Annotated in this window: 461 protein-coding genes, 4 tRNA genes, 1 other RNA gene, 4 pseudogenes and 1 other annotated feature (2 of these 471 cut by a window edge); of the genes and pseudogenes, 361 read left to right on the top strand and 109 right to left on the bottom strand. The window is 42.4% G+C overall.

Annotated elements, in window-relative coordinates:
• From IGI72_RS14975 to IGI72_RS14960, 4 genes are all read left to right on the top strand, one after another.
• Positions 1–243, top strand: the final stretch of a protein-coding gene (locus IGI72_RS14975) for a methionine ABC transporter ATP-binding protein (protein ID WP_060791469.1). It extends 783 nt beyond the left edge of the window; only the last 243 of its 1,026 coding nucleotides appear in the window; the start codon falls outside the window, past its left edge; the stop codon is at positions 241–243.
• The gene (locus IGI72_RS14970; protein ID WP_016609383.1) at positions 236–895 is read left to right on the top strand and encodes a methionine ABC transporter permease; all 660 of its coding nucleotides are present in this window, start codon (positions 236–238) and stop codon (positions 893–895) included. Before IGI72_RS14975 ends, IGI72_RS14970 begins: the two co-directional genes overlap by 8 nt.
• Before the next feature lie 183 nt (positions 896–1,078).
• The gene (locus IGI72_RS14965; protein WP_005228268.1) at positions 1,079–1,411 is read left to right on the top strand and encodes a zinc ribbon domain-containing protein YjdM; all 333 of its coding nucleotides are present in this window, start codon (positions 1,079–1,081) and stop codon (positions 1,409–1,411) included.
• A 94-nt stretch (positions 1,412–1,505) separates the two neighbouring features.
• Complete coding sequence (locus IGI72_RS14960) at positions 1,506–2,213, top strand: zinc metallopeptidase (protein ID WP_005228270.1); 708 nt, start codon at positions 1,506–1,508, stop codon at positions 2,211–2,213.
• A 56-nt stretch (positions 2,214–2,269) separates the two neighbouring features.
• On the opposite strand, the gene IGI72_RS14955 is transcribed toward IGI72_RS14960, so the two are convergent.
• Entirely contained in the window at positions 2,270–2,959 is a 690-nt protein-coding gene (locus IGI72_RS14955; protein WP_438754701.1) for a hypothetical protein, read from the bottom strand.
• On the bottom strand, positions 2,949–3,434 hold the full coding sequence (locus tag IGI72_RS14950; RefSeq protein ID WP_074933168.1) for an RNA polymerase sigma factor: 486 nt from the start codon (positions 3,432–3,434) through the stop codon (positions 2,949–2,951). The genes IGI72_RS14955 and IGI72_RS14950 overlap by 11 nt, the downstream gene beginning before the upstream one ends.
• Before the next feature lie 720 nt (positions 3,435–4,154).
• Here IGI72_RS14950 and IGI72_RS14945 point away from each other — a divergent pair.
• Positions 4,155–5,762 carry a CTP synthase gene (locus IGI72_RS14945; RefSeq protein ID WP_438754700.1) on the top strand — a complete coding sequence of 536 codons (1,608 nt, stop codon included), beginning with the start codon at positions 4,155–4,157 and terminating at the stop codon, positions 5,760–5,762.
• 263 nt (positions 5,763–6,025) lie between these two features.
• Here IGI72_RS14945 and IGI72_RS14940 read toward each other — a convergent pair whose 3' ends face one another.
• Positions 6,026–6,481, bottom strand: a complete 456-nt coding sequence (locus IGI72_RS14940; RefSeq protein WP_005233973.1) for a YehR family lipoprotein — start codon at positions 6,479–6,481, stop codon at positions 6,026–6,028.
• A gap of 368 nt (positions 6,482–6,849) precedes the next feature.
• On the opposite strand from IGI72_RS14940, the gene IGI72_RS14935 reads away from it, so the two are divergent.
• From IGI72_RS14935 to IGI72_RS14915, 5 genes are all read left to right on the top strand, one after another.
• On the top strand, positions 6,850–7,719 hold the full coding sequence (locus tag IGI72_RS14935) for a class II fructose-bisphosphate aldolase (protein WP_005228297.1): 870 nt from the start codon (positions 6,850–6,852) through the stop codon (positions 7,717–7,719).
• A 173-nt stretch (positions 7,720–7,892) separates the two neighbouring features.
• Positions 7,893–9,152, top strand: coding sequence for a UDP-N-acetylglucosamine 1-carboxyvinyltransferase (locus tag IGI72_RS14930; protein WP_005228299.1), 1,260 nt, complete (start codon positions 7,893–7,895; stop codon positions 9,150–9,152).
• 2 nt (positions 9,153–9,154) lie between these two features.
• Positions 9,155–10,450, top strand: coding sequence for a transcription termination factor Rho (rho, locus tag IGI72_RS14925; RefSeq protein ID WP_438754699.1), 1,296 nt, complete (start codon positions 9,155–9,157; stop codon positions 10,448–10,450).
• Between the two features lie 99 nt (positions 10,451–10,549).
• The gene (locus IGI72_RS14920; RefSeq protein WP_005233979.1) at positions 10,550–10,813 is read left to right on the top strand and encodes a type B 50S ribosomal protein L31; all 264 of its coding nucleotides are present in this window, start codon (positions 10,550–10,552) and stop codon (positions 10,811–10,813) included.
• A 490-nt stretch (positions 10,814–11,303) separates the two neighbouring features.
• The gene (locus IGI72_RS14915; RefSeq protein WP_438754698.1) at positions 11,304–11,930 is read left to right on the top strand and encodes a restriction endonuclease; all 627 of its coding nucleotides are present in this window, start codon (positions 11,304–11,306) and stop codon (positions 11,928–11,930) included.
• Between the two features lie 140 nt (positions 11,931–12,070).
• On the opposite strand, the gene IGI72_RS14910 is transcribed toward IGI72_RS14915, so the two are convergent.
• On the bottom strand, positions 12,071–12,970 hold the full coding sequence (locus IGI72_RS14910; protein WP_438754697.1) for a LysR family transcriptional regulator: 900 nt from the start codon (positions 12,968–12,970) through the stop codon (positions 12,071–12,073).
• Positions 12,971–13,205: 235 nt separating this feature from the next.
• On the opposite strand from IGI72_RS14910, the gene IGI72_RS14905 reads away from it, so the two are divergent.
• From IGI72_RS14905 to IGI72_RS14870, 8 genes are all read left to right on the top strand, one after another.
• Positions 13,206–14,057, top strand: a complete 852-nt coding sequence (locus IGI72_RS14905; protein ID WP_438754696.1) for a sugar phosphate isomerase/epimerase family protein — start codon at positions 13,206–13,208, stop codon at positions 14,055–14,057.
• A 29-nt stretch (positions 14,058–14,086) separates the two neighbouring features.
• A complete protein-coding gene (gene aroE, locus IGI72_RS14900; protein WP_422704768.1) occupies positions 14,087–14,935 on the top strand; it encodes a shikimate dehydrogenase in 849 nt (282 codons plus the stop codon).
• 87 nt (positions 14,936–15,022) lie between these two features.
• A complete protein-coding gene (locus tag IGI72_RS14895; protein ID WP_438754695.1) occupies positions 15,023–16,306 on the top strand; it encodes an MFS transporter in 1,284 nt (427 codons plus the stop codon).
• A 115-nt stretch (positions 16,307–16,421) separates the two neighbouring features.
• Positions 16,422–17,750 carry a citrate transporter gene (locus tag IGI72_RS14890; RefSeq protein ID WP_438754694.1) on the top strand — a complete coding sequence of 443 codons (1,329 nt, stop codon included), beginning with the start codon at positions 16,422–16,424 and terminating at the stop codon, positions 17,748–17,750.
• A gap of 17 nt (positions 17,751–17,767) precedes the next feature.
• Positions 17,768–19,888, top strand: coding sequence for a hydantoinase/oxoprolinase family protein (locus IGI72_RS14885; protein ID WP_438754693.1), 2,121 nt, complete (start codon positions 17,768–17,770; stop codon positions 19,886–19,888).
• A gap of 24 nt (positions 19,889–19,912) precedes the next feature.
• Entirely contained in the window at positions 19,913–20,572 is a 660-nt protein-coding gene (locus IGI72_RS14880) for a hypothetical protein (protein WP_438754692.1), read from the top strand.
• A gap of 87 nt (positions 20,573–20,659) precedes the next feature.
• Positions 20,660–21,499, top strand: a complete 840-nt coding sequence (locus tag IGI72_RS14875; RefSeq protein ID WP_438754691.1) for an SDR family NAD(P)-dependent oxidoreductase — start codon at positions 20,660–20,662, stop codon at positions 21,497–21,499.
• Between the two features lie 139 nt (positions 21,500–21,638).
• Positions 21,639–24,554: an FAD-dependent oxidoreductase gene (locus IGI72_RS14870; RefSeq protein WP_438754690.1), complete on the top strand. Its 2,916-nt coding sequence runs from the start codon at positions 21,639–21,641 to the stop codon at positions 24,552–24,554.
• A 236-nt stretch (positions 24,555–24,790) separates the two neighbouring features.
• Here the strand turns inward: IGI72_RS14870 and IGI72_RS14865 are convergent, their stop codons facing one another.
• Positions 24,791–25,126, bottom strand: coding sequence for a hypothetical protein (locus IGI72_RS14865; RefSeq protein ID WP_438754689.1), 336 nt, complete (start codon positions 25,124–25,126; stop codon positions 24,791–24,793).
• Here IGI72_RS14865 and IGI72_RS14860 point away from each other — a divergent pair.
• Positions 25,120–25,329: a hypothetical protein gene (locus tag IGI72_RS14860; RefSeq protein ID WP_162098384.1), complete on the top strand. Its 210-nt coding sequence runs from the start codon at positions 25,120–25,122 to the stop codon at positions 25,327–25,329. The two genes, IGI72_RS14865 and IGI72_RS14860, sit on opposite strands and share 7 nt — an antisense overlap.
• 141 nt (positions 25,330–25,470) lie before the next feature.
• Here the strand turns inward: IGI72_RS14860 and IGI72_RS14855 are convergent, their stop codons facing one another.
• From IGI72_RS14855 to IGI72_RS14845, 3 genes are read right to left on the bottom strand one after another with little or no spacing between them, the layout of a single operon-like run.
• A complete protein-coding gene (locus IGI72_RS14855) occupies positions 25,471–26,244 on the bottom strand; it encodes an ABC transporter permease (protein ID WP_005228413.1) in 774 nt (257 codons plus the stop codon).
• A gap of 5 nt (positions 26,245–26,249) precedes the next feature.
• The gene (locus tag IGI72_RS14850) at positions 26,250–27,053 is read right to left on the bottom strand and encodes an ABC transporter permease (RefSeq protein ID WP_128488513.1); all 804 of its coding nucleotides are present in this window, start codon (positions 27,051–27,053) and stop codon (positions 26,250–26,252) included.
• The gene (locus IGI72_RS14845) at positions 27,050–28,024 is read right to left on the bottom strand and encodes an ABC transporter ATP-binding protein (protein WP_438754688.1); all 975 of its coding nucleotides are present in this window, start codon (positions 28,022–28,024) and stop codon (positions 27,050–27,052) included. The genes IGI72_RS14850 and IGI72_RS14845 overlap by 4 nt, the downstream gene beginning before the upstream one ends.
• A gap of 398 nt (positions 28,025–28,422) precedes the next feature.
• On the opposite strand from IGI72_RS14845, the gene IGI72_RS14840 reads away from it, so the two are divergent.
• Complete coding sequence (locus IGI72_RS14840; protein ID WP_438754687.1) at positions 28,423–29,091, top strand: lysostaphin resistance A-like protein; 669 nt, start codon at positions 28,423–28,425, stop codon at positions 29,089–29,091.
• Positions 29,092–29,139: 48 nt separating this feature from the next.
• On the opposite strand, the gene IGI72_RS14835 is transcribed toward IGI72_RS14840, so the two are convergent.
• Complete coding sequence (locus tag IGI72_RS14835) at positions 29,140–29,931, bottom strand: helix-turn-helix domain-containing protein (RefSeq protein ID WP_336682103.1); 792 nt, start codon at positions 29,929–29,931, stop codon at positions 29,140–29,142.
• 232 nt (positions 29,932–30,163) lie between these two features.
• On the opposite strand from IGI72_RS14835, the gene IGI72_RS14830 reads away from it, so the two are divergent.
• The 3 genes from IGI72_RS14830 to IGI72_RS14820 all read left to right on the top strand — a co-directional run bounded on the left by IGI72_RS14830 (position 30,164) and on the right by IGI72_RS14820 (position 32,954).
• A complete protein-coding gene (locus IGI72_RS14830; RefSeq protein ID WP_128488510.1) occupies positions 30,164–31,177 on the top strand; it encodes an acyltransferase family protein in 1,014 nt (337 codons plus the stop codon).
• Positions 31,178–31,355: 178 nt separating this feature from the next.
• Complete coding sequence (locus IGI72_RS14825) at positions 31,356–32,420, top strand: DUF1002 domain-containing protein (protein ID WP_015510302.1); 1,065 nt, start codon at positions 31,356–31,358, stop codon at positions 32,418–32,420.
• Between the two features lie 162 nt (positions 32,421–32,582).
• Positions 32,583–32,954, top strand: coding sequence for a YccF domain-containing protein (locus tag IGI72_RS14820; RefSeq protein ID WP_010749951.1), 372 nt, complete (start codon positions 32,583–32,585; stop codon positions 32,952–32,954).
• Between the two features lie 245 nt (positions 32,955–33,199).
• Here the strand turns inward: IGI72_RS14820 and IGI72_RS14815 are convergent, their stop codons facing one another.
• Entirely contained in the window at positions 33,200–34,051 is an 852-nt protein-coding gene (locus tag IGI72_RS14815; RefSeq protein ID WP_005228428.1) for a MurR/RpiR family transcriptional regulator, read from the bottom strand.
• Positions 34,052–34,203: 152 nt separating this feature from the next.
• On the opposite strand from IGI72_RS14815, the gene gnd reads away from it, so the two are divergent.
• From gnd to IGI72_RS14760, 11 genes are all read left to right on the top strand, one after another.
• Positions 34,204–35,103: a phosphogluconate dehydrogenase (NAD(+)-dependent, decarboxylating) gene (gene gnd, locus IGI72_RS14810; protein ID WP_438754686.1), complete on the top strand. Its 900-nt coding sequence runs from the start codon at positions 34,204–34,206 to the stop codon at positions 35,101–35,103.
• A gap of 11 nt (positions 35,104–35,114) precedes the next feature.
• Positions 35,115–36,116 carry a D-isomer specific 2-hydroxyacid dehydrogenase family protein gene (locus tag IGI72_RS14805; protein WP_010749950.1) on the top strand — a complete coding sequence of 334 codons (1,002 nt, stop codon included), beginning with the start codon at positions 35,115–35,117 and terminating at the stop codon, positions 36,114–36,116.
• 15 nt (positions 36,117–36,131) lie between these two features.
• The gene (locus IGI72_RS14800) at positions 36,132–37,235 is read left to right on the top strand and encodes an iron-containing alcohol dehydrogenase family protein (protein WP_005228431.1); all 1,104 of its coding nucleotides are present in this window, start codon (positions 36,132–36,134) and stop codon (positions 37,233–37,235) included.
• An 11-nt stretch (positions 37,236–37,246) separates the two neighbouring features.
• On the top strand, positions 37,247–38,080 hold the full coding sequence (locus IGI72_RS14795; RefSeq protein ID WP_005228432.1) for a PTS mannose/fructose/sorbose/N-acetylgalactosamine transporter subunit IIC: 834 nt from the start codon (positions 37,247–37,249) through the stop codon (positions 38,078–38,080).
• A gap of 19 nt (positions 38,081–38,099) precedes the next feature.
• A complete protein-coding gene (locus IGI72_RS14790) occupies positions 38,100–38,957 on the top strand; it encodes a PTS system mannose/fructose/sorbose family transporter subunit IID (RefSeq protein ID WP_074535421.1) in 858 nt (285 codons plus the stop codon).
• 18 nt (positions 38,958–38,975) lie between these two features.
• Positions 38,976–39,482, top strand: a complete 507-nt coding sequence (locus IGI72_RS14785; protein ID WP_005228434.1) for a PTS system mannose/fructose/N-acetylgalactosamine-transporter subunit IIB — start codon at positions 38,976–38,978, stop codon at positions 39,480–39,482.
• Between the two features lie 192 nt (positions 39,483–39,674).
• Positions 39,675–40,460, top strand: a complete 786-nt coding sequence (locus tag IGI72_RS14780) for a hypothetical protein (RefSeq protein ID WP_438754685.1) — start codon at positions 39,675–39,677, stop codon at positions 40,458–40,460.
• 25 nt (positions 40,461–40,485) lie between these two features.
• Positions 40,486–40,941 carry a PTS sugar transporter subunit IIA gene (locus tag IGI72_RS14775; protein WP_086337906.1) on the top strand — a complete coding sequence of 152 codons (456 nt, stop codon included), beginning with the start codon at positions 40,486–40,488 and terminating at the stop codon, positions 40,939–40,941.
• Positions 40,942–40,961: 20 nt separating this feature from the next.
• Positions 40,962–42,059: a mannonate dehydratase gene (gene uxuA / locus IGI72_RS14770; protein WP_142964570.1), complete on the top strand. Its 1,098-nt coding sequence runs from the start codon at positions 40,962–40,964 to the stop codon at positions 42,057–42,059.
• Positions 42,056–42,673, top strand: coding sequence for a bifunctional 4-hydroxy-2-oxoglutarate aldolase/2-dehydro-3-deoxy-phosphogluconate aldolase (locus IGI72_RS14765; RefSeq protein ID WP_151195123.1), 618 nt, complete (start codon positions 42,056–42,058; stop codon positions 42,671–42,673). The genes uxuA (IGI72_RS14770) and IGI72_RS14765 overlap by 4 nt, the downstream gene beginning before the upstream one ends.
• Positions 42,674–42,769: 96 nt before the next feature.
• Positions 42,770–43,492 carry an HAD family hydrolase gene (locus IGI72_RS14760; protein ID WP_438754684.1) on the top strand — a complete coding sequence of 241 codons (723 nt, stop codon included), beginning with the start codon at positions 42,770–42,772 and terminating at the stop codon, positions 43,490–43,492.
• Positions 43,493–43,755: 263 nt separating this feature from the next.
• Here IGI72_RS14760 and IGI72_RS14755 read toward each other — a convergent pair whose 3' ends face one another.
• Positions 43,756–44,550: a helix-turn-helix transcriptional regulator gene (locus tag IGI72_RS14755; protein WP_005228440.1), complete on the bottom strand. Its 795-nt coding sequence runs from the start codon at positions 44,548–44,550 to the stop codon at positions 43,756–43,758.
• A gap of 266 nt (positions 44,551–44,816) precedes the next feature.
• On the opposite strand from IGI72_RS14755, the gene IGI72_RS14750 reads away from it, so the two are divergent.
• From IGI72_RS14750 to IGI72_RS14735, 4 genes are all read left to right on the top strand, one after another.
• Positions 44,817–46,433, top strand: a complete 1,617-nt coding sequence (locus IGI72_RS14750; protein ID WP_438754683.1) for a glycoside hydrolase family 43 protein — start codon at positions 44,817–44,819, stop codon at positions 46,431–46,433.
• On the top strand, positions 46,430–47,755 hold the full coding sequence (locus tag IGI72_RS14745) for an ABC transporter substrate-binding protein (protein WP_005228442.1): 1,326 nt from the start codon (positions 46,430–46,432) through the stop codon (positions 47,753–47,755). The genes IGI72_RS14750 and IGI72_RS14745 overlap by 4 nt, the downstream gene beginning before the upstream one ends.
• A 128-nt stretch (positions 47,756–47,883) precedes the next feature.
• Positions 47,884–48,795, top strand: coding sequence for a carbohydrate ABC transporter permease (locus tag IGI72_RS14740; protein WP_284590857.1), 912 nt, complete (start codon positions 47,884–47,886; stop codon positions 48,793–48,795).
• Positions 48,796–49,629, top strand: coding sequence for a carbohydrate ABC transporter permease (locus IGI72_RS14735; RefSeq protein WP_005228444.1), 834 nt, complete (start codon positions 48,796–48,798; stop codon positions 49,627–49,629). It abuts the gene before it with no gap.
• Between the two features lie 55 nt (positions 49,630–49,684).
• On the opposite strand, the gene IGI72_RS14730 is transcribed toward IGI72_RS14735, so the two are convergent.
• Complete coding sequence (locus IGI72_RS14730; protein WP_015510297.1) at positions 49,685–50,863, bottom strand: ROK family transcriptional regulator; 1,179 nt, start codon at positions 50,861–50,863, stop codon at positions 49,685–49,687.
• A 250-nt stretch (positions 50,864–51,113) separates the two neighbouring features.
• On the opposite strand from IGI72_RS14730, the gene xylB reads away from it, so the two are divergent.
• The 10 genes from xylB to IGI72_RS14680 all read left to right on the top strand — a co-directional run bounded on the left by xylB (position 51,114) and on the right by IGI72_RS14680 (position 66,454).
• Positions 51,114–52,610, top strand: coding sequence for a xylulokinase (gene xylB / locus IGI72_RS14725; protein WP_438754682.1), 1,497 nt, complete (start codon positions 51,114–51,116; stop codon positions 52,608–52,610).
• A 117-nt stretch (positions 52,611–52,727) separates the two neighbouring features.
• Positions 52,728–54,035 (top strand): xylose isomerase, encoded by a 1,308-nt coding sequence (gene xylA / locus IGI72_RS14720; protein WP_005228447.1) that lies wholly within the window; start codon positions 52,728–52,730, stop codon positions 54,033–54,035.
• Positions 54,036–54,176: 141 nt separating this feature from the next.
• Positions 54,177–55,643, top strand: coding sequence for a glycoside hydrolase family 1 protein (locus tag IGI72_RS14715; RefSeq protein ID WP_074535428.1), 1,467 nt, complete (start codon positions 54,177–54,179; stop codon positions 55,641–55,643).
• A 36-nt stretch (positions 55,644–55,679) separates the two neighbouring features.
• A complete protein-coding gene (locus IGI72_RS14710) occupies positions 55,680–57,086 on the top strand; it encodes a response regulator (protein WP_074535429.1) in 1,407 nt (468 codons plus the stop codon).
• Positions 57,087–57,448: 362 nt separating this feature from the next.
• Complete coding sequence (gene licT / locus IGI72_RS14705; protein WP_010749938.1) at positions 57,449–58,279, top strand: BglG family transcription antiterminator LicT; 831 nt, start codon at positions 57,449–57,451, stop codon at positions 58,277–58,279.
• A gap of 111 nt (positions 58,280–58,390) precedes the next feature.
• Entirely contained in the window at positions 58,391–60,241 is a 1,851-nt protein-coding gene (locus IGI72_RS14700; RefSeq protein WP_438754681.1) for a beta-glucoside-specific PTS transporter subunit IIABC, read from the top strand.
• A 10-nt stretch (positions 60,242–60,251) separates the two neighbouring features.
• On the top strand, positions 60,252–61,679 hold the full coding sequence (locus tag IGI72_RS14695) for a 6-phospho-beta-glucosidase (protein ID WP_438754680.1): 1,428 nt from the start codon (positions 60,252–60,254) through the stop codon (positions 61,677–61,679).
• A 144-nt stretch (positions 61,680–61,823) separates the two neighbouring features.
• Positions 61,824–62,723 carry an ROK family protein gene (locus tag IGI72_RS14690; RefSeq protein ID WP_438754679.1) on the top strand — a complete coding sequence of 300 codons (900 nt, stop codon included), beginning with the start codon at positions 61,824–61,826 and terminating at the stop codon, positions 62,721–62,723.
• On the top strand, positions 62,720–64,990 hold the full coding sequence (yicI, locus tag IGI72_RS14685; RefSeq protein ID WP_438754678.1) for an alpha-xylosidase: 2,271 nt from the start codon (positions 62,720–62,722) through the stop codon (positions 64,988–64,990). The genes IGI72_RS14690 and yicI overlap by 4 nt, the downstream gene beginning before the upstream one ends.
• The gene (locus IGI72_RS14680; protein WP_438754677.1) at positions 64,991–66,454 is read left to right on the top strand and encodes a family 43 glycosylhydrolase; all 1,464 of its coding nucleotides are present in this window, start codon (positions 64,991–64,993) and stop codon (positions 66,452–66,454) included. It begins immediately after the preceding gene.
• Between the two features lie 58 nt (positions 66,455–66,512).
• On the opposite strand, the gene IGI72_RS14675 is transcribed toward IGI72_RS14680, so the two are convergent.
• Positions 66,513–68,309 (bottom strand): sensor histidine kinase, encoded by a 1,797-nt coding sequence (locus tag IGI72_RS14675; protein ID WP_438754676.1) that lies wholly within the window; start codon positions 68,307–68,309, stop codon positions 66,513–66,515.
• Positions 68,306–68,911 (bottom strand): YesL family protein, encoded by a 606-nt coding sequence (locus IGI72_RS14670; protein WP_438754675.1) that lies wholly within the window; start codon positions 68,909–68,911, stop codon positions 68,306–68,308. The genes IGI72_RS14675 and IGI72_RS14670 overlap by 4 nt, the downstream gene beginning before the upstream one ends.
• 235 nt (positions 68,912–69,146) lie before the next feature.
• On the opposite strand from IGI72_RS14670, the gene IGI72_RS14665 reads away from it, so the two are divergent.
• From IGI72_RS14665 to IGI72_RS14640, 6 genes are all read left to right on the top strand, one after another.
• Complete coding sequence (locus tag IGI72_RS14665; RefSeq protein ID WP_005228459.1) at positions 69,147–70,088, top strand: ABC transporter permease; 942 nt, start codon at positions 69,147–69,149, stop codon at positions 70,086–70,088.
• Positions 70,089–70,103: 15 nt separating this feature from the next.
• Positions 70,104–71,036: a carbohydrate ABC transporter permease gene (locus IGI72_RS14660; protein ID WP_005234069.1), complete on the top strand. Its 933-nt coding sequence runs from the start codon at positions 70,104–70,106 to the stop codon at positions 71,034–71,036.
• A gap of 21 nt (positions 71,037–71,057) precedes the next feature.
• Positions 71,058–72,806 carry an ABC transporter substrate-binding protein gene (locus IGI72_RS14655; protein WP_438754674.1) on the top strand — a complete coding sequence of 583 codons (1,749 nt, stop codon included), beginning with the start codon at positions 71,058–71,060 and terminating at the stop codon, positions 72,804–72,806.
• Positions 72,807–72,948: 142 nt separating this feature from the next.
• On the top strand, positions 72,949–73,605 hold the full coding sequence (locus tag IGI72_RS14650; RefSeq protein ID WP_428211703.1) for an SGNH/GDSL hydrolase family protein: 657 nt from the start codon (positions 72,949–72,951) through the stop codon (positions 73,603–73,605).
• Positions 73,602–75,068 (top strand): alpha-L-fucosidase, encoded by a 1,467-nt coding sequence (locus IGI72_RS14645; protein WP_005228463.1) that lies wholly within the window; start codon positions 73,602–73,604, stop codon positions 75,066–75,068. Before IGI72_RS14650 ends, IGI72_RS14645 begins: the two co-directional genes overlap by 4 nt.
• 10 nt (positions 75,069–75,078) lie before the next feature.
• Complete coding sequence (locus IGI72_RS14640) at positions 75,079–75,888, top strand: alpha/beta hydrolase (protein WP_438754673.1); 810 nt, start codon at positions 75,079–75,081, stop codon at positions 75,886–75,888.
• Positions 75,889–75,970: 82 nt separating this feature from the next.
• Here the strand turns inward: IGI72_RS14640 and IGI72_RS14635 are convergent, their stop codons facing one another.
• Entirely contained in the window at positions 75,971–77,188 is a 1,218-nt protein-coding gene (locus tag IGI72_RS14635) for an amidohydrolase family protein (protein ID WP_438754672.1), read from the bottom strand.
• Between the two features lie 175 nt (positions 77,189–77,363).
• Between IGI72_RS14635 and IGI72_RS14630 the strand changes: the two genes are divergently transcribed.
• From IGI72_RS14630 to IGI72_RS14570, 13 genes are all read left to right on the top strand, one after another.
• Positions 77,364–79,514: a glycoside hydrolase family 65 protein gene (locus IGI72_RS14630; RefSeq protein ID WP_438754671.1), complete on the top strand. Its 2,151-nt coding sequence runs from the start codon at positions 77,364–77,366 to the stop codon at positions 79,512–79,514.
• A gap of 163 nt (positions 79,515–79,677) precedes the next feature.
• Positions 79,678–81,558 (top strand): BglG family transcription antiterminator, encoded by a 1,881-nt coding sequence (locus tag IGI72_RS14625; protein ID WP_438754670.1) that lies wholly within the window; start codon positions 79,678–79,680, stop codon positions 81,556–81,558.
• Between the two features lie 3 nt (positions 81,559–81,561).
• Entirely contained in the window at positions 81,562–82,347 is a 786-nt protein-coding gene (locus IGI72_RS14620; protein ID WP_438754669.1) for a tyrosine-protein phosphatase, read from the top strand.
• 15 nt (positions 82,348–82,362) lie between these two features.
• Positions 82,363–83,628 carry a PTS sugar transporter subunit IIC gene (locus tag IGI72_RS14615; protein ID WP_438754668.1) on the top strand — a complete coding sequence of 422 codons (1,266 nt, stop codon included), beginning with the start codon at positions 82,363–82,365 and terminating at the stop codon, positions 83,626–83,628.
• 28 nt (positions 83,629–83,656) lie between these two features.
• Complete coding sequence (locus IGI72_RS14610; protein ID WP_010749922.1) at positions 83,657–83,956, top strand: PTS sugar transporter subunit IIB; 300 nt, start codon at positions 83,657–83,659, stop codon at positions 83,954–83,956.
• A 1-nt stretch (position 83,957) separates the two neighbouring features.
• A complete protein-coding gene (locus tag IGI72_RS14605) occupies positions 83,958–84,299 on the top strand; it encodes a PTS lactose/cellobiose transporter subunit IIA (RefSeq protein ID WP_010749921.1) in 342 nt (113 codons plus the stop codon).
• A gap of 156 nt (positions 84,300–84,455) precedes the next feature.
• A complete protein-coding gene (locus tag IGI72_RS14600) occupies positions 84,456–85,796 on the top strand; it encodes a hypothetical protein (protein ID WP_438754667.1) in 1,341 nt (446 codons plus the stop codon).
• Between the two features lie 217 nt (positions 85,797–86,013).
• Positions 86,014–87,369 (top strand): guanine deaminase, encoded by a 1,356-nt coding sequence (gene guaD / locus IGI72_RS14595; RefSeq protein ID WP_368741780.1) that lies wholly within the window; start codon positions 86,014–86,016, stop codon positions 87,367–87,369.
• A 49-nt stretch (positions 87,370–87,418) separates the two neighbouring features.
• A complete protein-coding gene (locus IGI72_RS14590; protein ID WP_060791579.1) occupies positions 87,419–88,702 on the top strand; it encodes a uracil-xanthine permease family protein in 1,284 nt (427 codons plus the stop codon).
• A 328-nt stretch (positions 88,703–89,030) separates the two neighbouring features.
• Positions 89,031–89,645: a LysM peptidoglycan-binding domain-containing protein gene (locus IGI72_RS14585; protein WP_005228480.1), complete on the top strand. Its 615-nt coding sequence runs from the start codon at positions 89,031–89,033 to the stop codon at positions 89,643–89,645.
• Between the two features lie 289 nt (positions 89,646–89,934).
• Positions 89,935–90,336: an MmcQ/YjbR family DNA-binding protein gene (locus IGI72_RS14580; protein ID WP_010749917.1), complete on the top strand. Its 402-nt coding sequence runs from the start codon at positions 89,935–89,937 to the stop codon at positions 90,334–90,336.
• Between the two features lie 229 nt (positions 90,337–90,565).
• Entirely contained in the window at positions 90,566–92,275 is a 1,710-nt protein-coding gene (locus IGI72_RS14575) for an ABC transporter ATP-binding protein (RefSeq protein WP_438754666.1), read from the top strand.
• Positions 92,276–92,277: 2 nt separating this feature from the next.
• A complete protein-coding gene (locus IGI72_RS14570; protein ID WP_074535446.1) occupies positions 92,278–94,047 on the top strand; it encodes an ABC transporter ATP-binding protein in 1,770 nt (589 codons plus the stop codon).
• Between the two features lie 207 nt (positions 94,048–94,254).
• Here IGI72_RS14570 and IGI72_RS14565 read toward each other — a convergent pair whose 3' ends face one another.
• Positions 94,255–94,572, bottom strand: a complete 318-nt coding sequence (locus IGI72_RS14565; RefSeq protein ID WP_010749914.1) for an RNHCP domain-containing protein — start codon at positions 94,570–94,572, stop codon at positions 94,255–94,257.
• 413 nt (positions 94,573–94,985) lie between these two features.
• A complete protein-coding gene (locus IGI72_RS14560) occupies positions 94,986–96,242 on the bottom strand; it encodes an aminopeptidase (protein ID WP_438754665.1) in 1,257 nt (418 codons plus the stop codon).
• Between the two features lie 249 nt (positions 96,243–96,491).
• Here IGI72_RS14560 and IGI72_RS14555 point away from each other — a divergent pair, with 249 nt between their 5' ends.
• Positions 96,492–96,653 (top strand): hypothetical protein, encoded by a 162-nt coding sequence (locus tag IGI72_RS14555; RefSeq protein WP_213356925.1) that lies wholly within the window; start codon positions 96,492–96,494, stop codon positions 96,651–96,653.
• Positions 96,654–96,735: 82 nt separating this feature from the next.
• Here the strand turns inward: IGI72_RS14555 and IGI72_RS14550 are convergent, their stop codons facing one another.
• Positions 96,736–97,527: an L-threonylcarbamoyladenylate synthase gene (locus IGI72_RS14550; RefSeq protein WP_172462582.1), complete on the bottom strand. Its 792-nt coding sequence runs from the start codon at positions 97,525–97,527 to the stop codon at positions 96,736–96,738.
• A gap of 322 nt (positions 97,528–97,849) precedes the next feature.
• Between IGI72_RS14550 and IGI72_RS14545 the strand changes: the two genes are divergently transcribed.
• A complete protein-coding gene (locus IGI72_RS14545; RefSeq protein ID WP_438754663.1) occupies positions 97,850–98,770 on the top strand; it encodes a cation transporter in 921 nt (306 codons plus the stop codon).
• Positions 98,771–98,828: 58 nt separating this feature from the next.
• Positions 98,829–99,665: a YitT family protein gene (locus tag IGI72_RS14540; RefSeq protein WP_005234105.1), complete on the top strand. Its 837-nt coding sequence runs from the start codon at positions 98,829–98,831 to the stop codon at positions 99,663–99,665.
• A gap of 97 nt (positions 99,666–99,762) precedes the next feature.
• Here IGI72_RS14540 and IGI72_RS14535 read toward each other — a convergent pair whose 3' ends face one another.
• Positions 99,763–100,431: a GntR family transcriptional regulator gene (locus IGI72_RS14535; RefSeq protein WP_015510256.1), complete on the bottom strand. Its 669-nt coding sequence runs from the start codon at positions 100,429–100,431 to the stop codon at positions 99,763–99,765.
• Positions 100,432–100,619: 188 nt separating this feature from the next.
• Between IGI72_RS14535 and IGI72_RS14530 the strand changes: the two genes are divergently transcribed.
• The 5 genes from IGI72_RS14530 to IGI72_RS14510 all read left to right on the top strand — a co-directional run bounded on the left by IGI72_RS14530 (position 100,620) and on the right by IGI72_RS14510 (position 105,870).
• A complete protein-coding gene (locus IGI72_RS14530) occupies positions 100,620–102,215 on the top strand; it encodes a mannitol dehydrogenase family protein (protein WP_438754662.1) in 1,596 nt (531 codons plus the stop codon).
• 3 nt (positions 102,216–102,218) lie between these two features.
• The gene (gene uxuA, locus IGI72_RS14525; RefSeq protein ID WP_010749907.1) at positions 102,219–103,295 is read left to right on the top strand and encodes a mannonate dehydratase; all 1,077 of its coding nucleotides are present in this window, start codon (positions 102,219–102,221) and stop codon (positions 103,293–103,295) included.
• Positions 103,296–103,311: 16 nt separating this feature from the next.
• Positions 103,312–104,700 carry a glucuronate isomerase gene (gene uxaC / locus IGI72_RS14520; protein WP_438754661.1) on the top strand — a complete coding sequence of 463 codons (1,389 nt, stop codon included), beginning with the start codon at positions 103,312–103,314 and terminating at the stop codon, positions 104,698–104,700.
• 139 nt (positions 104,701–104,839) lie between these two features.
• On the top strand, positions 104,840–105,166 hold the full coding sequence (locus IGI72_RS14515) for an MGMT family protein (RefSeq protein ID WP_074933265.1): 327 nt from the start codon (positions 104,840–104,842) through the stop codon (positions 105,164–105,166).
• Positions 105,163–105,870, top strand: coding sequence for a GntR family transcriptional regulator (locus tag IGI72_RS14510; RefSeq protein WP_005234110.1), 708 nt, complete (start codon positions 105,163–105,165; stop codon positions 105,868–105,870). The genes IGI72_RS14515 and IGI72_RS14510 overlap by 4 nt, the downstream gene beginning before the upstream one ends.
• A gap of 95 nt (positions 105,871–105,965) precedes the next feature.
• Here IGI72_RS14510 and IGI72_RS14505 read toward each other — a convergent pair whose 3' ends face one another.
• Positions 105,966–107,165, bottom strand: a complete 1,200-nt coding sequence (locus tag IGI72_RS14505) for an enolase C-terminal domain-like protein (RefSeq protein ID WP_005234111.1) — start codon at positions 107,163–107,165, stop codon at positions 105,966–105,968.
• 290 nt (positions 107,166–107,455) lie between these two features.
• Here IGI72_RS14505 and IGI72_RS14500 point away from each other — a divergent pair, with 290 nt between their 5' ends.
• Positions 107,456–109,285, top strand: a complete 1,830-nt coding sequence (locus IGI72_RS14500) for a glucose PTS transporter subunit IIA (RefSeq protein WP_438754660.1) — start codon at positions 107,456–107,458, stop codon at positions 109,283–109,285.
• Between the two features lie 53 nt (positions 109,286–109,338).
• Here IGI72_RS14500 and IGI72_RS14495 read toward each other — a convergent pair whose 3' ends face one another.
• The 3 genes from IGI72_RS14495 to IGI72_RS14485 form a co-directional block, all read right to left on the bottom strand.
• Positions 109,339–110,109, bottom strand: coding sequence for an ABC transporter permease (locus IGI72_RS14495; RefSeq protein WP_005228499.1), 771 nt, complete (start codon positions 110,107–110,109; stop codon positions 109,339–109,341).
• Complete coding sequence (locus IGI72_RS14490; RefSeq protein WP_005228500.1) at positions 110,102–111,037, bottom strand: ABC transporter ATP-binding protein; 936 nt, start codon at positions 111,035–111,037, stop codon at positions 110,102–110,104. The genes IGI72_RS14495 and IGI72_RS14490 overlap by 8 nt, the downstream gene beginning before the upstream one ends.
• A gap of 176 nt (positions 111,038–111,213) precedes the next feature.
• Positions 111,214–111,462 carry a helix-turn-helix domain-containing protein gene (locus IGI72_RS14485; RefSeq protein WP_005234115.1) on the bottom strand — a complete coding sequence of 83 codons (249 nt, stop codon included), beginning with the start codon at positions 111,460–111,462 and terminating at the stop codon, positions 111,214–111,216.
• A gap of 193 nt (positions 111,463–111,655) precedes the next feature.
• On the opposite strand from IGI72_RS14485, the gene IGI72_RS14480 reads away from it, so the two are divergent.
• Both IGI72_RS14480 and IGI72_RS14475 read left to right on the top strand, forming a co-directional pair.
• Positions 111,656–111,919, top strand: a complete 264-nt coding sequence (locus tag IGI72_RS14480; RefSeq protein ID WP_005228502.1) for a hypothetical protein — start codon at positions 111,656–111,658, stop codon at positions 111,917–111,919.
• Positions 111,920–111,932: 13 nt separating this feature from the next.
• The gene (locus IGI72_RS14475) at positions 111,933–112,850 is read left to right on the top strand and encodes a LacI family DNA-binding transcriptional regulator (protein ID WP_010749901.1); all 918 of its coding nucleotides are present in this window, start codon (positions 111,933–111,935) and stop codon (positions 112,848–112,850) included.
• Positions 112,851–112,911: 61 nt separating this feature from the next.
• On the opposite strand, the gene IGI72_RS14470 is transcribed toward IGI72_RS14475, so the two are convergent.
• Positions 112,912–113,685: a MerR family transcriptional regulator gene (locus IGI72_RS14470; protein ID WP_438754659.1), complete on the bottom strand. Its 774-nt coding sequence runs from the start codon at positions 113,683–113,685 to the stop codon at positions 112,912–112,914.
• 114 nt (positions 113,686–113,799) lie between these two features.
• On the opposite strand from IGI72_RS14470, the gene IGI72_RS14465 reads away from it, so the two are divergent.
• The 5 genes from IGI72_RS14465 (at position 113,800) to IGI72_RS14445 (ending at position 119,636) form a co-directional block, all read left to right on the top strand.
• A complete protein-coding gene (locus tag IGI72_RS14465) occupies positions 113,800–114,681 on the top strand; it encodes an HAD-IIB family hydrolase (RefSeq protein ID WP_086291835.1) in 882 nt (293 codons plus the stop codon).
• Positions 114,668–115,021, top strand: coding sequence for a DUF1827 family protein (locus IGI72_RS14460; RefSeq protein WP_010749898.1), 354 nt, complete (start codon positions 114,668–114,670; stop codon positions 115,019–115,021). Before IGI72_RS14465 ends, IGI72_RS14460 begins: the two co-directional genes overlap by 14 nt.
• A 249-nt stretch (positions 115,022–115,270) precedes the next feature.
• On the top strand, positions 115,271–116,737 hold the full coding sequence (locus IGI72_RS14455; RefSeq protein WP_005228507.1) for a nicotinate phosphoribosyltransferase: 1,467 nt from the start codon (positions 115,271–115,273) through the stop codon (positions 116,735–116,737).
• Positions 116,738–116,799: 62 nt separating this feature from the next.
• Complete coding sequence (gene nadE / locus IGI72_RS14450; RefSeq protein WP_010749896.1) at positions 116,800–117,624, top strand: ammonia-dependent NAD(+) synthetase; 825 nt, start codon at positions 116,800–116,802, stop codon at positions 117,622–117,624.
• A 191-nt stretch (positions 117,625–117,815) separates the two neighbouring features.
• On the top strand, positions 117,816–119,636 hold the full coding sequence (locus IGI72_RS14445) for an LTA synthase family protein (protein ID WP_159160764.1): 1,821 nt from the start codon (positions 117,816–117,818) through the stop codon (positions 119,634–119,636).
• A gap of 67 nt (positions 119,637–119,703) precedes the next feature.
• Here the strand turns inward: IGI72_RS14445 and IGI72_RS14440 are convergent, their stop codons facing one another.
• Both IGI72_RS14440 and nrdI read right to left on the bottom strand, forming a co-directional pair.
• Complete coding sequence (locus IGI72_RS14440) at positions 119,704–121,353, bottom strand: MutS-related protein (RefSeq protein WP_128488443.1); 1,650 nt, start codon at positions 121,351–121,353, stop codon at positions 119,704–119,706.
• Positions 121,354–121,394: 41 nt separating this feature from the next.
• Entirely contained in the window at positions 121,395–121,844 is a 450-nt protein-coding gene (gene nrdI / locus IGI72_RS14435; RefSeq protein WP_438754658.1) for a class Ib ribonucleoside-diphosphate reductase assembly flavoprotein NrdI, read from the bottom strand.
• A 136-nt stretch (positions 121,845–121,980) separates the two neighbouring features.
• Between nrdI and gloA2 the strand changes: the two genes are divergently transcribed.
• Entirely contained in the window at positions 121,981–122,358 is a 378-nt protein-coding gene (gene gloA2, locus IGI72_RS14430; protein WP_438754657.1) for an SMU1112c/YaeR family gloxylase I-like metalloprotein, read from the top strand.
• Between the two features lie 93 nt (positions 122,359–122,451).
• Positions 122,452–123,018 (top strand): GNAT family N-acetyltransferase, encoded by a 567-nt coding sequence (locus IGI72_RS14425; protein ID WP_005228513.1) that lies wholly within the window; start codon positions 122,452–122,454, stop codon positions 123,016–123,018.
• Between the two features lie 4 nt (positions 123,019–123,022).
• On the opposite strand, the gene IGI72_RS14420 is transcribed toward IGI72_RS14425, so the two are convergent.
• Together IGI72_RS14420 and IGI72_RS14415 are read right to left on the bottom strand one after the other, a co-directional pair.
• On the bottom strand, positions 123,023–123,544 hold the full coding sequence (locus IGI72_RS14420; protein ID WP_005228514.1) for an LURP-one-related/scramblase family protein: 522 nt from the start codon (positions 123,542–123,544) through the stop codon (positions 123,023–123,025).
• A gap of 39 nt (positions 123,545–123,583) precedes the next feature.
• Positions 123,584–124,453, bottom strand: coding sequence for a Cof-type HAD-IIB family hydrolase (locus IGI72_RS14415; RefSeq protein ID WP_074535475.1), 870 nt, complete (start codon positions 124,451–124,453; stop codon positions 123,584–123,586).
• 132 nt (positions 124,454–124,585) lie between these two features.
• Between IGI72_RS14415 and IGI72_RS14410 the strand changes: the two genes are divergently transcribed.
• From IGI72_RS14410 to IGI72_RS14390, 5 genes are all read left to right on the top strand, one after another.
• The gene (locus tag IGI72_RS14410) at positions 124,586–125,275 is read left to right on the top strand and encodes a uracil-DNA glycosylase (RefSeq protein WP_015510245.1); all 690 of its coding nucleotides are present in this window, start codon (positions 124,586–124,588) and stop codon (positions 125,273–125,275) included.
• Positions 125,276–125,416: 141 nt separating this feature from the next.
• Entirely contained in the window at positions 125,417–126,400 is a 984-nt protein-coding gene (gene pta, locus IGI72_RS14405) for a phosphate acetyltransferase (RefSeq protein WP_005228517.1), read from the top strand.
• 214 nt (positions 126,401–126,614) lie between these two features.
• Entirely contained in the window at positions 126,615–127,088 is a 474-nt protein-coding gene (gene tsaE, locus IGI72_RS14400; RefSeq protein ID WP_010749889.1) for a tRNA (adenosine(37)-N6)-threonylcarbamoyltransferase complex ATPase subunit type 1 TsaE, read from the top strand.
• Positions 127,081–127,605: a GNAT family N-acetyltransferase gene (locus tag IGI72_RS14395; protein ID WP_010749888.1), complete on the top strand. Its 525-nt coding sequence runs from the start codon at positions 127,081–127,083 to the stop codon at positions 127,603–127,605. The genes tsaE and IGI72_RS14395 overlap by 8 nt, the downstream gene beginning before the upstream one ends.
• A gap of 16 nt (positions 127,606–127,621) precedes the next feature.
• Positions 127,622–128,137 carry a GNAT family N-acetyltransferase gene (locus tag IGI72_RS14390; RefSeq protein ID WP_010749887.1) on the top strand — a complete coding sequence of 172 codons (516 nt, stop codon included), beginning with the start codon at positions 127,622–127,624 and terminating at the stop codon, positions 128,135–128,137.
• A gap of 75 nt (positions 128,138–128,212) precedes the next feature.
• Here IGI72_RS14390 and IGI72_RS14385 read toward each other — a convergent pair whose 3' ends face one another.
• Both IGI72_RS14385 and IGI72_RS14380 read right to left on the bottom strand, forming a co-directional pair.
• Positions 128,213–128,746, bottom strand: a complete 534-nt coding sequence (locus tag IGI72_RS14385) for a 3'-5' exonuclease (RefSeq protein WP_010749886.1) — start codon at positions 128,744–128,746, stop codon at positions 128,213–128,215.
• Positions 128,747–128,830: 84 nt separating this feature from the next.
• Entirely contained in the window at positions 128,831–129,583 is a 753-nt protein-coding gene (locus IGI72_RS14380) for an exodeoxyribonuclease III (RefSeq protein ID WP_005234144.1), read from the bottom strand.
• A gap of 213 nt (positions 129,584–129,796) precedes the next feature.
• Between IGI72_RS14380 and IGI72_RS14375 the strand changes: the two are divergent.
• The 4 genes and pseudogenes from IGI72_RS14375 to IGI72_RS14360 all read left to right on the top strand — a co-directional run bounded on the left by IGI72_RS14375 (position 129,797) and on the right by IGI72_RS14360 (position 132,799).
• Positions 129,797–130,072, top strand: a pseudogene (locus IGI72_RS14375) (AbrB/MazE/SpoVT family DNA-binding domain-containing protein).
• Positions 130,073–130,144: 72 nt separating this feature from the next.
• Entirely contained in the window at positions 130,145–130,222 is a 78-nt protein-coding gene (locus IGI72_RS14370) for a hypothetical protein (RefSeq protein WP_438755107.1), read from the top strand.
• 354 nt (positions 130,223–130,576) lie between these two features.
• Positions 130,577–131,461: a UDP-N-acetylmuramate dehydrogenase gene (gene murB, locus IGI72_RS14365; RefSeq protein ID WP_421758195.1), complete on the top strand. Its 885-nt coding sequence runs from the start codon at positions 130,577–130,579 to the stop codon at positions 131,459–131,461.
• A 117-nt stretch (positions 131,462–131,578) separates the two neighbouring features.
• On the top strand, positions 131,579–132,799 hold the full coding sequence (locus IGI72_RS14360; RefSeq protein ID WP_438754656.1) for a hypothetical protein: 1,221 nt from the start codon (positions 131,579–131,581) through the stop codon (positions 132,797–132,799).
• Positions 132,800–132,865: 66 nt separating this feature from the next.
• On the opposite strand, the gene IGI72_RS14355 is transcribed toward IGI72_RS14360, so the two are convergent.
• From IGI72_RS14355 to IGI72_RS14340, 4 genes are read right to left on the bottom strand one after another with little or no spacing between them, the layout of a single operon-like run.
• Positions 132,866–133,510, bottom strand: a complete 645-nt coding sequence (locus tag IGI72_RS14355; protein ID WP_005228527.1) for an ECF transporter S component — start codon at positions 133,508–133,510, stop codon at positions 132,866–132,868.
• A gap of 2 nt (positions 133,511–133,512) precedes the next feature.
• Positions 133,513–134,070 carry a phosphopantothenoylcysteine decarboxylase gene (coaC, locus tag IGI72_RS14350; RefSeq protein WP_005228528.1) on the bottom strand — a complete coding sequence of 186 codons (558 nt, stop codon included), beginning with the start codon at positions 134,068–134,070 and terminating at the stop codon, positions 133,513–133,515.
• Between the two features lie 31 nt (positions 134,071–134,101).
• On the bottom strand, positions 134,102–134,851 hold the full coding sequence (coaB, locus tag IGI72_RS14345; RefSeq protein ID WP_438754655.1) for a phosphopantothenate--cysteine ligase: 750 nt from the start codon (positions 134,849–134,851) through the stop codon (positions 134,102–134,104).
• On the bottom strand, positions 134,848–135,837 hold the full coding sequence (locus IGI72_RS14340; protein ID WP_438754654.1) for an acrylyl-CoA reductase family protein: 990 nt from the start codon (positions 135,835–135,837) through the stop codon (positions 134,848–134,850). Before IGI72_RS14340 ends, coaB begins: the two co-directional genes overlap by 4 nt.
• Before the next feature lie 385 nt (positions 135,838–136,222).
• On the opposite strand from IGI72_RS14340, the gene IGI72_RS14335 reads away from it, so the two are divergent.
• The 17 genes from IGI72_RS14335 (at position 136,223) to IGI72_RS14255 (ending at position 155,011) form a co-directional block, all read left to right on the top strand.
• Entirely contained in the window at positions 136,223–136,765 is a 543-nt protein-coding gene (locus IGI72_RS14335; protein WP_005228532.1) for a helix-turn-helix domain-containing protein, read from the top strand.
• A 16-nt stretch (positions 136,766–136,781) separates the two neighbouring features.
• Positions 136,782–137,870: an ABC transporter ATP-binding protein gene (locus tag IGI72_RS14330; RefSeq protein WP_005228533.1), complete on the top strand. Its 1,089-nt coding sequence runs from the start codon at positions 136,782–136,784 to the stop codon at positions 137,868–137,870.
• Positions 137,871–137,882: 12 nt separating this feature from the next.
• Entirely contained in the window at positions 137,883–138,692 is an 810-nt protein-coding gene (locus IGI72_RS14325) for an ABC transporter permease (RefSeq protein WP_005234157.1), read from the top strand.
• Entirely contained in the window at positions 138,689–139,525 is an 837-nt protein-coding gene (locus tag IGI72_RS14320) for an ABC transporter permease (RefSeq protein WP_005228535.1), read from the top strand. Before IGI72_RS14325 ends, IGI72_RS14320 begins: the two co-directional genes overlap by 4 nt.
• Positions 139,522–140,595, top strand: a complete 1,074-nt coding sequence (locus IGI72_RS14315) for an ABC transporter substrate-binding protein (RefSeq protein ID WP_438754653.1) — start codon at positions 139,522–139,524, stop codon at positions 140,593–140,595. The genes IGI72_RS14320 and IGI72_RS14315 overlap by 4 nt, the downstream gene beginning before the upstream one ends.
• A 475-nt stretch (positions 140,596–141,070) precedes the next feature.
• Positions 141,071–142,999, top strand: coding sequence for a BglG family transcription antiterminator (locus IGI72_RS14310; RefSeq protein ID WP_438754652.1), 1,929 nt, complete (start codon positions 141,071–141,073; stop codon positions 142,997–142,999).
• A complete protein-coding gene (locus IGI72_RS14305; RefSeq protein WP_077451911.1) occupies positions 142,965–143,474 on the top strand; it encodes a PTS sugar transporter subunit IIA in 510 nt (169 codons plus the stop codon). The genes IGI72_RS14310 and IGI72_RS14305 overlap by 35 nt, the downstream gene beginning before the upstream one ends.
• 13 nt (positions 143,475–143,487) lie before the next feature.
• A complete protein-coding gene (locus IGI72_RS14300; protein WP_002334609.1) occupies positions 143,488–143,802 on the top strand; it encodes a PTS fructose transporter subunit IIB in 315 nt (104 codons plus the stop codon).
• 18 nt (positions 143,803–143,820) lie between these two features.
• A complete protein-coding gene (locus IGI72_RS14295) occupies positions 143,821–144,912 on the top strand; it encodes a PTS fructose transporter subunit IIC (RefSeq protein ID WP_142968582.1) in 1,092 nt (363 codons plus the stop codon).
• A 594-nt stretch (positions 144,913–145,506) separates the two neighbouring features.
• The gene (locus tag IGI72_RS14290) at positions 145,507–146,784 is read left to right on the top strand and encodes a class II D-tagatose-bisphosphate aldolase non-catalytic subunit (protein WP_438754651.1); all 1,278 of its coding nucleotides are present in this window, start codon (positions 145,507–145,509) and stop codon (positions 146,782–146,784) included.
• A gap of 21 nt (positions 146,785–146,805) precedes the next feature.
• Entirely contained in the window at positions 146,806–147,450 is a 645-nt protein-coding gene (gene fsa / locus IGI72_RS14285; RefSeq protein ID WP_438754650.1) for a fructose-6-phosphate aldolase, read from the top strand.
• A gap of 59 nt (positions 147,451–147,509) precedes the next feature.
• Positions 147,510–149,510: a transketolase gene (gene tkt, locus IGI72_RS14280; RefSeq protein ID WP_438754649.1), complete on the top strand. Its 2,001-nt coding sequence runs from the start codon at positions 147,510–147,512 to the stop codon at positions 149,508–149,510.
• Positions 149,511–149,582: 72 nt separating this feature from the next.
• Positions 149,583–150,302: an HAD family hydrolase gene (locus IGI72_RS14275; RefSeq protein ID WP_438754648.1), complete on the top strand. Its 720-nt coding sequence runs from the start codon at positions 149,583–149,585 to the stop codon at positions 150,300–150,302.
• Positions 150,303–150,584: 282 nt separating this feature from the next.
• A complete protein-coding gene (locus tag IGI72_RS14270; protein WP_438754647.1) occupies positions 150,585–151,211 on the top strand; it encodes a zeta toxin family protein in 627 nt (208 codons plus the stop codon).
• Complete coding sequence (locus IGI72_RS14265; RefSeq protein WP_284590912.1) at positions 151,204–151,341, top strand: hypothetical protein; 138 nt, start codon at positions 151,204–151,206, stop codon at positions 151,339–151,341. The genes IGI72_RS14270 and IGI72_RS14265 overlap by 8 nt, the downstream gene beginning before the upstream one ends.
• Positions 151,342–151,779: 438 nt before the next feature.
• Positions 151,780–153,537 carry a 1-deoxy-D-xylulose-5-phosphate synthase gene (locus IGI72_RS14260; RefSeq protein ID WP_284590914.1) on the top strand — a complete coding sequence of 586 codons (1,758 nt, stop codon included), beginning with the start codon at positions 151,780–151,782 and terminating at the stop codon, positions 153,535–153,537.
• 289 nt (positions 153,538–153,826) lie between these two features.
• Positions 153,827–155,011, top strand: a complete 1,185-nt coding sequence (locus IGI72_RS14255; protein ID WP_438754646.1) for an MFS transporter — start codon at positions 153,827–153,829, stop codon at positions 155,009–155,011.
• Positions 155,012–155,098: 87 nt separating this feature from the next.
• Here IGI72_RS14255 and IGI72_RS14250 read toward each other — a convergent pair whose 3' ends face one another.
• Positions 155,099–155,983, bottom strand: coding sequence for a helix-turn-helix domain-containing protein (locus tag IGI72_RS14250; RefSeq protein ID WP_438754645.1), 885 nt, complete (start codon positions 155,981–155,983; stop codon positions 155,099–155,101).
• Positions 155,984–156,115: 132 nt separating this feature from the next.
• Here IGI72_RS14250 and bglB point away from each other — a divergent pair, with 132 nt between their 5' ends.
• Positions 156,116–157,222: a beta-galactosidase BglB gene (bglB, locus tag IGI72_RS14245; protein ID WP_074535485.1), complete on the top strand. Its 1,107-nt coding sequence runs from the start codon at positions 156,116–156,118 to the stop codon at positions 157,220–157,222.
• 39 nt (positions 157,223–157,261) lie between these two features.
• Positions 157,262–157,573 (top strand): L-rhamnose mutarotase, encoded by a 312-nt coding sequence (gene rhaM, locus IGI72_RS14240; RefSeq protein ID WP_060791390.1) that lies wholly within the window; start codon positions 157,262–157,264, stop codon positions 157,571–157,573.
• Positions 157,574–157,729: 156 nt separating this feature from the next.
• Here the strand turns inward: rhaM and IGI72_RS14235 are convergent, their stop codons facing one another.
• From IGI72_RS14235 to IGI72_RS14225, 3 genes are read right to left on the bottom strand one after another with little or no spacing between them, the layout of a single operon-like run.
• A complete protein-coding gene (locus tag IGI72_RS14235) occupies positions 157,730–159,181 on the bottom strand; it encodes a response regulator (protein WP_005234181.1) in 1,452 nt (483 codons plus the stop codon).
• Positions 159,178–160,947 (bottom strand): sensor histidine kinase, encoded by a 1,770-nt coding sequence (locus IGI72_RS14230; protein WP_142965484.1) that lies wholly within the window; start codon positions 160,945–160,947, stop codon positions 159,178–159,180. Before IGI72_RS14230 ends, IGI72_RS14235 begins: the two co-directional genes overlap by 4 nt.
• Positions 160,916–161,572 carry a DUF624 domain-containing protein gene (locus IGI72_RS14225; protein ID WP_153883896.1) on the bottom strand — a complete coding sequence of 219 codons (657 nt, stop codon included), beginning with the start codon at positions 161,570–161,572 and terminating at the stop codon, positions 160,916–160,918. Before IGI72_RS14225 ends, IGI72_RS14230 begins: the two co-directional genes overlap by 32 nt.
• Positions 161,573–161,836: 264 nt before the next feature.
• On the opposite strand from IGI72_RS14225, the gene IGI72_RS14220 reads away from it, so the two are divergent.
• The 15 genes from IGI72_RS14220 (at position 161,837) to IGI72_RS14150 (ending at position 183,871) form a co-directional block, all read left to right on the top strand.
• On the top strand, positions 161,837–163,147 hold the full coding sequence (locus tag IGI72_RS14220; protein WP_060791387.1) for an ABC transporter substrate-binding protein: 1,311 nt from the start codon (positions 161,837–161,839) through the stop codon (positions 163,145–163,147).
• 187 nt (positions 163,148–163,334) lie between these two features.
• Entirely contained in the window at positions 163,335–164,294 is a 960-nt protein-coding gene (locus tag IGI72_RS14215; RefSeq protein ID WP_016608843.1) for a carbohydrate ABC transporter permease, read from the top strand.
• Between the two features lie 3 nt (positions 164,295–164,297).
• Positions 164,298–165,131, top strand: a complete 834-nt coding sequence (locus IGI72_RS14210) for a carbohydrate ABC transporter permease (RefSeq protein WP_266167225.1) — start codon at positions 164,298–164,300, stop codon at positions 165,129–165,131.
• 75 nt (positions 165,132–165,206) lie between these two features.
• Positions 165,207–166,820: a glycosyl hydrolase family 28 protein gene (locus IGI72_RS14205; protein ID WP_438754643.1), complete on the top strand. Its 1,614-nt coding sequence runs from the start codon at positions 165,207–165,209 to the stop codon at positions 166,818–166,820.
• Positions 166,821–167,241: 421 nt separating this feature from the next.
• Positions 167,242–168,495, top strand: a complete 1,254-nt coding sequence (locus IGI72_RS14200; RefSeq protein WP_438754641.1) for a glycoside hydrolase family 28 protein — start codon at positions 167,242–167,244, stop codon at positions 168,493–168,495.
• 51 nt (positions 168,496–168,546) lie between these two features.
• On the top strand, positions 168,547–170,064 hold the full coding sequence (locus IGI72_RS14195; RefSeq protein WP_438754640.1) for an MGH1-like glycoside hydrolase domain-containing protein: 1,518 nt from the start codon (positions 168,547–168,549) through the stop codon (positions 170,062–170,064).
• Positions 170,065–170,438: 374 nt separating this feature from the next.
• Positions 170,439–171,953, top strand: coding sequence for an extracellular solute-binding protein (locus IGI72_RS14190; RefSeq protein WP_438754639.1), 1,515 nt, complete (start codon positions 170,439–170,441; stop codon positions 171,951–171,953).
• Between the two features lie 279 nt (positions 171,954–172,232).
• Positions 172,233–172,901, top strand: coding sequence for a DUF1961 family protein (locus tag IGI72_RS14185; RefSeq protein WP_252709295.1), 669 nt, complete (start codon positions 172,233–172,235; stop codon positions 172,899–172,901).
• Positions 172,901–173,575 (top strand): YesL family protein, encoded by a 675-nt coding sequence (locus IGI72_RS14180; RefSeq protein ID WP_010749862.1) that lies wholly within the window; start codon positions 172,901–172,903, stop codon positions 173,573–173,575. The genes IGI72_RS14185 and IGI72_RS14180 overlap by 1 nt, the downstream gene beginning before the upstream one ends.
• Positions 173,550–176,063: a hypothetical protein gene (locus IGI72_RS14175; protein ID WP_438754638.1), complete on the top strand. Its 2,514-nt coding sequence runs from the start codon at positions 173,550–173,552 to the stop codon at positions 176,061–176,063. The genes IGI72_RS14180 and IGI72_RS14175 overlap by 26 nt, the downstream gene beginning before the upstream one ends.
• Positions 176,048–176,995 carry an ABC transporter permease gene (locus tag IGI72_RS14170; RefSeq protein WP_005234199.1) on the top strand — a complete coding sequence of 316 codons (948 nt, stop codon included), beginning with the start codon at positions 176,048–176,050 and terminating at the stop codon, positions 176,993–176,995. The genes IGI72_RS14175 and IGI72_RS14170 overlap by 16 nt, the downstream gene beginning before the upstream one ends.
• A gap of 11 nt (positions 176,996–177,006) precedes the next feature.
• Positions 177,007–177,885, top strand: coding sequence for a carbohydrate ABC transporter permease (locus tag IGI72_RS14165; protein ID WP_005234200.1), 879 nt, complete (start codon positions 177,007–177,009; stop codon positions 177,883–177,885).
• Positions 177,886–177,971: 86 nt separating this feature from the next.
• A complete protein-coding gene (locus tag IGI72_RS14160; RefSeq protein WP_438754637.1) occupies positions 177,972–180,182 on the top strand; it encodes a helix-turn-helix transcriptional regulator in 2,211 nt (736 codons plus the stop codon).
• Positions 180,183–180,375: 193 nt separating this feature from the next.
• On the top strand, positions 180,376–183,048 hold the full coding sequence (locus tag IGI72_RS14155; protein WP_438754636.1) for a beta-galactosidase: 2,673 nt from the start codon (positions 180,376–180,378) through the stop codon (positions 183,046–183,048).
• Positions 183,020–183,871, top strand: coding sequence for a sugar phosphate isomerase/epimerase family protein (locus tag IGI72_RS14150; protein WP_213356853.1), 852 nt, complete (start codon positions 183,020–183,022; stop codon positions 183,869–183,871). The genes IGI72_RS14155 and IGI72_RS14150 overlap by 29 nt, the downstream gene beginning before the upstream one ends.
• A gap of 150 nt (positions 183,872–184,021) precedes the next feature.
• Here IGI72_RS14150 and IGI72_RS14145 read toward each other — a convergent pair whose 3' ends face one another.
• Both IGI72_RS14145 and deoC read right to left on the bottom strand, forming a co-directional pair.
• Positions 184,022–184,885 carry an SDR family oxidoreductase gene (locus tag IGI72_RS14145; RefSeq protein ID WP_438754634.1) on the bottom strand — a complete coding sequence of 288 codons (864 nt, stop codon included), beginning with the start codon at positions 184,883–184,885 and terminating at the stop codon, positions 184,022–184,024.
• Between the two features lie 10 nt (positions 184,886–184,895).
• Entirely contained in the window at positions 184,896–185,597 is a 702-nt protein-coding gene (gene deoC / locus IGI72_RS14140; RefSeq protein WP_005234205.1) for a deoxyribose-phosphate aldolase, read from the bottom strand.
• A 163-nt stretch (positions 185,598–185,760) separates the two neighbouring features.
• On the opposite strand from deoC, the gene IGI72_RS14135 reads away from it, so the two are divergent.
• The 8 genes from IGI72_RS14135 (at position 185,761) to IGI72_RS14100 (ending at position 191,078) form a co-directional block, all read left to right on the top strand.
• On the top strand, positions 185,761–186,174 hold the full coding sequence (locus tag IGI72_RS14135; RefSeq protein WP_123833593.1) for a PTS sugar transporter subunit IIA: 414 nt from the start codon (positions 185,761–185,763) through the stop codon (positions 186,172–186,174).
• An 18-nt stretch (positions 186,175–186,192) separates the two neighbouring features.
• On the top strand, positions 186,193–186,687 hold the full coding sequence (locus IGI72_RS14130) for a PTS system mannose/fructose/N-acetylgalactosamine-transporter subunit IIB (RefSeq protein ID WP_096741589.1): 495 nt from the start codon (positions 186,193–186,195) through the stop codon (positions 186,685–186,687).
• Between the two features lie 12 nt (positions 186,688–186,699).
• Positions 186,700–187,530, top strand: coding sequence for a PTS mannose/fructose/sorbose/N-acetylgalactosamine transporter subunit IIC (locus IGI72_RS14125; protein WP_123833592.1), 831 nt, complete (start codon positions 186,700–186,702; stop codon positions 187,528–187,530).
• 12 nt (positions 187,531–187,542) lie between these two features.
• Positions 187,543–188,352 carry a PTS system mannose/fructose/sorbose family transporter subunit IID gene (locus IGI72_RS14120; protein ID WP_005234209.1) on the top strand — a complete coding sequence of 270 codons (810 nt, stop codon included), beginning with the start codon at positions 187,543–187,545 and terminating at the stop codon, positions 188,350–188,352.
• A 36-nt stretch (positions 188,353–188,388) separates the two neighbouring features.
• The gene (locus IGI72_RS14115; protein ID WP_096741587.1) at positions 188,389–189,288 is read left to right on the top strand and encodes a class I mannose-6-phosphate isomerase; all 900 of its coding nucleotides are present in this window, start codon (positions 188,389–188,391) and stop codon (positions 189,286–189,288) included.
• 42 nt (positions 189,289–189,330) lie between these two features.
• Positions 189,331–190,041, top strand: coding sequence for a GntR family transcriptional regulator (locus IGI72_RS14110; RefSeq protein ID WP_096741586.1), 711 nt, complete (start codon positions 189,331–189,333; stop codon positions 190,039–190,041).
• Positions 190,042–190,199: 158 nt separating this feature from the next.
• Positions 190,200–190,286, top strand: coding sequence for a LacI family DNA-binding transcriptional regulator (locus tag IGI72_RS14105; protein WP_096741585.1), 87 nt, complete (start codon positions 190,200–190,202; stop codon positions 190,284–190,286).
• Between the two features lie 24 nt (positions 190,287–190,310).
• Complete coding sequence (locus IGI72_RS14100; RefSeq protein WP_438754632.1) at positions 190,311–191,078, top strand: histidinol-phosphatase; 768 nt, start codon at positions 190,311–190,313, stop codon at positions 191,076–191,078.
• Between the two features lie 69 nt (positions 191,079–191,147).
• Here IGI72_RS14100 and add read toward each other — a convergent pair whose 3' ends face one another.
• The 4 genes from add to IGI72_RS14080 form a co-directional block, all read right to left on the bottom strand.
• The gene (add, locus tag IGI72_RS14095; protein WP_438754631.1) at positions 191,148–192,164 is read right to left on the bottom strand and encodes an adenosine deaminase; all 1,017 of its coding nucleotides are present in this window, start codon (positions 192,162–192,164) and stop codon (positions 191,148–191,150) included.
• Between the two features lie 151 nt (positions 192,165–192,315).
• A complete protein-coding gene (gene ald, locus IGI72_RS14090) occupies positions 192,316–193,422 on the bottom strand; it encodes an alanine dehydrogenase (RefSeq protein WP_015510228.1) in 1,107 nt (368 codons plus the stop codon).
• Positions 193,423–193,570: 148 nt separating this feature from the next.
• Positions 193,571–194,293, bottom strand: coding sequence for a C39 family peptidase (locus IGI72_RS14085; RefSeq protein WP_438754629.1), 723 nt, complete (start codon positions 194,291–194,293; stop codon positions 193,571–193,573).
• 100 nt (positions 194,294–194,393) lie between these two features.
• Entirely contained in the window at positions 194,394–196,325 is a 1,932-nt protein-coding gene (locus IGI72_RS14080; protein ID WP_438754627.1) for an ABC-F family ATP-binding cassette domain-containing protein, read from the bottom strand.
• 217 nt (positions 196,326–196,542) lie between these two features.
• Between IGI72_RS14080 and IGI72_RS14075 the strand changes: the two genes are divergently transcribed.
• Positions 196,543–197,217: a redox-sensing transcriptional repressor Rex gene (locus IGI72_RS14075; RefSeq protein ID WP_005228549.1), complete on the top strand. Its 675-nt coding sequence runs from the start codon at positions 196,543–196,545 to the stop codon at positions 197,215–197,217.
• A gap of 93 nt (positions 197,218–197,310) precedes the next feature.
• On the opposite strand, the gene IGI72_RS14070 is transcribed toward IGI72_RS14075, so the two are convergent.
• Positions 197,311–197,673 carry a thioredoxin family protein gene (locus IGI72_RS14070; RefSeq protein ID WP_144771389.1) on the bottom strand — a complete coding sequence of 121 codons (363 nt, stop codon included), beginning with the start codon at positions 197,671–197,673 and terminating at the stop codon, positions 197,311–197,313.
• A 220-nt stretch (positions 197,674–197,893) separates the two neighbouring features.
• On the opposite strand from IGI72_RS14070, the gene IGI72_RS14065 reads away from it, so the two are divergent.
• The 15 genes and pseudogenes from IGI72_RS14065 (at position 197,894) to IGI72_RS13995 (ending at position 210,135) form a co-directional block, all read left to right on the top strand.
• Positions 197,894–198,841, top strand: coding sequence for a permease (locus tag IGI72_RS14065; protein WP_086295667.1), 948 nt, complete (start codon positions 197,894–197,896; stop codon positions 198,839–198,841).
• A 3-nt stretch (positions 198,842–198,844) separates the two neighbouring features.
• The gene (locus IGI72_RS14060; protein WP_438754624.1) at positions 198,845–199,675 is read left to right on the top strand and encodes a TIGR03943 family putative permease subunit; all 831 of its coding nucleotides are present in this window, start codon (positions 198,845–198,847) and stop codon (positions 199,673–199,675) included.
• Between the two features lie 145 nt (positions 199,676–199,820).
• Complete coding sequence (locus IGI72_RS14055; protein ID WP_005228556.1) at positions 199,821–200,087, top strand: IreB family regulatory phosphoprotein; 267 nt, start codon at positions 199,821–199,823, stop codon at positions 200,085–200,087.
• Positions 200,087–200,518, top strand: a complete 432-nt coding sequence (gene ruvX / locus IGI72_RS14050; protein ID WP_005234242.1) for a Holliday junction resolvase RuvX — start codon at positions 200,087–200,089, stop codon at positions 200,516–200,518. The genes IGI72_RS14055 and ruvX overlap by 1 nt, the downstream gene beginning before the upstream one ends.
• Positions 200,519–200,540: 22 nt before the next feature.
• On the top strand, positions 200,541–200,858 hold the full coding sequence (locus IGI72_RS14045) for a DUF1292 domain-containing protein (protein ID WP_005228559.1): 318 nt from the start codon (positions 200,541–200,543) through the stop codon (positions 200,856–200,858).
• Between the two features lie 104 nt (positions 200,859–200,962).
• Complete coding sequence (locus tag IGI72_RS14040; RefSeq protein WP_438754622.1) at positions 200,963–201,385, top strand: NUDIX hydrolase; 423 nt, start codon at positions 200,963–200,965, stop codon at positions 201,383–201,385.
• 144 nt (positions 201,386–201,529) lie between these two features.
• Positions 201,530–202,633 carry an alpha-hydroxy-acid oxidizing protein gene (locus IGI72_RS14035; RefSeq protein ID WP_438754620.1) on the top strand — a complete coding sequence of 368 codons (1,104 nt, stop codon included), beginning with the start codon at positions 201,530–201,532 and terminating at the stop codon, positions 202,631–202,633.
• Positions 202,634–202,810: 177 nt separating this feature from the next.
• Positions 202,811–203,437: a glycosyltransferase family 32 protein gene (locus IGI72_RS14030; protein WP_010749841.1), complete on the top strand. Its 627-nt coding sequence runs from the start codon at positions 202,811–202,813 to the stop codon at positions 203,435–203,437.
• 113 nt (positions 203,438–203,550) lie between these two features.
• A complete protein-coding gene (locus tag IGI72_RS14025; protein WP_015510214.1) occupies positions 203,551–204,060 on the top strand; it encodes a GNAT family N-acetyltransferase in 510 nt (169 codons plus the stop codon).
• A gap of 122 nt (positions 204,061–204,182) precedes the next feature.
• Positions 204,183–205,025: a DUF368 domain-containing protein gene (locus tag IGI72_RS14020; RefSeq protein ID WP_015510213.1), complete on the top strand. Its 843-nt coding sequence runs from the start codon at positions 204,183–204,185 to the stop codon at positions 205,023–205,025.
• Positions 205,026–205,283: 258 nt separating this feature from the next.
• Positions 205,284–206,735 (top strand): amidase, encoded by a 1,452-nt coding sequence (locus tag IGI72_RS14015; protein WP_438754618.1) that lies wholly within the window; start codon positions 205,284–205,286, stop codon positions 206,733–206,735.
• A 12-nt stretch (positions 206,736–206,747) separates the two neighbouring features.
• Positions 206,748–207,599: a transporter substrate-binding domain-containing protein gene (locus tag IGI72_RS14010; RefSeq protein ID WP_015510211.1), complete on the top strand. Its 852-nt coding sequence runs from the start codon at positions 206,748–206,750 to the stop codon at positions 207,597–207,599.
• Complete coding sequence (locus IGI72_RS14005) at positions 207,599–208,279, top strand: amino acid ABC transporter permease (RefSeq protein WP_438754616.1); 681 nt, start codon at positions 207,599–207,601, stop codon at positions 208,277–208,279. Before IGI72_RS14010 ends, IGI72_RS14005 begins: the two co-directional genes overlap by 1 nt.
• Before the next feature lie 276 nt (positions 208,280–208,555).
• Positions 208,556–209,194, top strand: a complete 639-nt coding sequence (locus IGI72_RS14000) for a GyrI-like domain-containing protein (RefSeq protein WP_438754614.1) — start codon at positions 208,556–208,558, stop codon at positions 209,192–209,194.
• Positions 209,191–210,135: pseudogene (locus IGI72_RS13995) on the top strand (ROK family protein). The gene IGI72_RS14000 and the pseudogene IGI72_RS13995 overlap by 4 nt, the downstream one beginning before the upstream one ends.
• A 43-nt stretch (positions 210,136–210,178) precedes the next feature.
• Here the strand turns inward: IGI72_RS13995 and IGI72_RS13990 are convergent.
• Together IGI72_RS13990 and IGI72_RS13985 are read right to left on the bottom strand one after the other, a co-directional pair.
• Positions 210,179–211,378, bottom strand: a complete 1,200-nt coding sequence (locus tag IGI72_RS13990) for an AI-2E family transporter (protein ID WP_005231861.1) — start codon at positions 211,376–211,378, stop codon at positions 210,179–210,181.
• A 202-nt stretch (positions 211,379–211,580) separates the two neighbouring features.
• Positions 211,581–211,949: a PaaI family thioesterase gene (locus tag IGI72_RS13985; protein WP_005228593.1), complete on the bottom strand. Its 369-nt coding sequence runs from the start codon at positions 211,947–211,949 to the stop codon at positions 211,581–211,583.
• A gap of 189 nt (positions 211,950–212,138) precedes the next feature.
• On the opposite strand from IGI72_RS13985, the gene menB reads away from it, so the two are divergent.
• The 6 genes from menB to menC are packed head-to-tail and all read left to right on the top strand — an operon-like array spanning position 212,139 to position 219,479.
• Positions 212,139–212,954, top strand: a complete 816-nt coding sequence (gene menB / locus IGI72_RS13980; RefSeq protein WP_005228595.1) for a 1,4-dihydroxy-2-naphthoyl-CoA synthase — start codon at positions 212,139–212,141, stop codon at positions 212,952–212,954.
• Positions 212,954–214,453 (top strand): o-succinylbenzoate--CoA ligase, encoded by a 1,500-nt coding sequence (gene menE / locus IGI72_RS13975; protein ID WP_438754612.1) that lies wholly within the window; start codon positions 212,954–212,956, stop codon positions 214,451–214,453. The genes menB and menE overlap by 1 nt, the downstream gene beginning before the upstream one ends.
• A complete protein-coding gene (locus IGI72_RS13970; RefSeq protein ID WP_438754610.1) occupies positions 214,431–215,795 on the top strand; it encodes an isochorismate synthase in 1,365 nt (454 codons plus the stop codon). Before menE ends, IGI72_RS13970 begins: the two co-directional genes overlap by 23 nt.
• A complete protein-coding gene (menD, locus tag IGI72_RS13965; RefSeq protein WP_218213204.1) occupies positions 215,788–217,500 on the top strand; it encodes a 2-succinyl-5-enolpyruvyl-6-hydroxy-3-cyclohexene-1-carboxylic-acid synthase in 1,713 nt (570 codons plus the stop codon). The genes IGI72_RS13970 and menD overlap by 8 nt, the downstream gene beginning before the upstream one ends.
• Entirely contained in the window at positions 217,497–218,336 is an 840-nt protein-coding gene (menH, locus tag IGI72_RS13960) for a 2-succinyl-6-hydroxy-2,4-cyclohexadiene-1-carboxylate synthase (protein WP_438754608.1), read from the top strand. The genes menD and menH overlap by 4 nt, the downstream gene beginning before the upstream one ends.
• A gap of 15 nt (positions 218,337–218,351) precedes the next feature.
• Positions 218,352–219,479 carry an o-succinylbenzoate synthase gene (gene menC / locus IGI72_RS13955; protein ID WP_015510202.1) on the top strand — a complete coding sequence of 376 codons (1,128 nt, stop codon included), beginning with the start codon at positions 218,352–218,354 and terminating at the stop codon, positions 219,477–219,479.
• 72 nt (positions 219,480–219,551) lie between these two features.
• On the opposite strand, the gene IGI72_RS13950 is transcribed toward menC, so the two are convergent.
• Positions 219,552–221,090: an AMP-binding protein gene (locus IGI72_RS13950; RefSeq protein WP_087627859.1), complete on the bottom strand. Its 1,539-nt coding sequence runs from the start codon at positions 221,088–221,090 to the stop codon at positions 219,552–219,554.
• Between the two features lie 194 nt (positions 221,091–221,284).
• Positions 221,285–221,908 carry a DapH/DapD/GlmU-related protein gene (locus IGI72_RS13945; protein WP_015510201.1) on the bottom strand — a complete coding sequence of 208 codons (624 nt, stop codon included), beginning with the start codon at positions 221,906–221,908 and terminating at the stop codon, positions 221,285–221,287.
• A 94-nt stretch (positions 221,909–222,002) separates the two neighbouring features.
• On the opposite strand from IGI72_RS13945, the gene IGI72_RS13940 reads away from it, so the two are divergent.
• The 4 genes from IGI72_RS13940 to IGI72_RS13925 all read left to right on the top strand — a co-directional run bounded on the left by IGI72_RS13940 (position 222,003) and on the right by IGI72_RS13925 (position 226,971).
• Positions 222,003–223,196: an NAD(P)-dependent oxidoreductase gene (locus IGI72_RS13940; RefSeq protein WP_034869144.1), complete on the top strand. Its 1,194-nt coding sequence runs from the start codon at positions 222,003–222,005 to the stop codon at positions 223,194–223,196.
• A gap of 54 nt (positions 223,197–223,250) precedes the next feature.
• Positions 223,251–223,904, top strand: coding sequence for a GntR family transcriptional regulator (locus IGI72_RS13935; RefSeq protein ID WP_005228608.1), 654 nt, complete (start codon positions 223,251–223,253; stop codon positions 223,902–223,904).
• 135 nt (positions 223,905–224,039) lie between these two features.
• Positions 224,040–225,254, top strand: a complete 1,215-nt coding sequence (locus IGI72_RS13930; RefSeq protein WP_005228609.1) for a quaternary amine ABC transporter ATP-binding protein — start codon at positions 224,040–224,042, stop codon at positions 225,252–225,254.
• The gene (locus IGI72_RS13925) at positions 225,247–226,971 is read left to right on the top strand and encodes an ABC transporter permease/substrate binding protein (protein ID WP_005228611.1); all 1,725 of its coding nucleotides are present in this window, start codon (positions 225,247–225,249) and stop codon (positions 226,969–226,971) included. Before IGI72_RS13930 ends, IGI72_RS13925 begins: the two co-directional genes overlap by 8 nt.
• A gap of 118 nt (positions 226,972–227,089) precedes the next feature.
• Here the strand turns inward: IGI72_RS13925 and IGI72_RS13920 are convergent, their stop codons facing one another.
• From IGI72_RS13920 to IGI72_RS13910, 3 genes are read right to left on the bottom strand one after another with little or no spacing between them, the layout of a single operon-like run.
• Positions 227,090–227,926, bottom strand: coding sequence for a histidinol-phosphatase HisJ family protein (locus IGI72_RS13920; protein WP_438754605.1), 837 nt, complete (start codon positions 227,924–227,926; stop codon positions 227,090–227,092).
• A 19-nt stretch (positions 227,927–227,945) separates the two neighbouring features.
• Complete coding sequence (locus tag IGI72_RS13915; RefSeq protein WP_015510197.1) at positions 227,946–228,587, bottom strand: sugar O-acetyltransferase; 642 nt, start codon at positions 228,585–228,587, stop codon at positions 227,946–227,948.
• A 13-nt stretch (positions 228,588–228,600) separates the two neighbouring features.
• Entirely contained in the window at positions 228,601–228,993 is a 393-nt protein-coding gene (locus IGI72_RS13910; protein ID WP_010749819.1) for a VOC family protein, read from the bottom strand.
• A gap of 160 nt (positions 228,994–229,153) precedes the next feature.
• Between IGI72_RS13910 and IGI72_RS13905 the strand changes: the two genes are divergently transcribed.
• The gene (locus tag IGI72_RS13905; protein WP_438754602.1) at positions 229,154–230,134 is read left to right on the top strand and encodes an ROK family protein; all 981 of its coding nucleotides are present in this window, start codon (positions 229,154–229,156) and stop codon (positions 230,132–230,134) included.
• Positions 230,135–230,223: 89 nt separating this feature from the next.
• Here the strand turns inward: IGI72_RS13905 and rnhC are convergent, their stop codons facing one another.
• Positions 230,224–231,150, bottom strand: a complete 927-nt coding sequence (gene rnhC, locus IGI72_RS13900; RefSeq protein ID WP_005228632.1) for a ribonuclease HIII — start codon at positions 231,148–231,150, stop codon at positions 230,224–230,226.
• Between the two features lie 216 nt (positions 231,151–231,366).
• On the opposite strand from rnhC, the gene zapA reads away from it, so the two are divergent.
• The 9 genes from zapA to IGI72_RS13855 all read left to right on the top strand — a co-directional run bounded on the left by zapA (position 231,367) and on the right by IGI72_RS13855 (position 240,930).
• Positions 231,367–231,807 carry a cell division protein ZapA gene (gene zapA / locus IGI72_RS13895; RefSeq protein ID WP_005228634.1) on the top strand — a complete coding sequence of 147 codons (441 nt, stop codon included), beginning with the start codon at positions 231,367–231,369 and terminating at the stop codon, positions 231,805–231,807.
• Positions 231,808–231,830: 23 nt separating this feature from the next.
• On the top strand, positions 231,831–232,385 hold the full coding sequence (locus IGI72_RS13890) for a CvpA family protein (protein ID WP_005228642.1): 555 nt from the start codon (positions 231,831–231,833) through the stop codon (positions 232,383–232,385).
• Between the two features lie 78 nt (positions 232,386–232,463).
• Positions 232,464–234,827, top strand: coding sequence for an endonuclease MutS2 (locus tag IGI72_RS13885; protein WP_438754600.1), 2,364 nt, complete (start codon positions 232,464–232,466; stop codon positions 234,825–234,827).
• A 96-nt stretch (positions 234,828–234,923) separates the two neighbouring features.
• Positions 234,924–235,238 carry a thioredoxin gene (gene trxA, locus IGI72_RS13880; RefSeq protein WP_005228645.1) on the top strand — a complete coding sequence of 105 codons (315 nt, stop codon included), beginning with the start codon at positions 234,924–234,926 and terminating at the stop codon, positions 235,236–235,238.
• A gap of 179 nt (positions 235,239–235,417) precedes the next feature.
• Positions 235,418–237,652: a L,D-transpeptidase gene (locus IGI72_RS13875; protein ID WP_438754598.1), complete on the top strand. Its 2,235-nt coding sequence runs from the start codon at positions 235,418–235,420 to the stop codon at positions 237,650–237,652.
• A gap of 121 nt (positions 237,653–237,773) precedes the next feature.
• Positions 237,774–238,100 (top strand): PadR family transcriptional regulator, encoded by a 327-nt coding sequence (locus IGI72_RS13870; RefSeq protein ID WP_015510192.1) that lies wholly within the window; start codon positions 237,774–237,776, stop codon positions 238,098–238,100.
• Entirely contained in the window at positions 238,087–238,767 is a 681-nt protein-coding gene (locus IGI72_RS13865) for a DUF2812 domain-containing protein (protein WP_010749814.1), read from the top strand. Before IGI72_RS13870 ends, IGI72_RS13865 begins: the two co-directional genes overlap by 14 nt.
• A 17-nt stretch (positions 238,768–238,784) precedes the next feature.
• Positions 238,785–239,684 carry an ABC transporter ATP-binding protein gene (locus IGI72_RS13860; RefSeq protein WP_005228654.1) on the top strand — a complete coding sequence of 300 codons (900 nt, stop codon included), beginning with the start codon at positions 238,785–238,787 and terminating at the stop codon, positions 239,682–239,684.
• On the top strand, positions 239,677–240,930 hold the full coding sequence (locus IGI72_RS13855) for an ABC transporter permease (protein WP_005228656.1): 1,254 nt from the start codon (positions 239,677–239,679) through the stop codon (positions 240,928–240,930). The genes IGI72_RS13860 and IGI72_RS13855 overlap by 8 nt, the downstream gene beginning before the upstream one ends.
• Before the next feature lie 71 nt (positions 240,931–241,001).
• On the opposite strand, the gene IGI72_RS13850 is transcribed toward IGI72_RS13855, so the two are convergent.
• Together IGI72_RS13850 and gloA are read right to left on the bottom strand one after the other, a co-directional pair.
• Complete coding sequence (locus IGI72_RS13850) at positions 241,002–241,715, bottom strand: gamma-glutamyl-gamma-aminobutyrate hydrolase family protein (RefSeq protein WP_438754595.1); 714 nt, start codon at positions 241,713–241,715, stop codon at positions 241,002–241,004.
• A gap of 77 nt (positions 241,716–241,792) precedes the next feature.
• A complete protein-coding gene (gene gloA / locus IGI72_RS13845) occupies positions 241,793–242,167 on the bottom strand; it encodes a lactoylglutathione lyase (RefSeq protein WP_005228659.1) in 375 nt (124 codons plus the stop codon).
• Between the two features lie 147 nt (positions 242,168–242,314).
• On the opposite strand from gloA, the gene IGI72_RS13840 reads away from it, so the two are divergent.
• Positions 242,315–242,758 (top strand): NUDIX hydrolase, encoded by a 444-nt coding sequence (locus IGI72_RS13840; protein ID WP_005228661.1) that lies wholly within the window; start codon positions 242,315–242,317, stop codon positions 242,756–242,758.
• 45 nt (positions 242,759–242,803) lie between these two features.
• Here IGI72_RS13840 and yidA read toward each other — a convergent pair whose 3' ends face one another.
• The 3 genes from yidA to IGI72_RS13825 are packed head-to-tail and all read right to left on the bottom strand — an operon-like array spanning position 242,804 to position 245,807.
• The gene (yidA, locus tag IGI72_RS13835) at positions 242,804–243,622 is read right to left on the bottom strand and encodes a sugar-phosphatase (protein ID WP_005228663.1); all 819 of its coding nucleotides are present in this window, start codon (positions 243,620–243,622) and stop codon (positions 242,804–242,806) included.
• A gap of 9 nt (positions 243,623–243,631) precedes the next feature.
• Positions 243,632–245,002 carry an HD domain-containing protein gene (locus tag IGI72_RS13830; protein ID WP_010749809.1) on the bottom strand — a complete coding sequence of 457 codons (1,371 nt, stop codon included), beginning with the start codon at positions 245,000–245,002 and terminating at the stop codon, positions 243,632–243,634.
• On the bottom strand, positions 244,986–245,807 hold the full coding sequence (locus IGI72_RS13825) for a lipoate--protein ligase family protein (protein ID WP_413130786.1): 822 nt from the start codon (positions 245,805–245,807) through the stop codon (positions 244,986–244,988). Before IGI72_RS13825 ends, IGI72_RS13830 begins: the two co-directional genes overlap by 17 nt.
• A 223-nt stretch (positions 245,808–246,030) precedes the next feature.
• On the opposite strand from IGI72_RS13825, the gene IGI72_RS13820 reads away from it, so the two are divergent.
• Together IGI72_RS13820 and rpoE are read left to right on the top strand one after the other, a co-directional pair.
• The gene (locus IGI72_RS13820) at positions 246,031–246,468 is read left to right on the top strand and encodes a DUF1934 domain-containing protein (protein WP_005228669.1); all 438 of its coding nucleotides are present in this window, start codon (positions 246,031–246,033) and stop codon (positions 246,466–246,468) included.
• Between the two features lie 84 nt (positions 246,469–246,552).
• Positions 246,553–247,161, top strand: a complete 609-nt coding sequence (gene rpoE, locus IGI72_RS13815; RefSeq protein ID WP_005234347.1) for a DNA-directed RNA polymerase subunit delta — start codon at positions 246,553–246,555, stop codon at positions 247,159–247,161.
• Positions 247,162–247,325: 164 nt separating this feature from the next.
• Here the strand turns inward: rpoE and IGI72_RS13810 are convergent.
• Positions 247,326–247,397, bottom strand: a tRNA-Arg gene (locus IGI72_RS13810).
• A gap of 51 nt (positions 247,398–247,448) precedes the next feature.
• Between IGI72_RS13810 and rpoN the strand changes: the two genes are divergently transcribed.
• From rpoN to IGI72_RS13620, 38 genes are all read left to right on the top strand, one after another.
• Positions 247,449–248,768: an RNA polymerase factor sigma-54 gene (gene rpoN / locus IGI72_RS13805; protein ID WP_176323943.1), complete on the top strand. Its 1,320-nt coding sequence runs from the start codon at positions 247,449–247,451 to the stop codon at positions 248,766–248,768.
• A 243-nt stretch (positions 248,769–249,011) separates the two neighbouring features.
• Positions 249,012–250,049 carry a sugar-binding transcriptional regulator gene (locus tag IGI72_RS13800; RefSeq protein ID WP_005228675.1) on the top strand — a complete coding sequence of 346 codons (1,038 nt, stop codon included), beginning with the start codon at positions 249,012–249,014 and terminating at the stop codon, positions 250,047–250,049.
• A gap of 40 nt (positions 250,050–250,089) precedes the next feature.
• A complete protein-coding gene (gene gap, locus IGI72_RS13795) occupies positions 250,090–251,091 on the top strand; it encodes a type I glyceraldehyde-3-phosphate dehydrogenase (RefSeq protein WP_008380858.1) in 1,002 nt (333 codons plus the stop codon).
• A 99-nt stretch (positions 251,092–251,190) separates the two neighbouring features.
• Positions 251,191–252,381 carry a phosphoglycerate kinase gene (locus IGI72_RS13790; protein WP_005234355.1) on the top strand — a complete coding sequence of 397 codons (1,191 nt, stop codon included), beginning with the start codon at positions 251,191–251,193 and terminating at the stop codon, positions 252,379–252,381.
• A 63-nt stretch (positions 252,382–252,444) separates the two neighbouring features.
• On the top strand, positions 252,445–253,200 hold the full coding sequence (gene tpiA, locus IGI72_RS13785; protein WP_010749804.1) for a triose-phosphate isomerase: 756 nt from the start codon (positions 252,445–252,447) through the stop codon (positions 253,198–253,200).
• A gap of 112 nt (positions 253,201–253,312) precedes the next feature.
• Positions 253,313–254,614: a surface-displayed alpha-enolase gene (gene eno, locus IGI72_RS13780; RefSeq protein WP_005228686.1), complete on the top strand. Its 1,302-nt coding sequence runs from the start codon at positions 253,313–253,315 to the stop codon at positions 254,612–254,614.
• Between the two features lie 157 nt (positions 254,615–254,771).
• The gene (locus IGI72_RS13775) at positions 254,772–255,827 is read left to right on the top strand and encodes a hypothetical protein (RefSeq protein ID WP_438755131.1); all 1,056 of its coding nucleotides are present in this window, start codon (positions 254,772–254,774) and stop codon (positions 255,825–255,827) included.
• Between the two features lie 525 nt (positions 255,828–256,352).
• Complete coding sequence (locus tag IGI72_RS13770; RefSeq protein ID WP_438754593.1) at positions 256,353–259,913, top strand: Cna B-type domain-containing protein; 3,561 nt, start codon at positions 256,353–256,355, stop codon at positions 259,911–259,913.
• A gap of 138 nt (positions 259,914–260,051) precedes the next feature.
• Positions 260,052–261,008, top strand: coding sequence for an alpha/beta hydrolase (locus IGI72_RS13765; protein ID WP_438754591.1), 957 nt, complete (start codon positions 260,052–260,054; stop codon positions 261,006–261,008).
• A gap of 17 nt (positions 261,009–261,025) precedes the next feature.
• Positions 261,026–261,298 (top strand): GNAT family N-acetyltransferase, encoded by a 273-nt coding sequence (locus IGI72_RS13760; protein WP_438754589.1) that lies wholly within the window; start codon positions 261,026–261,028, stop codon positions 261,296–261,298.
• A gap of 156 nt (positions 261,299–261,454) precedes the next feature.
• Positions 261,455–261,691 carry a preprotein translocase subunit SecG gene (secG, locus tag IGI72_RS13755; RefSeq protein WP_005228700.1) on the top strand — a complete coding sequence of 79 codons (237 nt, stop codon included), beginning with the start codon at positions 261,455–261,457 and terminating at the stop codon, positions 261,689–261,691.
• 123 nt (positions 261,692–261,814) lie between these two features.
• Entirely contained in the window at positions 261,815–262,567 is a 753-nt protein-coding gene (locus tag IGI72_RS13750) for an alpha/beta hydrolase (RefSeq protein WP_438754587.1), read from the top strand.
• A 3-nt stretch (positions 262,568–262,570) separates the two neighbouring features.
• The gene (rnr, locus tag IGI72_RS13745; protein WP_270287786.1) at positions 262,571–264,931 is read left to right on the top strand and encodes a ribonuclease R; all 2,361 of its coding nucleotides are present in this window, start codon (positions 262,571–262,573) and stop codon (positions 264,929–264,931) included.
• A 15-nt stretch (positions 264,932–264,946) separates the two neighbouring features.
• Positions 264,947–265,405 carry an SsrA-binding protein SmpB gene (gene smpB, locus IGI72_RS13740; RefSeq protein WP_008380870.1) on the top strand — a complete coding sequence of 153 codons (459 nt, stop codon included), beginning with the start codon at positions 264,947–264,949 and terminating at the stop codon, positions 265,403–265,405.
• Positions 265,406–265,698: 293 nt separating this feature from the next.
• Positions 265,699–266,418 (top strand): F0F1 ATP synthase subunit A, encoded by a 720-nt coding sequence (atpB, locus tag IGI72_RS13735; protein ID WP_008380872.1) that lies wholly within the window; start codon positions 265,699–265,701, stop codon positions 266,416–266,418.
• Between the two features lie 32 nt (positions 266,419–266,450).
• A complete protein-coding gene (gene atpE / locus IGI72_RS13730; RefSeq protein ID WP_005228705.1) occupies positions 266,451–266,663 on the top strand; it encodes an ATP synthase F0 subunit C in 213 nt (70 codons plus the stop codon).
• A gap of 88 nt (positions 266,664–266,751) precedes the next feature.
• The gene (atpF, locus tag IGI72_RS13725) at positions 266,752–267,276 is read left to right on the top strand and encodes a F0F1 ATP synthase subunit B (protein WP_005228706.1); all 525 of its coding nucleotides are present in this window, start codon (positions 266,752–266,754) and stop codon (positions 267,274–267,276) included.
• Positions 267,263–267,805 carry a F0F1 ATP synthase subunit delta gene (locus IGI72_RS13720; protein WP_010749797.1) on the top strand — a complete coding sequence of 181 codons (543 nt, stop codon included), beginning with the start codon at positions 267,263–267,265 and terminating at the stop codon, positions 267,803–267,805. Before atpF ends, IGI72_RS13720 begins: the two co-directional genes overlap by 14 nt.
• 23 nt (positions 267,806–267,828) lie before the next feature.
• Positions 267,829–269,385 carry a F0F1 ATP synthase subunit alpha gene (gene atpA, locus IGI72_RS13715; RefSeq protein ID WP_005228708.1) on the top strand — a complete coding sequence of 519 codons (1,557 nt, stop codon included), beginning with the start codon at positions 267,829–267,831 and terminating at the stop codon, positions 269,383–269,385.
• Positions 269,386–269,400: 15 nt separating this feature from the next.
• Positions 269,401–270,303, top strand: coding sequence for a F0F1 ATP synthase subunit gamma (locus IGI72_RS13710; RefSeq protein WP_005228710.1), 903 nt, complete (start codon positions 269,401–269,403; stop codon positions 270,301–270,303).
• A gap of 26 nt (positions 270,304–270,329) precedes the next feature.
• On the top strand, positions 270,330–271,736 hold the full coding sequence (gene atpD / locus IGI72_RS13705; RefSeq protein WP_005231864.1) for a F0F1 ATP synthase subunit beta: 1,407 nt from the start codon (positions 270,330–270,332) through the stop codon (positions 271,734–271,736).
• Positions 271,737–271,767: 31 nt separating this feature from the next.
• Entirely contained in the window at positions 271,768–272,190 is a 423-nt protein-coding gene (locus IGI72_RS13700) for a F0F1 ATP synthase subunit epsilon (protein WP_005228716.1), read from the top strand.
• Positions 272,191–272,350: 160 nt separating this feature from the next.
• Entirely contained in the window at positions 272,351–272,584 is a 234-nt protein-coding gene (locus tag IGI72_RS13695; protein WP_438755102.1) for a DUF1146 family protein, read from the top strand.
• Positions 272,585–272,674: 90 nt separating this feature from the next.
• Positions 272,675–273,967, top strand: a complete 1,293-nt coding sequence (gene murA, locus IGI72_RS13690; RefSeq protein ID WP_016608772.1) for a UDP-N-acetylglucosamine 1-carboxyvinyltransferase — start codon at positions 272,675–272,677, stop codon at positions 273,965–273,967.
• A 21-nt stretch (positions 273,968–273,988) separates the two neighbouring features.
• Complete coding sequence (locus IGI72_RS13685) at positions 273,989–274,165, top strand: DNA-directed RNA polymerase subunit beta (protein ID WP_005228723.1); 177 nt, start codon at positions 273,989–273,991, stop codon at positions 274,163–274,165.
• 91 nt (positions 274,166–274,256) lie between these two features.
• Positions 274,257–274,532 carry a membrane protein insertion efficiency factor YidD gene (yidD, locus tag IGI72_RS13680; protein ID WP_016608771.1) on the top strand — a complete coding sequence of 92 codons (276 nt, stop codon included), beginning with the start codon at positions 274,257–274,259 and terminating at the stop codon, positions 274,530–274,532.
• Between the two features lie 39 nt (positions 274,533–274,571).
• Positions 274,572–275,030, top strand: coding sequence for a GNAT family N-acetyltransferase (locus IGI72_RS13675; protein WP_438754584.1), 459 nt, complete (start codon positions 274,572–274,574; stop codon positions 275,028–275,030).
• 124 nt (positions 275,031–275,154) lie between these two features.
• Positions 275,155–276,036 (top strand): ROK family protein, encoded by an 882-nt coding sequence (locus tag IGI72_RS13670; protein WP_005228730.1) that lies wholly within the window; start codon positions 275,155–275,157, stop codon positions 276,034–276,036.
• Between the two features lie 284 nt (positions 276,037–276,320).
• A complete protein-coding gene (locus IGI72_RS13665; protein ID WP_010749790.1) occupies positions 276,321–277,508 on the top strand; it encodes an ABC transporter substrate-binding protein in 1,188 nt (395 codons plus the stop codon).
• Between the two features lie 108 nt (positions 277,509–277,616).
• Entirely contained in the window at positions 277,617–278,495 is an 879-nt protein-coding gene (locus IGI72_RS13660) for a branched-chain amino acid ABC transporter permease (RefSeq protein WP_005228742.1), read from the top strand.
• A 9-nt stretch (positions 278,496–278,504) separates the two neighbouring features.
• Complete coding sequence (locus tag IGI72_RS13655) at positions 278,505–279,482, top strand: branched-chain amino acid ABC transporter permease (protein ID WP_005228744.1); 978 nt, start codon at positions 278,505–278,507, stop codon at positions 279,480–279,482.
• Positions 279,463–280,239: an ABC transporter ATP-binding protein gene (locus tag IGI72_RS13650; RefSeq protein WP_015510179.1), complete on the top strand. Its 777-nt coding sequence runs from the start codon at positions 279,463–279,465 to the stop codon at positions 280,237–280,239. Before IGI72_RS13655 ends, IGI72_RS13650 begins: the two co-directional genes overlap by 20 nt.
• Positions 280,239–280,940, top strand: a complete 702-nt coding sequence (locus IGI72_RS13645) for an ABC transporter ATP-binding protein (RefSeq protein WP_015510178.1) — start codon at positions 280,239–280,241, stop codon at positions 280,938–280,940. Before IGI72_RS13650 ends, IGI72_RS13645 begins: the two co-directional genes overlap by 1 nt.
• A 3-nt stretch (positions 280,941–280,943) precedes the next feature.
• Complete coding sequence (locus IGI72_RS13640; protein ID WP_010749788.1) at positions 280,944–281,591, top strand: CBS and ACT domain-containing protein; 648 nt, start codon at positions 280,944–280,946, stop codon at positions 281,589–281,591.
• Between the two features lie 126 nt (positions 281,592–281,717).
• Entirely contained in the window at positions 281,718–281,951 is a 234-nt protein-coding gene (locus IGI72_RS13635) for a DUF2969 domain-containing protein (RefSeq protein WP_005228752.1), read from the top strand.
• An 85-nt stretch (positions 281,952–282,036) separates the two neighbouring features.
• Positions 282,037–282,120: transfer RNA gene (locus IGI72_RS13630), tRNA-Tyr, on the top strand.
• A 4-nt stretch (positions 282,121–282,124) separates the two neighbouring features.
• A tRNA-Gln gene (locus IGI72_RS13625) sits at positions 282,125–282,196 on the top strand.
• A 152-nt stretch (positions 282,197–282,348) separates the two neighbouring features.
• Positions 282,349–282,516, top strand: a complete 168-nt coding sequence (locus IGI72_RS13620) for a hypothetical protein (protein WP_005228760.1) — start codon at positions 282,349–282,351, stop codon at positions 282,514–282,516.
• 49 nt (positions 282,517–282,565) lie between these two features.
• Here IGI72_RS13620 and IGI72_RS13615 read toward each other — a convergent pair whose 3' ends face one another.
• On the bottom strand, positions 282,566–283,171 hold the full coding sequence (locus tag IGI72_RS13615; RefSeq protein ID WP_005228762.1) for a TetR/AcrR family transcriptional regulator: 606 nt from the start codon (positions 283,169–283,171) through the stop codon (positions 282,566–282,568).
• Positions 283,172–283,345: 174 nt separating this feature from the next.
• On the opposite strand from IGI72_RS13615, the gene IGI72_RS13610 reads away from it, so the two are divergent.
• The gene (locus tag IGI72_RS13610) at positions 283,346–287,572 is read left to right on the top strand and encodes a 2-hydroxyacyl-CoA dehydratase (RefSeq protein WP_284590989.1); all 4,227 of its coding nucleotides are present in this window, start codon (positions 283,346–283,348) and stop codon (positions 287,570–287,572) included.
• A gap of 198 nt (positions 287,573–287,770) precedes the next feature.
• A complete protein-coding gene (locus IGI72_RS13605) occupies positions 287,771–288,478 on the top strand; it encodes a GntR family transcriptional regulator (protein WP_005228765.1) in 708 nt (235 codons plus the stop codon).
• Positions 288,479–288,671: 193 nt separating this feature from the next.
• On the opposite strand, the gene IGI72_RS13600 is transcribed toward IGI72_RS13605, so the two are convergent.
• Positions 288,672–289,313, bottom strand: coding sequence for a YigZ family protein (locus IGI72_RS13600; protein WP_128487832.1), 642 nt, complete (start codon positions 289,311–289,313; stop codon positions 288,672–288,674).
• 110 nt (positions 289,314–289,423) lie between these two features.
• On the opposite strand from IGI72_RS13600, the gene IGI72_RS13595 reads away from it, so the two are divergent.
• From IGI72_RS13595 to cls, 16 genes and pseudogenes are all read left to right on the top strand, one after another.
• The gene (locus tag IGI72_RS13595) at positions 289,424–289,717 is read left to right on the top strand and encodes a DUF7662 domain-containing protein (protein ID WP_010749784.1); all 294 of its coding nucleotides are present in this window, start codon (positions 289,424–289,426) and stop codon (positions 289,715–289,717) included.
• A gap of 72 nt (positions 289,718–289,789) precedes the next feature.
• Positions 289,790–290,110, top strand: coding sequence for a PTS sugar transporter subunit IIB (locus IGI72_RS13590; RefSeq protein WP_005228768.1), 321 nt, complete (start codon positions 289,790–289,792; stop codon positions 290,108–290,110).
• A gap of 106 nt (positions 290,111–290,216) precedes the next feature.
• Positions 290,217–291,527, top strand: a complete 1,311-nt coding sequence (locus IGI72_RS13585; protein ID WP_034869159.1) for a DEAD/DEAH box helicase — start codon at positions 290,217–290,219, stop codon at positions 291,525–291,527.
• A 196-nt stretch (positions 291,528–291,723) separates the two neighbouring features.
• On the top strand, positions 291,724–292,200 hold the full coding sequence (locus IGI72_RS13580) for a ComF family protein (RefSeq protein ID WP_016608760.1): 477 nt from the start codon (positions 291,724–291,726) through the stop codon (positions 292,198–292,200).
• 137 nt (positions 292,201–292,337) lie between these two features.
• Positions 292,338–292,895 (top strand): ribosome hibernation-promoting factor, HPF/YfiA family, encoded by a 558-nt coding sequence (hpf, locus tag IGI72_RS13575; RefSeq protein ID WP_005231866.1) that lies wholly within the window; start codon positions 292,338–292,340, stop codon positions 292,893–292,895.
• Between the two features lie 184 nt (positions 292,896–293,079).
• A complete protein-coding gene (locus IGI72_RS13570; RefSeq protein ID WP_005228774.1) occupies positions 293,080–294,027 on the top strand; it encodes a LacI family DNA-binding transcriptional regulator in 948 nt (315 codons plus the stop codon).
• A gap of 156 nt (positions 294,028–294,183) precedes the next feature.
• The gene (locus tag IGI72_RS13565) at positions 294,184–295,449 is read left to right on the top strand and encodes an extracellular solute-binding protein (RefSeq protein ID WP_016608758.1); all 1,266 of its coding nucleotides are present in this window, start codon (positions 294,184–294,186) and stop codon (positions 295,447–295,449) included.
• A gap of 160 nt (positions 295,450–295,609) precedes the next feature.
• A complete protein-coding gene (locus IGI72_RS13560) occupies positions 295,610–296,899 on the top strand; it encodes a carbohydrate ABC transporter permease (protein WP_438754580.1) in 1,290 nt (429 codons plus the stop codon).
• A 2-nt stretch (positions 296,900–296,901) separates the two neighbouring features.
• Entirely contained in the window at positions 296,902–297,735 is an 834-nt protein-coding gene (locus IGI72_RS13555; RefSeq protein WP_016608756.1) for a sugar ABC transporter permease, read from the top strand.
• A 10-nt stretch (positions 297,736–297,745) separates the two neighbouring features.
• Positions 297,746–298,561, top strand: a complete 816-nt coding sequence (locus tag IGI72_RS13550; RefSeq protein WP_428220668.1) for a DUF1189 family protein — start codon at positions 297,746–297,748, stop codon at positions 298,559–298,561.
• 247 nt (positions 298,562–298,808) lie between these two features.
• Positions 298,809–301,193 (top strand): annotated as a pseudogene (gene secA, locus IGI72_RS13545) (preprotein translocase subunit SecA); the annotation flags it as partial.
• 45 nt (positions 301,194–301,238) lie between these two features.
• A pseudogene (locus IGI72_RS13540) lies at positions 301,239–301,313 on the top strand (SEC-C metal-binding domain-containing protein); the annotation flags it as partial.
• An 88-nt stretch (positions 301,314–301,401) separates the two neighbouring features.
• Positions 301,402–302,509 (top strand): peptide chain release factor 2 gene (prfB, locus tag IGI72_RS13535; protein ID WP_100214389.1). Its coding sequence is split into 2 segments (ribosomal slippage): positions 301,402–301,473 and positions 301,475–302,509, totalling 1,107 coding nucleotides; the frame shifts between segments, so codons are not numbered across the junction.
• Positions 302,510–302,621: 112 nt separating this feature from the next.
• Positions 302,622–303,308 carry a cell division ATP-binding protein FtsE gene (gene ftsE / locus IGI72_RS13530; RefSeq protein WP_005228783.1) on the top strand — a complete coding sequence of 229 codons (687 nt, stop codon included), beginning with the start codon at positions 302,622–302,624 and terminating at the stop codon, positions 303,306–303,308.
• Positions 303,301–304,185 (top strand): permease-like cell division protein FtsX, encoded by an 885-nt coding sequence (gene ftsX / locus IGI72_RS13525; RefSeq protein WP_010749773.1) that lies wholly within the window; start codon positions 303,301–303,303, stop codon positions 304,183–304,185. Before ftsE ends, ftsX begins: the two co-directional genes overlap by 8 nt.
• A gap of 122 nt (positions 304,186–304,307) precedes the next feature.
• On the top strand, positions 304,308–305,753 hold the full coding sequence (gene cls, locus IGI72_RS13520) for a cardiolipin synthase (RefSeq protein WP_438754577.1): 1,446 nt from the start codon (positions 304,308–304,310) through the stop codon (positions 305,751–305,753).
• Between the two features lie 64 nt (positions 305,754–305,817).
• Here the strand turns inward: cls and IGI72_RS13515 are convergent, their stop codons facing one another.
• A complete protein-coding gene (locus tag IGI72_RS13515; RefSeq protein WP_005237290.1) occupies positions 305,818–305,937 on the bottom strand; it encodes a DUF4044 domain-containing protein in 120 nt (39 codons plus the stop codon).
• 332 nt (positions 305,938–306,269) lie between these two features.
• Here IGI72_RS13515 and IGI72_RS13510 point away from each other — a divergent pair, with 332 nt between their 5' ends.
• The 19 genes from IGI72_RS13510 (at position 306,270) to IGI72_RS13420 (ending at position 330,986) form a co-directional block, all read left to right on the top strand.
• Positions 306,270–306,638 (top strand): DUF3397 domain-containing protein, encoded by a 369-nt coding sequence (locus IGI72_RS13510; RefSeq protein WP_005228786.1) that lies wholly within the window; start codon positions 306,270–306,272, stop codon positions 306,636–306,638.
• Between the two features lie 198 nt (positions 306,639–306,836).
• Entirely contained in the window at positions 306,837–307,268 is a 432-nt protein-coding gene (gene mraZ / locus IGI72_RS13505) for a division/cell wall cluster transcriptional repressor MraZ (protein WP_005228792.1), read from the top strand.
• A 25-nt stretch (positions 307,269–307,293) separates the two neighbouring features.
• Entirely contained in the window at positions 307,294–308,253 is a 960-nt protein-coding gene (rsmH, locus tag IGI72_RS13500) for a 16S rRNA (cytosine(1402)-N(4))-methyltransferase RsmH (RefSeq protein WP_005228794.1), read from the top strand.
• Positions 308,254–308,258: 5 nt separating this feature from the next.
• On the top strand, positions 308,259–308,678 hold the full coding sequence (gene ftsL, locus IGI72_RS13495; RefSeq protein WP_005228796.1) for a cell division protein FtsL: 420 nt from the start codon (positions 308,259–308,261) through the stop codon (positions 308,676–308,678).
• Positions 308,679–310,874 carry a penicillin-binding transpeptidase domain-containing protein gene (locus tag IGI72_RS13490; RefSeq protein WP_087627818.1) on the top strand — a complete coding sequence of 732 codons (2,196 nt, stop codon included), beginning with the start codon at positions 308,679–308,681 and terminating at the stop codon, positions 310,872–310,874.
• A 19-nt stretch (positions 310,875–310,893) separates the two neighbouring features.
• Entirely contained in the window at positions 310,894–311,856 is a 963-nt protein-coding gene (gene mraY / locus IGI72_RS13485) for a phospho-N-acetylmuramoyl-pentapeptide-transferase (protein WP_428206572.1), read from the top strand.
• A gap of 12 nt (positions 311,857–311,868) precedes the next feature.
• On the top strand, positions 311,869–313,227 hold the full coding sequence (gene murD, locus IGI72_RS13480; protein WP_128431585.1) for a UDP-N-acetylmuramoyl-L-alanine--D-glutamate ligase: 1,359 nt from the start codon (positions 311,869–311,871) through the stop codon (positions 313,225–313,227).
• A gap of 15 nt (positions 313,228–313,242) precedes the next feature.
• Positions 313,243–314,337 carry an undecaprenyldiphospho-muramoylpentapeptide beta-N-acetylglucosaminyltransferase gene (gene murG / locus IGI72_RS13475; RefSeq protein WP_010749767.1) on the top strand — a complete coding sequence of 365 codons (1,095 nt, stop codon included), beginning with the start codon at positions 313,243–313,245 and terminating at the stop codon, positions 314,335–314,337.
• Positions 314,338–314,423: 86 nt separating this feature from the next.
• Complete coding sequence (locus tag IGI72_RS13470; protein ID WP_128487821.1) at positions 314,424–315,407, top strand: cell division protein FtsQ/DivIB; 984 nt, start codon at positions 314,424–314,426, stop codon at positions 315,405–315,407.
• Positions 315,408–315,560: 153 nt separating this feature from the next.
• Positions 315,561–316,883 carry a cell division protein FtsA gene (gene ftsA, locus IGI72_RS13465; RefSeq protein WP_005228814.1) on the top strand — a complete coding sequence of 441 codons (1,323 nt, stop codon included), beginning with the start codon at positions 315,561–315,563 and terminating at the stop codon, positions 316,881–316,883.
• Between the two features lie 31 nt (positions 316,884–316,914).
• Entirely contained in the window at positions 316,915–318,159 is a 1,245-nt protein-coding gene (gene ftsZ / locus IGI72_RS13460) for a cell division protein FtsZ (RefSeq protein WP_005228816.1), read from the top strand.
• A 12-nt stretch (positions 318,160–318,171) separates the two neighbouring features.
• Positions 318,172–318,843: a YggS family pyridoxal phosphate-dependent enzyme gene (locus IGI72_RS13455; RefSeq protein WP_074536072.1), complete on the top strand. Its 672-nt coding sequence runs from the start codon at positions 318,172–318,174 to the stop codon at positions 318,841–318,843.
• A 16-nt stretch (positions 318,844–318,859) separates the two neighbouring features.
• Entirely contained in the window at positions 318,860–319,513 is a 654-nt protein-coding gene (locus tag IGI72_RS13450) for a cell division protein SepF (protein WP_010749764.1), read from the top strand.
• A gap of 26 nt (positions 319,514–319,539) precedes the next feature.
• Positions 319,540–319,803 carry a YggT family protein gene (locus IGI72_RS13445; RefSeq protein WP_005228822.1) on the top strand — a complete coding sequence of 88 codons (264 nt, stop codon included), beginning with the start codon at positions 319,540–319,542 and terminating at the stop codon, positions 319,801–319,803.
• 18 nt (positions 319,804–319,821) lie between these two features.
• Positions 319,822–320,604: an RNA-binding protein gene (locus IGI72_RS13440; protein WP_005228823.1), complete on the top strand. Its 783-nt coding sequence runs from the start codon at positions 319,822–319,824 to the stop codon at positions 320,602–320,604.
• A gap of 20 nt (positions 320,605–320,624) precedes the next feature.
• The gene (locus IGI72_RS13435; protein WP_005228824.1) at positions 320,625–321,380 is read left to right on the top strand and encodes a DivIVA domain-containing protein; all 756 of its coding nucleotides are present in this window, start codon (positions 320,625–320,627) and stop codon (positions 321,378–321,380) included.
• Positions 321,376–321,605, top strand: a binding site (T-box leader). It overlaps the preceding gene by 5 nt.
• A gap of 272 nt (positions 321,606–321,877) precedes the next feature.
• Complete coding sequence (gene ileS, locus IGI72_RS13430) at positions 321,878–324,673, top strand: isoleucine--tRNA ligase (RefSeq protein ID WP_201690126.1); 2,796 nt, start codon at positions 321,878–321,880, stop codon at positions 324,671–324,673.
• A gap of 366 nt (positions 324,674–325,039) precedes the next feature.
• Positions 325,040–329,545 (top strand): glutamate synthase large subunit, encoded by a 4,506-nt coding sequence (gene gltB / locus IGI72_RS13425; RefSeq protein WP_438754574.1) that lies wholly within the window; start codon positions 325,040–325,042, stop codon positions 329,543–329,545.
• 1 nt (position 329,546) lies between these two features.
• Positions 329,547–330,986: a glutamate synthase subunit beta gene (locus tag IGI72_RS13420; protein WP_005228830.1), complete on the top strand. Its 1,440-nt coding sequence runs from the start codon at positions 329,547–329,549 to the stop codon at positions 330,984–330,986.
• A gap of 83 nt (positions 330,987–331,069) precedes the next feature.
• On the opposite strand, the gene vanS is transcribed toward IGI72_RS13420, so the two are convergent.
• From vanS to IGI72_RS13365, 11 genes are all read right to left on the bottom strand, one after another.
• Complete coding sequence (gene vanS / locus IGI72_RS13415) at positions 331,070–332,200, bottom strand: vancomycin resistance histidine kinase VanS (protein ID WP_438754572.1); 1,131 nt, start codon at positions 332,198–332,200, stop codon at positions 331,070–331,072.
• Positions 332,190–332,885, bottom strand: a complete 696-nt coding sequence (gene vanR-C / locus IGI72_RS13410; protein ID WP_005228837.1) for a vancomycin resistance response regulator transcription factor VanR-C — start codon at positions 332,883–332,885, stop codon at positions 332,190–332,192. Before vanR-C ends, vanS begins: the two co-directional genes overlap by 11 nt.
• 98 nt (positions 332,886–332,983) lie before the next feature.
• On the bottom strand, positions 332,984–335,086 hold the full coding sequence (gene vanT, locus IGI72_RS13405; RefSeq protein ID WP_438754570.1) for a membrane-bound serine racemase VanT: 2,103 nt from the start codon (positions 335,084–335,086) through the stop codon (positions 332,984–332,986).
• Positions 335,083–335,655, bottom strand: coding sequence for a D-Ala-D-Ala dipeptidase/D-Ala-D-Ala carboxypeptidase VanXY-C (locus IGI72_RS13400; protein WP_005228842.1), 573 nt, complete (start codon positions 335,653–335,655; stop codon positions 335,083–335,085). The genes vanT and IGI72_RS13400 overlap by 4 nt, the downstream gene beginning before the upstream one ends.
• Positions 335,652–336,704: a D-alanine--D-serine ligase VanC gene (gene vanC / locus IGI72_RS13395; protein WP_413157877.1), complete on the bottom strand. Its 1,053-nt coding sequence runs from the start codon at positions 336,702–336,704 to the stop codon at positions 335,652–335,654. The genes IGI72_RS13400 and vanC overlap by 4 nt, the downstream gene beginning before the upstream one ends.
• Before the next feature lie 342 nt (positions 336,705–337,046).
• A complete protein-coding gene (locus tag IGI72_RS13390) occupies positions 337,047–337,592 on the bottom strand; it encodes a TIGR01440 family protein (protein WP_438754567.1) in 546 nt (181 codons plus the stop codon).
• A gap of 5 nt (positions 337,593–337,597) precedes the next feature.
• Positions 337,598–338,077 (bottom strand): ECF transporter S component, encoded by a 480-nt coding sequence (locus IGI72_RS13385; RefSeq protein WP_438754565.1) that lies wholly within the window; start codon positions 338,075–338,077, stop codon positions 337,598–337,600.
• Positions 338,074–338,862 carry a bifunctional hydroxymethylpyrimidine kinase/phosphomethylpyrimidine kinase gene (locus tag IGI72_RS13380; RefSeq protein ID WP_438754563.1) on the bottom strand — a complete coding sequence of 263 codons (789 nt, stop codon included), beginning with the start codon at positions 338,860–338,862 and terminating at the stop codon, positions 338,074–338,076. The genes IGI72_RS13385 and IGI72_RS13380 overlap by 4 nt, the downstream gene beginning before the upstream one ends.
• 103 nt (positions 338,863–338,965) lie before the next feature.
• Positions 338,966–340,492 (bottom strand): glucose-6-phosphate dehydrogenase, encoded by a 1,527-nt coding sequence (gene zwf, locus IGI72_RS13375; protein ID WP_015510151.1) that lies wholly within the window; start codon positions 340,490–340,492, stop codon positions 338,966–338,968.
• A gap of 9 nt (positions 340,493–340,501) precedes the next feature.
• A complete protein-coding gene (locus IGI72_RS13370; RefSeq protein WP_015510150.1) occupies positions 340,502–341,149 on the bottom strand; it encodes a metal-dependent transcriptional regulator in 648 nt (215 codons plus the stop codon).
• 143 nt (positions 341,150–341,292) lie between these two features.
• Positions 341,293–342,528 carry an aminopeptidase gene (locus IGI72_RS13365; RefSeq protein ID WP_015510149.1) on the bottom strand — a complete coding sequence of 412 codons (1,236 nt, stop codon included), beginning with the start codon at positions 342,526–342,528 and terminating at the stop codon, positions 341,293–341,295.
• A 231-nt stretch (positions 342,529–342,759) separates the two neighbouring features.
• On the opposite strand from IGI72_RS13365, the gene IGI72_RS13360 reads away from it, so the two are divergent.
• Positions 342,760–343,335, top strand: coding sequence for a TetR/AcrR family transcriptional regulator (locus IGI72_RS13360; RefSeq protein ID WP_005228861.1), 576 nt, complete (start codon positions 342,760–342,762; stop codon positions 343,333–343,335).
• 55 nt (positions 343,336–343,390) lie between these two features.
• Here IGI72_RS13360 and IGI72_RS13355 read toward each other — a convergent pair whose 3' ends face one another.
• A complete protein-coding gene (locus tag IGI72_RS13355; RefSeq protein WP_015510148.1) occupies positions 343,391–343,837 on the bottom strand; it encodes a flavodoxin in 447 nt (148 codons plus the stop codon).
• 176 nt (positions 343,838–344,013) lie between these two features.
• Between IGI72_RS13355 and map the strand changes: the two genes are divergently transcribed.
• The 8 genes from map to IGI72_RS13315 all read left to right on the top strand — a co-directional run bounded on the left by map (position 344,014) and on the right by IGI72_RS13315 (position 352,354).
• Positions 344,014–344,778: a type I methionyl aminopeptidase gene (gene map, locus IGI72_RS13350; RefSeq protein ID WP_005228863.1), complete on the top strand. Its 765-nt coding sequence runs from the start codon at positions 344,014–344,016 to the stop codon at positions 344,776–344,778.
• 79 nt (positions 344,779–344,857) lie between these two features.
• Positions 344,858–345,781, top strand: coding sequence for a YihY/virulence factor BrkB family protein (locus IGI72_RS13345; protein WP_005228865.1), 924 nt, complete (start codon positions 344,858–344,860; stop codon positions 345,779–345,781).
• Positions 345,782–345,800: 19 nt separating this feature from the next.
• Complete coding sequence (locus IGI72_RS13340) at positions 345,801–347,021, top strand: glycosyltransferase family 4 protein (protein WP_015510147.1); 1,221 nt, start codon at positions 345,801–345,803, stop codon at positions 347,019–347,021.
• A 281-nt stretch (positions 347,022–347,302) separates the two neighbouring features.
• On the top strand, positions 347,303–348,289 hold the full coding sequence (locus IGI72_RS13335) for an aldose epimerase family protein (RefSeq protein WP_015510146.1): 987 nt from the start codon (positions 347,303–347,305) through the stop codon (positions 348,287–348,289).
• Between the two features lie 141 nt (positions 348,290–348,430).
• Positions 348,431–348,877, top strand: coding sequence for a CopY/TcrY family copper transport repressor (locus IGI72_RS13330; RefSeq protein ID WP_008377382.1), 447 nt, complete (start codon positions 348,431–348,433; stop codon positions 348,875–348,877).
• Positions 348,878–348,914: 37 nt separating this feature from the next.
• Positions 348,915–349,124: a copper chaperone CopZ gene (gene copZ / locus IGI72_RS13325; protein WP_005228873.1), complete on the top strand. Its 210-nt coding sequence runs from the start codon at positions 348,915–348,917 to the stop codon at positions 349,122–349,124.
• Positions 349,125–349,250: 126 nt separating this feature from the next.
• Complete coding sequence (locus IGI72_RS13320) at positions 349,251–351,725, top strand: heavy metal translocating P-type ATPase (RefSeq protein WP_438754560.1); 2,475 nt, start codon at positions 349,251–349,253, stop codon at positions 351,723–351,725.
• 101 nt (positions 351,726–351,826) lie between these two features.
• The gene (locus tag IGI72_RS13315) at positions 351,827–352,354 is read left to right on the top strand and encodes a hypothetical protein (RefSeq protein ID WP_010749742.1); all 528 of its coding nucleotides are present in this window, start codon (positions 351,827–351,829) and stop codon (positions 352,352–352,354) included.
• Positions 352,355–352,517: 163 nt separating this feature from the next.
• On the opposite strand, the gene IGI72_RS13310 is transcribed toward IGI72_RS13315, so the two are convergent.
• The gene (locus IGI72_RS13310; protein WP_016619828.1) at positions 352,518–353,237 is read right to left on the bottom strand and encodes a DUF2087 domain-containing protein; all 720 of its coding nucleotides are present in this window, start codon (positions 353,235–353,237) and stop codon (positions 352,518–352,520) included.
• Between the two features lie 178 nt (positions 353,238–353,415).
• Between IGI72_RS13310 and IGI72_RS13305 the strand changes: the two genes are divergently transcribed.
• From IGI72_RS13305 to IGI72_RS13295, 3 genes are all read left to right on the top strand, one after another.
• Positions 353,416–354,585: a pyridoxal phosphate-dependent aminotransferase gene (locus tag IGI72_RS13305; protein ID WP_081116389.1), complete on the top strand. Its 1,170-nt coding sequence runs from the start codon at positions 353,416–353,418 to the stop codon at positions 354,583–354,585.
• Positions 354,586–354,779: 194 nt separating this feature from the next.
• Entirely contained in the window at positions 354,780–355,688 is a 909-nt protein-coding gene (locus tag IGI72_RS13300) for a phosphate ABC transporter substrate-binding protein PstS family protein (RefSeq protein ID WP_060792538.1), read from the top strand.
• Positions 355,689–355,809: 121 nt separating this feature from the next.
• Positions 355,810–358,047 (top strand): GH25 family lysozyme, encoded by a 2,238-nt coding sequence (locus IGI72_RS13295; RefSeq protein WP_438754557.1) that lies wholly within the window; start codon positions 355,810–355,812, stop codon positions 358,045–358,047.
• A 66-nt stretch (positions 358,048–358,113) separates the two neighbouring features.
• Here the strand turns inward: IGI72_RS13295 and pnpS are convergent, their stop codons facing one another.
• Both pnpS and IGI72_RS13285 read right to left on the bottom strand, forming a co-directional pair.
• Complete coding sequence (gene pnpS / locus IGI72_RS13290) at positions 358,114–359,835, bottom strand: two-component system histidine kinase PnpS (RefSeq protein ID WP_156236599.1); 1,722 nt, start codon at positions 359,833–359,835, stop codon at positions 358,114–358,116.
• Positions 359,832–360,539, bottom strand: a complete 708-nt coding sequence (locus tag IGI72_RS13285) for a response regulator transcription factor (protein ID WP_005228895.1) — start codon at positions 360,537–360,539, stop codon at positions 359,832–359,834. Before IGI72_RS13285 ends, pnpS begins: the two co-directional genes overlap by 4 nt.
• Positions 360,540–360,689: 150 nt before the next feature.
• Here IGI72_RS13285 and IGI72_RS13280 point away from each other — a divergent pair, with 150 nt between their 5' ends.
• The 4 genes from IGI72_RS13280 to IGI72_RS13265 all read left to right on the top strand — a co-directional run bounded on the left by IGI72_RS13280 (position 360,690) and on the right by IGI72_RS13265 (position 363,517).
• The gene (locus tag IGI72_RS13280) at positions 360,690–361,163 is read left to right on the top strand and encodes a DUF523 domain-containing protein (protein WP_016608717.1); all 474 of its coding nucleotides are present in this window, start codon (positions 360,690–360,692) and stop codon (positions 361,161–361,163) included.
• Entirely contained in the window at positions 361,153–361,491 is a 339-nt protein-coding gene (locus IGI72_RS13275) for a putative DNA-binding protein (protein ID WP_005228897.1), read from the top strand. The genes IGI72_RS13280 and IGI72_RS13275 overlap by 11 nt, the downstream gene beginning before the upstream one ends.
• 13 nt (positions 361,492–361,504) lie before the next feature.
• Positions 361,505–362,923, top strand: a complete 1,419-nt coding sequence (gene ffh / locus IGI72_RS13270) for a signal recognition particle protein (protein WP_438754553.1) — start codon at positions 361,505–361,507, stop codon at positions 362,921–362,923.
• Between the two features lie 393 nt (positions 362,924–363,316).
• On the top strand, positions 363,317–363,517 hold the full coding sequence (locus IGI72_RS13265) for a CsbD family protein (RefSeq protein ID WP_005228904.1): 201 nt from the start codon (positions 363,317–363,319) through the stop codon (positions 363,515–363,517).
• A 46-nt stretch (positions 363,518–363,563) separates the two neighbouring features.
• Here IGI72_RS13265 and IGI72_RS13260 read toward each other — a convergent pair whose 3' ends face one another.
• The 3 genes from IGI72_RS13260 to IGI72_RS13250 are packed head-to-tail and all read right to left on the bottom strand — an operon-like array spanning position 363,564 to position 366,001.
• The gene (locus tag IGI72_RS13260) at positions 363,564–364,724 is read right to left on the bottom strand and encodes an ABC transporter permease (protein ID WP_438754551.1); all 1,161 of its coding nucleotides are present in this window, start codon (positions 364,722–364,724) and stop codon (positions 363,564–363,566) included.
• Positions 364,725–364,736: 12 nt separating this feature from the next.
• Complete coding sequence (locus tag IGI72_RS13255; protein ID WP_015510136.1) at positions 364,737–365,618, bottom strand: ATP-binding cassette domain-containing protein; 882 nt, start codon at positions 365,616–365,618, stop codon at positions 364,737–364,739.
• Positions 365,615–366,001 (bottom strand): GntR family transcriptional regulator, encoded by a 387-nt coding sequence (locus IGI72_RS13250; protein ID WP_438754548.1) that lies wholly within the window; start codon positions 365,999–366,001, stop codon positions 365,615–365,617. Before IGI72_RS13250 ends, IGI72_RS13255 begins: the two co-directional genes overlap by 4 nt.
• Before the next feature lie 100 nt (positions 366,002–366,101).
• On the opposite strand from IGI72_RS13250, the gene IGI72_RS13245 reads away from it, so the two are divergent.
• Complete coding sequence (locus IGI72_RS13245; RefSeq protein ID WP_034869182.1) at positions 366,102–366,671, top strand: DNA-3-methyladenine glycosylase I; 570 nt, start codon at positions 366,102–366,104, stop codon at positions 366,669–366,671.
• Positions 366,672–366,684: 13 nt separating this feature from the next.
• Positions 366,685–367,218 (top strand): dihydrofolate reductase family protein, encoded by a 534-nt coding sequence (locus IGI72_RS13240; protein ID WP_005228914.1) that lies wholly within the window; start codon positions 366,685–366,687, stop codon positions 367,216–367,218.
• A gap of 84 nt (positions 367,219–367,302) precedes the next feature.
• Here the strand turns inward: IGI72_RS13240 and IGI72_RS13235 are convergent, their stop codons facing one another.
• The gene (locus IGI72_RS13235; RefSeq protein WP_195960886.1) at positions 367,303–367,854 is read right to left on the bottom strand and encodes an NADPH-dependent FMN reductase; all 552 of its coding nucleotides are present in this window, start codon (positions 367,852–367,854) and stop codon (positions 367,303–367,305) included.
• 254 nt (positions 367,855–368,108) lie between these two features.
• On the opposite strand from IGI72_RS13235, the gene rpsP reads away from it, so the two are divergent.
• The 7 genes from rpsP to rplS all read left to right on the top strand — a co-directional run bounded on the left by rpsP (position 368,109) and on the right by rplS (position 371,853).
• Positions 368,109–368,384, top strand: coding sequence for a 30S ribosomal protein S16 (gene rpsP, locus IGI72_RS13230; RefSeq protein WP_005228917.1), 276 nt, complete (start codon positions 368,109–368,111; stop codon positions 368,382–368,384).
• Positions 368,385–368,395: 11 nt separating this feature from the next.
• Complete coding sequence (locus IGI72_RS13225) at positions 368,396–368,641, top strand: KH domain-containing protein (RefSeq protein WP_005228918.1); 246 nt, start codon at positions 368,396–368,398, stop codon at positions 368,639–368,641.
• A 113-nt stretch (positions 368,642–368,754) separates the two neighbouring features.
• Complete coding sequence (locus tag IGI72_RS13220) at positions 368,755–369,012, top strand: hypothetical protein (protein ID WP_074933521.1); 258 nt, start codon at positions 368,755–368,757, stop codon at positions 369,010–369,012.
• 86 nt (positions 369,013–369,098) lie between these two features.
• Positions 369,099–369,923: a hypothetical protein gene (locus IGI72_RS13215; protein ID WP_159160857.1), complete on the top strand. Its 825-nt coding sequence runs from the start codon at positions 369,099–369,101 to the stop codon at positions 369,921–369,923.
• 155 nt (positions 369,924–370,078) lie between these two features.
• Positions 370,079–370,603 carry a ribosome maturation factor RimM gene (gene rimM / locus IGI72_RS13210; RefSeq protein WP_010749728.1) on the top strand — a complete coding sequence of 175 codons (525 nt, stop codon included), beginning with the start codon at positions 370,079–370,081 and terminating at the stop codon, positions 370,601–370,603.
• A complete protein-coding gene (gene trmD / locus IGI72_RS13205) occupies positions 370,593–371,339 on the top strand; it encodes a tRNA (guanosine(37)-N1)-methyltransferase TrmD (RefSeq protein WP_438754545.1) in 747 nt (248 codons plus the stop codon). The genes rimM and trmD overlap by 11 nt, the downstream gene beginning before the upstream one ends.
• 166 nt (positions 371,340–371,505) lie before the next feature.
• Entirely contained in the window at positions 371,506–371,853 is a 348-nt protein-coding gene (gene rplS, locus IGI72_RS13200) for a 50S ribosomal protein L19 (protein WP_002357176.1), read from the top strand.
• Positions 371,854–372,082: 229 nt separating this feature from the next.
• Here rplS and IGI72_RS13195 read toward each other — a convergent pair whose 3' ends face one another.
• Positions 372,083–373,135 (bottom strand): zinc-binding dehydrogenase, encoded by a 1,053-nt coding sequence (locus IGI72_RS13195; protein WP_074536033.1) that lies wholly within the window; start codon positions 373,133–373,135, stop codon positions 372,083–372,085.
• A gap of 590 nt (positions 373,136–373,725) precedes the next feature.
• On the opposite strand from IGI72_RS13195, the gene IGI72_RS13190 reads away from it, so the two are divergent.
• The 12 genes from IGI72_RS13190 (at position 373,726) to IGI72_RS13135 (ending at position 382,828) form a co-directional block, all read left to right on the top strand.
• On the top strand, positions 373,726–374,970 hold the full coding sequence (locus IGI72_RS13190) for an NAD(P)H-dependent oxidoreductase (protein WP_438754543.1): 1,245 nt from the start codon (positions 373,726–373,728) through the stop codon (positions 374,968–374,970).
• 155 nt (positions 374,971–375,125) lie between these two features.
• Positions 375,126–375,509, top strand: a complete 384-nt coding sequence (locus IGI72_RS13185) for a transcriptional regulator GutM (RefSeq protein WP_220427099.1) — start codon at positions 375,126–375,128, stop codon at positions 375,507–375,509.
• An 18-nt stretch (positions 375,510–375,527) separates the two neighbouring features.
• Positions 375,528–376,067 (top strand): PTS glucitol/sorbitol transporter subunit IIC, encoded by a 540-nt coding sequence (gene srlA / locus IGI72_RS13180; RefSeq protein ID WP_005237225.1) that lies wholly within the window; start codon positions 375,528–375,530, stop codon positions 376,065–376,067.
• Positions 376,068–376,101: 34 nt separating this feature from the next.
• Positions 376,102–377,127 carry a PTS glucitol/sorbitol transporter subunit IIB gene (gene srlE / locus IGI72_RS13175; protein ID WP_284591033.1) on the top strand — a complete coding sequence of 342 codons (1,026 nt, stop codon included), beginning with the start codon at positions 376,102–376,104 and terminating at the stop codon, positions 377,125–377,127.
• Between the two features lie 236 nt (positions 377,128–377,363).
• Positions 377,364–378,308, top strand: a complete 945-nt coding sequence (locus tag IGI72_RS13170; RefSeq protein ID WP_438754540.1) for a sugar-binding transcriptional regulator — start codon at positions 377,364–377,366, stop codon at positions 378,306–378,308.
• Positions 378,309–378,455: 147 nt separating this feature from the next.
• On the top strand, positions 378,456–378,806 hold the full coding sequence (locus IGI72_RS13165) for a PTS glucitol/sorbitol transporter subunit IIA (protein ID WP_015510125.1): 351 nt from the start codon (positions 378,456–378,458) through the stop codon (positions 378,804–378,806).
• Between the two features lie 236 nt (positions 378,807–379,042).
• Positions 379,043–379,447: a VOC family protein gene (locus IGI72_RS13160; RefSeq protein ID WP_005229066.1), complete on the top strand. Its 405-nt coding sequence runs from the start codon at positions 379,043–379,045 to the stop codon at positions 379,445–379,447.
• Between the two features lie 192 nt (positions 379,448–379,639).
• A complete protein-coding gene (locus tag IGI72_RS13155) occupies positions 379,640–380,065 on the top strand; it encodes an Rrf2 family transcriptional regulator (protein WP_010749722.1) in 426 nt (141 codons plus the stop codon).
• Between the two features lie 136 nt (positions 380,066–380,201).
• Complete coding sequence (locus tag IGI72_RS13150) at positions 380,202–380,849, top strand: NAD(P)H-binding protein (protein ID WP_016608699.1); 648 nt, start codon at positions 380,202–380,204, stop codon at positions 380,847–380,849.
• Positions 380,850–381,028: 179 nt separating this feature from the next.
• Positions 381,029–381,490: a GAF domain-containing protein gene (locus IGI72_RS13145; protein WP_015510123.1), complete on the top strand. Its 462-nt coding sequence runs from the start codon at positions 381,029–381,031 to the stop codon at positions 381,488–381,490.
• A 178-nt stretch (positions 381,491–381,668) separates the two neighbouring features.
• Positions 381,669–381,896 (top strand): hypothetical protein, encoded by a 228-nt coding sequence (locus IGI72_RS13140; protein ID WP_005229082.1) that lies wholly within the window; start codon positions 381,669–381,671, stop codon positions 381,894–381,896.
• Between the two features lie 158 nt (positions 381,897–382,054).
• The gene (locus IGI72_RS13135; protein ID WP_438754537.1) at positions 382,055–382,828 is read left to right on the top strand and encodes a hypothetical protein; all 774 of its coding nucleotides are present in this window, start codon (positions 382,055–382,057) and stop codon (positions 382,826–382,828) included.
• A gap of 74 nt (positions 382,829–382,902) precedes the next feature.
• Here the strand turns inward: IGI72_RS13135 and IGI72_RS13130 are convergent, their stop codons facing one another.
• Positions 382,903–383,238 carry an antibiotic biosynthesis monooxygenase family protein gene (locus IGI72_RS13130; protein ID WP_438754535.1) on the bottom strand — a complete coding sequence of 112 codons (336 nt, stop codon included), beginning with the start codon at positions 383,236–383,238 and terminating at the stop codon, positions 382,903–382,905.
• A gap of 708 nt (positions 383,239–383,946) precedes the next feature.
• On the opposite strand from IGI72_RS13130, the gene IGI72_RS13125 reads away from it, so the two are divergent.
• From IGI72_RS13125 to IGI72_RS13110, 4 genes are all read left to right on the top strand, one after another.
• Positions 383,947–385,608 (top strand): peptide ABC transporter substrate-binding protein, encoded by a 1,662-nt coding sequence (locus IGI72_RS13125; protein WP_438754533.1) that lies wholly within the window; start codon positions 383,947–383,949, stop codon positions 385,606–385,608.
• A gap of 188 nt (positions 385,609–385,796) precedes the next feature.
• A complete protein-coding gene (locus tag IGI72_RS13120; protein WP_060792528.1) occupies positions 385,797–386,870 on the top strand; it encodes a dipeptide epimerase in 1,074 nt (357 codons plus the stop codon).
• A 21-nt stretch (positions 386,871–386,891) separates the two neighbouring features.
• Positions 386,892–387,803 carry a C40 family peptidase gene (locus IGI72_RS13115; RefSeq protein ID WP_438754530.1) on the top strand — a complete coding sequence of 304 codons (912 nt, stop codon included), beginning with the start codon at positions 386,892–386,894 and terminating at the stop codon, positions 387,801–387,803.
• Positions 387,804–387,839: 36 nt separating this feature from the next.
• The gene (locus tag IGI72_RS13110; RefSeq protein WP_438754528.1) at positions 387,840–388,604 is read left to right on the top strand and encodes a serine hydrolase; all 765 of its coding nucleotides are present in this window, start codon (positions 387,840–387,842) and stop codon (positions 388,602–388,604) included.
• Positions 388,605–388,657: 53 nt separating this feature from the next.
• On the opposite strand, the gene IGI72_RS13105 is transcribed toward IGI72_RS13110, so the two are convergent.
• A complete protein-coding gene (locus IGI72_RS13105) occupies positions 388,658–389,359 on the bottom strand; it encodes a GntR family transcriptional regulator (protein WP_010749712.1) in 702 nt (233 codons plus the stop codon).
• Positions 389,360–389,530: 171 nt separating this feature from the next.
• Here IGI72_RS13105 and IGI72_RS13100 point away from each other — a divergent pair, with 171 nt between their 5' ends.
• On the top strand, positions 389,531–390,835 hold the full coding sequence (locus IGI72_RS13100; RefSeq protein ID WP_015510115.1) for a PTS sugar transporter subunit IIC: 1,305 nt from the start codon (positions 389,531–389,533) through the stop codon (positions 390,833–390,835).
• Positions 390,836–390,850: 15 nt separating this feature from the next.
• Positions 390,851–392,266, top strand: a complete 1,416-nt coding sequence (locus IGI72_RS13095; protein ID WP_438754526.1) for a glycoside hydrolase family 1 protein — start codon at positions 390,851–390,853, stop codon at positions 392,264–392,266.
• A 53-nt stretch (positions 392,267–392,319) separates the two neighbouring features.
• On the opposite strand, the gene IGI72_RS13090 is transcribed toward IGI72_RS13095, so the two are convergent.
• Together IGI72_RS13090 and IGI72_RS13085 are read right to left on the bottom strand one after the other, a co-directional pair.
• Positions 392,320–393,420 carry a mandelate racemase/muconate lactonizing enzyme family protein gene (locus IGI72_RS13090; protein WP_081116486.1) on the bottom strand — a complete coding sequence of 367 codons (1,101 nt, stop codon included), beginning with the start codon at positions 393,418–393,420 and terminating at the stop codon, positions 392,320–392,322.
• A 508-nt stretch (positions 393,421–393,928) separates the two neighbouring features.
• Positions 393,929–394,297, bottom strand: coding sequence for an ACT domain-containing protein (locus tag IGI72_RS13085; protein WP_010749708.1), 369 nt, complete (start codon positions 394,295–394,297; stop codon positions 393,929–393,931).
• A 491-nt stretch (positions 394,298–394,788) separates the two neighbouring features.
• Here IGI72_RS13085 and IGI72_RS13080 point away from each other — a divergent pair, with 491 nt between their 5' ends.
• The gene (locus IGI72_RS13080; protein ID WP_010749707.1) at positions 394,789–395,034 is read left to right on the top strand and encodes a hypothetical protein; all 246 of its coding nucleotides are present in this window, start codon (positions 394,789–394,791) and stop codon (positions 395,032–395,034) included.
• 664 nt (positions 395,035–395,698) lie between these two features.
• On the opposite strand, the gene IGI72_RS13075 is transcribed toward IGI72_RS13080, so the two are convergent.
• The 4 genes from IGI72_RS13075 to IGI72_RS13060 all read right to left on the bottom strand — a co-directional run bounded on the left by IGI72_RS13075 (position 395,699) and on the right by IGI72_RS13060 (position 398,642).
• Positions 395,699–396,835, bottom strand: coding sequence for a tyrosine-type recombinase/integrase (locus IGI72_RS13075; protein WP_438754523.1), 1,137 nt, complete (start codon positions 396,833–396,835; stop codon positions 395,699–395,701).
• A gap of 98 nt (positions 396,836–396,933) precedes the next feature.
• Complete coding sequence (locus IGI72_RS13070) at positions 396,934–397,818, bottom strand: hypothetical protein (RefSeq protein ID WP_438754521.1); 885 nt, start codon at positions 397,816–397,818, stop codon at positions 396,934–396,936.
• Between the two features lie 90 nt (positions 397,819–397,908).
• Positions 397,909–398,313 carry an ImmA/IrrE family metallo-endopeptidase gene (locus IGI72_RS13065; protein ID WP_438754519.1) on the bottom strand — a complete coding sequence of 135 codons (405 nt, stop codon included), beginning with the start codon at positions 398,311–398,313 and terminating at the stop codon, positions 397,909–397,911.
• Between the two features lie 17 nt (positions 398,314–398,330).
• Positions 398,331–398,642, bottom strand: a complete 312-nt coding sequence (locus IGI72_RS13060) for a helix-turn-helix domain-containing protein (RefSeq protein WP_412273604.1) — start codon at positions 398,640–398,642, stop codon at positions 398,331–398,333.
• Between the two features lie 296 nt (positions 398,643–398,938).
• Here IGI72_RS13060 and IGI72_RS13055 point away from each other — a divergent pair, with 296 nt between their 5' ends.
• Genes IGI72_RS13055 through IGI72_RS13045 form a run of 3 tightly spaced genes read left to right on the top strand, consistent with a single transcriptional unit; the run spans position 398,939 to position 399,590 of the window.
• A complete protein-coding gene (locus IGI72_RS13055; protein ID WP_148394822.1) occupies positions 398,939–399,142 on the top strand; it encodes a hypothetical protein in 204 nt (67 codons plus the stop codon).
• 15 nt (positions 399,143–399,157) lie between these two features.
• The gene (locus IGI72_RS13050) at positions 399,158–399,391 is read left to right on the top strand and encodes a DNA-binding protein (protein WP_438754516.1); all 234 of its coding nucleotides are present in this window, start codon (positions 399,158–399,160) and stop codon (positions 399,389–399,391) included.
• A gap of 4 nt (positions 399,392–399,395) precedes the next feature.
• Positions 399,396–399,590, top strand: coding sequence for a hypothetical protein (locus IGI72_RS13045; RefSeq protein ID WP_195265953.1), 195 nt, complete (start codon positions 399,396–399,398; stop codon positions 399,588–399,590).
• Positions 399,591–399,699: 109 nt separating this feature from the next.
• Here the strand turns inward: IGI72_RS13045 and IGI72_RS13040 are convergent, their stop codons facing one another.
• A complete protein-coding gene (locus IGI72_RS13040; protein WP_194188121.1) occupies positions 399,700–399,933 on the bottom strand; it encodes a hypothetical protein in 234 nt (77 codons plus the stop codon).
• 77 nt (positions 399,934–400,010) lie between these two features.
• Here IGI72_RS13040 and IGI72_RS13035 point away from each other — a divergent pair, with 77 nt between their 5' ends.
• The 53 genes from IGI72_RS13035 to IGI72_RS12775 all read left to right on the top strand — a co-directional run bounded on the left by IGI72_RS13035 (position 400,011) and on the right by IGI72_RS12775 (position 435,687).
• A complete protein-coding gene (locus IGI72_RS13035) occupies positions 400,011–400,238 on the top strand; it encodes a hypothetical protein (RefSeq protein ID WP_438754514.1) in 228 nt (75 codons plus the stop codon).
• A gap of 191 nt (positions 400,239–400,429) precedes the next feature.
• On the top strand, positions 400,430–400,654 hold the full coding sequence (locus IGI72_RS13030; protein WP_438754512.1) for a hypothetical protein: 225 nt from the start codon (positions 400,430–400,432) through the stop codon (positions 400,652–400,654).
• Between the two features lie 11 nt (positions 400,655–400,665).
• Positions 400,666–401,022: a hypothetical protein gene (locus IGI72_RS13025; RefSeq protein WP_438754510.1), complete on the top strand. Its 357-nt coding sequence runs from the start codon at positions 400,666–400,668 to the stop codon at positions 401,020–401,022.
• On the top strand, positions 401,015–401,209 hold the full coding sequence (locus tag IGI72_RS13020) for a hypothetical protein (protein ID WP_438754508.1): 195 nt from the start codon (positions 401,015–401,017) through the stop codon (positions 401,207–401,209). The genes IGI72_RS13025 and IGI72_RS13020 overlap by 8 nt, the downstream gene beginning before the upstream one ends.
• A 2-nt stretch (positions 401,210–401,211) precedes the next feature.
• Positions 401,212–402,228 carry a recombinase RecT gene (locus IGI72_RS13015; protein ID WP_438754506.1) on the top strand — a complete coding sequence of 339 codons (1,017 nt, stop codon included), beginning with the start codon at positions 401,212–401,214 and terminating at the stop codon, positions 402,226–402,228.
• Entirely contained in the window at positions 402,191–403,021 is an 831-nt protein-coding gene (locus tag IGI72_RS13010) for a PD-(D/E)XK nuclease-like domain-containing protein (RefSeq protein WP_438754504.1), read from the top strand. Before IGI72_RS13015 ends, IGI72_RS13010 begins: the two co-directional genes overlap by 38 nt.
• A gap of 13 nt (positions 403,022–403,034) precedes the next feature.
• Positions 403,035–403,904 carry a hypothetical protein gene (locus IGI72_RS13005; RefSeq protein ID WP_438754502.1) on the top strand — a complete coding sequence of 290 codons (870 nt, stop codon included), beginning with the start codon at positions 403,035–403,037 and terminating at the stop codon, positions 403,902–403,904.
• A 37-nt stretch (positions 403,905–403,941) separates the two neighbouring features.
• Positions 403,942–404,403: a DUF1064 domain-containing protein gene (locus IGI72_RS13000; protein WP_438754500.1), complete on the top strand. Its 462-nt coding sequence runs from the start codon at positions 403,942–403,944 to the stop codon at positions 404,401–404,403.
• Between the two features lie 217 nt (positions 404,404–404,620).
• Complete coding sequence (locus tag IGI72_RS12995; protein ID WP_438754498.1) at positions 404,621–405,091, top strand: hypothetical protein; 471 nt, start codon at positions 404,621–404,623, stop codon at positions 405,089–405,091.
• An 11-nt stretch (positions 405,092–405,102) separates the two neighbouring features.
• Positions 405,103–405,378, top strand: a complete 276-nt coding sequence (locus IGI72_RS12990; RefSeq protein ID WP_438754497.1) for a hypothetical protein — start codon at positions 405,103–405,105, stop codon at positions 405,376–405,378.
• A complete protein-coding gene (locus IGI72_RS12985; protein WP_438754495.1) occupies positions 405,371–405,967 on the top strand; it encodes a hypothetical protein in 597 nt (198 codons plus the stop codon). Before IGI72_RS12990 ends, IGI72_RS12985 begins: the two co-directional genes overlap by 8 nt.
• On the top strand, positions 405,954–406,148 hold the full coding sequence (locus tag IGI72_RS12980; protein ID WP_438754493.1) for a hypothetical protein: 195 nt from the start codon (positions 405,954–405,956) through the stop codon (positions 406,146–406,148). Before IGI72_RS12985 ends, IGI72_RS12980 begins: the two co-directional genes overlap by 14 nt.
• Positions 406,149–406,289: 141 nt before the next feature.
• Positions 406,290–406,475, top strand: a complete 186-nt coding sequence (locus IGI72_RS12975; RefSeq protein ID WP_438754491.1) for a hypothetical protein — start codon at positions 406,290–406,292, stop codon at positions 406,473–406,475.
• A 14-nt stretch (positions 406,476–406,489) separates the two neighbouring features.
• Positions 406,490–407,488, top strand: coding sequence for a tyrosine-type recombinase/integrase (locus IGI72_RS12970; protein ID WP_438754489.1), 999 nt, complete (start codon positions 406,490–406,492; stop codon positions 407,486–407,488).
• A 23-nt stretch (positions 407,489–407,511) separates the two neighbouring features.
• Positions 407,512–407,784: a hypothetical protein gene (locus IGI72_RS12965; protein ID WP_438754487.1), complete on the top strand. Its 273-nt coding sequence runs from the start codon at positions 407,512–407,514 to the stop codon at positions 407,782–407,784.
• Positions 407,785–407,820: 36 nt separating this feature from the next.
• Complete coding sequence (locus IGI72_RS12960; protein ID WP_438754485.1) at positions 407,821–408,093, top strand: hypothetical protein; 273 nt, start codon at positions 407,821–407,823, stop codon at positions 408,091–408,093.
• 38 nt (positions 408,094–408,131) lie between these two features.
• Positions 408,132–408,383: a hypothetical protein gene (locus tag IGI72_RS12955; RefSeq protein WP_438754483.1), complete on the top strand. Its 252-nt coding sequence runs from the start codon at positions 408,132–408,134 to the stop codon at positions 408,381–408,383.
• A 61-nt stretch (positions 408,384–408,444) separates the two neighbouring features.
• On the top strand, positions 408,445–408,651 hold the full coding sequence (locus IGI72_RS12950) for a hypothetical protein (RefSeq protein ID WP_438754481.1): 207 nt from the start codon (positions 408,445–408,447) through the stop codon (positions 408,649–408,651).
• 49 nt (positions 408,652–408,700) lie between these two features.
• Positions 408,701–409,888: a DNA (cytosine-5-)-methyltransferase gene (dcm, locus tag IGI72_RS12945; protein ID WP_438754479.1), complete on the top strand. Its 1,188-nt coding sequence runs from the start codon at positions 408,701–408,703 to the stop codon at positions 409,886–409,888.
• A gap of 19 nt (positions 409,889–409,907) precedes the next feature.
• The gene (locus tag IGI72_RS12940; RefSeq protein ID WP_438754477.1) at positions 409,908–410,273 is read left to right on the top strand and encodes a hypothetical protein; all 366 of its coding nucleotides are present in this window, start codon (positions 409,908–409,910) and stop codon (positions 410,271–410,273) included.
• On the top strand, positions 410,273–410,449 hold the full coding sequence (locus IGI72_RS12935; RefSeq protein WP_438754475.1) for a hypothetical protein: 177 nt from the start codon (positions 410,273–410,275) through the stop codon (positions 410,447–410,449). The genes IGI72_RS12940 and IGI72_RS12935 overlap by 1 nt, the downstream gene beginning before the upstream one ends.
• Positions 410,450–410,488: 39 nt before the next feature.
• Positions 410,489–410,797: a hypothetical protein gene (locus IGI72_RS12930; RefSeq protein ID WP_438754473.1), complete on the top strand. Its 309-nt coding sequence runs from the start codon at positions 410,489–410,491 to the stop codon at positions 410,795–410,797.
• A complete protein-coding gene (locus tag IGI72_RS12925; protein ID WP_438754471.1) occupies positions 410,787–410,987 on the top strand; it encodes a hypothetical protein in 201 nt (66 codons plus the stop codon). Before IGI72_RS12930 ends, IGI72_RS12925 begins: the two co-directional genes overlap by 11 nt.
• A 2-nt stretch (positions 410,988–410,989) precedes the next feature.
• Positions 410,990–411,250 (top strand): hypothetical protein, encoded by a 261-nt coding sequence (locus IGI72_RS12920; RefSeq protein WP_438754469.1) that lies wholly within the window; start codon positions 410,990–410,992, stop codon positions 411,248–411,250.
• Between the two features lie 3 nt (positions 411,251–411,253).
• Entirely contained in the window at positions 411,254–411,430 is a 177-nt protein-coding gene (locus IGI72_RS12915) for a hypothetical protein (RefSeq protein ID WP_312778999.1), read from the top strand.
• A 143-nt stretch (positions 411,431–411,573) separates the two neighbouring features.
• Complete coding sequence (locus IGI72_RS12910) at positions 411,574–412,044, top strand: hypothetical protein (RefSeq protein ID WP_438754466.1); 471 nt, start codon at positions 411,574–411,576, stop codon at positions 412,042–412,044.
• Positions 412,045–412,332: 288 nt separating this feature from the next.
• A complete protein-coding gene (locus IGI72_RS12905; RefSeq protein ID WP_438754464.1) occupies positions 412,333–412,635 on the top strand; it encodes a hypothetical protein in 303 nt (100 codons plus the stop codon).
• A 68-nt stretch (positions 412,636–412,703) separates the two neighbouring features.
• Positions 412,704–413,033: a hypothetical protein gene (locus IGI72_RS12900; RefSeq protein ID WP_438754462.1), complete on the top strand. Its 330-nt coding sequence runs from the start codon at positions 412,704–412,706 to the stop codon at positions 413,031–413,033.
• The gene (locus IGI72_RS12895) at positions 413,030–413,344 is read left to right on the top strand and encodes an HNH endonuclease (RefSeq protein WP_438754460.1); all 315 of its coding nucleotides are present in this window, start codon (positions 413,030–413,032) and stop codon (positions 413,342–413,344) included. The genes IGI72_RS12900 and IGI72_RS12895 overlap by 4 nt, the downstream gene beginning before the upstream one ends.
• Before the next feature lie 181 nt (positions 413,345–413,525).
• Positions 413,526–413,837 carry a P27 family phage terminase small subunit gene (locus tag IGI72_RS12890; RefSeq protein WP_010736761.1) on the top strand — a complete coding sequence of 104 codons (312 nt, stop codon included), beginning with the start codon at positions 413,526–413,528 and terminating at the stop codon, positions 413,835–413,837.
• Positions 413,834–415,516, top strand: a complete 1,683-nt coding sequence (locus IGI72_RS12885) for a terminase TerL endonuclease subunit (RefSeq protein WP_438754458.1) — start codon at positions 413,834–413,836, stop codon at positions 415,514–415,516. The genes IGI72_RS12890 and IGI72_RS12885 overlap by 4 nt, the downstream gene beginning before the upstream one ends.
• A gap of 16 nt (positions 415,517–415,532) precedes the next feature.
• The gene (locus IGI72_RS12880; RefSeq protein WP_432351486.1) at positions 415,533–415,850 is read left to right on the top strand and encodes a hypothetical protein; all 318 of its coding nucleotides are present in this window, start codon (positions 415,533–415,535) and stop codon (positions 415,848–415,850) included.
• Between the two features lie 5 nt (positions 415,851–415,855).
• Positions 415,856–416,017, top strand: coding sequence for a hypothetical protein (locus IGI72_RS12875; RefSeq protein WP_438754456.1), 162 nt, complete (start codon positions 415,856–415,858; stop codon positions 416,015–416,017).
• Between the two features lie 44 nt (positions 416,018–416,061).
• Complete coding sequence (locus tag IGI72_RS12870; protein ID WP_354018519.1) at positions 416,062–417,234, top strand: phage portal protein; 1,173 nt, start codon at positions 416,062–416,064, stop codon at positions 417,232–417,234.
• Positions 417,221–417,925: a head maturation protease, ClpP-related gene (locus IGI72_RS12865; RefSeq protein ID WP_438754454.1), complete on the top strand. Its 705-nt coding sequence runs from the start codon at positions 417,221–417,223 to the stop codon at positions 417,923–417,925. The genes IGI72_RS12870 and IGI72_RS12865 overlap by 14 nt, the downstream gene beginning before the upstream one ends.
• Positions 417,926–417,928: 3 nt before the next feature.
• A complete protein-coding gene (locus tag IGI72_RS12860; protein ID WP_272017353.1) occupies positions 417,929–419,104 on the top strand; it encodes a phage major capsid protein in 1,176 nt (391 codons plus the stop codon).
• A gap of 17 nt (positions 419,105–419,121) precedes the next feature.
• A complete protein-coding gene (locus IGI72_RS12855) occupies positions 419,122–419,244 on the top strand; it encodes a HeH/LEM domain-containing protein (RefSeq protein ID WP_071859285.1) in 123 nt (40 codons plus the stop codon).
• 3 nt (positions 419,245–419,247) lie between these two features.
• Entirely contained in the window at positions 419,248–419,526 is a 279-nt protein-coding gene (locus IGI72_RS12850) for a phage gp6-like head-tail connector protein (protein WP_428271901.1), read from the top strand.
• A complete protein-coding gene (locus IGI72_RS12845) occupies positions 419,516–419,887 on the top strand; it encodes a phage head-tail adapter protein (RefSeq protein ID WP_194185611.1) in 372 nt (123 codons plus the stop codon). Before IGI72_RS12850 ends, IGI72_RS12845 begins: the two co-directional genes overlap by 11 nt.
• Positions 419,884–420,282, top strand: a complete 399-nt coding sequence (locus tag IGI72_RS12840) for a hypothetical protein (RefSeq protein ID WP_438754451.1) — start codon at positions 419,884–419,886, stop codon at positions 420,280–420,282. Before IGI72_RS12845 ends, IGI72_RS12840 begins: the two co-directional genes overlap by 4 nt.
• Entirely contained in the window at positions 420,279–420,674 is a 396-nt protein-coding gene (locus IGI72_RS12835; RefSeq protein WP_201689690.1) for a hypothetical protein, read from the top strand. The genes IGI72_RS12840 and IGI72_RS12835 overlap by 4 nt, the downstream gene beginning before the upstream one ends.
• A gap of 32 nt (positions 420,675–420,706) precedes the next feature.
• Positions 420,707–421,318: a phage tail protein gene (locus tag IGI72_RS12830; protein WP_438754449.1), complete on the top strand. Its 612-nt coding sequence runs from the start codon at positions 420,707–420,709 to the stop codon at positions 421,316–421,318.
• A 61-nt stretch (positions 421,319–421,379) separates the two neighbouring features.
• Positions 421,380–421,757 (top strand): phage tail assembly chaperone G, encoded by a 378-nt coding sequence (gpG, locus tag IGI72_RS12825; RefSeq protein WP_438754447.1) that lies wholly within the window; start codon positions 421,380–421,382, stop codon positions 421,755–421,757.
• A gap of 219 nt (positions 421,758–421,976) precedes the next feature.
• Positions 421,977–425,960, top strand: coding sequence for a phage tail tape measure protein (locus IGI72_RS12820; RefSeq protein ID WP_438754445.1), 3,984 nt, complete (start codon positions 421,977–421,979; stop codon positions 425,958–425,960).
• Positions 425,957–427,456: a distal tail protein Dit gene (locus IGI72_RS12815; protein WP_438754443.1), complete on the top strand. Its 1,500-nt coding sequence runs from the start codon at positions 425,957–425,959 to the stop codon at positions 427,454–427,456. Before IGI72_RS12820 ends, IGI72_RS12815 begins: the two co-directional genes overlap by 4 nt.
• The gene (locus IGI72_RS12810) at positions 427,453–429,984 is read left to right on the top strand and encodes a metallophosphoesterase (RefSeq protein ID WP_438754441.1); all 2,532 of its coding nucleotides are present in this window, start codon (positions 427,453–427,455) and stop codon (positions 429,982–429,984) included. The genes IGI72_RS12815 and IGI72_RS12810 overlap by 4 nt, the downstream gene beginning before the upstream one ends.
• Before the next feature lie 12 nt (positions 429,985–429,996).
• The gene (locus tag IGI72_RS12805; protein WP_438754439.1) at positions 429,997–433,203 is read left to right on the top strand and encodes a hypothetical protein; all 3,207 of its coding nucleotides are present in this window, start codon (positions 429,997–429,999) and stop codon (positions 433,201–433,203) included.
• Between the two features lie 14 nt (positions 433,204–433,217).
• Positions 433,218–433,496 carry a hypothetical protein gene (locus tag IGI72_RS12800; protein WP_438754438.1) on the top strand — a complete coding sequence of 93 codons (279 nt, stop codon included), beginning with the start codon at positions 433,218–433,220 and terminating at the stop codon, positions 433,494–433,496.
• Positions 433,497–433,510: 14 nt separating this feature from the next.
• On the top strand, positions 433,511–433,654 hold the full coding sequence (locus IGI72_RS12795; protein WP_438754436.1) for a CD1375 family protein: 144 nt from the start codon (positions 433,511–433,513) through the stop codon (positions 433,652–433,654).
• Between the two features lie 67 nt (positions 433,655–433,721).
• Entirely contained in the window at positions 433,722–434,015 is a 294-nt protein-coding gene (locus IGI72_RS12790) for a hypothetical protein (RefSeq protein ID WP_225001175.1), read from the top strand.
• A 2-nt stretch (positions 434,016–434,017) separates the two neighbouring features.
• Positions 434,018–434,335, top strand: a complete 318-nt coding sequence (locus tag IGI72_RS12785) for a phage holin family protein (protein ID WP_354018544.1) — start codon at positions 434,018–434,020, stop codon at positions 434,333–434,335.
• Between the two features lie 43 nt (positions 434,336–434,378).
• The gene (locus IGI72_RS12780; RefSeq protein ID WP_438754433.1) at positions 434,379–435,398 is read left to right on the top strand and encodes a CHAP domain-containing protein; all 1,020 of its coding nucleotides are present in this window, start codon (positions 434,379–434,381) and stop codon (positions 435,396–435,398) included.
• Between the two features lie 52 nt (positions 435,399–435,450).
• Entirely contained in the window at positions 435,451–435,687 is a 237-nt protein-coding gene (locus tag IGI72_RS12775) for a hypothetical protein (RefSeq protein ID WP_244323504.1), read from the top strand.
• On the opposite strand, the gene IGI72_RS12770 is transcribed toward IGI72_RS12775, so the two are convergent.
• The 7 genes from IGI72_RS12770 to IGI72_RS12740 form a co-directional block, all read right to left on the bottom strand.
• Positions 435,676–436,518, bottom strand: coding sequence for a toll/interleukin-1 receptor domain-containing protein (locus IGI72_RS12770; protein WP_208769922.1), 843 nt, complete (start codon positions 436,516–436,518; stop codon positions 435,676–435,678). The genes IGI72_RS12775 and IGI72_RS12770 overlap by 12 nt on opposite strands.
• 115 nt (positions 436,519–436,633) lie before the next feature.
• The gene (locus IGI72_RS12765; RefSeq protein ID WP_438754431.1) at positions 436,634–437,209 is read right to left on the bottom strand and encodes a hypothetical protein; all 576 of its coding nucleotides are present in this window, start codon (positions 437,207–437,209) and stop codon (positions 436,634–436,636) included.
• Positions 437,210–437,310: 101 nt separating this feature from the next.
• Positions 437,311–437,583 (bottom strand): hypothetical protein, encoded by a 273-nt coding sequence (locus tag IGI72_RS12760; RefSeq protein ID WP_438754429.1) that lies wholly within the window; start codon positions 437,581–437,583, stop codon positions 437,311–437,313.
• Positions 437,501–437,770: a hypothetical protein gene (locus tag IGI72_RS12755; protein ID WP_438754427.1), complete on the bottom strand. Its 270-nt coding sequence runs from the start codon at positions 437,768–437,770 to the stop codon at positions 437,501–437,503. The genes IGI72_RS12760 and IGI72_RS12755 overlap by 83 nt, the downstream gene beginning before the upstream one ends.
• Before the next feature lies 1 nt (position 437,771).
• Positions 437,772–438,062 (bottom strand): DUF5960 family protein, encoded by a 291-nt coding sequence (locus IGI72_RS12750; protein WP_438754425.1) that lies wholly within the window; start codon positions 438,060–438,062, stop codon positions 437,772–437,774.
• A 268-nt stretch (positions 438,063–438,330) separates the two neighbouring features.
• Positions 438,331–438,694: a transfer-messenger RNA gene (ssrA, locus tag IGI72_RS12745) on the bottom strand.
• Positions 438,695–438,756: 62 nt separating this feature from the next.
• A complete protein-coding gene (locus IGI72_RS12740) occupies positions 438,757–439,527 on the bottom strand; it encodes a Cof-type HAD-IIB family hydrolase (RefSeq protein WP_005231883.1) in 771 nt (256 codons plus the stop codon).
• A 145-nt stretch (positions 439,528–439,672) separates the two neighbouring features.
• Here IGI72_RS12740 and IGI72_RS12735 point away from each other — a divergent pair, with 145 nt between their 5' ends.
• The 3 genes from IGI72_RS12735 to IGI72_RS12725 are packed head-to-tail and all read left to right on the top strand — an operon-like array spanning position 439,673 to position 442,177.
• Positions 439,673–440,023: an SdpI family protein gene (locus tag IGI72_RS12735; protein ID WP_010749705.1), complete on the top strand. Its 351-nt coding sequence runs from the start codon at positions 439,673–439,675 to the stop codon at positions 440,021–440,023.
• A complete protein-coding gene (locus tag IGI72_RS12730; protein ID WP_010749704.1) occupies positions 440,004–440,717 on the top strand; it encodes a response regulator transcription factor in 714 nt (237 codons plus the stop codon). The genes IGI72_RS12735 and IGI72_RS12730 overlap by 20 nt, the downstream gene beginning before the upstream one ends.
• Entirely contained in the window at positions 440,717–442,177 is a 1,461-nt protein-coding gene (locus IGI72_RS12725) for a sensor histidine kinase (RefSeq protein WP_005229120.1), read from the top strand. Before IGI72_RS12730 ends, IGI72_RS12725 begins: the two co-directional genes overlap by 1 nt.
• A gap of 118 nt (positions 442,178–442,295) precedes the next feature.
• Here IGI72_RS12725 and IGI72_RS12720 read toward each other — a convergent pair whose 3' ends face one another.
• The 3 genes from IGI72_RS12720 to IGI72_RS12710 all read right to left on the bottom strand — a co-directional run bounded on the left by IGI72_RS12720 (position 442,296) and on the right by IGI72_RS12710 (position 445,751).
• Positions 442,296–442,769 carry a hypothetical protein gene (locus tag IGI72_RS12720; protein WP_438754423.1) on the bottom strand — a complete coding sequence of 158 codons (474 nt, stop codon included), beginning with the start codon at positions 442,767–442,769 and terminating at the stop codon, positions 442,296–442,298.
• On the bottom strand, positions 442,748–443,485 hold the full coding sequence (locus IGI72_RS12715; protein WP_005229124.1) for a hypothetical protein: 738 nt from the start codon (positions 443,483–443,485) through the stop codon (positions 442,748–442,750). The genes IGI72_RS12720 and IGI72_RS12715 overlap by 22 nt, the downstream gene beginning before the upstream one ends.
• A 181-nt stretch (positions 443,486–443,666) precedes the next feature.
• Positions 443,667–445,751, bottom strand: coding sequence for an LTA synthase family protein (locus IGI72_RS12710; protein WP_074933621.1), 2,085 nt, complete (start codon positions 445,749–445,751; stop codon positions 443,667–443,669).
• Between the two features lie 237 nt (positions 445,752–445,988).
• Between IGI72_RS12710 and IGI72_RS12705 the strand changes: the two genes are divergently transcribed.
• The 3 genes from IGI72_RS12705 to ybaK are packed head-to-tail and all read left to right on the top strand — an operon-like array spanning position 445,989 to position 448,458.
• Entirely contained in the window at positions 445,989–447,158 is a 1,170-nt protein-coding gene (locus IGI72_RS12705; RefSeq protein WP_438754421.1) for a class I SAM-dependent rRNA methyltransferase, read from the top strand.
• A gap of 5 nt (positions 447,159–447,163) precedes the next feature.
• Complete coding sequence (aroD, locus tag IGI72_RS12700) at positions 447,164–447,916, top strand: type I 3-dehydroquinate dehydratase (RefSeq protein WP_005229128.1); 753 nt, start codon at positions 447,164–447,166, stop codon at positions 447,914–447,916.
• A 50-nt stretch (positions 447,917–447,966) separates the two neighbouring features.
• Complete coding sequence (ybaK, locus tag IGI72_RS12695; protein WP_015510105.1) at positions 447,967–448,458, top strand: Cys-tRNA(Pro) deacylase; 492 nt, start codon at positions 447,967–447,969, stop codon at positions 448,456–448,458.
• A 55-nt stretch (positions 448,459–448,513) separates the two neighbouring features.
• Here ybaK and IGI72_RS12690 read toward each other — a convergent pair whose 3' ends face one another.
• Together IGI72_RS12690 and IGI72_RS12685 are read right to left on the bottom strand one after the other, a co-directional pair.
• Positions 448,514–449,551 carry a tagatose 1,6-diphosphate aldolase gene (locus IGI72_RS12690; RefSeq protein ID WP_005237193.1) on the bottom strand — a complete coding sequence of 346 codons (1,038 nt, stop codon included), beginning with the start codon at positions 449,549–449,551 and terminating at the stop codon, positions 448,514–448,516.
• A 137-nt stretch (positions 449,552–449,688) separates the two neighbouring features.
• Entirely contained in the window at positions 449,689–450,951 is a 1,263-nt protein-coding gene (locus tag IGI72_RS12685; RefSeq protein ID WP_086338016.1) for an NAD(P)/FAD-dependent oxidoreductase, read from the bottom strand.
• Between the two features lie 160 nt (positions 450,952–451,111).
• On the opposite strand from IGI72_RS12685, the gene gdhA reads away from it, so the two are divergent.
• The 3 genes from gdhA (at position 451,112) to IGI72_RS12670 (ending at position 454,481) form a co-directional block, all read left to right on the top strand.
• Positions 451,112–452,461: an NADP-specific glutamate dehydrogenase gene (gdhA, locus tag IGI72_RS12680; protein ID WP_087627791.1), complete on the top strand. Its 1,350-nt coding sequence runs from the start codon at positions 451,112–451,114 to the stop codon at positions 452,459–452,461.
• Between the two features lie 102 nt (positions 452,462–452,563).
• Positions 452,564–453,910 (top strand): glucose-6-phosphate isomerase, encoded by a 1,347-nt coding sequence (locus tag IGI72_RS12675; protein ID WP_005229134.1) that lies wholly within the window; start codon positions 452,564–452,566, stop codon positions 453,908–453,910.
• Positions 453,911–454,271: 361 nt separating this feature from the next.
• A complete protein-coding gene (locus tag IGI72_RS12670) occupies positions 454,272–454,481 on the top strand; it encodes a hypothetical protein (RefSeq protein ID WP_438754418.1) in 210 nt (69 codons plus the stop codon).
• A gap of 61 nt (positions 454,482–454,542) precedes the next feature.
• On the opposite strand, the gene IGI72_RS12665 is transcribed toward IGI72_RS12670, so the two are convergent.
• From IGI72_RS12665 to IGI72_RS12650, 4 genes are all read right to left on the bottom strand, one after another.
• Positions 454,543–456,345 (bottom strand): glycerophosphoryl diester phosphodiesterase membrane domain-containing protein, encoded by a 1,803-nt coding sequence (locus IGI72_RS12665; RefSeq protein ID WP_438754416.1) that lies wholly within the window; start codon positions 456,343–456,345, stop codon positions 454,543–454,545.
• Positions 456,346–456,517: 172 nt separating this feature from the next.
• The gene (locus IGI72_RS12660; RefSeq protein ID WP_005229140.1) at positions 456,518–457,117 is read right to left on the bottom strand and encodes a TVP38/TMEM64 family protein; all 600 of its coding nucleotides are present in this window, start codon (positions 457,115–457,117) and stop codon (positions 456,518–456,520) included.
• A 188-nt stretch (positions 457,118–457,305) separates the two neighbouring features.
• Complete coding sequence (locus tag IGI72_RS12655) at positions 457,306–457,776, bottom strand: threonine/serine exporter family protein (RefSeq protein ID WP_016608602.1); 471 nt, start codon at positions 457,774–457,776, stop codon at positions 457,306–457,308.
• Positions 457,773–458,531 (bottom strand): threonine/serine exporter family protein, encoded by a 759-nt coding sequence (locus tag IGI72_RS12650; RefSeq protein WP_438754414.1) that lies wholly within the window; start codon positions 458,529–458,531, stop codon positions 457,773–457,775. Before IGI72_RS12650 ends, IGI72_RS12655 begins: the two co-directional genes overlap by 4 nt.
• 278 nt (positions 458,532–458,809) lie before the next feature.
• Between IGI72_RS12650 and IGI72_RS12645 the strand changes: the two genes are divergently transcribed.
• Positions 458,810–459,376: a TetR/AcrR family transcriptional regulator gene (locus tag IGI72_RS12645; RefSeq protein WP_010749693.1), complete on the top strand. Its 567-nt coding sequence runs from the start codon at positions 458,810–458,812 to the stop codon at positions 459,374–459,376.
• An 84-nt stretch (positions 459,377–459,460) separates the two neighbouring features.
• Positions 459,461–459,548, top strand: a tRNA-Ser gene (locus IGI72_RS12640).
• A gap of 142 nt (positions 459,549–459,690) precedes the next feature.
• On the opposite strand, the gene IGI72_RS12635 is transcribed toward IGI72_RS12640, so the two are convergent.
• Together IGI72_RS12635 and IGI72_RS12630 are read right to left on the bottom strand one after the other, a co-directional pair.
• Entirely contained in the window at positions 459,691–460,824 is a 1,134-nt protein-coding gene (locus IGI72_RS12635) for a tyrosine-type recombinase/integrase (RefSeq protein WP_311824776.1), read from the bottom strand.
• A 108-nt stretch (positions 460,825–460,932) separates the two neighbouring features.
• Positions 460,933–461,373, bottom strand: partial view of an Ltp family lipoprotein gene (locus IGI72_RS12630; RefSeq protein ID WP_142972074.1) — the 3' portion only. The gene runs 270 nt beyond the window's last position; only the last 441 of its 711 coding nucleotides appear in the window; the start codon falls outside the window, past its right edge — the gene reads right to left on this strand; the stop codon is at positions 460,933–460,935.

Genomic DNA, 461,373 nt, shown 5'->3' with positions numbered 1-461,373 from the left:
GGCGACTTGCTGGAATTGCGCTACCAAGGTGAGTATACGTTAGAACCGCTGATTTCGACTGTAGCGAAAGCCTACGATGTGTCGATCAATATCATCCATGGGAAAATTGAGTATATCAAAAAAGATGTGATCGGTATTTTGTATATCTATTTGACGGGACCCGACGAAGAAGCAGCAAAAGCCCGAGAACACTTAGCTGCGAACGTCTTTTCTCTAAGAAAGATAGGTGAGAAAAATGGCTGAAACGATTGAGATTTTAAAAACAAACCTGCCTCAAGCACTATGGGAAACATTCTTTATGGTGGGGACCTCAGCAATTATAGGAGTAGTTTTCGGCTTATTGATTGGATTAGTCCTGTTTTTAGTCGGCAGTAACCTTTTTCATAAAAATATTTTCTTGCATCATCTGGCCGATTTTGTCGTCAATGCAATCCGTTCGCTGCCATTTTTGATCTTATTGATTACGCTGATTCCGTTATCAGCGATGCTGATCGGTGATCCTTATACCCCAGCGGGTGGTGCGATTGCTTTATCGATTGCCGCGATTCCTTTTTACGCCCGAATCGCTGAATCCGCATTTGCCGAAATCGACTATGGCGTCCTTGAAGCCAGCGTCGCTTCTGGAGCATCGACGAGACAGATCGTTCGCGAAGTGATTTTACCAGAAAGTCTGCCAGCTTTGATTCGCGGATTTGTGCTAACTTTGATCAGTCTTTTAGGCTACTCAGCGATGGTGGGAACAATTGGCGCAGGCGGCATTGGCGATTTAGCAATTCAGTATGGTTATTATCGCTATGAAACGGCGATTTTGATTGTGGTGATTCTCCTGCTGATTCTTCTGGTACAAATCATCCAGTGGGTCGGCGATGCTTGTGCGAATCATTTCTCAAAATAATACCCAACGCTTTGTAGTTCCTTTTCGAATACACTTGAGTTATCGCTTCTGTTATTACTCTACAGAAGCGATTTTTTTTACTTACAGGTCACTGATTTTTGGTTGCACCTCTAATGGTTTTTCGGTATGCTGATGGTGAGTTGTTTTTTTACAGCGAAAATTATATTTTAAAGGAGCAACACTATGACTCAAATTCCTAACTGTCCAAATTGCCAATCTGAATACGCTTATGAAGACCGCGGGCTGTTTGTTTGTCCTGAATGCGGAAACGAATGGCAAGAGCAACAAGCGGCGGAAGAAGCACCCGTATATAAAGATGCCAACGGCAATATTTTAGTCGATGGTGATACAGTAACGGTCATCAAAGACTTGAAAGTCAAAGGCGCATCTGGCGCCATCAAACAAGGAACGAAAGTGAAAAACATCAAATTAGTCGAAGGCGACCACAACATTGATTGCAAGATCGATGGCTTCGGCGCAATGAAACTAAAATCAGAATTTGTAAAAAAAGGTTAAAAACAAAATCTTCCAGTCATCTTCATAATTTTTTCACCACTTTAATGGTAAAATAAGGTCAAAGATTAAAAGGGGGAATTTTATCGTGTATGGTATGGGCGGATACGGGTTCGGCTTTTTTTATGACCCGACTTTCATTCTTGTAATTATCGGTATGGTGATTTCGCTAGCAGCGTCAGCGTACGTCAAAAGTACCTTTAACAAATATGACAAAGTCAGAAGTAAAAATAATATTACCGGCACAAAAGCGGCGCAGTACATCTTGCAAAGCCAAGGAATCAATAATGTGGGTGTGCAAGCGATCGCTGGTGATTTGACGGATAATTACAATTCTGGCAACAAAATGCTGAGTTTATCACAATCCACTGCACAATCAACTTCGGTAGCAGCAATCGGTGTTGCGGCTCATGAGTGTGGACACGCAGTCCAAGATGCCAAAGGTTATTTTCCTTTGCGTTTGCGTCATGCGATCGTACCGATCGCTAATATCGGAACCAGCATCTCGATCCCATTGATTTTGATTGGGGTCCTGTTACGAGGATCGTTTCTGATCAACTTAGGCTTGTTGGCTTTCTCATTGGCGTTTATTTTCCAATTAGTGACCTTGCCAGTCGAGTTCGATGCCTCAAAACGGGCGATCCGTATTTTGGCAGATGGTGGCTTGTTAACAGAAGATGAAGTACCACAAGCAAGAAGAGTGCTCTTTGCCGCAGCGTTGACGTATGTCGCAGCTGCCGTAGCAACCTTATTGCAGCTCTTACGTTTGATTATTTTATTCGGTAATAACAACCGTCGGAATTAATCGACAGTATGACAGAAAAAAGACCAGCTCAGGCATCCTGAACTGGTCTTTTTTCGTTATTCTACTATTAAGTAAATGTAATAGACGTTTTCAATGCTTTTTAAATTTTCTTCGGACAAGTTATTTTCCATCACATCATATAATTTTAGGTCGCCACCTTGTGCAATGTACATCAAAGGAATCTCAACATTTTTTTTGATTTCTAGGGGATCTTCTTCAATGTTGTAGATTGCTCCCCCGGGAAGATCTTTGTCTTCTCCAAGAGAAATATATTGAAATGCCGTAAGATCTGTCGTTGTTTCTGATGCTCCGCCATTGGAAGATAAGTTTACGAGCAGCTTTTTTTCCCCTTTAGAAATGCCAATCGTTAAATAACCGTTGTAATTGCTTTTGGTATCTGTCATTAAGGAAGCAATCAACTTGTGGGTTGTTTTCTCTCCTTTGTGATAGTGATCAAAGTAAACCGTCATCGCTTGAGCTTGGGTATTAAATTTTAGCTGCGAGCCAAAATCAAATAACAGTCTGGAAAGATCCATTTGATTTTCGACTTGAACTAGATGATTATCTGGAACACCCGCTATTTTTTCTCCTCGAAAAGGACCGTAATTGTAATAGTTTAAATAAAGCCCTCCTGGTAGACCAATCAATACGAACAAAGACAGTACAGCAATAACAATTGTCCTACGTGTGTTTTTTAGCCGAGCTTTTTTCACGATTTTTTTAAAATCTTGCTCTTTAATAGCCATGATTCTTTTCCTCCATTCGTTTTTTCAGTTGTTTTCTTCCTCGATATAATGCTGTTTTGATACTATCTTCCGAGCGATTCAGTAAGAAGCTTATTTCTTTTAAGCTCAAATTTTCTGCATACTTCATGATCAAAAGGGTGGAGGTAGAAACGGGTAATTCTTGAAGTGCCTCATAAAGATCATCATCAGTTTCTTGCCAGTTGATACTAGAAGCAGTCACTGGCAAATACTGCCTGACGATTTCTCGCCGTCGCTTTGTTTGTTTATACAACGTAAAGTAACCATTGATACCCACACGAAACAGCCACGGACGAATCGCTTCTGCGGATAAGACCGAATCAATTTCAAGGATTTTAACAACTGCTTCTTGAGCAATATCTTCGGCATCCTGTTGTGAAGCGCCGAGGGACTGCAGGTAATGAACCAAGTCATTCGTTAACTGCAGTAAATAATGTTCGTAAGCATCCAAACGCATTTTTCCCCCTCCTTAACAATACAACAACTGAAAGTAAAAAAAGTGAACATCTTTCAACTAAAAAAATCGAAAAAAATCGAGAAAACGTTAAATTAATCGATTGAGTTGTGCTTATTTTCTCAAAGGAATCGGAAAAAAACAATCAGCTTTTGAAGGGAATTACATGCTTTTCAGAAGACAGTGACGATTTATAACAAAAAAATAGCAGGATAGCTGCCTCTATCCTGCAAAAGAAAAATTATACTAGCGTAGAAGGCAGGAATCGAACCTGCACCTCGTCTTTGCCAAAAATAACCAGAAATACGTTCCGATCATTTTTACCAAAACGAGTAAAGCGCCAGACTTCATCTACACTTTGTATTATGCCAAAGAGAGTTCACCGATTTCGTAAGAAGCAATGAAAAATTTGCAAAAAGTTGTGCAGAAAACATGAAGGTTGTTTAAGAAAGAATAACCATAGAACTTAGTCGTGAAAAAGAAGGAACCAGCTGTATCGATAAGTAAAGCGCTTTGTCTGGAAACCTCGTTTTTTTTCTGAAAAAAACAGATAAAGTTTTCTTGACATTTGCTAGGTGAGAATGTATCATTCTGTTTGGGCACTCTTTACAAGAGTCAGAAAGTGATTTAGAATTTTCGCTCCCTATTCATTTATGGATAGGGAGCTTTTATTATTTTCTAAATGCTTTTCCTGTAAAATAGATTAAAGGAGTTTTTCAGTTTATGACAAAATATATTTTTGTAACCGGCGGTGTGGTTTCTTCTATTGGTAAAGGGATCGTAGCAGCATCATTAGGACGTCTGTTGAAAAATCGCGGCTTGAAAGTAACGATTCAAAAATTCGATCCGTACATCAACGTCGATCCAGGAACGATGAGCCCATACCAACATGGTGAAGTATTCGTAACCGATGATGGAGCAGAGACCGACTTAGACTTAGGTCACTATGAACGCTTTATCGATATCAATTTGAACAAATACTCAAATGTAACAACTGGAAAAATCTATTCAGAAGTTTTGCGGAAAGAGCGTAAAGGAGAATACTTAGGCGCAACTGTTCAAGTGATCCCGCATATCACCAACGAGATCAAAGAAAAAATCATGCGGGCAGCCAAAATGACTGATTCAGATGTGATCATTACAGAAGTCGGCGGTACAGTAGGGGATATTGAGTCATTGCCATTTCTAGAAGCTTTGCGTCAAATGAAAGCAGACGTAGGTTCAGACAATGTGATGTACATCCACACCACGCTGATTCCTTATTTGAAAGCAGCGGGCGAAATGAAAACCAAACCGACCCAACACAGTGTGAAGGAACTGCGCGGCTTGGGGATTCAACCAAATATCTTGGTCGTTCGTACAGAACAAGCCGTAGGACAATCAACGAAAAACAAATTGGCCCAATTCTGTGACGTGGCACCAGAAGCCGTGATCGAATCTCGTGACGTTGAGACCCTTTATTCGATCCCATTGGCACTGCAAGCACAAGGCATGGATCAAATCGTGTGTGATCATTTGAAACTGACTGCACCAGCTGCTGACATGACTGAATGGCAAGCATTGGAAGAAAAGGTACTGAATTTGAAGAAAAAAGTACGCATCGCATTAGTCGGAAAATACGTGGAATTGCCAGATGCTTATCTATCAGTTGTCGAAGCCTTGAAACATTCTGGTTTTGCCTTTGATGCAGACATCGAGATCGATTGGATCAAAGCCCAAGAAATCACACGAGAAAACGTGGATTCTTACTTAGGTGAAGTAGACGGTATTCTTGTTCCTGGTGGATTCGGTGATCGCGGGATTGAAGGAAAAATCGAAGCGATCCGATATGCTCGGGAAAACGATGTACCATTCTTAGGGATTTGTCTAGGGATGCAAATGGCTTGTGTGGAATATGCCCGCAATGTCGTTGGCTTGGAAAATGCCAATTCCGCAGAAACAGATCCTGAAACAGCCAACAACATCATTGATTTGATGGCTGACCAAGAAAACATCGAAAACTTAGGTGGGACATTGCGCTTAGGCTTGTACCCATGTAAAGTGAAGAAAGGCACCAAAACAGCTGCAGCTTATGACGGAGAAGAAGTTGTTCAAGAACGTCACCGTCATCGTTATGAATTCAACAACAAATACCGTGAAATCTTTGAAGCAAACGGGATGGTCTTCTCAGGTGTGTCACCAGACAATCGTTTGGTTGAGATCGTTGAGATCCCAGAAAACAAATTCTTCGTGGGTTGCCAATTCCACCCAGAATTGATTTCTCGTCCAACTCGCCCACAACGCTTGATCAAAGCCTTTGTTGGAGCTTCATTAGACAACCGCCAAGCATAATAATCGCTAGCGGCAAACCAAGGAATGAATGTGCGAAACTCCTCATCTCAAGATGGGGAGTTTTTTTGAGTTGCGCCATCCCAATAATCCGTAAAAGGTTGAAACTTGCGAGAGCGTTGGTAGAAGGTATCTGTTTCTGCACACAAAAAACTTCCGTCAAAACGACCGGAAGTTTCTGGCTGATGCATTATTTTTTTCGCTAACAGTTCGAATGAAATCCGCCAGCGGGAAACCCATGTTGATTTGCTGGTGCCTAGAGAGGATTATTCTTTTAGCTTATACCCTTGATCTAAGAGCATTTCCTCTGTACGTTCCATGCTGATCCCGTTTTCGGTGTTTCCTTCGAAACTAACCCCAGGCAATTGTTTCGCTGAATCATAATCCAACTCATCATAATTGATGGTCAAGGATTCAGTCGCTTCACTATCTGTATAGTCGAGGGAATAGTCCAACCCTTTGACTTGCTGATACTGTTCTGCGATCGGATCAAGCACGGTTTGTGCTTCTTCTTTAGTCGTTACCCCGATCGCTGAATAAGGCATGACATTGTTCGCAGTCTGAGTTTTTACTTTATCGCCTTCATAAGTGAAGACCAGTTCCATTGAAACCCCATTTTGATCCATTGTGAATGTTTTGGTTTCTTCCTTGGCCCCCGAGCTACAGCTTGCCAAGAAAAGAACTCCGATGACTGCCAAAAATCCAATAAGCGCTTTTTTCATTTTATCCCTCCTTTTTTACATAATAATATAGCCGCTTTCACAAGGCTATTCTTATGCTCAAAAGAGAAGAAGAAAGGATTTGCTGGAAGATTATGATAAAATAACGAAAAAATATGTGAAATTTTTCTCGAATTTTCACATGCCGATTTGTTATCTAACGACCGCAGACAGAAGAGCAAAACCTTACAGAATCCTAGACTTTCAGAAAAGATGATGAAAATGCTGGATTTTTATATTTGTGCAATCTTTTTTTGAAAAGAGAAATTCCTCTTTTTAGTAGCAAATACCGCAAATCTTTGCTAAAATAGCATTGTCGGTTAAGCATTGCTTAACAAATAAAGTTTTTCAAAACTTAGGAGGAATTTTTTATGCCAGTAGTATCAGGAGCTGAATTCTTAAAAGCTGCTCGTCAAGGCGGATATGCAGTCGGCGGATTCAACACAAACAACTTAGAATGGACACAAGCGATTTTAAAAGCTGCTGAAGCGAAAAAAGCGCCAGTTCTAATCCAAACTTCAATGGGTGCTGCCAAATATATGGGCGGATACAAAGTTGCTAAAGACATCGTTACAAACTTGGTTGATTCAATGAACATCACTGTTCCAGTTGCAATCCACTTAGACCACGGTGATTATGATGCAGCAATGGAATGTATCGAAGTTGGTTACACTTCTGTTATGTTTGATGGCTCTCACTTACCATTTGAAGAAAACTTGAAATTGGCTAAAGAAGTTGTCGAAAAAGCACACGCAAAAGGCGTTTCTGTTGAGTGTGAAGTTGGTTCAATCGGCGGAGAAGAAGATGGAATCATCGGTTCTGGCGAATTAGCTGACATCGAAGAATGTAAACAAATGGTTGCAACTGGTATTGATTACCTAGCTTGCGGAATTGGTAACATTCACGGTCAATACCCTGAAAACTGGAAAGGCCTTGCTTTTGACCACTTACAAGCAATCGCTGATGCAGTAGGTTCTGATGTACCATTAGTATTACACGGTGGTTCTGGTATTCCTCAAGACCAAATCGAAAAAGCAATCTCAATGGGTGTTTCTAAAGTAAACGTAAATACTGAATTCCAATTATCATTTGCTAAAGCAACTCGTGAATACATCGAAGCTGGCAAAGATAAAGAAGGTAAAGGATTCGACCCTCGTAAATTATTAGCACCAGGTGTTGCTGCAATCGTTAAAGATGCAGAAGAACACATCGACTGGTTCGGTTCAGCTGGTAAAGCTTAATCTTAATCAAAGATCAAAACTCTTAGAATCACTGATTCTAAGAGTTTTTTTGTTTTCCAAGAAAATATTCTTGATGCGGGGATCAAAAATATCCTGCATCTTTTTTCTTTGAGTGATCTGTGCTAAAATTGGAATGATACACATAAATTAAAAAAGAGTATAGGTGGAATTCCATGAAAAAAATTGTCATCAACGGCAATCGTCCCTTAAAAGGTGAAGTCACCATTAGCGGCGCAAAAAACAGTGCAGTCGCATTGATCCCGGCAGCGATCTTAGCTGATTCACCGGTCATTTTAGAAGGAGTGCCTGACATCCAAGATGTGCACTCATTAATTGAGATTATCGAAATCATGGGTGTGAAGACCCATTTTGAAAACAATACGCTAGAGATCGATCCGACAAACATCGTTTCGATCCCGATGCCTAACGGAAAAATCAACAGTCTACGAGCTTCTTACTATTTCATGGGGGCATTGTTGGCGAAGTTTGGTGAAGGCGTCGTTGGATTGCCTGGCGGCTGCTTCTTAGGCCCGCGACCAATCGATTTGCATATTAAAGGCTTTGAAGCACTTGGCGCAAAAGTCACCAACGAACATGGTGCCATGTACTTGCGTACCGAAGAAGAAGGCTTGACTGGTGAACGAATCTTCCTAGATATGGTCTCCATCGGAGCAACCATCAATGTGATGCTGGCAGCAGTAAAAGCGAAAGGCAAAACGATCATTGAAAATGCTGCACGAGAACCTGAGATCATTGATGTTGCGACCCTTTTAAATAATATGGGAGCGAAAATCAGAGGTGCAGGTACCAATGAAATTCGTATCGAAGGCGTGGAAGAATTGCACGGTTGTCGTCATTCCATCATTCCAGACCGGATCGAAGCAGGAACCTACCTTTCTTTAGCCGCAGCAGCGGGGGAAGGCATTACTGTCAAAAATGTGATTTATGAGCATTTAGAAAGCTACATTGCGAAATTGGAAGAAATTGGCGTACGAATGGATATCAGCGAAGATGAAATCTATGTGCATCCCTCAAAAGACTTGAAACCAGCGACTGTGAAAACTTATCCTTATCCAGGATTTGCCACAGACCTGCAACAGCCGATCACACCATTATTGCTAAAAGCAAACGGAACGTCGGAGATCATGGACACGATTTACGCCAAACGGGTCAACCATATTCCTGAATTAGCACGAATGGGCGCACAAGCAACGACAGAAGGCAACATGATTTTTGTTAGCGGACCGAGCCAATTGCACGGAGCAGAAGTTGTCGCTTCTGATTTACGAGCAGGAGCTTGCCTTGTCATTGCCGGATTGATGGCGACTGGCACGACCAGCGTCTTTAATGTCGAGTATATTTTGCGCGGCTATGATCATATCATCGAAAAACTAACGGCTCTTGGAGCTGATATTCAAATGATAGAGGAGTAATTATGAGCGATTATCTTACGATGGCAGAGTTGGAAAACAAAACCTTAAAAGAAATCTACACCTTTGCCAAAGAGTTTCGAATTCCTTATTACAGCCAGATGAATAAAAAAGAATTGTCATTGGCTGTGATACGGGCGCAGGCGGAAAAACAAGGTTTCTTTTATATGGAAGGAATCTTGGATATCGTAGGCCAAGAAGGCTACGGTTTTTTACGCCCAATCAACTACGGACCGAGTGCAGAAGATATCTATATTTCTTCATCACAGATTCGTCGGTTTAGTTTGCGTAATGGTGATAAAGTCGCCGGTAAGGCGCGCCCGCCCAAGGAATCTGAGCGCTATTATGGATTGATGCACGTTGAGTCTGTTAATGGCAAAGATCCAGAAGATGCCAAAGAGCGTCCGCATTTTCCAGCGCTGACGCCGCTTTATCCGAATCGTCATTTAAAATTGGAAACAACGTCAGGACGCCTTTCTACGCGGATGATCGACATGCTGTCGCCAGTGGGTTTTGGACAACGGGGACTGATCGTTGCTCCGCCTAAAGCTGGGAAAACCAGTATCTTGAAAGAAATTGCCAATGGGATTACTGACAACTATCCTGAGGTGGAATTGATCGTTCTTTTGATCGACGAGCGCCCAGAAGAAGTGACTGATCTGGAACGCAGTGTCAAAGGAGATGTTGTTTCTTCAACCTTTGACCTGCAGCCTAGCAACCATACCCGTGTTTCTGAATTGGTACTAGAACGGGCGATGCGTTTGGTGGAAGACAAGCGTGATGTCGTGATTCTGATGGATAGTATCACTCGTTTGGCAAGAGCCTACAACTTAGTGGTACCTCCAAGCGGACGTACACTAAGCGGCGGGATCGATCCAGCTGCTTTGTACAAACCAAAGAAATTTTTTGGTGCTGCCCGTAATATTGAAGAAGGCGGCAGCTTGACGATTCTTGCCACCGCACTGGTGGATACCGGCAGCCGCATGGATGATGTCATCTATGAAGAGTTTAAAGGAACCGGCAATATGGAGCTGCAGCTTTCTCGCAGCTTAGCAGAACGTCGGATCTTCCCAGCGATCGACATCAAGAAATCTGGTACCCGTAAAGAGGAATTGCTGATGAGCAGCGAGCAATTGGAAGAAACCTGGCGCTTACGCAACAACATGTTGGGGGATTCCTTGGAGTTCACAGAACAATTCATTCAATTCTTGCGTAAAACAAAGAACAATGAAGAGTTTTTAGAGGCTTTTCATGATGTCCATTTCGGAGACAAACGGCAAAAAAGAAATATAAAAAGATAATTGCATCTAAAAACCAAACATGGTAAGATAGTCATGTTGTAAAATCGACAAATCAACTCTGGTGAAGCAAATGAGCCAGGGCAAAGGAGAGAAGAAGAAATGAAACAAGATATCCATCCAGATTATCATCCAGTTGTATTCATGGACTCAACTACTGGTTTCAAATTCTTATCAGGTTCTACAAAGAATTCTCAAGAAACTGTTGAGTGGGAAGACGGCAACACGTATCCATTGATCCGTGTCGAAGTAACTTCTGATTCACATCCATTCTACACTGGACGTCAAAAATTCACACAAGCAGACGGACGTGTGGACCGTTTCAACAAAAAATACGGTCTCAAAGACACAAACGCTGCAGAATAAGACAAATAACTGCAAATGTTGTTTCGGCAACATTTCTGAGGTTTCCCTTTTACGAGGGAAACCTTTTTTTATTTTTATAGGTAATAGACACGCAACTGCTAAAGCGAAAGAAACCATTCAGAATCTGTTACAAGTAAAGTAAGAGGACTCAATAGATCAGTAAGACAAGAATGTGGAAATTAGCGCTATAACGAATCCTATCTAAAAATTTTCTTAAATGAAGCAGTGATCAAGAGTGATTTGATTTAACCTTCGATTGTTATTGAATATTCCAGCTTCAATTGACTTTTAGCTTAAATAAAATTATCATTAAATCAATAATATCCCTATATAAGTTTCTTATTTTGACTTATTTCGCCGAATTCAAACGATTTTTTGAGAAAAGTAGATTTTTCCTCTCTTAGAACCAGTTTTATTCTACATAATCAAAGACCACTTACTAGCTAAGCTTTAACTAATCACATCCAAAACAATCAAGAAAGGAAGAGACATGTTTTCATTTAAGAAAAAGAAGGAAGTTATTAATTTACCAGAACTAAGCAACTTTAATGAACGTACATACCCGAAAAAATTGAAAAAGATTGTGGCTCAATTAGAAACCTGTAAATCGGAGGATTTGAATTATATTGCTGAATGTATTTTACAAAAGATGGGATATACCGTCCAAAACATCGATGGTTGCAAAGATGGTGGTATTGATGTGTATGCTTTTTCTAATAATAAAAAGGCAATTGCGGTCCAATGTAAAGCTTGGAATCCGCAAAAGACAACGGAGCGGATCAGTAAGCCACTCGTTGCCGCATTTAAAGGGATTTTTCCAGACAAAGGGTTTCCCAATGGGCTTTTTATCACAACACATTTTTTTACAGATCAAGCTTTAGAAATAGCCGGTGAGAATTTACTGTTGGTTGACAGAAAAAAGCTGATTGAGCTGCTTGCGCATTTTTATCCAGAAATGATCAGTGAGTTATTTTATTATAAAACCTTGACTGAATTAGAAGATTGCAAGAGTTGTAAAAATGGGAAGAAGTTGAAACTTTACAATAAGAAGAAACGCAACTATTACTATATCTGTGAAACATGTGGAGAGTATAGCTCGTTTAATTATTCATCATGAGAAAAAGGGATAATAGAATAAGCAATAAAAAACAGACATTCCATTAATGAATGTCTGTTTTTTATTAAGTGAAAACGCCAAAAGAAGGTGGGAACGTAGTTTTATTCATATTTCTAAAGCTTTGTTTTTCACCCAGCCACTCAATAAACGATCTGTTTAGGGTCTGCATGGGCCAAAATAAAGTCTTTGAAATTACTGACAACAGGAGGCAGGTAGGTTTCTTTGTTATAGGCTAAATAAAAGTATCGTTCCCAACCGATGTCTTTGAGTTTGATACGCTTGAGGGGTAAAGAGTCGAGCATCGTCATATTGGGAATGATAGCGATTCCTAAATTTTGGCTGACTAGACCTGCGATCACTTGATCGATCTTGACTTCATAGGCAACTTGATAGCTGACGTTGTTGCGTTGATAAAGGTCATCGATGATTTCACGTAAGGCACTTTTTTTGCTGAAAATAATCTGAGGATATTCTGCTAAGTCTTCCAAAGAGACTTCATCAAATTTTGCCAGAGGATGGTTCAACGCCGTTATCACGACAAGTTCTTGACTTGCGATCGGGACGAATTCAATGGTTGGTTCATTGGTGATATAAGAACAAATACCGAGGTCGTAGCGCAAGGTTTTTAGTCCTTGAACTGTTTCGGTACTGACGCTATCTGAATGAAATTCAAATTGAATCTTTTTTCCAGGATTTGCTTCAAGGAACTGTTTAGTGACTTTTGGTACGTAAGATGTACCAAGGACTTGTAAAAAAGCAAAGCTGATGTGACCGAATCCTTTACTGATTTTTGTTACTGTATCAATGCCGGAATCTAAGTTTTCTAATGTTCGTATAACATGCTCATGAAAAATTTTTCCTGGTTTGGTTAGGGCGACGTTTCGTCCGTTTTTTTCAAAGAGTTGGACACCTAACTCATCTTCCAAGAGGGAAATTGCATTACTGAGGCTGGGCTGTGTAATGTTGAGCAATTTGCTCGAACGAGTGTAATGTTCTTCTCTAGCAAGGACATCAAAATACTTCAAATGTTGAAGATTCATAGAAACCTCCTCTAAAAGCCTTCTTTTTTTCCAGTATATCATAAGACTTATATCTTTTATCTATAGATTCATAAAGAAAAAACAATTAGAAGTGATGAAACGGAAAAGCTATAATAACGGTAACAAACATTGTGAATAAAAACACAATTACTGCGGCCGCTTTTTAGTTCGTGTTTTTATTTCCAGCTGTAAACCAAGTAGTAGTTGTTTACAGACTTTTAAAGGGGGAAATAACATGAGAAACGTTCCATTGACGATCAGTTCATACACATTAGGGACAGAGATCAATTTTGAAGACAGAGTGAAGATTGCGAAAGAAGCAGGATATGACGGGATCGGTTTACGTGCGGAGACCTATATGCTTGCTGTGAAACAAGGGTATTCTGATGAGCGGATGCTTGAGATCCTTGCAGAACATGACATGAAAGTAACCGAGGTTGAATACATCACCTTATGGGCAGATCCGAATAAAACGATCGAAACGCCGGAAACACTGCTTCAGCAATTTAAAGAGCAAACGATCTATCATATGGCACAATTGTTTGGCGTGGGGCACATCAACTGTGGCTTGATGGAAAAATACCCAGCAGAGGTTCATATCCAAGCCTTTAAAGAACTGTGTACACGAGCAAAGGAGTTGGTCATCGGGTTAGAATTCATGCCTTATAGTGGCGTTCCTGATTTGGCGAGTGCATGGAATATTGTCAAAGAGGCAGATTGTGAAAATGGGATGCTGATCCTAGATACATGGCACTGGGCGAGAGCCAACATGACAGCAGCTGACTTGGAAGGGGTCCCAGCGGAGAAAGTTGTGTCGATCCAAATTTGTGATGTTTTAGAAAGACGATATCCTGATACGATCTTACGCGATGAGTCGATGCACGATCGCTTATGTCCAGGAACAGGATGGGGTGATACCGAAGGCTTCTTACGAGCGCTAAAAGCACACGGCATCAAGCCTCGTGTTGTAGGCACGGAAGTGATTTCTGATCCGATTTTAAGTCAAGGCTATCAAAAAGCAGCAGAACAAAATTACAAAACGAGTATTGAAGTGATCCAAAACGCATGGCCAGAATTGCTTGCATAAGTAAAAACAAATAGAAAAGAGGAAACAAGATGAGCGAAAAAATTTCGGGAAAAACGAAGCTCTTAGGATTGATTGGTACACCTGTTGGACATTCTGGTTCACCAGCCATGTATAATTATGGTTTTGATCAGCTTGACATCGATGCGGTCTATTTGGCCTTTGACATCAAAGAAGACCAAGTTGCCCAAGCGATCGAGGCGTTCCGAACCTTCAAAATGAGTGGGAATGTCACGATGCCATGCAAAACGGCAGCCGCAGAATATATGGATGAATTAACACCTGCTGCAAAAATGGTGGGTGCGATCAATACCATCGTCAATGATGAAGGCAAGCTCGTCGGTCACATTACCGATGGTGTCGGCTTTGTTGATAATCTGCAAGCCCACGATGTAAAAATGAAGGATCAAAAATTTGTTGTAATTGGAGCTGGAGGAGCTGCCACGGCGATTCAAGTCCAGTTGGCGATCGAAGGCGCAGCCTCTATTGCGATTTTTAACATCAAAGATGCTTTTTATGAGAAAGGCAAAGAGACCGTTGCTCGCATCAAAGAGTATTACCCTGACCTAGCAATTGAGATCTATGATTTGGCGGACCAAGCGTTATTAGCTGAAAAAATCAACGAAGCCGATTGTCTGGTGAATGCAACGACTGTTGGAATGGGTGAAGGAAATACAGCGACACCGATTGCAGACACCGATTTACTGCATGCAGATTTGACGGTGGCTGATGCGATCTATAACCCACCAATGACCCAGTTATTGAAAGATGCTAGCGCGAAGGGATGTAAGACTGTAGGTGGAAAAGGCATGCTTATCGGACAAGGAAAAGCCGCCTTTAAACTATTTACTGGAAAAGAATTGCCTATCAAAGCAAACTAACTAGGGACCGAGTATCCGTTTCCTACGAAATACCTTGAGGGGAACTTTCGTAGGAAAGTTGGATGTTCTTTTATAAGGAGCGTACAAATGAGAGCAAAAAAGTATATTTTGTCACTGGCAACTGTCTATATGTGTTATTTCACTCATGGAATTCAAGCCATTATTTTAAGCCAAAATGCGACTTATTTTTCGGATAAATGGGGCTATACCGATGCTTCTGCTGGAGCAGCGGCAGTATCGTTGGCAATCACTGCGACCGGATTAGGAAAATTTTTGACCGTCTGGATCGGTGGAGAAATTTCGGATAAAGTGGGACGCAAAAAAATGGCGGTCATGGGTGCTATTTTGTATACGCTATGCTTTTTAGGGTTATTACTGACGACGAACATGGTGATCGCATCTGTCTGTGCCTTTATCGCAGGGGTGGCGACTTCTGGATTTTGGGACGCTGCGTTATATCCTGCTTCTCAAGAAGCTGCACCGAAATATGCGGCCTCAGCGATGATTGGGATCAAGTTTTTTGTTTCTCTGTCAGGAGTCATTTATCCATTACTTGTGGTGAATTTCATTGGTTCTGGAAATCAATCAATGGGGATCGTCATTCCATTAGTCCTATCGATCGTCTGCACGATTTTAGCAGCAATCGCGCCCTTCGCTTATGATGACATGATAAAAGAAAAGACTGCTACCGTCGATGGAAAAGAAACGAATGCAGTTCAAGAAGAAATCGCGGCAATGAAAGCCAAGATGCTTGTTAAGCCGAATGTTATCGTTAATTTCTTCACAATGTTCTTTGGTTTTATCTGTATGTTTATTATGTACGGTGCCCAACAGTATACCAAAGCGTTTGGGTTGACGAATGCTGGTTTGACTGAGATGCAGTCAGCAGGGCTAACATCGATCTATACTTTTGGCTCAATGGTGGCAGTTTTGTTTTGGGCAGTGATGATGGGGAAATTGCGTTGGAATCCACTGAAAGTCTTGTTTATTGATACGGTGTTCATCGCTCTTGCATTGGGGATGGTCCTAGTGATCCAACACGTGGTAGTGATTTATATCAGTATCGCATTCCTGGGCTTCTTTGCTGCCGGAGGGGCGTTGCAAACTGGGCTAGGGGTACGACAAATGTTTTGCCCTGGACCAAAAGGTCGAAATACCGGGATCTACTATACTTGGATGGGCTTAGCAAGTACCTTTTTGCCTTACATCGTTGCTTCCATGACTCGGTCTGTAGGAGAAACGCAAGCGATTTTTCTGATGATGGGCTTATTACTTGCAGCTGCTGTATTAGCGATCATCATGATGGTTTATTTGTTACTGCAACACAAAAGAGTTTTTGGCTATAGCGCATTTGATAAGTTAAAGGACTAAACGTCCTGGAGGATAGTGGCCAACCACTTCCTCCTTTTTCGCTTTTGTTAAACAGGTGACTTAGCGTATCTGGTTGCAGGTTTAAACGGCGTAAATTGTATGAAGGAGAAGAAGTATGGATAGCTTGATTGGCTTATTACTAGTAGTGTCATTTGGTGGCATGGTTTTTTATTGTATCAAAGGGTATAACCTGATGATTGGTTTTATTGTTATGGCAACGTTATGGGTGTTGTTGCCACTTATAGGGAATGTTATTTCACCCAATCCGGCTTTTGAAAACCTACCATTTACCGAGATGCTGGCACAGGTTTATCAACAGGCGCCAGAACGCTGGGGAGCTTCACAAATGAATATTTTTGTAGGAGCCTTCTTTGGTCGGATCTTGTTGGAAACTGGAATTGCGACAACCATCATTCGCAAGAGTGTGGAACTTGGCGGGGATAGTCCAGCGATTATTCTAGTAATTGTCAATTTGATTACCGGCTTTATCTTTTCGTCAATGTCAGGTGCCGGATCTGTCATCGCGATCGCCGTGATCGTATTACCGATTTTATTTTCGATTGGTATTCCTAAAGTTGTAGCATTCTTTAGTTTTTCCGCTTCAGTGGCAGCAGGTGTTTTCTTAAATCCAATCAACTTCACACAGTATCAAGCTTTTTTTGGCAATGTGAATGGTGGGATCGATTACACCTATAATGATTATTTTTCGTTTGGATTATTGGCTTTTTTTGTGATGATTTTGGTTTCTTCGATTTTTGCTATTGGGTATTTGAGAGTAGAAAGTTTGACTTATGCTTGGGCGATTGGAGAAGAACCTAAAGTCCATGACGTGCCTAGTTTGGCATTGCTCACGCCCTTTATTCCGGTTGTAGGAGTCATCATCTTTCAATTTCCAGTGATCTTTTGTTTTATTGGTGCGAGTCTGTATGCCTTGTGGATTTGTGGCGTTTTAAAGGATGGGTTCAGAAAAGATTCTCAGATTTTGACCCGTATTTTTGCAGATGGGGTCAAAGATACTGCGACCTTAGTTGCCTTTTGGATGACTCTTGCAATGTTCAATGCAGCTGCTACGTTTGCAGCACCGTATTTTGAATCATTGCTAGGAGGAATCATTCCGACGCATCCCTTAGCGCTTTGTCTACTTTTTGGCATTTTAGCTCCCTTGACTTGGTTTCGCGGACCCCTTTCTTTGATTGGTTGTGGCGCAGCATTGCTGGCAGTGATCAGCAATCAAACCAATTATCCAGTGACCTTTTTGTATCCGTTATTCATTTCCAACATGATCGGCATGGGACATTTTGATTTGACCATTTCTTGGAACGCTTGGGGATTAGGCTTCAATAATATCAACACGAGAGACTATATGAAAGTCGCTTTTTTACCAGGAATCGTTATTTCGCTTATTCTTGAGGTTGCGACGTTTCTGTTATATAGCCCGATTTAAAAAAGTAGGTGAAGAAAATGAGAAGAAGTGTCCGAATTGGCATCGATGTAGGCGGGACCCATACGAAAGCTGTCGCAATCAACAATGACACCCAAGAGGTGATTGGAAAATCATCTGTAAAAACGACCCACAAAAGTGAACAAGGGGTTGCAGAAGGCGTAGTTGCCTCATTTATCAAGTGTTTAGCCGAAAATCAGATCCAGCCTAAGGAAGTAGTCTTTGTTGCTCATAGTACTACTCAAGCCACCAATGCACTCTTAGAAGGTGATGTAGCAAAGGTCGGCATTATCAGTACGGCGAAAGGCGGCGTCGAAGGATGGCTAGCAAAGTGGCAAACGGCATTAAAAGATATTGATTTAGGTACGGGAAGAAGTATTGAAGTCGTGGCGCGGTTTATTCCTCAAAAAGAGCTTTCAAAGGCAACGATCGAAGCGGCGTTAGCAGAACTGCAACAAGCACAGGCGCAAGTCATTGTGACTTCAGCAGCTTTTGGTGTAGATGATTTAAAAACAGAAGAAAGAATCGCTGAAGTGGCGAAACAAAAGGGTATCGAAGTGACCTTGGCGTCGGAAATGACCAAACTATATGGGTTATCCCGTAGAACCCGTACTGCTGCAATCAATGCATCGATCTTGCCAACGATGCTGGAAACGGCAAATTCAACAGAAAATAGTGTTCGCCAAGCAGGTGTGGATGTACCACTGATGATCATGCGTGGCGATGGCGGATTGATGGACATCGTTGAAATGAAAAAACGTCCGGTACTGACCATGCTTTCTGGACCAGCAGCTAGTGTGATGGGGGCATTGATGTATCTGCGAACATCAAATGGGATCTATTTTGAAGTGGGGGGAACTTCCACAAATCTTGGCGTGATTAAAAATGGTCGGCCAGTCATTGATTACTCAGAGATTGCAGGACATAAGACGTATGTCAATTCATTAGATGTTCGCGTCTTAGGTGTGGCTGGCGGCAGTATGGTTCGAGTGAACAAAAAAGGCGTGGTAGACGTCGGACCAAGAAGTGCTCATATCGCTGGTTTAGAATATAGCACGTATCTGCCAGAAGAAGAGATCGTTGCGCCAGAACTGGAGCTTTATGCGCCCAAAGAAGGTGACCCAGCGGATTATGTTGCAATCAAGCTCGCTAACGGAAAACGAATCACGATCACGAATTCATGCGCTGCGAATGTCTTGGGGTATGTGACAAAGGATGATTTTTCTTATGGCAATGCCCATTCAGCCAGAAAAGCTATGCAACCTTTAGCGGAATACTTAGAAACGACAGTGGAGGATGTTGCACAACAAATTTTGGATCAAGCGGTTCAAAAAATAGCGCCGGTGATTCACTCATTTGCCCGCAAGTATCAATTAGAACCAAATCAAATGACCTTAGTAGGAGTTGGAGGTGGTGTTTCTTCTCTGATCAAACATGCGGCGAAACAATTGTCATTAAATTATAAGATACCTGAAAACGCCGAAGTGATTTCATCAATTGGGGTGGCATTATCGGTGGTTCAAGATGTGGTGGAACGAATCGTTCCTAATCCAACAAAAGCCGATATTGCAGCAATCAAGCAAGAAGCCGCTACTTTAGCGATCGAGAGTGGGGCAACACCCGATAGTATTGAAGTCCATATTGAGATCGATCCTCAGACGCAAAAAATCACTGCGCGAGCTTCCGGTGCCACAGCTGCTCAGGCTGCTGAGCGTCAGAATCAAATCACTCGTGAAGAAGCGCAAGAGATTGCGGTTACTGAGCTACAAGTTGCTAGAGAAAACGTGGTTTCTTGTGCTGCAAGTGAACATTTTTATATCTATGGCGCAGCGACAAAAAAAGGCGATCGTGTTTGTGTCATTGATCATCGAGGGTTTATTCGCGTGCAAAGAGACCATGCAGCCGTCGTGAAAACGACGATCCAAAGTTATAGTGAACAAATCGCGCGTCTTTGGGAAAGTATGGCGAACTACCAAAGTGATCTAGTGATCCGACCAGATTTTTATATTTGTGCTGGTCCTCGTCTCTTTGATTTTAGTTCGACAGATTATACCCAATTGATGATGTTGATCGATATTGAATTAAGTCAGTTGATTGGTACAGAAGAAATTATTATTATTGCGGCGAATCGATTGCAATAGTGTAGGAAGGGAGGATCATACTCCATGAGCACAGCAGAATTTTGTCGACAGTTTTTACAACTGTGGTCTCAAGCAACCAATCCTCATTTGCAGTTGCTAAAGCAAGACCCACTTTATGCCAAAATCGACCCTGCACAGGTAGAGTACTTTATTGAAACTGCCGAAAGCATAGGCAAGAACGAAGCCCGCTGGTATCGAGAGCATCCTCAAGAATTGCAAAAAATCATTGATTCATTACAAATCAACGAACTGCCTGAAGCGCAAGCACAGCAGGAGCGCTATACCTTTGCTTTGTATAAAAAAGTGGATCAAATCATGATCGATCACACGCTCTTGGCACAAGCACAGCAGTTTATCGAAGCGCAACAATTAAGTCGACTCCTGCCAACGACTACACTAACGGAAGTGGTATTGATGCATGAAATATTCCATGTGCTCGAATACCGCAAAAATCTGTGGACCGTCAAAAAGCAACTGCACTATCATATTGGATTTTTGAAAAAAACAGCACGTCTTTATTCGCTGAGTGAGATTGCAGCTGCATCCTTTGTACAAGAATTTTATCAACTTGAAAATTCGCCGATGCTGCTGGCAAGCTGTATGATTTACTGTAAAAATCCTTTGTTGGCACAAGCGATCGTCACTGCCTCTTTAGAGAATCAAACTATTCACAGAAGCTATTGATCAATGGAAAAAAAGAATTAGTTTCTCTATCAATATCAAGGTATATTGTTAGTGAAGAATATAACAATATTAGAGGTGGGACAAATAATGGAGCAATCTTGGTTGAATCTTAAGAATGAGGTCGTAGTCATTACTGGTGCTTTAGGTGGTATGGGGAAAAAAATCGCACAGGACTTTGCTGAGCAAGGCGCGCAACTTGCATTAGTTGATTTGCATGAGGAAAACCTTGCCAACTATGCAGCGAAACTAGCGGATGAGTTCGGTGTAAAAGTAAACAGTTATGTCTGCAATTCGACGATCGAAGCGCAGGTAGATGCATTGGCAGAAAAGGTCAAAGAAGATTTTGGTCGCATTGATGTTTTGGTAAACACAGCTGCTATTTTGAAATTTTCATTGCTTGAGGATCTACCATTTGAAGAATGGAAACAGGTGATCGACGTTAACTTGAATGGTTACTTCTTGGTTTCACAAAGAATCGGACGAGTGATGATCGCACAAAAATCTGGGCGGATGGTTCATGTATCAACGATCGCTTCAATCAGCCCTGAAACATATTCTGGTGCATATAGCCCAAGCAAAGCAGGAGTCAACATGATGTCGAAACAAATGGCAGCAGAATGGGGACAATATGGGATTCGCAGCAATTGTGTTTTGCCATGTTTTGTGAAGACGCCTTTATCCGCAAGTTTCTATGCAGATCCAGAAGTTGAAGAAGGGCGCAAACGCTTGACTGCCAACAAACGAATCGGTGATGTGCAAGACATTGCCAATGCGGTCCTTTACCTAGCTAGCGAACGTTCTGATTACACGAATGGTCATGAACTTCGGGTAGAAGGTGGTTTTGGAATCATGATGGGGGATCAAGTACCAAAACCTGGTGGACGGAAACAATATGCCGTCAATTCTCGCCCGGAAAATCAAAACTAACAGGGAATGAAATAGAAAATAATTGAATAAGAAGTACACGCATCCTTTCCTGATATTTAGAAAAAGATGGGTGTATTTCGTGATGCCTTAATGCCTAAAAATCTGATGAAGCAAGCTTATTTGAAAGGAACTGATTTTGATGAAAAAAGAACTATTTGAACCAATCAACCTATCTTCAGGCGTTGCCCTAAAAAATCGATTAGTAATGGCACCTATGACGACCCAATCTGCTTTTTACGATGGTGAGATAACGGAAGAGATCATTGAATACTATCGCTGTCGTGCCGGTGGAGCTGCGGCAGTGATCGTAGAAAGCTGTTTTATCGAAGAACATGGGCGTGGGTTTCCCGGAGCACTCGGGGTAGATACGGACAAGAAAATTGCTGGGCTCACTAGATTAGCAAAAGCCATCAAAGAAAAAGGATCGAAAGCGATCCTGCAAATTTATCATGCTGGACGAATGGCATGGCCTGAGTACAATGGTGGAGCACACCCGATTTGCGCAAGTCCCGTCGCAGCTTTACGACCGAATGCACCTGTGCCGAAAGAAATGAGTGATGATGAGATCCTAACGATGATCCAACGATTTGGAGACGCGACTAGGCGTGCGATCAAAGCTGGTTACGATGGTGTGGAGATACATGGTGCGAATACTTTTTTGATCCAACAATTCTTCTCGCCCCACTCAAATCGCAGAAACGACCATTGGGGAGGCAGTCTGGAAAAAAGAGCGCACTTTCCACTAGCCGTATTAGAAGAAGTTCAGCGGGTCCGTCAAGAAGAAGCTGCTGAGGGCTTTATTATCGGCTATCGTTTTTCGCCAGAAGAAATGGAAAAGCCTGGGATTTGTTTTGAAGAAACGATGTACTTGTTGAATCAACTAGCGAAAAGCAAGCCAGAGTACTTTCATTTTTCAATGGGAACGTACCAACGAAGCTCTATTATCGATAACGAGAGCAGCGAGCCATTAATTGTGAAATTTTTAACAATGCGTTCGACTGAACTTTCTACTATTCCGATTATAGGAGTGGGCTCTATCTTGCAACGAGAAGACGCAGAAGCAGCACTGGAAATTGGCTACGATTTGCTTGCCATCGGGAAAGGGTTTTTAGTCGAGCCTAATTGGGTTCAGATGATCGCCGAGAAGAAAGTTGTTCGTCATTTTGCTCTTAGTCATGCGCAAAGTGAGTTGAAAATCCCAACACCATTGTGGCAGTTTATGGAAGAAATGGTCATTGATCCTGAAGAGGAGAAACAAAAGCATGAACGCTTAAAAGAACTCCAAAAGCGGAAAGTTGCTTACCAACCAGGGACATATCTCGTACAAGCCCAAGGGCATAATAGTCCAATCGAAATGCAAGTGACGTTTTCAAAAGAAAAGATTGAAGAGATCATCATTGATAAAGGCAATGAATCTGAAGGCTTATCAGATTTAGTCTTTACGCGAATCCCAGAACAGATCATTGAAGGACAAACGTTGAATGTCGATGCTGTTTCTGGTGCTTCTGCTTCGAGTCAAGGGGTGATCGCAGGCGTGGAAGAAGCGGTAAAACTTGCGGGCGCCGATGTAGAGGTCCTAAAAGCACGGCCAAAGCCAGTCGTTGCTTGGTCAGAAGAAGTGGTTGAAGAATCAGTTGATGTAGTGATCATTGGTTCAGGGGCTGCTGGGATTTCAGCTGCACTGCGGGCGGATCAATTAGGCTTAAAAGTCATTTTACTGGAAAAATTGAGTTTTGTTGGCGGAGCGATCTCTATTAGTGGTGGAAACCAAGTCGTAACTGGTTCGAAACTACAACAAGTAGCTGGTGTAAAAGATGATACGCCGTCAGCCATGGTGGCTGATTTTCTAGAAAACGGAAATGGGCTGAACGATCAAAAACTTTTGACTCTTTTCGCTGAGAATATAGGAGAAACCACAGATTGGGTCCATGAGTACTTAGGTGTGGCGTACGATATAAAACAAGGGCTGCACGTTTTAGCAGAATATCAAAAAAATCGTGAACTTGCCTATCAAGGGGGCGGTGCTGGATTTGCCCAAACCGTCCGTAAAACATTACAAAGTAGTGAGGTTCAGGTCTTACTACAAACGAAAGCCCAACAGCTATTAGTAGATGATCAAAATAATGTCATAGGCGTCAAAGCCCTTGAAGAATCAGGGAAAACGTATATGATCTACGCCTCAACTGTCATTGTGACAACCGGTGGCTATGGGAATAATGCCGCTTTACTCAAGGAAAGATTCAAGCAAATTTTGTATTATGGACCAAAATCTGCCACCGGCGATGGTCTTTTGATGGCAACGATCCCTGCTTTAAAAGCACAAACGCGAGCGATGGATCAAGGGAAAATCTATCCGAATGGATTGGAAGTTTCTCAAGGTGTGGCGAAATCAACGATTGGCGGCAATCTGATCGTGCTGAAAGAAAATGGTATTCTAGTGAATCAACTTGGAAAGCGGGTAGTCAACGAACGAGCTAGTAACAAGAAAGTATTAGAAGCATTATTAAAACAAACCCCGCCAATGCTGTATTTATTGTTAGACGGCAAACACTTTGAGCATTTCAGTCAAGGCGTAGCAGAAGGAGGAATCACCAGTGAAGAGTTGGCTTGTTGGATTGCTCAAGAGGGGAAGGCCACGCCTCGCATCCTTAAAGCAGCCACATTAGAACAGTTAGCCATCAAAGCGCAGATGCCTGTAGAACAATTGATCGAAACAGTGGATAATTTTAACTACTGGGTAGCGCAAGGTAGAGATGAAGAATTTCACCGTGCACCTGAATACTTGCAAGAACCGATTGGTGCAGGACCTTATTATCTTATCGAACAAAAACCCCGGTTTGCGACTACTTTGGGTGGACTAGCGGTCAATCGTTCGTTACAAGTTTTGAATCAGCAAAACCAGCCCATTAAAGGGCTCTATGCTGCAGGTGAAGTAGTGGGAGGCGTCATGGGATCAGACTCTCCATCTGGTGCCAATAATGCCTGGGCATTGACTTCTGGTAAATTAGCAGCAGAAGCTGTTTGGGAAGTGACGAAAGGACCAAAAAAAGCGTAGGATCCGCTTTTTAGCTTTATTACTAAATTGAGAAAACAGCGCGATGACTGATCGTCTAGGAGAATCCTTCTATATCCTCTTCCAGAAATTTGGCTAGAATCAGAGCGATTTAGGTCGTTTCTCTGGACAATCAAATCAGCAAAAAAACCAGAACGATCCTTTGGGAGGTTCTGGTTTTTTTATGTGATTTTAACAAACGTGTCGTATACGACTGATTCATCGCCTGTAGCCACTGTCTATCTACTTTGCAAACAAACATAAGTGGTACATCGTTCCCCCTCGGTCTCGGAAGAGTGATCGGCGAACACACGGACATCCACAAAGGTTAATGCGAAGACGGGGACGGTTTCACCGACATCAAAGGTGCATATGTTGCTTTCGCTAGACTTGTTAAAGAGCAAAAGAACAGCGACTTGTTTGAAGGTGGGCACAAATTGGGTGTGTCCGATAGCTTCTAAATCGGGTGTAATGACTAAAACAGCCTCGTTTGTTTCGGTAGGTTCGTAGCCAGCTTCCCGTGTTTTTGACGACTTAAAGTGTATTTGAATAGAAGAAAACGTAAGAAATGGCAATCAAGCAAACCAACAATAAACCAGAGAGTGACAGAAAAAGCAGCATGATTCGTTTCTTCTTCAATCCAAGTACAAGTATCACTACATTCAATAGAAAGAAAACAAGTAAAATCGCTAAATATTCCATAACTGGTCCTCTTTTACGTTTTTATTTATCTTACCAGAGATTGGCGGCTTTTCCTAGCCAGTTTTTGTCTTTATAACAACAATTATTTACTGCATAAGACATGTGTAGTTATGCAATCAAAAAAGCGAAGCAATTTCACAACTATTAGAAAGTAAAAAAAGAGCATCACCCATAAAGTGACGCTCTTTTCCAATAATATGTTTATTAAGGGTGAGGCTTACGAACCCGTAGAAATATAGTTCTTCAAACCTACTCGCCAAAAGAAGAAGGCGGGAAAGGCAAAGAGTAGACAAACCAAGGGTGATAAGATCCACCAAGGATTAGTTACGCGACCAATGACATACAGAAACGGATAATACTGAAACCAAGCCATCGGCACGACGTAGGTCAATAAACGCAAGACGTGTTTTCCGTAGATACTGAAGGGGTAGCGACCGAACTCGCGGGCACCATCGGTAAAAATATTCATAAATTCAAGTCCTTGGATCGTAAAGAAGGAAATGGCGGCATACACTAAGAACAATAGGGCGAAAAAGAGGGCGCCACAGACGATCATCAGAAAAAGAGTCAGGACATTTCCAAAATGCCAAGCAATTCCACTATTAGGAATCGCATAAGCAAACAACAGCAAGGCTTGAATAAAACGGCCAAGACGCGAGAATTCCATTTTGGAAGCTAAGACTTGAAAAATCAAGGAGCGGGGGCGCACGAGTGCCCGATCGAACTCGCCATTACTGATCATTTGCGGAAAAAGATCGAACCCGCGAAAGAAGCATTCCGCAATCGAAAAGGCAAACAAAACCGTCGCAAAGGAAAGTAGGACTTCCTCAAAGGTGAAGCCATCCACTTGATGAAACCGGGTAAACATAAACCAAATGCCTAAAAAAGCAGTAAAGGAGCCTAGAAATTGTCCTAAAGCGGTTAACACAAAGGAAACTTTATACTGCATCTGACTTTTGAGATGAATACAAAAATAATGCCAATAAACCATATTCTTTAACCTCCTTGCACAACGACACGTTTGAGCGCCTGCTGCAGCCAAATTTTTCCGATCACGATCAAAAGTACGAGCCAAAAGGCTTGTAAGAGCAATGCTGAAACCAGCGCCAAGTCAGTCAGATCCCCGTTGTAAATTCGCAGCGGGACGTTTTGCATGGAAGCAAAAGGCAGTAGTTCCACGAATTGGCGAAAAGGCTGCGGAAAGAAAGGCAGAGGAATGACCCCACCAGCTAAAAATTCACCGATGGAGCTGATGACGATCCGCACCCCGATGGAGGATAATGTATAAAAAGTCGAGATGTAGACCAGCTGCGACATAGCGATCACTACACCTAAACTCAGCGCCATGGACAAAAGAAACAAGAACAGGGCAACGATGTTTGCTGGCAGAATTAAACGATAAGGTGCTGGCAGTAAAAAGGCAATCACAAAAATCGGTCCGCAACGCAAGACGGCTTTTGCTAAGCGATTGGCAGCCGATTGGCAAAACCAGCGATTGTATAGATCCATCGGCCGCACAAGTTCATAGGCAATCGACCCTGTGGTGATGGTGTTGAAAATTTCTGCCTCAAAGAACCACAACATAAATAAAGACAAGAAGGCTTGCTGGAGCCAAACATAGGAGACGGTTTGTTGAAAGGTCATGGGAAAGGCACTAGGATCTGCTTGGTAAAAGGCGTGGAATGCCAGAATTTCCATCAAGCCCCAAGCTAGTTGCGTAGCCATCCCGGCAATTGCCGCCGAGCGGTATTGCAAGGTATTGATAAAGCGGATGCGGAAAAATGCCTGATACTTCCTCATATCTGATACTCCTGATACAGCTTGGCGACCATTTCTTCGGCGGTGATACTGGCAACGGCCAAATCGGTGATCTCGACTTGACTGCTGAGCAGACTGAGCAGCTGAGCGACCGACACTTCTTTGGGATCAAGCTTCAGAACCAGATGACCGACGTCTTTTTGAAGAAGTTGGACATTTTCTGGCAGATGGGGCTCATTCCCTTGATAGTCGACCTCCAGCGTTTTGAGATCAGAAAAACGGTGCTTTAGTTCATCGAGGCGACCATCTAGCAAAATTTGCCCTTTGCCGATCAACAGAATTCGTTGTGTCAGCGCCTCGATATCTTGCATATCGTGGGTCGTCAGGATGACTGTGGTACCTTTTTCTTGGTTTCTTTTTTTGATGAACTGACGCACGGCGATTTTTGACACAGCATCTAAACCGATGGTGGGTTCATCAAGAAATAAGATTTTGGGGTCATGGAGTAAGGAGGCTGCGATCTCACAGCGCATACGCTGACCGAGACTTAAGGAACGAGCAGGGGTTTTTAAGATCTCACCTAAATCGAGTAAGGTGACTAATTCTTCTAGGTTGTGTTGATAACTAGCAGCGTCGACTTTGTAGATATCACGAATCAAATCAAAGCTGTCATTGACGGGGACATCCCACCAGAGTTGACTGCGTTGCCCGAAGACGACGCCGATGTCTTTGACATGTTGAATACGTTCTTGCCAAGGCGTACGACCATTGATGTGACAAACGCCTTGATCAGGGGTCAAAATCCCGCACATGATTTTGATGGTGGTACTTTTTCCAGCACCATTAGGCCCGATGTAGCCAACCATTTCGCCTTCATTGATGGTAAAGCTGATGTCTTGCAACGCATGGACGGTGGTGGTTTCACGAGAAAGAAAGGCTTTGGCTGCTTGGCGAAAGCCGCTTTTTCGCTTGGATACTTGGAAGGTCTTGCTGAGGTGTTCTACTTGGATCATTTGGATTCACTCACTTTCTTTTGACAAACGCGACAAAAAGAGCATTCGAAATCGAATACTCGCAACGAGTTGGTCCAAACGAACATGGTTGGGGCAGCGGTTCGTCAGCCAAACAAAAGTAGGAACAGTGTAGCATAAGAGAGCGCTTTTTTCAAACATTACTTATATTTTTTTTGAAAAGAATGGGAATGAAAAAGCGTGGTTTATTCGATAAAATGAGCAAAATAACTATTTTTATTTTTTATTAGTTGTAAATAATGAGGAAACTAAGTATCATTATAAGCAGCCGATAGTGGCTAAGCATTTTCTGGAAACATGGGGAACCAAATGATGGGCTGTGTCATGATTTGTCGTAACCCGATCCTGAAAAATGCAATGAGCAAACAATGGAGGAGAGCATGAAAGCAGTAAAGAATGTCTTTGTTTTGATTGGCTTATTCTTACTTAGTCAAGTAGGGATGACCGCATTTAGCGTGGTAAAAATCTATTATTTGGAAGCAGGAGAACCGACGATTCCTGCGATGATCAGCTATGGGTTGATTGCCTTGCTTTTGGCAAACATTGGTCTACAGATGTTTTTGGCTAAAAAGTTAGGACTTGCCACCTTTGACTTTGGCTGGTCAACGAAGAAAAATTGGCTATGGATCGTCGGAGGGTTTGTTTTAGGTCGAGTCGTTGCAGTTGGCGGAACGCTCTATCTGCAGCATATATCCGATCAAGAGGCGACCGCCAATGATGCATTGTTAGGGGAACTGTTTACAGGCGAAAATCCGCTTTTGATCTTTTTATTGATCGCTGTTGCTGCGCCAATTATGGAAGAGATCGTTTTTCGTGGTGGGTTTATTGGCCTTTTATTCGAGAAATACCCAATAGTCGGGATCATTTCAAGTGTAGCGGTTTTTAGTATCATCCATTCCGTCACCAATCTGGTCGAGTTTTTGATTTATGGTGCTATGGGATTGATCATGGCGTTGATTTATGTTAAAACTAAGCGTCTAGAAACAGCCATCGCCATGCATTTTCTCAACAACGCCTTGGCGGCGATCGCAATGATCTTGCTAGGATAAGAAAGTCAGCAAAAAACCACCAAATCAAAACGATTCGGTGGTTTTTGTTTACTCTGGCAGCTGTCCTTGTTCAAAGGGCAATTGCGCCAGTTCTTCTGCAGTAAAGAGGAGGTCGCCTTCATCTTCGATAGAAAATGCGACACCAGCTGCTGATTTTTGATAGACGCGCGCTTTATTCATATTACGAAGATAAAGATCCTTGCCTGCATTTAATTCTGGTGCAGCTAAATTGTCTTCGCGATTGCTGCGAATGACGATTTTGCTTGTTTGCGCGCCAAAATGGAAACCGCGATGACCAAAAGCCGTTAATTGGCTGGCATTTTCGCTGCTGTATTCTTTATAACCCGACAGACGATCCGTTTTTACCAGCGGCCGATCGATCGTATAAGTGATCAAGTATTCCGTATCTTCAGGCAGTTGAATCACTTGTCCGGTTGCCTCATTCGTTATCTCAGTGGCAGGCAAGCGATACTTTTTTATAGAAGTGATCGTTAGGTCTTCTTTTGTAAAAAAGACTGGATCGATCCAAAATGCTGCCAACAAAATCGTACTTAAGCTAATACTGAGAATAGTCAAAATGGCGATCAATACGAGGCCAATTCGTTTGCGGTGGGTGGTCAGATTAAGTTCTTGGACCATCTGCTGATCTTCTTTTAATAAATAGTCCAGGGTCAATTCAAAATAGCTGCTCAGCTTGACTACTTGGTCTAGATCAGGATAGCTCTTGCCGTTTTCCCATTTTGAAATCAGTTGCCGAGTGACAAAAAATTCCTGCGCCAATTGTTCTTGTGTGAGATTTCGTTTGGTGCGTTCTTCTTTGATAATTTTCCCAATATCCATGTGTCTGTTTTGCCTCCATCATTCTTCTTATATTATAGCAAACTCTTTTCTATGCGAACGAGGATCCATGAAATTAGCGATGCAACAAAGGATAACATCTTTATTTATCAACGTTTCTACTTGTTGCGCTGCCTTTCTATCTTGGAAGCTTTCCGTGCTGGTCACAAAAAGAAAGGACCAGTAGAGTGAAGTATGTTTGATCAAATTTGACGGAGAAAGGAGAAACGATCGAATGAAGACAAAACAACCTATGGTTCCAATTGGCTACATCCAATTCATCGCTTCCTTATTGGTGATTCTCGTTCATTGTGGCCGACTGGCAGAAAACAACGGGCTTCATTTTTTGTTAAAGAGTCTCTTATGTCGTTTGGCGGTTCCTTTTTTTCTGCTGCTGAATGGCTATTTTTTTCAAAAGAGTACCTGTTCATGGCAGCAATGGTGCAAACGACAACTCAAGCTTTATTTGCGTTGGTCGATCGTGTATCTTCCCTTAGGCTGGTTTTACTTAGGGCAGCAAAATCTTGCTGATTCATTACGGGTCATCGGTTTGGCTACTGGCTTTTTTACAGTAGGGGTCTGGTACCATCTTTGGTATTTTCCAGCGTTGCTCTTTGGCATGTGGTTAGTACGAAAAACTCGCTTTCTTGGCTATCGGCGGCAGTTTTTACTGGCGATCAGTTTGTATGTGATTGGCTGTCTTGAAACGTACAGCAGTTATTTAAGGGGACCTTTATTGGTATGCTATCAAAGCTATCGGACACTATTTTTTACAACGAGAAACGGACTCTTTTATGGGTTTTTATTTTTACTGTGTGGGGTTTGTTTAAGAGAACACCAAAAACACCCTTTTTTTACGAAGCATCTTGGTAGAAAACTCGCGGTCTCTCTCTGCTTATTAGGCATTGAAGGTCGACTGGTGTATCTCAATCAGGGGGACGATAAGAATTTCATGCTGTTTTTTGTGCCGACGACTCTTTTTTTCCTTGCTTGGCTGATCAAGCAGCAACCCCCAAAGCGGACTTGGCAAGCAAAACAAGCAGCTGAGGCTAGTCGATTGATCTTTCTGAGTCACCCGCTGTTTCTAGAAACCGGGAAGGTCTTTTTTTCACTCGCAGGGTTTCCGTTGTTCTTTTATACGATAGCTTTAACGGGAGCCTTTCTTGGTTTGAGGAAAGTGGGCAGCCGTTTGAAATCCTATACTGTTGGTTTTGCTAAAAAAACAGTTGATGAAAAGAAAAGCGTCTAAAGTATTGCTGTACCAAGGATAATACCAAATTGCGCCTTTTTTAAATAGCAGCAGAGTTCTAAGTTTTTCTTCATTTCAGACCCTAGACGTAGGCTTTGCAAGAAAACCTATAGTACAATTACAGCAGTAAGAGGGAAAAAATCCCTGAAAAAGAGATCAACACTTGGAGGATATAGTGATGAAAAAACAGACTCGAAAACCAGCGATGATTTTAGCGACTCTCTTGGTATCTAGCCAAGTTTTATTAGCAGCACCACAAGTTTTTGCTGACGAAACCAATTCAACGACCAGCAGTTCCACTGCAACGAGCAATTCTACCGCAACGACAGCCACTACCGATAGTCAAACAAGTACTTCTGACAGCAGTTCAGATCGTTTGCAAGTCAATGCCGTGGCGATCGGAAATGCCTTGACGAAAGCACAAGAAGACTACACACTGGAACGCTTAGGCATTCAAGGCGAAACACCGATTTATACGACAAACGGTAATGACTTGATGAAATACATTCCCGATGGCGGCTTTACTGCAGATTGGGCGGTCTATAGCTCGGTCAGAATGCAGACGCTAGAAAGCGGGGCAGGAATCACTGTCGATATCGCGACACCAGATAACATTACCCGCATCACTGCAGCCCAGTACCAAAATGCAGCGCTGACGGCAGGGATCACTGATGCGAAGCTAACGGTCGCTTCTGCCGTACCGATCGACGGTTCCGGAGCTTTAGCTGGGGTATACAAAATCGTTGAAGAATCAGGCGGTGTCATCAATCAGAATCGAGTAGCCGTAGCTCAAGATGAGATGGATGTACTGTCTACGATCACCGAAGAGAATAAAGACAAAGAAGGCTATTCCGATGAAGCTTTGAATGCAGCGCAAGAACAAGCGAAAACCGATTTGGCTGCTCAAACCGCAGATGGTACGGAATTAACCCAAGCCGATATTCAAGAGACAGTAGAAAAAGCCTTGAAAGACAACGGATTGGAAGGAATCGTTACGGAAAATCAAATTTCTGAATTGACCTCTTTGATGAGCGACATGCGAGACAACAATATCTTCGATGACTTCATCAAAGAATTGGATCTGTCAGAAGCCCGCAAGCAAATCGAAGAAACCTCTAAGGGCCTTTGGGAAAATATCAAGAGCTTCTTTAGCGGCATCTGGTCTTCGATCACCGGTGTCTTCGGAAATGACTCAAATGAGTCCAACAATAGCAGCGAATCAACCGTTGATTCTGGGCAATAAGCATTTTACAAAATAACACATTTCGCTTGTATTAAGAAAAAAGAGAAGCGCGCAGGGGAAGGAGCATCAGACGATAGCGCACGTCTGAGTGCTTTCGATGTCCTCTGCTTTCTTTGCTAAAACAGGAGCAGTCTTTATTAAAAAAAGAAGGAGGGCAATCAGATGAATTTTTTAGGCAACGTGATTTGGTTTGTCTTTGGCGGCTTGATCGGTGCGATCTCATGGTTTTTGGCTGGGTGTTTATGGTGTATCACCATCATCGGCATTCCCATTGGTCTGCAATGTTTTAAGTTTGCGACGTTGTCACTCGCACCATTTGGGAAAGACATCGTTTACCGTGGCGGTGGCGTGTCCGTGATTCTAAATATTTTATGGTTGATTTTTTCTGGTATACCACTGGCTTTAGGCCATTTAGCGAGCGCAGTCATTCTAGCCATCACGATCATCGGCATTCCATTTGCGGCGCAATCATTGAAAATGGCGCGCTTAGCGTTGATGCCCTTTGGAGCAGAGATTGTGTCTAGTCGTTATTGATTTACCTAAAAAAAGATAGTCTTAAAAAACCACATTACAGAGCGGATAGCTTTGTGATGTGGTTTTTTTGCGAGAGTAAGGGACAAGATTTTTGGCAGGCTCAGCGCATTTGAGATTCAGAACTGAAAAAGTTGATAAGAAACCAAAGAAGAGTACAGAAAAAAGCACAAGTTTTTTTGCATATCAACTGTGATTCACAAAAGAATTAGCGAAACGCAGAAAAATCTAAGTTTTTTCTTCCCTTCTCAGGGTTCTTTGATTTTTGAAATGGAGCGCCGAATTTTGGCAATCGATTGTTGTGCTTTGTCTCGATTAATAAACATTAAGATGACATAGAGGGAATCCATGATGCTCAGTTGTGCGATTCTGGATGCCAATGCCTCTGAGCGAAACTCAGTTTCTTCGGAAATAGAGATGAAAACCACGTCGCCGAGTTTGGCTAAAGGGGAAGCAGCATGGCTAGTAATGACGATAATTTTGGCACCATTGTTTTTGGCAACTTGAGCTAGTTCAATGGTTTCTCTTGATTTTCCAGTATGAGAGATAAAAATGCCGCAATCATCTGGCGTCAACAATGAAGCCTCCATCAGTTGGATGTGATAATCACTGCTGTGAAAAACAGTGATCGGCGAGCGCAAAAATTTGTGATAGGCATCGGTTGCCACGATCTCTGAACCACCAACGCCGAAGAAAAAAAGTCGTTTAGATTGATTGATCATTGCAGCAGCAAGCTTTAAATCTTCTTCTTTCAAAAGATTTTTGGTATCAGTCAATGTGGTCATATTGGAATCAAATACTTTTTGAGCCATAGTCAATTCATTATCAGACTTCTGGATATTTTCATGGATCGAAATGGCAGAAAAATCATTTTCCTGCATCAGCATTGCCATTTTGAAGTCTTTAAATCCGTTGTAACCGAGTTTTTTTGTGAATTGAAAAAAGGTCGAATCAGCGATGCCTAATTCATTGGATAAATCACTGATTGAACTGTGGCTGACTTTACTAGGATTTTCCAAAATGTAGTCGGCAATCGCTTGTTCTTTGAGACTTAAGTCTTTATAAAGCGTTTTTATTTGCAGGCGAATCGAAACAGTCAAAGACGGGTACCTCCTTTATATGAACATTATTATCTTTGTATTGTTACGTTACCTCTTTTAAAGAAAAAAAGCAAATAAAAATTATTTTTATTTTTTATGTTTACAAAAAAATATTTTTTTGTATAATGAAAGTATGAAATGGAGGCGCTGTCATGGAGATAGGAATTATCGGACTTGGAAAAATGGGATTGAACTTGGCCCTCAATTTAAAAGATCAAGGTTATCAAGTAAAAGGGCTGGATCTTTCGATACATGCGCAGAAAACAGCGCAAGAAGCTGGAATTACACTCTATCAAACGCTAGCTGATTTGACGAATTCTTTTAGCGGCCGACGGGTTTTATGGTTGATGCTTCCTGCGGGAACTGTGACTGAGGGGATTCTTGAAGATCTATGGCCCCTTGTATCAGCGAAAGACATCGTGATTGAAGGCGGAAATTCTAATTACAAAGATTCGATTCGCCGAGCAGCCTGGTTTAAAGAAAAAGAGGTGCATTACTTTGATTGTGGGACTTCTGGTGGGGTTTCCGGAGCTAGAAAAGATGCATGTTTGATGATTGGCGGGAATGAAATCGCTTTTTCAGAGGTGGAATCTTTGTTTGCAGATGTGGCTGTTTTAGGAGGCTACCTTTATGCAGGGGAATCAGGAAGCGGTCATTTTCTAAAGATGGTCCATAACGGTATCGAATACGGAATGATGCAAGCCATCGGTGAAGGCTTTCAATTGATTGAACAAAGTGCCTATGACTTTGATTTGGCTTCCGTCGCAGAGGTATGGAATCATGGATCGGTTATTCGCAGCTGGCTGATGGAAATCGCAGCGGCCCAATTTAATGAGAGCCCTAAGTTGGAGGAATATCGCGGGGTTGTTGCAGCTTCTGGTGAAGCTAGGTGGACTGTGGAAACGGCTTTGGAGATGAATGTTGCTGTACCGACGATCGCTATGAGTTTGTTTATGAGAAATTTGTCCCAAGAAGAAGACAGTTTCTCAGCAAAAGTCGTCTCTGCGCTAAGGAATGGTTTTGGTGGTCACGAGATTGTTGCAAAAGAGTAAGGAGGAAGAATATGGAACAGTTTAAGATCGCTATAGTGAATTCCAGCAGCTTTGGAAAAATCTTTCCGCAACATATCGAGCGGTTGAAAGCAATCGGAACTGTCAGTCATTTCACGTTCGATAGCGAAATCAATGGGAAAGAATTAGCAGAAAAGCTTAAGGGATACAACATCATTATAGCAAGTGTTACCCCATTTTTTACCAAAGAGTTTTTTGAGTATAAAGATGAATTGCTACTGATCACACGCCACGGGATCGGCTATAACAATATTGATTTAGAAGCAGCGAAGGACCACCAAACGATTGTTTCGATCATTCCAGCTTTGGTCGAGCGAGATGCAGTAGCAGAAAATAATGTGACCAATCTATTGGCGCTTCTGCGCTGTACAGTTGAATCGAATACAAAGGTCCGCGAAGATCAATGGGAAAAACGAGCGAACTTTGTCGGACGCGCATTATTTAACAAGACGGTAGGGGTGATCGGTGTCGGCAATACTGGAAGTTGTGTAGTAGAAATATTGAGAAATGGTTTCCGCTGCGAGGTTTTGGCATACGATCCATATAAGTCCGCTTTGCATATTCAAAGCTATGGCGGAAAAAAAGTCGAGCTAGACGAGCTGCTAGCAAAATCAGATATTATTTGTCTATGTGCTAACTTGACGGAGGAAAATTATCATATGATTTCCTTTGAAGAAATTTCAAAAATGAAAGATCAGGTATATCTCTCCAATAGTGCCCGTGGCGCACTTTTGAATGAAGAGGCAATTGTAAGCGGATTAAAAAGTGGGAAAATCGCTGGTCTTGCCACCGATGTCTTAGAGGAAGAGCCTGGTCATAAAGATCATCCGTATTTAGCTTTTGAAAATGTAGTTATGACACCGCATACATCGGCTTATACTATGGAATGCTTAGAAGAGATGGGAAACAAATGTGTAACGGATATTGAACGAATCGTTAAGGGGCTGCTGCCAGACCGTGCTGTTCAAGCGGAAAGTCGGTTTTTGGCTGTATAAAGGAGAGTGAAACTCGTGCTAACGGATTTAAAAGTAAAGGTTGGACCGCAAGTTTATCGTTACCATGAAGGCGCGATCGACTATGTGCCGGAAGTATTAAAAGAGTACAAAGTAAAACGACTGCTGCTCGTACATGGAACGGTTTCATGGGAAAAAGCAAAACCAAAATTACTCTTTTTAGAAGATGCGCATTTGGAAATTTTTTATCATCGCTACACGGGAGAATGCAGCTATTATGGCGCTGGGCTGATTGCTGATCTTGTTGAAGAACTGGCGATAGATTTTATTCTGGGGGTTGGCGGCGGGAAGTTAGCCGACTTAGTGGGATATGCAGCACATGTAGTCAATCGACCCTTTGGACTGATCCCAACATTGGCCAGTAATTGTGCACCATGGACACCCTTGTCTGTCATGTATAAAGAGTCGGGAGAATCTGAAGGAAAGTCGGAACACTATTTAAGACAGGCTGCTTTTTTGATTACCGATCCGACGTTAGTGATCGATGCACCAGTCTCCTACTTCATCGCCGGTTTAGCAGATACGTTGGCAAAGTGGATTGAATCGGAAGCAATCTTAGCCCAACCACATTTGAAAAATGAGCCCTTCTTGCAAATGGCAGGCTATACAGCAAAATTATGCGAAACAGCTATTTTGACACAATCGAAACAAGCGATTGAAGATATGAAGCGGCAGGAAGTGACAGACGCCTTTTGTCACTTGTCGGAGATCGTTATTGCAGTTGCTGGAATGGTAGGCGGGCTAGGCGATAAATATGCCCGCAATGCAGCGGCGCATGCGATGCATGATGCCATCAGTAAATATCTGCCTGAAAGTCATCGTTTTCTTCACGGGGAAAAGGTTGCCTATGGGATGTTTTATCAATTAGCCCTTGAAGAAAAATGGACGGTCATCGATCAGTTGATCCCCTTTTATCAAGAATTGCACTTACCAATGAGTTTACATCAAATGGGTATTTTTCCTGAAGATGCACAAGTCATCGATCAGTTGGTGCAGTTCATAGATTCGAAAGAAAAAGTACACTTGATTCCAGTCTTAATCACCAAAGAACGCTTGAAAGAAGCTGTTCTTGATTTAGAAAACTATTTGAAAGAAGTTTAGGAGGAGGAAAAATGGATACATTAAGTGTTACACAAAGTTTACTGATTGCGCTATGGGTTGCAGCAGTCATGTCTCGTTGGCTCGGCGGAGGCGCCACACTGACTTTACGTTTTTCACCATTGATGACGGGATTAGTTGTCGGACTGGTGATGGGAAATGTGGCTCAAGCCATGATCGTTACTGCCGCTTTACAAATGATTTACATGGGGGTATTTTCTCCTGGCGGATCCATGCCGGCGGAACCTTCGATTGCTGCGGCGATTGCCGTACCGGTAGCTTTGCTAGGAAATCTGCAACCAGAAGCAGCGATTGCTGTTGCCGTTCCTGTTGGGTTGCTAGGGAGTTATTTGTATCAGTTCCGTTTCTTTATCAATACCTTCTTAGGAAAGTATACGGATAAAGCAGTAGAAGATCTTAATGCCAAGGCAATGACGCGTTCAATTATTTTATACCCAACGCTGGCTTCATTTATTTTATTTGTTCCGCTGGTATTTATTGCACTTTATTTAGGCGCTCCGCTGATTGCTGATGTCATCAATGCTCTTGAGGGGACAGTCGTTATTCATATTTTAGAAGTAGTCGGCGGCGGATTGGCAGCGATCGGGATTGCAACTACCGTCTATGTGATCGGTCGAAAAGATTATATGGTCTTTTTCTTCTTGGCCTATTTCATGAGTGTAGTTTTCAGTTCGCTGGAAATTACCATGGTCACCTATGCGATTTTTGGCATTTTGATCGCGTTGATTTTTGTTCAGTCACAAAAAGGAAAATTGGTCCCAGCCCCAGAAACGAATACAGCATCACCATCCTTTGATGATGACGATGACTATGATGACGGGTTCTAATCGATAAGGAGGAGCAGTAATGACCGAAACAATTCAAAAAGCGCAAGGCGCACCAGAAGAAATCACGAAGAAAGATGTCACAAAAGCATACCTAAGATGGCATTTCGCCAATGAGATCCCGCATTCATTTGAACGGTATTTATCACCCTCGCTTTTATACGCCATGATGCCGATTTTGCGCAAACTTTACAAAGACGATGAGGCACTGAAAGCTGCCTATAAACGCCAACTGCTGTTTTTCAATACCCAGCTGAGTTGGGGGGGCGGAGTCATCACTGGGCTGATGTCATCAATGGAACAACAGCGGGCCGAGGAAGAGCATGAGAAAAAAGAGATTTTGATGCAAGATGATCTAATGTACAACACGAAAGCTGGTTTGATGGGTGCTTTAGCAGGAATCGGAGATGCCATCGACTCAGGAACCGTTCAATATATCTTTATTGCGATTGCTGTTCCTTGGGCACAGCAAGGAAGTCCACTAGGTGCGTTGTTCCCATTCATTTGCTTTGCACTGTATCAAGTTTCTCTAGGAATGTTTTTCGCCCGTCAAGCATTTTCGATGGGGCGCAATGCAACTGGTTTGATGCAGAGTACAGGCGTCCAAACCGCAATTGAAACACTGTCGGTTCTCGGTTTGTTTATGATGGGGGTTCTGGCTGGAAACTATGTCAAAGTCAGTTCTTCGCTGCAGTTTGATATTTCTGGACGAGAATTTATTATCCAAGATATCCTTGATCAGATTGTACCAGGGATCTTGCCGTTAGCAGTTGTAATGGGCGTCTACTGGTTCTATACAAAGAAAGGATTAAAAGTCACGCAAGCATTACTATGGCTGACCTTGATTCTGATTATTTTAGCCGGTGTCGGTATTTTATAAGAAAAGGAAGTGGAAAAAATGGGTGTAGTAAATTTAGCACGAGTAGATGAACGATTGATCCATGGGCAGGTCATGATGACCTTGTCACAAAAAAGCGGAGTCAACTCGATTTTTGTAGTGGATGAGGTAGTAGCTAAGGATAAGTTCATGCGGGAATTATACAAAAATGCCGGTAGCCGCACAGGGCAAAAAACGATCGTCGTTACACCAGAAAAAGCCAAATTTTACTGGGATGAATACAACTTCAAAGATTACAACTGTATTTTGATCGCTAAAACCGTCAGTGTGATGTATGACTTAGTCAAACACGGCGTGCCAATGAAAGAATTGAACATAGGCGGTATCGCCCAAAAAGATCCCGAGAAAGATCTCTTGGTAACGAAATCTGTTTATTTAAATCAAGCGGATGCGCAAAAACTCAAAGAAATGAACGAAGCGTACGGTGTGGAATCAATCTATTTTCAAGCAACACCTTCTGCACCGAAATCAACGCTTAAAGATGTGTTGAAGCAGTTCAATTTGTAATCATTGAGCGCGTTCGTCATCTGTTGAAGAGGAAGGCGGAGGATCTTATAAAAATAGAGTTCCTCCGTCCTTGTCAGTAATTTGTGAATAGGAGAATTCGCCATGAATCAAACAGAAACATTTCGTGATTGGCTTTTCCGTTATCGGTATGTCTACTGATCGCGTTCCACGGATAAAAGCAAACAAAGATTTTTGAAGGCACTCATCGCAGATATCATTCCGTTTCGCAAAGATCTTCAGGTGATTGAGTATGATCACACGAAAAAAAACGCCTCACGCAATTTGTATGTTGGCGATCTGACCAAAGCAAAACGGATCATCTGCACATATTATGATACACCGCCACAGCATTTTGGCGATTACCATTTTTTTGATCGGCAGGAGCAAGGGCGCAAAACAAATCAATTTATTCTGACTGCTTCAGCAGTGGTGATTCTTTTTGGGTTGTTGGGTACCTGGCTTTATATCCACTTTGCATCAGGGAGATTTCCCTTGTTGTCATGGCAAACAGCGCTTTTTGCTTTAGGAGTCGGTATTTATTTTCTGCTATTAAATCGCGTAAGCCGCGGGGCAGGATTTGAGCAAAATCTGACCCGCAATACGTCCTCTATCTTAGCGCTGCTGTCACTGATCAGTCAAAACAGTCAAACAGCGACTGCTTTTGCGTTTCTTGATGAAGGAAGTTTTGGAGAACGCGGGTTGGAAGTGTTACGTGATTCAGTAGGGCCGAATGCGAAGATTTATTATTTAGATTCTATCGGCGCCGATGCTCCGATTCGAGCTATCGGCAAGCAATTCAATGAAGGGCAACTGCAGCAGCTGGCGATCGAACACAGTAGTGAAGTGATGGGCAGCATCAACTATCTGTTTTGTGCAGAAAAGCAGCAGGATCAGACGTATGTGTTGCCTAGAAAACAATTAAAGCAAAAAGAGCTGAATAGTAGGAATATGCAAAAAGTCCTTGCGTTATTTGGTTAGGAAGCGAAAAAAGGAGGAACAACATTTGTTAGGAATCGTATTGGCAACTCACGGACAGCTGAGTACTGGTTTTAAAGATGCTGCAGAGGTGATCATGGGCAGTGTCGAAAATATTGCGGTCGTTAATTTGAACCACGGAGAGGATATTCAACTTCTGGGAAACAAAATCCGTGAAGCAATCCACGAAACAGATCAAGGGGACGGTGTAGTGGTGTTTGCTGATCTATTGAGTGCGAGTCCCTACAATCAGTCGGTTGTAACGATCAATCAATTAGAAGAACCTCTTCAGGAAAAGACGTATGTGATCGGCGGAGTGAATCTGCCGATGGTATTAGAAGCGATCAATCACCAATTTTTGGCAACACCGATTGAACAGGCGGTGGCAGCAGTGATCCAGCAAGGAGAAAATAGTGTAGCGCTTTGGCACAATTCTTCAGCAGGTGATAGTAGCGAAGAAACTGATGAGGACGATGATTTTTAAAAACGAAAGGATGACAGCAAATGCAATGGGGGTTTCGATGGTACGGGGAAGGGGATACGATCCCGTTAACGAATATTCGACAAATTCCAGGAATGCACGGCATTGTAGGAACACTTCTGAATAAAATGCCCGGAGATGTCTGGGAGATTTCCGAAATCAACGCACTAAAAGCATCAATTGAAAAAGAGCATCTTTCGCTATTAGGGATTGAGAGTGTGGCGATCCACGATGCGATCAAAGCTGGAACAGAGGAACGGGATCACTACATCGATCAATATATTCAAACGATTCGGAATTTAGCAGCTTGTGATGTACATATGATCTGCTATAGCTTCAAACCAATCTTCGGCTGGGCCAAAACAAATCTATTTTATCAAAACGAGGATGGCAGCTTCTCCTTGCTCTATGATCAAGCCGTTGTGGATGATATGGAACCTAGTGAGATGTATACGCTGATCCATAGCCAATCAAAAGGCTTTCAATTGCCAGGTTGGGAAGAAGAACGACTGAAAAAGTTCCAGCGTTTGATGGCAACTTATGAAGGGGTCACTCAAGAAATCCTCTTTGATAACTTAAGCTATTTCTTAAAGCGGATCATTCCTGTGTGTGAAGAAGTAGATGTGAAAATGGCGATCCATCCCGACGATCCACCTTGGGAAATTTTTGGCTTGCCACGAATCACCAAAAATTTAGAGGACTTGAAAAAAATCATGGACATCGTGGATTCGCCTTATAATGGGGTAACGTTGTGCACCGGTTCGTTAGGTGCCGATCCAGAAAACGACATGGTGGAGATCGTTCATGCCTTAAAAGGACGCATCAACTTTGTTCATTTCCGCAATGTGTTGTTTATGGGAGAACGTAAATTTAAAGAGTCCGCCCATCTGTCCACCGAAGGATCATTAGATATGTATGCCATCATGAAAGCCTTGGTTGAGGTCGGTTTTGATGGCGTCATCCGTCCAGATCACGGGCGGACGATCTGGGGGGAAGTGGCGATGCCAGGCTATGGTCTGTATGATCGCGCGATTGGGATCAGTTATCTTCAAGGGCTTCATGAAGCCGTCTTGAAAGAGCAAATGCAATCGAAGGAAACGAAGGGAGGAAAGAGTGTATGACACTCTATGAACAATTGGCAAAAACAAGGGTATTGCCTCTTTACACTGCAACAGATCTTACCTATTTGCCAGTAGTAGAATCACTGTTGATCGAACATGAACTACCCTTTATTGAAGTGACCTTCCGCAGTGACCTTGCTTTAGCAGCGATTGAAAAACTCTCTCAATCAGGTAAATTGATCGTCGGCGCAGGCACGGTGCGCACCTTAGAACAAGCGAAAGCAGCAGTTGAGAAAGGGGCTCGCTTTATTGTTTCCCCTGCTCTTGTACCTGATGTGGTGGAATTTTGTCTTGCCGAAAACATTCCAGTGTTTCCAGGAACAGCTACCCCAAATGACATTCAACGAGCAGCGGCTTATGGCTTATCAGTTGTGAAATTTTTCCCCGCGGATATCTACGGGGGCTTGCCGGCGATCAAAGCCCTCAGCGGTCCGTTTTATGATATTCGATTTGTCCCAACTGGCGGAATTAACCTCGAAAATATGCAAGACTATTTATCTGATCCGCAAGTGCTAGCAGTTGGCGGTTCCTTCATTCTTTCAGAATCACTAGTAAAAGAAGGTCGAGAAAAGGCTGACAGCCATTTGGCGCATGTAAAATCATTGCTAAGTTGAGCAGTCAGCTGTAAATAAACAAGGTGAAGCAATGGGTGCCAAAAGATTTTGGTACCATTGCTTTTTTATTCGCAGAAAAGTAAAGGAGGCTATAGGATGAAAAAGATAAAACTGGTGATTTTTGATATGGACGGTTTGATGTTTGAAACAGGTCGTCTAGCTTACCGCGCTTATTTAAGAGCCGCGGAGGAATATGATTTTGAAGTTTGCCAAGAAGTTTATTATTACCTGACTGGCAGAACGGAAGCAGATATTCGTAAAGGGATGCAGGAACTTTATGGCAGTACGGTACCAACGGATCGATGGCGAGCAGCGATGAATCGTCAGAAAGAAGTGATTTTAGCTGAAGAAAAACGGGTGTTCAAAAAGCCCGGCCTTCTTGAACTGTTGGAAGCATTAAAAAAACAAGATTGCTTGATAGCCGTGGCATCCTCTTCATCGAAAGAAAAAATCAAGGCGTACTTTGAAATGGAACAGATGCCAGATTGGTTTGATACGGTGGTTTCTGGGGATCAAGTGCGAAAGGGCAAACCTGATCCAGAAATCTTTCTAACAGCTTGCCAAGATTTAGGCGTAAAGCCTGAAGAAGCCTTGGTATTAGAAGATTCTCTAGCTGGCATAAAAGCCGCAAAACAAGCCGAGATCCCAGCTTTTCTGATTGCGGATGATTTGAGTGCTTTGCCAGTCAAGAAAAATGGGAAGTATCCTTTGCTTAAACAGCCAAAACTTGAGCAAGAAGTAGCTGCACAGGTGAAAACTTTTTCTGATCTGACGGAAGTCAAAGACTGGCTCGTCGTGAATCATTTTTCTTGGGATTGATCGATATTCCAAGAAGTATCAACAAAGCAAAAGGGTATGAAGCAAGAAAGTACGGTGTTTTAAAACAGGCATAGTTTTGTGGAATCAGTAAAACAACAAAGGTTTATTTTGGCAATTGGTTTTTTCCTGCTCATTTCTCTATGAAGAAGGGGGAATTAGAGCGTTTTTCACTAGTTTCTAGGAATGAGGCAAAAGGCTGGCTAGAAAAACGAGTAAGATTGTAGCAGCTCACTTTACAGCTAAGTGAAGCTGCTTTTTTTACGCTATTCCTTCAGCAACGAAAAATGAGCATTGTGTTTTAAACGGTATTCTTTTGGCGTCAGTGAGGTCAATGCTTTGAAATTTCGATTGAAGGTTCGCACATTTTGAAAGCCTGCTTGTTCTGCTACTTCCGTAATCGGCAAGAGACTATGGGTCAGCAAAAAAGAGGCATGGCGTATTCTTGCTTGATTCAAAAGCCGAGGAAAGGTGCTTTTCAATTTATCGGTGATCATTCTGGAAACGTAGACGCTGCTATAACCGATACTGCTGCTTAGTTTTTCGAGCGTCAGTTCTTCTTTGAAGTGGGATTCGATGTAAACAAGTAGCTGGATCAGGATATCCTCTTGATTTTTGGCTGGTAATAAAGTCGTTTGGTGTTCAAAAAGGTAAAGGACTTGATACAGTGCCGATTTTCGTAAATAGAGGGAATCCGTTTCAAATAAAGGATAGTAGAGTTGCTTGGCAACAGATGAATCAATGGTGATCACCGGATCTGACAAAGCGAAATCTTTCGTTTTGGCGTAAAAATCTGGAATATACTCAGGTGAAAACACAAGAATATGCAATTGTGATTCCTTAGGGGTTTCAATGGCATGAGTCTGATAAGGCATGACTAATAACACTTGGCCTGTCGTAAGGACATAGGGACTTTCTTCGATTTTGACAACCGCTTCGCCATCACTACAAAAAAGCAATTCAAAGGAGCGATGAAAATGTTCCATGTAATTAAGCGAGTAAGGATGGTAACTGGAAACGCCTAGGTATTCGCCGAAATGGTATTCTTCTAAAATGGTCACGCGATCTATCCTCCATTTTTTGTCTATCGATGTGTGGAAATCGTCCTGTGAATGATAGCGATTTCATTCTATAATTATGACAGTTCAGCTGAAGAAAGTAAATAGAACAATGATTAGTGAATATTTTTAAAATGAGCTGCAGCAGCAAGTTTCTTTTTTTTGTTAGGTATATTAGTAAAGAAAACTTACTAACTGAATGAAGCTCATTCCTACTGACACTTAGTTGAATCACAAAATGCCAAAAAGGGAAAGAGGAGGAAATTTTTTTGATTACCAATCCAATACTAACAGGCTTTCATCCAGACCCGAGTATTTGTCGTGCAGGAGAAGATTATTACATTGCTACGTCGACCTTTGAATGGTTTCCAGGTGTGCGCATCTTCCATTCGAAGGATTTGAAGAACTGGCGCTTGATCAGTACACCAGTCAATCGTGTCAGTCAGTTGAATATGCTAGGAAACCCAGATTCTGGGGGAGTTTGGGCGCCAAACTTAAGTTACAGTGATGGTCGTTTTTGGTTGATTTATTCAGATGTCAAAACACAATCTAATAGTTGGAAAGATGTGAACAATTATTTGATCACCTGTGAAACCATTGATGGGGATTGGTCAGAACCAATCTATATGAATTCTTCTGGTTTCGATCCCTCGTTATTTCATGACGACGACGGCAAAAAATATTTTCTGAACATGGTTTGGGATTATCGTCCGACAAACCATTCCTTTTATGGGATCGCTCTCCAAGAGTTTGATTGGCAAGCCAAGAAATTAGTGGGGCAGCCCAAAATCATCTTCAAAGGAACAGAGCGCAAATTGACGGAAGCACCGGTTATGTATAAAGTGAACGGCTATTATTATTTATTGACGGCAGAAGGCGGCACCAAGTTTGAACATGCAAGTACCATCGCTCGTGGGACGCACATCGAAGGGCCTTATGAAGTTCATCCTCAAAACCCTCTGATCAGTTCCTGGGGACAGCCAGAGATCCTGCTACAAAAAGCTGGCCATGGTTCATTTGTGAAAACGCAGACCGATGAATGGTATTTTGTTCACTTAACAGGGCGAGCGCTGAAGTATCCCGAAACGCCCCTCTTAGAAAATCGCGGCTATTGCCCGCTCGGACGAGAAACAGCGATCCAGTCTGTTTATTGGGAAAATGATTGGCCGTATATCACAGGCGGAAACTTTCCAAAAGAGGAAGTCCCACAGCCACAGCTGCCCGAACATCCGTGGGAAACAGAATCAGGCTTTGATGATTTTGAAGAGGCGTCGTTGGTACCAGTGTTTCAAACCTTGCGGATTCCTTTTTCTGAGGAAATCGGTAGTTTGACCGCACGACCAGGGTACTTGCGCTTGTATGGGCGAGAGTCGTTCAATTCCTTGTTCCATCAAGCACTGGTGGCAAGAAGATGGAGCGATTTTCGTTTCGAAGCAACGACTGCCGTCGAATTTTCACCGACCTCGTTTCTACAGTTAGCAGGCATGACGAATTACTACAATACACAAAACTGGTCGGCGATCTACATCACTCATGATGAGACGAAAGGCAGAATCATCACTGTATTGACAAGCGAAAAGGGCCAACTGAAGAGTCAAAAAGCACCAGAAGTTGTGATACCAGCCGATGTACAAACAGTCTACTTCAAAACGATCGTTAATTATGCCCACTATCAATACGCGTACTCGTTTGATCAAAAAGAGTGGCAGGTCATCGATCAGCTATTTGACAGCTTGCAATTGTCTGACGACTATGTAGCAGAACATTACGGTGGGTTCTTTACAGGGGCTTTTGTAGGGATGTTTGCGATCGATACGACCGGCAATCGTTTGGCGGCTGATTTTGATTCATTTGACTATCAAAAAATCGAGGAGGAAGAAAGATGAAAAATTGGAAACGGGTCTTACAAACAGCGTCAGTGGCGGGCTTAGCAGCTTTTATGCTTAGTGGCTGCGGGAATGGTTCTGGAAACAGCAGCTCAGATAATAGCGCAACGGGAAGTAGTGGCAAGGATGAACTTGTGGTTTGGACCTTTACTTCAGAATTATCAACGATGATCAATGATTACTATTTGCCGGCGCATGACGACTTGGCCTATGACATTCGGATCGTGGAGATTCCTTCTGACCAATTCGAGACCAAGCTCGATCCGATTCTCGGTTCCAAAGATGCACCAGATGTGATTGCTTTAGAATCTGCCTTTGTCAAAAAATATGTGGAATCAGGCATGATGGCAGACCTTGGTTCACTGGGGCTTGATGAAGCCGCGGCAGATACGTATCAATATGTCAAAGACGTAGGGACTTCAAAAGACGGGGTTCTTCATGCCTTGGCTTGGCAAGCTGCTCCTGGCGGGTTTTATTACCGGGCATCGATGGCAGAAGAGCTGCTAGGAATCGATGATCCAGCGGCTGCGCAAGCGGCATTGTCAGACTATGACAAGTTCTATGAGCAAGCCAAAGCAGTCAAAGAAAAAAGTGGTGGAACCACCTATATGATCTCTAGTGTCCAAGATTTGGCAAAGCCTTTTTATGGACAACGCGAACATGGCTGGGTTGAAGACGGCAAATTAGTGATCGACGACAGTTTGTATGACTTGTTGGATGTATCACGAAAATTTGTAGAAGAAGGCCTGACACAAGATACAGAAGGACAATCAGAAGCTTGGTTTGCTGGAATGAATGGCGACAATGTATTCGGTTATAGTTTGCCGACATGGGGACTGCACTATTGGTTAAAACCAAATGCGACAGCTGCCGATAACTCCAGCTCAACAGAAGGCGACTGGCGCATGATCCAAGGACCTTCGTCGTGGTTCTGGGGCGGCACATGGATCGGTGCTACGGCAAATTCTGAGATGCAAGAAGAAGCTGCGCAATTGGTGGCTTACTTGACCACAGATCAAGCATTTTTAAAACAATGGGCCGAAGATACCGGTGATTTTGTATCAAATGAGCGAGTCGTTGAAGAAATTAAAGGCGAATATGAAGAGGAATTTTTAGGCGGTCAAAACCACTATGCAGAATTTGCCGATATGGTTCAAGACATCAACGCGAAAATTCTGACCGAGTATGACCAGACGATTGAAACCCTCTTTACGGATAGTTGTTTGACACCATATTCAAAAGGTGAAGTGGATCAGGAAACGGCGATCCAAAACTTTAAAGATGCGGTCGTCAATGCTTATCCAGATGTTCAAGTAGATTAGGTGTTGTTGAAACCGGCACCGAAGACGGGGTCGGTTTCAACCTTTTCTAGGTACTATGCGCTGCTTAAATGGCTTGTCTTTACAGGCAGAAGTTGGCAGTAGAAGAAATAAATATCAGGGGGATTACGATGCAGAATAAGAGAAGATTTGAACAGTATCATCGCTATGGGCTATTATTTATCGCACCATTTTTTCTAGCATTCTTGGTTTTTCAGCTTTATCCAATTCTCTATACGATTTACCTAAGCTTTACGGATCTAAAAGGGTGGAATCCAGCTGCCAATCTTGTCGGACTGGATAACTATTTTGCGATTTTTCGCAACCCGTTATTTTTAAAATCCATCAGCAATACCTTTATTTTGTGGGGCGTAAACTTTGTTCCTCAAATTGGCTTGGCTCTGTTGCTAGCGGCATGGTTTACCAATATCAAGTTGCGTTTGCGGGGGAAAGGCTTCTTCAAAGTCGTTTTTTACTTACCCAACATCATTACTGCCGCTTCAGTAGCAATCTTATTTTTCGTTTTGTTCAGTTTTCCGTTAGGTCCGATCAACCTAGTCTTGCAGCATTTCGGTGTTTTGGACCAGCCCTATGACTTTTTCCGTAGTGAAACGGGCACTCGGCTGATCGTTTCCTTTATCCAATTTTGGATGTGGTATGGTCAGACAACGATCGTTTTGGTTTCGGGCATTTTGAGCATTGATGATGCTCTTTTTGAATCAGCAATGGTCGATGGAGCCAATGATGGTCAAATTTTCCGCAAGATCACGCTGCCTTTGTTAAAACCAATCTTGCTTTATACATTGGTGACGTCTTTGATTGGCGGCTTGCAAATGTTCGACATCCCTTTTTTGCTGACAAACGGCAATCCCAACAATAGTGTCTTAACGATCACGATGTTTATCTACAACCAAGCCTTTACCGGGAGTCGGAATTTCAACGTTGCCGCAACCGCGTCGGTGCTATTATTGGCACTTTCGATCGTATTAAGCACGTTATTGTTTCAATTTTTCAAAGAAAACAGCAAAGTGGGGCGAAAATAAATGGAAAATAGCTATCGAGCAAAACGATTGTTGATCTATGTCTTTTTGGTGTTGCTGACCATCTTAAGTATTCTGCCGTTTTGGGTCGTCTTAGTCAATGCGACCCGTTCAGCAGAACAGATCCAGCAAGGGCTGTCCTTGTGGCCTGGCGGTAATCTCCAATACAACTGGTCTGTCTTAATGGGCAGAGGCTTCAATGTTTTCAATGGATTTAAAAATAGTTTCTTGATTGCGGCTGGCGCTACCGTTCTCAATGTATATTTTTCGGCATTGACAGCTTATGGCGTGATCGCCTATGAGTTTCGTGGCAAGAAAGTCCTGTTTGCTGTCATTCTTGGGCTGATCATGATTCCTCAGCAAATTAGCATGATCGGTTTTTATCAATTTATGAATCGCTTAGGGCTCTTAAATAATTTTCTGCCATTGATTTTACCAGCGATCGCATCACCTGCTACCGTTTTTTTCTTAAAGCAATACTTAGAAACGATCTATCATCCTGATTTGGCAGATTCTGCTCGTTTGGACGGAGCCGGCGAAATCAAAATTTTCCATCGCATCATGTTGCCCTTGATGAAACCGGGCTTAGCCACCATGGCGATTTTCTCGTTCGTGACCTCGTGGAATAATTTCTTGATGCCCTTGATCTTGATCAACGATACGGAAAAGTATACGTTGCCGATGCTGGTCCAATTGCTGAAAACCGATGTTTACCGTACTGAATTTGGCAGTATGTATCTAGGGATCTCATTAAGTATTATTCCTTTACTGCTGATTTACCTGTTTCTATCGAAATACATCGTGGGCGGTGTGACGGCTGGCGGAATCAAAGGATAGCGAGACCTTTTTACCAAAAGAAAACGCTGGACTGAGTCTTCAGTCCAGCATTCATTTAACGGATTACACGGGAGAGATCAAGTGCTGCAAAGCGCAAATCGTTGATATTCAAGAAATGTTTCGCCACTAAAACGTTACCGCCAAACAGCGGGGCTTGATCGCCTAATCGGCTGTTTTTGATCTTCGTGTTTTTGGTGAACTGGCTGGTCAATTTTTGTTGCAGCGCCAGTAATAAATCAGGAATTTTGCGATAGACCGAGCTGTTGATATAGACTTCTTCGGGATCAGAAAAAGTGATGACATTGTTTAGCCCAATACTAAGAAACTCAACATTTTGTTGCGCCAATTCGACTGCTGATTTTTCTCCGGCATGATAGGCTTGTGCAAAGGTATCCGAATTAACGAACGCTGTTTTTGTATAGTGACTGTAGGTGTCAAACAAGACTTTGTTCGACGCATATTGCTCTAAGCAGCCTCGATTGCCGCAAGGGCACAAGTTGCCGTGAGGAAAGAGCGTAGAATGGCCAACTTCCCCCGCCATGCCGTGAGTACCAGTTTGTAGCTGCCCATCAACGATGATTCCAACACCGATCCCACTATGGACGCTGACGCTCAGTAAATTCGTGGAATCAGAAGAAAAACAGTACTCGCCTAAAGCCGTCAGATTGGCTTCGTTTTCTATATAGACCGCCGTATTGTATTTTTGGCTCAAAGGGGCGATCAAATCAAAGTGTTCCAAGTCGTAGTAGGGGGCAAAGGTGACCGTCTGATTGTGAACGATGCCGTGGATTGCCAAACAGATTCCTACTAATCCATGAGTGGTTTGCGGCATTTGCGGCCAAAACTCTTTCATCATGGAATCGATCGTCGCTAGTACATTTTCTTTGGTGATCAATTCATGGGAATGGTCGGCAGAGGCGATCATCTCGCCATTGATATAAGAGAGCATCCCTCGAACATAGTTATAGCCGATGTCAAAGGTAACAGCTAAGCTGCTACGGTGATTGAATTGCAATTGAATCGGTTTGCGACCACCGATCGAAGTGGAATCACCAATGCCGACTTCGCGCACGAAGTCCGTGTCGATCAGTTTTTTGGTTATTTGAGAAACAGACGCTTTATTGAGATGGGTCAAATTTGACACTTCCGCTCGTGACACATTTTCATTGTCAATGATCGTCTTCAATACAGCCGCTTCATTTTGTTCGCGTATGCCCATTTTATTGATAATCATGTGTACTCCTCTTCGTAGATGTGATTAGTGTTAGTTTACCGTGCAAATTAATATTGTGCAAGCTGAAGAATAAAGAAAAGACGTAGAATGTAGGAGCTGTAGTTTGAGAAGGAAAAACCATGAAAGATTCGTTGAAAGCGCTTGACAGGAATGCGAGAATCGTTTACTATCCAATTAGTTAGTTTTGAATGCTAATTAACCGTTTGAGAGTCAATGGTTAACTGCTTCAAACAGAGGAAGGAGAGAAGAGATGGCTTATTTTTTAGGGTTGGATCTAGGAACAAGTGCGTTAAAAGGCTTAGTTTTTGATCAAACCGGGGAACTCCAAGGAACAGCAAGTGCTGACTATCCATTGTCATCCCCTAGACCGGGGTTCAGTGAGCAAGAGCCGGTGCATTGGCAAGAGGCGGCAGATAAGGTGATCAAAACCTTGATCCAGCAGCTTCCAACGTTGCAGAAGGAATTGATCGGCATCAGCTTTTCTGGGCAAATGCATAGTCTTGTTTTATTGGATGAAGAAAACCGTGTCATTCGTCCGGCAATATTATGGAATGACGTTCGGACCACCAAACAATGCCAAGCGATCATGGCATCCTTTGGAGAGGAAATAAAAGCAATCACCAAGAATGTTGCTTTGGAAGGGTTCACCTTACCAAAAATTTTATGGGTCCAAGAACACGAGCCTGAACATTGGCAACAAGTTCGTCACATGATGCTGCCAAAAGACTACTTGGCTTTTTGGCTGACTGGGAACTATTCGATGGATTATTCCGATGCAGCGGGTACGTTACTGCTGGATATCGAAAAGAAGTGCTGGTCTGAAGCCATTCAAGAAAAATTCGCAATCGCATCGGATTTACTGCCGCCGCTTTTTGAATCAGCAGCGCCTGTGGGGCAAATGCGAAAAGAGCTGCAAGAAGCCTTTGGGTTTGAACAAGAGGTGACGATCTATGCAGGTGGCGCAGACAATGCCTGTGCTGCATTAGGTTCAGGGATCATCGCCGAAGGTGTCGGCATGGTGTCGATTGGCACTAGCGGTGTGTTCTTATCCTTTGAAGAAGCGCAAGAGGTTGATTATCAAGGAGATCTACACCTTTTCCGTCATGCGATCAAAGACAAGTTGTATTCAATGGGGGTCACGTTAGCCGCTGGAAATTCCTTAAGCTGGTATCGTGATACGTTTGCCCCCAACCAATCGTTTCAGGAATTGCTTTCAGCGATCAGTGAGGTAAACCCAGGGGCAGAAGGCCTGCTGTTTACGCCTTATATCGTGGGCGAACGCACACCGCATACCGACAGCCAAATCAGGGGTAGTTTTATCGGCATCGACACACGGCATCGCGAAAAGCATTTCAGTCGTGCCGTCTTAGAAGGGATTACCTTCTCTTTGAAAGATTCCCAAATGATCATGGAAGAACGGGCACAGCGGAAATTTACCCAGATCGTTTCTGTGGGGGGCGGTGCGAAAAATGCCGAATGGCTGCAAATGCAAGCCGATATTTTTAATGCAGAAATGCTGACTTTGTCTACTGAGCAAGGTCCAGGTATGGGCGCAGCAATGCTGGCAGCAATCGGCAGCGGCATTTATCCAGATGCAACTGCTTGTGTTAACGCCTTTGTCAAATACGGCAAGGCTATTGCACCGATTCCTGAAAATGTCGCCAAATACCAAGAAATCTATGCGATCTACCGCACCGTCTACCAACAAACCGCCCCTATCTGCCATGCATTGGCGCAAATCGAGTAGCGTAAAGGCAGCAGGCAATCTACATGATCAAAGCGAGGAATCGTTTTTGGTTCTAAATGTTTGGAAACAAGTAAGTTAGTTTATTACACTAAAAAACATAAAATGGAGGCAACAACAATGACTTATTTCCCAGAGATCGAAAAAATCCGCTACGAAGGTCCTAAAACAGACAATATGTTTGCATTTCGCCACTATGATGCCGAAGAAGTTGTTTTAGGCAAGAAAATGAAAGATCATCTACGTTTTGCAATCGCCTATTGGCATACGATGACGCAAGACGGCTCTGATCCTTTCGGCGCACCTGTCAACAAACGGACGTGGATCGGTGACACCGAAATGGAAACGGCGAAAAATCGAGTAGAAGCCTTCTTCGAGATTTGCGAAAAATTAGGGGCAGAGTTCTTCTGTTTCCATGATGTTGACGTGGCACCTGCAGGAGAAACGTTAGAAGAATTTTTCCAAAACTTAGACGAAATCACCGATTTGATCAAAGAAAAAATGGAACAAACGGGAATCAAACTATTATGGAATACAGCAAATATGTTCTCACATCCTCGTTTCAATAACGGCGCTGCTTCCACCAATAATGCGGAAGTTTATGCGTATGCGGCAGCCCAAGTCAAAAAAGGCTTAGACATCTCGAAAAAATTAGGCGGCGAAAACTATGTCTTCTGGGGTGGCCGTGAAGGCTATGAAACCTTGTTGAATACAGACATGAAATTTGAACAAGACAACATCGCCCGTCTATTCAAAATGGCGATCGCTTATGGCGAAAAAATCGGTCATAAACCTCAGTTCTTATTAGAGCCGAAACCAAAAGAACCATCAAAACATCAATATGATTTTGATGCAGCGACAACGATGGCCTTCATTCAGCACTACGGCTTAGAAGGAGATTTCAAATTAAACCTAGAAGCCAATCATGCAACATTAGCTGGCCATACCTTTGAACATGAAATCGCCGTTGCCCGTAGCTATAACGCATTAGGCTCACTGGATGCCAACCAAGGAGATATGCTGTTAGGGTGGGATACGGATGAATTCCCAACCAACGTCTTTGACTCGACACTTGCTTTATACGAAGTCTTAGAAAACGGCGGCATTGCGCCGGGAGGAATCAATTTCGATTCTAAAGTCCGCCGTTCGTCATTTGAAATGGAAGATCTGTTGTTAGCCCACATCGCTGGTATGGATACGTATGCCCGAGCGTTGAAAGCAGCAGCGAAACTAAAAGAAGACCGCTTCTTAGACGAGTTGAAGGAAAAACGGTACGCCTCTTTCCAAGAAGGCATCGGAGCGAAGATCGTTGCTGATGAGGAAAGCTTAGAAACACTGACAGATTACGCATTGGCTCATGATCAAATCGAATTAGAATCCAGCCACATTGAATATGTGAAATCTCGTTTGAATGATTACCTGTTTTAATAAGAAACGACTGTCGTTCTGAGGAGCGGCAGTTTTTTCACCTAAAAAATATCTTTTAGCAATTGTTACGAATCAACCAAATTATGATACGATAAAATGTAACCGATTTATTTCGGTTTAGGAAATGAAGGAGGCAACTTGATGTTTCACACAAACTTAGATCCTTTCCCAGAAAACTTCTTATGGGGGGCAGCTTCGGCGGCCTATCAAATTGAAGGGGCATGGGCAGAAGACGGCAAAGGTCCGTCGATTTGGGACACCTATGCCCAAATTCCTGGCAATACTTTTGAGGAAACCAACGGCAAAGTGGCGATCGATCACTACCATCGATACAAAGAAGATGTTGCCTTGATGAAGCAAATGGGCTTGAAAGCCTATCGCTTTAGTGTGGCGTGGTCGCGAATCTTGCCTGATGGCGAAGGCGCGGTCAATGAAGCGGGTGTGGCGTTTTACGAAAAGCTGGTGGACGAATTGCTTCGGCAAGGAGTAGAGCCGATTTTGACGCTTTATCATTGGGACCTTCCCCAGGCTTTGCAAGACAAATACTTAGGGTGGGAAGGTCGAGAAACAGCAGAAGCATTTGAACGGTATTGCCGGATCCTTTTTGAACGCCTAGGAAAGAAAGTCACCTATTGGGTCACCATGAATGAACAAAATGTCTTCACTTCTCTTGGGTACCGTTGGGCGGCACATCCGCCGGGCTTGAAGGACTTAAAACGGATGTATGCAGCCAATCATATCATCAACCTTGCCAATGCTAAGGCGATCAATTTGTTCCATGAGCTGGTTCCTCAGGGCAAGATCGGTCCAAGTTTTGGCTATGGACCGATGTATCCGTTTAGCTGTGACCCAGAAGATGTGCTGGCAGCAGAAAATGGCGAAGCCTTCAACAACGCATGGTTTTTAGATGTCTATTGCAAAGGCGAATACCCGAAATTTGTCTACAAGCAATTAGCCAAAGTTGGCTTGGCTCCTGAAGTCACTCCAGAAGATCAAGCACTATTAAAACAGGCAAAACCTGATTTCTTAGGAATCAATTACTATCACGGTGGGACGGCCCAGCAAAACAATTTGCAAAAGCAGTCAGCTGAAAAGAAAGAATTTTCTAAAGTCGATCCGTATTTGATGCAAGCGGCAGCTGGTGAGTTCTCACCCGAAGAAACCATGTTTGCGACAGCAGAAAATCCCCACTTGAAAAAAACAGATTGGGGCTGGGAGATCGATCCCGTTGGTTTCCGCGTAGCCTTGCGGCGCATCCAAGCCAATTATGACTTGCCGATTTTTATTACTGAAAATGGGTTAGGCGCTATCGATCAATTGACAGAAGACAAACAGATCCATGACCCCTACCGCATCACCTATTTGCAGGAACATCTGGTGGAACTGCAAAAGGCCATCACGGATGGGGTTGAGCTGATCGGCTATTGTGCTTGGTCCTTTACAGATCTACTGAGTTGGTTGAATGGATACAAAAAACGCTATGGGTTTGTTTATGTCGATCGCGACAATCAAAGCGAACGTCAGTTGGCGCGCATCCCGAAAGATAGTTTTTATTGGTATCAAGAGGTGATTCGCACCAACGGGGCAAGTTTGACAAGTGAAACATGATGTAACGAAGGAGTAGCTGAAAATGGAGGTTGGAAAATGCGTAAAGTGTTGATCGTTGACGATGAAGCATCGATCCGAAATGGGCTACCTCTGATCATCGATTGGGAACGTCTGGGGTATCAAATCGTCGGGTCGGCGGAAAACGGCGAAGCTGGCTTGGCAATGATCCGTGAATTGAAGCCAGATGTTGTGATCGCTGATATCCGTATGCCGGGAAAAAATGGTCTTGAGATGGTGCAAGCAGCATCGGAGGAAGGGCTTTTGTTTTTTGCCATTATTTTATCCGGCTACTCAGATTTTGACTATGCCAAGCAAGCGTTGCAACTGGGCGCTGTGACCTATTTGCTGAAACCAGTTGACGAAGAAGAGCTGATCGGTATTTTGACGAAAATCGATCAAAAAGCCAAGACCGATCAGCAGAAAAATCAGAAGAGTCAGTTGATGGAGAAATTGTTTGGCGGGGATCAAACGGGAATCAAAGACGCACAAGCCATCAAGCTATTGCGTCTTTCCGAGGAGGCAGATGCCCAAAAGCTGGTTGAGAAATTGCAGGAGCAAGTGGCGCAAGTCGTCACCTTGATCCATCGACATCATCGGTATTTGGTTTTGTTAAACGAGGAGCGCTTTCCCGACGAGGCGATCGATGCGTGGTGCCGTAAAAAAATGGCTCACCAAGAAATCTTGATCTCCCGCTGGTTTGCGGCGCAAGATAACTTGAAGCCATTGATGATCGATATCCAGACATTAAGTAAATTGATTTTCTTATTTCCCAATCAAGTCATTTCTCACCATGTTTTGGATACGACGCAAGAAGCAGAAGAACGAAGTGATTTGCGTGAAGAATTAGTCAAGGCGATTTTGGCAAACGATCCGTTAGAACAGCCGTTATCCCGCTATTATCAAACCTTTTATCATTCATTGGCATTGGAAGAAGAGATTAAATGGCAAATCAATGGTGACATCGAATGGCTGCAGCATCAAATCAGTGAAAAAGTAGCCTTAGCGATCGAATGGTCGACAGACGAAGTGCATCAGCAGATTTTTCTCGCCCAGACGTTTCCAATGCTGCAAGAGGTGATCACCGCAAAACTAGCAGACTTGCAAGCAACAGTCGCCAGCAGTTTGAACCAAATCGATATCATTGCAGAATTGATCCAATACACGAAAAAGCATTATCAAGAAGATTTGACCTTGAAAAAAATCGGGGAACGTTTCAATTACAATAGTGCCTATCTAGGCAAGAAGTTTCGCAAAGAAACTGGGAAAAATTATTTGGCGTTCTTGGATGAAGTTCGAATGGAAAAAGCGGTGGAAATCTTGCGTCATTCCAATCTAATGGTCTACGAAGTTGCTGAATTGGTGGGCTACAGCAATGTTGATTATTTCTACAAAAAGTTCAAACAATACCATCAGGTTTCACCGAATGAGTTTCGGAAAACATAAGAAAATTCGCTGATACATGAGCAGCTATTTTTCAGGAAAACAGTCCATCGCATAGGCAATGAAAAGAGAAATTTGTGAAAAGAAAAAGCGGCATTACAGGTTCGCATGGCGGCAGCAAGAGACAACACGTCTTTTTTTGTCGCCATTTTTTTGAATAATCTCGTCAGAAGCTCATACAAGAAAATGCTTTAAAAAAGCTATTGACGTCGTTTTCATTTTGAAGTATAGTAAGTGCATCGGATCGTTACTGATAATGCAGGCGTGACCACAGGTATGAGATTTTCTCCATTCGTTTGTTTTGGAAAAAGATCATAGCTAGTTGGTGACGTTATTTTTTTGTTTTATTTTAGGAGGTGTTGACCATGGAAATCGTCAAAGTATTTAATAATAATGCTTCATTAGTCCTGAACGACAATCACCAAGAAGAAGTTGTGATGGGGAGTGGCATCGGCTTTGGTTTGAAGCCAGGCGACACTGTCGATCAAAAGAAAATAGAAAAGCGATTCATCATTAACGACCAAAAAAGCATTGCAGATTTGGAACAGCTGCTTAAACGGATTGAATATCGTGATCTGCAACTGGCCAGCGATATTTTAAAATTGTTTGAGGAAGCGTTTCAATGCGAAAGCAATCCTGCACTGCTAGTGGCACTTGCAGACCATATCGGTTTTGCTCTGACGAGAGCAAGAGAAGGGATGAAAATTCAAACACCCCTAGAATGGGAATTAAAGCAGGTGTACCCGAAAGAATATGAAATTGGTCTTCAAGCGGTTGAGCTGATGCAAAAGCGAACACATCTGAATATTCCGCAAGATGAGGCTGCTTTTATTACGCTGCATTTCGTGAATTTTTTAGGCGATAACAACGGAATGGAAGAAACAATGCTGATTTCCAAAGTCATGAAAGATATTTTGACGATCATCAATTATCATTATGGCAAAGAATTCAGACAAGACTCTATTTATTTTTCCCGATTCATCACTCACATTCGCTACTTTGTTAAACGACAGATGAGCAATGAGCTACCAGCTCAACCAGCGTCTAGTTTATTAGATGTGATTCAACTGAAATATCCGTTGGATTATGAGTGTGCTATGAAAATCAAGCAATTTCTGGAAAATAGGTATCAGTGGGAAATCACTGAAGATGAAGTGTTGTATTTAACCTTACATTTAAATCGATTGGCATCTTAACGGATCGTTACTGGTAAAGCAGGCGTGACCTAGAGTGAGCACTCAAACGAGTCTTTTGTTTGAGGTGTCTTCTAGATCACGCTTTTTATTATACGCAAAAGGAGAATAACTATGAAATTTGAAAACGAAAGTGCCGCGATCATTCGCATGATCGGTGGTGAAAAAAATATCGACAGCTTGGTTCATTGTGCAACGAGATTGCGTTTTGGCTTGAAGGATGACGCCAAGGCCAATAAAGGGGAACTTCAAAAACTGCCCTATGTGATGTCCGTTGTACAAAGTGGAGGACAATATCAAGTCGTAATCGGCAGCAATGTATCAGATTACTATGCGACGATTTCAGCTATGGCTGGGTTATCAGATCAAGAAACAGGTTCTTCGAAAAAAACAGGTTTTAATTTGAACGCCGTATTCGAAATTATCTCAGGTGCTTTTTCTCCTTTAATTCCTGCTCTAGCAGGTTCGGGGATGCTAAAAGCACTGCTGACGGTTTTGACCCAATTTAATTGGTTATCAGCAGAATCTTCTACTTATGTCATTTTGAGTGCCGCGAGTAATGCAATATTTTATTTTTTACCGATTTTCTTAGGGATCACGTTGTCGAAAAGATTAGGTGCCAACATGTATGTTGGCGGCGTGATTGGTGCAGCATTGTTGGAACCTCAGTTTACTGGGTTGATTGGCGTGGAAAATACAAATTTCTTAGGGATACCAGTTCAAGCCGTGGACTATGCCACAACCCTATTTCCGATTTTTGCGGCTATTTTTATTTATCAATTTGTAGATAAATTTTTGAAAAAGATTATTTATAAAGACATTCAATTGTTTGCCGTACCAATGCTTAGTTTGATGATCATGATTCCATTGACCGTTATCCTTTTTGGTCCATTCGGCACCTTTTTCGGGGATCTTTTATCAGGAAGTGTAATGTGGTTATTTGAAAAAAGCCGGATCCTTTCAGGCATCGTTTTAGGCGGCGGGATGACCTTCATGGTTATGTTTGGTTTGCACTGGGGCTTTACACCTGTAACGTTAGATAATCTGACAAGATTAGGTGGAGACCCTATTGAAGGAATGGCATTGGCCGCTGTTTTTGCTCAAATCGGGATTGCAGTTGGCTTCTTCTTACGAGCGAAAAAACATTCGAAAATGCGGGCTTTGGCAGGCCCAGTTGCCTTGACTGGCTTCTTTGCCGGCGTGACAGAGCCCATCGTCTATGGGATTATTCTTCGTTACAAAAGACTTTTGCCGATCGTAGCTATTTCCGGTGGTTTAGGCGGAGCAGTGTTAGGCGCTTTTGGTGTGACGATGAATGCGTATGTTTTCCATAATATTTTTTCCTTGCCTGTTTACAGTCCTTTGGTGGGTTATCTGATCGGAATCACCGTTTCATTGTTGTCAGGAGCTTTACTGGCTTATTTCTTCGGCGTGAAGGAAAGTGAACTAACAGAATTTGAAGCAGAGCCTGAATCAGAGGTAGAAAGTATCTTAACCAATGCAGCAACTCCGATTTATTCACCGGTAAAAGGACAAGTGATGCCTTTAGCAGAAGTGGAAGACGATGTGTTCGCCAGCGGAATCGCTGGACAAGGAATTGCGGTCATCCCCGATGAAGGAATCATTCGGGCACCTTTTGCAGGTACTGTTGTTGCTGTTTTCCCTTCTAAGCATGCGATTGGTATTAAATCTGATCAAGGGGTTGAATTATTGATCCACGTCGGATTGAATACCGTGAATCTAAATGGTGAGTTTTTTGATGTTAACGTCGAAAATGGTGCGACAATTGCACGAGGAGATCGTTTGTTGACCTTTGACCGGCAGGCGATTCTGGATAAAGGCTATCAATTATCGACACCCGTGATCGTTACAAATTGTGGACCAGATACAGTAATCGAGTACGAAACAACGGCCGGAACAATTGAAGTAGAAGGGATTCTGTTTACCGTAAACAACGAAGGATAGGAGTTTGAAAATGAAAGAAAACTTTTTATGGGGCGGTGCGATCTCCGCTCATCAAGTGGAAGGTGCTTGGCAAGAAGGCGGGAAAGGGATCAGTATTGCCGATGTGATGACAGCAGGAACGAAAGATCGGCCTCGGAAAATTACCAACACAATCTTGCCTGAGGAATATTACCCGAATCATGAAGGCATTGATTTTTACCATCGTTACCCGGAAGATATCAAACTTTTTGCGGAAATGGGTTTCAAAGCTTTGCGAATCAGTATCGCATGGACACGAATTTTTCCTTTAGGAGATGAACAACTACCGAACGAAGAAGGGCTGTATTTTTACGATCAGGTCTTTGACGAGATGCAAAAATATGGAATAGAACCTGTTGTGACGTTGTCTCATTTCGAGATGCCCTATCATTTAGTTGAAACCTATGGGGCTTGGCGCAACAGAAAGATGATCGGATTTTTTGAACGTTTTGCGCAAACTGTAATGGAACGCTACAAAGAAAAAGTGCGGTATTGGCTAACATTTAACGAGATCAACAATCAGCGGATCATCGATAATCCAATTTACAGTTTTACCAATTCTGGTGTGATCTTTGACGAGGATGAGGAGAAACTAGCAGGCATGTACCAAGCTGCTCACTATCAGTTTGTTGCTTCAGCTCGTGTCGTCACAGCTGCGAAAAAAATCAATCCTGAGTTTCAAATGGGCTGCTGTTTAGCTGCCACGCCTAATTACCCCCTGACTTCTGATCCTCGTGATCAATTGTTAGCACAACAAGAAGATAATAATCAACTCTATTTCACAGATGTACATGTCCGTGGACACTACCCAAAAAGAATTCTCAATGAATGGCAGAAAAAAGGGTACACGATCGATGTGACAGAAGCCGATCTTGATGATTTGGCAAACGGCACCGTTGATTATATCGGTATTACTTATTATTTAAGCAATACAGTATCTACCCGCTCAGATGCAAACTATCTACATGATCCTTTGTTGGGCAGCAGTGTGCTAACAACGAATCCTTATGCAACGATGACGGAATGGGGCTGGACGATTGACCACATGGGATTGCGCTATATGCTGAATCTCTTGCAGGACCGTTATGAACTGCCGATTTTTATTGTGGAAAATGGCTTTGGTTTTAATGACCAAATGACAGAAACCGGCATTCATGATCCCGAACGGATTGACTATTTAGCTGAACACATCAAACAAATGATGCTTGCCATCGAGGAAGACGGCATTGATGTGATTGGGTATACAGCATGGGGCTGTATTGATCTCATCTCATTTACTACAGGTGAAATGCGAAAAAGATATGGGTTCATCTATGTAGACCGTGACAATGAAGGGAATGGTTCGCTTGATCGAATCAAGAAAGATTCTTTTGATTGGTATAAGGAAGTCATTGCTTCAAATGGAGCAATGCTGAAATAAAAAAGAAGTATCCTATTGCCTATCGGAGACAGAAAAAAGCTAATTTTTATAGTAAGAAAGTCTATTCTAAGAAGTAGGCTTTCTTTTTTTTCTTTTATATAATTTAAATGAAATTGTAAGCGCTTTTCGAACGGAGGAGGAGAAATGACAGATGTACGCCTGTGCTTTGATGTAGGGGGGACCTATATCAAATTCGGGGTTTTTACCGAGAAGAATCAATGGCTGGACCGAGGCAAAATCAAAACCCCGAGTAATACGCGGGATGAATTTTTTGCTGCCTTAGCTGCCAAAATAAAAGAAGTCGAGCAAGTGCATGTCATCGAAGGGATCGGGCTGAGTTTTCCTGGTTTCATTGATTCAGTCAATGGCCGAGCGATCATGGCGGGGGCGTTGGCTCCTTTACACGGCTGTGCTGTCGTACAAGAGCTGCAGCAGCGTTTAACCAAGTCCTATCCGATCTGGATCGAAAATGATGCGAAATGTGCTGCTTTAGCAGAACTTTCTACCGGCAATGCTGCTGACGTACAAGATTTTGTCATGATCACATTAGGCACCGGTATTGGTGGCGCGCTCGTTCATCAGCGCCAGTTGATTCACGGACATGGGTTTCGGGCAGGAGAATTCGGAATGATGATCACTGATTTTCAAGCATCTTCTTTTGCGACCCTCCATGATCTAGCTTCAACGAGAGGACTGATTGCTGCCTATCGGCGGGCAAAAGCGATTCCTGAATCAGAGGAGATTTTAGGTGAAACCATCATGCAGCAGTGGTCGAGTGATCCTGAAACGCAGGAGATCCTGAAACAGTGGGCACGTTATGTCGCACTTGCGATTTACAACCTAGCTGTCACGATGAATCCCGAAAAAATACTGATCGGCGGCGGCATCAGCCAACACCCTGATCTATTAGCTATAATCAAACAAGCAATCAATGAGAACCCCCATTGGCCAGATTTCCAAGTGCCGATCGAGACTTGTCGTTACTATAATGATTCTGGTCTGTTAGGGGCGTTGACATTGATCCAACAAGGAGGAAAAAAATGAAATTTTCAGATGGCGGTTGGTTATTTCGTGAAGGATTTGATGTGAAATTTGCGGTGCATGTCTACGATGCCCGTAAAGAAGAAAACAAATTGGTTTTATATCTGCCTTATAGCTATGTCGGACATAAAGGGGCAACGCTGGATGGCGGATTGTTAACGATGGAAGTCACTACCCCTAGAAGCAATATCATTGGGATCACCCTCTATAACTATAAAGGGGTCCAAGCCAAAGCCCCCGATTTTGAATTGATGACAGAAGCGATCACTCCTGATATTTCAGAAGACGAGCAATCCTATGTTTTTCGCTCGGGAGACTTGCAAGTCGTAATCACCAAAGAGGAAAATGTGACAGCTTCGTTTTATTACAAAGAACAGCTGATTACCCAAAGCAAGCCTCGCAGCAAAGCCTTAGTGATCGATCCGCAAGCAAATACCCATATCAGCGAACAGTTGACCCTGGATGTGGGAGAAACGATCTATGGTTTAGGGGAACGCTTTACAAATTTCGTGAAGAACGGCCAGAGTGTTGATATCTGGAATGCCGACGGGGGCACTGGTACAGAGCAAGCTTATAAAAATATTCCTTTTTATGTAAGTAATAAAGGGTATGGCGTCTTTGTCAATTCACCAGATCGGGTGCAATTCGAAGTGGGGAGTGAAAAAGTTTCGCGTGTTCAATTCAGCAATCCAGGACAATCGCTGCAGTACTTTGTGATTGCCGGCGATGAGTTAAAACAAGTGATTCAGCGCTACACTGATTTGACGGGGAAACCGTCGTTGCCGCCTGCGTGGTCCTTTGGTTTGTGGCTAAGTACCTCGTTCTTGACGGATTATGATGAACAAACCGTGACGTCTTTTGTAGACGGTATGGCAGAACGTGATATCCCTCTTGAGGTCTTTCATTTTGACTGCTTATGGATGAAAGAATACGAGTGGTGCAACTTCACATGGGATGAACGAACTTTCCCAGAACCTGAAAAAATGCTGCAGCGCTTGAAAGCCAAAGGATTGAAAATCTGTGTCTGGATCAATCCTTACATTGGGCAAAAATCACCCTTGTTTGATGAAGGGATGGCCAATGGCTACTTTTTGAAACGCGCCAATGGAGATGTCTGGCAATGGGACAAATGGCAAGCTGGTTTGGCGGTCGTCGACTTCACCAACCCTGAAGCGATCGCTTGGTACAACAGCAAGCTGCGTGCCTTATTAGACATGGGGGTGGATTGCTTCAAAACGGATTTTGGTGAACGGATTCCCACCGATGCAGTGTACTATGATGGCTCTGATCCAGAAAAAATGCACAATTATTACGCCTATCTATACAATAAGGTCGTCTTTGACTTGCTGAAAGAAGTCAAGGGAGTAGAAGAAGCCATCGTTTTTGCGCGGGCAGCTTCGGTTGGTTCACAACGCTTGCCTGTACACTGGGGCGGCGACAGTACCTCAGATTATCCATCGATGGCAGAGTCGCTGCGGGCAGGTCTGTCCTTTGGGTTAGGCGGCTTTGGGTATTGGAGCCACGATATCTCAGGGTTTGAAGCTGGCTCAACTCCAGACCTCTACAAGCGCTGGACACAATTTGGTCTGCTGTCTTCCCATAGCCGTTACCATGGCAGCTGGGAATACAAAGTGCCATGGGTCTATGACGACGAAGCCGTGGCGGTAGCTAAAGCCTTTACCAAGTTAAAACTGTCCTTGATGCCTTACTTGCAAGCCCAATCGGTGCTAACCGCTCAAACGGGGATTCCGATGATGCGGGCAATGGTCTTAGAGTTTCCTGAAGACGAGATGACCCATCATTTGGATCGCCAATACATGCTGGGGGAACACATTTTAGTGGCGCCCATTTTTAATGATCAAGGAACAGTCTCCTTTTACGTACCGAAAACGAAAGGGCATTGGATCGACTATTTATCTGGCAAAGCATACGAGGGCGGACGCTGGTACCAAGAAACCTATGACTATTTCCACTTGCCACTGTTAGTCCGACCAAATCAAGTCATTATCGAAGGCCATGAACAAACCAAAGCAGTCTATGACTATGCCCAACAGCCAACGATCCATCTTTTTGATCCGCAAGACAAGACCGCTGCCGCTATCTATGATCACCACGGTGAGTGGATTGGCGAGGTGGCTGTCGAAAGAGTCGATCAAGAACTGATCGTCAAGCTGACTGGCATCCAGCAAGCATCCTTGCAGATACACACGACTGCTGGAAAAACGAGCCATGAGGTGACGGCTGACCAAACCACGATAAAGGAGTTCTAGATGCCCATGCGAACCATCACGAATCCAATTTTACCTGGATTTCATCCAGATCCCAGTATTTGCCGTGTCGGTGAAGACTTTTATCTGGTGACGAGTACCTTTGAATATTTTCCTGGATTACCAATCTATCACAGTAAAAACTTGGCAGACTGGCAGCTGATTGGCCATGGACTTTCGCGACCTGAGCAGTTGCAGCTACCGACGAAAAACCCCAATGCTTTTGGTCTGTATGCCCCAACCTTGCGTTTCATCAAGGACCGCTTTTACCTCGTTTGCACCAATGTTGGCGCAAACGAAGGAGGAGAAGGCAATTTTCTGATTTGGACGGATGACATCGCTGGTGAATGGTCTGACCCGATTTGGCTGGACACCCCTGGGATCGACCCAACAATTTTCGCAGATGACGATGGACAGACCTATTACTTAGGCACCCATAAGGAGATCTATCTGCGGACGATCGATTTGGCTTCTGGAGAACTAGGCCCGCGGCAAAATATTTGGACGGGCAGCGGAGCGGCTGATCCAGAAGGCCCCCACTTGTATAAAAAAGACGGTTATTACTACCTGTTGATCTCCGAAGGCGGAACGTCCTATGGGCATATGCTGACCATGGCCCGCAGCCGTTCCTTGACGGGACCCTATGAAGCATGCCCCAACAATCCAGTGATGACCAATCGCAGTACGAATCTGCCGCTGCAAGCCGCAGGGCATGCGGATCTCGTGCAAGATACTAAAGGCAACTGGTGGGCAGTCTGTCTAGCAGTACGCCCCATCAGCTATCCTTTGAGGCATTTGTTAGGGCGGGAAACATGCCTACTGCCAGTAGACTGGTCAAACCCATGGCCGGTGTTTGGCGAAGAAGGTCATTTACCAGAAAGCATTCAGGTAGACACAATGGCGGCACCAAAGGAAACACAAAAGAAGAGCAGCAAGCCTGATTACGTGACTTTATTCGAATGGGACCCGACGTTGATTGAAGAAGAGCCGCATGGCTTCTTGCTGCATCCTAATCAGACGGGTCTGTCTGATCAAGGCAAACTTGCGGCTGTGTTCCAACGGCAAACCGCCTTTGATCAACAATTTCAAGCAACCTTTGATTGTCGGCAACTAACGGATGGACAAGCGGGATTGACGGTCTTCTTAAATGCCACCCATCACTATGAGGGATACCTGGAAAAAACGGCGTCCAGTCAGCAGCTAGTTTTCCGCCGACAAATCGGCTCCCTATGGAAAGTGGAAAAGAAACTGCCTTATGCAGCAGATACAGTCACCTTGCAGCTGAGCGCAGATAAAGAAACTTATCGTTTTTCTGTTGTTGATGAGCAAGGACAAGCACAACCTTTAGGTAGGGGAGAAACAAAATATCTGACTACTGAAGTTGGCGGTGTCTTTACTGGGATCATGGTCGGCTGCTATGTCAGCGCCTCTTCATCCCAACAAACCCTTCGTGTGCGGGATTTCTAATCAATCAAAAGCCCCCCTTCGATTTCTGAAACAGGAATCGAAGGGGGGCTTTGCTGTTTTAGTGAGGAGAAGATGAATCTTGGCTTAGATCGTGGATCCGCAAGGTGACTTGTGTGCCGCTGCCCAGCACACTCTCGATCGTCAAGCCGTATTCAGGTCCATAAAACATTTTGACCCGATGATTGACGTTGGCTAGCCCAATGTTCTTTTTGGCATGGGTGGAGGGCGTCTTGATTTTTTGCTGCAAGTGTTCGAGTTTTTCTGGCGATATCCCGCTGCCGTTGTCTTGTACCACGATCACCAGATCATGGCCGTCTTTGGTGATCGTCAAACGGACAAACCCTGGATAGGTGATGCCTTCCAAGCCATGGGAGATGGCATTTTCCACCAATGGTTGAATCAGGAGGGGCAATATTTGGACTTCTTTTTGGTCGATCTCATTGGAGACTGAATAGGAAAAGTTGACTCGATCGCCAAAGCGCATCCGCTGGATCTTGACATACACGTGAACCGCGTCTAAGGACTCTTCTAAGCTCGTTCGCTTGGTTCCGTGGGCTTCTAGCGTATAGCGCATCGATTTTGCCAGTAACTTGATGGCATAAACGACGTCAGAATTGCCAGAAGTCAGCGCCATCATACGAATCGTTTCTAATGTATTGAACAAGAAGTGGGGGTTGATCTGCCCCGCTAAGATATTAAATTCCATTTGCTGCTGCTGAGTCAACAGCTCTTGCTGTGCCAAACGTGAACGGTAGATCTCTTCTTCTTTTTTCTTGATTCGTTGAATGATCTTGTGGAAATCAAGAGAGATCTGTGAAATCTCGTCTTCACCGCTGATATTTTGAAAGAAATCATAATCCTCGATCGAGGCAAAGTAGACCGCCTGCTGCAGTTGAGAGATTCGTTTGGTAAAGAATCGAGCAAAGAGAAAGACGATGATGAAAGTAGTGATCAAAATCACCAAAACGATCGTGCTCCACCGGATCAGATTAGTGCGTAGATTGCGATAGGCATTGGTATCCGCACTATAAATCGTGATGATATCTTCTTTGTTACTCATGGGTAAGGTGCTTTTGGTGAGCATCACCTTGGTACCATCATTTTTTAAAAAGGCAGCACTCGTTTGCGGCTCAGAAAGAGCTGTCAGCTGTCCCGGTTCCCCAACTTGATTGATTTTGTCGCTATAAAAGATGACATCATCATTTAACTGTAATTCCAATTCATAGGATGAATTACGAAGTCGGTTGCTGAGATAATTGTAATCGACTTGGATCTCCAAAACGGCTGTTTCTTTTGATAAAGGCAAAGGCAACGTTTTATAAAGACTCAAACGATTTGCTTTGTAATCCTCTGGCATCGTCATCAAAAAAGCATCGGGTTGCTTGAGCGCTCGTTGGTACCAGGCGGTCGCTTGAATCGTGTCATCTGCCTGTTGATAATATTTATAGTTCGGAATGGTTTGATTCGTCGTATAGATGGTTAATTTCGCAATCGAGGTTTGAAGATTTCTGATCTCATCTAGCTGATCATAGCTATTGATGTCCACAATCGCTTCTTGATCGTCAAGGTAATTGGCAGTTAAAAGTTGACGTAGATGGGTATCGTTTGATAAGGAACTCGCCGTGTTTGTCAGCGTGTTTGTTGTATCAAAAAGAACAGATTTGACACGCTGAGCATTCAACTCTGCCAAGTGTTGGTAATTGCCTGTCAGCTGTTTGGTTGAATCGTAGACCAATAAGAGACCTATAGTCACTGTGGATAAAAAAACAACAGGTAGATAAAGAATGAACAATTGTCGCCGAATGGAAAACTGACTCAGACGACGAAAAAGTGAGAGATGACTGATTCTTTTCATACTTGTTGATTACGAAAGATAGAAAGCAACAGGAACGAACTACAATAAATAACAAAAGAAAAGCCGAAAATCAACAAGAGAAATTTAAACAACGGAAATAAAACAACAAAACAAAACGCAGCGGTAGGAATAAGTGCGAGGGCTAACGAACGGATAGGGTCCGCGATCGGTAACAGAAACGCATTTTTTAGTGTTTGCCTAAAGCTGTTTTCATAACGTCCAATTAAGGCAAGGCAATAGACTAACACAATAAACAGATAAATAGCTGTAACAATTAGAGCGAAAGCAAAAATACTGGCAAGAATGGTTTTTGAGGAAAACCAAAACAAGCTACTATACAGTAGTGCTACCATGGGGAGCCCAAGAAGGAGAAAACTACCGGTGGCTTTCATAAAGTTTGCTCGTAGCGCTCGCACATAGCCTACAATCAATTCACCACGCTCCTCATCCGCATAACGAATCGTCACTTCATAAAGGGCAGCTGTCGCAGCACCAATCGTAATAATTGGCAAACAGCTAATGATATATAGTAAATTTAACAATGTAAATTGTGAAAAAACGGTGGTTATTTTGTACAGTTGACCATCAGGATTGTACTTCATTTTTATCCCTCCAAAATTGATATATTCCTATAGTACTCGCAAAAAACAAATTTTGAAAGCCTTACCATTCGAGCGGTTTCTAGCGAAAACATTGATAGATCAACGTTTTTTATAAATAAAAGAAAAATGAAGTCTAAAATGTACGGATTGACCTCTATTTTTCACAGGTGGCAAATAAGCATTCAGGTGCTAGTATTAAAAATGTAAAAGCGGTTACAAAAAAAGGGGGAGGAAAATGGAAAGTAAACTAAGCAGTGTCCCAAGAAAAAATAAGCGGGTGACACGAGAAGGGAAGATTTTGTTTTTATGTATCGTTCCCTTTCTGATTCTCGTGTTTTTGTTCTCTTATTTTCCTTTGCACGGATGGATTTATTCACTTTATGATTACAAACCAGCATTAGGTTTAGCGCGCAGCGAGTTCGTAGGCTTCAAATGGTTTCGACTTCTTGTCTCTAGTCCAACACAAGTGGATCAGATCGTACAAGTAATGAAAAACACCTTTGCCATGAGTTTTTTAGGGATCGCCACTTCGATCCTACCAGTAGGCTTCGCCATTTTACTGAACGAAATCAAGTGCAAATGGTTTAAAAATTTGGTCCAAACGCTGACCACGCTGCCGAATTTTATCAGTTGGGTTTTGGTGTATACGATTGCCTTTAGCTTGTTTTCTTCAACAGGGCTGGTAAACACGTTGCTGCAAGAATGGGGCTTCGTTACCGATCCAGTCAAATTTTTGGATAGCGGCAATCATACGTGGCTGATGATGTGTCTTTGGAATATTTGGAAAGGCTTGGGCTGGGGTGCCATCATGTATCTTGCAGGCATTTCAGGAATTGACCCCGAATTGTATGAATCGGCACGAATCGATGGGGCGAATCGTTTCCACCTGATGCGTCATATCACACTACCTGCCTTGATGCCGACGTTCCTTGTGATGTTGATGCTGTCTATCGCCAACTTGCTGAACAACGGAATGGATCAGTACTTTGTCTTCCAAAATGCATTCAATCGAAATACGATCCAAGTCCTCGATTTGTATGTCTACAATTTAGGGATGGGCGGAAATAGTCTATCGCTAGCGACCGCGATCAGTATGCTAAAAAGTGTCATTTCTGTTGCCTTGTTAGCCATCGTCAATATTGCTTCGAAAAAAATTCGGGGGACTTCCATTATTTAGGAGAGGAGGATATCTATGGAACTATCGATTAGTGAAAAGAAAAAGGCGAAAAAAGTACCCAAACGTGAAAACCTGACGTTTAGTATCCTCAATTATACCTTTTTCTTTTTGATTACGTTGATTTGCGCGTATCCCTTTTATTACTTGATCATTAATTCAATCAGTAATAATGAGTTGAGTGCGTTAGGCCAAATTCGCTTTTTTCCACAAGAGATCCATTTTGAAAACTATAGTCAAGTGTTACAGCTAAAAGGATTGCCTCTAGCCGCAACAGTTTCGGTGGCTAGAACGGTGATTGGTACCGCCGCGACTGTCTTAGCTTCAGCGTTTTTAGGCTTCATGTTTACCCAAGAAAAAATGTGGAAACGAAAATTTTGGTATCGCTTTGTCGTGATTACAATGTATTTCAATGCAGGGTTGATTCCATTATTCATCACGATGAAGACATTAGGTTTAACGAATAACTTTTGGGTCTATATTTTGCCGGCTGTCGTTCAGCCCTTTAATATCATCTTGGTGAAAACCTATATTGAGTCGATCCCCAAATCATTGCAAGAAGCAGCTGAAATGGATGGAGCTGGCATCATTCAAGTATTCTTTCGGGTAATTTTACCCAACTGTACACCGATTTTAGCAACAGTAGCGATTTTCTCGGCAGTGGGTCAATGGAATTCCTTCCAGGATACACTGATTTACATTACGGATCAAAGTCTCTACTCCTTGCAATACCTTCTTTATACGTATATCAATCAAGCCAATTCGTTGGCACAAATGGTCAAAAATACCTCGGGATCACTTTCCAGCATCGCTTCAGCAGCAACAACGCAGACGCCGACGTCGATCCGCATGACCGTTTCAGTCATTGTTGTTTTACCAATCATGTTCATTTATCCGCTATTCCAGAAGTATTTTGTTAAAGGAATTATGTTGGGTGCGGTGAAAGGCTAATAAAAAGAAAGAGGGAAGAAAATGAAAAAAATGTCCAAATATGTAGCAACAGGTTTGTTAGGCATGACATTGCTAGGTAGTTTAGCCGGCTGTGGAGGAGCGGCTGAATCTGACACAGACGCTGCTTCCAGCGAAAGTGGCTACGATGAAACGATCACGATCGATGTCTATAATGGGCTAGCCAACTATATGGGGATGCAAGAAGGTTGGTTTGCCAAAATCGTGCGGGATAAATTCAATATGGAATTGAACATCATCGCACCAAACGTTGCTGGAAACGGTGATACCCTTTATCAAACGAGAACGGCAGCAGGCGATTTGGGTGATTTGATCATTGTTGATAATGGCCAACAATACAACGAATTGGTTGAAGCAGGTTTGTTGACCGATGCGAGCGAGTATTATGAAACTATGGAAAACGTTCAGCGCTTCGATGCGGCTGTTCAAAATCTAAACAAAGATGCCGATGGGCTGTATGGCTTTCCAACTTCTGTTTCTACCTTAAAAGCCACCGATCCTTCAGAAGGATTAGACCCTACATTTGGTGCTTACGTGCGTTGGGATCTTTATGGGGAGCAAGGATACCCAGAAATAGGGACATTGGAAGACCTGCTTCCTGTGATTCAAAAAATGCAAGAAGACAATCCAACAACAGATTCTGGCAAAAAAGTGTATGGGTTTTCTCTATTCAGCGATTGGGACGGCAACATGATGAATGCAGGCAAACAGCTGGTCACCTACTATGGGTACGATGAATCAGGATTTGTCTTGGCAAAAGCCGATGGATCTGATTATCAAAGCATTCTCGATAGTGACTCTGAATATATTCGCGCACTTAAGTTTTACTTCGAAGCCAATCAAATGGGCTTAGTTGACCCAGAATCAACGACGCAAAATTACGATACACTTTTTGCAAAATTCCAAGAAGGACAAGTGTTATTCTCATGGTGGCCTTGGTTAGGTCAAGCGGCATTTAATACGACCACGAACTTGACTGAAGGAAAAGGCTTTATGTTGGCACCGATCCAAGATCAAAAAATCTTCTCTTATGGTGCGGAAGTATACGGTGGCAAACAATTTATCGGGATCGGTTCTAATGCCGAAGACCCAGAGCGAATCGCAGCCTTCATTGACTGGCTCTACTCATCAGAAGGTGTGTTAGCAAATTCTTCTCAAACAAGCGGCAGTAGTGGTCCAGAAGGGTTGACTTGGGAAATGAAAGACGGCGAGCCTGTCTTAACTGAGTTCGGAAAACAAGCATTGCTAGATGGTGATGGGGATGTGCCAGAAGAATACGGTGGCGGAAGTTACAAAGATGGCGTATCTGCACTCAACGTCAATACGGTATTACCGATCGATATCAATCCTGATACAGGCTTCCCTTATGCTTATACGATGTGGGAAAGCTACCAAAATGAAACAACTGATCCTGTAAAAGAAGATTGGTCAAAAAATATGGGTGGTGCAGAATCCACCATTGGCTATTTAGAGGAGAACGACCAATTGTTAGTTGCCCCTGGTGCCAGCTATGTAGCGCCAGAAGATAGTTCAGAGATCTCTACGTTGCGTAACCAAGCCAAAGCGACGATCATCGAGTACTCTTGGCGAATGGTTTTTGCCAAAGATGAAGCAGAATTTGATCAATTGCTAAAAGAAATGCAAGAAACAGCAGATGGTCTTGGCTATCAAACCGTTTTGGAATTTGACATGAACAATGCAAAAAATCAAAACGAAAAACGGATAGAAGTAGCGAAAGAATTTGGGGACTAATCAAAAACAAACAAAGAATCGCTCGAGTGATTTGCCAACGGTTCCTTGGCAAAAGTGAGTATACAGCCTTTGGATAAGCAATCACTTAAGAAGATTGATCCAGCACCAGCGGATCAGTCTTCTTTCTTTAAGGAGGAAAACAATGATAGTGGATAAAAAAGATCGTTTGCTTTTTATGGGGGATTCGATCACAGATAGCAATCGAAATTATCAAGCGATACCCGCAGGTTGGTCTTCATGGGGGGACGGCTATGTTCATCTGATCAACGCCTATACCACAGCATTACTCCCGCAAATGGAATTAATGATCGTCAACCGGGGTGTCAGTGGGGATACGGTTGTCGATTTGAAGAAGCGCTGGAAGGATGATGTGTTGGCATTTCATCCAGATTGGGTAACGATCATGATCGGTGTGAATGATGTGTGGCGGCATTTTGATGGAACCTTTGCTCAAACGGAACTAGTGGGGATCGAGAGATTTGAATCAGAGCTGCGTGATTTGATCGAGCAGACCTTGTCAAATGTCAAGGGGATGATTCTTTTGAGCCCGTTTATGGTTGAAGCCAACAAAGAAGATCCATTAAGAAAGATGCTTGCCAATTACCAACAAGTGCTTGCCAAAGTAGCGCAAGAGTATGGTATCCTTTTAGGGGATACGCAGGAAAAGTTTGATGATTTTTTGCTTTATCAATCATCCTATGTCTTAAGCAGTGATCGCGTGCACCCCTCGACTGCCGGACATGTGTTGATTGCAAAAACATGGCTGGAAACAGTCGGTATTTTGGAGGAAAAACAATGATCACAGTAGAAACGATCCAGCAAGTCGCACATCAAGGCCCCTTTTTTCCAAATTGGCAGTCATTGGGCGCTTTTGTTCTACCGGAATGGTTCCGCAAAGCAAAATTTGGGGTCTTCATTCATTGGGGACTGTACAGTGTTCCAGCCTTTCACAATGAATGGTATTCAAGAAATATGTACATCAAAGGCCATCCAGAATATGATCACCATATTGAAACCTATGGTCCACAAAAAAACTTTGGCTACAAAGACTTTATTCCGATGTTTACCGCAGATAAATTTGATGCAAATGAATGGATTCGCTTGATCAAACAAGCCGGTGCCAATTATCTTTTTCCCGTTGCAGAACATCACGACGGGTTTCAGATGTATAAAAGCGAACTGTCTGAATGGAATGCGTCAGTTATGGGGCCGAAAAAAGATATTCTTGGGGAACTAAAAGAAGCAGCAGAGGAGCAAGGCCTGCATTTTTGTACCTCATCTCATCGTGCCGAACATTGGTTTTTTATGGGACACGGTAAGGATTTTGACAGTGATATCAAGGAGCCGTTGGCAAAAGGCGACTTTTACTGGCCAGCGATGCCAGAGCCAGACCATGAAAGTCTCTTTAGCGAGCCATACCCGTCAAAAGAATTTTTAGATGATTGGCTGCTTAGAACCTGTGAACTCGTCGACAACTATCAACCAGAGCTGCTGTATTTTGATTGGTGGATCCAACATGAAGCCTTCAAGGAGCATTTGCAACTTTTCGCTGCTTACTATTACAATCGTGGGGCTGAATGGGGCAAACAAGTTGGTATTTGCTACAAGCATGATGCCATGATGTTTGGTAGCGGTATCGTGGAGATTGAACGGGGGAAATTTGCCGAACCACAACCTTTTTACTGGCAAACAGACACAGCAATCGCTCGTAATTCATGGTGCTATACCACGACATTGGATTATAAAACAACACGTGAGATTTTACAGGATTTGATCGAAGTCGTCAGTAAAAACGGCAATCTCCTTTTGAATATCGGGCCGAAAGGGGATGGTTCGATCCCAGAAAAAGATCAAGCGATCTTAAAAGAAATCGGTGCGTGGCTGGATGTAAATGGTGAAGCCATTTATGAAGCGAAACCATGGCGCAAAGCAGGGGAAGGGCCCACGACCGTAGTTTCGGGCCAATTTCAAGAAGCACAGGCGACGACATACACGAGCCAGGATTTCCGCTTTACGGTTCAGGGGGATTCGTTGTATGCGATTGGCATGGCAAGTCCTGAGAATGGCCACGCAAGGATCCAAGCACTGGCACAATCCAAAGACCAAAATTTGCCAGAATTTCACGGCATCATCAAAACCGTCACGATTCTAGGATACGAAGAACAGCCTGTTGATTGGCAAGTGACCGATGAAGGCTTGCAACTAACTTTTGAACCAATTGAAACCGACCAACCAATTGTCTATAAAATTACAATGAAATGAGGCGCAACCCGTGATACATGAAAAAAGATCTGCACTTTTACCAGAAAGCCAAGCAAGTTTAACTACCTATGTCATCGAAAATTCTCCTGAAATGGAACCAGATCGTGTCCGACCAGCTGTCATCATCTGTCCTGGCGGCGGCTATGAAATGTTGTCGGATCGAGAAGCGGAACCTATCGCCATCAAAATGATGAGCTTTGGTTTCCAAGCCTTTGTGTTGCATTATAGTATCAAACCGGCTGTCTATCCGTTAGCCTTAAAGGAATTGGCTGCTGCCGTTCGTCTTGTCCGCACCAATCATGACACCTGGCACGTCGATCCTGAAAAAATCATCGTTGCTGGTTTTTCAGCTGGTGGCCATTTAGCTGCTAACTTGGGTGTGTCTTGGCAGCAACCTTTTCTAGCAGAGGATTTACAAGGAGCCAATGAAGAATGGCGGCCTAACGGGTTACTGTTGAGCTACCCAGTATTATCTAGTGGAGAACTTGGGCACCAAGATTCCTTCCGTTCATTATTAGCAGATCGTTACGAAACAGAAAAAGCCGCCTTGTCTTTAGAGACTTTAGTCAATGAACAGACACCACCAACGTTTCTTTGGCATACGTTAGAAGATGGATTAGTCTTGGCGGAAAACAGCCTCCTTTTTGCCGAACAGCTGCGCAAATTTAATATACCTTATGAGCTACACATTTTCCCTCGGGGCGGTCACGGGTTAAGTTTAGGAACGCCAGAAACCGCCAACAGCGATCAACATGGGATCGAAGCGTCGGTTGTCCGTTGGCCAGAATTATTTGCTGATTGGGTAAAATGGAATTTTTGAGAAACGTTTAATGATCGAAAGAAATAAGCCATTGTCTGCTGAGTTCAGACAATGGCTTTTCTTTTCGTTGTTATCAGATAGTTTATTCAGCTGAAAAGACAACCGTTCCTTGATAAAAACTTTTGCTGACGAAGCCTTTGCGGGCAACGAATTCTGCCGTACAAGCAGCTGGTGTCAGCAAGAAATCAGCCGAATCACCAACCTTAGGCCATTGCTGCGCACCGTTTTTATCTAAGGGCACTTTGCCATCAGTAACCAGACCTAGGGCTTGCGTCAAGTCTTCCTGACTTTTGACGGCAAAAATCTCTAAATAGCGCGCCAGCTTTTCTTGTAAAGAACCGTCGCCAAGAGAAGACCAAGAATCATAGACATTGTCGCAACCGATATGAACAGCCACGCCATAGCTTTGCAATTCCTTCAGTGGCGGGATCGTTCCTGGGCTGATGGGAATACTTGAAATGATATGGATCTCTAAGTCTGCTAAGGCTTGAAAGACTTCTTTGCGTTCTTCTCCCTCAAAGTCATTTAGACCAAAGGCGTGACTGATCGCCACTTTTCCTTGCATATTGAATTCCTTTGTCAAACGAATCATTTCTTTAATGGTCGCTCTGCCAGCTTCTTGCCGATCATGAAGATGGAGGTCAATACCGACATGCCCTTTTTGAGCAAGTTCAAAAGTTGTCCGTAAGGAAGTTTTATAATCTTGATCGAGTGTATAAGGATCAACACCGCCAATATAAGAAGCTTTGCCCGTTGCTAAGGCTTCTTCAATCAAAGAAGCTGCATTTGAGCGCAATAAGCCATGTTGTGGGAATAAGACCAACTCCGAGCCAAAAGGTTGTTCGGCGACTAATTCAGTGATCGCATCAAAATAACGCAGCTGAGTCATTGGTTCAATATCGATATGTGAGCGGAACATCACCGCACCGTGAGGTAGTTCTAAATCAATCAGCGCTTGTCCGCGTTCTTTGATCGATAACGGTAAGGCATCTAATTGGGGAATCTCAGTTTCAAATCGTTCCACCAAGCTAGCTGCTGGCGTTACTGGACGCCAAGGAGTACCTAATTTACTTTTGTCCAAATGACAATGTTTTTCGATCAATCCTGGCAACAATAACTGATTTTCCCCATCAATGATCGTCGCTCCGCTTGCTGCCTGCCATTCGGACATTGGCACGATCTCCGCTATTTTTCCATCATTGATCCCGATTGCTGTATTTTCTGTTTTGGTTCCATAAGACCAGTCGCCTTCTTTTAAATAACTCGTCTCAAGTTGTACATTTGTAAGCCATAAATCCAAGAAATCGCCTTCTTTCGTGTTTGCTTCATGGTATCATACATTCGCTGCTCGGCTCTAAAGAGATGCTTGTGGCAAAAGGACTAAGAGCTGAGCCTTGCAATCATTGGCTAGAAGTGTAGGATAGAAACTAAGTGAAGATAACGAGGAATAAACCAAAAGACTTGGAGGATAAAGGATGAAGAAAAACGACTTTCTATTGACAGCTGATGAGCTGTCCCATCAGAAAATGGAGTATCTAGAAACATTGTTCGCTTTAGGAAATGGGCAAATCGGCGTCCGTGCAGGGCATCCTTTGAAGGTCAATCAACTGTATCCAGGAAATCCTGGGGCGTTTGTCAACGGCTTTTTTGACAGCGAGCCGATTCAGTATGGCGAATGGGCTTATGGGTATGCAAAAGAACATCAAACGATTTGCAAATTGCCAAACTTGCGTGGAGTTATTTTGAAAATCGGCGAGGAGGATTCTTCGGTTGAGGAATGGCAAGTCGAACGAACGCAAATGAGTCTTGCATTAGCTGACGGGATTCTGACGGAAAGTTATCGGATCACTACTCCGACCGGAAAGTCTTTTGAGTTGGGGTTAACTTCGTTTGCGTCAATGACGCGTAGTGAACTCTATGTTTGCCGCTATGAAGTGATAACAGCCGATTTTTCAGAACCGATCGAACTATCCCACACATTAAATCAGCAATTCTCTGTCAATAAAACAGATGATCCTCGAGTTGCCAGTAAGAATCATCAATTGGAAAAAGAACAAATGGGCGCATACCAAGTATGGACAGCACCAAATAGTCAAAAGCAAATCGCTATTCGGCTGCATCAAGAAAAGCAGTATTTGACAGTTGGAGAACCGTCAACTTCGATTTTTCAGGTCAAATTGCTGCAAAGGTTTGGTGAGACACCATTTGAGCAGAAAGTCGACGAGTTTTCTGTCTTATTAAAAGAACAAGCGGATTACTATCGATCTTTCTGGCAAGCCAGCGATATTCAAATCGTGGGGGATGACTATTTGCAAAAAGGGATCCGTTTCAATTTGTTTCATTTGAACCAAGGTGCAGGGCGTGATGGGAAAACGAATTTCGCCGCAAAAGGGCTGACGGGTGAAGGATATGAAGGACATTATTTTTGGGATACAGAAATGTATCTACTGCCTTTCTTCATTTATACGAACCCCGAGATAGCCAAAAGCTTGCTTTCCTATCGTGCAAGTATTTTGCCGCAAGCCAAAAAACGAGCAAAAGAATTGAATCAAGCTGGGGCATTGTTTGCTTGGCGTACGATTGACGGTAATGAAACGAGTGCCTATTATCCAGCAGGTACAGCACAACTGCATATCAATGCCGATATCGTTTATGGTTTTCAATTATATGAACGTATCACGGGTGATCAACCCTTTATTGAAGAAATTGGTAAAGAAGTCGTTTTTGAAACAGCGAAATTCTGGTTTCATTATGGCACGTTTGTTGTAAAAGAAGGACAAGAGCGGTTTTGTATTCATGGAGTGACAGGACCAGACGAATACAGCGCTTTGGTAAACAACAATTTTTATACAAACAAAATGGTACAAAATAACTTACGCTATGCGGTCGAATTGGCCAAACGATACCATGTCTATCAAGAATTGATTGCCGATTGGGAAAAAGCAGCTGACTTGATGTACTTCGGTTACGATGAAGAGCGGCAGCTAACGAAACAAGATGATTCCTTCTTAGATCAAGCGCTGTGGCCATTTGAGGAAACACCTGCTGAGAATTATCCGCTTCTGCTTCACTATCATCCAATGATCATTTATAAGTATCAAGTATGCAAGCAAGCAGATACTGTTTTAGCAGAGATGCTGTTTACCCATGAATTTTCAGCAGATCAATTAACAAGAGACTATGACTATTACGAGCAGGTGACGACCCATGACTCCTCGTTGTCTCGTTCCATCTTTAGTGTGATGGCTAGCCGAATCGGCGACACTGAAAAAGCGTATCGCTACTTCATGGATACCGCACTGATGGATCTCAATGATTTGCAAAAGAATGTTGTAGACGGTGTTCATGCTGCCAATATGGGCGGCAGCTGGTTGAGTTTGATTTATGGTTTTGCTGGTCTGACCTATGATCGCGGACTTCACTTGGCGAATCATTTGCCACAGAAAATCGAATCACTGACCTTTACGATCACTTATCAGCAAGAAGCAATCAGAGTGAAGCTTCAAGGGGGAGAAATCGAATGCCAGTTGCTGCCTGGCAGCAAGTTGCGTATTGTCAAAGAGGGGCATGGACTTTGGATTCAGCAACACACCACGACTATCGATGCCTATCCGCAAGAAGACTGATCAATCGGATAGAACCAGAACCGCCGCAAGGATTTTCGCCTGCGGCGGTTTTTTTGACTCGTTCCATAAATCTTCTTGTAGAAATTTCCCTTAATGAAAGGGAAGATATACCTATGGAGGTTGCTTGAGTTTGACTCTAAACTAGTAAGCGAGGGAGAGAGAGATGGAAAAATTAAGCCTATTGTTGTTAAGAACACTTTCGAAGCATGACGGTTTTATGACGAGTAAAGCGGCTGCTGTCGAGTTGGGTGTTAGCAGGAAAACCGTTCGCCGTTATGCAGAAGAAATCAACCAGCATCAAGAACGATACGGTTGTATGATCCAAGCGAAAAAAGGGAGTGGGTTGTATTTACAAATAACGAACGAAGAAGCTTTTCAGCGAAGGAAAGAACAAGCGTCACACAATGACGACTTTGTTTCTAGAATTATTGAATTCTTTATTCAAGAAGAAACGTATATTAAGTCCGAAATGCTTTGCGAACGCTTATTCATTTCTCAGAGTAAGCTATCTCAAGAATTGAAAAAGCTGCGACGTATACTAAGCCATTACCAGCTCTCCATTCAAACGAAGCCGTATTACGGAATGAAACTTAGCGGCAGCGAATTTGACTTGAGACGGTTTATGGCTAGTAATTATTTGCAAAGAACCCATATCAAGCAGTTAGAAGAGGTCACAATCAGCGAAGATACACCGTCGCTTCTTCATCAGCAGATAAAAGCGATCGTTTCGTCGGAGTTTTCGCAAAAAGCCTACCCCATGTCGGAGGCTATTTTGAACAATCTGGTGAATCATTTAGCGATCGCTGTCTTACGCATGCAAAGCGGCCGCTACTTGGATCGAAATCTGCCAATCAGCGGCAGGACCAATGATGAACAGACGTTACTAGGAGAGCGAATCATAGCCAGAATTGAAAAAGAATGTGCTGTACACTTTACCGAATACGAGCGAAATTATGTTTTAGGGCAAATCGTTGGCAAACGAGTAGTCCCTAGAAATGAAAAGATGACTGTTTCAGATGAAGCAGCAGAATTGGTCAGCAAAATTTTAAAAGCGATCAAGGAAAGCCGCCAAATCGATTTCAGCAAAGACTTGGATCTGCAAACGATGTTGATGTTGCACTTTGCTCCGCTGATCGATCGGATCGAATTGGGGATCGAGCTGAAAAATCCTTTGTTGAATGAGGTGAAGGTACACTGTAATGTCGCTTATGATTTAGCCATCATTGCCGGTCAAGTCATTGCAAAGCAATTTGAAAAGACCATCAGTGATCATGAACTCAGCTATTTGGCGATGCACTTTGATGTGGCTTTAAATAAGAAAAATTCGCAAACACAGCGCAAGTATATTTTAGTGGTCAATGACCTAGGCCGAGCGGCCAATACCTTCCTTAAAGAGAAATTTGAGTTTTATTTTCGCAATTATATCAAGAAAGTCACGGTATGCAATCAATATGAATTTTTGCAAATGATCGAAGAGCAGGAGTTCGATTTCATCTTTTCTTCGATTCCGCTTCCTTACGAAGGAACGATTCCTGTTATGAATGTTGATTATTTTATGCAACCGGATATGATCAAAAAGATCGAAGCCGCATTGGCCGCTGTCTTCACAGAAGAAGTGCTTTTGAACTACTTTAAGGAATCATTATTCATCTGTGAACAAGAATTTGAAACAAAAGAAGCGGTATTGCATTTTTTATGCCAACAAATCAAAGAACAGTATTCAATGCCTGAGAATTTTGAAACATTAGTTTTTGAACGAGAAGCCTTTTTTGGAACCGATTTCTTGCCGTCGGTCGCTTTCCCTCATCCCAATGCACTGATTGGTTCAGAAACGGTGATTGCTGTTGCAAACTTGAAAAAGCCAGTGTTCTGGTACAAACAGTCGGTTCGTCTCGTTTTCTTATTAGTGATTGCTGAACAAGATCACTTAAAAGTGAAACCGCTGAATGATCATTTGATCAAACAATGTTCTTCGTTGGATAAAGTTAACAAACTAGCTGCAACAACGGACTTTATGACGTTCATTAATTATTTAAAGGAGTAGTATATGACAAATGAAAAAGTAACCTTAGAAGGTGCATATAATTTTCGCGATTTTGGCGGCTATCGGACCAAAGAGGGAAAATATGTGGTGACTGGAAAACTATACCGCTCAGACGAATTGAGCAAATTGACAGAAACCGATCAGAAAAAATTAGCAGCTCTGGGAATCGAGAAAATTATTGACTACCGTAATGCCCAAGAAAGAGTAGACAATGAAGACAAACCCATTGGGAATGCTCAGGTGCTTTATTTGACACCGATTGCTGATATTGCTGCTTTAGCTTCTTCAGAAGAAGGGGAGCCAATGGCGCTTTCTGCAGAAGAAATCACCGTCGAAGTTGCAAAAGAATTGATGATTCGGCAAAATCATGAATTTGTTGAAAATAGTCAATGCAAGACCGTTTTTAAAGAAGTATTGGACATTCATTTGGAAGCTGAAGGTGCAGTGGTTCAGCACTGCCGTGGTGGCAAAGACCGCACCGGTTATGGGGTTGCCCTGATTCAGTTACTGTTGGGTGTCAGTTATGAAGAGGTCATGGAAGATTATCTGCTGACAAACGAGTACAAAAGGGAGAAAAATACCAAGAGTCTCAAGCAGATACAAGAAGAAACGAACAACCCCGATTTTGTGGCAGCAATGCGATACTTCAAAGAAGCTGATCGGTGTTTTTTACAAACCGCTTTGGATTTGATTGAGGCTCATGGGGGGATTGAAACGTATGTAAAAGAAGAACTGGGTTTTTCACAGCAGAAAATCCAGCTGCTTAAAGATAAATACTTGCGGGATTAAGTGAAGGAGGACCTTATGAATACACTGAAAGATAAAATACTAGCTGCAGCCGTTCAAGTACAAAACAATATTTATATGAAAGCCATTGCCAATGCAATGATGGGCTTAATGCCCGTCATGATGATCAGTTCCATTGCTTCCTTGATCAATGCGATCGACATTGGGGCAACGCAACAGATAATGGAACAAATTGGTTTGAAAGCATTATTAACACAAGTCAACGCGATGACGATCGATGTCGTTTCCGTTTATGTCGCCTTTCTAGTTGGCTATAAATTAGCCGAACATTTAAATGCGGATCAACTAAATGCCGGTATCATGAGTTTGGTCTCATTTTTGATCTTGAGTCCGATTTCGACTTTGGAAGAAACTCGTACGATGGAGTTGTCGACCCTTGGCTCCGGTGGGATGTTTGTCGCCATGTTTGGTGGATTGTTGGGTGCCAGAATTTACATTTTATGTGTACAGAAGAATCTGATGATCAAAATGCCGGATTCGGTACCGCCGATCGTCAACAAATCCTTTGCAGCGATCGTGCCAGCAATTATTGTTTCAGCCATTATGGGCATCATCTACGTGGGCATGGCGGCAACCCCTTATGGCACGCTGACAGATATGATCTATACTTGGGTACAAGCTCCACTGACCTTGCTAGGAGCGAATATTCTTGCCTGCATGATCATTGTGGCTTTTATCGAATTTCTTTGGTTCTTTGGCATTCACGGAGTGTTGGCTGTTTATCCGATCTTGATGCTGGTCTTTTACCAACCAGGACTTGATAATCTGGCGGCGTACAGTGCCGGTCAAGCATTACCACATTTGTTTACGATTGGGTTTATTTTGAACAATCGCTGGGCTCGCTCATTTGCAGTCGCTTTACTGGCTATTTTTGGCTGCAAATCAGAGCAACTAAAAGCTGTTGGTAAAATTGGTTTGATCCCTTCCATGTTTGGTATTTCTGAGCCAATCAAATTTGGGATTCCTCAGGTGATGAATATCAGAATGCTGCTTCCCTTGATGTTAACACCGGCTGTTTCCGTGTTGTCAGCATATCTCTTAACAATTGTGGGCTTTTTGCCTTATCACAATGGAGTCAATATCCCAACTGGATTTCCGATTATTTTCGGTGGCTTCTTAGTGAATGGCTGGCAAGGAATCATTGCACAATTGATTCAATTTGTCTTATGTGTCCTCATCTATATCCCTTTTATGCGTCTGCAAGACAAAGCAGCACTCGCTGAAGAAAAGAATCTGCAAACCCAAGCGACAGTCGTTGAGTAACAAATAACGAGAAAATGGAGGAACAATGATGAAAAAAATAGTATTAGTTTGCGCTGGCGGCATGTCTACTGGTGTCTTAGTAAATAATATGAAAAAAGCAGCGCAAGAAAAAGGAGAAACGGTGGCGATCGATGCGTTCTCCATTGAATCAGTAACGACTGCAGCAAAAGATGCTGATTGCGTACTGTTAGGACCGCAAGTTTCATACCGATTAAATGAAGTTCAAGGTTTAGTTGCTTGTCCAGCAGCCAGTATCGACATGCGCACCTATGGCATGATGGATGGAAAAAAAGCATTGGAACAAGCACTTGAACTAATAGGAGAGTAGAATGGAAGAAAAAGAACAAATTTGTTTTCAGATTATTTCGCAAGCGGGTATGGCAAGAAGTTGCTTTTTTGAAAGTATTCAAAAAGGAAGAGAAGCCCAGAATCTGGCTGCACTGCAAGCAATCGAAAAAGGAAAAGAACATTATCATGAAGCCCATTTGGCACATCGGAAGTTAGTTCAACAAGAAGCCCAAGGGGAAAAAGTCTGGATGTCCTTACTATTAAGTCATGCGGAAGATCTTTTGATGAGCGCAGACATCATGAGTGAGCTTGCAAAAGAGTTTCAAGGGTTGTATGAAGAAATTCAGGCAATTAAGCAAACGATTCAGTCTACTGGCTCCTAACCGAAAATCGCAATAAGAAAAAGAAACGAAGTGTCAGTCCTTTGACAAAACACTTGGTTTCTTTTTGCTTAAATTTGGTACGCACGTTGACAGGATTGCTTGAAGGTGTAGGATAGAAGAAAGATGGAACCTTAAATCAAACCAAGGAGTCGGACGATGAAAGCTTTCAAATCCCATACCGCACTTTTGATCATCAGCAATACGATCACGATCATCCCGTATCTTTATTTTTTATCTTTGAGCAAAGAGCAGTCGCTAAGTGCAGCATTAGCCTTTGCGCTCTTTTATACCTTTCGCATGACAGGGGTCTTTTTCTTACAGACGCTTACGGCGCTTTTCGCACCATCGCTGTTAGCAGCAAGTGTCTTGATCGGCGGTGCCGGCGCATTGGTGGGTATCTTGAGCACTTGGTGGAGCGTGGCACTCTTGCCAGCTGCTGGTTTGTTGGGGATCAGTGCTTCTTGGCTGCCGCCAGCTGATCTGATGGTACGCCAAAAAGCCAAGCTCACTGAACAGCCGCTGAAAAATGATTGGAAGGAGGCGCTGTTCTATCTTTTGGTTTTACTCTTTGCCTTACGGTTGCCTGATGACCTTCAAGGCATTGGTCTATTTGGCAGTTATTTTGCACTCTTTGTGCTGGCGGCTAAGAGTAGTCAAACCTTCAACAACCTCCCAAAAAGACCGTTGATGCAGCGCAACCAGTTATTCAACAAGCAGTTTTTGTTGTATTTCTTTTTCTTTCTCTTACTGTTTGGCTTGCGAGCAGCAAGGCTGATCAAGTCGAATGCCCTGTTTGAGTGGGCGATCACTGGCTTCTTGTTTCTCTTTGCTTTGCTGCTGATCACTTTAACGAAACGCAGCCGCTCGTGGAAACAGCCACTTCATCTAAATGTGCTCACCTTCATTCGTGGGGTGATCGGAAACTTTCTTTTTCTTTTCGGCTCGGTGTATGTTACCGGTCGATTTGGAGCACAAGCGCTAAGCACGCACGTTTACTTACCATATGCACTGGGCCTTTTTGGCGCCATGTTTCTCGGAGGAAAACTCGCTCATCGTTTAGAAAAACAGCTGGTACCAACATATTTACTTGGGCTGATGGCAGGTGTTCTTCTGTTCAGCAGCGACACACTGATTCCAATAAGTTTATTCGTCATTAGCTTCTTTAATGCGGGATTGAATCAATGGCTTACGAAACAGTATTTGGCGGCACAACCCGAAGCAATCGAGCAGCAGAGTTTAGCCAAGTATGCCACACAAAGCAAAGGGAGTTTGGTACATCAATTTCTTTTGATGACACTCCTGTTTGTCATTCTTCGTTTTGAACATCAGCCGCTGGCTTTCTTGTTTCAGCTATCAGGAACGACGGCAACGAATCAGACCTCAAGGATCCAAAGCTTTTTAGAGCCAGCAAAATGGGGCTCGATTGCAGGAGTACTCTGTTTGCTAGTAGGTGGACTGGTGGTATTTTATCGGCAACTAAAGAAAACAAAAGTATAAGCGTCGTTAACTGACACTGTCTTATTTCTAGACGGTGTCTTTTTTTGAAATCGCATAAAAACCGAACATTCAGCGTTTTATCTTCCTTTATGATAGTGAATTTTATTGCACTATTTTCGAATAGCGTTAAAATAAGAACATCGTGTTAGTGAAAAAGGAACATTAAACGAACGGCTTTTTCCTGACAATGTCTTAGAGAACGGGGGAAATCAAACAAATGGCAACCATTCGCTATTTTAAAGGAGATGTTTTCCATACGCCAACTGATGGAAAACTAGAATATATAGAAGAAGCTTTGATTCAAGTCGATGACGCAGGGATCATCACGAAAGTTACTGCCAAAACAGATCAAGGGTATGAGGTAGAGCTGGCAAAAGCATCAGAGAATCTTCAGGCTTTATCCGAAGGCCAGTGCTTTTTACCAGGATTTGTCGATTTGCATGTCCACGCCCCACAATGGCCGCAAGCAGGGATCGCGTTAGATGAACCGTTAAATGTCTGGTTAGATGAATGCACGTTTCCGCTGGAGGCAAAATATGCCGATCCAGCATTTGCCAAAGCTGTCTATCAAGATTTGGTGGCACAGCTATTGGCAAGAGGAACGACAACGGTTCTTTATTTTGCAACGATCCATCTAGAAGCGAGCCTTCAATTGGCGAAGACTTGTGCCGCTCTTGGTCAACGGGGATTAGTCGGAAAAGTCGTTATGGACGATCCCCAAGCCAATCCTGCTTTTTATCGAGACGCGTCAACAGAAGAGGCATTAGCGGATACAGAACGTTTTATTCAAGAAGTACAAGCAATCGCAAAGACCGCACCACAAGGCGTTTATCCTGTGGTCACTCCGCGATTTGTCCCCAGCTGTACCGATGAAGGCTTGGCAGGGTTAGGCGCATTGGCTGAAAAATATGATGTTCATGTTCAGACCCACTGCAGTGAAGGGCAATGGGAACATGACTTTGTTCAAGAACGATTTGGTAAAACGGATACCGAAGTGCTGCAAGATTTTGGCTTGTTGCGTGAAAAAGCAGTGATGGCTCATGGCAATTTCATCAGCCCAGCTGACGGCGCCCGTTTTGTCGAAACCGGCGCCGCAGTTGCGCACTGTCCCATCTCAAATGCCTACTTTGCCAATGGCGTGATCCCAATCAAGCGCTTGAAAGAACAAGGGGTCACGATTGGTTTAGGAACGGATATCTCCGGCGGTTTTTCACCGAGTTTGTATGACAACATCAAACAAGCTGTGATGTCTTCGAGAATGTTAGAAGATGGCGTGGATGTCACGCTTCCTCAAAACACACGAGGAGTAGCTGATTCTCGTATATCCGTGATCGATGCGTTCTCATTGGCGACAAAAGGCGGCGGTGAGGCACTAAAATTACCAGTAGGTGTCATCAAAGAAGGGTATGCGTTTGATGTGCAAGTGATCGATACGCGACAAAAAGAAAATCCTTTGCCTGACTTCGGTGTGTTTACTTCACCCGAAGCAAGATTACAAAAAATCCTGTACTTAGCAACGATGCAAAATATTCGCCAAGTCTGGGTCCAAGGAAAAAAAGTACACGAAAAATGAGGAGAATGAGACAGTGGAATCAACGAAAAACAAACATTTAACGATCGGAATGAACGAAGACATTCCCTTTGGTCAAGCAGTACTTTTAGGATTACAGCATGTGTTGGCAATGGACGTGTATGTGCCGCCATTTATTATCGCAACCGCGGTGGCGATGTCCTCTTCAGACGCATCAGGTTTGATCCAATCGACCTTTTTAGGAGCAGGGATCGCTTCTTTGATCCAAGTCCTCTTTTTCTTGAAATTACCCGTATGTCAAGGACCATCCTTTGTACCCGTTGGAGCGATCATCGGTATTTATTTTGGTGCCAACGGCATGGACACGGTGTTAGGTGCCAGCATTGTTGGTGCCGCAGCAGTCATTTTACTAGGCTTTACTGGCATCTATAAGTATATCGTTCGTCATTTTATTCCTACGATCGTCAGTGGGACGATCATCATGATCGTTGGTTTGACGCTGCTGCCAACGGCATTTACTAGCAATATCTATCCTGCCACTGAAACACTAAGTGCCAATCAAAACATGTTGTTAGCTGCGATTACTGCGGCGATTTTGATCTTGTTTTCCATGTTAGGCGATTATTTTCCAGGAATGGGAAAATACTTCCGAATCAGTTCGGTCATTATTGCTTTGGTTATCGGTACCGTGATTGCTTCCTTTATGGGAGGCGTTGATTTTCAGTCGGTGGCGGATGCTTCTTTCTTTAGTCTGCCAAAACTGGTATTTCTAAACTATGGCCTGCATTTTGATGTTTCAGCGATCTTAACGATGCTAGTGATCTATATGGTTCTCCTAGCAGAAACAACAGGAACTTGGTACGCGGTCAGTTCTGTGACAGAAGAACCTGTTACGGATGAACAGATCAATAAAGGCGTGATCGGTGAAGGGTTAGGCTGCTTGGTTGCCGCCTTAGTTGGAACGACCCCTGTAACTGGTTATTCTACCAATGCAGGGATCATTTCGATTACAGGGGTTGCTAGTAAAAAAGTCTTTGTGATGGCGTCCGTCTGGTTTATCCTATTGTCCTTCATGGGAAAACTTTCAGCCTTGATTCACGCAGTACCTTCTGCTGTCATCGGCGGCGTGTTCGCGGTCGTCTGCGTCATTATTTTGTTGAGCGGCTTTCGGGTCATTAAGAATGAAGAGTTTTCCGAGCGGGAGTTGTATATTATCGGGGTACCGTTGATTATTGCCATCGGCTTGTTGTTTATGCCAGCAGAAATCAAAGAATCTGCGCCTCAATTCTTACAATATTTATTAGATTCACCGATTGCTTTAAGCGCTATTGCGGCGATCATCATGAATAAATTGATCCCAGTGAAGAAAAAATAGAAAGTAAATGAGGAATGAGACCTTGTCTCGTTCCTTCTTTTGTTACAATCCTGTGTAAAAAGAGGGTTTTTTGTAATATAGGAAAGGTTTTCTAAGGTTAACTGGTTTACCTGAAAACAAAATAACTGTAATGTTAAAAATTACAACAGAGTAAAGCTTGATATGATAGGATTCTCAAATTCTTACGAAACGTAAGGCAACTGTCGTTTTCGTAATCATCTGTAATGAATTCTTTACCTATGAAATATTCTTCGATGTTAGACTTGTTTATGCGCTTGAGTCATCTCAAATGACGCAAAATGAGTTTCAAAGAAGGAGATTTAATTATATGAAGTCTTTAAAAACTGTTTTACTTAGTACAGCTGTCCTTGCCGGTTTCGGCCTTTTCTTAGGTGGGAAAGACGCCTTTGCAGACGAACAATACACTGTTCAATCTGGTGATACATTATCAACAATCGCTACTAACTTTTATGGTTATAGCTCTGATGATACGATCAATGCGATCGTTGAAGCAAACGAGATTGCTGATAAAAACTTGATTTTTGTTGGGGAAGCATTGATCATCCCTACAGATGGCACTGCAACTTATACAGAATCTGCAAGCACGACTGCTGCAGCAAGTGTACAACAACCAAGTGAACCAGCAGCTTCACAATCAAGCAACACACAATCTGCTGCAAGCACACAAAGCAGCTCAAGCTACAGCTCTTCAGCTAGCGGCTCAGAAGCTTCAGCAAAAGAATGGATCGCAAACAAAGAATCTGGTGGTTCTTACACAGCGACAAACGGACAATACTATGGCCGTTACCAATTAACCAACTCTTACTTAAATGGTGACTATTCAGCTGCTAACCAAGAAAAGGTTGCCGATGAATATGTTGCATCACGTTATGGTTCTTGGTCTGCTGCCAAAGCATTCTGGGAAGCAAATGGTTGGTACTAAGATTCTCAAATGAGTCTTGTCCATGACATCTAGTAATCAATTGCCCTTATTGGCGAGTACAACTTACTCGCTGATGAGGGCTTTTTTGTGTCCTCTGAGAAAGGTGAATGAATGTAACGCCGCATACAGCTGCATGTAACGTCATTATCAGTCGACATGCCACTGATAAAAAATCCCTTTTTCCACGACAACCATGTATAATAGTAGGAAATAGAGCAGCAAGCGATTCAATCTGTCAAAATTGAGACAGAAAATGGCGATTTTGATAGCAGAAAGTGGGGGACACACAATGAGTACATCGATTGAAGAAAAAATTGCACAAAAAATGCAGCGATTTCAAGCATTTGGGGAAGGCTTGCCGGGAGCCAAAGTCTATTATCGCGAAGATTGGGATGCAATCTACTTTGATTTAGTAGGAAAGCAGTTTGGAATCATGAGTCCACAACCAGAAGAAACAGCGTTTTTGACTTTGAAAAATCTGCCCGAGGTCAACGAAACGCTGCGAGAGCAATTTCCTGACGTCATCATTCCAGGGTATTATGCCAATAAGACCCATTGGAATACCATCAAGTTGGCATCTGATGCCTTGATGGAAGAAAACATCGAACAAATGATTTTGGTTTCCTACGATTTAGTCAAACAAAAACTGACAAAAAAACAAAAAAGTGAGCTGGAAAACAGCGAATCGTAAGTCAAAGATTTAGCGACAAAAAATAATCAAACCAGTATCGAGGATCATCATAATTCCTTTACTATTCGTTATTTTCGACAACATTTATGCAATATTTTCAAAGAGCTTTCATGAAAGCTCTTTTTGTTTTATTTGTTCGCTTGTTTCCCGTCGTGATCCATGGTAAATTGTTGTGCAACCGAAATTTTTTGGCAGTCTTTTCTGCTAAACACAAAGGAGTGGTACGTATATGGATCTGGTCTTACGCCATGTCAAAAAGTACAAAGCGGCAACCGGCATTGCCTTATTATCGGTCATTTTAATGGTCGTTGCTGCATTATGGCAGCCGAAGCTCTTGCAGCAAGTGCTAGAATCAATTATTACCGAAAACAATGATGAAATGAAAAAAATTGGTATGCAGCTGATTGGGCTAGCATTGCTAGGCCTTGTTGCAGGGATTATCAACACGATTTTTTCTGCGAAAGTGGCGCAAGGCGTTAGTGCCGATATTCGGGAAGAGATGTTTCGGAAAATCCAGACATTCTCATTTGGTAATATCGAAACCTTCTCGGCAGGAAACCTAGTGGTGCGCTTGACCAATGACATCACGCAAATTCAAAACTTAGTGATGATCTCGCTGCAATCGTTGTTTCGCATCCCGTTCTTATTTATCGGTGCCTTCATTTTGGCGATGACAACTATGCCGCAACTTTGGTGGATCATCGTCTTACTAATTATCGCTGTCCTAGTGATTACGGCACTCTCCTTTACACGGATGGGCAAACACTTTATGATCATCCAGAACTTGATCGACAAAATCAATGGGATTGCCAAAGAAAATTTGATGGGGATTCGTGTGGTGAAATCTTTTGTTCAAGAAGAAAACCAGCTACAAGGCTTTTCCGAAGTCAGTGAAACGTTAACGAAGCATAATATTATCGTAGGAACCTTGTTCTCTGTCATGATCCCCTCCTTTATGCTGGCAGCCAACTTAGCCGTCGTCGGCGCGATCTTCTTTGTCAGTGATCTAGCGAAAGATGATCCAACCTTGATTGGGGGAATTGCCTCATTCATGAATTATTTGATGCAAATTATGATGGCGATCATTATCGGCGGCATGATGATGATGATGACATCGCGGGCTGCAGTTTCGCTAAAACGGATCAAAGAGATTCTAGATACCGAACCGGATCTGCAATACCAAGATGTCCCAGAACAAGAGTTGTCTGGAAGTGTCGCTTTTGAAAACGTCAGTTTCCGTTACCCTGGGGATGAAAAAAATGCCCTAACGGCTATCAGTTTTACCATCAAACCTGGCGAAATGATTGGGATCGTAGGGGCGACTGGTGCCGGCAAATCAACACTGGCGCAGCTGATTCCCCGTTTGTTTGACCCAACGGAAGGTGTCGTGCGAGTTGGCGGCGTTGACTTGAAAGAAGTCAATGAACAAAGCTTGCGTAAAACGGTCGCTTTTGTCTTGCAAAAAGCGATCCTCTTTTCAGGAACGATTGCCCAAAACTTGCGGCAAGGGAAAAAAGACGCCTCAGAATCTGAGATGTCTCGCGCAACGGAAATCGCCCAAGCCAGTGAATTTATTCAAAAATTGACCGCTGGGTTTGAAGCGCCGGTCTCCGAGCGCAGCAGCAATTTTTCTGGAGGGCAAAAGCAACGCTTATCGATTTCTCGAGGGGTGATCGGTGAACCGAAAATTTTGATTTTGGATGATAGTACGAGTGCATTAGACGCTCGTTCGGAAAAATTGGTTCGCGAAGCGTTTGAAAAACAATTAAAAGACACGACAACGATCATCATCGCGCAAAAGATTGCCTCTGTTGTGAAAGCCGACCGCATCTTCGTTTTAGATAATGGACGTCTGGTTGGTGAAGGAAGCCATGAATTTTTAGCCAATAACAATGCCATCTATCAAGAAATCTTCGCAACACAGAAAGGAGAGGAGTAACCATGACAGATTTGTTCAAAGCGAGTAAATTTTTCTACCATTACTTAAAACAATACAAGTGGTCGTTTCTATTCATTTTTGTGACGGTGATTCTGGCAACGTATCTGCAAGTGCAAGCGCCAGTCTTTGTCGGAGAAGCGTTCCAAGAGTTGGCGAATTATGTTGGTGGTTTGATGCAAGGGGTCGATGATAAATCAGCTTTTCTATCGATCATTTGGAAATTGTTGATTTTTTATGTCTTAGCCAGTGCAGCCAATTTTGTTTATAGTATCTTGTTCACGCAAGTGGTGGGGAAATCAACCAACAGAATGCGGATCGGTTTATTTAATAAACTGGAAAAATTGACGATCAAATTCTTTGATTCTCATCAAGACGGTGATATTTTGAGCCGTTTTACCAGTGACTTGGATAACATCCAAAACAGTCTGAACCAAGCATTGTTGCAAGTGCTGACCAATGTAGTCTTAATGGTGGGAATCTTGATCATGATGTTCCGTCAAAACGTTGAATTGGCATGGGCAACGATTGCTTCTACCCCGATTGCGGTCTTAATCGCGGTGATCGTGATCCAAAAAGCCCGCAAATATGTCGATCTGCAGCAAGATGAAGTCGGAAAATTAAACGGCTATATTGATGAAAAAATCAGTGGTCAACGAATCATCATCACCAATGGACTGCAAGAAGAAACCATCGACGGTTTCTTGGTCCACAACCAACAAGTCCGCGAAGCTACCTACAAAGGGCAAGTCTACTCTGGGCTGCTTTTCCCATTGATGCAAGGGATGTCCTTGTTGAACACGGCAATCGTGATTTTCTTTGGTGGCTGGTTAGCATTAAACGGTGACTTAGAACGTTCCGTTGCTTTAGGATTAGTTGTGACCTTTGTCCAGTATTCGCAGCAGTATTATCAACCATTAATGCAGATATCTTCTGGTTACAGCATGATTCAATTGGCGATCACCGGTGCGCGCAGAATCAATGAAATGTTTGATGAACCTGATGAAGTCAAACCAAAAGACGGGATCAAAGTGAAGGGCATCAAAGAGGCGGTTGCTTTGAATCATGTGGACTTTGGGTATGACAGTCAAAAATTGGTCCTAAAAGATGTCTCGATCACAGTCAACAAAGGCGAAATGGTCGCATTAGTCGGACCGACGGGTTCAGGAAAAACGACCATCATGAACCTGTTGAATCGCTTCTATGATGTGAATGGTGGTTCTGTGACCTTTGACGGCATCGACATCCGGGAGCTAGACTTGGATCTGCTGCGTTCTCAAGTGGGAATCGTTTTGCAAGAATCCGTGTTGTTCTCAGGGACGATTCGCGAAAACATTGCTTTTGGGAAACCAGAAGCGACTGAAGCCGAAGTCATTGCAGCAGCGAAACAAGCCAATATCCATGAGTTTGTTATGACGTTGGAAAAAGGCTATGACACGGAGATCACCGAAGAGAACAATCTTTTCAGTACTGGTCAAAAACAATTGATGAGTATTGCCCGAACGATTTTGACCAATCCAGAATTGTTGATTTTGGATGAAGCCACCAGTAACGTTGATACCGTGACCGAAGCGAAAATTCAACGAGCAATGGATGAAGCAATCAAAGGACGAACCAGTTTTGTGATCGCCCATCGCTTGAAGACGATTTTGAATGCCGACCGCATCGTTGTCTTGAAGGACGGCGAAGTCATTGAAGAAGGCAATCACCATCAATTGGTGGCGGCTGACGGCTTTTATGCAGAACTGTATCACAATCAATTCGTTTTTGAATAAGCGCAAACCAACGTAAAATCATCAAGAAGACACTAGCAGGACAGCCCGCAATTTCGTCAACCAATCGACGAAACAGCGGGCTGTTTTTTTAGGTTAAAGCAAGCGCTTCTTATGACGTCAATGTTTATGAGCAGTTAGTGGTATAAGGGGTCCGTTGTTCTGATAACCAAAAAAGACCAGCCTTAAGCATGGTCTTCTTTGTTTTTTTTAGTGATACGCAGCGGTTTGAGCCAACCACTCAATAAAATGGTCTGGCTGTTGCGTATCCTGTGCCACGATATTCCACTGCTGGTTTTTGCAGCGGGTGCATTCATGCAGCAGCTGATAGCCTTTTTTGGAATGTTGGCGATAGTCAATCGGTCGCATCAAGCCATGGCAAGTATTTTGACGATCACCCGGGCGAATATCCACGTGTAACGAGTAGAGACACTGGGGACAATGGTTGCGGTAAGAACCATTGGTCAAGGGTGCCACAGGCGTACTGCAGTTTTTACAAACAAAGGTCGTATTTTCATCTTTTCTCATTTTGCTTTCCTCCAAAAGAATGATTTCTTTTGAGAGAAAAGGGTTCCGTTCGTTCTTCATCAGGCTTCTTTGGCTAGGGACACATTCACCGTCCGTAACGATTACTTCTGCTTCCAGCTTCATGCGATTTCGCAATCCGTACCACGCTTAGTTTTTTCGTTTTGTGCTAAGCACTGTGTTGCGGCAGCCCACAACCCAGCAGTAAGTGTAGTCCAAAGTCACTGTCATTGGCGTCGTCCCCTAGAAAGCAATTGAGGAATGCTTTTTTATCGAGTACCTCCTATGTGTTTATGAGGGTATTATAGCAGAAATGGGTTTCGCTTTAAAAGATACAATTTTTTGCTAAAGGGTTCTATCTGATGAAACATTTCTGTCTATTTTTCTAAAATTCCTGGAGTGGATGTGCGGAAAAGCTAAAATTGTATTTTCCCCGAAAGCATAAGTGGAATTTTTGTGCCATCTTTTTTTAAGCCGATCACTTCCAAGTCTTTGGTACCAAAGGACACATTGATCAATTGAGATGACCGATTCAGACCAGCTTCCTTCAAGGCACTCTCAGACAAGTGAATTCCTTTTTTTAGACCCGCTGGCGAGGCATTCCCGATTCCAATATGGCAAGCTGTATTTTCATCAAGTAAAGTATTGTAAAAAAGACTATTCATCTGAGCTAGGGGAGAATCATTAAAGACTAAAGCAATTTCGCCTAAATAGTGAGTTCCCTCTTCAGTTTCTATGATATTTTGCAGTATTTCTTGTCCTACAGAGGCATGAAAATCAATAATTTTACCTTTTTCAAAAACCAAATAAAAATCATCGATAATATTCCCACCATATATAAGCGGCTTAGAGGCCGTCAATTTTCCATTGATTTTGTATTTATGAGGAACGGTAAAAACCTCTTCAGTTGGTATGTTAGGGAAAAAGCGAGTTCCTTGTCTATCTTGGACACTACCACCAAGAAACTGATGATCTTCTGGTAAACCAATTGCTAATTCAGTGCCATGTTTATTGGAAAAATATAGCTGGGTAAATTGTTGATAATTTAAAAAATTTTTCCTAGCTTCCAAGTTTTTATCATGAATTTGCCAGTCGTTAAAAGGGTGTTCGCCATCAGCACGGGCACCTTTTAATATCATTCCCCATAACTTGCTGACAGCTTCTTCTTTATTAAAAGTAGGAAAAAGTGTGGTTGCCCAAGTAAAAGAAGGTACCACTACAAGATTCCAACGAATTTCATAGGATCTGGTCTTTTCATAATAGAAGTTCAAATATTTACGGGTGGTTTTCTGAAGTAAGCTCATACGATTTGAGGGTACCGTGTTATAGATGCCGGGTGTTTCTGAAATAATGCGGATGAAAGCTGCTCCTTGATTGATCCATGCTTTATGACGGAGGATTTTCCACTCTGGAAATTCAGCAATCGTCTCAACGGTTGCATACACTAACTGCTGCTTGGTGGTTTCTTCATCTGTCCAATCCATCACCACATTAGAAGCACCTGCTTTGTAAGCAGCTTTTTGAACAAAACGGGCGAATTCGGCATGTTCAAGATCACTGTGAACGATTACTAATTGATTTTTTTGCACATTTACGCCAATTTGTACAGCGAGATTCGCATATTTTATCAGTGCAGCTTCACTGATACTCTCGTTTTTTTTAGTAGATGTCATATTTCTCCAATCTTTTAAAAGAACTTTATTCAAATATCGATCTAAAATAGGTAGCTATTTTTCTTATTCTACCAAAAAATTAGGTTGTTTTATAAATTAAGGATGAAATAATGGTAATTTTAGAAAAACTACTTTGATAGCCTGCTTAAGAAAATAGTGACTGATCAAGAGAAGACAAGGAGCATTATAGAAAGAAAACTATCGATAATACCTAGTAAATAATGAATTAGATGAGGAGATTCAAAAATAATGAAGATGGCTCACGAAAGTTTATTACGAAGATTGTGCATCTTCCACAAAAATCTCGGAGCAGCTATCCAAATTGATCCAAACTGGATTAAAATCAAGCAACAAGATACGATCATCAAACAACAGGCACAGATCATTCAGCTTTTGAAAGAAACACGATAGAAAAACCGAAGAACGAGCTAGCGGTTCTCCTTGAAAAGGAGGCAGCTAGCTCGTTCTTCGGTTCTTTGTTGACGATGAAAGATCAATAGTACTCCCCGTGGCGATAGTCCCATGAGTTGAAGTGATCAGAAAGGTACATTTGGATTTTTTCAACATCGAGTCCTTTACGGATCAAGACAGGTGCGGGAGTGATGGAGCGTTGGTCTCCTTGCTCTGGAATCAAGTTGCCGTCTTTATCAACGAAAGAAACCATGACTCCTTGCTCATAGCGGGTTTCCAGCGTTTTGTCTGGTTGGATCGATGCAACATAGTCGTTGCCTTCAATGATTAGATCGGCTTCTTGCGCGATTTGTTCGCCGATCCCTTCAACAAGTCCGCGGTTTCCTTTGCCTGAAGGGTTCGCTGAGCTGGCGAAAAGCAATTTCTTTTTCTGATCCCAAAGTTCTTTTGAAATCTGCTCACCAGGGACACCGAATTTGATCACAAAACAGCTGGTTCCCCGAACGTCCGTCATCAATTCTTCTGAACCATCGTTTGGGATATAGGCTTTTCCTGATTCTTTCCAAGGCAAAATCGCACCGAATAACACGTCATTGTTCCAGCAAGTTTCGTAAACGGCGGCGGTTTCCGCATTTAGTTCGGCTAATTCATGTAGTTGTTCCAATGAGCTGCAAAGAACGACGCCTGGTTTGTTACGCTTACGATTTTTCGCTGAAAACTTGCGTTCCAGCCCTTTTTTATCAGAGACGGCAATGATATAGCCGACTTTGGTTGGGCAAACGATTACTTTGCTTTCTTCATTCAAATAGTTGATCGCACGTTGATTTGGTTCTCCTGTCCATGGAACTTGTTTTGTTTCTTTCACTCTCTTCATCCTCCCTGTCTTCCAATGAATCGCCGTCATGAAAAATATAACGGAATATTCTGAAAATTCTGATTGAATATGGTTACCCTTGATGATAAGGGAATCAATCTGTGTAGTCAAGGGGATTTACACCAGAATGTAAAAAGAGAGGAAGAGGAAAACCGTATATACGTCATTAGAGAATAGAGTGAATGATTGACAGCAACACTATTTTTTTCCGCTTTGTATGAAAAAATTGACTGTTTTTCATGTTATTTATATGGGAAGATAGGCTTATAGATAGAACAACGCAATCAAAAGAATAGTTTTTTTGTGAAAGATGAGGAGTATCATGAGTGAAAAGAAAAAAATACGCAAGCTTTTGTTGGCATCGATTGTCGCTGGGAGTATCTATGGTGGCGGTGCCTTGCTTTTTGGGTTGCTGGTCAGTTATAACGTCCTCTTGTTAGATGGGGTCTATACATTGATTGGGGCAGTGATGTCACTGATTGCTTTGTATGTGGCAAAATATATCCAAGCCCAAGATTTTGAACGTTTCCCATTCGGTAAAGAGGCATTGATGCCATTAGTGGTATTTATTCAATATAGTATCATCCTGCTGATCTCAATTTATGGAATCATTGAATCTGCTTTTAGTTTGTTACACGTCAGTGATGGCATGATTGATCCAATCGGTTTGTATTTCTCACTGGTTGGAACGATCTACTGCTTTTCTTTTTACTTGTACTTAAAAAAGAAACCACTGACCCATCCCTTTTACTGGGTGGAACTAGAACAATGGCGTTTCGGCTTTTTCTTTAGTCTGGGTGTCGTCGGTTCATTTCTTGTGTCCTGGCTGATCCAAGTCAGTCCCTATGGGAATTTTGCGATGTATGTCGACCCAATCATCTCCATCGGGATCACCTTGTTCTTTATCCAGCTTTCGATAAAAGAGTTGAAAGCAGCGATTTTAGAATTGACTTCTTCTACTCCAAAAGAAGAACTGCGGGAGACCATCATGACGATCGTTGAAAAAGAATTGCGCGCAGAAGAAGTGGTGGACTTTGTGTTACGTACCGCCAAAGTCGGTAATCAAGTCATTGTGGAATTAGATGTAGTGATTTTACCTGCAACTCCTCTCGATACAGTAGGTCAGCAAGATCCCTTGCGAGAACGATTGAATCAGGCAATCAGCCAACAGATTTCCGGTTATTCCCTCTGGCTAAACATAAATTTTGTCGGTGACATCAAATGGGCGTATAGTGAGGAGTAAGAATGGCTGCAAAGCAGCTTGAATAAACCGTGAAAATAACAGAGAAAAGAGGAAACAAATGACAATTCTGAAAACCTATGGAAAAATCACCGCAGCACTTTTCTTGTTAGCGGCAAGCATCAATTTATTTTTAGGACCGCATCATGTGGCAGCTGGCGGTGTCAGCGGAATCGGTATTTTATTAGAGTCAGCACTCGGTTGGGATCGAGCGGCTGTGATCATGGTCTTGAATATTCTCATGCTTATTCTTGCCTATGCCTTTTTAGGGAAGGGGCCTTTTTTGAAAGTCCTCTATGGTAGTTTTGCTTTTCCAGTAGCAATTGCTTTAGTCCCAGAATATATGGTGGCTGAAGACCGGTTGCTTTCCGTGATTTTTGGCAGTGCGATTTTTGCTTTAGGAGTAGCGATTTTGTACAAAAATCAGTCTTCCAGCGGCGGCACAACGATTCCACCGCTGATTTTCAAGAAATACTTTAATTTGAATCCAGCGATCGGCTTGCTGGCGACCGATGCGATCGTTGTTTCCATGAACTTGTTCGTTTTCGGGTTTGAAGAGTTCTTGTTTGCGATCTTATCGATCGTGATCACCTCTGGTGTGATGACCTACATTGAAACCGGCTTTAACCGAAAGAAATCTATCATGATCTTAAGTGAAAACCACGTGAATGAGATTCGAGAAGCGGTCTTTGATAAAACAGCTCGGGGCGCGACCCTGTTGGCTGCCCAAGGCGGTTACCAGCAAGCCGACAAGCAAGTGCTGCTGATCGTTGCCAGCGACCAAGAGTTTATGCAGATCAGACAAATCATTGAGACTATTGACCCAAAAGCGTTTGTGATCGTCAATAATGTCTCAGAAGTACTGGGGCAAGGTTTTAGTTATCACCCGATCGAATGATCGTATTCTCGCTTGTTCAGCGTATGAAACCACCCTCGTCAAGTAGGCTATCTACTCGACGAGGGTGGTTTTTAAGGTCCATGATTTTCAAATAGCTTTACTCCGTAAAGTAATCGGGGAAGGCTTTTTCCACAAAAACCAGATCGTTATCAATGACATCAATGTGTTGCCCGACCAAGGGAGCAATTTTGGCTTGGTCTTTTTCTTTTAAGGTTGCTAAGATTTCTTCATGATCTCGCAAAATAATTTCCCAAGACAATTCCTCCACCTCTAAACGTAAGAAGCGGAAGCGATTTAATGGCAGATTGATCGTTTGTAGCCAATTCCAGACATTTTCTTTGTCGGCGATTTTATAAATCAACTGATGGAAGGCCTCGTCGAGTTGGAAAAACTCGATTTCATCCTTCAATTGGGCATAGGTCCGCTGCAAAATAACGAGTTTTTCTAGTTCTTTCAGTTGTTCTTCTGTAACGGCTTGGCAGGCCGCTACGAATACTTCTTTTTCAAGCGTCTCTCTGACAAAACGAGCTTCTTCAATTTGTTTGATGCTGATTTTAGAAATATAGGTACCGCTTTGGGGAACGACATGGATCAGTGCTTCACGGCGCAGACGAATAATTGCTTCACGGATCGGCGTCCTGCCGATGGTTAGTCGTTGCTCCAATTCCTTTTCAGATATTTTTTGACCGGGAATCAGTTTGGCGGTTAAAATCAACTCTTTGATTGATTCATAAGCTTGTGATTGAAAATTTGTAGGGTTCAACATAAACGCTTCTTTCTGTATCAGGCATTCAATTACCTTCGAAAGAAAAACTCTGAAGGAAAGTGCCTAGGGATAGTTTTGAGTAATAAAACTAGTATATAAGTTGAATAACCTTTTGTAAAGGCTTGCAATTCAGTATGGAATGAACTAGAATACTAATATATCAGTTTTAAGAAAAAGGAGGAAGTAGGATGTTTGATTTTACTGCCTTGAAGCAGGCAGGAGTTACGATGCCGGTCGTTCCCAAAGAAGTGAGGGATCAATCAGATACTCAGTTTCAATGGCTACACTTTGGTGGGGGAAATTTGTATCGGGCATTTCACGCAGAAGTAGCCCAAACGTTGATCGATCAACAAGCGTTGTCAAAAGGAATCGTAGTGTGTGAAACCTTTGATGAACAAGTGATCGATCAAGTGTACGCGCCTTACGAGAATGACATTTTAGAAGTGATCATGCACGAAGGGGGACGGTTGGAGAAAAAATTGCTCCAGTCAACGGCGGCTAGTTATTATTGCCATCCTTCCCGCACTGCGAGTTATGAGCATATACGCAAAGTATTTCGTGAGCCGTCACTACAATTGGTCACCGTAACAATCACAGAAAAAGGCTATGGCTTAAAAGACAGTCAGGGGAATTTTTTGCCTGTCGTCCAAGCGGATCTCGCTGCGGGTCCTCATCAGGTCAACCATACAATGAGCATTTTGGCTAGCTTTTTATGGGATCGTTTTCAATCAGGGGCTCTTCCGATCGCTATGGTCTCTACCGACAATTTTTCGCAAAATGGGCTCCGTTTCCAAGCGGCGATTGTCACCATCGCAAAAGAGTGGCAAAAGCTGGGGCATATTTCAGAAGCGTTTGTCCGATACTTAGAAAACAACGCGCAAGTGACGTTTCCGTGGTCAATGATCGATCGGATCACGCCAAATCCTTCAACAGCAGTTGCAGAAGAATTAGCAGCAGCTGGCATTCAGCAGCTGCCAGTCATTCGGACCGATAAAGGAACGATGATCGCTCCGTTTGCTAATACAGAGGCGACTCATTATTTAGTGATTGAAGATGATTTCCCGAACGGTCGCCCGAATTTAGACAAAGCGGGGGTGATCTTGACGAGTCGAGAGATCGTAGACAAAACCGATAGTATGAAAGTCACAACTTGTTTGAATCCACTGCATACGGCAATGAGTTTGTTCGGCTGTTTACTCGGCTATACATCCATTGCTGCGGAAATGACCGATCCAGATATTGTCGCTTTGATCAAAGGAATCGGCTATCGTGAAGGCTTGCCGGTAGTGGAAGATCCTGAGATCATTCAGCCAAAGAAATTTATCGATGAGGTGGTCGGTCTTCGTTTACCGAATCCGCTGATTCCTGACACCCCACAGCGCATCGCCGCAGACACCTCACAGAAAATCGCCATCCGTTTTGGCGAAACCATCAAAAAGTATGTGGAGAAAGAAGGCTCGGCTTCTGAGCTGACTTTCATTCCCTTAGCGATTGCTGGCTGGTTGCGTTATCTCTTAGCGATCGATGATGAAGGCCATCCATTTGTCCCAAGTCCTGATCCCCTCTTAGCAGAATTGCAAGAGATTTTACATGAGTGTCAGTTGGGGCCAGCCGCCGATGTTCAAGGGATCATTCGACCAATCTTAGCAAATCCGCAGATTTTTGGTTTGGATCTCTATCAAGCAGGAATCGCTGAAAATGTGGGTCACTTGTTCACTAAGATGCTAACAGGAACCGGCGCAGTTCGTAAAACATTACATGAAACAGTAGAAGGGATCGAATAAAAAATGGAAATGACATTTCGTTGGTATGGAAAAGAATACGATAAAATCAAATTAGCAGATATCCGTCAAATTCCTGGGATGAAAGGCATCGTCGGCACACTTTTTGATTTGCCTGCTGGGGCAGTTTGGCCCAAAGAACGGATCAAGGCGCTCGTGGAAGAAGTCGAAGCAGCTGGACTTTCTCTGAAGGTGATCGAAAGTGTCAATATTCATGATGACATCAAGATTGGCTTGCCTTCGAGAGACCTGTATATCGAAAACTACAAAGAAACGATTCGTAATTTGGCAGCATACGGGATCGAAGTGATCTGCTATAATTTTATGCCGATTTTTGATTGGATCAAAACGGATCTCGATTATCGCTTAGCCGATGGTTCTTCTACGATGGCATTTGAAAAAGCAGGGATCGACAAAGACCCAGAAGAGATCGTCAAAGAAGTTGAGGAGTCAAGCTCTGGCTATACCTTGCCAGGCTGGGAACCAGAACGTTTGGCACATGTCAAAGAATTGTTTGCTGCGTATAAGGATGTCGATGATGACAAATTAAGAGAAAACTTTGCTTATTTCCTAAAAGCCATCATTCCCACCTGCGAAGAGGTCGGCATCAAGATGGCTGTTCATCCAGATGATCCTCCCTATTCGATTTTTGGTCTGCCGCGTATCGTTAAAAACCGTGATGATCTGGATTGGGTCTGTAACGTGGTCGACAGTCCGTCAAATGGCATCACACTTTGTACTGGCAGTATCGCCGAAGACCCAGCCAATAATGTCTATGAGATTTTGGCTGAGTTTTGTCGCCGGGATCGGATTCCTTTTGCCCATGTTCGTAACATTCAATACTTGGGCAATGACAAAGACTTTTATGAAGCACCGCATCTCTCCTCTGAAGGCTCGTTAGACATGTATCAGATCCTAGAAGCGATGTACAAAAATGGCTTTGACGGCTATATTCGACCAGATCATGGGCGAATGATCTGGGGAGAAACGGGACGTCCAGGCTATGGCTTATATGATCGGGCGATCGGCGCTTCCTACTTATTAGGGTTGTGGGAAGCCATCGACAAGAGCGTGGGGCGTTAAGAAAAGGAGCGAAGAAATGTTTTTAACTGACGATTTTATTTTGAAAAACAGCTTTGCCAAAGAGTTATACCATGGGTATGCAAAAAAGCAGCCGATCATTGATTACCATTGTCATTTAGATCCGAAAGAGATTTTCGAAGACCAAAACTTCACCAATCTGACCCAAGCGTGGCTGGCGGGGGACCATTACAAATGGCGCTTGATGCGAGCCAATGGTGTTGCAGAATCTTTGATCACTGGCGATGCTGATGACTACGAAAAATTCTGTGCTTGGGCGCAGACCTTGGAGGCTTGCATTGGCAATCCCTTATATGTCTGGACCCATTTGGAATTGAAGCGAATCTTTGGTATTGATGAGCGGTTGACACTAGCCAATGCAGTAAGCATTTGGGAAAAAGCCAATCAACAGTTGCAGACGAAGGAATTTTCACCACGAGGGCTGATCAAAAAGATGGCCGTTGAGGTGATCTGTACGACGGATGATCCCATTGATTCGTTGACGTATCATCAAAAGCTGGCAGAAGAATCCTTTGCTGTGTATCCTACCTTTCGTCCTGACAAAGCAATCAATCTGCAGAATTCAGAATTTCCAGCATACCTTAAGCAATTGGCTGCAGCTGCGAACAAAGAAATCACTAGCTATCAAACGCTGGTTGAAGCATTGGCCGTACGTATTTTTTACTTCCAGCAACGGGGCTGTCGTTTAGCAGATCACAGTCTATCACGTCTTGGAGAGGAAGCCTACGATACCGCTGCACTTGAAGCGATTTTTCAGAAGCGTTTGACCACTGGGACACTGACTAATGAAGAAATCAGACAGTTTCAAACCGGCTTGCTGATTGACTTGATGCGCCAATACGCGAAGCAAGGCTGGACCGCGCAATTGCATCTGATGGCGACTCGCAACAACAGTCAAAAACTTTTCCAACAACTAGGACCTGATAGCGGCGGTGATGCGATGGGGGACGATCGTCTAGCGAGCGGCTTAAGTCGGACATTGGCGCAGCTTCAGGCGGAAAGCTTATTGCCGAAGACGATTTTGTATTCACTGAACCCCAAAGATTATCCAGTGTTGACTGCGCTGATGGGGGCGTTCCAAGAAGAGAGCAAAGGCAAGCTGCAATTAGGCTCTGCTTGGTGGTTCAATGATACGTATTCTGGTATGCGATATCAGTTGACGACCCTAGCAGAAGGCGGGATTCTTGGAAACTTCGTCGGCATGCTGACGGATTCTCGCAGCTTTTTGTCTTATCCACGCCACGAGTATTTCCGGCGGATTTTGTGTCAGGTGATCAGTGAATGGGTAGAAGACGGACAACTACCAGCAGATGAAATATATTTAGGGCAGATCGTCGCAGATATCTCTTATCACAATGCGAAAACCTACTTTGATTTTCCAAACTAATGACTACTCGATTCGTTCTTGGCTTGCTAGAGAAGGAATCGAGTGTTTGTATGGCTATTGCTAAAGTTGCGTCTGTTCATTTACTATTGGCAGGGAATCCAGTACTATGATAGAAAGAATCAAAGAAGGAGCGAACAGTATGAATCCATTCTATGAAGAAGTCTATGCGCTGGCGCGGCAGATCCCTTTTGGTAAAGTCGTCTCCTATAGTCAGATTGCGTGGAAGTTGGGACAAATCAACGGCGCGCGAGCAGTCGGTCGAGCGATGCGCTTGAGCCCTCAGGATGTCCCTGCCCATCGAGTCGTGCGGGCAGATGGCGTCTTAGTTGGTCCCTCCGCCAATGGGCGAAAAGCAGCCCTCGTCGATGAAGGGGTGGTCTTCAAAGCCAGTGGTCGTATCGATATGAAGGCTTGCAGTTGGTCCATGAGCGAGATCGCTCCCGCTCAAATGAAGGAGCCATTATGAAAAAACGTGAATTTATCGTGCAAGATCTGTTGAGTAAAATCTATCAAGAAGAATTTTCTGCCGGCAAATTACCCAACCAAAGAACCCTTGCGCAAACCTATGGCGTTTCGCGGTTTACGATCCAGCAAGCAATCAAAAACCTTGAAGAGATCGGGATCGTCAAAGTGGTACAAGGTTCAGGGATTTTTATCCATGAAAAATGGGTCAAAAACCCAATGATCTTTAATTCCTTGACCCGCACCCCTTATGACCGTATCCATTCCAAAATGATTTCCTTGAATAAGGCGGCAGCAACGTTGGATGAACAGCAGATTTTCCAAATAGGCCCAGACGAGGAAGTCTGGACCTTTGAACGAGTGCGGATCGTCAATTATAAAATCGAACAGCTGGAAACCTCTAAATTGCCCGTCAGCCTATTTCCCGAATTGACACAAGAAATCGTGGAGCACTCGATCCAACGCTATGTCGAAAGCTGCGGATACCGCATTTCCCACTACATCACAAGCTATACCCCCATCACCACATCGACCGCGCAATCGGGTATTTTATTGTGCAAGCGGGGAACACCGGCAATGCAGATCAGCAATCGGGCGATTTTAGAAGACGGCCGCGTGTATGAGTTCAGCAATATCGTTGCCATTGATTATGCCGTGACCTACATCCGTCCCTTTGACCGTGAGATCCATCGCTCACGCATCGATTGATTTTTAGGAAAGCAAATGTGCCAGTTGCGTCGTCTTTACCCAGAGAGAAGAAAGACATCCCCTGTCGATTGGACAGGGGATGTCTTTTGTTGTGTTTAAGGAGTGATCAAAGTGCCGTCTGGTGTACGGCTCTGGGTCCATTCGTGAGGACGGTAAACCACGGGAAATTCCGCAGCTGCTGCTTCATCGAACGTGATTCCGATCCCACTTTTCTCGATGGGATAAAAATAGCCGTTTTCAGGTTGTGGACTACCACCAAAGACCGACTGGGTATTTGCTGGGATCGCAATCGTTTCTTGGATCGCGGCATTGTGGAGATGGATATTTAGATGGGTGTTGACGGCTAAGCCGACAGGGCTGATATCAGACGGCGTATGCCAAGCGATCCGAATGCCCATCGCATCGCAGAAGTGAGCCAATTTCAATGCTGGCGTGATCCCACCGATTTGTGAGACATGGGCACGCATAAAGTCAATCTGTTGATTTTTGACTAGCTCTTGCCATTCCATCGGATTATTGAACAATTCGCCGGTCGCGATCGGGGTCGCCGACTGGCTGCGGAGTTGCTGCAACCACTTGTTTTGATCCGGCGGCAAAATATCTTCTAGGAAAAAGAGATTGAAAGGCTCAGCGGCTTTTGCAAATTGAATCGCTTGGTTTGGATGCAGCCGTTCATGCACGTCATGCAGCATTTGAAATTGATTGCCGTATCGTTCTTGGATCGCAGCAAACATTTTCAGTGTTGTGTCCATGTAGTCTGTTTGATCAAAATAGGAACCAGCGATGGGCTGATCGGGTGTTTGCAGTTGGCTAGGATTTCCACCATAAAAGCCTAATTGGCAACGGATATAGCGATACCCCTCAGCCAAGAAGCGATCGATTTCTTGATAAAGGTCTTCGAGATTATCTGCCACGGCATGGGTATAGGCGGGAATCGCCGTACGCGCTTTTCCACCTAACAGTTGATACAATGGCATATCGGCTAATTGTCCCTTGATGTCCCATAAAGCCATGTCGACTCCTGAGATGGCATTGTTGGTGATCGGACCATTCCGCCAGTAAGAATTGACATTCATCACTTGCCAAAGATCTTCGATTTGATTGGCATCGCGGCCAAGTAAGAGGGGGCGTAAATACTCGTCAACGACGGTTTTTACGGCTAGTGGGCGAAACTGGAAGGTTGCACAACCTAACCCAGATACGCCTTTGTTCGTTTCTACTTTAACGACAACAAGGTTATGACGATCAGGTTTGATCGCAAAGGCTTTGACGTCGGTGATGATCGTTGGTGTCATTTCATTCACTCCAATTTTTGTCTCTAGTTGCTATAGCCATTGAAACATGCTTGGCAACCGCTGTCAATTTGGTCTAATAAAAACTGGATATACACCATAAAACCAGTCCAATTTTTGCTTATTTTATAATAAAACGTTGATATATAGCGTTTTTATTCTGGTTTTATCAAAAAAGGACTGGTTTTACAAGTCTGTGTGAGCATGCTACTATGTGTGTGAAAACGGAAACACCTGAAAGGGCGCCCGTCAAAAGGATCAGGACCGTTAGCAAACAACAGGGGGAAAAAAAGATGACCAAAGAAGACATCGTAAAACAGATCATTAAAGATGTTGGCGGATCAGACAATATCAACAATGCATGGCACTGTATGACTCGCTTGCGTTTTGATTTAAAGGATGAGAAAAAAGTCGACTATGCGGCGTTAGAAAAAACATCCAAAGTCGTAGGAACAAAATATCAAAGCAATCAGCTGCAAGTAGTGATAGGAACGGATGTTGCTGATTATTATGCACCTTTAGCAAAAGAATTAGGTCTTGATGAAGCGAACCAAGGGGGAACATCAGAGAAAAAAGGAGCCGTTTCCTTATTTATGGATACCGTTTCTGGCGTTTTTGGTCCGATCGTTCCAGCTATCGCTGGCGCAGGAATGATCAAAGGATTGATGGCTGGATTGGTGGCATTGAATGTCATCTCTAATCAAACAGATACCTATTTAGTGATCGACATGATTGCGAGCGGCGTATTCACATTCTTGCCATTTTTTGTTGCTGCTTCTGCCGCTCGAATTTTTAAAACCAATCAATATTTAGCGATCGCAATCGCGGCAACGCTGCAATTTCCAACGATGACCAATGCGGTAGCCGATGGGAGCATTTCCGCCTTTCGTTTGTTCGGCGTATTGCCAGTACCCGTCTTTAACTATGCAGGGACAGTGATTCCCATTATCTTTGCCGTGCTGGCGCTCAGTTATATTTACCGTTGGGTCGATAAACTCTTACCACAAGTGCTGCGTACCGTGTTTACACCGACGATTTCGTTGTTTGTCGCTGGTATCTTGACATTAACGGTCATTGGCCCAATCAGTATCCATCTAGGAAACTTATTGGCTGCTGGCGTGGCTGGATTATTCACTATCTCGCCTGTCTTAGCAGGAATCGTGGTAGGGGCGATTCGACCAATCGCAATCTTCACGGGACTGCATCATGCCATGACCCCGATCGCTTTGCAAAACTTTGCCAATCAAGGATATGATATGCTGATGCCAATGATGTTTATGGCAAATATGGCAATCACCGGCGCAACAGCAGCTATTTATTTCAAAGTCAAAACCAAAGAAGAAAAATCGATCATTCTATCGTCGGCGGTTTCAGGCTTGTTAGGGATCACAGAACCTGCGTTATTCGGGATTTTGTCGAAGTATAAAAAAGCCTTTATCGCAGCAACAGTTGGTAGTTCTGTGGCTTCTGCCTTCATCAGTTTCTTCGGTGTTCGTATTTATGGGTACATTCTTTCAAGTATCTTTAGTTTGCCAGCCTATATCGGGGAATACTTTATCTACGCCGTTCTAGGGATCATCTTGGCGATCGGCTTATCTTTTGCCATGAGCTGGTTCTTGGTACCAAATCAAGCAGCAGAAGGCGATCGTTACACCAACGAAGTGGATCTGCATGCCGTGACCCATGGTGAATACGTCCCATTAGAAGATGTACCAGATGAAGTTTTTTCAACGAAAATGATGGGAGAAGGCTATGCCATCGAGTCCCAAGATGGCCAAATCTTTGCACCAGTCAGTGGCGAAGTCACCACTGTGTTCCCTTCAAAACATGCCGTCGGGATCAAGACCCAAAACGGCGTTGAAGTTCTTGTGCATATGGGGATCGATACAGTTTCCCTTGGCGGTCAAGGCTTTGAAGTCTTTGTCAAAGCTGGGGAGCAAGTCACTCCGCAAACCAAACTGGCACAAATGGATCTGCCGTTTATCAAGCAACAAGGCAAAGAAACCATGGTGATCGTTTTGATCACCAACATGGATCGCGTGCAGCAATTTTCTGGAAGTACTGATTTAGAAGGCAGACACCAAGCCGGTGCATTACTGGAAAAAGTCGTTTTGAATGCCTAATAAAAGAAAAAAGATGAGCTTCGTTAACGAAGTTCATCTTTTTTTCTTTGCAATTAACTACGCAGCCCGCGGCCTTTTTGGATCAAGTACCAGCATACGCTGTATAAGACGACAATGAACAAGACTAAAATACCGATGGATAGGAAAATCGGGACATCGATGGTGCCCAAAAAGCCGTAACGGAAACCAGAAATCATATACACGATCGGGTTGACTTTGGAGATCGTTTGCCAAATTGGCGGCAGCATGCTGATGGAGTAAAAGACGCCTCCAAGATAGGTCAATGGTTGTAAAACAAAGGTTGGCACGATGGAAACATCGTCAAAGGATTGGGCGAAGATCCCATTTAGCAACCCTGCTAATGAAAATAAGATGGCGGTCATGACAAGGGTTAAGACAACGATGACCCAAGAATAAACATGTAATGGGACGAAGAAAAGGGAAATGATGGTCACCAACGTGCCCACCAAGATACTACGGCCAAGTCCGCCAAAGACAAAGCCCCAAATGATGACGTGGGTAGGGACCGGCGCCACTAAGAGTTCCTCAATGTTTTTTTGAAACTTCTGTGAAAAGAAGGAAGAAGACACATTGGAGTATGAACTAGTGATCGTCGACATCATGATCAGCCCAGGAACGATAAATTCCATATAAGAAAAGCCGCCCATTTCGCCGATGCGGCTGCCGATCATTTTCCCAAAGATAATAAAGTATAAGGAAGTAGTGATGACGGGTGGGACGAGGGTCTGCACCCAAATCCGTAAATAGCGGTTGGTCTCTTTGACCGCTAAACTTTTTAAGGCTGTAAAATAAAGACTAAACATGGTTTTCCTCCGCTTCGTGTGATTCTTCGGTGATTTTCAAAAATAGTTCTTCCAAGCGATTGGATTTGTTGCGCATGGAGAGGACATTGATCCCTTGCTGACTGAATTGGGCAAAAAGATCGTTGACGCCTTGATCTCGAGCGACTTCAACAGCGATAGTCTGTTCATCTTCCATTTGGATCGGATACCCAGTGATCGTTGGTGCTTGCTTGATCGGTGCGATATCAAAAAGAAAGGTTTCAAATTGCAGTTTTGCCAATAAGGACTTCATGCTGGTGTTTTCGATCAGTTCACCAGATTGGATGATCCCGATGTTGCGGCAAAGCATTTCCGCCTCTTCTAAATAATGGGTCGTCAAAATGATCGTTGTGCCCTTTTGGTTCAATTCCCGCAAAAAGCTCCACATTTCCCGCCGTAATTCGATATCGACACCTGCCGTCGGTTCATCCAAAATCAATAGCCGTGGTTCATGCATCAGGGCACGAGCAATCATCAAACGGCGTTTCATCCCGCCCGACAGCATCCGCGCACGAACATTGCGTTTTTCCCACAAATTTGACTGCTTCAAGTATTTTTCGCTGCGCTTGATGGCTTCGTTGCGAGGGACACCATAATACCCAGCTTGATTGACAACGATCTGCTGGACCGTTTCAAAGGGATTGAAATTGAATTCTTGGGGAACCAGACCAATCTGTTGTTTGACTTGGACCAATTCTTTGTCTAAATCGTAGCCGAAGACTTTGACGCTTCCCGAAGATTTATTGACAAGAGAGGTGATAATGCCGATGGTGGTGGACTTTCCAGCGCCGTTTGGGCCTAACAAGGCATAAAAGTCGCCTTCTTCCACCGTCAAATTTATGCCCCGCAACGCTTCAACGCCGGTAGCATAGACTTTGCGTAAATCGGTTAGTTCTAGTGCATAGGTCATGTTTGTTTGAACTCCTTCTATGTATGATGGTTTATTCTATCATTTTTTTTCAAGAAGAACCGCATGATTTGATTTTTTTCATTTGATTAGATAACAATTGTTGCTAATCGATGAAAAGTGGGAAAGAGGCAAAAGAAAAAACGACCATTTGATCGTTTTTTCGATAAAGTCGATTGTTAGCATAAATACCGTTCTGGTCGTTCTGTCTGTCCTAATAAGTAATCGACAGAAACATTATAGAGGGAAGCTGCGTGTAGCAGCGTCAATACATCGGGTAAGCGATCGCCTGCTTCGTATAAGGTGTAATCGGGGTAAGACACATCGAGATGCTGGCATACTTCTTTTGGGCTCAATCCGCGTTCTTCTCTTAAAAATTTGAAGCGGCAACGCAAGGTGTCTAATAAAAAAGCTTCTTCTAATGTCACTTTGCGGTCCTCCTTAAAAAATAGCGCTTTTTTTCGCACTGTTCTCTTTTTATTGTACCAACAAAAGCAAAATATGCGAAGTGATTCACATGAAGGGCGATCGGTTTTTGTCAAAAAGTGAAACAAATGACTTGCTCTGAGACGCGTTTCATACAGTATGCTTGATTTATAAAAAGGAAGGCGGGATGGAAACATGAATACATACATGAAGAAAAATGGTGCGGAATGTTGTTATGTGACGTTGGCATTTGATGGACAACAACTGGTATTGACGAAGCCAAAAGGGTTCTTTCAAGAACGGTTAGTAGAAATTCCTGTGGATGAGATCAGTCACTTGACGTGTGATGAACACTTCGGGTCTCAGCGCATCGGATTTATCCATCACAACGACTACTATGAATTTTATACATGTGGGCTAAGTGTGATAGACTATATGAAAGAACAATTATTCGTTTAAGGAGCAGTGAGTCATGGCAAACATTCGGGATATTGCACGCTTGACCGGCTATTCGGTCTCAACGGTTTCACGAGTCATTAATAACAATCCTTATGTCAGTGAAGAAAAGCGTCGTAAGATCCTGGCTGTCATGGAAGAGGTCAACTATATTCCGAATTACACGGCGCGGGCATTAAGTGTCGGCAAAACCAAAAATATCGGTGTGATCCTGCCGTTTGTCAATCATCCCTATTTTGATCGATTATTGAGCGGCATCACGACAGCAGCGTTTGCTCGTGGCTATAAGGTGACGCTTTTAGCCACGAACTATGATCCGCAAGTAGAGGAAGCATATTTGCAAGAATTTGCGGCGAAAAGCTTTGATGCTTTGATCATTACCTCGCGGGCGAATCCGATCGAAACCTTATTGCCTTATCGTTCATACGGACGCATCGTCTTTTGTGAAAATATCTCGTATTTGACTGACGGCTGCACTTATATCGATCGAGAGGAATCGATCAAGGAGGTCTTCACGTATTTTAAGGAACAAGGCATCCAGAAAATCGGCGTGACATTGGGACGTAGCCGCAAGCTCAGCAGCAATTCAAAAATCACGGTCCGTTTGGCTCATGACTATTTTTCGACCTTTTCCGAAGACTTGATTTTTTGGGATTGTTTGACGGAAGAAGATGGCAAAGAAGCGGCTGCTTATTTTGCAGATAAAGGAGTCGAAGCGATTTTCACCAATGGGGATCATGTTGCTGCTGGGATCCAGTCGCAGGCGCCGGGAGAATGGCTCGTGATTGGACGGGACAATCTATACATCAGCGAGCTGCTGCAGCTTTCAACGATCGATCATCACTTGCAAGCTTGCGGGGAGACTGCCGTCCAATTGGCGGTAATGGAAAAAAGCGGCAACTATCGCATGCCCTATGAGTTCATCAAACGATAGCTACAGACGAAACGATGCGCAAACAGTTCCCCTGAGCGGGCAGTGCTTGCGCATCGTTTTTTTAATGGGATTTGGTGTAATGGTCAATGATCTGTTTCAACAGCTGCGCGCTGCCGACGCCTGCTTTTTGATCGTAATAGGCGGTAAAACGCTCGTCTTGAACGTACATTTCCCCTAAAGATCGGTGATATTCTGCTGAGTAAAAGGGCGCTGCTTGTTTAAGCCATGCTTGATGCGCAGCAAAAGCCTTTTCGGCTTTGTCAGAAGGGATTCGTTTCCCTTCCTTTTCATTCAATAGCTCTTTTATCAGCTGCAATAAGCGGTTTTCGTTGTCGTTCAGTGCTTGATAATCGACTTGGGTCATCTGCTGCCACTTTTGGTTGCTTTGTTCGATGATTTCCTCACCGTAGGCTTCTCGTAATTCGGCACCGTAGTTCGCTTCGTTTTCACGAATTTTTTGTTCCTTAAAATAACGGAATTTCTCTTGATCGGTCATCGTCTTTTCTCCTTCATAATAATCAATTGTTTGCGCTAAGGTGGTCAAAAGACTGTCCAGGGCTGCTCGCTCTTGTAAAAGCTGTTGGTAATGCTGCAACAAGACTGTTTGGATCGATTCCTGTGGCTCATCCAAGATTCCGCGGATTGTTTCTAATGACAGCCCAAAAGACTTAAAATATAAAATCTGCTGTAGGCGATCGACTTCCTGTCTCCCGTAGATACGGTAACCAGCTGAGTTGGTGCGTTGCGGTTGTAACAACTTGATCTGATCATAATACCGCAGGGTACGGCTGCTGACTCCTGACAGTTTAGCTAAGGCACTGATCGTATATTCCATCGGCTTTTCCCTCCTTACACCTGTATCCTAAAGGTTGACGTAACGACAAAGTCAAGAAAATTTTTTTGCGTTTTTTAAAATGTGCTATAATTATAACAAAGAAAGGAAGATAAGATGCAAATAGTTTTTTCTGATATTGATGGGACGTTCCAAGAAATGGGGCACCCGATTCATGAGATCAATAAAGAAGCCATCCGTTGTTTGCAAGCCCAAGGGGATCACTTTGTGTTTGTCACAGGGCGAGGATTTGAGCTTGTTCAAGATATGATGGCGGAAGAAGGCCTTTCCTGCGATGTGATTTTTGGAAACGGCGCTGGTCTGATGGTAAAAGGAGAAGCGCCTGTTTTGACGCATACCTTGCCCTATAAGACATTGGCGCAAGTGATTGGTATCTTAGAAACAGAAGAGGTTTTTTATTTCTTACATACTGACCATGGCATCATTTCCCCACAAGCGCATTTGTATGAAGCGCAGTTTCAAGAAAGCCGCAAGCAGTTACTCGCGGAGTTAGGGGAGCGAGGACAAATCATCGCTGACTACAAATATGAGTTCTTTTACAACGAATGTCTTCATAAAGACGACGTGCTGCAGTTTATGAAGGAACATCCAGAGATAAAGGTCATCAAAATCGAACTGATGGAAGCGTCAGACGAAAAAAGAGAACGGCTGCGGGCGATGATCCAATCAGAAACGGCTGCGATTTTTCAATCCTTTGTCCAAACACTGGAGATCGTTGATCCATTGGCGACCAAAGGTGCCGCGATCCGTTCCTTTTTAGAAGCTTTTCCCGCTGCCAAAAGCTACGGGATCGGTGATGGTGAAAATGACCTTGCGATGTTTGAAGCGGTGGATGTTTCTTTGGCTGTAGCAAATGCCAGCCCAGCGATCAAAGCAGTTTGTGATCGAACCATTGAGCGCGCGGAAGACGGCGGTGTTGGCCGCTTTATTTTAACAGAATTAGTTTCGAGAGAGGATGTTGTGCATGAAGTTGATTGAAACCCCAGTAAACCAAAATCTAAATATGGAAACTTTTTACCCGAACATCTCCAAGTATCTATTCGACAAAATAGCGATCAAATACTATAAATTGTACTCGCTTGATCGGACGCAGATTCTCTATGTGGATAGTTTTGATACGATTTCTTTAGTATTGATCAACAATAAAAAGAAAATCAGTCGGGAAGAAGTCGACACAGCGATTCATCGTTTGCTGAAGGTCGATCGCAAAGACGTGACCGTCAATGTTAATATTCGTAAAGAAATGGAAGCAAGAGGCATCACCTTTTCTAAACCGAGGAAAGATGTCATTCTTGTTCAATTGCCTGTGAAAGAATAGTAGTTGAAAGAAGTTGGGACATGCACGTTGCAAGAGCAATCAAACGTTGAACAAAGGGGCGACCTTATACGCGCGCAGGAATGATGCGCCAATAAGTAGGAGGCTGACCCATGCTTTTGAGCAATTTGTTCTCAGATGGATTGCCTTGTACTAGCAAAAACCCAACTTTTTTTTGAAAAAAACAAGATTTTCTGTCTTTTGTGTTTTTTTTGCTATAATGAGAAGAAGTAAGCTAGAGGGAGTAAGAACATGCAGAAATTATTTAAAGATGACAGCTTGACGCTGCACACCGATCTCTACCAAATCAACATGATGCAAACCTATTGGGAGTTAGGCAGAGCCGATCGTAATGCGGTGTTTGAATGCTATTTCCGTGACATGCCTTTTGAAAACGGCTATGCGATCTTTGCCGGTCTGGAACGATTGATCGACTATTTGAACGATTTATCCTTTTCAGAAACGGATATTGCCTACTTGCGAGAAATCGGCGGCTATCCAGAAGCCTTTTTAGAGTATCTAAAGGAGTTCAAGTTTGCTTGTACCGTTCGTTCTGCGTTAGAAGGCGATTTAGTCTTCAACAATGAACCGATCATTCAAGTAGAAGGGCCGTTGGCACAAGCACAGTTGATCGAAACGGCGTTACTGAATATGGTCAATTTCCAAACACTGATCGCCACGAAAGCGGCCCGCATCAAATCCGTGATCGGCACGGATCCCTTGTTGGAATTTGGTTCACGACGGGCACAAGAATTGGATGCAGCCATTTGGGGGACCCGAGCGGCTTATATTGGCGGAGCAGATGCGACGAGTAATGTGCGGGCAGGGAAGATTTTTGGCATCCCAGCCAGCGGAACCCACGCCCATTCCCTCGTGCAATCCTACGGCAATGACTATGATGCATTTATGGCATATGCCCAAACCCACAAAGATTGCGTATTCTTAGTCGATACCTATGATACATTGCGCTTAGGTGTGCCAAATGCGATTCGTGTGGCCAAAGAGATGGGGGATAAGATCAATTTCTTAGGTGTGCGGATCGACAGCGGCGATATGGCGTATATCTCGAAAAAAGTCCGTGAACAGCTGGATGAAGCGGGATTCACGGAAGCCAAAGTCTATGCTTCCAATGATCTAGACGAAAATACGATTCTAAGCTTGAAAATGCAAAAGGCGAAAATCGATGTGTGGGGTGTCGGCACCAAGCTGATCACCGCTTACGATCAACCGGCATTAGGCGCGGTTTATAAACTGGTGGCCATCGAAAATGAGCAGGGAGAAATGATCGACACCATCAAATTATCCAGCAATGCTGAAAAGGTTTCGACTCCTGGGAAAAAACAAGTTTGGCGGATCACCCGTAAATCTGACGGCAAGTCAGAAGGCGATTATGTCACGCTATGGGAAGAAAATCCACAAGCAGAAGACGAACTGTTCATGTTCCATCCTGTTCATACCTTTATCAACAAAACAGTGACGAACTTTGATGCGCGACCATTATTGCAAGACATCTTTGTGGATGGCCAGCAAGTGTATCAAGTGCCTGACTTAGAACACATCAAAGCCTATGCGACGAATTGCTTGGACTCCCTTTGGGACGAGTACAAACGTGACTTGAACCCACAGAAATACCCAGTCGATCTTTCGCAAGAATGCTGGGATCATAAAATGCGCACGATTGAAAAAGTACGCAAACAAACCAATGGCGCGATTTTGTAATCCGCAACTGCGCTGGTCCTAGGATCAGTCAGCTGCTTCAAAAAATAAGAGGAGGCGTTTCTATGACCATGCAACAAGAAATTATCAAAGAATTAGGAGTCTTACCGACCATCGACCCGAAAGAAGAAGTTCGTAAGAGTATTGATTTTTTAAAGGCGTATCTGCAAAAGAATCCGTTCTTGCATACGTTTGTCTTGGGGATCAGTGGTGGACAAGATTCGACGTTAGCTGGACGGCTTGCGCAATTGACGATGGAGGAAATGCGCAGCGAAACTGGGAATCCTAACTATCAGTTCATAGGGGTACGCTTACCTTATGGGGAACAAGCAGACGAAGAAGATGCCAAAAAAGCGCTAGCGTTTATCCAACCAGACATTGAGCTGCGGGTAAACATCAAAGCCGCCGTCGATGCGCAAGTACAAGCGGTGGAAGAAGCAGGGTTAGCGGTTTCCGACTTTAACAAAGGCAATATCAAAGCCCGTCAACGGATGATCACGCAATATGCCATTGCGGGTGAAAAAGCAGGGGCTGTTCTGGGAACAGATCATGCTGCGGAAAACATCACCGGCTTCTTTACGAAGTACGGGGATGGCGGAGCCGATATTTTACCACTATTTCGTTTGAATAAACGCCAAGGCCGTCAACTCTTGCAATACTTAGGCGCGCCAGAAGCGTTGTATACAAAAGTCCCAACTGCGGACTTGGAAGATGGCAAACCTTTAGTGGCAGATGAAGCAGCTTTAGGAGTGACCTACAACGACATCGATGACTATTTAGAAGGCAAGGAAATTTCGGCTGAAGCCCAACAAACCATTGAAAACTGGTGGAACAAAACGCAACACAAACGCCACTTGCCAGTCACGATTTTTGATGATTTTTGGAAATAAACGAAACCAATGATTGAGTTCCATTCGGATAGAAAGAAGAGTCTAGGGGCAAGAAACCTTAGACTCTTTTTTTATGAGGCTTGCTTTCTTTAAAAATAACAAAAGCTTCTTACCTCGGCTTTACTTTCTTGCCTCGAAAGCATAAAATACGAGGGTACCTAGAATGTGTAGAAAAGGAGGAATGTTCCTTCGTGAAAATAAATAGCCATCCTTATCTGAAGATCGCATTAAAAGGCATCGCCATCGTCCTGTTGATCATTTTCAGTAATTTATATTTGCAATGGTGTCAAAACAATCTTTCCGTTGAATTAGCTCTGAAATTTGCCTTTTCGTGGCATACAGCAAAGTTTTTCTTGGCTTGTGGGGTGCTACTGCTGGTGTATGGGGTGTTTGCCAGCTTGGCAGGTTCGGTACTGATCGGAGGCGTCTTTTATAGTGTCGTCATCGGAATCTTAGGATATGCCAACCACACAAAGATGGTCTATCGCCAAGAACCAATCTATCCCGATGATTTAAAGATGGTCACTCAATTCGATCTTCTTCGAACCATGATCGGCAATGGCGCCTTTTTCTTAGCCATCCTCTTCGCTCTGGCGGCGATCGGAGCGATCGGCTGGAGTATCTATCGCAGCCGCAAATTAAACCTGCGTTTGCAAGTGATGCGAGGAGCGGTGCTGGTCGTATGCTCGCTGGGCTTAGTCTATGTTTCTCACTTCAATGACAGCAACAACCTTTTACGCAAAGCCTACAATCAGACGGCGCTCTGGATTCCGTATTCACAAAAAATGAACTACTACAATACGGGATTCATCGGTGGGTTTTTGTACAACCTGCGGGTAGATGCCATGACGAAGCCTGAGGGGTATTCAAAAGAAGCGATCCAAGCGATTGCGGACACCTACAATGCACAGGCTGCGGAGAAAAATCAAGACCGTGAAAGTGAAGCACCAAATATCGTCTATGTGATGAGCGAGAGCTTTTCCGACCCGAGCCATTTAAATGGCTTGTCGATCACCGGCGATCCGTTGAAAGACTATTACCACGTCGCCGATCAAACCATCAGTGGAAAAATGCTTTCGCAAAATTATGGAGGCGGTACGGCAAACATCGAGTTTGAAGCGCTGACTGGTTTTGCCATGGGCCTATTGAATCCGCAAATGACGACGCCTTACACGATGCTGGTGCCGAAATTGACGCAACTGCCATCCTTGGTTTCTTTCTTGGAACAATCAGGGTATACGGCAACGGCGATCCATCCTTACGATACATCGATGTACAAACGCAAGGATGTCTATGGCGTGATGGGGTTTGAACAGTTTATCGATCAAGAGACGATGACCTATACCGACAAAATCGAAAATAATCCTTATATTTCTGATGAGGCGGCCTACAAAGAAGTGCTGGCATTGTTGGAAAACGATCAGCAACCGCAATTTGTCCATTTAGTGACGATGCAGACCCATATGCCGTATGCTGGTAAATACGATACCTTGAATTACCAAGCAAGCGGTCCGGGCAATATGGCTTCTTTGGAAAACTACCTGCAGGATATCTCCTACAGCAGTACAGCATTGAAAAACTTTGTAGCTGAATTAGAGCAGCTGGATCGGCGAACGCTGGTCGTCTTTTGGGGGGATCATTTACCAGGCATTTATGCCGATGAGATCAAGGAGCAAAATGAAACGGCTGCCCTGCATGAAACGGAGTTTTTGATGGTCGATTCGCAAGGAAATTTTGCCCCAGAAGATGTACCTGTAACAAGTCCCTTTTACTTTGCGCCGAACCTATTAGAAGCCAGTGACCAACCAACGAGCGGGTTTTACCAGTTGTTATTGGCCTTGCAAGATGAGCTGCCAGCTTTTGAAATGGGTCAATACTATCAAGGCGGGCAATGGCAGACGACCCTTGCATTGGATCAAGAAGCCCAAGAAATCTATGATGCCTACAATTTGATCCAATACGATGTGTTACAAGGAGAGCAATACAGTTTAACGACTGGTTTGTTTGACTAACTGAAACGTAAAATAGCGCCTTATCCCAGTGTTAGTCACAGGATAAGGCGCTTTTGTTTGTATGAAGTTATAAATCCTGCCATTTACGGTTTTGATCAAAATCATTGGCGGCGGCATAGGCGTCTTGAACGATCGTTTCAGGGTAGCCCATGACTTTTAAGAGGGCGATTGCATTGCGGCTCAAGGCAGGACCGGATTTGACCTTGTAATCAAAGGAGATGCCGTCATCTTCCGTGACTTGTTCAGAAAAATGAATGTTGCAGCAGTCATTTTTCAATATTTCAGTCAGCTCAATATCATGAGTGGCGACAAATGCCAATGATGGGTAGGCTCGCAGCCAATGGATGATGCTGGCAGAAGCAGCGATCCGTTCCACCGTATTGGTTCCTTTTAAAATCTCATCAACAAAACAATAGCAGCGCTGGTTTGTGGCAACGGTGTCTAGTAGGCGTTTGATGGATTTGATCTCTGCTACGAAATAGCTGTCGCCTTCAAATAAATCATCTTCGACAGCCATCGAGGTAATGACGTGACCGGGAACCATCGTAAAGGTTTCGGCAACTGCTGTCTGGATCGTTTGTGCCAAGATGCAATTGATGGCGATGCTTTTGACATACGTCGATTTGCCCGAGGCATTGGAGCCAGTCACGAGGGTATTGTGGGTCCAAGCAACATCATTCATGACTGCTTCACTTAGAAGCGGGTGATACGTACCCGTTGCTTGTACACCTCCGCTTGTTTGGAAGGTCGGTAGGCAAGTGATGGGCATATACGTGCGAAAATTTAAAATGGCGGCTGCGACTTCCAATTTTCCCAGCAAATTCCACAGATCGATGGCTGCTTGTTGGTGCTTTGCCAGGGTAGTAGTGACCGTTTGATAGGAAATAAACGGCAGCATAAAAATGATATTGATGTATTCAAACAACATGTCTCCTTCGCTGCCGTTTTTGGCACGAAACGAAAAGGCGAAACGAGTGATCTTTTTTAATGGTGCCAAGGATTGTTTGATCTCATCTTGGAGGGGCGTGTTGATTTTAGCGATCTGACTGCCACAGGCAATCGTTTGAACCAAATAGCGCATGCTGTTCAGTTCTGTTTCCAGCTTGGCTTTTTTGATGGAGTAATAGATCGTATTGAAAACGACACTAACCAACGTCAACAGGATGCCTTGGACAAACCCCAGCAGGAGCAGCAAGATGCCGACTAACGGCAGCACACCTAAAAAGACAAAGAACGGCAGAGAGCCGATCGATTGCGCAGCTTCATTGGCCAAGTAGGCTTTCGAAAAATTATCATCTTGTTTTCCTAAACGAGCAAACGTATATTGGGATTGTTCGCGTGCGGCACTGTCAGCAGCAAAAAAGTCGATCAATTTGGTCAGCTGTTTGTCCGTCTTGAAGCGAAAATTGCGTAATTGCTGGTACAATGCTTCTGAACCAACACTGGAAAACGTCAGATTAATGGACTCAAACAACGAAAAGCCATCCAAGTCATACCAAGTGATGTCATCGACCTCGCTATCAAAATCGTGAAACTTCTTCTCAGTCAGCCAAGCCTTTTTCAAACTCGCTTCTTTATCAAAGCGGGGCTGACGGGGAAGCTTTCCCCAAGCAAGCCGAACGTAACGGCGTACTTTGTATCGATTCCAGATATCTAATGCGGTCAAGATGAGAATGCTGGCGAGTATGATCAAAATGACCATCGTTTGTGGTTCCATATGCAAAAGTCCTCCTAATGGCTAATGAATTCTGGCTAAAGTTAAGTGTTGCTGTGGGCAGGATCAATTTCTTTCAAACAAGCATAGATCCGTTCAATATCTTGGGTCGTTCCTCGCAGCTCGAAATCCGCTAAGAACGGGAACGAAAATTGCTCCGCATATTGCATTGCGGTCAAGCAATATTGATAATTGAAGTTTTTGTTGCCACTGCCGATCACGCCTAAGCAAAGAGCTGCGTTGTTTTCATAGTCAATGTATTCCCGCATGGTTTCTGTGAGAATCTCCTGATCGCCGTTATCGACGCCATTTCCACCTTCTAAATAGGTAGGGACAAAAACCACATAAGGTTCGTCTTCTTGTTCAAACACACTGTTGTCATGAATTTCTTTGGCTTCCCAAGTACTCGGAGTGTCTTGCTGATCCGCATAGGCCAACAAGCGGTTGACGAATGCACGGGTATTTCCAGAGATTGAAATATAAAGTAGTTTCATTTTTTTCATCACCTTCCGCTTTCTAGTATAACAGAAACCATTTATGAAAAGAGGAGAACTTCGGCAGTCTTTTCTAGTAAAATGCAGCCAAAGGCTTTACACTGAGAGAGGAGTCCAATACAAAGGAGTGGCAATAATGTTTTCAAAAATGCATCATGTGGCGATCATCGCCAGTGATTACCAGCAGACCAAAGAATTTTATGTAGAGAAATTAGGCTTTGAAGTGATTCGTGAACATGCGCGCCCAGAAAAGAAAGATGTAAAAATCGACCTGCGCTTTGGGGAATCAGAAATAGAACTGTTTGTGGTGGAAAACCCACCAGCAAGACCAAGTTTCCCCGAAGCAGCTGGCTTGCGGCATTTGGCATTTGCGGTGGAAAATATTGAAGCAGTCGTGGCAAAGTTAGCCGCCAAAGGAATTGCGTGTGAACCGATTCGTTTCGATACCTTTACGAATAAGAAAATGACCTTTTTCCAAGATCCAGACGGCTTGCCGTTGGAATTGCAGGAATAAATAAGGAAAACTTTGTGTGGATCCTTTGTCGATTCAACTTGGTTTTTCTTGAGAGAATTGTTATTCTATGTATAGAAGTAAGGAGGAGAAAACGTGATAAGATTTGCAAAAAAAGAAGATCGCTTTGTCATGGCTGAACTCGTTTTAGTCATTTTAAAGGATATGGAATTGCCGTTTGTCAAAGAGATCGGTGAAGCAAAGACCTTAGAGATCTTGGCAGATGCCATGCTAGAACCCGACTATCGTTACGGCTTTCGCCGTGCGTTGGTCAATGAGATCGACGGGGAGGTTGCTGGGGTCGCCTTTGGATACCCAGACAAAGAAGAGGCGACGATCGATCAGCCTCTAGATAAAGTGCTGGAACAGTACGGTTTGAGTAAAGACATGAAGCTGTTTATCGATGAAGAAACCTTACCAAATGAATGGTACTTAGATACCATCTGTGTGGCTGAGAAATTTCGCGGCAAAGGTGTCGGCTCAGCCTTATTAGAAGCGTTGCCGAAAATTGCTTCTAGAGATGGCTATGAGGTGATCGGCTTGAGTGTGGATCGAGCAAATCCCCATGCGAAGCGGCTCTATGAAAAACATGGTTTTGAAGTCGTGGCCCAAAGAGAGATCAGTGGCCACCTATACGACCATATGCAAAAAAGAACCAGCTGATTTTTCAGCTGGTTCCATTTGTTAGTCGAAGCTCAAGAGGATGGTCTTTCTTGCGGTGCCGATTGTACAGCCAGTAATCCATGACGGCAGCGATACAGATGCAGACCGGTGCATCCCGATCATCAACGACATCCAGTACATAATAATCCCCCGTCAATAAGGTCGCCTTATCCATTTCCATGATCTTTTTATTGAAATGATGGATCCCATAGCGATGATTGTAGATATCGCCGTGGACCGCCCAGTGAAGCTGCTGGATATAGTAGAAATCACCCGGCCAGTTAAAGATTTTCTGCAGTGTACCGACTTTCTCAAAGTCTTTGTAGATCTCAAAGCGCGTACCAAAAGTAAAACTGATTTGTTTGATACTAGCAACCATTTGCCCATTCAAGCGGTAAAGGGAAAGAGCATCGCCCTTAGTTCCCCAACGGCCCACCATTAAAAACAGTGATTTGCCTGTTTCATCTTTGACAATGGTGCGTGTGACTCTGCTAAGTTGTCTGTCTTGGATGAAAAATTCTGACATACTTACGCCTCCTCATGTATCCCCAAAAAGCTGCGTGATTTAAAGATTTTCATCAATTGCCCGAACGATCGCTTTGCCGACACCAGACTCAATATTGGTGTCCGTCAAATACTTCGCGGCTTCTTTTACCTCTAACTCGCCATTTCCCATTGCAAAACTAACGCCTGCCAGTTGCAGCATACTTACGTCATTTAAGTTGTCACCGATCGTCATCACTTCCTCCAGTGAGATCATCCGATCCTTAGCGACATGCGCCACTGCGATTCCTTTTTGCGCGTTTCGGTGGTTGATCTCAATATTGTTTTGTCCAGAAGAAGTCACCACTAGATCGCCGTACCCATCGATGATTTTCGTGATAGGACCCAATACCCGCGCACCATCTTGATGGAAGCAGATCACTTTCAAAAATTCTAATTCTTCGATCGAAAACAACTCACTGAAATCATCGACATAATTGATCGGTAAAAATTCCAAACGGGCTGCTGTCATAGCAATCGCCATCTTATGGGTTAAATGGGGCATTGCTTCTGCCGTGTGGATCGCAAAATTTTCGATCCGACGTGTTTGGCTTTCCGAATAGATCCCGTTGCTCGTGGAGATCTCAAAATAGATGTCGTTTTCTTTGAGTAGGTCGATCAACGAACGAGTTTGATCATGGCTGATCGGCACAGTAAATAATGAATTACCCGCTTCGTCGTAGACTTGGGCACCATTCAAGGTGATCATTGCACAGTCGATCCCGGCTTCTTGCAGCGGCGGCAAAGCCTCTTTGCGGTTACGGCCAGTTGCGACCATAAATTCGATTCCTTTGGATTGGGCATATTTGATTGCTTGGATATTTTCTTCTGAAATCTGCATACTAGCATTTAAAAGCGTACCATCCATATCAGAAGCAATTAATTTGATCATTGTCAGCGTCCTTTCTTAATCGTTTCTACAAATAGTGTACCATAAATCGCGCATTTTTTTTCTTTCGAAGAGTAATTCTTGTTTCTAAGGGGAGGGATTTGTTATCCTAGAAGAAAACAAAGGAGATTCGCCATGAAACGACTATTGGACAATGATTGGCAAGAACAATTGCAGGAATCATTTGAGCAGCCGTACTACCAACAACTGCGGACTTTCTTGAAACAAGAATATGCCCAGCAAACGATCCATCCAGCAATGGATCATATTTATGAAGCCTTAAAACTGACACCATACCATGACGTAAAAGTTGTCATCTTAGGTCAAGATCCTTATCATGGCCCTCACCAAGCCCACGGACTGTCGTTTTCCGTACAGCCTGGGGTCAAAATACCGCCTTCGTTGCGGAATATTTACAAAGAATTAGCTGATGACTTAGGGATTCCACCTGTGTCCCACGGTTATCTCGTACCTTGGGCGCAACAAGGGGTCTTATTGTTGAATACCGTGTTGACAGTACGTGAAGGGCAAGCCTATTCACATCACGGGCATGGCTGGGAGCAGCTGACTGATACGATCATCGAAAAATTGAATCAACGAGAAGAACCGGTCATTTTTGTGCTTTGGGGCAAACCCGCCCAAAAGAAAGCCGCTTTGCTAGATACTAGCAAACATATTATTATAACAGCGCCTCATCCAAGTCCGTTATCAGCGCATCGAGGATTCTTTGGTTCGAAGCCTTTTTCTAAGATCAATCAAGCATTGCTGGCGTTAGGGGAAGAACCGATTTCCTGGGCGTTGCCAGAAAAAATAACACAGTTGTAAAACTGTGTTATTTAGAATGAGTAAACTTGTGAAAAAGGTAACGATATTTAAAATAATCGACTAATACAGGATTTTTATCTGTTCTTTTTTTCGCAATTATTGTACAATGGAAGGGTATAAAAAAACTGGAGGTCTTTACCCGTGGAATTATTCGAAAGTTTAAAATTTAAAATCGTGCGTCGTCATATCAAAATCGTTTTTCCTGAAGCAACAGATCCTCGTATCCTAGGTGCTGCTAGCCGTTTACGTTCAGAAGAATTAATTGAACCTGTTTTGATCGGTAACCCGGTTGAAATCGAAAAAGCAGCGGAAGCTCGCGGAATCAACGTATCAAACTTTGAAATTTTAGATCCTGAAAATTATGATCGTTGGGATGAAATGGTTGAAGCTTTTGTGGAACGCCGCAACGGCAAAGCAACGAAAGAACAAGCAGAAGAAATCTTAAAAGATGTCAACTATTTCGGTACAATGTTGACTTACATGGGCATTACTGAAGGAATGGTTTCAGGAGCGATCCATTCTACGGGTGATACAGTAAGACCCGCTTTACAAATCATCAAAACAAAACCAGGTGTGAGCCGTACAAGTGGTGCTTTCTTAATGGTTCGTGGTCGTGACCAAGAAAAATACTTGTTCTCAGACTGTGCCATCAATGTAAACCCAACTGCACAAGAATTGGCAGAAATCGCTGTTGACTCAGCGAAAACCGCTGAATTATTTGAAATCGATCCAAAAGTTGCTATGTTAAGCTTCTCAACGAAAGGGTCTGCGAAAGCACCAGAAGTAGATAAAGTCGTTGAAGCAACAAAAATCGCCAAAGAATTGGCACCAGAATACCAAATCGATGGAGAATTGCAATTCGATGCTGCGTATATCTCAGCAGTTGCGCAATTGAAAGCTCCTGAATCTGAAGTAGCAGGTAAAGCAACCGTCTTTGTTTTCCCAGATTTACAATCAGGAAACATTGGTTACAAGATCGCCCAACGTTTCGGTAACTTTGAAGCGATTGGACCAATCTTACAAGGATTGAACAAACCAATCTCTGATTTGTCTCGTGGTTCAAATGAAGAAGATGTCTACAAATTATCAATCATTACTGCGGCACAAACACTAATGGAAAAATAAGCAGCCAATCGCTGCACTTATGAAAAACTGATCTCTTGAGGATCAGTTTTTTGTTTTGCTCTTGGAAAGTTGAGGGCAGCAAAGGAGGAAGTGTGCGCAAAAGCAACGATCCAGTGATCGTCGGGAAATTTTCCCTAAGCTCCTTCTTTACAATTCCTTGAAAAACAAGCTATACTAGCAACTAGTAAATTAGATTGATCAAAGGATGGGGACTATGTTTACCATTAACGACTTAGAAGCAACCGCAGCATTTGCAAAAATCATTGGAGAGGCAGCCGAGCCAGGGGATAATCTGGTATTGACGGGCGATTTAGGTGCTGGCAAAACAACCTTGACGAAAGGCATCGCCTTGGGGCTAGGAATCGAGCAACTGATCAAAAGTCCGACCTATACGATCATTCGTGAATATACCAATGGGCGGCTACCGCTGTATCATATGGATGTCTATCGGGTGGAATACGGTGCAGAAGATTTAGGACTGGATGATTATTTCGAAGGGGATGGCTTGTGTGTGATCGAATGGGGCAATCTCTTAGAAGCCTCCCTGCCAGAGGATTATTTAGAACTGATTTTGGAAAAAGATGATACAGATGAACAAAAACGTCTTGTGAAATGTCATGCATATGGCACCAAAGCAACCGCCTTTTTGCAACGGATCACAACAAAATGGCAGGCAGCCCATGAGTGAGATCCAATTACAGATCAAAGAAGCCACGGGTGCTGATGCCAAAGCTGTGTTAGCAGTCAGTCAACAGCTAGGAGAAGAAACGGATTTTCTTTTGATGGACGAAAGCGGCTTGGCGTTGCCAGAAGCCTTATTGGCAGAACAGCTGGACGCTATCTATGAACGGGACGACTATTTGCTGTTGTTGGCATTTGATCAAGAACAATTGATCGCCATGGCATCAGTCAAAGGCCATGAAGAGTGGCAATTAGCCCATGTCGGGGAGATCGGTATCTCGATTTTAAAAGACTATTGGGGCTTAGGCTTAGGTTCGCTCCTGATTGAAGAATTACTGGACTGGGTAGTAGAAGTTGGCGAATTGACCCGCATCGAGTTGACCGTTCAAGCGAGAAATTTACGGGCGATCCATCTGTATCAAAAATTTGGTTTTTTAACAGAAGGCTGTATGAAAGAAGCGGTGCAAACCCGCGAGGGGCAAAAAGTTGACGTCTTGATGATGGCACGTCTTTTTGAATCATAAAAAAGGAGTGAAGGAAATGGAGTTTCGGGAACCGACGATCGCAGACTGCGATCAAATCGAAGCGTATCGGCAAGCCTTCGAGAAGAATCAAGAAGTCATCCATGGTGGGGCAGGACTTGTAGAAAGTCCCACAGCCAAAGACTGGCTAGAGGGATTGGTGGATTTTAAAACAGCAGAAACGGTACCAGAAGGATTCGTTCCCGCCCGTACCTATCTGGCTATCCAAGATCAAAAAGTGGTCGGTCTCTTGAATCTGCGTCTGACACTTAATGCGTATTTGCGCCAAATTGGCGGACACATCGGGTATTCAGTGCACCCAGACCATCGAAAGCAAGGCATCGGCTCGGCAATGTTGGCACAGTCATTGGTAAAGGCCAAACAATTTGGCTTGAACAACGTGTTAGTAACCTGTGAAGAAGCCAATCGCGCCTCCGCCAAAGTCATTGAAAACAACGGTGGTAAATTGACAGAAAAAGTCATTGATCCTGAAGATGGCGCTATAATCTGTCATTATTGGATCGATCTGACTTAAAATGAATCCTTCCTTAAATGAAAACGTGCGTCCTAAAGGCTAGCGCAATGCTGACTTTAGGACGCACGTTCTTATTTATTTGACTAAAACCAATTTTTTTAATGGATCGATACCAAATTCTTCTTCTTGACGCAATAAGATTTGGGCACATGCCCGACTATCTTCTAGTGCATCATGGTGGTTTAGTAAAGGAATCTGTAATTGCTCACAAACCGTGTTTAATTTGTGGTTCGTAAATTCTGGATACAGCTTGCGGCTCGTTCGCACCGTGCATAAGGAAAGATAATTTGGTTGTGACAACCCATAATAATCAAGACATCCCGCCAAAACTCCAGTATCAAAACCAGCGTTATGCGCAACGATCAAACTGTTCAGTTGATAATATTGTTGGATTTGTTTCCATACGTCAGGAAACTTAGGCGCTTCTTGTACATCTTCTGGACGGATGCCATGAATTTGAATGTTTTTCCAAAAAAATTCCGTTTCCGGTTGGATCAATGTGTAATATTCGCCCACGATTTTGCTATCTTGTACCATGACTAGTGCAAGGGAACAGGCACTATGCTTTTGATAATTTGCTGTTTCAAAGTCCATTGCGATAAAATTCATCAGACTCACCTCATTGCCATTCTAGCACAAAATCAAAGAATGAAAAGCGAACAAACGTTAAGAAAAACTGAAGTTTTCTTACGGTTAGTTGAGATCCAGTTCCACCGGACAATGGTCACTGCCAATGATATCTGTATGGATCTTGGCGTCTAGCAAGCGCTCATTTAAGTCATCCGAAACGACAAAGTAATCGATGCGCCAGCCAGCATTGTTTTTGCGAGCGTTGAAACGGTAGCTCCACCAAGAATAAATACCTTCTGCATCTGGATAGAAATAGCGGAACGTATCGGTAAAGCCAGCAGCCAAAAGAGTCGAAAACTTTTCCCGTTCTTCAGGTGTAAACCCAGCACTTTTTTGATTGGTTTTCCAATTTTTGATGTCGATATTTTTATGGGCAACATTCAAATCACCGCAGAGAATCACTGGCTTTTGTTGTTTCAATTCAGTCAAGTAAGCCAAAAAGGCATCTTCCCAAGTCATGCGATAATCCAAGCGGCGCAATTCATTTTGGGAATTCGGTGTGTAGCAAGTAATCAAGAAAAATTCAGGATACTCCAGCGTGATGACGCGACCTTCCGTATCATGTTCTTCGATTCCTAATCCATAACGGACCGATAGTGCAGGTTCTTTTGCGAAAATTGCTGTGCCAGAATAGCCTTTCTTCTCCGCATAATTCCAGTATTGATGATAGCCTGGTAAATCCAATTCGATCTGACCTTCTTGCAGCTTTGTTTCTTGTAAACAAAAGAAATCAGCATCGAGGGCTTCAAACACTTCAGAAAAATTTTTTTTAACGATGGCCCGTAAACCATTCACATTCCAAGAAATAAATTTCATTGAGACTCCTCCTTATTTTCCACTACGCCTCCCATTTTACCTAAAAAAGCCAGAAGCGCAAAGCAAGTGAGCGGAATGAGGAAAACAAGGAGGAAGAATGAGGATTAAATTTGGATGCTAGAGAAAATTCGTTTGTAGTACGGAAAAGGAACGATGGCTCCTTACGCTTACTTCCATTTTATGATACAGTCATTTTGAAAAGGGGGCAGTTTCATGACGATCAAAGCGCAAGTTTCAGCGAAAATGACTTCGAAAAATCAAATAACTATTCCAAAAAGTGTGCGGCAAATACTAGGCTTAAAAGAGAATCACTAGGTAATTTTTGAATTTACCCCAGAAGGTGAGATCAAGGTAAGAGGCGAAAAAGCAGCACCTTCTTTTGAAGCTTTTTGGAAACAAGAATTAGCGATCATAGAAGAAATGGGAAAATTTGACACAGGTGAGATGTTTTTTGAAAAAGATTTAGGTGAGGAGAACATTGAATGGTAAGGCAAGGAGATATTCTTTTATTGACTTAAATCCCACCAAAGGAAATGAAATGGCAAAAAAAGACCGTGTGTAGTGGTTAGTAATGATTATTATAACAAGAGTTTCAATACCATCTTAGTGATGCCAATCAGTAGCTCAAAAAATATGTAGAAGAAAAATTTGCTCGATCGAATGCGTTTCAAACAGTTACCGAAACACAATAAAGTAAAGTTCAAGGGACGATTCTTTGTCAGCATATTTGCAGTGTGGACTTCTTGCATCGCAGCAACTTAGAAGTAGTCGATAAAGTCACTACGGAGATGAAAGAACGATTATCTGAAATAACAAAACACTTTTTTTGAAGCTTACTCTTTATTAATCAGGTCATTCGAAAAGAGGCGCTTATGGGTCATTCGACCATTAAGCTTTTCTTTGATTCACCAGAGGTAGCAACTTTTCCTTGAACATGCTAAAATAAGTGAGATGTTTATTGTGAAAGGAAACCTTCTCGTGAATAAAGACTTGATGATTGCGCAATTCCCTGAAATTGCCTTATTAAAAGATGAACCCTTATTGAACTATACGTATACAAAAACTGGTGGACCGGCAGACATTTTGGCTTTTCCCAAAACAGCAGATGAAGCCAAACAGCTGCTTGATTATTGCCGAGAACAAGCGATTCCTTGGATCGTCTTAGGAAATGCCAGCAACTTGATCGTCCGTGACGGTGGTATTCGCGGCGTGGTGATCATGCTATCAGAAATGAACCAAATCGTGGTGGACGGCACTTCTTTGATCGTCGATGCTGGAGCAAAGTTGATCGATACCACCTATGTCGCTTTGCATGAATCGTTGACTGGTTTTGAATTTGCCTGCGGGATTCCTGGCAGTGTCGGCGGTGCCGTCTTTATGAATGCTGGCGCCTATGATGGCGAAATCCAAGATGTCTTTGCGTCCTGCGACGTTTTGCTGGCTAATGGTCAAATCGTGACTTATACCAAGGATGAAATGGAATTTGCTTATCGTCATAGCAAATTACAAGAGCAAAAGATGATCATTTTAAGCAGTCGCTTTGATTTAGCAAAAGGCGATCAAGAGCAAATCAAAAAGCGGATGGATGAACTGACAGAATTGCGGCAATTGAAGCAACCGCTAGAATACCCCTCTTGTGGGAGTGTCTTTAAACGTCCAGTCGGTCATTTTACCGGCAAGCTGATCCAAGATGCAGGCTTACAAGGATTGAAATGGGGCGGAGCCCAAATTTCGGAAAAACATGCGGGCTTTATCGTGAATGTCGATCAAGCCACTGCAACGGATTACGTTGAACTGATCGCTCATATCCAACAAGTCATCAAAGAAACCTTTGATGTCACCTTAGAAACAGAAGTCCGAATCATCGGCGAAGAATAGAATAGCAAAAAGATTGTCCTGAGGGGCAGTCTTTTTTTTATGAGAGCTGATAAAAAAGAGCTTAGGTTTGTAAGCTTTCTCAGTCTTCGGTACAATAAACGAAAAGGAGTGAGCAGGATGAAAAAGTGGGGACGCGTCATTTTGTTTGTTGGGTTCGCCTTTCTTTTCGGTGGTTGTACGAAATTACCGCAAGAACAGTTTGCCGAACAGTTGACGAATCAGCAAGCAGCGAATGCTGGTGAATTCCAAGCGACGATCGATACCTTTGAGATGGGCAGCAGCAGCGAATACGGTCAAGAAGCCGATAGGTATGCCTCCATGTTGATGTCACAGTTAGTCGGTTCGTCATTTAAAGGGGACTTCGTCCAGGACAAAGAAACCAAAGCGATTTTACTCAATCTGGCAGTCGCTTTTGGGGGGCAGGAGCTGCCGATCAAGCTGATCGTCGATCCAGAAAAACAAGAAGCGTATGTGTCAGCTGAAATCTATGAAACACTGCAAGGGTATATCAGCGCATTTGGTAGTGACAGTTATGGGACAAAACCAGACGCTGCGGAATATGAAGGCAAATACCTGCGCATCGATCAAGAAACCTTAGATTCTTACTTTGGCGAAGGAACTTTTGCAGAGGACGGCGAGGGGACAACCGAAGCAGAAAAAGAGCCTGAAAACCTCTTTACGATGAACAGTCTTTTTCATAATGAGACGTTTGCAGACTATTTGAAAACCTTTGAACCAGATGCTTTCAAAAGAGATGGAGATACGATCAGCCACACGTTTACCAAAGAAGAATTGGCAGATTATGCAACCTATGCTCAAGAACACGGCGCCGATCAAAATCAAGTCGCCGAATTAGAAACGATGTTGGAAGAAGTTGAGCAGTTTGACTTAGCCATGACCGTCAATACGAAAACAAATCAGCAGAAAATGGCTTTTCACTTCGTGCAAGCGGATGAGCTGCAAACCACTATCGGAGCCACGGTGACTTTTACAGGGAAGAAAAGTGATACTGCTGTTGCAATCCCTACAGCGGAAGAATTGATTGACCCAGAAGAATTGTTTTCTCCCTATGATTATGGTTGGGATGACAGCTATGACGATGGGGATGAAAATGATTATGATGATGAGTACTGGGATAGCTATGATGAAGCCGATGATTGGTCTTCTTATATGCTGACGGATGAGGAGTTTGAAGAACTGCTGCTGCAAATCAAGCAAGAGCTGCCTTATTTGACCCAAGCAGATATCGATGATTATCTGACATTTTATGAAGAGTATTTGACCCAAGAGCAGTATCAAGAGCTTGTCGAAGCACTCCAAGTGACACAAAGTTTATAAGACACTCAAAAGGGAAGCGACCGCCTAAGTTAGCCAAAAAGCTAACTTTGGGCGGTCGCTATTTTTTTAGATACGATTTTTTTTGCGGTTCATGACTAAGCGTAAAAGGACGGTTCCAACTGCCATCGTGGCGATTCCCGCTACAATGGCTTCAGGTACACCTTGGGCGAAGATTACACCCAAAATCGCTGCATAGACAGCATTGCCAGCTTTCCCCACAACCTCCGCATATTCTTGCTGGAACAAGAAGTAGATCAAGTTCATTACCAGGATCGTATTCGTCAAGCCTCCAGCGACACCAGCAATCAGTAGCGAAAGACTTTGCTGTTTGTTTTTCCAGATTTTTTGACAGCCTTTATAAACAAAGTAAGGAACGACACCAATCAAAATACGAGGAATCAACGCTACGAGGATCGCTTTCCAGCTTCCTTGATCACTCCCATAAATCGGTACGAAAGGGGAGAAGACAAAAGAAAGCGGGGTGATGATCCAGGTCGAACGCACCATACTGATGATCCCAAAGGCGCCGCCTAAAAAGCCGCCGATCCGAGGGCCCAATACAATAGAAGCGATGATCACAGGAATATGCATCGTTGTCGCATTGATTGGTCCTAAGGGAATAAACCCAAGAAAGGGAACCGATGCTAAAAGAATCAAGATTCCTAAAAAGAAAGCTGTTAAGACAAGTTCAAAGGTTGATATTTTTTTCATTGTTAGACACTCCGTACTTCCAAAGCAGTCAATGCTTTTTCGAGAATCGTTTCTGTTGCTGCTAATGCGCCTCTGCCGAAATCACCGCAAGCCAGTAACGCTTCACGGGGTTCAATCTCTTGGAAGCCGACTTCTTTCAAAATCCCCAAATTTCTTTGAACAATCGGGTTTTCGTACATGACGGTATTCATGGCTGGCGCAATCAAGCGGGGAACGGATAACGGCAACGCTAAGGCAACTGTTGAGATCAAATCATCGGCTATCCCATGCGCCAGCTTGCCAATACTGTTGGCACTGGCTGGGGCGAGCAAGAAAAGATCGGCTTGTTTGGCTAGTTCAATATGATTGATCCGATCTGGTTGACGTTCTTGCATAACATCGACATGGATCGGGCGTTTGGATAATGACTGTAACGTCAAAGGCGTAATAAATTGTGTGCTGTTTTGAGTCATTAAGACATCCACTGCATAGCCCTTTTTGGTTAATTCATTGGTTAGGTCGGCTGCTTTGTATGCAGAGATACTGCCGCTGACGCCAAGCAGAACGTGTTTTTGTTTCATGTTTCTTTCTCCTTTTCTAAAAAACATCTAGCTAAGCACGCAGGTCATTGCGTAATGTGTCAACGATCAAGGTTGCGATCTCAGCTTTTGTGCGGCCAGTCCCGATTTGTCCTTCTTGTGTCAAAAGGTGTCCGACATGCTGGTTTCCAGAAATTTGCGTCAAGTCGTTGGCCAACACATAATCCGCTTGGCTAGCTAGCAGACTTTTTCGTGCGACCGCAAACAACTCGACTTCCGCTACGTCTACTAATAATTTGAATCCGACTAATAAGGTTGTCGGCTGTAATGCTTTGATGGTTTGGATCACTTTCGGGGTTTTCTTCAACACTAAAAACAAATGATCAGTATTGGAAGAAACTTTGCCTGCCGTTGTTTCAGATTGTGTGAGCACGTGTGCCATCAATGCCGGAGTGACCTGGTTGTCATAAGCTGGTAGGGCATCGTTGATTGCTTCATAAAACGCTGCTTCTGAAAAATGAGCAGCAGGGGTGAAATCACTGACTGCCATACTGTGGATCACAGCAGCATACGAATGGGTCGTCAATAAATCGGTCAACTGCGCCAACAAGTCCGTGGTCCCTTCAATGAAATGACAGGTAACGCGTGGATCGGTCGGCGGTTGTTTGGCAGTTTTCGTCGTAACGTAATCGATGGTCACCTCAGGGTATTGCAGCCATTCCTTGGCAATGGCTTGACCAAGTGAGCCCGTGGAATGATTCGTGATTGCACGGACATCATCGATTTTTTCGGAAGTACCACCAGCCGTAATCAAAATTCTCATTGCGCTTGTGACACCTCAACGATCGTCCGTCCTTGGTGCGTACCAGCTAATAAAGCTGCCAATGTTTCTGGCAAGTCTTCCAAAGTGATGGCTTTCGTGTAAAGCTGATCGATCACATTCCACTCACCCGCTAATTTCTCCCATAACGCCGAGCGGATCTCATGGGAAACATTGACCGAATCGATCCCAATTACGCGAATCCCACGCAAAATAAATGGTAAGACAGTCGTTTCGATTTTGATTCCACCGGCATTGCCGCATAAGAAGGCACCGCCCCCATACGCGATTTGCGGAAGCACTGCCGCAAGCAATGGACCGCCAACTGTATCGATGACCGCTGCAAACGTTTGTTTTGCTAATGGTTTGACCTTTTCTGGTACCACGTCATCAGGACTAATGATTTTTGCTGCGCCTAGGTCCAACAACCATTGCGCATCGTTTTTCCGAGATAGCGCCACTATATTTGTATAGCCCAGTTTTTTCAATAAAGCAATGCTGACACTGCCGACGCCACCGCTAGCGCCTGTCACCAAAATAGCAGCGTCTTTTGCTAAGTGCAGCTGTTCTAATTCTTGCACCGCTAAAGCTGCTGTGAACCCAGCAGTGCCATAGGTCATACTGTCTTTTGCTGAAAAACCAGCAGAACGTTTCACGAGCCACTCGGCTGGGACCCGTTGAAATTGACTGTAACCGCCTGGGTGAGAAACCCCTAAGCCATAACCTGTCACTAAGACTTGGTCGCCTGGGGCAAAATCAGCAGACTGACTGTCCACGACTTCCCCTGCTAAATCGATTCCCGGCGTCATCGGATACGTGCGGATCACGCCGCCATTTTCTTTTGCTGCCAAGGCATCTTTGTAATTGACATCTGAGTAATCAACACGGACAAGCACATCGCCTGCTGGCAGCTCGTCAAGGGTTGCAGTTGCGAGTGAAGCAGTAAAATTTGGTTCATTCATGACACGAAAGGTAGAGAAATTCGTCATTTCAGACACTCCTTTGATGGTTTGTACTCATAATACCATAAGTTTTATTTTTTTAACCAGTGAAGCAAGAAAAGGCAGGTCTTCTTATCAAAAAATCAGCAAAAACAGATCATTATTAAATCTACCTTTTCTTCGTTAAAATAGAAGTTGTTCTTTTAAACCTTTGAAAAGCGAAAATGACGGGACCGCCACTCCTTTCCTTTATAATACAAGCGTTTAGCGTCACTCCTTTTTTGATCAGAGAGAAAAGATTTCAAAAAAATGAAGAAAAAAGGCTTGTGTTTTTTGCAATTATTTGTATACTAGAAAAAGTGAAATTAAACATGAAGTTTACTTATAGCAAACTTTTTTATTTGAAGTTGTGTCAATCAAAGGGGGAATGAACATGGAGATTGGCGAGAAGCTGCGCAATTTGCGCGTTCAAAAGAATTTGACCCAAGAAGAATTAGGCGAGCGGACCGATTTGACGAAAGGCTATATCTCACAGTTGGAACGTGATTTGAGTTCGCCTTCTATGGAAACTTTTTTTACGATCTTAGAAGTTTTAGGCGTGACACCAGAGGAATTTTTCCGAGAAGAAAATGCGCAGCATCAAGTGGTTTATCGCGAAGAAGACAGCACGCTTTATTATGATGAAGAAAATGGCTATGAATTGAAGTGGCTGATTCCCGATTCCAATGAAAATGAAATGGAGCCAGTCTTGCTGACTTTTGATAAAGCGGGCGAATACAAGACCTTTGAACCATCGTTAGCAGAAACATTTATCTATGTCTTAGAGGGCAGTGTGGCCTTGACACTAGGAGAAACGCAGTACAAGGCTCGTAAAGGCCAATCGATTTATTATCAGGCGACTGAGCCGCATCAATTAAAAAATATTGCGGGCAAAAAAAGCCGTGTGCTTGTAGTCGTGACAGATTCTTATTTATAGTACAGGAGGAAAGAGTGTGGGAAAAACAATAATTTCATTCAACAATGTGGTGAAGCGATTTGATGATGATGAAACAGTTTTGAAAAAAGTGAGTTTTGATATTGAAGAAGGTCGCTTTTATACATTGTTAGGTCCTTCAGGTTGTGGAAAAACAACCATCTTACGCATCATTGCGGGTTTTTCGGACGCAACAGAAGGCGACGTTTATTTTGATGGACAAAGAATCAATGACGTTCCTGCCAATCAACGGCAAGTGAATACTGTCTTTCAAGATTACGCCTTATTCCCACATATGAACGTTTTTGAAAATGTGGCATTTGGTCTGCGAATCAAAAAATTACCAAAAGATGAAGTGAATAAAAAAGTCTTAGAAGCGTTGCGGCTAGTGCAGCTTCCTGGTTATGAGAATCGTGAAATCAGCGAAATGTCTGGAGGACAACGCCAACGGGTCGCAATCGCACGAGCGATCGTCAATGAGCCCAAAGTATTGCTTCTTGATGAACCCTTGTCCGCATTGGATTTGAAATTGCGAACCGACATGCAATACGAGCTGCGGGAATTGCAGCAGCGACTAGGCATCACCTTTATTTTTGTCACCCATGACCAAGAAGAAGCGTTGGCGATGAGTGATGAGATTTTCGTTATGAATAAAGGGAAGATCGTCCAAAGCGGCACACCGGTGGATATTTACGATGAACCAATCAACCATTTTGTGGCGGATTTTGTCGGTGAAAGCAACATCGTCACAGGTACGATGATCGAAGACAACTTAGTGGAATTTGTCGGCAAGCAATTTGAATGTGTCGATGGCGGGATGCGGCCGAATGAAGCCGTTGAGATCGTGATCCGTCCAGAAGATTTGAATTTGACGACGGCGGAAAAAGGCAAGCTGGTCGTTGAAGTAGACACGCAATTGTTCCGAGGCGTGCATTACGAAATCATTTGTTACGATGAACAAGGCAACGAATGGATGGTTCACTCTACAAGAAAAGCCACTGAAGGAAGCAAGATCGGTCTTTCCTTTGAACCAGAAGATATCCACGTCATGCGTTTCAATGAGTCCGAAGAAGATTTTGATGCTCGTTTAGAGAGCTACGAAGATTAGGAGGGAAAGCTAATGACGAAAATGCGTCGTTTTTATGCGATACCCTATGTCTTTTGGTTATTGCTATTTGTTATTGCACCAGTCTTATTGATCATCTACCAATCCTTTTTTGATATGAACGGCAACTTTTCGCTGGTCAATTATCAAAGCTACTTAGGTTCTGGCAAATATTTGATCATGACCTTAAACTCGGTTTGGTATGCCTTTTTGATCACCTTGATTACCTTAGTGATCAGCTACCCGACAGCCTATTTCTTAACTAAGCTGCGTCACAAAGATTTATGGCTGCTGTTGATCATCTTACCAACGTGGGTCAACTTATTGTTAAAAGCTTATGCGTTTATTGGGATTTTCGGCATTCATGGCAGTGTCAACAACTTCCTAGAAATCATGGGTGTTGGACCAAAGCAGATTTTGTTTACCGACTTTAGCTTTTTGACGGTTGCCGTCTATATCGAACTGCCCTTTATGATCATGCCGATTTTTAATGCCTTAGAAGAAATGAATCCCTCTTTGATCAGTGCCAGCCGCGATTTAGGGGCAAACAGCTATGATACGTTTCGACGAGTGATTTTCCCTCTGTCGTTAAACGGTGTGAAAAGCGGCGTCCAAGCCGTCTTCATTCCGTCGCTCTCCCTCTTCATGTTGACCCGTTTGATTGGGGGCAATCGCGTGATCACGCTTGGTACGGCGATCGAGCAGCACTTTCTCGTTACCCAAAACTGGGGCATGGGTTCGACCATCGGCGTCATTTTGATCATCGCTATGTTCCTCGTGATGCTGTTTACGGGAGAAAAGAAAAAAGGAGGGCAACGTAAATGAAAAAATTTCGCTGGTCGAATCTTTATCTGATCGTCGTCTTTATTCTTTTGTACGTGCCGATCTTTTATTTGATTTTCTATTCCTTCAATGAAGGAGGCACCATGAATGCTTTTACGGGTTTCACTTTTGAACATTACCAATCCGTCTTTCAAGATACCCGCTTGATGATCATCGTGTTGAACACCTTTATGCTGGCATTTTTATCAGCATTACTGGCAACGATCATCGGCACATTTGGTGCGATGGGCATCTACTATACCCGCAAACGCCGAACGAGAACGGCATTGTTGAGTTTGAATAATATTTTGTTGGTTTCACCAGATGTCATCATTGGTGCCAGCTTCTTGATTTTCTTTACGATGATCGGCAACTTGTTCCGTGGGTTTAGCTTAGGCTTTTTCAGCGTATTGCTTTCGCATATCGCCTTTAGTATCCCGATCGTGGTGTTGATGGTCTTGCCGAAACTGCAAGAGATGAACGATTCAATGATCGATGCTGCCCGTGATTTAGGCGCGAATAATTTTCAAGTCATTAAAAATATCATTTTGCCTTTCTTGACACCGGGCATCATCGCCGGCTATTTCATGGCCTTTACTTATTCACTCGATGATTTTGCCGTGACATTCTTTGTGACAGGCAATGGCTTTAGTACCTTATCGGTAGAGATCTATTCTAGAGCACGTCAAGGAATCAGTTTAGAAATCAATGCATTAAGTACACTTGTCTTCTTATTCTCCATGATCCTGGTGGTAGGTTATTACTTTATCAGTAAAGAAAACGGCGCGAAGAAATTGCGTAAAAACCGCCGTGTGGAGGTGGCAAATCTGCGATGAAACGACTACAATCTCTGATTATCGGTATTGTTGCGATCGTCCTGATCTTGCTCTTTGGTGTCCGTGAATTGGAACGCTCCTCTGGTATGGCAGGCGCTGAGGTTGTCAACATCTACAACTGGGGCGACTACATTGACCCTGATTTGATCAGTAAGTTTGAAGAAAAGACTGGCTACAAAGTCAATTATGAAACCTTTGACTCAAATGAAGCGATGTTCACGAAGATCCAACAAGGCGGTACGTCCTATGACATCGCCATACCGAGTGAATACATGATTGAGAAAATGATGGAACAAAATCTTTTAAAACCATTGGATCACAGTAAAATCAAAGGGTTAGACAATATCGACCCTCGCTTTTTGGACTTGAGTTTTGATCCAGGCAATCAATATTCCATCCCTTATTTCTGGGGAACACTGGGGATCGTCTATAACGATAAATTCTTTGATGAAGGTGAGATCACCCAATGGGACGATCTTTGGAAACCCGAATTAGCAAATAGCATCATGCTGATCGATGGCGCGCGTGAAGTGATGGGATTAGGTTTGGACAGCTTAGGCTATTCTCTAAACAGCAAAGACGACGATCAGCTGCAAGAGGCATTCAATAAGCTACGGACCATGACCCCAAACATCAAAGCCATCGTCGCAGATGAAATCAAGATGTACATGGCAAATGAAGAAGCATCGGTTGCGGTCACATTTTCTGGGGAAGCAGCCGACATGATGTACGAAAACGAGCACATTCATTACGTGATCCCTTCGGAAGGCTCCAACCTGTGGTTTGATAATATGGTCATTCCTAAGACCTCACAAAACGAAGCCGGTGCTTACGCCTTCTTGAACTTTATGCTAGAACCCGAGAACGCTGCACAAAACGCAGAATACATCGGCTATTCCACACCTAACCAAGAAGCCATGGCATTACTGCCTGACGAGATCACCGAAGACAAACAATTCTATCCATCCGATGAATTAATGGAACACCTCGAAGTCTATGAAAACTTAGGTGCTGAGTATCTGGGCATCTATAATGATTTGTTCTTGGAATTGAAGATGTATCGGAAGTAAGCAAACTGTCATTAAGCAGGGAATGGATCCTGTTTAATGGCAGTTTTTTTATTATTTATTACCTGATGTACGAAGGGAGTCTATGGATAATAGTTCTTTATCAAGTAGGAATGATGAGTTTTGATAAGCAAATAAGGCAAGGTAATTTATATATGAATGTTTTCCTTTTTTTAAGTAATAATAGATGAGACATCAAAACAAATTGATCTTTTTGAGGTTATGATATGATTATAAGTTCTATAGGAAATCAAGTTGTTTTATAAACGTGATTTCAATGTGATTGATATTATTTTCGAGAATTTAAAGGAATACTTACATTTATTTAAGTGCCTTTTCTGCAACAAGTAAGTGAGATGTTGTATCGACTTGTTGCAATGAATTGTAATATGCTTTTTTCTAAAGCACATCTATAATAAGGTTACGATCCTGATAACGCTATCAAAAGATTAAGGCCTTTATTTTGGATAGTAAGGAAGTGGTTATCATCATGCTTACAAAAAGACAAAAAAAATTATTAGAGTTATTAGTGCGACAAAGTGACTTTAAAACAGTCGATTATTTTGCAAGCAAATTGGGTGTTTCAAAAAGAACGACGCACAGCGAATTAGGGATCATTGAAGAATATCTCCAGAGCTCGGGAGAATATCTTGAGAAAAAGCGCGGAGTTGGTATTGCGCTAAAACGTTTCAAGGAAGTTGAGGGAATCGAGAATAAGAAAGAGGAAAATGATCTTTACAATACATTCAACCGAAGAATTGAGATCATGAGTATCTTGTTATTCGATGAAAAGGTGGTTAGCTTCAACCATTTATCGGAAAGATTTATGGTGAGTAAAACTTCAATTATTAAAGATTTTGAATTCATTATGAAAATATTGAATGTTGGATCAAGTATCAAGCTGTGCAGCGATGTTCATGGCACGTCATTATTGGGGACAGAGGAAGACGTCCAAAAAGCATTGCTACAGTTTAATCGCTATTTACTTAATAATTCAGAACTATATGATGAGGATTTTGCCGAAAAAATTAAATTGTTAAGTCCATACTATGGCGAAAATTTGATCAGTGCTTGCTCGAATATTTTGTATACCTATATTCGAGAAAATGTAAACGCTATTTCTGACTATTATGTGCAAAATATCTTGAACATTTTTATTATTCTAGTTTTTCGGGTTTTCAAAGGTCATCACATCGAGGAAATAAAAAAATCTGAGGCCAATGTGGCAACAGTTTTCTTTGAGGAAAGTGCTGTTCGTTTGTTGCATAAATCAGCATTACGTTTGGAGTTTTCTTATACGAACGAAGATGTTCAATACTTATCATTGCAACTGATCTCTAATCGTTTTGAACCTTTGCCAGAGGAAGAAATAGATAGTGTGATTGTTGAACAATTACTTTCGAGAGTTTCGGCTGCACTGAATATCAACTTTGCCAGTGATCAAAAGTTGGAGGAACAGTTAAAAAATCATATTCCCCCAATGATTTATCGTTTAAGGACGAACAACAAAACGGAGAACCCATTTACCTTACAAATAAAAAACGAATTCTCTTTAACCTTCAATGTTATTTGGGTGGTACTAAGTGAATATGAACGGGAATTAGGGCTTAGTTTTAATGAGGATGAAATTGCCTTTTTGACAATGTATTTCCAAGCTGCAATCGAACGCGCACGATTAAATCGAAAAATCTTGATTGTTTGTCAAATGGGGATTGCAACTTCGGAACTGCTGATCAATCGAATCAAAAATGTTTTACCATCATTGGACTCATTTGAAGTAGCCTCTGTGCCGGAATTGGAACAGATGACTCTTGAAGACTATGACATGATTATCTCAACCATTAAGATAGATATTCCTAAAAAGGAAGTTATTTTGGTTTCACCATTTTTAACGAAAGAAGATATAGAACGAATTAAGCATTCAAACTCGCTTCCAGCGTCTGAGAATAAGGTTCTAGAATTTGTTCGAGCGCATCATCTGATGAAATTTGTTATGAAAGATCTTATTTATGTAAATACCAACTTTTCTTCTAAAGAAGAGCTGATCGATCAAGTCGGTGAAAGACTGATACAGAGGAATTACGTAAGTCCATCATTTAGACAAACAGTCCTAGAGCGTGAAGAGTTGGGCGGTACTGATTTACCTTCTGGCACCGCTGTCCCTCACGGGAATTCGACATACGTCAATAAAACGATCATTGTTGTAGTCAAAAACAAAAAGAAATTTAAATGGAATAAATATTATGTCGATTTGATTTTTCTAATTTGTATTGCGAAACAGGATACCTTTCAGACACGGAATATTTTGTCAGATATCTATAACATCATTGATAACAATGAGCACTTAAAGCAATTGCGGGATTCAACGACAAATGAAATGTTATATAGAAGAATTGGGAGTGATTAAAGTGGAGAATGTTCAGAAAAGTGATAAAGGAGTTATTACTCCGGATTTGATTTTATTAAATAGTGATTTAGCTGATCAAGATGAAGTGATCCGACATATCGTCGAGGCAGCTGAATTTGTTGGCTATGTCGAAGATGCAGATGAACTGTATCAAGCAGTAAGAAAACGTGAGTCTGAAGTTCCGACTGCGATCGGGTATGACATCGCGATTCCCCATGGGAAAACCGAAGCTGTATTGCATCCATTCATCGCCTTTTTACGAGTAAATAAAGCTTTTCAATGGACAAAAGAAAATGAAGAAATGGTTCGCCTCGTCTTTTTGATTGGTGTTCCACAAAATAGCGAAGGCAAGATGCATCTAAAATTTATCTCGCAATTAAGCAAGAAATTACTAGATGATGATTTTAGAGATAAGTTATTGAGTGAAACAGATAAAAATAAAATATATGAACAGTTGAGTTCAATTGAAATTTAAGGAGGAATTTAGAATGAAAATAGTAGCAGTTACAGCATGTCCAACAGGGATCGCTCATACGTATATGGCACAAGAAGCGATCGAAAAAGAATGCCGAAAACGCGGACATGAAGTCCAAGTCGAAACTCAAGGTAGCATGGGAATTGAAAATCAGCTAGAACAAGAAGACATTGATCAAGCAGACGTGTTAATTTTAGCAGTTGCTATCGATGTAGAGGATAGCGAACGTTTTGAAGAAAAAATAGAGATGGGGAAAACCTTAAACGTAGAGCCTGGTAATATGATCAAATACCCTGCCAAATATATTGATGAAGCAGAAAAATTATAAAGAAGGAGACTCAAAAAAATGAAAAAAGAGAATAAAATTTTTAAAGACTTACAAAAAGCCTTTAATACAGGGGTTTCTTTTATGTTGCCATCAGTTGTTGTCGGGGGGATCTTTCTGGCAGTCGCTTTAGCTACCGGGAAAGCAACTGATACCGGAATGGAGATCACTAATCCTTTTATGCAAAACTTAAATGATTTAGGTGCTGCAGGTTTTGCGATGATGATTCCTTTACTTTCTGGGTATATTGCAAATTCATTAGCAGGGAAACCTGGTCTAGTTCCGGGAATGATTTTAGGGTTTGTAGCAAATAATCCAATCGGTGAAGGTCAAGTCAAGACCGGTTTTCTTGGAGCCATGATTATGGGTGTTGCTGCAGGTTATTTTGTTCGTTGGTGCAAAACTTGGAAAGTTCCTTCTACCATCAAAACGATCATGCCTATCTTGATCGTACCAGTAGTTACGACTTTTGTACTTGGAATGTTCTATATTTATGTAATTTCTGTACCAATTGGTTTAGCAATGGATTGGTTGGTTAAAGTTCTTGGTCAAATGCAGGGTGGTAGTGCTCTTATTTTAGGATTGATTCTAGGTGCAATGACAGCAGTTGATATGGGGGGACCAATTAACAAGACAGCGACTGCCTTTACATTAGCATTGATGGCTGAAGGTGTGTATGGACCAAATGGTGCCCACCGTATTGCCTGTGCAATCCCACCATTGGCTATGGCAATTTCGACATTTATTGACCGGAAAAAATATACTGCTGAAGATAAAGATTTAGGAATTTCAGCATTCTTTATGTCATTAATTGGTATTACAGAAGGCGCAATTCCGTTTGCGGCAAAAGATATCAAACGAGTTCTGCCAGCAATTATTATCGGAAGTGCTGTAGGTGGTGCAATGGGGATGGCAACAGGAGTAGAAGCATTAGTGCCTCACGGAGGATTTATTATCTTACCGGTTGTGAATGGTAAATTGTGGTACGCTCTTTCCATCATTGTCGGAGCAGCTATTTCAGCGGGTATCCTTCATTTTACAAAACCAAGCTTAGTTGATGAAAAAAGAAAGAAAAAAGAAGAGAACACAGAACAAGTAGAAGTAGCAAAATAGAAATAACAAAACAAAAATAACTAGCGAGAGCGTGGGACAAAAGCAAAAAACACTTTTGTCCCACGCTCTAAATACGTCTAAACGGCGGGAAAAGCAACCCCGAGAAATAAGTCGAAATACCCAAAATTTGAAAAGTAATTTACTTGTATTCCTCCTTATTTCTCGAAGGTTAACACTTCTGTCCCCGTCTCTTTTTTTGAGAAATGGGTCTAAACATTTAAACGCTGACTTTTTAATACAGCTCAATAGCTCCTTTTCAGAAAAATGCAGAAGACCTCACAAAGGCAGACAAGCGCCACTATATAGTGTGAATGAACTCTCCGCTGATTTTTCGTTCCCTGATTTAAAGATTCGATGCTCAAGCGTTCTTTTTGTCACTCATAATTTAAAGGTCTTTCAGTATCCATAATAATCATAAATAATGCGTGCCGGGAATTCAACAACACCTCTTTTTGAGAAACTGCAACAAGTCGGAGGATTCATGCATTCACTTGTTGCAGAAAAATGTAATATTCAGAAAGAATAATCGATTCTATACTTTACTTGTAAAAGGTAGACAAACAAATTAACAGTAGAAATGGAGATGTAACTGAAATGGAAAAGTTACCGATCAAAACAGTCGTAGAAGGGTTATTGGATTTGCAAGCAACTGGTGAAAGCGCTACATTGCTTGGGATTGGACCAATGTCAAAAAATTGTGTCCAAGCCACACTTGAGTTATCTAAAGAAGACGATTATCCTGTCATGTTTATTGCTAGTCGTAATCAAGTAGATGCTGATGAGCTAGGGGGCGGATATGTAAATGGCTGGAATCAATTTACTTTTGCGAAAGCTGTTGAAGAAGTAGCCGAAGACATTGGATATGACAATCTTTATTACTTATGTCGAGATCATGGCGGACCTTGGCAACGTGACAAAGAGCGTAATGATCATCTACCAATTGAAAAAGCGATGGAACTAGGTAAGAAATCTTATGTAGCAGATATAGAAGCTGGTTTTGATTTGCTAATGATTGATCCTACAAAAGATCCCTTTGAAGTCGGTAAAGTAATCCCATTGGACACGGTACTCGAACGTACAGTTGATTTGATTGACTTCTGTGAAAAGGAACGTAAAGCCCGTAAGTTACCAGAAATTGGTTATGAAGTAGGGACAGAGGAAACAAATGGTGGGTTAACATCCACTGAAACCTATGAAACATTTATTTTAAAATTGAAAGAAGAGTTAGAAAAACGGGACTTACCAATGCCAACTTTTATTGTTGGACAAACGGGAACATTGACGCGTAAGACAGAACAAGTAGGTACTTTCAATTTCAAAAATGCTTATGATTTAGCTCAAATGGCTAAAAAATACGGGGTAGGTTTGAAAGAACATAATGGGGATTATTTAGATGATGTCACTTTATTAGAACACATTCCTTCATCCATCACTGCGACTAATGTGGCGCCACAGTACGGCACCGAAGAAACACGCGCTTATTTAAATCTTGCTGCTGTCGAAGCAAAGTTAGTGGAATATGGGTTGGTTAAAGATGCTTCTAATACGCGTGATGTATTGCTTGAACATGCCATTAAGAGTGAACGTTGGAGAAAATGGATGGTTGGCGAACAAAAAGAATTGACGGTTAGTCAAATCATGGATCAAAATGATGCACAACTCCAAGCAGAAATTTTAGATATTGCTGGTCACTATACTTTCAACGATGACGAAGTAAAAGCTGAAATCGAAAAAATGTATGCAAACCTTAAAATGCACAATATTGATGGTCAGCGTTATGTAGTCGATCATATCAAACGCCCAATTCGGGATTATGCAGAATGTTACAATTTGAAAGGTGTTACAACACGTATCAAAAATAATGCCAAATAGGTGGGCAACTAGGAGAGCAAGATGAAATTTTTTCTAGATACTGCAAATGTAGATGAGATTAAAAAAATTAATACATTAGGTTTAGTTGATGGTGTTACCACGAACCCGACAATTATTTCTAAAGAAGGTCGAGACTTTGAAGAGGTAATTAAAGAGATATGTTCGATTGTCACTGGTCCTGTCAGCGCTGAAGTAATCGGTTTAACAGCTGAAGAAATGATCACTGAAGCAAGAGAACTTTCAAAGTGGGCGGATAATGTCGTTGTGAAGATTCCTATGACAGAAGAAGGCTTAAAAGCAGTCAATGTCTTGTCAAAAGAAGGTATTAAGACAAATGTGACACTGATTTTTACTTTTTCTCAAGGACTATTAGCGATGAAGGCTGGTGCAACCTTCATCAGTCCATTTATTGGCAGACTTGAAGATATTGGCACAGATGCATACGAGCTGATTGCAAAGCTAAGACAAGCAATCGATTTTTATGGCTTCGATACTGAGATTATTTCGGCCAGTATTAGAAATTTGCATCATGTGGAATCGGTAGCTCATTTAGGATCCCACATTGCAACTATTCCGAGTAGTCTTTTTCTTAGTCTTTGGTCACATCCTCTTACGGATAAAGGCATTGCCACCTTCTTAAAAGATTGGGAAGCATTTAAAAAATAATGAATGAACAAGAATGGCTAATCATATGATTAGCTATTCTTGTCTAAGGAAGAGGAAAAATGTTTAATAATCATGATGTAGAAGCAATCAACACGATAAGAACTTTAAGCATTGATGCTATTGAAGCAGCAAATTCAGGACATCCAGGCTTACCTATGGGTGCCGCCCCAATGGCCTATGTTTTATGGAGCAGATTTTTGAAAATCAATCCGGCAACAGCAAAAAAATGGACAAATCGAGATCGATTCGTGCTTTCTGCTGGCCATGGATCAGCAATGCTGTATAGCTTATTGCATTTAGCAGGATACAATGTTTCTATTGATGACTTGAAACAATTTCGTCAGTGGGACTCCAAAACTCCTGGACACCCTGAAGTGAACCATACAGATGGGGTGGAAGCTACCACAGGACCTCTGGGGCAAGGAATTGCGATGGCTGTCGGAATGGCAATGGCTGAAAAACATTTAGCCGCTACCTACAATAAAGAAGGTTTCCCCATTGTCGATCATTATACGTATGCTTTGTGTGGCGATGGCGATTTGATGGAAGGCGTATCACAAGAAGCATGTTCTATGGCTGGTCACATGAAATTAGGGAAATTAATTGTATTTTACGATTCAAATGATATCTCACTAGATGGTCCAACAGATCACTCATTTACAGAAAATGTAGGAAAAAGATTTCAAGCCTATGGTTGGCAGCATATTTTGGTTGAAGACGGGAATGACCTTGAGATGATTTATCATGCCATTGAAAAAGGCAAATCTGAAGTAGAGCGACCAACATTAATTGAAGTTAAAACGATAATCGGGTATGGTTCAGCGAATCAAGGGACATCAAAAGTTCATGGATCTCCTCTTGGAGAAGAAGATGCTAAAAATGTTAAAAAATTCTATGGCGTCGATGAAAGAAACAGTTTTGTTGTATCAAAAGAAACGAGAGCACAATTTGATCACCATATCTTATCCAGGGGGAAAAAGGCGGAAAAAGAGTGGGATACTCTCTTTTCAGAGTACAGAAAAAGTTATCCTGATTTAGCGAAACACTATCAGTTTGCTCATGAAAGTAGATTACCTGAAAGCTGGGACGATACGCTTCCTAAATATGAGTTAGGAACAAGTGCGGCGAGTCGGGTTACAAGTAAGGAAACGATTCAGGAATTAGCAAAAGGGATCCCGTATTTATGGGGAGGCTCAGCAGATCTATCAGCATCCAACAATACCATGATTGCCAGTGCTGATGAGTTTACACCTGAAAATCCTAGTGGAAGAAATATTTGGTTTGGTGTGAGGGAATTCGCTATGGCAGCAGCAATGAATGGGATTCAATTACATGGCGGGACAAGAGTATATGGTGGCACATTTTTCGTGTTTGTCGATTATTTGAGAGCAGCGATAAGACTGAGTGCATTACAAAATGTTCCAGTAATCTATGTGTTAACCCATGATTCTGTAGCAGTTGGAGAAGATGGACCAACCCATGAACCTGTTGAACAATTAGCTAGCCTCAGATGTATGCCTAACGTTCATGTTATTAGACCAGCTGATGGCAATGAAACTGTAGCTGCTTGGAAAGTTGCTATGAGGTCACAGGAAACACCAACGGTATTAGTTTTAAGCAGACAAAATTTACCGGTTCTTGAAGGAACATTAAAGATGGCCGAAGAAGGGGTGGCCAGAGGCGGTTATGTTCTTTCAAAGCATGCTTCTAAAGGAGCGCCAGATGGTGTATTGATTGCTACAGGATCTGAAGTAAGCCTAGCAATTAAAGCTCAAAAAGAATTACTGAAACAAGGAAGAGATGTTTCAGTTGTTTCCCTACCAAGTTTTGATTTATTTGAAAAGCAATCTAAAGAGTATCGGGAATCAGTATTACCAAGCTCTCTGACAAAACGAGTTTCAATAGAAATGGGTTCGAGTTTTGGTTGGGAACGCTATGTTGGTCTACATGGGAAATCAATTTCAGTTGATCGGTTTGGTGCGAGTGCACCGGGAGACACAGTAATAACCAATTACGGGTTTACTGTTGAGAATATCATTGATACCTACAATTCACTATAATTTGTTAACTAACCGGGAAAACACAATCTATGAGTGTTTTCTTCCGGTTTTTTAGTTAAGGAGGAATTTAAAATGGCGACAGTCATTTTTGATGTTGATGACACACTGTATGATCAGTTAGTTCCATTTAAACAAGCGTATGAGAAAAATTTTTCGTTTAGGAATATTCCAATTGAAGAGCTCTTTTCTTTGAGTCGGAGGTACAGTGATCAAGTTTTTGATAAGACAACCAAAGGCTTGCTATCCCTTAGCGACATGCAAATTTATCGCATTCGCAATGCCTTCAAACATTTTGGGGTAGCGATTACGGATGAGCAGGGAAGAAATTTTCAAATCGATTATCAAATGAATCAAGAAAGAATTCGATTATTACCTGAAATGAAAGATGCACTTAATAGCTGTTCAAAGAATGGTATTCAGTTAGGGATTATTACTAATGGACCTGCCGATCATCAAATGAAAAAGATAAAAGCGTTAGGACTAAACAAATGGATACCAGACACAAACATCTTTGTATCTGGAAAGCTCGGCTTTTCAAAACCGGATTTGAAAATATTTCAATATGCTGAAAAGGCCATGAGGCTAAATAGAGAGACTACTTATTATGTAGGAGACTCCTTTGTGAATGACATTATTGGTGCCAAAAAAGCTGGTTGGAAAGCTGTATGGGTCAATCGTAGAAATTCTACTAAAACTGATTGTGATATAATCCCAGATTATATCGTTAATAATCATGAAGCTATGAACCGTTTTATTGATTCTCTTATATGCATAGAAAAACAATCTTTCTGAAAACACTGGGAAAAACACTAAAAAAAGAAAAAGTTGGAAAACAGACTGCATGACAAATGTAGTCTGTTTTTTTTGCGTATAGTTCATTAACAGAAATTTTTGCCATCTTACTTCTCGCAATAAATGATTCTTGTTTCACCACAATAAAAGAAGCCACTTTATCAAGCATTGGTAGAGAAGTTGTTTTTTTGGTAAGACGTTAGTTAATAAATGTTAGTGAGGGAGTGTACTTAGAGTGGTGAATGATATTTCTTTAATCTATGCAAAACAAAATAAAAAAAATTGATTACATCAGTTATTGATGGAAAACAGGTAGAAACTGATAAAACAGCTATTTTTATGGCTGGTAGTTCAGGATCAGGGAAAACGGAGACTGCACAAACGCTGACTATGTTAAATAGCAATCTATGTGTGATCGATACGGATCAATTTAGAAAGGAATTTCCAGGATATCTAGGAAATAATTCGTACCTATTTCAAAGAGGGTACGCACTGCTTGTTGATGCTGCTTTGGATTTAGTCTTAAAAAAAGGGTATAGTTTTATTCTTGATGGGACATTTGCCACTAAAAAAGCTGATCAAAATATTGCACGATGCTTAAAAAAGAATTATGATGTTCTTATCTATTCTATCTATCAAGATCCTTTTATTGCTTGGAATTATACGAAGCAACGTGAAAAAATAGAAGGACGCTTTGTTCCTAAAGAACATTTTATAAATGCTTTTTTTCAATCAAGATATAACTTGATTAAAATGAAGGAATTGTATAAAGAAAATGTGACCGTTAATATTTTTATAAAAGATTTTCAAAATCGCCATTCTCATACGTTGATGGCAGTTGACAATGTATCGTTCGCTTTGCCATTAACATACACAAAGGAAGAATTGGAGGAGAAGCTCAATGACTGAGAAAGAAAAAGTAGAAACAATCATGATAAAATATCATCGAAACTTCTCGATCTTACAGAAAAAGGCAACGCCTAGCGAATTGAAAACAGTTTTAAACTTTGTTGCAGAAGAATCGAACCGTAAACAGTGAGTGCTTGTTGGCTTAGAGAAAGAAGAACAAGCGGACAATGAAAAAATTTAGGTTTCTTAAGAATGACCATTGAACAAGTAAACCCGAGATAAGAAGCAAGCGCTTCTTATCTTTTTTTGTATCATTATGGTGGGCGTGCCGTAACGTTAGGATCAAAATAGAAAAAAATTCACAAAAAGTGCTTGACCTAAAGTCAACTCTAGGTGGTATCTTTTTAGATAGAAGAAATGAGCAGCGATTGTTAGAACTAAGAAAAATCACGATTTCCCTTTAGGATAACTTGCTATTTCTTGGTTTGACAGGAATTTAAAAAAGAGCGTCTAGCTCCGATTGCCGCTTTTTTCATTCTAGAAAACGATCCACTCATTTCTACTTCGTGTCTTTTTACTTGTGAGTAAATACACGAACCATTCAAACATTTCTACAGGAGGTACGTACATGTTATTAGAAAAAATCAAAAGCCCCAAAGAGTTAAAAGAATTGACCAGTGGGCAACTTCAAGAACTGGTAGTAGAAGCACGAACTGCTTTATTGGAAAAAATCAGTCACCATGGAGGGCACAATGGCCCTAATCTGGGGATGGTTGAGATGACGATCGCGTTGCATAAGGTCTTTGATTCCCCCACCGATAAACTGATTTTTGATGTGTCTCATCAGACCTATATCCACAAAATGTTGACGGGACGCGTCCATGCCTTTCTTGATGCTGCTCAGTATGATGCGGTTTCTGGTTACACGAATCCGAAAGAAAGCGAGCACGATCTCTTTACGGTCGGTCATACCTCCACCTCAGTTTCGTTGGCAAATGGTGTGGCGAAAGCCCGTGACCTAAAAAATGAAACGTATAACGTCGTTGCCGTCATTGGCGATGGTTCTCTATCAGGTGGCTTAGCGTTTGAAGGCTTGAACAATATCGTGGAATTAGGCACCAATACTATCGTGATCCTCAACGACAATGACCAATCGATTGCAGAAAACCATGGGGGGATGTACCAGAATTTGCGGGCATTGCGGGAAACTAAGGGGCAAGCAGCAGACAATCTGTTCAAAGCGATTGGTTTTGAGTACCACTATTTGGATGAAGGAAATGATCTCGCTGCCTTGATCGCTTTATTTGAAAAAGTGAAAGACATTGATCATCCTGTTTTATTACACATTCATACGATCAAAGGCAAAGGCTTCAAGTTTGCGGAAGAAAATCGTGAAAAGTTTCATGCAGGCGGTCCCTTTCATTTAGAAACAGGCGAATATATTTCTGCTGGGGGCAATCAAGTAACGTACAACAGCTTAACGACGGATTATTTATTAGAAAAAATGGCGACAGATCCTAAAGTCGTGGCAGTAAACGCTGGTACACCGATGCTGCTTTTTTCTCCAGAACAACGAGAAAAAGCAGGTAAACAATTTGTAGATGTGGGTATTGCAGAAGAACATGCGGTATCGATGGTTGCTGGGTTAGCAAAAAATGGAGCGAAACCTGTCTGGGCCGTTTTTTCTACCTTTATGCAACGTAGTTTTGATCAAATTTCCCATGATTTGACCTTAAATCATCTGCCTGGAACGATTCTGGTATACGGTGCATCGATTCATGGAATGAATGACGAGAGCCATCTGGGAATTTTTGATATTCCCTTTTTGGCACATATTCCTAACCTTGTTTATCTTGCGCCAACCTCTAAAGAAGAATATCTAGCAATGTTGGATTGGTCGTTGGAACAAACCAACGCTCCAGTTGCGATCCGAGTACCGGTTGGACCTGTCAACGAAACGGTACGAGCAGCCTCTACTGACTACAGCGATCAAAAAAATGAGGTGACTCAAGCTGGCACGCAGGTAGCCATCGTCGGTGTCGGAAACTTTTATGCGCTAGCAGAAGAGATCGCTGAACAATTGGAAATGCAACATGGAATTACCCCAACGGTGATCAATCCTAAGTTTATTTCAGGGGTCGACAACGAATTGTTGGATGCTGTGGCACGAGCGCATAAACTCGTTGTCACGTTGGAAGACGGCATACGAGAGGGCGGCTATGGACAAATGATTGCCAGCTATCTTGGTGATCGTGAGATTGCCGTCAAAAACTATGGCTTAGAAAAGAAATTTTATGATAATTACCGAGCAGCGGACGTTTTATCCGAACTTGGTATCACTGCTGAGGCAATTACGAAAGATGTCATAGAACAGCTGCAGAAATAAGTTCTCTTGGGGTGTCTTATGTAGCTGATAGGATGTTAAAAAATGAATGATCGAAGGAAACCTTGCAGTAAAACAGACTGCAAGGTTTTTTCGCAGACAATCGGTGATGATCTCCAGCAAATGCAGAAGACCAATGCTTTTCAAGCATAAAGCCTCAGCGTAGGAAGCATTGGTCAAAAGCTGGCGATCCAGCAAATAATAAAGAGGTAGGAAAAGATTGCTTTGGTGTCTTATCCGGTTGAGCTCAGAGAAACAAAAAAAGTATTTTGTAAAAAGAAAAGGGGTAACTATGAAATTTTTTTCAATGAAGTTGCTGGCACTGTTGTCGGTGGCAATGGTCGTCTATTCGGCACCGGCGATTTCTGCCAATGTTCCAGCGATTGCGGCAAGCTTTCCAGAAGTAGATGCGGTCTACGTCGGGTTACTGACCACGATTCCGTCATTGTTTCTTTTGCTAGGGATTTTTACTACTAGCATGATCGAAAAAAGGATCGGCAAAAAATACACGATGGTCACCGGCTTGGTCATTGTGGCGATTTTTGGCACGCTGCCGGTATGGTATCAGGGGAGCTTTCCCGTCTTGTTTCTTTCGCGCGCGATTCTTGGCTTTGGGATCGGCTTATTCAATCGTTTGGCGATTCAAATGATTAGTTTGTTGTTTCAAAATAAAGCCAAGGCCCTTGGGTTAGAAAGTGCCGTCGGTGGTTTAGGTGGTATCTTTATGACTTTGCTGGTAGGGCAGCTAGTGAAGATCAGTTGGGAGATCTCTTTCTTCGTTTATGGCTTTGCCTTGATCAGTCTCTTTTTTGTTCAGGTGTTTATTCCCAATGAAACAAAAGCGACCACCGATGCGGCTCTGATAGCGAACGTCACGGTTTCAAAAGAACGGAAACAAAAGTCATTTGTTTTGGGGGTGCTCTTGTTTCTGATCGTTGTCTTGTTTATCAACTACAATCTGCAGATCACCCCGTTGTTGTTGGAAAAAGGGATTGGTGATGCGACCGATGGCAGTAACATGATCGCCGCCATTGCGACGGGGGCATTTATCGCAGGCAATGCCTTTGGCTTGATATATAGACGCCTACATCGCTGGTTGCTGCCCGTTGCGGCATTGCTTGCAGGAAGCAGCATCTATTTGACCTATCCCTTGCAGACGGTGGGGCTGCTCTTGGGTTGTTCTTTACTACTAGGCTTTGCCTTTCGCAGCATCATGCCTTTTTTCACCCACTTGCTGACGACTGGTGGTGAAGCGGAAGCTAAGTTTGGCACGATCGTCTCGATCGTTGCTTACAATTTAGGGGTCACGTTAGCACCTTATGCATCACGCTTGCTGATACTAGTCAGCGGCAATGAAACAGCAGGGATGCAGATGATCCTGTCAGGGGTCTTGTTGGTTATGATTGGGATTGTCTCAGGGATCAGCAATCGCTATTTTCTTTATTTCGAGCGGGGAACTTCTGAGGAACTTGGGTAGCTGTTTTTAAAAGATTGAATGAAAAACTCTCTTACGATCGTCAATGTAAGAGAGTCTTTTTTGTAAGCAAATCTTTTCATCGGCTTGCTATTTTTTCCCTGCAAAATGCGTAAAACGAACAAACTGATTTTGGGCTTCTTCTTGTAAAAATTCTTTTGGTGTCAGCTGAAATTCTTGTTTGAAGCAGCGTAAAAAATGGGTATAGGAGTTGAAGCCGCAAGCTTCGAAGGTGGCGGTGGCGCTTCTGGTTTTACGTAAAATTTCTTTGCTCTTTAAGAGACGTTTCTTGACGACATAGGCATGAAAGGCGACGCCAGTTTCTTTTTTGAAGGTCCTTGAAAGCGAGTATGGGCTCATGAAAAGGGCTTTGGCGACGGTCTCTAAGGAGAGATCAGCGGTCAAATGCTGATTGACATAGGTAATGGCAGCCAAAATGTCTTTATTTTTATAGAGTGAGTCGGATAAAAACAGCGGTTCTTTTTCCTGATAGGCAATCGTATTGATGGAAATCAAAAACGCGATCAAATGATTTTGATAAAGTAAGTCGGTGCCATAATTGCTATCCGTTTTTTTGCGCAAAGGTCGCAATAGCTGGTCTAGTTGGTCGGCATCGATCGATAAAATACGACTGTTGATGCCGCCGTTGCTACGAAAACAGGCAGTGAGATCTGTTTGGGTAGTGGAGAGGGCAGCGAGATAACTAGGATTGATATACAGGTAGGTTCGCTCGAAAAAATCAGAAGTTTGATGAACGATTCGATGCAAGACATTTGGAGGAATCAAGATGATCGTACCAGGTTCTAGAGGGAATTCTCCGCCATCGATAAAGAAGACCGCTGATCCTTTTAAGGTACAGTGAATCTCATAAAAACTATGGTAATGATAAAGGGTATTGTTTTCTTCTACGATGTCTTTGATATGAAAGGCCTCAAAGCGATCGTTGATCATCGTGTCCGCACTTTGCTTCTCCATAATTGGCTCCTTTCGTACTCGTTTGTTTTTATCATACAAGAATAGATAGTAAAGTGTCAATAACTGCTATTTTTGTGTAAATGTAAGCGTGTTACGATCAATCTATCAAAGAGAAATGAGAGGATGAACCCAATGGTGATTTTAGAACAGTTATTTGTGGAAAAACGTGTTGTGGAAGAAAAAATTGATCGCATGATCGAAAATTTAACGACGATCAAGGATGATAATGGTGAATTTTTATTAGACTTTGACGGCTTGATCGTTGATGATAAAAGCTGGGGGATTTGGAACTGGCCGCAAGGGGTGGGACTATATGGCATTTATAAAAACTACCAAATCACCAAAAATCCTAAAGCGCTCCAAGTTGTGGAAGAATGGTTTGAGCAGCGGATGTTAGAAGGCGCGCCGCCTAAAAATGTCAACACGATGGCGCCGCTTTTAGCAATGGCGTATCTTTATGAAGACACCAAAGATTCTCGTTACTTGCCTTACCTTGAACAATGGGCGGAATGGGTCATGCATGATATGCCGCGAACCGATGAAAATGGTCTGCAGCATGCGACCTATGGACCAGAAAATCGCAACCAGCTTTGGGACGATACCTTGATGATGACTGCTTTGCCTTTGGCGAAAATTGGCATGTTGCTGAATCGTCCGGCTTATATCGAAGAAGCAAAACAACAATTTATGATCCACATCAAATACTTAGTGGATAAAAAAACTGGGCTTTGGTTCCACGGCTGGACCTTTGAAGAACGCCACAATTATGCACAAGCGCTTTGGGCAAGAGGCAACTGCTGGATCACCATTGCGATTCCTGAGATCATTGAAATTCTCGACTTGCAAGAAGGAGATGCGTTACGGAGCTTCTTGATCAATACCCTCTTAGACCAACTAACTGCCTTGCAAGAAATGCAAGATGAAAGTGGACTGTGGCACACCTTGTTAGACGATCCTAGTTCGTATGTGGAGGCTTCCGCGACGGCTGGTTTTGCCTATGGGATTTTAAAAGCCGTTCATAAGCGTTACATTGACAAAGCTTGGGAAGATGTTGCCTATAAAGCGTTAGCCGGTTTGATCGAACAAGTCGCAGAAGATGGAGAAGTCCAAAATGTTTCCATCGGTACTGGAATGGGAGAAGACTTGGCGTACTACAAAAACATCGCGATTACGGCGATGCCTTACGGGCAATCACTGACAGTCTTAGCATTTACTGAACTATTGGTTTCATTTTGTTAAGTTAAACACCTTAGGCAATGAAGAGAGGAGCAGACAAAGATGATCAAAAAAGCGATTCGGATGAAGCTACATCCTGGTTATGAAGCAGAATATGAAAAACGGCATCGCGAACTATGGCCAGAACTAAAAGAGCAGCTCATAGCACACGGGGCGAAAAGCTACCAGATTTTCTTAGATCCAGAAACCCTTGCGTTGTTTGGCTACCTTGAGATTGAAGATGAAACCCGCTGGCAGCAGTTAGCGGCAACCGAGATCAACCAAAAATGGTGGCATTACATGGCAGAACTCATGGAAACAAATCCTGATGATTCGCCAGTGACACAGGAGTTAAAGGAAGTCTTTACGCTGTAAGCTAGACAAAAATGCTCATTCCTTAAAACGAACACGGTCGCATCAGTTGTTTGACATCAATCACTGGTTAGTCAAAGAGGTAGTTCGCTCACATTCGTGAGCGGACTACCTCTTTTGTTGAAATAGCAAAACAATGCTTTCGTTATAGAAGAAACGTTAAGAGAGAAGGGCTTTTTCTTGCTGCTTCAAAAATTTCTTTGGTGTCATACCAGTAATCTTTTTGAACGTTTGAACAAAATATTCGGGCGCATTGCTAAAGCCCGTCATCGCTGCCACTTCGTAGACTTTGTAGTTTTTCTTCAGCAGTTCTTGTGCTTTTTGGATGCGGTATTCGGCTAATTTTTGATTGAAGCGAATCCCGGTTTCTTTGTAATAGGTTTTTCCTAAGTATTCAGGATTTAAGTACAAAAGATGGGCTGCGATCCATTTCAATGACAATGCTTCATGGTCATAATATTCTTCGATGATCAGGTTGACTTTTTGGGACAGCTGCATGTTCTCGCTATCATCTAAGCTGCCCCGCATCAAATCGATACAGTGAAGCAGCATAAACTGGAGTTCGTGCCAATTATTCAAGAGCATGATCTTTGGGGAATAGTCATCAAAGTAAATGTCTTTTTTGATGCGATGGTTTTCAAAAATTGCCGATAACAAATCGTTGACCTGCAGCCGCAATAGTTGGACAGGGTAAAGCTCCATGCGACAGGTAGAAAAAAAGTTTTCCGTAAGAACTTGGGCTAAAGTCAGTTCGCCTTTGTCGATCAATGCCAAAAGTTTTTCACGGTATTCCATATAGAGACTATTTTCATAGACATTTTCTTGTGAGATTTGGGCTTCTTGGATGACTTCAAAGGTATCAAAATAAAACTCCTTATCCAAGTTTCGCTTGCCTAAATGATAACTGAGTAAAAATTTTTCGGGAGTTTCGACCCAGCAATTGATGGCGATCCCTTTTCCTAGATGCGCAGCCTGTACCTTCGTTTTAAAAAAGAGATTAAAGGTATTTTCCGTACTGAAGTTCAGGATATAGCCAACTTTGTTTTGATGACCGATCACCAACTCGTGATGGTTCTCATAGCTTTCGATCCGCTTAGCGATGGCGTGATAGAATTTCGAATCAAATAAGTACATACAAAATGGAAAAACGAACGATTCAGGCAGCGGTTCTTCTCCGCAGCTATTGATGTATTGTTCAATTTGTTGTTTTAAATAGAGGGTAGATTCCATTTGGCGACGTTCAGAGCGTTCGATCGTCTCAGCCAACGCTTCTGAAAGCTTGCTCGGAAAAACAGGTTTTTCAAGGAAAAATTTGACCCCTAAAGCCATCGCTTCTTTGGCAAAGGAGAAGCTGCCAAAGCCTGTCAAAATAATGATTTGAATCGCAGGATTGATGGCTTTTAATTTTTTGATCAAGGCAAGTCCATTGACTTTAGGCATATTGATGTCGGTAATCACGATGTCGATGGTGTTTTGCTGACAAAATGCCAAGGCTTCTTCACTGTCTGTGTAAATTCCTTTGACCACTAATGGGAAATCAAAAGAAGCAACGAGGTTAGCCACACCATTTGCTATCAAGGGTTCATCGTCAACAACGAGGATATTTTTCATGTTTCACTCACTCCTTTTAAGGGGATCACAAAGCGCACCGTCGTCTTTTTGAAGGGAATCGAGGAGACGATGGCTAACGACGCTTGATCACCATAATGCAGTTGCAATCGTTTTTGAATATTGGTCAATCCGATGCCGCCTTCTTTTTCAATCGAGAAGTTGGCTTTAAAACCAGGGCCATTGTCAGAGACACTGACTTGGAGAAAGGTTGCTTGTTGTTCAATCGTAAGGACGAGGCGACACGTCTCCTTCATATCATTGACGGCGTATTTAAAGACATTTTCAATCAATGGTTGAATCAGTAACTTAGGAACCTTAAAGGACAGGTCATTCACCAAAATTACTTCGATATACTCGATCCGTTTCCCGAAGCGAACGTTTTGAATATTGATATAGGCATGCACGATATCTAACTCATCTTGCAGCGTCGTGAAGTCAGACTTGGTATCGATTTTTTTACGAAACAAATAGGCAAGGGAGGTGACCATCTCTGAGATCTGCCACTGCTGATTTTCAATGGCGATCCAGTTGATCGAGTCTAACGTATTGTAGAGAAAATGTGGATCTAATTGCGCTTGCAATCCCTTAAATTCGATTTCTTGGGACAAAATACGCATTTCATAATTGTCCTTGATCAAGGCATTTAATTCATCGATCATCGTATTGTAGCTTTCGTAAAGGACCATGATCTCTTCTTGACTATTTTCTGGGACAGCGAGGGTCTTTAAAGAGGCCAGTTTTTTCGTTTTCCGCAGAACGGCCATTTGCGAAGCCAAGTCAGCTAAAGGACGGGTCAGCTGATTGCTTATTTTCCGAATCACAACAATAATCAAACATAAAAAAGGCAAACTCACAGCGATGGAAAGGCCTTGTAGTTTATAAAGATCCGCTAAGACTTGGTTTTCAGGCAGTAAATAAATGAAGGTCATATTCGGCATCGTCTTCCGATCCATTGCATAGTAGTACTGGCGATTATCAAACGTCATGGAGCCGATCGATCGCTGGAAGGTTCCCATTTTCTGCTGCAAGGTATTTTGATCCGCAGCGAGGGTTTGCTCGTCATTTGCGGTACTATAAAATTGGTTCTGATACGCCATGAAAAATTGGTTTTGTTCAGAGACAATAGGAAGACTTTCGATCTCGTTACGAAAGAAGGACGTATTGACTAGAAATATCACCGTACCAATATAGGTTAAAGAAAGATCGGCTGTTGAATAGATTTTTCGCAGGTAGACACCTTGAGAAAGGTCTTTTGCAAAAAACCAACTCCCTTTGGCAGGCTTATCGGGCAAAGTCTCGATCATATCTTTGATGGTTTGGCCATTAAAGATATGGTCGGTCTCGGCTAGAAAGTTGATCATGTTTTCGTTCGTTGGGGTAAAGAGATAGACGTTTTGAATCGTTGATTCATTGCGTACGAGGGCGTTGATTTCTGCACTTAAGGCATTCTTTTGGTCGATCGCCTCTAAGGATTGCAAGGAATCTTGTGCCAAGATCCTTTGCAGGCCATTTTGGATCGGTGCACTATCGATAATGCGAAAAGAGAGGGTTTCGACGGCAGTTAAACGTTTGGCGATATTTGTTGAAATGATCGAGACATCTTTATACGCGGCTTCTTTCAGCTGCGCCATGTAGACTTGTCGCCAAACTAAGGTCAGGAGAACAGCCAATGAGACGATAATTGCCACCGTCGCAAAAAAGACAAAATGTAACTGTCGCTCAAAAGGCTGCTTTTTAAAGTGATTGATCAGCTTCTGGGACTTCATGGACACTGCCTCGCTTTGCTTGCAATTGTTTGGTTTTTTCAATCATCTGACCATGAAAAAATTCAGCGAAAAACAAGAAAATCACCAGTCCAAAGACGAGTAACAAGGAGGTTTTGGCAGTCAATAAGAGAAACAATAAATACCAGGTAAACAACAAGGCAAGGCCTTGCAGTGGGTAGCGAAAGACTAGAAAGATACTGACGTACAAGGTCTGTTTCCAAGCGTGTTGTTCGGCTTTGGCATAAGTCATAAAGCTGATGAATGCAGTGTAAAGGAGGAGAATCGTTAAAAGTAAATAGACAGGGCGCAGCCAAGCCATTTCAGTCGGGAAAAAATGAGTAATCCGTAAGTTAAACAACAACAGGAGTACTGTACTCAATAATCCGATGCCAAAAAGGGAAAAGGTGCGAAAGGCTTGCTTGTAGGCTTGCCAGAAGGCAACAGCTGAATAGTCATGGCCAGTTTTACGAAAATCATGTAAATATTTGATCGTGACAGCAGTGGCAGGACCGAAGCCAAAAATCCCCAACCCTAAAAGGGTAAAGAAAAGCCATAAAAGGTTTAATTTAGCAAAATAAGCTGTTACCGTAAAAAGACGAAACAGTCCGGTTTGTATTTTTTTCATTGTTTCCACCTACCTTGTTTTTTGAAAAGTAAGCCTTTTCAACGCTAGTATAGCATAGTATATTGGAAAAAATAGAGCATGTCTGTTTTTTTACATTTTTCATCTGTTTTTCTATTTTTTTCTAGCTATTGCCCGTGAAGGCTTAGCCTTCAGCAAAAACGACAGTCTAGTTTTTCACATATTTGCTCTTGTTTTTTCATTTTTATTAACGAGGATTTCCATTACAATCACCTTGTAAGCGCAAACAAAAAGGAGTGTAGAAGAATGAAGAAAACTTTTTTAAAAGCAGCGAGCTTGTTGTTTCTTGGTGCGACCTTAGCAGCTTGTGGCAACAACGGCAATAGTAGCGGAAGCTCAGAAGCTGATGCAGATGGGAAAACGACGATTTCCTTTACCTGGTGGGGCTCAGAAGTCAGACACGAGAAGTATATCGAATCGATCAAAGAATTTGAGAAACAAAATCCTGACATCAAAGTTGAATATGAATATGGTTCTTGGGATGACCATTGGAAAAAACTAGCAACAAAAGCGGCTTCTGGAGAATTACCTGATGTGATCCAGATGGATGTGCAGTACATTGCGCAATATGGAACGAAAAATCAATTAGCAGATATGTCGGAATTTATCGGCAATGAGATTCAAACCGATGATATCAAAGAATCAATTTTAGCAACTGGCGAGTTAGATGGAAAAGTTTTTGGCATACCAACTTCTGTCAATACGATGGCGATGCTCTACAATCCATCATTGGTAGAACAAGGGGGCACTGGGATCGACTTTAGCAATTATACCTTCGATGACCTTGTAGAAAGTACGGCAGCGATCGCTGAAGCAACCGGTGATTATGGTTGGAATGATAACAATGACAACAGTACGATTTTGCAATACTTTTTACGTACTAAAGGCGAAGATCTATACCAATACGATGCAGACGGCAAACCAGAGATCGGTTTTTCCAAAGAAAACTGGGTTGAATTTATGGGGGCTATCGCGGACCTTACGGAAGCCAAAGCAATGCCAACCGCAGAAGTGACTAGCAATGCCAACAGTATGGATCAATATCCGTTTTCACAAGGAAAAGCAGCCTATATGATGACTTGGTCCAATCAATACTTGACCTATAAGGCCTCCGCCGCAGAAGATGTCGAAATCAACTTGGCTCGTCCATTCGACTCAGAAAACGGGGCGATGGCGTATCGACCAGGGTTCTTTTATTCGATCGCGAATGCTTCTGAATCAAAAGAAGCAGCTGCGAAGTTTGTTGACTTTTTAGTAAATAGTGAAGAAGCCAATAAGATCATCGGTACTGAGCGGGGGATTCCTTCCAATGATGCCATCAAAGAATTGCTTTATGCCGACATGACACCAGAAGAACAAGAGTCCTCTGATTTCTTAGATGATATTGCAGACATCGTTGGTGATCCATCCCCAATCCCACCAATTGGGTTTGCTGAAATCAACACGTACTTTAAAGAGCTGTACGCAGAGATCACTTATGGCACGATGACACCAGAAGAAACTTATGATGCCTTTACGCAACGCTGCGAAGAAATTTTTGCAGAAAACTATCAATAAGCATAGCTGCGGCGCCTTTACTGACTTTTTCAGTAAAGGCGTTTTTTTAGGAGAAACAATGGGGGAAAAAAATAGGTCCTCTAGTTTTTCACATTTCTGTACTTTTTTTTCTATTCATTCTTAAGAAGCACTTCGTTAAAATCAACTTGTAAGCGTAATCAACTATAGGAGGTAGGAAGTGAAAATTATGGAACTACAATCAAAATCACCCACGGCAAAAGAGCCTGGGAAACTCAAAAGCTGGTTTAATCGATTACCAGAATCAAAACAGAATATGGTTACAGGCTACTTATTTATCTCACCCTTCATCATTGGCTTTTTTGCTTTTATTATCGTCCCGATGGGGATTTCTCTTTTTATGTCTTTTCATGACTATGATTTATTGACAGAGGCGCAATTTGTTGGCTGGAATAACTTTAAGACGATTTTTACGAATGATCCCAAGTTTGTTCAGTCACTGACTGTTACGCTGAAATATGTTGTGTTGGCAGTCCCTTTACGGCTGATCGTCGCATTAGCAGTGGCGATGCTGATCAACCGCCCATCGAAATTAAGCGGCGCTTATCGGGTATTATTTTATATCCCTTCGATTTTAGGTGGGAGCGTGGCGGTCTCGATCATGTGGCGGAATCTTTTTGGCGATTCAGGGTTGATCAATGGCGTGCTAGCGGCGATCGGCTTAGACCCGATCTACTTCTTTAAAAGTCCTGGCTTAGCGTTGATGACCTTGATTTTATTAGCAGCGTGGCAATTTGGCTCGTCGATGTTGATTTTCTTATCCGGTTTGAAAAATATTCCGAAAGATTATTACGAAGCGGCGGAAATTGATGGGGCAGGAAAAATCAGACAGTTTTTCAATATCACGGTTCCAGTCCTGACACCAATCATCTTTTTCAATCTGATCTATCAAACGATCATGGCCTTTTTGACGTTTACACCTGCGTTTATCATTTCGAATGGGACGGGTTCACCCCGTAACGGCACGTTAGTCTATTCCTTGTACATGTATCAACGAGCCTTTACCGATTTCAAAATGGGCTATGCTTCAGCCTTAGCGTGGATTTTACTGGTCATCGTTGGGTTGATTACGATTCTGTTGTTCGCAACATCGAAATTTTGGGTGTTTAAAGAAAACGAGGAGGTTTGATTGATGCGTGAACAAAAACAAAATTATTTCTTTGATGCCGTGATCTTAGTTGCTGCATTACTGATGCTTTATCCGATTTTCTGGCTGCTGTTTAGTGCCTTTAAACCTAGTAGTGACATTTTTCGAACGGCAACGGAGTTGATCCCCCGCAGCTGGACGTTAGAAAACTTTACCAAAGGCTTTGAAGGGATCGCAGGGATTCCCTTCATTCGCTATATTTTCAACTCGTTGCAAATCGCGTTGATTTCAATGGTAGGGGCGGTCTGTTCTTCGGCTGTCATTTCTTATGGATTTGGTCGAATTCCTTTCAAAGGAAAAGGCTTTTGGTTTGCTTGTATCTTGGTCACGATGATGCTGCCGCAAGAGATCATCATGGTGCCTCAGTATCTTTGGTTTAATCAATTAGGCTGGCTTAACTCGATTCGTCCGGTAACCGTTCCTTCATACTTCGGACAAGCTTTCTTTATTTTCATGATGGTTCAATTCGTCTCTGCGATCCCGACAGATTTAGATGAAGCAGCAAAAATGGACGGCTGTGGACGGGTCGGTATTTTCTTCCGCGTGATTCTACCGTTGATGAAGCCTTCCTTGGCAAACGCTGCGATCTTCTCTTTCTATTGGAAATGGGAAGAACTGATCGGACCGATGCTGTACCTTACACGTCCGCAAAACTACACAGTATCGATTGCCTTAAAGCAGTTCCTAGATGCTAGCAGCACCTCCAATTGGGGAGCGATGTTCGCGATGTCTGTCATCTCCTTGCTGCCTGTGTTGATCATCTTCTTTATTTTCCAAAAATACATTGTTGAAGGCATCAGCACGACGGGTCTTAAATAAGTGTGGAAAAAGATATTCGCTGTTTTGGAATATCTTTTTTCTATTGAATGAATTCGTTGAAGAAAGGACAAACCGATGCAACCATTTCAAGTAATTGATTTTCATGTCGTACCAAGCACGATCGGCGCTCATCAAGCGACCCTTATTTGGGAGAAGCCGCTACACGCTCAAGCTATTTTTGGTTATCAATTGTTTTTAGACAACGATTTGATCCAAACCAGACCAACAAACAAGACGCATTGGACGTTGACAAACTTATCTGCCGATCAAACGTATCAAGTAACGATCATCTGCCTCGATCATCAGGGGTGCCTGCTTACAAATACCGCAGTCACGACGACCTTTCGTACAAAGAAAAAAAGTGTTTTGTTAGATGTTACGCAAGCACCCTACCATGCTGATAGCGCAGGCAAAGAAGATAGTACCGCCATTCTCCAGCAAGCGATCAACGATTGCCCTAGCAATGGCACTGTCTGGATCCCAACAGGGGCAGTGATCCTTTCTGGTGCGTTGGAGCTAAAAAGCAATATGATCTTTCAGGTAGATGGCACATTGCAAGCAAGCCTCGACATAGAAACGTATCGGGTTGCCCCTCACGAGTATTTAGGAAGCGTGAATCAAGAGGGCTTACCATTAAGCCGTTATGAAGGCTGGGAATTGTTTTGCTTCCGTTCATTGATCAACATTGGGTATATCGATCGGGGCGATCGAGGGCGTATCGTTTGTGAAAATGTCCGTCTTTGTGGCAAAGGAACGATCATTGGTGGCGGGAATCCATTAGGACTGGCGATGCGAAACTCTTATGCAGACCGTGAACAGTATCCAGAATATGTTTCTGATGGAAAACCTGGAAGACGAGTAAGGGGACGTTTGATCTGTATGATGCAGGCCAAAAACATCCATTTGACAGAGCTGACGTTGATTGATCCACCATGCTGGACTGTCCATATGATTTACTGTGACACCGTTGTGACCCATGGAGTGAATATTCAGTCCAAAGGCATCGACAATGGCGATGGTTGGGATCCTGATTCTTCGCAAAACTTGCTGATTTTTGACACCGTTTTTGATACGGGTGATGATTGTATCGCAATCAAATCTGGCAAAAATCCAGAAGGAAATCAGATCAATAGACCAGCGAAAAATATTCGGCTGTTTGATTTGGCTATTCGTGGGGGACATGGCATCGCGATTGGTAGTGAGCAATCTGGTGGTGTCGAAAATATCTCCTTTCGAGATTGTCAACTGACCAATACGCTTTATGGGCTAGAATTGAAAGCGCAGAATGATCGTGGTGGCTATATTCGTCAAGTGACGATCACCGATTGCCTGTTGGATCGTTTCATGGCTCATCCTGTTGCTTACAATGCCGATGGTCAGGCAGCCCAACAGTTACCGATCATTTCGGATATTTTGGTCAAGAATACCCGTATCGTAGGGCAGAACCCTTTGGTCGAGCTAAAAGGGTTTGTCGATGAACAAACACAGCAGGTTTCACCGATCCAACGCGTTGCTTTTGAGTCAGTTGCCTTTGAATCAGCTAAAGGGCAAAAGAAAATGATTTTTGAACAGTGTCAGGAGGTCAGCTTTAAAGAAGCAGCCGTTATTGATCGAGCGGCCATAAGTGACGCAATAAGTTGCCAAGAAACAGTCGAACTATCCATGGTGGGACAAAAGAAACTCACGTAGAACAAGCTTTTGAAAATGATCTGCGTTGGTTCTCCCAATGAGAAACAGTTAGTTAAGCACCTTATTTACTCCCTTGACAGGTTGCGCCTTTTTGCTTTTGTAGACAAAAAGGCGCATTTTTCTAACAAGAAAGGACGATGCAAAAAAAGACGATCCCCAGAAATCAAAAAGGACTTTCTTTTCCCGCTAAGGGGACTATAGTAAAGAATGTAGGGAAAAGGACGCCAGAAAGCACATGGGAAAAGACAACGAGATGTGCCAAGAGGAACGCTTTACTTGATGGACAGCGCCAGTAAGAAGCACTCAGTTCTATCCAACGAAATGATAGATGAAAAAAGGTTGGCGATGCGCAATTTTTACAATCATGGGTATCGACAAACCTATCAACAGCTTAAAACAAAAACGTAGGAGGCAAGCAAGAATGGAAGACATCACGCAATTATTGCAACGAGAAATTGACCAAGCATCAACTGTGCAGGGAACAGTGATTACACCACCCGGCGCCTATCAAATCGGCGCATTGTTTTTAAAAAGCAATGTGCACTTGATTGTCTCAGAGGATACGATTCTGTATGGTAGTCAAGAACTGGCCGATTATCCCGAAGTAGATAATCGGGTCGCAGGGATCAATATGAAGTGGCCTGCAGCGATGATCAATGTTTTTCACGCAGAAAATGTCATGATCTCTGGAAAAGGAAAACTTGATGGTCGTGGAGAAACATGGTGGCAAACGTTTTGGGGAACAGATGAAGCCAGCGGGATGATGGCGGATTATGCAAAGAAAGGCTTACGCTGGGCAGCAGATTATGATTGCAAGCGTCCACGGAATATCCTTGTTTATGAAAGTCAGCAAGTAACCATCAAAGATATTTCGTCGGTACAGTCGGGTTTTTGGAATACCCAAATCACGTATTCTCACCACATATTGATCGACGGCATCACGATAGACAATGGAAAAGGGCCTAGTACTGATGGCATCGATATTGATTCCTGTGAAGAAGTCACGATTCAAAATGCCCACATTTCCTGCAACGATGACAATATCTCGATCAAGGCGGGACGTGGGGCAGAAGCCATAGCCCAGCAAAGAAGCTGTCGGAAAATCACGATCAAAGACTGTCAGTTAGGGTATGGTTCAGGAATTGCCATTGGTAGTGAAACTTCGGGTGGGATCGAAGAGATCAAAATCCAAAAAGTTGTCTTTGAGCAAACTGGCGCAGGGTTTCGGGTCAAATCCGCCAACAATCGAGGTGGATTTATACGCAAGGTCACTGCTTCGGATTTAACGATGAAGGATGTTGGCTTTCCTTTTCTCTTACAAACAAATTGGTACCCAGATTATAGTTATCCAGAACTACCAGCTGATTATGAGGAAGAGATTCCCGACTATTGGCACAAATTGATGGTACAACCAGCTATTCCAGTAGGTCCAGCAAAGGTCTGCGACATTACCATTGAAAACGTGCAAGCCACCAAAACAGGACAACAAAGCGTGCGTGCTTTTTTCATCGAGGCCAGCCCAGCAGAACCGATCCGCAATCTAACATTAAAAAATCTTTCCATCCATGCCGACGAGTTCGGCAAGATTGCAGGAGTTGAGAACTTAAAGATGGTGGAAACGATCGTCACTGCGTTAGCGCCGACCTTGGATCAAAATGATGTGTATGAGCGGTAGTAGAGAGACAACGAGAACGTACATCGCTAAGTAGGAAAAGAGAGGGGCACAATGAGGGAAAATCTTATAAAGAAATATATTGATACATTTAATCACAATGATGAAGAACTTTATTCTCAATGTATATCAAATGCTGACGCAGAAACCTGGATGATGCAAAACGTCCCAGTATTTACATGTAATCAACCATTATTTGAAGAAGCATATTATTTTCGATGGTGGGTATTTCGGAAGCATCTGAAAGCCACACCAGAGGGAACGATCATAACTGAGTTTTTACCACCCGTTCGTTGGTCAGGACCATACAATTCCATCAATTGTGCTGTTGGACATCATCTTTCCGAAGCTCGTTGGTTAAAATGTGGTCGCGAACTCATTCACGAATATGTTGATTTTTGGTTTAAAGGCAGTGGAAATCAGTATGCCTATTCGTCTTGGATCATTGTTGCGATCAAAAATTATGCGATTCTTTGGTCAGATGCTGAGTATGGTGTTCAGTTATTACCTCATTTGGTAACCTTTTATCAAGAGATCGAAACGCATCATCTGACTCGTTATGGTTTGTTTTGGTCAAATGATGACCGGGATGCCATGGAGTGTTCTATTAGTGGTAGCGGATTGAGGCCAACATTAAATAGTTACATGTATGCCAATGCCTTAGGAATTGCCTATTTTGCCGAGCAAGCAGGTGATTCTTCACTTGCTAAAGACTATCGAAATAAAGCGTCACTTTTAAAACAAAATATAATAAAGTATTTATGGGATTCTGAAGAAGAATTTTTTAAAGTGATTCCCTTAGAGGATAAAGATGCGCAAATTGCAACATTTGATTTTAAACAAATACCAAAGCAACACAATGTAAAAGAATTGATTGGCTATCTCCCTTGGCTCTTTGGTATTGCCGAAGATACTCATGCGAGGGCTTGGCGCTATTTGAGTGATCCCATGTGTTTTCACGGTGAGTATGGTCTGACTACAGCAGCCAGAGATCATCTGTGTTATAACTTACCCAGTGAGAAAAATCATGAGTGCCTTTGGAATGGACCATCTTGGCCGTTTGCCACAACCCAAACGATCGATGCAATGATAGCCTCACGGCAAAACAAAAATAGTTCACTTAAAGCAACAGACATTTCACGAGAATTGCTGACCTATGCGAATAGTTTTTATCGAAACAAAGCAGATGGGACAAAGGTCAATTGGCTTGATGAAAATATTGATCCAGATACAGGAGAATGGCTTTCCAGAAAAATTTTAAAAGACCAGAACTGGCCCATAGGAAAAGGTGGCTATGAACGTGGAAAAGATTACAATCATTCTGCTTTCAGTGATTTATTCATTCGTGGATATTGTGGTATTCATCTTTCTGATGAGGGACTACTGACGATCGACCCTATTAAAGATACGACGCTTGAGTATTTTTCTTTTGAGGATTTGCCGATGAAAGGTGATTTTATTTCTGTCTGGTATGATCGATCAGGAGAACATTTTGGCAAGGGCGTAGGCATTACGGTATTGATCGATGGCAAACACTATCAGAGTAAAAATAAGATTGAAATCAGTTTGTAAAGGACCAAGAAATTGGTCTTTTTTAATTTGAAAAATTTACAGCCTAAATGGTTTGGTCACAAGTAGCTTCTTAAGAGAATGTGCTACTTGAGTAAGAAAGACTTATCCATCTATTTAGAAGCATAGCATGAAATTAGAGACGGATAGAGAAAAGAGAGCGAAGATTTTAAGCCAAGAGCCAGTGCTTCAGATGTTCTTACTTTTTTTGGAAAGGGAAGACTCAGCAGATCGTTGTCAACAAACCCCTACCCAGCCATATATCAACGATTAACAAAAAATGTCAATTGCTGGAAATCCTGCTTTTCGTTATGCTTTTGGTATTGAAAGCGGTTTATTCAATCGGGCTCAACAACAAAATCTAAGGAGGAAAAGTAGTGAAAAAATTAAGTACGATTCTTGGTTTGGGGTTACTATCAGTCGCCTTTTTGTCGGCATGTGGGAAGGAGGAAGCAGGTTCCACAACAGATTATGATACGATTTCGATTTTATCGCCGTACATTGAAACTGAACCACCTGCAAGTGACAACGAGATTTTGAAGCAATTAGAAGCGTACACTGGCAAAAACATTGATATTACCTGGGCACCCAATACATCCTACGAGGATAAAATGAATATTACGTTAGCTTCAGATGATATTCCAGAAGTGATGGTCATTCAAGGAAAATCAGGAGGATTTATCAAGTCAGCAGAAAATGGCGCTTTTTGGGATTTGACCGACTATTTAGCTGATTATCCTAATCTCTCTCAATCTAACGAGGATGTTTTGCGTAATTCTTCTGTGAATGGCAAAGTGTACGGAATTTATCGGAAACGTGATGCGATGCGGACGGCGGTGATCATCCGAAAAGATTGGTTAGAAAACTTAAACTTAGATGTACCAGAAACAATCGATGATCTTTATGAGGTTGCCAAAGCATTTACTGAGAACGATCCCGATGGGAATGGTGAAAATGATACGTTTGGTTTGATTATTCCCCAATGGCCTGGCTCGATCAATTCAAATAGTCCTTACGATGTGTTAGCTACTTGGTTTGGGGCAGGAAATGCTTGGAAAGAAATAGACGGCACTTTAGAGCCATCCTTTATGCAACCAGAATACCTAGAATCAATGCAATTTGTTAAAGCTATGGTGGAACAAGGCTATGTCAATCGTGATTTTGCAACCATGGCAGCAGATAAATGGGATGAGCCGTTTATCAATGGACGTGGTGGGATCATTATTGATACGTATTCACGAGCAGCACAAATCAGTAATAAATTATTGCAAGCTGGAGAAGAAGACCTCGTCGTCTTTACAGGGAATTTAAAAGATAATAGCGGTACGATGAATGCGTTACCGACAGATGGCTATTCTGGTTTCTTGGCGATTCCTAAGTCGAGTGTCCAGACAGAGGAACATCTAAAAGAGGTGTTGACGTTCCTTGATAAATTAAATGATAAAGAAGCACAGGTATTGCTGAACAACGGAATCGAAGGAATCAATTTTGAAGTAGTGGATGGAATGTCCGTCGCACTAGAAGGATCAGAAGCTGAAGCGTTAGCCAATGCGGTCAAAGGGTACTCACAAATTGGGATGAATGTAACGGAAGATACCCTGTACTATATTGCTAAGCCTGATACAGAAGCGGCTACTGAAAGCTATGAAAAACGATTGTCATTGATGGAAGCTGATTTAGAGCACGCTGTCTTTAACCCAGCAGCCTCCTATAATACAGATACGTATGTAACAAAAGGGGCACAGCTTGATCAGATCATTAGTGATGCGCGGGTTCAATTTATTGCAGGACAAATCGATGAAGCGGGTTGGGAGGCTGCGATCGAACTTTGGAAGAATCAAGGAGGCACGCAGCTGATGGAAGAAACGAATGCCCTTCATCAAGCACAATAACGACAGTCGAAGAAGGTTGAGTGGATCTTGCTCTCAACCTTTTTCTTTTTCAATAATTTTTTTCAGCTAATTATTCAGCTAATAAAATGGAGTACTATTTAGGTGAGACGAGACAGGTAGTAAGAAATCAGAAAAGAAAAAATGGAAAAAAACAAGTGGAAACCCTAATCTAACGCTTGATATCAAGGAATTCAAAAAAAGTCAATTGTTAGAAATGTAGGTCAAGTTTACTATGAAAAGAGAAAAGCAGCTCATATACGCATAAAAGGAGAAGAAGAAATGTTAGCGAAATTGATCTATGAAAATCCGCTGAATCAAGCAGCAGATATTCAACACTTTATTGCTGAAGGAGAGCCCAAAATTACTTTCCAAGACGGGATGATTCTGGCGAATACGTATTCTGAAGAATCAAACAAACAACCACATTTTGTTTTATGGCTGCCTCAACAATTTCCAGCGGACCTACGAATCACCTGGCAGTTTCAACCACTGGCTGAACCAGGCTTATGTATGCTCTTTTTTGCAGCAGCCAATCGCAAGGGTGGCTCGATCTTCGATTCTGGAGTACCCAAACGAACCGGGGCATATCCCGAGTATCATTCTGGAGGGATCGATGCTTACCACCTTTCTTATTTTCGAAGAAAGTATGAGGAGGAACGGGCGTTTGAAACGTGTAATTTGCGCAAAAGCCATGGGTTTCATCTGGTCGCCCAAGGCGCAGATCCACTTCCGAGTGTAGCAGATGCCCGAGGGTTTTATCACCTAAAAATCGATAAGGTAGGTGCAACGATTTCCTTTTGGATCAACGACTTATTGGTGTTAAGGTACCTTGATGAAGAACAGTTTGGTCCCGTATTAACCAAAGGAGCGATCGGATTTCGGCAAATGGCGCCAATGAAGGCCCGCTATAAAGACTTAAAGGTATATTCCTTAGAGGAGGAACGGTGATGAATTGGCAGAAAGCATATCAAGCAGCAGATTTTGTCTTTTATTGTTTGCTGATAAATGTAACCGTTATTATAGGTGCACTAGTAGGTGGGATCATCTTTGGACTGGCGCCTAGCGTACAAGCAGGATTCCACGTAGCAAAGAAAACCCTTAAACAGGAATCGCCGCCTTTTTTTCAAACGTTCTTTGGGTATTACCGCAGGAACTTTTGGCGATCGAATCGCTTGGGCTTACCGATCATTCTCTTTTATTTGTGCCCTATGATGGTGATCCAGCAAGGATTTTTAGCGGCATTGACTCAAACAGGCTTGATCCTATTGATCGTTAGCCAATGCGTCGCGATCGCTGTGATCAATACATTGCTTAGCATGTACGAATATTATGTGCTCCCAACGAAGAAGTACCTAGGCGCTTCGCTACGCTTTCTTTTTTTTCAACCTATTGGCACCTTTTTAGGCGTCCTTTGGTTTGGGATTTGTAGTACGATCAGCTTTTTTCTCCCCGGTCTCCTTCCATTTTTAAGTATTGGGATGTGGATCATTGGCACAATGGGGATTTACTTGAAATTATTTGATGAAAATGAACAAAAGCTAAAGCAACAAAACGATGCAGTTCAACCTGCAGAGAGGGAAGAGGAGGAAATCGAACATGGCATTGAAATGGCTCAAAAATAAACCTAAGGGAAAACGTGGGCTGAGTTTTGGGTATCCATGGGAAAAAGGAGCTTTACAACCTGAGGTTCTAAGGGAGGAACTGTTTTTGCTGGGGGAGGAACCGCTGCAAACGAAAGTACTGGCTTACTGGCCAGATGGCAGTGTGAAATGGACAGGACACAGTGGTCTGGTGGCAGAAACGACGCAGTTACTTTTTCAAAGAAAACAGCGTGTCCAGAAGAAACATGCGATTGCTAGGGAAGCTTACAACGGTATTTATTTTGACAACGGTACGATCAAAGGCTTCTTCCCGAAACATGGGGAAGGAAAAAATGTTTTGGACTGGGTAGCGGTCAATGGGCAGAAAAAATTGCAAGATCTTCACGCAATCCTGCAATACCAAAACAAAAAGGTGCAGTCCAAAGTAACGGACTTGATGTTGGAAGAAAATGGTTCAGAAAAAGCCGTTATCAAAGTAACGGGCGTCATTGAGATCAATCAAGAAGTGGTGCAAGAGTTTATTTTACGGTTCCGTATCTTTCGCGAAATCAGCAAATTGGAAATCATTCATACGGTCATTATCATCAAACCACTTGCTTATGAAGGCATGGGGATAGCATTTGATTATGCGTTGACAGGTGAAAATTGGAATCGACAAGTTAAATTTATTGCAGATGCTGTGTATCATGAAGCGGCACAATTGTTACTTTCACGGCGACACTATCAGCAAAACATTCCCTATCAAGAACAAGCCAGTGGACAGCTCGTTTCATTGACCTCAGCGGACGAGCCGATGCTGTCTCATGCGGTGGAAAATGCTATTTGGGACAATTTTCGGGTCAATCAAATCAATCATCGGTCATTTGAATTAGAAAAACAGACCGAAGCTGGGTACTGTTGGTTGCCCATTGGGGATGGCGAGCATTATTCTGGTACCTTTTACGCTGGGGGAGAAACCGGCGGCGTTGCTTGCAGCATGGAGAAATTTTGGGAAAAAGCACCATCTGCGATCGAGGTGACAGGCATCACCCAAAAAGAAACCCAAATCTCGATGTGGCAGTGGTCACCGAATGCCAAGCCAATGGATTTTCAACACTATTCCAAACGTGATCATATGCTTAGTGGATACGAAGGAATGGAAGAGATTCGTTCGACGGCAGTTGGCGTAGCAAATACGACGCGTTGCTGGTTGGATCTATATGAAGAAGCCCCGTCAGAAGAAGTGTTGCTGGGCTTAGCTCAAGAAAACCAAGAACCTGCCCAGATCGTTTCATTGCCAGAGCGTTATCAAGAGACGAAGGTTTTTGGCAGGATCAGTTTACCAGACGAATCAACGAAAACGAAACAGTTGCTGGAGCAACAATTGGCTAAGATGCGTCAATTCTATTTAGCAGAAGTCCAACAAAGAAGTTGGTATGGCTATTGGAACTATGGTGATGTCATGCATACCTATGATCAGTTTCGACACCAATGGCGCTACGATCTTGGTGGGTACGCTTGGCAAAACACTGAATTGGTCCCTAACATGTGGCTTTGGCTAGATTTCTTACGGACTGGTGATCCAAGCGTTTACTATCTGGCTGAAAGCATGACGAGACATACTTCAGAAGTCGATCAGTATCATGCTGGTGAATACAAAGGATTAGGGTCACGGCATAATGTCGTTCATTGGGGCTGCCAAGCAAAAGAAGTTCGAATTTCAATGGCGGGTCTCCATCGCTACTACTACTATTTGACAGCGGATGAACGCATTGGGGAGATTATGGAACAAGTCAAAGACAATGAAACCTATGCTTTTGATGCGTTACCACCGATGCGCGAGTTTTATGAACGAGAAACGAAGCGGATACCGATTCGCATCGGACCAGATTGGGCTGCGCTAGTCTCGAACTGGTTTACCCAGTGGGAACGGACGAATGATCCTGTTTACCTTGAAAAAATTCGCACGGGCATCACCTGCATCAAAGCCATGCCCCAGCGCCTATTGTCTGGTCCCACAGTGTTATTTGATCCACAAGACAAAACCTTATCTTATATGGGAACTGGGAATTTTGGCGGCTATCACATGGTCATCTCCTTTGGGGCGCCGCAAGTTTGGTTAGAACTTGCTCAAGTGCTGGAAGACCCCGAGTGGACAGAAATGTTAGGGGAGTTTGGCTGGTTTTATAGCTTGAGTCCTGAGAGAAAAGCAGAAGAATCAAACGGGGTACTGACGGAACCTCATTTTGCCTGGCCAATGTTTGCGTCGACGATGATGGCCTTTGCTGGGCGAGTGCGTAAGGATCAAGCAATCAGTCAAAGGGCTTGGCAGTTATTGCTTGATAATGACAAATCGGGTGTTCCATTGCCGATCGAAGCGACCATTGAAGCAGCGACAACGTGGAAAAAAATAAAAGAAATGCCGTGGGTATCGACCAATGTGTTGGCACAGTGGGGTCTAAATACGATTTGTTGTTTAGCATTGATCGGAGCGGAGTTAGAGGAGGAGAATGAATGGAAACAACAATAAAAAAAGTGCCGAAAACGAAAGAGCAATGGGGGAGTTTTCTCAACCATTTTAAACAAAATAAATGGCTCTATATTTTGACGATTCCTGGGATCATCTATTTTGCAGTATTTCGTTATGCACCGATGTATGGGTTGATCATTGCTTTCAAAGATTATGTGCCTTTTTTAGGAATCGCAGATAGTCCATGGGTTGGAACACAAAATTTTATGGATTTCTTCAATAATCCTGATTTCTTTCGGATCTTGTGGAACACGTTGATGATTGCCTTTTTAAACATCTTCTTTTCGTTTCCAGCACCCATCTTTTTGGCACTGTTACTGAATGAATTGCGCAACAAGCTGTTTCAGCGGACCATTCAAACCTTCGTCTATGTACCACATTTTCTTTCATGGACGATCGTCGTTAGTCTTTGGCATATCTTATTCAACATCGATCATGGAGCGATCACTCAATTTATCGCTTCGTTGACAGGCGTTGAAATCGACTTTCTCTCAGACCCGCAATGGTTCCGCCCCATGATCGTAATGCAATCGATTTGGAAAGAGATCGGTTGGGGGACTATTATTTATTTAGCTGCCTTATCAGGTGTAGATCAGGAACAATACGAAGCCGCGATCATGGATGGTGCAGGACGTTTCCGTCGTGTGTGGCACATCACTTTGCCTGCGATTCGTTCGACGATCATCATTATGCTGATCATGCGGATCGGGTCGATTTTGTCTACTGGGTTTGATCAGATTTTCTTGATGACCAATCAGTTGAACCGAACAGTAGCAGATGTTTTTGATACGTATGTGTATATGATGGGGATCACCAATGGCGCTTACAGTTACTCAACAGCCGTCGGATTATTTAAATCGATCGTTGGGATCATCCTCGTGCTTTGTACCAATAAATTAGCGAAACGCTTTGGCGAAAGCGGCTTATACTAAGGAGGAAAAAGATGGATACTTTACACAATACGAAGGCAGGGAAAATATTTGACATTTTTAATGCGCTATTTTTGGCATTGATTGGGTTATTCATGGTGATTCCTTTTATTTATGTGATCGCAGGTTCATTTGCTACGGAGTTAGAATTGACCACACGTTCGTTTTTCTTATGGCCAAATGAGATCAGTCTCGACTCCTATCGCTTTATTTTTTCAACCAACACCTTTATCCGTAGTTTGCTTGTAACGGTCGGCGTTACCATCGTTGGCACGCTGGTGCAGCTTTTCTGTACCTTCACCTTTGCCTATCCTTTATCACGCAAGCACCTAAAAGGACGGAACACCTTGTTGAATCTCGTGATTTTTGCAATGCTCTTTTCAGGTGGGATGATCCCAACGTTTATCGTGGTGAAAAATTTAGGACTGATCAATTCTTATTGGGCATTGATTTTGCCAATCGCGATCAATCCGTTCAACTTAATGATCATCAAAAACTTTTTCCAAGAAATGCCGATCGAATTGGAAGAATCCGCCAAGATGGATGGCTGTACGGAACTAGGGATCTTATGGAAAATCATTTTGCCTTTATCAAAACCAGTGATCGCGACCTTCACCCTTTTTTACGCCGTTGGTATCTGGAACGACTTCATGAGTGGATTGCTCTATATCAACGATTCAGCAAAATGGCCGATTCAGTTATTGTTAAGACAGATCACGATGGCCTCCAGTGGTGCCAATGCGTTAGCAAGTATGGACCCCAACTATGTGCCGCCTGAACAAGGAATCAAATTTGCAGTCATCATTGTGGCGACTTTGCCAATTTTGATCTTCTATCCGTTTTTGCAAAAACATTTTGCCAAAGGAATGCTGATTGGATCCGTCAAAGGATGATACACTTCAATAGTTGTGGATAGGTTGTCATGCGTTTTTTCGCATGACAATTTGTTACATAAAATCTATTACAAGGGTGTTTGGGAATGAAGTACTTTAAAACAGGCGGTTTTCATCGAAAACTGCAGCTAGCCAGTCTATGGATCGTCGTGCCGCTATTAGCCGTTGCAATTTTTTTGCATGCCTATTTGATCGGACCATTACAACGATCGTATCAAGAACTAAACAATCGCCAAGTCGAAGGAATCGTTAGTAACATCAACCAACAGTTCTCGCAGCTGGAAGTGACTTTAAGCGTTTGGGGGCAATCGTTTCAAAGGCGCTACCAAGAAGATTTATTGGAAACGACGAATTATCAGACGTTGATCCAGCTGTCGGAAGAATTGTTTTACTTAACTAATAGCTCCAATTATGTCAATCGAATCGGTATTTATTCGCTCGGAGAGGCGCCCTTTGGGATTGAAAGTGGCGGCACGTATGAATTAACGCTCGAGCAAACCAAAACAGCATTTGAACGCTATCGGATCGATAATGGTAGGCAGTATCAGTGGAAGATCATTGAAGAAGAGGATGAATTGATTTTTGTACAAAATATTGATAGCCAAGGCGAAGATCAGCCTAAAATTTTTTTAGTTGCAACGATCGACGAGCAATCATTGTTAAAGTATTTTTATGATACCCAAATTGAAAATGGACTCGCAGCGATTTCCTTTAATCATGAGAGTTTTCGTTTTATTGGCGATCAGAACTTAGCGAATGTTATCCAACCGCTGAGTGAGGAGCATCAAGGAACCTGGGTCGAATCGATCAATGGCAATGATTATAGCATGATCGCCGTAAACAGTACGCGACTCAACCAAATATGGACGTTTTATACCGTCGTTCCCTTAGCATTGATTACCGAGCCAGTCACTCATTTGGCTAGAGTGCTGATCGTCGTAAGTATTCTTTTTATTGCTTGTGTGGCAGTCATGAGTCTCTTTTTGGCAAAAAAACAATACCAACCTTTTGAAAAAACGATGGATCAGCTCTTTGGTAATACCCAATGGAAAAAAGAAAACGATCTGGAGTTTTTGGTGGACCGTTGGCAACAATTAAGTCGGGAAAAAGGATTGCTACAAAATCAGGCGGAACGCTTTCAAGATTCGCTGAAGCGGCAAGTGATCCAACATTTGATGGAAGGGTATTATGGCTATTTGTCAGAGAAAGAATCGCAACAATTACTGCAGCAAAAAAACTGGCGCTTAAGTGACCAAGGGTATCGCCTGTTTTATTTCCAACTCAATGATCTATTAAGCAATCAAGCAAATTCACAAGATGAAACCCACATTTTGTTTGCGCTAGAAAACATTATAACGGATGTCACAGCCATGTTTTTCCCAGAATCAACCATCGTTTCGTCAAATGAAGGGCGGATTTTGGTTTTTGTGGTCAATCAAGAGCAGCAACTGACAGATTACTTCACGATGGTCACCAAGCAAATCAATTTGATCGTCTGCCGTTATGTCACCATCGTTAGTTCGCAACAAGAAACTGAGATTCGCAAGTTGCCTGAAGTTGCCCAACGTCTCAAAAAGCAAATCCATCTGCAACGGTTGATTCCCGAAAATCAAGTGCTTCAAGGAGAGAAAATGCGTCCGCTGCCGAAGTATTCTCTTTCGCAAGAAAACTTGATTTTAACAGCGCTGAAAAGTGGCTATCATGAAGAATTGCAACGAAGTGTCCAGCGGTTTTTGGAACAGGTCGTGGCAGAAAACAATCAACAGGCTGCGGTGATCTATGTGGTCAATCGACTGTACGATCAAGTCGATTACCTTTTAAATGAAAATGGTGTCTCACGAACGGATTATGTATCGAAAACGGTTGTTTTAGAACGAATCGAACGACTTTTGGACATCAATCAGATTCAAGCCTTTTTGTACCATCATTTCTTAAAGCCCGTCTCCATCCTCTGGCAAGAAAATGTCGCTAATTCTTATAGTGAAATGATCCAAAAAGTAGCGGAGTACATCCAATCTGATTTTCGCAATGAACAAATTTCGTTAGAATATGTTGCGGATCGTTTCGAAGTAGACCCAATCTTTTTGAGTAAGGAGTTCAAGCGTGCCAAGCAGGTCAACTTTATTGATTATTTAACCAGCGTTCGCATCGTAGAAGCGAAACGGCAGTTGCTAGAAACCGATCATCAAATCAATGAAATCGCAGAAAACCTTGGGTATAATCCCAGTTACTTCAATCGTTTATTTAAAAAGTGCACGGGAATGACCCCAGGACAATATCGAAAAGGTCAGAGCTGATCACTGTTGGTTGCTGCGGAAAAGCTCGTATTTTCGCAGCTTTTGCTCTGATTTTTCTATGTTTTCGTCAGCCAATGTTTTGTATAATAGAAAAGAAAGCGATTTCTAATACAGCTTAAGTTCAGCAAGAAAACCAGCAGACTTGTCAAAGCTGTTGGAAATCTGATAGTAAATAGATGGAGGAAGAAAAGAAATGAAAATCGTTCTAGGCGGAGATTCAACCATGGCGGATTATCCCCTTGATCAACAGCCAATGATGGGCTGGGGACAAGCCTTACCAAGCTATCTACCCCCAGAAGTAAACGTACGCAATTTTGCAAAAAACGGCAGTACGACTCGTTCGTTTATCGAAGAAGGGTTGTTTGAGCAACTCCTGCAAGAAGTCGAACCGAATACAGTCGTCCTACTGCAATTTGGACATAATGACCAAAAAGAGAAAAATCATGTCACGATGGAGGCGTACATTGCTCATTTGACAGACATGATCCGTCAAATCAAAGAAAAAGCAGGAATCCCGATCCTGTGTACACCTGTTGAACGGCGGGTAGGAGAAGAGGGACGATTGGCGCATACGTTGTCAGCATTTTTACCTGTCTTAAGAGAACTTAGTCGAACGGAAGAAGTAGTTTTGTTTGATTTAAATCGCTATACCTATCATTATTATGACACATTAGGACTAGAAGCTTCCAAAGCACTCTTTGTTTGGTTAGCACCGAATGAGCACCCCAATTATCCTGCAGGTCTTGCAGATGATACCCACTTTTCAAAGCTCGGGGCGCATATGATCGCTCGCTATGTAGCGATTCGTCTACAGGCGTTTTTCCATGAGCAACCACTGTTTCCTGATATTTATTACGGCGCCTGCATGTATCCAGAAGTCTGGTCGGAAGAAATCATGCAAAGTGATAGTCACACGATGAAAACGTTGGGCATGAATTTTGCTAGAATTGGGGAATTCATGTGGCGCGATTTGGAGCCTCAACCTGGAGAATATGATTTTTCGTTGTTGGAACGTGCGCTAGAACAGTACCAAGCAAATGGCATCGATGTTTGCTTATGTATTCCAACGCCGACCCCACCCCGCTGGTTTACAAAACAGTACCCAGAAGCATTGGTCACTAACCAAGATGGAACGAAGATGCATCACGGCTCAAGACAGCATGTCTGTACCAACAACGAGGACTTTCGCCGTTATGCCTATCGTTTGACGAGAAAAATCGCTGAGATTGCCGAAAAACATGAAAATGTCGTTATGTTGCAATTGGACAATGAGTTTAAATGTCATGTCGATCTATGTTACTGTACGACGTGTCAAACGCGTTGGCATACGTATTTAAAAGACAGCTATCAATCCGTGACTAACCTCAATGAGTGTTGGGGAACGAAGGTGTGGAGTGAGTGGTATGACGCATTTGAGGATGTCGTCTTGCCGCTAACAACCCCATTTTTGCATAATTCTTCCTTGATGAATGCCTTTCGCCGCTTTACCACTGATACGTTGAATGAGTTTGCGCATGATCTTTGTCATTTTATCCGAATGGAGACCGCGTTACCCATTACCCATAACTCCGCTTTTGGGTTTAACTTGCAAAATGATGAGCTATTTGCTGATTTAGATATTGCTGGTTTTGATACGTATGCACCGGCAGACAACTATCCAGCGTATACCATGAACTTGGATCGTTGGCGGAATGTCAAACCGCGCAACAAGGAAATGTTATTGTTAGAAACTTGTACTGCCAATGCAGGTCATATTGAAAATTATGCGGCACCTCGTCCTCATGGGTTTGTCACAAGTGAAGCGTTCGTTGGCTATGCTGGTAATTTGAAATCCTTCTGCTTTTGGCATTTTCGTGGACATCGCTATGGTGTGGAGCAACCCCATAGTGCCGTGTTAACTGCTTGGGGAGAGCCAGATCGTGGGTATGAAGAGGTAGTTCGGATTGGCGAACTAAGACAACAGATCGCACCACTTTTAGCGGAAACGAAGTATGTATCGGCAAAAATAGCCATTATCTACTCGGATTACTCGAAACGTTTTTACACGATCGATCATGGGGGTGTTTATGATTATCGCAGCGTGTTTACCGAATTTTACGGCAGTCTGATTCGCCAAGGGATTCGTGTAGAAATTATTCAAGAAAATAGTCCGTTAGAAGAGTATGATGTTGTTCTTGCCCCATTTGTTCGTTGGATCAGTCCTACCTTGTTGAAAAAATTTGCCGCCTTTACTGAAGCAGGAGGCAAGCTGATTTTAGGCCCGATGACGGGGGATCGGACAAAAGAGCTGGCGTGGCCAGCGACGAATGGCTTAGATCGTTTAGGAGAATGGCTCGGGTTTGACCAAATCCAGCAGTTTACGGTGAAAGGACTGACTTATCAGCTAACCTATGACGGCCTAAAAGAACCTTTGGATCATTTGGTCACAGTTTTTCACTGCCCAGAAGATTGGGAAACGATCGGACGAGGGAATGACCAAACGCTACTAGCTAAGAAACAACTGGCTCAAGGAGAGATCATCTATTTAGGTGCGCTACCTAGCAATTTACCAGACAGTTTGATATGGCAGTCGTTTTGTCGCAAAGAACTTTTCCCTTATGAATCAGAGCGCCAGTTGATCAAATGTTCGGAAGGTGTGATGAAGTATCGCCGAGAGTCAGCGACCCATGTCCAACTCTGGATCAGTAACTTAGGGCTGACGACAGCTGACTTTACCTTACATCTCCCCGGGTTCGAACGCTTATCAGGTGAAGCGCTGGCGCGGGGTAACCATAGGCTAGAACCTTATGAAAATTTGATTATTGAATGGGAAAAAATAGTAGAAAGCGAGGAGTCAGATGATTCATTTAGCGATCCGAGGGCATGACCTCTCAGGAGAATATACACCAAAGCAGTTAGCACAAGCGGTAGGTGCAAAGAAAATAAAAAACGTTCAGTTTGCCTTGAATGCGTCTTTTCCAGATCTAAGTGCTCCTGAAAAGATGAATCCAGGTATGGGGACCTTCTTCAAGAATGAATTCCAAGAACAAGGCGTTCAAATCGCTTTGTTAAGTTGTTATAGTAACTTGATTCATCCCGAACCAGAGGAACGAGAAAAAATCTTACAGAAATTTGAGCGCTATTTATTCCATGCCCGTTATTTTGGTGCCAGCATGGTGGCTTCAGAAACAGGCTCAGTCATTGCCGCACTGGGATATAGTGAAGAGAATTTTTCAGATGAGGTTTTTGAAGACTTGATCCATGTGATCCAGCGACTCGTTCGAGTGGGAGAAAAATATCAAATCATGGTAGGGATCGAAGCCGGACTGAATCATCCGCTGTATTCGAATCAGCGCATCGCCGAGCTGATTGAACGTGTTCCTTCTGATTATTTAGGGATCATTTATGATCCAACGAATTTGATCACCGCAAAAACGGCTGCTGATCAAGTCGCATTGGTAGAAGAAGCATTTACTCTTTTCGGAGAGAAAATCGTCTGCTTGCACCTAAAGGATTTTCAACTCTCGGGAGAAGAAGTGATCCCTGTCCCGTTAGGTGAGGGACAAATACGGTATCCAGAAATTTTACAGCTTCTGATCAAACACAAGCCATACTGTTACGTGGTGCTAGAAGAAACAAAAGACGCTGGGATCGATCGTGCGGTGGCGTTGATTGAAGAGAGAGTTGGACAGGGGGGCTCTTACAACTAACACAATATTTTCAAATAACTGCTTGATAACGAAAGCACGTACTGCTAGAAAAGCCAGTACGTGCTTTTTTCGTATGGTTTTCATTTCATTGACAATCAATCGTACCGAATAATTCGTAGCCTTTTTGGCTAGGGCTTTTGGAGATCATTTTTATTGCCAGCCAAAATCTTTCAGACATTCGATCACATCATTTTGAGAAGAAGATAGTGACAGACCATGGCTTTTTATTTTTTCAGTGGCTAAACGAAGATCACGAGGCGCCTGTGCGTAACGTTCCTCATCTGGCAAAACATACTTTCTACATAATTTTTCATCAAAGCCAAGCTCTTTGGCAATAAATGTCGCGAACGCATAGGTAGACAGTGAGTTCGTACTAGAAAAATGATAAATGCCAGTTGGTAGTTGAAGGATTTTTTCAGGCTGATCAGCAAATTTTTTGGCGTAAGTGAGTCCCCTTACCTCATGTACTGGAAAAGAGGTTGGCTGCTGATACAAGAAGGCGCTTATTACCTGCTTGAGAATATTCGGGCTGGCAGAGACTTCGGGATAAGAAAGACCCATCATCCATGAAAGGCGTAAGATCAAATAATCGCAATCAAAGGTTCTTAGGAAGGTTTCGACCGCTAGTTTTTGTTGCCCATAGATCGATGCGCTTTTGGGCGAATCCGATTCTGAATAGGGACCGACTGCGTTATCGTTGAAGACTTGTTCAGTACTTAAAAAAATGAAGCGAGCATTCTTTTTTTTACAAATCTTTGCTAATTCAATTGCACTGTCCGTGTTCACTTTTTTTGTTTCAAAGGGATGTGCTTCACAGTCGGCCGTTTGGGTACGTGCAGCGGTATGGATGAGTATGTCAAACGTTTGCTTTTCAAAAAACTTATTGACGGCAGCTAAATCTTCATAATCGACATCCTTACGAGTGATAGGAAGAAATGTGAAGGTTTCGTGATTCTGTTTCTGAATCAAAGAGGCTAAATAGCCGTTGGCTCCGGTAATCGCGATCGTAGTCATATACTCCTCCTTAAATAGTTATATATCCATCCAATGCGTCTGCTTTTAGTGTTTCGATGATTGAGATACCAGAACTTGTCCCAATGCGACTTGCTCCGAGTTGGATCATTTTTAAGAATGTTTCTGCATCACGGATACCACCTGCAGCTTTGATCGCTACATCCTCTCCTACATATTGTTTCATGAGTGTTATATCCTCGAAAGTCGCCCCAGATGGTGCAAATCCAGTGGAGGTTTTAATAAAATCTGGTCTGATTTCTTTGGCGATCTGACAAAGTGCAATCTTTTCTTCCTGAGTTAAATACGCATTCTCAAAAATAACTTTGGAAATAACTTGTTTTTCTCGGCACAAAGAAACGATGGTTTGCATTTCTTCTTTAAGATAATCCCAATTTTGGGCTTTTACTTCAGTGATATTGATAACATAGTCGATTTCTGTCGCACCATTTTCTATTGCATCTTTTGTTTCAAAGGCTTTTGCTGCAATTGATGTTTGTCCTAACGGAAATCCTATTGCTGCACCAATCCCAATATCCGTTTCTTTTAAGTGGGTATAGCATCGGTTAGATTGAACTTGGTTGATGGCAACCATTTTAAAGTGATACTCTTTTGCTTCCTCACACAAAATCTTTAAGTCTTCTTCGGTTGCAAATGGTTTTAAGTTTGTATGATCAATGAAACGAGCCAATTGATCAATCGAAAATTTTTTCATGGTTTCCCCTCCTGATATGTAATTACAAATCAGATGATACTTCACAATAACTTTTTTGTCAAATAGTTAAATATATTAATTTTACCATATTGACAACGCTTACCTGGTAGGTTTAGTATAAGGGTAACAATTTTATTTGTAATTACATAATGGAGGGGAAACAATGAAAGTGATCGTAGCATCTCATGGAAACTTTGGAACAGGGTTATTACAGAGCTATCAAATGATTGCTGGGGAGAATGATCAGTTGATAGCGATTCAGTTGACAGATGCAGGTGTAGAGGCGTTCAAAAAACAGTTCTATCAAGTAATGGAACAATTGAAGGAAGAGGAGGTTTTGATTCTTACAGATATCAAAGGAGGAACGCCTTTCAATGTTTCTTATAATTACTTATTAGAGCAAAAGAAACCAATCAAATTAGTTGCTGGTATGAATCTACCCATGCTCTTGGAAGTTGGTTTAGCAGTGGGAAGTCGATCGTTCGATGCTTTGTTTGATTTAGCGATTGCTGCAGGTAAAGATGGGGTGACTTTTATCGAGGACGATAATGAATTTGAGGATGAGAATATATTTTAAAGATAGGGGAGATTGAAGATGACAATAACTTTAGCACGTGTGGATGATCGAGTGATTCATGGGCAGACAACAACGAGATGGACAAAGTCACGACCGGTACAAGGAATTCTTGTTGTTGGCGATGATATCGCTCAAGATGAATTACGTAAAAAAGTCTTGAAGGCAGCTGCAGGTAATTTAAAACTAGGTATTTATACGACTGAGCAAGCAATAGAAAGTATCCCAAAAGGGAAACAATCGGAGAAAAATTTTTTCTTGATCAGTAATTCTCCACAAACATTTGCTGAACTTGTAAAACTGGGGGTTGATTTTGGAAAACAACTAAATGTTGGGCCTATGAATACAAGAGAAGGTGCAAAAGTATTAGGTAGAACCGTAGCTATTGATCAAAAGGATTATGAGGCATTCGAGTATATCACATCAAAAGGAATCGAAGTTTTGTTTCAACTATTGCCAGATGATGATAGTAAAAGCTGGGAAACAATGAAGAAAAAATACGATTCTCTAGGATAAGGAGGAGACAAAATGAATGGGAGTTTATTATTGCCAGCATTGTTAACGGGGATATTCTGCTATTTAGGTGCGATTGAAAGTCCGTGGCTTTTTGGGATGAGTGGAGGGTTCTATGTTGTTGGCCGTCCGCTTATCGCAGGGTTTCTAACAGGGATCGCATTTGGGGATATTCAGGCGGGTGTTCTATGTGGATTAGCGGTTCAGGCAGTTTTCATTGCCAATCTTTCGACAGGGGGCGCGACAAATAGTGAAATTACCTATGCTGCTTATGGTGGCATCGGACTTGCATTAGCGACGACTAAAGATCCAGCAGTTGCAGTTACCTTAGCAATTTTAATTGGCCAAACATTTGGATTGATTTTTTATAATACACGAATGGCTTTGTATTCATTCTGGAATACGCGTGCTCAGACTGCGGCTGAAACGATCGATGAGCGAGGGATCGTCATGAACCATATCGTTTATCCACAGATCACAACCTTTTTGTTGAGAGCTGTCCCCATTTTTGCGGCGATTTTCTTTGGCCGAGGATTGGTTGATTGGTTGTTAAACAATGTCCCAGATGTCGTTACGGATATTATTTCTGTTTTAGGCGGCGTGCTACCTGCCTTGGGGATCGCAATGTTGATGGGGATCGTCATTAAAGAAAAAGCACATTTAGTGTTCTTTTTTGCAGGGTTTGTTTTGATGGCATTTGCCAATCTGAATATGATCGCACTTGTTTTCTTAGCGGCGATGGTTGCTTATATCGTTTATTTGAGTACAGGGAAGACCACGATGACTCAAACGGCTCCAGAGGTTCAAGGAACAAATGTAGCTTATGAAGATGATGATTTGTTTTAGGAGGGGTTAATTATGGAGAATACATTAAGTAAAAAAGAATTGCGTAGCATATGGCGTCGTTGGGGATTCACTCATTTGTCGTCCATGAGTTATGAGAAATTGCAAGCACACGCATGGGCATATTCTTATATTCCATTTGCTGAAAAATATTACAAAAATGATCCTGAGGCAAAACGACGCTTGTTTTTGCGGCATTCAATGTTTTACAATACAGAACCTCAAACGGGACAACTGATCAATGGAATCGTGGCTTCATTGGAAGAAAAAATTGCTTTAGGTGCAGATGTACCAGAAGAAATGCCAATCAATATCAAAACTACATTGATGGGGCCACTCGCAGGAATCGGCGATTCAATCATTCAGGGAATTATTGTTCCAATCCTCTTGTCCATTGCAATGGGATTAGCTGCAGGTGGGAATCCATTAGGTCCACTCTTTTATTTAGTGAGCTATGGCATTATTGGACCATTGATTTCGTATATTTGTTTCATGAATGGTTATCGATTAGGTGTAAATGCGATCGATGTCATTGTTGGGGAAAATGCGAAACGAATCACTGATGCATTCAATATACTTGGGGTGATGGTAGTTGGCGGCTTAGCTGCATCCAATATTGCGTTGACGACTGCCCTTGAAATCCCAATGGGTGAGGAGGTTCAGGCACTACAAACCGTATTAGATGGGATTTTCCCTAAGATTCTCCCCCTAGCAATGGTTTTACTTGCTTGGTATCTCTTGACCTCAAAACAAATGACTGCAACAAAAGTGATCTTAGTATTGACGGTTATTTCTGCAGTAGGCGTTATCATCGGTGTGTTTTAGCAGGCGTTTGCCCAAGCAGATTAAGGAGGAATCGTTGTGTATATTTTAGTCCCTGAATTACGAGAGCGAATATGGGGAACACCTCGTTTGAAGCACTATATTTCCAGCGCAAGTGCCAAAGTTGGCTCGATCTATTCTCTGAGCGGAATTCCAGAGATTGATTGCAAAGTGAGAGATCAGGAGGTGACTTTGAACCAACTGATCCAAGAAAACCCAGCGAAGTTTGGCTTGCCGCTAGGAGCAGTTTATCCTCTGATCATTTCTTTTACGGCTTGTGATGAAGACCTGAGTATTCAAGTACATCCGACAGACCAAGTAGCAAGAGAAAAGGAAGGGATGCCTTATGGGAAAAGTGAAGCATGGTATTTTCTAGAAGCTCCGGAGAAAAAGTGGATCTATGCTGAACAACGGATTGCCGATAAAAAAAGTTTAGTACAAGCGATCGCTCAGGGAAGCTATTCTCGTCTATTAAAGGAATATCCCGTGTCCCGAGAAGATTTGATCTATATTCCCTCAGGCACGATCCACGCTCTGACCAAAGGAGCATTGGTCTATGAAATCCAGCAAGCAACCGACATTACGTATCGGTTTTATGATTACGACCGAACCGATGAATTTGGCAAAAAAAGACAATTACATGTAAAACGTGCAGTAGAAACGCTACAACCGATGCAAAAAGTCACCAAGACAACTTTTAAACTTGGAGAAGAAGTTCAACTAAGAGAATTCACGATCAAGCACTTAGTTGTCGAACAGACACTCAAGAATTCAGCTGATGTAGCGAGTGTCGTAACGATAGTAAATGGTGAGTTAAAAATAGCGGGATCAGTGTGTCAGTCGGGACAAAGTATTTTACTGTTGCCTCATGAGTGCATCTCAATAATTGGAAAAGCTGAAGCCATTATAGCGACTCCTCATATTTATTGGTCATCCTAACCTATGTTATAATGAAAGCAAGAATTAGAGGAGTAGGTGCCAATGAACATTCCGCTGCATAAGAAAATACGACAAGATATTTTGAATAAGATCGAGACAAATGAATATAGCGAAAATCAACTCATTCCTACTGAATTAGAACTAGCTGAAATCTATGGTGTCAGTCGTCCTACGATTCGTCAAGCCATTCAAGCGCTAGTCAATGAGGGCTATTTAGAGAAAAGAAAAAGACGAGGAACCATCGTACGTAAGCCCAAAATACAACAAGAATTTACCCATGTCATTGAAAGCTATGACTCTGAAATGTCACGCAAAGGATTAATGCCTGAAACACACGTCTTAAAATTTGGTGTGGTTCGTGCGACTGAGGAAGTTTCCGAAAATCTTGCCTTAGCACCAGGCGCTAAAGTATATAAGCTGACCCGTCTACGTTTTGCTGAAAAAAAACCGATAGTTTTGGTTACAAGTTATATCCCGTTTCATCTATTTCCAGAGTTGATTCATGCCGATTTTTCACAGGAGAAACTTTATCGTAAATTTGAGGAGATGGGGTATCCGGTAAAAACAGTATCGCGAAAGCTAGAAGTGATCAAAGCTGACGAGACAGCGAGTGATTTACTGGATATCGATTTAGATGAACCGTTGTTTTATTTCCATACCCAAGGGTTTTCTTATGATCGTTTACCAATCGAATACTCCATTTCGAAATATCGTGGAGATCTTAACTCCTTTATTTTTGAACTGTCTGAGTAATCATGAGTAGTGAGGACTATTTATTAAATAGCAAAAAGCAGTTGAAGTATCCGTAATCAGGAAACTTCAACTGCTTTTTTTGTTTTATTGACCAAATATCTGCGAAATAGAGGGATAGTTTGTTATTATAGAAGAAAGCGCTTTAATTGAATGGGGGGATGGGAAATATGCAAGATGTGGCAAAGCTTGCCAATGGGTCTGTGAACACCGTTTTACGAGTAATTAATAAAAAAATACATGAGTGAAGAAACACAAAGGAGTGAATAACCATGTGGAAAGCAAACTATCATACTCACACAACTCGATGCAAACATGCACGGGATTCTGATGAAGACTATGTGATCAAAGCCATCCAAGCTGGCTTTAAGGAAATCGGCTTCGCTGATCATTGTCCCTGGCCCTTTGGGGATGGGTATGTCTCCCCCATGCGGATGGATGTTGCGCAATTGGAAGATTACGTTTCATCGGTGAAAAGCTTAAGGGAAAAGTACCAAGGACAAATCGATGTGAAATTAGGATTAGAGTGTGAATATTTTGAAACAATGATCCCTTGGCTAGTTGCAGAGAAAGAAAGGCTGTCGATCGACTATTTGATTTTTGGCAATCACTTTCCTGAAATCGAAAGCAATCACTATTACGACCATACACCTGGGGATTCGGTAAAAGCGATCAAAGATTATCTCCGTGTTTCTTTACAGGGAATTGAATCAGAAATTTTTGCTTATATGGCACACCCAGATGTGTTCATGCGGGGCTATAAAACCTTCGATTCTCATTGTGAAGAAGTTGCCTACCGCTTATGTGAAAAAGCCAAAGAGTATCAGCTGCCGTTGGAGTATAATTTGGCAGGCTATACGAACGGTGGCTATCCGCATCCTGAATTTTGGAAGATCGCCAAGGAAGTCGGCTGCTCTTGTATTATTGGGATCGATGCCCACGAGAGTGCGGCTTTAACGAATACAGAAATTTACGAAAGAGCTCTTTTAGAAATCGATGCTTTGGGGTTAACACGGATCGATCGGCTCTTCTTTGCGTGAAGGAAAGAAAGTTGAACGTTTTGGAAATAAAACATGGACGTCAGTGGGGATCACTAGCGTCCATGTTTATTAGAATTGCCATTCTTGAATTTTTTTCAAGAGTACCGCTTTGTCGGAAGCTTCCGCAAAGGAATGCTGAGCGGCAGTTTCGTTTAAGAAGCGCATCTCTGATTCGGACATGTCGCAATGATGAGCCATTTGCAGGTATTCATTGGTCAATGTCGTGTTTGAGACCGTTCGGTTATCGGTGTTCAAACAAAAAGGGACCTTGGCCTCCAGCCATTCTCTTAATGGGTATGCCGAGTATGTGGGAATCGCACGCGTATGAACATTGCTGGTAGGGCAGCCTTCGATACAGCGATTTTGTTCTCGAACAAACGCTTGAGCAGTAGGATCTCCTTTTAAGGCGATGCCGTGGCCAATCCGCTGCGCACCGCTTTCGATGGCTTGATAAATGTTTTGCACACAGCCGCATTCGCCTGCATGTAAGGTCAGCTGGACACTTTGGTCCTTGAGGAACACTTGATAGCTGGCAGCTAAATCAGGGACGTACCCGTCTTCTTCTGGACCTGCCAGATCAATGCCGACGACTTTTTCATCGGTAAGAGCGATCGCTTCATCAAAAATCGCCGTAATAGCTGGTAGGTCTTCTTGACGCATCCCAATGATCAAAACATTGCCTTTGATTGGGTAGCGTTCTTCTGCTCGTGCGATGCCTTCGATCACGGCTTGGATGGTCTGGCTGCAAGTGAGTCCTTTGTCCATCGATAAGCTGGGAGCAAAGCGGATCTCAATATAAGCGACCCCATCTTGAGCGGCTTGTTCCATCACGTCATAGGCGGCAGCTGCTAACGCTTCTTGTGTTTGCAAATACGGCCGAACGAAATCAAAGCAGCGAAGATAATCCCTCAGGTCATGACAATCTTTGGGGGCTTGCATCTGTGCTTTCACAGCTTCTATGTCTTGCTCGATCGGTAGTTCTTGCTGATTGGCGATGGCGATCAATGTTTCTGGACGAATGGAACCGTCGAGGTGGCAGTGAAGTTCTACTTTGGGAAATGCTTGGATTTGTTGTTGAGTAAGCACAGTGTTCCTCCTGTCTAGGTCGAATTTTTTTAAGTATGAATATAGCATACTTCCAAAGCCCATGCTACCCAAAAAAGGAAATTCTCATAGAAAGCAAAACAGCAGCCGCGAATTACTTGTGCGGCTGCTGTTTTTATTGTGGGAGAGTGGCTCAAATCAATTCCGATAGATCGGTAAAAGGCAATGACAGATCGTGAGCGGCTTCTTTTGAAGTAAATGCGCCCTCATAGGCGATGACCCCTTTGGCAAGTGCCTGATTTTCTCGCAACGCTGCTAAAGGATCGTTCGCTAGCTGCTGGGCATACGGTAAGGTGGCAATGCTCAATGCGATGGTTGCCGTTTGCGGCACAGCACCTGGCATATTCGCCACTGCATAGTGAATAACTTCTTCCCGGATATAGGTTGGCTCGTCGTGGGTGGTGACTTTGTCTTCGGTCTCAAAAATTCCGCCTTGGTCAATGGCAATATCGACGATCACGGATTTTTCAGGCATCTGTTTCACCATGTCGCGGGTCACTAAGCACGGGGCTTTTTGTCCTGGCAATAAGACGGCTCCTACCACCAAGTCTGCGGATTGGATCGTTCGTTCGATATTCAAGCGATTGGAATACAAGGTTTGAACTTGACCAGAAAACTGTCGATCCAGCTCTTGTAAGCGTGGGATCGAAACGTCTAAAATCGTCACTTGTGCGCCTAGACCTACGGCGACTCTCGCGGCATTCTCACCGGCAACGCCACCACCAATGATCGTTACCCGACCTTGACGGACGCCGGGAACACCTGAAAGCAAGATCCCTTTTCCGCCATATATTTTTTCGAGAAATTGCGCGCCGATTTGAACAGACATTCTTCCAGCGATCTCACTCATGGGGGAGAGCAGAGGCAGGGTGCCGTTCGCCAGCTGGACATTTTCATAAGCAACAGCGATCACTTTGCTGTCGATCAACGCTTGAGCAAGCTGTTGATTGGCGGCTACGTGGAAATAGGTGAATAAAACCAGTCCCTCATGCAAAAAGGGATATTCTTCTGGTAAAGGTTCTTTGACTTTCATAACCAATTCAGAGGCCCAAACCTCTTCAGCGGTAGCAATCGTAGCGCCGACTTCCTGATACGCTTGATCAGAAAAGGTTGATCCTGCACCAGCGCCTTGTTCAACGAAGACTTCGTGTCCGTCTTGGACTAACTCATAGACTCCCGAGGGCGGCAATGCCACACGATTTTCATTGTTCTTGATTTCTTTTGGGATACCGATTTTCATAGACTTCACACCTTTCTTTCTTCCATTATAATAGAAAGCGGATTCCTAAGGGGAGAAAGAATGGTTTTTTTATTAAAAAAGTAAGATCCAGTTGCTGCTTTCGGGACGACAAAGAAAAAAGCCCCGAAAGGGGACTTTTTTCGATCAATCAGCTGAAGGTCCAAAAGCGTAAGCTTTGATTAGCGATTTCATCTAGTGTGTAATAGATAGCGTAATGGGATTTTTCTGGATCATCATTGGGATCTAAGACAAACACTTGATCGTCCATCATTCCACCTAAGACCATAATATGGCCGCCATCTGTAAATTCCCCTGGAGTCACAGAAACGATGACGGGATGATTTTGTTGCAAGTAAGTTTCAACGCTGGCTAGATCTGTGCCAAGATCATAATAGTTGTAGCCGTTTGCATCGGCAAAGTCAGAAAAAATCCGCCAGTCCGTTCCTTGGCCGTCAACGTAATAATGATCTCCTGCCCATTCAAGGACTTCTAGTGGCGAAATGGGATAGCCTTCAAGATAGGATTGAACCATCGCAAGAGAAGCAATCGCACAGCCGTTTTCTGCTAAGGTTTGGCTGCCGTCATTGCCATAGGATCTATCGGCCCAATCTTCGTTCGTCTGCAAGAAAATCGGTGTCGTGATGTCCATTTCCCATAAATAAGCATTGATGTCATCACTAAAGATAGCCTGAGAATAAACATATTCGTCGTCATAACTCTCATCATAGGCAACGACGGTATGCACGTGTTCAGACAACTCTCCGTACAACACGTGATGAGAGATTCGATTGAACCCTATCCAAATCAACACCAATCCTGCCAAAACAACCATTGGCCGACGCTTTCGATAAACATCTGTCTGTTTTTGCATTTTTCCCTCCTTGTTTTACGAATCGTACGTATTCATCCTGTTCTTTTAAGTAAAACAAAGGAGGGGGCGCTTGTCATCGGCCTACAGACCGATTCCTCGATCAACTGTCAAATGCTTCTAGTTCTAAGCTAGTATTTTCCCATGCTTCTAGTAGAGCTTCTTGTTCAGTGCGGACTTGTTCTAATGCTTGATTCAACGCGGTCAATTTGACATGATCATTCAACGCATCTGGTGCGGTCATGTCTTGTTCAAGTTGTTGGATCGTTTCTTCTATTGCGGCAAGTTCTTCTTCGATTTGGGTGACTTTTCGCTGTAAGGTTCTAACGGCTTTTTGCTGTTCCTTGCTTTGGACAAAGTTTTGCTTGCCCGCTGAGAGGGTGGTTTCGGTTGTTTTTGCTTCCAACATTGCTGCGATCTCAGCTTCTTCTTGTTTCTTTTCTAAATAATAATCGTAATCGCCGAGATAGAGCTTGCTGCCGTTTTCAGACAGTTCCACGACCTTGGTGGCGATTCGATTGATAAAGTAGCGGTCATGAGATACGAAGAACAAAGTGCCTTCATAATCGATCAGGGCATTTTCTAAGACTTCTTTGCTGTCGATGTCTAAATGGTTGGTTGGCTCATCCAAAATCAAGAAATTGTCATGGTCCATGGCTAATTTTGCCAAAGCGACACGGGCTTTTTCGCCACCGCTTAACAGCGTGATCGGCTTTTCAACATCTTCTCCCGAAAATAAGAAGCTGCCTAATATATTGCGAATCTCGACTTCAGGTGTGGTACTGTGGTCATCCCAAAGCTCATTAAGGATCGTTTTGGTTGAGTGCAGATCGGATTGGGTTTGGTCATAGTACCCGATTGAGACATTGGCGCCAAAATGGACCTTTCCTTGAATAAAGGGGATTTTATGAATCAGCGATTTCAGTAAGGTTGATTTGCCGATCCCATTCGGTCCCACTAAAGCGATCGCATCTTTGCGCCGAACATCTAAGTCGATGGGCGCCGATAAGACTTCTTCTTCAGAATAACCGATAGCGGCATTTTCTACTTGCATCACAACATTTCCTGAAGGCTTTTCAATGGAAAAAAGGAAGTGGGCGGATTTTTCATCTCCTTGCGGGCGATCCAGCCGATCCATTTTCTCTAATTGCTTACGGCGGCTTTGCGCGCGTTTGGTGGTAGACGCACGGACAAGGTTGCGGGCAACAAAGTCTTCCAGTTTATTGATTTCTTCTTGCTGCTTTTCAAAGGCTTTCCATTCACTTTGCAACTGCTCCGCTTTCAGGGTCAAATAACGGCTGTAATTGCCTTTGTAGTGGCGCATTTTTTGGCGACTCAGTTCGTAGACTTCGTTGACGACTTTGTCTAAGAAGTAACGGTCATGGGAAACGATCAGCAATGCACCGGCATATCCTTGTAGATAGTTTTCCAACCAAGATAACGTTTCGATGTCTAAATGGTTGGTCGGTTCATCGAGGATCAAGATATCAGGTTTTTGCAGCAGCATTTTTGCTAATGCCAAGCGGGTTTTTTGACCACCAGAAAGGGTATTGATGGCTTGCGTGTAAAAAGAAGGATCAAACTGAAAACCGTGCAAGACGGAGCGAATCTCATTTTCATAGCCATAGCCGTTTTTTTCTGCAAATTCATGTTGCAATTGGTCGTATTCTTTCAGGAGATTGCCAGAGTCAGCAGCAGGATCTGCTTCGGAGATGGCGATCTCTAAGGCACGCATGCGCTGCTCCATCTCACGAACCGTTGCAAAAGCTCCCAGCATTTCTTCCCAAACAGTGGCCTGACTATCAAGTCCGGTATCTTGAGCTAAGTAGCCCATCGTAGCGGTCTTGTTTTTAGCGATCGTTCCTTTATCAGGACTTTCGAGTCCAGCAATAATTTTCAGTAGCGTTGATTTACCAGCACCGTTGCGCCCAACAAGCGCGATTCGGGAATTGCTGGCAATTTCTAATTGGATATTTTCAAATAAAACCTCGGCTCCGAAAAGACGGGCGATTTGGTTGGCTTGTAATAAAATCATGTGTATGTCATTCCTATCTTTAAGAAACTTGTCTGTATCAAGGTTGCAATACTACAAGTCTATCATATTTTAGGGGAAACGGCGATTGGGAAAAAGCTTGATTTTACCATTATAAAATTTATATTTCAAATTATGAGCATTCAAATTGATTTTTGAACAATGTATTTGTTATGATAGCTTCATCACAAGTGAATTTTTCACAATGGGGGAGTATTCTTTGAAAGATCATCAAATTCCAAAGGCAACAGCGAAGCGATTGCCTTTATATTATCGTTACTTGCGTATTTTGCACCAAGCTGGCAAATTAAAAGTTTCTTCGACCGAACTAAGTGAAGCTGTTCAAGTTGATAGTGCGACGATCCGCCGCGACTTTTCCTACTTTGGTGAATTAGGAAAACGCGGCTATGGCTATGACGTTGAAAGCTTGATGCAGTTCTTTGCGAAGACATTGAACGAAGACCACATGACGAATGTAGCTTTAGTCGGTGTCGGAAACTTGGGGAGCGCCTTGTTGAAATACAAATTTCACCAAAGCAACAGCATTCGGATCAGTGCCGCATTTGATGTCAACGAAGATCTAGTTGGTCGAATCGTAGATGGTGTGCCGGTCTATCCAATGGATGACATGAAGGAACAAGTGAAGATCCAGCAGATCGATGTGGCTATTTTGACGGTTCCCGCACAACATTCACAAGATTTAGTGAACGAGCTTGTGAAAGCTGGCATTAAAGGAATCTTGAACTTTACACCTGCACGGATCACTGCACCAAAAGGCGTGCTGATTCAAAACGTTGACTTAACCAATGAATTGCAAACATTGATTTATTTCTTGCATTCAGGCAACGTCTTGTCCCATGAAGAACCAGTAGAAGAACCATCACTAAGCGAATAATCGCATCACATAAATAGGAACCAACAAAACAGCTGCCAGATCGTAGTATATACAACGATCTGACAGCTGTTTTTTGCTTTTTCACCACTGATCTTACTCGTCTAACTGGTCAAAAAGTGATTCGTAGGAATCTTGCTCTTCAACGCTTGTGAGCGCTTCTTGATACCGCAAGATTTGTTGAGTCAAACGGGTGAAATCGATGATGCGGGCTTCACGATGCACTTCTTTCCCATTCGCGAACAAGAGGACGACGGGAACCGTCAAGACCGAAAATAAACTGGCTGCTTCTGGCTCTGCCAGCGTGTTGATGGTAACTAGGGGGAGTTGCTGGGTTTGTGCCAGTTTTTGGATGCGTGGTTTGTCCGCAACACAAATACTGCAATTCGGTTGAGAGAGATAGAGTAGTGCCAACGGTTGTTGGGCGAGCTGCTCTTGGATCGGTTGATTTTTTTGCATAAGTCATTCCTCCATGGAAAATGTACGCTGTTCTTGAGGAAAAGTCAAAATATCTGCTAGCAGCTGATCGCTTAGGTGAGTAAGAAGGATTCAAAGATAAGGGAAATCTAAAGCAACGATTAAAAAAATAGGCTGCTTTAAAAAAAACGTTGTATAAAAAAAGGAAAAAACGTATAGTAATTCCAGCGTTTCGAATTTATTGATAAAGAAGGTTAAAGTTATGTTTCAGGCATTACCGAATTCTGTCCTGCAAATGAGTGTTATTTTTTTATCTATCGTCATTGAAGCCTTGCCGTTTGTCCTATTGGGCTGCTTGATCTCAGGTGCTTTACAAGTCTTCTTGACGCCAGAAAGAGTCACGAGACTCTTACCAAAAAACAAATTGGCATCGATCACAGTTGGTTGTGGTCTGGGGGTCTTTTTTCCTTCCTGCGAATGTGGGATCGTACCGATCGTTAATCAGTTCGTAAAAAAAGAGGTGCCAGTGTATACGGCGTTTGCCTTTATGCTGACTGCACCGATCATCAATCCTATCGTGATTTTTTCTACATTCATTGCCTTTGGAAATTCCGCGAAGTTCGCCTTTTTGCGTGTACTGGGCAGCTTATTGGTCGCAATGGTCGTGGGGATCTGGCTGGCGTATTTTAACAAACAAGAGGTCTTAAAAACACGGCTTGCCAATCAATTAAGTGGCGGGAATGAGCAGGCAGCTCACCCACACCATCAGGGGCATGATCACGCCCACCATCAAACGGAAAAGAGCAGTCATCCGCTCCTTCGGCAGATTCGTCATTTGCTGCAGCATAGTTTGGATGAGTTTTTCGATACTGGGCGTTATTTGATCATTGGTGCGTTGATCGCCTCAGCGATGCAGACCTATCTGCCAACTGGCTTGATGCTGACATTAGGCTCCACGAAGCTGTTAGCGGTCTTCGTCATGCTGTTGTTGGCACTAACGTTATCCCTATGTTCCGAAGCAGATGCCTTTATCGGCTCTTCGTTGTTGAGTTTATTCGGCACTGGACCAGTCGTCGGTTTCCTGGTTTTTGGTCCAATGGTAGATATTAAAAACCTGTTGATGATGAAGCGGTACTTTTCGGGGCGTTTTATCGCTTCTTTAGTTGGATTAGTCGCAATCGTCGTTTCAATTTATGCATGGGTGGTGTAAAGAATGGTTCGTTTTTTGATCTTATCAGGCTATTTTGAATTGATGATGTACTTGCAAGTGACGGGCAAACTCAATCAGTTTATCAACATTCATTATCGCTATCTCGCTATTTTATCCATAATCATTTCTTTATTATTGGCTTTGGTCCAGCTGTATTTTTGGGTCAAACAAGAGCCTGAGCATCATCATGACGATGAGCATCAGCATGGATTGGAGAAAAAACACCAACGAGTGATTGCGTATTTTCTATTAGCCTTACCGATCATCGTGGGTCTCTTTTTCCCCACCGTTAGCTTGGATACGACGATCGTTGAAGCAAAAGGGTTTAATTTCCCCCTAAGTGAAGAATCTGTGGGGGATCCAGAAATGACGACCCAATATCTGAAACCCGATACAAGTCTTTATTTTAACAAAGAAGATTATGACACTCAGATGGATGCAGCGTTGGCACGTTACGCCAAAGATGAGACAATTGCGGTAACGGAAGAAAATTACTTGGAAGTCATGGAGTTGATCTATACGTACCCGAGCGAATTTATTGGCAAGAAAATCACCTATGATGGATTTGTGTACCATGCAGATCAAGATGATGCCAATGAAATCTTTTTGTTTCGTTTTGGCATTATCCATTGTGTGGCTGATTCAGGCGTTTTTGGCTTGCGAGTGGAATTACCACAACAAACAACGGCAGAAAATAACCAGTGGCTCCACGTGGAAGGGACGATCCAATCGAAGTACTATCAACCCTTCAAACGGGACTTGCCGATGGTGGTAGCAGACCAAGAGAAGACGATTGAAGCACCAGAAAACCAGTATGTCTATCGCGCTTTCTAGCTTTTTTTAAGAAAGTTCATAAAAACATCATAAACCTTTGTTATAATGGAGAAAATCTAAGCATATGTTTGTAGTTTTATCAAACGTTTAGTACAATATAGTAGGAACATATGCTAAAATCTATACAAAAGAGAGGTGTCGTGAAATGGGTTTTACAGATGAAACAGTTCGCTTTGATTTTGATGATAGCCGTAAAAAAGAAGTCAGCGAAACATTAGCTATCGTCTACCGAGCATTAGAGGAAAAAGGATACAATCCGATCAATCAAATCGTCGGTTATCTCCTTTCTGGCGACCCGGCTTACATTCCTCGTTATCGGGATGCCCGGAATTTGATTCGTCGTCACGAACGGGATGAGATCATGGAAGTTCTGATCCGTTATTATTTAGGCAATCACGGGATCAACCTATAATGAGAATCATGGGATTGGATGTTGGTTCGCGGACAGTCGGCGTGGCGGTCAGTGACCCAATGGGCTGGACAGCACAAGGGATCGAGATCATTCGCATCAATGAAGATGAAGGCAATTTCGGTTATGATCGACTTGCTGAATTGGTGAAAGAATATGAAGTCTCACGTTTTGTGGTAGGACTACCTAAAAATATGAATAATACGATCGGACCTAGAGCGGAAGCTTCTATGGCTTACGGCGCAGCGATCGAACAGCAATTCGGTTTGCCGGTCGTTTACCAAGACGAACGTCTGACGACCGTTCAAGCAGAACGAATGCTGGTAGAACAGGCGAATACATCGCGTGCCAAACGAAAAAAAGTGATTGATAAATTAGCAGCAGTCATGATTTTGCAGAATTATTTAGATGGTGCTGGGAAACAGCTGTTTTAATTTACAGAAAAGAGGAAAATAAATGTCAGAACATACACACGATCATAACCACGATCACGATCATGAAGGACATGAACACATTACTTTAATCGATGATCAAGGAAATGAAACCTTATACGAAATTCTATTAACGGTTGACGGTACGGAAGAATTCGGCCGCAACTACGTCTTGCTTTATCCAGCAGGCGTACCAGAAGAAGAAGACGTTGAATTACAAGCGTACGCTTATATTGAAAACGAAGACGGTTCTGAAGGTGAATTAGAACAGATCGAAACAGAAGCAGAATGGGATATGATTGAAGAAGTCTTCAACACATTCATGGCGGAAGAAGAAGAGTAATAAGTTGCAAGTGCTGACCCTTTCCATAAGGGATCAGCACTTTTTTTGATTTAACGACTGTTTATTATAGAAGCATGCCTGCTTTTTTGAAAGGAATGAGAAAAATGAGTAACGTAACGATATTCGAGCTTGAAAAGATCGCAGAAGAGCAGTTAGTCTTTGCGGTGATCATCAGCAAGTACCAAGAAAAGTTCGTCTATGTCAAACACAAAGAACGAGACACATTGGAGATCCCTGGAGGCAAGCGAGAACTAGGAGAAAGCATCACAGAGTGTGCCGCCCGTGAATTAAAAGAAGAAACAGGCGCTAAGCACTTTACTCTAGAGCCGTTATTTATCTATGGTGTAGAAAAAGACGGGGAGACCGATTACGGCTTGGTGTTCGAAGCCCAGATCACAGACTTACAGGATGAATTGACCTCAGAGATCGAAGCAATCTATGTAATGGCAGAGCCGCCTGCCAGCTGGACATATCCAACGATTCAGCCGTTGTTGTTGGCAGAATATGTTAAACGAGCAAAACAATAATTCAGCCAGCTCAATGGAGGGCTGTCTTGAGTTGAAAAGTAAAAACAGCGTGTTGAGTAGGAGTGAGCGAATGAGTTGCGTGATCCTGCAATCAGGGGTAGGATGAAAATGTAAACGTTATCTTATTGGAGAGTAGGGAAAGGCATGGAAAAAATTTATCAAGCAAGTACCGCAGAAGGAGCAATCGATTTTATCAATATGCGCGATTTGGAGATCGCGGCAGAGGAAGTGATTCCTAAAGGTGGGTATGGCTATATCAGCAGTGGTGCGGGGGATATTTTTACCTATCAAGAAAATGAACGCGCCTTCAATCACAAATTGATCATTCCTCATGTCTTAAAGGACATTGAATTACCGGACACAACGTTGTCCTTTGGCGGCGATACGTTGTCAGCGCCAATCATTATGGCGCCTGTTGCCGCCCACGGCTTAGCAAATGTTGCGGCAGAACAAGCGTCAGCCAAAGGTGTTTCACGTTTTGGCACGATCTATACGGCGAGTTCGTATGCCTCTTGTACGTTGGAAGAAATCCGAGCAGCTGGTGGTCATGAAGCGCCGCAGTGGTTCCAATTTTATATGAGTAAAGACGATGGCATCAATAAAGACATCTTGGCGATGGCAAAACGCAATGGCGCCAAAGCGATCGTTTTGACCGCAGATGCAACTGTTGGGGGCAATCGAGAAACGGATCGCCGCAATGGCTTCACCTTTCCGTTGGCAATGCCGATCGTTCAGGCCTATCAATCAGGGATCGGACAAACGATGGATGCCGTTTACGGCTCCTCAAAACAAAAATTAAGTCCCCAGGATGTCGCTTTTATCGCCAAAGAATCTGACTTGCCAGTTTATGTCAAAGGGGTGCAATCAGAAGAAGATGTGGAACGAGCTTTAGGGGCAGGTGCACAAGGGATTTGGGTCTCAAATCACGGGGGACGCCAATTGGATGGTGGTCCAGCTTCCTTTGATTCCTTACAGATCGTGGCTGAAGCAGTGGCAGGTCGGGCGCCGATCGTCTTTGATAGCGGGGTACGGCGAGGACAGCATGTCTTTAAAGCGATTGCTTGCGGAGCAGATCTAGTGGCGATCGGCCGCCCAGTGATCTATGGGTTGGCTCTAGGTGGTGCTACCGGTGTTCAACAAGTCTTTGATTTCTTCAAAAAAGAATTGGAGATGGTCATGCAGCTTGCGGGGACGCAAACGGTGGCAGATATTAAAAAAGCCGTTTTACGGGACAATCGCTATTTATAAGTAATCCCTCAAAAAGGCGCTAGAATCGCTGATTCTAGTGCTTTTTTTAATGGATTTTTCTGATCATGCCCAGGAGCAGGAGCAACTGCTTTCGCTGAAAAAAGTGTATATGATTTTGAAACAATTGCAAAATCAGCTACACTTAAAAGAGACCAATAAACTAAAGGAGAGAGATTGATGATTCCAAAAATTATTCATTATTGCTGGTTTGGCGGCAATCCATTAGGTGAACAAGAAAAGAAATACATGGATACCTGGAAAAAATATTGTCCGGATTATGAGATCAAACGTTGGGATGAATCAACGATCGACCTTTCAAAATTCGGTCCTTATCTAAAAGAGGCCTATGACCAAGAAGAATGGGCCTTTGTGTCAGATGTGGTTCGTTTGTATGCGTTAGTGACAGAAGGCGGTATTTATATGGATACCGATATCGAGGTGGTCAAACCTTTAGATGAGCTCTTGACACTGGAGGCATTTATGGGCTTTGAGATCGAAACCAAGATTTCTACTGGGATCATTGGAGCGGTGCCGCATCATCCCTTTATGGAAGAATGGTACCACGATTACGATGACCGAAAATTTGTCCGGGCAGAAAAAACGGAAGATGTCGTCACCAATGTGATCCGAGTGACGGAACTGTTGCAAAACCACGGATTAGAATTGAATAATCAACGACAAACCGTTAAGGGTGTAGAAATCTTCCCGCAAATGACGTTTTCACCAAAAAGCTATATCACTGGTGAGGTCGAGGAAGATCCGAGTACGATGGTGATCCATCAGTTTTCTGGCTCTTGGTTATAAAAGAGTAAGTCTATGAAAGGACGGACAGTGGGGAAAGCTGTCTGTCCTTTTTGCTTTTGCAAGGGATGATGGAGATGTGATAGAATAGCTTGAAAAAATGAGGAGGCGTTTTGATGGCTATCAAACGATGTACTTTGGCAGATTTAGAAGAATTGGGAGAAATCAGCGTATCCACCTATTACGATACATTTGCTCCTTTCAATACGGAGGAAAATACTCGTATCTATCTAGAAGAAGCCTACAATCTGCCGAAACTGACCCGAGAGTTAGAAAATCCGCAGTCGGCGTTTTATTTTTTACAAGAAAATGATCAAACCGTAGGATATATCAAACTTAACTGGGGTGAGGCGCAAACGGAAGCGATTGCCCCAGAGGGGTTGGAAATTGAACGAATCTATATCAAAAAAGAACATAAGCGCAGAGGCTATGGCAAAACACTGCTGCTGTTTGCTCAAGAGACCGCCAAAGAGCTGCAGAAAAAGTCGATCTGGTTAGGCGTTTGGGAATTTAACGACAATGCGTTGGCTTTTTATCATACGATGGGCTTTGAAAGAGTTGGCAGTCACTCCTTTTTTATGGGGGATGATGAGCAGACGGATTTCTTGATGCTGAAAGAACTTTGAAATCTGCCTTTGTATGAGGAATTAGAAATTACTTTCTATTTTTTTGGCAATCAAGTATAGTTAAAGGGATTGATGAAAAAAGAACGATTGGTGAAAACCATCGCTAAGGAGAGCAATTGTAAATGGAAAAACAGAGAAACGAAAGTATTTTGTCACGTTTTCTTAAAGGCGTGGTGATTGCCTTGGGCTTTATCTTGCCTGGTGTTTCAGGTGGCGTATTGGCAGCCATCTTAGGCATTTATGAGCGGATGCTGCGCTTTATGGCACATCTGACGAAGAATTTTAAAGAGAATCTCCTCTTTTTCCTGCCAGTAGGGATCGGGGGAATCGTAGGGATCGGGCTTTTATCAAAGCCATTAGAGTGGCTGCTGCAAAACTATCAAATCATCGTTTTGTGGGGCTTTGCGGGGGCAATTATTGGGACGTTACCAGCACTTGCTAAAGAATCGACCTTGAAAAGCAAACGGACAACCGGCGACCTGCTTTGGTTCTTCGGCAGTATGGTCATCGGCTTCTTGTTCCTCTATTTTATGGGCGATATCTTAGGAACGATCCCTGCCAATTTCATTGGTTTTGTGATCGCCGGCGGTCTGATCGCGTTAGGTGTTTTGGTTCCTGGCTTGAGTCCTTCAAACCTTTTGCTCGTTTTGGGACTTTATGATCCGATGTTGAAAGGCTTTAAGAGCTTTGACATCATGGGGGTCTTTCTACCGATCGCCATTGGCGGCTTGGCAGTGATGCTGCTGTTTTCGAAATTGATGGAGTGGCTATTGACCCATTATCATTCAAAAGTCTATCACTTCATTTTAGGGATCGTTATTGCCTCAACGATATTGATCGTGATTCCTCCGGTGGCAAACTATAGCGGCTTTACTTGGGTAACGGCTGTCATCGGAATTATTTTGTTTGTCTTGGGGGCTTGGTTAGGTCTTTGGATGAGCAAGCTGGAAGAAAAATATAAGTAAATCAAAACGGCACATCGTTTGGCGATGTGCCGTTTTTGTTAGGTAATGATGGGGACAGCTAAGAAGAAGCGTTGGTCGACAACTGGTAGTAAAAAGATGGGAACGTTTGATAACGATATGATACAGGTTTAAAAACTGTTCTATTTTTGTTGAAAGATTTCCTAGTGTTTGGTATATTGTAGTCTATATAAAGAAGAATTTTTCATGTGTTACAGTTTAGATAATTGTTTGAGGGTTTGAGGAAATGGAGGGGCAAGCATGCAAGATGCGACCTATTGGGCGGAACAATTGCGGCAAGGAAAAATCAGTTTTGCAGAGCGGGTGGCGATGATCGAAGAAAAAGTCAATCAACAAAATCCGCTTTTGAATGCGCTTGTAACATTTGATCCGCAAGCAGCGATCCAGCATTACGAGCAGCATCTTCAAAAAACGGTTTTTGGGGGACAACCCATGCCGTTAAAAATACTCGGCCAAACCAAAGCAGGGTGGCCAGCAACGTCAGGAGCCAAACTGTTTGCTAAAGCACGAGCCAGCCGCACGGCTCATTTTGTCTCTCGTTTAGAAGAGGCAGGCTTTGTGCCGTTAGGGCAAACCAATGCACCAGAATTTGGATTCAAAAATATCACTGATCCAACATTGTATGGGCCTACACGTAATCCGTGGAATCCTGCCTATTCAGCTGGTGGTTCCAGTGGTGGTGCGGCAGCGGCAGTGGCTTCGGGGATGTTTCCGATTGCGGGTGCCAGTGATGGCGGCGGATCGATCCGCATTCCAGCATCCTTTAGCGGATTGATCGGTTTGAAGCCAACCCGTGGCACGATGCCAGTGGGTCCTAGTGAATGGCGCAGCTGGCAAGGCGCTTCTATCAACTTTGCGTTGACGCTTTCCATGCGTGATACGGAACAGTTGTTTTATGCGTTGCGGACGTCACAGCCGACTGCCCCTTATCAGGCACCGCAAGTAGAATGGCATCATCAGCAAGCGAGTCAAAAAACGCGGTTGAAGGTTGCTTTTACTACCGCATCGCCGACCGGTGGCCAAGTGTCTGAAACTGCCATCCAAGCAGTCCGAAGTGCAGCCGCATTTTTAGAAAAGCAGGGGCATGAAGTCGTTGAAGTGGGCTATCCAGTGGCTGGTCAGCAAATGATGACCACCTATTACGCCATGAATGGCGGCGAAACAGCTGCGATGTTTGCTGAGATCAATGCTGCTCGTGAAGTACCGGTCAGACGGGAAGAGATGGAATTGATGACCTGGGCACTTTACCAATATGGCAAAAAACTGCCTGCCGCCGATTACGTTCTTGCCTTGCAGTGGTGGGATCAATTGGCAGAAAAAATGGAAGAAGTCTTTTCAACCTATGATCTCTTTTTGACCCCGACGACGGCTTATCCAGCCCCTTTGATTGAGGAAGACTTACAAAGCGATAGCATTCGCCAAAGACTGCATGAGATCGAATCGCTTGGAAAAAGTGCTGCGGGTGAGTTGATCGAAGAAATGTTTGCCAAGAGCTATGCTCTGACACCTTACACTCAATTAGCCAATTTAACGGGGCAGCCAGCCATCAGCTTGCCAACTGCTCTTAGCGAGGAAGGGTTGCCGCTAGGGATCCAATTTTTGGCGTCTAAAGGCAGAGAAGATCTACTTTTCCAAGTCGGCTATTTATTTGAAACACAGCAACGATTTCTGTTGCCAAAACAAGGAGACTAAGAGGAGGATATTATGAAACAAGTTAGAAAAGGGAAAATCGTTGCAATGGTTGGCTTTTTAGGTTTATTTGCGGGAGTCTTGTTAAGTGCCTGCAGCAAACCAACGGAAGAAGACACCAGTCTAAGCAAGGTGGAAGAAGCCAAAACATTGGTTGTTGCTACTTCGGGAACCTTGTATCCATCGTCTTACTATAACGATGAAAATGAATTAGTGGGCTATGATGTCGATGTGGCAAAAGAAGTCGCCAAGCGATTAGGCGTAGAGATCACATTTAAAGAGTACAATGTCGATGGACAAGTTTCTTCTTTAACACGTGGAGAAGCTGATTTTGCTGCCAACGATTTTGGTTTGACGGATGAACGGGCGGAAAAATTCAGTCTCTCAACGCCTATCAAATACTCGTTCGATAGTATGATCGTGCGAAAAAGTGATGACTCTGGGATTGCTTCTTTAGAAGATTTGGATGGCAAAAAAGCTGCTGGTGAACCGAATACCAGCTACATGCGCTTAGCGGAATCCTATGGGGCAGAATTAGTGACTTACGACAACGCAACGAATGATCAGTATTTGACAGATGTTGCGAATGGTCGAACGGATGTGATCTTGAATGATTACTATTTGCAAAAAATGGCAGTCGCTGCTTTGCCAGATATCCCTGTAAAAATTTTGGAAGATGTCTACTTTAATCCGAATGAAACGGGCTTCTTATTCGTGAAAGATCATCAAGCATTACAGGAAAAAGTGGATGCTGTTTTAGCAGAAATGAAAGAAGACGGCCGTTTAAAAGAACTTGCGGAAACGTATTTTCAAACCGATATTTCAGTAAAATCTGATCAAGCGATCCAAACGGTTGAAACAGACTAATGTATATTCCAACCCTTGATTTGCCGTTGATGTGGGAGTCATTGCCCTATTTGCTGTCGGGCTTGTCCTACACGGTCGGCATTGCTGTCGTTTCGTTTCTAGGGGGCAACGTATTAGGGATCATGCTCACCTTCTTAGGGATGCTGGAAAACCCCATCATTAGAGGGTTCGTGCTGGGCTACCTCTCGTTTCTAAGAGGCGTCCCAGCGTTGGTCTTGTTGTTCCTACTGTATTTTGGCTTGCCTTATCAATTGTCGGCGCTTAGTGCTGCGATCATCTGTTTTACATTGACTAGCAGCGCATTTATCGGAGAAATCTACCGAGGATCAATTGCGGGTGTGGATCGTGGGCAATTTGATGCTGCCTATGCGTTAGGGTTATCCTTTACGAAAACGATGCGTCTGATTATTTTGCCGCAAGCCTTTCGTATTTCTGTACCGGCATTGAGTAATGTGGCAATGGATTTGTTGAAAGGAACCTCCTTGGCAGCAATGATCACGATTCCTGATATTTTTCAAAAAGCTAAGATCGTTGGCGGACGAACCTTTGATTACATGTCCATGTATGTGCTAGTGGCCATCATCTATTGGCTGTTGTGCATTTTGATTGAAGCCGGGCAAAAGCGATTAGAACAACATTTTTCAAAACGCTTTGCCGCTAATGAGGCTGTAAGACAATAAAAAAAGAGCCGAGGCTCGATCACTGCAGAAATCACTCTCTTCTTGAATTGATTTCTGCAGTTTTTGTATTTGAAAAGATAGAAGAAAGGAGATTGCCGTAGTAAAACAATGAGCAAAGGCAAGGAAGATAGAGAAATTTCTGTAATGTCAAACTAGTTTCAGTATGAAAATGGTGCTGACCAAGTTATTTTCCTTCACTTAAACAGCCTATATTTCATTCGGTCGGCTCAAGTGATTCATGGTAAAATAAAGAAAAGCAAATCGAGGAGGGTCCTTATGAAGTATGAATGGCGCAAACTAGAAAAAGAGCTCTATCTTCCCAAAAAAACAACAGTGATCGAGGTGCCAACGTATCAATTTATCAGTTTGAGCGGCAGCGGCAATCCGAATCGACCTGAATTCAGCGAAGAGATCGCCGCTTTATATACGATTTCTTATTCACTCAGGATGGGATTAAAAAAAGGGGCTTTTGGCAATGAACCCTTTGAATACACGGTCTTTCCTTTAGAAGGTGTGTGGACCTCTCTGACAAAGCCAGACGGTGCCGTCAACAAAGAAGAATTGATCTACAAAATCATGATTCGCCAACCAGAACCAGTCACGGAAACACTGTTTCAAGAACAGCTCTTGGCAGTCAAAGAGAAGAAAGACAATCCAAATCTAGAAAAGCTCATCTTTGAGCGCTATGAAGAAGGATTGTGCCTGCAAGCGATGCATACAGGCTCTTTTGACACTGAAGCGGAAACCTTTGCGAAAATGAAGGAGCTGTTAAAACAAGAACAGTTAGTGATCCGTCCAACGATGGACACGTTCCAGCATCGAGAAATCTATTTGTCTGATCCGCGAAAAGTTTCACCAGATAAAGCCAAAACCGTCCTGCGATGGGCAGTAGAAGCAGAGGGTGGGATTCAGTGAATAAAAACTATTTAAGCATCGACATCGGCGGCACGAAAATCAAATCGGCTGTCATTGATCGCTCGGGGAATATTCTGACGCGAGGACGGATGGATACGCCGAAAAATCTTACGGAATTTCTGACAGGGATTGAAACGATCGTTGAGGACGTTCATGGAAGCATTCGGGGCATTGCTGTTAGTACCCCAGGAAAAGTCAACCCAGAGACCGGGACGATCTCGTTTGGCGGGGCGTTGCCTTTTTTAGATGGAGTCTCCTTAAAACAGCTGCTGGCAAAGTACCAAGTGCCGCTGGCTGTGACCAACGATGGCAAGGCAGCCGCATTAGCTGAATGGTGGCTAGGAAACCTTAAAGGGATTCAAAATGGGGCTGCCATAACCTTAGGTACTGGTTTGGGTGGTGGTGTGATCGTTGAAGGAAAACTGATCCAAGGTGCACATTTTCAAGCAGGGGAATTAAGTTTTCTACTAAATGCCACTAAGAGAAGCGATGCTCCAGAAAACACTGAGCAACCAAATAATCAGGGATTGACCCTGCAGCAATTGGCAGGTTTTAGCGGTTCAGCGGTCGCCATGATTCGCCGCAGCGCCCAACTGCTAGGCTTAGCTGATCTTGCGGATGGTGAAGCAGTTTTTGACGCTATCAATCAAAAAGAGCCACGGGTCTGGGCACTGTTTACAGCGTATTGCCGAGAAATCGCGTGTGTCATACTCAATGTTCAAGCCGTGATTGACTTAGAGCGCTTCGTGATTGGTGGTGGCATCAGTGCCCAAGCGATCGTGGTGTAAGAAATCGACCGTCAGTATCAGCAACTGCTGGCTAGTTTACCGATTTTGCAGCAGACCTTGACGAAGCCGGAGATCCAAGCCTGCAAATTTCAAAATGACGCCAATTTATTAGGGGCGCTCTATCATTTCTTTTTGGAACATGAGATGAAATAAAATAGAAAAAAACTGCCGCGAACCAACGATTCGCGGCAGTTTTTTAAGCTTTTTTCTTGGTGTCTTTGTCTTCGTCACCTAGGTAATCTTTGCTAGTGAAGGCACTGTGGAAGTATTTGCCGTCTTGACCGTAATAGCGGTTGTAGCGCTGCTTGAATTTGCGGAACACGTAAACGACAAGAACTTTTAGCAGACAATAAATCGGGATTCCGAAAATCACCCCAACGATCCCCATCAAATCACCCATCACTAATAAAACAACCAGAATCGTAATAGGATGGATTTTCAATCGGTCACCCATCACACGGGGCACGACTAAATCGCCATGAAGCAACTGTACAGCAAACCAAGCAATCAAAAACTTAACCAACATCCCGGTGGAGTCTTGTGCGGCAATGAAAAGCCCCGGGAAAAAGACGATAAAAGGTCCAATATAGGGGATGATGCAAAGCAGACCAGCGGCGATCGCCAGAATACTGGCATACTCTAGGCCGATCAAGAGGAAAACGACCCAATAGATCGCCCCTAAAATCAGGGATGAAATGATTTGTCCTTTCAAAAAGGCACCGACTTGTAAGTCAGAGATCTTGACGATTTCATTAAAGTCTTTGCGAAAACGTGGTGGCACTAATGAGAGGACCGAAAAATAAAACTTGTTTGGGTTACGCAATAAGAAAAAGGCAATGATCGGTCCAGTAAACAAAGCAATGAACAAGGTCGAAATGGTTGAAAACAAACTGCTGAGCCCAGCGGCACCAGTTTGCCAATAGTCTCCAATAAAACTCATGATATTACTGGTGATATTTTGTAGTGTGTCTGTAATTTGTGCCATCTCATCTTGAAATGGGGTATTTTCTAAAAAGGCGGTCGCGTTTTTCTCAAAGTCACTGACCAAACTTGGTAAGCTATTGATCAGATCGGTGGTTTGCTGCTCCAAAATCGGATAAAGCTGGAAACCAGCAAAGACGATCAACAAAAGAATCAACAGATAGATCCCAGCAATCGAAGCACTGCGGGGAATTTTTTTCGTTTCCAATTTATCGACCACCGGATTAAACAGATAGTAAAGGATCAGCCCAAATAAAAAGGGTGGGATAATAGCTGTAAGAATGGCTGAAAAGGGTGTAAATAAAAAAGAAATCTGATTTAGCAAAAAGACAGCAACTGCCGACAAGATAATCAGTCCTAAGACATAATAGCTTGTTTTGCCGCCTAAAAAGTGGATCAATCGGTTATTTTTCATAATAAGCCTCGCTTTCTTAGCTACATTATAACGAAAGACCCCTATTCTGTAAAAAAACAACGTACCTTTCGAAAAAACCGCGCTCACATTCTCAATATCTTTATAATGAAAGAATATCTTTAATAAGGCGTTGACTGGTGACCTCTTTCTTCAAAACAGACCAAAAAACGCTCCCGTGAGCACAATGCAGGAGCGTAAAGGATTATTTGCGCACAGTCGTTAAGGTGCAGCGCCCAACGGCAGTTTTTAACCCGCTAGCTAACCAAATAGTGGCTTGCCAAGTTTGGATACGAGCGCCGATACGATCAGGACTAGCTTCTACAATCAGGGTTCCTTCTTGGGCGGCGGCTAGATGATTGACTTGCAGGTCAACGCCGGCGGCAAAGGCTTCTTCTTGAGCCAAAGCTTGATTGGCACCGATGCTGCAGGCGGTCTCGATCAAAACACCGTTAATGCCACCGTGAACGAGACCAAAAGGCTGTTTGTGCTGCGCTTTGATCGGCATCCGTAAACGAACAAAATCGGCTGTTGCTGCTTCTACTTCGATTTCTAAGGCTTCCAGTAAATTCATTTTTTGCTCCTTTTTCTAAGAAAGTTACCATGATTATAGCACGAGTTTTGGTAGAAATAGCCGAAGATCTCAGAAAGTCGGCAACAGGGGGGAGAAGTCTTAAGAAATACCCTTAACCAAAGCAATTTCTAACGAAAAGCGACTAGATATGTGTATAATAGAGCTATGTGAATTGAGGAGGAACAAGTAATGAGAGAATGGAAAACCTTAAAAGAGTACGATGAAATTTTGTTTGAACAACATGGAAAAGTGGCGAAAATCACGATCAACCGCCCAGAAGTCCACAATGCGTTTACACCAAAAACGGTGTTTGAAATGATTGATGCATTTTCGATCAGTCGCGATGAACCAGGCATCGGCGTGATTATCTTGACAGGCGCCGGCGATAAAGCCTTTTGTTCAGGTGGAGACCAAAAAGTCCGTGGTCACGGTGGCTATGTTGGGGAAGATCAGGTTCCTCGCTTAAACGTATTGGATCTGCAACGCTTGATTCGCACGTTACCAAAACCGGTGATCGCCATGGTCAAAGGCTGGTCTATCGGTGGCGGAAATGTTTTACAATTGGTTTGTGATTTAACGATCGCCGCTGACAACGCTAAATTTGGTCAAACTGGACCAAATGTCGGTAGTTTTGATGGTGGCTATGGTTCGGGCTATCTTGCACGGACGATCGGTCATAAAAAAGCCAAGGAAGTTTGGTTCATGACAAAACAATATACCGCCGAAGAAGCATTGGCGATGAACTGGATCAATACAGTCGTTCCTCTTGATCGAGTAGAAGATGAAACGATGGAATGGGCAGAAACGATGCTGCAAAAGAGCCCGTTGGCGTTACGCATGATCAAAGCATCAATGAACGCCGATACGGACGGATTAGCTGGCATTCAGCAATTAGCTGGCGATGCGACCTTATTGTATTACACGATGGATGAAGCCAAAGAAGGTCGTGACGCGTTTAAAGAAAAACGTCAACCAGACTTCGACCAATTCCCTAAATTCCCATAATGACTGGGAGTTGGCTGCAAAGGCAAGCACAACTTCATCCAGAACGACCAGCTTTTTATTGGCATGAAAAAAGCTGGTCGTTTGCTGCCTTGCAAAAAGAGGTTTATGCTTACGTTGCTTATTATCAAGCCCAATTCGTTGATCAGCCAAACCGGGTAGCTCTTTTTAGCAATAACGCCCCTGAAATGGTCTTTACGATCCTTGCGTTATGGGAGTTGGGGATCGAAGTCCAGCTGCTGAATACGCGATTGACAGCCGCTGAAATCTCCTTTCAATTGCAAGATGCCCACTGCGACTGGGTGATCACGGCGGATCAGGCTGTGATTTCGGGTGTTCGCAGCTTGACCTTTGGACAAGCGATCAAACAGGCGGAGGCTTTTGTTGGTTCTGTTGTTCCTTCGTTTGTTCCTAATGAAGCAATCTATCAAGAAGAGCAAGTGGCTTCAATCATGTATACCTCTGGTACGACTGGCAATCCCAAGGGTGTGCCCCAAACCTTTGGGAATCATCTAGCAAGTGCCGAAGCGACTCAAAAAAACTTAGCCATCACTAGCGAGGATTGTTGGCTTTGTGCAGTTCCGCTGTATCATATCAGTGGGTTGTCAATTCTCTTGCGGTCCTTGCGACTTGGGATGAGTGTTCGTTTGTATGAGCGCTTTGATGCTGGAGAAATGGCAAAAGACCTTGAAGCAGGGAAAGGGACGATCGTTTCTTTGGTGGCAAAAATGTTGACAGATTTGCTGCCCTTGGTGCCCAAACAAGGCTTTGATTCGTTGCGTTATATCCTGCTAGGCGGCGGTCCGATTGCTAAAAGTGTATTGGAAAAATGCCAGCAAAATCAGCTTTCTGTGATTCAATCCTATGGGATGACAGAAACCTGTTCACAAGTGGTGGCATTGCCGCCAGAAAAAGCTTCTGAAAAAATCGGCGCCTCTGGGGTTCCCTTGCAAGGTGTCCATTTACGAATTGCGACTGATGGGAAAATGGCAGACCACCAGACTGCTGAAAATACCCAGCCGATCGGAGAGATCCAACTGCAAGGACCTGCGATCACGACTCGTTACTTGAACGATCGCAGTCCACAGCAGTGGGACCAAGAGGGCTGGTTTGCCACAGGAGATCTAGGTTATCTTGATCAAGAGGGCTTTTTGTATGTAGTCAGTCGTGCAAGCGAACTGATCATATCTGGTGGAGAAAACATCTATCCCGCAGAAGTGGAGCAAGCCTTGTTGCAGCATCCAGCGGTCAAAGAGGCAGCTGTGGTGGGGGAACCAGACGAGGAGTGGGGACAATCTGTCGCGGCTTATTTAACGTTAAATGAACCGATCCACTTCCAAGCTTTATTGGATACGTTAGAAGGGCAGATCGCCCACTATAAATTTCCGCGCCGTTTTTATCACGTGCGAGAAATGCCGCGCACAGCAAGCGGTAAAGTTTTAAAAAGGCTATTGCTGAGTGAAGAAAGAGTGAACTACATTGAACAGCAAATCAACAAGTAATTATGAGGCAGCGATCGCTGCCGGGAAAACCTATTTGAGTGAGTATCAACCTATAGAAAGGTGTGACTTACTGGCTCTTTATGCAGCGGCACAAGAATATCGAGGGGAACGCTATTTCTGGCGTACTCCTGATGAAACGACTAGTATGGTAGGGTTGGGTTGGTTAGCCACTTTTTCGCAACCCAAACTTGCAGACTTTTCAGAAGTCCGCTCTCTCTTAAAGCAAGCCCACTATCAACCAGAGGCACCTTTTCAGGCGCAGTTAGTTGGCGGCTTTGCTTTTGATGAACAGGCAGAAGTCAGTCAGGATTGGGCTGAGCTAGGTGCTGGTCTCTTTGCGTTGCCAGAAATACTGGTCAGCAAAACTGGAGATCAGTGTGGCGTCGTTTATACAGTAGCCGCTTCTTCCGAGGAACAACGACAACAAAAAGTCGCTGCCTTACAGGAAAAAGTCGCAAGCTGGTTGCAGGCCAATTCGGACAAGAGTCTTGTAGCAGAAACGCCTGCTTTTCAGGCACAAGAGGAACTAGATGTGCCCCAATGGCTGCAAGCGGTCGAAGAGACAGTGGCAGCCATTCGCTCAACTGAAACACCGTTGAAAAAAGTGGTTCTGGCAAGACGAATGAAGGTAGAAACGAAGCAGTCGATCATTAGTGATGCGGTGTTGCAACGGTTGGCGCAACAGCAGCCGAATACCTATCTTTTTGCCATCGAACATGGGGGCCATGTTTTTGCTGGTGCGACGCCAGAACGCTTGCTAAAAGCGACTGTCGATCAGTTTGAAACGGTAAGTATCGCAGGTTCCGCACCAAGAGGCAAAACCAAAGAAGAAGATGAGGCACTGGCACAAGCCCTCTTAGCGGACGCAAAAAATACCCATGAACATCAAGTAGTTGTCGATCGCTTAGAAACGGCATTGGCCACTTTGTTAGCTGACGGCTTTCAATCAGAAGCCCGTTCCGTGATCAAAAATCGTGACATTCAGCATTTGTTTGTTCCTTTAGCAGGGCAAAGAAAGGCAGGAGTCAACTTTCTGACCGCCGTGCAAAAACTACACCCGACCCCAGCATTGGGGGGAGAACCGAAAGAAGCAGCCGTCTCATGGATTCGTACCCATGAACCAGCCAGCAGAGGGATGTACGGTGGACCGATCGGTTGGTTGGGTATTCAAGAAGATATTGGCGAGTTTGCTGTGGCGATCCGCTCAGGATTCTTTAGCGGCAATCAAGCAACGCTGTATGCGGGTTGTGGGATCGTTGCCGATTCAGATGCGGAATCCGAACGTCAAGAAACACGGTTAAAATTTCAACCGATGAGGAGAGGGATCTTAGGAGATGAATAACCAGACAGTCATGACAGACTATTTACTAGCGGCGATCCAAGGACTAAAAGCAGCGGGTGCGAAGCGAGCAGTCATTAGTCCCGGTTCACGCTCCACGCCATTGGCGCTACTATTGCATCGTGATCCTGAGATCACCTGTACGGTGGCTGTCGATGAACGTTCGGCTGCTTTTTTTGCTTTAGGGATGTCCAAAGTTGATCTCCAGCCGACGATCTTACTGTGTACCTCTGGAACTGCAGCAGCCAATTATTATCCAGCTGTTTGTGAAGCAGAAGCTACCAACTTGCCACTGATCGTCTTAACGGCTGATCGCCCACCAGAACTGCGGGGCGTTGGGGCGCCACAGGCAATGGATCAACAGAATTTGTATGCCTCTCATGTCAAAAAGATGGTAGAGATGACGGTGCCAGAAAACGATCCTGCTTTGTTGCGTTATAGTTTTTGGCAAGCTGCAACTTGCACGATCGAAGCGCAAAAACAGCCGAAAGGCCCTGTCCAAATCAACTTTCCATTACGGGAGCCGCTGTTGCCTGACTTTAGTCGCCAATGCAGTATGCAGCAAGACGTGAGCTATCTGGCACCACAACAAGAGCTGTCAGCAGAGATGATCACCCAGCTAGCCCCATACTTTGATAAAAAAGGTATTCTTATTGCTGGAGAAAGCCTTACGATCGAAGAAGCGCAGCAGTTGCTGGCTTTTTCGGAGAAATTAGGCTGGCCGATCGTCGGCGATCCATTGACCAATCTGGCGACAGCCGGTACCAAAGTAGGAACATTTATCAGTCAAGCCGATCTTGTTTTCCCGCAATTGACTTCTGCCTTCCAACCAGAAGTGGTCGTGCGTTTTGGTCGCTTACCAGTCACCAAAAATGTCCTATTATGGTTGAACAAAGCAGCCGATACGACGACGTGGCTCTTTGTTGATCCATCAGGGCAGTGGCAAGATCAGCTGCATCGGGCAAACTATTTGATCGAAGCAGCGATCAGCGCCTTCGTGGCGGCCATCACCCAGTTGCCGATCGTCAAACATACGGCGTGGCAACAACAATGGCAAGCACTTCAAGCGCGGGCAGATCAGGTGATTGCTGCAAGTCCCCAGTTGCAACAATGGGATGAGAGCAGCGCTGTGCGCATGCTCCAACAATGTTTGCCTGAAGAAGCGCAAATTCTTTTGGCAAACAGCAATGCGATCCGTTTTTTTGATCGCTACGGCAGCAAAACTACCTCCACTTATCGCGTGTATGGAAACCGGGGCGTCAATGGGATCGACGGCCTTGTCTCGACCGTGGCTGGGATTGCTTCCGCCAGTCAAAAGCCTACCTACTTGTTGATTGGTGATTTAGCGTTGTACCATGATATGAACGGCCTACAACTACTGCGCCAGTATCAATTGCCAGTAACGATCATTTTACTGAATAATAACGGTGGTGGGATCTTTTCCTTTCTGTCACAAAATACCTTAGAACCAAACGACTTTGTCCCGCTCTTTGGTACTCCGTTAGATCTTGAGTTTCAAAAAGTGGCGGCCTTATATGAGGCAGATTGGCACACACCGACCTCTTTGCTAGAGTTTCAAACGATTTTAGCGGAAACAAGTCAACAGCCGCGCTTTCAAATAATCGAAGTGAAGGGTGAGCAAAAAGATCCGGTCAACACTTGGCAAGCACTCCAACAGCAGTTTAGCGAGGCAGGAGCGCAGCAATGAAGGACACGATAAATGGCGTCAGTTATTTTTATCAGTGGCTGCAGCCGTATCGATCATCCTTACCAACCCTTGTGGCATTGCATGGCTTCACGGGTTCTTCGGAAAGCTTTCGACCGGTTTTTGCAGAGGAAGGTTCTTACAATGTATTGGCAATCGATTTGATTGGACATGGACGCTCATCGATTTATGTCCATCCCATGCGTTATGAACTTCCTTTACTGGTGGAGGATCTCGCACACCTTTTAGCGAAGTTAGGGATTGAACGTTATGGCCTGTATGGCTACTCGATGGGGGCGCGAATCGCACTTGTCTGGGCGGTCATGGAACCAACGGCAGTGACCCATCTTTTGCTTGAGAGTGGTTCACCCGGGTTAGCTGATCCAGCAGAACGACTCGCTCGTCAGCGGCACGATCGTCGCTTAGCGTTGCGCTTACTAAGGGAGCCTTTGGTCGATTTTGTCGATTACTGGCAAGAACTGCCGTTGTTTGCTAGTCAAAAGGAGCTACCTTTAGCGCAGCAGGCTGCTGTACGGCAAGGACGCTTGCAGCAAAACAAATTTGGCTTGGCAGTAAGCTTGGTTTACGGTGGTACTGGCAAACAGCCAAGCTGTTGGTCGGCACTTCCGCAGCTAGCTTGTGAAATTCTTTATTTAGCGGGGGAAAAAGATGTAAAGTTTCGTAAAATCGCCCACCAAATGAAGCAGCTGCAACCAGAGATGACCATCAAAGTCGTTGCTAATGCTGGACATTGTATCCATTTAGAACAGCCGACACAGGTTCGTCATGAAATCGATCAATGGTTTGTAAAAGGATCGGGGACACAGTCAGCTGATTGACAAGGAGAGAACGCAATGAAGATTGAAAAAATTGAACGCATCGCCTGTCGCTTGCCCCTCAAACAACCATTTGTGACAAGTTATGGACAATTAACAGAAAAAGCTTTTGATCTTTATTTGGTGACGACAGAGGATAAAACGATGGGCATCGGTGAATTGGTCGCTTTTGAGCAGCCAGATTACATTGAAGAAACCCTCTTTTCTGCTCGACAAGTGATTGAAACAGCACTGATCCCATTATTGATTGACCAAGAGATCGAGCATCCGCAAGAAGTTTGTCAACTGTTTCAAACGGTCCAAGGAAACTACATGGCAAAATCGGCTTTGGAAACAGCGATTTGGGATCTATATGGCAAGCAAACGCATCAAAGTGTGAAAGAGCTTTATACCGCAACCCGACCGAGTGTCGCTGTTGGCGTTAGTCTTGGCATACAAGACTCTGTCGAAAAACTAGTGGCTCTTGTTGCCGATTATGTCGCCCAAGGGTATCAACGAATCAAATTAAAAATCAAGCCTGGGCAAGATCTGGTACCCTTGCGAGCGATTCGACAAGCCTTTCCAGAATTGCTTTTGATGGCAGATGCAAACGGAGCCTATCAGAGTGAGCCAGAACGCATTTTGGCACTTGATGACTTAGGATTGGTGATGATCGAGCAACCACTTAAGGTACGAGATCTGGTGGGGCACAGTCAGCTACAGCGGCAGATGAAGACGCCTCTATGTTTGGATGAAGATATTCGAACGGCAGAAGACGTCGACACCGTCGCAGCCCTGGACAGCTGCCGTGCGATCAACCTGAAAATCCCCCGTGTCGGTGGGATCACCGAAGCCTTGCGAATCCTTGATCGATGTCAAACCCATGGACTACTCGTTTGGTTAGGCGGCATGTTTGAGTCTGGTGTGGGACGAGCCATGAATTTGCAATTTGCGAGTCAAGATATTTTCCATTTTCCTGGGGATCTTTCCGCTTCTGATCGTTACTTTTATGATGATGTCATTACACAGCCTGCAACTTTGCATGAAGGCAAGCTGCTGGTACCTGATGGAAAGGGCTTTGGCATCACGCTAGCAGAAACAAAGCTAAGTCAATATGGGCAACCTAAAGAATGTATCTACTCAAGAAAACGATCAGCGAAAGAATAATATCAGCAAAGAAAAAACAGTAAAAATAAAAGAAATGGCCAGCAGGGAAATCTGCTGGCCGTTTCTTTTGCGTTATTCTACATTTTTGAATTCTTTTTCAATTTGTAGTCGTTGGACTTTCATGGTTGCTGTTCGTGGGATATCTTCGTAGTCGCGTAAAATTGGCTGATTGAGGTGAGGGAGATCTTCCACCATTTTCCACCAAGCATCCCAATCCATTTGACGATTTGGTGCTAAAGCAATGATTGGTTGCGGTGAGTTTTCTTTGTCGCGAACGATCACGACTTCGGCAAGGAAGTCTAAATGATCCAGCAAAAGGTCTTCCAAGGCAAGATTGCTTTCAATATTTTTGATCAAGTCCACTTGACGGTCTTTTAAGTAAAGATGTCCCTGATCATCCATCATGCCGTAATCACCACTGTCCCACCAAGCGCCATAGACATTGTCAGCAAAACGCTGATCTTCTTTATAATAGGTCAAAGCGCGTCCTTTTGAAAGGAAATGGATGTGCCCATCGGTATTGGCTGGCAGCTCGTTGCCCTCGGCATCGGCGATCCGTGCTCTCGTTAAGTCCTCCAGACCGACACCCATATCACGGGCATCGTTGGTAGCGATGCTTTCTAAGGTATGTGCTTTTAGGATCATTGGCCCGCATTCACTTTGGCCATAGACTTGTAAAAAGAGTGCTTCTTTTGTTGCTGAAGTATTTAAAAAAGTCGCCATTGTTTGATTGTTGATAGCATCAAAGGTTGAGTGATAGTAACGAATATTAGCAAAAGCATCTGGTTGTTCTTTTGCCACAAAGCTCCATTGGACAAAATTGTTTGGATGAGTTTCCAAAGCGATCGGTGGGTATTCTTTTAACATGCCTACGACATGAGCACCGTTGGCATTGGCTAATGGCATCATCGGGAAGCCCATCGCCATCAAGGAGGAGATACCGATATTGAAGCGGGAGTGCACCGGTGAAATATGGAACGCAATTAAATCAGAGTCAGCTTTGGTGCGATCGATCTTGGTGAAGATCGTTTTTTGCCATTTTGTCCGCCAGCCCATGGAGTTTGCTGAATGACAAATCAATTTTGGAATACCCGTCGTTCCAGAAGTATGGGTCATATAGGAAATTTGATCCACCGGTAATTCAGTTTGTTCCACTGGTTCCGCTGGTTGTTGTAGCAAATGGCGAACAGCGATCTGTTTGTCAGTACTGCTATTTTTCACTTGTGCGACGCGGCCTTCGGTTTCTTCATCAAATAAGATGTAAGGATCTTCTAAGCGATCCACAAACACTTCGATGGTTTCAGCAGGAAAATGATAGGAGATCATAGCAGGAACGGCACCAAGGTAAGAAGCAGCCGTTGCTAACAAATACGTATCGAATTTTGAAGATTTATACAGAATGATTTTATCTCCTGCTTGCACGCCAAGTGAGGCAAGTTGATAAGCACGCTTTAAAATCATTTCATGGCTCGAACGGTAGGTACTACGATAGCCAAGCTCAGGAAATGCTGGCAATACTTCATCATGGATGATGGGGGTGTCAGGAAACGTTTCAGCAGCTTCGCGATAATTGGTGTATAGATTCAATGGACGATAGTCTAAAATGGACAAATAGAACACTCCTTTAAAAGTTCGTGAAAAACTTCATTTGATTTCTCCATTTTAGCACAGGAATTCCTCGATACAATAGATATTTTGTGTTTTTTATTTATTTCTAAAAAATCATCCGGGCAAAGACTTTCGAAGAATGAATGACTGTGATGTGTTATCATTCATTCCTCGTACTAAGCGGAAAAAGTGCATAATCAACGGGTGTATTTTGCTACAAAATCTTCGATTGGGAGGCGAAAGTCTAAATAGCGTGCTTTTAATTCTGCACGATTCCAATTCCACCAAGCGATTTCTTGCAAAGCAGTGATCGTTTCTGGATCAAAGCGGTATTTGATCACTTTTGCTGGAACCCCGCCGACGATCGCATAAGGCGGCACATCTTTGGTTACGACTGCGTTTGAGGCGATCACGGCACCATCACCGACGGTCAAACCAGATTGGATCACGGCACCGTGGCCGATCCAGACATCATTGCCAATGACGGTCGTTTTTGCTTTGCGTTTTTCTAAGAAGGACTCGTCCTTTGGCGCAAATCCATAGCCTTCGCCATTATAGGCAAAAAGATGCTGACTAGGGCGTTCATAGGGATGATTGGTAGGGCCGATGCGGACCATCGCTGCGATACTGATAAAACGTCCTAATTGGCTGTTCTGAATAAAGCAATATTGCCCCGTATAGGTATAATTGCCGATGGAAGAATGATCAATGTGATTGGCTTCGCCAATTTCGACATAGTCTCCTAAAGTTGTGTCTTGAAGCTGCGAGTCTTTGCCAACGATCGGCTGTTCATCTGGAAAATTTGTGATCGATAGGTGCATAGAAATCATCCTCTCTTGCGTATTGCTATCATTTTACCGCACTTTTTTGTACTATTTGACTAATACGCACTAAAGACAAAAGGAGGTCTGCTTTATGGAGACGATTTATCAGTTAGATAAGATGACCGAAACGATAGCTAAGCGAGCAATCAAAAAAGGATACTCGTTAAAAAATCAAGCGGCCCCAGAGGCGCTGTTTGTGCGCAGTTCAACGGTTCCTAACGAATTGATCACTCCAGAATTAGCTGTGATCGCTCGCTCAGGAACAGGCACCAATACGATCGATTTGGCACGGTGTACTCAAAATGGCACAGTAGTTTTCAATAGTCCTGGTGTCAATGCCAATGCAGTCAAAGAGTTGGTGCTATCCAATTTATTTCTCAGCGTTCGCCCCTTATTCAAAGCGATCCAGACGGTAGCCGATTTACAAGAAGAACTAACGTCCGGTCAAATTGAAGCAGAAGAGGTGTTGAAGGTAGCTGAAGAACGGCGAAAAGAAGTGATTGGCGAAGAATTAGCTGGAAAAACCATCGGTATTTTAGGGTTAGGAGAGATCGGTGAACGGGTGGCAAAAGCCTGTCATCAGCTAGGGATGGAGGTTTTGGGCTATGCCCGAACGAAGAAAGCAGCACACGATTACGAGCAAGTCAGTGACCTGCAAATGCTGTTGACCGAATCAGATTTTGTGGTGGTCTTGCTCCCTTTAAGTCAAGAGACCAAAGGCATGCTGAATCGACAAACGATTCAGCAGATGAAAAAAAATGCAGTGTTGATGAATTTTGGTCGCGGGGAAATCGTGGAAGAAGCAGCCGTCTTAGAAGCATTAGCCAAAAATCAGCTCAAACAATACATCACTGATTTTCCTAGTGCGGGCTTGATCGGACAACCGAAAGTGTTGTGTTATCCGCATATCGGCGGCAGTACTACCAATGCCTTGGAAAAGGGGGACCACGTAGTTTTTGATCGCATGCATGCCTATTTACGCGCTGGGACGATTCAAGAATCGGTCAATTTCCCCCATGCAGAGTTGCCTTTTTTGGCACCGTATCGCTTAGCGCTGTTTTATCACGACAAGCCTGGTGCTTTTGCCCCATTATTGCGGATCATTTCTGAAGCAGGCGTGGATATCGATAATTTGGCGAGTGAGAGAAAAGCCGGAGTTGCCTATACTTTGATTGATCTTGATGAGACAAATGAAACACTGCTGCAAGATCTACAGCAGCAGATACAGCAAGAAACAGCGATCATTCGTGCCCGCTTGATCAAAAATTCGCGAACCAGTGAATAGTTGCCACCAACAATGTTTCTTGTTATGATGAAAAAAAAGTAAAGGAAGTTCATCATGACGAATAAGTTTCAAGATAAAAAGAAGGTCGCTTTGCCTCGTTATCAGCAGATTGCCGTAGCGATCGCGGAACGAATCGTTGAAAATCGCTACCAAGTTGGGCAAAAGATCCATGCACGCTCAACATTAGCCAGCAATTTCAATGTCTCTCCTGAAACAGCCCGCAAAGCGATCAATGTATTAGTTGATTTAGAAATCATGGACGTCCGTCATGGCAGCGGCGCCTATATTGCTTCAAAGGAAAAAGCACAGGCCTTTGTGGAACAATACCAAGATGTGCAGTCGATCCAAGAAATTAGACAAGATATTTTAGACAGTGTGGAGCGGCAGCAGCAAGAGCTGGATAATTTTTCTGACTTGTTGAACACGCTAGTGCAGCAAACCAAAAAGGTACACCACATGAGTCCGTTTGTGCCCTTTGAGCTTCAGCTGACGGAACAGGCGCAGCATTTGGAAAAAAGTATCAACGAATTGAATGTTTGGCAGGCAACAGGGGCGACGATCATCGCGATCCAAACAACCGAAGAATTGTTGTTGTCACCGGGACCTTATGCGAAATTCAGTGCAGGCAATACGATTTATTTTGTCGGGAATGAATTGGCGTTGCAGCGCATGACCAATTTCTTCTATCCAACGGACCATTCAGCGTAATTCTTTTTCCTGATTCCCATGCTTTTTTTGCAAAAGAAAAAGCATTGGGAAATTTTTTTTGACAAAGTGACCACATCTTGTTAAGATAGTATGGTCACTTTCGTGAAATTTTTCAGAAAAAGGAGTATTAATCATTTGAGTAAAGTTAAAGTGGAACACTTAACCAAAATCTTCGGTAAGAAAAAGCAGCAAGCTCTAGCCATGGTCAAAGAACAACGCAGCAAAAACGAGATTTTAGAAAAAACGGGTGCCACCGTTGGGGTCTATGATGTGAACTTTGAAGTCAACGAAGGCGAGATTTTCGTCATCATGGGCCTTTCTGGAAGCGGGAAGTCAACATTGATTCGACTATTGAATCGATTGATCGAGCCGTCTGGCGGAGATATTTACATAGATGGCGTGGATGTTGCCAAAATGAGTAAAGAGGAACTACGAGAAGTTCGCCGTCACAAAATCAACATGGTTTTCCAAAGCTTTGGCCTTTTCCCTCATCGGACAATTTTAGAGAACACAGAATACGGACTAGAAGTCCGTGGGGTCTCGAAAGAAGAACGAACAGCGAAAGCGGAAAAAGCGTTAGAAAACTCAGGATTGCTTTCTTTTAAAGACCAATACCCTGACCAGCTGTCTGGAGGGATGCAACAGCGTGTGGGACTTGCCCGTGCGTTAGCCAATGATCCAGAGATCCTCTTGATGGATGAGGCCTTTTCAGCGTTAGATCCGCTGATTCGCCGTGAAATGCAAGATGAACTTTTAGAATTGCAAGCCAATGTTCAAAAAACGATTATCTTTATCACCCATGATTTGAACGAGGCCTTGCGGATCGGTGACCGGATCGCTTTAATGAAAGATGGTCAGATCATGCAGATCGGTACAGGAGAAGATATTTTGACGAATCCTGCCAACCAATACGTGCGTGATTTCGTGGAAGATGTCGATCGTTCCAAAGTCTTGACTGCGCAAAACATCATGGTCCCAGCATTGACGACGAACATCGAGATCGATGGACCAAGCGTAGCATTGAACCGGATGCGGAAAGAAGAAGTCAGCATGCTGTTAGCCGTCGACAAACGTCGTCACCTAAAAGGAAGCCTGACAGCCGAGTCTGCTCGTGAGGCACGGAAAAATAATCTGACCTTGAAGGAAGTTATTGATAAAAATGTTAAAAAGATCGATAAAGATATGCTGGTAACGGATATCTTCAATTTGATCTATGATTCGCCTACACCTTTAGCTGTGGTAGAAAACGATCGTTTGATCGGAGTCGTGATCCGCGGAAGTGTGATTGAAGCATTGGCTGAGACTGATTCAGCCGCTCAAGCAGAGGAAGGGGTAGTGACAAATGGATAATTTCTTACAACATACGATTCCGGTGGCTGATTGGGTCGAAAACTTTACTGATTGGCTAACAGGAACTTTCAGTGGATTGTTTTCAGCCTTACAGTCTTTCGGACAATTTATCATGGACGCTATTACAAATGTATTACTGTTTGTACCACCGTTATTAATGATCGTCTTATTGACAGCTGCTGCCTTTTTCGTTTCACGCAAAAAATTCGGCTTGCCAGCTTTTACTTTTGTCGGGTTGCTGTTCATCTATAACCAAGGGTTATGGACAGACTTGATGAACACCGTCACGTTGGTCTTATTGTCGAGTTTGGTTTCGATCATCATTGGGATTCCACTAGGAATCTTAATGGCGAAAAGCGAAAAAGCGCAAAGTATCGTGACGCCGATCTTAGACTTTATGCAAACGATGCCTGGTTTCGTTTATTTGATTCCTGCGGTTGCTTTCTTTGGGATCGGGATGGTTCCAGGGGTCTTCGCCTCAGTGATCTTTGCTCTACCACCAACCGTTCGGATGACGAACTTAGGGATTCGCCAAATTTCTCGTGAATTGGTGGAAGCCTCTGATTCCTTCGGTGGGACTGGCTGGCAAAAACTGATCAAATTAGAATTGCCACTAGCCAAAAGCACTATTTTGGCTGGGGTCAACCAAACCACGATGCTGGCATTATCAATGGTCGTGATCGCGTCAATGATCGGTGCTCCTGGGTTAGGGCGCGGCGTCTTGTCCGCCTTGCAACGAGCACAAGTCGGTAACGGATTTGTCAGTGGGGTATCCTTAGTTATTTTGGCGATCATCATGGATCGCTTTACCCAGAATTTGAATCGTTCGGCACATCAAAAAGCAGCCAGCAAGACAAGTCGCAAACAAAAACGTCTTTTTGGCGGGATTGCTGCAGCGGCAGTCGTTGCTTTGATTGGAGCATCGTTTGCCTTTGGAAATGTTTCTGACAGCAAAGGCACGGTGAACTTGGCGTATGTCGAATGGGATACGGAAGTTGCATCTACCCATGTGGTGGCAGAAGTTTTGTCGCAAATGGGCTACGAAGTCAATACGACGCCTTTGGATAATGCCATCATGTGGGAATCGGTGGCAAAAGGGGAAGTTGACGGGATGGTTGCTGCTTGGCTGCCATCTACGCATCAATCCCAGTATGAACAGTACCAAGACCAAGTTGAAAACTTAGGTCCTAACTTAGAGGGGGCAAAACTGGGGATCGTTGTACCAAGTTATATGGATGTAGATTCCATCGCAGACCTTTCTGACGAAGCTGGAAAAACCATCACTGGTATCGAACCAGGCGCTGGTGTTGTAAATGCAGCGGAAAATACAGTTGCAACGTATGACAACCTTTCCGATTGGAATGTCGCTACCTCTTCTTCAGGAGCGATGACAGTGGCATTAGGCCAAGCCATCAAGAACCAAGATGAGATCGTTATTACTGGCTGGTCTCCACATTGGATGTTTGCGAAATATGATCTGAAATATCTGGATGATCCAGAAGGAACAATGGGTGAAGCAGAAAGCATCAACACTGTTGTACGCCAAGGATTAGCAGATGACATGCCAGAAGTCTACGAAGTACTTGATCGTTTCAACTGGACACAAGAAGACATGGAAGAAGTCATGTTAGCAATCAATGACGGAACGTCAGCCGAAGATGCAGCCAAAGATTGGGTAGCCAATCACCCAGAAGAAGTTGCTGCTTGGACGAACTGATTTCTAAAAAAGAACGACCGCAGATTGAAGCGGTCGTTCTTTTTGTTATTAAAAATACTTAGGTTCATAACGAAAGACGAGAGGATGATTTTTGCAAAAGATCGAGCTTTTGTGCAGGTTAAGCAAAACGATGAAAAATCGGCTGCATCTGTTCAAACGTACAGAGCTTAGTAAATCCTAATGACCGTAAAAGATCTTGTCCCTCTTTGATTTGAAACCCGAGCTGCTCTGGTTTATGACTGTCGCTGCCGATGGTTATCACGCTTCCCCCCAAGTCACGATAAAGCTTGAGGATCTCGATCGATGGCGTATACCCGTTGATTCCGTAACGGTGGGAAGAGGTATTCAGTTCAATGCCTTTGCCATTTTTGATCACGACTTTCAAGATCTCTGCGATTTGTTCTTTCGTTTGTTCAAAAGCGTCCTTCTCTTTATCTACATAACGACGAATCAAATCCATATGGGCTAAGACGGAATACTCTTTATATGTCGTGACTAGCTGATACATTTCATCATAATAGCGCTCGTAGCATTCCTGTTGGCTGCGTCCTTTTTGAAATTCTCCAGTCCAAAATTCTTGATCGTCTACCTGATGAACGGAAAGTAAAATGAAGTCAAAGGGATGCGAATGATAAAGACGGGTAAATTGTGGGATCGTGTGCATTTGTATCCCAAATTCCAGCCCAGTTTTTAGCTTGATTTGGTCACTGTATGTTTCCTTTAAGCGTGCCAGTTCGTTAAAATACAAGTCGTAGTAGACATTTTTTACAACTTTATTGGCCCCGACGAGGTACGTATCCGTCGCTTGCCAGTCTTCTTTGACTCCATAATCCACATGATCGGTAAAGCAGATTTCTGCTAAGCCTAGTTTAATGGCGTCTTTGACTACATCTTCCATCAAATACCAAGAATCATCGCTGTAATCACTATGGACGTGATAGTCTGTAAAAATCATGGCGTCTCCTTTTGTTTCGTTATTTTTGCTGCTTCTGCCAGTCTGCTCGTTTTTGATGATAGAGCTGGGCGACAGTTTCCCAATGTTCTTTGTCAGCCGGCTGAATCTCACGGATCACACGGGCTGGATTGCCGCCGACGATCGTATTCGGCGGCACATCTTTTGTGACGACGGAACCAGCAGCGACGATGGCATGTTTGCCGATCGTGACACCTGGTAAAATCGTACTATTGCCCCCGATCCAAACGTAATCTTCGACGGTGATCGGTAGGCCAAATTCCAAATCTTGACTGCGGACCACAGAATCGATTGGATGACCGGCGGTATAGAAGCTGACCCGTGGTCCCACCATCACATGATCACCAATCAGAATCTTATTGACATCTAAAAAAATGCAATCCATATTGGCATAAAAGTGATCACCAATCTCAACATGGCGACCATAATCAACATAAAGGGGTGGTTGGACAAAGCAATGCTGCCCAAATTTGCCAAAGAGTGCTTTTTCTTTGGCGATGATTCGTTCTCGGTCATTGACTGGTAAATGGTTGATTTCCTGGGCACGTTTTTTTCCCTCCGCTGAACCATTCTCAGGGAGAATGCCAGCAGCTTGATACAATTGACCAGCCAACATCGCTTGATAATCAAAGTCTTCTTTCATTGCAAAATCCTTTCTAAGACGGTAAATCGTCGGTGGTTAATTCAATCAAATTGCCTTCGGGGTCTTGGACAACTGCTTCATAATAGCCATCGCCTGTTGTACGAGGACCATTTAAAAGAGGGTAGCCATCTTCAACAAACCGTTGAGCGTATCGATCGACGTCAGCTTGATCACCAACTGCAATCGCAAGGTGAGTGTAGCCTAAGCTTTCGCTGATACGAGGGCTTAAAAATTTCTTGGTCGTTAATTCTAACCGACTTCCAGAATCAAAGGTCAAAAAATAGGACTGAAAGCCTGTTTTCGGATTATGGTATTTTGTGTTGCTGACCGCCTGAAAGTAGGTTTCATAAAATGTCCTCATTTTTTCCAAATCATTGACATATAGTGCGATGTGTTCAATTTTCATTATCGACAACTCCTTTAATAAGCAACACAGATCGTTTTTTTTTTGAACTTAGTAAACTTTGTTTAATAAGTTGCTTCTATTATACCTTTGTTAACAAAATTAATAAAGGTATATTCCCAGCTTTTTATCTGTTAAAATAGGAGCGTTGAGGGGGAGAAAAATGAAAGCTTATCAGCCAACGACCATTAAATTACATAATCAGGCAGTATTGCTGGATTTGCTAAAACAGCAGCAAGCGCCTATGACCAAGCGCCAACTGGCAGATGCCTCTCAATTAAGCGTGGTAACGATCAACAAGCTGCTTCCTGAATTGATTGAAAAGCAGTTGCTTTTGACGACGGATCAACCGCAACGAACGGGAGGACGTCAAGCTGCGGCTTACCAGTACAATGCGCAACGGACACTGTTGTTGATCATTCAGTTTATCGAAGAAGACCAGCAGATCGTGATTCGTTTTTCAGTCGTCGATCTCGTCGGGAACATTTTGCATCATGAGCAGTCAGCAGAGGGCCGATTGCCGCAGTTCTTGCAAGTGATTCGTCAGATAAAACAGGAATACCCGAAAATCAGCTTGGCAGTCGTGGGAATTCCTGGTGTGGAAATTGCTGGAAGACTGAAGATCATGGATGCTCCAGCATTTAAGGACATGGCGCTAGGGGAATTGATTGAAAAGGAGATCGCTGTAAAAACGCTTATTGAGAATGACGTGAATGCTGCGGTATTTCATTTCAAAGAAGAGAAAAAAATCGTGGCTGGCATTTATTTTCCGAAAAATTATCCGCCAGGTGCGGGACTGGTCATCGACCAACAGCTCTTTAAAGGAGCCAACCATTTAAGTGGCGAAATCAAGCATTTGCCGCATCTCTACACGGCTTCTTACCCTTTGGCAACAGAGGCGATCCCAGAACAAGTGACTGCCACTCTTCAAGCGATCGTGGCAGTGACGGACCCGCATCAAATCATTTTGTTTTTGCCCTCTGAATGGCAGGCGCTCGTGTCGCGCTCCTTTTTGGAAAAGCAGCTGGCAGCAGTGTTTCAATATGGCGTCTTGCCAAAATTACACTTTTCCGATCAGTTTTCAGAAAATTATTTGGCTGGGTTGATCACGATGGGAATCGAAGCAGCTGGATTAGGGCTTTGATTCCCAGCATTCAACTGGTACTGAGGACAAAAACTGCCGCTACTTCCTTTATTCAGAAGTAGCAGCAGTTTTTTTGAAAATACGAGAACTCACAGCTTGGCGAGTTTCTGTGCTTTTTCGGTATTCGCAAAATGCAGTTTGGCATATTGGCCTAATAGTGCTATGCCACCTTGCTGCAGTAATTTTGCTGCAACTTGATCAGCAGCTGCGTGGGCGCCAGAAGGCAAGCGCAAACCGACTTCTTTAGAGGCTGCATCTAATTCATCCAAAAAGACTGTACGACATAAAATAGAGGCTGCCGCTACTGCTAAATGATATTGTTCACCTTTCGTCGCAAAATAGAGCTTTTCAGTGACCGCTACTTGTTCCGACTTTAAATAGGTGCGATAATTTTTTTCGCTCGTGAACTGATCGATCAAAATGGCATCTGGTGTCTCAGGAGCAATCTTTTGCAAAAGCAAACGAATGGCTTGATTATGCAAAGCAACTTTCATTCGGACTGTGTTGTATTTTGGTTGGATCTCGTTGTATTTGCTGGGCGTGACGGTGAGCAATTGGTAAGGAACCAATTCTTTGATTTTCGGCGCCATCTTACGGATCTCTGGATCTGTCAGCATTTTTGAGTCCTTGACTCCTAAAGCTTTCAGCTGTGGTAATTGCTCTTTTTTTGCATAGACGGCACAGACCACCAAAGGACCGAAATAACTGCCATTACCGACCTCGTCACTGCCGACGACGCTTTTTTCGCTAAATCCTGCTGGCAACGCAGTGGATGAAACAGTCGCTTTTTTCTTATCTGGTACAGCACTTGCCGTATCGCCCCATAAGGAAGCTTCTTTTTCAGCAGTCGCTCCTTGGAACATGACTTTTCCTGACGTATAAGCAGTGATCGTCGTTGGCCCTTTTTTGGCGACAAACACTGTATAAGGAACTTTCTTAGCTAGCAAATCTCGTTGGTAAAATTGCTGCATCTTTTGGATAGTTGAAGTTGGTACTTTGATAACGATCGTACTCATTTGATTCCTCCTGATTTTTTGTCTTTTTTTAGGTAGACAAAAGGATACTTTAAGATTTTACCATACTTCTTATTCTTTTTTACTAAGACGATCAGCAAACAAACGATTGGCATGGAAATTCATAAGAAAATCACGTATAATAGTTAAGAGTTTGCGACACATGTTCAATAAGTGATAGAATAGAGCAGAATGTAAGCAATGGGAGGAAATATTCCTATGACGGAGCAAAAGAAACGTTATAAAGCAGTTATCGCGAATCAAAGTTACACGATTATTGGACGCGAAAGCAAAGAACACATGGATATGGTGACAAGATTGGTCAATGACCAACTGCTTGAGATCATGCAATTATCGCCACAAACCGATCAAGAACAAGCGTCGATCTTATTAGCGATCAACGCTGTTTCCGACCAGCTGAAAAAACAAGAACAGCTTTTGGTCCTACAAAAAAAGGTGGACGAGCTGCGAGGACAAGCCATTAAAGCAACGGAGCTTGAGAATCGCATTAAGCGGATCGAAGCGATTGAATCCGAAGCACGGAAAGTTCTCGATGAGACAGGTCGCAGTGATGTGGAGATCCATAATCATGTGGAAGCACAACAGATCTTAAATGAACAAAGGAAACGAAAAATTCAAGAAAAGACAGCCCATGGGTAGTGCGGCGTAGAAAGGATACCTAAATGATTGGATTATTTGTCTTGGTTTTGTTGTTGGCAGCCTTTTACGGCGGCGCACGGCGCGGAACCAGTTTACAATTGGTCTCAGTTTTGGGCTATTTGATCTCTTTTTTCTTTGCAGTAGCAAATTACCAAGAAATTGCGAAGAAAATTGAGCTCTATGTTCCTTATATGTCAGTAACGGCGGACTCAAAGTTAAAATACTACGATATGGAACTGGCTTTAGATTTAGACAAAGCCTATTATGCAGCCATCGCTTTTGTGATGGTGCTCTTTGCTGGATGGCTGATCACAAAACTAGTGGTGATTTTTGCAGACAGTTTGCGTTACAAACGCCTACGTTTTTTAGGTGGTTATGACTGGGCAGTTGCGGGTGTTTTGAATGTTATCTTGATGTATATCAATTTGTACATGTTTTTCATGATTCTCTCAATGATCCCGTTTGCCACGATTCAAAATCTGTTTGAAACGAGCGGAACTGCGAATTTCATCGTTGATCGGTCGCCGATTCTCTCAGATTACTTCTATCGATTGTGGATCACAGATGTGATTGGGTAAAAAGCAGGCAGATGGTTGCAGAGCCATTCTGCCTTTTTCTTAGGAACAAAAAGTTAAAACAAAGCAGGTGAGAAAAGAATGAATACTAAGATCCTTGATGTTTTAGGATTTGAACAAGTAAAGAGTCAAATCGGTCAGTATATTGTAACAGCCCAAGGAAAAGAAGCCTTAGCAAAGCTTGCGCCATCAAGTGATATGCAAGTCATTTCCTCTTGGCTAGCAGAAACAGAAGACGCGATCAAGATCCAACGTTTAAGAGGCGGAATCCCTGTACCAAAGATTGAGAATATTCGTCCCCAAATGAAACGGATCGAAATTGGCGCCGATTTAAATGGCATTGAGTTGGCACAAGTTGCCCGTGTCTTATCAACTACGCAGGAATTGAAACGCTTTTTTGCTGATTTGTCTGAAAGCGAGATTGAATTTTCCCGCTTGTATCACTGGGAAGAACAGTTGGTGTCTTTGCCAACCTTGAATCGACGCTTGAAAGAAGCTATCGATGAGGATGGCCGAGTCACAGATGATGCCTCTCCAGCACTACGTGGAATTCGCCAATCGATCCGACGAGCAGAACGGACGATTCGCGAGACATTGGATGGCATCGTCCGAGGTGGCAATGCAAAGTATCTAAGTGATACGATCGTAACCATGCGAAATGAGCGTTATGTGATTCCAGTCAAACAAGAGTACCGAGGTGTTTTCGGCGGGGTAGTCCACGACCAAAGTTCCTCTGGTCAAACCTTGTTTATCGAACCGAAACAAGTAGTGGAACAAAATAACCGTTTGCGCCAGCATCAAATTGCGGAACGGGATGAAATTACACGTATTCTAGCAGAATTGTCAGCAGAGTTAGCCCCATATCAAAGAGAGATTCTCCATAATGCGTATGTGATCGGGATCATGGATTTCATGAATGCCAAGGCTCGTTTTGGAAAAGAGATGAAGGCAATCGTACCAGCGATCAATCAAGACAACCATGTCTTTTTTAAGCAAGCACGTCATCCATTGATCGATCAAGAAAAAGTCGTTCCTAACGATATTACGATTGGAAAAGACTATCAAGCCGTTGTCATTACTGGGCCGAATACCGGTGGGAAAACCATCACCTTAAAAACATTAGGGCTATTGCAGATCATGGGCCAAGCTGGTTTACCAATTCTGGCAGAAGAAGAAAGCCAAATGGGTGTCTTCAATGAGATTTTTGCGGACATTGGGGATGAACAATCCATTGAGCAAAGTCTATCGACCTTTTCTTCTCATATGACAACGATCGTTGAAGTGTTGAAAAAAGTCGACGAGACAAGCTTAGTTCTCTTTGATGAATTAGGCGCAGGAACCGATCCTCAAGAAGGGGCGGCACTAGCGATTGCGATTTTGGACGAACTTGGGGCTAAGTCGGCTTATGTCATGGCGACGACCCATTATCCTGAATTGAAGGTTTATGGCTATAACCGATCCAATACGATCAATGCCTCTATGGAATTTGATGTTGATACCTTAAGTCCGACCTATCGCTTGTTGATCGGGGTTCCAGGACGAAGCAATGCGTTTGAGATTTCGAAAAGACTTGGCTTGCCAGATACGATCATTGATCAAGCCAAAGAGATCATGGATGGAGAAAGCCAAGATCTGAATGAAATGATCGCTGATTTAGAAAATCGAAGAAAAATGACGGAAACCGAGTATCTTGAAGTCCGTCATCATGTAAAAGAAGCGGCCCGCTTGCACCAAGAGCTAGAAGCAGCCTATAGTTATTTCTTTGAAGAACGTGAAAAAGAATTGGCGAAAGCTCGGCAAAAAGCCAATCAGATCGTTGAAGAAGCCAAAGAAGAATCTGAAAAAATCATTGCCGATATTCGTAAAATGCAGTTAGCCGGCGGTCAAACGAAGGTCAAAGAACACGAGCTGATCGACGCGCGCACCAAGTTATCAGGACTGCAACAAGAAGAACATCTGCAAAAAAACAAGGTTCTGCAAAAAGCCAAAGCAGCCAAGACGCTGAAAGAAGGAGACGAAGTGCTTGTAACATCTTATGGTCAGCGCGGGGTCTTATTGAAAAAAGCAGGCAAAAATCAATGGCAAGTCCAAATCGGTATTTTGAAAATGAATTTGCCAGAAACAGATCTCCAACCAGCAGCGCCAGTGAAGGAGCCTACACAGCGTATCGTCAGTACGATTCGTTCTGCTGACAGCAGTCCAGTGGTCAATCAGTTGGATTTACGCGGTAAGCGGTACGAAGAAGCCCTCAATGAAGTGGATCAGTATTTAGATGCAGCGATTTTGGCAGGCTATCCGCAAGTGACGATCGTCCACGGAAAAGGAACCGGTGCGCTGCGTCAAGGGATTACCGATTATTTGAAAAATCATCGCTCGGTGAAAAGTTTTGAATTTGCGCCAGCAAATCAAGGGGGCAATGGGGCGACCATTGTGAAGTTTAACTAACCTTTAAGAACCCTTACCTTTTGTAAGCAGACGATTTTAAAAAACTTCCGATACGTGGTATACTTTTTTTAGTTTTAAAAATGGAGGGGAAGTACGATGGCAAAAGAAATTACTGATAAAACTTTTTCAGAAGAAACCGATAAAGGCTTAGTCCTTATTGATTTTTGGGCAACTTGGTGTGGTCCATGTCGGATGCAAGCGCCGATCTTGGAACAATTAGCGAATGAATATGAGGAAGACGAATTGAAGATCGTGAAAATGGATGTGGATGAAAATCCTGAAACACCAGCTTCATTCGGGATCATGTCTATTCCAACTTTGTTGTTGAAAAAAGACGGCCAAGTCGTTGATAAAGCAATTGGGGTGCATACAAAAGATCAATTGAAAGCTTTAGTTGCGGAACATATGTAATAGAAGAAACGTTTTTGAAGCAATAGCCGAAAGTGGCTATTGCTTTTTTTATTTTGGGGACGTTTTTTTCAAATTTTCTATTAGGCAGTGGTATACTTAAAGTGAGGAGTGGCACTAAAAAATATCTTGTTAATATAGTAAGAAAGTGATACCAAAATAGGATTAAAGGGGGAATAAAAATGAAAAAGTTGAAACGTGGGTTGCTTCAAGGCGTTGCGATTGTTGGGGTATTGGTCGCACCCATCGCAGGAACGATCACACAAGTTTATGCAGCAAATGAAGGGGATCCGACAGCAGCGTCTGTTACTGCACAAGAGACGACGTCAGAAAGTTTTTCAGAAGCGAGCGCAGCATCATCTCAAGAGGCAAGCACAGAGAGTACAGAGTCAAGCACGGCAACTGAGTCTTCATCAACGTCTACCTCTTCATCAGAAACAACGTCAAGTACTAGCACGGCTGCAACTGAGACCAGTCAGACCGAGACCACACAAGATTCATCTACTCAATCGACAGAAGAATCTTCTGAAGAACCAGACCTAGGGATCATTGATGTTGAATCAATTGCAGATAAAAACCAATATGTAAAAATCAATCCGGTTGCAGCAGCCAATCCTGAAACGCAAAACATCCTTTACCGTTTAGAGAAGGATCAATTGATCGAGCAAGGAACGATCAATGAATTAGCTGGCAAGGTATACCGTAGTGTCAAACGGTATCAAGGTGTCGATAAGCGGACCTATCTTGAAATTCGTGACGATCAAAAGGTTGTCGGTGTCGTAGCAGAAGCAGCAGTGAAAGTTGCCAGCGGAACCTTCAAAACCGAGAAAAAATATGCAACCGTTACAAGTGCGAAAGAACCGCTTTGGCAAGATGTGTTTTTAGATAAAAAAACGAGCACTTCTTCAAGTATTACTGGTCAAACTTTTGAAATCAAAGAAGTATTCACGACGAATAATAACGTGGCCTATTACGCATTGTATTCAAATAAAAATGTTCTCATCGGTTGGATAAAAGCTACCGGCGTTAAGTTAGCGACATCACCTGGGGGTGTATGGCAGTCTGAATCAAAGTATGCCACGATCATCAGCGGAAATTATACGCTATGGCAAAATTTTCATTGGACAGCGAAAAAAGGAACGACAGCCTCTCTAAATGGAAAAACAGTCAAAGTTACTGGGAAATATCGCCACTTGAATGGGTCGACATACTATTCTCTTTATACAAATAACAACAAATGGCTAGGCTATATCAATGCCTCGGGTGTCAAATTAACGACTGATGCGCAAGGCGCCTATCAGTCCTACGGGAAATATGTGACATTGACCAAGAAAAATTACACGATTTGGGGCAATTTTCGCTGGTCGAGTAAGAAAAACACTACCACGAAATTAGCGGGAAAAACCTATCTTGCCAAAGGAAGATACAACCATGTCAATGGCGGTGTCTACTTGTCCCTTTATGATGCGAATGGCAAGTGGATCGGCTACTTAAATGCCAATGCAGCAACGGTTGCCAACAATCAGGGGGGCACTTGGCAAAGTGAAAAACGCACAGTCCGCCTAAAAAGTAAGAATTATACCTTATGGCAAGATTTAGCTTTTGCGAAGAAAAAAGGCAGTAGTGCGAATTACATGAACAAGAATATCCAAGTTACTGGGAAGTATCAACATTTCAATGGCTCCACCTACTACTCCCTCTATCTCAACAACAAATGGTTAGGCTACATCAATGCAAGTGGGGTGACCAATGCCCATACGATCACTTCTCAAAGCAACATTAGCCGCTACGTGGTCGTCAAGAATGGGGATGGCAATTTCTTTGAAAAAGCCGATCCAAATAGTGCGAAACTTGGGAAAAAGAGTGCCTACAAAGGCTATATGGCACAAGCGACCAAACTAGCAAAAACGAGTGATGGCAATTACTTGTATCTCGTTTCGCCAGCTGGTCGAATCGGTTGGGTCAAAGAAAATCAAACCACAAATGTAAATAGCAACTTTTGGATGTATACTACAGGAGGGAAATATCCTTCATTAAACGTTAAAAACTTAAACATTGAAGTATCTATCAGCAAACAGCGGGTCTACATCAAATCAGGAAATAAAGTGATTTATACGATGCTTTGCTCGACCGGTGCCTTCAATACACCAACACCTTTAGGGAATTTCCGTATCCAAGCAGAAAAAGGCTTAGCTTTTTCAGGAGCTGCTTACTACCGTTCCTTTAAAGATCACGGCGTCTATTTATTCCACACGATCCCAACGAGCATTGCTTGGTCCACTAATGCTTTTAGTTCTGTTGAAGGACGAAAATTAGGCACTCGGGCTTCTCATGGCTGCATTCGTTTAGCAGTCCCAGATGCCAAATGGTTTTACTATAACATCCCTTATAATACGCCTGTCAAAATTGCTAACTAATGTTCAAAAAGTCGTTTCCCCTAGTGGAGACGGCTTTTAATTTTCAAAAAAAGATTGACGCTGGTTATATCATTCGATAATATATCATTAAGTGATATAGCTAGTGGGACGGAGGAATCAAATGGATGAGGCATTGACAGATTCAACCTATTTGATTTTATTAGCGCTTTTAAAGCCGAAACATGGGTATCTCATCATGAAACAGATCCATGAGCTGAGCCAAGGGACGTTTGAGATTGGTCCCGCAACGATGTATACGATTTTAAAGAAGCTGACGAAAAAGGGGTGGATCGATTTAGAGGAGAGCGTTGACCGAAAAAAAATCTATCAGATTACACCAGAAGGAAGACAAGTTCTGGAGAAAGATATTCAACGGCGCAAATTATTTTATCAAATCGGAGAACAGGTTTTCGAAGCGTTAGGGGGAGAGCAAGATGGGCATCAATAAGAAATACCTTCTTTCACTTGGTGTAGCCTATTACCCAGAAAAGGAAATGGTTCGTCTGCAAAAACAAGCGTCGTTAGGGTGGCACTTTGTGAAGATGAATCGGTTAGGGTTTTTGAAGTTTATCAAAGGAGACCCAGAAACGACCAAATATGCAGTAGACTTTTTCGAAGGAGAGCCCTCTGAGATCGTTGATTACTTAGCGATGTATCAAGCAGGAGGCTGGACTTATATCAGCAATTATAAAGATCGCTATTTTTATTTTAAAGCGTCTCCTGACACACCAGCGATTTTCAGTGACCAAGAAAGCTATCAAGAACGGATCGATAATGAAACACGGTATTTAATGAAAAAATCGATTCTACTTTCGGTGATCAGTTTAGTGATATTAGCAGCAATTTATTTTCTGATCCGTTATTTCAATATTCGCACAAATCCATTTTGGTCCTTTGGACTAGGTTTGATTACGGGGTTGGTGTTTATCCCGATTGGGGTAGGATTGACCACGATCCTGATGAAATTCTTATATAAAAATCGAGCAAGTTATTACAATGAACCAGAGAAACTGGCGAAGCGTCAACGAGTGATCCGCGATACCGTCATCTTGATGTTTGTCGGAGCGATCATTGGCGCCGTTATCGGCTTTTTCTTTAGTGATATATTTTATTAGACAGGGAAGGTGAGCATGTGTTAGAAGCAAAACAATTAGTAAAAACATTTGGCGATTATACAGCAGTCGATCAATTGTCCTTTACCATCAATGATGGACAGATCATGGGCTTGATTGGTCAAAATGGTGCTGGTAAAACGACGACATTCCGATTGATCTTGGATTTCTTGAAAGCTGATCAAGGGGAAGTATTATGGGATGGCCATAAAATTAGTGAAAAAGAATACAATATTATCGGCTATCTGCCAGAAGAACGCGGCTTGTTTCCAAAAGTAACGATTGAAGATCAATTGATCTATTTCGCGCGGTTACGAGGCAAGAAGAAAGAAGACATCGTACCAAAAATCGACTATTGGATGGACAAATTTAAAGTCAAAGGCAAGAAAACCGATAAAGTCAAATCGCTATCAAAAGGAAATCAGCAAAAAGTTCAGCTGATCTCAACGTTGATCCATGAACCAAAATTGGTGATTTTAGATGAGCCGTTTAGTGGGTTAGACCCCGTCAATGCAGAACTGTTGAAAAATGGGATCATTGAACTGAAAAAAAATGGCTCATGTGTCATTTTCTCCAGTCATAATATGGATAATGTGGAAAAAATCTGCGATCACTTGATTATGCTGCGGGATGGTCAAACCGTCTTAAACGGAAAAGTTCATGAAATCCGTGAATCCTTTGGGCGGACGAAAGTCTATTTAGAATCCAACTTGACGAAAGAACAGCTCTTGGCAGTGGCAGGTGTCGAGGAAGTTCTTGCCAGAGAAGATGGCAGCTATGATATTACGATCGCTGATCCTGCAGTAGGAAAAACCTTATTTGATTTAGCAACGGCGGATGGTTATATCCCTATGTTCAATCAACAACCGCCAACGTTAGAAGAAATCTTTAAGCGGAAGGCGGGAAAAATAAATGAGTAAGTTTTGGGTAATCGCATTAGATGTTTATAAAAAAAATATCAAATCAATTTCGTTTTTGATTATGATTCTCGTGCCATTTATTGCAACGGGGGCATTTTATCTCATTGGTTATTTTGCTGATGGTATGAACAGTGTCGACAAAATTGCCGTTTATGCGAATGAACCAGCCATTGCGCAGACCTTTGTGGACCAAAGCGGCGATGATTTTGAATTTGAAATTGTTGACAGCGAAGAACAAGGGCAGCAACAGATGGCAGACAAAGATGCTGATGCTTTGTTACTTATTACTGCTTCAGGGGATACGCTGCAAGGGGAATTATTAAGCGAGTCCTCAATGGGGCAAGCATTAGAGCTGACGATCCAACAGTTATTGACGGGGTTGCAGTCTTCCTATAGAGCTAGTGAGCTTGGCTTGACTGCTGAGCAAGTGGCAGTCCTTAGTGAAGTCGCACCGCTTGATCGTCAAAAAGTTTCCTTCGGTGAAGATGGCGAAATGACTTATGGGGAAGACAATACCGCGATGCAATCACTAGTAAGTATGATCGCAACAATCATCCTCTTTTTCTTTATCATTACTTACGCACAGATCATTGCACAAGAGATCGCTTCTGAAAAAGGCACACGCATCATGGAAGTCATTTTGTCTAGTACACGGGCGCAAATCCATTACTATGCCAAATTGACGGGTGTAATCATGGTTGCAGCGACCCAGCTAGTTGCTTATGTTGCGATTTTTGGCGGGAGCTATTTCTGGATCAAGGATAACCCAATGGTAAAAGACTTGTTGGCAAACTTTTCGACAGATGGCATTTTTGGTCCCTTCCTGGTGTTTGCGATCGTTTTCGTCTTCTTAGGAATTTTGATCTACTCGGTCTTGTCAGCCCTTTGCGGGTCGTTAGTGAACAAAGCAGAAGATACGGCGAAAGCCATCATTCCAGTAACGTATCTTTCATTAGGCGGGTATATGCTTGGAATCGTGCTAGGCGGTATGGATCCTCATAACGTGGTCTTGCGAGTAACTTCCTATGTACCATTTTTATCTTCCTTCATTATGCCAGTACGGCTTGCTAATGATACAGTGGGTATCGGCGGTGCATTGATTTCAGTAGGGATCCTTGCTGTTACCACGATCGTCCTGATGCTGGTTTCTGCAAAAATGTACAAATCAAATGTCTTGATCTATAACGACAATGGTATCTTGGCAACGTTGAAACAATCATTAGTGTTAATGAAAAACGAAAAATAAGCAAAACGCCCGATCCTTTTCGTGATCGGGCGTTTTTTATTCGCTAAAATCTAGAAACAAGATGCAAGCCTTTAGAATTCCTGCACAAAAAAGTTGAAGATCGACTGCTCAGAAGGCAGCTTGTGAGCGGCTAGCTCAGGATGCCACTGAATGCCTAAGATCGGTGCGCCATAGGCGGTGGATTCAATGGCTTCAACGACACCATCAGGAGCGGTGGCAATCACGTTGAAATCATCCGCAACGGTTTTGACTGCTTGGTGATGAAAAGAATTGACGTGATAGGTTGTGCCTAAAAGAGCAGCCAAACGACTGTCTGCCTTGATTTTTACCCGATGTGTAGGGAATTGGAAGAACGTCGGCAATTGCACGTGTTTGATCGTTGGGTGATCGATCAAAGAGAGATCTTGGTACAAACTCCCGCCAAATGCGACATTGAGTAACTGCATGCCGCGGCAGATTCCAAAGATCGGTTTGTTTTGAGCCACTGCTTCTTTGATCAATGCCAATTCAAAGACATCACGATCAGGATGAATGCCTTGAATCAAGGGATGAGGGTCTTCGTCATAGTGAACAGGGGAGACATCATGACCACCGGCTAACAAGAGTTTATCGATTTTGCTGATGTAAGTCGCAGCATCTTCCACGACACCCATTGGTAATAATAGGGGGATGCCTTGGGCTTGTTGGATATGGGTCACAAAATTTTTGGGTGTATAGGACAACCAATGTTCTGCTTCTTCAATCATTGGTCGTTCATTAGCAGCGATGCCGATAATAGGCTTCATTTGATCAAACCTTTCTACTAGTAAATGGATCGAAAAAGAAAAAAGGACACGAGGTCCTTTTTTCGATCACCTTCGCTTTATTTTTCGCGAATAACTTCGATTTTGTAGCCATCAGGATCTTTCACAAAATAGTAAGAAGGAGAAGTTCCTGGGAGTCCTTTCAGATCAGTGACATCAAATCCAGCCGCTTGGTGCTTCTCATGAAGCGCTTCTAGATCATCGGTACTGATGGCGATATGGCCATAGCCGTCGCCTAACTCATAGCCAGGATGGTCATAGTTATAGGTCAACTCTAGCTCGTAATCATCACCAGGCAAAGTTAAGTAAACCAAAGTAAATTTATGTTCAGGAAAATCACGACGGCGAGATTCTTCAAAACCAAAGGCAGTTTGATAAAAATCTAGAGAAGCCGTTAAGTCTTTGACGCGGACACATGTGTGAGCCATTTTCATAGGTAAATCATCCTTTCGATCTTGATAGTTGTATGATAACATATTTTCTCTTTTTGTAACGAATAAAAGACAACCGAGCGTTATTTCCAGCTTGTCCAGACTATTGGCATAGGGTAAAATGGAAAGAAAGTGTTGGTGGAGGGAATCATGCCAGAAAAGGAAATTGTGTTCGGGGAAAAAGAAGCGGGGAAACCATACAAATCAAGATATGGGGCGTATGTCGTTCTTCCAAACGAAAAAAATGAAGTGATCTTGGTGCAAGCACCCAACGGCGCATACTTTTTGCCCGGTGGTGAAATTGAGCCAAATGAGAGCAAAGAAGAAGCGATCCAACGAGAATTGATTGAAGAACTTGGATTTGAAGGGGAGATTGCTGAGTATCTAGGGGAGGCAGTTGAATACTTCTATTCGCGCCATCGCGATACATTTTACCATCACCCGGGCTATTTCTATTTAATGACACAGTGGAAAAAAGTTTGCGAACCGACAGAAGAAACCAATCAATTGTCTTGGCACACGCCAGAAGAAGCGATCCAACGATTGAAACGCGGCAGCCATAAATGGGCAGTTGAACAGTGGTTGGCAAAATAAAAAAGTCAGGTTTCCGATAAAAAGGAAACCTGACTTTTTTTGCACTTAGTTATTTGTTAAAACATACTTGTTGATCACTTCTGCTACACCGTCTTCTTCATTTGAAGCGGTTAGGACATCTGCGGCATTTTTCACGTTTTCAGTAGCATTGGCCATCGCCACACCGATACCAGCATATTCCACCATGGTTAAATCATTTTCATTATCGCCGATCGCCATGACTTCTTCTTGTTTGATGCCTAAGTGCTCCGCCAATTTTTTGACAGCAGCTCCTTTATGGGCTTGTTTATTTAGGACTTCCAAGAAGTATGGAGCACTTTTAACCACATTGTAGTTGTCGGTCAAACTACTCGGCAATTGTGGGATGATCTGATCCAGTATTGCGGGATCATCGATCATCATCATTTTGATGATATTCAAGTCAGCAGTCATTTCTTCTGGTGTCCGATATTTCAATGGCATGTTGACTAAGAAGGCTTCATAAATCGTGTAAGGACTGATATCGCGGTTAGCGGTATACATGGTATCCTCAGTTTCTACATGAAGGTGAACCCCTAATTTTCTCGCAGTCATCTCAACAAAGAGATAGTCATCTTGGGACAAGCCGAATTCAGAGATGATCTCTTGATTTTTGGTTTTTTGAACCAAAGAGCCATTGTAGGTAATCACGAAATCATTGTCCGTAAATAAGTCTAGTTCCTTCAATAAATCTTGGACACCAGTTAAGGGGCGTCCCGTACACAAAACGATGCGCACGCCTTGTGCTTCTGCGTCTTTTAATGCTTTGTAAACTGCTGGAGTGATCTTGCGGTCGTTGTTCAGCAGGGTGCCATCGATATCGATGGCGATCAGTTTGATACTCATAAGTTCCTCCTAGTGGCTTGGTTTGATCAAAGCACCATTGCGAATGTGCTTGGCAAACTCTTGATACGTCTCTCCAAATAAATCATAGTGATTTTGGATGTTGGGGTCAATCATTTCTTTTGGAAAATAAAAGCGTTGGTCACCTTGGGTTTGTCCCGCTAAGGCTGCAACAAGTTGACTGGCTTGGGATAATTCTACAAGGGAACCATCTTTTTCCTGTAATTCGATCTGTGTCCGATGCTTACCAGAAGTTGGTCGATAAAAATCATAAGGCAGATCGAAGCTTGAATTGATGGCAGTATAGTAGCGGGGATTGAAGCCGACTTTTTCCACCAATCCCTGCATTTCTTCAATCATCGGCAACTGCGTCTCATCGTCAAAGCGAGCGGATTTCAACGGTTTACGATTTAAGAACCGCTTGGCTAAATCGCTGAGGATCGGATCATTCTCTTCCGTCCATTGAGTAAAGTAGGTATTCAACACGCCATCGTCGAGTTTCAAGTATTCATCTAAAGTGAATTCTTGTTTTAAAAATGGGAGAAGCAGTTGCGAATGGCTTTGAAACATTTCCTGATCCACTTGATAAAGTTCTGCAGCACGATCCAGCAAGTGGGCTAAGATCACTTCCATCCCTCGAGAACTCGCATGGAAATAAACTTGCACATACATTTGGTAACGACTGACGATGTAGTCCTCCACAGCGTGCATGCCATTCATAGAAAAAGCAATACCGCCTTCGTACGGACGAATCACTCGTAAAATTCTGGTCAGATCAAACGTGCCGTATTCAGTGCCGGTAAAATAAGCATCGCGCAGCAAGTAGTCCATCCGATCAGCATCGATTTGACTGGAAATCATTTGAACGACTTGGGGATTTGGATAGGTTTTAGTGATGACACTTGCCACTTTCTCAGGAAATCCAGCTTCCACTCGGTTCAATATCTGATGAACTTCCGTTTCAGGAGAAGTGATGATCGCCACTGTGATGGCTTCATGGTCTGTATGGAAAATATGCTCGAAGGTGTGGGAGTATGGACCATGGCCCACATCATGAAGCAATGCTGCACACAAGGTCACTAAACGCTCCTTATCATCCCAGCCGTTCGGTCCAACTTTTTCAATCGAATAATTGCGTTGGAAAATATCGCAAATGCGGCGGCTGATTTCATAAACCCCCAAGGAGTGAGAAAAGCGGCTGTGTTCTGCTCCGTGAAAGGTGAAAGAAGCAGTCCCTAGTTGTTTGATTCGTCGCAAACGCTGCACTTCTTTGGAATTGATCAAGTCTAAAATCACTTGGTGCTGCACATGGACATAGTTGTGAACAGGGTCACGAAACACTTTTTCTATCGCTAAGGTTTGATATTTATATGGTAGGCTCATCGCTAAACTCCTTTATTGGGTGATTTCGCTTTTCCATGCCAGCTAAGCGTTGCTGCATTTGTTCGCTAAGGTCATTTTCTGAAAGCCATTGATCCAGTGACTCAAGCGGATATAGGGATTGGTCTGTGATCAAGAAAAGCAGGGCTTTTTGCAAGCGGTCAATCACCTCTTGTGTGGTAAACTTACGGCCGAGAGCCGCTTCTAAAGTGGTCATGCTCGCAGGATTGACGGCTGGATAGCCATCCGTACCAAAGCGCTCTTTTAAACCTGCTTGGTAAAAACGACGAACGAGAGAGCCGCGGGCTGGTTGGTCGCCATTGATGCTCAGATACATCATGACAGCCACGCCGTCTTTGATCCGTCGTTGTGCTGTGCCAGCAATTTTTTTTCCGTCAATACTCAGGTCATAGGTGCCTGGGCAGTACGAGTCAGCAATTTCATAAGCCAAAATTGTCCGCTCAGGAAAGGCTGTTTGCAACAATGTCGCCATCATTTCATAGGCTGCATCCGTAGTGGCAGCCAAATGTTTAGGGAAAATGAGGGAGACATTCAAAATACCGGCATCATTGATGACCCCAAGCCCGCCTGAGTTGCGGATGATCGAGGCATAGCCAGCTTCTTTCAAAACCTGCAGACCATCTATCAAAAAAGGCAGCCGGGTATCTTTCATTCCTAAAATCATCGTATCGGACAACTGCCAAAAATGACAATAAACTTGTTCCAGTTTGCCAGCAGCTTCGGTGGCAACATCGGTAAAAGCAAACGGCTCATAAGGATTGTGGATACGTGGTAAGGTTTGATCCATTATATAGATAGTCAAATCGGTTAAACTCCTTTAAAAATACCTGTTATCCTTATTATATACGATTCTTGGAAAATTACTTGGAGAAAAGAATGAAAACTTGCTTTTGTTTTCGCTTTTTTATTTTCAATGAAGAAATAGACCAAGGAGAATCAACTGAAATGATTGACAAACGAATGAAAAAAAGCAAGAATGAAACTGAAATCTTCAAAGGAGGCACACGTACATGCAAGAATTATCAAAAGGAATCCCAATCTCGATTCATTTAACAACCAATGTACGTCAAGCAGGGGAAACAGAGAACTTTCTGTTTGATCTGCAAGGACAAGCAGTCAAGATCGGTGATACCTTATATATCCGTTACAAAGAGATCCAGCCAGACGGTACCGACGTTCCCGTCACAATGAAAATTATGCCAGACGGATTGATTCAATTGATTCGCTCAGGGGAAATGCGCATGCGTTTGAAATTTTCTTATAAGGAACGGTTAGAGACGAGCTACCAAACCCCGTATGGCTTGATGATGTTCCACACCTTCACCAATCACCTGCACGTTAGCTTGAAAGACCGTCCATACTCGGGAAAGATCGATATCGATTATGACTTGTTCATGGCTGCTGACAAAGTCGGCGAATACAAACTATCTTTAGAATTTACCGCTTGATCAAAGGGAAATTGAAAGAAAAAATTGCAATTTGAGGCGTAATTTTGTATGATTAGGAGTAGACTGTGAAAGGACGTGTCCCGTTTGGAAATTAATGTATTTGAAGGTGTAAATAAAAACGAATTGTCGATGATTGAAGTTGCCCATGCGATTTTAGAGCAGCGCGGTGACGTGATGGATTTTTCTGATTTGGTCAACCAAATTCAAAACTATCTTGAAACTTCAGACAGCGAGATTCGTGATTCATTGGCGCAGTTTTATACAGACTTGAATATCGACGGTAGTTTTATTTCTTTAGGCGACAATCGTTGGGGCTTACGTTCATGGTACGCCATTGATTCGATCGATGAAGAAGTCAACCATGGCATCGAAGACGAGGATGAAGATACACCACGTCGTCGCAAACGTAAAAAAGTCAATGCCTTTATCAACGATGATGAAGACGCAATCGATTATAACGATGATGATCCTGAGGATACTGATTTGTCAGATGACGAAGAAGATGATCTCTTTGATGATGATGATGACGAGGATGAAGAAATCTCGGCATACAATTCAGACTTGCAAGAAATCGGCGCCGACAATAGCACCGATGATGAAGAAGAATTACCTGACAGCATTGAGGAAGATCTAACCATTATCGATGACGATGATGAAGATGATTTTGCGGATGAAGAGGAAGAAGAGGAGTAATCCTCTTCTTTTTTTCGCCTTATGGCTGCAAGCAGCTTTTAATCGTTGAAGGACGAGTTCGCCTTCTTACATAGATACAAATAAAAAAGGAACCGCATCAGCGGTCCCTAAGTGCTTTTGAATTATTGATTTGAATCGAGTATACTTGTAACGAAAAGAAAAAACGCGCCTTGAGGGAATCGAACCCCCGTCTCAAGAACCGGAATCTTACGTGATATCCACTACACTAAAGGCGCGAAGCACAAATATTAGTTTAACCAATTTCAGTGAAAAAAACAAGAGGTAGAATGATGAAATTTCAACAGCAATTTTCACAACAACAAAAACAGACGCAAAAGCTTGCTATGACGCAGAAATTACAGCAATCGATCCAAGTGTTGCAATTTTCTGCAGACGAATTATTGTCCTTCATAGATAACCAAGCATTAGAAAATCCATTGATTGATCTGGGGGAATATGATTCGCCCATCACACCAAGCAAAAGCAATGGCTCATCAGAACAATTGATGGATTATTTAAGCCAGATCCCTGACCAGCATACGTCTTTATTCGAATACCTCATTGATCAAGTGCATTTAAACTACCGAGATACCTTCTTGCGGACGATCGTTTTATTTTTAGTCGAGTACATTGATTTAAACGGCTTTTTGACGATTGATCTGGAAGAAGCTGGAAAACTTGTTGGTGGGACCCCAATCCAAATGCTCGATGCCTTGACCTTGATCCAGCAGCTAGATCCAGCAGGCGTCGGTGCTCGTGATCTAAGAGAGTGTTTGATGCTGCAAACGGAAAGAGATGACTATGCGCCGCCAATGGCCTATCTCATTTTAGAAGAATTTTTTACGGAAATGGCAGAGCGCAAGTGGGACAAAATCAGCAAAGCGCTGCAGATTCCATTAACTGAGATCCAAAAGGTCTTTGATTATGTTCAAACATTGACCCCCACACCAGGGGCTGCGTTTGGGTCAACCGATGGGCTTTACATCGTTCCTGACCTGCGGGTGACGGTTGAAAAAGGACAGCCGATCGTGAAATCAAACAAACGCGCCTTACCAGAGGTTCGCTTTCAGCAGCAATATTTTGATCAATTGAAGCAAAGCGGTGATCCAGAGGTCTTAAGTTATTTAGACAATAAAGCCCAAGAGTTCGAGTGGCTGAAAAAGACCTTGCTGCAACGAGGGGATACCATCTATCGTGTCGGGGTGCAGATCGTTGCACGGCAAAAGGAGTTTTTCACTCAACCAGATCGCCCATTAAAGCCATTGGTTTTAAGAGAAGTTGCCGAAGAATTAGGGATTCATGAATCAACGGTCAGCCGAGCGGTCAACGGGAAATACTTGGAAACCTCCTTTGGGGTGTTTGAATTAAAACTATTTTTTGGACAGAAAGTTTCGACACAAGAAAGCGGTGATGACCTGACGACGGCATCGATCAAACAGCAGCTAAAGGCACTGATCGATGAAGAAAACAAAAATAAACCATTGTCAGATCAGAAGTTGACAGATGCCCTCAAAGCCCAGGGCATCGATATTTCCAGACGAACGGTGGCAAAGTATCGTGAAGCTATGAATATCCCAGGTTCTTCCAAGCGGAAACGATTCGAGTAAAGCAAAACGTACTATTAACGAGTAGGAAAGGCAGCAAAGCCTTTCCTTTTTTTATCGATCCTTTCCTCTTTTTCAAATTATGACGATTTTATGAAAAGCAAGATTTTGTGACTGAAATAGTTGCGTATCAAGGCGATAAGTGCTACTATTATTGGTGTAGGAAACAAATTTAAATTTTTTTTGCAATCGATGGGTCATTTTAAGTCATTGTAGGACGAAAATTGTCCAACGGGAGGATATAAAATGCTCGATGAATTAAAATTGATTGAGGCAATCACCCCGGATATTCTCGCTGTACTCCAGGAACGTTACCGTATCTTAAGAAATATTTATTGGATGCAGCCCGTTGGCCGCCGGACACTTTCGGAAAGTTTATCAATGACGGAACGCGTGTTGAGGACGGAAACAGATATCCTTAAAAAGCTAAAACTGATCGACTCTTCAAAAAGCGGCATGCAATTGACCGCCTATGGAGAAGAAGTGTACACGAAGATCGGTGCACTGATGGATCAGCTGTTCGGAATGCACCAAATCGAAAAACGATTATCAGAGACCTTTGGCATCGAACGTTGTTTGATTGCGAGCGGCGATGGTGATCGACAACCGAAAGTGATTGCTGAATTTGGCCAGTTGCTGAATGAATCGTTGGATCTCTTATTGCCAGAAGGCAAAAACACCATCGCAGTGATGGGAGGGACGACAATGGCGAAAGTTGCCGAGGAATTGGGCAATTTGGAAACCGCCAAACGTCATAACTTGTTTGTTCCAGCCCGTGGCGGTATCGGAGAATCAGTCAACGTGCAAGCAAACTCAGTCAGCTCAGTAATGGCGATGCAGACAAACGGCGATTATCGCTCCTTGTTTGTACCAGAACAATTAAGCATGAACACCTACGAGTTTCTCTTGAAAGAACCCGCCATCGTTGATGTCTTAAACTTGATAAGTCAAGCGAATTGTGTTATTCATAGTATTGGACGGGCGTTGCATATGGCGGCTCGAAGAAAAATGTCAGAACAAGAAATTCTGATGTTAAAACAAAAAAATGCAGTTGCAGAATCCTTTGGGTATTTCTTTAACGAAGCTGGTGAGGTCGTCTACAAAGTTCCTCGCATCGGACTTCAATTAAAAGATTTGCAAAAAGTCCCAATCATTTTTGCGGTCGCTGGCGGACAATCAAAAGCCAAAGCGGTCAATGCATACATGAAAAATGCACCAAAACAAACCTGGCTCATCACCGATGAAGCTTGCGCAAATGAGATTTTAAAAGGGGCAACCCTTTAAAATAAATATTTTTATGATTTTCATAAGGAGGAAATCTTAAATGACAGTTAAAGTAGGTATTAATGGATTTGGACGTATCGGACGCTTAGCATTTCGTCGTATCCAAGAAGTAGAAGGAATCGAAGTTGTGGCTATCAATGACTTAACAGATGCTAAAATGTTAGCTCACTTGTTAAAATATGATACAACACAAGGACGTTTCAACGGTACAGTTGAAGTTCACGAAGGTTCATTCAATGTGAACGGAAACGAAATCAAAGTTTTAGCTAACCGCAACCCTGAAGAATTGCCTTGGGGCGAACTAGGTGTTGAAATCGTGTTAGAATGTACTGGATTCTTCACTTCTAAAGCAGCTGCTGAAAAACATTTAACAGCTGGTGCAAAACGTGTAGTTATCTCAGCTCCTGGTGGAAACGATGTTCCAACAATCGTTTACAACACAAACCATGAAACTTTAACAGGTGAAGAAACAGTTATCTCTGGTGCTTCATGTACAACAAACTGTTTAGCTCCTATGGCGAAAACATTGAACGACAAATTTGGTGTGATTGAAGGATTAATGACTACAATCCACGCTTACACAGGTGACCAAATGACTCTAGACGGACCACACCCTAAAGGTGACTTCCGCCGTGCCCGTGCTGCTGCTGCAAACATCGTGCCTAACTCAACTGGTGCTGCTAAAGCGATCGGCTTAGTAATCCCAGAATTGAACGGCAAATTAGATGGTGCTGCTCAACGTGTTCCTGTTGCAACTGGTTCATTAACTGAATTAGTTACTGTTCTTGACAAAGAAGTAACTGTTGATGAAATCAATGCAGCAATGAAAGAAGCTTCAAACGAATCTTACGGTTACAACACAGACGAAATCGTTTCTTCTGATATCGTTGGTATGACTTACGGTTCATTATTTGATGCAACTCAAACAAAAGTTATGACTGTTGGCGACAAACAATTAGTTAAAACTGTTGCTTGGTACGACAATGAAATGTCATACACTGCACAATTAGTACGTACTTTAGAATACTTCGCTAACCTATAAGAGTTGCGAACGACTTTAATTTAAACCATCGCAAGAGAAAGCGGGGAAGCATCGCGCTTCTCCGCTTTTTTTAACAATTATGCTAGGAGGAATCTGTTCATGGCGAAAATGACAGTTCAAGATATCGATTTAAAAGATAAAAAAGTTCTTGTACGTGTGGACTTCAACGTTCCATTGAAAGATGGAGTGATCGGAGACGATACACGGATCAAAGCAGCATTACCAACAATCAATTACGTGATCGAAAACGGCGGAAAAGCAATTCTTTTCTCACACTTAGGTCGTGTGAAAGAAGAAGCAGATAAAGCTGGAAAATCTTTAGCGCCAGTTGCGAAACGTCTAGGCGAATTGTTAGGCAAAGAAGTAACTTTCGTGGATGAAACCCGCGGCGAAAAATTAGAAGCAGCGATCAACAACATGCAAGATGGCGATGTCGTTGTTTTTGAAAACACTCGTTTCGAAGACATCGATGGCAAAAAAGAAAGCAAAAACGATCCTGAACTAGGTAAATACTGGGCTTCTTTAGGCGATGTTTTTGTAAATGATGCCTTTGGTACCGCACACCGCGCACACGCGTCAAACGTAGGGATCGCTTCAACAGGTATCCCAACAGTTGCTGGTTTCTTAATGGAAAAAGAAATCAAATTCATCGGTGAAGCAGTCGAAGAACCAAAACGTCCAATGATCGCGATTCTTGGTGGAGCAAAAGTATCTGACAAAATCGGCGTAATCGAAAACTTGATTCCTAAAGCAGACAAAATCTTGATCGGCGGCGGAATGACGTATACGTTCTACAAAGCAAAAGGCATGGAAATCGGTAATTCTCTTGTGGAAGCAGACAAAGTAGAATTAGCAAAAGAATTGATCGAAAAAGCTGGCGATAAATTAGTATTACCAGTTGATTCAATCACTGCTGCTGAATTTTCAAATGATGTCCCAACAGAAGAACATACTGGTGATGTTCCTGAAGGACAAATGGGCTTAGATATCGGACCTGAAACTATCGCTTTGTTTGCTGAAACATTAAAAGGCGCAAAAACAGTCGTTTGGAACGGACCTATGGGTGTGTTTGAAATGTCTAACTTCGCAAACGGTACGATCGGTGTTTGTGAAGCAATTGCCAACCTTGAAGATGCAACAACGATCATCGGTGGCGGTGACTCTGCAGCTGCAGCAGAACAATTAGGTTTTGCTGACAAATTTACCCACATCTCAACAGGTGGCGGTGCCAGCCTTGAATTGCTAGAAGGAAAAACACTTCCTGGCCTAGCGGCGATCAACGATAAATAATCAATGACAAGCCGTGCAAAGGATCTCCTTTGCACGCTTGATAACGAAAAGGAGTGCCAGAACATGCGCAAACCAATTATTGCCGGAAACTGGAAAATGAACAAAACTGCGAAAGAAGCAAAAGAATTCGCTGAAGCAGTCAAAACAAAAATTCCTAGCAACGATACAGTTGACTCTGTGATCGGTTCGCCAGCTCTATTCTTAGAAACATTAGTGAATGCTGCTGAAGGAACAGAATTAAAAATTGCTGCTCAAAACAGCTACTGGGAAAATGAAGGTGCCTTTACTGGTGAAACTTCACCAGCAGCTTTAGCAGATCTAGGTGTTGACTATGTCATCATTGGTCATTCAGAACGTCGTGAATACTTCCATGAGACAGATGAAGACATCAACAAAAAAGCCAAAGCAATCTTTTCAAACGGCATGATCCCAATCCTATGCTGTGGTGAATCTTTAGAAACCTATGAAGCTGGCAAAACAGCGGAGTGGATCGAAGGACAAATCACTGCTGGCTTAGACGGTTTAACAGACGGTCAAGTAAGTAATCTTGTGATTGCGTACGAACCAATCTGGGCGATCGGTACTGGTAAATCAGCGGATGCAAACATCGCAGACGAAATTTGTGGCGTTGTCCGCAAAACCGTTGAAAAATTATACGGCAAAGAAGTTTCAGATAGCGTGCGTATCCAATACGGCGGTTCTGTAAAACCTGAAAACATTGCTGAATACATGGCAAAAGAAAATGTTGACGGAGCATTAGTTGGCGGCGCAAGCTTGCAAGCTGATTCATTCCTAGCATTATTAGATGCTGTAAAATAATTTCATTTTCATGAAAATAACATTTGCAGAATCGTGATTTTTTCACTACAATTAAGTTGTTCGCAAGGGGCTTTCCCCTTAAGATAAAACAAACTCAAAGGAGAGACAAAACATGTCAATTATTACTGATGTTTACGCACGCGAAGTCTTAGACTCACGTGGTAACCCAACTATCGAAGTAGAAGTCTACACAGAATCAGGTGCTTTCGGCCGCGGAATGGTTCCTTCAGGAGCTTCAACAGGTGAACACGAAGCAGTTGAATTACGTGATGGCGACAAAGCTCGTTATGGCGGTAAAGGTGTAACGAAAGCAGTTGACAATGTAAATAACATCATTGCAGAAGCTATCATCGGCTACGATGTACGTGACCAAATGGCTATCGATAAAGCAATGATCGCTTTAGACGGAACTCCTAACAAAGGCAAATTAGGCGCAAACGCGATTCTTGGTGTTTCTATCGCTGTTGCTCGTGCAGCTGCTGATTACCTAGAAGTACCTTTATACCACTACTTAGGCGGATTCAATACAAAAGTATTGCCAACTCCTATGATGAACATCGTCAACGGTGGTTCTCACTCTGACGCACCAATCGCTTTCCAAGAATTCATGATCTTGCCTGTAGGCGCACCTACATTCAAAGAAGGCTTACGTTGGGGTACTGAAGTATTCCACGCTTTGAAATCAATCTTGTCTAAACGTGGTTTAGAAACTTCAGTAGGTGACGAAGGTGGTTTCGCTCCTCGTTTTGAAGGAACTGAAGACGGTGTTGAAACAATCTTAGAAGCAATCAAAGCTGCTGGTTTAGAACCAGGTAAAGACGTATACTTAGGATTTGACTGTGCATCATCAGAATTCTACGAAAACGGTGTTTACGACTACTCTAAATTTGAAGGCGAAAACGGCGTAAAACGTACTGCTGCTGAACAAGTTGACTACTTAGAAGAATTAGTTAACAAATACCCAATCATTACTATCGAAGACGGTATGGATGAAAACGACTGGGATGGTTGGAAACTATTAACTGAACGCTTAGGCGACAAAGTTCAATTAGTAGGGGATGACTTGTTCGTTACAAATACTGAAATCCTTGAAAAAGGAATCAAAAACGGTATCGGTAACTCAATCCTGATCAAAGTTAACCAAATCGGTACATTGACTGAAACATTCAATGCTATCGAAATGGCGAAAGAAGCTGGTTACACTGCAGTCGTTTCTCACCGTTCAGGTGAAACAGAAGATTCAACAATCTCTGATATCGCAGTTGCAACAAACGCTGGCCAAATCAAAACTGGTTCTCTTTCACGTACTGACCGTATTGCAAAATACAACCAATTACTACGTATCGAAGACCAACTTGGTGAAGTTGCTGAATACAAAGGCTTGCAAGCATTCTACAACTTGAAAAATAAATAATTTTAGTTTGATCAAACATTTTCGTTTGCTGTACTGAAATTATGGTAGAGTCCCCCCCATGTGTAATTGACATGGGGGGACTTTTTTACGAGTTTTATCGGTATGCTAATTGTATGATAGACTATAGGAAAACTTAGTATTTTAGGAGAGAATGCTGATGAAAAAATTGTACATAAATAATGTAGTATCAAAGGAAGTAGAACATATTGTTTCGGCTGCAGGAATTATTGACCTATTTCCAAAAGATTTGATCCTCCAGTATAATTGGCTGATTACCGATTATTCAGGTGACATGAGTATTTTGCATTCGATTGAAAAGAAGAAAAATGGAAAGTCGCTTATTTGGCTGAGCGGCCATAATTTATTGGATGCAATCAAAGATACTTATCTTTATGAAGGGGTGCTAACTGGTTTTTTACCCAGCATTTCTTTGGATGATCTTTTGATCTTTGATTCTTATCCTGAGTGGGAAGGCTGGAATCGTGATGTAGATCTTCCGTACACTCAGCATCCATTAGGCAGCTTAGAATTAATCATTGATGATGGTAGCTCATATTCTGTCGTTACAGACGATACAGATCTATTGGTATATATAGAAAAGCATTGTAAGGATATAGCTGTGTCTGATTCATGTGATGAAAGACCAGACAGATTGTTTGGCGATCTTTATAGTCAACAGTTGCTACCCACAACTGTTGGCAACTGGTGGTTAACCTTTAACGGGGAGCCGATTTCTTTTAAAGTAATCGATGGTCATAGCAATTTTTCGAGTTACTACGGTGAAAGTCATCCAGATTGGGTCAACGAAATAATCGGTCGCTTTATCTTATTGCCTAATTTAAAAATGATCAAAGGGAAGGGAAAACTTGAGATAAAAACGGATCTTCCTCGACACTCTTTCCGTGATTTTGAAATCGTTAGTGGGCAAAGATACTATGGCGCGCAATATTTGTTAAAAAAATCTGCCATTAACCTTAATTTTGCTGTAACTCAATATTATGACGATGAGTGTTTCCTGAAAAAATCTGGGGGTGTATATCAACTTGACAGGTCTGACTCGGGATTCCCAGCTTATTTTATTGAGGGGAATCAAAGTCCAACTGATTTAAAATTTTGTGTGTCATGGGGTGCATTGGCTACTGCAGATTCTTTGTCCTTGGATGTGGCTTGTGACTTTGATCAAGAGGAGATTGCTCAAACTTTTAGTAATTAAAAGTGAATGAAAGCTATATAGAAAAAACCTGTTTCTAGTAGATGAACAAGGAACAGTTTTTTTTATAGAAAGTAAGTTGAAAAATTAAGAGAACTTATAAATAGAGGGAAAATAACAGTAAGATTTTAAAGAATCAGCTAAAATTTTTGTAATCGAAAATGAAAATAATCTGATTGTTTATGAAAATTTTCATTTCCAGTTTACATTTATTATTTTTTGACTAGTGAAATTTTAACGAGTTGCCAATCACTGCTGTTACTCAAGAGTTTTGAATGAAAGAACTTTTATCACAAACAAAAGATTCTTTCTGGATTTTGAGTATTTATTATGAATAAATTGTTCTGTTGTTTTTTAAAACTAAAGAAATTATATTTCATTTTCACAAATTCTCCTGAGAGTAAGAATCATTTTATGGTTCTTGCTTTCATTTTTTTCACATAAACAAACTTTGAGGTATTTTGCTTTTTCTCTTCTTTCCGATTAGGATAATCACCTGAGTAAAATTTGTTGTTTGGAGGAAGAGAAATGCGTACTTATGTGAAAAAAATATCTTACCCGATTGTTATGTTGTCTTTGCTTGTGATGTCCTATGTGACACCATTGTTATCAGTCGTTACAGCTCATGCGGACACCGAGGGAAACACCAAAATAATTCTATTTCAAAATGAAAAAGGAACAGCGCAAGTGACCTCATTACCAGATCCTACGACAGGAAAAATCACTTGGACGATCGAGGTAGAAAAGAATCAGCAGTCTGCTGCTAATCAACTGGCATTCAGCTTGAGTGAAGGAGAACAAACGGTTCTGCCAGAATCAATCCAAAGCAACGGCACGCCATTTACATATGATCCGCAAAGACAGCAGCTGATGGAAGAAACTACTAGCAGCTCCTTTAGCCAAATGACGCTAACGTTTCAAACAAAAGCTCTTAAAACTTTGACAATCAAATCCGCATTTCTTCAAACAGAGGAAGAAAATGGACAAGTGAAAGAAGACATTATCAACACAACAGATGTAGCAGTTGTTTTACCTGACAATCAATCATCCACAGAAGCAACGAGTGCCGAAGCAGTGCTTGCTGACAGTCAGGAACAAACAGAGGCTTCCGAAAAACAGCCTGCCACAAAAAGCAGCGAGTCACAACCACAAGCAGAGTCAACTACCGCATCAACAGCAATCGAATCAACACCTGATACACAAGCAAGTGCGCCAGCAGTTTCACAACTATCAAGTGGCGGCAGCTTTAAAAATGATGTGCCAGAAGTTGATAACGCACTTCTTGGAGAAGCCCAATATTTTCATATTTTTGCTAACCATGCGACGCTAAATACCCATACGAACGGAAACTTAGCAGTGGGAGAACTAAATGGCAATGTCAATTTTGGAACCAGTATTCAGGATGGTTCGTTGGCAACAGAAATCAATTATATTCAAAAGGTCAATACGATCGCAAATTCTTCTTTTGTGTCAGGAACTGATAGCAGAAAAAACAAAGTTGTCTTTGGCCCATCAGTCACAGTAGATTTAGCAGATCAAAATCAACAACCTGCCGTTTTTGTAAATGGACAGAGAATGGATCACTTGAAAACTTCCGAAGTTTTCCAAGATCAATCCGCAAGTGAACCGTATATAGATTTTAAAAAGGTATTCTCAACGTTACAGGCGACGTCAGAAAGGCTAGGAGCCTATCCGCAAACGCCCGGTGTAACCAAAGACTTTACTGATAATAATCAGCGGGTCATCAATACCGCCCGTGCTGAAAATGATACGCAAGAGGTGGTGTTGACCTTAACGGATGAACAAGGAAACCCGCTTGATGACGGTGTTTACGAACTTCAAAATAAAAAGACACATAAAGAGGTTGATGAAGAGGTCACAAATGATGATGGACAAGTAATCGAAACGGATCTTCCAGAAGGGGACTATTCCTTTGTTGAAACAGAAGCGCCAGACGGTTATCTAATCGATAAGAAACCAATTTCCTTTTCGGCAGACACTATTGATGAAGAAGATCAAAAGGTAGTCGTTACTCTTTCAAAAACAGAATTAGAAAAAGATACACCAATTACCATCAAAGGGCTAACAAAAGGCACGTCTCCTGTACTCATCAATGTGGATACCGAAGGAGCAAGTACCGTTAATATCAAGTCGCAAATCAAACTAGAATATACAGATGGCACGACGCGCAATAGTCATGAAACAGAAGATTTTGATGATGCCGTTATCCTGTGGAATTTTATTAATCAGCCAGAAAATCAAAAGCTTTCGATTAATAGTCCCTTCCAAGGAACGATTTTGGCTGTTGGTGATACAGTTGATGTCCACCAAAATGTTGACGGCAGTATCATTGCTGATACGGTATTGGTCAATGCGGAAACCCACCGCTGGGATCTTCAAGCCAATGAAACGATTGTACCGATAATCAAACTAGCTGCAATGAATCACCTGCTATCTCTTGATACAACGACAGTCAGCGGAACCAAAACGTGGGACGATTATGACAACAAATTTAATACCCGTCCGACAAGCATTACGGTTCAATTATTACAAAACGGTGAAGTGTTCCAAACAAAAACGGTTACCCCGAATAAAGAGGGGGAATGGCATTATGAATTTACCGATCTACCAACAACCGACGAATCTGGTCAGACCTATGACTACGCAATTCAAGAAACACCCGTTGAAGGATACACCACCAAAGTAAATGGCTATGACCTAGTCAACACCTACCGTAACACTGAAACGACAGAAGTATCGGGAACGAAGACGTGGAATGATTATGGTAACAAGTTCAATACTCGTCCTGAAAGCATCACTGTCAAGCTGATGCAAAATGATAAAGAAATCGCCAAGCAAGTCGTAAAAGCAGATAAAGAAGGCAACTGGACCTATCGCTTTGATAAGCTGCCAAAATACGATGCCGAAGGAAAAGTCTATACCTACACGATCCAAGAAGAAAAAGTTTCAGGATACACCAGTGAAATCAATGGTTATGACCTAGTCAACACTTACCGCAATACGGAAACAACAACAGTTTCAGGTACGAAAACATGGAATGATAACAACAATCAGCTCAACATCCGACCAGAAAGTATCACTGTCGAATTGATGCAAAATGGTAAAAAGATCGACAATCAAATCGTAAAAGCCGATAAAGAAGGGAACTGGACTTATCACTTCGAGAATCTGCCTAAGTATGATTCCAAGGGAAAAGCCTATGTCTACACGATTCAAGAAGCAACCGTTTCTGGATATATCAGTGAAGTAAACGGCTATGACCTAGTCAATACGGAAACAACCACAGTTTCAGGCAGAAAAACTTGGAATGACAACGACAACAAGTTCAATACCCGTCCTGAAAGCATCACTGTCAAGCTGATGCGAAACGGCGAAAAATACGCAGAAAAAATCGCAAAAGCCGATAAAAAAGGCAACTGGACCTATCGCTTTGAAAATCTGCCTAAGTATGATGCCGAAGGAAAAGCCTACACTTACACGATCCAAGAAGAAAAAGTTTCAGGATACACCACCAAAGTAAACGGCTATGACTTAGTCAACACCTACCGTAACACCGAAACGACAGAAATATCAGGAACAAAGATATGGAATGACTACGACAACCAATTCAATACCCGCCCTGAAAGCATCACTGTCAATCTGATGCAAAACGGCGAAAAATACGCAGAAAAAAATGTAAAAGCAGATAAAAAAGGCAACTGGACCTATCGCTTTGATAAGCTGCCAAAATACGATGCCGAAGGAAAAGCCTATACCTACACGATCCAAGAAGAAAAAGTTTCAGGATACACCACCAAAGTAAATGGCTATAACTTAGTCAACACTTATACAGGGCCAGAGACACCAAAAACACCGAGTGATCCTAAAAAGCCGCAGGTCCCGTTGTCACCTAAAAAGCCAGATACTTCTAAACAATCGGAAGATGACAACAAGAATGACGCAAACCATGCGGCTACTGAAAAACGATTGCCTAAGACAAACGAGCGCTCTTCTTATGAGTGGAGTATCCTTGGAAGTATTTTACTCGTTACAAGCGTTGGCATACTTTATCGACGAAAACATAGTTAACCAATTAAAACTTTGTCCTGCTTCTCTGCTAGAAGTCAGGGCAAAGTTTTTTTAAAGTATAGGACTTATTTAAGACGTGCGACAAAACTTTGGCTGAAATCCATTGTAAATGGTAAACTAAAATTAAGGGGGGATCCTATGGTTTGGCTATTGCTACTACTGCTTATTTTTGGTTTTTTGGTGTACTATGTATATCGCACGTCTGTTTTGAAAAAGGGCGTACGCTATTTTGTTTCGGCGATCATTATGCGAAACAATGAATGGTATGAAAAAGAAGGCAGAAAGAAACTGGGGATTCCATACAAAGAGCGGATCGCAATAAAGAGTTCGGCTTTTTGGGCACAAGGTTCGGAATGTACGGTAACGACCGCCGATGATCTGATCCTAACAGCGGAAGTCTTTGATCAGTGTGCAAAAACGTGGGTGATCTGCTTGCATGGGTATCGCAGTGATGGGCAAGCAGACTGTCAAGAGGCAGCCGAGAAATTCTGGTCTGCTGGTTACAATGTTTTAGTTCCTGATTTACGTGGACATGGCCGCAGTGAAGGCAAAGAGATCGGTTTAGGGTGGCTAGATCGGATGGATCTACTTTTGTGGATCGATAAGATTTTGGAAAAAGACCCACAAACACAAATCTTCCTCTATGGTTTAGGAATGGGGGCTGCGACCTTGCTGCTGGCTAGTGGAGAAGTCATGCCGGTGCAAGTGGCTGGGTTGATCTCAGACAGCAGCTATACGTCCGTTTACAGCGCGATCCGATCAAGTTTGCCGCAATTTTCTCGGTTACCGATCAAACGCTTTTTGCGCTTAGCGAATCGCTATAGCAAACAATTAGTCGGTTATCCCTTCTTGCAGATCTCGGTGACCCGACAAGTCGGCAGCAACCATTTACCTGTGCTGTTTTTACAAGGAGAAAAAGATTCGTTTCTTTCGGAAAAAGAGATCAATACCTTAATGGAAGCAACGGCTGGACCGAAACAAAAAGTCCTCTTTGCGAATATGGGACATTTACAGGCAGTGAAAGATGCACCAGAATATTGGCCAACCGTTTTGCAATTCATTGAGAATATCAAACAAAATACAGACATCGTCTGATAGAAAGGAAGAAAGCAATGGAAATCAAAGAAGAAAATAAACGTTTTGCTTTGTATGATGGAGAAAAAGAGGTGGGAGAAATCACATGGCAAGAAACGCCAGATGATGTTCTAGAAGTAGACCACACCTTCGTTAATCCTGATTATCGCGGCCAGCAATTGGCGCAAAAATTACTCAAAGCGGTTGTTGAAAAAGCAAGACGGGAAGAGAAAAAAATTATGCCTGTCTGCTCCTTTGCGGTCAAAGAGTTCAAAGAAAAACCAGAATACGATGACGTACTCGTTCACTGATTTGAACGAAAGTGATCTATGAGAAAAAGGCTGTCAGAAAGGACAGTCTTTTTTTTAAACCGTCATGCAACGGTCAATGACAAAAAGAGAGTAGTAATTTCCAGCGGAAAATGCTAAAATGGAAAGGACGACTTTAGCAAGCAAGGAGGAGCTAACGTGTATAACATCTTATTAACTGCTGTGATCGTTATTTCGATTTTAATGGTCATTACGATCATGATGCAGCCTAGCAAGCAAAATAGTGCAGCTAGTGCCTTTACTGGCGGTGCAGATCAATTGTTTGGTAAGCAAAAAGCCCGTGGATTTGAAGCGGTGATGCAGCGTTCAACGGCCATTTTAGGTTTTGTTTGGATGGTCTTGCTCTTTATTTTGGCTTTTCTTTCATCAAACTAATCACTTTGTTAGCGAACCTCTCGTAAAGAGAGGTTTTTTTCTTTTTAACGGGAAGATTTTGATCGCATTTGTCGAAGTATTCTTGCTAACTATGGTAGAATTGGACGTGAGGTGAAAGGAAACATGAAAACATTTAATCAACCAAAACCGGTTTTTGCTGAACACGGCAAACGAGCGGTCATTTTGTTCCATGCCTATTCAGGCAGTCCTAACGATGTGCGCATGCTTTGTCGTTCGTTAGAACAAAAAGACTACACGGTTTATACACCGATGTTTACTGGACATGGTACACCGAATCCAGATGATATCTTAAATCAAGGAATGACTGTTTGGCAGCAGGATGCTGCGGATGCAGTTGCTTATGTGAAAGAAAAAGGCTATGAGGAAGTTGCCGTTCTTGGACTTTCGATGGGTGGGATTTTAGCGATGGATCGTTTGACGCAAGACCCAACATTGATGGGCGGCGGTCTTTTTTGCTCACCGTTATTTGAAACCAAGAACGAAGTACCAGTCAATTTTGAAAAGTATGCTGAAATGGTCATACCCTACGCTGATTTAGATGAGGCGACCCAAAAAGAAATATTGGCAGAAGTCCCTCGTAAGGTCAGAGAACAACTGCAAGGAATCGAAACAGTCGGACAAACCACAGCCGAGCATTTAGGAAAAATCGAGCGCCCAATCTTCCTGGCGCAAGCAGGAAGGGACCAAATGATCGATCCACAGACGGTTTTCAAAACCGCAGCGGCATTGTCCCATGTTCCCTATACGCTTCAATGGTATCCTCAAAGTGGTCATGTGGTGACAGTTGGACCAGAACGGAAAAAATTAGAGCAGGATGTGTTTGCTTTCATAGAAACACTTGCTTGGAAAGAGTGAGTTATGACAGAAACGATTAAAACAAAAATTGTTCAGTTTCTCGAAGAAAGCCGTAAAAAAAGTTTTTCAATGGAAGAAATTGCTGAAGGTCTAGGACTTCAAAAAAGTACAGACTTTAAGAATCTTGTCCAGACAGTAGCGGCGATGGAACGAGAAGGCAGTGTGATTTTTAACAAAAAAGGCAAAGTGAAATTACCAATGAAACGAGTGTTTGTGGAAGGAACCTTTCGTGCCAACGAGCGGGGCTTCGGCTTTGTCACGTTGGATGAAGAAGAAGACGATATTTATATCCCTAAAGAAGCAACAGGCTATGCCATGGACGGCGATACCGTTGCTGTAGACATCGTGCATGTTGCCGATCCTTTTTCAGATCGCGGCGCAGAGGGAAAGGTCGTAGAAATCAAGCAACGCGCCATCAGTCAGTTGGTCGGCGAGTTTACATTATTTGACGAAAAAGAGATCGAAGAATCGGATCTATATGGCGTTGTTCAACCTAAAGATAAAAAACTAAGCGATTTAAAGGTGTTTATCGGCGCCCAAGGAATTCGTCCAGTAGACGGCAGCATCGTGATCGTTGAGATCAGCCATTATCCAGAAAAAGGCTATTCGAAAAGCTTAGAGGGGTTGATCACAAAAGTTGTGGGGCATAAAAACGATCCTGGAATGGATATTTTATCGATCGTCGTGGCGAATGGGATTCCCACAAAATTTGAGGAAGAAACCTTGGCAGCGGCAGATGCAGTACCCGATACGATCGATCCTGCTGACTTTCCAGAACGACGGGATTTGCGAGATCAACAGATCGTAACGATCGATGGAGCGGATGCCAAAGATTTGGATGATGCGGTGACGGTAAAAGCATTGCCTGACGGCAGCTTCTATTTGGGCGTGCATATCGCAGATGTTTCTTATTATGTGACAGAAAACAGTGCGTTGGACAAAGAAGCTTTTGAGCGGGGAACGAGTGTCTATCTAACGGATCGAGTGATCCCGATGATCCCACAACGTTTATCAAACGGGATCTGTTCGTTGAATCCGAATGTCCCAAGGTTGGCCATGAGCTGTGAAATGTGGATCAACCAAGAGGGGATCGTCACGGATTACAATATTTTCCAAAGTATTATTCAAACAAGTGCCCGCATGACTTATCAGGCAGTCAATCAAATTATTGAAGACAATGATCCAGAAACCAGCAAAGAATATGCGAAACTAGTACCGATGTTCCATGATATGGCCGCCTTGCACCACGTGTTAGAAACGATGCGGATCAAGCGTGGGGCGGTTTCTTTTGAAGACCGCGAAGCGAAAGTCTTGGTCGATGGAGAAGGACACCCGCAAGAAATCGTTCTGCGAGAACGTGGCGTCGGCGAACGATTGATCGAGTCCTTCATGTTGGCAGCCAATGAAACCGTGGCGCGCCATTTCAATCGGAAGCATTTACCATTTATTTATCGGATCCATGAGGAACCAAAAGAAGAGAAAATGCGTCGCTTCTTTGATTTTGCTTCTGCTTTAGGGATTGTAGTCAAACAAACCAACGGCTCGATCTCACCAAAACAACTGCAAAAAGTGGTTGAAGATGTCGCAGATAAGCCAGAGGCAATGGTTGTCAATACGATGCTGCTCAGAAGTATGCAGCAAGCGAAGTATTCAGAAGAAAACGTCGGCCACTATGGTTTGGCAGCGGAAGATTATACTCACTTCACGTCACCGATCCGTCGGTACCCCGACTTGATCGTGCATCGCTTGATTCGTTCTTACAGTGAAGATGTCTCTGAAGCCAACCAAAACAAATGGGCTGAAATCTTGCCTGACATCGCAATGCACAGCTCCCAAATGGAACGACGAGCAGTCGATGCAGAAAGAGAAGTTGATGCGCTTAAAAAAGCTGAGTATATGGCCGATAAAGTAGGAGAAGAGTTTGACGGTATCATCAGTTCCGTCGTTAAGTTTGGCTTGTTTATTGAATTGCCTAACACGATTGAAGGGCTGATCCATATCAATAATCTGAAGCAAGATTACTTCCATTATTTGGAAAACCATCTGGCACTTGTAGGTGAACGGACAGGCTTGACCTTTAAAATTGGTCAAAAAGTTCGTATCAAAGTCGTGAAAGCTGATCCAGAAACAAGAGAGATCGATTTCGAATTGGTAGCAGCAGAAGAAGTCGAAAAACTGCAAGCACCAAAAGCCAACAAACGAAACAACCATCAAAAAAATGAAGCGAACCGTCGCGGGAAAAAACAACACAACCCTGAGAAAAAACAAGGGAAACGCTTTGAACAAACCGGTAAAGGCAAGTCAAAGAAAGCTGGCAAAGTGAAAAAGAAAAAACCTTTTTACAAAGGAATCAAGAAAAAATAATTGGAGGGATGGCCCGTGCCTAAAGGAGAAGGGAAATTAATCGCCCAAAACAAAAAGGCCCGCCATGATTACACGATCCTCGATACGATCGAAGCGGGGATCGTCTTACAGGGAACAGAGATCAAAGCGATCCGTAACAGTCGGATCAATTTGAAAGACGGCTTTGTACGCATTCGCAATGGTGAGGCATTCTTAGTAAATGTGCATATCAGCCCATACGAGCAAGGAAACATTTTTAATCATGATCCACTACGGACAAGAAAACTGTTACTGCATAAAAAGCAGATTGCTCGTCTGATTGGCGAAACAAAAAATACAGGCATGACGATCGTTCCGTTAAAGGTGTATATCAAGGATGGTTATGCCAAAGTTTTGATTGGTTTAGCGAAAGGAAAACGCGAATATGACAAGCGGGAATCCTTGAAACGCAAAGATCAAGAAAGACAAATTGACCGAGTTCTTAGAAATTTCTAATTTTCTAAGAACTTCTTTTAGAATCCGATAGAGGTTATTGCTTTGAAAATCGCGCTAAATTTGGTAGCATTTAAGGGAAAGCTGTTGATATAACAGGCTTTTTCTTCCACATAGCGACACGGGAATTTTTCATTTAATTTAGGATTTTTGGCATTGTGAGTTTTTTGTCTAATTTTCTTGAAAATGCTTTGAAATTTTCCATTCGTGGTGGTATGATACCGATTGTTATGAGAGGAAACGCATTGTAACACCAGATTTTTTTCTGGAGATGACAGGAAAAGAGGTGAGAAAGATTGGAAGATAAATCGCTTATGTTTCATATCGGTCCTATATGGTTTGATGGAACTGTAGCTATGATGACAATCATTTCTTGTATTATTGTTTTTTTGGTGGTCTTTATTTGTACACGTAATCTGCAAATGAAACCGAAAGGGAAGCAGAACTTCATTGAATGGGTCATTGACTTTGTTCGCGGTATCGTAGCGGACAATCTACCAGGATCTCAAGTGAACAACTTTCATTTGCTCGGTGTAACAATGTTTCTTTTTGTGTTTGTGGCAAATGAGATCGGGTTAGTCACAAAAATCGTGACGACAGATGACATTACCTTATGGAAAAGTCCGACAGCAGACCCGTTTGTTACACTGACACTCGCACTTATGGTTATTTCCTTGACACATTTCTTTGGGATCAAGTCGTTGGGCTTCAAAAATTACTTGATCAATTCGTACTTGAAACCGGTGGGGTTCTTATTACCGCTAAAAATCATCGAAGAATTTACGAATGTTATCACGTTAGGCTTGCGTTTATATGGAAATATATTCGCAGGGGAAGTGTTATTAGGATTGATTGCCAACATGTTTATTAGTCTTGGTTGGTGGTCATTACCGATCGTGATGCCGCTAGAAATGATCTGGATTGGCTTCTCACTCTTTATTGGAGCGATCCAAGCTTATGTATTTGTTACATTGACCATGGTATTTATGAGCCACAAAATCGTGGCAGAACATTAATCGAATCGACATACAATTAGGAGGAAAAAAGAATGAACTTTATTGGAGCAGGATTAGCAATTATCGGAGCAGCAATTGGTGCAGGGTATGGTAACGGACAAGTAATCGCAAAAACGATCGAATCAATGGCACGCCAACCTGAAATGTCAGGTCAACTACGCTCAACAATGTTTATCGGGGTAGCGTTAGTCGAAGCTGTACCGATTCTAGGGGTAGTTATCGCGCTGTTATTAGTCTTCCGATAAGACAAGCACGAAAAGGCAGAAACGAACAATTGCACTCGTTTTTGCTTTTTTCTAATGAAACAATGACTTTCAGAAAGGAAGAATCGTTATGCTAAATCAGTTGGTTATAGCGGAAGTTCAAAATCCAATGCTTGGCAATATTATCGTTGTCAGCGGATCAATTCTTCTTTTGCTATTCTTATTGAAACATTTTGCATGGGATGCCATCAGCAGCATGATGCAAAAACGGGAAGATAAAATCGCCAATGATTTGGATTCAGCGGAACAATCACGCTTGAATGCAGCAAAATTAGAAAAAGAACGCCAAGAAAAATTGGCACGTTCTCATTCTGAAGCTGCGGAGATCATCAAGAGCGCCAAAGATAGCGGGGAATTGAGTCGACAAAATATTTTGAGCGAGACCAAAGAAGAAGTGGCTCGTTTGAAAGAAAAAGCAAACTCAGATATCACCCTTGAAAAAGAAACTGCGTTAAAAGAAGTGAAAGATGATGTTGCAGAACTTTCGCTTCAAATCGCAGAAAAAATCTTAGGACGCGAATTGACTCCCGAAAATCATGAATCCCTAATCAATCAATATATCGAAGGATTGGGTTCAGTTAATGAAACTCGATAAATTCACAGTGGGAAAACGCTATGGAAAAGCCTTGTTCGAATTGGCGATGGAAGAACAGCGCTTGACAGAAGTTTACCAAGAATTAATGACCTTGCGTCAGATTTATCAGGAGATTCCAACATTCGGTCAGATCGTGACGGATAACCGCTTGGATCTCCATGAAAAAAGACAATTAGTCGATCAATTGCTGAAGGGCTTTGAAGGCTTGGTCAGAAATTTCTTAGAGATCGTTTATGAATATGATCGCATGGATGATCTATTGCTGATCATTGACGAATACGAACGTCGTTACGATGAATATCAAGGTCTTGTTCTCGGAACGATCACAACGGCTGTTGCTTTGTCAGCAGAACAAAAAAGCAAAATCGAAAAGCAAATCGCCGATAAGCTTGGGTACAAGCAGGCACAATTGAAAGAAACGGTCGATCCAACGATTTTAGGCGGAGTCATCGTTGAAGCAAATCATCAAGTGATCGACGGTAGTATTAAGAGCCAACTGGATTATCTGCGACAAAAAATCGGCAGATAAACAAGAGATAAGAGGTGAATCGGATGGCCATCAAAGCAGAAGAAATTAGTGCCTTGATCAAAGAGCAAATTAAAAATTATCAGAACGAACTTTCTGTAGAAGAAATCGGTACTGTCACATATGTTGGGGACGGGATCGCCCGTGCTCACGGTTTAGAAAATGCCATGAGTGGAGAACTGCTTGAGTTTTCAAACGGTTCTTATGGGATGGCACAAAACTTAGAATCAAACGACGTCGGGATCATCATCCTAGGTGATTTTGAAACCATTCGTGAAGGAGACAAAGTAAAACGAACCGGTAAAATCATGGAAGTTCCTGTCGGCGATGCATTAATTGGCCGGGTAGTGAATCCATTAGGGCAACCGATCGATGGCTTAGGTCCGATCGAAACAGACAAATCACGCCCAGTTGAAGCAGCCGCACCAGGTGTAATGCAACGGAAATCCGTATCGGAACCAATGCAAACAGGGTTGAAAGCTATTGATGCTTTAGTGCCAATCGGACGCGGCCAACGGGAATTAGTCATCGGTGACCGGAAAACCGGGAAAACAACGATTGCGATCGATGCGATCATCAACCAAAAAGGGCAAGACATGATCTGTATCTATGTCGCTATTGGCCAAAAAGACTCAACGGTTCGTGCACAAGTAGAAACATTACGCCGTTACGGTGCACTTGATTACACGATCGTTGTTTCAGCAGGTGCTTCACAACCAGCACCATTGCTTTACATCGCACCTTATGCCGGGGCAGCAATGGGAGAAGAATTCATGTATAACGGCAAACATGTTTTGATCGTCTTTGATGACTTATCAAAACAAGCAGTCGCTTACCGTGAACTTTCTCTACTTCTACGCCGTCCGCCAGGTCGTGAAGCATACCCAGGGGATGTCTTCTACTTGCACTCTCGTTTATTGGAACGTGCAGCGAAATTAAGTGATGAACTAGGTGGCGGATCAATGACGGCACTGCCATTCGTTGAAACGCAAGCGGGGGATATCTCAGCCTATATCCCAACCAACGTGATTTCTATCACAGATGGACAAATTTTCTTAGAAAATGACCTGTTCTATTCAGGTGTGCGTCCTGCCGTAGCGGCTGGATTGTCCGTTTCACGGGTTGGTGGTTCTGCACAGATCAAAGCGATGAAGAAAGTTGCTGGAACCTTGCGTTTGGACTTGGCAAGTTACCGCGAGCTAGAAGCCTTCACACAATTTGGGTCTGATCTAGATGCTGCGACACAAGCCAAATTAAACCGCGGTCGTCGTACCGTTGAAATCTTAAAGCAAAAACTACATGAACCATTGGCAGTCGAAAAACAAGTCGTGATTCTTTATGCGTTGACGCATGGATTCATTGATAGTGTACCTGTCAATAAACTATTGGACTTTGAAGCAGAATTATTTGAGTATATCGAAGCAAACGCAGCAACGATTTTTGAAACCATTCGGACAACGAAAGACTTGCCAGAAGAAAGCTTGTTAGATGACACCATTAAAGCATTCAAAGATATTTTCATGGCATCCAACAGTTCTCGGGTGACACCGCAAGATAAAATATCGACAATGCAAAACGCATAAAAGAGGTGAGAGAAAATGGCTGCTTCATTAAATGAAATCAAGCAACGAATTGCCTCAACAAAGAAAACCAGCCAAATCACAAAGGCCATGCAAATGGTTTCAGCTGCAAAATTAACAAAATCTGAAGCTCATTCGAAACAGTTTCAAGTGTATGCCAACAAAGTACGTGAAATCGTTACGCATTTGACTGCGCAGCAGCTTTCCGATCTTGCAGGTTCTGGTCCTAAAGATGGTGTGAACTATAACAGTATGTTGGTTAGTCGTCCGGTCAAACGCACAGGCTATATCGTCATCACTTCTGATGGCGGTCTAGTGGGCGGCTATAATAGTTCCATCTTAAAACAAATGATGACCATGCTGGATGAAGACCATGCAAAAGAAGAAGAGTATGTCATGATTGCCATTGGTGCAACTGGCGCTGACTTTTTCAAAGCACGGGGCATCAATTTGGCGTACGAGTTAAGAAACCTTTCGGATCAACCAAGCTTTGATGAGGTACGTAAAATCGTAACCTTGGCAACCACGATGTACCAAAACGAGGTCTTCGATGAATTATACGTGTGTTATAACCATCACATCAATTCATTGACTAGCCAATTTCGTGTGGAGAAAATGTTGCCGATATCCGATTTAGATCCTGAAGAAGCCGAAAGTTATGAACAAGAATACTTGTTTGAACCTTCCAGAGAAGCGATTTTGAATCAATTACTGCCTCAATACGCTGAAAGCTTGATTTATGGTGCGATTGTTGACGCAAAAACAGCCGAGCATGCTGCCGGAATGACAGCGATGAAAACAGCAACAGATAATGCCAAAAATATTATTGGGGACTTGACGATCTCATACAACCGAGCGCGCCAAGGAGCGATCACCCAAGAAATTACTGAAATTGTGGCGGGGGCATCCGCGTTAGAATAGTTTCAAGAACGAATGGAGGAATACGAATGAGTTCAGGCAAGATTGTTCAAGTCATTGGTCCCGTTGTTGACGTGGAATTCTCTCTAGACCAATCATTACCAGATATCAACAATGCGTTGATTGTTTACAAAAAAGATGAGCAGAAAACAAAAGTTGTGTTAGAAGCTGCCCTAGAACTTGGCGACGGCGTTATCCGTACGATTGCCATGGAATCAACAGATGGCTTACAACGAGGAATGGAAGTAATCGATACAGGCGCTTCCATCTCTGTTCCAGTTGGGACAGAAACATTAGGACGGGTATTTAATGTCCTAGGCGATACCATCGATTTAGAAGCACCATTTCCTGAAGAGGCACCCCGCAGTGGGATTCACAAAAAAGCACCTGACTTTGATGAATTGTCAACAAGTACGGAGATCCTTGAAACTGGGATCAAAGTCATTGATTTGTTAGCTCCTTATTTAAAAGGGGGGAAAGTTGGACTTTTCGGTGGTGCCGGTGTTGGTAAAACCGTCTTGATCCAAGAATTGATCCACAACATCGCCCAAGAGCATGGTGGGATCTCTGTCTTCACAGGTGTTGGTGAACGGACACGTGAAGGAAATGACCTTTATAATGAAATGAAAGAATCTGGCGTTATCGAAAAAACAGCCATGGTGTTTGGACAAATGAATGAACCACCAGGTGCCCGGATGCGGGTAGCCTTGACTGGTTTGACATTAGCCGAGTACTTCCGTGATGTGGAAGGACAAGACGTGCTCTTGTTTATCGATAATATCTTCCGCTTCACTCAAGCAGGTTCTGAAGTATCTGCCTTACTAGGTCGGATGCCGTCGGCCGTTGGGTATCAGCCAACATTAGCAACTGAGATGGGGCAATTACAAGAACGGATCACATCGACGAAAAAAGGTTCCGTTACGTCTATTCAAGCCATCTATGTCCCTGCCGATGACTATACAGACCCAGCACCTGCGACTGCTTTTGCCCATTTGGATGCAACAACCAACTTGGAACGTAAATTGACCGAACAAGGGATCTATCCTGCCGTTGATCCACTGGCGTCTTCTTCTAGTGCGTTAGCACCTGAAATCGTTGGTGAAAAACATTATGAAGTAGCGACTGAAGTACAGCATGCGTTGCAACGTTATCGGGAATTACAAGACATCATCGCCATCTTAGGGATGGATGAACTGTCTGATGATGAAAAAACCTTAGTTGCCCGCGCACGCCGCATTCAATTCTTCTTGTCACAAAACTTCCACGTAGCGGAACAGTTTACGGGACAACCTGGTTCTTATGTGCCAGTTGAAGAAACCATCAAAGGATTTGCAGAGATTCTTGAAGGAAAATATGATGATCTTCCAGAAGAAGCCTTCCGTAGTGTTGGACGAATTGAAGATGTCATTGAAAAAGCGAAAAAAATTGGCTATTAATTAACCAGCCTTGAAGAAAGAGGGGAACCTCATGGATCAATTTTTAACAGTCAATGTGGTGACACCTGCTGGTTTGGTTTACGATCATCACGCGAAAATCGTGGTTGCACGTACGACAGATGGTGAGATCGGTATTTTGCCGCACCATGCCCCAATCATCGTTCCATTGACGATTGATGAAGTCCGGGTCAAACGTATCGATTCAGATACCCATGTCGACTGGGTCGCTGTCAACGGCGGTATATTAGAAGTGCGAGATAATGTTGTCTCGATCGTAGCCGATAGTGCGGAACGTGATCGTGACATCGACGTTTCACGTGCAGAAAGAGCAAAACAGCGTGCAGAACGCCAAATCGAAGAAGCCAAACAAGTCGAGGATATCGACCAGCTTCGGCGCGCAACGGTTGCTTTGCACCGCGCCATCAATCGAATCAACGTGTCAAAACATTCCTAAAAAACAAGGGCATCTTGCCTTTGTTTTTTTGTTTCTTCAAGAAAACGTTTTAAAAACTTTTTAAAGTCTTTTCATGAAGGTTTCAAGAAAGATTATTTTTTATCTTGACATCTTTGTGGTATGATAGGAATGTTCAATTATGAAAAAAGGAGCAGGAAGTATGCAAGTGTATGGAATTGATGCAATCATTCGAATCGTGAGTCATTTAGCGTTCATCTATTTAGCATTTTGGGCATTGCAATCTGTGCGGATCGATGCTTTTTTTAAATCCTTACGAACGACTCAGATACGAATGGTAATGGTGTTTCTTGCGATTGCATTAGGCTACACCGCCAGTACTTTTTTCCTTGAGTTGATTGCGCTATGTCGTAATTTATTTTTAACAGGTTTTTAAGAATTTCATTAATATATGCAAAAACACCGAATATTATGCTATAATTGGCAAGATTTGTGTGAGTCACTGCATTATTTGGAGGGAACATAAATGGAAGAGATGATCGTTCAAGGTGGTAATCGATTAACTGGAACAGTGAAGATCGAAGGGGCAAAAAATGCTGTTCTACCTATCTTAGCGGCAAGCTTATTAGCGGAAGAAGGAACAACGACATTAACAAATGTACCGATCCTTTCCGATGTATTAACAATGAAAGAAGTGATTCGGCATTTAAATGTCGCAATCGATTTTGAAGAAGAAAACAACACAATGACGATCGATGCGTCACAAGAATTAGCAATCGAAGCACCGTATGAGTATGTGAGCCAAATGCGCGCTTCAATCGTAGTCATGGGGCCTTTGTTAGCCCGTAATGGACATGCCAAAGTGGCAATGCCTGGCGGCTGTGCAATCGGCAAACGACCAATTGATTTACATTTGAAGGGATTTCAAGCACTAGGCGCGCAAATCATCCAAAAAGATGGATACATAGAAGCGATCGCCGATGAGTTAAAAGGCAATAGCATTTACTTGGATTTCCCAAGTGTCGGCGCAACGCAAAATATCATGATGGCTGCCGTAAAAGCTAAAGGCATCACCATCATCGAAAACGTCGCTCGTGAGCCAGAAATCGTTGATTTAGCAAACATTTTGAATAAAATGGGTGCCAAGGTCTTTGGTGCAGGAACCGAAACGATGCGTATTGAAGGTGTCGAACACCTGCATGCAGTAGATCATTCGATCGTGCAAGACCGTATCGAAGCAGGAACCTTTATGGTTGCAGCAGCGATGACTCAAGGAGACGTTATTATTAAAGATGCGATCTCAGAGCACAATCGTCCATTGATTTCAAAATTGATCGAAATGGGTGCAGAAGTGACTGAAGTCGCTGAAGGGATTCGTGTGGTCGGACCAGAACGCTTGAAAGCGACTGATGTAAAAACGATGCCACATCCAGGTTTTCCTACGGACATGCAAGCGCAAATGTCTGCTATTCAATTATTAGCGCAAGGAACGAGTGTTGTGAATGAAACGGTATTTGAGAATCGTTTCCAACATTTAGAAGAAATGCGTCGCATGAATGCCCATGTAAAAATTGACGGCAACGTTGCAGTGATCGAAGGCGGTCATGAATTACAAGGTGCGCTGGTCTATGCGACAGATTTACGTGCCGCAGCAGCGTTGATTTTATTAGGTTTGCGTTCAACGGGACGGACGCGTGTTCGCAATCTAAAATATTTGGATCGCGGCTACTACAAATTCCACGAAAAATTGCAACAATTAGGGGCATCTGTTGAACGAGTTTCTGACGCAGTAGAAGAAGTCGTACCAGTTAACGCCTAATAGGAGTAGGAGAGAAAAAAAGTGAAGTTGAACCGTTATATTTTAACTAGCTTGATAAAAATTCTAATCGTCATTTTATTAGCTATTTTATTGTTCCTAGCAGGAACGATGATTGGTTATGGAGTGATCGGTGACGGCAGTCCTTTTAAAGTATTCTCTCCAAGTCTTTGGAATCATATCTTTGAGTTTATGAAATAAACCATAACTAGGACTTCCGCCACGTGCTGAGTCCTAGTTTTTTCTATCTATCTTTACTGAATCGTACGCTAAAAAGAAAGGCTGGCAAGGAATGAGTAAACTTTTGATCGGCTTTGTTCGTTTCTATCAACGTTTTATTTCCCCATTATTTCCTCCTAGCTGTCGTTATTATCCGACTTGCTCAGGATACATGATCCAAGCCATCCAAGTCCATGGAGCAGCCAAAGGAGGCTTGATGGGGGTAGCTCGTATCTTACGCTGCCATCCCTTTGTAAAAGGCGGAATAGATTACGTACCCCAGACGTTTACTTTAAAACGAAATACGAAAGACAAAGTCAAACCAACGTACCGTTATCGGAAAAGTTAAAAGGAATCAACAGAAATATAAAAAAGGAGCCAAAAAGCCATGATTCGTCCAATCGCCCCTAATGAAGCGTATCCTTGGGCGTTGCTGCTGGATGCAGATCCTGATAAAGCAGTCGTAGAAAGCTATCTATATAATAGCCAAACACTTGTTTATGAAGAAGCTGGAGAAATGATTGGTGTGCTAGTTTATCAAAATCAAGGCAAGAACTGGGAGATCATGAATGTGGCCGTTTCGCCAGAAAAGCAAGGAATGGGCATCGGTCGTCAATTGCTGCAAGCCGCCGAAGAAGCGATCCTTAGTCAGCACCTCGGGGCAAAACGGCCGATCGTAGTGATCAAAACTGGTAGTCTGCCCTCTGCAGCCTTGACTTTGTACCAAAAGCAAGGCTATGTTGAAAAAGAGTGGGTGAAGAATTATTTCACCACCCACTATGTCGAACCGATTTTTGAGAATGGGCAGCAGCTGTTCGATCAAGTGATTTTAGAAAAACAACTCTAATGGATGAAGAGACAGTCTAAGTGAATGAGACTGTTTTTTTCTTGTCCTCGGAAATCGCTTTCTTCAAGTGCCGACTTGCGGTAAAATAGACAGTATCAGAATAATAAAGGATTGAGGGAAAAAAATGGCGATTTTAGTCTTTGATATGGGTGGTTCAGCAGTAAAATATGGCGTCTGGGCACAAGATTCTTTGGTGAGTAAAGGGAAATTCACTACTCCAAATACTTGGGAGGAAATGAAAGCACAGCTGCAGCAAGTGAGGGCAAGCGTAGATGAAGAGATTGAAGGCGTTGGAATCAGTGCGCCAGGTGCGGTCAATGCCCAAGAACGGCGGATCGACGGCATTAGTGCGATCCCTTATATCCATGGGTTTGATATTTACTCAGAACTCGAAGCAGCGTTTGGGGTACCCGTAACCATCGAAAATGATGCCAATTGCGCTGGGATGGCTGAATTTTATCAAGGAGCGGGCAAAGAGTATCAGCAAGCAGCCTTCGTTGTGATCGGAACAGGCGTTGGCGGTACCTTGTTTCAAAATGGTGAGCTAGTCCGTGGGGCACATTTATACGGTGGCGAATTTGGGTTGATGATCCTAGATCAAGGCAAAACATTTTCGCAACTAGGGACAGCGGTTCAGATGGCCTGGCGGTATTGTGATCGGATCGGAGTGGATCGAACGACGATTACCGGTGAAGAGGTCTTTCAACGTGCAGAAGATGGCGATGCCATTGCGATCGAGGAAGTCAATAAATTTTACAACTATTTAGCACAAGGACTGTTCAGTATTCAGTTTGCTTTTGATCCTGAAGTGATCATTATCGGCGGTGGTGTCAGTGCCAAAAAAGGCTTGTTAGAAGAAGTTGACCAGCGCTTGAAAAAAATGTTGGCGGATCAAGCATTAAATGATTTCGTCCCACTGATCAAGCTATGTGACTATCGCAATGATGCCAATTTAGTTGGGGCGGCGGCAAATTTTCAAGCATTGTATCCACGAAATAGCCGCTAACATGAAGATGTAATGTTTTCAAACGTCCGTTTGAAGAAAAAAGTATCAAATAAAAGCGTATCGGCAGCAAGCAAAGGGGAAAAACCTTTGCTTGCTTTTCTTTTTATCCGAAAATTAGAAAAGCGATTCCATTGTTGCTGGATCAATGTTTTAAAAGTACCATTTTTTATCGGCGAAAAAAATAAATTCTGAATAGGTGAAATATTCTGATAATTCGTTGACATTTCCTAGATTTTTCAGTATATTGGATAACATATTCAGGGGAAGTAAAGGAGAGGAAAATTATGAAAAAGAAATTTGCATTTTTGTTTGCGAGTTTGTTTTTATTGACAGCTTGTAGTGCAGGACCAACAGGTGGACCAACGGATAGCAGTGGTGCTGCTGAAGGTGGCAATAAACAAGAGGGAGATACCATTAAGATTGGTGCCAACTTAGAGTTGTCTGGAGCAGTTGCTGCTTATGGGACGGCTGAAAAAGAGGGGATCGACTTGGCAGTCGAAGAAATCAATGCTGCCGGCGGCGTTCTTGGAAAACAAATTGAAATCATTTCGAAAGATAACAAATCAGATAACAATGAAGCTGCGACAGTAGCAGCCAACTTAGCAACCAATGATAAAGTCGTTGCCATTATTGGACCAGCAACTTCAGGTGCCACAAAGGCGGCTTTACCGAATGTGACGAGAGCCCAAGTACCGATGGTCACTCCATCAGGTACCGATGATGCGATTACTTACACCAGTGGAAAAGTCCAAGAATTTGCGTTCCGTTCTTGTTTCCAAGATAGCTTCCAAGGAACAATCTTGGCAAAATATGCAGCAGAAAATTTGGATGCTTCAAAAGCCGTAATCTTGGGTGATAACTCAAGTGACTACGCAATTGGTTTGACGGAAGCATTTAAAGAAAGCTACCCAGGCGAAATCGTCTTAGAGGATAACTTTACCGAAGGCGACAAAGATTTCCAAGCAGTTCTTACAAGAATCAAAGATGTCGACTTCGATGTCTTGTTCATTCCAGGCTACTACACAGAAGCTGGTTTGATCATCAAGCAAGCGCGAGAATTAGGAATTGATCAAGCAATCATTGGGGCGGATGGATTCGGTGATGAAAAAATGGTTCAAACAGCTGGTGCAGAAAATGTCAGCAATGTTTACTATACAGGTCACTTCTCTACCAAAGCACCAGCAAACGACAAAGTTGAGCCGTTTGTGGCAGCTTTCAATGAAAAATATGGCAAAGAGCCTTCTGCTTTTAATGCATTAGCCTATGATGCCGTTTATATGATCAAACAAGCGATCGAAGATCAAAACTCAGCAGATTCATTGGCGATCGCAGCTGGTTTGTCTGAACTGAAAGACTTTGTCGGTGTGACCGGTGAAATCACGATGGATGAAAATCATAACCCTGAAAAATCAGCAGTTGTTTTAGGATTGACTGACGGGAAAGAAACCTCAGCAGATACTGTGGAACCTTAAAAAACCCGCAGTTGTTTGGCAGTGAAAACTGGGACAGACCTGATGTGTTTGTCTCAGTTTCTTTTCTCTAAAAGAATGACCATAATAAATGATATTGGAAGTGAGTATATGGAAATGATGATCCAACAATTGATCAACGGCTTGTTTCTAGGCAGTATCTATGCCTTGTTAGCGTTGGGTTATACGATGGTGTATGGCATCATCAAGTTGATCAACTTCGCCCACGGAGAAGTTTACATGATCGGTAGTTTTATCGGTTACTTTTTGATCAATCAATGGCAATTAGGGTTTTTCCCCGCGTTGTTCATTTCAATGATCGCCAGTGCAGCTCTTGGGGTAACGATCGAATTTTTAGCGTATCGTCCCTTACGCAATTCCACGCGAATTTCGGCACTGATCACGGCAATCGGGGTTTCTTATTTTTTGCAAAATGTCATGATCTTTTTCTTTTCAGCCAATGTGCGCCCCTTTCCGCAAGCGATTGAACGACAAACTTATTCCATCGGGTTTGTTCAAGTAAGTAATGTCCAGTTATTGATCTTGGCTGTTTCGGTTACCTTAATGATTCTCTTGCAATTGATCGTGAAAAAGACCCGTATGGGAAAAGCGATGCGGGCAGTAAGTGTTGATGCAGATGCAGCGCGTTTGATGGGGATCAATGTCAATCGAACGATTTCCTTTACCTTTGCCTTAGGCTCGGCTTTGGCTGCAGCTGGCGGGATGCTGATCGGTTTGTATTATAATTCCATTGATCCATCAATGGGCGTCGTTCCTGGTCTGAAATCTTTTGTTGCAGCGGTTCTTGGCGGGATCGGGATCATTCCTGGAGCAGCCTTAGGTGGCTTTGTGATCGGTTTGGTGGAAACAGCAGCGACAGCGCTTGGTTTTTCTGATTATAAGGATGCTTTAGTGTATGTCATTTTAATAATTATATTGTTGGTTCGTCCAGCTGGGATCCTCGGCAAAAATATCAAAGAGAAAGTGTAGGTGGCAGAAATGAAAAAGAATTTACGTTACAACTTAATCTGGCTCGCTCTGGCAGCTATTCTTTATTTTGGATTATTTGCAGCCTACAATGGCGGAATGATCAATTTGTTCTCTGATGCCATCATCGTCAATATCGGAATCAATATCATCTTGGCAGTCAGTTTGAATCTGATCATCGGCTTTTCAGGGCAATTTTCCTTAGGACATGCTGGATTTATGGCAATCGGTGCTTATGCTGGCGCGATCCTGTCGGCAAGCAATCCAACCTTTGGCGGCTTTTTAACTGGTTTACTGGTGGGGATGCTGGTTTCAGGTGCAGTCGCATTAGTGGTTGGGATTCCGACCCTCCGTTTAAAAGGCGACTATCTAGCGATCGCTACCTTAGGTGTGGCAGAGATCATTCGGATCTTGTTGGTGAACCTACGAGGCTTGACCAATGGTCCTGCTGGAATTTTCGGATTGCCCCAATTCAGTAATTGGCAGATCGTCTTTCTCTTTGCCGTTTTATCGATTCTTGTCGTGTCAAACTTTATCCATAGCGGACCAGGTCGGGCGACTTTAGCGATTCGGGAAGATGAGATCGCTGCAGAATCAATGGGGGTCAACACAACGAAATACAAGGTAATTGCGTTTGTAATGGGGGCAGTGATGGCAAGCATTGCTGGTACCCTTTATGCCAGCTATCAGCAGTCGGTTTTCCCACGAGATTACGGTTTTATGAAATCGATCGATGTATTGATCATCGTCGTTTTTGGAGGGCTTGGGAGTACCACAGGAGCAGTTGTTTCGGCAGTAGTGCTAGGAATCTTAAATATGTACTTGCAAGGCTTCTCTGATTTGCGCATGATCATTTATGCATTGGCTTTGATCATCATCATGATCTTTAAACCAAGCGGACTTTTAGGGACATGGGAATTCTCCGTAAAAGGACTGCTGGATAAATTTAGAAAAAAGGGGGATGACAACGATGCCTCTATTAGAAGTTAAAAGCTTAACGAAAAACTTTGGCGGTTTAGCTGCTGTTTCTCATGTAGACCTCCATTTAGATACCAATGAGCTGGTCGGATTGATTGGACCAAACGGTGCTGGCAAGACAACGCTCTTTAATCTCCTGACAGGTGTGTATGAACCTAGTGAAGGGGAAGTGCTTTTTGAGACCCAAGGGAAGCCAAAACGTTTAAATGGCGTGAAGCCCTATAAAATTGCGGATTTAGGTCTTTCAAGAACCTTCCAAAACATTCGCTTGTTTAAAAATTTGACTGTGATGGACAACGTCTTGATTGCTATGAACAGTAAGCATAAAGAAGGACTGCTGACTAGCATCCTGCGTTTGCCAAAGTACTACAAAAACGAAGCGTCCATGAAGAAAAAAGCCTTAGAGCTGTTACGGATCTTTGATATGGATGGCAAAAGTCAAACGTTAGCGAAAAATTTGCCTTATGGCGAGCAGCGTCGGTTAGAGATCGTACGCGCATTGGCTACAGAACCAAAAATTCTGTTTCTTGACGAGCCGGCTGCGGGGATGAATCCTCAAGAAACAACAGAACTGACAAAGTTGATCTATAAGATCCAAAAAGATTTTCAATTGACGATCCTCTTGATTGAGCATGATATGAGTTTGGTCATGGAAGTGTGCGAACGGATCTATGTGCTGGAATACGGCCAAGTCATCGCCCACGGTGAACCAGAAGAGATCAAAAACAATCCTCGGGTGATCGAAGCTTATCTAGGAGGGGAAATCTGATGCTGGAAATTCAAAATTTAAGTGTACACTACGGCATGATCCAAGCGGTCCATGATGTTTCCTTCCACGTCAATCAAGGGGAGATCGTTTCACTGATTGGTGCCAATGGTGCAGGGAAAACCACGATTTTAAGGACGATTTCTGGATTGATCCGCCCCTCAAATGGCTCAGTCACTTTTGAAGGAAAACGAATTGAGAAAGAAGCACCGCAAAAAATCGTCGCAAACGGCTTGTCGCAAGTGCCAGAAGGGCGGCACGTCTTTTCAGGATTGACGGTTCAAGAAAACTTAGAGATGGGCGCCTTCTTGCGTAAAGACAGTGGTGTCAAAGAAGACTATGAACAAGTTTACCGCAAGTTTCCTGTATTGAAAGAACGCCTCTCGCAAGATGCGTCGACATTATCTGGCGGTGAGCAGCAGATGTTGGCAATGGGGCGGGCATTGATGTCAAAACCGCGCTTGCTTTTGCTGGATGAGCCCTCGATGGGCTTGGCACCGATTTTTATCAAAGAAATTTTTTCAATCATTCAAGAAATCAAGCAGCAAGGAACGACTGTGCTGCTGATTGAACAAAATGCAAAAATGGCTTTATCGATTGCCGATCGCGGCTATGTATTAGAAACGGGGAAAATCGTTTTAGAAGGTACTGGAGAAGAATTACTAGCAAGTGATGAAGTAAGAAAAGCGTATCTAGGAGGCTAAACAATGAGTGTAAGTGATTTTATGACGAAGACGGTCGTCACCGTCGATTCGCAGACACCGATCTTTGATGCAGTAGATTTAATGAAGCAGCACGATATCCACCGTCTGCCCGTCGTTGACGATGGTAAATTAGTAGGGTTGATCACAGAAGGAACGATCGCTGAAGCAACTCCCTCAAAAGCGACAAGCTTAAGCGTTTATGAAATGAACTATCTCTTAAATAAAACGACTGTCGCTGATATCATGTTGAAAAAAGTGACCACGATTGAACCAGATGCACTATTAGAGGACGCCATTTCCGTCATGCGTAGTGAAAACGTGGGGGTTTTACCAGTCATGGATGATGATACCCTAGTGGGAATCATTACCAACAATGATATTTTCGATGCCTTTTTGAAAATCACTGGCTACCATGATGGTGGAACCCGAGTGTCCATCGAGATCACGGATGACCATGTAGGCGTGTTAGCAGACGTGACCAAGCTGCTTGCCGATCATCAGATGAGTATTTTGACCATCGTAGTCAATCGGATGGCGCTAAAAACGATTGTTGAGATCCAAGTAGAGTCGCGCCAAGTCGCAGCGATTGAGAAAATCTTAAGCGATGCGGGGTATACCGTAACCAGTGCTGTCTTGACGAACCAGAAATGAGACAAAGCAGCAAAAGTAGTCGATCGTAACGATTGACTACTTTTTTTCGTTCCAGATGAGATTTTCTTTTTCTTTTGCTGGTTTTCTGTTAAAATAGGAAGGTGCTGTAAAGAAAGAGGTGCAATCATGTCTAAGAAAAATAAAGATATCGAAGTCCGTATTGAAGAAACAACGAAAGCCATTCATGGCAAAGACTATACCGTCAATGAATTATTTATTGGTAAAAAACGTATCGGTGAGATTTTAACGACTGGACCGAAAGAATTTCAAAGCTTTTTAGGGGATGAAGATCTAGGTTCAAGCAGAAGTTTAGAAGCTGCGATCGAGATGATTATTCGCCAATGGAATTTACATGAATAATTTCTAGAAAAATTTACTTTTTGCTCTTGCAATTTGTTATCTTTTTCGGTATTATAACTATTGTCAGGTTTGAGAAAAACCTTTTGGAGGAGTAGCGAAGTGGCTAAACGCGACGGACTGTAAATCCGTTCCTTAGGGTTCAGTGGTTCGAATCCACTCTCCTCCACCATTATTGGGGTATAGCCAAGCGGTAAGGCAACGGACTTTGACTCCGTCATGCGTTGGTTCGAATCCAGCTACCCCAGTCAGATGAATACGCAGAAAAAAACAGCAAGTAGTTTTGCTGTTTTTTTTCGTTATTTAACCATTATTTTTTTGGTTTGAGGAAGGGCTATAAGTTGAAGATTTTTTTTATTTGCGATACGCTAGTAGTAAAGCATTCGGGAGATGAAAACACATGAAATTTAAACTGAATCTAAAAGAAAAAGTAACGGAAGTTGCAGAGCATGTCTATGACGTTGTCAAAAAGGAAGACTATGCGATTCGTGTGGCTCCAAAAGGAATCAAAGTAACTAAACAGCGTAAGACAAAAGACACGATCAAATGGCGCGCAAAAAATCATTGATTAAAGGGCAATCAGCATGAGAGAAACTGCATATAGGCAGTTTCTTTTTTTATTCCTCAATTTCAATCCCCAAGACAGTTAGGTGACCGTTTGCCACTAGTTTGATGACGAGTTTTGCTAAATGGTCGGCGTGCATCGTTGTTTCTGCCGTTAGCCACCAATGCAGCGTGCCAACAAATATTGAGGTCATATAATCAATGATGAAGTCTAAGGGCACTTCAAGATCGCCTTCTGTAATCTTCAAGGTTGAAAAGATCTCTTGATACCGTTCCGTTAAAATCAGCCCCAGTTTTTTACGAATGATCTCAATGGCAGAGGCATCCATGATCGTCAAATAAAAAGAGCGATTCTTTTGAATGTGTAAAAAAAGTTCGGTCATGGCCGCTTCGATTTTACGGATCTTGATTCGATTGCCTTGAACGAAATCTTCAAAGTCAAGGATCGAGGTAAAAGATTCGACGGCCAAGTCAAATATTTTTTCATACAAGTCTTGCTTGTCTTTGTAATGGGCATAGAAGGTCGCGCGGTTGATCATGGCTTCGTCTGCGATATTTTGGACAGTCACTTGCTCGAAGCCTTTTTCTTCAACTAAGCGAATAAAGGCTTCAATAATGTACTTATTGGTTCGTTTGACACGTAAATCCAATTTTTTCATATTGTGAATTTCCTTTCAAAATAAACGACAAAAAACGTCTAATTGTTGTTTATCCCACACCTTCGTTGGAATTGTTTGTTGAATTATCAATTAAAAGAATTACAATGAACATAAGTATTATAACAAACGGCTTGTTAGATAATCAACAAAGTGTTGTTTAGATGGAGGCAACAAATGAAAAAATATAAGGCGGGCATCGATGTCGGTTCAACAACGGTCAAGATGGTTCTGTTAGATGAACGCAATCAAACGTGTTTTTCAAGGTATGAACGACACTATGCAGACATCCAAAAGGCAGCGGAAAAAATTATTAAAGAAGCGCAAGCAGTAATCCAAGATCAGCCAGTTGCGCTGGCGATTACCGGATCAGGCGGAATGGGGCTGGCAGAAGTTTTGCGGATCCCTTTTGTCCAAGAGGTCATCGCTTGTACCAAAACAGTCGAGACAGTGATCCCAGAAACGGATGTGGCGATCGAATTAGGCGGTGAAGATGCGAAGATCACCTTTTTTGAAGGTGCGTTGGAGCAGCGGATGAATGGCAGTTGTGCCGGTGGGACCGGTGCGTTTATTGATCAGATGGCGGTTTTATTGAAAACGGATGCCAATGGGGTCAATGAGCTAGCCAAGGGATACCAAACCCTTTATCCGATTGCCTCACGCTGCGGGGTCTTTGCCAAAACTGATGTGCAGCCGCTGATCAATGAAGGAGCGGCAAAAGCGGACATTGCTGCGAGTATTTTTCAAGCGGTGGTCAATCAAACGATTGCTGGCTTAGCAGCTGGTCGTAAAATCAAAGGCAAGGTAGCCTTCTTAGGCGGTCCACTGACGTTTATGTCGGAATTGCGTCAACGATTTATCGATACGTTGAACCTGCAAGAAGCAGATATCATTTTTCCCGAGAATCCAGAACTGTTTGTGGCGATGGGGGCTGCACTGTATGCAGAAGAAGCGCAGCAGCTTTCTGTACTATGCGACCGCTTAGCCAATGAAGAAGACGGCACACTTGCGCCAACAGATACGCTAGATCCTTTATTCAAGGACGAAGCAGAACTGGCTGCTTTTCGTGCCCGCCATGCCCAAGCGGTTGCTACAGAAAAACCTTTGTCGGAGCATAAAGGTGCTGCTTATTTGGGTATCGATGCTGGATCAACGACAACGAAAGTCGTCTTGATCAATGATGCAGGGGATTTGTTGTTTTCTTTTTATGGCAACAATGAAGGCGAGCCGTTAGCGACAACGATGGCGGTTTTACAAGAGCTTTATCGTCAGATGCCTTCTGACGTTTACATCGCAAAGTCAACGATCACAGGGTACGGTGAGCATCTGATCAAACATGCACTGAAGGTCGATATCGGTGAAGTCGAAACGATGGCCCATTACAAAGCTGCTGAACATTTCCAGCCAGGGGTTGATTTTATCTTGGACATTGGTGGGCAAGACATGAAGGCGATGACAGTCAAAGACGGTGCACTTTCTTCGATTCAGCTAAATGAAGCCTGTTCGTCAGGATGCGGCTCGTTCATTGAGACCTTTGCCAAATCTATGAATCAGGATGTCAAAGAATTTGCGCTGGCAGCGACAAAAGCCCAAGCGCCGGTTGACCTGGGTTCGCGTTGTACCGTCTTTATGAACTCAAAAGTCAAACAGGTCCAAAAAGAAGGAGCCTCTGTTGGCGACATTTCGGCTGGCTTGTCTTACTCGGTCATAAAGAATGCTATCTATAAAGTGATCAAGGTTCGGCGCCCCGAAGATCTTGGCGAGAAAATCGTCTGCCAAGGAGGGACTTTCTATAATGAAGCGGTTCTGCGCGCCTTTGAATTGATCAGCGGCCGTGAAGTCGTACGACCATCGATCGCTGGCTTGATGGGCGCTTATGGGGCGGCGTTGATCGCGTTAGAAGAAGCGGCGATCGACGATGTCAGTACGTTGTTGTCTCCTGCAGAAATGGCCGATTTTCAAGCAGAAAAAGAATTTACAAATTGCGGTCTTTGCGAAAACAATTGTTTATTAACCGTGACCCTCTTTTCGGATGGTCGAAAGTTCATTACGGGGAATCGCTGCGAACGTGGTGCGCGGATCAAAATCAAAAAAGAAGACCGCAAAGTCAATCTCGTGGATGAAAAATACCGCCGCTTGTTCAAGTACCGTTCTTTGCGTAAAAAAGATGCCCTCCATGGGGAAATCGGCTTACCAAGAGTGTTGAATCTTTATGAAAATTATCCGCTATGGCATACCTTTTTCACCCAGTTAGGGTTTCGGGTAACCTTGTCGCCGCGTTCTAATAAAGAACTATATGAGCAAGGGATCGAAACGATTCCTAGCGATACCGTTTGTTACCCAGCCAAACTAGCCCATGGACACATCCAAGCACTGATCGATCAAAACATACCGTTGATCTTTTATCCAGGAGTCATTTTTGAGCGAGTAGAGAACACTGCCGCTGAAAATCATTTTAACTGTCCAATCGTACAAAGCTATCCAGAAGTGATTCGTAATAACGTCGATGCGATTCGTGAAGGGGCGGTTGACTACCGCTGTCCATTTTTAAATCTGGCAGATGAAGCCTCAATGGTCAAAACCTTAATGGGGACGTTTCAAGATTTTGGTTTTTCTGAAGACGAAATTGCCCAAGCGCTGCGCAGCGGCTTCGAGGAACTAGATCAGTTCAAAGCAGATATTGCGCAACGGGGAGAAGAAACGCTGCGAATGCTGATGACGACCAACCAAAAAGGGATCGTTTTATCTGGAAGACCGTATCATTTGGACCCTGAAATCAACCATGGGATAGCGGAAGTCATTACCCAAGAAGGCTTTCATGTACTGACCGAGGACAGTATTGCTCATTTAGCAAATGTCGGCGATCTGCGGGTCGTGGATCAATGGGTCTATCATTCACGGTTGTATGCGGCTGCTCGAGTGGTGGCGAAAAACAAGCAGTTGGAATTGGTTCAATTAAACTCCTTCGGCTGCGGGATCGATGCAGTGACCACCGATCAAGTCGAAGAGATCATGGCGCAATATGGCAAGCTGTATACGGTGTTGAAAATCGATGAGGGTGCAAACCTTGGGGCGATTCGGATTCGGTTGCGTTCCTTGAAAGCAGCAGTCAACGAACGGGATAAACAGCACTTTGTTCCTAAAAAGCAATACGAGGAACCAGCAAAGATTATTTTTACCAAAGAAATGCGCAAGCAGCACACGCTCTTATTGCCGATGTTGAGTCCCATCCACCAAAGCGGATTAGTAGATGTCGCTTTGCAGGCTTCCGGGTATCAAGTGGTCTGTCTGCCCAGTGAAGATCGAGAAGCAGTCAATGTCGGTTTGCGCTTTGTCAATAACGATGCCTGCTACCCGGCCATCATTTCCATTGGACAGCTGGTAGAAGCGTTACAAAGCGGGGAATATGACGTCGAAAACACCAGCGTATTGATGACCCAGACGGGCGGTGGGTGTCGCGCAACGAACTATATTCCCTTGTTACGTAAAGCATTGAACGATGCAGGATTTCCGCAAGTACCGGTGGTATCTATTTCGATGGGGAATACTGGTGTTGAATCAAATCCGGGCTTTCGCTTTACCTTGCCGATGATGAAACGCTTGGCGGTGGCATTTTTATACGGGGATCTCTTTGAACGAGTCGTTTATCGCACCCGTCCATATGAGCAAGAAGCAGGGGCTGTCGATCGGCTCCACCAAGAATGGCTGGAAAAAATTGCCAAAAATGTCCGCAATGGCTCCTTCAGCCTCTTTAATCGCAATATGAAGAAAATCATTCAAGACTTTGATCAAGTGCCGATAAGAGATATCAAGAAGCCGCGTGTCGGTGTCGTGGGAGAGATTTTAGTGAAGTATTCACCGACTGCCAATAATGATGTCGTTCGCCTGTTAGAAGCAGAAGGAGCGGAAGCGGTCGTACCAGATATTGTCGGCTTCATGAATTATTCCCTCTACAATCAAATTTGGCGCTACGAGCATTTGGGGATGGCGAAGAAAAGCAAAATGATCGCTGATTTTGCGATCATGGCGATTGAACGGCTCCAAAAACCAATGGATAAAGCGTTGCGGGCGTCAACGCGCTTTGAGGGCATTCATTCGATCCATCAGCTTGCCGAGCAAGCGAGCGAGATTGTTTCCATCGGCAATCATACGGGAGAAGGCTGGTTCTTGACCGGTGAGATGATCGATCTGTTGGAAAATAATGTCAACAATATCATTTGTCTGCAACCATTTGGCTGTCTGCCTAACCATGTAGTAGGAAAAGGCGTCATGAAAGAGCTGCGTCGCCAGTACCCACAGGCGAACATTGCAGCGATTGATTACGATCCAGGTGTCTCGATCGTCAATCAACTGAATCGCATTCGCTTGCTCATGGCAACTGCCAATAAAGCGCTGGCTGAATAAATTCCCAAGCCAGCGACCGAACCAATTTAAAAGCAAAGAGACTGCTCTTGTTTGGAAAATTTGTGATAACTTCTTTTTCTGCCTATAAAATGGGGAAAGAGTTCGCACAAATGGAGAAAAACTGAGCAGTTTTTGCTTTTTTTATTAGCTATTTAGGTATATACCAGTTATAATAGGAGGGGAACGGAGGAATGTGTAGTGGTGGAAAAATTACCTGTTTATATCCAGATTCATGATCAAATCAAAGCCAATATCGAAAACAATACATACAAAATAGGGGATCGTCTGCCTTCAGAACGGGAGTTGTCAAAACAATTCGGCGTGAGTCGCATGACGTTGCGGCAAGCGATCCAAACCTTAGCGGATGAGGGGATTCTTGAGCGCAAAATCGGTTCTGGCACTTATGTGGCTCGCCAAAAAGTACAGGAGAAAATGACGGGCACGACGAGTTTTACCGAAATTATGAATTCTCTTGGTCGTAAGCCTTCCAGCAAAGCGGTCGCTTATTTCTTGACTGCACCTAGCTCCAGTGAGATGGAAAAGCTGCAATTAGAAGGACACGAAACGATTTTACGGATGGAGCGGATTCGGTATGCGGATGATGTGCCGATCTGTTTTGAAGTAGCGAGTATCCCTGAAAAGTTTATTCATGACTTTAGCAAGGAGGAGATCATCTCTTCCCTCTATAAAGTGTTGGAAGAAAAAGGACAGCGGAAAATCGGCGGCGCTTCGCAAACGATCTCAGCTATGGTCGCTTCCGAGCAAATTGCTGATTATTTACAAATCAAACGCGGCGATGCGATTTTACGTATGCGGCAAATCACTTCATTTGAAGATGGGCAACCATTTGAATATGTGCGCACCCAATATGTCGGCAATCGTTTCGAATTTTATATGGAAAAATAAGCTGCCTGAGACGGCTGGAAACAAAAAAGACGCGAAAAAGCCGAAAGGACACTGCGAGCATACGTGCTGTTGCTCCGCATCGGTCAATTCGGTTTTTCAACGATTGGACGTTCCTGCATTCGCTGCAGCAAGCGGCATTAGAGTCCGTGCTTTGAGGAAAAGAGCAAACCTGACAGGTGCTTGTCCTGCATAGTTACTCGGTTGGCTCCTCGATGAGGCGCTCTACATATTCGGTCTTGCCTTTGTTTAGCTGCACTTGCCCTTGCAACAAATCAATCAAAGCGGCTTCTTGGTCGGTAAGCGTTGCTTCAGGAATCATTAAGGTAACAACGATTTTCTCGGTATAAGCAATGTCTTTTACGTAGATGTTCTGCAGTTCTAAATAGTTTTGCAGCTTACCTAAAAGGGGATAATCAATGGTCAATGCAAGCTCTTGATGCAAAACGCCTTCGACGATTCCCACCGCCTTGATGCCAGCGGAAGCTGAACTGGAATAAGCGCGGATCAATCCGCCAGCGCCAAGTTTCGTTCCACCGAAGTAGCGGGTAACGACAGCGACCATATTGATCAAGTCATTTTTCTTCAATACTTCTAAAATCGGTACTCCAGCGGTGCCGCTAGGTTCACCATCATCACTGCTGCGTTGGATCTCATGGTTTTCACCCAATACATAGGCGCTGCAATGATGATTCGCCTTCCAATGTTCTTTTTTGAGGGCTTGTATAAACGCTTTGGCTTCATCTTCTGATTGGATTCGTTTTAACGAACAGATGAAACGCGATTTTTTGATTTCTATTTCCGTTTCTCCATCTTGTCGGATCGTTCGATAAGTCACGCGTACGATCGCCTCCTTTATGTTTCTAGTATAGGCAATCGGAAGGAAAGTTACAAATAGAAGAAAGAAAAAGGCACCAACACAGACCTGAAAAAGAGGAGGCAGTTGCTTTGGGTAGACGCAAAAAGTACGATACGATCACGCACTATTTAAAAAACAACGGCGGTTCACAAATTACGTTAACCTTTACCCAGTTTGATGAATTTCTTTTCCCAGCATCTGGCTTGCCCAAAAGTGCCCGCACGAGTACGGATTGGTGGGCAAATGATTACCGACATCCTGAAAACGGGGCCTATGCGTGGCTGAATGCCGGCTATGAGGTAGTCCACGTCAATTTAAAAAAAGAGTATGTCGTTTTTAACCGTTTAGTAAAATCAAACTGGCTGCTGGATAGAAAGCGTTGACAAATTTCAAACTTGTTCTATACTAGAGATAGGAAATGTTATCTTATTCTTAAAATTCAAGGAGTGTTCGATATGGCGAAAAAAACAATTATGTTAGTTTGTTCTGCAGGAATGAGTACAAGCTTATTAGTAACAAAAATGCAAAAAGCAGCTGAAGCAAAAGGATTAGAAGCAGATATTTTTGCAGTTTCCGCTTCAGAAGCAGATCAACATTTAGAAAGCAAAGACGTAAATGTTTTATTATTAGGACCACAAGTTCGTTTCATGAAAGGCGATTTTGAGAAACGTCTAGCGCCAAAAGGAATTCCTTTAGAAGTAATCAACATGGCAGATTACGGCATGATGAACGGCGAAAAAGTCTTAGATCAAGCTTTGACATTGATCGGCGAATAAGCAAGACCTGCTGTTGAAGCAAACAAGAAACCTGTAATCGGTTCAAGTACTTTTCAAAAAGTACTTGAACCGATTTTTTTGCGTACTTAAAACTGAGGTGTATGTTATGACCAATCAAAAAGGAAGACAATTTTTTGTTTTAGATGAAACAATGAATGTAGGAAAACCCTTTGATTCTCGACCGGCAATGCTCGAGCAGGGGCAGAGAATCGTTTGTCAGCGATGCGGTTCTTCCCACCGCAAGCCGTCGGTGCAATTACCGATAGGCAGCTATTATTGTCCAACCTGTATTCGCTATGGTCGGATCACATCAAATGGGCGACTGGTGATTCAACCTACGGATAGTCCAGCCATTGATCACCACATCGTCTGGCCAGGAGCATTGACGCAGTTTCAGCAAAAAATTTCCCAGCAATTGGTGTCTAATTGTCGACAAAAGCGATCCTCGCTTGTTTGGTCGGTCACGGGTTCAGGGAAGACCGAAATGATCTTTGAAACGATCCGCTACGTTCGGCAAGAAGGTGGTCGAGTGGCGATCGTCTCACCTCGGATCGATGTTTGTCGTGAATTGTTTCCGCGGATTCAGCAAGCATTTCCACAAGAGGAAAGCTTGCTCCTTTATGGAAAATCAGAAGAGCCTTATCGCTACACAAACATCCTTATTGCCACCACCCATCAGCTATTGCATTTTTATCGGAGCTTTCAACTGATCGTGGTGGATGAGGTAGATGCATTTCCCTACGAGGGCGATGCGCAGCTGCGTTACGGATTATACAATGCCTTAGCCAAAAACGGGTGTCTGATCTATTTAAGTGCGACGCCTTCAGAACGACTGCTGCAAGAAATTCGTGGAAAATTCGCTGTCTTGAGAATGCCGCTGCGGTTTCATCAGCGTCCATTGATCGTTCCAAAACCTGTTCATTATAGTCACTGGGCGCAGGCTTATCGCAGAAAACGTTGGCTGCGACCATTGCTGCAGCAGTTGCAGCGGCTGCTTCAAAAAAACTTTGTCTTGGTGTTTTGTCCAAGCATTGCGCTGATGAAGGAAGTAGAAGCGGCTGTCCGCCGACAAGGCACGTCATGGTCTTTGACTAGCGTTTCGTCGCAAGATCAAAAACGGAGCGAAAAAGTAGCGTCTGCTCGTCGACAGATTTACAAGGTGTTGTTTACAACGATGATTTTAGAGCGTGGGGTGACGTTTGAAAACGTCTCAGTCATCGTATTGGGTGCTAATCATCCAGTCTTTACAAAATCGGCGCTCGTGCAAATTGCTGGTCGTGTCGATCGTAAAGGGGCCTATACGGAAGGGGAGGTCATTTTTTTCTACGACCAAATGACGGAAGCGATCCGAAAAGCACTCAACGAAATCAAGGAAATGAACCAATTGGCAAAAAGCTGGCTGACCGATGGTGTGTAGTTGGTGTAAAAGGACTTTTCCTAGAGAACGAACGATCATTGAGGTGTTGGCTCCTTGGCGTATCCCAGAAAATGAATTGTGCCCGCAATGTGCCCGACAGTTTTCAGTGATCGATTGGCGAACCTGCTGCCCTTCGTGTGGAAAAAAAGAAACTGAGTTTTGCAGCGATTGTCTCTATTGGGAAGAAACGTGTCCCATGATACAATTGCAGCACCGAGCGCTATTTGCTTACGATCAAGGAATGAAGGATTGGCTTCACGAATACAAACTGATGGGAAACTATCAGTTGCGGGGGACGTTTGCGCCTGTGATCAAACAGAAACTCAACAGGTTTGACTATGAGTGTTTGATTCCCATCCCACTATCGGCAGAGCGTTACCAACAGCGAGGGTTTAATCAAGTCACCGCTGTGCTGGAAGCCGCCGGAGTCAGATTTCAAGAGTTACTGGAGAAAGTTGTTGATACCGCACCACAGGCACAACGTTCTCGCAGGCAACGATTAGTAGAGGCGCAACCCTTTGCAGTGAAGCCAGATGTAGCGTGTGAAATCAAAGGGAAAAAATTATTGTTGATCGATGATGTGTATACTACCGGTAGAACGTTATATCATGCAGCTGAAGCACTGCAGTCCTTTGGCCCCCAGTCGATTCGTTCTTTTTCTATTGCTCGTTGAAACGTTATTTTGAAAACGCTTAAAGAAAATTGTTCGATTTACTAGGCAAATGACCAAGAGTTCGATATAATAGAGTTAAGAAGAAGAAAAGAGTGGTCCTTTTCCTTCTTTACTGGTAGACGAAAGGGGTAATTTTTATGTTTAGATATAATGTGCGTGGCGAAAATATCGAGGTAACAGAAGCGATCCGTGATTACGTCGAGAAAAAAGTAGGTAAATTAGAACGTTATTTTAATGATGTGCCAGAAGCAACAGCACACGTTAATTTGAAAGTTTATACAGAAAAAACTGCAAAAGTAGAAGTAACGATTCCTTTACCATTCCTAGTTCTACGTGCGGAAGAAACTTCACCTGATCTATATGCTAGTATCGATTTGGTTGTTGACAAATTGGAACGCCAAATCCGCAAATTCAAAACAAAAATCAATCGCAAATCTCGTGAGACAGCGTTGGTTCCGCCAACAGATGGTGATTTGTTCACAACTGAAGCAAACGATGAAGAAACCAATGGTTCTGATTTAGACATCGTACGTACAAAACGTTTGTCTTTAAAACCAATGGATAGTGAAGAAGCTGTTTTACAAATGAACATGCTTGGACACAACTTCTTTATCTTTGAAGATGCGGAAACGAATGGAACGAGCATTGTGTATCGTCGGAAAGATGGTAAATACGGGTTGATCGAAACGGATTAACACGTGTGGGATCCTTTTGGCGACACCCCAAAAAAAGTCTTTTTTGACAGAGTAGCTGAGAAGCTGCTCTGTTTTTTTATCTTTTGGAATGAAGCAAGAAATCTTTCTATATAAAAGTTGGCTTTGTTTCTCTTTTGTTTTATTGTGTTATACTATAGATGAAATAATACAGGGAGAGTGAATCATGACTACGTTAGCAGATGTCGCCAAAAAAGCAAATGTTTCCGCAATGACCGTTTCTCGAGTGATCAACCATCCAGATAAAGTGACCGAAGAGCTAAAGCAGCTCGTTCATCAAGCAATGCTAGAACTGGATTATCAACCGAATATTGCTGCCAAATCATTAGTTTCCAAGCGTTCCCATATCATCAAAGTGTATATCTTAGAGGAGATGGACACGACGGAGCCATACTATATGAATTTATTAGTGGGGATCGCTCGTTCCATCGGCAAAGCGCATTATTCGTTGCAGCTGGTTACGACGGATGGGGTGGATCGTGGCCCAGCAGATGGTTGTATCATTACGGGATTTCGCCAAAAGGATATGGACTGGATAAAAAATTTAAAGAAACCCGTCGTTCTATTTGGTGAAAATGAAGCTGGATTCAGCTTTGTTGATAGTGACAACTACCAAGGGATCGTTTCTGCTTGTAAACACGCCCTCGATACTGGCTATCAACACTTGGTCTATATTGGTTTAGAGTTGGAAGAAGCATTTACGAAAAGCCGAGAAAAAGGGTACATAGATACAGTCACAAAAACAGGACAAGCACCAAAAATCCATCGTTTTGAAAACCGTTCTTCTGCAGCCCGCACGTTTATCACAGCACAGAAGGAGCAATTTGCGGAAAATACTTGTTTTATTTGTGCGACGGATCGTTTGGCACTAGGCATCAATCAAGGCTTGCAGTCGATTGGCGCGCAGATACCAAAGGATTTTGGGATTGTCGGCTACGATGGGGTATTCCTGGATCAGGTCAGCTCGCCCAAGTTGACGACTATGAAGCAAGCCATCGTTGAGATGGGCGAAGCTTGTGGTGAATTACTGATTCAAAAAATTGAACAGAACGATACGAGCCTGCGACAACAGCGCTTTTTACCGCAACTCGTGGTTCGTGAATCCACAAGGTGAAAAATTAAGCAAATGGTTGCGCAATTTCTTTTCAATTCCTCAATATCTTAATTTAAAGGCTTTTTCAATTTTTGTTATCGCTAACATTTAGAAAATGTTTGCCATTTTAAGAAACCGGTTGCATAATAGAGTTACAAATTGCAGGAGGTAAACAGGATGAAAGTGAATTGGAAAAAGGCAGCTCTAGGATTAGTTTCAGGAAGTGCGTTGTTGGCGCTTGCAGCATGTGGCGGCAACGGCGGTAGTACCGATGGTAGTAATGCAGATGCAGGTTCAGGTAGCGATGAAAAAACGATCACGGTCTCTGTAGGCGCAGACTATATTGATTATATCAATGAAGTGAAATCTGACTTTGAATCTGAAAATGATGTCACCATCAACGTTGTGGAAATGGACATGTTCGATCAAATGGATGCGCTTCAACTAGACGGTCCTGCTGGGAAAGGCCCAGATGTTACGATGTCTCCTTATGACCGTGTGGGTCAAGTAGGCTCCCAAGGGCATTTGGCAGAAATGACTTTGCCAGATGATGGACGGTACAGCGATACAGACAAGCAACAAGTGACCATCGATGATAAGATCTATGGCGCACCAGCAATGATCGAAGCGGTTGTCATGTTCTACAACAAAGACTTGATCGATGAAGCACCAGCAACTTTTTCTGATTTAGAAGAACTAGCAAAAGATGATCGTTTTGCAGAAGGCGATGACAATGTTGGTTTCTTAGCTCGTTGGACGGACTTTTATTATACGTATGGTCTATTAGCAGGGCATGGCGGGTATGTCTTTGGTGATGAAGGAACAGATCCATCTGATCTAGGGCTGAACAATGAAGGTTCTGTTGAAGCAATCACGTATGCAACTGATTGGTTCCAAAATGTCTGGCCGCAAGGAATGCTTGATGTATCAGCCAACGAAAACTTGATGTTGGATTACTTCAATCAAGGCAAAACAGCAGCTATCATTTATGGACCATGGGGCGTGAACGGCTTTGAAGAAGCAGGCATCAACTATGGAGTAGCGAAAATCCCAACGCTAAACAACGGCAACGACTATGAAACATTTGGTGGCGGAAAAGCGTGGGTGGTATCTAACTACTCACAAAACAAAGACGTTTCTCAACAATTTGTCGAGTATTTGACCAACGAAGCCAATCAAGAGAAATTGTATGAAATGCGTCATGATATTCCAGCGAACATTATGGCTCAAGAAACAGTCGCTGCTTCTGATGATCCAGTAGCAAAAGCAGTGATTGAGCAATACAGTGTTTCACAACCAATGCCAAATATCCCTGAAATGTCTGAGGTTTGGGTAGGGGCTGAAAACATGCTGTTTGATGCAGGTTCAGGCAATATGACTCCTCAAGAAGCAGCGGATAATGCTGCCAAAACAATCGAAGAAGCGATTGAGCAGAAATACTAATAATTAGCCGATTACGGTCTGTCATTCATGTCGACGATTCTATAGAGGATGTTTGTCAAAAGGATTCCTTGCAACGTAGCACGCAAGAAATTGCTTGACGAGATTGTTTTCTATTGATCGTCGGCCGCTTGGCAGACTTTCGATTTTAAGGAGGATACATATGAGGACGAATTCACAAGCCATGCAGACATCGCTTCTTTCAATCATCCCTGGTGGGGGACAATTCAAAAATGGTCAGAAATTCAAAGCGGGTCTCTTTTTTGCAGCCTTTCTGATTTTTCTGGTCGAAATGCTTTTGTTTGGTGGACAAGCACTTTATAACTTTGTCACACTCGGATCAGTACCAATGGAAGACAACTCTTTGTTCTTGTTGATTGAAGGAACACTGCAGGTCATCGTTACCGTTATTTTCATTATCTTTTGGGTTTTAAATATCAAAGATGCTTATCAGGTTCGGCAAAGCATTGAAAAAGGCTTCCCGGTAGCTGTTACGAGAAAAGAATTTTTCAAAAAATTATACGAAGATGGGTTCGCGTACTTACTGACGATCCCTGCCTACTTGGTAATGATCGTAGCAATTATTTTTCCAGTAATGGTGACGCTCTTTATGGCATTTACCAACTATGATTTTCGACACATTCCGCCAGCAAACTTAATCGACTGGATCGGTTTTTCGAATTTCACGAATATCTTCACCTTAAGTTCTTACCGCGACACCTTTGTAAAAGTATTCAGTTGGACGGTGATTTGGACCGTTTTAGCAACCACCTTGCAAATTACACTCGGCATACTGACAGCAGTTGTTGCCAACCAAAAATTTGTGAAGTTTCGTCGCGTCTTTGGGGTGATTTTCTTGCTTCCTTGGGCGGTGCCAGCGTTTATCACAATCATGAGTTTTTCAAATATGTTTAATGATACCGCAGGAGCGATCAATACGCAGGTAATCCCGCTATTGAACAATCTGCCTTTTGTGGATATTGGGAACATTGCTTGGAAGACTGATCCGTTTTGGACGAAAACGGCGATTATTTTGATTCAGGGTTGGTTAGGGTTTCCTTACATCTATGTAATGGTTTCGGGGATTTTACAATCCATTTCCGAAGATTTGTATGAAGCAGCAAAAATGGATGGAGCCAATGCGTTGCAGCGTTTTCGGAACATTACGCTGCCGGCAATCTTTTTGGTAGCAGCCCCAACCTTCGTTACGCAATATACAGGGAACTTTAATAACTTCTCGATGATCTATCTATTTAACGAAGGTGGACCAGGGAGTTTAGGCGGAAATGCTGGATCGACAGATATTTTGATTTCATGGATCTACAAACTGACGACCGGCGGCTCACCACAATATTCGATTGCTTCTGCATTGACCTTGATCATTTCCTTTGTGGTGATCTCCATTTCATTACTGGTGTTTAAAAAGACGAATGCATTTAATATGGAGGATTGAGGATGAAAAAGAAGAAGTTTTCTTTCAGCAAATTATTTACCTACTTGTTTATGATCGCGTTATCGATCATTATCATCTATCCCTTGTTGATTACCGCAACCTCAGCCTTCAAGGCAGGGAACATGATCGCTTTTCGCTTAGATTTTGATGCGGATTGGACATTGAACAACTTTCGACGTTTATTCAATGAAACCCCGTATTTGACATGGTATAAAAACACCTTGATCGTGGCCGTTTCGACGATGATCATTCAAGTAATGATCGTAACGTTAGCAGGGTATACTTACAGTCGTTACCGTTTTGCTGGTCGTAAAAGTAGTCTGATGGTGTTCTTGATCGTTCAAATGGTACCGACAATGTCGGCGTTGACCGCTTTTTATGTCATGGGCTTATTAGCAAACGGTTTAGATAGCTTCTGGTTCTTGACACTGATTTATATCGGTGGTGGGATTCCGATGAATACTTGGCTGATGAAGGGGTACTTTGATACGGTACCCATCGACTTGGATGAATCAGCAAAACTTGATGGTGCAGGGCATTTTCGCATCTTTTGGCAAATCGTTTTGCCCCTCGTAAAACCAATGGTTGCCGTCCAAGCATTGTGGGCCTTTATGGGACCATTCGGCGAATTCTTGCTGGCGCGATTCTTGCTTCGCTCACAAGAGCGTTTGACCGTCGCAGTCGGGCTACAAACCTTTATCAATGATGCCCGTAACCAACGGGTCGCACTCTTTGCGGCAGGAGCGATTTTGATCGCCGTACCGATCGCTGCACTGTTTTTCTTCTTACAAAAATACTTTGTTTCAGGTTTGACCTCTGGCGGAACAAAAGGATAGGAATGATAGGATGTCTGAACAACGATTTCCCTTAACGTACTTTGGGGCCATTTTTTCTCCAACAAAAGTCTATGCATGGCGTAAAAAATTAAATCGCTGGCAGCAAGTGTTCGTCTATGTTTTCTTGATGTCCTTGCTGATGATCCCCTTGACCTTAATGATCAGCAAGCAAACGGATCAAGCCTTTGCGGCATTTTTTCCCCATGCAAAAACACTCGTGACGGCAGAAACGGCAGCAAAATACAATGAGTTGCAGCTGGAAGATGGCAAACTTTTAGCGGATGAGTCACAAGTCTTTTCCCAAACAGAAGCGGGGATCATAGGCGTTGCGCTTTCAGAAGCGGCTCTTGAAAAAGCGAAATACGCCATCAATTTTCGGGAAACAGACTGGACCATCAAAGAAGAAATCGATGGACAAACCTATCACTATGAAATGCGGTACACGGCGGAAATGGCACCTGATCAAGTAGATGATGCGGCTTCGTTTCAAAAAGCGATCGAAGACGGCTTCTATCGCAACAACGAGACAGCGATTTTCTTCAGTCAGACGATCACAGTGGCATTTTTATTGGTGGCAATGAATTGTATTCTAGTCATAGGCGCAGCGTTTTTCCTCTGGTTGACGAAAAAATCACGACTATCGACAATCGGCAGCTTCAAAGAAAGTACGAACGTGATTTTAAATGCACTGGGGGCAGGCTCTCTCGTTGCGATGTTGGCAGGATTTATTGGCGCTGATATCGTCTTGATGATCGGGATTCAGTCTTTAGGCATGCTACTGATGCTCTTCTTAGCTTTCTTAAAAACCCGTTTTAAAACGGCATAATTTGCAAACCTTCGCAACAAGACGTTTGGGCGTGTGCTGGACTTTCAGCGCCGATCAATGGCTTGTTGCGTGTTTTTTTCCCGCGTTTCTTTAAAATCTGTGAAAAAAGGTTAAGAATCCGTTTATCACGCAAGATTGATGCGATAGTTCTATCGAAAAATATTTCATTTATGGTGAACTAGTGCTAAAATAGTTAGGAGAGTTTCCAGCTAGGATAATGCAGAAGTAAAAGGAGAATTATTAAGGTATGGCCAATTTTTTTAGAAAATTAATCGAAAACGACAAAAAAGAATTAAAACGTCTTGACCATATTGCGAATCAAGTTGAATCACATGCGGATGAAATGGCCGCTTTATCTGATGAACAATTACGCGAGAAAACCGATGAATTTCGTCGTCGTTTCCAAGAGGGAGAGACTTTGGATAAATTATTACCTGAAGCCTTTGCAGTAGTACGTGAAGCTGCAAAACGCGTTTTGGGCCTTTATCCTTACCACGTCCAATTAATGGGTGGGATCGTCTTGCATGATGGGAATATCCCAGAGATGCGTACGGGTGAAGGGAAAACCTTGACGGCGACATTACCTGTTTATTTGAATGCTTTGAGCGGTCAAGGTGTCCACGTCGTAACTGTCAATGAATACTTGGCAACTCGTGACTCGACTGAGATGGGGGAGCTGTACAACTTTTTAGGGTTGACGGTCGGCTTGAACATTAACTCAAAATCGGCAGAAGAAAAACGTGCGGCATATGCTTGTGACATCACTTATAGTACAAACAATGAATTAGGGTTTGACTATTTGCGGGACAACATGGTGGTTTACCGTCATCAAATGGTACAGCGTCCATTAAACTATGCCATCGTCGATGAGGTCGATTCGATCTTGATCGATGAAGCGAGAACACCGTTGATCATTTCAGGACAAGCAGAAAAATCAACTGCGCTATACAATCGGGTCGACAATTTTGTCAAACGCTTGACGGAAGAAGAAGACTACAAAATCGATATCCAATCAAAAACGATCGGTTTGACAGAACGTGGGATCGAAAAAGCGGAAGAGACCTTCGGCTTAGAAAACTTGTATGATATTGAAAACACGGCATTGACCCATCACTTGGATCAAGCACTACGAGCGAATTACATTATGATTCGCGATATCGATTATGTCGTGCAAGATGGAAAAGTAATGATCGTTGACCAATTTACAGGTCGGATCATGGATGGTCGCCGATATTCTGATGGGCTCCATCAAGCGATCGAAGCGAAAGAAAGTGTCGAAATCGAAGATGAAACCAAAACGATGGCGACGATCACATTCCAGAACTACTTTCGGATGTACAAAAAACTGTCTGGGATGACTGGTACAGCGAAAACGGAAGAAGAAGAGTTTCGAGAAATCTATAACATGCAAGTCATTCAGATTCCTACAAACAAACCAATCTTACGGGATGATCGTGCGGACTTGCTTTATCCAACGCTTACGAGCAAATTCCAAGCAGTCGTTCAAGACATCAAAGAGCGTCACCGCAAAGGACAACCCGTGCTTGTAGGGACGGTCGCTGTTGAGACTTCTGAATTACTGTCATCGATGCTTGATCGTGAGAAAGTTCCTCATGAAGTATTGAATGCCAAGAATCACTTTAAAGAAGCAGAAATCATTTTGAATGCGGGACAAAAAGGTGCTGTAACGATCGCGACCAATATGGCTGGTCGGGGAACGGATATCAAGTTAGGTCTTGGTGTTGCAGAACTAGGCGGCTTGGCAGTTATCGGTACTGAGCGTCATGAATCACGACGGATCGATAATCAGTTGCGGGGACGTGCGGGACGTCAAGGAGATCCAGGGATGTCGCAATTTTACTTGTCGTTAGAAGATGATTTAATGAAGCGTTTTGGTTCTGAACGAATCAAAGTGTTCTTGGATCGGATGAAGATCGATGAAGGCGACGCCGTGATCCAAAGCAAGATGCTTTCAAAACAAGTAGAATCTGCCCAACGACGAGTGGAAGGCAATAACTACGATACTCGGAAAAACGTCTTGCAATACGATGACGTGATGCGAGAACAGCGGGAAGTTATTTACGGACAACGTCAAGAAGTGATCATGGAAGAAACGGATCTTTCACCACAATTAATGAATATGGTGAAACGTTCCATCAGCCGAGTCGTCGACAGTCATACGCAATTAGAAGAAAGCAATTGGAACTACGAAGGAATCGTTGATTTTGCGGCGAATGCACTTGTTCATGAAGATACTATCAGTATCGAGGACATCAAGGGCAAATCAGCTCAAGAGATCAAAGACTACCTAAACCAACGGGCAGAAGAAGTCTTTGAACAAAAGAAAGCACAACTTAATAGTCCAGAACAATTACTGGAATTTGAAAAAGTCGTCATCTTACGAGTTGTCGATACGAAGTGGACCGACCACATCGATGCTATGGATCAGCTGCGTCAATCGGTTGGGTTACGGGCTTATGGACAAAACAATCCATTAGTTGAGTACCAAACAGAAGGATTCAATATGTTTGAGAACATGGTTGGAGCGATCGAATATGAAGTAACTCGTCTCTTTATGAAGGCAGAGATTCGTCAAAACGTTCAACGGGAACAAGTTGCTCAAGGGGAAGCACAAGGGGTAGAAGAAGCACCTGCTGCCCAAGCACCAAGTTTCAAAAACGTTGGTCGTAACGATCCTTGTCCATGCGGCAGCGGGAAAAAATTCAAGAATTGCCACGGGAAAAATATGTAACACGTTTTGAAAAAGTTGAGAGTAGGCTGGCAGACGTTTTTGTCCAGTCTACTTTCGTTTGTAAGAAAAAAAGAAAGAAGGAATTTTAATGGAAATCGCAGATATTCGGAATCAATTGACCCAGATGAATGAAAAAATAATCAGTTTTAGGGGGTCTCTTTGACTTAGATCAGTTAGAAGAGGACATTGCGGAAGCGGAACACCAAATGGCAGATCCCACCTTTTGGGATGACTCAGAAAAAGCTCAACAAGTCATTAACGCAAACAATGCCAACAAAGAGACCTACGATCAGTTCAATCAGTTAGCAGAAGAATTGGAAGAGCTGGAAGTGATGTTGGAAATGATTCAAGAAGAAGCAGACCCAGAAATGGAAGCAGAACTTGAAGCACGGATCACGAAGCTAAACGAGAAAATGGCGTCTTATGAATTGTCGATGCTGTTAGATGAACCCTATGATCGAAATAACGCCATCATCGAGCTTCATCCTGGTGCAGGCGGTACCGAATCACAAGACTGGGGCAGCATGCTGTTACGGATGTATACTCGTTTTTGCGAACAACACGGGTATCAAGTAGAGACCCTCGACTATCAAGCTGGTGATGAAGCGGGGATCAAAAGTGTCACTTTACTTGTAAAAGGCCACAACGCCTATGGGTATTTGAAATCGGAAAAAGGCGTTCATCGTTTAGTTCGGATCTCACCTTTTGATTCAGCCAAGAGACGGCACACGTCATTTTGCTCGGTGGATGTGATGCCAGAATTAGATGGGGCGATCGATGTGGAAATCAACTCAGATGATTTGAAAATCGATACGTACCGCGCAAGTGGTGCGGGTGGACAGCACATCAACAAAACCGAATCTGCTGTGCGGATCACCCATATTCCGACAGGAACGGTCGTTGCTAGCCAAGCCCAGCGCTCACAATTGAAAAACCGTGAGCAAGCGATGGGGATGTTGAAAGCCAAGCTGTATCAATTAGAAGTGGAAAAGAAAGAGCAAGAGGCAGCAGCTTTGCGAGGCGAGCAGTTAGAAATTGGTTGGGGCTCGCAAATCCGTTCTTATGTCTTCCATCCCTATTCGATGGTCAAAGATCACCGAACGAATTTCGAAACTGGGAATGTACAGGCAGTCATGGATGGCGATTTGGATGGCTTTATCGACGCGTATTTGAAGCTGAAACTGAATCAAAAATAACCTTGTGTGACTTAAACAGATTGAAACATAATTGTAATCTGTTGCAAGCAAGGTGAAATATATTCATGCTATAATAAGCCAGAATGAAAATTTGAGATGGAGAGATAGCTGTATGATAGAAATGAAAGATATAATGAAAAAGTACTCTAATGGTACGACTGCTATCCGTAACCTTTCGATTTCAATTGATCAAGGAGAGTTTGTTTATGTCGTGGGCCCATCGGGTGCCGGTAAATCAACCTTTATCAAATTGATGTATCGGGAAGAAAAAGCAACTAAAGGCGTTTTGAATGTCGCAGGATATGATTTGGTCGGCATGAAAAACCGCGAGATCCCATTGATGCGTCGGGAAATCGGCGTGGTCTTTCAGGATTATAAACTTTTACCACGGAAAACGGTCTTTGAAAATGTTGCTTATGCAATGCAAGTTATCGGCCGCAAACCTCGTGATATCAAAAAACGGGTGATGGAAGTGTTAGACTTGGTCGGCCTGAAACATAAGGTGCGGGTATTTCCAAGTGAGCTTTCCGGTGGGGAACAACAGCGGGTGTCGATCGCTCGTGCCATCGTAAATACGCCGAAAGTATTGATTGCGGATGAACCAACGGGGAATCTAGATCCTGAAAACTCATGGGAAATCATGAAGCTGCTTGATCGGATCAATGCCCAAGGAACAACGGTCGTTATGGCGACCCATAATAGTACGATCGTAAATACGATTCGTCATCGCGTGATCGCGATTGAAAATGGCCGCATTATTCGCGACCAAGCGGAAGGAGAATATGGTTACGATGATTAGAACATTTTTCCGTCATCTCCTGGAGAGTATCAAAAGTTTAAAGCGTAACGGCTGGATGACTATTGCGTCATTGAGTGCGGTAACGATCACACTGACATTAGTCGGTATTTTTCTAGGTGTAATCTTAAATGCAACAAAACTAGCCGAAGACATTCGCGAGAATGTGGACGTTTCGGTTTTCGTTGATATTGGTACGGAACAAGAAGACATGGATGCTTTGGAACAGTCCTTAAATGATCTGCCGAACGTTTCAGAAGTGAAATTTTCTAGCCGAGACGAAGAGTTGCAGAAGATCCAAGATGCAATGGGGGATTCATGGAACTTGTTCGAAGGCGACAGCAATCCGCTGTATAACGTGTTTGTCGTCAGTGCAACAGATCCAGAGTATACGACAGAGATCGCTGAGCAAGCTGGCGAATTGCCAAATGTTTTCAAAGCCGATTACGGCGGAGATTCTTCTGACCGAATCTTTGAATTGTCTGCTGCTGTGCGGACTTGGGGCTTAGCTGCTGCTGTCTTATTGATTTTTGTGGCAATGTTCCTGATCTCTAATACGATTCGGATCACGATTTTGTCTCGTCAAAGAGAAATTCAGATCATGCGTCTGGTGGGGGCGAAAAACGGCTACATTCGTTGGCCATTCTTCCTTGAAGGCGGCTGGATCGGACTCTTAGGTTCGATCGTTCCGATTGCATTAATGTACTTCGGCTACCACCAAGTTTATGCAATGGTCAATCCATCCTTACTGCGTTCAAATTACAGTTTAATTGCACCAAATATGTTTCTATTACAAGTTTGCGGTGTAATGGCGCTGATTGGGATCGTGATCGGTTCACTTGGTTCCGTCTTATCAATGCGCCGTTTCTTAAAATTCTAAACCGATGTTTTTTTAGTCGATCGTCAAGATCGGCTTTTTTTGTTTCATCACAGTGTTTCTTTACTTTAGGTACTATTTTTTGATATGCTTTAGTAGCGGGAAATCGGGGAAGAGGTGGAGAAATGGTTGTAATGGATAATTTGGTAACCATTTTATTTATAGTCAATATTTTGTTATCAATCATTATCATTTTCAGAGAAAGGCGGCAGACTGCTCAAACGTGGGCCTGGCTTTTGGTCTTGATGTTCATTCCAATCGTTGGCTTTGTGCTTTACTTTTTCTTTGGTAGAGGGATCTCTAAAGAAAAGATCTTTGATATGCGCTCACAGGCAAAGGTGGGGCTGAATGTTGAATTAGAAGAACAAAAACAAGCCCTCGCTCGTCAGCTGTTTCCGCATCCGCCGACCGCGCAGGTAGAAGTGCAGCAGCTGGTCTACCTGTTGACAGTCTTTGGGCAATCCCTGTATACGACAGCGAATAGTATGACGCTTTATACCGACGGACGGCAGAAATTTGATGCCTTGATCGCGGATATCGAACAGGCAAAAAATCACATTCATATGGAATATTACATTTATCGCAGTGATACATTGGGAAATGAAGTCAAAGAGGCACTGGTGCGCGCGGCGAAGCGAGGCGTAAAAGTAAGAGTCTTATTAGATGCGTGGGGCAGCACCCAAGTATCATTGAAGTTTTTTGATGAGTTGCGTCTACATGGCGGTCAAATTGCCTTCTTCTTTCCTTTATTCGTTCCTTATGTCAATCCGCGAATCAATTATCGAAATCATCGGAAAATCGTGGTGATCGATGGAGAAATTGGCTATACAGGCGGTTTTAATGTGGGAGATGAATATCTAGGGCAAGTGGAAAAATTCGGTTATTGGCGAGACAATCACTTGCGAATTGCCGGTTCAGTTGTCTATTCGCTGCAAAATCGGTTTTTGATGGATTGGAATTCACAACATGCGTTGGAGATCAAATATGATCCTTCCTTGTTTCCTGAAATTAAACAAGTCGGGACAGTTGCAGCCCAAGTCATTACGAGTGGTCCTGATACGGAACATGAAGAAATCAAAATGACCTATCTGAAAATGATCAACTTAGCCAAAAAGGAAATCTTGATCCAAACACCTTATTATATTCCGGATGAAGCCATTCACAATGCCTTGAAGTTGGCACTGCTTTCTGGGGTGAAAGTCCATATACAAATCCCTAACAAACCGGATCATCCCTTGGTATATTGGGCGACCTATTCCTTTGCGGCTGAGCTGCTGCATTTTGGGGCAGTCATCGAAACCTATGAGAAAGGGTTTATGCATGCAAAAACGATGATCATTGACAGTGGGCTCGTTTCGATTGGTTCAGCAAATATCGATGTCCGATCGTTTCGTTTAGACTTTGAGGTCAATACGATCATCTACGATGCACAACTCGCGACGCAAACGAAAGAAGCGTTTCTGGCGGATTCGATCGATTCTAAGCACTTAACGATCGAAGCGTATCAGCAAAGAAAGCTGACGATCAAAATCAAAGAAGGTTTGGCACGCCTTGTGTCACCCTTGCTGTAAAAAAAGTGCCCTTTTCCAAAAGATGGAAGCCATCATTTTGGAAAAGGGCACTTTTTTAATAGGATTAACCCATAATACTTGTGTATGCTGCTAAGAAAATCGAGCCAACAGTGAGAATAAGCATGGTCCAGATCACGACTTGCGTGATTTTTGCAAAGGTACTTTTTGGTTTTTTCTCGTTCATTCTAATCCACCTTTTAGAGTTATTCTAGTGACAGTTTACCCTCAAATACACAAGAACTCAAGTTGAACCAAGGAGAAATTAAGAAATTTTCAATTTCAGGACAAAAAAAATCATTAGAATGGCAAGATAGACTTGTTGAAGATACGCCCTTCTGTTTTAATAGGTAAAGAAATGCATTCTTCAAGACTTTCAAAAGTCAGCTGGTGAACAAAGAGGCTCCTTAAAAAATTTCATGACTGTCTTATTCCAGCTCAGATTTTTAAAAGAACTGAAACACGGATGTAAAGAAAATAAAGTATAGTGACACTAGTTGTTAGAAAGGATTTTGCTGTATGTCTGGATTTAATCCAATCGTTTTGTTTTGGTATATCTTCCCTGTGCTCGTCTATTTCGCCTGTCGGTTCATTGTTTCTGCGTTGTCCTTGAATGATCGTTACCACGTGAAGGCACCGGATTTAGCAGTACCGTTTTTGATGGTCGGGATTCATCAATTATCAAAGTATACTTTTGATCAAGCGATCACATTGTACTATTTGATCTCCATTTTTTTATTAGGGATTCTGCTGGCAGTTTTTCAGGCATATTACTATGAGGAGATCCAATATGGTCGCTATTTAAAGATGTATTGGCGTAGTATTTTTCTATTTACGATCATTTTTCATGTCGTTTTGATCATTCTAAATATTGTTAGTTACTTATAGTGTTTTGACTCTTGATAAACGCCCATTTTTTCACTTAAAGTTTTTTTAAAAACTTTAAGTAGTCGGTTTTCCTCTTTTTCCTCATTTGGTAAAGAAAAGTCAAACAACTTCCCTTTCAAATTTCATATAATTTGTGGTAGAAAGTGGGGGATTGTGGTAGACTGTGAATATCAGGTGGAGATCGGGGGTTATTTATCGATGTTTATGGGTGAATTTCAACATTCGATAGATGCAAAAGGCCGACTAATCGTCCCTTCAAAACTACGAGAAAAACTCGGAGAAAAATTTGTTGTGACACGTGGATTAGATGGCTGTTTATTTGGCTACCCCTTATCTGAATGGGAAAAACTTGAAGAAAAACTAAACGAAATGCCTTTAGCGAAAAAGGACGCTCGGACATTTGTCCGCTTCTTTTATTCTGCTGCAACAGAGTGCGAAATCGATAAACAAGGACGAATCAATATCCCTGTTACATTGAGAAATCATGCAGACCTTACCAAAAGCTGTGTGATCATCGGCGTTTCAAACCGAATCGAGATTTGGGATGAAACGCGTTGGCAAGCATTCTCTGAAGAAGCAGAAGAAAACTTTGATGAAATTGCTGAAACAATGATTGATTTTGGCTTATAGGCTTGATAGGAAGAGGAAAAAACACATGGCAGATTTTCAACACTACACCGTTATGCTACAGGAGACCGTTGATGGGTTAAAGATTCGTCCAGAAGGCGTCTATGTCGATTGTACATTAGGTGGAGCCGGTCATAGTGAATATTTATTGTCGCAACTGTCTGAAGAGGGACATCTCTTTGCTTTTGATCAAGACCAAACTGCTATCGATCATGCGAAAGAACGTTTAGCACCATATGTTGCTAAAGGAATGGTTACGTTCATTAAAAGTAATTTCCGCTATTTAAAGGAAGCGTTGCATCAACACGGTGTGAGCCGAGTCGATGGGATTTTGTACGATTTAGGTGTTTCCTCACCCCAATTAGATGAAGCCGAACGCGGCTTTAGCTACCACCAAGATGCACCGCTGGATATGCGGATGGATCAAACTGCAGCATTGACTGCCTATGAAGTAGTCAATCAATTCGACTACCACCAATTAGTCAAAATCTTCTTCCGTTATGGAGAAGAAAAATTCTCGAAACAAATCGCTCGTGAAATCGAGCGGGTGCGACAAGATCATCCAATCGAAACAACGGGTGAGTTGGTCGATATCATCAAAACAGCCATTCCGGCGCCAGCAAGAAGAAAAGGCGGACACCCTGCAAAACGGGTTTTCCAAGCCATTCGCATTGCAGTCAATGATGAGCTAGGTGTGATTGAAGAATCACTTGAACAAGCGATTCATCTTTTAGCAGTCAACGGACGTGTGAGTGTCATCACGTTTCACTCTTTAGAAGATCGCATCGTGAAATCGATGTTCAAGGAATACAGCACACCGAAGGATATGCCGCCAGGTTTGCCGATGATACCAGAAGAATTCCAACCAACACTTAAACTTATAACAAGAAAACCACTACTTCCAACTGAGGAAGAAGTAGCTGAAAATAATCGTTCTCGCAGTGCGAAACTGCGAATCGCGGAAAAAATCAAGGAAAGCGAAGGGTAACAACTATGGCAGAACTAAAAGTTCATGACTATGAATTCAGAGAACCACTTGAATCACAACCTATGGAACACTCTGAACCGACAACTGAAAAACTGCCTACTGATCCCCAGCGTCCTGAGGTCATCCGCGTACCAGCATCTCCGGCTCGTCGGTTAAAAAGCATTTCTACTCTGGAAAAACTGATCGCTGCCTTTGTGATCATCTCTGTATTGACGTTGGCGATCTTGACCATCAATATTCGAACCAATATCAGTCAAGTCGAACACGATATTTCTTTGATCCAATCGGATATCAATGAAAAAACAACACAAGCAGAACAGTTGGAACAAGAGAAAAATGAACTTTCTAAAACCGAGCGCATCCAAAAGATTGCTGAGGATAATGGATTGTCGATCGATGACGGCAATTTAAGGAAAGTGGACTAAATGAAGTTAACAGATAAATTCAAGCAATACTTAAAAAAGAACAATCAAACTACAACGAACAATCGCAAAAAAGTAGGTATTATTCTCTTTGCTACGAGTATTGGATTGTTCTTTTTGTTTGTCACGCGTTTGAGCTACATCGTCATTGTCGGAGATGTCGCTGGGACTTCCTTAGCTGAAAAAACGAAAAATCTTTATGAAGGCAGTGAAGTCATCAAAGCGAAACGTGGAACGATCTATGACCGCAATGGGATTCCAATTGCTGAAGATGTGACTTCCTATTCAATTTACGCTGTTTTGAACCAAAATTACAAAGATGGCAAAAAGAATCTTTTTGCAGAAAAAGCAAACTTCAATAAATTGGGCAAAATCTTGTCGGATGTATTGTCCATCGACCAAGAAACAGCAGTCAATACATTAGAAGAAGGGCTTGAGCAACAATTATGGCGTGTTTCTTTTGGAAGCAAGGGGAACAATATTACATTAGAACAAAAGAATGCGATTGAAGATGCAATGGAAAAAGAAGGGATTGCTGGCTTTCATTTTGACAGTCATCCAGCTCGTCTTTATCCGAATGGTGTCTTTTCTTCTCACTTTATCGGGTATGCTGTTGCCAATGATGACGATACTGGTCTAGTTGGGAAAACGGGACTAGAAGCTGCGTACAATGACGTGCTTTCTGGGACCGATGGCGAGATCGTTTATCAAAAAGATAACAATCAAAATCCGTTGCCAGGAACCGTAGCCGAAACTGTTGCAGCGGTGGATGGAAAAGACGTCTATACGACCATCGATAGTCGAATCCAAAGCTACTTGGAAACGCTGATGGACAGTGTCTTTAAAGAAAACAAACCAGAAAACTTAACAGCGAACTTGATGGATGCAAAAACGGGTGAGATCGTGGCGATGGCGCAGCGGCCAACCTATAATCCAGAAAATTTGGATTCCATCAATGATTGGCAAAACCTATTAGTTGAGGACAACTACGAGCCAGGATCAACCATGAAGATCTTGACGACGGCAGCAGCGATCGATCAAGGGATCTTTAATGAAAACGAAACTTTTACCCCAAGCCCTGATGGAATGAAACTTTATGATGCAACCATCAACGACTGGGACTTCGGTCAAAAAGGAACACTGACGATGCGCCAAGCACTTTCATGGTCGAGTAATATTGGAATGGTGACCTTGGAACAGCGAATGGCAGATCGTTGGCAACAATACTTAAAAGAATTTGGTTTTGGTCGCAGTACCTATTCAGGATTGCCTAACGAAAATACTGGGATTACACCAGAGGATAACCCTGTCAGCCAAGCGATGACGTCATTTGGTCAAGCGATTGGTGTGACGAATTTCCAAATGATGCAGGCCTTTACGTCGGTGGCAAATAACGGAACGATGTTAAAACCACAATTTATTAGTAAAATCGTTGATGGCAATACAGGAGAAGAAACGGTCACACAACCAGAAGAAGTTGGCCATCCCATCACAGCAGAAGCGGCAACAAAAGTACGGGAATATATGCGTGATGTTGTCGAAAGTGAAAATTACGGAAGTGCTTATGGTGTCTATGAACTACCGGGCTACAATATTTCCGCGAAAACGGGGACAGCCCAAGTAGCCGATCCAACGACCGGTAAGTATTTGTCTGGTGGTACCAATTATCTGTATTCTGTTGTTTTGATGTTTCCTTCAGAAGAACCTGAATATATTTTGTATTTGACGATCAAATTGCCAGAGAAGCACGAAAGCACCGTGTTGGGTGAAATTGCCAATCCATTGATGAAACGAGTCATGGATCTGAAAAATTCTGCATTAGAAGATAGTACAACCTCAGGTAGTGAAACGACTGTAGGGGATTATCGTAATCTTGATACAGAATCAGCGGCAACTGACGTTCAAAAAGCTGGGTTGACCCCTGTTGTCATCGGTGATGGCGAGAAGGTCATCGCACAGTCCGTTGACAGTGGCACTTCGATCATGCCTGGCGGACGAGTACTGCTGATTACGGATAGCGACAAGTATTACATGCCTGATACGACCTCCTGGTCCAAAGCAGATTTGATCAAATTTGGCAGTCTGTTGAATGTGGACGTCAGTTTTGAAGGGGACGGCTATTGTACCAAACAGAGCGTGGAGCCTTATACTGAGTTATCGGGACAATCGATCAAGTTTACACTAAGCGAAAACGAATAGAATAATAGGAGAGAACGATATGGAATGGACAGAGATGATATTACCTTTGGCAAGTGGCTTTGCGATCGTAACAGCCGCAATGCCTTTGTTTATCGGCTATTTTCAAATGAAGAAATACGGACAGGAAATACGTGGTGACGGCCCTAAATGGCATAACGTAAAGGCTGGTACACCAACGATGGGTGGGTTTGTATTTTTGATTTCTGCAATGATCACTGCAATTTGGGTAGGGGCATGGCAAAATCAACTGACTGCTTCATTGTTCATTCTTTTGTTCATTACCTTGGTTTATGGTGCATTAGGATTTCTTGACGATTTCATCAAGATTTTCCGCAAAAGAAATATGGGCTTAAACTCGCTGCAAAAATTGATTGGACAAATTTTAGGTGGACTCGTCTTTTACTTTGTTTTTCGAGCGGAAGGCAATGCAGACGTGTTAAATTTCTTTGGGATCGATGTGCCACTGTCGATCTTTTACGGATTGTTCGTCATCTTTTGGCTGGTCGGTTTTTCAAATGCAGTCAACTTGACCGACGGTATCGATGGTCTGGTCGCAGGACTGGGCACGATTTCTTTTTCAACTTACGCACTGATTGCTTGGCGGCAAGATCAAATCGATGTATTGATCGTTTGTCTAGCAATCATTGGCGGATTGATCGGCTTCTTTCCGTACAATCGCAAACCGGCTAAAATTTTTATGGGGGATGTCGGCTCGCTGGCTTTAGGCGGTCTGCTGGCAGCAATTTCGATTCTTTTACACCAAGAATGGACCCTCTTGCTTGTCGGACTGGTCTATGTTTGTGAAACAGCAAGCGTGATGCTGCAAGTTGCCTCATTCAAATTAACGGGCAAACGAATCTTCAAGATGTCACCCATCCACCATCATTTTGAAATGAGCGGATGGTCTGAGTGGAAGATCGACACTGTTTTTTGGTGTATTGCGTTAGGTTGCTCGTTGCTCACAATAGCCCTTGTATGGTAGGAGATGAAGAAAATGAAAAAAATTAAAACATATCAAAATAAAAAAGTTCTTGTGCTAGGATTAGCGCGTAGTGGATTCAGTGCGGCCAAATTGTTACATGATTTGGGCGCACTTGTGACCGTTAATGACGGCAAGCCATTTGCTGAAAATCCCGAAGCACAAGATCTTTTGGCGTTAGGGGTCAAAGTGATCACTGGCAGCCACCCAATCGAATTATTGGATGAAGGCTTTTCGTTAGTTGTGAAAAATCCAGGAATCCCTTATTCACAGCCCCTTGTTCAAAAAGCTTTAGAGAAAAAAATTCCTGTAATCACGGAAGTGGAGCTAGCGTATCAAATCTCTGAGGCTCCGATTATCGGCATTACTGGTACGAACGGAAAAACCACCACAACGACCATGATCGCCAATGTCTTAAACGCAGGGATGCAAAAAGGGCAGGCACTGCTTTCTGGGAACATTGGGTTTCCTGCAAGTTCCGTTGCTCAAACGGCCAAAGCGGAAGACCGATTAGTCATGGAATTGTCTAGCTTCCAATTGATGGGGATCGATACTTTGCGACCAAAAATCGCCGTGATCACCAATATTTATGAAGCCCATATCGATTACCATGGCAGTCGTCCAGAGTATGTCCTAGCAAAGTGGCGGTTGCAACAGCGAATGACTGCAGATGATTATTTGGTGATCAACTGGAACCAGCCAGAACTAGAAGCACTGTCGGCAAAATCAAAAGCGCAAATCATTCCTTTTTCCACCAAGGAAAAAGTAGCAGGCGCGTACATGCTTGACGGTATCCTCTATTATAAAGAAGAAGTGATTATGGCAGCTGATGAACTTGGCGTGCCAGGAGATCATAATATTGAAAATGCATTAGCAGCGATTGCTGTCGGTAAACTTTGCGATATGCCAAACGAAGCCATTAAGCAAGCGTTACAAACCTTTACAGGCGTGCCCCATCGGACTCAGTATGTCACCACCATCAATCAGGTGAAATTTTTCAATGACTCCAAAGCAACAAACATTCTAGCCACAGAAATGGCATTAGGCGGCTTTGACAATGAGAAACTGATTTTATTGGCAGGTGGTCTGGATCGGGGGAACAGCTTTGATGACTTAGTTCCCGCACTAAAAGGGCTAAAAGCCATCGTGTTGTTTGGTGAAACAAAGGAAAAATTAGCCGCTGCTGCTCAAGCAGCAGGGGTAAAAACAATTGAAATGACAGACAATGTTGAAACAGCCGTCCCATTAGCCTTTTCTTTAAGTGCTGCTGGAGATACGATTTTATTGTCACCTGCGAATGCAAGTTGGGATCAATACCCTAATTTTGAAGTTCGCGGCGACAAATTTATGGCGGCCGTAGCAGAACTTAAATAGAAATGAGTGACGGATATGAAAATACTTGTGACTGGCGGCGGTACTGGCGGACATATTTATCCAGCGTTGTCTTTTGTCGATTATGTAAAAGAGATTGACCCGACAGCCGAATTTTTATACATTGGTGCAACAAGGGGCTTGGAAAATAAAATCGTCCCTCCAACAGGTATTCCTTTTAAAACATTAGAAATCCAAGGCTTTAAGCGTAAGTTGTCCTTCGATAATGTAAAAACGATCCAACTTTTCATGAAAAGTTATTACGCAGCCAAAAAAATCATCAAGGAGTTTCAACCGGATGTGGTGATCGGCACCGGCGGCTACGTTTCTGGCGCGGTGGTCTTTGCTGCAGCGAAGTTGAAAATACCTACAATTATTCATGAACAAAATAGTGTTCCCGGAATCACGAATAAATTTCTAACCAAATATGTGGATAAAATCGCCATTGCCTTTCACGATGCGTCCCAGTACTTTCCAGCGAAGAAAACAGTGCTGGTGGGGAATCCTCGAGGTCAAGAAGTACGCAACAGTCAAAAGTCAGCGATCTTGTCTTCCTATGATTTAAATCCGGCGAAAAAGACGGTCTTGGTTTTTGGTGGGAGTCAAGGAGCACTGAAAATCAATCAAGCGATCATTGATGCGCTGCCGCTGTTTGCTCAAAAAGAGTATCAGCTTCTCTATGCGTCAGGTGAACGGTATTACAAAGAGATCGAAGAAAAAATCGGCATGTCAAAAGATGCCTTTCCTAATATCAGTATTCGCCCTTACATTGATCAGATGGCAGAAGTGATGGCAAATAGTGATTTGTTGATTGGACGAGCAGGAGCCACATCGATCGCAGAATTCACTGCATTAGGGATTCCAGCGATTTTGATTCCTAGTCCTTATGTGACCAATGACCACCAAACGAAGAACGCCCAAAGTTTAGCCAATGCAGGAGCAGTCAAAATGATTGCCGATCATGAACTAAACAGTCAAAACCTCGTGGAAGCAGTAGACAGTATCATGCAAGATGAAGCCCTTCGTAGTAAGATGGCAAAAGCCTCAAAAGAACAAGGGATCAGCGATGCCTCAGAACGATTATTTCGACTTGTGCAAGAGGTAATCAAATAGTACAATGTGTGGGATAGAAAGGAGCGATTATCATTAGTAAAGACAAAACACCTCATGATGATCAAACCCCCTCGTCAACGGAAGAGTTGACCCCTTGGCAAAAAGAAAATCTAAAGTATTTGCAAGAAAAAGGCAATCAGCCAGCTTGGTCTTCTCCTGCTCCTGAAGAAACAGAAGATACGTCCAAAGACCATGAAGACGAGCAAGAAGAAGCATTTTTTGAAGCAGATGAAGCAATGGAAGAGTCCGTTGATGAGAAGGAAGCATTGCCAGAGCCAGAAAATAAGGCCCGCTCCTTTGCTGATCGGCTGCCTAACCTAAAGGCGTACCGCAACCAAGTGTTGATTCGCCGTTTAGCCTTGATTATTGGATTGTTGATGATTCCTTTATTGATTGTTTTGTATTTCGTTTCGCCCCTTAGTCGTTTGGCGAATGTGGTCGTCAAAGGCAATCATGAAGTATCCGCAGAAGCAATTCTCGAAAATTCGGATCTAACCGTCAATGAAGAGATGTGGCCGCAATTTTTCGAACGTAATCAAAGCGTGTCTGCCATCAAAAAAGAATTGCCACGTATAAAAAATGCCTCAATTTCTCTATCTGGTATCAATCGCTTCGATATCACTGTCACTGAATTTCAAGAAGTTGCTTTACTAGCCCAAGATGGTGGCTATGCGCCGGTTTTAGAAAATGGCGTTGTGTTAGATGAAATCAGTGAGCAGCCAGTGGAAGGATTGCCGGTTTTAGAAAATTTTTCGGCTGAAGATAAAATCAAAGCAACACTTAGTGCCTATCAAGAATTAAGTTCAGAAATTCGCGATGGCGTTTCTCAAATCAAATATACCCCCCGTGACAGCAATGATGAGCTGCTGACTCTCTTTATGAATGATGGCAATCAAGTGATCGTCAACATTTCGAATATGGTGAGTCAAATGCAGTATTATCCGCAAATTGCCAAAGATTTGACCGAGGACAGTATTGTGGATATGGAAGTTGGAATCTTTACTTACCCAATTTCAAATACACAAGAAGACGATGCAGACGAAAATCAAACAGCTGATAGTGATTCTTAGGAAAAATTCAAGAGTTTTTTTCATTAACTTGTTTCTAAAAAGCGCCATTATATGGTAGAATTGGTAACAGTGAACAAATTATTCGAATGAACTCTAAAAACGGACTGTGATGGTTCGCTATATATCCAATTTAAGTAGGAGGGAACCCCATCCATGGCAAAAACGGGAATGTATGTTGGCCTTGATATCGGTACGACATCTGTAAAAGTTGTAGTAGCCGAATACGTTGACAGCCAAATGAATATCATTGGTGTAGGTAATGCAAAATCAGAAGGAATCAACCGTGGGATCATTGTAGATATCGATAAAACGGTACAAGCCATTCAAAGAGCAGTAAGACAAGCAGAAGAAAAAGCAGGAATTCAAATTCGCAGTGTAAGTGTTGGTGTACCAGCCAATCTTCTTGAAGTGGAAAATTGTCAAGGAATGATCGCTGTCAATAGTGAATCAAAAGAGATCACCGACGAAGACGTGCGTAATGTTGCCTCCGCAGCACTCGTTCGTTCTACCCCTCCTGAAAGACAGATCATTGCTATTTTACCGCAGGAATTTACCGTTGATGGTTTTGAAGGAATCAAAGATCCTCGTGGCATGATCGGGGTTCGCCTAGAAATGTTTGGTGTTGTGTATACAGGACCAAAAACCATCATTCACAACATTCGCAAATGTGTTGAAAAATCTGGTTTGATTGTTAATGAAGTAGTCATTACGCCATTAGCACTAACAGAATCGATTTTATCAGACGGTGAAAAAGATTTTGGTACGATCGTCATCGACATTGGTGGCGGCCAAACAACCACAGCAGCGATGCACGACAAGCAATTGAAATTCACTCATGTGAACCAAGAGGGCGGCGAATTTGTCACAAAAGACATTTCGACGGTTTTAAATACCTCTTTCAACAATGCAGAAGCATTGAAGATCAATTATGGGGATGCGTATCCTGAACGCACTTCAGCCAGTGAAGAATTTCCGGTTGATGTGATCGGAAAATCAGAACCAGTGAAAATCGATGAACGCTATTTATCAGAAATCATTGAAGCCCGTATGGAACAAATCTTCACCAAATCAAAAGAAGTCCTAGACGAAATCGATGGGCTTGATTTACCGGGTGGCGTGATCTTGACTGGTGGCGCTGCAAGTCTTCCTGGTGTCGTAGATCTTGCTCAAGAAGTATTCGAAACAAACGTCAAGCTTTATGTTCCTAATCATATGGGACTTAGAAATCCTGTTTTCACGAATGTGATCAGTATCGTTGACTATTCGGCAAACTTAAGCGAAGTGTACCAGCTTGCCAAAAGTGCGATCACTGGTGAAAAAACAGTGGCGCAACAGCCCGTTGCTATTCAACAACAAGAAGTGCATTACGAACAATATGAAGCGCCAGAAGAAACTTATGAAGAAGCAGAAGAAGAGAAAAAAGGTGAGTCGATCACAAACCGAGTAAAAGATTTCTTCTCAAATATCTTTGAATAATCTAAAACGATTCTCAGGAGGAAGATAAATTATGGAATTTTCAATTGATAATAACATCAATGACGGCGCTGTGATCAAAGTCATCGGAGTCGGTGGCGGTGGCGGCAACGCAGTTAATCGTATGATCGAAGAAAATGTCAAGGGCGTAGAATTTATTGCAGCCAACACTGACGTTCAAGCGTTAAAAAACTCAAAAGCAGAAACAGTCATTCAATTAGGCCCTAAATATACCCGCGGACTTGGTGCTGGCTCTCAACCAGAAGTTGGTCAAAAAGCAGCGGAAGAAAGTGAAGATTCTATTCGCGAATCATTAGAAGGCGCAGACATGATTTTCATTACCGCTGGTATGGGTGGCGGAACCGGAACAGGTGCTGCACCGATCGTAGCGAAAATCGCTAAAGAAATCGGCGCGTTGACAGTCGGTGTCGTTACTCGTCCGTTTACATTTGAAGGACCAAAACGTGGCCGTTTTGCGGCTGAAGGCATCGCTAAATTAAAAGAGAATGTCGATACCTTATTGATCATCTCAAACAACCGTTTATTAGAAGTTGTTGACAAGAAAACGCCAATGCTTGAAGCATTCCGTGAAGCAGACAATGTCTTGCGTCAAGGGGTTCAAGGGATCTCAGACTTGATCACTGCACCTGGCTATGTCAACTTAGACTTCGCTGATGTGAAAACAGTAATGGAAAATCAAGGCACAGCCTTGATGGGAATCGGTGTTGCTAGCGGGGAAGAACGTGTAATCGAAGCAACGAAAAAAGCGATCTCTTCACCATTACTAGAAACGTCAATCGATGGCGCAGAACAAGTGCTATTGAACATCACTGGCGGATTGGATATGACTTTATTTGAAGCACAAGATGCTTCTGATATCGTCGCTCATGCGGCAACAGGCGACGTAAACATTATCTTAGGTACATCAATCAATGAAGACTTAGGCGATGAGATCCGTGTGACTGTCATTGCAACCGGCATTGACCCTTCAAAAAAAGAACGGGGTTCTCGCTCTAGCAGACAAAGCCAAGGTCAAATTCATTCTATCCCTCAAAAACCAACATTAGATATGGATCAAGCACGCCCAGCGCAAGCAGAAGAAAGCAATGGCTTTGGTGATTGGGATATCCGCAAAGAACAAAATGTACGACCTAAAGTAGAAGAAAACACATTTGAAAATGTAGAAAAGAAAGAATTCGATACCTTCAGCCGTGATGAAGTACGTTCGAATGATGACGACGAATTAAGCACACCACCATTTTTCCGTCGTAAACGCTAGGGGGCAGAGCACATGATTTCTGAGAACTTGCACAAGATTCAGCAAGAGATACAGGATTCCTGTGCTCTTGTTTCTAGAAATGCCAATGATGTCTGTTTGACAGCTGTGACAAAATCCGTCGATACAGAAACAACAAGAGTCCTTTTAGAAAATGGTGTGCGGGATTGTGCAGAAAATCGAGTAGAAAAACTACTTGAAAAGAAGGCAGCACTAAAGGATTATCCAGATGTCCGTTGGCATTTTATTGGCAATTTGCAACGCAGAAAGGTAAAATCAATTATAAATGAGATTGATTTTTTCCATGCGTTAGATTCAATCAAACTGGCACAAGAAATTCAAAAACGAGCAGAGCATCCGATCAACTGCTTTGTGGAAGTGAATGTTTCGCAGGAAGCAACGAAACAAGGGATTTTTGTTGAAGAGGTAATGGCTTTTATTGAAGCACTTGCTTCGTTCGACAAAATTCGTGTTGTTGGATTGATGACGATGGCCCCGCTCACTGCTTCCAAAGACGAGCAGCATCAGATTTTTAAAGAATTAAAAAGGATTCAACAACAGATCGCTGACCTGCATCTTACACATGCCCCTTGCTTAGAAACGAGTATGGGAATGAGTAATGATTTTCCCATTGCGATTCAAGAAGGTGCAACATTTATTCGTGTAGGAACAGCATTATTTCAATAAAAAAGGAGGTTGACCGATGTCGCTCAAAGAGAAACTGACCAATTTTTTTGGATTGACTGACGAAGAAGATTACTACGAAGAAACATTTGCCACGGAAGAACCGGCACGCACAGCGTCTAAACAAGCTGTGAACCAAGGAGGAGCTTTTACAGCCCCCAGAGCAACCACGAATACGTATGCATCTGGCCAAGCGGCAACACGTACAACAAGTCAACCACAAAATCAAGCCTATCAATACAGACAGCAACCACAAGCAGCTGTCTATCAACAAGCCTCAGCTGCGGCTGAACGGGTAAGACCGGTGACGAAGACGGAAGAAAAAGTCGTTCCGATGGCACAACAAAGAAGCAATACGAGAGTCAAAGAAACAAAAGCAAAAGAAACACCCGCACAAGCAGCTGGTAAAATAACGATCGTAGAGCCACGCGTCTATTCTGAAGCGATGGGGATTGCCAAGCAGGTCATCAATGGGGATGCTGTACTTGTTAATTTTCATTTAATTGAAGAGTACCAAGCTCGTCGAATAGTTGATTTTTTAACAGGAACAGTGTACGCTGAAGATGGTGATATCAAGCGTGTTGGCGATGAAATTTTTCTTTGCACGCCTAAGGGTATGGAAATTGAAGGCACTGCCCAAACATTAGCAGATACCAATTTTTTTGATATCTAAAGTGAGGAGGAACGCCAATTTTATTTTTGAGATTCGTTAAATTACTAAGTGATGCTGTTTATCTGTATACCATTTTATTAGTGATCTATGCACTTTTGTCTTGGTTTCCAGGAGGGTATCAATCCGCTTTTGGCCGTTTCTTAGCAAAAGTGTGTGAACCGTATTTGAGTTTATTTGATCGATTGAAATTAAGTTTTGCTGGTATTGATTTTACGATTGCGTTTGCAATTATCGTCTTACAGCTAGCATCACAAGCATTGATATTGATCTTACAATCAATTTTATTTTAACGTAAGGGGTGGTTATCGGTGAACGCAAATGTCTATCAACATTTTCGAAACGATGAACGCCCTTTTATTGATTCCGCTCAAGGATGGATCGAACAAGTGCAAATGCAGTATGCGCCTTACTTAACTGATTTTTTAGATCCGAGACAAGCGTATATTTTAGAAAGCTTGATTCGTCAATCAACGGATTTAAGCTTCCGCTTTTTTGGTGGTTACGAAGCTGCTGAAAGACGACGTTGTTTGATTTATCCCGATTATTATGAGCCCACCACCGATGAGTTTGACATGACTTTGTTTACGATTCAATACCCGAAAAAATTTACGGTGTTGAGTCATGGAAAAGTTTTAGGCACGTTAATGGGGACTGGAGTCAAGAGGGAATACTTTGGAGACATTCTTTCCGATGGTGAAATATGGCAAGTATTCGTTGCTACTGAAGTCAGTCATTTTATCCAACTCCAAGTGGATAAAATCGGAAACGTATCGGTGCGCTTGGAAGAAACAAAATACACCGAGTTGATCGTTCCTAAAGATGGCTGGACCGAGGAAAGAGAAACGGTTAGTTCATTGCGTCTTGATACAGTGATCTCTGCCGTATACAACATCTCACGTCAGCGTTCGAAACAGTTGATCGAATCAGGAAAAGTAAAAGTAAACTGGACAGAAGCACTACGGCCAGATTTTGTTCTGGATTTACTGGATATCGTTTCAGTAAGAGGATTTGGTCGGATTCAAATACAGGGGTTAGAAGGAACCACGAAAAAAGAAAAAGTTAGATTGTTATTAGGTGTATTACGTAAATAAATCAAAGAGGTGTATAGAATATGGCATTAACTCCATTAGACATTCAAAATAAAAACTTTTCAGTAAAAATGAGAGGATACAACCAAGACGAAGTCGATGACTTTTTGGATATGATCGTCCGCGATTATGAAGAAGCGGTTCAACGCAATCGCGAGTTAGAGAAATCATTGAAACACGCCGAAGAAAAACTAGAGTATTTCAATGAACTGAAAGACGCTTTGAACCAATCCATCATCGTGGCTCAAGATACCGCGGATAAAGTAAAAACAAGCGCAAGCAAAGAATCAGAAGTGATCGTTACGTCTGCCCAAAACCGTGCGGATGAAATGGTTGCTACTGCAGAAAAACATGCCCATGCCTTGATGACCTCAGCGGAAGAAAAAGCCAAAGAGATTTTAACGGATGCAACAGACAATGCCCGTCAATTGGCAACAGAAACAAATGACTTGAAGAAGAAAACCAGAGTCTTCCACAACAACTTATTGGTTATGTTACAAACCCAATTAGAACAAGTGAAGAGCCCCGAGTGGGAAGAGATTTTGGCGCCATTTTCAAGCTACGTGCAAGATTCCCATCAAGTAATCAGAGAAGTTTTATCAAAAGAACTTGACAGTGAAAATGGTTCTGGAGTAAACTCAGAAGCAGTGGACACATTTGATGTGGACGTTGTTGAATCAGATGAAAAAATCGTTGATGTAAGCGAAAGCCCTGAAGTGAAAACATTAGATGATGCGAGAAACTTATTAGACGAATTGAACAAAACAGATAACAACTAAGACACAGAACAGAAAAATTTCTTATATTTTTCAAGCGAGTTTGGGAGAGTGGAAGCCAAATAAAACCCTGTAAGAAATCAGATCATCTGTGAGTTGCGTTCTTTAAAGAGCCGATTATCCAAAGACTCAAGTAGAGAACGACGCCTGATCCCGTTACCGATCATCAAAGAATTGTCTAACGACAATTAAAATTTGGGTGGTACCACGAACACGTTCGTCCCTTGCCAGGGACGGACGTGTTTTTTGCTGTTCATCATCTGCTCTGGTCCGCAATGCGGAACAGAGCAGATGATGAACAGTACTAGGCGACCATAAGGAGCGTAGTAACCAAACGAGGAATTACTAGGATTGATTTTTAGAATCAGTGAGACCTAAACACAAGGAAGTCATGGCAACCAATCCATTTTGATACGTTCAATAGAAGCAATTGATTGGTCGAGTCAATGGATTTAGAAATTATACGGAAACGTAGTGAGACGAAAAGGAGCGAAACAAGAATGAAAATGAAAGAAACACTGCATCTTGGAAAAACCGCTTTTCCAATGCGAGGCAACTTGCCGAACCGCGAAGTGGATTGGCAAAAAGAATGGGAAGAAAATCGATTGTATCAACGCCGTCAAGAATTAAATGAAGGCAAGCCAACCTTTGTCTTACACGATGGTCCTCCTTATGCAAATGGGAACATCCATATCGGACACTCATTGAACAAAATCAGTAAAGACATTATCGTACGTTCCAAATCAATGTCAGGTTTCCGTTCCCCTTATGTACCTGGTTGGGATACCCATGGTTTGCCGATCGAGCAAGTGTTGACAAATAAAGGAATCAAGCGCAAAGAAATGAGCTTGGCAGAATACCGCAAAAAATGTGAAGAATATGCTTTGACACAAGTGGATACACAAAGAGCTGACTTCAAACGTTTAGGGGTTTCTGGTGACTGGGAGCACCCATACATCACACTGACGCCCGATTATGAAGCTGCAGAAATTCGCGTTTTCGGAAAAATGGCAGAAAAAGGCTATATCTACAAAGGATTAAAACCAATCTACTGGTCACCATCTAGTGAATCATCACTAGCAGAAGCCGAGATCGAATACAAAGATGTGAAATCACCATCGATCTATGTTGCTTTCCCAGTCGCAGATGGCAAAGATTTGCTTGATTCAGATACATCTTTTGTTATCTGGACGACGACGCCATGGACCTTGCCAGCGAATCTAGGAATCTCTGTGAATCCAACCTTTGCCTATGTTCAAATCTTGGCTGATGGTCGTAAATTTGTCGTGGCAAAAGATTTATTAGAAACCGTGACGAATGAGATTGGTTGGGAATCTGTCGAAGTATTGCAAGAATTTGCAGGCGATCAATTAGAAAAAATGACGGCGCAACATCCTTTCTATGACCGTACGTCTCTGTTGATGTTAGGGGATCATGTGACATTGGATGCCGGTACTGGTTTGGTCCACACTGCACCAGGACACGGGGAAGATGACTACATCGTCAGCAAAAAATATGGGCTAGATGTCTTATCGCCAGTCGATAGCCGTGGGGTCTTCACAGAAGAAGCACCAGGATTTGAAGGGGTCTTTTATGACAAAGCCAATCCAATGATCACTGAGCTTTTAGAAGAAAAAGGGGCGCTATTAAAACTAAACTTCTTTACTCACAGCTATCCACATGATTGGCGGACGAAAAAACCAGTCATCTATCGGGCAACGCCACAATGGTTTGCTTCAATTGATAAGTTCCGTCAAAACATTTTGGATGAGATCGAAAAAGTAGATTGGATCATTCCATGGGGCAAAACCCGTTTATACAATATGATTCGCGATCGCGGCGACTGGGTGATCTCTCGTCAACGTGCGTGGGGTGTACCATTGCCAATCTTTTACGCAGAAAACGGCGAAGCCATCATCACGCCTGAAACGATCGAGCATGTGGCAAACTTGTTTGCTGAACATGGTTCAACGATTTGGTTTGAAAAAGAAGCCGAAGAATTGCTGCCGGCTGGCTTTACGCATCCAGGCTCACCAAACGGTAAATTCTCGAAAGAAACTGACATCATGGATGTTTGGTTTGATTCAGGTTCTTCTCACGAAGCCGTGTTACGTCAACGTCCAGAATTGACGTTCCCAGCTGACATGTATTTGGAAGGTTCTGATCAATATCGCGGGTGGTTCAACTCAAGTATCACAACTAGTGTTGCGATCAATGAAGTCGCACCATACAAAGCCGTCTTGTCTCAAGGCTTCACCTTAGATGGCGAAGGCCGTAAGATGAGTAAATCTCTTGGAAATACCATTGCACCAGAAAAAGTGATCAACCAAATGGGTGCGGATATTTTGCGCCTTTGGGTCAGCAGTGTTGACTACGAAGCGGATGTTCGCGTGTCTATGGATATCTTGAATCAAGTATCAGAAGTCTATCGGAAAATTCGCAATACCATGCGTTTCTTATTGGCTAACACGAATGATTTTGATCCAGCAAAAGACAGCGTACCATTTGAAAACTTGCGTTCTGTTGATAAATACATGATGGTTCGTTTAAATCAAACGATCAAAACGATCCGAGAAGATGGTTATGAAAAATACAACTTCTTGCATATTTACCGAACAGTCATCAACTTCTTGACAGTCGATATGTCATCCTTCTATTTGGATTTTGCGAAAGATGTCGTTTATATCGAAGCTGAAAATGATTTCCAACGTCGCGCCATGCAAACCGTCTTTTATCAAACAGCGGTTGCGTTGACGAAATTACTAACGCCGATCATTCCGCATACGGCAGAAGAAATCTGGTCACATTTGAAAGAAGAAGAGGAATATGTCCAATTAGCGGAGTTCCCTGGCTATGATACATTTGCTAACCAAGAAGAGCTGCTTGATTTATGGCGTGCTTTCCTTGATTTCCGTGACAATGTCTTAAAAGCATTGGAAGAAGCGCGTAATGCAAAGCTGATCGGGAAATCGTTTGAAGCAAAAGTGACTGTCTATCCAACCGAACCGGTTGCGGCATTACTAAAAGCCATTGATTCAGATATCGCTCAGTTGCTGATCATTTCACCGGACTTCTTAACGATCAAAGAAGCAGGTGAAGCAGCACCAGAAGCGGCCTATCAATTCGAAGACGTGGCGATCTTAGTGGAAAAAGCCGAAGGTGAAGTCTGCGAACGTTGTCGTCAAGTCCGTGTGGATGTCGGTGTAGAAGAGCAGCTACCAACACTTTGCGGCCATTGCGCAGCCATTGTCAAAGAAAACTATCCTGAAGCGGTTGCAGAAGGCTTTGAAAAATAAAAAAACGGAAAAAGATGATCCTATTGTGGGTCATCTTTTTTTTGAAATCAATTAAGCTTGTTCCTTGAAAATGGGACATAAGCAGCTGTTTGTGACATCCAAATGAGAAAATCCGCGTTAATTGATAACGATTCTCATTCGTTTGCAATAATTTTACGATAGTTTATTGTATAATAAAAAAACCTTATTAGACGAAGATTCCTGCCTGTGATTTACAAGTAACTACTTGTTCAATGGATGTAAGTAACCCTTGAAGGAAGAAAGCAACGAGATCGGATCAAGTAAAAAAAACTTGCCAGATAGAAAAACAGGTTGTAAACTGTTAAAAATCGGAATATTCAGAAAATTGAAAGAAAGTGTGATTCCATGAGTGATTTAGAGATGATGAAAACAACGAACCAAACGATGTACGATGCCGCTTTTGAAAAAGATGCTTGTGGGATGGGGTTCATTGCTCAGAAAAATGGTCATTATTCCCGAGAGCTCGTCCAAAATGCCTTAACGATGTTAGAACGGATGAATCATCGAGGGGGAACTGGCGCTGAACCTGACACGGGGGACGGAGCAGGAATCTTGATGGCGATGCCAGATCCTTTTTTTCAGCAGCGGGCAAAAAAGGCAGGAATCCCATTGCCTGAAAAAGGCGCTTATGCTGTTGGGATGTTTTTTTTACCGAAAGAAAAGCTCCGAGCAGCACAGGTCCAAGAAGAAGTAACTAAAGACATTCAACAAATGGGTTTTACGGTTTTATGGCAGCGCGACGTTCCATATGATTATTATCAGTGTGGGCCGGGGGCGCAAAAAGTCATGCCATCTTTTGTGCAAGTCTTTATTGAAAAGCCTGTCGATGTAGCTGCTGGCCGTCCCTTTGAAGATCAGCTTTATCGGCTACGGCGTAAACTGGAAAAAACATATCATACCGATGAGCTGTCTATCTGCAGCTTGTCCAGTAAGACAGTTGTTTATAAAGGGATGCTGCATGCCTATCAAGTTGGCTTGTTTTTCAAAGATCTTCAAAGCCCAGAAATGACTTCGAGTATTGCTTTGACTCATTCTCGTTTTTCAACGAATACCTTTCCAAGCTGGAGTCGGGCGCAACCTTTTCGTTTCTTAGCCCATAATGGCGAAATCAACACGTTACGCGGGGCGGAAAATTGGATGCATGGACATCAGATCGAAGTCTACGATGACGAAAACTCCGATTCTGCGAAGCTGGAAAATTGTATGGAATACTTGTATCGTCAAGGTCGAGACATTCCCCAAGCACTGTTGATGATGGTGCCAGAAGCGTGGTCTAAAGAAGCTGGCTTGACGCCAGAACTGACGGCTTTTAATGAATACAATGCAAGCTTTATGGCTCCTTGGGATGGACCAGCAGCTTTATGCTTTACCGATGGGGAGATGGTGGGAGCTGCCCTTGATCGTAATGGATTGCGACCATCTCGCTACTCAATCACGAAAGCTGGTTTTGTTGTCGTGGCCTCTGAGTCAGGAGTGGTGGATTTACCAGCGTCAGAAGTGATTGAAAAAGGGGTGCTTGGACCAGCAAATATGTTTTTGGTGGATACCCAAAAAGGGATGATCTTACGAAATCAAGATATCAAAGCGCATTATGCGAATGCCCATCCTTACCAGGAGTGGCTAGCGGAACACCTATTGACACCAGAGCTGCTTCCTGGGACTGAGAAGCAGGAAGAAACAGCAGACGATGCGATCCAGACCCTTTGGAAACGAAATGGCTACACGGATGAGATCATACGCACGTTGATTTTACCAATGGCTCAAACGGGAGAAGAACCAGTGATCTCCATGGGGTTTGATTCACCCTTAGCTATTTTGAGCGAACGTCCCCAATCCTTGTTTACGTACTTCAAGCAACAATTCGCCCAAGTGACTAATCCACCCATTGATGCGATTCGCGAAAAACTAGTGATCGGTACCGAGCTGTTTTTAGGTCGAGATGGGGATGTTTCAAAGGACATCCGAATCAATTGTAATAAGCTGAAGATTGCTAGTCCTGTGTTAAAAACGAGTGAATATGAAAAGATCAAACAGTTAGATCAAAATGGTCAAAAAGCGGTTTTACAGTCGATTCTTTATGATTATGTACCTGAAAACGGGGTAGCTTTGCAACAAGCGTTAGAAGCGCTTTTTAAAGAAACGGAGCAAAAAATCGATGCTGGGGCAACGATCGTCATTTTAAGTGATCGGGAAGTCATCCAAGCGCAAGAAGGAAAAGTGGCGATTCCGATTCTCTTGGCGGTATCAGGCCTGCACAATTATTTGGTGCGAAAAGGCAAACGTTCCTTGGCATCGATCGTTGCGGATACTGCGGAAGTCTGTGAGGTCCATCATTATGCCATGTTAGTCGGCTACGGAGCAAGTGGGGTCCATCCTTATGGGGCTTACCAGACATTGGCGCATTTTGAGCTTTCAGAGAAGATCGAAAGTTACCGCAAGGCATGTGAAAAGGGCATTGTCAAAATCATGTCACGAATGGGAATCTCAACGATCGCCGGTTACCACGGGGCACAATTGTTTGAAGCGGTTGGTATCTCTGAGAAAGTCATCGCTGAATATTTTACCGGCACGGTTACCCGTATCGGTGGTCTCTCGTTAGCGCAAATCGAGCAAGAATATCTGACGCGTTATGAGGCCGCATATGGTGAAAAACGAATGGATTATCTTGATTCTGGCGGTAGTTTCCAGTACAAAGCCGATGGGGAACATCATTTGTTCAATCCAAAAACGATCTATGGGTTCCAAAAAGCCGTTCGCACAGGCAGTTATGAGCTTTATAAAGAATATGCGGCGGAAATGAATCAAGAGGCATTGGACAATCCAACGACGTTACGGTCTATGTGGACCTTTGCGAACACAAGACGCAGTATTCCGTTAGCTGAGGTGGAGCCTGTCGAAACGATCGTCAAACGATTTAAAGTCGGGGCGATGTCCTACGGCTCACTAAGTGAAGAAGCGCATCGCTGTATTGCTGAAGGAATGAATGCGATCGGGGCAAAATCCAACAGTGGAGAAGGTGGCGAAAACCGAAATCGTTTCAAACCAGTGGATGGCATTAATTATAATAGTCGTATCAAACAAGTAGCTTCTGGCCGTTTTGGTGTCAACGCCGAATATTTAATGAGTGCAGATGAACTTCAGATCAAAATGGCGCAAGGGGCGAAACCTGGAGAAGGCGGTCAATTACCAGGCAATAAAGTCTTCCCGTGGGTCGCCGAGATTCGAGGGTCTACGCCTGGTGTTCGATTGATTTCACCGCCACCACATCACGACATTTATTCGATTGAAGATCTAGCCCAGCTGATCTATGACTTAAAAGCCATCAATCCGTATGCACGGATCAATGTCAAATTGGTTTCTAGTACGGGCGTGGGTACGATCGCTACCGGTGTCGTCAAAGCTGGCGCAGACGTAGTCGTGATCTCAGGCTATGACGGTGGGACTGGTGCTTCTCCGAGAAATTCGATCCGTGATGCCGGCTTGCCTTGGGAGATGGGGCTTGCAGAAGCCCATCAAACGTTAGCTATGAATCATTTGCGGCAGCGAATGACCTTAGAGACAGATGGAAAATTGATGACGGGTCGGGACATCGCCATTGCTGCTCTTTTAGGAGCAGAAGAATATAGCTTTGCCTCTTTAGCGCTAGTTGCGATTGGTTGTGTCATGATGCGGGTATGCAGTATCAATACATGTCCTGTCGGCATTGCTACACAGAACCCAGCGTTGCGAAAATTTTTTGCTGGAAAACCTGAGCACATCATCAACACGATGTACTTTTTAGCAGAAGATCTACGGGAAACGATGGCTGAGTTAGGCTTTCGTACCATCGATGAGATGGTAGGACATGCGGAATTGTTGACACCACGCTTCGTTGCTAAAGGCAAAGCAAAATCATTAGACTTTTCGAAAATGATTGGGACGACGATCCCAATCGAACGCAAAGTGACCGATCCATTCCTTGAGAAACGTCAATGGCCAGAATTAGATGCTTTTGCACAAGCTGCTATCGACAACAATCAAGAAATCGTGACGAATCATACGATCAATAATGTTCAACGCTCAGTCGGCGCGCGTTTAGGAGGCTGGATCGCGGAACGTTTTGGCAATTATGAAGTTACCCCAGGTCTGTTACAGTTTACGTATCGAGGTATTGCTGGACAAAGCTTTGGGGCTTTTGCCACCCAGGGCATCCAGTTGAAACTGATCGGTGAGGCCAACGATTATGTAGCCAAAGGGTTAAGCGGTGCCCGCTTAATCATTGTGCCACCTGAAGATGCCGCTTATGACGCAGAGCATTCACCAATTGTTGGTAATGTAGCGTGCTTCGGGGCAAATCGAGGCGAAGGCTATTTCCGAGGCATTGCTGGCGAACGCTTTTGTGTTCGTAACAGTGGAGCCAATGTCGTTGTCGAAGGTGTTGGCGATCATGGCTGTGAGTACATGACTGGCGGTGTTGTGGTGATATTAGGAAAAACCGGCCGCAACTTCGGTGCTGGAATGTCCGGTGGCGTGGCGTATGTTTACGACCCCGATCAAACCTTTGCCGATAAATGCAATCGGGAAATGGTCGATTTATATCGGATTGGCGAAAGCGGCGATGACCACCAACTAAAAGAGATGATCCAGCAGCATTTCGCCTATACAGATTCATTGAAGGCGGCTGAGATCCTAGAAGATTGGGAAAATCAGCAGCACCATTTCATCAAAGTCTATCCGACAGAATACCATCAGATGATCCAAGCGACGGAGACCTTGGCGGACCAAGGGTTTGTCGGAGATGAACTTGTGACGAAAGCCTTCGAAGCTGTCGTCGGTCCACAATTGACCATCCCAGGAAAGGAGCGTGACTAATATGGCAGATCCATTTGGTTTTTTAAAGTACCCAAGAGTAGAAAATCCTACCCGACCAGTGGCAGAACGAATCGAAGACTGGCAAGAATTACAGACGCCATTGCCTGAAAATGAGCGTCAAGAGCAAGCAGCACGCTGTATGAACTGCGGGATTCCTTTTTGTCATACCGGTTCTTTTTACGGGGGGCAACGAGCGGTTTCAGGTTGTCCCAATGACAACCTGATTCCTGAATGGAATGACTTGGTTTATCAAGGGCGTTTCCAAGCCGCTTTTGAGCGTCTTGCCAAAACCAACCCATTACCTGAAATGACTGGTCGTGTTTGTCCAGCTCCTTGTGAAAAAGGCTGTACCGAAGCACTGAATGGCTCGGGTGTCACGATCCACGACAATGAACGCTTTATTATCGATACTGCTTTTGAAAATGATTGGGTCAAAGCCTCGGGATTGCCTCAAGAAGCGACTGGGTTCAAAGTTGCCATCGTCGGCAGCGGACCAGCTGGTTTATCCGCTGCATGGCGCTTGAATCAACTAGGGCATCAAGTGACGGTCTATGAACGCAGTGATCGCTTTGGCGGTTTACTGATGTACGGTATTCCAAATATGAAATTAGATAAAGACGTCGTTCAGCGACGGATTGACTTGATGGCAGAGCTAGGCGTGACCTTTGTCGCTAATACGGAGATCGGTCGTGACTTGTCAGCAGAAGAATTGGCCGCTCAGTATGATCGGGTCATCTTGGCAACAGGAGCTAGTGTTCCTCGTGACTTGAAGATTCCAGGTCGTGAATTGACTGGGGTGCAATTTGCAGTCGATTATCTGACGGAAGCAACCAAAGATGTGTTAAAGCATGGCAAAGCGGCAACAAGTAAAAAACTTGCTGGCAAGCATGTTATCGTGATTGGTGGCGGCGACACTGGAAATGACTGTATTGGTTCAGCGATTCGGCAAGGAGCCGCTTCTGTGCGTCAATTGGAGATCACGCCCCAACTGCCATTGACACGGACCGACAGCAATCCTTGGCCTGAATACCCAATGACAGCCCGCACAGGATATGGGCAAGAAGAAGCGGCTGAAGTGCTACAAACACAAGTGACGTATCATGGAGTGTCCACAACGGCCTTTATCGGCGCCGAACGCGGCCAGTTGATCGCCATCGAAACGGTCTCAGTGGATCAACAGTTTCAGCCGATCCCTGGCACAGAGCAAGTGATCAAGGCGGATTTGGTCTTGTTAGCAATGGGCTTTGTTGGTGCAGAGACCCAACTCTTCGATGCCTTTGGTGTGCGAGAAGTGTACGATGATTACACGACGAACAATGAACGAGTGTTAGTCGCAGGAGATGCCAAACGAGGACCGAGTTTAGTCATCTGGGCGATTCGTGAAGGACGCTTAGCGGCAGAAAAAGTCGATCAAGCGTTACGATCGTTGGTGTATCAATAAGCAATCAATAAAAAACAACCTGAGCAGCTATTCCTCCTTCTGAATTAGAAGGGGAGCAGCGAAATGCTCAGGTTGTTTGCCTGTTAAGCGGTTGGTTCAGATGGATGGGTCTTTGACAGCTGTTCATTTTTTTCCATTGCTGCCTTCGGTAGGCGAATCGAAAAGACGATGGTTTCATCACGGCTTTCCGCCCAAATCTTTCCACCTAATGCTTCAACGATTTCTTTGGCGATCGGCAAACCAAGACCCGTCCCACCCGTCGCTGTTGCTCGGGAAGCATCCATGCGGTAGAAAGGCTCAAAAATCAAGCCGATCTTTTCAGCTGGGATCGTTTTTCCTTGATTGGTCAAACGAATCAGGATATCATCAGACTCGCTGATGGCTAATCGCAAAGGGGAGTTAGGATAGCTATAATTGATGGCATTGCGGATCAAGTTGTCAAAAACGCGTTCCATTTTCTCCGTATCAACGGTCGCAAAGACTTTTTTCTGTAGCTGAAGTTGCCAATGGAGATTTTTTTCTTCTAACAGCGGCAAAAATTCAAACGTCAACTGTTCCAGCATCAAGCTCAGATCCGTGGTTTCAGTTTGCAAGGCGATCGTTGTAAGATTAAAGCGGGTGATTTCGAAAAATTCGCTGATCAATAGTTCCAGCCGTTGGGCTTTTTGCAAGGCGATCTTCGTATAGCGTGCGCGTAGTTCGGTAGAAAGCTGCGGTTCCTCTTCTAAAAGCGTCAAATAGCCGATCACACTGGTCAAAGGCGTTCGTAAATCATGTGCGAGATAGACGATCAAATCATTTTTTCTTTGTTCCGCTTCTTTGGCGGCTCGTTGATCCTGTAAGTTTTTCTCCCGCAACTGGTTCATTTCTTCTTGCACATCAATCATATTGCTGGAAAGAACGATTCGCTTCGTGGGTTCGGCAATCAGTTGGTTTGTGGCTTGGATCGTTTCATTCAAATAACTGATAGCTTTACTCATATAATAAATCGTTGTGCTCACCCAAATCAGTAAGGCCCCGATGGCTAAGCAAAGAAGCCAATAGTCAGCAAAAAGTCGTAAAATTTGATAAATGGGTTCATAGCCATACCAGACCCTCATTCCAGCAACGAAGCGTACTGCGAAAGGAATGATGATCAAGATCGCCATCAAGATGCCCGTGGTGATAAAGTATTGGGTCAAGAGCTTGCGGATCAATGGACTTCTATTTTTCAATGATATAGCCGACCCCCCATACGGTTTTGATTAATTTCGGTTTGCGGGGTTGCTCGTTCAGTTTTTCCCGCAAACGGGCGATATGTGCCATCACTGTGTTATTGTTGTCTAAATACTTTTCTTTCCAAACTGCTTCAAAAAGGGTTTCCGAGGCAACGACCGATCCTTGGTGTTCAAATAAGTAAAGCAAGATTTTAAATTCGATGGGGGTCAAGAAAACCTCTTTGCCATAAAGAAAACATTGGTGGCTGTTGATTTTCAACAGTAAGCCTTCCTTTTCGTATTCTTCAATCTTCTGGGGATTCGCTGACTGGTTGTAACGCTGGTATCGCCGCAGCTGCGTTTTGACCCGAGCAACGACTTCTAAAGGATTGAAGGGCTTGGTCACATAATCATCTGCCCCAAGGCTTAGACCGGTGATTTTATCCAAGTCTTCCCCTTTTGCCGTGAGCATCAGTACTGGGAAAAAGTGGGTCTTACGAATTTGCTGCAACAGCTGGAAGCCGTCGATATCCGGCAGCATCACATCTAAAACCGCCACGTCGACCGTTTCTTTTTCAAGATAGGCCAAAGCGCTCGTTCCATCATAAAAAGGTTCTACTTGGAAGCCTTCATTCCTTAGAAACGTCGTGACTAACTCCGCGATTTCTTTTTCATCATCAACAACAATTATTTTTTCTGCCATCCTTGATTCACTCCAACTATCTACGATCATTTTTCATTTACACTACCATTTACTCTACACCCATCATACCGTAATCGGTAAGCGAATGCATTCGTTTTCTACTTTGAACTAGAGGTGATGCGGGAACCTAGGCGGCTGATCAATTCATTGGTAATGGTTTGTGCTTGATCAGCGGTAGTCGTCCAATCGCTGATTACTTCGAGCGAACTTTCGACCGCCAGTTCTGGATAGTCCGTTAAATCGATCAAGAGCATATCCATACAAACCAACCCAATCTGCGGGAGTAAAGCACCCTGATAAGAAAGTTGGAACCCTTGGTTTGATAGGGCACGTGGAACCCCGTCGCAGTAGCCGATGCTAACGATCCCGATGGTGGCTGGTCGATCAAAAACAGTGCCTAATCCATAGCCGATCGCTTCACCAGCGGCAACTGTTTTTTTGTCTACCAGTAAGGCTTTGAGTGTCAAAATTGGCTGTACGTTTATCTTCTGCTTCGTTGGTTCGTTTGGGACGCTCAATGAACCAGTTAGAAGAATACCTGGGCGTACATAATCATAGTGTTTCTCGGGGTAATTCAATATTCCGTAGCTGCTTTGCAGATGTGTCAGTCCATAGGCGATATTTCTAGCGGATAAGCCAGCCAACAGATCATCAAAACAAGTGATTTGGGCTTGTGTCCGCAAGATACTTGCCGTATCCAGCTGATCTGAAGAGCCTAGATGGGAAAAAATGCCCGTAATCTTGAGAGATGGCAAGGCGTAAAGTCCAGTAACTGTCTCAAGATCAGGTGCAACGCCTAAGCGGTGCATACCAGTATCTACCGCTAAATGGCATTCGATCGGAATGCTTGTTTGGGCTAAAGCATGCCCATGGGCCTCACTAACGATGGTTTGAATCAAGGAATAATGTTTCAGCTCTTTGGCACGTTGGGCAGAAGTGTACCCTAAAATCAGTAAGGGACTTTTGATGCCAGCTCGCCGTAATTCAATGGCTTCTTCAAGGGTAGCAACGGCAAAGAAATCAACGCCGGCTCTTTCTAGGGTACTGGCGACCGTCTTCGCATCACAACCATAAGCATCCGCTTTAACCACCGCCATCACTTTTGTTGTTGCTGGGATCAATCGCTTGATTTCCTGCAGGTTGTGCAACAAAGCGGGGGCGGAAAATTCTTTGGCTGCTCGCTGCAATTTGGGCGGCGTTTTTTTCGAAAACGGGAACAGCTTCTGCAAAGCAAAGAGACCTTGCACCACCCCAATGGTCAGTCCTAAGACCACGAAGAAATTGATCAGATTGTTTTGCAGCAAGGGCAGCTTTTGACTAAGAAAATGGGTCACTGCAATGGTATAAGGATGGAGCAAATAGAGCCAAAGGGACAGTCGACCCGCTTGTTTCCAGATTATGGGTGCTTGCCATTGCTGGATGATCGGAAATAAAAACAACAGGACGAAGGGCAAAAAAACATACATGCTGTCATGTTTCGGCGTGGTAAAGTGATGCAAAAGGTAACTTTCCAAAAGCAAGCAAATCAGACTGATCAGCAGATAACTATAGCGATGGGGAGAAGCTGGTTTCTTGGAAAATCTTCTGGCTAGTACCCCTAAGATCAAAAATAAAGGAGCAAAGAAAATGCCGTTGCGAGTTCCATCCAATAGTTGAAAAATCAGTGAATAGAGTGGCGTAATGGGTGTTTGTGCAGCCAGGCCAGACCAACTGTCCCCACCTAAACCAACCAAATACAAACCGACAGCAATGAAAAACACTTGCTTGAAAGAAAGCCGTGTCAAGAGGCCCATCACTAGTAGACTGCCGGTAATGATCGCAGGAAAATACCAAAGATGGTAAAGAATGCCAGTGACCAACAATGTTTGGATAAAGGTGCCCAGCGGCATGTTCAACCCAAGCATGCCGCTGTACCAAGCAAGCGGCAAAAAGAGCAGTGTGGCTATGAGGTAGACTTGCAGCTGCTTTTTAATAAACTGCCAGACACGCTGTCTGGCAGGATAGCTGTTTTGGGTGGCTAAGTCGCTGAACACGTAATATCCGCTGATCATAAAAAAGAAGGGAACGGCAATTCTGAAGAGCGTCAACGTGATCAGGATATCACCGTCAGTCCATAAGTGATGAAGAGGCAGACAGTGGATCGCCACCACCATCATCGCCAAAATCACCCGGAATTGCTCGATTCCTTGATTCTTCTTCATGCGAACTGCCTCGCAGTTTGTTCAAGGTATTGATGGTATTCTTCCAAGGTCCACTGTTGACTGGCGATGATTTGACTATGAGGCAGACCGACATAACGAAAATGCCATGGTTCATAGCCAATCCCTGTAATCTCCTGTTTGTCTGCGGGATAGCGTAAAATAAACCCATAGTTCATCATTTCCTGGGTAAATAAATCGGCGGCTGCGCTGTCACGAAATCGTGGGCAGATCAAATCATCCTGGCTGCCCTTTAAACCAACATCGATCGCTAAGCCTAACTGATGTTCACTGCAACCGGGCAACGCCACAAATTGTTTCGTATAGGCTAGCCCATTTTCTTTCAAGGAATATTCCCATAAATACCGTTGCTGCTTTTCGGTTCGGTAGCCATCTAACAAGCAGATCTCGTTTTCAAGCTTTAAGGCTTTGACGAGCCGTTTCCATTGTTTGGCTGCTTCTGGCTGCAAGTAAACCTCGTCTTCGCTGAAGGCAGCAAGGACTAAATGAGGGGGTTCTTGGTTTTTTTCTAACGGAAATTCTTTGCTAACTAACTGTAGATAGGGATTCATTTGACTTCCTCCTTTGCTAAGATAAGCAGTTTTTGTAGTAGTTCTTGATAGGATAAGCCGACCGCTGCCATCATGGCAGGATAGCGGGAGTGACTCGTAAAGCCCGGCATAGTATTGATTTCATTCAAGTATAGTTCTCCTTGATCCGTGACAAAAAAGTCGATGCGAGCAAGACCTTTAAGACCAAGACTACGATAGAGCAGCTGAGCTTGTTCTTTGACCTTGGTTTCAATCGTTTCAGGCAATGGCGCAGGGACGGTGATTTTGGCGCTGATCAGCTGGTACTTTTCTTCAAAATCGAAAAAGCCGTCTTCTAATGAAATGGCGTCACAAGCACCGACAGTCAAAGAGTCGTTGCCCAAAATACCGCAACCGATCTCAACACCGACAATATTTTTTTGTAGGAGCACTGCGGAACAATAAGTAAAGGCTTCTTTTAAGGCAGAAGCGATTTCTTCAACGCAGGTGACTTTAGTGATCCCTTTTGAGGAGCCCGCTTCATTAGGCTTAAAGAAAACTGGAAAGCCATGGGTCTGGATAAAAGCTTCGATTTGTTCTTGCTGGTTGGCTTGATTTGTCAAGAGAATCGTAGGAGCACTTTGTACGCCAATGGCTGCTGCAGCTTGATGCAGCAGCCATTTGTTCATACATAAGGCAGAACTTGCCACCCCGCAGCCTACATAAGGCAGCTTCATCAATTCAAACAATCCTTGGATACTGCCATCTTCCCCGTATTTGCCATGCATAATGGGAAATAAAACATCAGGTACCAACGTTTGCTGCTCTTCACTTAGCCAAAAGCCGTTTCCTTCGAATAGCGGCTGTATTTTCTGTTTCTGTTTCGTATCCAACAACCACGTGTCTTGTCGGATGTTTTCCAGTTCTCCTGTATACAAGTACCAATCCATAGCATCTGGGGCGATCCCGATCAAAGAGAGGTCGTAGTCATAGGGAGATGATTGGAGTGCTTCGATTGCGCTAGTTGCTGAAGCTAAAGAAACGGTGTATTCCGGTGAATTGCCTCCAAAAATAATGGCGATTTTTTTCATATTTTTCTTCCTTCCGCTTTTCGATTCTTACTACATTCAGTCTATCAAGGAAAGAAAAAAGAAATTTGCGGGCTTACTGGTATCTTTCTTTTCTTTTTGTGATGAAATTCTGACGAATTTATGACAAAAGGAAGGCGACAGCTGCCGCTCTTTTTACACCAGGAAGAAACTAGCCTTTGAAGTAGAAAAAGCTGCCATAAGATGGAGTGGAAAAAATAGTGAAAAAAGAGCACTCTGAAGGAAAGGGGGAGGCAATGGCAGGAACGTTGACACAAAAAAAGCACGCCGAAGCATGCTTTTTCTTTTTGATGAGGGCTTTTCGATTATTATACGATTCGCTTATTATGCGTAATGCGCACGAGGACCACCGATATATTTGGGCCGTGATCCCAGAGCTGTGACATGGGCAGCGCCAAGGGTCTTGATAGAGGGACGGATCGGGATTTGAACATGTTTGACATGCATACCGATTGCTGTGTCGCCAATATCGATGCCAGCTTTTGCTACTATGTGCTCCACTTCAATAGGCTCATCGAACAGCTGGAAAGCGGCAACTGAGCAAGCACCGCCTGCATGCAACTGGGGCACTACTGCGACTTCTTCTAATTGATATAGTCGAGCTGTTTCACGCTCAACAGCTAAAGCCCGATTGAGGTGTTCACAGCCTTGAACGGCTAAATGAATATTTTTGGGATGCAAGATCGCTCGTAGTGTTTCAACGATAACCATGCCTACTTCTTGACTTGAATTTTTGCCAATCAAGCCGCCCACGACTTCACTTGTTGAACAACCAAGGACAAAAAGATCATTTTCACCAACGTTCGCTGTCGTAATGACTTCTTCAACGATCGTAGTTAAATCCGTTTTTAATTGATTGATATCTGTCATAAGAATCACCTTTCATTTAAAGAAAACTTTTTCGTGCGGCGCAAGGCATGCGTCAGGGGTAAAGCAACGATGCTGCCAAAGACCGTTTGGATCAAATTACTTGGGATCGAGGCGATCCCAGCGCCTAAACCGAATAGCAAAACCGTTGCTGCTGCATAGCCGGCGATCATGATTAAACTGCCGACAATGACGGCTGCTAGTGGCCGATGGCTCATTCCACCTACGATCCAGCCTTGCACACCATGGATCACGATGGAAAAGAAGGCCCATTCAGGGTAGCCTGATAGAAAATCAATGATGCCGCCGCTCATTCCACCGACGAAGGCACCGGCGCTAGGTCCGAACAAAAGGGCCGAGATATAGATCCCTGCTTCACATAAGGTCACAAAGCCCTTCGTTTGCGGAACAGGAATGATAAAGGTCAAAGAAAGTGCACACGTGAGTGCCGTCAGCATAGCGATCGTCGTTAGGTTTCTTACTTTCATAGGTGTTCCTCCTTTTTAAAATAGGCGAGCTGATTGACGTTGCCAGAGGTACCTAAAGGCAAACCGTCTTCAATCCCTGCCCAAACAAATGCTTTTGCGGTTTGGATAGCTGCTTCCAACGAAGTGCCTTTAGCAAGCATTGCGGCAATCGCTGATGAGTGGGTACAGCCAGCACCGTTGGTTGTGGTTCGCGTACTTTTTTCTGCCTCAAAAACGGTAAATTGTCCTTCTTGATACAAAACATCATAGGCTGTTTCCCCAGTTAGTCGACTGCCACCTTTGATCAGAACATTTGGGGCACCAAGCGCATGGATTTTTTTTGCCGCCGTTTTCATCTCTGCTAAAGAGGTAATGCTTTGTCCAGATAAGTGTTGTGCTTCGAGCAGATTAGGTGTCACTAATGCTGTGTAAGGAAACAATGAGATCAATCCTGCTTGATAGGAGTGGTTAAAGGCAGTATCTCCTTCTTTGAAGGCGAGAACGGGATCGAGCACGATCGGTCCGGTAAATGTTTGTAAAAAATCTCGCAGCAATTCAATGATGGCCGTTTGATGAAGCAGCCCGATTTTGATTGCATCTAGGGATACGACCGAACGCAGTGAATCCAGCTGTGCTTGGATCACAGGTTCAGGGAGATCATGGAACATAAGATCATCCTTGATGGCGACCACACATGTTAATAGGGCATGGCCAAACACCCCGAATTCCTCAAATGTTTTCAAATCAGCCGTCATGCCGCCACCTGCCAAACTGTCGAGACCGGCGATCGATAAGACTTGTTTCATGTCTGCTGCTCCTTTCATTTCTCATTTCTTTCTATTATAATCAGTCGGTAAAAAAGAAAAACGGCCAATTGGATGTTTTTTCCTCATCCAATTGACCATTTGCTTATTTCTCATTTAGTAAATCTCGCTCACGATACCATTCATCGGGACGCCAGATCCATTCAAAGCCATCGGCAGCTAAGAGATCATAGGCTGCTTGGGGGCCCATCGTTCCTGCGGCATAGTTTGGAAAATCAGGTGTTTCTTGGTCCCAAGCGTGACGGATCACATCAACGATGCGCCAAGATTGGGCAACTTCATCCCAGTGGGTAAAGTTAGTGCCATCACCGTTCAAGGCATCTAGAATCAGTTTTTCGTAAGCTTCAGGGGTGTTTTCGACGATTTCAGTACTATTTCGGTAATCGAGCTTCACTGGCAATGTCTCAAACCCTTGGCCAATTTCTTTTCCGTTCAAGGAAAGAGAGAAGCCTTCCGTCGGTTGAATGTAAATCGTCAGCACATTCGGTGCCAAACTCTCGATTTGCTTTTGTTCATTTAGGTCTTGCTTAAAGACATTGACTGGGACTTGTTTAAAGACAATGTTGATGCGAGTGCCTTTTTCCGTCAACCGTTTCCCAGTGCGCACATAAAATGGTACGCCGGACCAGCGGAAGTTATCGATCAAAAATTTCCCAGCAACGAAGGTTTCCGTTGCCGATTCTTCATCCACATTGGCTTCTTCACGGTAGCCAACAAATTTCTTGTCTTCTAATTGTCCCTTATCGTATTGACCACGTACGAAGTGTTGTTTCACTTCTTCTTCGGAGTAGATACGGATCGCATTTAAGGCTTTGATTTTTTCTGTCCGTAATTCTTTTTCAGAAAAAGCCACTGGCGGTTCCATGGCTAATAAGGAAAGAATCTGCAGAATATGATTTTGGACCATATCCTTCAAGGCACCGCTCTTATCATAATAGCCGCCGCGTTCTTCTACGCCTAAGTTTTCTGCGATATTGATCTGAACATTGTCAATGTAACGATTGTTCCACATTGACTCAAAAATGTTATTGGCAAAACGAATCGCAGAAATATTTTGGATCATTTCTTTTCCTAAATAGTGATCGATTCGGTAGATTTCTTGTTCCGTAAAGACTTGATTGATCTCTTCATTCAATTCTTTTGCTGAATTATAGTCGCTTCCAAACGGTTTCTCGATGATCACCCGATGGTAGCCGTCAGTATCCAGCATTCCTTGGGATTTCAAGTGAGAAACGATCGTCCCAAAGAAATTAGGGGACATTGCTAAGTAAAAAATCTGATTGCCTTCTAAATGGTATTTCTGATCTAAGGTTTCCGCCAAATCCTTTAATGAATCATAATGGCTCGTATCTGTTACATCATGTGATTGGTAGTAGAAATGAGAAGCGAATGTCTCTGCTTGTTCTTGTGAGTCACTCAACTCTTTGATTGTACCTATCACCACTTCACGATAGTGTTCATCCGACCAAGGACGGCGTGCAGTACCAATGACTGCAAAATCTTCTTTCAAATCGCCTTTTTTGTACAACCGAAACAAAGAAGGATATAGTTTGCGTTGGGCAAGGTCGCCCGTACCGCCAAAAATCGTAAAAAGGACCTTTTTTTCCATCATCTTCACTCCTTACAGTTTATCGACAAAAATCGTGCTGGCGGCTTTGTAGCTGACAGCAATTTCTTTTGTGTCATTTTTGATCGTAATCGGACCCTCGTATGCTGCCGCATCGATGATCTCGTATTCTTCATGAATATTCAATTTGATCGAAACGAGATAATCCAGCAGTTCTCGTTCGTCAAGGACACGGGCGATACGAATCTTGGTTCCTACCGGATAAGAACTCATGGTGTTTTTTTCGCCTTCGTGAATGAGTTCTCCTTGTTCAGGAATCATTCCCCCATGTGGGCAATACCGAGGATGATCAAGGTAGGCTTCTAAGCGGCTCGCCAACGTTTCTGAGGTGACATGTTCTAAAACTTCTGCGTCATCATGAACTTCATTCCATGAATAATGCAGGTGCTCCACAAGAAAGACTTCCCATAAACGATGCTTACGAATGAGGGCACTTGCAGAAGCTAAACCAGTTTCAGTCAACTGTACCCCTTGATAAGGTGAATGTTCCACTAAGCCTTCTTTTAATAATTTTGAAATCATTTCACTTACTGAAGCTGCTGAGACGTCCAGACCTGACACGATTTGTTTGTTATTGATCTTCTTTTGGTCACCACCAAGCTCTAAGATGAGCTTTAAATAATCTTCACGATTTGGTGTCATCGGATCCATCCTCTCTTATCAAAGACTATCAAAGTAGATTTTATCAAAAAAGCCAGCTGATTACTATGAAAAAAGCCGCCGGTTCTCAATATTCTATGTAAAAAGAAGACCGAGGGGAGCTACTCCACCTCAGCCTTTTTTTATTAAGCCCAATCACCATTGCGGAAGACAGGAACTGTGGTGCCATCTTCTTTGATGCCATCGATGGACATTTGGTCAGAGCCGACCATGAAGTCTACGTGGGTTTGGCTGCGGTTTAAACCAGCCGCTGCCAGTTCTTCTTCACTCATCTCAGTGCCGCCTTGTAAGCTGAAGGCATAAGCAGAGCCTAAAGCCAAGTGGTTTGAGGCATTTTCATCAAACAACGTATTGAAGAAGATGATGCCAGATTGTGAGATAGGGGAAGGGTCAGGGACTAAAGCGACTTCACCTAAAGATTTCGCTCCTTCATCGATCGCTAGCAATTTGCCTAACACTTCTTCGCCTTGTTCTGCAGAAAAGTCCACGACTTTACCGTCTTTGAAGGTGAATTTCATGCCAGAAATAATCGTTCCTGCGTAGCTCAATGGTTTCGTACTTGAAATATAGCCATCGATGCGACGATTATCTGGGGCAGTAAAGACTTCTTCTGTCGGCATGTTCGCCATGAATTTTTCATTGCGGGTGTTGTAGCTGCCAGCACCTTCCCACAAGTGATTTTTTGGTAGGCCGATGATCAAATCGGTACCCGGTGCTGTATAGTGTAATGCGCTGAATTGTTCTTTGTTCAATTCTTCTGCCTTGACTTGCAGTGTTTCATCATGTTTTTTCCAAGCAGCAACAGGATCTTCTTCGTAGATACGCGTCGTTTTGAAAATTTGATCCCAAAGCTTGTCTTGTGCTTCTTCTGGGGAAGCATCAGGGAACACTTTTTGTGCCCAATCTTGACCTGCAGCAGCAACAACGGTCCAGCTGACTTTGTTGGCTTGTGTTGCTTGACGCAGTTTCATCATCGCTTTACCAGAAGCTGCTTGGAAAGCGGCGACCCGATCTGAGTCAACGCCCGCTAACGCATCGGGATTGGCAGAAACGACACTGATGCGGCTCGCACCTTTTTCGACCCAATCTTCTGTTTGATCAATTTTGTGTTGAGGGATCGTAGACAAACGATCCTCAGCTGCATGCGCAAGAAATTCTTTTTGCACCACATCGTCGGTCCATTGAACGATTACTTCATCAGCGCCTAGCTCATACGCTTTTTTTGTCAATAGTCGAGCTAACGGTGCTTGGTCCACGGCGATTTGGATGACGATGGTGTGCCCTTTTTGGACATTTACACCAACTTCTGTGATCAGTTGGGCATATTTTTCAAGGTTCTGATTAAAGTTTGGTAAAACCATTAAAATTCCTCCATTTATTCTAAAATTATAACTGTCTTCATGATAGCACTAAGTATTTTTGAAAACAAACGAAAAAGAGAGCAAAAAAACAGAGGTCTTCAAATTGAAAAACTGGAAACACTAGGGGCAATAATTTTAAAAGTTTTTTTGCAAACTTAAAAAAACATGATACAATAAGTAAAAGGTATTTCTGAAAGCGATGTATAGCAGAATTAAGGAGATTAAAAAATTATGGCAAGAAAGAAAACTATTACTAGAGACCAGATTTTAAAAGCTGCCTATGAAGTTGTCGCAACCGAAGGATTTACACGTTTTACCGCACGCAATATCGCAGCGAAGATGAAATGTTCAACGCAACCGATCTACTTAGAATTTAAAAATATGGATGACTTAAAAAATGCATTGATCAATCAGATTTACGACTACTTAGCGACAGAAGTTTTTCCAGTTGAAAGACGGGGAGATGTCATCGTTGACTTAACGTTAAATTATATTGGCTTTGCAAATAAAGAAAAACGATTATACCGAGCGCTATACTTAGAAGAGCATGGTGGTGGGGATTCCATGCAGCAGTTTTCATTTGACCTTTTTGTGAAATCAGTGAAAAAAGAACCAAAGTATCAAGATCTATCGGACGTGAAATTACAGTCCTTGCATACTGGTGTCTGGATCGTCGCTACTGGCTTAGCGGCATTGATGTCTTCGGGGATCATTCATCCCACAGAAGATCAGATTGCTAAGCTGATGACGGAAACCACCGATAATATTTTAGCAAGAGAAACACCCATCGATATCAGTTATCATTAAGCAAACAAGAAAACCTCCGACAGAATCAAGTGATTTTGTCAGAGGTTTTCTTGTTTTATTCTGCAAATGCTTCCGCTAGCTTTTTGGCAAAGGCTTCTAAGTTTTGAATATCGTCTTCTTCCGCAGCCAAGTCGACCTTGACGCTATCTGCCCCTTTTGTTGCACCTGTCTTACTAAAGACGGCTTCAAAGTCATCGACGGACTTACAAAAGTCATCATAAAACGTATCGCCAGAGCCGCAGACCCCAAAGATTTTGCCACTTAAATCAAGTTCTTGCAAATCTTCGTAAAAATCGACGATCTCATCAGGCAATTCACCGTCACCGTATGTATAGGTTGCGACGATACAGATATCGGCGTCTTCAAACTCATCGGCATCCACTTGGGTACACTCATTCATTTCAACTTCCATGTCAAGATTTTCAAGGGCTTCAGAAACGATATCTGCAATTTCTTCCGTATTCCCCGTCATACTCGCATAGACGATTTTTGCTAAAGCCATGGGCTTTTTCCTCCAATCTCATTCCTATTCTCAAGGAAAACTCTCTTACAGATTATAGCAAATGCACGAAAGATTGAAAACAAAACTTGAAAAACTCTTTACAATGTCTGTGAATTTTGTAAAATAAGGGATTTCTATGGTAAAATAAGAGGAATTTAATTAAGGGAGACGAGAACATGATTACATTAAAATCTGCCAGAGAAATAGACCGCATGGCCGAATCCGGCGCGCTGTTAGCAGATGTCCACAAACAATTACGCAGCTTCATCAAACCTGGTATCACCAGTTGGGATATCGAAGTGTTTGTCAGAGATTATATTGAAAGCCATGGCGGAATTGCCGCCCAAATTGGTTTTGAAGATTACAAATATGCCACTTGCTGCAGTATCAACGATGAGATTTGTCACGGGTTCCCCCGAAAAAAACCATTGAAAGATGGCGATCTGATCAAAGTTGATATGTGTATTGATTTAAAAGGCGCCATTTCTGATTCTTGCTGGAGTTATGTGGTAGGAAACTCGACGCCTGAGATCGATCGTTTAATGGAAGTAACCAAAAAAGCGTTGTATCTAGGAATCGAACAAGCCCAAGTTGGCAACCGAATCGGTGACATCGGTCATGCCATTCAAACCTATGCGGAAAAAGAAGGCTACGGTGTCGTGCGCGATTTCGTAGGACACGGCATTGGCCCAACGATCCATGAAAGTCCGATGATTCCTCACTACGGAGAAGCCGGCAAAGGGTTGCGTTTAAAAGAAGGAATGGTTATTACCATCGAACCTATGATCAATACAGGGACGTGGAAAATGAAAATGGATCCTAACGGCTGGACCGCCTATACTCTAGATGGTGGCTTAAGTTGCCAATACGAACATAGTTTGGCGATCACCAAAGAAGGGCCACGCATTTTGACTTCTCAAGGAGAAGAAGGAACCTACTAAATTTTGGCGGTAGGAGACTTCTGATTGTTACGTATGACAAAGAAAAAAAGGCAGATGATTCGCTGGCGGAGGAAGAAACATGAAAATCGTTGATAAAGTAAAAAGCAATCAAAAGCTGATGCGTTTCATTGAAACAACGCAAAATAGAATAACCGATTCAGAGATGGGGACCACATCGGTCGTCGTCGCCTACTATTTATTGCTTTCACTTTTCCCGTTAATGATTGCGCTGGGAAATCTGTTGCCTTATTTATCGATTGATCCGAACACGGTTTTATCTTATGTACAAGAATTGATCCCTAGTCAAATCTATGACTTTATCGGACCAGCGATCGAAAACCTCCTCACCACAAGCTCTGGAGGGTTGTTATCGATCTCCGCCTTGGCTGCGTTGTGGTCTGCGAGTCAAAGTATCAATGCCTTGCAAATTGCGATGAACAAAGCCTTCGGTGTGGACCAACGTTCCAATTTTATCGTGGTGCGCGCAGTATCATTTGTGATCATCCTGCTCTTTATGATTGCGATCGTTGGTGTTACGATGGTATTTGGGCTTGGAAAAATCATTCTTGATTTTTTGCAGCCGATTTTTAAGTTTCAAGACAATCTGATCGATACGTTCCAAACAGTCAAATGGCCAGTCACGATCGTTGCTTTGCTGTTTATCATGATGCTGATCTATTGGTTAGTGCCGAATGCAAAGGTCAAGTTGCGTTCGACTTTGCCAGGGGCGATCTTTGCAACGATTGGCTGGATGTTGCTGTCACAAGTGTTTGGCTTATACGCCCGTTACTTTGCTGCGAAAATCATTGGCTATCAAATTATTGGAAGTTTTATTGTTTTAATGATCTGGTTGAATCTTGCTGCGACGATTATTATCTTGGGTGGAATCATCAACGCAGTGGTAGAAGAGTATGTGTCGGGACAAGAGATCAAAGAACGAACAGATCCTGTTCAGCGGATTTCTTCGAAAATCGAAGATACATTTACCAATAAAGAGAAATAACGGAAAGCGAGAATAAACGATGGATTTTGCATTCAAATTTGTAATGCGCTTATTTATAACAATGATCGTGTCTTTAATCCTAACACCGATCATTAAATTGATCTCTTTTAAGATCGGCGCAGTCGATCGACCAGGAGATCGCCGAATCAACACCAAGACAATGCCGACCGCAGGGGGACTGAGTATTTTTCTTTCGTTCTCTTTTGCATTGCTTTGGGAATTCCGTGCAATGATTCCTTTTGACTATGTCTGGCCGATGCTTTTAGGTGCAGCCATCGTCGTAGTTACTGGATTATTGGATGATATCTTTGAGTTGACGCCCCTGCAAAAAACACTGGGTTTGACGTTAGCGGCTTTGGAGATCTATTTTGTTGCTGGTATCAAAATCAGCACGGTTTCGATCCCTTATCTCGGGGTTTTTGACTTGGGCTGGTTAGGCTTACCTATGACGATCCTATGGATTTTGGCGATCACGAATGCGGTCAACTTGATTGACGGTTTAGATGGTCTAGCGAGTGGGGTCTCCATTATCAGTCTGACAACGATTGGGATCATTAGTTACTTCTTTTTACCAAACTCCGTTGAAGTACCGATGGTGATTTTTACATTGATTGCCGCGATCGTAGGCTTCTTTCCTTACAATTTTTATCCAGCCACGATTTTTTTAGGCGATACTGGGGCACTTTTTCTAGGTTTCATGATTTCCGTCCTATCGTTGCAAGGCTTAAAAAATGCGACCTTCATTACAGTGATCACCCCAATGTTGATTTTAGGGGTACCCATTACCGATACCGTCTATGCGATGATTCGTAGAAAATTCAATAAACAAAAGATCTCTTCAGCAGATAAGATGCACTTGCATCATCGCTTACTTTCATTAGGGTTTACCCACCGTGGCACGGTCTTGACGATCTATGCCTTGGCGATGGTTTTTTCATTTATTGCATTATTGATGAATTATGCCAGTAACACCGCAATCATCTTGCTGATCATTAGTACAGGTTTTGGCATCGAATTGTTTATCGAGTTGATTGGTTTGGTGGGAGAAAATCGTCAACCACTCATGTGCGCGCTGAAGTTTCTTGGAAACCGTCGATTCAGGCAAAAAGTCTTGAAGGCGCGAGCGGAAAAGAGAAAAGACAAGCAAGAAGAGGAAAGCGAAGATTTAGCTGCTAGCGCTTCTCAAATCAAGGAAAAGCGACGAAAGAGAAAACATTACCAAGCAAAACACAAAAAATAAACGATACAGTTGCGGCAAAGGTGTCCAACAGGTGAGATGAATACGAGTGATCGTTGAAGGTCAGGAGGAGTCAGTGCTTCTTCTAGCGCGTTCTCTTACGATCAGCTGTCGATGATTCGATCAATCCGTTGGCGATGCTTGCCGCTTTTTGTTTGTTTGAAAATGGTCAGACAAACATTATTTCCTGTCGAATTCTTCCGTCTTGAATTGACGGATCTAGCCCTAAACGTCTATACTTAAAAAGAGCAGCAGACTAATCAAAGAAAGAAGGATATGAACGAATGCCAAATGTGAAACAACTGACGTCAGAAAGAATGGGAACAATTTATGAGCTTTCCAATGATAGCGGTACCATCGTAAGGCTAAGTCCTGAAGGCGCACGCTTATTGGATTGGGTCGTTCCAGTAGAAGAAGGTCGCGACATTGTGGTCGGTTATGACACGATCGAAGGACATCGCCAAGCACGTTATTATGGCGCAACGATCGGCCCTGTGGCGGGAAGGATCGCAGGTACTCGCTTTGAGATCGACGGACAAGAATACCAAACGGAAGACAATGATGGCGGCAATACGCTTCATGGCGGTTCAAAGGGGCTGGATACTGATACATGGATCACTGAAACCTTTGAAGAAGCAGACAAAGCTGGGGTGATTTTTACTACCACACGGCAAGATGGCGATGGCGGGTTTCCTGGGAATGTTCGTTATCAAGTCACCTATACGTTGACGAATGACAATGAACTATTGCTTGCTTACGATGCCAACACTGACAAAGCGACTTTATTTAACCCAACGAACCACGGTTATTTCAATTTGACAGGTGATACCCAACAGCCGATCGATGACCACTTGGTTCAAATCAATGCCGAACATGTGGCTGAAACGAATGACGATGTGACGACGACCGGTGAAAAAACGCCTGTCGCAGGCACAAAGTTTGATTTTAGACAAGAACGCCCGATGGGAACGACGATGTTGGATGATCCGTTCTTATTAGACCATACGCAAGAGTGGGATCTAAAAGTAACCAGTCCCGATCAAAAAGTGCAGCTGACTGTAACTACTGACCGTCCTGCCGTTGTTATTTACACAACGGGTGAGGGAGAAGCTGGTGCATCAATGAAGACTGGTCCTTTTGCCAATCATGGCGGGATGGCGATCGAAACACAAGGTGTTCCTGGCTCTGAGAAATTTACCCACTTTGGTGAGATCGTGTTGCGTCCAGAAGAACCCTTCCACTCTGTGACGACGTATCAGGTCCACTTTTAAGCATAGGAACCAAATCATTTTTAATGAAATAGAAAAAAGCATTGTCAAAACGCAGAAAGTTTGGCGATGCTTTTTTTTGACAAAATCCGATTACAGATGTAAACTTAAAAATGTGAATCACTTATGAAAGGAAGTGGACAAATGCAATCTGTGGTCGAACCAATCAAAATCAGCGATTCTGAATGGGAAGTCATGCGTGTGATCTGGACATTAGGACAATCCGACGCGAAAGAGATCACCGCTTTATTGAGCGAAAATAAAAATTGGAAAGCAGCAACGGTCAAGACGCTTTTAGGACGACTCGTCAAAAAAGGCGTATTGAAAACAGAAAGCCAAGGGAAAAAATTTGTTTATTCGCCGCTTGTTTCCGAAGAAGCAACCGTTCGCAGCGCAGCTGAGAATCTTTTTTCTCATATTTGTGCCAAAAAAGTTGGGCAGACATTAGCAGAAATGATCCAAGAAGCAGCATTGACGGCAGAAGATTTGGCGATGCTCCAAGCAGCAGTCGACCAAAAAGTGCCAGTAGCAGCGATCTCATGTAATTGTATTCCTGGTCAGTGCCAATGCAAAACCCATGCAACAAAATAAGTAGCCAACGAACTGTTAAAAGAAATGAGGAATCGTAATGAAAAAAAACATGCAAATCAGCGGAATGAATTGTGCCCATTGTGCCGCAAAAGTTGAAAAAGCGCTTAGTGAAGTACCGGGTGTGAAAAAAGCCAAAGTGGACTTGAAAAAAGCTCGCGGAACAGTCAAGTTTGACGAGTCGCAAGTGACAGAAACAGCCTTAGTCAATGCGGTCACCGAAGCGGGTTATCAAGGGGTATTTGAGTAAGCAATGGAATTGCTAAAGTGAAAATGAAAAATCAAAACAAATGAAAAGTGTCCAGCCGCTTGAAGCTTTTGTATGAAGGAGCAAGACTGTACGCACATTCAGTGAAATAGGAAGGGGAATACTAGGATGAATCAGAAAAAAACGTCTTCCACAAGTAATAGTCAGACGTCAAGCCATCATAGGCATGAACCTGCTTTGAATGAGCGGGATAATGGTACACAGGGAAAAGAGCAACATGCGCAATCACAAGTGACAGAAGTCCCTGAGCCTAGCCATGAGATAAATGGGATGGATCATCACAAGGCGACATCAAAACAGCAGGAGCATGAAAGCTCCGATAGTAACCATGGTCCTATGGATCATGAAGTGTCCAGCATGGACTATAGCCATAAGGGCCATGAGATATCTGGCATGGATCACGGCCACAAGGACCACGAGATGTCTGGCATGAACCATAGTCACATGAATCATGAGATGTCTGGCATGGAACATAGTCACACGGATCATGAGATGTCTGGCATGGATCACGGCCATAAGGACCATGAGATGTCTGGTATGAATCATAGTCACATGAATCATGAGATGTCTGGTATGGATCATAGTCATATGGATCATGGAATGGGTGGCATGGATCATAGTATGCATATGGGAAATTTTAAGCAAAAGTTTTGGCTATCCTTGGTTTTGGCGATTCCAATCGTCATTTTATCACCAATGATGGGCATCGAATTGCCCTTTCAGTTCACGTTTGCTGGCTCAGATTGGGTCGTATTGCTTTTAGGAACGATCCTGTTTTTCTATGGAGGGCAGCCGTTTTTAAGGGGTGCGAAAATGGAATTGAAACAAAAAAGCCCAGCCATGATGACGTTGATTGCTATGGGGATCACGGTTTCTTATTTTTATAGTCTTTACGCATTTATCGCCAATCATTTTCTTGCTGTTCCTCATGTAATGGATTTCTTCTGGGAACTAGCGACTTTGATCGTGATCATGTTGTTGGGGCATTGGATCGAGATGAATGCCGTTTCTAATGCTGGCAATGCATTACAGAAATTAGCAGAACTATTGCCAAAAGAAGTGATTCGGAAAAATGCGGATGGATCAGAAGAACAGATTCCATTAGAAGAAGTGACCAACAAAACACAGTTGATCGTTCGCTCAGGAGATAAGATTCCTACCGACGGAACGATCCTTGAAGGAGAAACAACAATCGATGAGTCGGCAGTGACTGGTGAATCCAGACGGGTACCTAAAACTGTCGGCAGTACTGTCATTGGAGGGTCTGTCAACGGCAATGGTACCATCACGATGGAAGTCACAGGAACTGGGGAAGACAGCTACTTAGCGAAAGTCATGGAAATGGTGCGAAAAGCCCAAGCAGATAAATCCCGCTTAGAAGCACTTTCGGACAAAGTGGCAAAATGGCTGTTTTATATTGCGTTAGTTGCTGGTGTCTTGGCATTTGCTGTATGGCTGTTTGTTGCTGACCTACCGACTGCTCTTGATCGAATGGTCACGGTATTCGTCATTGCCTGTCCCCATGCGTTAGGGCTAGCGATTCCCCTCGTGGTTGCTCGCTCGACATCGATCGCTGCCAAAAATGGCTTGCTCTTAAAAAATCGCAACGCACTGGAGAATGCGCATCATGTTGATTATCTGATCCTCGATAAGACCGGTACGTTAACAGAAGGAACGTTTACCGTAACTGGCATCGAGGCGACAGGCAATCTTTCTGCATCAGAAGTACTAGCTTACCTAGCAGGTCTTGAGAAAACCGCCAATCATCCGATCGCAGAAGGTATTTTAGCCCAAGCTGAAAAGGAAAACATCACAGCCAAAAAGGCGACTGATGTTCAAACAAGGACAGGGATTGGTCTGGAAGGCTTGATCGATGGACAGAAGTGGGTGATCGTCAATCAAAAAGGATTGGAGCAATTAGCCATTCAGTATCAAGGGAACTCCTTGGAAAATTATCAAGAACAGGGCAATACCATCAGCTATTTGGTTCATGACGGCAAAGTGGAAGGAATCGTCGCATTAGGGGATAAGGTGAAACCAGAAGCGAGTCAATTTATTCAAAAAGTGAAAGACTTAGGCATCACACCAGTTATGGCTACTGGAGACAACCAAGAAGCGGCGCAAGCCGTAGCCGATTACCTAGGAATCGAAGCCTTCCATGCGGCAATGTTGCCAGACGATAAAGAACGTCTAGTCAGTGACTATGTCAAAGAGGGCAAGCGCGTCGTAATGGTAGGCGATGGGATCAATGACGCCCCAAGTCTTGCAAGAGCGACGATCGGGATTGCGATCGGAGCGGGTACCGATGTAGCGATCGATTCAGCCGATGTCGTTTTGACGAATAGCGAACCTCAAGACATCTTGCACTTCTTGACTTTGGCGAAAAAAACAAGACGCAAGATGATTCAAAATCTCTGGTGGGGCGCAGGATACAATATTTTTGCCATTCCTTTGGCAGCTGGCGTCCTCGCACCGATCGGGATCATTTTGAACCCAGCAGTCGGAGCTGTCTTGATGTCTATGAGCACGATCATCGTTGCCATCAATGCAATGACCTTATCAATCGAAAAAAGCGGCGATTAGCCGCTTTTTTGTTTCTTTTCCTAGGAGCAGTGAAATACCTCTATAATCTGCTTCTGGATTTATGCTATAATGTGTTCGTTGAGACAAGGAGGACGTTGATTATGGAACTGAAGAAATTGGATGTTCCCACTACTTCAATTACTGAAGTAAAAAAATCTCCGATGGATGTATTTAATCAAGCGCGAGAAGCAGGAACAGCAGTATATGTATTCAATCGTGAAAAAGTGGCGGGGGTCATGTTGACACAAGAGCAGTATGAAACGTTACTGCAGGAATTAGATTATTTGCGTCAGCGACCGATGATGGAAGAAGAACCCGAACAGCCGCCAGTGGCAGGGCTAGAGGAATTCTTACAAATCATGCGGCAAGCGCTGATCACCGGTGCGAGCATCTCGGCAAAAAATTTAGATGAGCGAATGGTGGCGTTGGGGTTCATCACTCGTAAAACTGGTTTTGGCGGTGTCGTTGACATGGTGAACGAATTGAAAGAAACAGGCAAGATCGTTTACCAGCTACGTAAAAAACAAGATGGTAAATCGGTGACCGCTGAAGTCATTGGAGAACAAGACAATCAAACGCAATTATTTGATAAATTGATCATCAAAAAAATCTTTCTAAAAGAAAAATAAACGCTGGAACTTGTCCCAGCGTTTCAGACGGTAGACAAAGTACGGATGTGTTCGTACTTTGTCTTTTTTTCTATAAAATACTGGAGCTTGTTAATTTTTTTAAAACTGTGAAAGATATTGCTCATCCAACCAACAAAAGTTCCAGCCAGTTACAGACTAGGTTTTAAGTCAGCCAGTAAGTTTTCCCGTCTTTCGTCCGTTGCATAAATCCGTATTCGATCAAATAACGTCGGACAGTAACGTAATCGGTGATCGCTTGCTTTAATACATCGTTGACGGCAGCTTCTGAATAATTTTTCTTCGGATCAAATTTTTGTGCCAGTACACTCAAGACAACGATCTTGCGCTTTTCTTTGCTGGGAAACTGTTTGATAAACCCCGTTTCATCAAAATAAGTAGCAATGATCTTTTCTCTTTCACTAGCCGTAATGGCATAGCGATCATCAAGCATCGTCGCCCCTTTGTGAGGCGGCAGCAACGGGGTATCTTGCAACAAGGACATGATACTTAAAAAAACAGTCGCTTGTCGCTGTTTTTCTTTTAGTTTAAAGCGATGATTCCTGACAGTCGAAGAAGAGATACCTAAGCGCTGGGCAATCACAGTATCGCTAACATCTTGGGCAAACAGTTGTAAAATCTCCTGCTGGCTTTCTGATAGGCCTGTTTGTTCTTTGGGTAAAGCCAACAATGCGGTCAAAACGGTTCCGTGATGCTCAGTGATATGCTGCACCATTCGTTTTTTTGCTGTAAAAAAGGCGCCATCAACGGGATAAATTTCTTCTTTGTCGAAGGTCTCCTGACAAAAGACGCAACAATAATCCGTTGGTGTTGCGACATATCCTTGCTGATAATCAGAAATGGTAAACTCTTGATAAGGTTTCATTTTGGGTTCTCCTTTTATTGTTTAGGTATATACTAACATAAGTTGATTTCGTTTGTAAATAAACAAACGAATTTATCGTTATTAGATAAATTTCATCCGTTGCTTAAAATCGTCGCCTTTTTGTGTTAGGATTAACAACAATAGCGAATGAATTTGCTTAATTCAAAGGAGTGATACTATGGCAGACGTAAGCCAACGCTTCAATCACGAAGTGTACAATATAGCTGTTTCATTGATTCGTAAATTTGATGAACGGGTTTCTTCAATTCCTGATATTTTAAAGTTAACGTTAGGCGAGCCGGATTTCAACACACCGGAGCACGTGAAAAAATCGGGTGTCCAAGCAATCGAACAAAATTTCAGCCACTATTCTGGAATGGCAGGCTTAGCAGATGTTCGGCAAGCAGCCAGTCTCTTTTTGAAAAATAAATATCAGCTTGATTACGACTTTCAATCAGAAGTATTAGTGACGATCGGTGCAACGGAAGCAATCTCAGCTTCTTTATTAGCCACGTTAGAACCTGGTGATAAAGTGATTCTACCAGCACCAATTTATCCAGGCTATGAACCAGTCATCCATTTAGCTCATGCCAAACCGATTTATCTTGATACGACGGATAATGACTTTGTTTTAGCGCCAGAAGTTTTGGAAGCAGCCTTAAAAGAACATGGGGAGCAAGTCAAGGCAGTCATTTTGAATTATCCTAGCAATCCAACAGGGGTCGTTTATACCCGAGAACAAGTCAAAGCATTGGCAGAAGTTTTAGAAAAATACCCCGTTTTTGTTATTAGCGATGAAATTTATAGTGAGTTGACTTATGATGAAACCCATGTGTCCATTGCTGAATACTTGCGGGATCAAACGATCGTGATCAACGGCTTGTCGAAATCACACGCGATGACTGGTTGGCGCGTCGGCTTCATTTTTGCACCAGCAGCGTTGACTGCTCAGATCATTAAGGTCCACCAATACTTAGTGACCGCGGCATCAACGATTTCTCAAAAAGCCGCAGTGCGGGCATTGATCGAAGGCATCAACGATGCAGAAGTCATGAAAGCCGATTACCGTGAACGCAGAGATTACTTGTTTGAAAAGATGACTGCCCTTGGTTTTGAAATGGCGAAGCCATCTGGTGCATTCTACATTTTTGCCAAAATACCAGCAGGTTTCAACCAAGATTCCATGGCTTTTTGTGTCGACTTAGCCGAAAAGAATCAATTAGCAATCATTCCTGGGATCGCCTTTGGTCCCGAAGCAGAAGGCTATGTTCGTTTAAGCTATGCGGCAAGTATGGAAAACTTGGTGGAAGCGATGGATCGCTTGACACGCTATATGCAAAGCAATTGATTCTACAAACGTTTCTTTAGTTCATAAGTGTTAGATAAAGTAAGCCCCCTCTGAAGGATGCAGCGGGGGCTTTTTTAGGCAATCGACGAACTTTACAAAAGATTTACATCGCTTTATCGATTCTTTACATGAAATCCATCAAGGGTTTACACCGCCTTGCTAAACTAAGCATATAACGAAAGGAGATTTACTAAATGAAAAAATTGGGACTTTTATTTTTTGCAACTGGATTATTATTAGCTGGCTGTGGGAGCGGTGGCGCAAGCACTGAGAGCAGTCAAGCATCAGGCGGATCTTCATCAGGTGCCGCATCAAATGAAAATGTAGAAATTTTAGCTGTGGGCTCAACGGCATTGCAACCCTTGGTTGAAGCAGCAGGTGAAAGCTTCTCAGCAGACAATCCCAATTATACAATTACGGTTCAAGGTGGCGGCAGCGGAACTGGCTTAAGTCAAGTAGAAGCAGGCGCGGTGACGATCGGCAATTCCGATGTGTTTGCGGATGAAAAAGATGGTGTGGATGCTAGCAAATTAGTTGACCATAAAGTAGCCGTAGTTGGTATGGCACCAGTGGTAAATAAAGACGCAGGCGTTACGGACCTTAGCCAACAAGAATTGATCGATATTTTTACAGGCAAAGTGAAGAATTGGTCTGAACTAGGCGGAGCAGATCAAGAAATCTCTGTAATCAACCGCGCATCAGGCAGCGGTACGAGAGCGACCTTTGAAAAATGGGGCTTAGATGGTGCAGAGACGATCCAAACACAAGAGCAAGATTCTTCTGGAACAGTCCGTAAAATCGTTGCTGAAACACCAGGAGCAATCAGCTACCTTGCTTTATCCTATTTGGACGATTCGATCCAAGCGCTATCTCTTGATGGGGTAGAAGCGACTCCTGAAAATATTGCAGATAACAAATGGCCAATCTGGTCTTACGAGCATATGTACACGAACGGCGAGCCAGATGCAAACGTCAAAGCCTTTCTTGATTACATCATGACAGACGATGTCCAACAAGGAATCGTTATTGAATTAGGTTACTTGCCAATCACTGATATGAAAGTAGAACGCAGTGTAGACGGCGAAGTAACGAATGTTGAATAAACAGTTTTCATAAGGTACAAAAAAAGAAGGGGGGAACTCCTTCTTTTTTTGTACCTTTTTTTTATTTTTTATGTAAAATAGATAGTGAATATAGATGAATATTCAGTGAAAGGGGAAAAAAATGAAAAGATTTCCAAAAAAAATGTTAATAGCAACATTGTACGCGGGAACGGCCTTTGTCATTTTTGGCATGCGTGTTGGTTTTGCAGATACAGAATCAACAAGTGAGACAAAAGAGGCTGCTATTGTTTACTCTGAGACAAATGATTCGACAAGCAGTGACAGCCAAACAAGTCACTCGAATACAGGTGAAACCAGCGAAGATTCAATTGATTCAACGAGTGAAACAACATCATCAAGTAACAGCAGTGAAACGGACAGCACGACTGTTGATAGCAGTACAGCCGAAAGTGAAGAAAAAAGTCCAGACAATGCTTCGGATTCTGTCTATGATATCAGCTCAGGATTAGACCCAACGTATCGAAGCCGTTCAGATTTGAAAGTCAGCTTAAGCCGTTCGGCACGGTCTGTTTCTAGTGTTCCTTATATTTCAGCAGGAGATCCCTCAACCCCCAAGCAAGACTTTATTGATATTTCCTCCCACAACGGAGAGATCACTGTGGAGCAGTTCAAGTTGATTAAAAGTTACGGCGTTTCTGCAGTGGTGGTGAAATTGACAGAGGCGACTTCTTATCGAAACCCACTAGCTGCAAGTCAAATTGCAAATGCTAAAGCCGCTGGGTTGATTGTACATGGTTATCACTACAGTTGGTTCACCACTGAGACACAAGCAAAAGCTGAAGCCGATTATTTTGTAAGCTATGCGAGACAATTAAATTTACCAACTTCTGCTCTAATGGTCAATGACATTGAAGAGCCAAATATTAAGAAAAAAGCAGACCATACACAATTGTCAAAAGTTTTTGAAAATAGATTAAAGGAACTGGGATATACGAATACGCATCATTATATAGGTGTGTCGTGGGTCACGGATAACGCGATCGATCCTGTTGCTTTAGGAAAAAATAAAGTTTGGATCGCACAATATCCGTACGAACCGCAAAATCAGAAGTATACAGATTATAGTGCATGGCAGTGGACATATAACGTTACATTCCCAGGAATCAATGGCACCTTTGATATGAACTCAGATTATAACAAGTATTTTATCAGTCAAGGACAAGGCGGTGCAATCAGTGATGGCCGTTATGCCACCGTTGTAAAGGACAATTATACGATTTGGCAAAACTTTTCTTGGACAAAAAAAGCAGACTCTAAAGCTTATCTGGGTCAGACTTTGCAAATAAAAGTGCGTTATGAGCATATTAACGGTAGCACCTATTATTCGTTATACGACAACCAAGGAAATTGGGTCGGTTACATTAATTCTGGTGGCGTCAAAGTTGCTGATGGTCCTCAGGGAAATTGGCAATCAAAGCAAACCTATGTCAAATTCAAAGAGCCAGGAACGATATATCGAGATTTTACATTTACCAAGACTGCACCGATAACTTCAGATATGGTGAAAAATACCTATAAAGTCACCGGTACGTACCATCACTTTGATGGCACGTACTATGATTCAGTCTATGACTTTTCTGGAAAATGGATTGGATACATTGCTTCAACGAAATTAACTGTTCAAACAAATCAAGGACCTGCATTGACAGATGGACGTTATGTAACGATCACCAGTGGAAATTACTCGATTTGGCAAAATTTTTCATGGAAAGTAAAGGCATCCAGCAAGGATTACTTAAATAAAACAGTTTTAGCGAAATATCGCTATGAACACTTAAATGGCAGTATTTATTATTCACTATATGATCAATCTGGTACCTGGCTTGGCTATATGAATGCTAATGGTACCAAAACGGCGAATAATGCAGGCGGAGCAGCTATATCAAGTGGTAAATATGTCACTGTTACAAGCAAAAATTATTCGATTTGGCAAAACTTTTCTTGGAAAGAAAAAAATAAAAGCAGTAATTTTTATGGTCAAACACTCCAAGTAAAAGTTTACTACAACCATTTCAATGGTAGCACCTATTCGTCATTATATGATAACAAAGGAACTTGGCTGGGCTACATCAATGCCAACGGAACAAAGGAAGCAAGTAATGCTGCCGGAATAAACCAAAGTTACCATAAAAAAATAACTTTTACTCAGAATTTCCCACTTTGGCAAAATTTCTCTTGGAAACAAAAAAGTACGGTGACCAACGCCATGAAAGGACAGACGTTCGAAGCTCGTTATGTGTATCGCCACTTTAATGGAAGTAATTACCTGTCAATTTATGATAATAAAGGAACTTGGCTAGGTTACGTCAATGAATCAGCAACAAAAGTTGTTAAGTAAGCATCAAAAAAATAGCCGAGAAAATGCCATTAGGCGTTTTCTCGGCTATTTTTCTTTCTAATGTTCTCAATCAAGCGGCAAAGTCACCGTAAAGGTAGAACCAATTTTGGGGAAACTGTCAACCTTGATGCTGCCACCTAATAATTTGGTATAGTCTTTAACGATAGCCAGCCCAAGTCCAGTGCCGCCAGAATTGCGGGCGCGGGCTTTGTCCACCCGATAAAACCGCTCAAAAATCCGTTCCTGATCTTCTTCATCGATGCCGATGCCTTGATCCTGCACTTGAAATAACAGCTGGTCGTCTTGCTCTGAATAGGATAATGTGATGACACCACCAGGTTTTGAATAGGTGACAGCATTTTCTACCAGGTTTTTTACGATGGGCTGCAGCAGCTCTTTTTTGGTAGATAAAATGAAGGGTTCGGGTCCTTCAAATTGAAAGGTCAATTGCTTCTTACCAGCTGCGGGACCATAGGTTTGAACGACTTGTTGCAGCAGCTCAGAAAAGTTGATCGGTTGGTCGACATACTGGAAAGAATCACTGTCTTGAGACAGTTGGATGATATCTTGTATTAGATTTTTCAAGCGATAAGCATCTTTTTGAATGATCTCTAAAAAGGTCTGCAATGTTTCTGGGTCCTCTTTGGCGCCGTCCAGCAGTGTTTCGGTAAACCCAATCAAGGAAGTTACCGGCGTTTTTAATTCATGGGAAACATTGCCGACAAAATCTTTTTGCATTTTTTCTAATTGTCGGATGCGCGTCAAGTCATAAGAAATACCAATCAACTGGTTTTCTTGGAAGCTTCGCAAGGTAACATCCAAGACTTTTGAACGTTCCCCGCTAAGGGTGGTTTCCGCATGGAAAATAGGGGTCTCGTCGTTAAATTGATAGATCAATTGGATCAGTTGTGTGTCATGGATCACTTCAGTGAAGGGCTGCGGCAAGGTTGGCGCAGTTTCCATCCCCAACTGTTCTTGCATCGTCGGATTCAACAGCAGCAGTTGATTTTCTTCATTAATGATAAAGACACCGATCATCAGTTCACTGAGCAGTCCATACAACTGTTGTTCAGATGCCGCATAAGCACGATAGGTCTGGCTCATTTGTTCGCTCAGCTGATTGATCAGTTGATACAACTCGTCATGTTCAGGGGTTTCTTGCATAATGATTGCTTGTTGATCGGGCGAGGTGATCATTTTTTTTACGACGGGCAGAATCGTTTGGATTGGACGATTCCGCTGACGCAGCGTGTGAAAAATCAGCAGGCTGATCAAGAAACAAAAGACAAGATAGACAATCAAGATCGATTGCTTGATTCCTTGGTTTTTCGCAAAAAAAGCAGCAGTCGGTTCTGCGATCCGCAAGATTTGAGTTAAGTTTCCATCTTCTTTGACAGGAATCGCCACGTAAAGCAATTCTTCATGCAAGGTGTCGCTTTCCCGCAACGATTGACCAACGGCGCTTCCGCGCAAAACGGCTTGAACTTCTGGACGATCGGAGCGATTTTCATGGAGAGTATGATCATAAGTATCGAAAATGATTTGGCCTTGATCATCTAACAAAGTGATGCGGCTATTGCTGTCTTGAACATAGGCATCGGCAAATTGTTCGAGCGCTGCGGTTTGGTTATCTGAGAGATTCAAAAACACAGCGGCTTTCTCTTGCAGAAAATCCACTTGCTGGGCGATGACTTGCTGACGGTAAAAACTGCTTAGAACTTGCCAACACAGGAAAAAAATCAGCAATAGACCGATTGACCATAAACCATAGCCATAGCGTTTTTTCATTGGGTCGGCTCCTGAAATTTATACCCAAATCCTCGAACGGTCACCAAGTATTCTGGACGCTTTGGATCAGCTTCCAATTTTTCTCTTAAATGACTGATGTGAACATCCACGATGCGACTTTGTCCATCAAAGTCGAAATTCCAAATACGATTGAGTAAGGTATCGCGATCGATCACGCGGCCTTTACGTTTCATAAAGTAAACCAGCAGCTCGAACTCTTTCGGTGTCAGGAAGATTTTCTCACCATCCACACTGACCTGGAAATTGGTCAGATCGGCTTGGATTCCGCCAATTTGCAAGATTTCTGCAGGTTGATCTTCTTCTCGTGCTTGTTGACGAGGTTCTAAGCGACGGAAGATGGCCTTCATTCGAGCCAATACTTCTCGAGGGCTGAAGGGTTTCGTCAGATAGTCGTCAGCCCCGATCTCTAAGCCCAAGATCCGGTCGATCGGATCATCTTTTGCGGTCAAGACGAGGATCGGTGTCTCGATTTTTTCTTGACGTAATTTCTTTGTGATTTCGATACCGTCCAAATTCGGCAGCATGACATCCAAGATGATAAAGTCAAAAGGTTTTGACAACGCCAAGTCGAAGGCTTTTTGACCATCTGAGGCGGAAACGACTTGGTAGCCCTCTTTTTCTAAATTAAAGGTTAAAAGTGTGACGATTGAAGGTTCATCATCGACAACGAGTATTTTTTTCATGATAGACTCCTTTCGTTTCTTTTTTTCAAGAAACGATTAAATTTCAACGAACAAGTCCTATTTTAGCATGAATAGACAATTGGTACTATTGCAACCACTAAATAAATGCTATAATAAAGGACGATTTCATAGGAAAGCTGAGGGTGCTAAATGATTGGAATCAGTGCGTGTCTAGGCGGTGCCCTTTGCCGCTACGATGGAAAACATCAAGCAGTACCACAATTGATCGAACTTGTTCGTGCGGGTCAAGCCATGATGGTCTGTCCAGAAGTTCTTGGCGGCTTGCCGATTCCACGTGAACCGGCCGAAATCGTCGGTGGCGATGGGGTGGATGTTTGGGCGCAACGAGCGAAGGTCGTCACCATTTCAGGAGAAGACGTGACGGAACAATTTACTAAAGGCGCGAAAATTGCTTATCAAAAATTACAAGAGCAAGGCATCACCCAACTGATCTTAAAAGAGAAAAGTCCCTCTTGTGGCAGTCAGACGATTTATGATGGCAATTTTTCTGGAATCAAAAAAACAGGGGTCGGTGTCGCTTGTGCCTATTTTCGACAACAAGGCATGACTGTTTTGTCCGATGTCGAATGGCTTGCAAAACAGGAGGAAGCAAATGGAAATTGAAAAGACCAATCGCATGAATGCGTTGTTTGAGTTTTATTCCACGTTATTGACGGAAAAACAGATGAATTACATGGAATTGTATTACGCAGATGATTTTTCTCTAGGAGAAATCGCTGAAGAGTATCAAGTTAGCCGTCAAGCAGTCTATGACAACATCAAACGCACCGAACGTATTTTAGAAGACTATGAAAAAAAACTACATATGTTTTCGGATTATATCATGCGGGAAGACTTGCTGGATCAGCTAAGCGAGTATACGAAAACCCACTATCCAAAAGACGAAACCTTACAGGGGTTTATTCAACAGCTCCAAGAAATTGAAGAATAAAGGAATGAAAAAAATGGCATTTGAAAGTTTAACTGAACGCCTCCAGCAGGCAATGAGCAAACTGCGCAGAAAAGGAAAAGTATCTGAAGCAGATGTAAAAGAAATGATGCGTGAGATTCGTCTAGCTTTATTAGAAGCCGACGTCAATCTGCAAGTTGTAAAAGAGTTTACCAAAAATGTCCGTGAACGGGCAGTGGGGGTAGAAGTATTAGAAAGCCTATCTCCAGCGCAACAAATCGTTAAGATCGTTGATGAAGAATTAACCAAAACATTAGGATCAGAAACAGCTGGGATCGAAAAATCACCGAAGATCCCAACGATCATCATGATGGCTGGTTTGCAAGGGGCAGGGAAAACCACTTTTGCTGGGAAATTAGCCAACCATTTGATCAAAACCGAAAACGCACGTCCATTAATGATCGCTGGTGACGTGTACCGTCCAGCTGCGATCGACCAGTTGAAAGTATTAGGGCAGCAATTGGATGTACCTGTTTTTGATATGGGAACTGATGTCAGTCCAGTTGAAATCGTCCGCCAAGGATTGGCTTTGGCTCGGGAAAAGAAAAATGACTACGTTTTGATCGATACGGCAGGTCGCTTGCATATCGATGAAAACTTGATGGAAGAGCTAAAACAAATCAAGGACTTGGCACAGCCAAATGAAATTTTACTGGTAGTGGATGCGATGACAGGACAAGATGCTGTCAACGTGGCGGAAAGCTTCAATCAACAACTGGGGATCACAGGGGTAGTCATCACCAAACTAGATGGCGATACTCGTGGCGGGGCGGCATTGTCGATTCGTCAAGTTACGGGCGCTCCAATCAAGTTCACTGGTACCGGTGAAAAATTGACCGACCTTGAAGTATTCCATCCAGATCGGATGTCTAGTCGGATTCTCGGTATGGGTGATATGCTGACTTTGATCGAAAAAGCACAGCAAGATTACGACGAGAAAAAAGCAGAAGAGCTTGCTCAAAAAATGAAGGAAAACTCCTTCGACTTCAATGACTTTGTCGAACAGATCGATCAAGTTATGGGCATGGGCCCAATTGAAGATCTCTTAAAAATGATTCCGGGAATGAGTCAAATGCCTGGTATCGAAAATGTCAAAGTTGATCCGAAACAAATTGCTCGACAAAAAGCCATGGTTTATTCTATGACACCAGCTGAACGGGAAAATCCTGATTTGTTAAATCCAAGCCGTCGCCGCCGTATTGCTGCTGGTTCTGGAAACAGTGTCGTCGAAGTCAACCGTATGATCAAACAATTCAAAGAATCTCGCAAAATGATGCAGCAAATGAGTAAAGGGAATATGAACATTCCTGGCATGGATCAAATGTTTGGCGGTGGGGTCAAAGGGAAACTTGGAAAAATGGCCATGAATCGCATGGTCAAGAAACAAAAGAAGAAAAAGAAAAAACGCAAATAATCGTTTAACACTGATAGGAACTGAGAACTGAACCTTATCTTCGTGTAATTAAAAAACATGATCTGAAAAGGCACCAAATCGAGAAGCTGTACCTGCTGATTCTAGCAACTGCAGCTCCTCAGATTGCCTTCTTCAGGTCATGCTTTTTTATGCTCACAGCGTCCTCTTTAAATGAACTTCTTCAAAGAACATCAAATAGAACATCTAAAGAACATCCTTTTTTATAGAGAAAGCCAGCTTTCTACCGAATATCTCAAATCGTCCAAGAGTCAAAAATAGCGATCAACTATCGTTGCGGACAACTCTAAGAATAGGATAGAAGCAGAACATTCGTGCTTTCTGTTAAATGGTGCTACTATTAATTTATAGCAAGTATGAAAGGAGTTTTTTACGTTGACAAACAAAGATCGCATTGAAGGAAAAGTAACCGAAACAAAAGGGAAACTTACAGGAGATGACTCCGAAGAATTAAAAGGCAAAACCCAAAATAAATATGGGAAAGCCAAAGATAAGGTTGAAGATTTTGCGGATGATGTTTCTCGTAAAGTAAATGACTTCTTTGACAAAAAAGACGACGACAAACCTAGACATTAAACTTAAAAGCATCCCTGCAACATGTTCTTGTTGCAGGGATGCTTTTTTATATTCCACTGATTTGTTTGTTTTTTCGTTTGTACCACCAATTCATCAGCGCTTTAGGATAGACAAGCAGCAAACTGATGAATAAGCAGGCAACCAGTAATAAACCGAGCCGAAGGGCGATGTTCCAAAGACTGACATCATACCCCTCATAAAGATTACGGTAAAAAATTTCTAGTGGGTAATAAGAAATCATGGATAAATAGAACCAAGTTCCCAAAGAAAGCAGCCAATAAACTGGTGCGCGCAATTTAGGGATCGTTATATAATCACCGTCATTTTCTAAAGAGATTTTCGAGAACACTTTTTCGGCAGCCAGAATCAGCAAGCCGCTCAAGCCGAGGTAAAGGAGCAGCAGCCACCAAGGGTAGACATATCCTTGCGGCCAATCGATCCAGGTTTGAAAAGGAATCAGAAAATCCCCATGACCAAGAAACACAAAACTAAAAAACTCGCGGGTACATTGGAAAAAGCTATACCCCATTGATCCTAGCGAAATAGTGAAGAAGACCGAGAGCACGCCAGTAAACAGATTTCCCAGCAAAACGCCTAACAAGAGACCTGCAGCAAATACCAGTAGATTCGTTGCCAAGGTACTAAGGGCAGAAAGCAGCACGTCTTGAAGCGGCACAGCGAGATAGCGAGCTGGGATCATCGTGTATTCGATCAGGATATGACCTAACAGACCCAACACTAAACAAGCGGTCAAGGGTAAGCCGATAAAAAGCAGTTTCTTGTGAAAGACGTGCTTTCTGCTAAAGGGTAAGGCAAATAAAAAGCGATTGAAATTGGTGCGGCCATCGACAAAAAAGGACAAGAAGCCCCAAATAAACAGGAAGACAATCACAAATTGATTCATGGTGGTCATATAAGGGTGATTGTAATAAATCTCATCAGGGGACTCATTGCTGATCGTCAATACCGCATCGCGGTACTCTGTTGCCGAATCAAAGTAAATCGGGGTTTCACCCTTGTAGCTTTTGACATAGTACTCTCGATTTTCGTTGAAATCTTTGATAAATTCTTCAGATGTCAAATAGCGTTCTTGCTGATGCCAGGCTTTTTGTGATTGCCAGCCATCACCAAGATACATTAAGAGTAAGACAAAACAAAAGCCGATCAGCAGCTTGCCGTAGCGTTCTTTAAATATATTGCTTAACATCGTTTTCCACCTCTATCCTTCCACTAATGCCTCTTGTCGTAAATTTGCTTCAAACAGATCTTCCAAGGTCAAGGGCAATTCTTCGAAAACCAAAGGGTCAAGCTGCTGGATCTCAGCCGCCAGCTCTTTTGTGTAATTGTCAAACAAAGCGGTCAAGACTCGACCTTGTTTTTGAATCAGCTTGGAGCGCTGCTTGATAAGGGGAGGAATCTGCTTGCTGCGAAAGACGAGTTGAAGTTTGCGAGATTGTTCGCGAATCGTTTCCAAACGGTAGTCTCCTTCAATCGTTTTCCCTTTGATCAACAAGGCACGATCAATAATATGCTCTAATTCATTTAGATTATGGGAAGCGATCAATGCGGTACGATTCGACTCACTGAGGCTTTCCAGCAATAGTCCAATCACTTTTTTACGGACGATCACATCAAGCCCATCAAAAGGTTCGTCTAACAGTAAGAACGTCGCATTTGAAGCGATCGCTAGAATCATCTTATAAAGACCTTGCATTCCTTTTGACATTCGCCGGTAAGAAAGCGTTAGCGGCAGACCATGGCTTTGCATCAATTCTAAATAAAGATTTTGATCAAAATTCGGATAAGCAAGCCGATAAAATTGATTGATTTTTTTTAACGAGTAGGCAGCCAGAAAGTTTTCTTTTTCATCGATATAAAAAAGCTGTTCTTTTAATTCCGGGTGCTGATCCAGGCGTTGGTTATCGATCGAAATCTCGCCATCATCTAGTAAATAATGTCCAGCGACCGTCCGAAACAACGTGGTTTTCCCAGAACCATTGCGGCCGATCAATCCTACGAGCTCTCCTTTTTCCAAAGAGAAGTTCACGTTTTCTAAGATAATTGTTTGCTCCATTTTCTTGGTCACATGTTCGATCTTCACTGTGGATCGCCTCCTAACTCTTGTTCAAAGCCATTCATCCAATCGCTCAGCTCACGCATGCTGATCTGTAAATGGCGTGCTTCGATCACCAATTCTTTCAAGCGTTCTTTCACTTGTGAGATCCGAATCTCATCGCGTGGCAGATCCTCAGTAACTTTCACAAAGGTGCCTTTTCCTTTGATGGTGACAAGCACTTGCTCATTTTCCAATACTTTGTAGGCTTTGCTGACGGTATTTGGATTCATCAACAGGTGTTTGGCCATTTCACGAACCGAAGGCACTTGGTCTCCAGCGGTTAGAACACCGTTCAGAATATCTTCTTTGATACTTAAAACCAATTGCTCATAGTAAGGTTTGCTGCTGGCTTTGTTAATGCGAACCACAAAATCAGCTCCTTTCATTTATGTGTACTAGTATACGTAGTACACTAGTGGAAGTAAAGTCTTTTATGATAAAATAAACAAAAAGGAGCTGATGAGGACAATGGAACGATGTGAGTGGGCCAACAGTACACCAGCGATGCAGGAGTATCATGATACAATCTGGGGGAAACCTGAGTATGAGGATCAGCAGTTGTTTCGAAAATTGGTGTTAGATATGAATCAAGCAGGGTTGAGCTGGCAAACGATTTTAAATAAAATGGCGAATTTTGATGCGGCGTATGATCAGTTTGAAATCACCAAAGTAGCGAACTATACGGAAGAAAAAGTGGAAGAACTGATGATGAATCCAGGAATCATCCGCAATCGGCGAAAGATTGAAGCGGCGATCAGCAATGCCCAAGAAGTTTTAAAAATCCAGCAAGAATATGGTAGTTTCTCCGCATTCTTGTGGCGATATGTCGATCATCAGCCGATCATTAATGAATTTGAGCAGCAATCCGATGTACCGACCCATTCGGAAATCTCTGATCAGCTAGCGAAAGATTTGAAAAAGCGAGGGTTTAAATTTGTCGGAACGACCATTATTTACGCCTTTATGGAAGCTGTCGGCATGGTCAACGACCATTTAGTCACTTGTGTTTGTCGAACATCAGCAGCAAACAAAGAATAAAGGAGCGAGCATAATGGGAAAAGTGATATTCTATGGTGCGATCAGCCTCGATGGCTATTTAGCAGGTCTGAAGGATCAACTGGACTGGCTGTTTCAAACCGATACCGGTGTCGCCACGACTTATGAAGCATTTTTTGCAACCATCGATGCGACAGTGATGGGGAGAAAGACCTATCAAGAAGCAAAAAAACTTATGGATGGTGGACTGTTGTATCCCGAAACGACAAACTATGTTTTTTCCCGAACACAAAAAGAACCGTTGCCAGATGCAACGCTAGTGTCAACGGATCCAGTGGCCTTTGTTTCAGCATTAAAACAAGAGGAAAACGTATGGGTAGTAGGGGGAGGTTCCTTATTAAAACCATTGCTGGAAGCTGATTTGATCGATGAATGGTTTATTCAAATCGCGCCGGTATTTTTAGGAGAAGGCAAGCGACTGTTTGAACCGGGGGATTACTCGAGACGCTTGACGTTTGTTGAAACAAAACAGATGGGGGAACTGACAGAACTCCATTTTGTCCGAAAGTCTGTGTCAGGCAGCGAGTAAAAAGCGCAAACGATTATTCTTCACAGTAAAAAAGACCAAGAAACTCAGTGCCGAGTTTCTTGGTCTTTTTGTATGGAATCTTCATTAGTTGAATCGTTGAAAGAATTCAATATATTTTGCAAGGATCGTTTCGAAAAAGCTTACTGTATCTGGGTTGATTTCATTGTTTTCATCGATCAAGTTTGTGATACCGCCAATGTAGGCTTCTGGTTGTTGCAGAGTAGGCATATCCAAAAAGACTAATGATTGACGCAAGTGATGGTTCGCACCAAATCCAGCGATCGCTCCTGGAGAAACGCTGACGACTAAGGCTGGTTTGCCACCCCAACTGCTCGCACCGTAAGGACGAGAACCAACGTCTAAAGCATTTTTCAAGACTGCAGGAACAGAGCGGTTGTATTCTGGTGTAAAGAAGAAGACCCCATCAACGGCGCTTAATGCTTCACGAAATGCTGTCCATTCAGCAGGAACTTTTCCTTCAACTTCCAAATCTTCATTGTAAAAAGGCAAGTTGCCGATCTCGATGAAAGATGCTTCAAAACCTTCTGGTAATAGTGATGCGAATTTTTTCGCTACAAGTTTATTGTAAGAACCTTCCCGCAAGCTGCCGACGATAAAACCGATTTTTTTTGTCATGTAAAATTCCTCCTTGTTGTTTTCTACTCATTTAGCTTACCAAAAGTAAGTGAATGGTGCAAATAAAACGATTTGACCTTAAAAAGCTTTCTCTAATATTCATGATACGCGTCCAGATTCATTCTGGCAAAAGATAACCATGCCGAAAAAACAGGAAAGAAAAACTTTTTTCAGCTGTAAAGAAAAAACTCTTTACACCATCAGAAAAACCTGTTAAACTAGCTCTTGTGATTAAATCAATGGAGGTGTAAATAATGGCAGTAAAAATTCGTTTAAAACGCATGGGTTCTAAAAAGAAACCTTTTTACCGTATCGTCGTAGCAGATTCACGTTCTCCTCGTGACGGACGTTTCATCGAAACAGTTGGTACTTACAATCCTTTACTAGACCCAGCTGAAGTAACAATCAAAGAAGATCTAGTTCTTGATTGGTTATCTAAAGGTGCGCAACCTTCAGATACAGTTCGTAACATCCTTTCTAAAGAAGGCGTTATGAAAAAACACCACGAAGCAAAATTCACTAAGAAATAAGGTGACTTTGGATGAAAGATTTGCAAGAATTAGTCTTAACGATCGTTTCACCACTTGTTACCAAACCTGAGGATATCAAGCTTGAGCTGGTAGAGTCAGATGATTTCTTGGAATATAATCTTACTGTGGCACCAGAAGATATTGGTCGTATCATCGGTAAACAAGGTCGGGTTGCCAAAGCAATTCGAACGATCGTTTACAGTGTACGGACAAATGGACCGAAAAAAGTTCGTTTGAATATCATTGATGGTAAATAAGCAAGAGTGTAAAGCATTTCTCTTTGAGAAATGCTTTTTTTGTAAAATTCATGCTTAAGATGGAGGACAAAAAAGGATGGTTTTGAGATAATCAAAAATGAGGAGGTGCTTGTATGTCTCAACTAATCGCATGGATCGTCGTTCTTTTGATTCTCGTCTTTATTTATAAAATCGGTTCTTTTCTTTGGCGAACGCTAGGGGTCTTGCTACTACTTTTTTTGATTTGGGTCTATCGTGAGGAGATCATGACCCAACTGAACCAATGGACACAAAACTTTCGTTGGGGCGACCTATCGACGATCGCCAATCAAGTTTGGCAATGGATCAAGGACGGCTTCCAATCACTGCAAAATTGGGTCACTAATCTTTAAAAAATCGACAAAAAAATGACAGACAATCTGACTTGTTTGTCATTTTTTTTATTGAGGGGTATCCTTTGTATAAGGAGGGGAACATCATGAAAAAAGAACTAGGATTATTTGTTACGCTGCTAGCGATCGGAACCTTGGCTGGCTGTAATAATCAAAAAGACCAAGAAACCAGTCAAGCCAGTACAGCTGAAACAACAGCAACGACTATGGTGGAAAGTACCCAAACACAAAAAAGTAGTCAATCAGAAACCAGTCAATCAACTGCATCGACTAGTCAGGGGGGGTCTGAGGATTCTTCAAATACGAGTAGCACCACAGACATCTATAGCCAAATACAAGCGGTATTCCCTGATCTTGTCTTGCCAAAGGACGTTCCGCTTGCTTCGGGTAAAGTGTTGAATGCGGCCACAGCTGGCAGTCAATCCGATGCCTCGATTCTTTATTATGGACTTGATCAGCAATTGTCTCTCAATGACAAGGCTTTGAACGAGGAAACACCGCTTGCTGCTTTTCAATCAAAAGAGTATCAATCAGCGGATGAAGCGGCTGCAGCGGTCAATGTAACAGCGGATGATGGCGGACAAGCCGTCGATCTCGGATATGGGATTACTGGGCATATGCAAGGAGCTGCTGGCTCCAGTTATTTAAGTTGGCAAGAAGGAAATTGGTCATTGACTGTTCGAGCAGTCAACCAAGAGGAACAAGATCCTGTGCCGGTTGCCAAAGAAGTGGTAGCGTATCTAGAAGAAGCCATGCTTCCAGCGCCTGAGGTCGGTCAAATCACCATTGATATGGGAAAAAATGACCATACAGCAACTACCGTGGTCTGGCAACAAGAAAAGATGCTTCGAACGGTGCAACATCAAGATGCACGTTCAGCTTTGGAAATGGCCGTTTCAATGAATCAATAAGTTTCAGATTAGGACATTGCCCCTTTGATCAAGCGTCGAAGGGGTGTTTTTCGCGCGATGATTTTGAGGAAAAAAGAGGGCGCTAGGAAACGGCTAGAATTCGCTACTTTGCTATGCTAAAATAGAACAGAAGTTAGAAGAAATGGGGAACGAACGTGACAGAATATTTAAACGTAGGGAAAATCGTCAATACACATGGGATCCGTGGAGAAGTACGAGTGATATCACAAACGGATTTTCCAGAAGAACGCTACCGTAAAGGGGCTGAATTGACACTTTTTCGTGAAAATAAAGAGCCATTACCATTGATTGTTTCAGGTCATCGCAAACATAAAAATTTTGATTTGTTAACGTTTGAGGGCTATCCCAACATCAACGACGTTGAACCGTTTCGTAACGGCATTTTAAAAGTTACCAAGGATGATTTGGTGGATCTAGCAGAAAATGAGTTTTACTACCATGAAATTATTGGTCTGGAAGTCGTCGAAGAAGATGGCACAGTCATTGGTAAAGTCAAAGAGATCCTTTCACCAGGCGCCAATGATGTTTGGGTGGTACAGCGAAAAGGGAAGAAGGATGCCTTGATTCCTTATATCGAATCTGTTGTTCATACCATCGATCTTGAAAATGGTCAGGTCATCGTTGAGATCCCAGAAGGGTTGTTAGACGATGAGAATTGATGTGTTGACACTATTTCCGCGAATGTTTGAAGGGCCTCTTGGAGAATCGATCATCGGTAAAGCACGGGAAAAGGGATTATTAGAAATCAATGTCTCTAATTTCCGTGATTATTCTGACAACAAACATCAAACAGTGGATGACTATCCTTATGGTGGCGGAGCAGGAATGTTATTAAAAGTCCAACCTGTCTATGACAATATCAAAGCGATCGAAGAAGCAACACCAGAAACGAAAAAGCGGGTGATCCTGTTAGACCCAGCGGGAAAACCCTTTGATCAAAAGATGGCGGAAGAATTTTCTACCGAAGAGCACCTTGTTTTTATTTGCGGTCACTATGAAGGCTATGATGAACGAATCCGTTCATTGGTCACGGATGAAGTGTCACTGGGGGATTACGTCTTGACTGGCGGCGAATTGGGGGCAATGGTCATGATCGATGCGACGGTCAGGCTATTACCAGAAGTTTTAGGCAATCAAACCTCCGCACAAACCGATTCTCATTCCACTGGTTTATTAGAACATCCGCAATATACACGCCCGGCAGAGTTTAAAGGCATGAAAGTGCCGGACGTTTTGATGAATGGCAATCATAAATTGATCGAGCAGTGGCAATTAAAAGAATCATTGCGCCGAACGTATCAGCGACGTCCAGATATGCTGGAAACTTATCCGCTGACCGCTGAAATGCAGAAGCTTTTAAAAGAAATTGAAGACGAAGCGAAGACTGGCAAGTAAAATAGTGCCAGTTTTTTTGATATTCTGCGCCATGACAAGAAAATTCTCTTTACAGCCTATGGTCGACTGTGGTAAGATATTTCAGTGAGTGTAAACTCAACTATTACGATGTTCCGCTGGAGCTTTCATGCTTTAAGAATGTTTGGGAATAAGGAGAATGATAAACATGAATCCATTGATTCAAGAACTAACTCAAGAACAATTACGTACTGACATCCCAGCTTTCCGTCCTGGGGACACTGTTCGCGTTCACGCGAAAGTTGTCGAAGGAACTCGCGAACGTATCCAGTTATTTGAAGGTGTTGTCATCAAACGCCGCGGTGCTGGTATCAGCGAAACTTATACAGTTCGTAAAGTATCAAACGGTGTAGGTGTTGAACGTACCTTCCCATTGCACACACCACGTGTTGCACAAATCGAAGTTGTTCGTTACGGTAAAGTACGTCGTGCAAAATTGTACTACTTGCGTGCATTACACGGAAAAGCAGCTCGTATCAAAGAAATTCGTCGTTAATCATTTATTATCAGATGAAGCAAAAGCCCTTGATTTCAAGGGCTTTTTTCTTTTGTTCGGCGTTATGTTCTATCATTTTAAAGTTCTAGAATTGATTAATTGTGGAAAAAGGGTAGGCTGTTACAGTGTTTTCTTTCTTCATGGATAAAAAGACAAAGTACTGGTTATAGTACTTTGTCTATCGAGAGGCTGTCCATTGTTCGGACGAGCGTTTTTTAATTAGCTTTGTCTATTCATCCCTTGAAACAACAACCATAGATTTGATCGTTTTTCGTTCCTGCATATCGGCATAGGCTTGGTTGATATCATCTAAATCATAGGTTTGGGTGAAAACGCGGCCTGGATTGATAGTACCATCAAGCACCGCTTTTAACAGGATTTCCTTATCATATGTTGTGACCGATGCAGATCCTCCCGCAATGGAAATGTTTTGAGCAAAAGTGGAACCGATTGGTCGATTGTCATAGTGAGGTACGCCGACATAACCTACACGACCACCATTATGCAATACACCAAGGGCTTGTGTAATGGCAGCTTCTGTACCAACACATTCAAGAGCAGCATCCGCGCCTCCACCAAGGATCTCGCGTACCTTCGCGATTCCCTCTTCACCACGCTCAGCCACAACAGCTGTAGCACCTGATTGAAGAGCCATTTCTTGTCGATCTTTATGACGGCTCATTAAAATAATTTGGGAAGCCCCACGCATTTTTGCCGCGATGACAGCACATTGTCCTACGGCACCATCGCCAATCACGACGACTTTATCCCCTTTTTCTACATGTGCACAACGTGCCGCATGATATCCTGTGGGCATAACATCTGCCAAAGTTAAAAGAGACTTGATCATACCTTCCGTATAATCAGCTGGCTGACCTGGAACTTTTACAAGGGCCCAGTTGCCGTAATGGAAGTTGATATACTCAGATTGGAAACCGTTAGACCAATTCGTTGTACCTTGATGACGGTCGCATGTGCCATCAAAGCCGGCACGGCAAGCATCACATTCACCACAACCATGGGTGAAGGGGACGATGACAAAATCTCCAGGTTTCACAGTCGTAATGTCTGGACCGATTTCTTCAACGATGCCTAATGCCTCATGACCATCATTAACTGAATGAGGTTCTTTACTATCGCCATGGGCATACGACCAAAGATCAGAACCGCAAACACATGCTCGGACAACTTTAATAATAACATCATCGGCTGCTTGTAAAGTTGGCTTTTTTACTTCCTCCACTTTAACTAATCCTGCTTTTTCAAAAATTGCTGCTCTCATATAAATCCTTCTTTCTTAAGTTAGTATTGTTAGTATAAATGCTGAAGTTAACTTTAGGTCAAGAAAAAGACACATCAAGAAATGACGTTCTCTAAAAATTTATATCAACAAATTCGTTACATCCTGATTTATGGCAGAGGTTAAGAAAGAATTTCTTCTTTTTTGTCGTTACTTCAATTGAACCATCAGTGAATCAGCATGGATAACTCTAAAGGGCACTTGAACCATGAAATTTGAACAAAAAAAGGAGGACTCGAAAATGATAAACGATTTTCGAGTCCTTCTTTTTTCTTGAGAGGAGAACCTAGCTTTTTATAGCTCAGATTCTTAGGTGATTTATTTAGTTCTTTTTTGAAAATTTTTATGACTATAAAAGTAATTATGGTCGATTCGGTCAATTCTACGGATGAAAAGAACGAATGACTGAATAAAGAAAGGATAGCAAATAGACAGGAAGAAAAAGGAAAATGAGACGTCTATTATTATGTCATTTGATAATGGTGTTGACATATGACAAAATAGATGGCAAAATACAGATGTAATAGCAAATGACAAATATCTTGTCGTTTGACAAAAAGGAGGAAGAAGCAATGACGCTTTATACAAAGTTGTTACATCGTGAAAAAGAAGGAAACCCGATCAAGGTAGGTGTGATTGGGGCAGGACAAATGGGCTTTGGTATGATTTCACAAATTTCAACGATTCCTGGAATGATCGTCAGTGGGATAAGCGATATCAATTTAGAAGCTGCCAATCGTGCAGCTGCTGCTTACAATGCGACAGCCCATGAGAAGATCGACATTTTGATCAGCCAAGATTTTAAAGATATTATTCATTCCGATAAAGTTGAGATAATCGTTGACGCAACCGGTGTCCCAGAGGCAGGTGCACAAATTTCTCTTGAATCACTAATGGCGAAAAAGCATCTTGTACTTTTGAATGTTGAAATCGATATTACGATCGGACCGCTGATGAATAAGCTATATGGAGCAACCGACTTGATTTATACTGGATCAGATGGTGATGAGCCAGCGGCTACGATGCAGATGTATGAATTTGCTAAAAGTATGGGGATGGAAGTGTTAGTCGCTGGTAAAGGAAAAAATAATCAATTGATGGTCCATGCCAATCCAGATACGGCAGCTGCAAAAGCCAAAGCCCAAAAAATGAGCCCGAAAATTCTAGCGTCATTTCAAGATGGAACAAAGACGATGGGAGAAATGAACTTGCTCTCTAATGCAATCGGGTTTGTCCCTGACGTTGTTGGCATGCATGGCATCAGTGCTGATTTAGATGGAACGCTCGAACAACTGACGACCAAAGAAAACGGTGGGATATTAAATAAATTTGGTGTGGTGGAATATGTTGACGGAATTGCCCCGGGTATCTTTTGTATAGTGAAAGGGCAAAACGAAGGCGTTAGTCATGAATTAGATTACCTGATGAAAAAAGGCGAGCGTGATCATCATCTTCTCTATCGGCCGTTTCATCTATGCTCATTAGAAACACCAATTACGATTGCAAGAGCTGTACTAGAGCAAGATACAGCAATCGTACCTATGGGAGCACCTGTTTCAGAAACTGTTTGTGTGACGAAAAAAGCCATCAAAGCGGGTGAGCGAATCGATGGAATCGGCGGCTTTTGCGTAAGAGGTGTCCTTGAGACCCATGAAGACATGAAAAGAAATAGTCACATTCCGATTGGGTTGATTGCTGGCGCAGTTGCCAAGCGTCCAATCAAAGAAGGCGCCTTTTTAACGGTGGATGATGTGGAATTAGATGAATCAACGACTGTATATAAATTACGCAAATTGCAAGACGAAACATTTGATTAAACAGTAGTTAGCTTCTCCTTTAACCGCTGATCCAGATAAGGTAAGTAGGAATAAAATAACCGTTAGCTTGTATCGAACATAGGAATCAATTACACTAAAAAGATATCAATATCACATACTTACAAAAAACGTGGTAGTTAAAGGAGAGGTTATTTATGCAAGGAATTGTGGTGTTAGGAACACTTATCGTCGTTTTACAAGGAATATTTAGTTTGTTTCAAATTCGGTATTATCAGCGCTTTGTGAAACAATTAATCCAACGCTATAAAAATAAAAGTGGGTATCAATTAAATACAGAAGTGGCCAAAAATTGGTATTCATCGGTGGTATTAGTCGTAGTAACAAATACACAGGGAAGGATCATTGAGGCGTATACGTATTCTGGCTTGACGATTTTTTCTCGTTTTACATCTTGTGAGGCATTAGTTGGTGAACAAACCTCTCAAGAGTTATTGAAGGAATGGCAAGCGAAAAAATCGTGTTTGCACCAAAAAGCGATTTTGTCCTTTTTAGACAAAAAAATGAAACCGATTACTTGATTTTAGGAGGAATGAATAATGAAATATATTGAATGGTTTGGTAAAAACTTTATTGGGTTGTTTGAAGCCGGTGGAGAACAATTTATGAGTTTTATGACTGGTATTATACCGCTATTGATCGTTTTACTAACATTTACCTATTCTTTGATCGCTATTATTGGAGAGAAGCGAGTCAATAAAGCAATTCGTGCCAGTGCGAAACATCTTGTATTAAGGTACACAGTCATGCCGATTTTATCGGTCCTTTTATTAACGAATCCAATGGCATATACGTTTGGAAAATTCGTTGAGGAAGAAGAAAAACCGGCATTTTATGATGCTGTAGTTTCATTTTTGCATCCTGTAACAGGGTTATTTCCTTATGCGAATGCCGGCGAACTTTTTGTATACTTGGGGATCGCTAACGGGGTCATGAAGGCAGGGTATGATCAAGGAAGTTTAGCCGTTCGTTATTTCTTATGTGGGATTGTCGTGGTTTTCGTTAGAGGTGTGATTACGGAGAAAATCACAAAATTTTTAATGAAGCGAGAATCTGCCACAAAAACTGAAACGATTTAAAGTGTGTTGAATCGAGTATATGGGAGGAAAAGCGATGTACAGAAAGATTTTTGTAAAAAAAGGCAGCAACGGCTGGGGAAAAGGATTAGAAATTCAGCCTGAAGGGAAAAAAATCAAGATTATCTCTGTGACTGGAGGAGGAATTCATCCTGTTGCGAAAAAGATGGGCGAACTGAGTGGGGCTGAAGTCGTCGACGGTTTCTCAAATGCGATCCCAGAAGAAGAAATCATGGCAGCAGTCATCGATTGTGGTGGAACAGCACGTATCGGGGTTTATCCAATGAAGAAAATCCCAACAGTTGATGTTTTGCCATCTTCGCCTTCTGGCCCTTTAGCTAAGTTCATTACAGAAGATGTTTTCGTTTCTGGTGTCACGCCAGAGGATATCGAGCTATGTGAAAATAAAGGGGCAGTGCTTGTAGAAGAAAAAACGCTAGAGAAACAGGCGGATACTGAAACTACAGATGCCCCAGAGTCATTTGAAGAAAAGTATGCCCAAGCAAAAGCACAGCACCAAGCACAAAATGCCAAAAAAGAGAGCATTCTCGTGAAGTTCTCTCGAGGGATAGGCAAAGTGATGGGCATTTTTTACCAAGCAGGACGCGATGCAGTTGATATGCTATTGAAAAACATTATTCCTTTCATGGCATTTATCAGCATGCTGATCGGATTTATCAATTATACAGGAGTAGGTGATCTCCTAGCACAAGCTTTAGCACCATTTTCTGATTCGATCATTGGTATGCTTTTGATTGCTTTTATTTGTAGTATGCCTTTTCTATCGCCCATTTTAGGACCTGGTGGTGTGATTGCGCAAGTCGTTGGTGTTTTGATCGGAACACAAATTGGCTTAGGCACCATTCCAGTTGCTTATGCGTTACCGGCGCTTTTTGCTATCAATGCTCAAGCAGGTTGTGATTTCATTCCGGTTGGTCTATCCCTTGGCGAAGCAAAACCTGAAACCGTGCAAGTCGGAGTCCCAGCGATCTTGTATAGCCGGGTCATTACAGGTGTGCTTGCAGTATTGATTGCTTGGGTCTTTAGCATCGGGATGTACTAATGAGAAAAAAGCAGAGAAAATCATACTTTTCTAAATGAAAAAAATTTCTACTCATTTGCAACAGAAACAAAACGTTTGTGGAAGTGCATTGCCTAGTTCTTCCAAGAGATCATGGGAGAAAACAACATCCATCCGCAGACATCAGCCAACATATTTCTAGAAAATCGCGAATTGGCTGTGTCATTTGACAATAGGTGTGGTATATTTTAATAAAAGGGTTTAGGGAGAGATGCGTGATGGATCGCACAGATGAAAAAGAGCTAGTTAAAATTGCATCGATGTACTATGAAGAAGGAAAAACCCAAGCGGAGATTGCGAAAATCATTGGTGTTTCTCGTTCTTTGGTTTCTAAAAATTTAATTGATGCGAAGGAAGCTGGCTTAGTAGAGATTTTTATTAATAGCAAAAGTGTTTATTCAGCAACGCTAGAGCGAAAACTGGAACAAAAATACCAGTTGAAAAGTGCAGTTGTCGTGGATACGATGGATCTGGCAAATCATGAAGTGGATAAAATGGTCGGACGACAAGGTGCTTTGTATCTGCAAAAGGTATCAAAAAAAGCGGCTAAAATCGGGATGTCTTGGGGGAAATCACTCCGCAATTTAGTTGATAACTTTCCTTTTACCAATCAATCTGAGATCACCGTATACCCCTTGATTGGTGGAATGGGGGATGATCATGTAGATATCCACTCCAACCAATTATCGTATGATCTGGCAAGAAAAATGCGAGGACGAGCGAAGTACTTGTATGCGCCAGCGTTAGTTTCAAACCCTCAAATTAAAAAGGACTTGACCGAAAACTCAACCATTCGTAGTGTCATAGCAGAAGCACGTGAAGTCGATATTGCTTTAGTCGGGGTAGCAAGTCCTTTCGAGGAAAGCACAATGGCAGAAATCGGTTATATTGACGATTCCGATATGAAAAGCCTTAAAGAAAAAGGAATCAAGGGAGACATAAATTCTCGATTTTTTGATGAAACAGGGAATGAAGTTGATTGTCAGTTGAATAAGAGTGTGATTGGTGTGAACTTAAAAGATATTAAAAAAATACCCACGGTCATCGGGATTGCTTATGGAACAAAAAAAGTTTTACCGATAAAAATTGCACTAGAACATCAGCTGATCAATGTCCTTGTTACAACAGATGAAGTTGCAAATGAATTGTTGCATGAAGCGTAAGTGTAAGTTATTAGGGCTCACAAAGCGCTGCAACGATCAGAACCAATAAACAAAATAGAAGCAGATAGTCTTTCAAGAGCACTGTTTCTTACAGTCCAATTGTAAGCGCTATTTATTTGATTGAAAAGAATTCTAGGAGGATGTTCGATGTACAAAACAACAGTCACAGAAATCGGAGAATTAGTGGAAGCATTTAAAGAAGAAAGTTTATTGATCCTTTTTGGACCAAAAGCAACACCAGAATTGAGAGCGATTTCGGTCATCCATACACATGAGGATCCAACAGAAGATGTGATTCAAGTTGGTGGGAAATTTCGTATTGGAGAAAAAGAATATGAGATCCAAGAAGTTGGATCGGCAGCAAATGCGAATTTCACTGAATTGGGGCATATCTCCATCTATTTCCGTGAGGGAGAAAATGAAGTTCTTCCAGGAGCGATTATCGTCTCGCCAAATGAGTGGCCTGATTTACACGTTGGACAAGCAATCACTTTCTAAATATTGCTTCCTCAAGGATCGGAGATTTAGTTGGAATGAATCAGCCATAGCCACAATGACCTATATTAGGAGTGATTGCTATCGATCTTAGTAAAGGTTTTTTCACAAAAATGATTTGAAAAGAATAAATCAGTCATTTATTCGCTAGAAGCCAATTGTTTCTCTTATTCAATCGACCAGTGCTATAATGAGAACGGATTCAGCAGTGCAGCTTACCAAAGAAAGGGAGCAAGAAAATGGCGAACAAAATGGTGTTTATTAACTTGCCTGTCACTGATATCAAACGTGCAACATCCTTTTATGAAGCGCTGGGGTTTGTAAAAAATGAAGAGTTCTCAAACGAGACCAGCAGTGGAATGGTTTGGAGTGAATCGATTTGGTTAATGCTGTTAGAACATGCGTTTTACCAACAATTTCTAAATGGTAGAAGTATTGCAGATACAAAGAAGACGAGTGGCGCATTGATCGCGTTTAGTTTTGACACACCAGAAGAAGCAAAGAATTTTGCAAAAATCGCTGAAGAAAATGGTGGACAGTCGTTCCAAGTTGATATGGGGATTCCAGAGGACATGATGGTCGGCTATGAAATCGTTGATCCTGACGGCAATCAGATTGAGTCTGCTTGGATGAAAGGCTATTAGTAAAGTGCTCGTTTAAATAAAAAGGAAAAAAATGGTTCAGTAGGCAGTTCCCTCAAGAAGTTAGGCTTTTGTGCTAACTTTTTGAGGGCTGCTTTTTCTTGACGGGATCCTCGAGTTTTGTAAGATTGGTCAGTACCCTTTGTCTAAATTTGAAAAAAGAGGTATGATACAAGAAAAAGGAGTGGATACGAAGTGAAATATTCAACGAAATACAGCGACGCCATTCACATCCTCGCTTACATCCACCTCTTTAAAGGAACTGATCTATCAAGTGATCGGATCGCCCAGAGTGTTGAAACGAATCCTGCTTATGTTCGCCGGATTATGAGTGATCTGCGTATTGCCGGATTGATCGAAAGCCAAAGAGGAAAACCAAACCCTAAACTAACGAAGGAACCAAATGAGATTTCTTTGTTGGACATCTATGCGAGTGTTGAAAAAGATCAGCATCTTTTACATGCGGACAAAAAGACCAATCCCAATTGCTTGATTGGGGGGAATATCCAAACGGTATTAGAGGAAACTTACGATGTGCTGCAAAAGAAAATTGAGCAGGAAATGAGCGCTATCTCGCTACAATCCATCATTGACGGCATTCAAGTAGAAGCCAATCATTAAAAGTGTCACATAAAAGGCTGTAAAAAAAGAACTTTCACCTGCTAGGCAAATTCTTGACAGGGAAGAAAGTTTCTTTTATACTCTAGTTGTAACTTAATTAGTAACAACTGATTTTGAAAAAACAAAAGTAGGAAGGATGATCATTATGAAAATCGGTATTATTGGCGCAACAGGGAATGCAGGTTCAGCAATTTATCAAGAAGCAGTACAGAGAGGACACGAAGTGACTGCTATCGTGAGAAATGAAGCGAAGGCCAAAGAACAACTTGGTGAGACGGTCAAAACACTTACAAAGGATGCTTTTTCTCTCACAGAAGAAGAGCTCAGTGACTTTGATGTGCTTGTTGACGCGTTTGCGACAAGTCCTGACAAAGCTTACTTGCATGTGGATCTGGCAGCAAAATTAGTGCACCTGTTTCGAGAAAAAAACACTCGTTTGTTCTTCATCTTAGGAGCCGGCAGTTTATTCAATGAAGCGGGGGAACGCAATCTCTCTGAGTTGAAAAAAGCACCAGGAAGCGAAAGTTGGATTGCGATTCCAGAAAATCAGCTAGACGAATATCTCTTTTTAGAAACAGTCAAAAATGTCCCTTGGGTGGGGATTTCTCCTGGGAATGTCTTTCAAGAAGGACCAGCTAAACCAGCGATTTTAGGGAAAGATCACTTACTATTCAACGAACAAAAGGAATCGGTGACATCTAGCGGTACGTTAGCTAAGGCAATTATCGATGAGATCGAAACAGTACAACATGAAAACACTCGCTTTACTGTGATTGATGCCTAGTAAGTTTTCAAAGACGACTGAGAAGGAAATGCTATGAGTAGCGTTGACTATTGGTACGAGTGGATGGATAGGCTATTTTAGGCAACAGTTCTTTTTTCACATTATTGTTTCCCATACTCAGTAATTTAGACAAGACAAATCCTCTGTCTTTGCTTATAATCAAGGACAGAGGTGAGAAAATGAATAAAAAAATCGAAGCGTATGAATTGATGCTTCTGCAATTAAAAGGATTATTAGAAGCAGAGAGTAATTGGATCGCTAATCTAGCAAACTCTTCTGCTTTATTAAATGAAACATTGGAAGATACGGTGTTTGCCGGCTACTATTTGTTTGAAGAAGGCGAACTGATCTTAGGCCCGTTCCAAGGAAGAGTATCTTGCACCAGAATCACTATGGGCAAAGGGGTTTGTGGAGAGTCAGCGGCAAAACAAACGACATTGATCGTCCCGAATGTCAAAGAACATGAGAACTATATCTCTTGTGACTCGGCAGCTATGTCTGAAATCGTTGTTCCTATGATAGCTGATGATCAATTGATTGGTGTGTTGGATATCGATAGTGGCAAAACGAACAGCTATGATGAGATCGATCAGAAATATCTTGAAGAATTTGCGGCGATCCTAGTAGCGAGTCGTAAATAAATCGTCATTTCTTAATAATTAGCAAAAAACAATATAACGTTTACAAAGCAAGTGTTCATTGAATAATGGGCACTTTTTTCATTTTTGTTTTAAATAGACATGCATATCGCTTTATTTTATTAGAATTAGATGATAAGATGATAATACAATTAGAGAAACGAGTAGTAAGGAGCGCATTATGGAAGCAGAAACAATTGTATTAGGTAAAGCATATGAATGTAAACCAGTTGGCTTAGAAAGCCGCGTTATCGGAGAAGTGGTCAGAAAAATGGAACGTTGTGCCGTTTTGCATGTGATCCGTTATGAAGAGACCGATCATGACGAGCTTGAAGAACGTTGTGGACGAGTTGTGGCAAAATACAACGAGATCTATCAACCAGCATTGGTTGAATGCTTTTCTAGCTAAGGGTTAATCCCAATCAAGCGAAGCCATGCACGTAAACCAATTCCCTTAACAAAGGGGCTGTTTCTTGGAAGCAGCCTCTTTTTTTGATTCTTGGACACCGCTGCGTAGAAAAATACATGCTATAATGGGCGAGAAACTAGCAGAAAGCAGGGAGCGAAATGGAATTAGAAAAAACGGTCATTGATGACAAACAGATGCTTTTTGAATTGCCGAAGGAAGCAGGGCAACTGCAAATTGTTAAAGGAAAACTTATTGAAACAAAAGACAATACCGTCCTTTTAGCCATAAAAGAAGGCCAATTACTATCAGTTGCAGATGAGAAAACATTTGATAACAAGCAAGAATATGATCGCTTAATGATCCTTACACCACCTTGGGAGATCATGGCGCCATACTTAGCAGCCTATTATCAAGAGAAATATCAACTGTCCAATGCTTCCAACGCACCTATCGTGATTCCACAGGAACTGCAACAAGGGGTCGCTGTTTGTGCGGAACCATTTGATTGCTTGATCGATTTTCTGGGTTATGTATCTACCAGCAAAAAGGAAACGAAAGCGGTGAAAAAAGGGGGTAAGCCTCGTCATAAATGGTCAAAAGAATTACAAGATGAACCCTTTATGGTGGATTATCAAGGAAGTACAGCAACGGTCTATTGGCAGAAACGCAACGAGGTTCGAATTGAAAAAGGCGCTACTTTGCGTCAAGAGGTTCCTTTGAACAAAGACGGCTCGGTGGGCTTTTCAGCACGATTAGCAGAAAAGATACGGCAAGAGAATCAATCAGCGATCAAAGAGGGACGAACGATTGAAGACGTCGTATTAAAAAGTGTCAATGAGGTCGGCATGTTTCTTTACTATGGGGGAACCAATGGCTGGCTTCAATTAAAAGATCAGCAAGGAAGAACCCTGAACGAGCGAACGGTGGAATAGAAAAGAAAGACACTGAACAAGAAAGCGATCCACCAAAGCGAACGGAATCAGCTTTGGTGGATCGCTTGTATCGTTTAACTAGGAGTAGGCTCTTCATCGATCAAGACAAATTCTTGACCTGTTTTGGACAAAACAAGGCTCGGTTTTGCAGTTCCTTCCTTTTCTGCTCGATACGCCTCTCGGTGCTTTTGCAGATGTTCGGGGCGTTTTAACCAAGCTTGAAATGCTTTTTTCTCAGTCCATTTTGACACCAACTGGAAAACGAGGCGGTCTTTTGATTCTGAAAACCAAGCTTCAGCAGACTGACAGCCAGCGAATGCTTTCATTGAGGCGGTATCTTTTTTCATTTTAGCTAGAAATCGTTCTTTACCTTCAGGAATTACTTCAAATGCGACGGTACGGATATACATGAAATTCCTCCTTGCTGTGAGTGATTTCATTTAGTATAGCGCTAATTGAGAATCATTGTCAATTAGCGTAAGGGATTTGTACGTTTTTATCGATTTTCACTTTTTGATTAAATCTTTCAAAAGCCTTGAACAAATGAAAAAAGTACGTATAATTAATATACGTACTGAAGAGTCCGAAGAGTATTGGAGAAAATGGATACTTGGGGAAGTCTTTCTTTTCTCACGTGCAATACTCTTCGTTTGTTTAGTGTACCACTCCCATTTTAAAATAGATACGTTTTTTTTACTTTCTGAGGAGATTTCTTTTACTCCTTGAGTTGAAAGGCAAAAAAGTGGGAAGGTTCTGAGAAAGCGCTATGAAGACGAAATTTACGTCTTCTTTTTTTGTGTGAAAGGGAAGGAAAATTAAGAAAGTTTTTTTATCCATTTTACCTGCGAAATGATGTATAAGAAAGTATCATAAGTTCTGATCCCTAGAAGATCAGGACTTTTTTGTATGCTTTCTTGGCACGACTCCTTTCAACGATATTCAGCATAAAGTCGCTCTTTTCTACTTTTTACATTCAGAAGAGCGTTTCTGACACAACCGTGTAACCTCTTACATTTTTTGGTCGTGTTAAATTGACAGGCTGCATAAACATGCGGTAAACTCGGTACAACAAACAGAATTTTTTGAATTATCTGAATGTTAGAAGGGGATGAGTAGAAATGGGGAAACGTGGCAAATATGCAGTATCGCTTGTGTTACTAGGCAGCTTATTTTTAGCAGCTTGTCAAAATGGCAATGAAGATAACGAGACGGATTCATCAGCCGCTTCTTCTGCAGAGCAAGTGATCAATGTGCAATTTTCGGCAGAGATGGGCAGTGCAGATATTTCTTTAGCAACCGACTCTTACAGCTTTATCACGTTAAACAACGCCTATGAAGGTCTTTATCGCTTAGATGAAAATAATGTTCCTGTGATTGCTGGTGCAAGCGAAGACGCTGAAGTTAGTGAAGATGGGCTTTCTTACACCATTTCACTGCGGGAAGAGGCAAAATGGTCCAATGGCGATCCAGTTACTGCAGCTGATTATGTTTTTAGCTGGCAGCGAACCGTTGATCCAGCCACTGCTTCCAATTATGCTTATATGCTGGCACCAGTTAAAAACGCTGCCGCTATTTCAGATGGTACGCTAGATAAAAGCGAGTTAGGGATCGAAGCAGTCAATGATCATGAATTGAAAATCACGTTAGAAAAACCGACGCCTTACTTTTTATCTTTACTGGCTTTTCCAACTTTCTTCCCGCAAAACGAGCGTGTCGTGGAAGAGTTCGGTGACCAATATGCCTTAACCAGTGAAAACGCGGCGTACAATGGACCATTCCTATTGACCAATTATGCTGGACCAGGCACCGACATCCAATGGACATTGGCGAAAAATCCCGATTATTGGGATGCCGATTCGGTCAAACTTGAAACAATTAACTTTGATGTCGTGAAAGACTCATCGACCGCTTATAACTTGTACGAAAGCGGACAAGCCGATGACATTATTTTAAGCGGTGAATTGGCGATGCAGAATGTGAATCATCCTGATTACATTGTTCAGCCTAGTGCAACCACTCAGTATTTAGAAATGAATCAAGCACCAGAAGATTCGCCTTTTCGAAATGCAAATCTGCGCCAAGCCATTTCGTATAGTATGAATCGACAACAAATCGTTGACAATATTTTAGGCAACGGCTCCTTACCGGCGGTCGGTTTTGTTCCTTCTGACCTAGCGTTTAATCCAGAGACAAAGGCTGATTTTGTCGAGGATGCGGCAACCACGTTAGCCTTTGACGAAGAAAAAGCCCAAGAATATTGGGAAAAGGCAAAAGCTGAACTGGGTATCGATACATTGTCTTTTGAACTGTTGACATCAGATACCGATCAATCGAAAAAAATGGCAGAATACATTCAAGGCACCTTGCAGCAAACACTGGATGGGCTGACTGTCGAAGTCACAAACGTTCCATTTTCTGTGCGCTTGGATCGTTCAAATAGCGGCGATTTTGAGATGGTCATGAACAACTGGATCGGGGATTATGCAGATCCAATCAACTTTTTGGAATTGTTCAAAAAAGACAGTTCCTATAATCGTGGAAAATGGCTAAATGATGACTACAATCAATTGATCGAACAAGCCTCCAATGAAAATGCTAACGATCCAGAAGCCCGTTGGGAAAATATGGTAGCAGCAGAAAAAATCTTAAACGACGACTTAGGCGTTATTCCACTCTTCCAAAGTGCTGAAGCACATCTACGGTCGCCAAAAATCAAAGGCCTCATCGTTCATAGTGTTGGCGCGGCCTATGATTATAAAAATGTCTTTGTCGAAGAATAAGGAGAAAAAAGCATCTTTCGTCTATTCATTGTCTGACTTCGTTAAAGAGGGTAGCAGACGAGAAAAACGTTACTAGAATGTTTAGCAACTTGATAACAAGGAATAAAGCAGTTCTTTTTCTAGCAGCGAACAATGACGTATTCATTTTAGCTAGATAAGAACTGCTTTTCTTTTTGGGAGGAACACCAATGAAAATCACAGCAGTTGAAACCAAACGAATTCCGATCCAGCTGAATGCACCCTTTAAAACGGCGCTCAGAGAAGTGCACGCCGTCGAAGTGATTCGAGTGCTGCTTTTTTTTGATAATGGGATCGTTGGCATCGGAGAAGCAGCACCTACCGAAGTGATCACCGGTGATACAAAAGAAAGTATTTTAAAAGATATCGAAACGGTCTTTGCTCCGTTCCTGTTAGGCAGAAAGGTAGATGCCCAATTGCTAGTAATGGATGAGCTTCATGCGCTGATCCAGCATCATACGAGCCCTAAAGCGGCGATTGATATCGCGTTGCATGATGCACTGGCAAAAGCGGCCAACTTGCCTCTTTACCGCTATTTAGGTGGTTCTGCCAATACATTGACAACCGACTATACGATCAGTGTTGGCTCACAGGAGCAGATGCTGCATGATGCCCAAGCGAAAGTCCAGGCGGGATTTCGCTCCTTGAAAATCAAACTAGGGGCAGGAACGATCGAAGAGGAAGTTGCGAAAATTCGCCGCATCAATGAACGCTTGGCAGGAAAGATTCCCTTTCGAATTGATGCAAATCAAGGCTGGACCAAAGAAGAAGCGGTGCAGATTTTAGACCAATGGCAAGACATTCCGATCGAGTTTGTTGAACAGCCAGTAAAAGCCCATGATTTTGCTGGACTCAGCTATGTGACTGCTCGTACGACGATTCCAATCATGGCCGATGAAAGTCTTTTTTCCTATGAGGATGCCAAGCGTTTGATTGCTGAAAACTGCTGCAATTATTTGAACATTAAATTGATGAAAAGCGGCGGGATCAAAGAGGGACAAAAAATTTATCACTTGGCAAAAGAGCATCAAATGCCAGTGATGGTCGGTTCGATGATTGAAGGGTATGGGGGAATGGCGGCAGCCGCCCATTTTGCCTTGGGGATGGCCGACGTCCAATTTTATGATCTGGACGTTCCTTTTATGTGGGAGACCCAAACGACTTCCCCTGAAATGCAAGGGATTCTTCAGCGTCCAGGAAGCTTGAGGGTCACCGAACGCATCGGTCTAGGAATCAACGAATAAATAGTTATGAGAGGAGCAAAGATGAAACAAATTGTTCAGGCTAGCTCTTCCTTCTTATGGAAGGAACCCAAAGAAAACAAAGTACTAGCAAAAATCAAAGCATTTCCTTTAGAAGCGCTGCACACTTTTTTGACTGATGAAGATACGATGCGGCTTTATCAGGAAAGCTTAGTGGACTCCGAAGTATTATATGGGACGATAGTAGAAGTCATCACCCAAACGGATGGTTGGTCACAGGTGATCGTCTTGGATCAAAAAAGCAATAAACACCCACTCGGGTATCCCGGTTATCTGCCGAACGAGGTATTGAAGCCATTGCCATCAGATTATGCACCAGCTAAAAGAAGGATTGGGGTGATTGCAAAAGAAGCCGTGCTTGTTTTTGACTCGACCACACGACTTGTTTCTTTTGGAACAGTTTTACCACTTGTTGGGGAAACCGCAGATTCCTATCAAGTGGCTACGCCTAATGGACCAGCAACGATCGCTAAAGCTTTTGCTCACGTCCTATCGGACACATGGGCAAAGCTCCCAGAAAAAATAATAGCCTTGGCAGAACAATTTATAAACCAGCCCTATGTCTGGGCAGGCATTAGCGGCAGTGGCTTTGATTGTTCTGGATTCATGTATTCGCTGCATCGACTTCATGGTATTTTAATCCCCCGAGATACGATCGAGCAAGCACAACAAGCAAACATCGTACCTTACAGTCAGGCACAACCAGGGGATCTGCTGTTGTTTACTTATGAAGAAGGAAAAGGCGAAGTCCATCATGTCGGTCTATATTTGGGGGATGACGAAATGATTCATTCAAGAACACCTGGGTCACGGGTCATGAAAACCAAAATCACTGGCTCTAATTATGAACCAGAACTCGCAGTTGTGGCGCGTTATTGGCAAAACCAGCCGAATGCATCACAGGAATGCTCATGAACATTCTTTTCATGATCGTAAGGAAAGGGGCATTTGATGGGAAAAGATGACTTGCGTGTAGCAATTGAGCCTATTCTAAAAAACTATCAGACAACTTTGGAAATGGGTTTATGGATCGGTACGCCAACGGAATGTCTCATTGACTATCAGAGTCAAAAGTCGTTTTCGGCAGCGAGTATCAGTAAGCTTGTTTTGTATGCCTATTATCTTGAACAGATTAACGAAGAAAAAATCGATCCGCAACAGCTGATCGGTGTGAACGCCGTTGATCTGACAGGGGGTGCTGGGGTGATCCGTCTTTTTCCTCAGAAGAAAGGTTGGACCATCAGTGAACTTCTCACGGCGATGATCGCCGTATCTGATAATACTGCGACCAATGTACTATTGGACTTAGTAGGGTTGCCCACGCTTCAGGCCTGGATTCAGGAGCCAGAGATTCAATTTGAACGGTATATGATGCGACCGATCAAAGACAAAGAGAACCGCTTGACCCCCTCGGCGGCTGCTAAACTACTACTAAGGTGTGTTAAACGAGAAGAAGCTGCACTAGGGTTTTCACCCTTAAATCAGCAGCAATTTCAAGAAGGATTAGCGGGAAATTTTGCGGAAACTGCGTATCCTGCTTGCCGCATTTTTAATAAGACAGGCCGTCTTGACCGCATCGAACACGATGTAGCGTATTTACAAGCCAATGAAACGACGGTCATCATTGCGGCGTTTTCCTATGATAAAACCGGTAGTGGTCAAGGGATCAGTTGGCTAAGAGAAATTGGTCAAACAGTTTATCAGCAATATTTTTAAGTAAAATGCGCTGCGTATCGATCCTCACTTAGAGGCACTTGATCCGCAGCGTATTAATTATTTACAACAATAAAATCCCCCATATCATAGCGGTGCCGTGATTGGGAAAATTCAAAAGGCGTCCCATCGCCGAGGTAAACCGTTTGCTCAACTTCTAAAATGGGATCGGTGGCGGCACAAGCTAAGTATTGCTGGTCATAGGTGTCTGCACGATCCGCTTTGATACGACGGACAGATGTTCCAATCGAGGAGTGGAGTTGGTTCGTGATGTAGCTATAGACTGAAGAGGATAAGACTTCTTCGGTAATGCCAGGAATGACATGAAGCGGCATGATGGTATATTCTAAAACAACGGGTACATCGTCAAATAGACGCAGACGAACGATATCATAAATTTGCTGGTCACTGCGAATTTTTAGTTTTTCTTGTTCTTTCTCATCGGGAAAAAGAATGGCAAAAGAAATGATCTTGCTGGTGATTTTTCCTGTCTCTCCAAGGCGCTTCGTCAGCCCGCGATTGATCTTGGCGTTGTAATCGAAGGTTGAATAGGAATCACTGATAAACGTACCCGTGCCTTTTTTACCGTAAATAATGCCTTCCATTTGTAAAATATTCAATGCTTTTTGAATTGTCACGCGGCTCGTTTGATAATCCGCAGCCAGTTCGGATTGCTTCGGCAATTTTTTCTCTTCTTCGTAAAACCCGTGATTGATTTTGCTCCGTAAATCGGCAGCGATGTCATGGTAGTTCGCCATTTGCTTCACCTCAAAATAATAATAAGTGATAAAACGAAGTATGTAAACTTGGAGCTTTACATACCCTGTTTTGAAGGCTTTTCCTGCGTTTACATTCTTCAGGAAATGAATTACATTTGTAATGTAATCGTTTTCTAACAATTGAAGAATAGGGGTATAGGAGGGAGTTTTATGCAAGGATTTATGGATCGACTCGCTGACGTTTTAGGAAAGTTTGCCAATAGGATCAACAATTTACGCTACATCATGGTCATTAAAAATGCCTTTGCTGCTTTGATTCCAGTAATCATTACAGGAGCGTTTGGTACATTGTTTTCAGCAATGGTTTTTGATGCTGAAAATGGATTGGCACAAATCGAGGCACTGCGCTTTTTAGAAAGTTTAAAACCGATCTCATCTGCGGTCAGTTATGTGACGTTGAGTTTCTTAACGATCTATGCAGTGTTTCTGATTGGGATTGAGCTAGCAAAATTAAATAAGATTTCTGGGGTCTTTCCAGGAATCATCGCAGTAATGTCTTATCTTTCTGTTAATCCAATGATCTTTGAATTTTTGCACGAAGATGCGACGGTGGTTGCCGAAAACGTGCTGGCTAAGCAATATACTGACACGAAAGGCCTATTTTTAGGCATGTTCGTTGCGATCGTTTCCATCGAGCTTTATGCGTGGTTAGGAAGACAAAAACGGCTGCAGATCACGATGCCTGATAGTGTTCCTGGGAATGTTTCGGCAAGTTTTTCGGCATTGTTTCCAACGATTTTCACCGTGACCATCATCGCCACCGCTGGTTTTGCTATCAAAGCACTCACAGGGATGTATGCTTACGATATCATCTACAATGTCGTCCAACGACCACTGGAAGGGATCGTCCAAGGATTGCCAGGTATCTTGTTGTTGATGTTTATCGCACAAGTTTTTTGGGTCATCGGGATTCATGGGAACCAGATGGTCAAACCCATTCGCGAACCATTGTTGCTGGCAGCGATCGCTGTCAATACGGAAGCTTTTGAAGCTGGAAAAGAAGTACCCAATATTATTACGATGCCGTTTTGGGATATGTATATGAGTATGGGCGGCTCTGGGGTTACGATTGGGTTGCTGATTGCGATTTTGATCGTCGGCAAGCGGGAGGACATGCGCCAAATCACTAAATTGTCATTAGCACCTGGGATTTTCAATATCAATGAGCCAGTGATCTTCGGAATGCCAATTATGCTGAATCCCATTTTGGCGATTCCCTTTATCCTGACACCGTTAGTAACAGGAACGATTGGGTACGTGGCGACAAGTCTAGGCTTTGCCGCTAAAGCCGTGGTAATGGTCCCATGGCCGATGCCACCGATCGTCAATGCTTATCTAGCTACTGCTGGGGATATCGGGGCTGTGATCACGCAAGTTATCTGTATTGTCGTGGCAATTTTGATCTATCTACCTTTTGTTTTGGTAATGAATCGTACGACCAATGAAGTTGCATAAAGGAGTTTTAAAAAAATGGTAAAAATACCTGAAACATTTATTTTAGGGGCTGCTTCGTCTGCTTGGCAGACAGAAGGCTGGCAAGGAAAGAAAGAAGGGCAAGATTCGTATCTCGACCGCTGGTACAAAGAAGAACGCTTTGTCTGGCATAATGGCTACGGGCCGGCTGTTGCGACGAATTTTATGGAAAAGTTTTCAGAGGATGTTGAACTGATGCAGGAGGTTCATTTGACCCATTACCGAACATCGATCAATTGGGCGCGCTTCTTTACCGACCATGAACAGCTGATCGTTGATGAAGATTATGCTGCTCATATTGATCAGCTGATCGACCAATTGCTTGCTGCTGGGGTCGAACCGATGCTTTGTTTGGAACATTATGAACTGCCAGCTAGTTTGATGGATACCTATGATGGCTGGAGCTCGCGGAAAGTGGTCGATCTATATACTCGTTATGCCGAAATCGCCTTCGAGCGTTACGGTGATCGAGTCAAACAGTGGTTTACCTTCAATGAGCCGATCGTTATTCAGACTCGTTGCTATCTCGATGCGATCCGCTGGCCCCATGAGCAAAACACAAAAAAATGGATGCTTTGGAACTATCACAAAGTATTGGCGTCCGCCCAAGCGGTGGCTGTCTATCATGAAAAGGGCTACGAGGGGCGCATCGGTTGTGTGCTAAATCCAGAAATGGTTTACGCACGCTCTTCCTCACCAGAGGATCAAAACGCGCAAAAAATGTACGATCTTTTTTTCAACCGAATCTTTTTTGATCCAATGGTTAAGGGGCATTATCCAGATGAACTTATCACGCTTTGCCAAACCTATGACATCTACTTTGATCCGACAGAAGAAGATTTGGAAACGATCCGCACCCATACGGTGGATTTCTTAGGTGTCAATCAGTACTACCCGAAACGCGTGCGGGCACCACGATATCAATGGCATTCGGATACACCATTTCATCCAGAAATGTTTTATGAGACCTTTGATTTGCCAGGAAAACAAATGAATAACTCCCGTGGCTGGGAAATCTATCCGAAGGTCATGTACGATATGGCTAATTATCTTAAAGAAAATTATGGCAATATTCCATGGCTGATCACTGAAAATGGTATGGGGCGGGAAAATGAAGAACAGTATATGGATGCCACAGGTCAAGTCCAAGATGATTATCGGATTCAGTTTATTACCGAACATCTTTACTGGCTGCTAAAAGCCGTCGAGGAAGGCGCCAACTGCGAAGGCTATATGCTTTGGGCATTTACCGATTGTGTTTCACCTATGAATGCGTTCAAAAATCGCTATGGTCTCGTACGAATCGAGCTAAATGAAGAACGGACTCGGTCATTAAAAAAATCAGCCGCTTGGTATCGTTCCCTGATTGATGAACGGTGGCTTCCATTTGAAGAAAAACCATTGATTCTGTAATAAAAACCCACGTTGATTTCCTCATCCTAAAGGAAATCAGTGTGGGTTTTCAGTTAAAAGGGTTGTTTATGAGGAGCAAGTTTCTCCCAGTCAAAGGTGACGCCAATCCCTGGTTCTTCTGGGGCAATCGCACAGCCATCGGATGGATCGATCACTAACGGTCTCGTGGTGTATTGATCGATTGGGAAACTGTGCATTTCGAGATACCCAGCATTAGGCATCGCTGCTAGTAGACTAACGTGCAATTCTTGCATGCCATGTGTAGAAACAGATAAGTTACTTGTTTGTGTTAAGGCAGCAATTTTCAACCAGCCGGTGATCCCACCGCAATTGGAAGCGTCGGGTTGCGGAAAATCGACATTGCCATATTTGATCATATGAGCAAATTCGATAGGGGTGCGCAAGTTTTCTCCGCCTGCCACCGCAATTTGCCCTTCTTTAGCGATACGAGCGTAGCCTTCGTAATCTTCGGGGATCGTTGGTTCTTCAAGGAACAAAATGTCATAAGGCGCCATCAGTTTGGCGGCTTTGATCGCTTTTTCAACAGACCAGCTCATGTTGGCATCCACCATAAAGACAACATCGGGCCCAATCAATTCTCTGACCGCTTTTATTCGAGCAATATCTTCGGCAAGTGTTTTTTGTCCCAATTTGATTTTGACCGCTTTTAATCCCATGTCTAAATATTTTTGATTATTGGCTAAGAGTTTTTCAAGAGGAAAGTTTAGATCAATCGCACCACCATAGCATTTTACTTTGTTGCTTGCGCCGCCTAAAAGTTTGTAGAGGGGTTCTTGTGCTTTTTTCGCACGTAAGTCCCACAAGGCGATATCACAAGCCGCAATGGCGAAACTTGCTAAACCGCCTCTGGCAACATAGTGGATTCCCCAGTTCATCTGATCCCACAAGGCTTCCACACATGCTGGATCTTTCCCTAAAAGGATCGCTTTTAGTTCTTTATCGATCAGTTTGGCGATCGATTCGCCACCGAAGCCACCAGTATACGTATAGCCGACCCCTTCACGTCCATCATCAGTAACGATCTTGACGATAGGCACTTCAAAGTGGGTGTGTAAGCCATGCTTCGCATCTTCCATGATTTCTGGAAGAGGTATCCGATAATACGCTGTTTGTACATCTGTAATTTTTGCCATTAAAAATCCTCCTCAAACTAATGTTCACGTGTGCATTTTAATGTTAACGTTTGCATAACCATGGTAGCATGGGAAGGCGAGATTGACAAGGCTGAATTTCCTCAAATTCAAAACTTTAAAAGAAGGAGGATCGCTATCGAAGGGATCGCATCTCATCAACTGATGCTTCACGTAACGATTTAGAATATAAACAGATATAGGGAATATTAGCTAGAAATGAAGTGAAACCCCTATAAATTGTCACAAAATAGCATTTTGTTTATTTTTAAAGCATAGTTATTGAATAAAAATCATTTTTGTATTATGATTATCTTAACAACGAGCAATGAAGAGTACTGGGGCAAATGAAAGCTTGGGGAAGTCTTTTATTTGGGATACCTAGTACTCTTATCTTTGTTAAACGACAAGTGAAATACAAAAGAACGACTGAACTTCTTTGGTTCAGTCGTTCTTTTGTATTTCATAAAGCGAGCGAGAGTAACTTATCGTAAGGAAGAACAAGTTTTTCTCAATTGACAAAGGAATAATCATTGGCGGTTAAAACAGTACGAGCTTGTTCTACCTGATGTTCCTTGATTAAAATATAATCAGTATTGAAGGTAGAAACAGCAAAAATACTGATTGACTCCTCGGCTAGAAGGGAAGAGATTTTTGCAATAATGCCAATTAAGCTAAAATCCAGCACACCAATTATTTTCATCGCTTTCCATCCATCTTCTCTGTTTAGTGTTTCAGCTGGAACCTTTGCCGTTGGTAACACCAAAGAAAGTTCTTCTGACGTATGGGCAAAAAATAGAGGAACGATCTTCAGTATCGAAGGATCAATACGCTCTACTTGGATGACAGAAAAAGAGGGTGCCAATAAGGTCAGTTTCATTTAATCACGTCCTTCGTTTGATGCAATCATCATATCAAAGGATAAGAAAGAAGGGAAGGCGATTATCATTTGATCACGTATGATTCTAAGCGTTGTGTCGTTTCTGCGAGACGTAACAGACGGGTAGATTCTATACAGAAGAAAATAAGCGGTTAAAACTGATGGGTATACCTCTGTTTCTGGAGAAGAAGAAATATCAATTGGATCCGCAATCTATGCTGAATCAGATTTGAAATCAATCGAGTTAATAGAAGATAAATAGCACTCAATCATAAATCAATGGTTGAGTACTATTATTGTACATAAAATTATGGTGGACAGAGGAATGGAATATAAATCACTAATTGTTTGATTGGAAGAAAAATTGATATTGAGGATCATAAAGAGAAGAAGGAACATGCTAAATTTTACGAAGACCTTACAAGATTCAAGGAGAAGGTAAAGAACGCTCTGTAATATTTTGATAAACTTTAGTCAAGGAGGTGTGATAAATGGATAAATTTTTCAACTTTATTGAAAAAGGACTTTCCGAAGAAATTAATTTTTTTATGTTTTCCATAGATTTGGAACATTATTTAGTCGATCACTACGAGGAAATGTATACCGAAAACAAAGAAGCTACATTGTACCTGAATGATTTACTTCCTGATGAGGCTGAGAAAATGGAACCTGGAATGAATCCAGATAGTTTTTGTGAACGAGTAAAGGAAATTGTAGAGAAATCGAAAACACTTTAATTAGCACTTTTTTTGCTGAGGCAGAGTCAGATCAAGCCAGCAACGAACTATCATAGATTGTTGATGATCAAGCAGATTATGAAACTTACATCAAGCTTTGATGATAAGAAACATCTTCAAAAAATTTCATGCGATGAGGCAGGGAAAATAACTATTGTAGAAGCAAAGAAAGCCGTTGAGAACGCAAAACAGGAGTGAAAAAAAGTGTATCTAAAGATACTAAGGAGTAAAAAGCCTTAAATCAAAAATAGAGTAAAAAAATCAGCCCAAGAAAAACTCGCAAAAAAGAGATTCGTATACAATTTGGTGAAAAGGTACGCCATTGAAGAGCATTGATTGCTTAAAAAAGCATCTGACTTCACTTGAACAATTAATGTAGGTTCAATCGGTATAAGAAATACAATCTAAGAAAAGCGAGGAATAGCACATCGGTTTAAAGCTGATAATTAACCACCATTTGACTACCAAACAAGAAAACTACGAAAAACATTGTGGAACTGAAAATACAAAAAAAGTGTTCAAAACCTCTTTAAATCAAGGCTTTGAACACTTAGGAAAAACTACGAAAATCTAATCGATTTTTCTTTATGGAGATGGCGGGAGTCGGTAAAGTGTTGATATCATAATGCTTTCAGCTTTTTGACTACCAAATTGACTACCAAAATTAAAAATCCACATAAGTATTGAATCTATTTGCCAGCTGTTCTTTTGCACTTTTTGAAACGTGAGTATACACATCCATCGTGGTTTGAATATCAGAATGACCTAATCTCGATTGAACATCTTTGATAGATGCCCCGGCTTCAAATAGAAGAGAAGCATGAGTATGACGAAAACCATGTATTGAGATCTGTTTAAAATCTTCGGGTAATTTTTTCATTGTGACTAGGTACCATTTTCTGGGTTTGGCTGGCGAAAGAATTCCACCGTCTTCACTTTGGAAGATTAAACCATCCGGAGATTCCTTTTTGAACTCCTTTAATATAGCGATCGTTTTGTCATCTAATGAAATCCTACGAATAGAAGAAGGAGTTTTTGGAGTTTGAATATAAAGTCCGCTAGCGCTTCTTGATACAGCTTTATTAATATTGAGTGTTTGATTTTTGAAATCAATGTCAGTCCATTTTAGCGCTAGTGATTCACCTTTGCGTATTCCGGTGAAAGCCAAGAGACGAAAGTAAACATACGCTCTGTAATTGTTATCACTTTCTAAAGCTGACATAAATTGTTTTAACTCTTCTTTATCATAGAAGTTTAAATCCTTGTCCTCGGTTACTACTTTTTTTCTAACTGGTTTCTTGATTACCTTAGTTGGGTTCAAGTTGATCAGCTGCATACGAATGGCGTAGTCGAAAACTAGACCAGCATAATTCATGACCATGCTTGCTCGTACCAATTTTTTATGCCATATATTCATTTGGTTTTGTACATCCATAGGTTTTATTTCTAGAATGTTTTTTTCACCAAATGCTGGAAGTATGTGATTTTTAAAAACACGTTCTGTCTTTAATAGAGTTGAGGCTTTAACTGTTGATTTATATTCCTCATACCACAAGTCATATATTTCTTCATACGTTTGAATCTCGGGTTCCTCAACAACCTCTGGTTTTTGCATACCATTTACTTCTAAATCAGCTATTGCTAAACGAGCTTCTCTTGTTGTCTTAAACCCACGCCTTGTTGTGCGAATTGGCTTTCCTGTATCTGGATCTGTTCCTAGGTACAGTTGAAACATATAAGCTTTTTCGCCATTTTTTTTGATGTACTCTTTTATTCGGATATCTTGCTTTTTCTTAGCCAATTGCTTCAACTCCTAGAATTTGTTACAATAGGCGTAACCTATTGGTTATTTCTGTTTGCACGCTCTCGCCAGCCAAAGTGATGAGCGTGTTTTTTTGTTTAATTTAATTCAAATGAATCAACTACTACTCCGGGAACGGTTATTTCTCCACCCAAAGCAGAAGTATAAGTGTATTCCCCATAAGAGGTACCTCTAATAGTGATGTAATCATCTTCTAACAGACGATTATTTGATAATTGATCTTCAGAAATCTCAATAAATAGTACTTGATTATAATCATCGTTAACAGCGAATCGGAATTGAGAATGATCTTCTCCTTTAAGTACTTGAATGATTCGTCCAGAAAATTTAACTTTTTCAGCCAAGTAAGTATCAGGATTTCTTGCTAAGTTTTCATAAGTGATACCAGTGTCGTAACTTGCTTTTTCTTCTTCGGCAGCCTTGCGTGCGGCTTCCTCAGCTTCTTGCTTCTGTTTTTCAGCAGCTTCTTTTTCCGCTTGCTCTTTTGCGGCGGCTTCTTCAGCTGCTTTTTTATCAGCTTCTTCTTTCTCTTGCTGTTGTTTCTTTCTAGTTGCTTCGGCCTCGGCAGCAACTTTCTCTAAGGTCGCCTTTGACTTTACAATCACTGTTTTCGTTTCTTTTCCATTTGAAACTTCATATGTGGTATCTTCCGTTTCTGGAAGTGGAGCTGTCATGCTAAATGAACCAGAGGCTGTTGGTTCTATTTCTTTTACTAATTCATTGCCTTGATTTACAGTGATTTTACTTTCTGGATCAGCTTTTCCAGACAAGTTAAAATTATTGTTTTCCAAGTGATGTTGAGGTTGGTATACACTAAACTCAATTACTTCTTCTTTGGTGGAGGATACGGCAATCGATGATGAAGAACTTGATTCCACTGCATCACCACCGTCGCCACCTTGACCGCCACAGCCTGAAAGCACTAAAGTGGCAAATAGCAACCCATATACTACTTTTTTCATTTCTTTTCCTCATTTCTTTGATATAATAATTTTGTAATCTCTCAGAAATGAGTAACCCTTATCGAAGCTGTAACTTCGGTAGGGGATTTTTTATCCATAGTTTAGCATGCTTTCTCGAACGTAACTTTCAAGATTCCACGGTATGTTGTAATACTCCATGAACTTCACTGCATTTAGTTGCTCTCTCTCGAAATCATATTCGTTTGACCAAATAAATAAAAGTATTTCTATGGCAATCCGATTTGCTTCAAATTCCAATTTACGCCTGCTGTAATCTGTGGCGTTGTAATAAGCAGAAAGTTCTTCATGCTTTTTAATGCAATGACCTAATTCGTGGGATATCTCAAAATCTGAATTATTCTCAAGTAGTTTATTGCTTAAAAAAATCACTTTTTCATCCGCAAAATAAATACCGCTTCGATCCATATCCGTAAAAATCAGATTTAAACCCATATCATTTACTATTTTTAATAAATGATGATTAACCTCGCTCATATACACATCACATCGCTTTACTTTTTCTCTGCAGCTCTTTTGGCAGCAAGAACTGACTTTAAAAATTCTACCTCTTCATCTGTTACTGGTTCTCCGTCGAATGCAAATACGCCATGCTTCTGTGCCAAAGAAGTCTTTTCTTCTCTGCCCAATAAATAATCTACACTTACTCCGAAATAATCAGCCAAACGGGCCAATTCAATCGAGTTAGGCGTTTGTCTTTTCCAACTGCCCAAATATCCATTTGAATATCCAAAGTTTATTTCTAGCTGTCTAATAGATAGTCCTTTTTCTTTTGCTAATTCTTTTATTGTTTCGTAAGTATTCATTGATAATTCAACCTTTCTGAATGCTTACAAAAAAAGTTTAGATAAATAATGTAAAAATATTTGACTTATATACATTAATAATCTATACTATGTTTTGTAAACAAGTTTAACAACTAAGAAGACAACAAAAACACCGTTGATTAATAAATGCCAACCGCCAAGAAAGCTTTTAAATCAATGTTTATACGTCTTAATTAACTATGCATTTAGTATAGATTATTAATCTATCTGTGTCAACATAATTTCTAAATCGGTTGTTAAATTTGTTTACAAGTTTATTAGGAAGGAGTTTCAAAATGGCTGACATTGCGGAAATTACCCAAAAAGATAGAGAAAAAATCAAAACGTATGTTGAAAATTCAAATTTCCTAACATACAAGATGCTTGCAGACAGATTCGGAATCGATAAGAGCTACCTGTCTTTAATTTTAAATGGCAAGAGAACATCCGCCGAAGCTAACAAGATTATCGATTCGATTATAGCGATGTATGAACTTTGAGATAGGAGGGAGATTATGCCTGAAATTGATGAAAAAACCATTCAACTTATTTTGAAAAGGTACGTTCCTAAGCGATACCTGAATCAGCGTGAGGCTTGTATCTACGCTGGGACAAGTCCAAAGACTATGAATGCATGGATTAAGCGAGGACTGAAACAAATCGTATTTGATGATGAGAGTAACCCAAAATATGATGTTCGAGATATCGATGCTTTTATGGAAGAACACAAAATCGGGATCGGGAAGTGATTGTATGAACTACAACCTACAACAAGAACTTATGATCCATGCTCTCATCAAAGAAAAGATGAGAACCTTACACGATCAACTTAACGATCGAAAAGTACCACTGACTGACACGCAACGAGATTTATCGATTCGGGAATTAAGGAGTTACCAAGAGTTGATTTATCAGAATCGGCTTAATCGGCAAATAGAATTGAGGTGAGATATATGAAAATCACAATCGAAGCAACACCAGAGGAAATAGCAAAATTGCTCCAAGCTATTGGTAGTAGCAAGGAGCAGAATATACGGAAACATCCTGAAGCTAAGTTTTAGAAGGGAAATCCATTCAGATCAGTTTCTTCATCTTCAATCATCTTAAGGTTTCGTTTAGCAAAGGTTTCTCTGTCAGCGCCTAACACATATTTTCCGTATTCGTTGTATCCATCTTTGTATTGAGTTACGGAAATTAGCTTCCACCCAGACTTCAACAAATCGTTGACATATTTTTCTTCTTTGTTCGAAACCAAGAAACTTTCAATTTGATAAATATCATCATATTCCAAAGTAGCAACCCCCTTATCAATTATTTCAGCCGACCACTGACTGATAAGGAAATTATACCAAAGAAAGGAAAGATTCTATGAAAAGTTTACGAAGGTCAGCGTTCTTGATCACCGTATTCTTTCTAGGCGTTTGGTTCGGAAACCACCGTCAATTGCCAGATTGGGCAGTCATAACATTACCAGTGTCAATCATGTGGTGGTTGATCAAGTATGACGAGATTGCTTATAGAAGACGGTTAAGGAGGGGAGTACAAAATGCTGATAGAAGAAAAGCTTCATCAGTTCCAATGCAAGAGCTGCGATAGAAAGACACTCATCAATGCTTCGGAATTGAAAAAATGCGAGCCGTGGAAAGGTCCCTATTGTACAAAATGTGGCAGACGGCTCAAGGAGATCAAGAAAATATACACAAAAAAATAGCGACTCCGCCGGCAAGCAAAGAGTCGCATACAAAACATATCTGGCTACATTGTAGCACGAGAGGAGAAATTTTCAAATGATTACTATTACAGGACTTAACGATGACATCTATACAGCAATGCTTGGGAACGCTCAAGAGCGAGTAATTGATAACATCATGAATGCTGCCAGCCAAGGGCGCACAAGCATCACAATCGCTAGTAAAGGATTAACGCCAGGGTTCTTGTCTCAACTTCAGAACGAAGGAGTCGACAATCTGGTAGAACAAGACGGACGTTACAAATTGTTTTGGGAATTCTAGGAGGGCTTGCAATGGGCGCGGTAGAAGGAGCTAGGAAACAAATAAGAAAAATGGAACACATTATTGATCAAATCAACGAGGCGGAAGATTTGCTAGTAAGTTTAAAAACACCTGCGTTGCATCCTATCAGTAATGAATTAATGAATGACATCGAAATAGGCATTCCTACTCATTTTATGGGCAGTGGCTATTTAAAAGAAGACGCCAAGTATCGATGTCACCGAGTTCATATTGGAGAAGATCTAGGAATTAAAGATATTCAAGGGCAAATTAGGGATCTGATTGCGGAATCCTGTGAAAAACGAATTGAAGAGTTGAAATCCGAATTGCGGAAAATGATCTTTTACGCTGGTGATCGCCATGAATGATTTTGATTCATTAGGCGCTCGTCAACAGCCGGAAATTGAACCAAAACCGATCGCTGTTGATTGGAAAGGCGAACCACTATATAAGGGCGATGTCGTCTACACAACTGATTTGGGATTGGTTCATGAAGATCAGATTATTGACTACGTAAACGAAAATTACAGAAAAATAAATATTGGAGGAATTTAAAAATGGCAAATGATTTAACTCAAACAACGCAACGTTCATTAGATGAGCAAGTAATTGGCAATCTGGATCGGTTAAAAGATCAAGGGTTAGAAATGCCGCCAAATTACAGCCCACAGAATGCATTGAAGAGTGCTTTCTTCGAACTTACAAATAACACTGCTGGCAACTTGCTTCAAGCAGCTGCTAACAACCAAGAAACGAAGACATCGATTTCTAATGCCCTGTTGGATATGGTTATTCAAGGATTATCACCTGCAAAGAAACAATGCTACTTCATCAAGTATGGAAACAAAGTACAGCTTATGCGTTCATATTTTGGCACCATGGCAGTTCTAGATCGTGTAACAGGCGGAGCTGATATTACCCCTGTAGTCGTACGAAAAGGCGATGATTTTCAAGTGGGGATGGATGGACCAAACATGGTAGTCACTAAACATGAAACCAGTTTTGAAAATCTGGATAACGAAATTGTTGCTGCTTATGTAGTGATCAAACTTGCTAATGGCAAAGAGACTACAACAGTCATGACCAAGAAGCAAATCGATCAGAGTTGGGCTAAGTCAAAAATGAAGGGATCTGGACCTCAAAAAGAATTTCCGGAAGAAATGGCAAAACGTACGGTGATCAACCGAGCAGCTAAAGCTTTAATCAACACGAGCAATGACAATGATTTATTCGTTCAAGCTGCAAAAGATACACTTGAAAATGAATTTGATGATCGTGAAATTAAACCAGCAGAACCAGTTAAGGTCCAAGCAATCGAAAATAAATTACAACAGAAAATGGGCATTAAGCAAGCAGAGCAGATTGAAGAATCAGCACCAATCGAAGAATTGATGAAACCGAAAGAAGCTGTTGAGCAGGAGACGGACGAGCAACCAGTTAATTTGGAATCGTTAGAAAAAGCAGCCGAAGAAGCAGAACCTGTTCAAGGTGATCTTGGTATCATTCCTAACTTTGACAGAGAGGAAGGTGTCAAAGATGAAGGAATCCTCCCAGAAGAAGATTACCCGTTCTAAGATTAAGCTCACTGATGATAATTACTATGGCAATGAAGCAGACTGGCAGTACATGTCGGTATCTCAATACAAAAACTTTCTCAAATGCCCTGCAGCTGCTTTAGCCAAACTAAAAGGTGACTGGCAACCATCATCTGATCCAATCGCTCTACTAGTTGGAAACTACGTCCATTCTTATTTTGAGGATCTAGCTGTTCATGAAAAATTCAAGGAAGAAAATAAAAACAGGATGTTTTCTTCTAGAAAACCTTATGGACTTTTGAAAGGTTTCAAGATCGCTGAACAGATGATCGACCGATTGATTGTCGAAGATGCGTTCCTGAATTTATACCAAGGCGAAAAAGAAGTGATTGTAACTGGGGAACTATTTGGTGTCGAGTGGAAGGGGAAAATTGATTGCTTAAATCTCGAAGATGACTATTTCGTAGATATCAAAACAAGTAAAGATATTCATGAAAGAAAATGGAATGAATTATACGGTCAACGTTGTACTTTCATTGAGAATTTTGGGTACGTCTTGCAGATGGCTGTTTATTGCGAATTACTCAAACAACAATACGGAAAAGATTTCGTTCCTATAATCGCTGCAGTTTCTAAGCAGACACCAAGCGAAGCGAAGTTGATCACGCTGGACGAGGATAAAATGTCGTTCGAGTTAATCAACTTAAGAGACAACATCGATCGTATTCAACGGATAAAAATGGGTGAAGAAAAACCAGAAGCTTGTGGAACTTGTGAGTATTGCCGGGCAAATCAAAGAATAACCGGATTTACAAGTATGAACGACTTGTAAGGTGGTGATTTAAATGGCAGAAGGATGGGTCAAGCTTCACCGAACAATTACTGATAATTGGATATGGGATAATCCCCACTATTTAAAGTGGTGGCTTGATTTGATTCTAATGGCTAACCACAAAGAGAGGAAAATTCTTTTTAACGATTCAATCAGAACTGTTGGCATAGGGGAACGTGTGACATCTGAACAAAAATTATCAGAGCGCTGGGGAGTAAGTCGAAATACCGTTAGAAAGTTTCTAAATTTACTCGTTAAAGACGACATGATTTCTCTAAAAAAATCAAGACAAACTGGGACAACGTACAAAATCAATAACTACAACGTTTATCAAGGTTTTTCAGAAGAAAAAAAACATCAAACTGAACAACGGTCTGAACATCAAAAGGACAACGAACTGAACATAAACAAGAATGAGAAGAATGAGAAGAATGAAAAGAATAATAATAGTCCTCGTAACACACGCAAAAAGCGCGTTTACGCAGACGACGACCCTAATAAAATTCTTGCAAAGACTCTTTTCAAACTAATCAAAAAGAACCAAGACATCAAAGAACCGAACCTTGATGATTGGGCGAATACAATTCGATTAACAATCGAATCAGACAAACGATCAGGTAAGGAAGTTCAAGAAATGATTGTTTGGGCAACGCAAGATGATTTTTGGAAAGGAGTTATTCTTTCAGCGTCGAGTTTAAGAAGGAACTTTGATAAATTGAATGCCCAGAAGAATCGGAAACCCACCAACAAAAAAATAGTACGAGAAGAAAAACTTCCCGATTGGGCACAAGGAGAAGTGCAAGAAACTCAAATATCTCCAGAGCGCCAAGCAGAAATTGACGCAAAACTGGCAGCATACTTGAACAAAGCAAAAAAAGAATAGTATTACGACAGATAAACGATTAAGGGCGGTGTAGCTATTGGTTACAAAAACTAGAAGTAAGTACGGAAATACTAAACATGAAGTAGATGGCATTATCTTTGATTCAAAAGCCGAAGCCAGATACTACAAAATCTTGAAACAAAAAGGGATGAGCTTTCTACCAATATCAGATAATTTTTGCGAAATGCAAAAAAATATGATCTTGCAAGATGGATTCTATAGTGACGGATTGAAGGTAGCGCCAATTCACTATCGAGCGGATTTCGTCATTTATGAAGAAGGCAAGTTGGTTAAGGTAGTCGATGTCAAAGGGTATCAAGATGCAATCTCGATGTTGAAAATGAAGATGTTTGCTAACCGATACGGGTTCCCAGTGACCTTTGCAAAATTCAATTCTAAAACCAATAGATTCGAGGAAATGAGTTGCTTTGAATCAGCTCGTCAGCAGCGTAAAAGAGCAAGCGATCGCCGCAAGAGAAAATTGGAGGGAACCAAGTGATGGAGAAGTCTAAAGAATGGAATGTTCAATTTCTGGACGTAAATGGCGATGTGAAATATCAAATTAGCCAAACCTGTACTGAATCAAAAGCAATAACACTTGCTCGGAAGCTAGAACAGATGTGGCGTACACGACCAGCGAATGAACGAAGTAGCAAGAAAAATTCAACACCGATTGCTGTTCGATCAATGAGGCACTTATGACAAGGAGGGCGAAATTGTTATCAGCAGAAAACAGGTCAAAGATTATCCCTACCGGACTTTACGCAAGAGAGATTGACGAAAGAACACGTCGAGGAGGTAGTTCCGATCCTTATTGGTGTACGAATTGGACGTTCGTTCCTCGGATCAGCGAAAATAAAATAATGCTGATTGATAGCTATTACAAAAGTTATCAGGATAGCATTTTATACGTTCTTGACAATGAAAACATCAATGACTTCACGCTGATTTTTGATTATAGCGATGTTCGGGAAGTGGATCAAACCACCTATCAGGAATATTTAAACGACGATCGATTTTGTGTTGCATGTGATTCTGGCGGCAGAAAATATCCGAAATATTTTGTTAAAAAAACAGCATCACCAGATAAAGAGCGGCAGCTTTATCAAGTAGATAGTGAAATCGAATCACTTGAATCTCAGCTGGAACGACTAAAAGATAAGCGCAATTCGATTATCGAAAGTTAGGAGGAATAAATGTGCTAAACATGAGGGTTTTAGATTACCAAATATCAAGCGATGAAAATTCTGTTTCGGTAAGTAAGGCTAGGATTAGCGAGAAAAATGGTAATGAAGTATCTACACTAGTTGGACATTACCCAACTTTGGAAATGGCAATGAGAGGTGTTCAGAAACACTACACACTCGGTGCCGGAACAGAAATTAAAACTATTGAGGATTACCGCACGGCTTTAACAGAAGTACAAGAAGCTTTTAAAATCGAATTAAAATTGGAGGAAAACAAAAATGACTAAACAAGTAAACTTTCGACCAGAGGTAAAAAAGGCTACATCAAAATCTAACGGAAACGTAGAAGTGCTACTAGTGGTGAACAACGGATCACTGAAAGGCCGCTATGACGATTTGAGCGACTTTTTAGGCAAGACAGTATCAGTTACGATTCAACCTGAAACAGTCGGCTACACGCTCCCTATCAATAAACAGACTAAACGTCCGAACGTCAATTATGCAGTAAATAGCGATGGAACAATTGAGGTCTTAAAAGAAGAACAAACTTCATTAGATGTTGGTGATGGTGTCGAAGAAATTGAAATGGTTGAGATCCAAGTTTCCAAAGATACTATTGATGAATTCATCAAAACCGCTACCTCGTTACCGTTACCTGACAGCATCACAATCAATCCTCGGGACGTTTTAATTCAAATCGAAGAAGGCGAGAAAATTTCCGAAGTAGCTGCTGTTTATGAAATGTCTGAAGATGCATTGATTGATCAGATTGAGATCTCTCGTCAATACTTCGCACCATTCGCTGATACTTGGAGCAAGAAAAAGGATGAAGTTATCTTCAAAGAGTCATCAGGTGATTCGGATGGGGAAGAGTGACGGAAAAATAATTATTCTGGAAGATGCAAAATTCTATTGGAACGTTGGTGTGATTAACCAAGCAAAAGATCTCTTTGATAAAGGGTTTAAGCCTAGCGAAGTTGCTCAAATCATGAATGAGAAATTGATCGATGTTGGTTTATTGTACCTTCACTTGTTGGAAAGTAACCAGATTAAGTAGGTGATCCCATGAAATGCAATCGATGTAAAGGCGAAAGGATTATTTGGGGAAAAGATATGTTTGACCGGGCAGTAGCAATCAACTGTCCGGCCTGCAATAAAGATGGTGCTGCGGTTCGTAAAGAAACAAAGGAGTGGGGAAATGGACATTCTCGAAGTATTTTGGACAAACGTTGACTGGCACTTAACAGCTAAGAACGTGACTTTAAGAAAAACTCACGAAAACGCAAGAAAGAAAAGAGCTGGAATTCAATTACGGACTGTCGAAGATATAGCCAAATCTTTAAAGATCGATGATTATTCGATACTTTTTGAACAAATAGATTGAAATGAGGTCTGCTGTTGAAAAGTGTAGAAAAACTTATCAACCATATTTTGATGGATGTTGAACCGTTAATGGATTCTAAACAACTGAGACGGTTAAATGATGTTTTAACAATTGAGTGTTCGAAATATCTAATTACTGAACAGAAAAATGAGGTTGTGATTTACGATGAAACTTCTGATATTGCAGCATATAAGCAATTCTTCGTTTCTAAGAAGATACAGGGACTTTCAAGCGGAACTTTGAATCTTTACATGCAGACAATCAATCTCTTCATGAGGAGCGTTAGAAAGTCATTCAGTGATGTCACTACGAACGACATTCGATTGTTTATTGCAAACAGGGAAATGATCGATAGGGTCAGCAAAGGCACACTCGCAAGAGAACGAGGTTGTATTGTTCGATTCTTCAAATGGCTGTGCAACGAAGAGTACATCGCAAAAGATCCTGGGGCAAGAGTAGAGAATATCAAAGTGCCGAAACGAAGGAAACAGGAGTTCAGCGAGTTAGAAGTTGAAAAGCTGCGATCAGCAACAGCAAATTCCAAAGAAGCGCTAATAATAGAATTGCTGCTGAGTACCGGATGTCGGGTTTCAGAATTAGTATCACTCAATTTTCGGGATTACGATCAAGAAAATGACTCAATCACAGTGATCGGTAAAGGCAATAAGCAGCGAACACTATACCTGAATGCAAAAGCGAAGATTGCTTTGAACCACTATCTGAAAGACGTGCCACATATCACTGGACCACTATTCTTCGGACAAACAGCGGGCAAGGAAATGACGTCCGCAGGAGTTCAGAAGCTAGTAAAGCGTTTGGGCAATCGAGCAGGTGTGGCAAATGTCCATCCGCATAGATTCAGACGAACTGCAGCAACCTTAGCAAGAAGGCACGGGATGCCGATCGAGTTGGTGATGAACTTCTTAGGCCATGAATCAATTGATACTACGTTGAAATATTCGATGATTGGCGACGAGGAACTCAAGTTGTCTCATCAGAAATTTGTTAGTTAAGAATCGGGAGAAAGATGTATTTTATGGGAGACATAGGCGAATATTGGAAAGATGTAAAACCGTATCTGAAGGAACGAAGAGCCCAACATGTTAATCGTATGGGGAACTCATCATTAAAAAATGTTGTAGCTTTAGGTTTTGAATTTAAGCATTATCCAAATAACCACCAATTTGCGATCAATACGCCGAAAGGCATGATTGATTATTGGGGAACAACTGGTACTTGGATTGATCGAAAAACGAAAAGCCGTGGTAAAGGACTGCATAGTTTAAGGAAATACGTTAGTGGCAGTTAGTCAGTAAGTGGAAGAAATTGTGGAATGAGGTGCAAGATGAAAAAAATGCCTAAGTCATTTGAAAAGAAGCTGCGAAAGTACAACGAACTAAATAATAAATCAGCAGAACTACACGATGAAATCAGCAATCATTTAGATGATGTGGGTGTTCCTTATGACAATCTAGTGGCAACAACTGATCCTTGGTCTAAAGAGCCTAGAACAGAATCTCTTGCTTACATTAATAACTGTGAATGTAAGACAGAAGAGAGTTTGAACGAAGAAATTGAAAGCATTAGGAAAGTCTATGAGTATTTTGTAAATAAATAGGCAACTAACGACAGAGATAAAGGAATGAGGGGAAGAAAATGAAATTCTATATTTCTACTACAGACAGTGAAGGGATCGAGCAATATAGAAATAAGCTTCAAGATTATGACATTACAAGAAACCCTGAAGCCGCTGCTTTTGAAACTAAATGGATTATCAACTTGGGTGATTTAAATGATCTAGTGGAATTAAGCAAAACACTATTACAAGAAATAATTGTGACGACGTCTGATTATCTTCCGGGTGATATATCTGGCTACTTAGAAATCTATGATTATTACAGAGAGTAATTCCACTATTCACCAAAATAACCAACTAAGAAAAGAGATAGCGGAAAAGGAGGAATTTATAATGAATGAATTGCAAGATAAATTTCATTTTGATGAAATTGAAAACAAATTCTATTTTGACGGAAAATTGCTCGCAAAGGTTTTTAAAGATTTAGATGGTGAGTATGGTATTTGGTACAGCAATGACAAAGCCTTATATTTGGGAGCGGTCAAATTATTAGCTGATTGGGAGATAGTAATGTACGAAAAATTCAAGAGTATTCGATAACAATCAGTACACAATATACCAAAATAACCAACTAGAAAGGAGACGGAAAGTGAAATTTTTAGATCTGTTCGCAGGTATCGGTGGTTTCCGTCTTGGAATGGAACAAGCCGGTCATGAATGTATCGGTTTTTGTGAAATAGATAAGTTTGCTCGAGCAAGTTACAAAGCTATTCATAATACAGAAGGAGAGGTGGAAATGCATGACATCACATCAGTTTCAGATGAGTTTATTCGAGGAATCGGAGATATCGACATTATCTGTGGAGGATTTCCGTGTCAGGCTTTCTCAATCGCTGGAAAGCGGCAGGGTTTCGAAGATACTAGAGGAACTCTCTTCTTTGAGATTGCAAGGTTCGCATCTATTCTCAGACCACGGTTTTTATTCCTTGAGAACGTCAAAGGACTGCTCAATCACGAAGGAGGGGCTACGTTCGAGACAATCCTCAGAGCCTTGGATGAACTTGGGTATGATGCGGAATGGGAAGTGCATAACTCTAAAGACTACGTTCCGCAAAACAGGGAGCGAGTTTTCGTTGTCGGACATCTTAGAGGAGAACGTACCGAGCAAGTATTTCCTTTCGAAAGAGATGACAGATCGATTGATCAAAAATATCGAATCAAAAAAATCGGCAACATAAGAAAAAAAGGGAAATCTCAAAGCGGAGATGTCGTATCGATCGATGGTATAGCACCAACGATGTGCAGCACAACTACGCAGAAAGATCCGACAAAAATTGCATTGCCAGTGTTAACGCCTGACAGAATTGAAAAGCGACAAAATGGCAGACGGTTCAAAAACGATGGTGAAGAAATGTTTACACTCACTGCACAAGATCGACACGGAGTTGCTATTCTTCAAAAACCACGAGGATATAACGAAGGAGGATTGCATGATATATCGCCTACCTTATCTTCCCATAGTTGGCATGAGAATAATTTGTTATCGATCGGCGGTGTTTATACAAATGATTCTCAGCGATTTAATAGAGGTGTTCTCCCGGGATTGAGCAGAACTTTAAAAGCTAGCAAATCAGATGCAGGGATTTACGATGGGTTTCAAATACGAAAGCTAACACCTAGAGAATGTTGGCGGCTGCAAGGATTCCCGGATTGGGCGTTTGACCGAGCAAAAGAAGTTAACTCCGATAGCCAACTATATAAGCAAGCAGGCAACTCAGTTACTGTGCCAGTGATACATGATATTGCTAGAAGATTAGTCAGCTATCCGACGAAATAGCAGAAAGCGAGGAATAATCATGAGTAAATTAATAAAAAGATTGAAAGAAGAACGTATTCAGGGAAGCAGCGCTTTACTCAATTACTCGAATTTTGATTATTGGGTAAATTGGGACGATATTGTTGAAATTGTTGAAGATCACGATCAACCGCAACTCAACAAGAATCAGCAGAACTTGATCATCTGGATGCAAGAAAATGAATGCTACAACGGGGATCCACTAGAGTCGATATCTGATTTATTTTTGGAAGGCACGCCAAGCGAGCATTTTCCTGATTTGCCATTAAGTTGCGTAGAAGCTGCTTACCAAAGTTTAAACAATCAACAAAAAGTTGAAATGGTGCAAAAGTATTTAGAACAGTATTCGGAACAGGGGGAAGAGTGATGAATGCTCGCCAAAGAAAGAAAAAACGTAAACAGTGGATTGCTATGATTGACGAAGAAGCTGAACATCAACTGTATTGTGGATACTGCTTAAAAAAGCTTGATTTAAAGAGAAACAAATATGGCATTAAGTATGGATATTGCAACGCTGCATGTTATTTCAGGGATGTTCTTTAATTCCGCAATCGTCAGCGATAGCAAACAGGAGGGATAAGAATGAATTGGCCTGATTTTTGTAAAAAAGTAAGTGAACTGTCTGATAAGTTGCAAAAACTTGATAGTGAGTTAGAACATGGAGAAAATTTTGGCGATGCACTCCGCAGAGAGCACGGTGGCGAGATTAAGTCTAGCAGTTATGAGTTGTGTTTTTGGGATGCGTTTGAAGGAAACAAGAAGTATTTTGGTGTTCCTCGTAAGATCATGGCGAAAGCTATCAATGATGCGAAAGCTGATTTGTTTGAGCAGATTTATGAAGTAGAGAATGAATTACTCGTGTTAGTTCAGGAGCAAGCCAATGAAAGTTAATCATTATACGGTACTAGCTGTTGTATCAATACTGTTAACAATCGCTGGTCTAAGTTGGCTATTCTATACAATTGTGGACCAACAGAAACAGATTGAGCAGTTACAAGAACAGCTGCAGCACGAGCAGATGAAGTACAAGATTATTATCAGCGATCCGTTAGTCAGGGATGCGATGGAAGCAGGGGGATGAGGATGAATGAAGTAACCACTTTATCGTTGCTAGCAATTTGCGGGTATCTTGTTTATCGATTTGGATTATATGCCTATAAAAAGGGATTGTCAGATGGATTCGAGATCGTGAGAGACACACTAAATGACATTGAGGGTTATACAGAACAGCTGCTCGAAAAGCAAGAGCCTGAAAGTTATCGTTTTTATTATGTTAAAGGGAACCATGATGCTACTAAAAAAATAAAAGAGATAGTAACTGATTATGAAAAAATCGGGGGATGAAAAATGGATTTCGCAGTGTTGGTAGCCGTGGCACTTTTTGCCACAGTATTTGCAAGTGTGATTTTCGGTAAAGAATTAGATGAAAAGGAGAAGCAAGCCATTGCCAAAGAAAAAATCGAAAGTAAAAAAGAAGAAGCGCAAGTTGCTAGAAAAAGCCAAGGTAAATGGAACATTAAATAAAAAGGTCCTTGGTAAGACATTGAAGAGTTTGATCATTGATGAAGAACATCAACATGGCTCGCATTTTGATAAATAAAAAAAGCCACTACCTTTTGGGTAAGTGACCTGTGACAAGACTATTTTACCATAAAGGGGTGGCGTTTGTGAGATTTCAATGGCTTAAAAACTACCAAGACTTAGAAGAACAAATACTCTTCATGAAATGGAATCTTAACAAGAGTAGGTTGGAATTAGATCGATGGGTCAACGGTGATTTAGCAAACGTGCGCCTTGAAAGGAATTCAAGATCATCATCGTTGGAAGAGAACATCAGGATCATAGAGAATGAACTGGCGCTGCTTGAAAAAGAAAAAGTCGAACTGTTGGAATTGATCGATTCATTCAGCGGAGCAGATGTCCAAATTGTAAAGTTAAAGTATATTGATGACATGGATGTTTATGATATAGCAGATGCTACAGGATACAGCGTATCCTATATCAGAAAGCGGCATACAGAGATTCGCAAGACATTATCATTCGTGGATGAGTATGAAGCACGGCGAGAGGAACGCTTGAAGAAGCAAGAAGAAATGGACTACTATTCAGCAGTCCAGGATCAGTTGAGCTTGTTTTGACATTGCCACAAAATGCGACCTCAAAGCCTGTGTATATTTCTTGATTTAAACGGGTTATAGTAATAGCGTAGAAGAAACGGAGAGCCGGTTGTTGGACTACTCACACTAATCCAAATACCGAAAGGGGGCTAATCCCTCATCGCTTTACTTCTTTGACGGATACGAAAGACAGCACAATTTTTTGAAAGAGGTGGATCATCTCATTTCGAAATTCGCTAGTGCTGTCTTTTTGTTATTGCTTTCATTGGTAGCAAATTGTATGATTTGCTTGAATGGAGGTGAGAAAACATGAATGATTATTCGTACGAAATTGAGCAAGTATTGTTAAGAAGTTTAGGCACAGAGGATCGCGGTTCTTATTATGGTATATATGCTGATTCAGCAAACAACACAGAAGGGGTTTGGAATATGACTTGGGCAGTTTTAACTGCACATCATTTTAAAAATCCGGAACACTCAAATCTAATTAATTCTTTTTTGGATGAAAATTATGATTTGAAGTTTGATAACAAAATTCGAAAAGATTGGGATAATAAAAGAATGGAAATCTTTTTATCCGATTTGAAAAATCTCTTAGATACAATATCATAAATAGTTTGAATACTGAAAGGCATCCATCTGGGTGTCTTTTTTTTGGTACATAAAAAGGAGAGTTGATCATGAATAAACCACAAGATCATAAAAAGAAATCTGTTCCAGAAAAACAAGACGACTACATCAAGATGCTAACTCAGTTAAGAGAAGAGAAGGACATGGATGCTATTGCTGAACTGTTCTGGAAAGTCATTACGGCATACGGACTGAAGGTAGATGAACTTGCAGCACTGAATTACTACACGATGAAGCGATCGCTTGAGGCTCCTGTTAATGCAACGTTTATAAAAGAACGTATGAACCTCGATGTTACACAGCTTGGAGTAGACGGTATCTTACAAGTGCAGCGTGCGTTGGTAAATGTTTACGTTGAGCAACTTGCCAAAAATCAATGATACCTGTTGTAAAAACCAAAGCGGATCGTGCTAGGTTTTATGGATCGACTAAGTGGAGAAATCTAAGGCAGGCAATACTTGAAAGGGATCACTACGAATGTTTGTGGTGTAAAGACGAAGGTAGACTGACCACGCAGTATGATTCGATACTGGAAGTCGATCACATCAAAGAGTTAGAAACAAATCCAGAGCTGGCGTTTGAGCCAGACAATCTAAGAACGTTATGCAAGGACTGCCACAACAAACGACATGATCGAATGAACTATCGTGGGCAACCAAAGAAAAGAAAGTGGGATGATGAGTGGTGGTAAGTGACAACCTAAGAAAACAGAATCCCAAAAATGAATAGAAAAGTAAACCAAAGTGGGGACCAACATACCCCCGGTCAAATTATTTTGGGGTCAAATCCCAATCTAGGGAACCGGTGGGAGGGGTCAACTGTCCAAATTTATGACTAAATTTTTTTTGCTAGGGGGGTGAGAGCCTTTGAAGATGTCAGATTTAAAGAAACAGTTGCTGAGACAGATAGACGTAAACGATCAGATGGAACTTGAAAAAGTTGAGAGATACCTTGATTTAGTTAGGCTTTATCGAAAAATGGATAAAGCTGTTAAGCAATACGGACCAATAGTCGAAGGCTTTAACGGCACTCAAACGTATCTTAAAACTAACCCAGCAATCGCTCAAAAAGTTACGATTTCTCGTGCAATTATTGCTCTTGGTAAAGACCTTAACCTTGATGATTTGAACGGTAAAGTAGTCACTGATAATCAAGATGATTACGATGAGAGTGATCTAACATGATTCATCAAAAACACGTTGATTACTATATCGAGCAATTCAAATCAGGGAAAATAAAGTTTAACAAAGAGCGAGCAAATTTAATTGAGTATTTAGAACGTGATGTTCTTAGTCGGGATGATGTTTACTTCGATGATGTGATGATTGATAAGTGCATTGCTTATGGTGAGAAATGGTATTTCCCAATGCAACCATTCCAGAAGTTCTTAATCGCATTTATCTTTTTTTATTTCAAAAAGAATGACCGGAATGTTTACCGCAAGTTCCTTTGGATGTTTGGTCGTGGTGGAGGTAAAAACGGGTTGCTATCTGTGGTCCTAAACTTTCTACAAACAGAAATGCATGGCATTATGGACTACAATGTCTCGATTGTTGCTAATAGTGAGGATCAAGCGAAAACTTCATTCGAAGAGATATACAATACAATCAAACGGAATAAGACGTTACAAAAAGCTTTTGAATATGGAAAGTCAGTGATCACCAGCAAAAAGACTGGAAGCAAGATAAAATTTCGTACTAGTAACGGCGATACAAAAGATGGATTACGTGATGGAGCAGTAGCATTTGATGAAATCCATCGATACGAATCGAACAAAGATGTAAAAGTCCATATTAGTGGGCTTGGTAAACGCCCGAACCCGAGGGAGTTTTATGTGGGTACTGACGGTTATGTTCGTGAGGGATTCTTGGACAACATGAAAGAAAAAGCGAAAAGAGTGTTGAGCGGTTCGGTCCGTTTCAATGCTCTTTTTCCTTTCATTTGCAAACTGGACTCAGAGGAGCAGGTCAATGATCCTGACAACTGGGAATTAGCCAATCCTATGTTTCATCAGCCACTATCTGAATATGCGGACAATCTTTACGAAACTGTTATGGAAGAATACGAGGATTTGGAAGACGACCCAAGCAACCGAGAAGAGTTCATGACTAAACGTATGAATTTACCTGTCACAGACCTAGAACGATCGGTGGCTAGTCGTGAAGAAATTCTGGCAACAAACAGACCATTCCCAACAAACCTAATCGGCAAACAAGCTATTGGCGGTTTAGACTATGCCAGTCTGCGTGATTTCGCCGCTTGTGGGCTTTTGTTTCGTGATGGGGATGATTATGTATTCAAGACCCATTCGTTCGTTAGAAAGCAATTTGTGGACATTTACTACGGGTATTCTCGTAAAGCTTCTGAAACTACAAAAGAAAAATTTGCACCAATTAGGGAATGGGAAGAAAAAGGGTTGCTGACGGTCATAGATGGGCCCACAATCGATCCTAAAACAGTTGTCGGCTGGTTTGTTGAGCAACGGGAAAAGTACGGCATAACGAAAATAGTAGCCGATAATTTTCGGATGGATTTATTGCGACCATTGTTTTTGGAGGAAGGATTTGAAATCGAAGTGATTAGAAATCCAACAGCAGCTGATAATTTACTAGCGCCAAGGATTGAAGATGCATTTGCCAATAATCACATTATCTTTGGTGATAATCCATTGATGCGCTGGTACACGAACAATGTACTAGTTAAGACTAACGGTGATGGGAATAAATCATACAAGAAGAAAGAAGAGGTTCGGCGTAAAACAGACGGATTCAAGGCTTTTGAATACTGTCTATGGCGTGCTGATGAAATCATTGACTACGACTATGATGATGCCTTTGATATGTTGGATGAAATCGAATTTTAGAAAGCGAGTGATCTAATTGAAAATCGATTATAGAACTGGAAAAAAGATTGAAAAAGCCTTGGGCTTCGAATTGAGGTACTTTCAAATGCAGTATTTGCTTGGTGAAACAACATTAAATAGTGATTATAGGCATCAAGGTAATTCGACAATCTTTGCTGTTAAGAAATTAATTTGCAAGGAGGGGGAATACGATTTAAACACTAGTGATGTTGGTCTGTTCATTGACTACCGAGGAGGTAGTTTTAGAATGCAAAAAATAATGCGTCCAATGATTAAAGAACTTAACCAAAAATTAATTTCAGCCGGATTAAAAACGTGTGCAATAGGAGAGTGATTATTATGTATAAACCACAATATCTAAACGTTGAGCGAAAAACAAAAAACGTGATGGCCGGCAACATGGTTTATTTCACTAAAGTAACTACAACGCCTTTGGGTTACAAGAAGAAACCACCTGAACAGGTCCAAAATAAATCAGGTAGGCGATTTGCCGGAAAGTGAAGGTGATCCATATATCTAATCCAATTGAAAGGTGGTGAAAATATGTGAGTTTATTTGATGTTTTTAAGCAGTCCATTCGAAATGAAGAACCCTCAGACTGGATTCCTGACCTCGTCTATGGTGATGATGAGTCCGCTCGAGCATATCTTAAAATCATGGCAAAGAACACAGTACTAGATTTTGTCGCAAGGACAATGTCCACGCTGGAAGTAAAATTCAAAAACAAAGATGGTACTGCTGACTGGGAATACATTTTGAATGTTCGGCCCAACAATGATATGTCGGCTGCAACCTTCTGGGAAAAGTTTTTCTACCGACTTATGGACGACAACGAAGTGCTGGTCATTTTTACTGAAGATAACCAATTGCTGATAGCTGATGATTTTTCTCGTACGGAATATGCTGTTTATGATGATGTGTTCACTGGCGTAACAGTAAAGAACTATGTATTTCAAAAAAGCTTTAATATGTCAGATGTGATCTATATTGAATACAACAATGATAAACTTGATCGTTTTACAAAGGGCTTGTTCGAGGACTATTCCGAGTTATTTGGGCGAATCATTGAAATTGCAATGCGAAACAATCAAATTCGTGGATCGGTGTCTATCGATTCAACCGGAAGTATTAACGAAGAAAAAGGAAAAGACGGCAAGACACGAAGTCAAAGATTACAAGAGTATATTGACAAGGTCTACAATGCATTCAAAACAAAATCCGTAGCAATTGTAGCAAAAATCAAAGGATTCGAGTACGAGGAATACACTAACAAACAAGGGGTTTCCAATCAATCATTGGATGAGCTGAACAAAATGAAAACATCGTTGATAGATGATGTAGCCAACGCCATAGGAGTTCCTACGGCGCTTATTTATGGTGAAAAAGCTGAACTTGATTCTAACCTTCAAGCCTTTCGGAAGTTGTGTATCGCACCACTGATGAAGAAGCTTCAGGATGAATTAATGGCGAAAATCATTACTAAAAAAGAATACAAGAACGGCGAACGTATCAAAGTTTCTAAAGTATTGCCTGTCAGCATTCTGGAAAATGCTACTCAGATTGATAAGATCGTCTCTTCTGGAACGTTCTTGCGTGATGAAGTACGTGAAGTGACTGACTATGATCCGTTGCCGAATGGCGAAGGACAGCAACTGATAATGACTAAAAACTATGAAAAAGTAACGAAAGGGGGTGAGAACGAAAATGCCGAAAGTTAAAAAAGTACCGTTTCAATTTACCAACGAAATACAAAATGGTAAGCACATTCTCACCTTGAGTGGCAATGTCCAAAAGAAATATTGGCGTGACGATGATGTCATTAATGCGAAAGATATCCGAGAATCACTGGATACAGTCACAGATGATATCGTGATCAAACTGAATAGTCCTGGCGGCGATGTGTTTGAAGGGATTGAAATTTACAACTACCTAAAAGATCACCCATCAAATGTCACTGTCGAAGTAACTGGTTTGGCAGCCAGTGCCGCAACTTTCATCATTGCTGGCGCTGACGAAGTGATCATGAATGTTGGCACTTCATTGATGATTCACGAAGCTTCAACATTTGCTTGGGGAAACAAACAGGATATCCAAAAAACACTGAACGCTTTAGAAACTATCGATGATTCAATTCTGGCAATTTATTCTGATAAGACCGGTCAATCTGCTGACCAATTACGGGAATGGATGAATGAAGAAAAATGGTTCACGGCAGATGAAGCTGTAGAGTTTGGATTTGCTAATTCTGTTAAACGTGCCGAATCTCAAGATGAACCGCAGCATATTGCTTCAATGATTCAAGATGCCGTTGCAGTTGCTATGGCTAATTTAAGCCAACCTGTAACAAATCAAGTTGAACAAGAACCAAAACCAAAATCATTAATCGCACGATTGCGAAAAGGAGAATAAATTATGTTAAAAATTACAGATAAAACTGCAGATGCGAAGAAAGTCTTTAACGCTATTTCTGCAAAAGAAGATGCAACACCTGAACAAGTAAACGATGCTTTAGAAGCTTATGTCACAGCCATTGCAGAAGATGCAGGAAAACAAGTACGGGAAGAATATAACGAATTAAAAAACGTTACTGATAATCGTGTCTTAGAAGCACGCGGCATTCCGACTTTAACTGCAGAAGAAACAAAATTCTATAACGAAGCAGTTAAAACTGGCGGGTTTGATTCTGATCTGGTTTGGCCAGAAACTATTTTGGAACGTGTTTTCGAAAACTTGCAAAAAGATCACCCTATTTTAGGTATCATCAACTTCACGCCCACTGTTGGTCGGGTCAAAGTAATTCGTGCTCGTCGATCAGGTGTTGCGGTATTCGGGCCATTGCACAAAGATTTAGAAGGGCAATTGGACGCTAAGTTTGGAGCTGCTGAATTTGTTCAACTTGCATTAACTGCATTTTTCTTGATTTCGAATGACACACTTGACTTGGGTCCACGTTGGATTGATCGTTTCATCAACATTTCTTTAACCGAAGCTGTTCGTGATATCTGGGCAGAAAAAGTAATCACTGGTACAGGAAACGATGAACCTGTAGGCTTGCTTAAAGATCTTGATGGTGCAGTAACTGGTGGTGAATATCCTGATAAGGCAGCAGCCGGAACTTTGACATTTGCAAAAAATACTATTGTTACCGAACTTGCTGGCGTAATGAAGAAGTTGTCTAAGTACACTTATAAAATCGATAAAAACGATGCTGGAACTACTGAATACCGAAAAGTATCTGGGAATGTCTATTTGATTGTTAATCCAGTCAACTACTACGATATTATTGCTGCAGTAACTTTTGCGAACCTTAACAACGTTTACGGTTCAAATATGCCTTTCATCAACGTTGATCATATTATTGAATCTGTCGACGTACCAGAAAATAAATTGATCGCATTTGTTGGCGGCGAATACGAGGCAACACAATCTCGCCCAGAAAAAGTGTATGTTTACAAAGAAACATTTGCGATGAAACGTGCAACGCTATACGCAATTGATATGTTGGGTAATGGCTACCCAACGAACAACGATGCTGCTCAAGTCTACAATTTAGACTTCACGCCAGAGCAAGGTGGCTCGGGGGAGTAGTAACGCCTAACGCTCGTATGGCGACTGTAGACTATTCTAGCCTTACGGTTCCAGAACTAAAAGCGTTGTTAGACGAGCGTGCAATTGATTATGCAAGCAACGCTAAGAAGCAAGATTTGATTGATCTATTGGAGGGATGATGAATGAACGAGAAGATATTCATTGATGAGTTCAAAGATCGTTTTCGTATTTTTCATTCTTCCGAAGATGAAGGTATCGGAAAGCAACTGGAAAGTGGGTTTGCCGATATCAAATCGATCATTGGAGAGTTCGATCCTACAAAGTATGAAAAGGGTAAAGAGTTGGTTTATGAGCGTACTCGTTATTTAAGAAACGAGGCGCTCGAATACTTTTATGACAACTTCCAGATGATGATCATGGATGCTTCGATAGATTTAGTAGGTGATCAAGTTGCCGATTAAAACAAAATATGAAAGACCAGAAATTGTAGCCGGTGATTTGAATACGCCGGTTACTTTTTTTGAAGTAAAACCAAACGATGGACCTGAACCGGGTGAACAAGAAAACAAGAAATTGTATTACTGCACTTGCTTAGTCTACAACCCTTCTTCCAAGGATAGGGATATTCTTAGCGGCAAAGGAACAAAGAAAGCTGTCACAATCAAGATTCGAGATCCATTCACAGACTATTTGCCAAACAATGCGCATAAAGTAGTCTTGGATGATTTCCGATACAAAGATGATGTGTGGGATATTGTAGATTTTGCGCCAGATGTGGAAAATAATGATTTTCTTAAAATCATCTTGGGGGTGACCTCATGAGCGTTTCAGTTAAAGGTGTGGACGAGATACTAAAGAATCTCGAAGCCAAGTTGGGTCCGGCAAGAACCAACAGGATCGTGAATAAGTCGCTTAGAAACTATGGAAAAAAATTGCAACAAGATGTTCAAGAGGCGGTATCCAGTTACATGGATACTGGGGAAACGCATGACACAGTAATTGTTTCCGGAGTTAAAAAAGGACCGCCTAAAACGATCGAAGTTGGTTGGGGTCAAGGTTCAAGGTGGCGCTTAATCCATTTAAGTGAGTTTGGCTATACTCGCTTTGGTAAGTATATTAGCCCTAGAGGAATGGGAAAATTGCAAGGTGTTGTTGATAAAACAGAAGGATCTGCATTTGAAGAGATGCGGTCGGATTTGGAGGAATTAGCACGATGAAAGATATGATGATGGAAGTCTACAATGTTTTATCTGCTGATCCTACGATTGCAAAAGAGGTGACTGCAAAAAATATCAAATTCTATGAAGTACCTGAAAGCTTCGATTCGACCAAACCTTTTATTATAATCGATACACCACTTGGGCCGCCAACTAGTGCTTACTATGCTGCCAACAAAGAGATGTCGCAAACGTTTAGTTATCAAATTAATGTTGAAACTCAATCAAGGATTTTGACGAAAGAAATTGCTAAAGCAGTGAAAGCTGCGATGTGGGAATTCGGTTATGCCCAGTTAAATGGTGGGCTTGACGAATATTTTCCTGAAACAAAACGCTTTGTGGATGCAAGGCGGTATAGAAAAAACACACAAATTCATGACACTGATTATTAATCGGTGTCTATTTTATTAGGAGGAATTTATAAATGGAAACTTATGGTTTTGATAAATTATCGGTTCGAAAACTTACCACAGCATTGGAACCAGATACAGCAGCGGAAATTCACGTTTTAGAAGGTAAACAAAAAGAAGGTGGACCAACTGCCTTCGACTTAACAGGTCTATCCAAAGAAGCAGTGAAAGTATTTGCTGGTAACGTTGAATACTACTTGGCTAGAAAAGGAACTGGGTCAGTAGCCGCAAATTTTGGTTTGCTAGATGTACCTGTAGAAGTTGAGCAAGAAATCTTAGGATTGATCAGAATGGCAGAAGGTATCGACGGCTTTGGTGATGAAACAGAGCCTCCGTATATGGCAGCTGTAGCTGAAGCGGAGGATTTATATGGTGAACCAGTAGCGTTTGCTATGGTAGCCGGTTCGTTTAACCGTGATGGTTTTTCATTGGCCACTAAAAACGATGAAGATTTTACACCAGAAGCGGGCGAGTATGTTTACAACGCAATCTCTCGGAAAGTCAAAATTGACACGAATGAAAAGACGGTAAAAGTCTTGCGTGCTTTTGGAGAAGAAGCAGTTACTAAAATGAAAACTGCTGTACTTGGTGAGCCTGTTACTCCTCCAAGTGGCGGCGGACAGTAATATGACAAAGGTTAGTCTTCGGACTAGCCTTTTTATTTTTGATTAATAGGAGGAATTATACATGTCAGAAATTGGAAAAGAAATCAGATTGGATTTAATGATCAATGGAACAAGAAAGACCTTCACACAAAGCCACGTGCCTTATTCAAAAGCTTTGGATTACACGGATGGTGAAGCAAAACTTTTTAAGAAGGATGACGATGGCAATGAGGTTGCTCCTCCAGCCAGAGTGCTTACTGAATTCCGCGCTGATTTTGTAGCAGGCCTGTTTGATGATAAAGATTTAACAGGCACCGTCCTTTTAGATGGTATCGATGCATGGGACAGAGATTTGATCATGGAAATCATTATGTATCGTGTCTTAGGTTACGAGAAAGACGTGGAAGAATCAGATCCAACAGATAAGAAAGACCCAAAAGGAAAAAAGGACGGAAAATAAGTTCGTCCGATCATCATGAGTTACAGCTAGATGTTGTGAGATCGATATTAAAAATTTATCCCAGTTGGACAATCAATGACGTTCTAAATACAGATACGCTGTACCTTTATGAAATTATGTTTAAACAAACGCCAAAAGGAAATAGTTCTAAGAGTAAAAAGAAACAAAGAAGAATAAGGCCGTTGTCTGATTTAGTCAAAGGGGAAGGGGGCGGATGATTTGGCTGGTGCAACTCCATTAGGAAATATGGTCATAAAGCTAGGTTTGGATGATGCTGATTTTGGGAAAGGCGTTGCTAATTCTAAAAAGCAAGTACAATACCTAGCAAAAGAAATGCAAGCTAATATGAAAATTGCCGATATGGCAGGAAATAAACTTGGCAAATTAGGCACTCGATACGATAGTTTAACGCAGATTATCAAGGCACAAGAAAACCAAGTGACCGCCCTCAAGAAAGCTTATGACGGCTCATTCGTTGACGGAAAAGCAACGGATTCCACGAAGAGGCTAGCTAATCAGTTACAAGATGCTAACGGTAAACTGGCAAACTATAAACTACAGTTACAAAATACTGCAGGTCAGATGGCCAGACTGCAAGTTGAAACACAAGGCGTTACCGGTTGGCTAAAACAGCACGGTGATGCCTATATTAAACAAGGCGAAAAAATTCAAAAGTTTGGTGGCATGGTTTCAAAAGCAGGGACTGCTTTAACGGTTGGTGTAACAGCACCTATCGTCGCTGGTGCCACTGCAGTTACTAAAGCAGCTATTGATTGGGAATCAGCTTTTGCTGGTGTAAAGAAAACCTCAGATGAAGTGGTGGATAGCAATGGTAACGTTGTTTATTCGTACGACGATCTGGAAGCTAGTTTAAGAGGGTTGGCAAAAGAACTACCTTCGACACACAGTGAAATTGCAGCTGTTGCTGAAGCTGCAGGGCAGCTAGGAATTCAAGCGCAAGATATTACAGCTTTTACTAAAACCATGATTGATATGGGTGAATCTACAAACCTATCCGCTGAAGAGGCAGCTACCGCAATTGCCAAAATAGCGAACATCACCGGAATGACATCTAGTGAGTATCAAAGGTTTGGATCGTCTGTCGTTGCATTGGGAAATAATTTCGCCACAACAGAAGCAGATATTGTCCAGATGTCAAATCGGTTAGCTTCTGCGGGTACATTGGCCGGTCTAAGTAATCAAGAGATACTTGGGTTAGCTACTGCGATGAGTTCCGTTGGTATTGAAGCCGAGGCTGGTGGTACAGCTATGACCCAAACTCTGACAGCTATTGAAAAAGCAGCTGTTGAAGGCGGGGACAGTTTAGACCAGTTTGCAAAAGTTGCCGGCATGTCATCGAGTGAATTTGCTAAGCAATGGAATGAAAAACCTATTGAAGCGATACAGTCATTCATCAAAGGCTTAGGGGAGCTAGACGGAAAAGGTGAATCTGCAACACTAATGCTTGATGAAATGGGCTTAAGTGGTGTTCGCCAATCGAATATGCTCAAGTCCTTAGCTTTAGCTTCTGACACACTTTCTGGTGCAGTTGACATGTCAACACAAGCTTGGGAAGAGAATACCGCTTTAACCAATGAAGCTGGTACACGATATGAAACAACAGAGTCAAAACTCAAAATGTTGCGAAATGAAGCTGTGGATGCGGCAATTGAATTTGGGGGACCACTAGTTGACGCATTAAGAGATGGTTTGGAAGCTTCAAAACCGCTGATCAAGAGCTTTGGTGACATGGCTAAAGCCTTTAGTTCTTTAGATAAAGAACAACAACAAAATATTATCAAATGGGGCCTAATGGCAGCGGCTGCTGGTCCAGCACTCAAGTTGCTTGGCGGAGGTATCTCCGTGATTGGCAAAACAAGAAAAGCTGTTGGTTTACTATCAAATGGTATCGTTGAACTCGCTGCTGCTTCTGCCGAAAAGAAAGCTTTGCCATTTTTAGCAAAAAATATACTTGGTATTGGTACAGCCGCAACTACTGCATCTGGTGTGGGCGCTGCCGGTGCAAGTGGTGCTGGAGTTGTAGGATTGGGAACTGCAATTGCTGGTTTAGCTGGACCAATCGCAATAGGAGTAACAGCCTTAGGAGCTGTTGCCGGCGCAGTTTATCTTGGGAAGAAAGCTTTTGATGAGCATCAACTCGCTGGTGCCAAGTGGGGGACTGCTGTAACTGAAGAACAAGACAAGGTTATCTCCAAGTCTTATGAGTTGAGAGAAAAAGCTGTCGGCTACATAAATGAGTACGCTGATGGAGTTAAAGGGTCTGCTGACAAAGCTATAGAAGCAAACAACGCCATTGTCGATTCTATTCAGGCAACCATCGATAAAGAGTATGAGCGAAACAAAAAAAATGCTGAAAAAGTTGAGAATGAAAGTATTCAAAGCAGTTTGGAACAACAAGCCGAAAATGATAAGCAGTATGGAGAACAACTTGCTGAGCAAGCTAAAAAAAGAGTAGATCGTATTAATAAAATTTTATCAGAGGCTAGTAAGAATAATCGCGAATTGTCTGATCAAGAACGTCAGTATATCGAGGCCAATTACAGTCAACTATCAGATAAACAATTGGAATTAGCAGGCCTTAATGCTGAGCAGAGAATTGCTATTGAGTCTGCGTATCAAGAAACTCTATCTAAACTCACTGATAAACAACTGGAAGATCGTGCGAACAGTGTAGGGAAGGCTTTAAATGAAGAACAAGCGAAGTATGAAAAAGAAAGAGAAGCCATTATTAAAGGAACAAAAAATAATGTGCAGCGACAAACAGAATTACTCAGTCAATTAGATAAGGAACATAGAAATAGTTCTGAGTCTATGATTCTCGGATTGGCCAAGCTTCGTTTGGAACAAGGATATAGTTTAGAGCAAATGTCTGCCGTTTGGGAACAGTATGGATGGACAGTCGATGAAGTAGCCGAACTTGTCAATTCAAGCGTAGATGACACTACCAAAAATCTTGATATGTTAGCTAAAGGGACTGAGGAAGCTGATATCCAGTGGAATCAGATGGCGCTTGATCCTAAAACTGGCGAAGTCAGAACCAACATGGCTGATGTCTTGAAAGAAATGGCTTCAACAGATGAAGGGTGGCAACAGCTGAAATTTATTGCCAAAAATGCTGATATTTCTACAAATGCAAAAGAAGAAATCGCAATTGCAATGGGCGAATCGGGTAAATGGAATGAACTTTATCTAACGGAAAAACTTTTATTAGTGGATGGTGATCAAGCTCAAGTTGATCTTTATGACACTATAGAAGAAATGGGATTGTGGAATGAGTATAATGCCGATAGGAAGACGTTGGGTGTTGATAATGCCGATGCTATCTGGAAGACAATGGATGCCCAAGGTAAGTTGTCAGACTGGAATGAACTATCTCCTGAATTAAAAACACTGTTAGCAGATAATCCTGCTAAATTAACTGTAGACCAAACTACGAGGGCATTAAGTGATTACAATAATCTTGATGAAGACTTCAAGACACTTTTGGCTAATAATACAAATGCTGTTGCGAATATAGGTGCTGCCAATACTAAACTGAATCGTTATAACGAGACAGGAGTTGGAGCCAAGCATTTACATGCGACGGCTGATTATAGCGAAGTTGAGAGAGCAAGAAATGCCATTGCTCAAGTATATAGCAAAAATGTGGTAATCGATGTTGAGTATCGCGGGAGAAGAACAGGACAGACAGCTATTCCAAATGCCAAAGGGACAAATTACCACCCGGGCGGAGATATGATCGTAAATGATCAATCAGGACCATTATATAAAGAATTGGTTCAATTCCCTGGTCAGGCTCCATTTATACCTCAAGGTCGGAATGTGTATATTCCCAATGCTCCTGCAGGAACGAAAGTTGCTCGAGCTAGTATCACCAAATCGATTATGCGTCGCTTGGGAATTCCTAAGTATGCCGATGGTGTGGGTATTCCGGAAGATTCTTTATTAGTTCGGAATCTAAGGAGCTTAACGCCTGCAACCGAATCAAGTTCGATTAATTTCCGTACACAAGATTACTCAGAACAATTTGAGATGTTGATTAATATCATGTCAAACTTCGGTGAAGATTTGAGAAATATGCAGCTAATTCTCGATGGACGAAATGTAATGAAATCAATTGAAACTAGACAAACAAATCAACAAAAACTAAATGATATCAAAGCAGGAAGGAGAACAAGATGATTAGTGATTTAGAGATAAAACTAAATGATTTTAGACTTTCAGATTACTTTGATTTAACAGATGAGCCAGATCGTGGACTCTTTCCTGAGGTGCAACATGAATTAGTTCAATTGGCACAATCAGATGGTTCTCGCGCAACTAGTAAAAGGCGTACCCACAGGATAATCACTTTGCCCTTATACGCTTTGAGCGGAAATTTTAGGCAAACGAAAGATGATTTAGCGAACGTGCTGTTTGCTGAAGGACGGCAACGGCTCTGGTTTTCAGATGAGCCGGACAGATACTGGTTAGTTGAATTGACAGGGGAATCAAGCTGGAAGCGATCATTAGATAATAGAGGGGAAGCGTATGGAGAACTAAAGTTTTTGTGTGAAGACGGATTAGCACACTCGATAAATTCGAGAGCATTTATTTTTTCGAACACTGAAGAGGGTATGTTAACCACAATACAAAATAACGGAACTGCCAGTACGACAGTAGACTTTAATGTTGACTTCTTATCTGATGCAAATTCAATAGCTTTTGTTTCTGCTGAAAAAGTATTGCAATTAGGAGCAGCAGAAGCACCTGATTCTATAGAAGAAGTACCTAAAACAGAACTTGTTTTAAAAGATCAGATGACTAGTTCCACTAGTGCTCAGTGGAATATCAATCAAGCCAGAATTCGCCGTAATGAGAGCGCAGGAGATCATACTTCAAAACGTATGGGAAGCTTAAAATATGATTCAATGGGGACGTGGGTAAGTAGTACAGGTAGTGTCACTGACGAAGACAAATTTTGGCATGGACCATCAATTAGTAGGGATATTATTGAAATGGAAAACTGGGAAGTCTGGAGCGCAGTAACATTTAAGTCTACAGGCGGAGGAAAATCGGAAGCTGCTCAAGAAGGTTTAATGGAGATAAATGTTCTTGACGAAGATAATAATTTCCTAATGGGATTGCAACTGATGGACGGATATCCCACGCTAGATAAAGTTAGTTGGACATTTTTTATAGGAGATAATGTAGTAGATTGGGGATATTTTCCTAATAGCGTAATGAAATCTGGCGGTGGATTTTACGGACAGGTCATCTTCAAAAAAGTAGACAACAAATTTAGTTTCAAAATTGCAAGAGTGTCAAACAACAAGGAAACGTGGAGGGTAAGTAGAGAAACTGTAAACAACACTATCGCTTCTCTTTCCGCTAAACGAGTTTCATATTATATGGCAACTTATGGGAAGCAGCCAGCGTACAATATGGGTGTTAGTTTTTGTCAAATAAAAAAAATAAATTCTTTAGATCCTTTAAATGTTCCTTTGACATTTTTTGAAGGTGATTATCTTCAAGTAATTAATAATAAAATATACTTGAATAGTGTGTTGGCTGGTGATTATCGGGTTGTAGGCGGAAGCAATGTATTTACGGTGGATGCAAATTTAACAACTCCAATTTACTGTGTGACCGATGGAGATGTAACTGCTAATGCCGAAATTAGGGAGCGATTTGTATGATCTTACACTTCTTAGATAAGCAAATGAACCACATTGAAACAATTGATACTGCCTATCAAACCGACACAGTTATCACAGAAATATTTATTGATAAAGAACTAGTTAATGGGACAGCTATACACACGGCTAGCTTTGATATCTATAAGACTAGTGAAATTAGCGAGAAACTAAATCTGGGGAAATTTCTAATCGTTGATGACTTAAAAATCTTGATGGTCATCATGGCAGAATCTGAGGAAACTGAATACACAAGACCTGTAACTTGTTATGACTTAGGTATTTCTCTGAGAAACGGTAGCGCTGTGATGATTGACTCGAGAGATGCACAGTATATTGACTATTACGTCAATAGAGAAATTGCTCAAACCGATTGGGAAATTGGGCGAAATGAGATTGGAACTGATATTAAAAGACTTGGGAATTTTTCTGATGAAACGCCGCTTTCTCGATTACAGTCGATATGTAAGTTGTTTAACTGTGAAATGTCTTTTAGGTATGAATTTTCTAATCTAAAAGTCACAAAAAAGTATATTGATATTTCATACAGAATCGGAATTGATCGATCGAATGATATCCATTTTTCTGGGGAAGATGTGGTATCAATTAGTAAATCATCAGATATCTATGATTTCTTTTCGGCTATTAGAGATCAAAATCAAGGTTTTAATGATTTAGTACTAGATGATGGTAGGTATTTTACTACCAAGGGTGAGTCAATAATCTATGATCGTCAATCAAACACAGAATACGGTTATTCCAACACTTCTAAAGATGTCTTTACTAGTTATACATTCGGGAATTTTTCATCAAGTGATGATTTAAGTCCACAAGAAAGATATAATCAGGGGCTGGATTTGCTAAAAGCGAGCAACAGTCCTACATTAGAAGTCACAGTAAATCATTTGTTTGAGATGGGGAATTTAGACGTTGGTGATACAGTTGTCTACATTGATGAAGAATTCAAACCAGCATTAAGAGTAAAAGCTCGTGTAAAAAAAATAACTATAAGTGATGATCAAACCAAAAACGAAGTAGAATTAAGTAATTATGAGCTTCTACAGAGTCAAATTTCATCCGATGTCATTGCTCTCCAACAACAAATTGCCCCACCAAAGGATATATATTTAGTTAAAATAACTTCAGATAGTCCGACTTCAATTAAGGATAATATTGGGGATATTACACTGACAGCGACCGTTTTTCATAATGGCAGAGATATTACTCCTAAAGTGAACAAGAATACATTCGTATGGACGAAGCAAAATGAACAAGGAATTCATGATGAGGTGTGGGAATCAAACGCTGTCGGAAATCAAGTTATTATTCCTAGGAGTCGTATTTCCGAAAAGACTGATATTATAAAATGTCAAGCGGTTGTATTCGAAACCCCCGGAGTTCAAGCTATCTACTTTATAAATGGCTTAAAGGCACTTACGAATAAGGTTTTGCGTCATGTTCGCTCTGATATGGTGGTCAGTGTATTTATTACTGACATACACTTTGCTACTGATACTGCTATTCGTGATGATCTGTCCAACTACGGAATATCACATCGTCATGTAGATAATGTCACTGCATTTAGTAAGAACATTGACCTAGATTATGTAGTCGGTGGTGGAGATTTTATTGATGGAAGTACTTATAACAAATCAATAGCTAAAAGAGATTTAACAAACATTATTTCGAGACTGGGAAATGCAGATTGCCCTTACTTTTCAATTATAGGTAACCATGAGTTTAACGCTTGGGGAGATGGGAGAACTGGGGGAATACTAAAAAAGGTAAATGCATATCAGATGAAAGATCCCAACAGCACATTGTTTGTAGGAAAAATGACGAATATCTTAACTACTCATGAATTGTACCAGACAATGATACGACCATCGACTGTGTTTCCAATCAACGATAGTGGAAAAGGTTATTATTTCTATGATGTTCCAAATAAAAACTTCCGAGCTATCTTCCTAAATTCTAGTGACATACCGTTGATTCTTGATGAAGATGGTTATGCCAAATATAACCCAATTGGTGTATCGGGATACCGTCAAGAGCAAATCGATTGGTTTAAAAATGTTCTTTTAAATACGCCGACTTCAATGACGGTTGGTGTGTATCAACATTTCCCGTTCGGAAGAAGGTATGATCCAAATGATAATAGCTATCCTTATAACTATGAAATGATTGACGGACTACTATCGGCTTTTAAAACCGGAAGCAGCTTTACAAGAACATATTCAGATAATGCAGATTTTCAAGCAAGTGTTTCCGCCAACTTCAATGGGCGAAAGGGAACAGTTGCTTTTTTGATGCACGGTCACACTCATAACGATCGGATTTCTATAGGGGGAGATAGTATTCATAATGTGTCAACTGGATGTTCAGTCAGCCGACCGAAACACGATATGTTAGACCGCTCAATCGGAACTTTGAGCGAAGATTTGTGGGATGTTGTAACTGTTGATACAAAGAACAGACAAGTAAAAATGTTTCGGTTTGGTAGTGGAGAAGATAGAGAGTTTTCATATTAAGGAGGGGATATTTTGGCTATAGTTGAAGATCAAATTAGTTTCGCACGTGTAGAAGATGGCGACGATGGCCGAGGGATACTTGGCACACCGGTTGCAACGTATTCACAATCAACGAGTGGTACAACCCCACCAACATCATGGTCAGCAACACGACCTAATGTACCAGCTGGCCAGTATCTTTGGACAAGGGTTGTCACAACATACACCGATAACACAACATCCGAAACACAAACTCCAACTCTGATGGGGGCTGAAGGTGAATCTGGATTAGGAATTAAAGATAAATCAATCAGCTATGCAGCAGGAGCAAGTGGAAACACGCCGCCTACAAGTGGGTGGCAAGAAACGATTCCGACCGTATCAGCAAATCAGTATCTTTGGACTAAAACGACACTCGTTTATACAGATGAATCGAAGACTGAAGCTTATTCTGTAGGAAAGATGGGAGCGAACGGAGCGGACGCCAAACTGCTTTATCTAACTGCTTCAGCTGAGAACATGGCTTTTAATGCCGATGACACGCCTAAGACGACACAGACGATAAACATATCGGCAAAGCTTCAAAACGTCACAGGAACTGCAACATTTACGGCTATTCCATATATCGGTAACGCCGCTCAAACTGCCATTACATTAGGTGGAACTGGTAACACAAGAACCTTAACCAGTGCACAATGGACCAACAAAAACTGGACACTGATTGCTATCACAGCAACTTTGGATAACCTGAACGATACAGTGAGTATTGTTAAAGTTAAAGATGGAGCGACAGGTGACAAAGGAGATCAAGGGAATCAAGGAATCCCTGGGACACCGGGCGCCGATGGAAAAACTCCTTATACACATTGGGCTTATGCTTGGAGTGCTGATGGGAGAGATCGATTTACTAGCTCCTATCCTAGTAAAAACGATTTTATATTGAAACGGATAACAGGAGGAGAATCTGCAAACACGATACTCCCTATCCACGAAAAAAGCACCAACTCTTCTGGAGCAGTTTCGAGAGCTTTGGCTAGTAACACTAATGATGGGGGGTATTCAGTAACTACAACTACTGCCACAGACCCATACTTTAGACCAGTTGCAAATATTGCAGCCACTGCGCTTGGAGAAATCGGAGACGAAATGTATATATCGTTCCGATATAGCGTAAAGTCAGGTAACTATTTAAGGCTTAGATTAATCAATTTTGACGCTTCGGATGCTACTACCTATTATAGTGGAACTGGATCTGCAAACATACCATTCAAACTCAAGGAAGCTACTCAAGTGTATATTTCTTTTGACCCTGTATCTTCTCAAGGGAATGTCTATACTGTGGGTGATTCTTTTACAATCTACGATGTTAAACTTTCAAAAGGTAGCGCATGGCCATACACACCAAACCCCGCAGACGACTTTGCAAACGCCTATCCTACGTATGCCGGAACCTACACCGATTACGAACCTACGGACAGCGAAGATCCTACCAAATATACATGGCAAAGAATTTTAGGGGAATCCGGTCATGACGGTAACGATGGTAAAGACGGTGCGAACGGACAAGATGCAAAAGAAGTCATCAGTGGGTATCTTTCAAATGATTCAATTATAGTACCTGCTAATGCATCTGGCACAGTAACTGACTTCACGAAAGCTCTTGGAGATTTTATTATCTACGAGGGACAAACTAAAGTTTCATCTGGTGTGACGTATTCGAAAGTTTCTGAGACTGGGATGACTAGCACAATCAATTCAGCTGGTCGTTATACAGTTACTGCTTTGTCAGCCGATGTTGGAACGGTAACATACCAAGCGGTGTACAAAGCTGTGACGATTCAAAAGATAATGATTGTCGTGAAGAACAAGCAAGGAGCCACAGGGCCAGCCGGATCAAACGGAACTGATGGAAAAGGAATCGTGTCTAGCGCTACTACCTATCAAGCTGGTACTTCTGGTACAACACCGCCTACAGGAACATGGAGTACTTCAATACCTAGTGTTTCTGAGAACCAGTACCTTTGGACAAAAATTGTTCTTACTTACACTGACAATACAAATTCAACTGCATATTCAGTTGGTAAGATGGGAGCAAAAGGGGAAACAGGTGCTACTGGGTCGACAGGAGCACCTGGTAATGGGATTAAAAGTACAACTATCAATTTTGCTAGTTCTACTAGTGGTACAACAGCGCCTAGTAGTGGGTGGAGCACATCAATCCCTACGGTTGCTGCTGGAAGCTTTTTATGGACAAGGACAGTATTAACTTTCACAGATAATACAACAAATACTTCATATACTGTGGCTAAGCAAGGTGAAAAAGGTGATCCGACTGGCATCATCAGTCAAGCAACTGTACCTACAAATCCTTATGTTGGGATGCTTTGGCAAAATACCGGAGCGAGTGGCTATATTATCGGTGCGACCTATCAATGGAATGGCAGCAAGTTTAATCTATATATTTTTACAGCAGATAATATAGTTGCTACGACCTTATCTGCCATCACTGCAAACCTAGGAAATGTCACTGCTGGAACTTTAACTGGTGTTACTTTTGTCAGTCCGTTTGATTTCTGGGATGGGGAAACTGTTCCCGGAGGTACAGCACAAATGTGGCGCAAGGGACAAACTACAATCCAAAACGGTGAAGATGTCACAATGTGGGAAGACTATAACAAATCAACAGGAGCAAAAATTAAAGAAGGCGGCGTTATTCAAAATTCTAACGGTTTCTCAGTATTTGTAAATGATCCATCTGGCTACTCGCAGCGTAGTTCAGTGCGTATGGACGGAATATTGATTGCTGATAGTCGTGGAGTTGGTGGCGCAACTAGTACGTTCTTAACTTATAGTGATCTAGTTAAAATACAGCCTATTCAACTGACACCAGCTACTGGTTGGTCAGTTTATGCTACGAGTGGGAGTAATAGACCAATCGGAAGTCGAACTGGAAGGATTGTTACCCTGAGCGGGGCATTTAAAAACAATAGTGTATTGTCCAATAGCAATGATGTTATTACCATCGGTAGTGTACCAAACGCACTGAGACCTATTAGTGAAGTAAAAATAATTGTAAAAGGTGCAGGTACAAGCTCGTACATGTTGATTGTGGACACGGACGGTTTAATCAAAATTCAGTATAGATTGGGTTGGACAGGATCCCAATATGGTTACATTCAAAATAATTCAGGGGATATTTTCAACATTCACGTTACTTATCCAGGGGTAGATATATTCTAAAAGGAGGACAAAATATGTTAGATGAATTCAAAAGACAATATATCGAGAAATGTATTAACGGACATGGTTTTGATGATGAACTAAACAGATTGTTCGAATCGATACTTTTGGAGGAAATGAATGATGATGCAGAAAAAATGAGCCTGTTTATCCAGTCAATCAATGATGAAAATAAACCGAAAGAACCCACTGAATTAGAACTGTTAAAACAGGAGAATAAACAACTGCAAGAAGAATCAGAGATGATCCAGACTGCATTTATGGAACTATCAGACTATGTATTCTCAAAGTAAAGGAGGGGTAAACCATGGAATTTTCAGCTATGAAAATGTTGTATGCCACACACGTGATTGAAGGAAAACGCACGATCGAGAGCGTACCGGAGATTTTGCGTGAAGATGTTGCAAAAATTGTTGGTGAAGCAAAAAAGCCAGAAGAAACCAAAGAATAGGATATGTAGCAGCAGGAGCAATCGGCTTATTGGTCGGTTGCTTTTATTTTAGGAAAGTAGGTGGCACATGTTAAACGTAGGGGAATTAGCAACTTGGGCGGGCTGGATTATGACAATTGTTGGTTTGATGGCATTTGTTATTAGACCAGTAATGTCAAATTTCACAAAAATCACTGAGAATCTAACAAAGATGACTCATAGTCTGGATTTGTTAAATCGTGATTTAGAAGCCAGTAAGTCTGATCGAGTTGCGATTCATGACGAATTAAAGCGTCAGGATGAACGATTAGATAAACATAGTGAAAAATTAGTTGAGCATGGAGAACAATTAAAATCTTTATGGAAAGAAAGAGGGAAATAAAAATGGATTTGAATTTCTTGCAGGAGTATTTAGTACCAGTCATTGTCGTAGCGTGTTTAGTAGTGGGATATTTGATCAAGTCAACGCCCGTATTTGCAGCAGTGGCCAATGGCTATATTCCATTGATAGTTATTGTCTTAGGAGCGATTCTAGGAGCAATCATCAATGGATTAACTGTGGAAGCGATTGTTTATGGGGCGGTTAGCGGGATTGCATCCACAGGGATGCACCAATTATTTGTACAACTTTTAAATTTAGGTAGCAATGATCAAAAACCAGATTATGGTGATGGCCAAGAATTCACAGAAAAGAAGGAGTAGCTAATCGGCTGCTCTTTTCTTTTTATAGAAAGGATGATATGAAATGACTGTATCAGCAAATACGATTTTAACCGAAGCAAGAAAATATCTCGGTACTGTAATGGGAACTACTGTCCATAAAAATATCGTTGATAAGTACAATGCAACAAAGCCGCTTCCAGTCGGCTATCAAGTGAAATACACTGATGACTGGTGTGATACGTTTGTCAGCTTTATCGGAATTAATACAGGTGCAATTGATTTAATTGGTCGTGAATGTGGGGTGCAGCGTCATATTGACATCTTTAAATCTAAAGGGATTTGGATTGAAGATGGAAGAATCACACCTAAAGCAGGAGACATTGTGTGCTTTAACTGGGATGATGCGACACAACCTAACGATGGCTGGGCGGATCATATTGGATTCGTTGAATATGTTTCGAATGGTGTGATCACCACAATTGAAGGCAATTATGGTCGCCAAGTAAAACGGCGTACAATGCCTGTGGGATGGGGATATATTAGAGGATATGCTCGTCCAGCTTATGGTACTTCGGCATCAGCAGGTGGCACAGCAGGGCAAAAAACGATTGAAACAATCGCAAAAGAAGTGATCAATGGTGCTTGGGGGAATGGTGACAATCGCAAGAAAAAACTAGCGGCTGCCGGTTACTCCTATGATGCAGTACAATCGAAAGTTACTGAGCTGTTAAAAGGTTCTTCAAGCAATCAAGCATCAACCAATCCATTTGCCAATATTGTCATCGATTCTAATTGGGATGGTGATTTAAATGGTTATCTGCAGCGATACTATGGCACAACCGTTGATAAAGTTATTTCTGGCCAGATTAAAGGGGATTGGAACGCTGGAATGACTGGTATTCAGTTTGGAACTGGAGGCAGTGATTTAGTAGCAGCAATCCAAAAGAATTTAGGACTGAAGGTCGATCGTAATATGGGACCAGGTACCATTGGTTCTATGCAAGCTAAAGCTGGCACTGCTGTTGATCGAAAAATTACACGACCATCGGCACTTGCTAAGAAAATTAAGACAAATCTTAAATCAAAAGGCAAACCATGGTAAACAAATAGCCCGCTTCGGCGGGCTTATACATAAAGAGATGGGGATGATTTCTTTGGAAGAAAAATTAAAAATTGAAAGACTTGAAAATAAAATTAAACGTTTAGAGTTTAATCAGAATATATTGATGAAAGTCCTACTTAGTAATGAACCTGATTGGTCAAAAAAATCCATAGAAGCTGCCGAAAGAAAGGGACTGAATTCATTCCCTTACATCGGAGTGGATAGTGCTGGTTCTTATGATTTTTACAGAATAATTGATTTGCTATATAAGCTTGGTTTATTCGATTAAACTTTTAAAAGCTTCAATTATTTCGCTTATAGTGTTAAGTCTGGTGTCTAACGCTAATCTATTAGAAAGGGAAGGGCTTTTGGAGTCAACTTCATCTTTAGTAACATTATGCCAAAGAGGCAAAATCATTTGACGACCAGTAGAACTCTCTTTGCTTAATATTCCATCTAATTCATATCCAGTCCAATACTTTTGGATATAGTCTGAAGAAATGACTACTAAACCAAATTTTGATTTGGCTAAGCCATTGTCAATCGATTGTCTTATCGAGTTTCCCCAACCGATACTTGTTTTATCCCTCCATATTGAAAATCCAGCTTCATTAAATGCTGTTTCTAATTTATCAACGTAATTTGAATCTTCGGAAGCATAAGAAATAAATATATCATACTGTTTATCAGAAAGAGATGGGTCATTTAAGACATCTGAATGAATGATTTTAATCTCTTCTTGCTGTATTTGACGCATTTTTTTAAGTTGCTCTTCATAAGAGTTTTGTAATTTCTTTTGGAACTTATTGTTTTCGGTCTGTGTTGCTTTAGTAAGTTTAATTTGATTGTCACCTAAGTCTTTCTTCTTTCTTGCTAACTTTGAAGAGAGATCCGCAACTTTTCCTTTGCTTTGAACAAGTTTCCTTGTTTCTGATTCGATTGTGCGCTGCTTAGTTCGAATGGTTGAAGCATTTTTAGAACGAGCAATATCAGATTGGTTTGAAGCAATTTTTTTCTCAGAAGTGGCTATGTTTTTTTGCTCATTTGCTAAACTTTTTTCCAAACGAGCAATTTCGGTTAAAAGAGTTTTTTCTTTTTGTTGATAACTATTTACGGACATTAGGATACCTCGCAATCGTTGTAGTTACATCTATTTATTTTAATCTATTGTATCAGAAATATTGATATTTACTAAGACAGAAAAGAATATCAAACTCAATTGTATAGGAAGTTTTTTATGTGTCTTTTTCTTTTTTTAATATATTTTCCGCATGCCACAATAGCTTCTTAGCTAAAATTTCTTGATTTACAAAAATATCTATATTCATTGTTGTTTCGGTGTCAGTGCCAAAATTATCATAAATGAACCTAAAATGATCCCGCCCTTCATCAAGGTTTATGTCTAATTGTATTTTGTCGAAATTTTCTTTCAAACTATTTTTATATTTATTTTTGAGTTTTTTTATAACTTCATCGTTTACCGTTAGTCCCTGATGATATAGTTTGCATCTTATGAGCCAAATTATATCACCGTCCAATAAATTATACTTATCTATCAAAGGATCAACATATTCATTATCTTTTTCTGGGTGTTCATATTGATAAATGTTTTCGTTATACCATTTTTTATACCTTTTTGCAGAAGAATTATTTCCCCTTAAATCAGGATAAAATAATTGACCACATATATCAGGAATTGATAGAGAGCAAAAAAAAGCTGCACGATAAGCATTCTTATCGAGGGCTTCCTTAACAATTTCTGTTACATTTCTTAATGATGAAATAATTTCGATATTTTCTTTGCTATTCATAAAGTAATACCTCCTGCTATTTGCTATCAACTATATATCATGATTCCAAATAATACATTATTAACAAAATATACCACTCCCAAAAAGAGTGGTAAAGAAAATTAAATAATATTCAAAAGGTCTTTTTTCATAGTTTCAAATTCAATCATAATCTTTGTTTTTCCAAGCACACTATATTTTCGTACAACAAACTGCTTCCGATCGTTATACTCACCAGCAACCACGATCTGCATTCCCTCATCCACATCTGCCAAGAAATTCAAACTGTGTGCAGCAATCAAGCAGTTTACATTATTTAGCGAGAATCGCACCAAAGGGGTCTTGCTCATCTTCAACACACGTATCTTCGAAACTACACCTTTCATCGATTTCATAACAATCGCCTCCATAAGCTTGTACATAATAGCGACAATCCGTCTTGCCTAAGGTGACAGCAACATAGAACTCGACACATTTTGCGCCGAACAAAGCTTCCTGTGATTCGGAAATCGAGTCAGGGAATTCATTTATAAAATCAGATAGAGATAGATAGCCTTGCTCGTATTGAGTAATAAGATTCATATCAATTGCCACCGGGCTTATACTTTGTGTTAGGATCGTATTTTCGGAGAATCTCGTCTTGCGTTCTAACGTGATCGAACAGATAATTATCTCCGTCTTTCTTAAATACATAAGCTAATTCCTTTGGGTAACCACTATAGCTTGATGGCACGGTAAAGTAGGGTTTTCCGAAGTTCTCCATAGTTCTAACGAATTGATCGTATAATAGATGAGCTGGGCCCATTCGTTCGATAAACTCATAGTAGTATCGTTCAAAAGCATAGGTTCTTTGATGCGCTAATGGTATTTGCATATCAATCACTCCTTGTAAGAATTATACGAACGAACGTTCTCGTTGTAAAGCGAACAACAGATTAAGATATACGATTTACGAAAAGCGAGGAAAAGCACATCGTTGCAAAGGTAAAATTTGACTACCATTTGACTACCAAATGACTACCAAACAAGAAAAACTACGAAAAACATTGTGGAACTGAAAATACAAAAAAAGTGTTCAAAACCTCTTTAAATCAAGGCTTTGAACACTTAGGAAAAACTACGAAAATCTAATCGATTTTTCTTTATGGAGATGGCGGGAGTCGAACCCGCGTCCAAACATATTGCTACCTAAAAATCTACGCTCATAGTCAACTCATTTGAAGGTTCGCTTTACAGCTTGCCGAGTGACAGGCAGTCTGTATCGCTAGTCTGATGATCTCTTTTTTATCTTACAGACGGAAAGATAAAACGTATCCCACTTAGAATAGGACCCTTACTCGAGCACATGGGCGATGCCGAGAGGATCTACGCTAACTGTTTTTAGGCAGCTAAAGCGTAAGAGTTTTCGTTTTTAGCAGTTATATTTAACTGTAACGTTTTAACGTAGACGTAACCTACGAAGCGCAATTCAGGCTCAACTATGCCTGTCGAATCCGTAACATCCCCTTGATAAAAGGGGTATCGCTACCATTCATTAGTATACCATAGTTTTGCCTGTATGCAAAGAATCAGATTAAGTCAAAGTGTTTCAGGGCGTGCACGATCCCGCCTTCGGTATTTTTCAGGGTCACGAAGTCTGCCAACTCTTTCAACTCTTGAATTCCATTTCCCATTGCAATTTTGTGGTCGCAGGCTTCTAAAAGAGCGAAGTCGTTGCTGCCGTCACCAAAGCCGAAGGTAGGTACATCTTCTAGACCCAACAATTCTACCAAGGTTTTTACGCCCGTCCCTTTAGAGGTGCCAGATTTTACGACATCGATGGAAAAGGGGGTATTACGATAAAAAGTTAATTCTGGAAAACGCTCATGATAATAAGCATCGTTGCCGACACCTAAAACCAACAACATATTGGTCCGATCTGTTTCATAATGCAGAGGATCGATTTCTGGTAAAGGGCTGCGGACATAGTTGTACGCACCAATCATTTCCTCGGTATGTCCAGTCGCCCAATAGCCTTTCTCATTGTAATAGCACAGTTCATCACCATTGTCTTTGACTGCTTGGAACATCCGTGCGCAAAGTTCAGGTTCAAGGGTATCGGAAAAAACTTCTTTGCCGTCAATACGGATAAAGGCGCCGTTCATGACGATGTTCGAGGTGATCCCAGCTGCTTCACGAATGGCGGTAACTTCAGGTTCGGTTCTTCCTGTTGCAATGATCGGCAGTACTTGGTTTTTTCGCAACATCGCCATCGCTTCAGCGATTTCGGATGTGATTTGCGAGTGTTCATCTAAAAGCGTACCGTCAAGATCAAAAAAAGTTAATGCTTTATAGGTCATGTATCTTACTCCTAAGGTTTATAGTCATAGTCCACTCACAATCTTATCAAAGATTGAAAAAAAGGCAAACCTTTATGAATAATCGGTGAAGTTGTTGGTAGAAGAAAGAAATTCGAGTATACTATAGGAAGAATGGAGTGAAACGATGATTTTTTTAGTAATTGGTATCATTTTTTTCTTGATTGGTCTCACTTTTTTTCTTTTTCCATCAAAAAAAATGAACCTTATTTATGGCTACCGTTCCTATTTAGCAAAACAAAATGAACGCAACTGGCGGCATGCTCAGAAACTATGCGCCCGTTATTTTCTGCTTTTTGGCGGAATCATGGCGCTCATTGGGTTTGTCTTGAAATGGCAAGAATGGACCAATTTTTTCCTAGTTGAAATGATCGCGATCCCTTGGTTCATCGTGCCGATCTTTGGCCTGATCGAAGAGAATCTGCAACGATTTGATAAAGAACATAGAGGTGAAGAAAATGAATATATTAATGATTGAAGACAACGAATCTGTTTCTGAAATGATGCAAATGTTTTTCTTGAATGAAGGATGGGAAGCGGCTTTTAAGTACGACGGCAAAGAAGGACTGGAAGCCTTTGCTGCTGAACCAGACAAATGGGACATGATCACCCTTGACTTGAACCTTCCTTCCATGGATGGCATGATGGTGGCGCGAGAAATTCGCAAAATCTCCAGTACAGTACCTATTATTATGTTGACGGCCCGTGATTCAGAAAGCGATCAAGTCATCGGGTTGGAGATGGGGGCAGATGACTATGTGACGAAACCATTTAGTCCACTGACCTTGATCGCGCGGATCAAAGCCTTACACCGCCGCAGTGAATTGGTTGAAAAAACAACGCCTGAAGCTTCCGATGCAACTTTTGATGTTGTGACCGATCATTTCAAAATGAACACAAAAACACGGGAAGCCTATTTAAATGGCAAACCCATCGATGGGTTGACGCCGAAGGAATTTGATTTGCTTTATACGTTAGCGAAAAAACCGCGGCAAGTCTTTTCACGAGAGCAATTGTTAGAACTAGTTTGGGATTACCAATATTTTGGTGATGAACGGACGGTTGATGCGCACATCAAAAAACTAAGACAAAAAATAGAAAAAGTGGGACCTCAGATCATTCAAACCGTCTGGGGTGTGGGGTATAAATTTGACGATGCAGGTGCTGCTTAATGCGCTACTTGTATCAACAGCTGATTGCGTTTTTTGTTGTGATCTTCGTGATTTTGATGACGATTGGTATTGCGTTTACACAAATGACGCGCCAAACATTACAAGAACGAAATTATGAGCAGTTAATGGGGTATGCTTCGTCGGTCGCGACGATTTCGCAAATCAGCGATTCAGAATATTTGCAGCAAAATATGACGCGAGATGGCTATCTGCAATATTCTCTGCATTTGGCTGAAAATATTTTGAGCAACCAAGACATTTCTTTTGCTTTCTTTAAAAGCCCCGATGACATCATTTATCCATTAGATACGACTCGTGCGGTAGATTTTCCAATTTCTGAAAAAGACTGGCAATCCTTAGAAAACGGGGCGCGTCTGCAACTGACGTCGCCTACGAATCTATATGGGGAAAAAGAACTGACTTCCTATGTTTTGATTCCTTTTTCTGTCAACCGAACGGATTTTTACGGGGTGATGGTGGTTTCACAATCGGCAAGCAGCATCTTGAATCTTGTCAGTGCTTTTAACCAAAACTTGTTTAAAGTATGTTTGATCTCGATCGTCGTTTCTTTATTGATCAGTTACCTATTTGCTACGTTCCAAGTAAGGCGGATCAATCGCATGAAACGAGCAACCAAGGAGATCACCAATGGCAATTTTGATATCTTCTTGCCAGTGCATAATCGGGATGAATTTGATGAGTTAGCCGAAGATTTTAATTTAATGACGAAATCCTTAAAAGAGTCGCAAGAGGAAATTGAACGACAAGAAGAACGTCGTCGACAATTTATGGCAGACGCTTCGCATGAGATGCGTACGCCTTTGACGACCATCAATGGCTTATTGGAAGGGTTAGAGTACAACGCGATTCCTGAAAATCAAAAGGACAATGCGATCCGCTTGATGAAAAATGAAACCAATCGTTTGATTCGGTTAGTCAACGAAAACCTTGACTACGAGAAAATCCGAACCAATCAAATCTCGATGGTCATCAAAAAATTCGATGCAACGCAAACCATCAAAAATCTGCTGACGCAACTTGAGAGCAAGGCAGAAATCGCCAAAGATGTGTTGATTTTAGAAACAACAGAGCCAATTGACGTCTATGCCGACTACGATCGTTTCGTCCAAATCATGGTCAATATTTTACAAAATGCGATCCAGTTTACGGAAGATGGAGAAATTCGGGTTCGAATCGAAAAAGGCTACTTAGAAACGATCATCGAAATCAGTGATACGGGAATCGGCATGTCTGAAGAACAAGTCAAGAATATTTGGGATCGTTATTACAAAGTCGATCCTTCCCGTAAAAACCGTCAATTTGGTGAATCAGGTTTGGGTCTATCGATCGTTGAACAGCTCGTACGCTTGCACAAAGGAAAAATCAGTGTAGAAAGTGAACTTGGCAAAGGCACGACCTTTAAAATTTCTTTTCCTGATATCGACTTAAATGAAGAATAGCAATCGACCGGCAGCAATTCGCTTAGCCGGTCGATTTTTTTTTGCAGTTCAGTGGCAGCAGTCCAAACAAAAAGACCTGCTTTTGCAAGCAAGCCTTCTTGTTTGGGGGCTATGTAAACTATAGATAAGTAGTATAAGGGGTATGGGCAAAGCATTCGTCTTCATGAATCAAATAGATGGCAACAGCAAATTGTTCTGCGATTTCTTGACACAAGGGCAGCAGGGTTTGAACCTCGTTCGTTGTTAATGTGCTCAAGACATTTTCGATTAAAAGGGTTTCTCTTTCTGAAAGCAAAGCTAAGAGCAGTTGAATTTTGAGCTCCTCAAAGGGTGTTAACTCTGTTCGATCTTTTTTCAAAACCGATAAGGGAAGCTGTACATAAGGCAGCACATCCTCTAAATCGCCCCCCTTTTTATTTGCAAGAGATACATTGTCCATGACCGATAAAAAGGGGACGGAGGGCCACTGTGCGCGAATCAAGATTGCTTTTTTTTGTGAAAGCAGCAAACTTAATTCAGATGTTTTTGTTTCATTGTCTTTCGCAACATAAAAGAAACCAATTGATTTCGTTAGCTGAGTTGGTTTTTCCATTGTTTTTTCCTCCAATACAGACTATGTCCGCTAGCAATCAGACCAGTAAAGCTGGTAACAGCAGCAAGCAATACGATAAGTGTGTGGCGCGTACTTTCAAATAAAATAGCAAGCCAAGTGGTGCTGTTCAAGTCAACATTTTGGACAAGAATTTGACTGTTTTGCGGGATCGTAATGGCGAATTCTTGACCGGGAAGACTTTGAACAGCCTCCCAAAAGTGATCCGAAGCACGCTCACGATCAAGAGCGATGATATGCCCGCTAAGCAATTCTCGCTGGAAATAAGGCTGGAAGAGCAGCAATAACACAAAGGCGATCACGGCAGCTGCTAAAAGCGGCAAGAGCATTTCAAGCAACTGCATCGCCACCCATTGTCTGGTGGTGGCACCACTTGCTAACCAGGCAGTGTATTCTGAGCGTTTCGATAATTGGTAATAAACTTGAAAGCCGATAAAGACCAGTGTAAAGGCGCTAAAAATCAAATAGAACAGTTGATGATAGATCGTCGTGACTGGTTGGATCTCTTCCGCTACTTTCGTTTGCAAATCTTCTGTTGTTAAGAGATCTCTGGTTTGAGCGATCACTTGATCCATTGAGTAGATCAAGGCGAAGGTCACGATCAAGCCAATCACGGCAAAGAAGGATACAAGCGTATAAAGCACCATGGCTTTTTTATGATAAAATATGCTGGCAATCGCAAAATGTATAGTTTTCATCTAGTTCACCTCATCCTATTTCATAGTATAAAAGGGGAGTTTGAATAAAGTATGAAGTTCTTGTAGTAAAATATCGAAGCTAAAAAAGCAATAGAAAAAATCGGGTTTTTACGAACAAAACAGCCGAAAAAAATCCAGCAAAGCATCCGCCTTGCTGGATCGATCTTGTAGTACTTATAGGTTATTCTCCGCTATCTTGTTCCGTCATCTGCTGGTATTCTTGGAAGGTTTTTGTTTGGTACAGATCGACGGTCGATTGATTGCCGTTTTGAGAAAAGGCGCTGGTTGAATCACTGCCTAGATTCTTTTCGATATCCATCATTTGCTGAAGGGCGTCTTTGTAATTATAGGTCGAAGGATCGACTTCTTCTAAACCGCTCTTCGCATAGAAACGTAAGAGATCACCATTGTTGATCTGATCAGAAACCGACAGCTGTTTGTCAACTTTGGCTTTCCACTCATCGACTTTCGCTTGCAGTTCATCGGATGGATCGTTGATCGGCATGCCGGTACGATTGTCATACAATGTACTGCTATAGTAAGTGTAGTCTGGTGTCACAAAGTCGCCATCGCGGAAGGCAACCAGTTGTTCATTTTGATCAGAGAATAAATCTTGTCCCAATTGAATATAGTTCGATGTATCTACACCGAGTAAGTGCAAGAGGGTTGGCAACGCATCAACTTGGCCACCATACGTATGATTGATGCCGCCGTTTGATTGTCCTGGAATATGGATCATATAAGGAACACGTTGCAATGAAGCATTGTCAAAGTTTGTCCAAGTCGAACTTGTTTTTCCAAGCAATTCTGCTAAGTTGCGGTTCCGAGAATTGGAAATTCCGTAATGGTCACCATATAAAACGATGACTGAGTTTTCGTACAAGCCGCTTTCTTTCAAGTAATTAAAGAACTCTTCTACGGCTTTATCTAAATAATTCGCGGTTGCGAAATACCCATTGATCGTTTGATCCGAAGTGTTCGCTAGCGGGAAGCCGCCTTCTTCATTGGTAAATTCAGAATATGGGTAGTGGTTAGAAACTGCAATGAATTTTGAATAGAACGGTTGTTGCAGACGTTCTAAGTATTGTACCGATTGTTCAAAGAACGGTTTGTCATGTAAACCGTATTGGAATGAATTTTCATCATTGACATCATAATAGGATGCGTCGAAGAAATAATCATAGCCAAACCGTTTGTAGGTTTCATTTCGGTTCCAGAAGGTACCCGTATTTCCGTGGAAAACCGCACTGGTATAGCCTTGGGTTTGACCTAAAATATCTGGTGCTGCCTCAAAGGTATTTTTCCCACCCAGTTGAGTGAATAATGCCCCCTGATTCAATCCGAACAAGGAATTTTCGAATAACGTTTCCGCATCACTGGTCTTCCCAGCTTTTACTTGATGGAAGAAGTTATCGAAACTAAAGGTGCTATCGCTATGATACAAACTATTGATAAATGGCATAACTTCATGTTCAACACCATCTTCATCTTTTAATTTATAATCGATCAAGAATTGCTGAACACTTTCTAAATGAATATAAATGACGTTCTTGCCTTTTGCGATACCGAACAGATCATCATTCGGTTCCGCGTAATGTTCTCTGACATAGCTTTCTACTTCGTTCATGTCGTTGGGACTTGCTTCGGCACGTACTTGCGAAGCTTGATAGGTTTGCACGCCATCATAAACCGTAAAGGCGTTGATCCCAAGGTATTTCACTAAATAGTCACGAGAAAACGTTCGAGTAAGCAGTTCAGGACGATCCGCTTCTGCTAAGAAAAGATTGGCAGAAAAGACCATGACAGCTAAGGTTGAGATCGCAAAAGCCATCCGTGCCCGCACAGGACGAGTGTCCATTTTGATTTTTTTCATTGAAAAGGCTGCAATCAGCACGATAAAGTCAATGAAGTACAACACATCGTAGGGACGGAACAAGCGAATTGCGCTTTCTCCTAGACCACTTGCCACTTTTCCTACACCAAGCATCGTGTTGATGGTGATAAAGTCAGTGAATTCTCGATAGTACGAAACATTGGAGAACAACAGCAGAGTCATCAAGAAATAAATCACAAGCATCGTGATATAAGCTGCTTTGGTTCTTCTTACGTACAATGCGATCGACAGCAGCAACAAAGTCGTTGCGATCGGATTGATGAATAAGATGAAGTACTGAATGCTGCTTTCAATACCTAGGTGGAAGTCCACCATATAGGCAAAGATATTTTTCAGCCAAAATAATAGGGCTAATAGGAAAAAAAAGCCCATTCTTGTATTCACAAAGGTGGATACTTTATTTTTTTTCAAAGGAATCGTCCTCTCTTTTTCCAGTATAACCGGTAAATTACGATTTTACATCACAGTACATTTTACTAGGCTGTGAAAGACGTGTCAAATGAATTCCTTGTCATGACGCGGAATTAAGTATTTCTTTACTTTCAAGGATACAGACAATACAGTCGCTTTTTGCTATACTAAAAAGGAGAATGAATGGAGCAGATGAACATGAAAATAAAACTAACGAAGCAAGGATCAGCGAAGCTTCGCAAAAAGAATCCGTTGATCCAACGAGAAGATCTTCAACAAGCAATCGAGACGAAGGAGTGGGTCACCTTTATTGATCAGGCCAACCATTTCTTAGGTGTCGGCTATCTTGGGGAACAAAATAAAGGGATCGGATGGGTCGTATCCTTTGAAGAAACAGTGATCGACCAAGCATTCTTTGCGCAACGCTTTGCGAAAGCAAAAGGCAAACGCATTGCTTACTATCAAGATGACCTGACAGATGCCTTTCGTCTATTTAATGGCGAGGGGGATCAATTGGGGGGACTTACCGTAGATTTGTATGGCGAGTATGTCGTTTTTTCTTGGTACAATGCCACCCTTTATCAACATAAAAAAGCGATCGTGGCGGCTTTTCGTCAAATATTTCCCGAGATCAAAGGGGCTTATGAAAAAATCCGCTTTACGTCTGAACTGCCTGAATCAGCATGGATCTATGGAAAAACGGCACCTGAACCCTTACTGGTGAAGGAAAATGGCGTCACGTATGCGACGTATTTGAACGAAGGACTAATGACGGGCATCTTTTTGGATCAAAAAGAAGTTCGTGGGCAACTTGTTGATGGCTTGGCAGCTGGCAAGACGGTTTTAAATATGTTCAGTTATACGGGGGCGTTTTCTGTCGCTGCTGCTGTCGGTGGCGCTGCTCAAACAACGAGCGTCGATTTGGCAAAACGCAGTCTAGAAAAGACCCGCGAACAATTTGCAGTCAACGGCATTGATCCAGATACCCAGCGTATCCATGTCATGGATGTTTTCAATTACTTCAATTATGCCAGCAAAAAAGATTTGCGCTTTGATGTGATCGTTTTAGATCCGCCGAGTTTTGCCCGCAACAAGAAAAAGGTCTTCTCGGTTGCGAAAAATTATGGCGACTTAGTCACTGATAGTTTGGCGATTTTAGCGCCTGATGGCTTGTTGATCGCCTCAACGAATGCGGCCAATCTTTCACCGAGGAAGTTTCAAGAAATGATCGAAGCATCCTTAGAGAAAGCACACGTTGCTTATGAATGTATTCAAAGTTATCGTCTACCAGCTGATTTTGCGGTAGATAAGCATTTTTCCGAAGGGAACTATCTGAAAGTATTCTTTTATCAAATGAAAAAGGAGTGAAGTAGATGAGCCGATCAAAACCAGTAACGTTAGACGGGAAAACACCGTTGATTTGTGTGCCATTGATTGGGAAAACCAATGAAGAGATCTTGAAACAAGCCATTGCTGCTGAGGAATCAGAGGCACAGATCGTCGAATGGCGTGTTGATCATTACAAACATGTCGAAGACCAGCAAGCGGTCTTAGATGCGTTATCACATATTCGCACGACATTAAAGCACAAAGAGCTGCTCTTCACTTTTCGAACCTTGGAAGAAGGGGGCGAGCGGGCGTTCACATTGACCCAGTACAAAGAATTGTGTTTAGCTGCTGCTGATTCAGGTTTGATCGATTGGATCGATGTCGAATTAGAGAAAGCTGAATTTTTAGGTCGAGCCTTTATTCAAGAAATCAAAAAGGCACAGGTAAAGCTGATATTGAGCAATCATGATTTTGAGAAAACGCCAGAAGATGCTGTGTTGATTTTAAAGATCGGCGTAATGAATCAATTTGGTGCCGATGTTGGCAAGTTAGCGATGATGCCCAAGCAAGTCCAAGATGTTTTACGTTTGATGGGGATCATTACTAAAGCGCGTGGCTTCAACCAACTGCCGTTGGCGATCATGTCGATGGGGGAGCTGGGGAAAATCAGCCGGGTTAGTGGGGCATTGACTGGTTCGGTCTTTACTTTTGCTTCGTTGCAAGGTGCTTCAGCACCTGGACAAATACCGATCGAACGAATGACCAACTACTTACAAGAATTTTCACTCAATGAGTAAGACCAGCCAAGGCCTTCTCTTAAAAGAAACCAAAACAAAAGAGGGATAAAATGGCGAAGAAGAAACAAAAAACCAATGCGATCCGTCAAGTAGAACAACAGAAAATCGCTTATAACGAATACACCTATGAGTGGTCGGAAGACCATCTCGATGCGCAATCCGTCGCTGCGCAACTAGCACGCCCGCAAGCCATCTACAAAACGCTGGTGGCAGTGGGCAACAAAACAGGTCCGCTGGTGGCTGTGATTCCTGGAAACAGAGAAGTGGATCTGAAAAAGTTAGCCAAAGTCAGTGGAAACAAAAAAGTAGAGATGCTGCATCTGAGAGATTTAGAAGAAACGACTGGCTATATTCGCGGCGGCTGTTCGCCGATCGGGATGAAAAAGCTCTTTCCTACTTATATTGATCATAAGGCAGAGACACTGGAAGAAATCGTGGTTTCTGCAGGAAAGCGCGGGTTGCAGATGGGGCTTGCCCCACAAGCGTTGCAACAATTGACTAGGGCGATCTTTGCCGATTTGTTGGCACCTGAACACGAATAAAAAATCCCCGTGAACCATCTTGAAATGCCGTTCACGGGGATTATATTGTACTATTTTATTCCATTACTTCAATATCGAAAACCTCAATATTTTCTAAACCACCATAAAAGTCAAACCATGGAGTGGCATATTGTTTTAGAATGGCGTTTAATTCTTCAACATTTTCTTTCCCTTGGGTGTCCAGCCATTCCAGTAATGCTTTGGCGCCTTGCTTCCCATAGATTTCCACACTATCGCGCCAAGTTGCTCGCCCACCTAAGATTCCTGAGAATTTAGCACCATGTTGACCAGCAAAGGTCAATTCATCGCGAAAGACATTCGCTGGAACACCCGCACTCAAATAGATAAAGGGTCGCGTCGCAGCGTCACTAGCTTCTTTGAAGTAATTGGCGGCTTCTTCTTGCGTATAGACGGCCTCTAAGCCTTCTTTTTGGAAACCTTCAACTAAGTCGAACTGAACCGGTACTTCGACTTTCAAAATATCGATATGGTAGTGATCTTTTGTCAATTCCTGAATGGTTCGGATGACCTTACTCGGTTTGATCTTGGCAAAAGCAGGTGATTTGTCATCTGTGATCTCATCGTCGTAAACGATTGGCTCTACAAATAACGGAATATCGGCCGCTTGTGCCTCCGTACCTAAACGTTCTAAAAACGCATGTTTGGTATCTAAAATCTCTTGCGGTTCATCTGGATTATAATAAACCAAGACTTTCGCAGCATCTGCCCCTTTTTTCACTAAGCGCTGCAGCGATTCATTGGGTAGAATTTCTGGCAAACGACCCGGCGTATTGACATCATACCCTGTTTTTTCATAGGAAAGGATCAAGCCAGCATTGGGATTCTTTGCTTCGATCCCTAAGAAGCCATATTCCTCATCTAACAAAATACTGCTGACATATTTGGTCAATTCTTGGGAAACCAACTGCTTGAATTCATAAATGTGTTCCATCGTAAAGTCATCCGGTCCAGTTGCCGCCTTCATCATTTTTTTCATGGAACCACGTTGGTCGATCGCTAGTGCGGCAATCACACCATCCTCATTTGAAAGTTTTTGCATTCGTTCAAATTTACCTCTTGAAATTCGTTTCATTAAAAAAACCTCCCTCGATCTTGCTATCTTTAGTCTACGCCTACTTTGAGAAAAACCCAACTAATAAGCAAAAAGAGAGGAGACCCAGGTATTGGTAGCAACGGCAAGGATATTGCTGCCAACACCTGGGTCATCGATCAATAACTGAAATAACTAGCTGTTTCTGCTGCGTTTTTCCCTGAAACATGTCCAGTACAAAACGCTGCTGTAATGTTGAAACCACCTGTATACCCATTGATATCCAATAATTCACCAGCAAAATACAAGCCGTTGATTTTCTTGCTCTCCATGGTTTTTGGATTGATTTCTTTCAGATGGACCCCGCCACCAGTCACGAAAGACTTTTCTAACGGGAACGTGCGAACGATAGTGACTGAAAAGCCTTTGATCAAGGAAGCGAGCACAGCCAACTGTTCTGGTGAGGCTTTTTCAGCAACCAGCTCATGCAGGTCTAGCTGCTGCAAAAAGAAGGTCATCAAGCGCTCAGGCAAAAAGCCAGCTAAAGCATTCGGCAATTGTTTCTTCGAAGCCGCAGACTGAATCAATTCTTGGGTCAAGGCTTCATGGGATTTTGCCGGCAGACAATCCAGAACAACCGTCACGGGTTGTTGCTTTTTCAATTCTTGGTTCACAAAAGAGGAACAGCGTAAAGCAGCTGGACCAGATAACCCAAAGTGGGTAAACAAAAGATCCATCGTATGGGCGACGATGGGCTTTCCTTTTTGATCCAAGACACTCAACGTGATGTCTTGCAAGGAAATGCCTTGCAACGTCCGCTCTTGAATAAAGGAGTCTTCTGAAACAAGCGGCGATTCGGTTGGATAAAGTGGCGTAATGGTATGGCCGACTTTTTTTGCCATCTTATAGCCGTCCCCCGTTGCGCCCGTGGAAGGATAGGTGCGGCCACCTGTCGTCAAAATCACACTAGGGGCAGAGAACTCATCGGTTTCGGTTCGCACGCCGCGAATTTGACTGCCGTCATGGATCAGCTTTGTGACGACCGTGTTCGTCAATAGGGTGACGTGATGATCGTTGATTGCTTGAAGCAACGCTTCGACGATGGTTTTTGATTTGTTCGTCACAGGGAACATCCGTCCGTGGTCTTCTTCTTTTAAGACGACACCTAAGTCTGCGAAAAACGCCATTACATCATAATTATTGAATTGAGAAAACGTGCTATACAAAAACTTGCCGTTTCCTGGAATATGAGCAACTAAATCATCTACCGGCCGATTATTGGTTACATTGCAGCGTCCGCCGCCAGTCATCAATAATTTCTTGCCGATTTTTTTGTTTTTTTCGATTAATAACACCCGCGCACCTTGTTTGGCAGCAGTGATCGCAGCCATCATGCCGCTCGTACCTGCACCAACAACAATGACATCATAGGTTTTTTCCATTCTTTTCACCTCTTTGGGATTGTAACACATCGGCTATGAGTGCTGAAAGGATTGGTCGATTTTTTTCGAATAATAAAAAATTCTGACAATTCTAAAAAAAAGCGTGCAATTTCAGAAAATTTCTTTAAAATAGAAAATATCTTAAAGGAGGTAATGCACTATGACCAAAGCTTCAGCTTACGTGAAAGAAATTCAAGCGAAGATTCATGAGAAAGACCAACACCAACCAGAATTTCTTCAAGCAATTGATGAATTTTTGCCTACGATCGTTCCCTTTTTAGAGGAGCATCCAGAATATATTGAATCAAATATCCTTGCACTCTTAACTGAACCAGAACGTTTTATCCAATTCAGAGTCCCGTGGCAAGATGATCAAGGCAACTGGCAAGTAAACCGTGGCTATCGGATTCAATTCAACTCGGCAATGGGGCCTTACAAAGGCGGCTTGCGTTTTCACCCAAGTGTAAACTTGAGTATCTTGAAGTTTTTGGCGTTTGAGCAAATCTTCAAAAACAGCTTGACAGGTCTGCCGATCGGCGGCGGCAAAGGCGGAAGTGATTTTGATCCAAAAGGCAAATCCGATGCCGAAGTGATGCGTTTTTGCCAAAGCTTTATGACGGAGCTGTCAAAACATATCGGACCTGACTTAGATGTTCCTGCTGGCGACATTGGTGTCGGAGGCCGAGAAATCGGCTATTTGTTTGGTGCCTACAAACGATTGAAACAATACGATGCTGGTATTTTAACTGGTAAGCCATTAGACTTCTGGGGCAGTAAAAACCGCACAGAAGCAACGGGTTATGGCGCCGTGTATTTCGTTAAGCATTTATTGACAGACCTAGGTGAAACCTTTGCAGGCAAAAAAGCGATCGTTTCTGGAAGCGGCAATGTTGCGATCTATGCAATTGAGAAATTGCAAGAATTAGGTGCGATCCCTGTCACGTGTTCTGATTCCTCTGGTTTTATCTATGACAAAGACGGCATTGATCTGGCCTTGTTAAAAGAGATCAAAGAAGTGAAGCGTGAACGGTTGACGGCTTACGCCAAGGAACGTTCATCAGCCGAATATCATGAAGGGGCATCTGTCTGGGATTTTGATACACCAGCGGAATTAGCCTTTCCTTGCGCGACCCAAAACGAGATTGATCTCTCACAAGCCAAACGTGCAAAAGCCAATGGTGTCCGGGTCGTTTCTGAAGGCGCGAATATGCCTAGCTCATTAGAAGCAGCAGAATATTTTATTGAAGAAGGAATTTTCTACTGCCCAGGAAAAGCAGCCAATGCTGGCGGCGTAGCCGTTTCTGCGTTAGAAATGAGTCAAAACTCCCAACGACTGCAATGGGAAAAAGCTGAAGTCGATGCCAAATTGGACGATATCATGAAGTCGATCTATGAAGCATGCCGTGATACTGCTGAAACCTTCGATCAAAAAAATAATTTTATGTTAGGTGCGAACGTCGCAGGCTTTGAAAAAGTTGCTAAAGCAATGTTTGCTCAAGGACTTGTCTAAAATCACCTAACAGGCTACCTATCAGGAATTACTTGAAAAAAGTTGAAAAAAAACGTAAAGTAGGTAGTGTATGAAAAACTATTTTTTCAAGGAGGACAAATCATGTCACACATCAAGTTTGACTATTCGAAAGTAGCACCATTCGTGAACGAATACGAATTGAGCTACATGCAAAGTCAAGTTACAGCAGCAGACAAACAATTACGCGAAGGAACAGGTGCTGGTAGCGACTTTTTAGGTTGGATCGACCTTCCTAAAAACTATGACAAAGATGAATTTGCTCGTATCAAAAAAGCGGCTGAAAAAATTCAATCTGATTCTGAAGTATTAGTCGTGATCGGGATCGGCGGATCTTATTTAGGAGCGAAAGCAGCGATTGATTTCTTAAATCACTCTTTCTTTAACTTGCTACCAAATGAAGAACGCAAAGCACCACAAATCTTTTTTGCAGGTAATTCGATTTCTTCAACATACTTAGCAGATTTGATCGAAATCATCGGTGACCGTGACTTCTCTGTGAATGTGATCTCAAAATCAGGAACAACTACTGAGCCAGCGATCGCTTTTCGTGTTTTCAAAGAACGTTTGATTGAAAAATACGGCAAAGAAGAAGCCAACAAACGGATCTACGCAACAACGGATAAAGCGAAAGGTGCAGTAAAAGTTGAAGCAGATGCTGAAAACTGGGAAACCTTTGTGATTCCAGATGACGTCGGCGGCCGTTTCTCTGTATTGACTGCTGTTGGTTTATTACCAATCGCTGCCAGCGGAGCGGATATCGATGCCTTGATGCAAGGGGCAGCAGATGCTAGCGATGCTTACGCAAGTGACGACCTTGAAAAAAATGAAGCGTATCAATATGCAGCAATGCGTAACATCCTTTATCGTAAAGGCAAAGTAACCGAATTGCTGATCAACTACGAACCAGGCATGCAATACTTCTCAGAATGGTGGAAACAATTATTCGGCGAGTCTGAAGGAAAAGACCAAAAAGGGATCTATCCTTCAAGTGCAAACTTCTCAACAGATTTGCATTCTCTTGGGCAATACATCCAAGAAGGCCGTCGCAATATCTTTGAAACAGTTGTTAAAGTTGAAAAACCACGCAAATCAATTGCGATCCCTACACAAGAAGCAGATCTTGATGGTCTTGGCTACTTAGAAGGAAAAGAAGTTGATTTTGTTAATACGAAAGCCTTTGAAGGAACATTACTTGCACATACAGATGGGGATGTCCCAAATCTGTTAGTAAAAATTCCTACAATGGATGCGTACACGTTAGGTTACACCATGTACTTCTTTGAGATCGCTGTGGGTATCTCTGGCTACTTAAATGGCGTGAACCCATTTGACCAACCAGGGGTTGAAGCGTACAAGAAAAACATGTTCGCCTTACTTGGCAAACCAGGTTTTGAAGATCTTGCAAAAGAATTGAACGAACGTCTATAATTTGATAAAGAAACGCCTTGAGCCAGTCTGATTGGCTCAAGGCGTTGTTTTATTTTCATATTTGTTGTGCTACTAGATCGTTGGGCCAATAAATCAGCGGTCTTCTTTTAATCCCCAAAGCAACGCAGCAGACAATAGTCCAAAGATACAGGTTTGAATAATTGGCATTTGGCTCATCTCCTTTTGATTTCCTTTAGTATAAAATGCTTTTTAAGAAGTGGCACGAACAAATCAGTGCGTTTCAACGAACGAAACTGTCATTTCTTGGTGACAAATGCGTGATAAATTGAAATAAAACGTTTTCAATTTGATGCTTTTTTGTTATTATATCTTTAAGAAAGAAAACGGTTGAGGTGAGGATATGGAGAATATTACGATCGGTGAAAAATATGTCTGCCAACCTGTCGGGGCGAGCAAGCCTGTGATTGGTGTGGTGGAAAAACTATACGTAAATACGGCGTTGATCGTCGTTTCAATTTATGAAGAAGAAGATCAAGCACAAGTAGAAGCTTGTAATCGTCGGATGATCGTCAGTTTCAATAAAATTTGTACGCAAACGAACGTTGCCTAACCAACTAGCAAAAAATGCTGCTCAACGGAACACCGTGAGCAGCATTTTTCTTCGTGTGAGATCAGCCAACGCCGATCACAAAATTCAATAGTTTGTCTGAATAAGTCATATCTTCTTCCGTCACACTCAACTCTTCATTTAAGATCTCCATCTGGTCAGTAATGATCCCGTCCACCCCGTAAAAACGCATCCGGCTGATAGTATCCGCATCATTGGGGGTCCAAACGAACACTTCCTTGCCATCGGTTCGGGCAGAAGCGATGAAGTTGCGGTTGATCGTACTGTATTCCATCGTCAGAAAATCAGCACTGGTCAGTGGTGGCCCCACGACATTGAAGGGCATGATGTATCCTGAAATCAATTGAGGCGCCTGCGCCTTTAACTCCTCAACAACTGTATAGGAGAGGCTTTGCATAATATGACCATTTGCAAGGAGGTCCTCTTGATATCTTGCTAAAAAGGCATTTACAAGTTCCGCGGTATCTTTTCGCTGCGTTTTGATCTCCACCAGCAGTTTTTGGTCCAATTGGTTGGCAAGTGCCAAGTACTCATCAAAGGTTGGAATACGCGCTGTCTGGTTGTTTTCCGAAACTGTCAGTGATTCGGCGTAACTCAAAGGCAATTGCTCTGGTTTGCCCTGACCACCTGTCAATGGACGGTAAGAAAAATCATGATAGACAATAAAATGACCATCACTGGTTTGCTGGACGTCCATTTCAACATAATCTGGGTGGTACTTCTCGCTAGTAAAGCGTAGTGCTTCAAGAGAATTTTGGACCCCTTGTCCGTCGCTGACCCCTCGATGGGAGATCGTTACCGGATGGATCGAAGCAGCTGAAGTCAGATAGTTCATATTATATAGACTAACACCGACACCGAAAAGCACCGTTACCAAGGTAAACAACGAACTTTTTAGACCTAAGAAATGACGCTGGTTCAATGGCTCTTGGTGGAACCATGAAGGAATCTCTGGTAAAAAGCCTTCATCATCCATGAAATCAACGATGATGTAAAAAATGGCTACCGTCGATAAAATGACATTCAGTAACAAGATAAACTGCAAGAAAGTCATAATAAAAACAGCACTATACAACGCATAGTCCGGTGTAACAACTTCAATCACCGCCTGAATGGTAATCAGCAAAGTGAAGCCCAGTGTCGAAATCAACAAGATGCTACCACCGATAAAGACAAATTGTCCAACGATGGCAAAAAAACGGCGTTTTGTTACTTGGAGGCTTTCTTTGATCGCTTTTCGAAAGGGCAGATCACGTAATATCATTTCTGGCAAGGCAAAGATCACGCGAATCCCCAAGTAAATCAACAAAACATAAACCAACAGCACTGCCCCGATGATCAAGACACGGTTGGCAAAAATGAAATCCACGATAAATGCGGGAATTTTGATTTTTGCGAGTAAATCAGAATTAAAACTCAACCCACCGATCGGTAAAATCAGTAAGAAGTAAAACAGGAAAAATAAAAAGGTCATCGGCCGTAATTTACGCAACTGCAAAACAGTCATCCGTAACAATTGCCGCAAGCTGATCGGCTGTTTCTTTTTAATAAAATAGACACTTAGCAGCAAAAAAGTAAACTCAAAAAAGACGGCTAATAAAATCAAAAGTAAAATCAGTGTTAATGAGAGCAGCACGACTGGGTGGTCGGTAAAGATACTGCCAATATTATCAAAAGAAAGGTAAGGCAAGCCCCCACGTTTTAAGACGAACTTGGTGGAAGCCGATAAGATTGGGATCACTAAGAACAACAAAGCACCGTGCATCAGTAACACATCACGGAAGTAGGCATTGCTGTCTTTCAAAAAATCCCAAGTGTTGACTAAGCTGTTTTTTAAATAATTCATGGTCGTCATCCTAACAAAAGTAAGTATTTTGGTTCCTATTTATTCTAAAAAGGCGGAAAAAAAGAGTCGAACAGTTTCAGAAGCACATTCGCCACAGGTATAGATCCCTGTATGAAAAGCAGCTCCTTCATGTTCGGCTCAATGAATTGATCGTTTTTCTTACCTATTTTTCTTATCCGCCTAACAAACCAGTTAAGAATGTTCCACCATAAATCAAAGCCATGCTGTACAAGAAAATTGAAGCAGGTTTTGCTAACAAAATAATCAGCGTAAATTTCTTCACTGTCATGTTGGTCAAGCCAGCCATTAGACAAAGGGCATCATCTGGGGCGACTGGTAGAAAGATTGCAAGGGCGAAAAGTTTTTCAAATCGGCTTTGGTTATCTAACCAGCCAATATATTTATCGTAAGTTTTGTCACTGATCATACTTAAAATGAATGGTTTACCGTATCGTCGGCCTAGCAGGAAAATAATGACAGAACCAATACTGATTCCTACATAGTTATAAACGAATCCTAGATAAGGACCGAAAATCAAGACACCTGCAGCGCTGGAGACACCACCGGGAATGATCGGGATCACTACTTGCAAGATCTGCAAAAGGATAAAGACGATTGGTCCTAAGATAACGGAATTTCCAACTAGACCTCGCAGTGCATTAATGTCTTTGAAAACACCTAGATTGATAAAATAGATCGTTAATGCGATAGATAAACCTAAGCCAATAATAGAAATCGTATTAATGATACGACGAGAAGTTGCTATGCTCACAGGACTTCATCTCCTTTATGTTTCATAATCCCACTATACGGGGTGAGACCAGAAAAATCCAGTAAAACAAATGACAAACGTCAAACAGTTTTGTAAGGTATGCCTTTATTATAAAAGAAGTCCGAAAAGAAAACATTGTACTAAAGTCTGAAATAAGAAAAATTTATAGTTTATGCGCACCAATAGTTTCAGGAGATTTTTTTATCTGAGGGATGTTTTTTCGTTCGCTTCATTTGCCAACGATTAACAATCTTTTCGACCACACTCGTCATCATGAAGCCTCCAGCGATCGCCCCAGCGGTGATGACAACGATCATCAGATTTTCAAAGCCGACAAAGTTGTCGCCCAAAGCGAATTCTCGAACGGCTTTGTAGGCAGGACCACCCGGTACGAGAGGAACGAGGCTAGGAATGTTAAAAATGATCATGGGCATTTTTTTTCTGCGGGAAAAAAAGATGCTGACGCAACCGACGGCAAATGCGGCTAAGAAGTTGGCGCTGCCTAGACCGTAGCCAATCGTTTTCAATGACCAATAGATCATCCAGCCAACCGTTCCAGCAATGCCTGTTGCAACTAAGGCTCTTTTAGGAATATTGGTCAAGATACCAAAGGTCACGGTGCTTAAAAAGCTAAAGGAAAGGTGAATAAAAATCGTCATGAGATCCCTCCAAATAAGGTGAAGACCGTGGCGATGCCAACACCGATCGCGGCAGCTGTGAAAATAGCTTCAGTTCCCCGAGCAGTCCCACTGATGAGATGGCCTGCCAAAATATCCCGAAAGGAATTGGTGATCGCTACACCAGGAACTAAGGGCATGACGGCACCGATAATCAAATTATCGACGTTTTGTGCGACATGAAGAGAGACCGCTAGAAGAGACAAAGTACCGATCAGTAAAGAGGCGCAAAACATATCCAAAAAGCGGATATCGATGACTTTTTTGACCCAATAGGCGCATAAAAATCCCAGACAGCCAATGACAAACGTTGCTAGAAAATCAAACCAAGCACCGCCGAAAATAATCATTAAAGTACTGCTGACCACGCCCGCACTAAACACCTGCAGCCAATAAGGAAAAATTGGTGTCGTTGGATTGACCTTTTTTAATGCCTCGTGCAGTTCCACTAACGAGATTTTTTTTTCAGCATAGGCACGGGACAATCCGTTGACGGCAACAATTTTTTCGAGATTGATGACTCGATCATGAACATTTTCTACTTGTGCATAGTGGCTACTGCGTAAGCCCATAAAAAGTCCAGTTGCTGTTACATAACTAATGCTGCCTTGCTCCCCGGCATTTGCTGCAATTCGATTCATTGTATCTTCCACTCGATAGACTTCCGAGCCGTTTTCCATCATGATTTTTCCTGCCAACAAACAGGTCTCCAATAATAGCTCTTTTGATTCAGCCATTTCCAAACTCCTTTTTCAATCGAATTTGCGCACTACATTCTTAGTGTACAATTTCAGCGAGTTTTCAACAAGGAAGAAAAGTAGATTTGAAAAATAACTAGCAGTCAATGCGTAGGATTTTTTGTGATAAATGAAAGGAGAAGCACTTCTTTTAATTAGTAAACATTCGTTTTTAATGAACAAAGTGAATAGAAATAAGATAACGGCTGGAGTGTTTTATTTTAAAAAAATGAATATCTCGGTTACAATTAAATAAATATAAAAAGGGGGATTTATTGATGCGAAGGAAGGTCTATACAAGAGAACACATTTTGAAGGCCGCTTATGAACTGATCAATAGAGAAGGTTTTGGCAATTTTACGGCCCGGAATATCGCTAAGCACATGGGAATTTCTACTCAACCGATTTATCTTGAGTTCGAAAATATGCAGGACTTAAAAAATACCTTGGTGGAGGCTGTTTTCAAAGATTTATCGGAAAATGTTTTTCCAGTTGTTCGAACAGGAGACAAACTTGTTGATTTAGGCCTGAATTATATACGCTTCGCTCAAGAGCAGCACAATCTCTACATCGCCCTTTTTATCGACGACTATGGCGGTGGGAAATTGATGCATGATTTTTCATCGACCTATTTCAAATCCTTGATCAAATCAGAAGAAAAATATGCGGATCTTTCAGAAGATGCGGTAAATGCACTACATAATGGCGCATGGATCGTTGTGACTGGTTTGGCTTCCTTAATGTCGGCGGGTATCATCACACCCACCGATGACCAGATTATCAAAATCATCAACGAGACTATTGAAGGCGTAATCGAAAAGAAAGATAGCTACATCTTCGATTAAAGAACAAAAAATCTGCATCCCATTACTTATTGGGTGCAGATTTTTCTTGACATTTTTAATAAAACTAGCGAAAATAACTGTTATGGAGAGTTGGCAGAGTGGTAATGCAGCGGACTCGAAATCCGCCGACCCGGTTCATCCCGGCGCGCAGGTTCAAATCCTGTACTCTCCTTATGAAGAAACCAGAAGAACCCTTGACTATATAAGGAATGCTTATATATCAAGGGTTCTTGCATTTTTTTAAATATAAGAAAGTGGAAGAAAACTCAAGAAAATAGAATGATTTTGCACCAATTTTGCACGAGATTATGGATTCATGCAAATAGCTCACCCATTGTCGTGCTAACGATTTGAGACTCTTTTTGTTCCATCTCATCAAGAATATGCTGATAAATACCTAACGTAGTTTCAATTTTTTTATGTCCTAAACGTCTGGATACGTATTTTAGATTAACACCTTGATAGATAAGAATTGATGCATGTGTATGTCGAAGTCCATGAAAGTTTATCGGTTGATCTATTCCAATTTTCTTTTGATGTTTCTTCAAAGTTTTGTTTACTGCAGAGTTTGATATCAACTCCATATCGTCATTTAGGAAAACTAGGTTTTTCTTATTCTTTAGTATCCTACCAAAATAATATTCACGTTGATGTTTCTTTAATTGTTTTAAAAGGTCAAGCGTGAAGTCGTCAATAGTAATAAGGCGCATTGATTGGTAATTCTTTGTATTTGAAAAGTCTTGTTTGTATACATAGTCCCACGTTTTCTCAACCCTAACAGTTTTATCTTCAAAATCTATACAGTTCCAAGTCAATCCAAGTATCTCCGCATAACGCATTCCTGTAGCAATACCTACAAGAATCATATATCTAGATACGTAGGTTGGCTTGATACCATCAATCAAAGAATTTGTGAGTTTTTTGGTTTCATTGTAGCTTAGGAATTTATCTCTATCTGATTTATCTGAAACACCACCACGAGATGAAACCTTATAAGTAGGGTCCTTGAAAAGAATTCCTTCTTGCAGTGCATCTTGTATCGCTGCTTTCATATAGATGTGAATTTTTGAAACAGTAGAGGATCGTCGCGTTTTAGCGAATTCATTTAACTTCTGTTGATATATTTTCCTATTCAAATCTTTAAGTTTTATTCCTTTGAAATTTGCTTCCGCAAATTTTATAGACTTTTCTATATCGGCATCATTTGCTTTAGAAAACTTTCCTTTTCTATACACTTCATACCATTCTCGAAAATAAACAGGAAACTCCTGGTCAGCATCAGAAATTCTAAATCCTTCAGTTAGTTTCTTTTCAATAGCAGCAGCAGCTAGATGCGCTTCTTTTTTTGTTGCAAATTTTCCTTTTGTTTTTGTTTTATATTTACCATCAGTATCTTTATAAGAGACACGATACTGCCATCCGTTATCTTTCTTTTGAATACTAGCCATATTGATTCAACTCCTTAGTTTTGCTACAATAGGCATGACTAAATAAGCCTTACGTTTATTTGTGTCCAGCACGTCCTCGACCGCCAAGAAGAGGGACGTGTTTTTTTACTAATCTAAATTATTAACAGCGTAATCAGCTTCTTCTTGTGTAAACTGACCTCCGTGTTCTGAAACTAATTGATCTCTAATACCTTCAGGAGACATTGACATGCTTTCTTGATAACTCTTCGCTTGTTCCAATGCATTAGCATTCCAGTCAGCTTTAATGTTATCAATAGCGTATTGTGCCTCTTCAGCAGTAAACTGACCGCCATTTTCAGAAATTAGTTGATCATAAATTCCTTGTTTAGACATATGCATTGAATCAGAATAAGATTCAGCTTGTTTCAATGCGTTAGCATTCCAGTCAGCTTGGATATTATCAATTGCATATTGGGCAGCATCAGGTTGAAATTGACCACCATACTCGGACACTAGCTGATCATAAATTCCTTGTTTGGACATGTGCATTGTATCTGAATATGATTTAGCTTGATTCAGTGCAGATTT

Origin of the sequence: Enterococcus sp. DIV1059_2, assembly GCF_051713685.1 — a bacterium.
GTDB lineage: Bacteria > Bacillota > Bacilli > Lactobacillales > Enterococcaceae > Enterococcus_D > Enterococcus_D casseliflavus.
Note: the sequence above shows the minus strand (reverse complement) of the source record. Positions and strands in the feature narration are given on the sequence as shown.

Excerpts from the sequence above, each read along its gene's own strand:
- IGI72_RS12675 (WP_005229134.1), top strand. The coding sequence starts at position 452,564 with ATGTCACACATCAAGTTTGACTATTCGAAAGTAGCACCATTCGTGAAC.
- rpsP (WP_005228917.1), top strand. The coding sequence starts at position 368,109 with ATGGCAGTAAAAATTCGTTTAAAACGCATGGGTTCTAAAAAGAAACCT.
- IGI72_RS14020 (WP_015510213.1), top strand. The coding sequence starts at position 204,183 with ATGGAAAAACAGAGAAACGAAAGTATTTTGTCACGTTTTCTTAAAGGC.
- IGI72_RS14060 (WP_438754624.1), top strand. The coding sequence starts at position 198,845 with ATGGTTCGTTTTTTGATCTTATCAGGCTATTTTGAATTGATGATGTAC.
- gltB (WP_438754574.1), top strand. The coding sequence starts at position 325,040 with ATGAGTGATTTAGAGATGATGAAAACAACGAACCAAACGATGTACGAT.
- bglB (WP_074535485.1), top strand. The coding sequence starts at position 156,116 with ATGGTGATTTTAGAACAGTTATTTGTGGAAAAACGTGTTGTGGAAGAA.
- IGI72_RS13195 (WP_074536033.1), bottom strand. The coding sequence starts at position 373,135 with ATGAGAGCAGCAATTTTTGAAAAAGCAGGATTAGTTAAAGTGGAGGAA.
- ftsX (WP_010749773.1), top strand. The coding sequence starts at position 303,301 with ATGATTAGAACATTTTTCCGTCATCTCCTGGAGAGTATCAAAAGTTTA.
- IGI72_RS12830 (WP_438754449.1), top strand. The coding sequence starts at position 420,707 with ATGGAAACTTATGGTTTTGATAAATTATCGGTTCGAAAACTTACCACA.
- IGI72_RS14625 (WP_438754670.1), top strand. The coding sequence starts at position 79,678 with ATGGAAAAATTAAGCCTATTGTTGTTAAGAACACTTTCGAAGCATGAC.
- IGI72_RS13660 (WP_005228742.1), top strand. The coding sequence starts at position 277,617 with ATGGAAATGATGATCCAACAATTGATCAACGGCTTGTTTCTAGGCAGT.
- IGI72_RS14895 (WP_438754695.1), top strand. The coding sequence starts at position 15,023 with ATGAGAGCAAAAAAGTATATTTTGTCACTGGCAACTGTCTATATGTGT.
- IGI72_RS14145 (WP_438754634.1), bottom strand. The coding sequence starts at position 184,885 with ATGACTACGATCGCGATTACCGGAGCCAACGGCTATTTAGCCTCTTTG.
- IGI72_RS14185 (WP_252709295.1), top strand. The coding sequence starts at position 172,233 with ATGTTAGCGAAATTGATCTATGAAAATCCGCTGAATCAAGCAGCAGAT.
- menH (WP_438754608.1), top strand. The coding sequence starts at position 217,497 with ATGAAGGACACGATAAATGGCGTCAGTTATTTTTATCAGTGGCTGCAG.
- IGI72_RS13670 (WP_005228730.1), top strand. The coding sequence starts at position 275,155 with ATGGCGATTTTAGTCTTTGATATGGGTGGTTCAGCAGTAAAATATGGC.
- IGI72_RS12705 (WP_438754421.1), top strand. The coding sequence starts at position 445,989 with ATGAAAATAAAACTAACGAAGCAAGGATCAGCGAAGCTTCGCAAAAAG.
- IGI72_RS14585 (WP_005228480.1), top strand. The coding sequence starts at position 89,031 with ATGAAGTCTTTAAAAACTGTTTTACTTAGTACAGCTGTCCTTGCCGGT.
- map (WP_005228863.1), top strand. The coding sequence starts at position 344,014 with ATGATTACATTAAAATCTGCCAGAGAAATAGACCGCATGGCCGAATCC.
- IGI72_RS13085 (WP_010749708.1), bottom strand. The coding sequence starts at position 394,297 with ATGAAACTGACCTTATTGGCACCCTCTTTTTCTGTCATCCAAGTAGAG.
- IGI72_RS14000 (WP_438754614.1), top strand. The coding sequence starts at position 208,556 with ATGAAGTATGAATGGCGCAAACTAGAAAAAGAGCTCTATCTTCCCAAA.
- IGI72_RS13675 (WP_438754584.1), top strand. The coding sequence starts at position 274,572 with ATGATTCGTCCAATCGCCCCTAATGAAGCGTATCCTTGGGCGTTGCTG.
- IGI72_RS13310 (WP_016619828.1), bottom strand. The coding sequence starts at position 353,237 with ATGAAACCTTATCAAGAGTTTACCATTTCTGATTATCAGCAAGGATAT.
- IGI72_RS14165 (WP_005234200.1), top strand. The coding sequence starts at position 177,007 with ATGGATACTTTACACAATACGAAGGCAGGGAAAATATTTGACATTTTT.
- IGI72_RS13110 (WP_438754528.1), top strand. The coding sequence starts at position 387,840 with ATGGGAAAAGATGACTTGCGTGTAGCAATTGAGCCTATTCTAAAAAAC.
- IGI72_RS14970 (WP_016609383.1), top strand. The coding sequence starts at position 236 with ATGGCTGAAACGATTGAGATTTTAAAAACAAACCTGCCTCAAGCACTA.
- IGI72_RS14255 (WP_438754646.1), top strand. The coding sequence starts at position 153,827 with ATGAAATTTTTTTCAATGAAGTTGCTGGCACTGTTGTCGGTGGCAATG.
- IGI72_RS14870 (WP_438754690.1), top strand. The coding sequence starts at position 21,639 with ATGAAAAAAGAACTATTTGAACCAATCAACCTATCTTCAGGCGTTGCC.
- yidD (WP_016608771.1), top strand. The coding sequence starts at position 274,257 with ATGAGTAAACTTTTGATCGGCTTTGTTCGTTTCTATCAACGTTTTATT.
- IGI72_RS14555 (WP_213356925.1), top strand. The coding sequence starts at position 96,492 with ATGAAGATGGCTCACGAAAGTTTATTACGAAGATTGTGCATCTTCCAC.
- nrdI (WP_438754658.1), bottom strand. The coding sequence starts at position 121,844 with ATGAAACTACTTTATATTTCAATCTCTGGAAATACCCGTGCATTCGTC.
- IGI72_RS14905 (WP_438754696.1), top strand. The coding sequence starts at position 13,206 with ATGAGAAACGTTCCATTGACGATCAGTTCATACACATTAGGGACAGAG.
- ffh (WP_438754553.1), top strand. The coding sequence starts at position 361,505 with ATGGCATTTGAAAGTTTAACTGAACGCCTCCAGCAGGCAATGAGCAAA.
- IGI72_RS12960 (WP_438754485.1), top strand. The coding sequence starts at position 407,821 with ATGAAAAAAATGCCTAAGTCATTTGAAAAGAAGCTGCGAAAGTACAAC.
- IGI72_RS14935 (WP_005228297.1), top strand. The coding sequence starts at position 6,850 with ATGCCAGTAGTATCAGGAGCTGAATTCTTAAAAGCTGCTCGTCAAGGC.
- IGI72_RS14605 (WP_010749921.1), top strand. The coding sequence starts at position 83,958 with ATGGAAGAAAAAGAACAAATTTGTTTTCAGATTATTTCGCAAGCGGGT.
- IGI72_RS14670 (WP_438754675.1), bottom strand. The coding sequence starts at position 68,911 with ATGAAGTACAATCCTGATGGTCAACTGTACAAAATAACCACCGTTTTT.
- IGI72_RS13635 (WP_005228752.1), top strand. The coding sequence starts at position 281,718 with ATGTCTAAGAAAAATAAAGATATCGAAGTCCGTATTGAAGAAACAACG.
- IGI72_RS13935 (WP_005228608.1), top strand. The coding sequence starts at position 223,251 with ATGACGAATAAGTTTCAAGATAAAAAGAAGGTCGCTTTGCCTCGTTAT.
- IGI72_RS14630 (WP_438754671.1), top strand. The coding sequence starts at position 77,364 with ATGAAGAAAAACGACTTTCTATTGACAGCTGATGAGCTGTCCCATCAG.
- menE (WP_438754612.1), top strand. The coding sequence starts at position 212,954 with ATGACTGGGAGTTGGCTGCAAAGGCAAGCACAACTTCATCCAGAACGA.
- IGI72_RS14260 (WP_284590914.1), top strand. The coding sequence starts at position 151,780 with ATGTTATTAGAAAAAATCAAAAGCCCCAAAGAGTTAAAAGAATTGACC.
- IGI72_RS13610 (WP_284590989.1), top strand. The coding sequence starts at position 283,346 with ATGAAAAAATATAAGGCGGGCATCGATGTCGGTTCAACAACGGTCAAG.
- coaB (WP_438754655.1), bottom strand. The coding sequence starts at position 134,851 with ATGAGAATTTTGATTACGGCTGGTGGTACTTCCGAAAAAATCGATGAT.
- IGI72_RS14100 (WP_438754632.1), top strand. The coding sequence starts at position 190,311 with ATGTGGAAAGCAAACTATCATACTCACACAACTCGATGCAAACATGCA.
- IGI72_RS12650 (WP_438754414.1), bottom strand. The coding sequence starts at position 458,531 with ATGGCTGAATCAAAAGAGCTATTATTGGAGACCTGTTTGTTGGCAGGA.
- IGI72_RS13870 (WP_015510192.1), top strand. The coding sequence starts at position 237,774 with ATGGATGAGGCATTGACAGATTCAACCTATTTGATTTTATTAGCGCTT.
- IGI72_RS14505 (WP_005234111.1), bottom strand. The coding sequence starts at position 107,165 with ATGACACCAACGATCATCACCGACGTCAAAGCCTTTGCGATCAAACCT.
- IGI72_RS13515 (WP_005237290.1), bottom strand. The coding sequence starts at position 305,937 with ATGAACGAGAAAAAACCAAAAAGTACCTTTGCAAAAATCACGCAAGTC.
- IGI72_RS14700 (WP_438754681.1), top strand. The coding sequence starts at position 58,391 with ATGAAATTTGAAAACGAAAGTGCCGCGATCATTCGCATGATCGGTGGT.
- IGI72_RS14710 (WP_074535429.1), top strand. The coding sequence starts at position 55,680 with ATGCGTAAAGTGTTGATCGTTGACGATGAAGCATCGATCCGAAATGGG.
- IGI72_RS12780 (WP_438754433.1), top strand. The coding sequence starts at position 434,379 with ATGACTGTATCAGCAAATACGATTTTAACCGAAGCAAGAAAATATCTC.
- IGI72_RS14440 (WP_128488443.1), bottom strand. The coding sequence starts at position 121,353 with ATGGAACCACAAACGATGGTCATTTTGATCATACTCGCCAGCATTCTC.
- IGI72_RS13885 (WP_438754600.1), top strand. The coding sequence starts at position 232,464 with ATGAATACTAAGATCCTTGATGTTTTAGGATTTGAACAAGTAAAGAGT.
- IGI72_RS13120 (WP_060792528.1), top strand. The coding sequence starts at position 385,797 with ATGAAAATCACAGCAGTTGAAACCAAACGAATTCCGATCCAGCTGAAT.
- IGI72_RS13235 (WP_195960886.1), bottom strand. The coding sequence starts at position 367,854 with ATGACAAAAAAAATCGGTTTTATCGTCGGCAGCTTGCGGGAAGGTTCT.
- IGI72_RS14915 (WP_438754698.1), top strand. The coding sequence starts at position 11,304 with ATGTTTTCATTTAAGAAAAAGAAGGAAGTTATTAATTTACCAGAACTA.
- IGI72_RS14085 (WP_438754629.1), bottom strand. The coding sequence starts at position 194,293 with ATGCAAAAACAGACAGATGTTTATCGAAAGCGTCGGCCAATGGTTGTT.
- IGI72_RS14510 (WP_005234110.1), top strand. The coding sequence starts at position 105,163 with ATGAAAAAACGTGAATTTATCGTGCAAGATCTGTTGAGTAAAATCTAT.
- menC (WP_015510202.1), top strand. The coding sequence starts at position 218,352 with ATGAAGATTGAAAAAATTGAACGCATCGCCTGTCGCTTGCCCCTCAAA.
- IGI72_RS14225 (WP_153883896.1), bottom strand. The coding sequence starts at position 161,572 with ATGAAAAAAATACAAACCGGACTGTTTCGTCTTTTTACGGTAACAGCT.
- IGI72_RS12905 (WP_438754464.1), top strand. The coding sequence starts at position 412,333 with ATGAATGATTATTCGTACGAAATTGAGCAAGTATTGTTAAGAAGTTTA.
- IGI72_RS12975 (WP_438754491.1), top strand. The coding sequence starts at position 406,290 with ATGGACATTCTCGAAGTATTTTGGACAAACGTTGACTGGCACTTAACA.
- IGI72_RS13095 (WP_438754526.1), top strand. The coding sequence starts at position 390,851 with ATGGTAAAAATACCTGAAACATTTATTTTAGGGGCTGCTTCGTCTGCT.
- IGI72_RS13090 (WP_081116486.1), bottom strand. The coding sequence starts at position 393,420 with ATGGCAAAAATTACAGATGTACAAACAGCGTATTATCGGATACCTCTT.
- IGI72_RS14540 (WP_005234105.1), top strand. The coding sequence starts at position 98,829 with ATGACAATTCTGAAAACCTATGGAAAAATCACCGCAGCACTTTTCTTG.
- IGI72_RS12685 (WP_086338016.1), bottom strand. The coding sequence starts at position 450,951 with ATGGAAAAAACCTATGATGTCATTGTTGTTGGTGCAGGTACGAGCGGC.
- IGI72_RS12725 (WP_005229120.1), top strand. The coding sequence starts at position 440,717 with ATGCGCTACTTGTATCAACAGCTGATTGCGTTTTTTGTTGTGATCTTC.
- IGI72_RS13330 (WP_008377382.1), top strand. The coding sequence starts at position 348,431 with ATGCAATCTGTGGTCGAACCAATCAAAATCAGCGATTCTGAATGGGAA.
- IGI72_RS14715 (WP_074535428.1), top strand. The coding sequence starts at position 54,177 with ATGTTTCACACAAACTTAGATCCTTTCCCAGAAAACTTCTTATGGGGG.
- atpF (WP_005228706.1), top strand. The coding sequence starts at position 266,752 with ATGCTAAATCAGTTGGTTATAGCGGAAGTTCAAAATCCAATGCTTGGC.
- IGI72_RS13080 (WP_010749707.1), top strand. The coding sequence starts at position 394,789 with ATGGATAAATTTTTCAACTTTATTGAAAAAGGACTTTCCGAAGAAATT.
- IGI72_RS12670 (WP_438754418.1), top strand. The coding sequence starts at position 454,272 with ATGGAGAATATTACGATCGGTGAAAAATATGTCTGCCAACCTGTCGGG.
- IGI72_RS14250 (WP_438754645.1), bottom strand. The coding sequence starts at position 155,983 with ATGGAGAAGCAAAGTGCGGACACGATGATCAACGATCGCTTTGAGGCC.
- IGI72_RS13025 (WP_438754510.1), top strand. The coding sequence starts at position 400,666 with ATGGGCGCGGTAGAAGGAGCTAGGAAACAAATAAGAAAAATGGAACAC.
- fsa (WP_438754650.1), top strand. The coding sequence starts at position 146,806 with ATGAAATTTTTTCTAGATACTGCAAATGTAGATGAGATTAAAAAAATT.
- IGI72_RS12795 (WP_438754436.1), top strand. The coding sequence starts at position 433,511 with ATGGAATTTTCAGCTATGAAAATGTTGTATGCCACACACGTGATTGAA.
- IGI72_RS12770 (WP_208769922.1), bottom strand. The coding sequence starts at position 436,518 with ATGTCCGTAAATAGTTATCAACAAAAAGAAAAAACTCTTTTAACCGAA.
- IGI72_RS13005 (WP_438754502.1), top strand. The coding sequence starts at position 403,035 with ATGGCAGAAGGATGGGTCAAGCTTCACCGAACAATTACTGATAATTGG.
- IGI72_RS13280 (WP_016608717.1), top strand. The coding sequence starts at position 360,690 with ATGATTGGAATCAGTGCGTGTCTAGGCGGTGCCCTTTGCCGCTACGAT.
- IGI72_RS14795 (WP_005228432.1), top strand. The coding sequence starts at position 37,247 with ATGGATACATTAAGTGTTACACAAAGTTTACTGATTGCGCTATGGGTT.
- IGI72_RS13185 (WP_220427099.1), top strand. The coding sequence starts at position 375,126 with ATGCAAGGAATTGTGGTGTTAGGAACACTTATCGTCGTTTTACAAGGA.
- IGI72_RS13060 (WP_412273604.1), bottom strand. The coding sequence starts at position 398,642 with ATGAATACTTACGAAACAATAAAAGAATTAGCAAAAGAAAAAGGACTA.
- IGI72_RS14130 (WP_096741589.1), top strand. The coding sequence starts at position 186,193 with ATGACAATAACTTTAGCACGTGTGGATGATCGAGTGATTCATGGGCAG.
- IGI72_RS12740 (WP_005231883.1), bottom strand. The coding sequence starts at position 439,527 with ATGACCTATAAAGCATTAACTTTTTTTGATCTTGACGGTACGCTTTTA.
- IGI72_RS13190 (WP_438754543.1), top strand. The coding sequence starts at position 373,726 with ATGACGCTTTATACAAAGTTGTTACATCGTGAAAAAGAAGGAAACCCG.
- uxuA (WP_142964570.1), top strand. The coding sequence starts at position 40,962 with ATGCAATGGGGGTTTCGATGGTACGGGGAAGGGGATACGATCCCGTTA.
- IGI72_RS14360 (WP_438754656.1), top strand. The coding sequence starts at position 131,579 with ATGAAAAAGTGGGGACGCGTCATTTTGTTTGTTGGGTTCGCCTTTCTT.
- IGI72_RS14275 (WP_438754648.1), top strand. The coding sequence starts at position 149,583 with ATGGCGACAGTCATTTTTGATGTTGATGACACACTGTATGATCAGTTA.
- IGI72_RS14650 (WP_428211703.1), top strand. The coding sequence starts at position 72,949 with ATGATAGTGGATAAAAAAGATCGTTTGCTTTTTATGGGGGATTCGATC.
- rhaM (WP_060791390.1), top strand. The coding sequence starts at position 157,262 with ATGATCAAAAAAGCGATTCGGATGAAGCTACATCCTGGTTATGAAGCA.
- murD (WP_128431585.1), top strand. The coding sequence starts at position 311,869 with ATGAAAAAAATTAAAACATATCAAAATAAAAAAGTTCTTGTGCTAGGA.
- IGI72_RS13035 (WP_438754514.1), top strand. The coding sequence starts at position 400,011 with ATGAAAAGTTTACGAAGGTCAGCGTTCTTGATCACCGTATTCTTTCTA.
- IGI72_RS13065 (WP_438754519.1), bottom strand. The coding sequence starts at position 398,313 with ATGAGCGAGGTTAATCATCATTTATTAAAAATAGTAAATGATATGGGT.
- cls (WP_438754577.1), top strand. The coding sequence starts at position 304,308 with ATGGTTGTAATGGATAATTTGGTAACCATTTTATTTATAGTCAATATT.
- IGI72_RS13990 (WP_005231861.1), bottom strand. The coding sequence starts at position 211,378 with ATGAAAAATAACCGATTGATCCACTTTTTAGGCGGCAAAACAAGCTAT.
- IGI72_RS14315 (WP_438754653.1), top strand. The coding sequence starts at position 139,522 with ATGAAACGACTACAATCTCTGATTATCGGTATTGTTGCGATCGTCCTG.
- IGI72_RS13940 (WP_034869144.1), top strand. The coding sequence starts at position 222,003 with ATGGAGACGATTTATCAGTTAGATAAGATGACCGAAACGATAGCTAAG.
- IGI72_RS12955 (WP_438754483.1), top strand. The coding sequence starts at position 408,132 with ATGAAATTCTATATTTCTACTACAGACAGTGAAGGGATCGAGCAATAT.
- IGI72_RS13135 (WP_438754537.1), top strand. The coding sequence starts at position 382,055 with ATGGAATTAGAAAAAACGGTCATTGATGACAAACAGATGCTTTTTGAA.
- deoC (WP_005234205.1), bottom strand. The coding sequence starts at position 185,597 with ATGAAAAAATTTTCGATTGATCAATTGGCTCGTTTCATTGATCATACA.
- IGI72_RS13655 (WP_005228744.1), top strand. The coding sequence starts at position 278,505 with ATGAAAAAGAATTTACGTTACAACTTAATCTGGCTCGCTCTGGCAGCT.
- IGI72_RS13355 (WP_015510148.1), bottom strand. The coding sequence starts at position 343,837 with ATGGCTTTAGCAAAAATCGTCTATGCGAGTATGACGGGGAATACGGAA.
- IGI72_RS14645 (WP_005228463.1), top strand. The coding sequence starts at position 73,602 with ATGATCACAGTAGAAACGATCCAGCAAGTCGCACATCAAGGCCCCTTT.
- IGI72_RS14210 (WP_266167225.1), top strand. The coding sequence starts at position 164,298 with ATGCGTGAACAAAAACAAAATTATTTCTTTGATGCCGTGATCTTAGTT.
- rho (WP_438754699.1), top strand. The coding sequence starts at position 9,155 with ATGAGCGATTATCTTACGATGGCAGAGTTGGAAAACAAAACCTTAAAA.
- IGI72_RS13555 (WP_016608756.1), top strand. The coding sequence starts at position 296,902 with ATGAAAAAGAAGAAGTTTTCTTTCAGCAAATTATTTACCTACTTGTTT.
- IGI72_RS12765 (WP_438754431.1), bottom strand. The coding sequence starts at position 437,209 with ATGAATAGCAAAGAAAATATCGAAATTATTTCATCATTAAGAAATGTA.
- IGI72_RS13765 (WP_438754591.1), top strand. The coding sequence starts at position 260,052 with ATGGTTTGGCTATTGCTACTACTGCTTATTTTTGGTTTTTTGGTGTAC.
- IGI72_RS14040 (WP_438754622.1), top strand. The coding sequence starts at position 200,963 with ATGAGTAACGTAACGATATTCGAGCTTGAAAAGATCGCAGAAGAGCAG.
- IGI72_RS14320 (WP_005228535.1), top strand. The coding sequence starts at position 138,689 with ATGAAAAAATTTCGCTGGTCGAATCTTTATCTGATCGTCGTCTTTATT.
- coaC (WP_005228528.1), bottom strand. The coding sequence starts at position 134,070 with ATGAAACAAAAACACGTTCTGCTTGGCGTCAGCGGCAGTATCTCTGCA.
- IGI72_RS14015 (WP_438754618.1), top strand. The coding sequence starts at position 205,284 with ATGCAAGATGCGACCTATTGGGCGGAACAATTGCGGCAAGGAAAAATC.
- IGI72_RS14135 (WP_123833593.1), top strand. The coding sequence starts at position 185,761 with ATGAAAGTGATCGTAGCATCTCATGGAAACTTTGGAACAGGGTTATTA.
- murB (WP_421758195.1), top strand. The coding sequence starts at position 130,577 with ATGATTGCGCAATTCCCTGAAATTGCCTTATTAAAAGATGAACCCTTA.
- IGI72_RS14110 (WP_096741586.1), top strand. The coding sequence starts at position 189,331 with ATGAACATTCCGCTGCATAAGAAAATACGACAAGATATTTTGAATAAG.
- IGI72_RS14835 (WP_336682103.1), bottom strand. The coding sequence starts at position 29,931 with ATGGATATTGGGAAAATTATCAAAGAAGAACGCACCAAACGAAATCTC.
- IGI72_RS14500 (WP_438754660.1), top strand. The coding sequence starts at position 107,456 with ATGACCAAAGAAGACATCGTAAAACAGATCATTAAAGATGTTGGCGGA.
- tkt (WP_438754649.1), top strand. The coding sequence starts at position 147,510 with ATGTTTAATAATCATGATGTAGAAGCAATCAACACGATAAGAACTTTA.
- IGI72_RS12855 (WP_071859285.1), top strand. The coding sequence starts at position 419,122 with ATGGCGACTGTAGACTATTCTAGCCTTACGGTTCCAGAACTAAAAGCG.
- IGI72_RS13050 (WP_438754516.1), top strand. The coding sequence starts at position 399,158 with ATGCCTGAAATTGATGAAAAAACCATTCAACTTATTTTGAAAAGGTAC.
- rplS (WP_002357176.1), top strand. The coding sequence starts at position 371,506 with ATGAATCCATTGATTCAAGAACTAACTCAAGAACAATTACGTACTGAC.
- IGI72_RS14955 (WP_438754701.1), bottom strand. The coding sequence starts at position 2,959 with ATGGCTATTAAAGAGCAAGATTTTAAAAAAATCGTGAAAAAAGCTCGG.
- IGI72_RS13220 (WP_074933521.1), top strand. The coding sequence starts at position 368,755 with ATGTCTCAACTAATCGCATGGATCGTCGTTCTTTTGATTCTCGTCTTT.
- IGI72_RS14475 (WP_010749901.1), top strand. The coding sequence starts at position 111,933 with ATGGCAAACATTCGGGATATTGCACGCTTGACCGGCTATTCGGTCTCA.
- IGI72_RS13890 (WP_005228642.1), top strand. The coding sequence starts at position 231,831 with ATGATTGGATTATTTGTCTTGGTTTTGTTGTTGGCAGCCTTTTACGGC.
- IGI72_RS13455 (WP_074536072.1), top strand. The coding sequence starts at position 318,172 with ATGATTTCTGAGAACTTGCACAAGATTCAGCAAGAGATACAGGATTCC.
- IGI72_RS13790 (WP_005234355.1), top strand. The coding sequence starts at position 251,191 with ATGGCGAAAATGACAGTTCAAGATATCGATTTAAAAGATAAAAAAGTT.
- ileS (WP_201690126.1), top strand. The coding sequence starts at position 321,878 with ATGAAAATGAAAGAAACACTGCATCTTGGAAAAACCGCTTTTCCAATG.
- IGI72_RS14080 (WP_438754627.1), bottom strand. The coding sequence starts at position 196,325 with ATGATTTTATTACAAGCCAACCAAATCGCCCGTCTTTTCGGAGCCGAG.
- licT (WP_010749938.1), top strand. The coding sequence starts at position 57,449 with ATGGAAATCGTCAAAGTATTTAATAATAATGCTTCATTAGTCCTGAAC.
- IGI72_RS13160 (WP_005229066.1), top strand. The coding sequence starts at position 379,043 with ATGGCGAACAAAATGGTGTTTATTAACTTGCCTGTCACTGATATCAAA.
- IGI72_RS13945 (WP_015510201.1), bottom strand. The coding sequence starts at position 221,908 with ATGCACCTATCGATCACAAATTTTCCAGATGAACAGCCGATCGTTGGC.
- IGI72_RS12840 (WP_438754451.1), top strand. The coding sequence starts at position 419,884 with ATGAGCGTTTCAGTTAAAGGTGTGGACGAGATACTAAAGAATCTCGAA.
- IGI72_RS14875 (WP_438754691.1), top strand. The coding sequence starts at position 20,660 with ATGGAGCAATCTTGGTTGAATCTTAAGAATGAGGTCGTAGTCATTACT.
- IGI72_RS14295 (WP_142968582.1), top strand. The coding sequence starts at position 143,821 with ATGAAAAAAGAGAATAAAATTTTTAAAGACTTACAAAAAGCCTTTAAT.
- IGI72_RS14290 (WP_438754651.1), top strand. The coding sequence starts at position 145,507 with ATGGAAAAGTTACCGATCAAAACAGTCGTAGAAGGGTTATTGGATTTG.
- copZ (WP_005228873.1), top strand. The coding sequence starts at position 348,915 with ATGAAAAAAAACATGCAAATCAGCGGAATGAATTGTGCCCATTGTGCC.
- IGI72_RS13710 (WP_005228710.1), top strand. The coding sequence starts at position 269,401 with ATGGCTGCTTCATTAAATGAAATCAAGCAACGAATTGCCTCAACAAAG.
- IGI72_RS13840 (WP_005228661.1), top strand. The coding sequence starts at position 242,315 with ATGCCAGAAAAGGAAATTGTGTTCGGGGAAAAAGAAGCGGGGAAACCA.
- IGI72_RS14950 (WP_074933168.1), bottom strand. The coding sequence starts at position 3,434 with ATGCGTTTGGATGCTTACGAACATTATTTACTGCAGTTAACGAATGAC.
- IGI72_RS14030 (WP_010749841.1), top strand. The coding sequence starts at position 202,811 with ATGATTCCAAAAATTATTCATTATTGCTGGTTTGGCGGCAATCCATTA.
- IGI72_RS12690 (WP_005237193.1), bottom strand. The coding sequence starts at position 449,551 with ATGAAACGAATTTCAAGAGGTAAATTTGAACGAATGCAAAAACTTTCA.
- IGI72_RS12895 (WP_438754460.1), top strand. The coding sequence starts at position 413,030 with ATGATACCTGTTGTAAAAACCAAAGCGGATCGTGCTAGGTTTTATGGA.
- guaD (WP_368741780.1), top strand. The coding sequence starts at position 86,014 with ATGGCAACCATTCGCTATTTTAAAGGAGATGTTTTCCATACGCCAACT.
- IGI72_RS14655 (WP_438754674.1), top strand. The coding sequence starts at position 71,058 with ATGAAAAAAATGTCCAAATATGTAGCAACAGGTTTGTTAGGCATGACA.
- menD (WP_218213204.1), top strand. The coding sequence starts at position 215,788 with ATGAATAACCAGACAGTCATGACAGACTATTTACTAGCGGCGATCCAA.
- hpf (WP_005231866.1), top strand. The coding sequence starts at position 292,338 with ATGTTTAGATATAATGTGCGTGGCGAAAATATCGAGGTAACAGAAGCG.
- IGI72_RS14760 (WP_438754684.1), top strand. The coding sequence starts at position 42,770 with ATGAAAAAGATAAAACTGGTGATTTTTGATATGGACGGTTTGATGTTT.
- trmD (WP_438754545.1), top strand. The coding sequence starts at position 370,593 with ATGAGAATTGATGTGTTGACACTATTTCCGCGAATGTTTGAAGGGCCT.
- IGI72_RS14860 (WP_162098384.1), top strand. The coding sequence starts at position 25,120 with ATGGCAATCAAGCAAACCAACAATAAACCAGAGAGTGACAGAAAAAGC.
- IGI72_RS13570 (WP_005228774.1), top strand. The coding sequence starts at position 293,080 with ATGACTACGTTAGCAGATGTCGCCAAAAAAGCAAATGTTTCCGCAATG.
- gpG (WP_438754447.1), top strand. The coding sequence starts at position 421,380 with ATGTCAGAAATTGGAAAAGAAATCAGATTGGATTTAATGATCAATGGA.
- IGI72_RS13915 (WP_015510197.1), bottom strand. The coding sequence starts at position 228,587 with ATGAAAGAAGACTTTGATTATCAAGCGATGTTGGCTGGTCAATTGTAT.
- IGI72_RS14495 (WP_005228499.1), bottom strand. The coding sequence starts at position 110,109 with ATGTTTAGTCTTTATTTTACAGCCTTAAAAAGTTTAGCGGTCAAAGAG.
- IGI72_RS13365 (WP_015510149.1), bottom strand. The coding sequence starts at position 342,528 with ATGGTTTTACCAAACTTTAATCAGAACCTTGAAAAATATGCCCAACTG.
- IGI72_RS14910 (WP_438754697.1), bottom strand. The coding sequence starts at position 12,970 with ATGAATCTTCAACATTTGAAGTATTTTGATGTCCTTGCTAGAGAAGAA.
- IGI72_RS14740 (WP_284590857.1), top strand. The coding sequence starts at position 47,884 with ATGCAGAATAAGAGAAGATTTGAACAGTATCATCGCTATGGGCTATTA.
- IGI72_RS14570 (WP_074535446.1), top strand. The coding sequence starts at position 92,278 with ATGACAGATTTGTTCAAAGCGAGTAAATTTTTCTACCATTACTTAAAA.
- IGI72_RS14230 (WP_142965484.1), bottom strand. The coding sequence starts at position 160,947 with ATGAAGTCCCAGAAGCTGATCAATCACTTTAAAAAGCAGCCTTTTGAG.
- IGI72_RS13045 (WP_195265953.1), top strand. The coding sequence starts at position 399,396 with ATGAACTACAACCTACAACAAGAACTTATGATCCATGCTCTCATCAAA.
- IGI72_RS14055 (WP_005228556.1), top strand. The coding sequence starts at position 199,821 with ATGGGTTTTACAGATGAAACAGTTCGCTTTGATTTTGATGATAGCCGT.
- IGI72_RS13875 (WP_438754598.1), top strand. The coding sequence starts at position 235,418 with ATGAAAAAGTTGAAACGTGGGTTGCTTCAAGGCGTTGCGATTGTTGGG.
- IGI72_RS13510 (WP_005228786.1), top strand. The coding sequence starts at position 306,270 with ATGTCTGGATTTAATCCAATCGTTTTGTTTTGGTATATCTTCCCTGTG.
- IGI72_RS14600 (WP_438754667.1), top strand. The coding sequence starts at position 84,456 with ATGAAAGCTTTCAAATCCCATACCGCACTTTTGATCATCAGCAATACG.
- IGI72_RS13580 (WP_016608760.1), top strand. The coding sequence starts at position 291,724 with ATGATACAATTGCAGCACCGAGCGCTATTTGCTTACGATCAAGGAATG.
- IGI72_RS14390 (WP_010749887.1), top strand. The coding sequence starts at position 127,622 with ATGGAGTTTCGGGAACCGACGATCGCAGACTGCGATCAAATCGAAGCG.
- IGI72_RS13240 (WP_005228914.1), top strand. The coding sequence starts at position 366,685 with ATGGGAAAAGTGATATTCTATGGTGCGATCAGCCTCGATGGCTATTTA.
- IGI72_RS14325 (WP_005234157.1), top strand. The coding sequence starts at position 137,883 with ATGACGAAAATGCGTCGTTTTTATGCGATACCCTATGTCTTTTGGTTA.
- IGI72_RS14535 (WP_015510256.1), bottom strand. The coding sequence starts at position 100,431 with ATGTTGAACCCTACAAATTTTCAATCACAAGCTTATGAATCAATCAAA.
- IGI72_RS13620 (WP_005228760.1), top strand. The coding sequence starts at position 282,349 with ATGAAATTTAAACTGAATCTAAAAGAAAAAGTAACGGAAGTTGCAGAG.
- IGI72_RS13695 (WP_438755102.1), top strand. The coding sequence starts at position 272,351 with ATGCAAGTGTATGGAATTGATGCAATCATTCGAATCGTGAGTCATTTA.
- IGI72_RS13315 (WP_010749742.1), top strand. The coding sequence starts at position 351,827 with ATGGAACTGAAGAAATTGGATGTTCCCACTACTTCAATTACTGAAGTA.
- IGI72_RS14205 (WP_438754643.1), top strand. The coding sequence starts at position 165,207 with ATGCAACCATTTCAAGTAATTGATTTTCATGTCGTACCAAGCACGATC.
- IGI72_RS14575 (WP_438754666.1), top strand. The coding sequence starts at position 90,566 with ATGGATCTGGTCTTACGCCATGTCAAAAAGTACAAAGCGGCAACCGGC.
- IGI72_RS13130 (WP_438754535.1), bottom strand. The coding sequence starts at position 383,238 with ATGTATATCCGTACCGTCGCATTTGAAGTAATTCCTGAAGGTAAAGAA.
- IGI72_RS14825 (WP_015510302.1), top strand. The coding sequence starts at position 31,356 with ATGAAAAAACAGACTCGAAAACCAGCGATGATTTTAGCGACTCTCTTG.
- IGI72_RS13010 (WP_438754504.1), top strand. The coding sequence starts at position 402,191 with ATGAAGGAATCCTCCCAGAAGAAGATTACCCGTTCTAAGATTAAGCTC.
- pnpS (WP_156236599.1), bottom strand. The coding sequence starts at position 359,835 with ATGAAAAAACGCTATGGCTATGGTTTATGGTCAATCGGTCTATTGCTG.
- IGI72_RS12810 (WP_438754441.1), top strand. The coding sequence starts at position 427,453 with ATGATCTTACACTTCTTAGATAAGCAAATGAACCACATTGAAACAATT.
- IGI72_RS14215 (WP_016608843.1), top strand. The coding sequence starts at position 163,335 with ATGGAACTACAATCAAAATCACCCACGGCAAAAGAGCCTGGGAAACTC.
- IGI72_RS14545 (WP_438754663.1), top strand. The coding sequence starts at position 97,850 with ATGAGTGAAAAGAAAAAAATACGCAAGCTTTTGTTGGCATCGATTGTC.
- IGI72_RS13985 (WP_005228593.1), bottom strand. The coding sequence starts at position 211,949 with ATGAATTTACTGGAAGCCTTAGAAATCGAAGTAGAAGCAGCAACAGCC.
- IGI72_RS13020 (WP_438754508.1), top strand. The coding sequence starts at position 401,015 with ATGAATGATTTTGATTCATTAGGCGCTCGTCAACAGCCGGAAATTGAA.
- IGI72_RS14920 (WP_005233979.1), top strand. The coding sequence starts at position 10,550 with ATGAAACAAGATATCCATCCAGATTATCATCCAGTTGTATTCATGGAC.
- tpiA (WP_010749804.1), top strand. The coding sequence starts at position 252,445 with ATGCGCAAACCAATTATTGCCGGAAACTGGAAAATGAACAAAACTGCG.
- IGI72_RS14765 (WP_151195123.1), top strand. The coding sequence starts at position 42,056 with ATGACACTCTATGAACAATTGGCAAAAACAAGGGTATTGCCTCTTTAC.
- IGI72_RS13105 (WP_010749712.1), bottom strand. The coding sequence starts at position 389,359 with ATGGCGAACTACCATGACATCGCTGCCGATTTACGGAGCAAAATCAAT.
- IGI72_RS14530 (WP_438754662.1), top strand. The coding sequence starts at position 100,620 with ATGTTTGATTTTACTGCCTTGAAGCAGGCAGGAGTTACGATGCCGGTC.
- IGI72_RS14065 (WP_086295667.1), top strand. The coding sequence starts at position 197,894 with ATGTTTCAGGCATTACCGAATTCTGTCCTGCAAATGAGTGTTATTTTT.
- IGI72_RS12715 (WP_005229124.1), bottom strand. The coding sequence starts at position 443,485 with ATGAAAACTATACATTTTGCGATTGCCAGCATATTTTATCATAAAAAA.
- IGI72_RS14745 (WP_005228442.1), top strand. The coding sequence starts at position 46,430 with ATGAAAAATTGGAAACGGGTCTTACAAACAGCGTCAGTGGCGGGCTTA.
- IGI72_RS12655 (WP_016608602.1), bottom strand. The coding sequence starts at position 457,776 with ATGACGATTTTTATTCACCTTTCCTTTAGCTTTTTAAGCACCGTGACC.
- IGI72_RS14735 (WP_005228444.1), top strand. The coding sequence starts at position 48,796 with ATGGAAAATAGCTATCGAGCAAAACGATTGTTGATCTATGTCTTTTTG.
- gnd (WP_438754686.1), top strand. The coding sequence starts at position 34,204 with ATGGAGATAGGAATTATCGGACTTGGAAAAATGGGATTGAACTTGGCC.
- IGI72_RS12850 (WP_428271901.1), top strand. The coding sequence starts at position 419,248 with ATGAACGAGAAGATATTCATTGATGAGTTCAAAGATCGTTTTCGTATT.
- IGI72_RS14620 (WP_438754669.1), top strand. The coding sequence starts at position 81,562 with ATGACAAATGAAAAAGTAACCTTAGAAGGTGCATATAATTTTCGCGAT.
- IGI72_RS12835 (WP_201689690.1), top strand. The coding sequence starts at position 420,279 with ATGAAAGATATGATGATGGAAGTCTACAATGTTTTATCTGCTGATCCT.
- IGI72_RS12980 (WP_438754493.1), top strand. The coding sequence starts at position 405,954 with ATGGGGAAGAGTGACGGAAAAATAATTATTCTGGAAGATGCAAAATTC.
- IGI72_RS12930 (WP_438754473.1), top strand. The coding sequence starts at position 410,489 with ATGAATTGGCCTGATTTTTGTAAAAAAGTAAGTGAACTGTCTGATAAG.
- IGI72_RS14355 (WP_005228527.1), bottom strand. The coding sequence starts at position 133,510 with ATGAAAAAAATATCAACCTTTGAACTTGTCTTAACAGCTTTCTTTTTA.
- murA (WP_016608772.1), top strand. The coding sequence starts at position 272,675 with ATGGAAGAGATGATCGTTCAAGGTGGTAATCGATTAACTGGAACAGTG.
- IGI72_RS13145 (WP_015510123.1), top strand. The coding sequence starts at position 381,029 with ATGAATAAAAAAATCGAAGCGTATGAATTGATGCTTCTGCAATTAAAA.
- IGI72_RS13285 (WP_005228895.1), bottom strand. The coding sequence starts at position 360,539 with ATGAAAAAAATACTCGTTGTCGATGATGAACCTTCAATCGTCACACTT.
- IGI72_RS14930 (WP_005228299.1), top strand. The coding sequence starts at position 7,893 with ATGAAAAAAATTGTCATCAACGGCAATCGTCCCTTAAAAGGTGAAGTC.
- IGI72_RS14070 (WP_144771389.1), bottom strand. The coding sequence starts at position 197,673 with ATGCAAAAAAATCAACCGATCCAAGAGCAGCTCGCCCAACAACCGTTG.
- IGI72_RS12985 (WP_438754495.1), top strand. The coding sequence starts at position 405,371 with ATGACTAAACAAGTAAACTTTCGACCAGAGGTAAAAAAGGCTACATCA.
- IGI72_RS13590 (WP_005228768.1), top strand. The coding sequence starts at position 289,790 with ATGGCGAAAAAAACAATTATGTTAGTTTGTTCTGCAGGAATGAGTACA.
- IGI72_RS13335 (WP_015510146.1), top strand. The coding sequence starts at position 347,303 with ATGCCAAATGTGAAACAACTGACGTCAGAAAGAATGGGAACAATTTAT.
- IGI72_RS12815 (WP_438754443.1), top strand. The coding sequence starts at position 425,957 with ATGATTAGTGATTTAGAGATAAAACTAAATGATTTTAGACTTTCAGAT.
- IGI72_RS14300 (WP_002334609.1), top strand. The coding sequence starts at position 143,488 with ATGAAAATAGTAGCAGTTACAGCATGTCCAACAGGGATCGCTCATACG.
- IGI72_RS13825 (WP_413130786.1), bottom strand. The coding sequence starts at position 245,807 with ATGGATCAAACCTTACCACGTATCCACAATCCTTATGAGCCGTTTGCT.
- IGI72_RS14665 (WP_005228459.1), top strand. The coding sequence starts at position 69,147 with ATGGAAAGTAAACTAAGCAGTGTCCCAAGAAAAAATAAGCGGGTGACA.
- IGI72_RS12885 (WP_438754458.1), top strand. The coding sequence starts at position 413,834 with ATGATTCATCAAAAACACGTTGATTACTATATCGAGCAATTCAAATCA.
- IGI72_RS14415 (WP_074535475.1), bottom strand. The coding sequence starts at position 124,453 with ATGATCAAATTAATTGCTTCTGATATGGATGGTACGCTTTTAAATGCT.
- IGI72_RS12665 (WP_438754416.1), bottom strand. The coding sequence starts at position 456,345 with ATGAATTATTTAAAAAACAGCTTAGTCAACACTTGGGATTTTTTGAAA.
- IGI72_RS14385 (WP_010749886.1), bottom strand. The coding sequence starts at position 128,746 with ATGAATTTTATCGCAATGGACTTTGAAACAGCAAATTATCAAAAGCAT.
- IGI72_RS13850 (WP_438754595.1), bottom strand. The coding sequence starts at position 241,715 with ATGAAGCCTATTATCGGCATCGCTGCTAATGAACGACCAATGATTGAA.
- ftsA (WP_005228814.1), top strand. The coding sequence starts at position 315,561 with ATGGCAAAAACGGGAATGTATGTTGGCCTTGATATCGGTACGACATCT.
- IGI72_RS12965 (WP_438754487.1), top strand. The coding sequence starts at position 407,512 with ATGGGAGACATAGGCGAATATTGGAAAGATGTAAAACCGTATCTGAAG.
- IGI72_RS14470 (WP_438754659.1), bottom strand. The coding sequence starts at position 113,685 with ATGGAATATACGATCAGTGCCTTAGCTAAACTGTCAGGAGTCAGCAGC.
- IGI72_RS14305 (WP_077451911.1), top strand. The coding sequence starts at position 142,965 with ATGAAATGTTATATAGAAGAATTGGGAGTGATTAAAGTGGAGAATGTT.
- IGI72_RS14790 (WP_074535421.1), top strand. The coding sequence starts at position 38,100 with ATGACCGAAACAATTCAAAAAGCGCAAGGCGCACCAGAAGAAATCACG.
- atpA (WP_005228708.1), top strand. The coding sequence starts at position 267,829 with ATGGCCATCAAAGCAGAAGAAATTAGTGCCTTGATCAAAGAGCAAATT.
- IGI72_RS14120 (WP_005234209.1), top strand. The coding sequence starts at position 187,543 with ATGGAGAATACATTAAGTAAAAAAGAATTGCGTAGCATATGGCGTCGT.
- IGI72_RS14125 (WP_123833592.1), top strand. The coding sequence starts at position 186,700 with ATGAATGGGAGTTTATTATTGCCAGCATTGTTAACGGGGATATTCTGC.
- IGI72_RS13340 (WP_015510147.1), top strand. The coding sequence starts at position 345,801 with ATGGATTTTGCATTCAAATTTGTAATGCGCTTATTTATAACAATGATC.
- gap (WP_008380858.1), top strand. The coding sequence starts at position 250,090 with ATGACAGTTAAAGTAGGTATTAATGGATTTGGACGTATCGGACGCTTA.
- rpoN (WP_176323943.1), top strand. The coding sequence starts at position 247,449 with ATGATGAAATTTCAACAGCAATTTTCACAACAACAAAAACAGACGCAA.
- IGI72_RS14180 (WP_010749862.1), top strand. The coding sequence starts at position 172,901 with ATGAATTGGCAGAAAGCATATCAAGCAGCAGATTTTGTCTTTTATTGT.
- IGI72_RS14840 (WP_438754687.1), top strand. The coding sequence starts at position 28,423 with ATGAAAGCAGTAAAGAATGTCTTTGTTTTGATTGGCTTATTCTTACTT.
- IGI72_RS12940 (WP_438754477.1), top strand. The coding sequence starts at position 409,908 with ATGAGTAAATTAATAAAAAGATTGAAAGAAGAACGTATTCAGGGAAGC.
- IGI72_RS14380 (WP_005234144.1), bottom strand. The coding sequence starts at position 129,583 with ATGAAATTTATTTCTTGGAATGTGAATGGTTTACGGGCCATCGTTAAA.
- IGI72_RS14515 (WP_074933265.1), top strand. The coding sequence starts at position 104,840 with ATGAATCCATTCTATGAAGAAGTCTATGCGCTGGCGCGGCAGATCCCT.
- IGI72_RS13305 (WP_081116389.1), top strand. The coding sequence starts at position 353,416 with ATGGCAGACGTAAGCCAACGCTTCAATCACGAAGTGTACAATATAGCT.
- IGI72_RS14410 (WP_015510245.1), top strand. The coding sequence starts at position 124,586 with ATGAAACGACTATTGGACAATGATTGGCAAGAACAATTGCAGGAATCA.
- zapA (WP_005228634.1), top strand. The coding sequence starts at position 231,367 with ATGACGGAGCAAAAGAAACGTTATAAAGCAGTTATCGCGAATCAAAGT.
- IGI72_RS13830 (WP_010749809.1), bottom strand. The coding sequence starts at position 245,002 with ATGAGCCTACCATATAAATATCAAACCTTAGCGATAGAAAAAGTGTTT.
- IGI72_RS13385 (WP_438754565.1), bottom strand. The coding sequence starts at position 338,077 with ATGAAAGTAAGAAACCTAACGACGATCGCTATGCTGACGGCACTCACG.
- IGI72_RS12760 (WP_438754429.1), bottom strand. The coding sequence starts at position 437,583 with ATGAAATCGATGAAAGGTGTAGTTTCGAAGATACGTGTGTTGAAGATG.
- IGI72_RS14420 (WP_005228514.1), bottom strand. The coding sequence starts at position 123,544 with ATGTCAGAATTTTTCATCCAAGACAGACAACTTAGCAGAGTCACACGC.
- IGI72_RS14195 (WP_438754640.1), top strand. The coding sequence starts at position 168,547 with ATGAGGGAAAATCTTATAAAGAAATATATTGATACATTTAATCACAAT.
- yidA (WP_005228663.1), bottom strand. The coding sequence starts at position 243,622 with ATGAGTATCAAACTGATCGCCATCGATATCGATGGCACCCTGCTGAAC.
- IGI72_RS12750 (WP_438754425.1), bottom strand. The coding sequence starts at position 438,062 with ATGCAAATACCATTAGCGCATCAAAGAACCTATGCTTTTGAACGATAC.
- rnr (WP_270287786.1), top strand. The coding sequence starts at position 262,571 with ATGACAGAAACGATTAAAACAAAAATTGTTCAGTTTCTCGAAGAAAGC.
- atpD (WP_005231864.1), top strand. The coding sequence starts at position 270,330 with ATGAGTTCAGGCAAGATTGTTCAAGTCATTGGTCCCGTTGTTGACGTG.
- IGI72_RS13345 (WP_005228865.1), top strand. The coding sequence starts at position 344,858 with ATGAAAATCGTTGATAAAGTAAAAAGCAATCAAAAGCTGATGCGTTTC.
- IGI72_RS13585 (WP_034869159.1), top strand. The coding sequence starts at position 290,217 with ATGACCAATCAAAAAGGAAGACAATTTTTTGTTTTAGATGAAACAATG.
- nadE (WP_010749896.1), top strand. The coding sequence starts at position 116,800 with ATGACCATGCAACAAGAAATTATCAAAGAATTAGGAGTCTTACCGACC.
- IGI72_RS14590 (WP_060791579.1), top strand. The coding sequence starts at position 87,419 with ATGAACGAAGACATTCCCTTTGGTCAAGCAGTACTTTTAGGATTACAG.
- IGI72_RS12890 (WP_010736761.1), top strand. The coding sequence starts at position 413,526 with ATGTCAGATTTAAAGAAACAGTTGCTGAGACAGATAGACGTAAACGAT.
- IGI72_RS12900 (WP_438754462.1), top strand. The coding sequence starts at position 412,704 with ATGAATAAACCACAAGATCATAAAAAGAAATCTGTTCCAGAAAAACAA.
- IGI72_RS13165 (WP_015510125.1), top strand. The coding sequence starts at position 378,456 with ATGTACAAAACAACAGTCACAGAAATCGGAGAATTAGTGGAAGCATTT.
- IGI72_RS14220 (WP_060791387.1), top strand. The coding sequence starts at position 161,837 with ATGAAGAAAACTTTTTTAAAAGCAGCGAGCTTGTTGTTTCTTGGTGCG.
- vanR-C (WP_005228837.1), bottom strand. The coding sequence starts at position 332,885 with ATGGCAGAAAAAATAATTGTTGTTGATGATGAAAAAGAAATCGCGGAG.
- vanT (WP_438754570.1), bottom strand. The coding sequence starts at position 335,086 with ATGAAGAAGAATCAAGGAATCGAGCAATTCCGGGTGATTTTGGCGATG.
- IGI72_RS13295 (WP_438754557.1), top strand. The coding sequence starts at position 355,810 with ATGAAAAGATTTCCAAAAAAAATGTTAATAGCAACATTGTACGCGGGA.
- IGI72_RS13450 (WP_010749764.1), top strand. The coding sequence starts at position 318,860 with ATGTCGCTCAAAGAGAAACTGACCAATTTTTTTGGATTGACTGACGAA.
- IGI72_RS14805 (WP_010749950.1), top strand. The coding sequence starts at position 35,115 with ATGGAACAGTTTAAGATCGCTATAGTGAATTCCAGCAGCTTTGGAAAA.
- IGI72_RS14960 (WP_005228270.1), top strand. The coding sequence starts at position 1,506 with ATGGGCGGATACGGGTTCGGCTTTTTTTATGACCCGACTTTCATTCTT.
- IGI72_RS13800 (WP_005228675.1), top strand. The coding sequence starts at position 249,012 with ATGCTCGATGAATTAAAATTGATTGAGGCAATCACCCCGGATATTCTC.
- IGI72_RS13770 (WP_438754593.1), top strand. The coding sequence starts at position 256,353 with ATGCGTACTTATGTGAAAAAAATATCTTACCCGATTGTTATGTTGTCT.
- IGI72_RS12790 (WP_225001175.1), top strand. The coding sequence starts at position 433,722 with ATGTTAAACGTAGGGGAATTAGCAACTTGGGCGGGCTGGATTATGACA.
- tsaE (WP_010749889.1), top strand. The coding sequence starts at position 126,615 with ATGTTTACCATTAACGACTTAGAAGCAACCGCAGCATTTGCAAAAATC.
- ftsZ (WP_005228816.1), top strand. The coding sequence starts at position 316,915 with ATGGAATTTTCAATTGATAATAACATCAATGACGGCGCTGTGATCAAA.
- IGI72_RS13125 (WP_438754533.1), top strand. The coding sequence starts at position 383,947 with ATGGGGAAACGTGGCAAATATGCAGTATCGCTTGTGTTACTAGGCAGC.
- IGI72_RS14490 (WP_005228500.1), bottom strand. The coding sequence starts at position 111,037 with ATGACCTATGCACTAGAACTAACCGATTTACGCAAAGTCTATGCTACC.
- IGI72_RS14105 (WP_096741585.1), top strand. The coding sequence starts at position 190,200 with ATGGGAAATATGCAAGATGTGGCAAAGCTTGCCAATGGGTCTGTGAAC.
- IGI72_RS13435 (WP_005228824.1), top strand. The coding sequence starts at position 320,625 with ATGGCATTAACTCCATTAGACATTCAAAATAAAAACTTTTCAGTAAAA.
- IGI72_RS12860 (WP_272017353.1), top strand. The coding sequence starts at position 417,929 with ATGTTAAAAATTACAGATAAAACTGCAGATGCGAAGAAAGTCTTTAAC.
- IGI72_RS14845 (WP_438754688.1), bottom strand. The coding sequence starts at position 28,024 with ATGATCCAAGTAGAACACCTCAGCAAGACCTTCCAAGTATCCAAGCGA.
- IGI72_RS12800 (WP_438754438.1), top strand. The coding sequence starts at position 433,218 with ATGTTAGATGAATTCAAAAGACAATATATCGAGAAATGTATTAACGGA.
- IGI72_RS13560 (WP_438754580.1), top strand. The coding sequence starts at position 295,610 with ATGAGGACGAATTCACAAGCCATGCAGACATCGCTTCTTTCAATCATC.
- IGI72_RS13360 (WP_005228861.1), top strand. The coding sequence starts at position 342,760 with ATGGCAAGAAAGAAAACTATTACTAGAGACCAGATTTTAAAAGCTGCC.
- ruvX (WP_005234242.1), top strand. The coding sequence starts at position 200,087 with ATGAGAATCATGGGATTGGATGTTGGTTCGCGGACAGTCGGCGTGGCG.
- IGI72_RS13030 (WP_438754512.1), top strand. The coding sequence starts at position 400,430 with ATGATTACTATTACAGGACTTAACGATGACATCTATACAGCAATGCTT.
- gloA (WP_005228659.1), bottom strand. The coding sequence starts at position 242,167 with ATGAAAATGGCTCACACATGTGTCCGCGTCAAAGACTTAACGGCTTCT.
- IGI72_RS13550 (WP_428220668.1), top strand. The coding sequence starts at position 297,746 with ATGTCTGAACAACGATTTCCCTTAACGTACTTTGGGGCCATTTTTTCT.
- IGI72_RS12875 (WP_438754456.1), top strand. The coding sequence starts at position 415,856 with ATGTATAAACCACAATATCTAAACGTTGAGCGAAAAACAAAAAACGTG.
- IGI72_RS14335 (WP_005228532.1), top strand. The coding sequence starts at position 136,223 with ATGGAGATTGGCGAGAAGCTGCGCAATTTGCGCGTTCAAAAGAATTTG.
- uxuA (WP_010749907.1), top strand. The coding sequence starts at position 102,219 with ATGGAAATGACATTTCGTTGGTATGGAAAAGAATACGATAAAATCAAA.
- xylB (WP_438754682.1), top strand. The coding sequence starts at position 51,114 with ATGGCTTATTTTTTAGGGTTGGATCTAGGAACAAGTGCGTTAAAAGGC.
- IGI72_RS12950 (WP_438754481.1), top strand. The coding sequence starts at position 408,445 with ATGAATGAATTGCAAGATAAATTTCATTTTGATGAAATTGAAAACAAA.
- IGI72_RS13380 (WP_438754563.1), bottom strand. The coding sequence starts at position 338,862 with ATGAAACAAGTCTTATCGATCGCCGGTCTCGACAGTTTGGCAGGTGGC.
- IGI72_RS12735 (WP_010749705.1), top strand. The coding sequence starts at position 439,673 with ATGATTTTTTTAGTAATTGGTATCATTTTTTTCTTGATTGGTCTCACT.
- IGI72_RS12635 (WP_311824776.1), bottom strand. The coding sequence starts at position 460,824 with ATGGCTAGTATTCAAAAGAAAGATAACGGATGGCAGTATCGTGTCTCT.
- IGI72_RS14265 (WP_284590912.1), top strand. The coding sequence starts at position 151,204 with ATGACTGAGAAAGAAAAAGTAGAAACAATCATGATAAAATATCATCGA.
- IGI72_RS13820 (WP_005228669.1), top strand. The coding sequence starts at position 246,031 with ATGCAAGAATTATCAAAAGGAATCCCAATCTCGATTCATTTAACAACC.
- mraY (WP_428206572.1), top strand. The coding sequence starts at position 310,894 with ATGGAATGGACAGAGATGATATTACCTTTGGCAAGTGGCTTTGCGATC.
- IGI72_RS13215 (WP_159160857.1), top strand. The coding sequence starts at position 369,099 with ATGAAAAAAGAACTAGGATTATTTGTTACGCTGCTAGCGATCGGAACC.
- IGI72_RS13490 (WP_087627818.1), top strand. The coding sequence starts at position 308,679 with ATGAAGTTAACAGATAAATTCAAGCAATACTTAAAAAAGAACAATCAA.
- IGI72_RS14610 (WP_010749922.1), top strand. The coding sequence starts at position 83,657 with ATGAAAAAAATAGTATTAGTTTGCGCTGGCGGCATGTCTACTGGTGTC.
- IGI72_RS13115 (WP_438754530.1), top strand. The coding sequence starts at position 386,892 with ATGAAACAAATTGTTCAGGCTAGCTCTTCCTTCTTATGGAAGGAACCC.
- IGI72_RS12920 (WP_438754469.1), top strand. The coding sequence starts at position 410,990 with ATGAATGAAGTAACCACTTTATCGTTGCTAGCAATTTGCGGGTATCTT.
- IGI72_RS13100 (WP_015510115.1), top strand. The coding sequence starts at position 389,531 with ATGCAAGGATTTATGGATCGACTCGCTGACGTTTTAGGAAAGTTTGCC.
- IGI72_RS14675 (WP_438754676.1), bottom strand. The coding sequence starts at position 68,309 with ATGAAAAGAATCAGTCATCTCTCACTTTTTCGTCGTCTGAGTCAGTTT.
- IGI72_RS14235 (WP_005234181.1), bottom strand. The coding sequence starts at position 159,181 with ATGAAAAATATCCTCGTTGTTGACGATGAACCCTTGATAGCAAATGGT.
- IGI72_RS14005 (WP_438754616.1), top strand. The coding sequence starts at position 207,599 with ATGTATATTCCAACCCTTGATTTGCCGTTGATGTGGGAGTCATTGCCC.
- mraZ (WP_005228792.1), top strand. The coding sequence starts at position 306,837 with ATGTTTATGGGTGAATTTCAACATTCGATAGATGCAAAAGGCCGACTA.
- IGI72_RS14025 (WP_015510214.1), top strand. The coding sequence starts at position 203,551 with ATGGCTATCAAACGATGTACTTTGGCAGATTTAGAAGAATTGGGAGAA.
- IGI72_RS13750 (WP_438754587.1), top strand. The coding sequence starts at position 261,815 with ATGAAAACATTTAATCAACCAAAACCGGTTTTTGCTGAACACGGCAAA.
- IGI72_RS14340 (WP_438754654.1), bottom strand. The coding sequence starts at position 135,837 with ATGACGAATTTCTCTACCTTTCGTGTCATGAATGAACCAAATTTTACT.
- IGI72_RS14560 (WP_438754665.1), bottom strand. The coding sequence starts at position 96,242 with ATGACATCTACTAAAAAAAACGAGAGTATCAGTGAAGCTGCACTGATA.
- IGI72_RS13320 (WP_438754560.1), top strand. The coding sequence starts at position 349,251 with ATGAATCAGAAAAAAACGTCTTCCACAAGTAATAGTCAGACGTCAAGC.
- IGI72_RS14170 (WP_005234199.1), top strand. The coding sequence starts at position 176,048 with ATGGAAACAACAATAAAAAAAGTGCCGAAAACGAAAGAGCAATGGGGG.
- IGI72_RS13400 (WP_005228842.1), bottom strand. The coding sequence starts at position 335,655 with ATGAATCCCTATCTACAGTTAGTTAGCAAAGAATTTCCGTTAGAAAAA.
- IGI72_RS13055 (WP_148394822.1), top strand. The coding sequence starts at position 398,939 with ATGGCTGACATTGCGGAAATTACCCAAAAAGATAGAGAAAAAATCAAA.
- IGI72_RS13170 (WP_438754540.1), top strand. The coding sequence starts at position 377,364 with ATGGATCGCACAGATGAAAAAGAGCTAGTTAAAATTGCATCGATGTAC.
- IGI72_RS14460 (WP_010749898.1), top strand. The coding sequence starts at position 114,668 with ATGAAGTTGATTGAAACCCCAGTAAACCAAAATCTAAATATGGAAACT.
- IGI72_RS14565 (WP_010749914.1), bottom strand. The coding sequence starts at position 94,572 with ATGAGAAAAGATGAAAATACGACCTTTGTTTGTAAAAACTGCAGTACG.
- rsmH (WP_005228794.1), top strand. The coding sequence starts at position 307,294 with ATGGCAGATTTTCAACACTACACCGTTATGCTACAGGAGACCGTTGAT.
- IGI72_RS14695 (WP_438754680.1), top strand. The coding sequence starts at position 60,252 with ATGAAAGAAAACTTTTTATGGGGCGGTGCGATCTCCGCTCATCAAGTG.
- ftsL (WP_005228796.1), top strand. The coding sequence starts at position 308,259 with ATGGCAGAACTAAAAGTTCATGACTATGAATTCAGAGAACCACTTGAA.
- IGI72_RS14880 (WP_438754692.1), top strand. The coding sequence starts at position 19,913 with ATGAGCACAGCAGAATTTTGTCGACAGTTTTTACAACTGTGGTCTCAA.
- IGI72_RS13665 (WP_010749790.1), top strand. The coding sequence starts at position 276,321 with ATGAAAAAGAAATTTGCATTTTTGTTTGCGAGTTTGTTTTTATTGACA.
- IGI72_RS13925 (WP_005228611.1), top strand. The coding sequence starts at position 225,247 with ATGGATAATTTCTTACAACATACGATTCCGGTGGCTGATTGGGTCGAA.
- IGI72_RS12730 (WP_010749704.1), top strand. The coding sequence starts at position 440,004 with ATGAATATATTAATGATTGAAGACAACGAATCTGTTTCTGAAATGATG.
- IGI72_RS14615 (WP_438754668.1), top strand. The coding sequence starts at position 82,363 with ATGAATACACTGAAAGATAAAATACTAGCTGCAGCCGTTCAAGTACAA.
- IGI72_RS13650 (WP_015510179.1), top strand. The coding sequence starts at position 279,463 with ATGCCTCTATTAGAAGTTAAAAGCTTAACGAAAAACTTTGGCGGTTTA.
- IGI72_RS14855 (WP_005228413.1), bottom strand. The coding sequence starts at position 26,244 with ATGGTTTATTGGCATTATTTTTGTATTCATCTCAAAAGTCAGATGCAG.
- IGI72_RS13640 (WP_010749788.1), top strand. The coding sequence starts at position 280,944 with ATGAGTGTAAGTGATTTTATGACGAAGACGGTCGTCACCGTCGATTCG.
- IGI72_RS13300 (WP_060792538.1), top strand. The coding sequence starts at position 354,780 with ATGAAAAAATTGGGACTTTTATTTTTTGCAACTGGATTATTATTAGCT.
- ftsE (WP_005228783.1), top strand. The coding sequence starts at position 302,622 with ATGATAGAAATGAAAGATATAATGAAAAAGTACTCTAATGGTACGACT.
- IGI72_RS14155 (WP_438754636.1), top strand. The coding sequence starts at position 180,376 with ATGAAAATCGTTCTAGGCGGAGATTCAACCATGGCGGATTATCCCCTT.
- IGI72_RS12915 (WP_312778999.1), top strand. The coding sequence starts at position 411,254 with ATGGATTTCGCAGTGTTGGTAGCCGTGGCACTTTTTGCCACAGTATTT.
- IGI72_RS14885 (WP_438754693.1), top strand. The coding sequence starts at position 17,768 with ATGAGAAGAAGTGTCCGAATTGGCATCGATGTAGGCGGGACCCATACG.
- eno (WP_005228686.1), top strand. The coding sequence starts at position 253,313 with ATGTCAATTATTACTGATGTTTACGCACGCGAAGTCTTAGACTCACGT.
- aroE (WP_422704768.1), top strand. The coding sequence starts at position 14,087 with ATGAGCGAAAAAATTTCGGGAAAAACGAAGCTCTTAGGATTGATTGGT.
- IGI72_RS14150 (WP_213356853.1), top strand. The coding sequence starts at position 183,020 with ATGATTCATTTAGCGATCCGAGGGCATGACCTCTCAGGAGAATATACA.
- IGI72_RS14455 (WP_005228507.1), top strand. The coding sequence starts at position 115,271 with ATGCAGAAATTATTTAAAGATGACAGCTTGACGCTGCACACCGATCTC.
- IGI72_RS12785 (WP_354018544.1), top strand. The coding sequence starts at position 434,018 with ATGGATTTGAATTTCTTGCAGGAGTATTTAGTACCAGTCATTGTCGTA.
- IGI72_RS14045 (WP_005228559.1), top strand. The coding sequence starts at position 200,541 with ATGTCAGAACATACACACGATCATAACCACGATCACGATCATGAAGGA.
- IGI72_RS13245 (WP_034869182.1), top strand. The coding sequence starts at position 366,102 with ATGGAACGATGTGAGTGGGCCAACAGTACACCAGCGATGCAGGAGTAT.
- IGI72_RS14550 (WP_172462582.1), bottom strand. The coding sequence starts at position 97,527 with ATGAAGAGAGTGAAAGAAACAAAACAAGTTCCATGGACAGGAGAACCA.
- srlA (WP_005237225.1), top strand. The coding sequence starts at position 375,528 with ATGAAATATATTGAATGGTTTGGTAAAAACTTTATTGGGTTGTTTGAA.
- trxA (WP_005228645.1), top strand. The coding sequence starts at position 234,924 with ATGGCAAAAGAAATTACTGATAAAACTTTTTCAGAAGAAACCGATAAA.
- IGI72_RS14690 (WP_438754679.1), top strand. The coding sequence starts at position 61,824 with ATGACAGATGTACGCCTGTGCTTTGATGTAGGGGGGACCTATATCAAA.
- IGI72_RS13390 (WP_438754567.1), bottom strand. The coding sequence starts at position 337,592 with ATGACAGATATCAATCAATTAAAAACGGATTTAACTACGATCGTTGAA.
- IGI72_RS14660 (WP_005234069.1), top strand. The coding sequence starts at position 70,104 with ATGGAACTATCGATTAGTGAAAAGAAAAAGGCGAAAAAAGTACCCAAA.
- rnhC (WP_005228632.1), bottom strand. The coding sequence starts at position 231,150 with ATGAGTACGATCGTTATCAAAGTACCAACTTCAACTATCCAAAAGATG.
- IGI72_RS14395 (WP_010749888.1), top strand. The coding sequence starts at position 127,081 with ATGAGTGAGATCCAATTACAGATCAAAGAAGCCACGGGTGCTGATGCC.
- srlE (WP_284591033.1), top strand. The coding sequence starts at position 376,102 with ATGTACAGAAAGATTTTTGTAAAAAAAGGCAGCAACGGCTGGGGAAAA.
- IGI72_RS13070 (WP_438754521.1), bottom strand. The coding sequence starts at position 397,818 with ATGAAAAAAGTAGTATATGGGTTGCTATTTGCCACTTTAGTGCTTTCA.
- IGI72_RS12935 (WP_438754475.1), top strand. The coding sequence starts at position 410,273 with ATGAATGCTCGCCAAAGAAAGAAAAAACGTAAACAGTGGATTGCTATG.
- IGI72_RS14850 (WP_128488513.1), bottom strand. The coding sequence starts at position 27,053 with ATGAGGAAGTATCAGGCATTTTTCCGCATCCGCTTTATCAATACCTTG.
- IGI72_RS13920 (WP_438754605.1), bottom strand. The coding sequence starts at position 227,926 with ATGATTTTTACAGACTATCACGTCCATAGTGATTACAGCGATGATTCT.
- IGI72_RS14730 (WP_015510297.1), bottom strand. The coding sequence starts at position 50,863 with ATGATTATCAATAAAATGGGCATACGCGAACAAAATGAAGCGGCTGTA.
- IGI72_RS12755 (WP_438754427.1), bottom strand. The coding sequence starts at position 437,770 with ATGAATCTTATTACTCAATACGAGCAAGGCTATCTATCTCTATCTGAT.
- IGI72_RS13905 (WP_438754602.1), top strand. The coding sequence starts at position 229,154 with ATGAAAGCTTATCAGCCAACGACCATTAAATTACATAATCAGGCAGTA.
- IGI72_RS13275 (WP_005228897.1), top strand. The coding sequence starts at position 361,153 with ATGGAAATTGAAAAGACCAATCGCATGAATGCGTTGTTTGAGTTTTAT.
- ybaK (WP_015510105.1), top strand. The coding sequence starts at position 447,967 with ATGGCGAAGAAGAAACAAAAAACCAATGCGATCCGTCAAGTAGAACAA.
- IGI72_RS14680 (WP_438754677.1), top strand. The coding sequence starts at position 64,991 with ATGCCCATGCGAACCATCACGAATCCAATTTTACCTGGATTTCATCCA.
- IGI72_RS14940 (WP_005233973.1), bottom strand. The coding sequence starts at position 6,481 with ATGAAAAAAGCGCTTATTGGATTTTTGGCAGTCATCGGAGTTCTTTTC.
- murG (WP_010749767.1), top strand. The coding sequence starts at position 313,243 with ATGAAAATACTTGTGACTGGCGGCGGTACTGGCGGACATATTTATCCA.
- IGI72_RS14890 (WP_438754694.1), top strand. The coding sequence starts at position 16,422 with ATGGATAGCTTGATTGGCTTATTACTAGTAGTGTCATTTGGTGGCATG.
- IGI72_RS14820 (WP_010749951.1), top strand. The coding sequence starts at position 32,583 with ATGAATTTTTTAGGCAACGTGATTTGGTTTGTCTTTGGCGGCTTGATC.
- IGI72_RS13865 (WP_010749814.1), top strand. The coding sequence starts at position 238,087 with ATGGGCATCAATAAGAAATACCTTCTTTCACTTGGTGTAGCCTATTAC.
- IGI72_RS14200 (WP_438754641.1), top strand. The coding sequence starts at position 167,242 with ATGGAAGACATCACGCAATTATTGCAACGAGAAATTGACCAAGCATCA.
- xylA (WP_005228447.1), top strand. The coding sequence starts at position 52,728 with ATGACTTATTTCCCAGAGATCGAAAAAATCCGCTACGAAGGTCCTAAA.
- IGI72_RS12720 (WP_438754423.1), bottom strand. The coding sequence starts at position 442,769 with ATGGAAAAACCAACTCAGCTAACGAAATCAATTGGTTTCTTTTATGTT.
- atpE (WP_005228705.1), top strand. The coding sequence starts at position 266,451 with ATGAACTTTATTGGAGCAGGATTAGCAATTATCGGAGCAGCAATTGGT.
- IGI72_RS14965 (WP_005228268.1), top strand. The coding sequence starts at position 1,079 with ATGACTCAAATTCCTAACTGTCCAAATTGCCAATCTGAATACGCTTAT.
- yicI (WP_438754678.1), top strand. The coding sequence starts at position 62,720 with ATGAAATTTTCAGATGGCGGTTGGTTATTTCGTGAAGGATTTGATGTG.
- IGI72_RS14160 (WP_438754637.1), top strand. The coding sequence starts at position 177,972 with ATGAAGTACTTTAAAACAGGCGGTTTTCATCGAAAACTGCAGCTAGCC.
- IGI72_RS13700 (WP_005228716.1), top strand. The coding sequence starts at position 271,768 with ATGGATCAATTTTTAACAGTCAATGTGGTGACACCTGCTGGTTTGGTT.
- IGI72_RS13775 (WP_438755131.1), top strand. The coding sequence starts at position 254,772 with ATGAAAAAATTGTACATAAATAATGTAGTATCAAAGGAAGTAGAACAT.
- IGI72_RS14830 (WP_128488510.1), top strand. The coding sequence starts at position 30,164 with ATGAAGACAAAACAACCTATGGTTCCAATTGGCTACATCCAATTCATC.
- vanC (WP_413157877.1), bottom strand. The coding sequence starts at position 336,704 with ATGAAAAAAATCGCCATTATTTTTGGAGGCAATTCACCGGAATACACC.
- IGI72_RS13420 (WP_005228830.1), top strand. The coding sequence starts at position 329,547 with ATGGCAGATCCATTTGGTTTTTTAAAGTACCCAAGAGTAGAAAATCCT.
- zwf (WP_015510151.1), bottom strand. The coding sequence starts at position 340,492 with ATGATGGAAAAAAAGGTCCTTTTTACGATTTTTGGCGGTACGGGCGAC.
- aroD (WP_005229128.1), top strand. The coding sequence starts at position 447,164 with ATGAGCCGATCAAAACCAGTAACGTTAGACGGGAAAACACCGTTGATT.
- IGI72_RS13645 (WP_015510178.1), top strand. The coding sequence starts at position 280,239 with ATGCTGGAAATTCAAAATTTAAGTGTACACTACGGCATGATCCAAGCG.
- gloA2 (WP_438754657.1), top strand. The coding sequence starts at position 121,981 with ATGTTTTCAAAAATGCATCATGTGGCGATCATCGCCAGTGATTACCAG.
- IGI72_RS13370 (WP_015510150.1), bottom strand. The coding sequence starts at position 341,149 with ATGACACCAAATCGTGAAGATTATTTAAAGCTCATCTTAGAGCTTGGT.
- gdhA (WP_087627791.1), top strand. The coding sequence starts at position 451,112 with ATGACCAAAGCTTCAGCTTACGTGAAAGAAATTCAAGCGAAGATTCAT.
- IGI72_RS14035 (WP_438754620.1), top strand. The coding sequence starts at position 201,530 with ATGGAAAAAATTTATCAAGCAAGTACCGCAGAAGGAGCAATCGATTTT.
- IGI72_RS12645 (WP_010749693.1), top strand. The coding sequence starts at position 458,810 with ATGCGAAGGAAGGTCTATACAAGAGAACACATTTTGAAGGCCGCTTAT.
- IGI72_RS13760 (WP_438754589.1), top strand. The coding sequence starts at position 261,026 with ATGGAAATCAAAGAAGAAAATAAACGTTTTGCTTTGTATGATGGAGAA.
- IGI72_RS13140 (WP_005229082.1), top strand. The coding sequence starts at position 381,669 with ATGGAAGCAGAAACAATTGTATTAGGTAAAGCATATGAATGTAAACCA.
- IGI72_RS14580 (WP_010749917.1), top strand. The coding sequence starts at position 89,935 with ATGAGTACATCGATTGAAGAAAAAATTGCACAAAAAATGCAGCGATTT.
- IGI72_RS13855 (WP_005228656.1), top strand. The coding sequence starts at position 239,677 with ATGAGTAAGTTTTGGGTAATCGCATTAGATGTTTATAAAAAAAATATC.
- IGI72_RS14945 (WP_438754700.1), top strand. The coding sequence starts at position 4,155 with ATGACAAAATATATTTTTGTAACCGGCGGTGTGGTTTCTTCTATTGGT.
- IGI72_RS14465 (WP_086291835.1), top strand. The coding sequence starts at position 113,800 with ATGCAAATAGTTTTTTCTGATATTGATGGGACGTTCCAAGAAATGGGG.
- IGI72_RS13565 (WP_016608758.1), top strand. The coding sequence starts at position 294,184 with ATGAAAGTGAATTGGAAAAAGGCAGCTCTAGGATTAGTTTCAGGAAGT.
- IGI72_RS14785 (WP_005228434.1), top strand. The coding sequence starts at position 38,976 with ATGGGTGTAGTAAATTTAGCACGAGTAGATGAACGATTGATCCATGGG.
- IGI72_RS12710 (WP_074933621.1), bottom strand. The coding sequence starts at position 445,751 with ATGGGCTTTTTTTTCCTATTAGCCCTATTATTTTGGCTGAAAAATATC.
- IGI72_RS14175 (WP_438754638.1), top strand. The coding sequence starts at position 173,550 with ATGGCATTGAAATGGCTCAAAAATAAACCTAAGGGAAAACGTGGGCTG.
- IGI72_RS13910 (WP_010749819.1), bottom strand. The coding sequence starts at position 228,993 with ATGAAAATTGAACACATCGCACTATATGTCAATGATTTGGAAAAAATG.
- uxaC (WP_438754661.1), top strand. The coding sequence starts at position 103,312 with ATGTTTTTAACTGACGATTTTATTTTGAAAAACAGCTTTGCCAAAGAG.
- IGI72_RS13260 (WP_438754551.1), bottom strand. The coding sequence starts at position 364,724 with ATGTTAAGCAATATATTTAAAGAACGCTACGGCAAGCTGCTGATCGGC.
- IGI72_RS13225 (WP_005228918.1), top strand. The coding sequence starts at position 368,396 with ATGAAAGATTTGCAAGAATTAGTCTTAACGATCGTTTCACCACTTGTT.
- menB (WP_005228595.1), top strand. The coding sequence starts at position 212,139 with ATGAGAGAATGGAAAACCTTAAAAGAGTACGATGAAATTTTGTTTGAA.
- IGI72_RS13150 (WP_016608699.1), top strand. The coding sequence starts at position 380,202 with ATGATCATTATGAAAATCGGTATTATTGGCGCAACAGGGAATGCAGGT.
- ald (WP_015510228.1), bottom strand. The coding sequence starts at position 193,422 with ATGAAAATCGGTATCCCAAAAGAAATCAAGAACAATGAAAATCGTGTG.
- IGI72_RS14010 (WP_015510211.1), top strand. The coding sequence starts at position 206,748 with ATGAAACAAGTTAGAAAAGGGAAAATCGTTGCAATGGTTGGCTTTTTA.
- IGI72_RS12865 (WP_438754454.1), top strand. The coding sequence starts at position 417,221 with ATGCCGAAAGTTAAAAAAGTACCGTTTCAATTTACCAACGAAATACAA.
- IGI72_RS13720 (WP_010749797.1), top strand. The coding sequence starts at position 267,263 with ATGAAACTCGATAAATTCACAGTGGGAAAACGCTATGGAAAAGCCTTG.
- IGI72_RS12925 (WP_438754471.1), top strand. The coding sequence starts at position 410,787 with ATGAAAGTTAATCATTATACGGTACTAGCTGTTGTATCAATACTGTTA.
- IGI72_RS13015 (WP_438754506.1), top strand. The coding sequence starts at position 401,212 with ATGGCAAATGATTTAACTCAAACAACGCAACGTTCATTAGATGAGCAA.
- IGI72_RS13615 (WP_005228762.1), bottom strand. The coding sequence starts at position 283,171 with ATGAAAAAATTGGATTTACGTGTCAAACGAACCAATAAGTACATTATT.
- IGI72_RS14480 (WP_005228502.1), top strand. The coding sequence starts at position 111,656 with ATGAATACATACATGAAGAAAAATGGTGCGGAATGTTGTTATGTGACG.